We start from the raw sequence: 336,050 nt of genomic DNA on the forward strand, positions 1-336,050 counted from the left end.
ACAATATATGAAGCTGTTGGTACTGGCGTTCCAAATGCTACAACATTGGCTGCTGGTAAAATTAGATTGGCAGGTGACTTGAGTGGAACCTCTCAATTGCCAACTGTACCTGGGCTTGTGTTGAAAGAGAATGTAAACAACAAGTCGACAAGTGTTCAAGCTGATGGATCTTCAGATGTCAGATATCCATCTGTCAAAGCAGTTAAGGATTATGTTGATCAAGCCACATTGGGTGTTGCTTTGGCGACAACCGTTTCTGGTAAGGCAGATATTGCATCTCCTACATTTACAGGGATTCCAAGTGCTCCAACGGCAGCAGGAGGTACTAACACCACGCAAATTGCTACGACCGCTTTTGTTCAAGGAGCAATTGCCTCAGCGACTGTGAATGATGCAACCGCTAGTTCCAAGGGTATATTACAGTTAACAGGTGATTTGGGAGGTACCGCTGCAAGTCCCTCTGTTAATAAAATTCAAGGAATTTCTGTTAGTGGCATTTCCCCAACTACAGGTCAAGTTTTGACATACAACGGTTCAATTTGGGTGCCTACGAGTCCATCCAGCGTTCGTTCAGTCCGCCAACAAGTTCGTGCGAGTGCTGCACAAACAAGTTTTACGTTGTCTCAGACACCAAGCGCCAATTGCCAAGTATATATGTATATTAACGGAATTCGTACGAATAATGACGCATATAGTTGGTCTGGAACGACCTTAACATATGTTCCTGCAAGTAACAATAATTATACCTTGACATTGAATGATCGGGTTCAATTTGATTTTATGTATTAATCGTAAGTCCATGAATCAATCGATTTTCAAACTCATTTTAATTAGTTTCTTTCTGTTGATTGAAACTTTTCTATATGCCCAAAATACACTCGACAAAATTGGATTAACGAGTAGCACATTGCCCAAGTTAGCTTATTCGCTTCGTCAATTGAGTTCATCTTATAGTGGTCCGCTAGTTCGCGTACATACAGGGACTGCTTATTATGATGTTTATCCGGACGCAAGTTCAGGGCTTATCTCCTTAGATTCCAAAATTTCATTATCCGTTGCAAATAGTTCATCTGCAAGCGCTGCTACGTCAAATTCATTGTCAAGTATTGTGACCAGTGGGGTAACCAATTTGAACGTTGTTATATGGTATGATCAAAGTGGAAACGCCATTGATGTAAAAACATCATCAGTCAATGCCCCCAAATTAATGGAAGGGGGAAATTTCAAGATGTTAAATGGGAAACCAACTATTTATTTTGCTGGTGTAAGTGCGAACTCCGACTTTCTTCGATCCTCGACGACAATGAATTTTGCAACATTTAGTTCGGCTACTTATAGTATTGTAGTTCAAAATGTGGCAAGTACTTACAGTATTTCAGGAATTGTAAACACGGGTTCAGGAGGTGCTTGGGGATTCGCTTATTCTACCGTATCACCTTACGGTTATTATGTGGATGGGTCTGGTTGTATGAATGCCACGACGGGAGAACTTAGTACAAGTCCTAAATTTTTCACGGCAATAACTAATCAAAACGTTAGTTCATACATTTATGAGAATGGATATCTAAAAGCTTCTAAGACAACGAGCAATTGTAATTTTACTCCTACAACATCCTATGTTACTATCGGTCAACGTGATGGTGGAACGAGAAAGTTTGACGGGAATATGTCTGAAATCATACTTTTCCCAAAGAGTATTTCCACTTCCGAACAAAATACAATTGAAACAAGCCAAAGGGATACATATTTTGCCCCCTCTGTCAGTATTAGCTCGACAGCAAGTAACAATACCATTTGCGCGGGTACATCCGTGACTTTTACTGCTACTACGTTCAATGCAACGAATCCTACATTTCAATGGAAGAAAAATGGAGCGATTATACCGGGAGAGACGGCTACAACCTATACAACGACAAATTTAGCAAACAATGATGTAATTACGGTCGAGATGTATCATGATGCAGCAAATTTGACCTCGAATTTAGTTAGTGATGCAAGTTTATTGCTCAAATTGGATGCTACTGACCCTACAAGTTATTCTGGAACAGGTACAACATGGTCAGATTTAAGTGGACTGAACAATCATGCTACGTTAAATAGTCATCAATCATTTGATGCAAGCGGAAGCATTCAATTTGATGGGACGAATAATCCCGTGGTGATGCCATTGGTTACCAACGCCATTTCAAATGTAACGATGCAATGTTGGGTATATTTGGATGCGAATACCGTTGGGCCATTCATGAAAAATGGAATTTCAGGGGGGTATTCATTTGGTACTGGGCCTGGCGGAAACAGTTTTGGTCTAGGAAATAAGGCAACAATGTTACTAAATGCTGTAGCTTGGCAACCTTTAGCTATTACGATGGGATACGGTTGGAAGCTTGTCACCATGACAATTTCAGGGACTACAGAATCCTTGTATGTGAATGATGTACTTATAGGCTCACGCACCGGAACGCCTTCTGTCCCTGCAACTGGAACATATTTGGGTACAACGGTTAATGATAATTCTGGTTCAAATTATTTTAATAGTAAAATGGCTGGAGCCTTTATGTACGGGAAAGCCCTGACAGCCGCAGAAATTGCACAAAATTATACAACGGGTCGCTTTAAGTTAAGTCCTTTAACCGCTGTTTCAAATTCCCTTACGATGAGGGTTAATGGGAATGCTAGTGCAAGCTTAAGTTCTATTACAGGAAGTGATGCCCAAACAAGCTGTATCAATTCAGCCATTACTTCGATTACCTATACGACATCTGGGGCAACAGCCGCCACTTTTAGTGGATTGCCTACCGGAGTGACTGGTTCATTTGCTTCAAACACGATAACAATTTCAGGAACGCCCAGTGTTTCTGGTACTTTTGGATACACAGTTAGTCTGACATCTTCTTGTGGTAGCCCCGTTTCCTTGACGGGTACTTTGATTGTTAAAGCGGTTAATTCCGTAACGCTATTATCAAGTGCTGGAACAACGAGTCAGACGGTGTGTGTGTCATCGGCGATAAGTCCCATTCGGTATATAAGCACGGGTGCTACGGGGGCGAGTTTTTCTGGATTTCCGACGGGAGTAACCGGTGTTTGGTCAAACGATACTTTATTAATTTCTGGAACTCCGAGTCAATCCGGGACATTTAATTATACGGTTACCTTAACAGGGGGGTGCGGATTGCGAACGACTACGGGAACGATTATTGCAAATGCGAGCAATTCTGGAACCTTGACATCTGCAGTTGGATCAAATGCCCAAACTATTTGTGTGAATTCAGCTATCTCTTCCATTAGCTATTCGACAGTTGGTGCAACAGGTGCTACTTTTAGCGGCTTACCTGCGGGTGTAACGGGGAGTTGGAGTGCTAATGTTGTCAGTATTTCAGGGACACCAACCATCGCTGGGAATTACAGTTATACTGTTACTTTAACTGGAGGTTGTGGAACAAGTACGTTGACAGGGACGATACAAGTAACTCAAAATACGATCAGTTTAAGTTCTGCAGCAGGAACAGATGCACAAAGCCTTTGTAATAATTCAGCTTTGACAAACATCAGCTATGCAACGGTAGGCGCAACAGGTGCTACTTTTAGTGGCTTACCATCAGGAGTTTCAGGTTCATGGGCTGGGAATGTTGTGACAATTAGCGGAACGCCAACCTCGATTGGGACATTTAATTATACCGTTTCATTGACAGGTGGTTGTGGAGTGGTTAGTGTTTCGGGTACGATTACTGTACTGAGCTCGAGTGTTTCAATTGTTTCCACTGCGCCTGCCAACTTAATCTGCTATGGCACTCCGGTTACCTTTACGGCCTCGGTAACAAACCCAGGGACTGGTGGAGCATTTCAGTGGTATAAGAATGGTTTGGCGATTACAGGAGAAACGTCAAGCGTTTTTTCATCATCAACATTAGTAAATAGCGATGCGATTTATGTGAGTTATTCTTCGTCATGTACAAGTGGTGGAAGTTTAATAACCAATGGCTTAATCCAACAATTGGATGCATCAAACTCTGCAAGTTATTCCGGTACAGGCTCCACTTGGTATGATGTCAGCGGCAATGGTAATCATGGAACCTTAAATTCTGCTGTTTTTACGAATTCAGGAGGAGTTAAGTATTTTGCTCTCTCGGGGACTTATATTTCGGCACCTTTGACAAAGACAAATTCAATGACATTTTCTACTTGGGCTAAATCCAGCAATCCAGGGAGTACAATGTTGTTTAATGCGGGTTTAGCAGGTTCAGGCCCTGATGTGTTTCTCTATAATGGGCGAATCTTTTGGAACACCTGGGATTCGGAAAATAATCCTTTTGTTGGAGCCACCGTTGCCATGATCAATGCTGATTTTCATCAATATACTGTTGTGGTGGATGCGGTAGCGAACAATGCTAAATTGTATTTTGATGGCGTCTTGAAAGGGACATCCGTTTACAAGTCGCCTACGCTTTCCAGTCCTACAGCATTGTATATCGGAGGTGCAGGACCTGGTGATGGCTGGAATTGGCCTGGAGGATTCCGGAATTTTTTATCTTACAATCGAGCCTTAAGTTCCACGGAGGTTTTAGCCAATTATAATTCGACAATTGTAGGTGGGGGAGGTATTAATTCCAATACCATAACTACAACTGTTTCGAAACTCACATTAACGTCTGCCGCAGGAACGGATGTCCAAAGCAAATGTATATCTACCAGTATTACCAATATTGTTTACACCGCAACGGGGGCTACTGGAGCAACTGTTAGTGGTCTGCCTTCCGGGGTGAATTGGGCTTGGTCGAATGGTGTCATTACGATTTCGGGAAGTCCTACAGTGGTTGGAACATTTAACTATTCGATTGAATTAACAGGAGGATGTGATGGCCTTGTTCGTCAAACAGGGAGCATCACGGTTAATCCCAATAATACGATTGCATTAAGTTCTGCTTCTGGAACGAATAACCAAAGTCTTTGCTTAAATACGGCATTGACTAATATCACCTATGCAACGACTTCTGCAACGGGAGCAAGCTTTAGTGGTTTGCCTACTGGCGTGACGGGAAGTTGGACCAATAATGTCGTAACGATTAGTGGAACCCCAACGGTATCGGGAACCTTTACCTATACGATCACCTTAACGGGAGGTTGTGGAGTAATTACCGCCTCAGGTACTTTGGTTGTCAATCCGAATAATACCATTTCATTGAGTTCGGGAGCAGGAACAAATGCACAGTCAGTATGTATTAACGCTGCAATCACGAATATAAGTTATACGACAACAGGTGCTACCAGTGCGAGTGTAACAGGTTTGCCATTAGGCGTAACAGGTATTTGGTCAAACAATGTGGTTACGATTAGTGGCACGCCTACTATTGCCGGTAATTACACGTATACAGTTAGTTTGTCAGGAGGTTGCGGAACCACATCTTTATCAGGGACGATTTTGGTCAAAGCAGTTAACACAATTACGTTAAGCTCTGCAGTGAATACGGATGCCCAAAGTATTTGTAAAAATGCCAATTTGACGGCGATCAGTTATGTAACAGCAGGAGCAACAGGAGCTAGTTTTTCTGGTTTGCCGGCGGGTATAAGTGGTGCGTATGCGGCGAATGTGGTGACCATCAGTGGAATACCAACAGCAGTTGGGGTTTTCCCTTACACCGTAACCGTAACGGGAGGTTGCGGGGTAGTTACAGCAACAGGAACAATAAGTGTAATTGATTTACCAACCATCAATGTGGCTGTTTCTGGAAATAATTGTGCGGAAAAATCGGTCATGACTGCAACCAGTGGTTTCTTGTCTTATACCTGGTATAAGGATAATGTTGTTGTGAATGGAGCTACGGCTAATGTCTATTCACCAACTGCTCGGGGCAATTTTAAAGTACTTGTTTCAGATGGTTCTTGCAGTAATACTTCTTCCACGATTACGATCTATGAATGCGCATTAACGGCAGAGGGAAATATTGTACCTACGACTTCAGCTCTTTTAGTAAATACGTCTGGAGGGATGAATAATGGAACTGGGGTGACGGATGAAGGAAAGTCTTTGAATATCACAGCTACAACGACCATAGATGTCATTGAAACGGCAGCGAGCGGGGCAACCTTGGTCTTGAACTTAGATGCGCGTAATGTGAATTCCTTGGCTCGGACGGCAACGCCAGGAACTTGGTATGATTTGTCGGGGAATCAAAACAATGCAACAATTTACGGAACTGTAGCTTACGGAGCAGGGAATGGAGGGGCTTTAAATTTCCCTGGTGGCAATGCCAATTATGTACAAGCGAAAAGTGGGGTCTATTTTACTGGAGGGTCATTTACGATTCAAAGTTGGGTTTACCCGATGCAACTTTACAATTGGAACCGAATTATCGATTTTGGTAATGGGGCAGGCTCGAATAATATTTTGTTATCGAACACCTATGGCACGAGTGGTAATCCTGGATTTTATGTTGAGGGTGCACAGTTTCAGTCTTCGAGAACTTTAACTTTGAATGCATGGCACCATGTTTGTGCGACCTTTGATACGAATACACGCATTGCAACAATCTATGTAGATGGACAGCCAGCGGGTACTTCTGTTGTTCCTCGCCCTGTGAATATTGTCAGAAACAATTGCTATATCGGTCGGTCAAATTGGGGTTTTGGAGATCCAAATTTTGCTGGAGGGATGGGGGCTTTGCAGATTTATAATGGGTTCTTAACTTCGACTGAAATTCTAAGTAATTACAATAGCACGAAAGGACTTTACGGTTTATAAGTTCTTGGGATTGAATTACAAGGTAATGATGGGGCATCAAATTGTCAGTTTCTAGAGACAAATTGCCCATAGGCTTTATGTAGCTTTGGGCGGTAACGCTGCCGGGTTCTGCGTCCCAGTCAGCGTTTACTCTGCACAAAAAAAAGCCCGAACTGTGAAGTTCGGGCTTTTACTATTTTCAAAGAATCTTACAATCCTTTTGCTTTCTTAACTACTTCGTCAGCAATGTTTTGCGGAACGAATTCGTAATGAGAGAACGTTAAAGAAGCTGTTGCACGTCCTGAAGACATCGTACGTAAATCTGTTACGTAACCGAATAATTCAGAAAGAGGTACATCAGCCTTCAAGATAACAGCGCCTTGACGAGAATCCATACCCTTCATGATACCACGACGACGGTTTAAGTCACCTGTGATAGGTCCAGTGTATTCGTCTGGAGTAACTACGTCAACAGCCATGATAGGCTCCATTAACTTAGCACCTGCTTGTTTCGCTGATTCTTTGTAACCCATACGAGCTGCTAATTCAAATGATAATGAATCTGAATCGACATCATGGTATGAACCGTGGAATAAACGAACTTTCATTGAATCCATTGGGTATCCAGCCAAAGCACCTGTTTTCATTGCTTCTTCGAATCCTTTTTGAACCGCTGGGATGAATTCACGTGGAATAACACCACCTACGATGTTGTTAACGAATTCTAAACCTGGTTTGTCATCTTCTCTTGGTCCGATTTCAAATACGATATCAGCAAACTTACCACGACCACCTGATTGTTTCTTGTAAACCTCACGGTGTTCTGTCGTCTTAGTTAATGACTCTTTGTAAGCTACTTGTGGAGCACCTTGGTTAACCTCTACTTTGAACTCACGACGCATACGGTCGATGATGATCTCTAAGTGAAGCTCACCCATACCTTTGATGATCGTTTGACCAGTCTCTTCGTTTGACTCAACTTGTAAAGTTGGATCTTCTTCGATCAATTTCGTGATCGCTTTTGAGAAGTTATCTGCATCAGCCGTTTTCTTAGGCTCGATTGCATAACCGATAACTGGCTCTGGGAAGTCCATTGCTTCTAAGATGATTGGGTGTTTCTCATCAGAAAGGGTATCACCCGTTTTGATGTCTTTGAAACCTACTACCGCACCAATATCACCAGCACCTAAACGCTCGATTGAGTTCTGCTTGTTCGCGTGCATTTGGAAGATACGAGAGATACGCTCCTTATTTCCTGAACGGTTGTTCAATACATAAGAACCTGAATCCAATCCACCTGAATAAGCACGGATGAAACATAAACGACCTACGTAAGGGTCAGTTGCAATTTTAAATGCCAAAGCCGCGAATGGCTCAGACTCACTTGGCTTACGCAAAATTTCTTCGCCCGTATCTGGATGAGTTCCTTTTACACCTTCTTTGTCCATTGGAGAAGGCAAGATAGCCATTACATAATCCAACATTGTTTGAACACCTTTGTTTTTGAAAGATGAACCACAAAGCATTGGAACGATTTTCATAGAGATCGTAGCAGCACGTAATGCAGCTAAGATTTCATCTTCTGAGATAGATGCTGGATCTTCGAAATATTTCTCCATCAACGTCTCATCAAACTCAGCTACCGCTTCTAATAATTTCTCACGGTATTCAGTTGCTTCCTCCAACATATCATCTGGGATAGGTACCTCAGTGAATGTCATTCCCTTATCTGCCTCGTTCCATTTGATACCACGGAAGTTAACCAAGTCAACTACCCCTTCAAATCCTTCTTCAGCTCCGATAGGCAATTGCAATGGCACCGCGTAGCTACCCAACATTTCTTTCACTTGCTTACACACGTTTAAGAAATCAGCACCAGAACGGTCCATTTTGTTAACGAAACCAATACGTGCTACGTTGTAGTTGTTCGCCAAACGCCAGTTAGTTTCTGATTGTGGCTCTACACCGTCTACGGCAGAGAATAAAAATACTAGACCATCTAATACACGTAAAGAACGGTTTACCTCTACTGTAAAGTCAACGTGACCTGGAGTATCGATAATGTTGATGTGGTAATCTTGATCGCGGTATTTCCAACCTACTGTTGTTGCTGCAGAAGTAATCGTGATACCACGTTCCTGCTCTTGCTCCATCCAGTCCATTGTTGCCGCACCATCGTGTACCTCACCAATTTTGTGGGAAACCCCTGCGTAATACAGGATACGTTCCGTGGTTGTGGTTTTACCCGCATCAATGTGCGCAGCAATACCGATGTTTCTAGTGAATTTTAAATCGCGTGCCATTTTAAAAGGTTAATTATGAAATGATTTTTTAATCCGTTTGCTAATTATCAAATACTTGGACAATGTTTTGTCTAGGTACTCGTTTAGGGGTGCAAAATTACTGAAACTTAATTAAATACAAAAATATTTTACAGATGTTTAATGCCTTTTTACAATTGCTTTACCCAAAGCTCTGTTTCGCTTGCGAAGACCCCCTTTTTGAGTCGGAAGATTTTATATGCACCTATTGCCGAATCTCCTTAGCGCGAGTCGATTATGCGGATAATTCACCCTGGTGGCTACGTGCGAAGTTTGATGGTTTATTTACTTATTCAGAGGTTCAAACCTTTTTTATCTTTGCCGCCGGCGGACGCGTACAGCACCTCATGCACGCAATCAAGTACAAAGGAGCCCAAGACTTAGGGAAGTTCTTAGGATTTTGGGCAGGTCAATCATTGAAAAAGTCCCATTTTTTCCAAGAAGTTGATTGTGTCATCCCCATTCCTTTGCATGCCAAAAGGCTTCGCGAAAGAACCTATAACCAAGCGGAATGTATCGGAAATGGCCTCGCCTCGGGATTGCAAATTCCCATACTCCCACTTGGTCTACAGAAATCCCTGCAATCCCATTCACTCATCGGACAGGATCGTTCTCACCGATTTGAATTATTGAAAGATTCATTTGAGGTACTTGCTGATGTACGAGGCAAGCATATTTTGATCGTGGATGATACCTTGACCACCGGCGCAACGTTATTAGCCGCCGCAGAAAAAATAAAGGCTGCCGGTGCAAAGGAGGTTTCCTTTTTCACACTAGCAGCCTTGAAATAAGCTTCTTATTATTTGTTTGTGCCCGCAGAAATCATCGCACAACGGAATCCAATCGTTGCCGTTGCAGAATCCTCATCCAAGAAACGACGTGAGCCTGGAGCTAACCAATATGCCACATCCGCCCAAGAACCGCCTTTGTATACACGAACTTTGTTCGTAATCAACGATTGATTGTTTTTGCTATCGTAACGTGACTCTTTATCTTCTTTGTCATTCCGACGAACCGGGTTCAAATCATTAAAGTCTTGGAAAGATAATGGACGATACAAATCTTGCACCCACTCATTTACGTTTCCTGCCATTTGGTATAAACCGAAATCATTAGGCGCATATTTGTAAATCTCTGCCGTAATAATCGCTCCGTCATTCGACTTACCAGCGATACCTGCATAGTCACCACGTCCACGCTTGAAGTTGGCAAGCATCGTTCCACGACCTTTTCCAGATGACTCACGCAACGATGGCCCATCCCAAGGATAGATACGTTGGTTTACTTGATTCTCATCTTGTTGTTGCGTACCGATCATCGCCTTCGCAGCATATTCCCACTCCGCTTCCGTAGGTAGGCGGTAAGATGGTAAAACACGTCCTGATTCGATTGTCAAACGGGCATTGGTATTCGTACGAGGTGCTGCTGCTGTTGTAGCTGCTCCTGCCGCAGATTTCTTAGGTAATTTGATTTTGGATGCAGGCGCTGCAGCTAAATTATTATTAACTGCTGCCGTTCTCCAGATGCAATAATCTGTCGCTTGTTTCCAAGAAACACCTACAACAGGATACATACGGAAACCTGGGAAACGTAAATATTGTTCTACGTATGGGTCATTAAAGGCCAAATCATTGCGCCAAACAGTCGTATCAGGCAATGCTGATTCGTAAAAATCTTGTGTCGAATCCTTCTTGACAGCACTCAAATATTCCAAATAATGTACGTTGGCAATCTCCGTCTCATCCATGTAAAAGGATTGAACAGACACCGTACGCTCGATATTATCATGTAAGCCCAAAACATCTTCTTCCAAAGAACCCATTGTAAAGCGGCCTCCTTCAATGAAAACTAAGTTGGGGCCTGTTAATTGTCCTGTGAATTTTTTGTCTACCTGAAAACCATTTTTGGTATTGTAGGCTAATCCGGTTGTTGTTGAAACATTACCGATATTGACACTGTTGGGCTTAGAGCCACTTGCAAGTCCACCTTTCAAGCCACCTGGGCAAGAAGTCAACATGAATAAGCTAGCACAAAGGCCTAGTACGTTTAATAATTTAGCAATCATCTATATGCTCTTTCGTCAGAATTTGAAAAACAAAGGTATAAAAATCAACTTAATCCTGCTATGCTAACCCAAAATATCCACCAAAATTGTGTTTAATTCTGGTATGGTGCTTATTCTGTCCACTTGTAAAATCATTTTTCCAGATTTTTCTCGAAGCTGGCATTGGCCTTTTTTGCTATTAACAAATTGGATTACCTTCAGTACAAGCTCCTGCGGAATCTCTTGAGAAACGAAATACAATTTCAATATATTGCTCTTCAAGGTGATTTTTTCCACCCGCAATACTTGCGCCTTCCAGCGGCAACGTACTAAGTCAATCATGTCTTGTACTTCTACAGGCATTTTACCAAAACGATCTTCCATCTCCGTGATGAATCCAGTCAAACTCGTTTCATCATCGATCTCATCCAGGCGCGTATACAAGCCTAAACGTTCAGAAATACTTGAGACATATTCCTCGGGAATTAAAACACGCAAATCGGTTTCAATTTGGCAATCGACCTTCAAGGCCTCTGCTATTTCACTTAAATCCGTTTCAAATAATGCCTTAAATTCATTCTCCTTCAACTCCTGAACTGCCTCATCCAAAATTTTGTGGTACATGTCATATCCCAAATCGTTGATAAAGCCCGATTGCTCTGCACCTAATAAATTCCCCGCTCCCCGAATATCCAAATCGCGCATCGCAACCTTAATCCCATCGCCCAAATCCGAAAATTCTTCCAATGCACTTAATCGCTTACGCGCATCGCTGGTTAATGCGGAAAGGGATGGCGTTACCAAATAACAGTAGGCCTTCTTGTTGGATCGCCCAACCCGACCACGCATTTGGTGTAAATCAGATAAGCCAAAATGATTCGCATTGATGATGAAAATCGTATTGGCATTCGGAATATCTAAGCCGGACTCGATGATGTTGGTAGCCACAAGGACGTCGTAATTCCCCTCGATGAAATCCATCATGATTTTTTCGAGTTTGTCTCCTTCCATTTGGCCATGCGCTACACCAATCTTCGCATCAGGCACTAATCGTAAAATACGATTGGCTGTACTTTCTAATTCGTTGATGCGGTTATGAACGACAAAAACTTGTCCGCCACGTGCCAGCTCATCCCGAACACCATCGCGCAATAATTCATCGGTCATAACGACCAATTTCGTTTCGACCGGTTGACGATTCGGTGGAGGTGTTGCAATAATAGATAAATCACGCGCCCCCATCAATGAGAAATGTAAGGTACGCGGAATTGGAGTGGCGGTTAGCGTCAATACATCCACATCCACGCGCATTTCTTTTAAACGATCTTTGACCTTCACCCCAAATTTCTGCTCCTCGTCGATGATCATCAAGCCTAGATTCTTGAAATGTACATCTTTGTTGACTAATCGGTGGGTGCCGATTAATATATCCGTTTGCCCATTGGCAACGCGTTCAAGGGTTTCCTTGATTTGTTTCGTAGACTTAAATCGGTTTACGTATTCAACCTTACATGGGAATGCCGCCAATCGATCATGAAAAGTTCGGTAATGTTGCATCGCCAAAACCGTCGTAGGTACTAATACAGCCACCTGCTTTGAGTCCGCCACAGCCTTGAAAGCCGCCCGAATAGCAATTTCGGTTTTGCCGAATCCCACATCACCACAGACCAATCGATCCATTGGGTGCGGTTTTTCCATATCAGCCTTGACATCTGCCGTTGCTTTGGCCTGATCGGGGGTATCTTCGTATAAGAAGGAAGATTCCAATTCGGCTTGTAAATAGGTATCAGGCGAAAAGGCAAAACCGGGTGCATTTTTGCGTTTGGCATACAAGGAAATCAGTTCCTTGGCGATGTCTTTGACTTGTTTTTTAACGCGGGATTTTTTGTTTTCCCATTCGGGTGTCCCCAGTTTTGACATGGTCGGTGGGGCGCCTTCCTTGCCAGCGTATTTGGAAATTTTATGTAATGAATGAATGGAAACCGACAATACATCGTCGTCTCGGTAAATCAGTCGGATGACTTCTTGTTCGCCATTCGAGGTCTCAATCAAATTTAACCCAGCAAATCGGCCGATTCCATAATCCACGTGCGTGACGAAATCACCTACTTGAAGGCTTCGCAATTCCTTTAATGTAAGCGCTTTGCTTTTGGAGAACTTATTTTTCTCTTTGGAGCGATGAAAGCGGTCGAATAATTGATGGTCAGGATAAAAGGCGATGTTTGTTTGCTCGTCGATGAAACCTTCCCGCAAGGAAATCTGCAAGGGTTTAAACTGAATGCTCGTGTTGATTTCATTGAAAATCACATCGAGTCGTTCTAGTTGTCGTGGCGATTCCGAGCAAATGATGTTTTGAAAACCAGCTGTTTGATTGTCTAATAGGGTATTTGCCAAACGTTCGAAATCTTTTTGGAAAACACCAGGGTTTTTAGACGGATAAACGATGGCCTGGCTATTTTTCAGGTGTGTGCGTTTGCCAAACTCCACGCAACTGAATTGTTGCAAGGATTTTTTAATGCTTTTATTCGTTTCCCAGCGCTCTTCGGGCTTATTCAGTACATTGATATCAGAACTGCTATTGGCCAAATAAGCGGCCTCGCCCTTTTCAAAATTTGTCTCAATGGCATCGATGAGCATGCTAAAATCCTTCAGCCAAATGCGTGTCGTTGCAGGTAAAAACGTAAAAAAGGATTCGCGAGTTTCTTGAACTAATTTGGTTTGAACGTCCGGAATGAGGTGCATGGCCGAAACGGATTGTATCGACAATTGCGTTTCTGGATGAAAAGTTCGGATGCTATCTACTTCATCTCCGAAGAAATCCAGTCGATAAGGGTACTCTGCTGCGTACGAAAATACATCCAAAATACCTCCGCGAACGGAATATTGTCCCGCTTCGTAGACGAAGTCGGTGCGTTCAAAATCATATTCATTGAGCGTTTCAGCCACAAAATTGCGATCGATTTTATCACCAACCCGAATGGAAAGCGTGTTTTTAACCAATGATTTTCGGTTGATTACTTTTTCTGTCATCGCTTCGGGATAGCTGACGATGATTAAGGCTTGACCACTGTAATTGCTCAGTACATTGAGGACTTCCGCCCGCATGAGTACATTCGCATTGTCGACCTCTTCCCATTCATAAGGTCTTTTATGCGACATGGGAAATAGGATGACGGCCGCTTCACCCAATAAGGATTGTAGGTCGTTTAGGATATATTGTGCCTCTTCTTTGGCTTCACAAATGACCAGAAAGGGATTGTTTTCTTTCAGTAATGAGGCAATGAGTACGGTATCCAAGGCGCCGCAAAGTCCTTTGATGTAGGTGTTTTGCGGTTCCGGACGATGGATTTGTTCTGCAATGTGTTGAACAATTCCGTCATTTTTGTACAAGGAAAGAAACTCTTTGACAATCATAAAATTATGAACAGGCGAATGGCTTGCAAAGGTAGAAAAATTTGTAACTTTGTGCATCCACAAAAAGGGGTGCCTCTAAAAAAGGCTGAGATTATACCCATTGAACCTGATACGGGTAATGCCGTCGAAGGGATTTTGTCGAGTTTTTAGCGCTGAAAACTCGGAAAAAATCAAAGTAATAAGGGTTATTGTTAAATCATACAGGATTTGACTCCTTTACCTGTTGTTAAACTTTTCAAAAATGAAAAAGCTAACGACGCTGTTTTTTTTATTCATTACGCATGTGTTATTCGGCCAAAGAGTCGAAGGGATCGTTATCGATCAAGAGATGAATGCACCTTTATGGGGGGCTTCGGTACGTGTTCAAGGTAGCCAACGGGGTGTTTTGACTGATTCAAAAGGTCAATTTTCGCTTTCAGGTATTAACAATGCCACGAAACTTACCATTTCGTTTGTGGGCTATCAAGCTCAGGAAGTTTCTGTTTCGAATGCTGCTCGGATTCTACTTCAGCGTTCGAGTTATTTACAGGACGAGGTAATCGTGAAGGCTACTCGGGCGGATGAAAATTCTGCCATGGCCTATTCGAACGTATCAGCACAAGATCTGAAGAAAAATAATTTAGGCCAAGATATGCCTATGTTACTTAATTTTACCCCATCGGTCGTGACGACTTCGGACGCGGGTGCGGGTGTCGGTTACACGGGTATTCGAATTCGGGGTAGTGATGCGACGCGTGTCAATGTCACAATCAATGGAATTCCTGTGAATGATTCTGAATCGCAAGGTACTTATTGGGTCAATATGCCTGATTTTGCTTCGTCGGTTAATTCGGTGCAGATTCAGCGCGGGGTGGGTACATCCACCAATGGAGCAGGGGCTTTTGGCGGATCGGTTAATATGCAAACGAATACCTTTGAAGAGAAGGCTTATGCCGATATAAATGCTTCGGGCGGATCATTTGGAACCTTGAAAACAACCCTAAAAGTTGGGACTGGTTTGATGAATGGTAAATTCACCGTAGATGGGCGTTTGTCACGAATTGTGTCAGACGGTTATATCGATCGTGCATCTTCAAATCTGCAATCGGCTTATTTATCTGCGGCTTATTTTGCCAAAAACTCCTTCATTCGTATCAATTATTTTACGGGACGGGAGAAAACGTTTCAGTCTTGGTATGGCACGCCAGAATCTCGTGTGACGGGTTCGGTTGCTGATATGCAGGCCTATATTGATCGGAATTATTTGTCCACTGCCGAAGCAAATAATTTGCTTACAAGCGGACGAACTTATAATTATTACACCTACGCAAATCAGACGGATAATTATTCCCAAGATCATTTACAGTTGTTGACGAATCATCGTTTATCGCCCAACTGGGATTTGGATTGGAATTTTCATTATACCTATGGTCGCGGTTATTATGAGGAGTTTAAGCCTTCAGCAGATTTAAGTGCCTATGGTATTGCCGACAAACCTTCAGTCGATGTAGTTCGCCAAAAATGGCTCGACAATGATTTTTATGGCTCGACATTTGCCTTAAAATATGAAGGTTTACAGCGTTTAAAATTGACGTTTGGCGGTGCTTGGAATCGCTATGTGGGTCGGCATTATGGCTTATTGATTCAACCGCTTGCTTATGCGGGTCACGAATGGTACCGCAGTCGGTCGCAAAAAACGGATTTGAATTTATATGCCAAAGCGAATTGGGCGATTGCAACTTCATGGAATGCTTATTTGGATTTGCAATACCGAACGGTAGGGCATAAGATGGCTGGGATTGCGGATAAAATGCAAGACATAAGCCAGATTTGGTCCTATCAATTCGTAAATCCTAAAATTGGTATTACGCATCAGATTTCATCGAATGCGAAGGTTTATGCTTCGTATGCACTCGGAAGTAAGGAGCCAAGCCGACAAGATTTTGTCGATAATCCAGGAACGACGCCACGTGCGGAATTTTTGCGGGATTTGGAAGTAGGTTATCAAGCTGGCCGTGCGAAGGTTTCCTATCAGTTGAACGCTTATTTTATGAATTATACGGACCAATTGGTGCTAACTGGTGCGGTAAATTCAGTAGGAGAAGCAATTCGTACGAATGCCCCATCGAGTTACCGTTTAGGTTTAGAGGCTTCTGTGAATGTACAATTGGCGGCTAACCTGACTTGGCAGGCCAATGCGACAATTTCTCGGAATCGTATACAAGATTTTACAGAAAAACTCGTTGAATATGCGGATTACAGCATTGTGTCTATTAAACATGGAGAGACGGATATTGCCTATTCGCCATCGGTAATTGGTGGAAGTACATTGACTTATACGCAAGGTAAATTGGAAGCGTCGTTATTGAGCAAGTATGTGGGGCAGCAATATTTGGATAATACATCCAATGCTGCACGTGCTTTGCCAGCTTATTTCACACAAGATGTTCGCTTGGGATATGGACTGACGAAAAAGATTCGAGCGACGATGTTATTGAATAATGTATTGAATGCGATGTATTCCTCGAATGGCTATACGTTCAGTTATTTATATGACGGCGCATTAACAACAGAGAATTTTCATTACCCACAAGCGGGTTTTAATTTCTTGTTGGGATTATCAATTAGGTTGTAGTGTACAAAAAAAGGCATTGCGTTTGCAATGCCTTTTTTTTTAATTCATCAAGTCCCATTTCAACCCCCATTTCGCGAGGCGGTATCGGATTGAATACCAAATAACGCCTAAACCATAGATGGAGCTGCGTTTGAAATTGATGGATGAAGCTTCTTCGAAATATTTGGTTGGGCATGTTACTTCGCCAACTTCAAAACCTTTCCAGAAAATTTGTAAAATCATTTGATTGTCGAAAACGAAATCGTCATCGCATTTCGTGAACTGTACGGCTTCTAAAACTTCTTTTGAAAATGCGCGGTAACCCGTGTGGTATTCCGATAGCTTTTGGTCGATTAAGATATTTTGGAATAAGGTCAAAATACGATTAGCAATGTATTTGTAGATTGGCATGCCACCCTTGAGTGCGCCTTTTCCTAAGATACGAGATGCGAATACGACAGGATACAAGCCGTTGCCAATGATGGAAATCATGGCTTTTAAAAGCATCGGCGTGTATTGGTAGTCGGGGTGCAACATAATCACGATATCGCCACCTAATTCTAATGCTTTGGTATAACACGATTTTTGATTCCCGCCATAACCTTTGTTTTTGTCGTGGCGGATGATGTGTTTGATGCCAATTTGTTGGGCTACTTCCACGGTGTTATCTGGGCTGTAGTCATCTACGAGAATGACTTCGTCAACCCAATCGTGGGGGATTTCATTGTAAGTTTTTTCAAGTGTCAATGCTGCTTTGTAAGCGGGCATTACGACGATTACCTTTTTGCCTTCGTACATATAATATTGGCCAAATTTTACGACCTTTGTGCCTTCAAAATGTAAAAATACTTATTTATGAGTGAAACGCTATTTTTTCTTGTGTTTTCAGTTGCCGTCATGGCGGTGATGTTGGTGGATTTGGGGGTATTCAAGAAAGAAGGAGCTGCTGAAGTTACTTTCAGAGAAGCGGGTTTCTGGAGTGGAGCTTGGGTATTGTTGGCCATCATTTTTTACGTGTTTTTGGGCTATAATGGCGCGATGGTCCATGGGATTCAAGATGTTGCAGGGCTTCGAGCAGTACAGCAGGCCTATGCACCACATATAGATTTGGGTAAAGGATCCTATTTCGACCAGTTGGCAATTTTCCAAGATAATTTATCCTTGGAATTCATCACGGGTTATTTGGTCGAGTATTCGTTGTCGGCAGATAATGTGTTCGTCTTTATATTGATTTTTAACTCTTTTGGGGTTCAGAAACGCTATTACAAGAAGATTTTGGTGTGGGGGATTTTGGGAGCGATTGTGTTGCGCTTGATATTTATCTTTTTGGGAGCAGCCTTGTTGCAGAAATTTGATTGGATTATTTATTTGTTTGGCGCGTTCTTGGTGTACACGGGAGTGAAGATCTTACTTTCCAAAGAGCATGAGGAAGAAATCAATCCGGGTGATCACCCAGTTGTTAAACTATTGTCTAAATACTTTAATGTATACAAGCGAAATGTAATTGGCCGCTTCTTTGTTCGAATGAAGACGGGCAAATTATACATTACGCCCATTTTTGTGATTGTGGTTGTGATTGCGTTTACAGATATATTGTTCGCGGTAGATTCTATTCCTGCGATATTTTCGATTTCGAAAGATCCATACATTGTCTTCTTTAGCAATGTCTTTGCTGTGATGGGACTGCGGTCTTTGTTTTTCTTTTTATCTAGCTTGATGGGCTTGTTCCGTTTCTTGCCGATGGGCTTGGGTGTGTTGCTCAGCTTCGTCGGATTGAAGATGATTGGGCATCATTATTTGGAACAATGGGGTTTTGGAACCCTGGCTTCATTGGGTGTAATTCTGGGAATATTGTCCGTAAGCATCGGATTGAGCCTTTTATTTCCAGAGAAAAAATAATCAGTTTTTTATCAGTTTTTTCTTAGGTGGTTTCCATCTTAAAACTGATTTTTGCTAACGCTGCCGGGGTCTGAAGACCCCGGCAGCGTTTACCCCACCTCCCATTCTCGAACTAATTTCCGGTACTGCAAGGGTGTTTCGTTCATGTATTGCTTAAACTGCTTGTTGAAGTGAGACAAATTGCCAAAGCCACTCTCAAAACAAATCTCAACCATCGTCTTATTGCTCGTGCGTAATAATTCACAGGCATGTTTGATTCGGAATTCCGTCACCAAGGAAACAAAGGTTTTTTTAGTGACCTTTTTGAAATACCGACAAAATGCGGTTTCAGTCATATTAGCTAAGTGAGCCACCTCATCCAAATGTACCTCTTGGGTATAGTTAGCAATCACATAGGCATAAATTCGATTAATGCGATCAAGGTCCGTACTCGATAATTGATAGGAAATTTCATTTGTATCAATCGGTTGCGAATCTGCTCCTGAATTAGCGATCAGCTGCAAAATGTTCAACAGGGACATCAAGCGTGCAAATGGATTTAACTCCTTCAGCGCAAGCATTTCTCTAACCACACGATCTTGCGTAGGTCCTTGAATCGAGAAACCTCCACGCGATTTGTCTAATAATTGTTTGATCGTCCTACATTCTGGCTTATTAAAAAAATCCGGCCCTAGAAAATCCGCTGTAAAGTGAATAACCAAAGCCTGCGCTTGTTGGGAATCTTCCGATTCGACAAGCCAGTCTTGTCGGTGATTTTGCCAACAATGCGGTAGGTTTGATCCTAAAAGCACTAAATCCCCTCGATGGAAGTCGGCAATGTGATTGCCCACAAAACGTTTGCCCTCGCCTGCAATTATCAAGGTCAGTTCAAAGGCGGGATGGTAATGATAGGGTGCATCAAATCGATTTTGAATGACTTCTTTGATTTGAAACGAGGAATTTTCTTGGGAATCTAAATGCTCTAGGCTTGCTTTCATTTTAGCTGACAAATAAGTCGGGAAATCGTTATTAGGTAAAATTGCATTATTTTTTGCAAATATTGATGCGTTTTGTGCCAGCTATTTTTGAGAATTTTGGCACAAATCTATACCCATGTTGAACACAAATTATCCTATTCAAGCCCAACAAGTTGCTGATTTTCAGCGCGACGGTCATGTTTATTTGCCAGAACTTATTTCTCCCGAAGCTTTAAAACCCTATCGGGATTCCATCGTTCAATGGGCAGATGATTTTCGGAAAAAACAGAAACCTATGTCGGAGCGAGACACCTATGGCAAGGCATTTTTGCAAATGATGAATCTATGGGAAGAGGATCCTAACATCAAAGAATTTGTATTTGCAAAGCGTTTTGGCCAGGTTGCTGCGGATTTATTAGGGGTGGAAAAAGTCCGACTTTATCACGACCAAGCCTTATTTAAAGAAGCGGGGGGTGGGCATACGCCTTGGCATCAGGATCAATATTATTGGCCCTTGAGTAATGCGAAAACGGTTACGATGTGGATGCCTTTAGTCGATATCACAGAAGAAATGGGCATGCTAACTTTTGCCTCAGGAACACAACATGTGAAATTACCGCCGATGCCCATTTCGGATAAATCGGAAGAAACGATTGCTTCATTTGTTCGGGATCAAGGATTTCCCATCAAAGCGCAGAAAACCATGCAAGCGGGGGATGCGACATTTCACATGGGATGGACTTTGCATGCCGCACCAGGTAATCATTCAGAAACGATGCGCGAGGTGATGACGATTATCTTTATGGATGCTGATATTGAAGTGGCTGAGCCACAAAATGAAAACCAAGAGGCCGACCGTAAACGCTGGTTGGCTAGTAAGCCAGCAGGCACCCGAGCAGACTCTTGGTTAAATCCGATTATAAATTAGGGCAATCGCACTTTTTGGGTCTCTTTTTGAATAGTCCCCAAAGAAAGCCTTTTTTCTTCTTGTAGACCTTTGGTTTAGAATAGCTAAACACGGTCACATGCGCGGATGCCTGATAAATAGGCCCAGCGAAAAACAAGCCAAGAAATACTAAAATGACGATTTTACGCATGTTATTTTAAACGGGCTTTGAAGTAATTTATTGCCATGTTCCAGGCTTCTTCAGTAGCAGCTTTGTCAAAGGCAGGATTCGATGGATTGGCAAAAGCATGTTCCGCATCGAAAGATTTCACTTGAATTCCTTTGCCTGCTAACTTCATGTTGGCCTCAAATTCTGCTACGATGGCTGGAGAAATGAATTTTTCCCGACCAGCAAACAAGCCTAATACATCCGTATTCAAGGTTTTCAGTTGCTCCACATCTTTCACCGGCATTCCATAATACATGACACAAGCAGCCGCTTGCGGACCTGCTAAAATAGAGGCTTTTAATGAAAGGCCTCCGCCAAAACACCAACCTACTGTAGCAATTTTCGCTTGTGGACCTGCATAGGCAATCGCACCTTTGATGATATTTTCTAAACGCAAAGGATTTGCTCCTCCCATATATTTGCCTGCCTCTTCACGAGTCGTGGCAATTTTGCCATCGTACATATCGATTGCAAGCACATTGACATTGCCTAACGTTGTGTAAAAATGCTCTGCCTCACGCTTAATGTGGTCATTTAATCCCCACCATTCTTGAAAAACGAATAAGGTATAATTGGTCGGCTTTGCTGCTTTGATAAAAAAGGCGTTCGCTTGTTGGCCATCTGGCGTTGCAAACGTAATCATCTCACCACCTGCTTGGCTAATGTGATGATAGGGCTTCGGTAATTTATGAGAGCGCTGAAAGGCTTTGTTCGATGCCATTAACTGCATTTCGTCTTTCGTTACGAAACAGCAGGATTGGCCAAAAGCATAAACACTTACAAAAATGAGCGCAATTGTAGTGACTAGTTTGTTCATGGTAGAAATATTTGAGGAAATTTATGAATAAAATTGGCATTTAAGCTATCTTGCAATACCTATTGTTAAAATTATCAACTATGAAAAAGAATTTGTTCGGTTTAGGCCGACTGGTGTTTGCTGTTATTCTTAGCATCACTACCCTCTCAATCGCTTTTGCACAAGAAGCAAACCCTTTAAAAGGCCAAAAGGTTTTGGTCTTTTCACTAACGAAAGGTTTTCGACACAGTTCTATCAAGCCTGGTCAAATCGCCTTATTTAAAATGGCCAAAGAAAAAGGCTTTTCGGTTGATACAACTGAAAATCCAGCCATGTTCACTGAAAAGAACTTGAAAAATTACCGGGTTGTCGTTTTCATGAGCACAACAGGAAATGTGTTAAATGAACAACAACAAAACGCTTTCGAACGCTATATTCAAGCAGGTGGCGCCTATTTTGGTGTACATGCTGCGACGGATACGGAATATGATTGGCCTTGGTATACTAAATTAGCCGGCGGACAATTCGCTTCACATCCAGGTCGTCCGAACGTTCAAAAGGGTACTTTCACTGCAGTAGATAAGTCACATATCTCTACGGCTCACATGCCTACGACCTTTGATCGTACGGATGAATTCTACGATTTCAAAAACTTCAACAAGGACGTTAAGGTCTTAATTACCTTAGATGAAAAGTCTTATAAAGATGGTAAAATGGGGGATTATCACCCAATGGCTTGGTATCATGAGTTTGACGGTGGTCGGTCATTTTACACCAACTGGGGGCATACGCATGAGACATTTGATGAGCCTTTAGTTTTGCAACATATTTGGGGAGGTCTTCAATGGGCAGCTTCAGGACCAGCGATTAATTTCAATAAGCCATTGCGTACAGGTCCTCTACCTGAAGACAACCGTTTTACCAAAACGATCTTAGACAAAAATTTAGATGAGCCTACCGAATTGGCTTTGACAGACGGAGGAAAAATTTTCTACGGAGAAAGAAAAGGCAAACTTAAAATGTATGATCCTAAGAAAGGAAAAGTTAAGGTTATTGCTGATCTGAACGTGTTCTCTAAATTTGAATATGGTTTAATGGGGGTGAATGTAGACCCCAATTACAATAAAAACCACTGGGTTTACTTATACTATTCTCCTCAAACAGGGCAGGCAGATACAGCGCAACATCTTTCGCGTTTTGTATACGACGACTTGAAGGATACCTTAGTAATGGATAGTGAAAAAGTGCTTTTACGTGTTCCCGTAAAACGTGACGGATGTTGCCACACAGGCGGTTCAATCGCTTGGGATAAAACAGGTAACCTATATTTATCTACAGGAGATGACACGAATCCATTTGATTCAAACGGCTATGGTCCTATGGATAATCGCGACAAGCGTGCTGGTTGGGACGCACGTGCAACCTCATCAAATACGAATGATTTGAGAGGAAAAATTTTGCGTATTAAGCCAACAGATGATGGAAAATATACGATTCCAGAAGGCAACTTGTTTCCCAAAGGATTGTATCATACGAAGCCAGAAATTTATGTGATGGGTAACCGTAATCCATATCGGATTGCAGTAGATCAACGCAACGGATTTTTGTATTGGGGTGAGGTAGGTCCAGATGCTGGTGACGACTCACCTAAATATGGATCTAAAGGACATGATGAAGTAAACCAAGCACGTGAGGCAGGGTATTTCGGTTGGCCTTTATTCGTGGCGGATAACCGTCCGTACAACCAACGTGATTTTGCGAAAGACAGTACTTGGGCTAAATTCAATCCCAAAGCTCCGGTGAACGATTCTCCGCACAACACAGGTTTAGCGCATTTGCCAAATGCACAAAAGGCATTCATTTATTATCCTTACGGAGAATCACCTGAATTCCCAGTGATGGGTAAAGGCTCTCGTAATGCGATGGCAGGTGGTGTTTATTATAGCGCTGACTATCCAAAGGATTCGAAAGTTAAATTGCCAAACTACTACGATGGCAAGTTATTCGCATATGATTGGGCACGTGATATGGTTTACACTGTGAGCATGAAAGCGAATGGGGATTATTTGAGCATGGAGCGTTTCTTGCCAGGAACAACCTTCTCACATCCAATGGATTTCACATTCTCGAAAGATGGTGCAATTTATGGTTTGGAATATGGTCCAAACTGGTTCGCTCAAAACGAAGAGGCTGTGTTGTTCAAATTGGAATACAATGCAGGCAATCGTACGCCTAAAGTCGTAGCTTCTGCAAGCAAAAAAGAAGGTGCTGCTCCGATGCAAGTGAAATTCTCATCAGAAGGAACGGTTGATTTTGATAAAGATCCGATCACGTATCAATGGAATTTCGGTAATGGCCAAACAAGTTCTGCCGCGAATCCTTCTTATACATATTCCAAAGCGGGCATTTACAATGTAATCTTGAAAGTAAAAGACAGCAAAGGAAATTCAAATACGGCTTCACTCCGTATTAAAGTAGGGAATGATGTGCCGAAAGTAGATGTTCAAATCGAAGGAAATAAGACTTTCTATTGGAATGATAAATCGGTGAAATATCAAGTTTCTGTGGAAGACAAAGAAGATGGTTCATTAGCAGCAAGTAAAATTGCAGAAGAAGATGTTGTCTTAAATATCAATTATTTGGAAGGTTATGATAAGACGATTATCGAACAAGGGCATAAAAGCAATACGACATTCTCGAATGGAAAGCGTTTAATTGATTTGTCGGATTGCAAAACTTGCCATGCTTTGGATAAGAAATCCATTGGACCTGCTTACAATGAAATCGCGAAGAAATACCGTGCGAGTTCACAGAACATTGATGAGCTTTCTAAGAAAGTCATTAGTGGAGGAGGCGGAGTTTGGGGCGAGCAAGTGATGGCAGCCCACCCACAAGTTTCTAAAGCTGATGCGCGTGAAATGGTTATTTATATCTTAGGTCTTTCGGATAAGAAGAAAGCTTCCCAACCAGTTAAAGGGGCCTATGTAACTTCTGATAAAGGCAAGCCAGGAACGTTTATTTTCTCTGCATCTTATACAGATAAAGGAAATGGAAAAATGGCTCCTGCAACAGGGCAAAAAGTGGTAACCTTGCGCGATGCAAAAGTTGCTGCGGGTTCTTGTGATGCCAATGCGAAAACGATGAAAACGAAAGTGGATGGTTTGGGCGAAATTTTGGTTGCCACGGCTGATCAAGGTTACGCATCTTTCAATCAAATCGATTTAACGGGCATCAAAAATATCAAAGTAAGTGCGTTCGTGTTACCAGGTCAAACGGCTGGTGGTAAGCTTGAGTTGCACTTAGGTAGTCCAACCGGTAAACTTGCGGGTAGCATTGATATTCAAAAAGCAGGTCAAACAGCGATGCCCGTTGAGGTTACAGGCGTGAATGATTTGTACTTTGTATTTGTCAATCCTGGCGCTGGTGATAAACCATTATATGCGTTGAAAGAGTTCTTCTTTGAGAACTAATTTTAATCGCCCCAGGTTTAAACCTGGGGTTATAAATTCAGTTGTAAAAAACTTTATAACCCTAGGCTTTAGCCTAGGGGATAGGTCTCAAATCGAAGAAGCCCCATGCGGGGCTTCTTTTTTTATTTCGGAGGATGCTCATCCATGCGGATGGCTTTGATGTATAAATTTTCGACCTTCTTTCTGGCCCAGTCGGTTTTGCGTAAAAAGGTTAGGCTCGAATTTACACTGGGTTCATGCGCGAAGCAATTGATTCGTATGCGACTCGCAAGGCCTTCCCAGCCATATTTGTCAACCAAATATTCGATAATGAACTTAAGCGTTTTGCCTTCTAATGGATCCATCGTTTTATGCTCTTTCAGATAGTTCTAACCAGCGTAATTCTTTTTCTTCTAAGGTGTTCTTCAATGCTTCGATTTCCTTCGCCCAGTCGGCCAATAACTGAAAATCCTCTGAACCTCCATTGAGTTTTTCAATCAAGGCTTCTTTTGCAGCTTCCAATTTGACCATTTCTTTCTCCAAATCTTCAAATTCTTTCTGTTCCTTGAAACTCAATTTAGCCCCTTTTTGCGTGGGTACAACAGGTGTCTCTACGGGTGCAGCTTTTACAACGGGTGCCGGTTCCTTCTCCTTGTTCTCTAAGGATATGCGGTAATCCGTATAGTTTCCATTAAAGAAATTCACTTCACCTTCGCCCTCCACTAGGATTAATTGGTCTACCAAATTGTCCATGAAATAACGATCATGAGAAACCAAAAGTAAACAGCCTTGGAACTCACTTAAAAAGTCTTCCAGTAACTGAAGCGTATCTAAGTCCAAATCATTTGTAGGCTCATCCAGAATCAAGAAATTCGGGTTCTTTACCAAGACTTGCATCAACTGCAAGCGCTTTTTCTCTCCACCGGATAGCTTCGAAACGGGTGTGTATTGCTGGGCCGTTGGGAACAAAAACTTACTCAAAAACTGGCTAGGAGTCAGGGACTCATTCTTGCCATAAGGAATGACCTCCGCAATCTCCGTAATCGTATCGATGACGCGTTGTTCCGGCTTGAATTCAAAAGGTAACTGCGTATAGTAACCGATGACCAAAGTCTCGCCTGGATCAATCGTTCCTGAATCAGGTTGTTCCAATCCAGTCAATAACTGCAAGAAGGTTGTTTTTCCTGCACCATTTTTACCCACAATTCCAATGCGGTCTTTTTTCTTAAACGTATATGTGAAATCATTGACGATTTTCTTCTCGCCCCAGGCCTTTTTCAGGTGGTTGATTTCAATGATTTTATTTCCCAAACGGGACATTTGAATATTTAATTCCAATTTGCTGTCGTCCACTTTGCGGTGGGCAACTTCTTCCGTTTCAGCAAAGGCATCGATGCGAGATTGTGATTTGGTACCACGCGCTTTCGGTTGTCGACGCATCCATTCCAATTCCTTGCGGTAAAGGTTTTTCGCTTTCGCTACAGTACTCGCTTCGGATGCTTCACGCTCCGCTTTTTTCTCCAAGAAATAGCCATAATTTCCTTCGTAGGTATAGATCGAACCGTTCGCAAGTTCCATCATTTTGTTACAGACCTTATCCAAGAAATACCGGTCGTGGGATACGACTAAAACGGTCACATTGGGTCCAGATAAAATACCTTCTAACCATTCAATGGTCTCAATGTCCAAGTGGTTGGTCGGCTCATCCAGAATCATAATATCCGGACTTTCGATCAATAATTTCGCCAAAGAAAGGCGCTTCTTTTGACCTCCTGAAAGGGTAGATACTTGTTGGTCGCCATCCGGAATCCCCAATCGGGTAATGATTTGTTTGGCTCTCGCTTCGTAATCCCAGGCATTATTTGCCTCCATCAAGGCGAAGGAATCTTCTAATTCCTGCGGATCGCCGGAAAGCATGGCTTTTTCGTAGGCTTTAATCGCTACGGCGCTTGGCAAATCATCCGAAAACAGATAATTCAAGACGCGTTCATTCTCGGCAAAAATGGGGTTTTGCGGTAGATAACCTACACGGATTCCCTTGCGGATAGTAATCTTGCCTTCGTCGGGGGATTGCATGCCCATGATGGATTCCATCAGGGTTGTTTTACCTGTTCCGTTTTTTCCGATGAGCGCTACTTTTTCGCCTTTCTGTAAGCCGAAAAACAGGTTTTTAAACACCCAGCGTTCGCCAAGATTTCGCGAAATATTCTCCGCCGATAGATAATTCATAAGGGTTAGTCGTTTGCTTCTGCAGCCTCTTCACGCATTTTTCTGCGTAATACACGGCCCGAAACGATGATGCTGATTTCGTATAATCCGAAAAGTGGAAATGCGACCAGCAATTGGGAAATCACATCCGGTGATGGCGTAATTATCGCTGCCACTAACAAGATGACGATCAATGCATGCTTGCGGTATTCGCGCATGAATGAAGGCGTCAAAATACCCACTTGTGATAACACGAATGCAATCATGGGTAATTGGAATGTTAAGCCGCAAGCGAGCGTCAACATAGACAATAACGAGATGTAATCGTTGATGTCAAATTGATTTTGGATGGATGGGTCCAACTTGAAATTTGCCAAGAAGTTAATCGCCATGGGTGCAACGACGAAGTATCCAAAAGAAACGCCTACAAAAAATAAGAGCGATACCCAAAAGACCGCGCCGCGCGCTGCCTTTAATTCTTTGGATTTTAATCCTGGGCTAATGAAGCGCCAAACCTCGTAAAATGCATACGGAAACGCGAACATTAATCCCACAATAATCGATTGCGTCAAAGCCATCATAAATTGGCCTGAAACTTCTCTAGACTGCAAGATAAAGTCAGCTTGCTGCATGCAAAGACTTGTCATGCCGGTAAAGTCAGCCAGTTGGCACAAAACCTGATTCGTCCAAAAGTCCACTTTGGTAGGCCCCATGATGATGATTCCGAAGATTTCATTTCGGAATATCCAGGCAGCAATGGTAAAAATCAAGATAGAGGCGATGGACCGGATGATGTGCCAGCGCAATTCCTCCAGGTGATCGAGAAAGGACATTTCCGTCCCATCCTTCTCCTCGTCTAATTCATCGTCCCAATCTTGATCTAATGCCATTTTCGTTTATTATAGATATAATGGGAATTGTTTTACCCATTCGTTTACTTCACCTTTGATTGTTTTTAATACAGCCTCGTTATCGTGGTTCATCAAAGCCTTGTCCACCATCTCAACAATTTGAGACATGTCTGATTCTTTCAAGCCACGCGTCGTCATCGCCGCTGTACCCACACGCATACCCGATGTAACAAATGGAGATTTGTCATCAAATGGTACCATATTTTTGTTAATCGTGATATCCGCTTGGATCAACGTATTTTCTGCCAATTTTCCGCTTAAGCCTTTTGGACGTAAGTCGATCAACATTAAATGATTGTCTGTTCCACCTGAAATGATATCATATCCTTTTGCCAAAAATGCCTTCGCCATCGCTTGTGCATTCGATTGTACTTGCTTCGCATAGGTTTCGAATGTTGGCGTTAATGCTTCCCCAAAAGCGATTGCTTTAGCCGCGATTACGTGCTCTAATGGGCCACCCTGTGTTCCTGGGAATACAGCGCCGTCTAAACAAGCCGACATTAATTTCAAGTCACCTTTCAATGTTTTGAAACCAAATGGGTTTTCAAAATCATTGCCCATCATGATCAAACCACCACGTGGTCCACGCAATGTTTTGTGTGTTGTAGTCGTAACGATATGGCAATGTTGCATCGGGTTGTTCAACAAACCTTTCGCGATTAATGCCGAAGGGTGTGAAATATCTGCTAATAAGATGGCACCTACTTGATCAGCAATCGCACGCAAACGCGCATAATCCCAATCGCGTGAGTAAGCGGATGCACCACAAATGATCAATCTTGGTTTTTCTTTTAAAGCAGTTGCTTCTACTTTGTCCCAGTCGATTAAACCGGTTTCTTTTTCTACACCGTAGAAGAATGCTTGAAAGTATTTTCCAGAGAAATTGACTGGAGAACCGTGCGATAAGTGACCGCCATGTGACAAATCAAATCCTAAAATTTTATCGCCTGGATTTAAAAACGAAAGAAAAACAGCTGCATTCGCTTGTGCACCTGAGTGTGGTTGTACGTTTGCCCAAGTAGCTCCGAACAATTTTTTTGCACGCTCAATAGCCAAGGTTTCAACCTCATCTACTACTTCGCAACCGCCATAATAACGCTTCCCTGGAAGTCCTTCCGCATATTTATTTGTCAAAACACTTCCTTGCGCTTCCATCACCTGTGGGGATGTAAAGTTCTCAGAAGCAATTAACTCAATCCCGAATTCTTGTCGGTGAGCCTCTTGACTAATCAGTGAAAAAATTTCGTTGTCGCGTTGGGTAGGGAATGTGCTAGCAGCCATGAATATAAGATGTTCTTGATTACGTATTTTAAGGCTGTAAAATTACGTTTTTTTATCTGAATAGAAAAACGCTAATTGACGGAACTCTGTCGACAAATACCACGTTTGTATCCCAACAAAAAAGCGTAATTTTGAAGGCATTAATTTTTCAACAAATGAAATTAAAATTTTTAGCGCTGTTCCTTTTCTTTTCGGTTCAGCTTTTCGGGCAAAAAATCACACCAGCAAAATGGTCTTGGACATTATCTCCTGCACAACCTGTTGTTGGCCAAGAAGCTGAGTTGATATTTAAGGTTTCAATCGACAAAGGTTGGTACCTGTATTCATCGGATTTTGATAAGGAATTAGGACCTGTGGTGACAACGATTTCGTTAAAACCAGGTTTAGGTGTCGAGGCAGTTGGGCCCTTGAAAGCCATTAATCCGCACAGTAAAGAGGATAAAGAGATTTGGGGAGGAACTTACACGTATTTTACGGAGCAAGGAGAATTTCGCCAAAAAGTTAAAATTACCTCAGAGAATTGGGTGATTGATGGGTCTTATGATTCCCAAACCTGCTCAAACGAAAGCGGACTTTGTGTCCCGATCAAAGGTAATTTCAAGATTTCAGTTACGGAAGACTCAAAAAAAAAAGCCTCTGATGTAGCCGGTGGTGGTTTAATCGAATTCTTTTTTGTGGCATTAGGGGCGGGATTATTAGCTCTATTAACCCCATGTGTTTATCCCTTGATTCCGATGACCGTGAGTTTCTTCACGAAGAAACAAGGAGGAAAGCGTCTTGCATTTCTATACGGGCTATTCATCGTATTGATTTATGTCTTTTTTGGAACCATACTCGCATTTTTTGCAGGGGCTAGTTTCGCTAATTTCTTAAGTACTCACTGGATTCCGAATCTCCTGTTCTTCGTTATTTTCGTGTTTTTCGGTATCTCTTTCTTGGGTGCATTCGAAATTGTTTTGCCTTCTGGCTTGGTGAATTCGGTTGATGCCAAATCGGATAAAGGCGGCTTGATGGGTGTCTTTTTTATGGCATTCACGCTCGTTTTGGTCTCATTTTCATGCACGGGTCCTTTGGCGGGATCTATTCTCATTGCCGCATCGCAAGGGGTTTTCTTGAAACCGATTATCGGGATGCTGGGCTTTTCCCTAGCCTTTGCGATTCCATTTACCTTGTTTGCTGTCTTCCCTGGTTTCATGAAATCCTTGCCTAAATCGGGTAATTGGATGAATGAGGTAAAGGTTGTGTTGGGCTTCTTAGAAATTGCCCTTGCCTTTAAATTTTTAAGTGTGGCTGATCAGGTTTACCACTGGCATTTATTAGATCGTGAGATTTTCTTAGCGATCTGGATTGCTGTGTTTACAGCCTTGACTTTGTATCTGTTCGGGAAGATTTCTTTGCCGCATGATGGGCCTGCCAAAAACCTTTCTGTACCTCGCACGTTGTTCGCTACGGCTGTTTTAGCTTTTGTAATCTATTTAATTCCAGGGATGTTCGGAGCACCTTTGAAAGGTCTATCGGGTTGGTTACCACCATTGAGTTCGCAGGATTTTAAGGGTTCCGAGACAAGTAACGTAACACCCGTGAAAACAGATCAAGGCCAAAAGAAATATGCAGATTTTCTAACCTTGCCTTTGGGTTTGCAAGGATTCTTTGATTTTGAAGAAGCCAAAGCCTATGCGCTGAAAGTCAACAAACCTTTATTCATCGATTTTACTGGTCATGGCTGTGTGAACTGTCGGAAAATGGAGGAGAATGTGTGGTCGGACCCGCAGGTATTAAAACGCTTGCAGGAAAAATACGTTGTCGTTGCGCTTTACTGTGATGACAAGACTGAACTGCCTGCGGAGCAATGGTATGTATCCAAAGTGGATGGGCAAGAAAAGAAAACCTTAGGGGATCAAAACCTCGATTTTCAAATCGCTCGTTTTAATTCGAATGCCCAGCCGCATTATGTCTTGTTGGACCCACGCAAGGATGCCGCACCTATGGTGAAGCCGGTAGCATTTGATGCGGATATTAATCATTTCGTATCCTTTTTAGATCAAGGATTAGCCATTTATCAAACGGCCAACTAATGCAATGGGGAGCCTATTTTGCGGTTATGGCCGCATCGTCGATTAAATTTGTCGCGGGACCTTTGACCGGTTTTGGTTTAGGGCTTTCGATGGTCGAAACCATCCTTTGTACCTGGGTGGGGATGATGACAACGGTGACGATTATGTTAACGATGGGACGCTTTATCGTTCAGCAAATTTCCCAACTTCGCGTTCAAAAACCCAAATTATTTTCAGGCCGCGCGCGTTATGCCGTTCGTGTTTGGCAGCGTTTTGGTATCAAAGGAATTGCTGTGATGACACCTTTGCTTTTCACGCCAATCGGTGGAAGCTTACTAGCTTTATCATTCAAGGTTCCCACACCGCGCGTGTTGTTTTTCATGGCCATTTCCGGGATTTTCTGGGCGGTAGTGTTTACGGTCATGTTTTACCAATTGACCTTTATCCGTGATTTATTAATCAATTAGGGGCATAAAAAAAGCCAGTCATTGACTGGCTTTCTCTTCAACATTATATTGGTAATTAGTTTCCTTTCGAAATTTCTTTTCCTTGGAATAATTGCTCGCGAATTGCGTTAGCACGTACTTCTAATTCTGGTTTCGCTGTATACGTATTTTTAGTCTGAACGGCAGCTGAATCTGGGTGTACACCATAAACATATTCGTCACCTGCGTGCAAATCTTTTTGTTTGATGCGGTTGTTCTTTTGGTAATCACAAGCCGTAGCTACTAGCGCAATGGCAACAATTGGAAGTAGATTTTTTAATTTCATTGTTCTCTTTGGACAAAAATACGTTGCAAAAATAAGGCCAATTTTTGGTTTAAAAAAATTAGCTTTCTTCTAATTGATTAATTTTTTCAACTAGAAAATTCATCAACTCAGCGATGTAGGCTTGACTGAAGTTGAAGGAAATACCAGCTGTTGCATAAATTTCTTTCATCGGCTTGGTATAACCTAAGCTCAAGGCATCTAAATATTGATTCAACGCCTCGTTCGGGTTTTGGCAATAATTACGCCAAACGGCTAAGGCGCCCAATTGCGCAATCGCATATTCGATGTAGTAAAACGGCACCTCAAATAAATGTAATTGCTTCTGCCAAAGCTTCGCTTTTACTTGTTCAATGCCCGACCAATCCGTAATTGAATCAGAGAATGTCGAAAAGATGCGATCCCAGGCCTCACTCCGTTCTTCGGTGCTATGTGTTGGATTTTCATAAATCCAATGTTGGAAGGCATCTATCGTCGCCACCCACGGCAATGTATCTAATATGTCTTCCAAATGCTTAATTTTCGCTCGTTTGGCATCTTTCGGGTCTTGGAAATATTGGTCCCACTGATCCATCGTGATTAATTCCATGCTCATGGAAGCGAGTTCTGCGACTTCTGATGGGAAATTACGGAAGGCATTCAGGGCCAAATCTTTTGTCAAAATCGAATGTACGGCGTGCCCGCCTTCGTGTAGCAAGGTCACCATATCACGAACTTGACCTGCCGCATTCATGAAAATGAAAGGAAATCCACTTTCTTCCAATGGGTAATTGTATCCACCGGGATTTTTACCTTTCCTCGAGTCCAAATCAAAGCGATCTAATTTTACCATTTCCTTCAAACAGTCGCTTAAGAATGGATCGATGTTTTCGAATACCTGTATCGTTTTATCTAAAAGTTCCTGTCCCGTTTCAAAAGGTTTCAAGGGCTTGCGGCCGAGGACATCCACCGACTTATCCCAAGGTTTCAAGGCCTCGAGACCTAAGGTTTTTTTGCGTTTTTCGGCTTGATGGTTGATGATAGGAACAACGGTATTAGCTACTGCTGCATGAAATTCAAAGCAATCCGCCGGGCTGTAATCAAAGCGTCCAAGACTCGCAAAGGCATAATCTCGGTAATTTGCGAAGCCAGCATTTAATGCTACTTGATTTCGTTTTTCAACTAATTGCGTGAATAAGGCATCGAGTTTTTCTTGGATGGCTAAACGCGCGTCCGATACTTTTTTGTACACATCTTGTCGTTTGGCGCGATCGGTCGATTCTAAATAAGCATTGGCTTGTTGGAGTGTTTTTTCTTCTCCATCAATTTCCACCATTAAAGAACCTGTTGCCGTTCCATATTGTGTTTGCAGGTTTTGTAGTTCAGTAAATAAGGGAATGTTTTCTTCCCGAAAAATCTCGATGGATTTCTTCATGCCGCGCAACATAACCGCATAACCTGTTTCAGGAAGTTCGGAAACGAATGGACTCTCGGTTACTTTCTTATTCCAAGCATCATCAAAAACCGATGCGTTCGGCATGATCTCATTGACAAATTGCTGATAGCTTTGTTGGTGTGCCTCATTTTGATTGTCACAGGACATTTTTATGTAGCGCCAGGCGAAGTTTTCCGACAAATAACTTTCCAGTTCAGAACGGTTTTCACAAAACTGAATGAGGTCCGCTAAGGAGTTGATTTTCGTTTCGCTGAGTTGTTCGAAATAAGGCAAAACGCTTTCCCATGTGCTTAATTGAAAGTCTTGTGCGAGAAATTTTCGTTGGATGTTTTGGGCGGATACTTGTCGGGTCATGTGCTTAATTTTTTGTAAAAATACATCAAATTTGGCTAGCTTTAAATCTAATTTTAGCGATATGAATTTACAAATACCCTCCGTTCAATTAAACAATGAGATATCAATGCCAGCCTTGGGCTTGGGAGTCTATGCCCCAGAGCAACAACAGGAAGTTGGCCTAGCCGTTGAATCCGCCTTGTCTTTGGGCTATCGACTCATTGATGCTGCGGCAATTTATGGGAATGAAATTGAAGTAGGGCAGGCTTTAAAGCAAGCCGGAGTTCCTCGCAAGGAATTATTTATTACGAGCAAAGTATGGATGGATGATATGGGATATGATTCCACGATGCGTGCTTTTGAGAAGTCCTTGAAGGATTTGGCTTTGGATTATATGGATTTGTATTTGATTCATTGGCCGAAGGATCAGCATCGCAAAGAAACGTGGAAGGCTCTGGAATCGCTACATGAACAAGGTGTTGTGCATTCCATCGGGGTGTCGAATTATTACCAAAAGCATTTAGAGGAATTGTTTGTCTATGCACATGCTTGTCCAGCGGTGAATCAGATAGAGCTGAGTCCTTTTTGCTATTTGCCGGAGGAGCTTGCTTTTTGCAAGCAAAATAACATTCAAGTGGAGGGCTATGCGCCGGTGGTTCGTGGATTGAAAAAAGAACATCCGGTATTGGTTGATATCGCGCGAAAATGGTCTAAATCAACTTATCAAATTTTGATTCGTTGGGTCATTGAGCAAGGTGCCGTGACGATACCTAAGTCGATCAATCCGGAGCGGATGATTGAAAATGCGGAAGTCTTTGATTTTGCTTTGGATGCCGAAGATATGGCACGGTTGGCTGTCTTGTATGATAATACGCGGGTGGCATGGGATCCGCGGGATTTTTAATTCCACCTTACCTTTGGGTATCATCACTTACCTTTGGCAAACCTTGGAGGATTGCCAAAGGTAGTAAGAAAAAAGGGGCTTGCGCCCCTTAAAACTGATAATTTAATCGAGGTCAATCACCACACCGTCGCTCGTTGGATGTGCCACGCATGTTAAGACATAACCTTTGGCAATTTCACCGGCAGTCAAACCATCTTCTTCATCCATTACGACGTTACCTGATTTACATAGACCCATGCAAGCCGTGCACATACCCGCCTGGCAAGAATAGGGGATATCTAAATCTGCTTCAAGTGCAGCTTCTAAAATTGTTTCATGCGGCTGAACTGTCACCTGATGTTCTTTTCCTTCGTAGATCAACGTGATTTCATGTGCTACATCGTTGTCGGACGCCGCGGTCTCCACCGAAGGCGCGGAATTGAATAGCTCTTTATGAATTTGGCTACTAGGCACTTCGAAAATCCCCAAAGCTCTTTGCACTTCTTCCATCATTTCAAGTGGTCCGCACAAATAATAATGTGCCTTGGCGATGTCGATGCCTAATTCTTGTTTCAAATAATATACCGTAGACGCCTGATTAATTCGCCCTTTTAATCCGGGCCAATTTGCTGCCGGTTGGCTAATCACATGTAAAACCGTAAATCGGTCAGCATAATCCTTCTCCAAAACATCTAGTTGTTTTTTGAAGATGATTTGATCTTCATGGCGCGATCCATAAATCAAGTGAATTTTTGATTTAGGCTCTTTGTGCAAAAGCGTTTTGATCATGGACATCAGCGGCGTAACCCCTGATCCTGCCCCCACAAATACATAGTTTTTGGTGGCATCCGCATCCGGCTCAATCACAAAATTCCCCATGGGTTCGATCACCTCGAGACTATCCCCGACCTTCACGTTGTCACATAAAAAATTAGAGACCAATCCACCCGCAATGCGTTTTACCGTAATTGCTGGGGACATATCCGTCGCAGGAGAAGACGAAAGCGAATAACTTCTGCGCGGTTTTTCGCCAGCGATGTTGGGAATGACCGTTAAAAATTGACCTGCCAAGTAATGCAAGGTATCATGGATGGGATGCCAAAAATGAATGGTTTTCGTATCCGACGTTTCCTCCGTGATGTCTTTGACAGTTAAATGTAAAAATCGTAAGCTCATATTAATTGGAATTAGGAACGATCCATTGAATAGTACCGGCGGGTGATTCGTTGTGTAAGCGATCAAATGCCGTTACAACAAATCCGTGGCCGGATTGCATTTCAGATGGGTCAATCAAATATTCTGTTTTTTGTCCTTTGTAAATAATGTTTGCTGCATTTTGAATGCCGCGAATTCCCTCAGTCCGATGAATCCGATAAACGACATAATAGGCGGCTGGGTCTTTGTCAAGACTGGGTTCGCCTGCTTGCCAGCGCATCGTCCATTTTCCCGATTGCTTTAATAAGGAAACTTTATGCGGTGCGGTCGGTGGAATGCTATCAATCCAGGGCATCGGAGGAACTAATGCCATGTGTTTGAAATGGGTGCTCCTTAACGTGTCACGCCAACCTTTGGCATTATTCGTTAATTGACTCGAACTAAAAAAGATAGATCCTTTCACCTGGTCTAAACTGCGCGCCTGTGTTAATTGTTTCGATAATTCGGCGGCATTCCATTGGTCATTGAGGTGGTATGCGGCGTGTCCAATGTACACGGGTTTCCCATAACCATGCTCACTCCACCATTTCGCTAAGGGCCCAAATGTTGCCACCCGATGCGTTGTCCCCCAATATAATTGAGGTGCCAAATAATCCAGCCAACCCGATTTAGTCCATTTTTCTGTGTCGGCAAAAAGGTCGTCATAGGACTGCAATCCCCGACTCGTTGGCGATCCATATTCCGGATCTGAACTTTTATGTCGCCAAATACCAAATGGGCTAATGCCAAATTTTACCCGCGGATTCACGGATTTAATAGTCGACGAAATCTCTTCAATCAATAAATTAATATTCCGACGGCGCCAGTCGGCCAAACTTTCATTCGGCAATTTGTATTGTGCATAAGCCTCATCATCATTAAAATGAGCTCCTTTGATTGGATAAGGGTAGAAATAATCATCGAAATGAATGCCATCCACATCGTATTCTTGCACGATGTTTTTGACCACTTGGGTAATGTAGTGGCGTACTGCCGGAATTCCGAAATTGAATAAATGTTGGTTATTGTAAATCACCATCCACTCAGGATGCTTTCGAACGATGTGATTAGCGGCCAGTAAATTCTTGGTAGACATACTCGCCCGGTTCATATTCAACCACGCATGAAATTCGATCCCTCGCGCATGGGATTCCTGAATCATGAAGGCCAAAGGGTCGTAATTCGGCTTGGGTGCTTGCCCTTGCAGGCCGGATAAATAGGCCGACCAAGGTTCCTCGCTTTTCGAATAGAGTGCGTCAGCAGCGGTACGAACTTGGACAAAAAGGGCGTTGATGCCTGTTTGTTGGTGCGAATTCAGCATATCAAGAAATTCTTCTTGTTGCTTGATTGCATTATAATTCCGGGGACTAGGCCAATCGATGTTTTGAACGGTGGCAATCCATACGCCGCGTAGTTCGCGTTTGGGATATTGACCGTGCAAGGTAAAACTTGCCAATAAACATAAAAGGATAAGCCGACTTGTCATGAAGCCGCAATTTACCGAAAATAGACGAAATTTAGGCCTTCTCAATCGAGAATAAATACCCGACTCCCTTCAAGGTTTTGATATAATGTTCCGGAATTTTTTCGCGCAATTTACGGATGTGGACGTCTACGGTACGTTCAACAACATATACGTCAGCACCCCAGACTTTTTCTAATAATTCATCCCTGTTGAAAACTTTGTTCGGGTTTTTAGCAAGATAAGAGAGTAGTTCAAATTCTTTTTTGGGAAGTATCAATGCACGTCCTTCAAATGTCGCAGCATATTGGGTGCGGTTAATTACTAAGCCGCCTATTTCAATGATATCTTGTGTTTCCTCGGTGGTTTCACGCTTTAACAAGGCATTGATACGACTAACTAAGGCACGCGGTTTAATCGGCTTGATGATGTAATCATGCGCCCCTGCATCAAATGCTGCAACTTCTGTGAACTCTTCGCCACGGGCTGTTAAAAACAAAATCAAGGTGTTTTTCAGCTCGGGCATCAATTTCATTTTGCGCGCGGTCTCGATACCATCCATGACAGGCATCATGACATCCATGATGATTAAAGCAGGTTTGAAAACCTGGGCGATCTCCAATGCCTCCTTGCCATCATAGGCCTTTGCTAATTGGTAGTTTTCTTTTGCTAAATTGTATTCCAATAGCTCAAGAATATCCGGATCGTCGTCGACCAATAAAATTTTCGCTTGATTTAGCGTTTTACTCATGGTTTTAGCGCGTTGGATGTTTAATGATGCCGCAAAGATAGATAGGTCTAAGTTACTAAATTGTTAAATTTTACGTAATTTGAAATACATTTAATTTAAAACATGCCTAAAGATACTGCATATCCCGTTCGTTTAGCCGCTGTGTTAATCAGCATATCGCTTGTCGTTTTAGGCTTGTATTTACTGCAAGATCTCCTCATTCTTCTATCGTTTTCCATGATTTTGGCAATGCTTGTATTGCCCGTATGTACTTGGTTGGAATCAAAAGGCATTGCGCGCGCACTAGCCATTTCGCTTTGTCTTTTAATCATGTTCGCCTTTATTGGACTTCTTCTTTTACTTTTGGTAGGTCAAATTGCCGAATTTGCTAGCGATTGGCCCATGTTTATCCGCAAGGCTGAAAAGTGGGTGGCAGGCTTACAAAGTTTCCTCTCACACAACCTAAATATCTCTCGGAAAAAACAAATGGTAGAGATGAGTAATCAAACTATCAATGTGCTAAAAAATTCCGGAGATATTATCACAACGACATTTGGTACGGTGATTCATGGGGTGACGACACTCATCATTGTTCCTATTTTTGTATTCTTCTTTCTGTATTACCGACAGTTTTTTGCTGATTTTTTAGCGCGAGTGTTTCCTACCACAAATCGTGAAGTTCTCCATGGTATTATGCAAAAAACAGGTACGGTTGTTCAGAGTTACCTCGTAGGACTATTAGCCGTGATGTTGATTGTCTCCCTACTTTGCATTGCAGGATTTTGGTGGATAGGTGTGGATTATTTTATGTTCTTTGGTTGCTTGACTGGAATTTTGTTATTGATCCCCTATATTGGAATTTGGATTGGAGCATGCTTACCAATCATTTTGACATTGGGAAGTTTAGGGCCAAATTATGCCTTAGGGGTGATCGCTTGGGTAGCTGCGGTACAATTTGTGGAAGCTAATTTCATCACGCCATTAGTGATTGGATCTAAAGTTAGTATCAATCCGATGGTTGCTATGTTGGCATTATTAGCCGGCGAAATGATTTGGGGAATTCCGGGTTTGATTTTAGCACTTCCCCTAACAGCGATTCTGAAAGTTATATTTGATCATGTGCCTGCGTTAGAAGCTTATGGGTTTTTATTAGGCGAAGCGCCCAAACGATCAAAGCGAGAGTAATTCCTTAAAACGTATCGACTGACGTCTAGAGATTTCAATTTTTTCTCCTTTCCCAGACAAAGTCACTTGTAAGCCTCCTGAAAACCAGGGTTCGATTTTATCAATGTAATTCAAATTGATAATGTGCTTGCGATTTGCTCGGAAGAATACTTTAGGATCCAAACGCTCCTCGAGTGCATTTAAGGATTTTAGCACCAAAGGCTTTTGGTCATCAAAAAACAAACGAACATAATTTCCCATCGATTCGCATAAACGCACACGATCCAAACGAACAAACCAACAACGTTCCCCGTCTTTCACGAATATCTGATCTTGAGCACCTAACACATGATTAGGTGTTGCGACCGAACTAGCTTGGCGAATTTGACGCTTGTCTAATTTTTGGATACTCTCACTTAGTCGGGAAAGCTCAATGGGTTTCAGCACGTAATCTAACGCGTTCACCTCAAATGCTTTTAACGCATATTCATCAAAAGCGGTTGTGAAAATGACTTCGGGTAGGTAGCCGTCCCAACTTTCCAACCATTCAAAACCTGTTTTACCTGGCATTTGAATATCAAGAAATAAAACATCGGGCTGCATGGTTTCCAATAAAGCGGCCGCTTCATCGGTATTTGAGGCTTCGGCAATAACCTCGATATGCGGAAAGTTTTCCAATAAGCGTTTCAATTCATTGCGCGCTAAACGCTCGTCGTCTACGATGATTGCTTTCATAAATCTTAAATTTCCTCAAGATAGGGCAATGTCACAATTGCGCACACTTGATTTTTGTTTAGTGGTTGAAGTTCGATTTGAGCGGTTTTGCCGTATAATAAGTTCAAGCGATTTTGTGAATTTATTAGACCAACTCCCTCGTCTGATTCTTTACCTGGCTTGAGATGTCCCGGATTTATGACAGAAATTTGAATAAGATCTTCCATTCTTTGGGCGGATATTTCAATGGTTCCGCCTTTAACAGACCGAGATATGCCGTGCTTGATTCCATTTTCAACTAATGTCTGCAGCAACATCGGTGGAATTTGTGCTTTATGACAAGTGGGTTCGATGCTTAATTTCCAATCCAAGCGGTCTTCGTAACGGATTTTTTCTAAGGCGAGGTAGTCGGTAATCGTATCAAGCTCCTCGAGTAAGGATATTGTTTTTTTACGTTCGGTCAACAAAGAACTTCGTAATAACTTCGATAATTGGTTGATGCCTTTTTTTGCTTTTTGCGGATCCTCGGTAATCAATGCGCGAACACTGTTTAATGCATTAAATACAAAATGTGGATTCATCTGTGCACGCAAAACTTTTCCCTCTGTTTCCAAAATTGCCCGTTCTAATTGGTCGTTCTCCCGTTCCATTTCCAATCGCTTGTTGGAGTACTGAAAAAAGAAATAAATCAACGCCCAAATCGCCAGCGGCTTTACAAAATTGAAAAATATCTGAATAATGATAAATGGGCTTAAGCTTACCTCATAATTTTCTTGTAACAAGAGGTAGTCCAAAGGAATGTTGAGCGCCATCAATAGCAATGCCATGACGACAAGGGCCAACAAATTCAGTTGGAGCATACGCCACAAGTTCTTGTCCTGCCATCGAAAACGTTTGGTGATTCGTCGGTATTGGTGGGTTAAAAAAATGGCTAAGGCGATGTTTGCCAACGAAGAAAATATCCACGCCCATTTCCATCCATATTGATTCGTGTAAAGCAAAGCCTCATTCAGCGCCCAGGCAAACCAGCCAAAACATTGCAAGGTCCAATACAGGCGCTGTCTTTTCATAATTTACATGCAATCAGGCAATCCTTGTAAATGGGCTGTATGATTCGCTTTGATGACGTTGAATTTCTGAGTTTGGTAATCGTATTGTAAGTGGTACAGACACAGGTTTTGGTGGCCAAAGGTGTCCATGTCATGTAGTGGTTTTTCGAATAAATGCGTGAGCAACACCCGCATCGCCCGACCGTGCATCGCGATTAAAATATTACGTTCCTCGGGTCTAGAAAGAATTAATTCCACGACAGGTTTTTGCTTTTCGAGCACATCGATGGGACTTTCGCCTTCTTCAGATGGAACATCTACTTGACCTTCCCGCCATGTGCGAACAAGCGTTCTATAATATTGGTCATCATCATTATTCGGCGTACGGCCTTCGCGAATTCCCCACGAGATTTCATTAAGACCTGCATGTTGCTCCCAGGGTAAGCCTTTTTCGATAAAGCCTTTAACGGATTGATGGGTACGCTTGAGAGCCGAAGTGTATATTTTGTCGAGAGGTAAATCCTGATAATGTTCAAAAAACGCTTGGGCTTGTTGTTGGCCTAATGCATTCAAATCGGCATCGATTCCACTTCCTTGCACCACCCCCATGCGGTTGTAGTCGGTTTCCCCATGGCGAATCAGGTAAATGTCTTTGATGCTATGCATATTAATTGATTGAATTGAGATTTATTTCGCCAAATAATTGCGAATTTTACGCCACAAAAATACAAATTATATGTTTAATACTTCCATCAGTATCGACGAGATCAACGCATGGAGCCGCGGCAACATGATTGAGCATTTGGGAATTGAGTTTACGGAAATCACGCCGGAGTTTCTTAAGGCCAAAATGCCTGTAGATCATCGTACAAAACAGCCCTTTGGTTTACTACATGGTGGAGCTTCTGTTGTTCTTGCAGAGTCGATGGGGAGTATTGCAGCTTTATTGGCAGTTCCCGACATGCATCAATACAAAGGTGTGGGGGTTGAAATTAATGCCAATCATCTGAAGTCGGCACGTAGTGGTTATGTCTTCGGGACTTGTACTCCCTTGCGCATTGGAAAAACCTTACACGTGTATGAAATTAAAATTCACGATGAAACTGAACAATTAATCTGCGCGAGTCGTTTAACAGTAGCTATCTTGAAAGTAGATTAATGTTGAATAACTTGGCTGATTGGAAAGAGATTTGGGCGCAGGCTCCTGCTGAAGGGATTGCGCTTGCCATGTGGCGCCTTCCGAATCAAATCCAACAAGTTTTATTGCAAGATGTTCGTGGAGGCGTTCGGACCGATTCGGATCAATTGGAGCATTTAGGCCCTGGCTTTTTAGTTGGACCTTTTGTAGGCCAGCCTTATTTTTTGCAAGCGTCTTCTCTATTGTACAAATCAATGTCAACGCAAACATTGAATAAACCCTTACAGAACTCGAGTAAGGAGGATATCGCACAGAAGAATTTATTCAAGGCACAGGTTGCTCAGTCTGTGGTACAAATCAAACAGGGACAATTTCAAAAGGTTGTTTTGTCGCGAATCGATTTACAGGAATTAGCAGCTGATTTTGACTTATGCGATGCCTTTGAACGCCTTTGTCAGATGTATCCTACGGCTTTTGTGGCGGCAATTTATTTGCCTGAACTACAAAACGTTTGGCTTTGTGCAACACCTGAAACCTTGGTTTCACAGGATTCGGAAGGAATTTTTCGGACGATATCCTTGGCTGGAACCCAATCAGGACTTGATGCGGCAGGGAATTTATTGTCGCCTTCAGAAGCGCGCTGGTCTCAAAAAGAAATCGAGGAGCAGGCTTATGTGAGTCGCTATATCATCGAGTGTTTTAAGAAGATTCGTCTGCGCGAATACATTGAGAATGGCCCTAAAACGGTGCTGGCAGGAAATTTGATGCATTTGAAAACGGAATATTCTGTTGATACGTTGACACAAAATTATCCGGGTTTGATTACCCAAATGTTGGGTTTATTACATCCTACCTCCGCAGTATGTGGTACGCCAAAAGAGGCAGCTTTGTACTGGATTCTACAGACAGAAAAACATGATCGTTCCTTGTATAGCGGATATTTAGGGCCGATTAATTTGGCATCTGAAACGCATTTATTTGTGAACTTGCGTACGGTGCAAATTTCGGGTAATCAGGCTTGTTACTTTGCAGGCTGCGGAATTACCGAAGATTCAGATCCTGAAAAAGAATGGCAAGAAACACAAATGAAGTGTCAAACACTTCAGCGTGTCATTAATGCTTCCCTTTAATCTCCTCCTTCTGCGTGATTTTTCCGGTAATGATTACCTTAACGGTGTCGATACGTGCATCGGTTACCGTCAAAATTTGGAATTGAAAAGGACTTAAAATGATTGTTTCATTCGCTTCTGGAATGTCTTCGTAGAGGCTAATCAACATCCCGCCTAAGGTCTCGTAATCTCCTTCAGGTAGGTTCCATTCGTATTTTTCGTTCAGGTAATCGATCTCATGCCTACCGGACAAAACGTAAGTGTTCTCATCCAATTGTTTTTCAATCCAATCTTCAGAATCATCGTATTCGTCTTGAATTTCGCCAAAGATTTGTTCCATGACATCTTCCATACTAACCAATCCCGATGTGCTGCCAAACTCATCCACGACAATTGCCAGGGATTTACGCTCTTTAGAGAATTTAATCATCAAATCATTCGCAGGCATCGCCTCAGGAACAATCGGGATAGGGGTCAAGATAGATTGTAAATCCTTCGGTTTTTTAAAGAGCGCTAAGGAATGACAATAGCCAATAACTTCTTCCAAGGTTTCCTTGTAAACGAGCACTTTCGAATGACCACTTTCAATGAATGTTTTGGTCAATCCTTCGATGCCTTCCTCCAATTCGACCGCTGTAATTTCCGTACGAGGAATCATGCAATCGCGGACTTTGACCTGTTTAAACTCTAAAGCATTGTGGAAGATTTTCGTGTCTACCTCGTTTTCCTCTTCGGTTGAAACCTTGCGATTTAAATTTTGGAGGTAATGATTTAAATCTGTTAGCCCAAAAGCCGGCTTTTCTTCCGAATAAGTGAGGCGAAGCACTTTGGTAATAAACCATTTGGATAGACCCACCGTTAGCCAAACCAAGGGAAACATCAGGGTGTGAATGATCCAAATGGGGATGGCTAGGAATTCCAAAATGGCATCAGGATTAATCAAGAAGATGCTTTTCGGCGTAAACTCGGACGTCGTTAGAATTAATATGGTGGCAAGGACAGATGCCAGCAAACGTGCAAATAATTCATTTTGAATCAGGGGAATGTTCGCAAGAATCAGATGATGCAAATACTCTTCCATGAAGATACCATAAGCAACAAGCGATAATGTGTTGCCAATTAACATGGTACCAATGAAACGGGATGGCGTTTTGTTGAAATGCGAGATAATTTTCGCACTCAAAATATCTTGTTTCGCCTTTAACTCGAAATATAATTTGTTGGAAGAAACGAATGCCATTTCCACGCCAGAAAAGAAGGCGGAAAAAACCATGGAAGTAATGATTCCAATGATTTGGGCACTCTGAATGGTATATTCGGGGTCGGGCATATTAATTCTTTTTGTTCTTGTCTTCTTTGGATATTCGCTCGTTGCGCGCGAATTGATAGTAAAAAAGACATCCCACGGCAAACATGAGCCAACTGTAATGATAGCCAATTTCTTGCCAAAATAGTCCTTGGATTTCCTTTGGAGTAGGCGAATTTAAATCCAAGATCCAAATTAAAAGGAAACCAACGGCAATAAATAAACTTAGTTTTTCCTTGCGGCTCATGAGGCAATCGGTTTTTCTGTTCGACGGAAGGTTGCGATGAATAGACCAATAAAGATCATGATTGATCCAATCCAAACCAAATTTATGTAAGGTTTTTCGAGGGCCTTAATGATGATCAAATCTTGTTGGGTCGTATTCACCGCAAAACTAAATTGTTGTGTTTTTGGATTAATCGTCGTGAATTTAATCTTGATTCCTGTTTCCTCGCTTTCGTAGGCTGGCATCGCTACCATTCCATCTTTGATAATGAACGTGGGTTTCAATTCGAATTTTTGATCATTTTTCCCAAGCACAAGGAAGTTGGCTTGCACTGCAGCATCATTTGGCCCAAATTCAAAACCTTCTAGTTTTGTTACTCGGCTTACATCTTTAAGCACTGCGACGAAGTCATTCAAAAATAAGGTATCGCCAACCATAACCGTAGAGTTCACCGTTTGACTCCATTGTTTTTCTTCGCCGGCTTCCGCTGCTAAGCGGGGATCTAAGGAAACATAGGTGTAAATATCGTGGCTAAATGCATGCTTGATGTCAGGCGAAATAGCTGTTCCCATCTTGGGATTCACTTGCCAGCGCGGGAACAACGAAACGGCTTTTCCTTCTGCATTCTTGAATTCCAATTCGTAATAATTGTTTTCAGGTTCCACGGTGACCGTATCGCCTTTTTTCGCAATGGATTCGCCGTTTACTGCTACGTCTCTTAAGGCAACAGCATGAAAATCGCCTTCAATGATTTCGAAATCTTTCTTATTGTAATACCCAGGTTTGCCACGTAAGGCAATCTTACGGCCTTTATAAGTTACTAGGTAATCTTGCATTTGGGCGCCTTGACCGAGCCACAATGGAAGATTCTCTTTGTTTTCTTTGTTGTCGTCTTTCGTGAATTGTTCTACTTTATTGGAAATAGCAAAGCCTGATCGGTTCAGCGATACGACCTTGGAATAGCCAGATGAGAACAGAATACCGATCAACATGACAGCTAATCCCACGTGCGAAAGTGCGCCCCCAGCAATGGAAACTTTTTGACGTGCCAAAAACCATAAAATACTTGCGTTTGCGTAAACCGAAAACAGGCTCGACCACAACAAAACGATGTAGGAAAGGGTAAATATTTTACCCAGATTAACGAATAAAACAGTCAATAATGTTGAAACGAGAACAGAATTCCAAAGGGCTTTCCATTGGTTTTTGTCTTTAATCTTTCCCCACCAAACGAATTGGCCTATCGCACTCAAAATGGCCACGCCAATGAATATCCAAATTTGAATTTTGCTGTAGTGTTCAACCTGGTCTGCCGGAAGCGCTATGTTAGAAACTAGACCAAAGGCCTCCGCAATTTTATTGTAAACAGGTATCGAAGTCGTAAAGGTTAATTGGAAAGCCGAAAGTCCCAAGACGGAAGCTCCCACGAAAATCCAAAACTCACGCGAATAGATACCCATTTCTTTCTCATCCGTTGGTAAGTCTTTCCAGCGATACCACGCTAATGCGATTGCGCCCACGAGGAATGTTCCCATGTAAAGCAATAACTGGCCAGATAGACCTAAGTCGGTGAATGAGTGTACCGACGCGTTTCCTAGTATACCGGAACGGTTTAGGAAGGTCGAGTAAAGTACCAAGATAAATGTGGTAATCACTAAGATGATCGACGTTTTTAACGCTGAACTTGAATTGCGGTATGCAATCATCGTGTGGATAGCACCGATCCAAACCAACCAAGGTACAAAAGATGCATTTTCCACCGGATCCCAATTCCAGTACCCGCCGAAATTCAAGGTTTCATACGCCCAATACGCACCCATCATGATGCCTACGCCCAATACACCACCCCCAAAGAGTGACCAAGGCAAAGCAGGAGTTATCCATTCCGTTAATTGCTTTTTCCAAAGACCAGCGATCAAAAATGCAAAAGGAACCAATGTTAAGGCAAATCCTAAGAATAGGGTAGGTGGATGGATAACCATCCAGTAATTCTGTAATAATGGATTTAATCCCCGACCATCCGCTGGAATAAAGTTGGGCTGCATGCTCCAAACCGGCAAATCAGGTTGGGCTTCACGCAGTAATAAGAAAGGCGATGAGCCAATCTTTAATTCAATGCCTGGAATAATGACACCTAAAATCATGGATGTCAAGAATGTTTGTACAAGGGCAAAAACCGTCATGACTGGGCTTTCCCATTTGGGATTGCGGAACATGAGCAAAACACCTAATAAGGCTTGCCAGAATATCCAAAGCAAAAATGAGCCCTCTTGTCCTTCCCAAAAACAGGAAACAATATAAGCGATCGGTAAGGCCTTCGACGCATGTGAAAAGGCGTAATGGTATTCGAAATAGTGGTTGTAAATAATGATATACAAGGTCGTTGCAACCGCGATGACAGCAGCTAAATGTACGATGAATAAGGTACGAGCTGTTTGACGCCAATCGTTTGCCACCGAAGCTTCTTGGCTAGAACGGAAATAGGCGTAAGTTGCCAATAAGGCGGTTACGAAGGAAACAATGATGAGCGCATGCCCTACTTGTCCAATAGTTTCGTGTATCATATTTATTTTTTGGCTTCAAATGAAGCGCTAGAGTCGGCAGATATTTTTCCTTCTTGGTATTTAGAAGGGCATTTAAGCAATATTTTATCGCAATAGAAAATCTTATCAGGCTTCATGCTGCCCACTAAGACGATCTTTTCCGATTTTTCGAAATCTTGAGGTTTGGGTGCTGCGTAAACCACTTGGTTTTCGCGACCCAGACTATCCTCGACAATAAATTCTAGTCGGTTGGCATCCAAAGCTGGATTGAAAATCATCCCAACAATTTTTCCCGAAGCATCTTTTTTCAGTTTCCCTACAACGTGAACTTTTTGGCTGGGATCTTGTTGGCTGATGCGTTCTGCCTCATCAAATCCCACATAAGTACTTGCGTCTCCGGTCGTAATCAAGATGATTCCGATGGCGATGGCTATCAAAATAAGGCCTACGATATGTGTCTTTTTCATTTGATGCGTTTTTCTAAGTCGGTGATTTTACGATCTAAACGGAATAAGTAAATGAATATACCTGTTAAAATGATTGCTACGATGGCAATTACGACATAGATTTTACCGTCGGCACGAAATTGATCGGCCATTTCTACTGGCGCTTGAGCTTGTCCTGCAAAAGAAATAAGTGCCATGATAAAGCTGAAAATGTATTTTTTCATGTTAGTTGTTTTCTTCGATTTGTTGGTCCAATTGTTTGATTCGAATGCGCAAACCTGCGATCCAAAAGCCTAGTAGTGTCCATCCGATGATGGCAGGGTAGAATACCATACGCATGCGATTGTCGAGGTCCATGGAGTTAAATCCTGGATTTCCACCATTTCCGGGGTGTAAGGAATCGGTCATGCGAGGAAGAATCCAAATCAAGACCATAAACACGACAAAGGCAAAAATGTTGTACACCGAAGACACTCGGGCTTTTTGTTGTTCTTCAGGAAGTGAAGAGCGGACTAAAAGATAGGCTAGGTATATCAAAAGTCCCACGGCAACGGAATTCAATTTGGGGTCATTTGTCCACCAATCTCCCCAGGTGAATTTGGCCCAAAAGCTACCAGTGACTAAGCCCATTAAGGCAAATACCAAGCCTGTTTCGACATAAGAATAGGATTTTAAATCCGCTTGCACATCTCCTGATCGCAGGTATTTGATGGAATGGTATACAGATGTTCCCAATAGAAAAATCATGCTAAACCACATGGTCACATGGAAATACAAGTTTCGAACCGTCTCGTTCAAAATGGGCTGCCGGGGAACTTTCCCATCAAACCCTGCATATATCGTATAGTAAAGCAAAATCATGCAGAGGATTTTGCCATAGTGCTTTTTTAATGTTTCCATATAAACGGGAATAGTATTCCAGATAAGACAATGACGATGGTATCAAGCGAACTCAAAATGGCAATTTCATCCCAGTTTTCCTGAATGGATATGCCGTCCATGGCGCTCTTGGCCAATTTTAATATCAATAATAACAAAGGAATGATGATCGGAAAACTTAACACCGCCATGAGTGTGGCCGAGTTTTCTCCTTGCGCCGCGATGCCAGCCATTAAAGATAATGTAGAGGCAAATCCGATGCCTCCCAGCACAATAGCCAAAAGGTACAAGGGAATATTTCCTACGGGATTTCCCATTACCCAAGAGTAAAAAAAGAAGCCCACGAAGGAGATTCCAATCATGACCAAAGAATTGTAGATGATTTTCGAATATATAATCGCTTCCGGACTCACGAGCGTATAGTAAAACAAGTTACGCTGTGTGGATTCTTGGGTAAAGCTTTTACCGATCGCGTTGATGGCAATAAACAACATGATGATCCAGAACAAGGTGTTCCAAGTAATTGGATTAATTGCTTGTTGTTTGGCTTTAAATGAAAGGTAGCAAACGAAGATGGTTGAGGCTAAATACAAGAGTAATCCGTGCAGCGCATAACGTTGCCTCCACTCAAGATGTAGCTCCTTTTTAACCAACACGTGTATTTCATTCAGGATCATGCCTCGATTTCCTTAAAGGACCTGCAATTTACAATAGAAAATTTGCTTTAAAGTATATTCCCTTCAGTATTTTAGCTATTTCAAATCAATTGCACCAAAACTGTATCATATCATTTTTTAGGTCGGAAATACTTAGTACATTTGTCCTAATTTTGAACAATTCTAAATAAGTAAAACTAGATGTCGGGTACTTTAGCGGATTTAAAGGTGGGCGAGCAGGCGGAGATCATTGGTTTTACAGATGAGTTGCTTTCGTTGAAATTATTGGAAATGGGTTGCTTACCCGGAACCGTAATCGAGTTGACACATCAGGCGCCTTTTGGTGATCCGATTGCCATCAAAGTTTCGGGTTATACGCTGAGTATGCGAAAAGAGGAAGCAGCAACCATTCAAGTTAAAACCAAATAAATTTTGTCCAAACTACCTAAAATAGCTTTAATCGGGAATCCGAATGCGGGAAAGTCGTCGCTGTTCAATAGCCTTACGGGCTTGAATCAGAAGACCGGTAATTTTCCAGGTGTTACGATGGACAAATTGACGGGTATCTGGGAACTTGAGCCCAATCGCAAGGTAGAGGTGCTTGATTTACCAGGTATTTACAGTATTTATCCCAAATCCATCGATGAGGAATTGGTGATCAATATTTTAGGGAATCCCTCCCATGCGGATTATCCCGACATGGCGATTGTGGTCGCTGACGCTTCTAATTTAAAGCGGAATTTATTATTGTTTTCCCAGGTTCGTGATTTAGGTATCCCAACCGTTTTGGCATTGAATATGGTTGACGTGGCCGAAAACCAAGGCTATGTCATCAATTCCATTAAGTTGGCTCGTGAGCTCAACATCGAAGTTGCGGAAATCAACGCTAAAAAAGGAATCGGAGTAAATGGATTGCGTTTGGCGGTCGAGAAGACCTTGAAAAATCGCTATGCATCCAATGACGCATTGCCTTTGCCTGTGGGGGATGAATTATTAGCGGATATTACGGCTGAATACGGCGAGGCCGATCCTTACCGTTCCTTGTTGTGGTTGATGGAACATGATCGCATGAAGATGTTCTCAGAAGAGCAGCGAATTGGTTTCGATCGTTTGCAAGAGAAACATCGTTTCGATGCTAAATCATACAAAACTTCTGAGACGGTTAAGCGTTATGAGGCATTGTCTGAAATCGTTGAACGCTGCGTGATTAATTTGAATCGCCAATGGGACGCTCCTCCGGTCAAAACCATGACTGACCGATTGGACAAGTTCTTTTTACATCCCGTGGGGGGCTATTTGATTTTCTTGGGAATTTTGTTCTTGATGTTTCAAGCCGTATTCACTTGGGCGGCCTATCCGATGGATGCGATTGATGGGGGAGTTGCCCAACTGAATGATTATTTGAAAGAAATATTACCTGAGTCAGCCTTAACAGGTTTACTTACCGACGGCCTTATTGCCGGTATCGGTGGGGTTTTGATATTTGTACCCCAAATTGCCTTCTTGTTTTTCTTTATATCCATGTTGGAAGAGACAGGTTACATGTCTCGCGTGATGTTCATTATGGATAAATTGATGCGTCGATTTGGTTTGAATGGGAAATCCGTGGTTCCTTTAATGTCGGGGGTAGCTTGTGCAGTTCCTGCTATCATGAGTACCCGTTCCATTGGTTCTTGGAAAGATCGTTTGATTACGATTATGGTGACGCCTTTGATGTCGTGTTCTGCGCGATTGCCTATTTACACGGTGTTAATTGCCTTGGTTGTTCCGGAAAAAAGCACCCTGTTTGGCATGTTTAATCTGCAAGGTCTGGCCTTGTTTGGTTTGTATTTATTAGGCTTCTTCATGGCAATTTTGTCGGCTTGGGTCATGAAACAGCTTTTGCAGGTTAAGGAAAAAAGCTATTTCATTATGGAATTGCCAACTTACAAGGGGCCTCGATTTAAGCACATGGCCTTGTCAATTTACAACTCGGTGAAGGCATTCGTTTTTGAAGCAGGTAAAATCATCGTAGCAATTTCGATTGTTTTGTGGGTGTTAGCGAGTTATGGTCCGGGAGATAGTTTGTCGACTGTCGAGCAATCGGTCCGCCAAGCGAATCCTACATTAAGTGCTCCTGAATTAGCCAATAAAGTTGCTGCAGAGAAATTAGAGCAGTCTTACGCGGGCCATTTTGGCCATTTTATTGAGCCGGTTATTAAGCCGCTGGGCTACGATTGGAAGATTGGAATTGCCTTGATTACGTCTTTTGCTGCACGTGAGGTGTTTGTAGGAACGATGTCAACCATCTACAGTTTAGGCGGCGAAGTGGATGATGAAAATGCAACCATCAAAAATCGGATGCGTGCAGAAATTAATCCGGAAACCGGCAAGCCGCTTTATGATGCAGCTTTAGGTTTCTCTCTATTGATCTTTTATGCTTTTGCGATGCAATGTATGAGTACGTTAGCAACGACCTATCGCGAGACAAAATCCTGGAAATATCCAGCCATTCAATTTTTGTACATGACGACTTTAGCGTACTTATCTGCTTTTGTCGTTTACCAATTGTTGGTCTAAAACTGAACAGGGATGGACGTGGCGGCTAAATTGCTCGTGCTTTTTGCTAATAATTTACCTTCCGCATTATAAAGTTTGGCCTCTACATTGGCAATCTTTTTTCCTACGCGAAAGACTTCGGAAATAGCAGTAACTTTTTCGCCGGCTTTTGCTCCAAATAGAAAATCAACATGCAAATTGATGGTCACGTACAAGTGATCAATTTCCACAGTAATGAGGGTCATGCCCATGATTTCATCTAAAATGGTGGTAATAATCCCCCCATGCATGACTTGTGCATGATTACACTGATCCTCGCGAACCGTAAATTCAGCCGTTATTGAGCCTGCGGATGCCTTGATAAGCGTGCCGTCAAGCCATGTTGTAATTGGATTTGGATTGCCATCTGCAATTTTCTTATTGAGATTTGCGTTGAGGTAGGCAATTATTTTTTCGTTTGGTTTCATGTGTCTACTTAGGCGAATGGGGATTAATTTCGGGACCAGGTGGAAGTTCTGCCAAACATGGCCATGCCCACAAATCCGCGAATATCCAATTTTTGATTATTGTCTTTTACCTTTAAAATGCAATCATATGTTTTGCCGGAATGTGGGTCGTAAATCGTTCCATTTTCCCAGCTTCCTCCCTTGAAAACAAATTCTTTCAGGATGACCGATCCTACTAATTCTCTGTTGCGCAAGCGGGTATCAGGGTTATTAACATCTTTTTTGCCGGGTGTTTTTCCCCAAGTAATTTTGCCATAATAACGATCTCCTTGTTTGAAAATCACTATTTTGCCGTCTTTGGGTTCGGAAATCCATTCTCCTAGGATAACATCCGCATTCGAATTAGCGAGTAAGTTGCTTTGGGCTAGCAACATGTAAAATAGAAAAGCAATTGTTTTTTTCATCTTAGTTAAAATTAGAGTGAACAAATATAGGATGATTTTGGGATTTGTCTAATCAAAATCGATCAACATAGTGTTTGCCTCAGTCAGATGTTATGCTTATTTTTGCAGGATATTACCTGTTGAAATTTAATTTCATAACAAGCCCGATTGAACGTATGAATTACAATTTGAATCAAATACCTGATAGAACAACCAAACCGAGACAAAAAGGTTTGACGATGGTCATGGATAAAGGATTAAGTCTACGTCAAGTAGAAGATTTTTTAGAAATGGGTGCAGGTTATACAGATATCGTAAAATTAGGTTGGGCTACATCCTATGTTACGCCTAATTTAAAAGAGAAGTTAGCGCTTTACAAAGCAGCAGGTATTCCTGTTTATTTTGGGGGAACCTTGTTTGAAGCGTTTTACATCCGTGGTCAATTTGACGAATATCGTCGTGTTTTAGATCAATACGGCATGGAATATGCGGAGATTTCAGATGGTTCTGTTGAAATGGAATCTGAGGTTAAATGTGAATTTATTCGTACCCTTTCCCAACAAGTAACCGTTTTGTCTGAAGTGGGTTCGAAAGATGAAGCCAAAATTATTCCTCCTTACAAATGGATTAAACTAATGCGCATGGAGCTTGAAGCTGGTGCGTGGAAAGTGATTGGTGAGGCGAGAGAAGGTGGAAACGTGGGTTTATTTAGAGCATCTGGTGAGGTTCGCCAAGGCTTAGTCGAGGAGATTTTAACTGAAATTCCGGAAGAAAAAATTATCTGGGAGGCGCCACAAAAATCCCAACAAGTTTGGTTTGTGAAATTAGTGGGTGCCAATGTCAATGTAGGAAATATCGCCCCGAACGAGGTGATTTCATTAGAGACAATTCGCTTAGGTTTACGTGGCGATACATTTGATCACTTCTTAGATAAATAACGGATGCTTCATTTTATTCTTGATCTGCTCAAAGATCCATTGACTTTTTTAAGCGAGTTTATTGCGGCCAATGGGTCTCTCACTTACGCTTTATTATTCGCCATTATTTTTGTCGAAACGGGCTTCGTGATTATGCCTTTATTGCCAGGCGATTCGTTGTTATTCTCCGTAGGTTTATTGGCAGCTGCGAGTGGTCAACTTAGTTTATCTACCGTTATTCCTTTGATGATTGTTGCCGCTTTGTTGGGTGACCAATTGAATTATTACATCGGTCGGAACTTCAGTGAGTGGGTTAAGAGCCGAGAAAAAATCTTGTTTTTGAAGCGCGAACATATCGAGAAAACAGAAGCTTTCTATGCAGAATATGGTTCTAAAATGGTGATTCTTGCTCGATTTGTTCCAATTGTTCGTACGGTTGCCCCTTTTGTCGCTGGCGCCGGTCGAATGTCATATCCTGTGTATTTATTTTACGGTGTCGTAGGAGCTTGCCTTTGGGTGATCAGCATAACTTTGGCAGGTTATTTCTTAGGGGATAATGCATGGATAAAGGACAATTTTGAGAAAGTTGTATTGGGGATTGTCGGAGTTTCGGTATTGCCAATTATCATCGGAGTGCTAAAGCAACAATTTTCAAAGAAATAAGATGAATTCCTTATTTGGATTGATCGGTTACCCCCTAGGGCATTCCTTTTCAAAGCGCTATTTTACGGAAAAGTTTGAGCAATTAGGTTTGCAAGATTCGCATGCTTATACACAATTTGAAATTCCGTCGATTGATGAATTTCCTGCGCTGTTAGCAACACCTGACATCAAAGGGTTCAATGTAACCATTCCATACAAGCAACAAATCATTCCATTTTTGGATGAAATTGATTCGGCTGCTGCACGGATTGGTGCGGTCAATACGATCAAGATTTTGCCCGACGGACGAACTCGTGGCTACAATAGCGATTATTTTGGTTTTCAAGGAACATTAAAAGCGTGGTCGGCTTTTGCAGATTTCAAATCGCGTAAGGCTTTGGTTTTAGGTCAAGGTGGTGCTGCGAAAGCGGTTATTGCTGCGATTGAAGATTTGGGGATACCTGTAATCAAAGTATCCCGCCAGGCAGCTGAAGGCATCGTCTCTTATAATGAATTACCTGCCTTGATGGAATCGATTGGGCTTATTGTGAATACGACTCCGCTAGGGATGCATCCGAATGAAACAGCTTGTCCGCCTATTCCTTATGAATTATTGACGGGCCAACATTACTTATATGACATTGTCTATAATCCCTTGGAAACTACTTTTTTAAAAGAGGGTTTGGCGCATGGCGCTGGGGGGATTCACACGGGAATTGAGATGCTTTATGGACAAGCGGATAAGGCTTGGGAGATTTGGCAATCTTAGGTTATTTCAAATATACACCGCGTTTTACATCATCGGTAACAATCACCTCCACATGTTCAGCGATTGTCGTTGAAAGTTCATAGCCTTTGTAATCTGCGGCAATTGGGAACTTCCGGTAATTACGGTCAATTAAAACAGCAACTTGTAATTTTTTAACGGGAATCGTTAAAAAGGGTGCAAGGCTATATGAAAATGTACGTCCTGTGTTTAATACATCGTCCACTACTACAATGACCTTGTGTTCAAATGTTTTCATGTCGGCAGAAAACTGAACCGGACTTTCGTAGGGAACTTCCTTGTTGAGTTTAATTTCAACTGGAACTGCGTGAATCGTTGAAATTTCCGCCAAATGTTTGCTAAGCATGTCGGCTAAGGCAAAACCTTGCCCATGAATACCCGCAATGATGATCTCTTGTTCTTCAAAGTTGTTTTCAAAAATTTGAAAAGCAATCCGTCTGATTTTCTGTAGGAGAGCGGGTCCGTCTAAAACTTGTTTTGCCGACATATTCTTTCGCTTATTGTCTAAATTAGCCGATTAAAATTACCCAAAATTATCCAATTTTTGTACCTTTGGCCTTTATTTAGCGTTTAAAATAATTACCTATGGCGAAGAATTACGGAGCACAACAACGTGCCCAAATGCAAGCACCTTCCAATCCTTTAGCGATAAAAACGAAGAAATACGGCTTAGAAAAGAATAAATACATCGCCATGTGCATGCGTCAATTATTCGCTAATCAATGGAAATGGGCATTTTTGCCTTTGGCTTTAGTCGGACTAAATATCTTTTTAAACTTGTCTGGAACTTACAAGAATTACTGGATTTACATCTTTTTAGCAATCGGTGTGATCGGATATATCTTGTTCTGGTTAATTCAGTTTACTGGAATTACGCAATTAGCGCAATACAAGCAGTTGTTCGATAAATACCGCTACGAAATTGATAGTCGGCAGATATTCATGAAAATTTCCGACAAAGAAGGTGGGATGATCAAATGGGATATGATTTTGTCAGCCTATAAGGATAAAGAAGCCTACGTATTAGAAATGGGTAAATACCAATTCATTTACTTGCCATTAGCCATTTTCAATAATGACAATGATCGCAAGTTGATGGATAAAATCATGCGTGACAAAGGATTGATCAACTAATATGGGAAGACTGCTAGCCATTGACTTTGGATTAAAGCGTACGGGTTTAGCGGTGACGGATTCCTTGCAGATTATTGCAACGGGATTGGAAACAGTTCCGACACATACATTGTTGGACTATCTTCAAGTCTATTTTGCCAAAGAAGCTGTTGACAAAGTGATCATCGGCATGCCAAAAAACTTAGATAGTTCCGATACGGATTCCACACATGGGGTTCGGGTGCTGATTAAGCATTTCAAAAAGAAGTTTCCCGCCATGCCCATTATAGAGCATGACGAACGATTTACCTCACAAATGGCGATGCAAGCCATGATTTCTGGAGGGATGTCGAAAAAAGACCGAAGGGAAAAGGGTACTGTGGATCGCATATCTGCGACGATTATCTTACAATCCTATATGGAATCGCAAGCATAAAAAAAAGGCCATCTGTCAGTTGACAAATGGCCTTTTTTTTATTTCGTAACCACCTTCGCAAATCGGTGGTAGAATGGAGTTTTGCTACTTGCTGATTTCGGCTTGTATTTCCCTGTGATAATCGGAACATACATCACTCGGCGCCTAGATTTTTCACCAAAATTAGGGGATACCTCAACGCGATGCCATAAGCGGCCATCGTGAATTGTTAAGTCTCCACGGTCGATTTCAAAAGCTGCTTCGCGCGGGTCCGGTTTGTGGTCGATGAATTGTTTTTTGCCGAATAACAATTTCAAAATACTCTGATTTTGTGTGCCTGGCAATACGCGTAACCCGCCGTTTGAAGAAGGGCATTTATCTAAATGAATGCCTACGTTCAACATAGGAAGGATTTTTTGCCCTAAAAACAAATCGCGCGGGGAATCCGTATGCCATCCCATTTGGGTGAATTTGGAGTTCGGTTGGTTTACGTAATGGTTAAAAACGAGGCCATCTTTTTCGTCAGCACCGATGCGTCCGTCATAGGGCCCTAGTAATTCTAATAATAATTCGAAGCGGGGATCTTTCAGAAATTCGGCTAAAACTTCGCTGTATTTGTTGGTGAAACACATGCGTTGGATCATGTCTTTTCCATCTGGATCTTTCCCGAATTTCAAGGGGATGCCATTGATTTTCTCAACCCCTTCTGCTAACCAATTAGCCTCAATTTTAGCTAACTCAGCGATGAAAAGCTCAGCAGTTTCATTTGAGATGAAGTTTTTAAATTGAATAACACCATACTTCTGGAAGTATTCTTTTTGTTCCTCTGTCAAGGCTTCGCCAAGCGTAAAGGTTTTATATTCAAATTTGGGTGTTGCTTTTCTCATGTTGATCAAGGCCTTGATGGCTTATGTTTCAATGGTATTCAATACTTAATGGCAATAATTGGACATGCAATTTACGCCAATGTTATTGAAATATTTCCAAATGCTTTTAAAATTCTGACCAAAATCAGCATTTTATCAGTTTAATCCCTAAAAATATTTGCAATTTTACTTTTTCAAAATTCTCTAACGAATGTCTAAGTTTTATATTCTACTTTTTAGTTGTTTTTCATTCTTTGCGCAAGCGCAACACGAAGGTCGGAAGGGTTCATTTTACGCATTTTGGGGCTATAATCGGTCCGATTATCCCACCTCTGATATTCATTTTACGGGTTCTGGATATGATTTCACATTGGATAATGTCGTGGCGGCTGATGCACCCACGCCCTTCGATGGTTTTACAACTTATTTTAATCCGAATCTGTTTTCAATCCCGCAGTTTAATCTGCACGCGGGCTATTTCATTAAAGACAATTTATCGATCAGCTTAGGTTGGGATCACATGAAATATGTGATGGTTCCCGATCAAGCTTCTCATATCACGGGGAACATTAGTGCACAAGTGTCGAATCCGGCTTTTGCCATTAACCCAATATATGTAGGCACCTACAACAATACGCCTTTTACTGTCGCATCCAAGGATTTTCTTCAATACGAACATACGGATGGATTTAATTATGCCTCTGTGGAATTAGAACACTATACGCCTTTGTGGAACCCAGGCATCGGAAAATTGGAATTGGAGTGGATGAATGGCGTGGGGCTTGGACTTGTTGTACCTAGGTCGGATGTACGTTTGTTCACCTTAGGTCGTAATAATTATTGGAATTTAGCTGGGGCAGGAGCGTCAGTAAAAACGGGCTTGCGTTTGAATCTGACCAGGCTATTGTTCTTCGAAACTACGGTAAAAGGCGGATATACGAATTTGTGGGATGTGCATACAACTGGCCAAAGTGGCGACCATGCTGAACAAAGTATTTGGTTTGGGGAGATATATGGGGCTCTCGGTTTTTCTTTTGGTCGCAAAAAATAAATTTTAGATTAGACTAAAAATTGATATCTTCGTGGCATGCGCTACAGACTTATCTTCTTATTGTTGTTGTTGTTGTTTGGGTTGGAGCTTAGGGCCCAACAAAGCGGTCGGATCGAAACGGATCGACCGGATCAAACCGAATGTCCATTCATCGTAAAGAAAGGTTATTTTCAGGCAGAGATTGGCTTTAATCGGGCTGTGGAGGCCGGAGCCGTTCAATATCTCTTACCTACGAGTTTATTGAAAATTGGCATTCATCCGCTCGTCGAATTGCGTTACACATTTTTGCAAGAACCTGTCAATGGCTTTTCGACAGAATCTTTTGGATTTAAGTCGCATTTATTTCAAGAAAAAGGATTCATTCCCCGTTCTGCCATCATTGTTCAATATCATTTAAATCAAGATCGCCGAGATCAATCAGAACTTAATCCATTGCCACATTCTGTTGGGGAAACCATTTTGACTTTTCAGAACTCCTTAGGAGGGCCTTGGGGTATAGGTTATAATTTTGGAGCAGAATATCATTCAGATGGAGCTGTCGAAGGAATTTATCGAATTGCACCTAACGTGAATATCGGGAAACGAGGATATGCTTATGCAGAGGTTTTTGGCCGATTTCCAGAGACACAATTTACGGATACCTGGATTGATGGCGGTCTGGCCTATTATGTGACTGAACACGTGAAGGCCGACGTATCTGCAGGAAAGAGTCTTCGCACGGGTGATGCTTGGTATGTTGCCTTAGGGATTTCTTTTCGAATGCGACTTTGGTGATTGTGCTTGAAACCGATAATTGTGTAAATTGCGGGGATGCGGTATATTTTATACTTTTTAGCGTTTTTATTCGCCGGGCTTTTCATGCCTTCAACGAAACTATTGGGGCAGTCCAAAGAAAACATTGTCGTTCAAACAGGTGCGAAATCCATTTCCACGACAGATCAATTTAGTCTTCAATTTTCCATTGCAGCTTCTGAACAATTGCCGAATTACCGATTCCCTGAAATTAATGGATTTCGAAAATTGGGGGTCAGTAGGAGCAAAGCCTCTAATTTCGAAAATGAGCAAGTCGTGCAGACCTTGACGTTTACCCAATATTACCAGCCCAACGGTCCCGGAAATGTACTCGTCCCTTTACTTGAAGTAGAGGTAAATAAGCAGGTTTTTAAAATTGAGCCTTTTGTGGTTCAAGTAGTTCCCGGTGTAGAGAAGTCGGAGGAAGTACCTAATGAAATTCAAGTTCCGGCGACGGTGGATCTTACGAACAACAAGCCCTTTTTTCTTGTGCGTTCGGATGTGGCAAAGCCCTTTGTTGGTCAGGCATTCACCCTAACGATGTCATTGTACGTGCCTTCAAACAATACGATGGACCTGAGTTTTGACCGAAATGATATCCAGATTCCTGCGTTGATTCAGCAAATTAGGCCACATAATTGTTGGGAAGAAAATTTTAATTTACAGACAGAACGAGTATTGCATGTGACTTTTCGCGGAAAAAAATACACCGAATATCGTTTTTTTCAAGCGACTTATTTCCCATTAGATGTACATGCCATTCGCATTCCACCCGTTCAATTACGGGTATTACAAAAAGGGAAGGCCAAAGAAAAGTTGCCATTGTTGTTAAGTTCACCTGCTGTAAACATTCAACCAAAAGCGATGCCCAAGCATGCACTTTCCGGAAAAGTGCCTGTGGGCCGATTCACCTTGGTTGAAGAGATGGATCATGATGTCGCTCAAACAGGCGATCGAATTACCTATCGATACCATGTATTAGGGGATGGCAATAGTATTTTGTGGGATAATAAAGCGGTTGAGTCGGATTATTTTCTGAGCTTTAATTTATTGTCCACAGAGCGAAGCGTGTTCCCTTACCGGGACCAAATGTTTGGGAATAAATCTGATATCGTTCGTATTATTCCGGAGCAAGCGGGTAAATTTGCGCTGGAGAATTACTTCCATTGGATTTATTTCAATGTGGATAAAGCCCGGTTTGATACCTTGCGGTCAAAATTGGTCTTGATAGTTAAAGGTCAGCCGCGGGATCGAAAATTAGATACTTCTTTGGAAAAAGGGGGGATTTATGAGTCGATTGAACAGCAAGACAGTTTAGAAGTAAAATGGAATCGCTGGGTCAACTGGCGACAATTGGTTAATTTTGTATTGATTATCATGTTTGGATTCATTGCCTTCTTATTTTGGAAGGCTTCAAAATAGGTTTATGAGTAGTATATACGGTAAGATTTTTCAAATAAGTACGTTCGGTGAGTCGCATGGTGCCGCTGTAGGTGTCGTGATTCAGGGGTGTCCAGCTGGAGTAAATTTTGATTTGGAATTTATTCAGTCGGAACTTGATCGCAGAAAACCGGGTCAATCACGTATCACCACGCAGCGTAAAGAGGCGGATTCGGTGGAAGTGGTTTCCGGAGTTTTTGAGGGAAAGACCACGGGTACACCCATCGCGATGTTGGTATGGAACGGAGACCAGCGCTCGAAAGATTATTCGCATATCGCGGATCAGTTTCGCCCGTCGCATGCCGACTACACCTATTTTGCGAAATATGGACTTCGTGATTACCGTGGAGGTGGACGATCATCCGCACGTGAAACGGTTGCCCGTGTCGCAGCGGGGGCTTTAGCCAAATTGGTTTTGAATCAATTGGGTGTAAAAATCACAGCCTATGTATCACAAGTGGGTACTTTGAAATTGGAAACTCCTGTAGAGGCTTTGGACTTAAGCTTAACTGAATCAAATGCGGTTCGTTGTCCTGATCCAATTTTGGCAGAAAAGATGTTTACCTACATTGATGAAATTCGTAAGGAAGGTGATTCCGTGGGAGGGGTTGTTTCCGCATACATCACGGGTTGTCCAGTGGGATTAGGCGAACCTGTATTTGATAAATTGCATGCAGAACTAGGAAAGGCCATGTTGAGTATTAATGCTGTGAAAGGCTTTGAATATGGAAGTGGATTTGCTGGCGTTGCATTGCGTGGTTCTCAACATAATGATTTGTTTGAAAAGCGTCCGGATGGAAGTTTAAAAACCTTGACAAATCATTCGGGCGGAATTCAAGGGGGTATTTCCAACGGAGAACCTATTTATTTCCGTGTGGGATTTAAGCCCGTTGCTACCATCATGCAAGATCAAACGAGTTTGAATGAGAAGGGCGAGCAGATTACAGTTTCGGGAAAAGGACGTCATGACCCATGTGTTGTGCCGCGTGCTGTTCCGATTGTAGAAGCTATGGCAGCCATTGTGCTTTTGGATTTTTATTTGCGTAATCGCGTGATTCAAATGCCTGCCTAATGGTCTTGAATGAGGATGCATATTACATGGGATTAGCGCTCCGACAAGCCGAGCAGGCACTGGAGGAAGATGAAATTCCGGTAGGTGCGGTGGTTGTTTGCCAGGGCAAAATAGTTGCCAAAGCGTTCAATCAAACGGAGATACTGACCGATGTGACTGCACATGCAGAAATGTTGGCGATTACTTCCGCTGCACAGACGATTGGTGGTAAATACTTGAAAGATTGCACCTTGTATGTGACATTAGAGCCTTGTTTGATGTGTGCGGGGGCGTTATATTGGTCCCAATTGGGCCGATTGGTTTTTGGAGCCTCAGAAGAAAAGCGAGGTTTTCGTGCCTTGGGTACGAATGTATTGCACCCTAAAACAGATATTTTAGGGGGTATTTTAGCTGAGGAATCGGAGGCTTTGTTAAAAGAATTTTTTTCACGTAAACGGTAATAAAATAGTTTAATGATTCGCCGCGATTAATATCTAACTTTTTTAAAATTTAGATTGGGGGAAAAAAGTACGACGACCTTTGATTTCCAAACCGATAACAAATGTTCTTCATTCCAAAACTCAAATCCATTTGCAGGGTCAAAAATTTTATAGAATTTTTCATTTTTCGATTCACAACAAACAATATAATGATTTAGAGATTGTTTGTTAACCACGAGTAATATACATGGAAAATTAACTTCTTTTTTGAAGTCTCTTAGCTCTTCAATCAGGAAAGCTTCTGCTTCCAATCCCCCTTGATTCGCGGCTTGTTTTATGCCTTGTATACTTGTCCCGTGTTGGCTTGTACCACACCTCTTCAAAAGTGCTTCATAGCTGCAATCACCTTGATGAAAGCGGATAATTGACAAAAGACATGCGACACCGCAATCGTAGTTTCCTTTTTGCTTTACGAAGGCTTTATATTGGTCAATTTGGGGATTCATCTAATCTAAACTTAATTAGCTTGGTGGCAAATCGTATATAAATCGTATCTAATAGAATCAAATACTGTTTTTGAAAGTGGGGAGTTGTCAAAATGAGCAATTGACTGGAATTTTCCCAATTCTTTTGTTTGGCCTAAATCTATTTGTTGCCATTCTGTTTTAAAATCAATCGACTTCAATTGGTAGAATTGCTTGTTTTTACTAAATAGTAAATGGCAGTGCTCGCTATTGATTTGATATTTATCAAGCGCTTTAAAATTATTTATCAAACTAACAGTGGTGTTTTTTTTACTTTTTGTGAGATGAATATCTATGCTTTCAAAGGCTAAATCTCGTTTGTTGATTTTAAGCGTTCCAAAATAGTAAAACCTTTTGGCATCTTCAGTCTCCAGTTCTTCTATGTTTTTTAAATTAAGGATTTGTTCTTGTGATTGGAATACGGGATTATTTGGAAAGAAAATTAGTTCGACAAATTCATCATTCTCCACGATGGCTTTGAATTGATATCCTCTTGATTTGATAACTGATTTAACTTCTTTCAATTCAAGTTTATTTAGGAAATTCATAGGGTTTAGCGTAAGATTTTCTTTTTTCGATTCCCGCTTATTCTGGGTATACTTATTTTGCTTAGCTAGCATGATATAATTAAGATTTTGGTAATCGTTAAAGTTTACCAAAATTCGTCCTCGCAGTTCAAACTGGGATTTCTCATTTCTGGTTAAAACGGAGAAGCCTGTAAATTCTTGAGAGAAATCATGTGATGTTATCCGACGGAAATTGGTATAACAATCTTTCACTAATTTCGAATAACCTATTCTTTTTCCTTTTACAATAACCTCAGGTAAACTGTCAGATCGAATAGAATTGGCTTGAGTGGTTTTTACTTGACATAGGCACAAGATAATAATGCCGAATATAATATATGGGTTCTTTTTCATTGCGAGGTAAATAATGCCCCTTCTCATTTATAAATAGAAGAAGGGGCGGTGGAACGTAATTAGCATTTATTCAAACCACCAATGCCATTTATCGCCTTTGCGACTGGCAGTATGGTCTAAGATTTCCCATCCAAAAATCTTCACAGTAAAGTCCCATCCACCGAATAGGTGAACACATTCTTTTTCATTCAACTTTTTCATATTTATTAGTAGTTAGTATTGGCTTACAAAATTGTAAGTTATTCCAAATGTAAAAGGATACGATGAACTTATAGTTCAGTTCTTTATTTTGCAAATATGATCAACAACTTGATTTCCTAAACCCCATTTCAATCTTGCCTTCGTATAAGTATACATAACTTCTAATTTTAGAATCATAAGCTATAGGGAAATGCAAGTCTTTAACTAATTCTTCTCTTAATTTGTACCAAGCTCTTTCAGTTATATGAAGTTTCTTGGCTAGTTCTTTTGGTGGCCCAGTAGCTTTTAATGAAATTAAATGATCTAAGTAATTTAAACGTTGCTGTATTTTCCAGAGCATTTTGAGCGTAGTTTTAGTGGTTATTTTTTTAAAATAAGGTTCGAAATATTTGAAACATCACACGTATATTTCAGTAAGTATAGCTAACTTCGAGTTCGAATTTAAACCCTATTTTTATAAGTTAACTGATAAAATGAGGTTCGGAATTCCGAACTAAAATCAACCATTTGCTTTCCAAGATTCACTATTCACCATTTAAAATTTTAAAAAAATGTCATTTACATTAGCACCCTTGCCTTATGCAAACAATGCGCTAGAACCGCATTTCGATGCATTAACCATGGAGATTCACCATGATCGTCATCACAATGCCTATGTGACGAATTTGAACGCAGCTGTGGCTGGAACGGAATTAGAAGGAAAGTCTTTGGAGGAATTGTTTTCAACAATTTCAACCTTGTCTCCAGCTGTAAGAAATAACGGCGGTGGACATTACAACCACGATTTGTTTTGGAATATTTTATCTCCAAACGGTGGAGGTTCTCCGGTTGGTACTTTGGCAAAGGCGATTGATGCAAAATTTGGATCATTTGACGCGTTCAAAGAAGAGTTTAAAAAAGCAGGTCTTACCCGTTTCGGCTCAGGATGGGCGTGGTTAGTTGCTCAAAAAGATGGTTCAATCGCTGTTTCTTCTACACCCAACCAAGACAATCCTTTGATGGATGTGGCTGATGTAAAAGGTTTTCCAGTAATTGGATTAGACGTTTGGGAGCATGCATATTACTTGAAGTTCCAAAATAAGCGCCCAGATTACATCGATGCATTCTGGAGTGTGATTGACTGGAATAAGGCTGAGGCACGTTATGTAGCTGCTCAGAAATAATTTATTGCGGGGGATTTGAAAAAATCTCCCGCTTTTTTTGTGTTAAGGTTTGCAATATTGCAAGCTTTCCGTATTTTTGCAGTCCTAAATGGCGGTTGTAGCTCAGTTGGTTAGAGTAGGCGTTTGTGGTGCGCTTGGTCGTGGGTTCGAGTCCCATCATCCGCCCGTTTCATTTCGAAAGTCCTGGTAAAATGCCAGGACTTTTTTTTATTTTTGGTCATGAACAATTCCAAGCAGCGTGTGATCGCTTACATCGATGGCTCTAATCTATACTTTGGTATGGTTGACGCTGGGTTGAAATTTTGTAAATGGTTGGATGTTAAAAAGCTCATGGTAAGCTTTTTAGATCCGAATCAGGAATTGGTTGCCGTGAAGTTCTTCACATCTCGACTTACACATAATGAAGAGAAAGAAGCACGTCAGTCGACATATTTGTCGGCCCTTGACCTAACAGGTGTCGATTTAATCTTTGGTTCTTACCATAATAAAACGATTGAATGTTACCATTGTAATCATACTTGGATTACGCCTACCGAGAAAATGACCGATGTGAATCTTGCCACGCATCTCCTCATGGATGCTCATTTGGATGCATATGATGTGGCTTTTGTCGTGACAGGGGATACCGATTTTACCCCATGTGTCGAGGCGGTCAATGAAAGCTTTGCGGAAAAATCCGTTGTGATGTTATTCCCACCTTTTCGCGAGAATGATACCCTAGAAGAAGAGGCACGATCGAGCCAGTTGATTACGAAAGAAAAATTAATTGAATGCCAATTACCCATGCAGATGATCGGGAATGATGGTATTGAATTACATAAACCTGCGGGTTGGTAAATTAAACGAAATATGAATCCACAATTTTTGAAGCGTTTTTTAATTGTATTGTATGCGGCGGGTCTTTTTGGGATGCATATTCCAGAAACAGCAGCATTATTTACTTCGTTGGTTCCATTGACGCTTTGGTTTACAGCGTTTATCTGTGTGATTTATTATCCTAATCCGAGCAGAAATGCGTACATCATGTTGTTTGCGCTAGCTTTTGTAGGCTGGATGCTTGAAGTAGTGGGTGTGAAGACGGGTCAAATTTTTGGTTCCTATGCTTATGGGAAGACGCTTGGTTTTCAGCTGATGCATGTGCCTATCACGATTGGGTTAAATTGGGTTGTTTTATTGATTGCTACGAATGCTGTCGTTGCAGAATGGAATATTTCGGGGCGTATCGGACAGGCAGCCTTGGGCGCTGGTTTGATGACTGCCTTGGATTTGTTGATTGAGCCTGTAGCGATGCATTACGATTTCTGGCAATGGGCAGGTAATTCGGTGCCTGCGCAGAATTTTGGTGCTTGGTGGTTGGTAAGTTTCTTTTTTCACTGGGTTTATAATACCTCGGGATTGTCGACAAAATCAAGTTTATTCCGACTGATTGCGGTCTTGCAATTTTGTTTCTTTTTGGGTCATTGGATTTTAATCCAAATCTTTTCTTAAACATTTTCCTCCAAGATTCGTTAGCCTAGTATACAGATGCGAGGAATGGCCATTTATTCAATTAAGGATTTAGAAAATTTAAGCGGAATCAAAGCGCATACCTTGCGGATTTGGGAGCAGCGATATGGAATTTTAAATCCTATTCGGACAGAAACCAACATTCGAACGTATTCCGATGAGGAATTAAAGCGCGTCCTAAATATTGCATTGCTTCAAGATAAGGGTGGATTTAAGATTTCTGCGATTGCCAATATGTCGGAGGCTGAAATGGCATCCCATATTTTACATTTATCTGAAAGTCAATTTGATTTTCCTGATCAAATTCAAGCGCTTACCTTGGCGATGATGGATTTGGATGAAGCCAAATTTCAGTTGTTGACCAAAAATATGATTCAGGCCCACGGCTTTGAGAGTTATATGTTGGATGTTATTTATCCTTTTATGCGCCGACTAGGTACTTTGTGGTTATCAGGTTCAGTTGGACCAGCCCAGGAGCATTTTATCAGTCATTTGATACGTCAAAAATTGGTCGCTAGTATTGATGCGCAAGATTTGAGTTTGAAGCCTGATGCCAAGAAATTCTTATTGTATTTGCCGGAAGGGGAGTTGCATGAAATAGGCTTGTTGTTTGCGAATTATGTTTTTCGTGCGCGCAAACATTCCGTGGTGTATTTAGGCCAGTCCTTGCCCTACGAAGAATTGCTTTTGGCTTATGAAATTCATCAGCCCGATTACATATTCAGTGTTTTTACATCTGAGCCTAATGTGGAGCTTATTGATAACTATGTTGCGCAGATGGCGAAAGATTTACCCAATGCTCAAGTGTTATTAACAGGTTATCAAATCCTTCAGCCTGAGCGACAGATTCCGTCCAATATCCATGTAATCCCTGATTTTCAAGGATTAATTGATTTGGCAAACGCCTAAGAAAATTTAGGATTTAGGTAAGTCGCAGCTTCCACAAATTTTTTCACGTCTTGTTCTTGGTCTTGCGGACAAATCATGAGGGCATTTTCATGTTCAGCAACGATGAAATTTTGCAATCCTTGAATGACGACCAATTTATCGTTTGGCGTTTTAATGATGCAATTTTGGGTATCGTAAACCATGACATTTCCATCGATGACATTCCCATTGGAATCTTTCTCGTGAATTTCATAAAGTGATTTCCATGTTCCTAAGTCGGACCAACCGATATCAGCTAGAATAACTTTAACGATCTGTGCTTTTTCCATGATTCCATTATCGATGGAAACACTTTTGCAAACAGCATAAACTTTGCGGATAAAATCTTGTTCTTCGTTTGTGTAGTAGAAAGCTTCTCCTTCCTCAAATTGCTCAGCAAGGCGCGATAGGTGTTTCTCTAGTTCTTTTTTGAATACAGGAATTCTGAATACAAAAAGCCCGGCATTCCAAACGTAGTCACCACTATCTAAAAATGCTTCTGCAAGCTCAAGATGGGGTTTTTCGGTGAAAGTTTTAACGGTTTTAGAAATACTTTCGCTGGGATGAAACTGAATATATCCGTAACCGGTATCCGGTCGGGTAGGTAGAATGCCTAAAGTAACCAATACGTCTTCTTTGGCCGTTTCGATGGCAGCACGGACATTGTTTTGAAAGGCGATTTCTTTGATGATTACATGGTCAGCAGGCGCAACAATCAGCGTTGCATTCGGGTTCTTTTTCCCAATTTTATAGGCTGCATAAGCGATGCAGGGCGCCGTGTTTTTCCGTTGGGGTTCTTGAAGGATTTGCTCCTCACTTAAAAAAGGCAATTGTTCTTTAACAATACCGGCAAATTCATCGCTCGTGACAACGTAGATATTTTCCGGATGGATAATTCCCTCAAATCGTTCTGCGGTTTGTTGCAACATGGTTTTTCCCACGCCGAGTACGTCATGAAATTGCTTAGGATTCGCACTCCGACTAATAGGCCAAAAACGGGTGCCGATTCCACCGGCCATGATGATGAGGTATGTATTTTGCATATTATTTGCTTGCATTTAAATAGGTTTCAACCCGTCTTTTCGCATTATTTCGAATGGGCGCATAGAATAAATTCATATCTGCTTGGTGCCAATTTTTCAAATGCACAAAGGAGCGTCCAAAAACATAGGGTGTATTAATCCAAAGAACTCCGAAGTGATTTTGTGCGTCAGCGAAGTTTTTAACCCATTTGAAGCCGTAGGATACGCCACCTTCATTAAGTTCTTTGGGAGCAAAGTTTTCGTCAAGGCTCCAAGTTAATGGATTTGTTGATACAAGTTCAGTAGGTTTACCCGGGTGCCAGGCAGGTAAATAGCCTTGTTGGAATGTTGTCCAAGCTACAAAGCAACCAGTTTGCTCGGCAGTCTTACATGCTTCTATTTGTTGAAAAGCGTTTTTGGGTGTTGCAATACCAATTAAATATGCCGCTACAAATTGTTTTTGGAGGGCTTTTCCATCGATATACTCCTTGATGAGTTGAGTAGCATGAATTGTTCCTTGGCTATGCGATGCAATAATGATGGGTCTACCTTGATTGTAATGAAGCAGGTAATATTCGAAAGCTTTTTTGACGTCTGAATAGGCTAATTGTAGCGCGGCATCTTTATCGGCTTTGTTAGGAGTTACGAAAGCATAATAATGGGCTTGTCGGTACCGGGGAGCGAAAACTCGTCCAGCGGCGTTGAAAATCGTGGCTTGATTCAGGATCGTTGAGGAGTCGACTTTATTGTTTAGGTATTGGTCTTGAATACTTGCATTCCACTGATAGGGTGTGTTGGGTGCATAGGTGTAGATCGTCGGATGGACGAAAAATACGTCAGCTTTGGCTTGGTTCTGTTCGTCCTTTAAGGGAGATTTTAACGGTACTGCATCAGCTGCGTCTAATCGATTAGGTAAGGCTGCCCAAGCTGAAGGAGCGCTGTAGTCTATTTCTGCTGGTACAGGGCTTTCTTTCCATGCTATTTTTAATTGCGCGGGCTCTTGTGTTTTGCAAGCTGCTGCGAGACAGAGTATTAGGCCAACAAGAAAATAGATACGTCTTAACAACATGCGGATAATAATTGATCAAAGCTACTAAGAAATAAGTCTTTACGGAAGTATTTTGGTTTGATTGGATGTTGAGGCTTGCTGATAATTAAAATATTTTCGGAAAAATTGGTATATTTTTAATATCAAACATTGGGCAAATTCTTATTTCTTGATTAGCTTTGTTTCAGAAGTGTATAAAAACGTTAACAGAAACTTCAAACAATTACATTTATGAAAAAACTTTTTACTCAAATCTTGCCAGTTTTTACGGTTGTCTTTTTACTTGCGTTTGCAGCAGTTGCTCAAACGAAAGTTGGGGGAACAATTAAGGATGCGGCATCAAAAGAACCATTAATCGGGGTAAGTGTCTCGGTTAAAGGCAAGGTAATTGGTACAATTACCGATGCAAACGGACATTTTGCATTTACGACATCAACACCAGTTCCATTCACGATTTCCGTTTCAATGGTTGGGTATGAGCGTCAAGAAATTGCGGTTAAATCGGCAAAATCAGATATTCAAATTGATTTAAAAGAGCAATCGGTTTTAGGTCAAGACGTGGTTGTATCGGCTTCACGTATTGAAGAATCCGTAATGCAATCCCCCGTTTCTGTAGAGAAAATGGATTTGCGTTCGATTCGTGAGACTCCATCGATCAACTTTTATGATGCATTGCGTAACATGAAAGGCATTGAGGTGAGTACACAGTCGGTGAATTTCTCTTCCATCAGTATGCGCGGTTTTAATAGTAATGGAAACGTTCGAGTTGTTCAGTTGATTGACGGCATGGATAACCAAGCGCCAGGTTTGAACTTCTCGGTAGGTAATATCGTAGGTATCTCAGAACTAGACTTAGAAGGCGTTGAGGTATTGCCAGGAGCAGCGTCAGCTTTATATGGTCCAAATGCGATGAACGGTATCATTTTGATGAATTCAAAATCACCCTTCTTATACCAAGGTTTAAGTGCACAAGTAAAAGCTGGAGCGATGTACGCGGGAAATCGTACAGAGGCTTTGACTCCATACAGCGATATTTCATTACGTTATGCAAAAGCGATTAACAATAAGTGGGCTTATAAAATCAACTTCAATACATCAAGTGCAGAAGATTGGCAAGCAACGGATTCACGTGATCAGAGTTTATTGAATGGAACAAGTTTGGGAGCGGGTGACCGTACAACTAATTTAGCATACAATGGTGTTAGTACGTATGGTGACGAGACGAACGTGAATATGTTGTCTTCATTAAAACCTTTATTATCCGTACCATCTAACCCATTGACAGCTGGTATTAACCAGATTTCAGCAGCTACAGGAGGTTTATTAACGCCTTCGGCGATTTTGGGATACATTGTTCCGAACGTTGCAATTTCTCGTCAAGGTTATGCGGAGCGTGATATTGCTTCTTATGCAAACCGTAACATGAAGTTTAATGCAGCATTGCATTATCGTTTTAATGATAAAGTTGAGATGATTTTACAAGCTTCATATGGACAAGGTACTGCGATGTACACAGGAGCGGATCGTTATTCAATCAAAAACTTCTCGATGGGTCAATACAAAGCGGAGTTAAAAGGTTCTAACTTTTTTGTTCGTGCCTATACAACACAAGAAAATTCAGGTGACGCGTACGCTACGGGTACTTTAGGACAGTTAATTAATGAAGCTGCAAAACCTAGTACAGCTTGGTATCCAGAATACTTCAGTACGTTCGCAGGTTTGGCTTTGACGAACTTTGGAAAGGTGTTGCAAACAACCTTAGCACAAACAGGAAACCCAACAACAGCGGTTGGAACGGCTATCGCAAGTACGCAAGCTAGTTTTCCTTACTTCCATGGAACTGCACGTTCAGTTGCGGATGCAACACGTTTAGTTCCAGGAACTGCGGGATTCAATGCGGCTGTAGAAGCGATTAAAGGGAAAGCATTACCTCAAGGTGCTAAGTTTACAGATAAGTCAGCTTTGTACCACTTAGAAGGAATGTACAATTTGACAGAGAAATTGAATAATAAAGTGGAAATGATTGTGGGAGCTAATTACCGTCAATATGCGTTGAATTCTGAGGGTACATTATTTGCATTGAAGGATGATGGAAGCGAATTTACAATTTCTGAGTACGGCGCTTATCTTCAAATGGCGAAAAAAATGTTCGCAGATAAATTTAAGTTGACAGGTTCGATTCGTTACGATAAGAACGAAAACTTTGAGGGTCAATTTAGCCCACGTTTGTCAGGGGTATATACAGAAGGTCGCTCGAACTTCCGTGCCTCGTATCAAACAGGTTTCCGTATTCCAACAACACAAGATCAGTACATCAATTTGATGACTCCATCGGCTCGTTTATTGGGTGGTTTAGCGGTAATTCAAGATCGTTATAAATTATCCGGTAATTCATACACATTACAATCAGTATTAGCAGGTAAGCCAGCAGTTTATCAATCGAAAGATTGGAAGCCTGAGCAAGTTCATACAGTTGAATTGGGTTACAAAGGATTCTTAGGGGATCGTTTATTAGCCGACTTCTATATTTATCAGTCGAACTTTACAAACTTCTCGGCGGGCCAAGTTGTCGTTCAAACGCCAGCTCAACATCAAGATCCAGCAGTTCTTGGTAACAAGACTTTCTCTTTCCCTTCGAACGTAGACAATGAAGTTGTTACAAACGGTTGGGGCTTGAGCTTAGACTACCAATTGGGATCTAACTGGACATTGGGTTCAAACGTGTCTTATAACGCGGTGAAAGACGATGGCGGTTTGGGTAACTATCAGTTGGCATTCAACACACCAAACTACCGTACGAACCTTTCTATTGGAAATCGTAACATCGGTGGTTCAGGCTGGGGAGTTAATGCAGTTTGGAGATACCAAGATCAATTTGTTTGGCAATCATCGATTGTTAACCAAGTGGTTAATCAATCTCAACAAAGTTTAATCCCTGCATTTAATACATTGGATGCGCAGGTTAGCAAGAAATTGTCTGGCTTGAAGTCGATCTTAAAAGTAGGTGCTACGAACTTATTTGGTACACCATATACAACAGGTTGGGCTAACCCAACAGTTGGAAGTATGTACTATGTGAGTATTACATTTGATGAGTTATTGAACAAATAAGATAATCTCATTTTTCTTGAGGCTGCCCCGAAAAGGGCAGCCTCTTTTTTTGTACCTTTATGGATTGAATTTTAAGGAAAAGGCATGGACTTAACGGGTTTTTCACATATTGAGGTATTAGGTGCTCGGGAGCACAATTTGAAAAATATTGATGTTTCCATTCCTCGGAATCAATTGGTCGTCGTGACGGGAATTTCGGGTTCCGGGAAGTCTTCTTTGGCATTTGATACGATTTATGCTGAAGGGCAACGTCGCTACATGGAAAGTTTTTCTGCTTATGCCCGTTCGTTTTTGGGCAATATGGAACGTCCGGATGTTGATAAAATTGAAGGCTTGTCTCCGGTGATTTCCATTGAGCAAAAAACGACTTCCAAAAATCCACGATCTACGCTGGGGACCGTTACAGAAATTTATGATTTCTTACGCCTTTTATATGCGCGTGCCTCAGAGGCTTACTCGTATCTGAGTGGCGAAAAGATGGTGAAGCAGTCGGTCGACCAAATCATCGGAACTTTATTGTCTCAATTTGCCAACGGGAAAGTTGTTTTGCTAGCCCCCGTCGTGAAAGGCCGCAAAGGTCATTACCGCGAATTGTTTGTTCAAATTGCTAAATGGGGATATACCAAAGTGCGTGTGGATGGAGAAGTGATGGATATCGAGCCCAAAATGCAATTAGACCGATTTAAGGTGCATGATATAGAGGTGGTGGTCGATCGCTTAGTGATTACGGAAGATGAGCGGGTTCGTTTGTCACAGAGCTTACAAACGGCCATGAATGTGGGTAAGGGGCAAGTTTTCGTTTTGGATGCTGCGGATAAGCTGCATTACTTTTCTCAAACCTTAATGGACCCTAAGACGGGGTTGTCTTACGATGAGCCTGCGCCAAATACTTTTTCTTTTAATAGTCCTTATGGCGCTTGTCCTTGCTGTTCTGGCTTAGGCGTTGTCGAAGAAATTACGGAGGAGTCTGTTATTCCAGATACTTCGTTAAGTATTTTGCGTGGTGCCATTGCCCCGATTGGAGAATATCGGGAATTGTGGATTTTTAAGCAGTTGGAAGTATTGCTTAAGCCTTATCAGGTCAGTTTGTCTACACCAATTGCGAAGTTTCCACGTGAGGCGGTTGAGGTCATGTTATTTGGTACGGATGAACCTGTACCCGTGCCATCGAAGAAATATGTTGGTTCTGATTGGAATTCAAAATATGATGGAATTATTAATTTTTTAAAGCGTCAGCAGGAGAGTGGGTCGGAGAAAACTCAAGATTGGTTACGGGATTTTTTAGTCATTAAAACATGTCCGGAATGCAAGGGCTATCGTTTGAAAAAAGAGGCATTGCATTTTAAGATTGACGGGAAGCATATTGGAGAATTAGCCCAAATGGATATTGCCGAGCTTTCGCTTTGGCTAGAAGATGTGGATTCGCGCATCTCGGAACGTCAATTACAAATTGGTTCAGAGGTGTTAAAAGAAATCAGGAAACGTGTTTCTTTTTTGACGCAAATCGGTTTGACTTATTTGACTTTGGACCGACCGATGAAGACATTGTCTGGTGGGGAATCCCAACGAATTCGGTTAGCAACTCAAATTGGAACGCAATTGGTTGGCGTGCTTTACATCATGGATGAGCCTTCGATTGGTTTGCATCAGCGGGATAATGAGAAGTTGATTCAGGCCTTGAAGGATTTGCGCGATTTGGGTAATTCGGTATTGGTCGTAGAGCATGATAAAGATATGATGCTGGAGTCGGATTATATTTTAGATATTGGACCGGGTGCAGGCCGACATGGCGGGCAGGTGATTGGGTCTGGGACTCCAGCGGAGTTTGTGAAATTAGGTACGCCGACAGCGCAGTTTTTGAATGGTACTTTGGCGATTAAGGCGCCCGCAGTTCGTCGTTCTGGCAATGGCCACATGATCGAATTGAAAGGGGCGTCTGGAAATAATTTGAAGGGCGTTTCGGTGTCATTTCCTTTGGGGAAATTCATCACGGTGACGGGCGTTTCGGGATCTGGTAAATCGACTTTGATACATGATACCTTGGTGTTGAAACTGAAACAACACTTTGATCGCTCTAAAAGAGATCCTTTGCCGTTCAAATCGATTACGGGTTTAGAAAACATTGATAAGATTATCGAGGTCGATCAGTCCCCGATTGGGCGCACGCCGCGTTCGAATCCAGCTACGTATACGAATATGTACACAGATATTCGAGCATTGTATTGTGAGTTGCCGGAATCGAAGATTCGAGGTTACAAAGCTGGCCGATTTAGTTTTAATGTGAAGGGCGGTCGATGTGAGGATTGTGAAGGTGCGGGTCGGAAGAAGATTGAGATGGAATTTTTGCCAGATGTTTTGGTTGAATGTGAAACGTGTAAGGGAAAGCGATTTAATCGGGAGACACTAGAAGTTCGTTTCAAAGGCAAGTCAATTTCTGATGTGCTTGATATGACGGTGGAGCAGGCATTGGAGTTTTTTGAACACCAACCTCGTATTCATCGCCGAGTTCAAACCTTGTCGGAAGTTGGATTGGGTTATATTACTTTAGGTCAACACGCCACGACTTTGTCGGGAGGAGAAGCCCAACGGGTGAAGTTGGCAGAAGAATTGTCCAAAAAAGATACAGGCAAGACCTTGTATGTATTGGATGAACCAACGACCGGATTACATTTTCAGGATGTAAAGTTGTTGTTAGATGTTTTACAGAAGTTGGTAGATAAGGGCAATACCGTCTTGATTATTGAGCATAATTTGGATGTAGTTAAAGTATCCGATTATGTGATTGATATGGGACCAGAAGGAGGTAATGCGGGTGGTAAATTGGTTGCATCGGGTACTCCAGAGGAAATTTGTAAGGTGAAGGGGAGTGAGACGGGAAGGTTTTTAAAGAAGGAGATGTAGGGTAAACGCTGCCGGGGTCGCAGACCCCGGCAGCGTTACCGCTCAAACGACTTATATTCAAAATTATTCTATCAATATCTTGGATATCTTTTCTTCAGTGGAAGTATCCGTTTCGTGAAATTTTTCAAATATTGCCTGGTTGCCAAAAAAGTTTAGTCCTTCTTTTTTGTTGATAATTCTAGGTTTAAATTTTAAATACTCCTGATATGACGAGTATGGATAGAATTCATAGTTTCCATAAATTTCATGCTTTACGGGGTTTAAATGGATGTATTTGATTAAATGCGTCAGGTAGATTAAGGATTCCACAGGTTTTCTTCTGAAGGGTGATTCAAATAATCCGCCAGTTCGATCCGTTGCTCGATTGAACATTTGTGCATGTGAGTTCATGATATTTCCTAATGTTCGACTTATGAAAAGCCCAACGCGACCCTTGGGTTTAGGTAGAAGTTTTAGGTCAGTCAGTTTATCAATTTCTTCATAGGTTTTAATGCGGACTAGCAAATGAAAATGGTTTCCTAATAAACAGAATGCATAGGTGTCTACGTAGGGACTAACCTTCTTTTGGTACTTCCAGAGAAATGATCTGTAATGTTTGTCTGAAAGAAATATGGGTTTTTTATCAATACCGCGGGTATAAATGTGGAACACCTTATTTTCGATTAGTGGTTCAGTGAAATTTTTCATCTTTTTTTTCATTGAAATTCGGAATATGGTTTTTCACTTGATTGAAATAAATAGATAAAAATTATCATGATTTTGATTTTTTTCTCTCATGAATTTGAGGTAGTTTGGTGATGGATTTTGGTAACGCTGCCGGGGTCGCAGACCCCGGCAGCGTTTACCCCCGAACACAATCAACATGACTCAAATAAGCTTCATCGCCATCCTACTAGCCATGGGCTATCTGATCGCCCGGCGTTTTGGACAAATTGCAAAAACCATACACCTAGCAAAACCTATACACATTACAAATTCAAAGGAACGCTGGAAACGTGTTCTGTTGCTTGCATTGGGGCAAAAGAAGATGTTTGAGAAGCCTTTTGTAGGGGCAATGCACCTATTAATTTACCTCGGATTCATCCTAATCAACATTGAAATTCTAGAAATTATCCTCGATGGAATCCTCGGAACGCATCGAATTTTCGCTCCATTTTTAGGAAATCTTTACCCCGTAATTATCAATTTTTTTGAAATACTCGCTGGCGGGGTGGTCGTGGCATGTGTCGTATTTATAGCCCGTCGATTAAGCAAAAGTATCAAACGACTGGACGCTGCAAGCCACCGCGAATTACAAGGCTTTCCCGTAAAAGACGCCCTACAAATTCTAATCATCGAATTGGTCCTCATGAGTGCCTTATACTTGATGAACGCAGCTGACCCCGAGCAATCCTTCATCATTTCAAAACACCTTAAGTCCTGGTTGCCTAACGAAAACCTACATAGCATAGAACAAGTAGCTTGGTGGATTCACATTATTGGAATTTTGTCGTTCGCGCTATATGTGACTTATTCGAAGCATTTGCATATCTTTTTCGCCTTTCCTGCGGTGTATTATTCGAATATTGAATCAAGTGCTCAAATGTCTGACATGCCCCATGTAACGAATGAGGTAAACATCATGCTCGGTAAACCAGGTGAACCAAGTAATCCGGATTTAAAATTTGGGGCACAGGACATTAAGGATTTAACAATCAAGAATGCGTTAGATGCCTACAGCTGCACGGAATGCGGGCGCTGTACGGAACAATGCCCAGCGAATCAAACCGGCAAAGCCTTGTCTCCACGTAAGATCATGATGGACACGCGCGATCGTATGGAGGAGTTACAAAAGGACCCTAATTCCACGAATGTTTTGTTGGGTAATTACATTTCAGCTGAAGAATTACGTGCTTGTACCACTTGTCAAGCCTGTGTTGAAGCCTGTCCGATTCAGCTATCCCCACTAGAAATTATTTTGGCATTACGTCGCTACCAAATCATGGAACAGTCCGACGCCCCTGGTGCGTGGAATGCCATGTTTGCCAACATAGAAACCAATCAAGCTCCTTGGAAATTCAATCCAAGTGACCGTTTAAACTGGGCCAAATCATGAAAAAAACACTAATCGTTCTTGTTGTTTTAGTAGCCTTGTACGCCGTAGGGCCACATCCGGATGCGCCCACGTTGCCTGGACCGTCATGGACCAATATCCCGAACGAACCTGCAGCCATTACCTCATTCTTACAAGCAAAAGAAGCCCAAAATGGCAATTTGAAGCCAGATAATGAGGGGCAAATCATCTACGCGGATTCGGCAAATCCCCAAAAGACGAAAACCGTTGTGCTTTATGTTCACGGTTTCTCCGCTTCGCCTATGGAAGGAAATCCTTTGCACAAAGCCATTGCAAAATCCTTGCATGCGAATCTAGTTTTAGCTCGTATCGAAGACCATGGAGAATTCCCTACGGACTCCACCATGGCGAAGGCAAGTGCTGATAAATTCTATCAAAGCGTCGAAAACTACTATGCTCTCGCGAAAAAATTAGGGGATGAAGTTATCGTTTTAGGTACTTCTTTCGGAGGTGCAATGTCCTTGGTTCTTGCGACTAAACACCCAGAAATAAAGGCTTTGATGTTGTATGGGCCGTGTATTGCGATTAAAGATCCAACAGCGCCATTGGTTGATAATCCTTGGGGATTGCAATTGGCGCGCGCGGTGATGCGTTCTGATTTCCGCGACATTCCATCGGTTAGCTCTGGACACAAGAATTTTTGGAGCTTGCATTATCGCCTGGAAGGTGTCGTCGCAATTCAAAATTTCTTAACGCATGAAATGACGGATGCAACATTTGAAAAGGTGAAGGTTCCTGTATTTTTAGGCTATTACTACCAAGATGAAACGCATCAAGATAATGTCGTTTCCGTGCAAGCCATGCGTGATATGTTCCCTAAACTGGGTAGTAAAATTAAAAAAGAACAGGCATTTCCTTTGTCGGGTTACCACGTTATTACCTCTGATATCCTAGGGAAACGCGTTGATTTGCCCATTCAAGCGTCCCTTGATTTTATCCACAAGCTATGACCCCACAATTGATTTTATATGCGGTGCCTTTTTTCCTCCTAACGGTTTTATTCGAATCGTGGCTGGCATATAAAGAACACCGTGATTTTATTGAGGCTAAAGATTCCCTAACTTCCATTGGGCTTGGACTAGGGAATTTAGCTGTCGGTATGATTACCAAAAGCCTTGCATACGTTACCTATTTCTATGTATATGACCATTGGCGTTTGGCCGATTTTCAATTCAATTGGTGGCCGGTTTGGGTATTTGCATTTTTAGCGGAAGACATGACTTATTATTGGGTACACCGCATTTCGCATGAAGTTCGATTTTATTGGGCTTCACACATGGTGCACCATTCTTCCCCGAAATATAATTTGGCAGCTGCTTTACGTCAAACCTGGACGGGTAATTTAACGGGCGGATTTCTGTTTTGGGCCTGGTTGCCTTTGTTGGGCGTGCACCCGTTTATCGTATTCTTTTTCCAACAAACCAGCCTGCTGTATCAGTATTGGATTCACACCGAATTCATTCAAAAAATGCCCAATTGGTTCGAGCAATTTTTCAATACGCCGTCGCATCACCGTGTGCATCACGGAACAGATTTAGATTATTTAGATACGAATTATGCCGGTGTTTTGATTATTTGGGATCGGATTTTTGGTTCTTTCCAGTCGGAGAATGACCGCCCGCATTATGGCTTAACAAAACAAATTGAAAGTTATAATCCCGCCAAAATTGCCTTTTACGAATGGGTACAAATCTGGAAGGATTTAGTACATGCCAAAAGTATCAAACAAGTAGCAGGGTACCTGTTTGGCCCTCCGGGTTGGAGCGATGATGGAAGCAGATTAACCGTTGAACAAATGCGTGCACAAGCGAAAAAGAAATAATCATGGATTTACAAGTGACAACCATGGCCGAGTGGGCCGCAAAAGGGGAGAGTCCCGACTTATTATTTTGGGTAGGTTGTGCAGGATCGTTTGATGACCGACACAAAAAAGTGACTCGTGCATTGGCAGAAATTCTGAACCATGTAGGAATAAAATTTGCTGTACTTGGAACGGAGGAGGCTTGTACGGGTGATCCGGCTAGACGCGCGGGCAATGAGTTTTTGTTTCAAATGCAGGCGATGCAAAACATCGAAGTGTTGAATATATACGGTGTTCAAAAAATTGTAACTGCATGCCCGCATTGCTTTAATACCTTGAAAAACGAATATCCATCTCTAGGTGGCACCTATGAAGTTATCCACCATAGTCAGTTATTGGCCGATTTATTAGCCGCAGGAAAAATTCAGTTCAACGAGCAAAAAGAAACTATCGCATTTCATGATTCATGTTATTTAGGGCGTGGCAATGGGATTTTTGAAGCACCGCGTGAAATCATCACGGGATTGAAAAAAGAGTTGAAAGAATTAAAAAGTTGTCGGACCAAAGGCCTTTGTTGCGGTGCGGGTGGCGCACAAGTATTCAAGGAACCTGAGGCAGGAACGGAAGATGTTCAAGTAAAACGTACAGGTGAAATACTAGAATCTGGTGTAAATAAAGTAGCTTTGGCATGTCCTTTCTGCATGGTGATGCTTCAAGATGGCTTGAACAAATCTGGCAAAGAACACGAAATCCAAGTAGTCGATCTAGCTGAATTAATTCAGCAAAGTTTATAATAAAATGTATATACCATTTCAAGAAATGCCAGCTCAGGCACGTATTTGGGTTTATCAAGCCTCACGTAGCCTACAAGCACAGGAACTCGATCAAATAAAGCAAACATTAGCACAATCTTGCCAAGTTTGGGAAGCACATGGTGCACCTTTGCAAGCTTCGTTTGAAATCAAATACAATCAAGTCATCATCGTAGCTGTAAATGAAGCTATGAATGCCGCTTCGGGCTGTTCCATTGATGCATCGACTCGTTGGTTTAAGGACTTAGGCGATGCCTTGCTGGTTGATTTTTTCAGTAGAGACGTGGCAGTCGTGAGAAATGAACAAATGGAATTGTTTCCTTTAGGCCAATTGAAAGCTGCGGTTGAGGCAGGGAATTTGACTCGGGACGATCAAATTATCACTCCACTTTTGCAGACGGTCCAACAATACCGCGATTCATGGTTAAGTACGGCCGCTGATTCTTATTTAAAACGTTATTTCTAAAATGGCTGAAGATTTAATTATCCCCAAAGGTTCTCGTAAGGAGCAATATGAAGCCCTTTTTCCACAAATTCAAAGCCTTGTTGCGGGAGAAAATGACCTGACTGCAAACCTCGCAAACATTGCTGCAGCGATTAAAGAAGTTTTCGGATTTTTTTGGGTGGGTTTCTACCTAGTTAAAGACAATCAATTGGTTTTAGGGCCCTTTCAAGGTCCCGTTGCCTGCACGCGCATTCCTTTTCACAAAGGAGTATGTGGTCATGCGTATACGATTGCTGAAACGGTGATTGTACCAGATGTGGAAGAATTTCCAGGACACATCGCTTGCGCTTCTGCATCCCAATCAGAGATTGTATTACCCGTAAAAAATCAGGCTGGTGACGTAACGATGGTGCTAGACGTCGACTCAGATTTGCTCAACGACTTTTCAGTTGTAGACCAAAAAGGTCTCGAGAAAATTCTTGGATTGATTAGCGAAGCTTGGCAATAACCGTTTCGCTTCCTACCGGTTTATCCCCAATATTCACGCAAATTTCTGCATCTAAGGGTAAGTAGATATCAATACGACTTCCAAACTTAATGAAGCCGAATTCTTGACCCTGTATTACTTGGTCACCTTCTTTGACATACCAGCAAATACGTTTCGCAAGCGCGCCGGCAATTTGGCGGAACAAAACTTCCGTACCATTTTCGTGCTTCACGACACAGGTTGTGCGCTCATTTTCTGTACTTGATTTAGGATGCCAAGCAACTAAGTATTTGCCTGGATGATATTTGAAATAAGTTACGATCCCTGAAATTGGATTGAAATTCACGTGCACATTGATCGGTGACATGAAGATCGATACTTGCTTTCTTTTGCCTTTGAAATACTCGGGTTCTTCTACTTCTTCAATCACAACAACCTTGCCATCTGCTGGAGCAATGATATGTTTGGGATTGATTTCCGTGTGACGCTTCGGTACACGGAAGAATTGTAAGATAATTAAAAAGAAAAGCGAAGTAACTATGACTACAGCTTCGCGTAAATAGACTTGCCCTGGGAAAAAATAAGCGATTAGCCCATTAATCACTAAAACGATAAGTAAAGAACTGATTAATAATGATTTTCCTTCGCGGTGTAATGTCATAAATCGAATAGTTTTGCGCTATTTTATATAGCTTAAGGACAAAATTACTACATTTTTTGTGCCCTTACCTAAACAATATTCAATTTTTGTATAAAAAAAATGCATTTTTGGGGTATTGATAATTCATTGCATGCGATTTAGTTCAAAACTTTCCCTTCTATTTTTTCTGTTAAGCTGCGCCATTTCGCTTCATGCACAGGTTTTTTCATGGCGCGAACCTGGCGTTCGAACTTGTTATAAAATCGATTTCGTTGCGAATCATTTGTATGAATCCAATGCAAAAGGCCTATGGCAAGATTTGGGTGTTGTGAATCTTGTCGATGTAAAAGCGCTTGATTTGTACGCGAATGCAGATGCCATCAATCCGATGAAAATTAAAGGTCATCAAGGAACATATTTGGTCATGGAGTGCAGCGGGCAAGTATATTATTTTGATTTGGCCACAAAAACAATCAAACGTGAGGATCTAACTTTTTACCGAGGAGCAAATTGCCAAGCGGTACAATTTGCGCGTAAAGATACCATTTATAGTTTTGGTGGATATGGGTTTTGGCAGTCGACCAACATCATGACGCAATTTAATCTCGTTTCCAAAGAATGGACCCATATTTTAGCTGGTGGCCCCATCCCCAAAGCCATTCACAAGAAAAGAGCTGTTTATCTTCCTGACGAGGATCGATTCATTGTATTGGGTAGTCATCGAATCAATCAAACTGAATCTGCAGATGTTACAGAATTCGATTATTCGATCTATGATTATCAGTTTTCAGATAAAAAATTCAATAAACTAGGAGAGGTCTACGAACCCTTGTTGCGAACGCTCATGTCGGGAGAAAGCAGTAATTTCTTGCTGGCAATGGGTCGATACATTGTAATTTCGCCCAATCACAACATCCCCAATTACAACCATGATTTACTTTATATCATTGATGTAAGAGATTCATTTAAAGCCTATTTGTGGACAAATCCCGCTCGGTTCCAAATTCGCAAATTTATTGAGGAGCGAGGGGTATTATATAGCGTTTACACAAATAAGAACGCGATCTTTTTGCCTCAAGCACAAGAAACCTATCCTTATGGTTCCTATCAAATCGCTGAAGTTTCCATCAACACCTTACTCGCTGAAAGTAAATACCTAGGTCCCATCATGGAAAGGCCCATGGTTGACACCATGCAAGATTTTTCACTCATTGTCCTTGGGGTCCTAGTCGTATTTTTTGTATTACGTTTTCTTATTTCACTAAAACGTCGAAAAAAAAGGAGTCAATTACGCATGCTTCTTGGGCCTAATGAAAAACAATTCTTGGATTTCCTTCGCTTGAATTACCGACAAGGGCATGTATCCGGACATCAAATTGTCGCCTTTTTTGGCAAACATAAAAGTAGCCCCGAATCGCAAAGACAATTCAGGGCTAAATTAATTGACGGACTAAATAAATCACTCGGACTCGTATTTCCTGGCGAGCAGGTGCTCGATATTCAAGCGGACGAGAAAGACCAACGGATGTTGACTTACCGACTGACCGAAACGATTTACCAAGAACTTAAAAATCTATAAGTTCTTCTCTAAGAAATTTGTCAACATATTATACAAGTGTAAACGTGTATTTCCACCGGAAATGCCATGGTTGCGGTTTGGATAATAGAATGTTTGAAATTGCTTATTTGCTTTAATTAGGGCGTCTTCTAATGCCACTGCATTTTGAAAATGTACGTTGTCATCGCCCGTTCCATGAACTAATAGTAAGTTGCCTTTCAACTTGTTGACATGGTATACAGGTGAATTCTCATCATAGCCTGTTGGATTTTCCTGTGGCGTACGCTGATATCTCTCTGTGTAAATTGAATCGTAAAAACGCCAGTTGGTCACCGGTGCAACCGAAATCGCAGCTTTAAATACATCTGCTCCTTGCATCAAGCAATTGGACGACATAAATCCTCCATAGCTCCAGCCCCAAATACCGATGCGGCTTGCGTCTACATAAGGAAGGTTTCCGATGAATTTAGCAGCGAAAATTTGATCTTGTACCTCAATTCGGCCTAGGTTTTGGTAAGTGATTTTCTTGAAAGCGACCCCTCTGCCACCGGTTCCGCGGTTATCTACGCAATAAATCAAATAGCCTTTTTTCAACAACATTTGATACCAGTAAAAATCAGCACCCGGATAAGAATCCAATACTTGTTGGCTCCCAGGGCCGCCATATACATGCATCAAAACAGGGTATTTCTTGTTCGGGTCAAAGTTGGCCGGCTTAATCCAGTACGCGTTCAAATGATCACCATTCGCCAATGGAATTTCAAAGAATTCGCGTGGTGAAATTTGGTATTCCGTAATCTGCGCTTGTAATTTTTGATTGTCTTCTAACTCGCGAACTAAACCTTTTGTCGCATGATATAAAGCGATACTTAACGGTTTTTTCGCCGAACTGTGGTTTAGAATGTAATAAGAAAAGTCAGTGCTAAAGCTTGCTGAATTCGTTCCTGCTAAGATTGAAATTGCTTTTTTACCTGTGCCATCTAATTTGATCGAATAGACTTGTCGGCCTATCGGGCTGACCTCTGTGGAATTAAAATACAAGGTTTTCGTTTTCTCATTGTATCCGTATAAGTCATCTACCTCCCAGTTTCCTGATGTAATCGGGCTGAATTTTCCCGTTGCAATTTCACCTTGGTATAGATGTTTAAATCCGCTGCGTTCCGAGCTGAAAATGAACGTTTTTCCATCATTTAAATAGGTGAAATCATTTCCTACGGCCTCTATTTCAATGGATGTTTCTGCATGTTCCTCATAGATTAAGCTGTTGCTTGCTTTGCTGATGCTGTAATGCAATAATTCCATGTGGTTTTGAAGGCGATTCAAACGAATAAAACCTACTATATCTGGATTTTTTGTCCATTTCAAACGTGGTATGTATTGGTTTTTTTCTGGGCCTACAGGGATTGTCTGTATTTTGTTTTCATCCAACAAAGTCACAGAAAGGCTCACGATGGAATTGGCTTCGCCTGCTTTGGGATATTTGTAGCGGTAATCTTTCGGATATAAATCTCCCCACATTTGCATGTTGTATTCGGGTACTTGGCTTTCATCAAAGGTGTAGAAGGCGATTTTTTTGCTGTCGGGCGACCAAGCAAACGCTTTCGCAAACGAAAATTCTTCTTCATACACCCAGTCACATGATCCATGGATGATGTGATTAAATTTGCCGTTCGTCGTAATCGCGGTTTCTTTTCCGCTGGCAATGTCTGTCCAGAATAAGTTGTTATCTCGCACAAATGCTACACGTTTTCCATCTGGCGATAAAGTTGCATGCATTTGTTTCCCGCCTTGCGATAACAAACGAAGTGAATTATTTGCCCGAGAAAAGATGTAATTCGTTTCCTTCGAACTTCTGCGGTAGATGGCCTCTGATGCTGTTCCAATTAAAATGGTTTGTTCGTCGGCGGATAAAGAAAACTGTTGCACATGAATCGTTCCTCCCGTACCTGTTTTGTGAATCGCTTCGTCGAAAAGAGTTTCTGATTTGCTTGGGTCTAAAATATTGTATTTAAGGATTTTTCCTTCTTTTAATTCCAAATACGATTGCCCATCCTGTGACCAATTGAGGTTTTGAATGCTTTTTTGTCGGAAAGTGGGCTTTGCCCAAATATCTTCAAGCGAGATGTCTTTTTGTGCAAATGCTGCGGTTGAGCCTAATAATAGGAATCCTACAAGTAGTTGTTTGATCTTCATTGTTTGTTGGAAGTAGGTTAATCTTGAAAAATGACAATGGGGTCGGTTTCCACCACATTGCTTGTTTGTAATGCGTTATCTCGAATGTAAATTTGAAATTTCAGGGTGTCGTTTTTCGGGGTAAAAAGGGGTGAATAACCTTTGTAAAAGGCATAGACGAATTGGGTTGAATAGTCAACGGTTCCTTCAATCGGGCCAGGTTTTTGATCCGCGTTGAATTTGAAATTCATGAGTCCGCCTAAACTAGGACTGAAGGTAACAGGGACAAATTTGCCATTTTTTTGAAGCAAAACATTGACCTCAAAATTGCGAAAATCCTTGTATTTCGTGGGGTTTGCTTTTAGGTCTGCTTGCGTGATTCCTAAATCGCCATCTCCATCTTGAAAATGAATGGACATGACAACGGAATCAATTTTGGCTTTTCCGCCAAATCCATCATTACTTGTTTTGGTGATTTTTTGAATTTGACTAAAACTGATGGAAGGAGTTAAGCTCCATTGAGGTTCTTTCAGGCAAGAAAGAAGTCCAGCGGCAAAAACAATAATTCCCAAAATGCGAAAGCCCCATGTCATAATTCGTAAAGTTAATGATTTGGTTTAATTTTGTATGATTATTCAAAAAAAGCCATGGGGTCTGAATTGAACATGTGGGAGTCTTGGCGATTAGAACTGAGAAATAAGGTTCTATCGATGTGTGATGCGGATTTTGAGTCCATTGCCTTGGATATGTTTCGATTTACGTGGACCTATAATCCTTTGTACAAGCAATATCTTGATCTACTTCAAATCGATCCGCAGGCCGTTAAGTCTATTCGTGATATTCCTTTTTTGCCTATTGAGCTTTTTAAAAGCCACCGTGTTCAAACGGGTTTTGGCTCGGTGTTATTTGATTTTGAAAGTTCGGGGACAACGGGTCAAATTCCTTCTAAACATCCCGTTTGTGATCCTGAATTTTACCAACAACAATCCAAACGCATTTTTGAATCGCAATACGGTCCGCTGTCGGATTACCATATTTTTGCGCTTTTACCCTCTTATTTAGAACGAAGTACCTCGTCTTTGGTCTTCATGATGGATTATTTCATCAAGGAATCGGGTTCGCCCACTTCTGGTTTTTTCCTAAATCAATACGAGGAGCTGGTAGCTCAAATCAATAAAGCCTTGCTCTCCGATCGTAAAATTTGGGTCATGGGAGTGACTTTTGGTTTATTGGACTGGGTTGATTCAGGGCAAGATTTTTCCTTTTGGAAAGAGGCGGTTGATGCTGGCCGACTGATCGTCATGGAGACCGGGGGGATGAAAGGCCGACGAGAGGAATGGATTCGGGAGCGGGTACATGAATTTTTGAAAACATCCATGGGCGTTGATCAAATTGCCTCAGAATATGGCATGACTGAATTGTTCTCGCAAGCCTATGCGTCCACAGACGGAATTTTTACACCTGGGGTTTCCATGCGTGTTCAATTGCGTGAGGTGACTGACCCTTTTGCTAAAGTGACAAAGCCGGGCCGTGTAGGAGGAATTCAAATCATCGATTTGGCTAATATCGATTCATGCCCTTTTATCGAGACGCGCGATTTGGGGGCTTTAGAAGAAGATGGTATCCGATTTAAGGTATTAGGCCGATTTGATAATTCAGAAATCCGTGGCTGTAATTTGATGGTCGATCAAGGATGGGGAACGAGCCAAGCAGAGCCGTCCGCATAAAATTCATTTTTCCAGATGGGAACTTCTTGTTTCAAGGTATCGATAAGCCACTCACAAGCTTTGAAAGCCTCCGATCGGTGTACAGAACAAACGCCTATAATCACTGCAATATCTCCGATTTCTAATTTCCCGGTTCGATGCGCCACACTGATTTTACGAATGGGCCATTTTTCCGCCGCTTCTTTGGCGATACGTTCCATTTGTTTTTTGGCCATGGCCGAATAGGCTTCCATGGTTAAATGTTCGACTTCTTTATTTTGATTCTTGTTTCTTATCGTTCCCACAAATAGACAAATTCCACCTGCCTCTGGGTCTTGCAGGTAGGAATACGTTTCATCGATCGACAAAGCTGATTCGCTTAGGAGAATTTGATGGGTCATTTGCGCGTATAGGTGATGTAGCTGAATTGGTAGGCGTTTTTTTCGTCGGTGATACCCCGTTCTTTTTCCGTGATTTCCCAAGATGCCACGGGAATTTCGGGAAAGTAAGCGTCGCCTTCGAAGATATCATGCAATTGCGTCACTAAAATTTGATCTGCCAAAGCTAAACTAAGTGCATAAATCTCAGCTCCACCCACAATGAAAATGTCTTCACGCGTGATTGATTTGGCTTTTAAAATGGCCTCTTCGACGGAATGGGCGATGATTACGCCCTCGATTTGTAGGTCAGCCTGCCGACTGATCACAATCGTTGTGCGATTCGGTAATGGTTTTCCAATGGACTCAAACGTTTTGCGGCCCATGATGATGACATGGCCGGTTGTCAATGCTTTGAAACGCTTCAAGTCGGCAGGTAAGTGCCAAATCAACGTATTGTTTTTTCCAATTACCCGATTTTCATCGAAGGCCACCAAGATTTTTAGCACGATTTTAGGTTTTAATTGTCAAAAATAAGGGATTTTTTGGCTGGATTGTCTTCGAGAATTTTATTTTAAAAAACGCTTCACATTTCGGGTGTAAAGCCCTAATTTTGTACAATTTTTGAGCCTAGTGTTAAGAGCTCACAAATTGCTAATCATTACTCTTAAAATTAAACCATCTCGTGCCTAAAGATTCGTCGATTAAATCTGTCCTAATTATTGGTTCTGGTCCTATTGTCATTGGTCAAGCCTGTGAATTTGATTATTCTGGTTCTCAAGCCGCTCGTTCCTTACGGGAGGAGGGGATTGAAGTAATCTTGATCAACTCAAATCCAGCAACCATCATGACGGATCCGATGAATGCGGATCATGTGTACTTGAAACCTTTAGAGAAGGCTTCGATTATTCACATTTTAGAAAATCACAAGATTGATGCAGTTTTGCCTACCATGGGTGGCCAAACGGCCTTGAACTTGGCGATCGACTGTGATGCGGCAGGGATTTGGGAAAAATATGGGGTGAAGATTATCGGTGTTGATATTGCGGCGATTGAGACGACGGAAGATCGCGAGAAGTTCCGTTTGAAGATGTTGGAAATTGGGGTTGGTGTTTGTAAAGGTCGTACAGCACGTTCATTCCTGGAGGGAAAAGAGATTGCGCAAGAGACAGGTTTCCCATTGGTTATTCGCCCTTCGTTTACCTTAGGTGGAACGGGTGGAGGATTTGTTAATGATCCCAAAGATTTTGATGCGGCTTTGAATAAAGGTTTGCATGCTTCGCCTACGCATGAGGTATTGGTTGAGCAATCCATTATGGGTTGGAAAGAATATGAATTAGAATTATTGCGGGATAATTTAGGAAACGTCATTATCATTTGTTCGATTGAGAACTTTGATCCGATGGGTATTCACACGGGAGATTCCATTACAGTGGCTCCTGCCATGACGTTGCCGGATACGATTTACCAACGCATGCGTGACATGGCCATCAATATGATGAATGCTATTGGTCAATTTGCGGGAGGTTGTAATGTTCAGTTCTCATTGAATCCTGAAACGGATGAGATTATTGCCATTGAAATTAACCCTCGTGTTTCACGTTCGTCTGCGCTTGCATCGAAAGCAACAGGTTATCCGATTGCAAAAATTGCCGCGAAAATGGCGATTGGTTATAATTTAGATGAATTAACGAATGCGATTACGGGTACAACTTCGGCGTATTTTGAGCCGGCTTTGGATTACGTGATTGTGAAGGTTCCACGTTGGAACTTTGATAAATTTAAAGGTTCTGACCGTACATTAGGACTTCAAATGAAGTCGGTGGGTGAGACCATGGGTATCGGCCGCAACTTCCAAGAAGCCTTACAAAAAGCGTGTCAATCTCTAGAGATTAAGCGGAATGGTATGGGAGCGGATGGCAAGGAATTACGCGACCAAGATGCGATTATGCACTCGTTGGCAAATCCATCATGGAATCGTTTGTTCCATATCTACGATGCCTTTAAAATGGGTATTTCGTTCAAAACGATTCAGCAAGCGACGAAAATCGACAAATGGTTCTTGAATCAAATTGAAGATTTAGTACGTGTAGAACGTGAGATAGAGAAATACACGATCTCAAATATTCCGAAAGAATTATTGGAAGAAGCGAAGCATAAAGGTTTTGCGGATCGCCAAATTGCACACACGTTACGTTGCCTTGAATCAGAGGTTTACGACAAGCGTAATGCGATGGGCATCAAACGTATTTACAAATGTGTCGATACCTGTGCGGCGGAATTCGAAGCCAAGACACCTTATTACTACTCAACTTTCGGACAAGTGGGAACGGATGTGTTGGATAATGAATCGCAGGTAACGACTAAGAAAAAAGTGGTTGTGTTAGGTTCAGGGCCCAACCGGATCGGTCAGGGAATTGAATTTGACTACTCATGTGTTCATGGGGTATTGGCTGCGAAGGAGGCAGGATATGAGACGATTATGATCAACTCGAATCCGGAGACGGTGTCTACCGACTTTGATATTGCGGATAAATTATACTTTGAGCCTGTGTTCTGGGAGCATGTGTATGACATTATTCAACATGAGAAACCGGAAGGGGTTATCGTTCAATTAGGCGGCCAAACGGCTTTGAAATTGGCTGAAAAGTTATCGAAATACGGCATTAAAATTATAGGTACTTCTTATGAGGCTTTGGATTTGGCGGAGGATCGTGGTGCATTCTCAAGCTTATTGAAAGACTTGGAAATTCCTTATCCGAAATTTGGTGTTTGTGAAGATGCTGATAATGCCGTGGCTTTAGGTCGTGAATTAGGGTATCCATTATTGGTTCGTCCTTCTTATGTCTTGGGTGGTCAGTCGATGAAAATCGTGATTAACGAGCAAGAATTGGAGCAACATGTTGTTGATATTTTACGTGATATCCCTGGAAATAAAATCTTATTGGATCATTTCTTGGAGAACGCGATTGAAGCGGAGGCGGATGCGATTTGTGATGGAGAAGATGTGTATATCATCGGTATGATGGAGCATATTGAGCCAGCAGGAATTCACTCAGGGGATTCGCACTCTGTATTGCCTCCATTTGATTTGTCGGACAATGTCATGAAACAAATCGAAGATCATACGCGCAAAATCGCGGTGGCTTTGAAAACCAAAGGTTTGTTAAATATTCAGTTTGCTGTGAAGGATGAAGTTGTGTACATCATTGAAGCGAATCCACGTGCATCACGTACCGTGCCATTTATTTGCAAGGCATATCAAGAGCCTTATGTGAATTATGCGACGAAGGTGATGTTGGGAGATAAGAAGGTGAAAGACTTCAATTTCCAACCGGTGAAGAAAGGCTATGCAATAAAGATTCCGGTATTCTCGTTCTCTAAATTCCCGAATGTGAATATGGAATTAGGACCTGAGATGAAGTCGACGGGTGAAGCGATTTACTTCATTGATGATTTGAAAGATGATTTCTTCCGTAAGGTTTACGGGGAACGTAATTTGTATTTAAGTAGATAAGATGTTAAAACTTATTGCCCTTATTTTAGTTTTTATCTACGTGGTGATGCCATTAATTCGTTTTTTAATGAAGGCATTTGTCATCACGCAGGTGCATAGAAAGATGTCGGAACAGGATATTCGTAATCAACAAAAATCGAATGCTCGTAAAGAGGGTACGATTGATGTGGATTATGTTCCGCCAAAACAAAAGGCTAAGTCAGATAGTTTAGAGGGGGATTATGTCCCTTATGAAGAGGTTAAAGAATAAACATGCTTAAAGGAATTATTATTTATTTCTTGTTGGTAATTTGTTTGCTTTCAAAAGATGGAATCAATTTTTGTATTGATTCTTATCGCGACGCAAAAGCTTTAGTATGTCAAGTAGATATTAGTTTAGAAGATACCTTAGAGGAAGAAGATGTCACAGAAGATTTGTGGCATTTTGCTTCTTCTGGTTTAGAAAATTTGCCAGAATTTTCAGTTATTTCCGGTAATAATAAAATCGTTGCTTCGCCTGAGGCATCATTTTTAAATGTGCTCTTGGAGCAAGTGAGTCCCCCTCCCCGCATGGCGTAATACGCGTGCATTATTGAAACAAAATCATAAAATTTTCTTGTAACCATGCCTTGTAAGGCATAAAAAATGTGAATCATGCAAACGTTCGCTTATGCGTCTATGTTTGTCTGCTTAACTTTTGTAGCAATTGCTCAGGGGAAACATTATAAAAATCAGATAAACAGGACATTAACAGAAAAGGTGTTCCTAACGAAGCCTGTTGAAGAAAAAGTACAACAGCACTCGAATCAAACACCTAAGTACCAACAAAATAAGCCTAATGTAGATTGGGTTGATACATTAAAAACAAAAAACAAATGGCCTTCATATAAGCAACATGAAGGAAAACCTAACTAGTATAATATGAAAAGATACCTATTCGGATTGTTATTGCTGAGTGCATGTACCTCTAAAAAGCAGGACGCTGTGGAAATTCAGACACTTGAAGTTTCGTCTCCTATTTCGTTGGACACAACGATACGGCAGGAATACGTGGCCGACATTCATGCCATTCAAAATGTTGAAATTCGCGCGCGTGTCAAAGGATATTTGGATCGCATTTTAGTGGATGAAGGAAAGCAGGTTAAACGTGGGCAAATCATGTTTACCATCAATAGCCAAGAATACGTAGCTGATCTTGCTAGAGCTAAAGCTGTTTTAAGTCAAGCCTCCGCAGAGTTGAAAGCGGAGGAATTGACTTTAGTTAATACGCGATTGCTAGTGGAAAAAAATGTCATTTCAAAAAATCAATTAGCTATTTCATTGGCGAAAGTGGATGGATTAAAGGCTAAACGAGAAGAAGCTCAAGCACATGTACGTGCGGCTGAACTCAAAGTTGAGCATTCGAATATTCGCGCGCCTTTTGATGGTGTAGTGGATCGCTTGCCCTTTAAACGTGGAAGTCTTGTAGATGAAGGGACATTGTTGACAACCCTGTCCGACAACCAAAGTGTATTTGCCTATTTTAATGTGTCAGAACAGGAGTATTTGGCATTTAGCCTGAAGGGTGGGGTCAACAAAGCTTCAGCGGTTGAATTACTTTTGGCGAACGGGGAGACCTATTCCGAGAAGGGAATTGTCGAAACGATCGAGGGAGAATTTGATAAAAATACGGGTAATATTGCCTTCCGTGCGCGCTTTGCTAATCCTAATAAATTATTGCGACATGGTGCATCTGGGAAAGTCCAACTGCCTAAAAATGTATCAGGATATTGGGCAATCCCTCAGAAATCGGTCTTTGAAATTCAAGAAAAAAGTTACGTGTTTGTCAAAGACTCATCAGGCGCTGTAAAGATGAAAGGTATCAATCCTGATATTCGTATCCCTCATTTTTACTTATTGAAAAGTGGATTTAGCGCTCAAGATACCGTGCTAATTGAGGGGATTCAACTGGTAAAACAAGGTCAAAAAATCAAGTCGAAATTTAAGCCAATGCGACAATTATTAAACGAATATAAAGGACTTTAATATGGTACAACAATTTATAACACGACCGGTTTTGTCGATCGTTGTATCGATCTTTATTGTGATTTTGGGTGTTGTCGCAATGAATCAATTACCCATTACTCAGTTTCCTGATATTGTACCCCCCGCTGTAACAGTTACTACAAAATATACGGGAGCGAATGCTGAAGTTTGTGCCAAAGCTGTTGTAACACCACTCGAACGTGCCATTAATGGCGTAGCCGGGATGACCTACATGACATCGGTTTCTGGGAATGATGGAACGAGTATTATACAAGTGTATTTCGAAGTAGGGACGGATCCTGATGTGGCGGCGGTCAACGTGCAAACTCGTGTCCAAACGGTACTTGATGAATTACCTGAAGAAGTTATCAAGGCGGGTGTAATTACTGAAAAAGAGGTGAATAGTATGCTTTTGTACGTGAATCTCCTAAGTGATGATAAGGAAATTGACGAGAAGTTTATTTACAATTTTGCGGACATCAACGTACTTCCGGAATTGAAACGAATTGATGGGGTGGGCTTTGCCGATATTATGGGTCAACGGGAATATGCGATGCGTATTTGGTTGCAACCGGATCGTCTGTTTGCTTACAAGCTTTCTGCTGATGATGTCATTCAAGCGCTTCGAAATCAAAACGTTGAGGCTGCTCCTGGTAAAATTGGAGAGAGTTCAGGTAAACACCCGCAAGCTTTGCAATATGTCATGCGCTACACGGGAAAGTTTACACAAGTTTCAGATTATGAGAATTTAGTCATAAAAGCCTCTGAAACAGGTCAAATTTTACGTTTGAAGGATTTAGCAGATGTGGAGTTCGGTTCATTGGATTATGATGTGCTTTCAAAGGAGAACGGTCGTCCGTCTGCTGCGATTTTATTAAAACAAAGGCCTGGTTCAAATGCTGCTGAGGTGATTGACAATGTGAAAAAACGTTTGGCAGAATTGAAAACGACAACTTTTCCGCCGGGTATGGGTTTCACTATATCGTATGACGTTTCACGTTTCCTCGACGCTTCGATTCATGAAGTTATCAAAACTTTATTAGAAGCCTTTTTGCTAGTAGCCTTAGTCGTATTTATCTTCTTGCAAGATTGGCGCGCAACTTTGGTGCCTATCATAGCTGTACCCGTATCGTTAGTGGGAACTTTTACGTTCATGTTGGCTTTTGGGTTTTCTATCAACTTATTGACCTTATTTTCTCTTGTATTGGCTATAGGTATCGTAGTGGATAACGCGATTGTGGTCGTTGAGGCCGTTCATGCTAAAATGGAAGAGAAAGATATGCCTGTTTTGGCTGCCACCCAAGAGGCGATGCATGAAATTTCTGGAGCGATTTTAGCGATTACCTTGGTCATGGGAGCGGTGTTTGTTCCCGTGGCATTTCTTTCGGGACCTATTGGCGTGTTCTTCCGACAGTTTTCTGTGACGATGGCGATATCGATTGCCTTATCCGGACTAACTGCTTTGACACTAACACCAGCATTATGTGTGTTGTTGTTGAAAAAACCAGAACATAACCAAAAGAATTGGTTGGGTAAATTCTTCCATGCGTTCAATTATCGTTATGATCAGGTTGCACAAAAATACCTCAATTGGGTAGGTGCTTTAATTACCAAGCGCGTATTCATGTGGTTGATTTTGCTTGGCTCTGTAGTCGGCACAGTAGTTTTATCAGGTATCGTACCTAGCGGATTTATCCCATCGGAAGATCAAGGTACTTTGTACGTTAATGCTACAACTCCAGCTGGTGCAACTTTGGAGCGTACAGAAGGGGTCATGGATCAGGTATTTAAATCAATCAAAGGAGTAAATGCCATTGAGTCATTTTCTACATTAGCAGGATTTAGTTTGTTGACGGATGGTTCAGGTGCTTCGTATGGAACAGGTATTATCACCTTAAAGCCTTGGGAGGAACGCAAGGAGACTGTGGATGAATTGACGGAGATCATTCGTTCGAAAACAAGTGGAATTAAAGATGCAAGCATTCAGTTTTTCCCACCGCCAGCTGTTCCGGGATTCGGTAATGCTTCGGGTTTTGAATTTAGAATTCAAGATCGAAGTGGTTCCGGAGATTTACAAAAATTAGCGGCAGTCTCAACTAATTTTGCCAAAAAACTCAATGAGGCTCCTGAAATTCAAAATACCTATTCCAGTTTTGATCCAAGCTTTCCACAGTATATGTTGGAGATTGATCAAGAGGCTGCGGCGCAAAAAGGGGTGAATATTTTACCAGCAATGGACAATTTACAAACCTTATTGGGTAGTTTTTATGCGACGAATTTCATTCGTTTTGGTCAGATGTATAAAGTGATGGTGCAAGTAGATCCACGTTACCGGGCTCATCCTGATGATGTTTTGAAGTTTTACGCCAAAAACAAATCAGGAGAAATGGTCCCATATTCTTCATTTGTGAAGATGAAGCGAGTATATGGTCCGGAACAATTTACCCGATACAATATGTTCACCTCAGCGATGGTCAATGGTGAGCCAGCGCCAGGCTTTAGTTCAGGGGCGGTGTTGGATCTTATACGTGCGGAGGCTCAAAAAAGTTTACCTCGCGGTTATACACTGGAATGGTCAGGAATGACTAGAGAGGAAGACTTGGCGGGCAACCAGGCTATATTCATTTTTGCTATCTGTTTGCTGTTTGTCTATTTGTTATTGGCGGCTCAGTATGAGTCCTTCTTGTTACCTTTTCCCGTATTACTTTTCTTGCCCATGGGTGCGATGGGGACTTACGCATTCTTATATATGTTCGGCTTACAAAACAACATATATGCACAGGTTGCACTGGTGATGTTGATCGGTTTGTTAGGTAAAAATGCGATTCTGATTGTGGAATTTGCGATTGCGAAACAGAAAGAAGGTACCTCAATTATTGAAGCGGCTAAAGAAGGTGCTTTCTCGCGTTTACGTCCCATTTTAATGACTTCATTCGCTTTTGTGGCAGGTTTAATTCCATTGATGCTGGCTTCAGGTGCAGGAGCAATTGGGAACCGTACTATTGGTACTGCTTCCGCTGGAGGAATGATTTTGGGTACAGTAGGTGGTTTATTAGTTATTCCGGGCTTGTATGTGGTATTCGCAACACTTTCGGCTAAATGGTCAAAAAATGAAAAATAAATATTGGGCACTTTTGTTTGTATTTGCTTTGGTATCCTGCCAAAAGGCCATCTTAAGGGATCAAAAGCGGATTGATTTGGACTTGTCTTCCTATAAGCAGGCTAATGATCAAACATCCGTATCAGATGTACAAGCTTGTTGGAAGCGCGATAGTTTATTGGTCCAACTCATTGATTCGGTTTTAGTACGGAGCAATGATATTAAAATTGGTTTTTTAGATATGGCGATGTCGCGTGCTGATTTTGCGAATCAACGGGGATTACGGAAGCCCATGGCAGCTGGTGTCATTCAACCTAGTTTGAAACGTTTTGGTAAATACACGATGGATGGGGTAGGAAATTACGATACGCAGTTTTCGCCCAACATCAGTAAAGATCAAATTATCCCCGAAAATCTACCCGATTTACTCATTGGCATGCAAGCTAGTTGGGAATGGGACATTTGGGGGAAATTAGCCAAACGAAAAAAGGCAAGCGCCTTAAGGTATTTGGCGACTGAGTCAGGCCAACAATGGTTGATTACCTCCTTGGTTTCAGAAGTAGCCAGTGCATATGGCCAATTGGTTTCGTTGGATCAGGAATTGGAGATTTTGAAAACAAATATATCCATTCAGAGGAAGGCGTTTGAGTTGGTCCAAGTTCAAAAAGAGGCTGGTACGGTGAATGAATCGGCGGTCCAACAATTAGAGGCTCAGTTATTGAATTCCCGTGCGCAAGAAGGGGATGTCTTACAACAAATTACGGTGCTTGAAAATCAGATAAGATATTATTTGAATAAGCCGGGTACCAAAATTAAGCGCTCATCATACCCTTTTCAGTGCGCAATGGATAGCACGATGTTTGCCCATGTGAAGATTGATCAATTAGAAAATCGACCAGATATTCGTCAGGCAAAATTGAATTTATCCGCGGCTTTCGAGTCCAAAGAAAGTGCCAAGCTGGCACTTAAGCCGTCAGTGGTTTTATCCGGAGTCTTAGGTGTGCAGGGTTTTCAGCCTGCATATTTATTTCAATTACCAGCATCCATGGCCTATCAGTTATTGGGTGGAATTACGACACCTTGGTTGAATCGTTCTGCGATAACGGCTGACATACTTCGAGCTGATGCGCAATGGAAGTCGCAAGATTTGGCCTATCAAAATGCTTTAATTAAAGGTTACTTGGAGTGGGATACACAGGTTAAATCCTTGGGTTATTTGCAAAGACAAAATCAGTTGAAAGAGCGTGAGGTATTACTGACAAAAGGAGCCATTAATACGGTAGGGACTTTGTTTTTGACAGCAAATGCTAGTTATTTGGAAGTGTTAACTGCCCAACAAAATGCCTTGCGTTCAGAATTGGAATTGCTGGAAATCTCTAGAAAGCGTTGGATGCACGCGATTCAATTGTACCGGGTTTTAGGCGGTGGTTGGTAATACAAGTGATTCGATGACCTTCGGAAAATCCCGATGTTCTAGTACCTGCCCTTTTTTTGCAACATCTTCCGGAGTATCACTTGGCAACACCGGGAAAGAACTCTGGAAGATAATCGCACCTTCGTCATAATGTTCGTTCACATAATGTATAGTGATGCCGGATTCTTTTTCACCTGCGGCAACCACAGCTTCGTGCACGAAATGTCCATACATGCCTTTTCCTCCAAATTTAGGAAGTAAAGCTGGGTGTAAATTGATGATGCGTTGTGGAAATGCTTGTACATATTCCGAAGGAACGAGCCATAAGAAACCGGCTAGGACAATCCAGTCGGTTTGTAAGGACTGAATTTTACGAAGTAGGGTTCCGTTTTTATATTCTTCCCGTGAAAAAACGCTGCAGGGAATTTGTAATCTTTTCGCACGTTCGATGACGCCTGCTTCCGGATTATTGCAAAAAATGTGGGTAATTTTAATCTGATTGGACTGTTTGAAATGTTCGACGATTTTCTCGGCGTTTGAGCCAGAACCAGAGGCAAAAATGACAATATTCTTCACAGGTGCTAATTTTATTTTTGCAAATTTAAGGCTAATTCAGGAACCTTTCGGGATTTGTCGTAGTTTTGTTTGCGTTTGAATCTCCAAATATGAAAATAGGAATCATTTGTTATCCCACCTACGGAGGTAGTGGTGTCGTAGCGACCGAGTTAGGCAAGGCGCTAGCTTCGGTAGGGCATGAGGTGCATTTTATTACCTATACGCAACCCCCTCGCCTCGATTTTTTCAGTGAAAATATCTTTTACCACGAGGTTTCGGTTGCGTCCTATCCTTTGTTTGAATACTTGCCTTATGAGTCGGCATTAGCTAGTAAAATGGTGGATGTGACGGTGAATGAGCAATTGGATTTGATTCATGTGCATTATGCGATTCCGCATGCTTCGGCAGCTTATTTAGCCAAGCAAATTTTGAAATACAAAGGTATTCATGTGCCAGTCATTACGACCTTACATGGTACTGATATTACGCTGGTCGGTCGCGACCCTTCTTTTGAACCGGTAGTTACTTTTTCGATCAATGAATCGGATGGCGTAACCGCTGTTTCTGAAAGCTTGCGGGATGATACCTATTCTTCTTTTGAGATTTTGAGTAACATCGAGGTGATACCCAATTTCATTGATTTAGAAAGATTTAAAAAGCAGCCCAAAGAGCATTTTAAGTTGGCGATTTGTCCTAATGGTGAGAAGCTTTTGATGCATACCTCCAACTTCCGGAAGGTGAAACGCATCGAGGATATTATACATGTTTTTGCCAAAGTTCAGAAGCAAGTTCCTTCCAAATTATTATTGGTGGGGGATGGCCCTGAGCGGTCCGGCATCGAGGCATTATGCCGCGATTTGGGCGTTGCATCCGATGTTCGTTTCCTAGGCAAATTAGATACGATTGAGGAGGCGTTATCCCTAGCGGATTTATTCTTTTTGACATCCGAAAAGGAGAGTTTTGGCCTAGCGGCTTTGGAGGCAATGGCCTGCGAAGTTCCGGTTATTTCGTCGGATGCTGGCGGTATTCCTGAAGTGAATATTCATGGCGTTACGGGATTTGTGAGTAAAATCGGGGACATCGATGACATGGTGGCTAATACAGTCAAAATCTTGAAAGATGAGGCATTGCATACGCAAATGAAGGCGAATGCATTAGCCCGTGCGAAGGATTTCTCTTTGGAAAAAATCTTGCCGATGTACGAGCGTTATTACGAGAAAATTGTAGGCCAAAGTTGGCGTTTCCCTACCCAAAAATTTACAGATTCGGAATAAGCGTAACCGCGCTCGTATCTTTTGTTTCGAGCAATAATTCAGCGATAGATTTATTCAGCACAGGATGTTCGAAGTCCGCTGCAATTTCATACATGGGAATCAAAATGAATTTTCGATCTTGAATATGCGGATGAGGTACTTGTAAATTTGCGGTTTGGATAATTTGTTGGCCCACAAATAAGATATCCAAATCCAGCGTTCGTGGTCCCCAGGTTACCTGGCGCTCCCTTCCAAAATCTTTTTCAATCGCTTGAATGGCTACTAAAATAGCCTCTGGTAAGAGTGCCGATTCGAGTAAAATGACTTGGTTGACGAAATCTGCTTGGTCTTGCAAGCCCCAGGCGGCCGTGCGATAGCAGCTCGATTTTTGCAAGATTAGCCCAACTTTATTTTCAATCATCGGATAGCAAGCTTCAAATATTTCCTGAGTATTTCCTAGATTGCCTCCTAAAGAGAGGTAAACATGCATAGTGTTAGCGTTTAATTTCCTCACAAACATACAAATATCTTTTTTATGCCTAGCCCATCTGACTTGAAACCAGGGGTTTTATTGATTTCTGAGCCATTTTTAGAGGATCCGTCTTTTAAACGCTCGGTCATCTTGCTGTGTGAACATTCGAGTTCACATTCTTTTGGCTTGGTGCTAACGCAGCCACAGGAGGTGATTTTAGATTCCATCATGGATGCCAAAGTCATGGGGGAAATTCCGCTTTTTGCTGGCGGTCCCGTGGATCCAACGATTTTGCAATTCATTCACCGTCGGCCTGATTTAATTCAAGGCGGACAGGAAATTAGTCCGGGATTATTTTGGGCGGGAGATTTTGAGCAGGCAATTGAAGCTGTCGTGGATGGCACAATTTCATTCCAAGAGATTAAATTTTTTATTGGATATTCGGGCTGGTCGGCGGGCCAACTCGATCGCGAATTAAAATCAAATTCATGGATTGTTTCGGAGGCGCGGCTCAATGATGTATTCGAGGAATTACCTGAAAAATTGTGGAGAAAGGTGCTTTATCAGAAAGGTGGTAATTTTCGCGTTTTATCAACTTATCCGGATGATCCGAACTTAAATTAAATTTCTCCTCACTACCTTTGGCAAACCTTGGAGGATTGCCAAAGGTAAGGGAGGGAGCTAGCTAATCCGCGCCCAGTTTGTCGTCTCTTTTCGTTGATGCATCACCTGTTCCCGAATCATCAAATGTCGATCTAATGCTAAATGTGGGTCTTCCTCCAATATCTTAATAGCCGTTTCCCGCGCAACTTTTAATATCTCACCATCCTTCGCTAAATCGGCAATCATCAAATCAATCGCCCCACTTTGACGCGTACCCGAGATATCCCCTGGACCGCGTAATTGCAAATCCACCTCCGCAATTTCAAAGCCATTATTGGTCTTCACCATCGTCTCAATCCGCTTTTTCGTGTCGGCACTTATTTTGTAATCTGTCATCAGGATGCAATAACTCTGTTCCGCCCCACGGCCTACCCGGCCACGCAACTGATGCAATTGCGACAAACCAAATCGCTCCGCACTTTCGATAATCATAATGGAGGCATTGGGTACGTTCACCCCAACTTCAATCACAGTCGTCGCCACCATGATTTTCGTTTCATTTTTGACAAAACGGGCCATTTCAATGTCCTTATCGGCCGGTTTCATCTTACCATGCAATATCCCCAAAGGCACCTCTGGAAATGCCCGCGAAATACTTTCGTAGCCATCCATTAAATCCTTGAAATCCATTTTTTCAGATTCTTCAATCAAGGGATAGACGATGTACACTTGTCGGCCTTTGGCCAACTCATGCTCAATAAAAGCAAAGACCTGCAAACGATGACTATCATAGCGATGTGTCGTTTGAATTGGTTTTCTGCCCACGGGTAATTCGTCAATCACCGATACATCAAGGTCACCATAAAGCGTCATCGCAAGCGTTCGAGGAATCGGGGTGGCGGTCATCACCAACACGTGAGGATGAATCGCCTTATTTTTATCCCATAATTTTGCGCGTTGGGCAACACCAAATCGGTGTTGTTCATCAATGATGCAAAGTCCCAAGTTGTTAAATTGAACAACATCTTCAAAAATGGCATGGGTCCCAACTAATATTTTCAGTTCGCCACTGGCTAAATCTTCCAATAGACCTACGCGGTCCTTTTTCTTCACGGAGCCCGTTAGTTTGGCAATCGTTATCCCCAGTAAATCCGCAAATTTCTTCAGTCCTTGATAATGTTGATCAGCCAAAATTTCCGTAGGCGCCATGATGCATGCCTGCGTTCCATTGTCTATGGCGAGCAGCATGGAGATAAACGCCACAATGGTTTTCCCAGAACCTACATCTCCTTGCAGAAGTCGGTTCATTTGTTTGCCCGTCTTCATGTCTTGAAAAATCTCACGAATCACCTTCTTTTGGGCTCCCGTTAAATCAAAAGGCATGTGTTCCTGATAAAAAGTTGTCAGTAATGCCGCAGAAGCAAAAACTTGCCCAGGAAATTGTTCTTTACGGACCAAATTTTGTTTGATCAGGCGTAATTGATTATAAAATAATTCCTCAAATTTCAGTCGGCGCCTTGCCTGATGCAACCAATTATCACTCTGAGGGTGATGGATGTGGTAAAGCGCTTCTTGTTTGGAAACTAAGCGAAATTGCTGAATGATTTCCATGGGCAGTGTTTCTCGAATATGTGAGAAGGCGGCCCCTAGCAACGTGCGCTGTAAGCCTGCGATCACCTTACTGTCGATGTATTTTTTGCGCAGTTTTTCCGTGAGCGAATACACGGGTTGGTAAAACTTGTCGTTATGATTCGATCCTTTAAACACCTCCATCTCCGGATGTGTCATTTGCATCTGACCATTGAAGGATGTCGGCTTGCCATAAAATAAATAATCAACACCTGTGACAAGTGATTTTTCGAGCCATTTGACCCCTTGAAACCAAACGAGTTCAATGCAACCGCTTTCGTCACAGCATTCCGCGACGATTCGTTGTTTGGCACCATTCCCTAATTTTTCCTTGTAGCGAATGCGGCCAATAAACTGCGCATGCTCCATTTGTTCATTGATATCAGCAATCCGATGGATTTGTGTCCGATCCTCGTAACGAAACGGATAATACTGAATCAGGTCGCCATAGGTGAATAAACCCAGCTCCGTTTGGAGTAAACTGAGACGGGTGGGAGTCATGCCGCGTAATTGCGAAAGATCCGTATCGAAAAAATGGCCTACCGACATTGAACAAATTTTTTGTGAATTTAGGTATATTTACAAAACGGTTAAAGCGTATCTTAAAATCCTTTATGTCGATTTCTACATTTTATCTTAAATTCAGTTGTTTCATATTCTTTATTGGAATAAGCTATACGATTTCGGCGCAGTCGGTTTCAACAAATCCTTGTAAAGATGTTTGGGTAGCGACAGATTCAAAGATTTTGATGTTTTCTCCTGAACCCGGCGAAGTTATTAAGCCGATTCTTGTTCCTGTGAATGGTTCGTTGAACCCCGACATCGAATGGACATGGACTCCTTCTTTGGGAATGGTTGATGCTCAGGGAAACGATGGTACACATCTGTTGCATCCTTTTTTTGATGTGCAAAAATTAGGGGATCTAGGCGGAAATGCGTTTACGACCACCTTTTATATCACGGGAAGAAATGCGAAAACAGGTTGTAATACATTTTCGTCGATTGACGTCATTATTTTGGCGCGGGTGAAACCTTATGATGCCATTACGCCGAATGGAGATGATTTAAATGACTATTGGGCAATAGATAACATTTCTTCCTATCCCGAGGCGACTATTACGGTCATCGACCGCTGGGGTGTTCCTGTATTTGAGGGTTCAGGTGAAACGTATGAAGAAAAGCCATTTCGTGGCAAATTAGATGGGAAATTATTGCCTACGGGTGTATATATGTATCGCATTAAACCCAATGCCGATTATCCGGATGTTGTAGGTTCATTAACCATTATACGCTAAATGAAGAGTTTATTAGACCAGGAATTTCAGGAAGAAGGGTTCGTCATTACGAAAGTGGAGGACCTGTTGAACTGGGCGCGTGCGAGCTCTTTATGGCCCATGAGTTTCGGCTTAGCATGTTGTGCGATTGAGATGATGCAAACTTTTGCTTCTGGGTATGATTTAGATCGATTCGGTGTATTTCCACGGCCTTCCCCTCGGCAATCCGATGTAATGATTGTCGCAGGAACTGTTACTTTTAAGATGGCGGACCGTATCCGTCGCTTATATGAGCAAATGCCTGAACCTCGCTATGTGATTTCCATGGGTTCTTGTGCAAATTGCGGCGGACCCTATTGGGAACATGGCTACCATGTGGTGAAAGGCGTAGATCGAATTATACCAGTGGATGTATATGTGCCAGGTTGTCCGCCTCGCCCGGAAGCACTTATAGGTGGAATTTTGAAATTACAAGAGAAAATTAATCGGGAAACGTTGGTGGTCCCTCAGCGCATTTTAGACGCCATATCGTAACATCATGGATTTGCAAGAACTCGTAGCATTAATTGAACAAACAGGAGTAAAGGTTGATCTGAATGAAAAATCAGGTCAATTAACCCTTGCGAGCCAAGACCTAGTGGCTATCTGTGATTTTCTTTGGCGCAATCCGAATACTTATTTTGATTCTTTGTCTTGTGTGACAGCGATTGATTTGGGAGTTGACGTAGGTCAAATGGAAGTAATCTATACGCTCTACTCAATTCCTTTTCATGTGACTTTGCACCTGCGCGTTGTCCTAGATCGAGAAAAACCAGAGGTTCCTAGTTTATCGGGAATTTGGAAAACGGCCGACTGGCATGAACGGGAGGCTTATGATTTCTTTGGCATACAATTTACGGGTCATCCGAATTTAACGCGCATTCTGTTGCCTGCCGACTGGGAAGGACATCCTTTGCGGAAAGATTATGTAGAGCAAGAGCGTTACCATGGCATTAAAGTCAAGTACGAGGAATGAAAATAGCCGGATTCACTTTTATACGAAATGCGGTTCAAAATGATTACCCCATTGTGGAGGCAATTACTTCCATTTTGCCTATTTGTGATGAATTTGTTGTGGCTGTGGGAAATTCAACGGATGGGACCCTCGAACTAATTCAATCCATTCCTTCCGATAAAATTCGAATCATTGAAACTGTTTGGGATGAATCAGCCCGTGAAGGTGGTCGTGTTTTTGCATTGGAAACAGATAAAGCCTATCAAGCCATTTCGTCGGATACAGATTGGGCTTTTTACATTCAAGGCGACGAATGCGTTCATGAAGATGATTTGCCTAAGATTGTGGCTGCGATGCATACGCATGCGGACAATCCCGCTGTAGAAGGTTTGTTATTTCATTACAAACATTTTTATGGTTCTTACGATTATGTCGCTGTTTCCCGTCGATGGTATCGCAGAGAAATTCGGGTGGTGAAATTTGATCCAGCCGTACATTCCTACAAGGATGCGCAAGGATTCCGCAAGGCAGGGAAGAAGATTCATGCCAAACTAATCGACGCATCCATCTACCATTATGGCTGGGTTAAACCGCCCCAAGGTTTGAATAACAAAGTGCGGAATTTTACGCAATTCTATCACGATGATGCATGGTTGGCAGAAAATGTCCCTGCCGATTATCAGTTTGATTATGAAAATGCGGAACGTTTAACCCGTTTTGAAGGGACACATCCACTTGCGGCGCAAGCTCGGATTGCGCGGATGCAATGGCCTTTCCAATTTGATGCGAAGGTTTTGAGAGATAAGATGAGTCTACGACGTAAAGTCCTGCAGCAAATCGAAGATTGGACCGGTTGGCGGATTGGAGAATATCGAAATTATAAGCAAATATAAGTGGAGCCAATTCAATATTTCCCGGCTGCCAAGGCACCTTCAAATCCTTATTTTTCCATCCTCATTCCGAGTTGGAATAATTTGGCGTTTTTGCAATTATGCATTCGCAGTATTCGTGCGCATAGTGTTGTTCCCTTTGAACTAATTGTCCATTTGAATGAGGGGAAAGATGGTTCTTTGGAATGGGTTCGCGATCAGCAAGATATTGCCTATACGCATTCCATTTCGAATGTAGGTGTTTGTCATGCGATGAATGCCATGCGGGAATTGGCGCAGGCGGATTATTTGCTGTACATAAACGACGACATGTACACGTTGCCGGGCTGGGATCTTTTATTGCAAAAGGAAATACAAGCTTGTCCAAATGAATATTTTTTCATCTCTTCCACGATGATTGAACCACGCGCACAAAGTAATTGTTCGATTGAGGCGAATTTTGGTACGAGTATGGACACCTTTGAGGAAGCGCGTTTACTGGCTGATTTCGATGGGTTTGAGAAAGCCGATTGGCATGGGGCTACCTGGCCGCCGAATGTGGTGCACAAGAAAATGTGGGATGCCGTAGGTGGTTATAGTGTAGAATTTACACCTGGGATGTATTCTGATCCGGATTTTTCGATGAAATTGTGGCAAGCTGGGGTCCGACTTTTTAAAGGTTTAGGTCAAAGCCGTGTTTACCATTTTGGTTCGATTTCCGTCAAACGTGTTAAACAAAACCGGGGATATTATCAGTTTATTCGCAAATGGGGAATGACTTCAAGTACCCTTTCGAAATACTATTTGCGCAGGGGAGAGCAATTTGATGGGCCTTTGGTTCCTCAAAAAATTCCTTTATTCGTTCAATTGAAGAATTGGTATTACCGCATTAGTACAGCGCGAAAAACAATTTAAAGCAATAGGCGAATTTCCCGAAGGCCGACTTGCCTTTGTATGCCAGCATGCTATCCCGATGCGCTAAAACAATCCGAACTCTTTTGATTCGATCGATTAGATTTGTGCCCTTGCAAGCCAAATAAAATTCAAGCAATACTTTTTGATCTTTACCCGCTGGACATCTGCCTTGCAATAAATTCAAGCGAGCTATAATACGCGCATTTCGTTCTTGGCGTGTCTGCTTGGTCTTTTTTGCTTTTTTTAAATCTGCCCCAATCGTATTGCTTTCATGTTGGCGATAATGAACTAATGACTCCGTCAAATAGGCGATTCCATTTGCGCAGGTAGCTGCAAAACCAATCAAATAATCATGTGTGACGAATTCAACGGTGGGAAGCGCAAATGCGAGCAAATCACGTTTGAACAACATGCTATGCCCAGGTGCCCATGCCCCAAAGGTGTACATGAGCGGACTATCATAAGCGATTTGGCTCTTGATATTAGACATTTTTTGTCCCGTCGGTTTCCCTGCCGCATCCACTAAATCTGAATCAGCATAAATCAAAGACGCATCCCCGATGGCTTTTTGAAGCTTCGTTATTTTCGTGGGCAACCAATAATCATCCTGGTCGGAAAGGGCAATAAGATCTCCTGTGGCCAAGTGAATTCCTTTTTCAAACGTTTTTCGATACCCAATGTTCGAAGCGTTTTGCGTGATTTTTACCCGGGAATCTTGTTGGGCAAAGCCTTGTAAAATCTCCCATGTACTGTCTTGTGAGACGTCGTCGATAAAAATAAATTCCAAATTCGGGTAGTCTTGCGCTAGCAGACTATCAACTTGAATGGCCAAGTATTTTTCACCTTGGTAGCAAGCCATTACGATGGAAACGAGGGGATAATCGGATCTTGTAAGCAAATTGTTTCTGAAAATTGTCGTAATTTAAGCCAAATTTTGAAATAGATTCCTTGAAAACATATTTACGTTTATTGTCTTACGCCGTTTCGATTCGAAAATATGTATTCCCATATTTTAGTTTTTCGTTGCTGGCCAGTCTTTTTGGAATCTTAAATTTCACCTTGTTGATTCCTTTGTTGAATGTCTTATTTAATCAAGCATCCACGAATCAAGCAGCTTTATATCGCATATTGCCTGCATTTTCGCTGAGCCCAAGTTATTTTTCCTTTTTGTTCAACCATTATTTTTATGGGGCGCTAGAGGCGTATGGGCGTTTAGGGGCTTTGGAATATGCCTGTGCGGCGATTATGATTTCGGTGGTTTTGGCGAATATCTTTCGTTATTTATCCCAACGCGTTTTGAAAACTGTGGAGGCAGATATGATTGCGTCTTTGCGTCAAGCAGTATTTGCTCAGGCAATCCGATTGGATTTGAGTTATTTTTCAGAGCAACGCAAAGGTAATTTGATTTCGCGTTTAACTACGGATGTACAAGAAGTAGAAAACAGTATTGGTCGGGCATTTACAGCGACCTTCAAAGAAATCTTTACGTTGATCATGTTTTTCGTTTTCCTTGCGAGCATGTCGGGGAAATTAACCTTGTTTTCATTGATCATTTTGCCTTTATCTGGTGGGGTGATTGCGACCATCACGCGCCGTTTGCGTCGTGCGGCAGGCGAAGTGCAACAGCATTTAAGTGGATTGATCAGTTTGTTGGATGAGACCTTTGGTGCCATGCGCGTCGTAAAGGCCTTTCGGGCGGAGAAGGTAATGGATGCGCGTTTTCAGGAGGGAAATGATCGCTACCGGAATTCTTTGTTGAAGATGGTTTTTCGCCAAGAATTGACGTCTCCCGTTTCGGAAAGTTTGGGAGTATTGGTTGTCACAGGGATTTTATTGTACGGAGGTAGTTTGGTGATTGCGGGCGATGGAGAATTAAGTGCGTCCACTTTCATTGCATTCATTGCGACTTTTTCACAGGTAATGCGTCCTGCCAAAGCGATTGCAGATGCTTTTTCAGGAATACAGCGCGGAGTTGCATCAGCAGATCGAATTATTGAGATTTTGGATACGGAATCAGAGATTCAAGTGGAAGAACCTGTTCATCCTGTGAAAGAATTTAAGGATAAAATTTCGTTTGAGGAGGTGGGTTTTGCTTATGTCAAAGGGCGTTCCGTGTTGAAGTCGGTGAGTTTTGATATTCCCAAAGGAAAAACCATTGCCCTAGTGGGTGCTTCTGGAGGTGGAAAATCTACGTTGGCAGATTTATTGCCACGTTTTTACGATCCGAGTGCGGGTCGGATAACGGTCGATGGTATCCCTTTGAAACAGATTCCTTTGGAAGATTTACGTGCATTGATGGGAATTGTGACCCAGGAATCTGTCTTGTTCAATGATACAATTTATAATAACATTGCTTTTGGTACGGAGGCTCCCATGGAGGCGGTTATCGAGGCTGCCAAAATTGCCAATGCGCACGAATTCATTGAATCGAGTTCGGATGGCTTTCAAACCGTTATAGGAGATCGAGGGTCAAAATTATCAGGAGGTCAGCGCCAGCGGCTATCCATTGCGCGTGCGGTTTTGAAAAATCCACCTATATTGATTTTAGATGAAGCAACAAGTGCCTTGGATAATGAATCCGAAAAAATGGTACAAGCAGCTTTGGGTAATTTGATGAAAAATCGGACCGTACTCGTTATTGCACATCGTTTGAGTACGATTCAACATGCCGACCAAATCCTCGTTGTTGATAAAGGCGAGATTGTGGAGCGGGGAACGCATGCGGAATTATTAGCAAATCCCAAAGGCTTCTATTCGAAGTTAAGCCAACAACATTAAGCGCGCTTTTCGAGAAATTTATTAGCTATTCAGCATTGAAATCGCTAATTTGCGCCCGATTTCAACCATTGTATTTATATATTATGTCATCATCCTTATTAGCCCAACGCATTCAAGCATTAGAAGAGTCATCCACGTTGGGAATGACGAAAAAAGCGCGTGAATTAGCTGCGCAAGGTCACAAAGTAATTAGCCTTTCGGTAGGAGAGCCAGATTTTAAAACGCCTGCACATATTTGTGAAGCAGCCAAAAAAGCCATTGATGATGGTTTTCATGGCTATTCGCCCGTGGCAGGTTATCCAGATTTGCGTTTAGCTATTGCAAATAAGTTGAAGCGTGATAATGGTTTAGAGTGGGGTTCAGAGAATATTGTGGTTTCTACGGGAGCAAAACATTCATTGGCAAATGCCATTGCAGCCTTGATTAATCCAGGGGATGAGGTAATTATTTTCTCTCCATATTGGGTTTCTTATTCGGAGATGGTCAAATTAGCCGATGGAGTTTCGGTGATTGTCCAAGGAGCATTTGATAATAATTTTAAAGTTACTGCAGATCAATTTGAGGCTGCAATTACGCCGAAAACGAAAATGGTCATGTTTGCTTCGCCAAATAACCCAACGGGCTCGGTATATACAGAATCAGAATTGCGTGATATTGCGAATGTTGTTGCGCGTCACGAAAATATCTTTGTGTTGGCTGATGAGATTTACGAATACATCAACTTTACACAAGGTGGACACTTTTCGATCGGCTCTATTCCTGAAATTAAAGACCGCGTAATCACGGTTAATGGGGTTGCGAAGGGTCATGCGATGACAGGATGGCGAATTGGCTTTATTGCTGCTGCAAAATGGATTGCGGATGGCGTAGAGAAATTACAAGGTCAAGTGACATCAGGAACAAATTCAATTGCACAAAAAGCGGCTGTTGCTGCATTTAATGGTTCATTGGATCATGCTTATGAAATGAAAGCGGCTTATGATCGTCGTCGTAAATTAGTAGTAGGTAAATTGCGCGAAATTCCAGGATTTAAAGTGAATATGCCGGATGGTGCGTTTTATGCATTCCCAGATATTTCTTACTATTTCGGAAAATCAGATGGTACGACAACAATCAATGATTCTGATGATTTCTGCACGTGGTTGTTGAATGAATCTTACGTTGCTACTGTGGCAGGATCGGGTTTTGGAGCCCCAGATTGTATGCGTATTTCTACAGCAGCAGCTGATGAGCAATTAGAAGAGGCTTGTGAGCGTATTAAAGCTGCGGTTGCTAAATTAAAATAAGCATCGTGTTTTAACGATTTATATTTGAAAGTCAGGGACATAAAACCCTGACTTTCTTTTTTATATTTACATCATGGAAATAATTTCAGTGCTCATTTTTATTGTTGGATATCTTGCCATTGCGTTTGAACATCCAATTAAAATTAATAAAACGGCATCTGCCCTAGTGACAGGTGTTTTAGTTTGGGTGGTTTTTGCATTAGTTCGCGGGCCTCATGACTTAGAATCGCTATCCCATCATTTGGGCTCAACGTCGGAAATCTTATTTTTCTTATTAGGTGCGATGACACTCGTGGAGCTAGTTGATGCGCACGAAGGTTTTCATTTTGTTAGCAGGCTAATTAAAACTAAAAATCCTGCGGCATTGATGTGGATAATTGGTTTTGTTACTTTTTTCCTTTCTTCTGTATTAGACAACTTAACTTCTTCCATTGTTATGGTAGCATTGTTGCGAAAGTTGATTAGCGATAGCTCCACACGTAAATTTTATGTGGGTGTTGTTGTCATTGCCGCGAATGCGGGTGGAGCATGGTCGCCTATTGGTGATGTAACGACAACCATGTTGTGGATTGGTGGGCAGATTTCTGCTTGGGGAATCGTTAAGAGTTTATTCGTTCCATCGGTTGTTTCTTTGTTGGTCCCATTATCTGTCGCGGCCTTTTGGGTTCGAAGGAGTCCTTTGGGAGCGATTCAAGAAGAGAGATCAATGACAGCTGAGGAGGAACGTCATGGGCGTATCATGTTATTTGCGGGAGTTTTAAGTTTATTAGGTGTACCGGTTTTTAAAACCTTGACACATTTACCACCTTACATGGGAATCTTGTTAGCCTTAGGTTTGGTTTGGATCTTGTCTGAGTTTTTGCATTCAGACAAGGATGAGGAAACGAAAAAGCCCTACACAGTTGGTCATGCATTGACCAAAATAGATACGTCAAGTGTTCTGTTCTTTTTGGGAATTTTGCTGGCGATTGGTGCTTTAGAATCTTTTGGTTATTTAGGTCAATTGGCTTCCTATCTAGAGTCTAGTTTGGGCAATCAATTTGTGATTGTTACCGTGATTGGGATTGCTTCGTCGGTTGTTGATAATGTCCCCTTGGTCGCTGCAACGATGGGTATGTATCCTTTGTCGCAATTTCCGTTGGACCATGCGATGTGGGAGTATTTGGCTTTTTGTGCGGGTACGGGTGGAAGTATTTTGATTATCGGTTCCGCTGCAGGCGTAGCGGTCATGGGGATGGAGAAAATCGATTTTGTTTGGTATGCCAAACGTATCGGTTTTTTAGCCTTGTTAGGCTATTTCGCGGGTGCTGCTACGTATTTAATGGTTCATTAAAATGCATAACTGACACGGGCAGCGTAGTAGTTGGGGGCAACAATGGGCTCCCAGTTTAAACTCGTTTTATCCAACGATTTCTTCAGTTTTGGGTAGATCCAATGTGCGATTTCGGCGGAGGCGATTCCGATAGCGGCTCCCATGGCGACATCTGTAGCCCAATGTTTATTATTTGCAATGCGCATCGCTCCTGTGGCAGTCGCAAGTGCATATCCACCTACAGAAATCAACGGATATTGTTTTCCATAAGCTCGATCGAGCATGCGCGCGCCAAAAAATGCTGTTGTGGTGTGCCCTGAAGGGAAACTATGGTCGGTGCCGTCAGGGCGCGTTTCATTAATCGCATACTTTAGTCCTTGAGTCATGACGGTATAGGTTCCGGTACCAATTAAAAATATGGTGAATAGTTCTTTGGGCTTTTGATTATCTTTTATTCCTGCTAAATGCAATCCAATGTTTAAAAGGGTCGGACTGTATTGTAAAAAGTCGTCGGCAGAATTGTGGTAGCCTCCTAAATTGTTTTGGTAGAAAGTTTTTTGTTGGTCCTTAGCAAAATCAGTATACAAAATTACACTTGCTGTTGATAAGCCAGCTACGTAATACCAAGCTTTATTTTGTGCAAGACTTGGGATGCTGATGAACAAGAAAAGTATTCCAAAGATTTTATTTTTCATGTAGGAGCGATTGGATAGTTTGTTCGAATTCGTGAATCCAATCCGTGTAGTAAACCCCTGTTCCAGGGCCTGAAAAGCCGGTATGTATTTCACGTACTTTGCCCGATTTATCTAGGATGAATGTTGTCGGGTAGCCATTGATTTTGTGTAGCATCGGTAGCACCTGCGCAATGGTCTCGTCATTTGGTTGGCCTGCAAACAATATTTCGTAATCCACTCCGATACGCTTTTTGAAGTTTTCAATTTTCGGTCCTGAAATGCTTAATTCCGGGGAATATTCGAAGGCAAGTCCAATTACTTCTACGCCTCGGTCCTTCATTTTCTTGTAATAAGGTGCTAGGAAACGCGATTCATCAAGGCAGTTGGGGCACCATGATCCCATTAATTCGATGATCACAACTTTATTTTTGTAGCGCTCATCTTGAAGGCTTATCGTTTTGCCTGCTGGGTTGGGTAAACTAAAGTTGATTCGATCAAACCCGGGCTTCAAAAAAGTGAGTTTTTTAAGGTCGGGGAGACTTGCTTGGTCGTCTTTGATTGCTTTGAAATTGCGCTTGCCTGCTAGGCCGGAGAAAAATTGCCCTTCGATTTGACTGCCTATTAATTTGCTCCGGAACTGCATGATGCCACTTCCATCGAAATAACTTAATAATAAGCTGTCTCCATTAATATTTCCTTGTAAAAAACGGTAGTCACCGCTAGTCTTTAAAACGGTTCCTGTGACTTTCGAGCCTTGTTGGTTCAAAATCATGACACCTGGACTGTGGTTGCTATCATCGGACCAGAAGTCGGCGGAGTATTTCCCACTCACCTGAATGCTTGCAGGTTTTGTTGGTGTGAAGCGCGCAGTGCTACCTGCTTGGGCTTGAAAGGGAATTCGATAAAGCGTTTTTCCGTTGCGTTTTTTTTGCCAAAAACCTACGAGGGATTTGCTATTTTTTAATGCGCCTACGAGTTCAGAATCGTATAATTCAAAAGGGATTACAAGGGAATCGCCTCTGAAATAGGCATCCCCAAGATTGGCAATCTCGGATCCATTTTGCATTCGGATATCGAGCTTGTTATTTTTCACTAAGAAGTTGAATGGAAGTTTACCGCCAATGTGGTCAATTTCCCCGCGCCATGGACCTGTTACAGGGCCTTGCGCGAAGCAAATTGCGCTAGATAATAAGAAAAACAGAAGCGATAGGATTGATTTCATGGCGATTGGAAATTTCAACAAAGATAGGGGATAAAACTTGTCACAAAAAAATCAGCATCCTGATAAAAAAGCTTATGCTTGCCAACAGATAATTTGTAAATTTGACTCATGTCTGAAAGTACCTACCATACCTCGGTTTTATTGCAAGAATGTTTGACTGGTTTAGCGATTAAACCTGATGGCATTTATGTGGATGTTACTTTTGGGGGTGGAGGTCATTCTAAGGCGATTTTAGCAGAATTAGGACCAGAAGGTCGTTTGTATGCTTTTGATCAGGATCCGGATGCTTGGAAGCAAGCGGATTTAATTGATGATGAGCGATTGACGTTGATAACGGCCAATTTCCGCTATTTGGAAAAGTATTTGCGCCTGCAAGGTGTGAAACAAGTGGATGGCATCTTAGCAGATTTGGGGGTTTCTTCGTTTCAATTGGATGCAGCCGAACGGGGGTTTTCGACGCGTTTTGATGGGCCGCTGGATATGCGGATGGGTCCTTCGGCTTCAACAAGTGCTGCGGAGGTGTTGAATACCTATTCTGCAGGAGATTTACAGAAGTTGTTTGGGATGTATGGGGAGATAAAAAATGCCAAAACCTTAGCCTTGGCGGTGGTGCAGGCAAGGACTCAAAAGCCGCTGGAAACGACAGGGGAGTTCAAGGAGATTTTATTTAAATTGGCACCGCGCAATAAAGAGTTTCGGTATTTCGCGCAGGCATTTCAGGCGATTAGGATTGAAGTGAATCAAGAATTGAAGGTGATTGAGGAGTTTTTGGAGCAGTCACCTAAAGTTTTAGCACCTGGGGGGCGTTTGTGTGTGATTTCATTTCACTCCTTAGAGGATCGTTTGGTTAAGAATTACATTAGGACAGGGGATTGCTTCGGAAAAGAAGATAAAGATATGTTTGGTGTGGTGCATAAACCTTTGGAAAGCGAAATTCGTAAGCCCATTACGGCTTCTGAGGATGAATTAAAAGTGAACCCCCGTTCTAGAAGTGCAAAATTGAGAATCGCTAGCAAAATATAAGATGGCAAATGCAGTAAAAAATCAATCCAATGAACCTTCGGGAAAGCCACAAAATGGTGTGATGGATTTATTGTTCAATATTGATTCGATGACGGGAGGCGAATTGCCTATACCATTATTGAAAAAAATTCTCTTTATCGCGGGCTTGATTATGATTTACATCTATTATACGATGATGGCAGAGAGTAAAATTCATCGAATTGAGAAAGCTAAGATGGATTTGGAAGAAATTCGAGCCAATTATACGACGCAGAAGGCAGAGTATATGAAAGTGGGTAAGCAGAGTTATTTGGCCTTGTCTATGAAAAAATACAAGTTAGAGGTAAGCTTAACTCCTCCGATTAAAATAGTCGCAGAAACAGAAAAAGAACAATAGGCATGGCAAAGTCAACAACGCAAAATATTCGCCAAATTATCACTAAACGCTTTAATGGCTTTTTCGTCATTATGTTAGGCGCATTTGGTCTATTGATGTTTTTCTTATTCAAGGTAGTCTTTGTCGATGGGCCCACGTTAAAGGCTGATGCATCATCGAAGTATATTAAAGAGCGCTCGATTGAGGCGGTTCGAGGGAATATTTATGCTAGCGATGGAAGTTTACTAGCGACTTCATTGCCGAAGTACCGTTTGGGGATGGACTTTTCGGTTTTTAAAACGGCAAAAATGCGTGAAGTGTATAAAAACAATGCGCGCGCGCTGGCTGAACATTTGTCGGCCTTTTACCAAGATCGTACCGCTGATGAATACTATTACAAGCTCCAAAAAGCGTTTGATAAGAAACAGCCTTATTTGTTGGTCAACAACCGACTCCTCGACTACCAGGAACGCAAGAAGGTTTTGACATTCCCGATTTTCAATTTACATCCGAATAATCCGATTAAGACGGGCGTTGTTTTTGATAAGGTCAATGTTCGTTACGCGCCATTTGGTCAAACAGCTTACCGTACGGTCGGCTACATGAAGGATAAAGTGCGCGTAGGTATTGAAGGCGCGTTTGATAAAGAATTAGCTGGCGTTCCTGGTCATGGGATTTTCGAGAAGATGGATAAGAACATGTGGCGTCCATTGGATGGTAGTAAAGAAATTTTGCCCCAGCGTGGCTTGGATTTACATACAACTTTGGATGTGGATATACAGGATATTGTAGAGCTCGCATTGATGAAATCCTTAGATGCCTATAAAGGTAATTATGCGACGGCTGTTGTTATGGAAACGGCTACAGGTGAGATTAAGGCCATTTCGAATTTAATGAAGAATGAGAAGTCTCCTACGGGTTATTCGGAATTTGTGAATTATGCCATTGAGGTGTCTGAAAATGACCCAGGTTCTGTATTTAAATTGCCTGCGATGATGGCGATGTTAGAGGAGTCACATATGCCATTGACGGAAACTGTGACGACGGGTGGAAAATATACAATTTATAATAAGACCATGTCTGATTCTCATGATTATGGGACATTGACTGCTCAGGGTGTAATAGAACATTCTTCAAATATTGGAACGATTAAATTGATGCAGCGCGTTTTTGGTTCAAAGCCTGCTAAATGGTATGACTACTTAAAGGGATTTCATTTGCTTGACCCTTTGGATTTCCAAATCAAGCCGGTGACGGCAAAGCCTAATTTTAGGGTTCCGACAAAATGGGATGCGTTAACCTATATGTGGACATCTGTGGGGTACTCATCAAATACTTCACCATTACATTTACTCTCATTTTATAATGCCATTGCAAATAATGGTTATTGGGTCCAGCCGATAATTGTCAAAAAGGCTACACAAGGGAATGAAGTAGTAATTGATTATACACAAACCCAGAAACGAGATTCGAAGCCTATTTGTTCGAAAGAGACTTTGGATAAGATTCGTATCATGTTGAAAGGAGTTGTTGAAAGAGGGACGGGTAATAACCTAACTGGAACAGCCTATGGAATTGCGGGAAAGACGGGTACTGCACAGCGCCGGGTGAATGGCCAGTATATTAAAGGAACCTATTATGTTTCTTTCATTGGGTATTTCCCCGTAAACAATCCAAAATATACGATGCTTGTTGCAATGGATAAGCCATTAGGTAGTTCCGAAGGTACTTATGCGCGCCAAGTAACTGCTCCTGTATTCAAGGATATTTCGGATCATATTTACGCAAGAGATATGAAAATTCAGCGTAAACTTACGGGGTACTTGCCTGATTCTTTGAACAATGCATCCTTACATCATTTAGTTCATCCGTTGGATCATGGAATTTTGTATTCAAATTTAGGATTTCCTCGAATCGAAGAAGATGGTAGATGGTTGTCATTTCAATTGAAAAAGAAAGAAGTGAAAAATTATGGGGTCAGTTTTGCTCCCAAAAAAGTTGCCAATGTTGTGGGGATGAACTTAAGAGATGCCTTATTCATCCTAGAAAATCAAGGGTTAAAAGTACGCGCTCAAGGTTTAGGCTTTGTAAAGTCGCAATCCATTCCGGCAGGGTTCCCTATTCAAAAGAATGCAATGATTAACATTCAACTTCATTAATTTATGTCTCAAGATTCGAGCAGCCTTTTTAAGTCAATTGATATCGTCCAGCAAGTTGGGGAACATCAAGAAATTAGTCATTTGTGTTTTGATTCCCGACAAGCAAAAGCAGGCTCTTTGTTTTTTGCAATTCCAGGGACTCAAGTAGATGGTCATCAGTTTTTACCTCAAGTATTTGCTCAGGGTTGTACGGCTTGTGTCGTTGAAAGAATTCCCGATTCTGCTCCCGAGGGAGTATTATTTTTTCAGGTGAAGGATTCAAATGAGGCGATGGCGCAAGTTGCATCCAACTATTATGGAAATCCATCTACGCAATTGAATTTAGTTGGGATTACAGGTACAAATGGTAAGACAACCAGTGTTACCTTGTTGTTTGAATTGTTCAAAGCTTTGGGGCATCGTTGTGGATTGATTTCAACTGTTCAAAATAAGATTGAAGATCGAGTTATTCCGGCCACGCATACGACACCGGATGCCCTGAATCTGAATGCCTTGCTTGCTGACATGCTTGCCTCAGGATGTACCCATGTTTTCATGGAGGTGAGTTCACATGCAGTTGTTCAAAAACGGATTTTTGGGTTGAGTTTTCGGGGTGCTATTTTTTCTAATATCACGCGTGATCATTTGGATTTTCATGAAACTTTTGATTCCTATATCAAGGCAAAAAAAGGATTTTTTGATGCTCTGCCGAAGACTGCATTTGCTTTAACCAATTTGGATGATAAGCGAGGAGCGGTTATGTTGCAGAATACGAAGGCTCAGAAATATAGTTATGGAATCCTTGAATCAGCAGATTTTAAAGCGAAAATCAAGGCCAATGTTTTGTCGGGCCTCCAACTAGAATTGGATGGGAATGAGATTCATGCCCAATTAATAGGTCAGTTTAATGCGTATAATTTAATAGCAATTTACGCGACGGCTATTTTATTGGGTGAAGAAAAAGGGGAAGTCTTGATTGCACTTTCGGCATTGAAAACGGCACCTGGGCGTTTTGAGCAAATGCATGGGCCAGAAAATAAAATGGCTATTGTCGATTATGCTCATACGCCAGATGCGCTGGAAAATGTGTTGAAAACCATACAAGCCATTCGTCAAAAACACCAACGCATCATTACGGTCGTTGGTTGTGGAGGAAATCGCGATGCGGGGAAAAGACCCATTATGGCAACTCTTGCAGCACAATACAGTGACCAAGTTGTGTTAACGTCAGATAATCCTCGTTTTGAAGATCCTGAGTTAATCTTGGATCAGATGCAAGCTGGAATCTCGGCGGCAGATGAATCAAAGGTCATTCGGATTTCGGATCGAAAGCATGCGATTGTTGAAGCAATTCAACAATTAGCCAAATCAGGTGATATTGTCCTCGTAGCAGGGAAGGGGCATGAGACCTATCAAGATATTCAAGGGGTAAAGCACGATTTTGATGATAAGCAGGTGATTTCAGACACGTTTTCGAAAGTTTGATTTGGACATAAAATTTTGCAAATTTGTCAATTGATTTAAATTTTTACCCAACACTCCCACAAAGGCATGTTTTATTACCTATTCGAATACTTAGATAAAACCTTAAATATTCCGGGAGCTGGAGTTTTTCAATACATTACGTTTCGTGCAGTAGCCGCGGTTATTACCTCTTTGGGTATTGCGGCGATTTGGGGTAAAGCCGTTATTTATCGCTTGCAACGCCTTCAAATAGGTGAAGAAATTCGTGACCTAGGTTTAGAAGGTCAAATGGCAAAGAAAGGAACCCCGACGATGGGTGGGTTTATCATCCTTTTGTCTTTGTTGATTCCCACTTTATTGTTTGCCAAAATCACCAATGTCTACATTGTTCTTTTATTGACTTCCGCAGTTTGGTTAGGGGCAGTTGGTTTTGCGGATGATTACATCAAGGTATTTAAAAAGAATAAAGACGGACTTTCAGGTAAATTTAAAATCGTTGGTCAAATCGGTCTAGGGATCATCGTGGGTCTTACTATGTATTTTAATCAGCACATCAAGGTGCGTGAATTTGCAACAGATGGGACCTTTGTTGATCACAAATCACTCTTGACAACAGTGCCGTTTATGAAGGGTAATTCCTTCGATTATAATATGTTATTGCCGAGTTTCATTCCGGATGAATATGTTTGGATTGTCTACGTTTTGGTGGTTATTTTTATCATTACCGCTGTTTCAAATGGAGCAAACATTACGGATGGAATCGATGGTTTAGCTGCAGGTACTTCCGTGATTATTGGTATTGCATTGGCCATTTTAGCTTACGTTTCGGGTAATAAAGTGATTTCGCAATATTTAAATGTCATGTTTATTCCAAATTCTGGGGAGCTTGCCGTTTTTTGTGCGGCTTTCGTAGGGGCTTGTATCGGTTTTCTTTGGTACAATGCCTATCCTGCGCAAGTTTTTATGGGAGATACGGGTAGTTTGATGTTGGGTGGTGTTATAGCAACCCTGGCCATTGTTATCCGGAAAGAAATGTTGATTCCCGTGTTATGTGGGATATTTTTGATTGAAAATTTGTCGGTGATTATGCAAGTCGCCTACTTTAAATACACGAAAAGAAAGTATGGTGAAGGCCGACGAATCTTCCTAATGTCGCCTTTGCATCACCATTTTCAAAAGAAAAATTACCACGAGGCTAAGATTGTTACTCGATTTTTGATTGTTGGGATTATTCTTGCTGTTATTTCATTAGTAACCTTAAAATTACGTTAAGCGTATATTTATTTTGAGTCACATTCGCCTATTTCCTCGTTTAAATTCTTTTCAAGAAACCATCCCTTTGCCTTCTTCTAAGTCGGAAAGCAATCGTGCTTTGATCATTAATGCACTAGCAGGAGGAGATATGGCTAACTTATCAAATTTGGCTGAGGCGCGTGATACCCAAACGATGATTCGTTTATTGGCGGATGCTGGGAATCCTGTGGCAGACGTGCTAGATGCTGGTACAACCATGCGTTTCTTGACTGCGTTTTATTCCATTACCGGAGCCACTAAAAAGATGACAGGTACGGCACGTATGTGTGAGCGTCCCATTGGAATATTAGTTGACGCCTTGCGCACCCTAGGTGCTTCAATCACCTACGAAAATAAAGAAGGCTACCCTCCCTTGCAATTGAATGGTTTTCAATACGCTGGTAAGCGGGAATTAGCAATTCGTGGGGATGTCAGCTCGCAATTTATTTCGGCTATTTTAATGATTTCACCATTACTTCCTGAAGGAATTGCGCTTCAAATTACGGGATCATTAGGCTCAAAACCTTATGTTGAAATGACCTTAGCCCAAATGGCTCAGTTTGGCATAAAAGCTTCTGTTGATTGGTCAAAAGGATTGATTGATATTCCTGCCCAAAAATATATTGCGGCTCCGTTTGCAGTAGAATCGGATTGGTCTGGAGCAAGTTATTGGTATTCCATGGTGGCATTGTCCCCATTCGAAGATAGTTCTTTGGAGTTGTTAGGCTTAAAAGAAGATTCCTTGCAAGGGGATGCTGCGATACGTGATATCATGTTACCATTAGGTGTAAAAAGTACCTACACAGGCAAAGGTTATTTATTGACTAAATGCGAAGCTGTTTCGGAATTGTCTTGGGACTTTACAGATTGCCCAGATCTAGCCCAAACAATCAGTGTAGTTGCTGCGGCAAAAAATATTGTCTTGCACTTAACCGGTGTTGAATCACTTAAAGTGAAAGAAACAGACCGCGTATTGGCCTTACAAAACGAATTGAAGAAGTTGGGTTCAACCTTAGCAGAGATTAAACCGAATGAACTATATACGGTTTCAGGTTCTTTTGGTCATTCAGGTTCTACACCTGAAATTGAAACCTACGATGACCACCGTATGGCGATGGCTTTTGCTCCTGTGGGTCTACTGCGCGAAATTGTCATTCATGAGCCTGGCGTAGTTGCTAAATCGTATCCAAGCTTTTGGAATCATGTGGATTTGTTGTTGAGTTCATCAGCTAACTAATAAAATTCCGCTTTTTATCAGTTTTTGATGGTAAAAATTCTCTTTTTTTGCGTAGAATTGTAAACGCTGCCGGGGTCTTCAGACCCCGGCAGCGTTACCTCAAAACCATCTCAAACTATGAAGCAGATTTTACTCCTTTTAATCTTATCACCTTTGGCCTTATTTGGCCAGAAAACCCTATTATACTGCGGAAAACTGGTCGATGTGAAGGCCGGAAAAGTGCAAACTGCCTTGACCATCGTTGTGGAAGGCAAAAAGATTCAGAGTATCCAGCAGGGATACATCACCCCAGGTAAAGGCGACCGCGTTATTGATTTGAAAAGTAAAACGGTTATGCCAGGATTGATCGATATGCATGTGCACTTGGAAAGTGAAACAAATCCGAATGCCTATTTAGATCGTTTTACGAAAAATCCAGGTGACGTAGCTTACCAAGCTTTGGTACATGCGAAAAAGACACTGAATGTTGGCTTTACTACAGTGCGCGATTTAGGTGGTTCGCATGTGGTTATTAGTTTGCGAAATGCGATCAATAAAGGGATCGTCGACGGACCACGTATTTTCACGGCGGGCGTGTCTATTGGCTCAACGGGTGGTCACGCAGATGATGCTAACGGCCTCAATGAAACCTTTAAGAAAGACTTAGGTCCCGAAGACGGTGTTGTCAATGGCCTTTCTGATGCAGCAAAGGCAGTACGTCAGCGCTATAAGGAAGGATCCGACCTAATCAAAATTACGGCTACGGGTGGAGTGCTAAGTTATGCCAAAGATGGCATGGGCGCTCAGTTTACCGAAGAGGAAATCCGCACCATCGTTCAAACAGCTAAAGATTATGGCTTTAAAGTTGCCGCGCATGCACATGGAGCAGAGGGGATGAAACGTGCGATTTTGGCTGGTGTAAGCTCCATTGAACACGGAACGTACATGACAACTGAGGTGATGGACTTAATGAAAGCGCATGGTACTTACTATGTCCCTACGATCATTGCGGGACGTTCGGTTGCAGATTCTGCGAAAATCCCGAATTACTATCCTGAGATGGTGAAGAAAAAAGCTGAGTCGATTGGGCCAATTATTCAATCAACTTTTGGGAAAGCCTACAAAGCAGGCGTGAAGATTGCTTTTGGAACTGACGCTGGAGTCTTTGGCCATGGAAAGAATTTGAATGAGTTTATCTTGATGAACGAAGCAGGGATGCCTGCGATGGAAACGATTCAATCGGCAACGGTAGCTGCTGCGGATCTTTTAGGACAATCCGATTCGATCGGTTCCATTGAAGTAGGGAAGCTGGCTGATATTGTCGCTGTAGATGGGGATCCCACACAAAATATAGCTGATATCTTGAAAATGAAATTTGTCATGCGAGACGGCAAGGTCTACAAGCAAGACTAACAAAAAAAGCCCGAATGTGAGTTCGGGCTTTTTTTATGTAAACAAGTTCTAGCGCTGAATTGCTGGAACTTTATTTTTGACTAATTCAAATCCTCCAAATAAAACAGTAGAAAACAAGAATTGGCTAATAATTGCATTTTTTAAGAATGGTAAACCTGCTGCAAAACAAGTCATAAGGCCTGATAAATCTTTGGCATATACCACCGCATTACCCGCTTTAAAACCATAGCCAATCGCTTCGCTTGCCCAAACTGCAAAATTTGAAAGGATAAAAAAGCCTAATACACTGATGACATTGGCTCCAACAAATGATCCTAGATTCGAAATGCGAGACCCCATTAGAGCGATACCAGCAAAAAGACTTAAATGTACGAAGTCAAATCCCCACGAAAAACCATCAAAATATTGTGGATAGACTACATTGTTTAAAATCAAATTCGAAATCCAAATCGGAAGAATCGACCATAAAATAGCTTGTCTTTGGTTTAATGCGTAAGCTCCAGCAAATAATGCCATCGAACTTACCGGGGAAAAATTCGCCCAAGACGGATTCAGTAAAATTAAAAATCGGCTAGCTACTGCGAGAATTAAAAATCCCAACAGGACCATTGTGCGCTTTGTCATTTGATATTTCTTGATTTGGGAAGCTAAATAATTTCCAAAGGTAAAACAAAAGCCGTAATTTTATCCATTCTATTTCAATTTATGTATAAAGCATTGCCTTCGATTGGGCTTTTGGGTGGTGGTCAATTAGGACGCATGTTATTGCAAGCGGCCATCGATCTAGATATCAAGGTATCTTGTTTAGATCCAGATGCTGAAGCACCTTGCCATGAACTAGCTCACTTTTTTAAGGAGGGCTCATTTCAAGATTATGATGCGGTTTATCAGTTTGGTCGGCATTTCGATGTGATCAGTATTGAAATCGAGCATGTGAATATCGAAGCGCTTGAACAATTGGAAAAAGAGGGGAAACAAGTATTTCCTCAACCGCATATTTTGCGGATGATTCAAGATAAACGTCTTCAAAAACAATTTTTTCAAGATCACGGATTCCCCACAGCAGCATTTGTATTGACTGAAAATCAGGCAGATATTGCTAAGCATGCGGATTTCCTGCCAGCTTTTCATAAACTAGGCAAAGGTGGCTACGATGGGAAAGGAGTTCAGCGGATTGACTCTTTAGCAGATCAGACCAAAGGATTTAATGCACCAGGTTTATTGGAGAAAGCAGTTGGTTTTGAAAAAGAGCTTGCGGTTATTGTTGCTAGAAACGAACAGGGGCAAATTTCTGCCTTCCCTGCCGTTGAAATGGTCTTTCATCCAGAGCATAATTTAGTCGATTTCCTTTTTTCTCCAGCGGCCATTTCCAAAGAAATTGAAGCAAAAGCTGAAAAGATTGCGGTCGATTTAATTGATAAAATGGGACTTGTGGGCGTATTAGCTGTCGAAATGTTTTTAACACCTGCAGGTGAAATTTTGATTAATGAAGTCGCGCCTCGACCTCATAATTCGGGACATCAGACTATTCGAGGGAATGAAACATCCCAATACGAACAACATTTACGTGCGATTGCTGGCTTACCCTTAGGTAGTACAAAAGCCAAAGGTGTATCGGGTATGTTGAATTTGCTCGGAGAAGCAGGTTTTAGTGGTTTGGCAAAATATGAAGGTTTACATGAGGCACTAGCCATACCTGGGGTATATCCCTTTTTATATGGCAAAAAAATGACGAAGCCTTTTCGTAAAATGGGCCATGTAACGATATTGGGCAATACGAAAGAAGAAATTATAGAAAAGTCGGAACAAGTAAAAAGTCTAATCCGTGTGATTAGTTAAATAGAAAATTATGGTAGGAATCATCATGGGAAGCAGCTCTGATCTGCCTGTAATGCAAGATGCAATTCAAGTGTGTAAAGATTTTGGTATTCCGTACGAAGTGGATATTGTATCCGCACATCGTACTCCTGTCAAAATGTTAGAATATGCGCAAAGCGCCAAATCTCGCGGTATTCAAGTGATTATTGCGGGCGCTGGGGGAGCAGCACACTTACCTGGTATGGTTGCCTCTGCGACGATTTTGCCTGTCATCGGCGTTCCCGTGAAATCATCTAATTCAATCGATGGATGGGATTCTATTCTCTCTATTTTACAAATGCCGAATGGCGTTCCTGTTGCAACGGTAGCCTTAAATGCCTCAAAAAATGCAGGCCTTTTGGCTGTTCAAATGATTGCCATTAGCGACGCAAGCTTATCAGCAAAATTAGATCGATACAAAGTAGAATTGATTGAGAAAGTTGCTGAAATGAGTCAAAAAACGAATGATCTAATTAAGTAATTATGAAAAATCCTTTCTCATTTATGAAGGAAAGCGAATCATCTAATCTGCCTTTGGTAACCTTGTTCGTATTAATCGGAACAGTAGTAGCCTTGTTGTTTGTTGGATATGAACATTTTCTCGGACCCGAAACGAGCAGTCTTGCCAAGGCTGAAAAAGTTCAGGTCGACGATGATGAATTACCTATGGAAGATATTGTTTCTTCGACTGTTATTCGAGATACGACTTCGAGTGATACGGCTTCTGTTGATCAGGAGGCTGTTGATTTAGACCAACAAAAGAAAGAAGCTGAGGCGGAAAAGGTGCCTGAAGTTGCTGTGGAAGAGCCAGCTGGTAAATCGTTTACCTATCAAGCGGATGCGGGAGAATCAGCTGAAACCATCGCGAAACATTTTGGGCTAACTGTTGATCAACTAAAAGCCTTGAATCCTTCCGGTGTTAAAGGGGGGTCAAAAGTGAAAGTAAAAGTTCAAGCGATTCATATCGTTGGAAAAGGTGACGTGTTGCGCGTCGTGGCAGAGAAATACCATATTTCGAAGAAGGCCTTAATGGACGCCAATCATAAAAAAGAAGACGTCACAATGCGTGGAGAGGAACTCGTGATTCCACTGCAATAATGCGTTACCTTATCAGTATCGTTTTTTTTCTTGGTTGTTTCTCGATTAGTGCACAAGTAGATTCGTTGCGTTTGATTTGTAAGCCTACAACGGTAAACCATGTTGACCCACAAGACTTATTGTGGATGTATCGCCAACGAGACACTTTGAGACATCATGGGGCTGCAACAAATTTACAGGTATCTATCAACGGCCAACTGATTTCATTGTTAGATTCAACCAGCCTACGATATTTGGCAAGCTCGCAGGCAAATTTTCCTACTTTAGACTCAATATACGCCGATGTATTAAATACAGAAACAAGCGCTTTTGCTTTACAAAAAGACAGTTTGCTTGTACAGGTTTCTAAACTTGGTTGGTCCATGCACTATTTACAAGCCGTTCGGAATTTACAACGCCAACAACAGTTGAATCGTTCTGGCCGATCGCAAGTTCTACTTTCATTCCATAATTTTAATTTGGCTGCTGATGTCGGTTTGTATTTACGCAGACGATACTTGCGTAGATCTCCACGCTATCTTCGAATGGGGCAAATGGCTAAGTCGCTTGGCATGTTTTGGGGTGGAGATTTTGTGGGTTTTCCAGATCCTGGGCACATTCAACGGTTTAAAAATAGCGCGGCATTAATAAATCAGTACTCTGTGTTGGCTTTTGAATTTGAAAAGTACCGCGATCATTACGAAGCCATTTATCAAAAAAATGCATTGCAGGTAGAGAAAGTCCTCGATACAAAGGCTTTGCTGATTACGTTAAATCGCTTAAAAGTAGGGAAGGTTTGTGCTTGCCAAAAAGCGATCTTGCCTATCATGAATCTGCCTGCTGAGGATGCCGCTCGGGTCGAAGTGAATACAGATCAAAACTGGGTTTTCATCAAACCATATCAAAGCAATGGGTATTATTACTCCTTAGGTCGCTGGGCTTACGAGACTAAAAATTAAAGTTGTACCCCCGTAGAAATTCATCGATTTTCATCCGCTTCTTACCTTCCATTTGCCATTCCAAGATTTCGATGTAGCCGTCTTGGCAACCTACACGTAAAAAGGTTTTTTGGTCAGTATCCCAAATACCAATCCCCAGGTCTGGAATCGTTTCTGGATGGAATTTAATCTGAATAAGTTTGCAATTTTTCCCTTGAAAGGTCGTGTGTGAACCTGGGAATGGGTACATGCCCCGTACCAAATTATGAATTTCAGCTCCTGTTTTGGACCAATGTACTTCACCCGTTGCGCGTGTCAACTTAGGAGCGGGTTTCATGTCCGCCGTTTCATCTTGCGGTATTGGGTTTGTGGTCCCTGCTTGGATAGCTTGCGCTGTTTTGACAACCAATTTAGCTCCCCGTTTCATCAGTCGGTCGTAAACTTCACCCGTGGTGTCATTAGGCTCTATGGGTTCTGTTTCTTGGAATAGTAAATCACCGGTATCTATTTCATGTTGCAAGAAAAAGGTTGTAACTCCCGTTTCAGTTTCTCCATTGATAACCGCCCAATGAATTGGTGCTGCACCGCGGTAATTAGGGAGCAATGAACCATGCAAATTAAAGGTTCCCAAAGGAGGAAGGTTCCAAACAACTTCCGGAAGCATCCGAAACGCAACAATAACTTGAAGGTCAGGCTTGTATAATTTTAACTCCTCGACGAAAGAAGGATCTTTAAGTTTAAGTGGCTGAAGAACCGGAAGGCCCTGCGTCTCCGCATATTGTTTTACAGCCGATGACTGCAGTTGTTGGCCTCTGCCCGCAGGCTTATCGGGAGCCGTAACGACGGCAACGACATCGAAATTCGCTTGAATCAGGGCTTCAAGGCTTGCAACAGCAAAATCTGGGGTGCCAAAAAAAACAATACGCATAGATGTTGGGGGCTGGGTGAAAATGTTTTTTGGTTGTTGTAAAACATTTTTTGTTTACCTTTGTGGCTTACCAAAACTGATTTTGTGTTAGCAAAGCAACATTTATTTTAGTTCCGAATCCGAAACAAAACTACAAATAATTTAAGTAGAACGGTCGGAGGCCGTTCTATTTTGTTTTTTAACACAGGCATTAAATTTCATAGCTTATGGCAAAGTTTCAATATTATACCGCTGAGGCGCTCGACAAATTAAAGGCTGAATTACATCAATTGAAAATTCAGGGTCGTTCCGACATGGCTAAGCAAATTGCAGAAGCGCGTGACAAGGGTGACTTGAGTGAAAATGCTGAATATGATGCTGCCAAAGATGCGCAGGGACTTTTAGAACTTAAAATATCTAAGTTGGAAGAGGTCGTTTCAAACGCGCGTGTTTTGGATGAATCAACAATTGATTTGACGAAGGTTTCGATTTACTCGATTGTTGAAATTCGTAATACAAAAAACAATGCAACGGTAAAATATACAATTGTTTCTGAGGAAGAGGCGGATTTACGTGCTGGAAAAATCTCGGTTTCGTCTCCGTTTGGAAAGGGATTATTAGGAAAGAAAGTTGGCGAGTTGGCGCAAATTCAAGCACCTGCTGGGCATTTGGAATTTGAGATTATGTCTTTGTCTCGTTAGTTTTTAATAGATGATTCCTAAAGCCTCCAGATTGGGGGCTTTTTTTTATGCCCTAGGTCCAAAGATGGCTGAGCCCACGCGTACCATCGTGGAACCTTCTTGCACAGCGAGTAAATAGTCGCCCGACATCCCCATCGATAATTCTTGCCAATGTACTCGATTAGACGCAATGCCCATTTGTTGGGATTTAAATGTCTCGAAAATTGCCTTTAATTCCTTGAATTCTGATTGAATTTGGTTTGTATTCTCAGTGAATGTTGCCATGCCCATTAACCCCACGATTTCAATGTTGCTTAAGCTTGCTAGTTCGGGATGTTCAAGAATTTCAGTCGCCTCCTGCTTGTCAAGACCAAATTTGCTTTCTTCCTGCGCAATGTACATTTGCAATAAGCACGGAATGACCCGATTATTTTTTGCTGCCTGTTTGTTGATTTCTTTTAAAAGAGCAAAGGAGTCAACGGAATGGATCAGATGAATGAAAGGAGCGATGTATTTTACTTTATTGGTTTGTAGGTGGCCAATTTGGTGCCAACGAATATCTTGGGGCATTTGCGCTTGTTTATCCACCATTTCTTGTACCCGGTTTTCGCCAAAGTCTAGTATGCCGCAAGCGTGCACCGACAATAATTCATCAATAGAGCGCGTTTTAGTTACGACAATCAGTTTACTTGAATAAGGAGCTAATTCAGATTGAATTTTGGCTATTTCTTGCGCTATGGACATCAGTTCGGAAAAAAATTGTGATGTAAAATTAATTTATTATTTTTGATTCTGCGGTGCGCTACGAAAGTTGGCATCAAATATTAAAACGACAATGCAATCAGATTCAATGAGTTCCCGTGAAAAGCGATTGGTGCGCCTGGTCTATCTATTGACCTTTTTGGTGTTGCTATTGGCTGGGATGCTTTACATTGAAAAATTTCAGCCTGGTTTTTGGGCTTTGGAGCAGAAGCAAGAAAATTTTGTGGAGGATGCCAAGGAGCGTTTAGATTCCATATCCAAGCAGTTACAGGTTCGTATGGTACAAATCAAGCGCCTGGGTGGACGTGTGAATGAATTGGAAAAAGCGCGTTTGCAAATTGAAGGCGATCAAAAAGAATTAGCAGAGCATCCTGAAATCGGCCAGGCGGAATTACAAAAGAAATTGGCTTATTACCTTCGCTTGCTTGGAATTAAGGATCAAGAGATCAAAAAACTTCGTCGGGAAAATGTTTTCTTAATCGCCCGAAATGATTCGTTAAGTCGGGAGGCGAAGTTACTGCAAGATGGATTATCAAATGTTCAGAAGGCCTTGCGCGATTCGAGTGCAACTTTTGGGATAGAGAAAAAGGAATTGAGTGAGCGTTCGCGTGTATTGGAAGTGCGAAATCAAGAATTAGCCGAAAAAGTTTCTGTGGCTGCCGCTTTGCGTGCAGAAGGGGTGAACGTATATGCGATTTCTTCACGTGGTAAAGAAACGGGGATGCAAGGCCAAAAGGCGAAACGCATTGATAAAATTCGTGTAATTTTCCATTTGCAAAATAATCCGTTGGCTACACGCGAGATTAAGACGATTTATTTGCGCATCATAGAGCCTACGGGAAATACCTTGTCGGATTATTCCTTAGGGTCTGGCACTGTGATGTTTAAAGGAAAAGAGTTAGTATACACGGCTAAGCAGCGCATATTTTACGAGAACAATCACCAATCGGTGGAATTTATCTATGCTCGTTCAACTCCTTATCGGGAGGGTAAACATGAGATCGAGCTTTATTCGGAAGGGTTTTTAATCGGATTGGGTACTTTCGAGGTTCGATAATTTCAATTTATTTCTAGCTAAGTTTTTGATTATTAAGTATTATTCATACTTTTGCAATCCAAATTTTTTTTAAGTTTTTAAACAACAATTTTGTATGCAATTAAAAAACTACGAGACGGTGTTCATTTTAACTCCCGTTTTGTCTGAGCAACAGACAAAGGACGCCGTTGAAAAATTCAAAAAATTATTGGTAGATAATGGTGCTCAAATCGTTCATGACGATGCTTGGGGCTTACGCAAGTTGGCTTACCCAATCCAAAACAAGCACACAGGATTCTATCAAATCTTTGAATTTGCAGCGGATCCTCAGTTAATCGCGAAATTAGAGCTTGAGTACAAGCGTGATGAGCGTGTAATTCGTTTCTTGACTACTGCGCTTGATAAGCACGCGGTATTGTACAACGAGAAAAAGAGAAAAGGTTTAGTAGGTAGAAAACCAGAAAAAACAGAAGCATAAGATGACATTAGTTAACGAACCTGTAGATAAAAATAGTAATCGCAAGAAGTATTGCCGTTTTAAGAAAGCTGGCATTCAGTACATTGATTACAAAAACCCAGACTATTTATTGAAGTTGGTAAACGAGCAAGGTAAAATTTTACCTCGTCGTATTACAGGAACTTCTTTGAAATTCCAACGTCGTGTGGCGCAAGCAATTAAGCGTTCACGTCATTTAGCCTTGATGCCATATGTGGCGGATGGTTTGAAATAAACTGGGGTAACCTGATAAACATTTGATTGTAAAATAAGATGGAAATTATATTAAAAACGGATATTGCTGGGTTAGGATATAAGAACGATGTAGTAGCGGTAAAAGCTGGTTACGGTCGTAATTACTTAATTCCACAAGGATTTGCTGTTATGGCGACTCCATCCAATCGTAAAGTATTAGCTGAGAACATTAAGCAAGCAGCGCACAAAGTGGAGAAAATCCGTCAAGATGCGTTTGATTTGGCTGCATCGATCGGTGATTTGACATTGACTATTGCTGCGAAAGCAGGTGATAGCGGTAAAATCTTTGGACGTGTAACTAGTTTACAAATTTCTGAGATGTTGAAAGAAAAAGGATTCGATGTAGATCGTAAGAAAATTTCTTTTGACTCAGAAGTGAAAATGACTGGTGATTACACTGCAACGTTGGATTTACACAAGGATGTAAAGCATAAAATTCCTTTTTCTGTTGTAGGAGAGTAATTCAATTACATGCAATAAGTATTGAAGTCGTATTGGTAAACCAATACGACTTTTTTCGTAAATTTGTATTCATTTATTTGTGATATGCGGCTATTTTTCCTTGTTGTTGGTATCTTGATTTGTCATTGGGTTAGCGCTCAAACGCAAGTTGTATTTCCACATAATCGACAAGTGTTTCAGCGGAATGAGCTAAATCAGGCGACTGTTTCCATTTTGGGGAATACATCAAATAAGGCTGATAAGATTCAAGTGTCATTTGTTCCTGTTCAACAAGGGCAAGGGAAATTAATTGATTGGGTTCTGTTGGATGAAAAGCCTGTTGCAGGTGTATTTCAAGGGAAAGTAGTCGTTTCGGGTGGTTGGTATCGTTTGAAAGTTCGTTCATATCAAGGAGCTCGCTTAATTGATTCGACAGAATTAAGTAGGGTTGGAGTGGGTGAGAATTTCTTAATAGCTGGTCAATCAAATGCCGGAGGTACATATCGAAAACCTGTTGAAATAGGCGCACAAGATGATCGAGTTAATTGTGCGAATTTTTATTCGCATTTTACAGAATACAATCCTAGTATCACCCATCGGTTTATTGGTACATATTCTTTAGCATTTCCATTTGATACATTTAATCAAATGGGATCTTTTGCTACGATTGGGCCGAATGGACTTTCTCTGCATTATTGGCCGGCAGTTGGCGACTCTTTAGTGAAAAAATACAATGTGCCTGTGTGTTTTATTAATACAGGTTGGGGTGGCTCATCCATTCGTAATTGGGCTGAGTCAGCTAGAGGCGTAGCTTCGCGAAATCCATGGGTGCCTGAATTGTTTTATCAATTGGGTTTTCCATATAAAAATCTAAGTCGGTCCTTGGAAATTTATGGACAAAAAATGGGATTTCGGGCTATTTTGTGGCATCAAGGAGAAACGGATGCCGAATTTAAAATGTCCCAGAATACCTATAAAAGTTATTTGACAGAGATAATAAATGCTTCTCGTAAAGATGCGAATTTTGATATTCCCTGGATTGTTGCACAAGCTTCACGCGGTGGAGGATGTGCAGACTCTACGGTGATTTTAAGTCCTCAAATACGAGCAGCACAGAAATTTGTCGCTTCTGATTCATCAGGGTTAAAACAAGTTTTTGAAGGTCCTAATACCGATGTTATTGAAGTCCCTAGGAGTCCAGCTCCTTATTATACTTGTGTGCACTTTTCTCCAGCTGCATTTGCTGATTTAGCTGTTGCATGGACTTCAAGTATTGATGCCGCAGTCAAAAAGGGAATTAATTATATGAAACCAGACCCAATGCCTAATATTGCGGCATTTTGTGGGCCACAAAATTCAATCGTCCTAAAAAAACTCAATTCAAAGTACACGAAGGGCAATTGGTTTAATTCGCAAGGCCAATTGATTGGAAGTATATTTGATAATATAAATTTAAACACTGGAATTTATTCAGCTACATTGAGTGATAGTTTGGGGCGCGAATTTACGATTCCTGCTTTGCAAATTTCAAATTTAAATCCGCCTTCTGCTCCTAGTATAAAAGCATTAACGGATACCCTTTTCTGTGCTAACACTTCTGTGAATTTGCAGGCAATCGAAGGGAAAGTATCCTACATTTGGAATACGGGTAGTTTGGAGCCAACAATTACGGTGAATAATACAGGAGTTTTTCGAGTGAAAACGATTGATGATTTAGGATGTGTTTCTGAATTTTCAAAAGCTGTCTCCACGCAAAGTTATCCCCAGCCTCAGGCACCTACAATTAGTGCTATGTCACCTTATTATTTGTCAACGGGTCAGCGTATTACAGGATTAGATTATGTTTGGTATCTGAATGGAATTAAAATTCCAGCTATGAATAATAATTTTAACCTTCACGTAAAGGCTTCAGGTACTTATCAAGCACGTGCTTCAACGGCCTATCCTAAAGGTCCTACATGTTTGTCTAATTTATCAAATGAAATAATTTACCAACTTCCTGGAGGAAATGGACTAGTTACTTATCCAAATCCTGTATCAAAAGAGTTAATTATTCAATCGCAATTTGATTTGGTTGGTGCAAAGTACATTGTATACGGATTAGATGGGCGCGAAGTTTTACAAGGAATGATAGACGATTCTGTTGAGTTTAAAGTTAGCGTGGGATCACTTAACTCCGGGACGTATAAATTAGTAATTATATCGCTAGATTTGGGGGTGCTTCAAAAAACGATTGTTATTGATAATCATTAATAAAAAAAGCCATCCGTCAATTGACAGATGGCTTTTCTCTTATAGTTAAAAGCTTACACTAACGCAGCTTTTAAGTTTGTATCCAAAGCTTCTAAGAACTCTTCCGTATACAAGTAGTGCTCACCATGATTTACTTTGTTTCCGTGAATACATACAGCTAAGTCTTTTGTCATTTTACCTGACTCAACAGTCTCAACACATACTTTTTCCAATGTTTGGCAGAAGTTAATTAAAGCCGCATTGTTGTCTAATTTACCACGGAATTCCAATCCACGTGTCCAAGCAAAAATTGATGCAATTGGATTTGTAGATGTAGGCTTTCCTGCTTGGTGGTCACGGTAGTGACGTGTAACCGTTCCGTGCGCTGCCTCAGCTTCCATAACCTTTCCGTCTGGAGTAATCAACACAGAAGTCATTAAACCTAATGAGCCGAAACCTTGTGCAACCGTATCCGACTGAACGTCTCCGTCATAGTTTTTACAAGCCCAAACAAAGTTACCATTCCATTTCAAAGCAGATGCAACCATGTCATCGATTAAACGGTGCTCGTAAACGATTCCCGCAGCGTCAAATTTCGCCTTGTAATCTGATTGGTAGATTTCCTCAAAAATATCCTTGAAACGACCATCATATTTCTTCAAGATCGTATTTTTCGTCGATAAATATAATGGCCATCCTTTGCTCAATGCCATGTTAAAGCATGAGTGCGCAAAGCCTTTGATTGATTCGTCTGTGTTGTACATTGTTAACGCAACACCATCCCCTTTAAAGTTGTATACTTCAAATGTTTGTGCTTCGCCACCTTCTTCCGGTGTGAATGTTACCGTTAATTTACCTTTTCCTTTTGTTACGAAATCGGTTGCTCTGTACTGATCGCCAAATGCGTGACGACCAATCATAATCGGCGCAGTCCAGTTTGGTACTAAACGTGGCACATTTGAACAAACGATAGGCTCGCGGAAAACAGTACCATCCAAAATGTTACGAATCGTACCATTTGGAGACTTCCACATTTGCTTTAAATCGAATTCTTTCACACGTGCTTCATCCGGAGTGATTGTCGCACATTTGATTCCAACACCGTATTTTTTGATAGCCTCAGCTGCCTCAATCGTTACTTGGTCATTCGTTTCATCACGATACTCTACACCTAAATCGTAGTATTTAATATCTACATCGACGTAAGGCAAGATCAATTTGTCTTTGATAAATTTCCAAATGATGCGAGTCATTTCGTCTCCATCAAGCTCAACGACCGGGTTGGCCACTTTAATTTTTTCCATTTTGATACAGATTGTTTATAAGCTTTCAAATAATCGGGCTTAGGCACGATTAATCTTGCAAAGGTAAATAAGGAATTCTTTTTTATTCACGATTTTGAGGTAAATTTGAAGGATTGAGTCAATATTTTTTATGGAAACGGTTATTAAGATTGCCTGTCAGGATGAAAAAGGTCTCGTGCACAAAATCACAGGCATTTTATTCGAAAAATTATTGAATGTCACACGCACAAATGAATTTGTTGATGAGGCATTTAATCAGTTTTTTATGCGCATTTCCTATGTAGGGAATTGTGAAATTCATGCGCTTCAAGCTGAACTTTTAGCCGTATTACCGCAAAATGCTCAGGTTGAAATCATTCCGCCCGCATTAAAACGTGTTGTCTTATTAGTAACCAAAGAGCATCACTGCCTGGGAGACTTATTAATCCGTTCACAATTCCAAGATCTCCCATTTCGAATCGAAGCGGTCATAGGTAATCATGCGATATTAGCCGGTCTATGTGCACAATTTCAAATGCCTTTTCATCTCATCAGTGCCGATGGACTGGAGCGCGAAGTACATGAAAAGCTTGTTGAAGCCCAAATTGATGCTTACTCTCCAGACTATATTGTTTTGGCGAAGTATATGCGCATTTTGACTCCCAGCTTTTCTGCGAAATACTTGGGTCGGATGATTAATATTCATCACTCGTTTTTGCCCGCGTTTGTGGGGGCGAAGCCTTACCAACAAGCCTTTGACCGTGGCGTTAAGATTATCGGTGCCACCGCCCATTTCGTGACAGATGACCTGGATGAAGGTCCGATTATTTGCCAAGATGTCGTAGCGGTCAATCATAGCTATTCTGCCAAAGAGATGGCTAAAGCGGGTAAAGATGTGGAGAAGATTGTCTTAGCGAATGCCTTAAAGATGGTTTTCGAAGATCGCGTTTTCATGCATCAGAATAAGACCATCATTTTTGATTAAGAATTTGCTCCAAAATGCGTAAATTGCATTCCCTTTTTATCATACTATGTTTGAAAATTTAAGTTCCAAGTTAAGTACCGCGATGCGGACCCTCAAAGGAAACGGACGCATCACCGATGTGAACGTTGCCGCGACCGTCAAAGAAATTCGTCGGGCGTTAATGGATGCTGATGTAAACTATAAAGTTGCCAAAGAAATCACGGATCGTATCAAGGATCAGGCCATGGGCCAGAAAATCTTGATTGCTGTTGAACCAGGCCAATTATTAGTTAAGATCGTTCAAGAGGAGTTGACCCAATTAATGGGTGGAACCAAACAAGATATTAACCTAAAAGGTGATCCTGCGGTTGTTTTAATCGCTGGTTTACAAGGTTCAGGTAAGACGACTTTCTCGGGTAAATTAGCCCAACATATTAAAAAAGGAGGCAGAAATGTCTTGTTGGTAGCCTGTGATATTTATCGTCCCGCTGCGATTGACCAATTGAAAGTATTGGGAGAGCAAGTAGACGTAGAAGTTTACGCAGAACCTGAAAATAAAGACGCTGTTTCCATCGCACAAAATGCCTTGTCTTATGCCCGCAAAATGGGTAAGAAAGTTGTGATTGTTGATACTGCGGGTCGTTTGGCTGTCGATGAAGCCATGATGAATGAGATTGCAGCGGTTAAGGAAGCAATTCGACCAACCGAAATTTTGTTCGTAGTGGATTCCATGACCGGACAAGATGCGGTGAATACAGCCAAAACCTTCAATGATCGCTTGAATTTTGATGGGGTTGTCCTAACGAAATTAGATGGTGATTCACGTGGGGGTGCCGCACTTTCTATTCGTCAGGTTGTTGATAAGCCGATCAAGTTTATCTCAACAGGTGAGAAAATGGAAGCATTGGATTTGTTCTATCCGGACCGGATGGCAAATCGCATTTTGGGCATGGGTGACGTGCTTTCTTTGGTTGAACGTGCTCAACAAGCTTTTGATGAAGAAGAAGCAGCCCGCTTAAACAAGAAGATTCGTCAAAACAACTTCTCATTCGAAGATTTCTATGCGCAATTGCAACAAATCAAGAAGATGGGTAATATCAAAGATTTGATGGGCATGGTTCCGGGTATGGGCCAAGCTGTGAAGGATGTGGATATTTCAAATGACTCGTTCAAGCCAATTGAAGCTATTATCCAATCAATGACCTTGAAAGAGCGTCAAAACCCCGATATTTTGAACCCGACGCGTAAAAACCGCATTGCAGCTGGATCGGGGACATCGATCCAACAAGTCAATGGCTTGTTGAAGCAATTTGAAGACATGCGTAAAATGATGCGCATGATGAACAAAGTGCAAGATGGTAAAATGAAAATGCCGAACATGGGAAACATGTTCAAACGATAAAATTTGGCAAAGCCTTGATTCTATTTACGAATCAAGGCTCCCAATTCCTTCTCAAAGCGCGTGATCAATCGATCCATCGTCGCATCAATCACTTTATCAGTTAGTGTTTGAGTTTCATCTTGTAGGATGAATGAAACGGAATAGGATTTCTTTCCTTCTCCTAAATTCTTACCCACATACACATCAAAAACAGCTACGCTCTTCAGTAAATTCTTTTCCGTTTGTTCCGCCACACGTTGAATGGCTTGCAAGCTGACCGTTTGGTCTAATACGAGCGATAAGTCGCGACGCACCTCTGGGAACTTTGAAATTTCTTGATATACGAAGTTTCCTTTCTCTTGCTTCATCCAGAAATCCCAATCGAAATCTGCCATGAAAACTTCCTGTTTCACGTCGAATTTTTGAGCCAATTTCGGATGCACTAATCCTAGCGAAACGACTGGTTTTTTGTTGACCGTAATCGTTAAACCATAGGCAAACACCTGCGATTGTTCAATCACCGTCGTGTCAAATTGCGCTACGCCCAATTGCTTCATCGTCGCAATTACTTGCGCATATAATTGGTGCAATTGACTTTTTTGTGGCGCATGCGACCAGGTTTCCCCTTCCGCAAGTCCCGTTGTATAAAGCGCCAAATGGCGTTTTTCGATAAACTTCTCACCTTTTTTATGGTAAGTCTTTCCGAATTCGAAAAGTTTCAAGTCTTTTTGTCGGCGGTTAATATTGTGCGCCAAAACCTCCAAACCATGGAATACCAAATGCTGACGCATGACGCCTAAATCTTCCGATAATCGGTTTAAGATTTCAACTGTGTCAAACGTAAGATCCTTGGCGATTAAGCCATGGTATTCTCCTTTTGTCAAAGAATTGCTGATGATTTCTTGGAAACCTTTGGCAGCTAAACTTTGTCCAATCGTCAATTGAACTTTTTCCTTATCGAGGGCCGGGAATTCTGAGATGAATTTGGCACTTAAATTTTCCGATAAAGGAATGTTGTCCAATCCATGGATACGAAGAATTTCTTCAATGATATCTGCCTCTCGTGTAACATCCACACGGTATGCGGGAGCTATTGCGATAAACCCTTCTGCCGATTTATTTTTTAACTCGAAATCCAAAGCAACAAGAATTTCTTGGATGCGGTCCGCGCCGATTTCTATCCCGATGAGCTGCTTGATTCGCGCATAGGTCATTTGAATTTCTGCCAAAACTGGTTTTTCTGGATAATAATCCACCAAGTCGGAGCTGATTTGTCCGCCTGCGATTTCTTGGATTAATAAGGCTGCATATTGAATCGCAAAAGCTTTTGCTTCAATGTCTGTTCCACGTTCGAAACGGAATGATGCATCTGTTTTTAAGCTATGAATTTGTGCTGCTTTACGGATGCGTTCGGGTTTGAAATAAGCTACTTCTAGATAAATACGAGACGTTGAATCTTGAATCGATGAATCCGCGCCTCCCATGACACCGGCTAAGCCAATCGGCCCTTCAGCATCACAGATCATGATTTCTTCTCCTGATAAAGTTCGCTCAGTGCCATCAAGCGTGGTAAATTTTGTGCCTGCTTTTGCTTGGTCAACGATTAATTTGCCGCCACGTAATTGATTCCAGTCATACGCGTGCATCGGTTGGCCTAAACCATGGCAAATGTAATTCGTCACATCGACAATGTTATTGATGGGACGTAAGCCAATAGCCGATAAACGCTCTTGTAACCATGCAGGTGATGGACCTACTTGAACGCCATCAATCGTTAGTCCGCAAAAACGTGTACAACCTGTGTCTTGAATTTTTACCTCGATAGGGAATGAATTGTTTGCAACCTTAAATGCAGATACATCGGGTAGTTTTACCTCGATTCCACTAACAGCTTTAATGTCACGCGCTACACCCCAGTGCGATGCTGCATCTGCACGGTTTGGTGTCAGGCCGATTTCCAATACAAGGTCTGAGTCGATTTGGAAATATTGCGCTGCAGGAGTTCCGTTAGTTAATGTTGTGTCTAAAATCAAGATGCCATCATGCGATGTGCCGATGCCAATTTCGTCTTCGGCGCAAATCATTCCCTCGGATGGTTGCCCGTATACTTTACGTTTTTCAATCGTAAAAAGTGCTTTTCCCGTATTGTCGTATAAAGTCGTGCCCGGCGTTGCGACAATCACTTTTTGGCCTGCAGCAACATTCGCTGCGCCACAAACGATCGTCAATATTTCGTCAAGTCCAGCGTCAACAGTCGTCAGACTGAGTGTTTTTTCTTTTACTTCAAATTTTTCACAGGTCAATACTTCACCTACAACGAATCCACGTAACCCCCCAGGGATTTTTTCGTGTGCTTCGATGCCTTCTACTTCTAAACCTGTATTTGTTAATAATACATCGAGTTCCTCTGCTTGGCCTTGTTGGGGCAAACGAGCCAAATCAATAAAATCACGTAACCAATTAATCGAAATCTTCATGTTGCTGAATTAGCGGGATAACTTCATTTTATAATCCACAGAAACCTTCCCGCGGGTAATATCACTTAACTTGTTTTTGATCATCCGTTTTTTGACAACATTCAGGTGATCCGTGAATAAAATCCCTTCAATGTGATCGTATTCATGCTGAATGATACGTGCGGCAAAGCCTTCAAAAACGTCTGTTCTCTCTTCACCTTTCTCCGTCCAGTAATGGATTTTGACATATTCGGGTCTAAAAACTTCACCACGAATGCCTGGAATGGATAGGCATCCTTCTTCGAATCCCCATTCTTCGCCTGTTTCATCTAAGATGGTTGCGTTCACAAAAACCTTTTTGAAATCGATTAAGGATGGGTCAATGTCCTCTTCTTCTTCTCCTTCATTCATGGGTCTACCATCAACAACAAAAAGGCGGATGTCCATGCCGATTTGAGGTGCTGCAAGGCCTACGCCACTAGCAGCATACATGGTTTCAAACATGTCTTCAGAAAGCTTGACTAAATCAAGGGAACTGAAATCAACAGGTTTTGCCACTTTGCGTAGGACCGGGTCGCCGTAAGGGATGATGGGATATATCATTGTCTATAAAAAATCAAACCGCAAATTTAACGAAAAAACGGGAAAATGTGGAATTTTTAAAAGCGAATGGAGTCCTTTGGTTTCCTTATTTTTTTGTAATTTGCGAAGATTATGAAACCTAAGTTGTTTTTTGATATAAGATAAAAATATGAATCGTAACTTTTTTAAAGCACATCCTTGGCATGGTATCCAAATTGGAGACCAAATGCCTGAACAAGTAACTGCATTTATTGAAATCGTACCTACGGATACGGTTAAATATGAAATTGATAAACAAACGGGATATTTGAAGATTGATCGTCCTCAAAAATTCTCTAACATTGTTCCCGCTCTATATGGCTTTTTGCCACAAACCTATTGTGCGGATGGTATTGCGGAATTAGCGCGTAAATATTCAGGTAAGGATATTATGCAAGGTGATGGGGATCCATTGGATATTTTAGTGCTTTCTGAGCGTGCAATCACGCATGGTGATATTTTATGTCAAGCAATTCCTATTGGAGGAATTCGTATGATTGATAAGGGTGAGGCGGATGATAAAATCATTGCGGTATTGAAGGATGATCCTATTTATGGCAAGTGGCGTGATATTTCTGACGCACCGAAGGATATCGTTCAACGTTTACGTCACTATTTTTGGACGTACAAGATGTTGCCTGGCGAAACTACTTCGCTTGCTGTAGATATTGATGACGTATATGGTCGCGAGATTGCGCATGAGGTAATTCGTCAATCACGCGAAGATTACCGTAAAAACTTTGGATAGACATTTGACCGTTGGTCATATTTAGAGCCAAATTGAATGAAAGCTTTCGATATTCGTATCGACTAAACTAATAGCTATGTGGCAATTTGTTAAATATTCGTTGGCTACCCTGGTAGGCATTTGCTTGTTTTTTGTTTTTGCTTTACTCCTGATTGTTGGCGTAGGAGCTGCAATGGAAGGCGGAGAGAAAGAGTTTGAAGTAAAAGAACAGTCGATCTTACGGTTAGATTTGAATCGACCATTCGTAGAAAATGCCTCTACGGAAGATAATCCATTAGATGATATACCCAATCCTTTCTTTGCCAATACGGATAAATTAGGATTAATTCAGGTACTATCTGCCTTGGAGCGCGCTCGAGTTGATTCCAATATCAAGGGAATTTACTTGGATGTAAGCTTTCCGATTGCGGGTTATGCCAAATTGACCGAGGTCCGCAATGCGTTAGCGAAATTCAAAAAGTCGGGGAAATTTGTCTATGCTTACGCGAATTCATATTCGGAAAAAGGATACTTCGTGGCTTCCGTTGCTGATGTCGTATATCTTAATCCGGCTGGTTTATTGGACTTCAATGGGGTGAGTGTTCAATACATGTTTTTCAAAAAAGCTTTTGATAAATTAGAGATTGAGCCTTTGGTTTTCCGAGTAGGACAGTTTAAATCTGCTGTGGAGCCGTTTATTCGGGAGGATATGAGCCCTGAAAACAAGATGCAGACCTTGTCTTTTATTCAGTCCATTAATAAAGATGTTTTCCAAAAAATATCGGAGAGTCGGGGAATTTCAGCTGCGAAGCTAAATACGATTGCAGATAGTTTACAAGCATTTGATCCAAGAAATGCGGAACGTTTGGGCATGGTCAAATTGGGTTATTTGGATGAATTTGAGGCGAAATTGAAGTCTTTGACGGGTAAAAAAGCTTCTGAGGAGTTGAAATATGTCAAGCTTGGTGATTATCTACATGCTAAAAATCCCATTCCAACGGTTGAGGGAAACAACAAGATTGCAGTCCTAGTTGCTGAAGGTGAAATTGTTGGGACGCAAGGTGGCGATGGTAGTATTGGATCTGATGATTTTGTTAAAGAGTTGAAGAAACTGCGTGAAAATAAATCCGTGAAGGCAATTGTATTGCGAATCGATTCGCCGGGTGGATCTTCATTAGCTTCTGATATCATGTGGCGCGAGATTGAGCTAACTAAGAAAGTGAAGCCGGTCATTGCATCCATGTCGGATTATGCTGCTTCAGGTGGATATTACATGGCGATGGGGACGGATGTGATTGTGGCGCAGCCTACAACGATTACGGGTTCTATTGGTATTTTTGCGCAATGGTTGAACTTGGATAATTTCTTTAAAAACAAATTAGGTATTACGCAAGATCATGTAAATACACATGCCCATTCGAATTTTATGACGTCCGCAAGTTCGCTGACTGATTTCGAGAAATCGGTTGTGCAAAACATGGTCAATCAAGGTTATTTGTCATTTACTTCCAAAGCTGCGCAAGGTCGTAAGATGTCTTTAGTCAAATTGCAATCTTTAGCCGGAGGACGTGTGTGGACGGGTGTTCAAGCCAAGCAAATTGGATTAGTAGATGAGTTAGGAGGTTTGGATCGGGCGATTGAAATTGCGGCCGACCGAGCAAAATTGCCTCCAGCGAGTTATAAAGTTGCGGTTTATCCCAAAGAGAAATCGTTTTTTGATGAATTGCTTTCAAGTGCTTTTTCAGAGTCTTCGATGGAGTCTCGTTTTGTGCAGTCCAATATGCCTTGGACAAAGTCAATTTGGGAATTAGATCGCATGAAAAAGCGTGAAGGGTTTTTGGCATTGATGCCGTTTATGATGGAATTGGAATAGTTAATTAAGAATATGGAGATTAGAAATAATTGGACACGTGAAGAGGTTGAACAGATTTTCAACCAACCTTTTTTGGATTTAGTATATCAAGCGGCTACGGTTCACCGTGCTTATCATGATCCGAATGAAGTGCAAATCAGTACGCTTTTGTCTATCAAAACAGGTGGATGTCCTGAGGATTGCTCATACTGCTCTCAAGCAGCTCGTTACCATACAAATGTTAAGGTTCAGAAGCTTTTGCCTTATGAAGAGGTGATTCAGGCAGCTGTTCGTGCGAAAGATAATGGTAGTTCTCGTTTTTGCATGGGTGCTGCCTGGCGTGAAGTGCGTGATAATAAAGACTTTGATCGTGTTTTAGACATGGTAAAAGGGGTGAATTCTTTGGGTATGGAGGTTTGTTGTACCCTGGGAATGCTTTCAGAAGATCAAGCGCAAAAGTTGAAAGATGCAGGCCTTTATGCCTACAATCATAACATCGATACATCTGAAGAATATTACGATGATGTCATCTCAACGCGTACCTATGATGATCGTTTAGAAACGTTAGGGAATATACGTAAGGCGAAATTGTCGGTATGTTCAGGAGGAATTATTGGTATGGGTGAAAGCGCAGCGGACCGAATCGGGATGTTGTTGACTTTGGCGAATTTGCCGGAACATCCAGGTTCAGTACCTGTGAATAATTTAGTTCCTGTGGAAGGGACGCCATTTGAGAACCAACAAACTGCATCGGTGTGGGATTTGGTTCGCGTGATTGCAACGGCTCGTATTATGATGCCTAAGTCGGCGGTTCGTTTATCCGCAGGTCGTTTGGAATTAAATTATGAAGGCCAAGCGTTCTGCTTTATGGCTGGTGCAAATTCGATTTTCTCAGGTGATGTCTTATTGACTACACCGAATCCAGATGCGAAGTCGGATAAGGAGTTATTCCAAATCTTAAACATCAAGCCGAAAGAGGCTTTCAAGGATGAGCAGAAAGCGGGGATTGAGTTTAATCAAATCCCAAGTGCACAGGGACTTGAACATAAACATTAAAATGCAAGCGCTATTCCGAAAGGGGTAGCGCTTTTTTCATACGGTAATGTTGGATTTCCCCAAAGAGTAAGTACGATTCTTGTTCAATGTGATAGCCTAAGCTCTTGTAAAATGGCACTGCATTTTCGCGTGCTTCAAGAACCATTTCTTGCCATCCATTTTCCACTGCTACCTTTTCCAAGTAACTCATTATCAGTTTTCCAATTCCTTTGCCTTGTTGGTCCGTTGCTACCGCGACGCATCTCACTTGGCCCTGTAAATGGGCACATTCATGCATGCGTGCCACGCCGAGTGCTTTTCCGTCTTCATCAATAGCCATTACATGAATGGCTGTTGCTTCATCTTGTAAAACTTCAGAACCAAGTGGTTGATTCCAAGGTTCACGCAATACGTGGTAGCGCAGGGCGTAATAGGCCTTCCAATCGGCTTCTGTATGTGGTGCTTTGATTTCCATAAAAAGTAAACGCTGCCAGGGTCATGACCCTGGCAGCGTTAGCAAAAATAGGTAAAAATGTCGAACGTGATTTGCCGTTCAACAAATTATCATAAAACTTATTTTGCAAAATTCACAGCCCGCATTTCACGTATAACCGTTACTTTGATTTGGCCAGGATACTGCATTTCTTTCTCGATTTTTTGCGAGATATCAAACGATAGCTTTGATGCTTTGTCATCACTCACATGCTCAGAATCAACGAGGATACGTAATTCGCGGCCTGCTTGGATGGCATAACATTTTTGAACGCCTTGGAATGATGTCGCTAAATCTTCCAAATCACGTAAACGCTTCATGTAAGATTCCATCATCTCACGACGAGCGCCTGGGCGTGAGCCGGAGATCGCATCACATACTTGGATGATTGGTGAAATCATCGAAGTCATTTCGCACTCATCGTGGTGAGCACCGATTGCATTACAAACCTCTGGATGCTCTTTGTATTTTTGAGCTAATTCCATGCCCAACAATGCGTGAGGCAATTCGGGCTCTTCATGCCAAACTTTACCAATATCATGGAGTAAACCGGCACGTTTTGCAAGCTTCGCATTTAAGCCTAATTCAGCTGCCATGGTCGCACATAATTTGGCTACTTCACGGGAGTGTTGTAATAGGTTTTGGCCATACGATGAACGGAAACGCATACGCCCTACCATCTTAATTAATTCCGGGTGCAATCCGTGAATACCTAAGTCGATAACCGTTTTTTCTCCGATCTCAATGATCTCGTCATCGATGTTCTTTTTAGTCTTGTTCACTACCTCCTCAATACGTGCAGGGTGAATACGACCATCTTGTACCAAACGGTGTAAAGATAGACGGGCAATTTCCCGACGAACCGGATCGAAACCTGAAATGATGATGGCTTCAGGGGTATCATCAACGATGAACTCAACTCCTGTTGCTGCTTCTAATGCGCGGATGTTACGACCTTCCCGACCGATAATCTTTCCCTTGATGTCGTCTGACTCAATATTGAAAACAGATACACAGTTTTCAATCGCGTTCTCTGCTGCGGTACGTTGGATTGTTTCAATCACAACTTTTTTCGCTTCTTTGGTCGCTGTTAATTTTGCTTCCTCGATGGCTTGTTTCACAATGGAACTTGCCTTAGACTCTGCCTCCGCCTTCAAGGCATCGATTAATTGTTGGCGTGCCTCATCCGCAGAAAGATTCGCAATTTTCTCTAATTGGTTGATTTGCGTCGCAAGCATGGCTTCCGCCTCTTCTCGTTTCTTTTCTACCTCTTCGAATTTCTTGCGGTAGTTTTCTTCTTTCGACTGAATGCTTTGTTTTTGGGATTGCAACTCTTGATCTGCAATGCGTTGTTGCTCTTGTTGTTGGGTTAACGTACGTTCTTTTTCACGTAGTTTTTGTTCGTTTTCTAAAAGGATTCCTTTCTTAGCCTGTGTCTCTTCTTCAAACTCTCCACGCAAACGCAAGAAGTTTTCTTTCGCCTCAAGCATGCGGTCTTTCTTCAAGTTTTCCGCTGCAAATTCTGCATTTTTTAGGATTTCGGCTGCTTTTCGTTGGGCTTCCTCCTCATGGTTCTTGTTTGATTTGGAAGAAAAAGACTTCCCAATAAACAAGCCACCCGCTGCGGCAACGATGGAAATAATAATGGATATAATGGTCATATAAATTGTTAGTTTATGAACATCGGCTCCAAAACGACTGATGAAAAGGGGATTTATAGTTGAAATTCATCTACGAGCGCTAATAATTGCTCGTTCTCAGATTGAACATTGTTGCTTAATGATCTTGTTTCCGTCTCGAATTTCAATCCACACATAGCTAAATCCAATGCCACAAGGGCCATAATCTTACTTGGATCTGAACTATTTGTCTCTTTCTCGTAATATTTTACGAGGCGGTTAACCAAATTTGCCGCTTTCCGCACACATGACTCCTCCTCTTCACTAACCTTTAGCGCGACATTTTGTATGCCTAAAAGGAGATTACAAGGTAATTTAGTACTCATGGTTTGCGTAATTGCTCAATACAATGATCTATACTTACTATATATTCGTCTAACTTTTTCTTCAGTTCAGCTTTAGCTGCCTCTGTATCTTCTGTATTAACTACAAGTTTACCAATTTTATCTGATTTTTTAAAGCTTTTCTCCAATTCTTTTGATTGGCTCAATGCTTCTTGTAATTCTCGTGTTTTGGCGTCGAGTTTCTCTTGTAAATCTTTATTTGATCTTTCTAGCTCCGCAATTTTTCCCGCATTTTCTTGTAAACGCGCAACCATCAAACTAATTTTTAGTTTGAGATGTAGGTATTGCGTTTTCAATTCTTGCTTCATGCTAGTCAATTAATTTGGGCTTACCCGTTTTCCAAGAAAATTCACGAACCAGTAAATAACCGAGCAATACAATGATTGCAAAATTTTGGTTAATGAAAGTTGGTAGTGGACTTACTTGCGCTAAGGCATTGGCTCCGTAGATAAGTACAGCGCCCAACAAGATATAAAATAAATCACTTTTCCAGCGGTACGGGGTTGGGGAATATTTTTGGCCTCCCAAATAACAAAACACCGCCATGACGATACTCGATCCTAAAAATGCATAAGCACAAGCCATGTAACCATACATGGGTATAAAAAGGATATTGCCTGCTAAGGTTACAGCTAATCCGATCAAGGTGATTACCGTTCCATAATAGGTCTTGTTAGTCTGTTTAAACCAAACTGATTGGGTATAATAAATACCTAAAAATAGATTTGCCAATAATAACACAGGGACGATGTCCATGCCTTCCCAGTAAATCGCCCGACGTAAAAACAGGGTCTTGATCCAGAATAAATTACACGAAACGCCGACCCATAAAAAGGTGCAGACAATGACAAACCAATGTGTGATTAAGGCTAAATTTTCTTTACTGTTTTCGGTTGTTTTTTTGCCAAGAAAGAAAGGTTCTGCGGAATATTTGAATGCTTGTATGGCCAAACTCATGAATACAGAAAGTTTATAGCAGTTACCATATATACCTAGCGCGACTTGCGAACTTTTTCCCGGATAAAAACCTTCAGGCAGGTAAGACTCTAAAAGTAGACGATCAAACATCAAATTGAACATGGCAGCTAAACTCATGAACATAATCGGGTATGCATAAATCCAAAGTGCTTTGAATTCCGACCAATCCCATCTCCAACGGTATGCTTTGAATTCGGCTGATAGCCAATAAAACAAACTTGCATTAGCAATTAAATTAGCCAAAAAGATGTAGCCTGCGCCTATACCTGGATTATATAGGTCGCGCAAAAATTGAGGTGCATCTATTTGAATTTCTCCGGCTTGTAAAGGCTTTAATAGCATCAAGAAAAAAAGGTTCAAGCCGACATTAATCAAGATCGAAACGATTTTTGCCTTGACGAATGTCTTGATTTTATTCTCCAATCGTAATTTGGCAAATGGGATCGCTGTAATCGCATCAATGGCTAAGATTAACGCTAACCAATTCAAGAATAGGCCTTTGCCAGGATAGCCTAATTGAACCATGATAGGTTCTGCAAATAGAAAAAGGAAAAGTGTGAAAACGCCCGATGTGACGATGATAGCCGTCATGATTAGCTGGTAATATTTCTCAGGGGCTTCTTTGGCAAAACGGAAATAGGCTGTTTCCATTCCGTATGTGTATATGATGTTGGCAATGGCTACATAGCCATACAACTTCACATTGACACCTAATTCCGCCGGAAGAAATGCCCAGGTGTGCACAAAAACGAGTAAAAAATTGAGGGAACGGCCTAAGATGGTACTAAAACCATACGAAAGAGTTTCTCCTGCTAATTTTTTCAGAATGGACATAATTGTATCTTTGCCAAAATTCAAAGTTACATAATTTGTTAGGACCCTTGAGTTTCCTGTCGAAAATTGTAACAAAAACTCCTCAAATGAAAAATATCATTGCCTTTTTAGGCCTATTTTTAACGATTACGCAGCTTGCAAACGCACAGTCAATCTCCTATTATCCTTTTAATTCGCAGTTGGCCGTTTCTTCCAATCCTACCAATATGGCGTGGGCTGAGGTTCGTATGCAAATGAATTCAGCCACATCAGCCATCACATCGGAGTTTGGTCCCATGCTTACGGTTTATAAAACCAAAGATGCCGTTTTTTATACAGGTGGTGGCGTGAACATCGGCTGGATGTCCAATGTGTTCAATCAATCTTCTTTACTGAAAGGTTATTATGGGAGCTTTGGAGTACGTGCATATCCCTTTACATCTGTCCCGCATTTGGGCCTAAATTTTGAATTTACCCCCTACACGGATTCGAAGGTGCAGACAGGACTTTTACGAGCTTGGTTGGGCGTTAATTACCATTTTGGCAAAAACAAATTGAAGTAATTACTCCTTCTGATAGCCAATTGTCTGGTAAAATTGTTCCGAATAGCTGTCACTCAATGGGATGTGATTTTCCCCTATTTTAACTTTCTGGTTGCGTATCGATTCGATTTTTTTCAGGGATACGATAAAGGATTTGTGTATGCGTAGGAATTCGTCCGAAGGTAATTTTTCGCTGATGAGTTTCATGGTCATCCGACAAACGATCGGGTATTTTTGATTGCGCACATGTATTTTGATGTAATCTTTCAAGCCTTCGATATACAAAATATCCTCAAGCATGATTTTCATCAAAGAGTAATCGGCATGAATGAAAATATAATCCACCTTCGCATCAGCCTTCACGATATTGCCTTGTAGGGCTAATTTGCTTTTGAAATAATCAAGGGCCTTATGGCTTGCTTTCAAAAATCGTTCGAAAGAAATGGGTTTCAATACGTAGTCGATCACATCTAGATTGAAGCCTTCCAAGGCGTATTGTTGGTATGCTGTCACAAAAATAACCATCGGTTTTTGTGTCAATCCTTCCAAAAACTGAACCCCTGTTAATCCTGGCATTTGAATGTCTAGGAAAATAAGATCAACCGTATTGTTTTGCAAATATTCGATCGCCTCAAAGGCATTGCGACAGCGCGCTTCAAGCTTTAAGAAGGGTACTTTGGCAATATTATCTTCAACCAAATCCAATGCTAAACTTTCATCGTCGATGGCGATACATTTTAAAATCGTGTTCGGAATTTCCGAAAATGTTTCTTTCGTTTCCATCGTTTTAACTGTGTGTGATTTTCAAATCGACGTTATAGGTATTCGCACTTTCCGTAATCTTAAGTTCGTGATTTTCCGGGTAAAGTAATTCCAATCTTCTGCGCACATTGGTTAATCCGATGCCTGAACTTTCGTCTTTTTTCTCGGTAGGCTGATTGCTCGTTTTGTTTTTGACAACAAAATGTAAATAGGTCGGATTGTCAAATAGTTGAATGCTGATGCTGGGTTTTTCGATCATCCCCACACCATGTTTGAAGGCATTTTCAACAAATGGAATCAGCAACATGGGTTCGATATTTCCTGATGTCCCCGAAATTTCGGATTTAAATTCGATATCGATGTCATTTCCAAATCGCAAGCGCTGTAGTTCAATGTAAGATTCTAAGTAGTTCGCTTCCTTGCTAATCGCAACTTTGGAATCACTTGTTTCGTAAATCATGTAGCGCATCAATTCCGATAATTTGATCACAACAGGCTCTACACTTTCTGGTTTTCTTCTAGAAAGGGAAACAATACTATTCAACACATTGAACATAAAATGTGGGCTAATTTGCGAGCGCAAGAAGGAAAGTTCAGATTTTAAACGTTCATTCTCCTCTTCTTTTTTGGCCTCTTGTTCCTTCATGTTGTCGGAAAGAAAACGATAACTTATCCCGATTGCAATGATGAACAGGTATTGAAATATAATGCGCAAATAGGTGAATCGCTTCATTCCACCGCCTCCTTTGGGACGAATAGGAACATGTAAGTCTTTAAACAATAACTCAAAAATCAAGTCATTTAAACCGATCATGATAAAATATCCGATCACAAGTAAGGTCAAATAGGCAACTAGATTATACCGTTTTAAAACTTTGGGAATAAGAATCTCCGTATTGATGTAGAAGATGGGAATATTCGCTAGGCCAAAGACAAAGAAGAATAAATTCCATTGGAAATGGCGTTGGATTTCTTCCGGATTTTGCGACTGAGAATTTGGTCCCAATAAAATAGGTAACGCTAAAAGACAAGCCCAGAACAATAAATGGAGCAAAATGGGCTTTGAAAGTAATTTGGTTTTAGCCATGAATTCACGAATTTGGATTCGAAGTAAACAATTTGCAAAATATTCTTGGGAAATATGCTACGAGTATCCTGTTTGTGCCGATGAAATTGTTCATAATAATTTGTTAGATTTGCTTAAAGAACCTATTTAACAAAGCTTATGCGCAACATACTCTTGCTCACGCTGTTGTCATGGACATGTTTGGCCCAACAACAAGTGAACCTCACGAATTTGGCTGCTTTTCAGCATCCCAGTAATAATTGGACCATTGAAGGTGCCGTGCAGTCTGCCTATTCCGACACCACGTTACAAGTAGCCACTGGTCAAGGCATCCTCGTCAATACCCTTCGCAATGGCAAATATAAGCGCTCAGATGATTTGACCTTTGCTTTTTCACATGGTGATATTCACTTGATGTTTGATTTCATGTTGCCCAAAAAAGGGAACTCGGGTGTTTATCTTCAGGGGCGCTACGAAGTGCAATTGGCTGATTCGTGGACGAAAAAACAATTGAATTTTGGTGATTGTGGTGGAATTTATGAACGTTGGGATGATGCGCGTGGCAAGGGAAAAGAGGGCTATGAAGGATATGCGCCGATGCAAAATGCTTCAAAAGCACCCGGTCTTTGGCAGCACATGGAAATCGATTTTCAGGCACCGCGATTCGATGCAAACGGGAAGAAAATTCAAAATGCGGTATTCAAAAAGGTTATATTGAATGGCATTTTAATTCATGAAAATCTTGAAATGTTGGGCGTAACGCGCGGAGCAGTATCCTTGCAAGAGGTTGCTTCTGCACCGATTTTGGTTCAAGGCGATCATACGCAGGTGGCAATTAAAAACATACAATATGAGACCTATGATAAGCCAAGCGTCAAGATGGGCTCCATTAAGTATGATTATTATACAGGTAAATTCACGGAGCCGATCATCGGAGCAGCGAAACCTATTGAGTCAGGTAAATTAGACAAATTGACCTACAAGGTCATCAAGGCCAAAAACGATTATCTGATACATTATCAAGCAGATTTAGACGTACCTGAAACAGATACCTATGAATTTCAGTCGTATTGGACAGGTTCAGGAGTTGTGAAAGTGGATGGGAAGGAATTGAATCAAGGGGCTCATTGGTATTCAGAAATGGTTTCTTCGAAGACGGAATTGACAGCGGGCAAACACAAATTAGAAGTTATTCATGTAAAGGATTTTCCTTGGGGTCCACAAGCCTTGGGATTATATGTTAAACGAATTGGTTCACATCCAGTTGCTTTGCATGAGCGGACGTCTTTATTAGATCCTGAGGCCGTGGGAATGATTGAAGTCAAAGCTAACGCAGAACCGGTTTTCCAGCGCTCTTTTGCGATGCATCAAGGAAAGAAAAAGACCCATGTTATTCACGTGGGAGATCCTTCCGGCATGCATTATTCGTATGATTTAAAACAAGGAGCTATGCTTCAGGTTTGGCGGGGACCGTTTTTGAATGCGACCCAAATGTGGGAAAATCGAGGAGAACCACAGACTTCTGAACCTTTGGGTGTGACGGTTACTTTGGATGGCAAATTTCCCTTAGTGATGGATCATCAAGCGCAAGCAGATTCAACGGAATTGGTTTACAAAGGCTTTCGTTTAAAAGATGGCCGACCGATTTTTATGTACCATTGGCCTGCTGGAAATGTGATGGTGGAAGATTTTATTCGTCCCAATGCTGCGAAAACTGGCTTAGAGAGAACATTGTCGTTCAAGTCGGCAACTGCGATGCAATCCGCGTCCGAGCTCGTTTTAGGAAATAGTTATCACGGAATTTCGTCGGTAAATGCTACACTAATCGGCCTGCAAGGGCAATCCTATTTTGTCCAATGGGATGGGCGTCAGGGTGCAGTTTTAAATCCGAAACAAGGTTTAAAACAACAACGCATCCCGGTGCAAGGAAATGAAGTTTCGTATCAATTGATCTGGTAAGCTGATGAAAAATATAAAAATGACAATCGCATGCATATTGTTGGCCTTTGCCACATTTGCACAAAAAACAAGCTCTAAAACAGAGCAAGATTTTTATGAAATTAAAACACTTCCTATCCCCAAAGAGATTTACTTGGAAGTGGGTGGTTTGGCTACTATGCCGGACGGTCGTTTGGCAGTAAGTACCCGTCGGGGAGAGATTTGGATCATCGAAAATCCTTATCAAACTGCTAATCACCAGGTACACTATAAGCGTTTTGCTTCGGGCATGCACGAGGTGTTAGGTTTGGCCTATCGTGATGGTGCTTTTTATTGTTCCCAACGGGGCGAATTGACCAAAATTACCGACACAGATCGTGACGGGGTGGCAGATTTATATGAGCCTATTTACCAATTCGAACTTTCGGGGAATTACCATGAATATACCTATGGTCCTGTTTTTGATAAGAACGGAGATATGTTGGTGACCCTTAATCTAGCTTGGGTTGGATTTGGTGAAGGAAAATTTGCCAAATGGCGTGGCTGGTTGGTGAAAATCCACCCCGATGGGACCATGGAGCCCTTTGCTGCCGGATTACGTTCACCTGCTGGATACAGCATTAACCAAGATGGAGATATTTTTTATGGAGAAAACCAAGGGGATTGGGTAGGTTCTGGTCGGGTGACGCATTTAGCGAAGGGCGATTTTGCCGGAAATCCAGGAGGACTTAAGTGGGCCAAAGAACCCAATAGCCCTTTCCGTTTGACCTTAGAAGAAATTCAAGATAACGGAGCTCCGATGTATGAAGCGGCAGCGAAAGTAAAGAATTTGAAATTGCCAGCCGTTTGGTTTCCACATGCGATTATGGGTATTTCAACCTCCGACGTGTTACAGGATACGACGCGTGGTAAATTCAGCCCTTTTCCAGGGCAATATTTTGTGGCGGATCAAGGACAATCCAAGATTATGCGCATGGGCTTAGAGAAAGTTAATGGCGTTTATCAGGGCTTCTGTATCAATTATCGGGAGGGTTTTCAATCGGGAATTTTACGTGAGCGATTTGGCTTAGATGGATCGATGTTTGTAGGGATGACTTCACGTGGTTGGGGTTCAACTGGTAAAGATGAATTCGGCTTACAACGTTTGATGTGGAATGGTCAAATGCCTTTTGAGATTCAGGATATTCAAGCCAAACCGGATGGTTTTGAGCTTAGCTTTACGCAGGCAGTGGACGTGAATTCTGTCAAAAAAGCTGCTTCTTATGCGTTAAGGTCGTATATCTACAAATACCAACATCAATATGGAAGTCCGATCATCGAATTGAAGGATTTGAAAATTTCGGGTGTTGAGGTGTCTGGAGATAAACGCAAGGTTCGTTTAGTGATTGATGGTCTTCGTCAATATTTTATTCATGAATTTAAGTTGGAAGGCATTCGAAACGAAGCCGGAGAACCTTTGTTACACGAAACGGCTTATTTTACCTTGAATCAAATTCCTTCGGGGGGTAAATTGGCGGTTCAAGCGACACATCGCTTGGAGGAGGCTGTTGTGGTGAAGGCAGTACCAGCAGTTAAGCCAATGAAAAAATCTACGGTCATTTCTGATGCGGAAGCGATGGCTTTGTTGAAAAAACACACTTGTTTAGCTTGTCATGCCAAAGAGTCGAAGGTGGTTGGGCCATCCTATGCGGACATTGCTAAACGCAATTATACGGATAAGCAAATTTTAGCTTTAGTGTATAAGCCGAATCCTCAGAACTGGCCAGATTATGCCACAGAGATGGCTCCGATGAGTCATGTGCCTGCCGCGGATGTGCTCAAAATTGCCTCGTGGATTAATGGGCTTCGAAACAAAGCGCTGTTAAATCATGACTAAACAAAAAAGGGACGCTCGCAAGAACGTCCCTTTTTTGATGAGAAAATCGATTTATTTTTTCGGTTCAACGGTTCCTTGAATGAACAATTGGATTTGTTGAACTTCTCCGTTATTAACTACCGTAATGGATTTATTAAAGTTACCCGGACGACCTGTTGAATTATATGAAGCGGTTACCTTACCTGTTTTTCCTGGCATAATCGGTTCACGAGTCCAATCGGGTGTTGTGCAACCGCAAGATGGTTGAACATTTGAGATAACTACGGGCGTTTTTCCTGTATTTGTGAATTCGAAGCTGTAAGTAGCTTGTGTTCCTTCAACGATTTTGCCGAAATCATGTTTTTCCGACTTGAATTTGATTGCACCTTGAGCGTTAGATTGGAAAGCGAATCCAATGATGAGCGCTAACACGCCTAAAAATTTCTTCATGGTTATGATTTATTTGGTTTACTACTTGAGCAAATCTAAAACAATGTGGAGATTCGGCAAAAGAATTGCCTCTGTTTTTTTGTGAAATAAATAGCGCTGCTTTTATTTGGCTTATTTATTTTGTTGTATTTTTACACGTTAAATTTACCAGGAAACCGTTGGCTTTGCATTATACCTTTTCTAATCCTGACATTTCATTTGATCCTGCAAAGGTGTTAGATGATTATCGCTTGGCTGCTTTAAGTAGGGCTTGCAGCTTGCTAGTTCGTAAGGAAGTTTTCTCGGGTCGGGCCAAATTTGGTATTTATGGAGATGGAAAAGAATTGTGTCAGCTCGCATTAGCGAATTCGATGCAAGCGGGGGATTATGTTTCCGGTTATTATCGCGACCAAACCATTGGAGTTGCTATCGGCGACTTGACATGGCCACAATATTTTGCTCAATTATACGGACATCCCGACATTCAATTTGATCCGCATTCGGGTGGCCGACAAATGAATAATCACCACGCAACGCGCTGGTTGGACGATTCAGGCGAATGGTTGGATCAAACGTCTCGCTACAATTCTGTTGCAGGAATTTCATCTACCGCAGCTCAGGCACCTCGGGCACTTGGGATTGCGTATGCCTCTAAATTATATCGGGAACGTGCTGATTTACAGGAGCATGCAACACTTTTTTCAAAAGGAGGAAAAGAAGTTTGCTTCACGACCATTGGGGATGCATCTACTTCCGAAGGGATGTATTTGGAATGTATCAATGCTGCGGGGGTATTACAAATCCCGATTGTTTTTTCGGTTTGGGATGATGGGTATGGGATTTCGGTTCCGATTGAATATCAAACGACTAAGTCGTCGATTTCGAAGGCCTTAGCTGGATACCAGCGAACTGAAACGGAAAAAGGCTTGGAGATTATTCAGGTCAAAGCATGGGATTATCCAGGTTTAATTGCGGCTTATCAAAAGGCTGCCCAATTAGCCCGCGAGGAAATGGTTCCGTGTTTGGTTCACGTGATTGAATGTACGCAACCGCAAGGCCACTCGGCTTCCGGCTCGCATGAACGATATAAGTCGGCAGATCGCCTTCAATTCGAGCATGAAGCGGATTGTAATCTGCATTTTCAAGCTTGGATTATCGCACAAGGCATTGCTACGGCGGAGGAATTAAAAGCCATTGATGATGAATCAACGGCCTTAGCACGTAAGTACCAAAAAGAAGCCTTTGCAGCCTATATGGCCGCGATTGATATAGATAAAAAGTCATTTTTGCGGATTGCAAAAAACCTATATGATTCAACGAATGAGCCCGGATTATTGGAGCCCATTTTGGCTGAATTGAACGAATTGCAATATCCGATTTTCAGTGATTTGGTTCGCGCAGGACGTAAAGCTTTAAGGGAGTTTCGGTTTTTTCAGGGACCTGCTGTTAAGTTATTGCGTAAGTGGTTGGCCGAATTAGAAGCGCGTAATCACCGTCGATTTAGTTCCCATCAGATGAGCGAATCGAAGGATAGTCCTTTGTTGGCGAAAGAAGTGAAAGCCACCTACGAAAAAGAGCCTGTTTTAGTTGATGGACGTGAGATTTTGAATAAGAGTTTTGCCAAATTCTTGGAAGATCCGCGGGTGTTTATTTTGGGTGAAGATGTGGGTAAGATTGGGGATGTGAATCAAACCTTAGCCGGTTTACAAGATAAGTTCGGACCATTAAAGGTAACGGATACAGGTATACGCGAAATCAGTATTGTTGGTCAGGGATTGGGTGCATCCATGCGTGGATTGCGGCCAATTGTGGAGATTCAGTATTTGGATTATATATTTTATCCTTTTGCGATTTTGTCGGACGATTGGGCATGTTTGCATTATCGGACGGCAGGCGGGCAAAAAGCACCCATGATTGTTCGGACACGTGGGCATCGTTTGGAAGGTATTTGGCATTCGGGTAGCCCAATGGCCGTTTTGTTGAATGGATTACGGGGTGTACATTTTTGTGTGCCGCGCAACATGACCCAAGCTGCGGGGATGTACCGGACATTATTGTCCGGAGATGATCCCGGTTTGGTAGTTGAATGTTTGAATGGATATCGTTTGAAAGAACCGATGCCAACGAATTTAGAGGAATTAGTCGTGCCATTAGGTGTTCCGGAAATCTTGCGCGAGGGGAATGATTTGACGATTGTGACTTATGGTTCGATGTGTCGGATTGTGATGGAGGCAACGGAGGCCTTGTCAGAAATGGGAATTTCTGTGGAGGTGATTGATGTGCAGACCTTGTTGCCATTTGATCGCTATCACCACATTTTGACATCGATTCAAAAGACCCATCGCGTATTATTCGCGGATGAGGATATGCCGGGAGGAGCTTCTGCCTACATGATGCAGGAGGTATTGGATAAGCAAGGCGCATTTACGTGGTTGGACAGTCCAGCGCGTTGTTTGGCAGCACGTCCACACCGACCAGCTTACAGTTCGGATGGAGATTATTTCTCGAAGCCCAATGTGGAAAATGTTGTGGATACCGTGTATGAAATGATGCGTGAGTCGGACCCATCATCGTTCCCAGCCATTTATTTTTAAGATGTCAGCAGTAGGTAACTATTTCAAAGAGATTTTCGAGGTGGTTCAGAGCACCCGTAAGGGGATGGCTTTGACTTGGAAACATGCTTGGAATGCACGTAAGCAGCGGACTGTTCATCAGATTCAGGATGCAGGTTATTTTCAACAATCCGAAGGGATTGTGACTTTGGAATATCCGACCTTGCAAATTCCAACACCGGTTAATGGGCGTTATCAATTACACAATGAGATGGACGATTGCATCGTCTGTGATAAATGTGTGAAGGTTTGCCCAGTGGATTGTATCGATATTGAGCCGATAAAGGCAACGGGTTTGGTGGGTCATGCTTCAGATGGGTCGCCTATTCGTTTGTATGCCGCGAAATTCGACATTGATATGTCCAAATGTTGTTTTTGTGGACTTTGTACGACGGTTTGCCCGACGGAATGTTTGACGATGACATCGGAGTATGATTTTTCGGTATTTGATGTGAAGGATCATAAATTTTCTTTTGCTAATTTGACAACGGAGGAGGCTGATGAGAAGCGGAAATTGTATGAGCAATTTGTGGCGGAGAAGGCGGCGATGAAAGTAGTCGCCAGTCAAGAGTCGCTAATCGCTAGTCCAGAGGGAAATAGTCCGAAGTCCGAAGGCCAAACGTCTAACGACCAAAGTCCAGTGTCTAAACCTAAACCTGCTTTTAAGCCGAGTTTCAAGAAAGCTAGTCCGGAGTCAAGTAGTCCGAAGTCCGAAGGTGGAGGAAGTTCGGAGGGAAATAGTCCGAAGGCAGTTGTCAGTGGTCAGGAGTCAGTAGATCCAACGTCTAACGACCAAAGTCCAACGTCTGATAGTCTACCGTCTAAACCCAAGCCTGCTTTTAAGCCGAGTTTTAAGAAAGTCGCTAGTCCGGAGTCAGCTAGTCCGAAGTCCGAAGGTCAAACGTCCAACGACCAAAGTCAGGCGACTAAACCTAAGCCTGCTTTTAAGCCGAGTTATAAAAAAGTCGCTAATCAGGAGTCAGGTAGTCCGAAGTCCGAAAGTGCAGTAAGTCCGGAGGGAAATGGTCCGGAGTCCGAAGGTCAAACGTCTAACGACCAAAGTCCAACGTCTAATAGTCCAGCGTCTAAACCTAAGCCCGCTTTTAAACCGAGTTTTAAGAAAGCTATTCTGAAGTCCGAAGATCCAACGTCCAATGACCAAGGTCTAAAGTCTAATAGTCCAACGTCTAACCCCGATCTCCCATGACGCCATTGATGCTATCTTTCTTGGCTTTGGTATGTATTACCTGTGGAAGTGCCTTGGTGATGCTTTGGACGAAGAATATTTTGCATGCGGCCTTAGCGATGTTTATGACCATGCTTGGTCTAGCGGGACTTTATGTATTGGCTTATGCCGATGTGTTGGCTGTTTCACATCTCATGATTTACGTGGGTGGAGTATTAATCTTGATTCTTTTTGGAATCATGTTGACAAATCAGAATAGTCGGGGCGATAAGGATCAAAACAATTTAGTGACCGAAGAATCTTCACGCGTTGTTCCCATGTTGATTGGGCTAGCAATTTTTGCGGGCTTGGTATTTATTTTGGCACGTGGAAGTTTTGGTGGGATTGAAATTGCAGACCCTAATTCTAAGTTGAGTTTTGTCGGGGTTTCCTTATTGACGGAATATGCCATGCCATTCGAATTGGTTGGCATTTATTTATTGATTGCCTTGATAGGCTCAACCTACATCGCGAAGCATGATGAATAACGAAATCCCTTTACTTTTATTTCTTTGGGCCGGGGCATGTTTATTCGCCATCGGGTTTAGTATGTTGATCCTCAAGCGGAACGCTATTTTCGTCTTGATGGGGATTGAGTTGATGCTGAATGCAGCCAATTTGAATTTGATTGCTTTTTCGCGTCAGGATACTACGAACCAAGGATTGTTGTTGGGTATTTTCGTGTTGGTGGTAGGTGTCTGTGAAATGGCCGTAGCTTTGGCTTTGGTGATTCAGGCTTACCGACAATTCCAACACATCGATTTAGGTCGATTCAAATCGAGAAACTAAGCTTTTTCGTCCAGCCAAATTTTAATTTGTTTGCGGAGCATCGGAGTTTTGGCTTTGCCTGCCACTTTTTCCAATTCTTCCACGGGCGCATCATACATTTGGCGTATCGTACCAAAATGTTTTAGGAGTTTTTGCGCCGTCAGTTTCCCAATCCCCTCAAGTTCTTCCAATTGACTAACTAGAAAGTTTTTACTACGTCGGTTGCGATGGGCAGTGATACCAAATCGGTGTGCCTCATCGCGTAATTGTTGGATTAATTTCAGCGACTCCGATTTCTTATCTATATAAACAGGTAGACTGTCTTCAGGAAAATAGATTTCTTCGAGTCTTTTGGCAATGCCTATGATGGGGATTTGTCCGTAAAGTCCAATCGCTTTCAACGCATCACACGCAGCGCTAAGTTGGCCTTTACCTCCATCGACAATAATGAGGTCGGGTAATTCGGCTTCTTCTTCGAGGAGGCGTGTGTACCGACGCGTGATTACTTCGTGCATGGTTGCGAAGTCATCAGGGCCTTCCACGGTTCTGGGTGTGAATAGGCGATATTCTTTTTTCGCGGCTTGCGCTTGAATGAAACAAACCATGGCAGAAACGGGATTCGTCCCTTGTAGGTTGGAGTTATCGAAACATTCGATGCGTTTCGGTAATTGGGTTAGTCGCAAATCATTTTTGAGCTTAAGCATGATACGCATCTTCCGGTCGCCGCCGCTCTCCTCCGCGGCTTTGCGGTCTGCCTTTTCTTTCCGGAAATACAAGACATTTTTGAGGGACATGTCCAACAGCTTTTTCTTGTCGCCCATTTGGGGAATCGTATTTTTAGCTCCCTGAAATTCGATCGCCATGGGGATATTGGTCAGAATCTCTTTGGCCTCGCTGTGAAATTGTTCGCGCTTTTCCCAGATTAACATGGTTAATAGGTCCGACTCGTCTTCATTCAATTTTTTCTTGACTTCCCAGGTTTGCGATTGTAGGATGGTTCCGTTGATGACCTTCATGAAATTAATGTAGGCCAAAGCTTCGTCGGAAACCATCGTAAACACATCCACATCATGGATGGCGGGATTCACGACGGTTGATTTAGCTTGGAAGTTTTCAAGCAATTCCCATTTTTCTTTCCATTCTTGGGCTTCCTCAAAAGCCATGCGCGAGGCGGCTTGTTGCATGCGCTCGAAAAACATGCTTTTGGGCTTTTGGTAATTCCCTTTAAGGATATTGGTAATTTGTTCGATGTAAATCTGGTAATCAGATTCGTTTTGAAGTCCTTCACAAGGACCTTTGCAATTCCCAATGTGGTATTCGAGACATACCTTGAATTTTCCTTGTTCGATATTTCCAGGCTTCAATGCGAGCGAACATGTCCGAATCGGATAGAGCTGGTGTATCATCTCGAGCAGACCGTTCATGGCTTTGGGATTTGCGAAAGGGCCGAAGAATGTGCCGATAGTATGATCGATTCGCCGCATCGTGATGAGTCGGGGAAAATGTTCGTTCGTCAAGCAGATAAAAGGATAGGTTTTGTCATCACGCAGTAAGATATTGTATTTGGGCTGAAACTGCTTGATAAGCGTATTCTCTAATAGTAGAGCATCAAATTCCGAATGCACGATGGTGAATTCGATTTTTTGAATTTGTTGGACTAGGCGTCGCGTTTTGGTATTGTGATTTTGAATCCCAGTAAAATAGCTACTGACGCGGTTCTTGAGATTTTTGGCTTTACCTATGTAGATGATGGTGTCATTTTCGTCGAAATAGCGATATACCCCCGGTTGGTCTGGGAGTGTAGGTAAAATGCTTTTGGGATCGAAATGAGACATAAGCCAAAATTAGGGATAAATCGGGAAATCAATTTGGATTTTTTAGGCAATTGTAAAATTTAGACAAAGCGCAGATTATGGACTGTTTGTAGGACTATTAGCCGATTTGGTCGCAGGTTTAGTAATCGTTTACATCGTGGTTTTTCGGTTTTTTGAATTTTCTATTGTATTTATATGATAAAATAAATGACTCAAAAGGTGCTTTTGCGGAATAAATGACATTTTTGCTTCAAAAAGTGAAAAAATATCAAGAAAATACTTGCAAGAGTTCGGGGGTTTATACATATTTGAGAGATTGGAACAGCATAGAACAGTTGTGATATTGTATGATTCCGATAAAATGAAAGATTAACTTCTAAACCTATTTATTGTATTATTTAAAGAAGAACTTTTAAACCTATTTTAACTTATAAATGAAGCTATTGTTAACTTAAAAAAGAAAGGAGACCAATTATTGAAGCAAAAACCAGATTAAAAACTATTAAATCTTATTTAGAAAACTAATTAAAACGTATTATGAAAAACAATTTTTACCAAAGTCTTCGAAGCTTCTTATTGCTCGCGATTGTGATGCTAGGGAGTTTTTCGTCATTTGCGCAGGATCGTAAGGTAACTGGTAAAGTTACGGATGCGAACTCTGAAGGTATTCCAGGTGTAAGTGTTGCTGTAAAAGGAACAAACACGGGTGCTACTACTGATGCTAATGGTGCATTTACGGTTACAGTAAAATCGGGTAACGCTGTCTTGAACATTTCAGCAGTAGGTTACAAAACAAAATCTGTTTCAGTTGGGTCTCAATCTTCTATCTCAGTTTCTTTGGATGAAGATGTAAGCCAATTGAGTGAGGTAATCGTAACAGGTTACTCAGTAACAAACAAGAAGGAGTCTACAGCGGCAGCTTCGATCGTTAAAGCGGCAGATTTGCAAATTGCGCCAACGGGTAACGTTGAGCAAATGTTGCAAGGTCGTGTATCAGGGGTAACTTTGATTACAAACGGTCAGCCAGGAACTAACTCAATCATTCGTGTACGTGGTTTTGGTGCCTTTGGTGGTAACGAGCCATTATATGTAGTGGATGGGGTTCCGGTAGGTTCTACTGATTTCTTATCTCCAGATGATATCGAGTCTACAACTGTATTGAAAGATGCGGCTGCGGCTTCTATCTATGGTGCTCGTGCTGCCAATGGTGTAATCGTATATACGACTAAGCAAGGTTCACGTGGCAAGAAAGCTTTGAACATTACTTATAATGGAATGTACGGTGCTACAGATCCAAACGTGGCAGGTGCTCCTAAAATGTTGACTCCACAAGAGCAAGCAGATTGGACACATGTGGCATACCGTAACAATGCGGCAGCAAATGGAACTGCGGTTGCTTACACGCACCCACAATATGGTTCATCTGCACAAGCAGTTATTCCTACTTATTTGCATGCAAATGGTGCGAACGGGGTGAATAACATTGATTTGGCTGCTATTCAAGCGGCAAAAGCTGCAAACCCAGAAGGTGTTTTCTTGATTAAATCAAACTTAGCAGGTACTAACTGGTACGATGAGATTACTCGTTTAGGAGCAACTCAACGTCACTCATTAGGTATCTCAGGTGGTACTGAAGCTGGACGTTTCTACTTAGGATTGTCAGGCCAAAAACAAGATGGTATCTTGATTCAAAATGACTTTGCTCGTTATTCTGCACGTTTTAACTCTGAATTTAACTTGGGTAAAAAAGTGAAGATTGGAGAGAACTTGCAATTCACTTACCGTTCGGTACGTGGTCAAGCAGGTGGTAATAATGGTTTAGGTGTTGCTGGTGATGAGTCAGTAATCTTATCTGCTTACCGTATGCCTACTGTTATTCCTGTATTTGATGAATTTGGTGCTTATGCATCTACAAAGGCTGCAGGTTTTAACAACCCTCGTAACCCAGTTCGTCAGATTGTATTGAATAACTCGAATGATAATAACTACAATGCGAATGCAGTGGGTAATATCTATGTTGATTATGAGCCAATCAAAGACTTGACATTACGTACAAGTATTGGTGGTCAATACAATGCATCTGCTTATAAGAACTATAACTATCGTTATATTGGCGATTCAGAGCCTGAGGCATCTAACTCATTCTCAGAAGGTCAAGCTTATTCATTTGCTTGGGTAATGACAAATACTGCTAACTACAAATTTAACTGGAGAAAGCACGGATTTAAAGTGTTAGCTGGTTTAGAGGCATTGAATACAGGATATGGTCGTTCAATCAACGGTTCAGGTATCAACCCATTCTCAATGGACTTGGATTTCGTAACGATGAGCTCGGTACAATCGCCAGTAGTTAACTCTAACTTATTCTCAGGTGTAAATTTCTACTCTGTATTTGGGAAGTTAGATTACAACTTTAATGAGAAGTATTACTTTACTGGAGTTGTTCGTCGTGACGGATCATCTCGTTTCGGTTCTGAGAATCGTTATGGTATTTTCCCTGCATTCTCTGCAGCTTGGCGTGTGACATCGGAAGAATTTATGAAGGATCTTCCTGCAATCACAGATTTGAAAATCCGTGGTGGTTGGGGTACAATGGGTAACTCAAACAACGTAGACCCAGCTAACCAGTACTCTTTATATGCTGCTAACCGTGGTAACTCATTCTATGCAATTGATGGTCAATCATCAGGAGCAAACGAAGGATACTACCGTTCTCGTATCGGTAACCCTGCTGCGAAATGGGAAACTGCTGTAACATCTAACGTCGGTATCGATGCGACCTTGTTAAACGGTAAGTGGGAAGTAGTATTTGATATCTGGAGAAAAGATACAGAGGATTTGTTATTCAACGTGCCACTTCCGGCTGTTGTTGGATCTGCTGCTTCTGCGCCTTCAGTTAACGTAGCGAAAATGCGTAACCAAGGTATTGATATGCAAATTATCAACCGTGGTAACTTGACTTCTGACATTAAGTATGATTTGACATTTAACAACTCATTCTTGAAAAATGAAATCGTAGCATTTGCTCCAGGTATTACGAACTTAGTAGGTGGTGCATTCCGTGGAATTACGCCAATTCGTATGGAAGTAGGTCGTTCTTTATCTTCATTCTATGGTTACCAAGTAATGGGATACTTCAACTCAGCTGCTGAGGTTGCTTCTGCTCCAGAACAATCAGGTAAAGGAGTTGGTCGTTTCCGTTATGCGGATATCAACGGAGATGGCAAGATTACTCCTGCTGACCGTACTTACTTAGGTTCTCCAGTACCTACTTATACAGGTGGTGTGAACGTAGGTTTGACTTACAAAGATTTTGACTTGAACATGTACCTATATGCTTCTGCTGGTAACAAAATTTGGAACCAATCGAAGTGGTTTACTGACTTCTACGGAACATTCGAAGGATCAGGAAAAGGAGAGCGTGCGAAGAAATCTTGGACTCCAGCTTTAGGAAACGCTGCTGAGGCTCCAATTTGGGAATCTGCATCGAACATCTCTACTTCAGCTGCTGAGAACTCTTGGTACGTAGAAGATGGTGATTACATCCGTTTACAAAATATCTCATTAGGCTATAAATTACCTAAGAATGTTATTTCTAAAATCGGTGTAAAGAGTGCTAAGTTGACATTATCGGCTAACAACTTGTTTACTTTAACTAAGTACAAGGGCTTAGATCCAGGTGTTGGTGGAGCTGCTGATACAAGCTTTGGTATTGACGTAGGTAACTACCCAGTTACGCGTTCATTCAACGCTTCGATCAACTTGAATTTCTAATTTAGCGAAAGCCAATTTTTAAAATTAAGAACATGAAAAAATATCAGATTTTAAAGCGATTAAGTTTAGTTAGTGCGTCAGCATTTATGTTGACATTCGCTTGTAAGGATCAGTTTTTAGAAGTGCCGCCAACAGCTTCATTAGCTCAAGCGCAGTTATCTTCTAAGGCTGGTGTTGAGGGTGCCTTGATTGGTACTTATGCGCAGTTAGCCGCTAAAGGGTTCTCTCGTTTAGCTGCACCTACAAACTGGGTGTGGGGTTCTATTCGTGGAGGTGAGAGTAACAAGGGTACTGACCCAGGAGATTACTCAAACATCAACGTAATGCAACGTTATGAGGTTTCTCCTACTGACGGTGACTTGAACTCTACTTGGCAAGCAAAATACGAAGGTATTGCACGTGCGAATGCGACGATCAACTTAGCAAATGGTTCGAAAGAATTATCTGCTTCGGATAAGACGCGCGTTATTGCTGAGGCTCGTTTCTTACGTGGTCACTTCTATTTTGAGTTGAAGCGTTTATTCGGTTCTGCTCCTTATGTAGATGAGACAATGGATTACGGTAAGGGTATCGAGAAAGTTGTTTCGACTTCCGACTTATATCCAAAGATCGAAGCTGACATGAAGTTTGCTTATGACAACTTGCCAGAGACTTCGTCTTCAGCGGGTCGTGCAAACAAATGGGCTGCAGGTGCTTACCTTGGAAAAGTTTATTTGTATCAAGGCAATAAAATGGGTGAGGCTAAAGCAATCTTCACTACAGTTATCGCGAACGGTAAAACTACGAATGGTAAGAAATACGGCTTAGTTTCTAAGTTTGCTGAAATCTTCAATGCGGAGAATGACAACAACGAAGAGGCTGTATTTGCGATTCAATCGTCTATGAATACAGGTAACGTGAACAACGCGAATGGATTCGATGATTTGAACTACCCATATAACACAGGTGCTGATGGTCCTGGTAACTGCTGTGGATTCTTCCAACCATCTTTCTCGATGGCGAATGCTTACCGTGTTAGTGCAGATGGTCTACCTTTGTTAGGCGAGCAAGCTGATGGTACTCCAGATTATAACTTAGCTGCTAACGCAGTGAAGAATGACTATGGTGTAGCATCTTCTGCAGCATTTACTGAAGATGCAGATCCATTAGATCCACGTATTGACCACACAATCGGTCGTCGTGGTATCCAATACTTAGACTGGATCGAGCACCCAGGTGCTGGTTGGATTCGTTCCCAGCCTTACGCTGGTCCGTATTCACCTAAGAAGTACATCTACTACAAGCGTCAAGAGAATACATTAACTGATGGTTCTTCTTGGACTCGTGGTTATGCTACGATGAACTTCAACATCATCCGTTTCGCGGACGTATTGTTGATGGCTGCTGAGGCTGAAATCGAAGCAGGTAGCTTGGCTACTGCTTTAGGTTACATCAACCAAGTTCGTTCTCGTGCTGCAAATCCAGCAGGATTTGTTAAAAACGCGAAAACAGGTGCTAACGAAGCTAACTACGTAATCTCTACGTATTCTTCTTTAGGCGACCAAGCAAGCGCTCGTAAGATCGTTCGTATGGAGCGTTTATTAGAATTAGCAACTGAAGGTCACCGTTTCTTCGACTTAGTTCGTTGGGGTAATGCAAACAAAACTTTGAATGCATACTTGAAATACGAGTCTAAGTGGTTAGTAACGAAATTTGGTGGTGCATCTTACCAAGATACTGATGCATTATTGCCAATTCCTCAAGCACAAATTGATATTCAAGGTACTTCTGTATTGAAGCAAAACCCTGGTTATTAATCGTTTGATTTTAGTTTTAAAAAGGTGGGGAGAAGTCCCCACCTTTTTTTATTTTAGTAGTTCAAAGTTTAACATCAATATGTACAAGCGTTTATTATCTGCCTTCATTATTTTATGCCTTTTTGCTGCCTGCAAAAACAAAACTACTTTTGAACAACTTTCCGGTGACGATACCGGTATTCATTTTTCAAATACAATCGCTGAAAACGATACCCTGAATATTTTGAAGTATGAATACCTATACAATGGAAGTGGGGTTGGAATGGGTGATTTTAATCAAGACGGCTTACTCGATTTATTCTTTTCTGGTAGCCAAGCTAATGGAACTTTATACCTCAATAAGGGTCAAATGAAGTTCGAAGATATTTCAAAATCCGCTGGAATCGATACGAAGAATCGTTGGTGCTCTGGTGTATCGGTTGTCGATATCAACGGCGATGGCTTGTTGGACATCTATGTTTCTGCCACCATGAAAATGTCGATTCATGATCGTGAAAATATGCTCTTTGTTAATCAAGGCGTTAAAAATGGTATTCCATCCTTCAAAGAAATGGGTGCTGAGTATGGTGTGAATGACGCGGGTCATAGCGAACATACGGCTTTCTTCGATTACGATAGAGATGGTGATTTAGATATGTATGTGCTGACAGATGTGATCGATCAATTCCCTTCTTTATACCGTGCTAAGGTTAAGGATGGATCTTATCCGAATACCGACCGACTATACCGCAACGATTGGTCCGAAGAAAAAGGACATCCCGTTTATACGAATGTGTCAAAAGAAGCTGGTATTACCATTGAAGGATATGGTTTAGGCATCAACATTTGTGATATTAATCAAGACAATTGGCCTGATATCTACGTGACAAATGACTATGTATCCGATGATATTTTATACATCAATAACCATGATGGAACCTTCACCGACCAAGCCAAAACCTATTTCAAACATACCAGCTTAAGCGCCATGGGGAATGACGTAGCCGACATCAACAATGACGGCTTGCAAGATATTGTAGCTTTAGATATGCTGCCAAAGGATAATGAACGCAAGAAGCAATTAGCTCCCCCCAACAGCTATCAAGCATACCAAAATTCTGATTTGTTCGGATATACGTATCAATACATGCGCAATACCTTGCAAATTAATGCGGGGAAAAACGAAGCAGGTCAGGCTTTGCCATTTCAAGAAGTCAGTCTTTTAGCGGGTGTTTCCGAAACAGAATGGAGTTGGTGTCCTTCTTTGGCAGATTTCGATAATGATGGTTACCGCGATTTATTAATTACCAATGGTTTTCCGCGCGATGTCACGGATCGCGATTTTATGTCCTATCGGGCTGATGCGCAGCAGTTAGCCTCCGATGCCGTTTTGCTTGAGCAAATGCCTGTTATTAAGGTTAAAAATTATGCCTTCAAAAATAAAGGCGGATTGAAATTCGAGGATGTTAGTTCTGCCTGGGGAATTACTGTTCCTTCATTCTCCAATGGTGCCGCCTATGGCGACTTGGATAATGATGGAGACCTCGATTATGTCGTGAATAATATCAATGATGAAGCTTTTGTCTATAAAAATAACACGATGGAAGAAACGCCTGAAAAGGGTCGGTATTTGCGTGTGGGCTTTGAAGGTAAAGGCTTGAATAAAGGTGGACTAGGGGCTCGAATCGAAGGGGTATTTGTCGATGGGACTCATTTCTATTATGAGAATAATCCTTATCGGGGTTATTTGTCAAGTGTTGAACCTGTCGCGCACATCGGGCTTGGCGCTAAACAGAAAATTAAAGAGTTGCGGATTATTTGGCCAAATGATTCCATGCAAGTCATTACGAATCCTGGGAATAATCAAATAATTAAGGCCTCAATTGCAAAAGCTAATTTGCCATATAAGTCCTTGTTTACGCAAACTCCGAGTTTGTTTAGTGATATCAGTGACCATGTTCAATTGACCGACATTCACAAGGAAATGGATTTTATCGATTTTAATTTCCAAAGTACAACACCACACAAAATGTCCCAATTGGGACCAGGGGCGTCTGTGGGAGATGTGAATGGCGATGGTCGGGAAGATTTATTTGTGGGTGGAGCCAAATTTTATTCGGGAATATTCTACCTCCAACAAGCAAATGGAACTTTTACGCGTAAGTTTTTGGAGGGGGCGCATGACGCGCCTAAGAAATTGGGGGAGGACTTAGGAAGCTTGTTAGTTGACATGGACCAAGATGGAGATTTAGACCTCTATGTTGCACGAGGAGGAACCGAGGAGAAAATAGGTTCAAATAGCTCTCAAGATGTCATCTACATGAATGATGGTAAAGGTAATTTTAGCTTACAGCTTGCGGCTTTGCCTGTATTTACTGAAAGCAATTCTGCCGTTCGTGCGGCCGATGTAGACCATGATGGCGATTTAGATTTATTCGTCAGCGGTCGAAATGTACCATTTCAATACCCGAAAGGTACGGTATCGCGCTTGTTGCGGAATGACTCCAAGCCCGGGTCTATCCATTTCGTTGACGTGACGAAATCATTGGCTCCTGAGCTATTACAAGAAGCTATGCTATGCGATGCGGTTTGGACGGATTACAATCAAGACGGATGGCAAGATTTAGTTGTGGCTGGGGAGTTTATGCCTATTCAAATTTTTCAAAACACAAAAGGGCATTTGAAGAAGTTGGCCGATACAGGTTTGGAGCAGGCAACTGGTTTATGGGGTTCGATTATTTCGGCCGATTTTGACCAAGATGGAGACATGGATTTTGTAGCGGGGAATATGGGTAAAAACACCTTGCTTCGCGCAAACGCAAAACAACCGGTTGAGGTATTGCATGGAGATTTAGATGGCAATGGTGTTTATGATGTATTTCCTTTTGTTTACTTCCAAAATGCGTCAGGTACTTACGTTTCTGCTCCCTTGTTTGGGAAAGATGATACACACAAACAAATGAATTCGACTCGCCCTCGTTTCGTTTATTACAAGGATTTTGGTAAGGTAACGCAGGAAACGTTTTTGAATGATTCCGAAAAGAAGAAAGCGAATAAACTGACGCTGACTGAAAATGCTTCCATGTACATCGAGAATAAGGGACAAGGTAAATTCGAACTGCACGAATTGCCCGTGATGGCACAAGTCTCAGCGATGAACGGTATGCAAGTGATAGATGTGAATGCAGACGGTTACTTAGATATCTTGTACATCGGGAATAATTATGGCAACGAAGTGTCAATGGGTCGCTACGATGCTTCAAGTGGAGGTGTATTGCTCGGAGGCCCTAATGGATTTACTTACCGAAACCAATCGGGACTATTTGTTCCAGGAGATGCCAAAGCTTTGGTAGGTATTCAAATCGGGAATGAATTAGACTATGTAGCCTTGCAGAATAGAGGCGCCATGAAGGTTTTTAAACCAAAAGGGTCTTATGTGAAGGCTGCTGTTAAATCAGGCGCAGATTATACTTATAGCTTCAAAGGACATAAGCAAAAGATTGCCTGGACTTTTGGCTCATCGTATTTGAGCCAGAGCGGTCAATCGCAGGCCTTCATCCCTGCGGGAGCCAAATTAATGCAATAGATTTTTGATGTAATGCATTTGAAGGCCAGGAGGTATTTTATCTCCTGGTTTTCTTTTGCCAAATTGATAATTTCCTAAAAGAATATCCAAATCTCCATCCTTGTCTACATCGCCGGCATCCATCACAATGTAATGCGCTCCTTCCGGAACACCTAGGTTACTAACTTTGAAAGTCATGTTTCCCTTATTTTGGAAATAAAGAAATCCTTCATTTTTCCCTTGGTCATTTTCCGCAAAAAAGGCAATCATTGCCAAGTCTAGATCGCCATCTTGATCAAAGTCGCGCGCGACAGTTTTGGAAGCACCATAAGCTGGGAAGAAGTACGATTCTTTGAAATTATTTCTTCCATCATTCAAGTAAATGTGAACGCCATGAAACGCTTTCTTTGAGTAAGAATAGTCGGCATTATCCCCATTTGAAACGATGATATCTGCATGTCCATCCTTGTTCAAGTCGGCAACCTCCATGTAACTACTGCCAAATACGGCATCAAATTGTAAAAGGGGCTTTTCAATAAATAAGCCTTTGCCTTTGTTGATAAACAGCGAGACTCCTTCGCGGGCCTGAGCCGTTAATACCATGATATCAGGTTTTCCTTCACCCGTAAAGTCCCTAATGACGACATTGCGTGCTCCTGCCTGTATTTTCAGGGGATGGATGCTTTTGTTTTTTCCATCTACCCAAATTAATTGACCTTGTTCAAAGCCATATTCACAAAGCACATAATCCAGTACGCCATCTTCGTTTAAATCTGAGACTTGTAAATCTACCGGACGCTTAAGCGAATCCAAAATAACCTGAGTTTGATTGTCTTGTAATTCGTGCAGGGTACCTAGTTTTTGGTCATTGGGGTACATTTTGCCTATTCCTGTTAAGAATGTTCGGGTTCCAACAAACTGCGTGGACACATTGGCACTACGTGTGGCAATTTGTTTTCCCGCCTTTAGATTTTTATCTAAAATAACAGTCTGATGTGTTCGCATACCCACCCAAACTTCCGGTTTTGTTGGGTGTATTTTAATGGAGGTAACTCCGGCAATTACATCATTGGGGGTAATGTATTCTTTAACCTCAAAATGAAAAGGTTCGACTGAAATTGGTTCTTTTTTCTTCTGCGGAATGGCTTTCGCTGGCGCATTGCGTGTGTAATAATTAACAATGGCTTGCCAATCTTCTTGTGAGATGCTGGGTGTTTCCGGGTAAATATTCAATTGCATTGCGCTTTGAAATTGCTCATCTGATATACGAGTCATTAATTCAAAACGATTGCCTAAACCCAAACGATAGGACATTTCAGGTAATACCCCTGTTTCCCATGTCTTTTTATCTAAGAGGCTTGGATCTGGAAATTTATGGCAGGAAGCACATGTTTTTTTCGCAATCGCTTCTTCCTTCTCCTCTTGGGTTTGTTGGCAACTGATTAAAAGTACACTAAGTAGGCAAATGTATAAAAGGGATTTCATCTCAAATATTAAGGAGCTATAGTCGCTGTGGAATCAACGGCAACACGGCCATTGCAGCTAAAGTCAAAGGCAAAGTTTTCTGGTTTGATAAAAGGCATTTTTCGATACCCTTCGATGGCAAGTGTTTGATCCGCATAAACTTTTTCCATGAATTTAGCATAAGCTGGCATGGCCATTTTGGCACCTTGACCTAAAGCCAAACTACGGAAGTGAATGCTTCGGTCATCACCGCCTACCCAGACACCGGCAACCAATTTTTGTGTGACACCCATGAACCAGCCATCCGAATAATTCGATGTAGTACCGGTTTTGGCACCAATCTCATTTCCTGCTACGATGGAAGTTCTTTTCAAGCCTTCCGCGGTTCCGCCTGGTTCTTGTACGGCACCTTGAAGCATATAGGTCATCAAATAGGCCGTTTCAGGCTTAATTGCAGCTTTCACTGGGGGCGAGTATTCACGCAATACATTTCCCACTTTGTCGGTAATCCGTAACACTAAGATTGGATCAATTTTTTCCCCGCCATTAGCTAATGTACTATAGCCCGATACTTGTTCGAATAAAGAAACTTCAGACGCTCCCAAACATAAAGAGGGTACTTCATGTAATGGACTTTCAATTCCGCATTTATGCGCGAATTCTGCAATCTTATCGGGTCCCAATTGTTTCATCAATTTCGCCGAAATGGAGTTGATGGATAATCCCATCGCCCGACGCATCTTCATGTTTTGATAGCTGTATTTACCGTCCGAGTTTTGAGGTGTCCACGTTCCACCACTTAATCCATCTTCCTCGCCAAATGTCACAGGTTCATCCACCAATTCATCGCAAGGTGTCACGATTTCATTTTCAATGGCCGCGCCATAAACGAAGGGTTTAAAGGTAGAGCCGGGTTGGCGTTTACTTTGCGAAATGTGGTCAAATTTGAAGTATTTATAATTTATTCCCCCAATCCATGCTTTTACATGACCATTCATCGGATCCATCGCCATCATCCCGCAATTCAAAATGCGTTTATAATAGTTCAACGAATCCATCGGACTCAAAGTCGTATCCTTGTCGCCAACCCAAGTAAATACCGTCATTTTAATCGGGCGTCTTAATTCTTCCCAAACTTTAAACTCATCGTTGTTATAAGCAGTCATCAAGTCTCGATAACGTTGCGTACGCTTCATCGCATCTTTCAAGAAACCTTTTATTTCCTTCATCTCCTCGTTGACCCAAGGATTTCTGCCTCGCCAATGATCATAAAATAGCTTCTGCTCCGCGCGCATGTGCTCCTGCACAGATTCCTCTGCATATTTTTGCATACGAGAATCAATACTCGTGTAAATACGCAATCCGCTCGTGTAAAGATTTAATTGTTGGTCTTCCGGCCGATCTTGGTTTAACTCTTTAATGGCCGACAAAACCTGTTGGCGTATCGCTTCTCTGAAATAGGGTGCTGCCCCAGTGTTTTGATTCTCAACTCGGTAATGTAAATTCAAGTCCTCTGCCTGAAGTTTTGGTAAATCTTCTTCGGTGATGAATTCGTATTTGGCCAATTGACCTAAAACTACATTCCGTCGTTCCAACGTGCGTTCGGGCCGTACACGAGGATCATACAGGGAAGGGTTTTGAAGTAAACCAATCAGCGTTGCTGCTTCGGTTAGACTGACGTCCTTGAGTTCTTTTTGGAAATAGGTTCTACAGGCAACTTGAATTCCGTAAGCATTGTTACCAAAACTCACTTCGTTCAAGTACATCGCCATGATTTCTTGTTTCGTGTAGCGACGTTCTAAGCGGATGGCTAAAATCCATTCTTTTACTTTAGCAACAACTGTTCTCACCCCATCAATTTTCATCAATAATCCCATATACACGGGATCATCTTCACCAAATTCCATCGAACGCGTATGAAACAAATTTTTTGCCAATTGCTGTGAAATGGTACTCCCGCCGCCAGAAGTTCCTAAGGTAAACACCACGCGAAACATGGAACGAATATCAATCCCCGAGTGTGCGGTAAATCGCGCATCTTCCGTTGAAATAAGCGTGTGAACAATGTTATCAGGTAATTCCTCAAACTCTAATGGATTTCGATTTTCCCTAAAATACTTGCCTATTTCTTGGCCATCTTCTGAAATAATGAGCGATGCTACCTGGCTTTTGGGATTTTCTAATTCATACAAACTCGGCATGCCTCCAAACAACCACAAGAAATTGTAATTGACGGCAACGATGAGTAAGATGATTCCTAGGGTTGAGCCTAGAAAGAATCGGTATAAGAATCGAATGATTTTTTCGTATTTCCCAGTTTCAAACATGCTTAATTATTTTTAGGGATGGCATTAATTCGTGCTTCCGCTTCCGCTTTGAGTGGACTCAATGGGAAGAGTTGAACAAATTGTTTCAATATTTTCAAATACTCCGTTGGGTTTTTTAAGCCCGCCTGGCATAAGGCACTTAAAAATACGATTTTATCTTCCGATTTACTACCTGGAAAATTGACCCGCATTTGTTGGCACGCCTGTAATGCCTCAGAAAATGCATTAGACTTGAATAGGAGGTAGGCTGCTTCATAAGCCTTTTCCGCTTGTTGTTCTTTGCTGTCTGTCAGCGCTCCTGTCTCTAATTTGAGAATGGTTAATTTATAAATTGAATCAGGGAAGCGGTCAAATAGTTGTGTCCGAAAATAGGTTTTCGCTTGTTTGTTTTCGGCACTTAGGTAACTCAAATAAAGGGCTTCCGCCTCATAACTGGTATAGGGGAATTCCGTCAAAAGACGTTTCAATGGCACACGCGCAAGGGCATTATCTTCCATTTGGGTCTTGCAATATTTGCCTAAATCGAATAATGCTTGCTCCTTGATTTTATTGGATGCAAGTAATTTTACATCTGTCGTAGGAAGGCTCGCTAACCAGATCCCCAACGAGTCGGTACTCTTCTGCGCGTCTGGAATTTTAGTGGCATCGCTTAACTCAATCGCTTGATTTACGTTCGGCATCATGGATGCGCTTTGTTTATTTTTCCGATTCCAAAAGTCTTCCAAATTACGAATCCCCCATTTCATGCTGAACTCTTGCTCGCCTTTGATTCGTGCTTGTTCATTGTAGAAATAAAAGCTTTGTTGCTCCGGGGTTGCGGGCCTCCGTGTGAAGGTTGCCAGCATTTTCTGCGGTTGAGATTGACTTTTTTGGATCGAATCGCTTCGCTGATTCTTCTTTAATTGAGCCTGCTTGTAAAGATTTTCGAGTTGGCTTAAGGGCAATTTGGCTAGTTTTTGCAATGAATCTTCCTGCACGATTTTGCTGTCCAATAAGATATATTGATTCCAATCTTTTTTTAATTTCTGCGCCTTGGTGAAGGAAGGATGGGTGCTCGCTAAACTGATCGTCGCGGAGTCGAAATAGGCAGATGCTCTTGGATAATCTTGGATTTGATAAGCGAAAAGATTCGCTAATTGGAAATACAATTCGCCTTTGTTTGGATTGTTTTGCGTCGCTTTTTCCCAGGCGTTTTTAGCCTGATTTAAATCCTTTTGTTCCATGTAAATTCGACCCATGGCAACATAAATTTCCGATTTCTGATCTTCGTTTTTGGGGTCTGCCAACAGTTTTTCGAGCGCAGGGATAGACTGATCTAAGGATTTGTAAGCGATGTTAGCACGCAATGTCAAAGCATAATTTGACTTTTGGCGCATACTGTTTTGGTAGGCTTGCTTGGCTAGGCCCCCTTGGTTAATTCGCTCATTGAGTTGGCCTAAAATGAAATATAGTCGACTTTTATCACTTCGGTTTTTTGTCTTATCAGCGACTTGGTTTAAGAGCGAAATGCAGGCGTTGATTTCACTTTTTTGTTGGTGTTCATAGGCCTTCATCAATTGGAATTCTCCACCAATCAATTCGTTTTCGAGCAAAAAGCTTTCTGTTTTCTCGGCAGATTCAAAGTCGTTTTGCATCAGGTATATCTGAAACAAAAGCGTCAAGGCTTTGCTTTGTGTTTTTTTATCGGGCTCTAGTGTATTGATGTATTTTAGTGTCTCGATAGCATTTTTATAATCCCGCTGCAACATTCGACCTTCCGCGATGAGTAAATAAGCGTCGTCTACATAGGCCGAGTTTTGGTGTCGGTCGATGACCAAAGAGGCCTTTCGGATTAAATTGCCAATTTCCAATTTGTGCGTGATGCCAAAGGTGGAATCAACCGGAGCAATGATGGGTAATTCAGACGCGTAGTTTTCCGTGCGTTCTTCAGCAAGCTGTTTGTGTAAGGTGATTAGAAGTCGGTCGGCCTGCCAAATAGCATTGTATTTGGCATTGATATTATGGAAAGTTACGGCAGCAGGTTTGCTACTGTGCTGGGAACAGCTCCAGGTAACCAATAACACCAAAACAAAGGCAAGAATCCGAATCATGAAATGTGACGCATACAATTTTCAAATTTACAATATATATAAATGAAAAAGCCATAAATTTAGTGTGTGGTCGAAGGATTATTTTTAAAAATATGCAATCATATCAGCGATTTATTGGAGCCGCATTTCAAATGTTGGTGACAATTTTGGGAGGGGTCTATCTAGGTCGCTATTTAGATGCCTATTTCCACACACTTACACCTTGGTTTACGCTGGGATTTTCTTTGGGATCCATTGCATTTGCGATGCTTGCATTGATCAAAAGTCTCCCCAAATAATTCGCAAAATATTCCGTAAATTGCTGTTATTTTTTACGTTAAACTCGCATTAGCGTGTTCGAAGGTCGCCGATTAATTCTATTTCTTGTTTTTCTGAGCATCGGGCTGGTGTTCATCGGGAAGCTGTTTTATCTGCAGTTGCTCGATGATACCTATGAAAAGGCGGCGGATAATAATGCGATTCGGAAAATCATTCAAGTTCCTTTTCGGGGAGAAGTATATGACCGTCATGGAAAACTGATTGTTTACAATACCCCTGTGTATGATGTGTATATTACGCCTAGAAAAGCTGTGGTGCAGGATACGAACCGATTTTGCAAGCTGTTTGGCGTAACAAGAGGTTATTTTGATACGGTGACGAAACAAGCTCGTGCTTATTCTCGTGTGAAGCCTTCTCTGTTTTTAAAACATCTGACCAAAGAAGACTTTGCTCGAATTCAAGATGCCATGGTGGATTATCCGGGCTTTTCCATCACGACAACTGCATTTAGAACCTATCAGTCCATCGCGTTTTCGAATGCGCTAGGCTACGTTGCCGAGATCAATCCAAATTCCCTGAAAGATCAGCGAGATGATTATTACCGACAAGGCGATTATGTAGGGATTTCGGGTATTGAGTCCTATTATGAAGATGTTTTACGTGGCCAAAGGGGGGTAAAATACCGCATGGTGAATAGCAATGGGGTTGAAAAAGGAGATTACAAAAAAGGAAAACTAGATGTTAATCCGGTTGCCGGGAAAAACCTCTACACGAGTATCGACATACGATTGCAAGAATATGCGGATAGTCTGATGATGCACAAGGTGGGAAGTGTGGTTGCAATTGAACCTTCTACAGGTGAGATTTTGACGATGGTTTCTGCACCATCTTATGACCCTAGTTTATTAGCTGGACGGAATTTTTCTAAGTATTATCAGAAATTAGCGTTGGATCCTTTGAAGCCTTTGATCAATCGGCCGCCTTCTGCTTATTACCGCCCTGGTTCTACGTTTAAGTTGGTGCAGGCGCTTGTAGGCCAACAATTAGGAATTCTTTCAGCGGGTTCTGTTTTTGGTCATGCGGGAGCTCCTGTTAAATGTCACTCACACAACACGTCACACAACGATTTACACAATGCGATTCAGTGGTCCTGCAACCCCTATTTTTACCATGCATTTCGGAAGATTTTGTATGATGGCACAACCGGAAATACCTTTGAGCGATCAGCTCAAGGCTTACAACGTTGGTCGGAATTAGTGGCAAATTTCGGTTTTGGTCGGAAATTAGGCGTTGATGTTAGCAATGAGAAAAAGGGTAATTTACCTTCGGTGGATTATTACAATAAGGTTTATAAGGGTGAGAATACCTGGAAGTTTTCGAATATTTATTCCTTGAGTATTGGGGAAGGGGAGTTAGTGGTAAGTCCCTTGAAGATGGCGAATTTTGCGGCCATCATTGCGAATCGGGGTTGGTACATTCCACCGCATTTAGTCAAAGGGATAGGGGAGAAGCGGACGATAGATCCTTTTTATAAGAATCCGGTTTCTGTTGGAGTAGATGCCAAATATTTCCCAGTGGTTATTCAAGGGATGCAGGATGCCGTTTTGCATGGAACGGTTGGAGCGGACGGCCGTATTCCGGATATTACGATGTGCGGAAAGACGGGTACATCGCAGAATAAAAAAGGGAAAGATCATTCAATTTTTATTGCTTTTGCCCCGAAAGATAATCCCAAAATCGCCATTGCGGTGTTTGTAGAAAATGCGGGTTTTGGTGGTTTTGCAGCTGCTCCGATTGCTTCTTTGATCATTGAAAAATATTTAAAAGGGCGGGTAGATCGCAAGTCGGTTGAGACAAAGTTTATGAACATGAGTTATTTGGCAAATGTGACGTATAATCGTCCTGTCAAAAAAGTCACAAGCGATAGTTTACGAAAATGAGTCAATCATCCGGATATATGGCAAGTCGCTTAGACTGGTGGAGCGTAGGATTGTATGCGCTTTTTGTCCTGATGGGATGGATGAGTATCTATTCTGCGGTATATAATCCGGAGGCTCCCTTAGGGATATTTGATGCGGCTTTTTATACCTCAAATGCCGGGAAACAGCTTATTTGGATTGGGGCGAGTATGGTCTTGATCATGTTTATTTTTGCGCTTGATTTCCGTTTTTTCGAATCATTCGCTCCTGTCATTTATGGTTTTTTCTTGCTGTTGCTGATTCTTGTGCCCTTTCTAGGGGTGACAATTAATGGTTCACATTCGTGGTTTAAAATAGGGACCGCAACTATTCAGCCGGCTGAATTCGCGAAAACGGCGACTGCCTTATTGCTAGCCAAATACTTAAATGACCCCCAAGTGAGTTTGGCGCGTTTTCGCGATCAATGGAAAGCTGCCTTGATTATCGGGGTTCCTATTTTGTTAATCATTGGTTCCAATGAAACAGGGTCAGCACTAGTTTATGTTTCATTTATTATTTTACTCTATCGCGAAGGTTTGCCTGGTGAATATCCGGGTTTATTGCTTGGAGGAATCTTCTTATTTGTCAGTGCACTCATCTTAAAACCTCTAACCATTTTTATTTTGTTGGTCGTGATGGCCGGGATTTTGGTCTTGCTAATGCCTATTTATTTGCAACGCATGTACCAAACTTATGTAAAAATGGCCTTGGGTATTTCTGTGATTATGTCGCTAGCGATTTTGGTGGAATGGGTCGTGAATAATGTGTTGAAGGAACACCAACGGAACCGAATTAAGGTTTTGTTAGATCCTGACTTTGATCCGCGGGGCTTAGGATATCAGGTGACGCAGTCGAAAATTGCGATTGGATCTGGTGGATTCTGGGGGAAAGGTTATTTAGGAGGTACGCAGACCAAATTTGATTTTGTGCCTGAGCAGAGTACGGATTTTATCTTTTGCACGATTGGAGAGGAGTTTGGATTTATCGGGGTTGCTGGTATTATCATTTTGTTTATGATCTTCCTGTGGAGACTAATGTATTTGGCCGATTTGCAGCGTTCCCGCTTTGCAAGAGCCTATGGATTTGGCGTCGTGGGAATTTTATTCTTTCACTTTTTGGTGAATATTGGAATGACGATCGGTTTGATGCCTATCATGGGAATTCCCTTGCCCTTTTTTAGTTATGGAGGTTCATCTTTATGGTCCTTTACGATATTACTGTTTATCTTTTTAAAACTAGACTCTCACCGGTCGGATATGCTTTCTCGCTAGTATGGAAAACGAAAAAATTTCTTCCAAAGCCAAAATGTTAATTGCCGTGGCGGCACTCGGTTATTTTGTGGACGTGTATGACTTAATCTTATTTTCTGTTGTGCGCAACCCGAGTTTAAAGAGTTTGGGTTTACAAGGTCCAGAGCTGCTGAATCAAGGTTTAAACTTGATGAATGTCCAAATGGGTGGTATGCTTTTAGGGGGTATTTTATGGGGAATTTATGGTGACAAAAAAGGCCGTAAATCCGTGTTGTTTGGATCGATTTTGTTGTATTCTTTGGCAAATGCCTTAAATGGTTGGGTTACGGATTTGAATACCTATGCCATATTACGTTTCATTGCGGGCATTGGTTTAGCGGGTGAATTAGGTGCAGGAATTACGTTGGTAAACGAAACCTTGCCTCCGTCCAAGCGTGGTATTGGGACCTTGATTATTGCGGGGGTAGGTGCCGCGGGTGCTGTTTTTGCGCCCATTATTGCGAGTTTAAGTTCGGATCCGGAATGGTGGAGAACTTGTTATTTTATTGGAGGAGGAATGGGCTTAGCTTTGTTACTGCTTCGTTTAGGAACCTTCGAATCTTCCATGTATTCGCACATGGATGCCGGAGTTCAAAAAGGGAATTTCTTCCAATTATTTTCATCGGGCCCTACATTTAAAAAGTATTTGTACTGCATTCTTATGGGTTTGCCTATTTGGTATATCATTGGGATATTAGTCTTCTCGGCGCCAGAAATTTTCAAAGGAAAAATAACGGCGGGTGACGCGATTATGTACTGTTACCTCGGATTAGCCATTGGAGACTTTGCATCCGGGGCTTTGAGCCAATGGCTGAAGAGTCGGGGAAAAGCGGTTCTCACCTATTTGTTCATCGCTGTATTACTTTGTGCCTATTATTTATTTGGGATGGCTGAAATTTCTAAGCTTCAAGCGAATAGCATGATCACTTTATTGGGATTCTTTGGAGGCTATTGGGCGGTATTTTTAACCTATTCTTCGGAGCAATTTGGAACGAATGTGCGCATGACGGTGACGACGACGGTGCCCAACTTTGTGCGGGGAGCATTGATTCCCATCTCCTTGCTCTTTAAATTCCTAATTCCTTCGGTAGGTTTGATTCAATCGGCGGCCTATGTGGGAATTTTGTGTTTTGCTTTGGCCATTTTTGCGGTTTCCCAATTGAAAGAAACCTTTGGTAAATCCTTAGACTATACCGAATAATGGCGCTCATCTCAAAGAAAAAAGCCCCTTTCCGGATTAATAATCAGCTGCGTCGATATTTGCATAAATACAATCGGGAGCATGCGATGAATATTTCCTACCAGGATTTATTGCGCTATGAGAATGCGATCGTCTTGTATGACAAGAATGGTCTAGATACGCTTTGGGAGACGGTATTTTATTCACCTTCGGATCAGGAGGAGGTTTATGAGTCGCTGAAACAGATATATGCCGATTTAAAAACGGATGGAAATGAAGAGGTAATCAAGCACTTGGTGATTGATCGGGTGGATTATTGCACCTATGGAAATACACATCCATTCCGTATTCGAATTGTGAATCGGGTGAATGATAATTTTGATTATTTCTACATCAAAATTGCGGATGCCTCCCGGGTGTATGGGCTGGAATTGGAGCATATTTTATCCCCTAATCGGATCAATTATGTCACTTACGACAATACACTGGTCGAGGAACATATTGCTGGAATTCCAGGCGATGCGTTCTTGAAGCAGGATTTAGAGAAAGATTTGGAGTCGCCTATTCGTTTGGCCAAAGAGTTCGTGAAATTCAATGAACGTTGCTTAGTTCAATTATTAGGCGATATGCACAGTGCCAATTTTGTGATTATAACCAATCCGGATTTTGAGGAAATCTATTATCGGATTCGCCCGATAGACTTTGACCAACAATGTTACGAAGGAAAGAAGTCGGTTTACATGCCCCAATATTTCAAGCAAAACAATTCCCTGATTGAGTTGGGGATGAAATACATGACGCCGGAATCGGTTTGGCAATATCAAATCGAGGAGCGCTCGATGATAGCGAGCCGATTGAAGAGTGAGAGCCAGCGAGTTTCTGATTTGATGACGGTTATGTCCAAAGATGACATTGCACCGGAAGAAAACATCGTGCAGCTCAAAACGGAGTTAGCGAAGCATTATAACGACGATCGTTTTTTGGCTTGCAAAACCATGGGCGAAATCGTTTGGAACAGCTTAGAGCTCGTGATGCGACACTAATTATTGTTTCAGGGTGGCGTATGCCATCAAACCAAGGCCAGTCATATAGGCCAAACCGCCGATAGGTGCAACGGCTCCCCAAAGTACATTTTGTGTGATGCAAATCAGGTATAATGATCCTGGAAAAATGATGGCGCCAGCGAAAATGATATAACCTGCTGCCTTTAGGTATTTATTGGAAATTTGCATTTGCCAAACCCCAAGAATCAATAAGATAATCCCTCCATACATTTGGTAGCGCGCTGCCGTTTCAAATGTCTCCAAACGGTTAATATCGCGCAAATAATCTTTCCATGCATGTGCGCCAAATGCGCCTAAGGCAACAGAAATTCCTGCAATAAGTGAACCTGTAAATAAGGAGAATTTTTTCATGGAGGGGAGATAAAAAAAGGCCTTGTTTCCAAGGCCTTTTGATTAAGATGCTAAAGAAACTTTCAGATCGTTCAGCTTCCGCTTAATCGAGTCATCGATTTGTTGGTCGCCTACTTTCAAGATGAATCCGCCAATTAGGCTTTCATCAATCTTTTCGATCAATTCTACTTCTTTACCTGTGTAATCTTTCACGATTTTGGACACCGTTGCTTTTTGATCTGCTGTTAAGCTAGAAGCCGTTGTCACAGTCGCTTTTTGGATTCCTTTGTAATCTGTGTACATCGAGATGAATTCTTTTGCCACAGCAGGAAGAATTTTCTCGCGGTTCTTGTTCGTGATAATCACGAAGATGCCGTAAGTAACGGGATTGAATTTATCCTTAAATAGCTTCGCAAGGATAGCTAATTTCGTATAATGCTTGATGATTGGGCTCTTAAGCGCTAATACAAGGTCATGACTTCCTTCGCAAGTCTCTGCGAAATCGATCATGTCTTTCGCTACTGCCTCTACTGCATTTTTTTCAATGGCAAAGTCAAGTAAGGATTTAGCGTAACGGTGAGCTACAATTAATTCTGACATGGTCTATTCGATTAAGATAATTTAACGTCAGCCATCCACTCAGTTACTAATTTTTCCTGAGCTGCTTTGTCTTTTAATTGGCTTTTTAGCACTTTCTCTGCTAAGTCTAACGAAAGAGTTGCTGCTTCCTTACGGATAGCTGCTACAGCACTCGCTTTTTCTTGTTCGAAAGCTACGCGTGCTTTTTCGATTTCTTGATTAGAAGCCGTTTGTGCATCTAATTTCGCTTGAGCGATCATCGCATCCGATGCTTCTTTCGCTTGTTTGATCAATGCATCACGTTCTGCACGAGCAGATGCTATTAATTGCTCATTACCAGCTTTCAATTCGGCCATTTCAGCACGCGTTGTTTCTGATAATTTGATCGCTTCGTCGATGGATTGCTCACGCTCAGCTAACGATTGAATGATGGGTTTCCAAGCAAATTTGGCTAAAAGGAAAAATAAGATTCCAAAGACAAGTAATTGCCAGAAGATAAGTCCAAAGTCTGGGGTAATTAACTCCATAATATATAAATATTTACAGTATTTCGTTTTTTAGAAAACGCAATTTGGCGCCTAATGCATTCCAAATTGCGTTTCAAATGTTTTGAATAAGGATTCCAAGGCTAACCCTTGGGCTTATTCGATTGGTATCTTATTTCAAAGTTACCAATAGACAAATTACAGCAGCGAATAACGCAACCGCCTCAACGAAGGCAGCAACGATCAACATCGCACCCTGAATTTTTCCAGAAGCTTCTGGTTGACGAGCGATAGCTTCCATTGCAGAGCCACCGATACGACCGATACCCATTCCAGCTCCTAAAGCAGCTAAACCAGCACCAATACCTGCAAGACCAAGACCTACAGAAACTTCTAATAAAATCGATAAAATAGACATACGATTTGGGTTTATATAAATTAAAAAAAATACAAATTATTAATGATGATGCTCTTCAACCGCCGCTCCGATGTACGTAGAAACTAACATCGTAAAGATAAACGCTTGAATAAACGCAACAATCAGCTCAATTACGTTCATGAAAAGCGAGAATGGAACTACTGCTAGACCCAATGCCGCGTTTTCAAAAATGAAAATCAAGGAAACTAAACTCAATAAAATAATGTGACCCGCTGTGATGTTTGCGAACAAACGAACCATTAACGAGAAAGGCTTCATGAAAATACCTACAATCTCTACCGGAGTTAAAATAACTAACATCCATTTTGGTACACCTGGCATCGCGAAGATGTGTGTCCAATACGTCGAACGACCATTGAAATTCGTCACGAAGAATGCAATAATCGCTAATACTAAAGTTACAGCGATGTTACCAGTTAAGTTGGCACCTCCTGGAACTAAGCCCAACATGTTGTTGAACCAGATAAAGAAGAAAACAGTCAACAAATACGGCATAAAACGGCGGTAGTGTTTTTCGCCAATGTTGTTTTTTGCAATCTCATCGCGTACGAAAATGATAATCGGCTCGAACATCGATTGGATGCCTTTCGGTGCACGGTGTGGGTTTTCTTTGTAACGCTTCCCGATTCCGATGAAGATCGTCAACAATAAAACCGCAGATAACATTAAGGAAGCAACGTTCTTCGTGATAGAGAAATCATATACTTTTTCGCCGTTCTCTGCATGGATTTTGCCGTGCTCTAAAACGAATCCATTGTAAGGGATTTCCTCGTGGTGTTCGTTTTTGAAGTTGGAAGATGAAAATACTTGTACCCCTTGAGACGCTGTATAAACGATGCAAGGCAATGGTAATGTTGCGTGAAAGTGGCCAATCGTGAAGAAATGCCAATCATGCTCATCCGCGATATGGTGCAAGATTAATTTACCTGGATCAAATTTGGTTGATTCTGCTTCGTGTGCTGCAGGAGCTCCCGCGTGTGCAGCTGTATCAGCATGTGCTTGCGTTGAATCGTGAGCAACAGCCTCTTCATTAGCCAGCAGCGAAAAGCTTGAAAAACTGAACAATAATCCGAGGATTATATTTGAAAAATACATTTTCTTGAAAAAAGTCTTAATCGGCATCGTAATTCTTGCTTTTACTATTTTGTTTTCAAATGATTTGCTAATTCGTTGATTAGCGGTGTTTTGGGCAGAAAAAAAAGAAAAAATTCTTCAGGCTTTTCTAAAAACGTCGCAAGTTACGAAGCAAGCCAATTATTTCAAAATTTGCGCTACATAAATAGAGTACAAAAAAGTTGATTACGAATAAGAATATTTCCGGGGTACCTGAATAGGCGAAGAAACCGATGAATGAAAGGCTTAAAATGAAGCGTATGGTTAGATTAATCATCTGAAATTGGATGAATTTTTCTTTTCCATCTTTCAAGCCGATTTGTGCAATGCTAAAAGTCAAATAGGACTGAAATGCTAAAAATACAAAAATGAAAGACACATTCGGGTGTAGGAGCTGTGACCAGGGACTCAAGTGAATGGCATATAGTATTGCCGCGAAGCCTGCATAAAATAGAATGAGCTGTTTCATGTGGCAAATATCAAGAGAATTTTGGAAAATCCTGATTTCCTGATTTACTTTGTGCCCTCATTCAGTCGCTGTGAAGCATTGAATTATAAAGAAGAAGGGAGAGACTAGGCTCATTGATCTTCTGGCAACCCGTCAAAATTTGACCCCGGTGCTAATTCCTACCCCAGGCGATTGCCTGTTTAGGGAAATATAAAGCTTTGATGATGCAAGCAGAATTTAGACAATATCACTATCCCCATACTTTTGTATTAGAAAGCGGCGTGTCGCTTCCTGAAATTGATTTGGCTTACCAAACTTGGGGCCAAATGAATGCGGCAGGCGATAATGTGATTTGGATTTGCCATGCGTTTACGGGGAGTCAGGATGTCGCCGACTGGTGGCAAGGGCTTGTAGGGCCTGGTAAATTGTTTAATCCAGAGAATAATTTTATTATTTGTGCCAATATTTTGGGTTCGCATTATGGTTCTACGGGGCCTTTGTCTACGAATCCCCAAACTGGAGAACCTTATTTTCATACGTTTCCTGATGTAACAATCCGTGATGTAGTCAATGCTTTTGAATTGCTTCGTCAAGAGTTAGGAATTCATCGCATTAAGACCTGCATTGGGGGATCGATGGGGGGCCAACAAGCCGTTGAATGGGGGATTGTCAATCCAGAATTAATTCAGAATTTGATCTTGGTGGCAACCAATGCTGTGCATTCGCCGTGGGGAGTGGCTTTTAATGAGTCCCAACGAATGGCGATTGAACTCGATAAAACCTGGGGTGAGTCACATCCGAAAGCGGGAATCGATGGAATGAAAGCAGCCCGTGCCACGGCCTTAATTTCTTATCGGAATTACGAAACATACCAAATTACCCAGGCTCGCCAAGATCATTCCTTGGAAAAAACCTTGCGCGCTGTTTCTTACCAGCGCTATCAAGGCGAAAAATTAGCTCAGCGCTTCAATGCCTATTCTTATTATATCCTTTCCAAAATGATGGATTCCCAGGATGTAGGTCGGAATCGAGGTGGAATTATTCCTGCCTTAAAGCAAATTAAGTCCAATACGTTAGTGATTGGAATTAAATCGGATGCCTTATTTCCGATTGTTGAACAAGAATTTTTAGCCAAACATATTCCGGGTGCATCCTTTCAAGTAATTGATTCCTTATATGGACACGATGGATTCTTAATCGAAAGTGGTTTGATGACGAAGGCGATTCGCCTATGGCAGAAATTGCAATTGCTTGAAGTTAATCCGATGGCGGAGTTCTTTCGTGAGTTGGAGCTTTTATAGCCCTAGGCTTCAGCCTAGGGGTCCTCAGGTTAAAACCTGGGGTTATTATATGTTATTTTCTATGTTTGTTTTGGAGTTATTTTATCCCTGGGCTTCAGCCTAGGGGTCTCCAGGTTAAAACCTGGGGTTATTATATGTTATTTTCCAAGTTTGTTTTGGAGTTATTTTATCCCTGGGCTTCAGCCTAGGGGTCCCCAGGTTAAAACCTGGGGTTATTATATGTTATTTTCTATGTTTGTTTTGGAGTTATTTTATCCCTGGGCTTCAGCCTAGGGGTCTCCAGGTTAAAACCTGGGGTTATTATATGTTATTTTCTATGTTTGTTTTGGAGTTATTTTATCCCTAGGCTTCAGCCTAGGGGTTCTCAGGTTAAAACCTGGGGTTAGAATTTTGATTGTTCGAAAGTATTTTTCTTACCTTTAACCCATGGATTTCAAAAACAAAATTGTCTGGATCACTGGAGCGTCATCTGGAATCGGGGAGGCTTTAGCCAATGAATTTGCATCTAAAGGTTCGAATTTAGTCTTATCAGCACGTAGGGAAGCGGAATTGCAGCGGGTGGCACGCTCTTGTGAAGTGCACGGCGTAAGCGTATTGGTTTTGCCATTTGATATGGTTGAGACTGCGGTGCATGCTCAACAAGTGGAAGCGGTATTGAAAACTTATGGTCGCATCGATGTTCTAGTGTTGAATGCAGGTGTAAGCCAAAGGTCTTTTGTGCTGGATACGCAGTTTGATGTGTATCGCCGACTGTTTGAAATCAATTTCTTTTCGATTGTGCATTTGGTCCAACAAGTTATCCCTGTTTTTCAAAAGCAACATGCCGGTGTATTTGTGCCCATTGCTTCCGTTGCGGGGCGAATCTCGACACCTCGTCGGGCAGCTTATGGTGCCTCCAAGCATGCGCTAATTGGCTTTTTTGATTCCGTTCGTGCGGAATTACATGAATATGGGATTCAAGTTAGTACGATTTTGCCTGGCTACATACGTACCGAAATTTCGTTACATGCGATGAATGAGCATGGCGAAAAATATGGTAAAATGGATCCTAATCAAGCCAAAGGACTTGATCCCGCAGTGGCAGCTTCTAAAATTGTCGCTGCTGTTGCCGTTGGCAAAAATGAATTTTTTGTTGGCGGTGCCTTGGAACGCTTTGGCCTAATCGTAAAGCAAATTGCTCCACAAATCATGCCTTGGATGCTTCGTAAAATTAGAAATACCTAGGCTGCCTGTTTTTTGTCCTGAAAGAATAAGATAAATAAGGCTAAAACTAATAATGCAATCCCTGCTGGAACCATCCAAACGGATTTCCAATCGTGGATTCCATTGGTGGTGTACATGTCCAAGACGATTCCTGAAAGTTTCGACCCGATTCCCATTCCAATTCCATAGGTTGCTAAGGTAATTAACCCTTGGGCAGAATTTTTGATATGAGGTCCTGCTTTTTGGTCTGTATAAATTTGACCCGTCACGAAGAAGAAATCGTAGCAAACGCCGTGTAAAATTATCCCAATAAATAGGATCCATTCGCTCGAAATACCATCTCCATAGCCGAAGCAAAGGAAACGGATAATCCAGGCAATTAGGCCCATAATCAACATTTTTTTCACTCCTAGGCGTACGAAGGCGATAGGGATCAGTAACATGAAAATCACTTCCGATACTTGACCCAAGGACATTTTGTTCTCCACATTGCTCATGTGAGCATCTGTGAGCGATGGATTTGCCATCGCATAATAGAATGAAAGTGGGATGCAGATAAGAATTGAAGAGATAAAGAAGATGAGAAAAGATCGATCTTTGAATAGTTGGAGCGCGTCCAAACCTACAATCTGTGCGACGGAAGCATTTTTGTCGGCTTTAGGTGGCGTATCGGGTAAAAAGAATGCATAAATTCCTAATACAAATGAGTTGTACATGGCGATGTGAAAGATTGCCACATTGTCTCCTAAGGCATAAAATCCAATAATATTCGTTACTACAATCCATGCGATGGTTCCGGTAACTCGGATGTTGGCAAATTCCTTTTCGGGATTTTGCATTTGCTTCATGGCAATGGAATTGGATAAGGCTAGGTTGGGCGCAAAGCAAAGTGTATATGCTAAGATATACCAAAAGAAAACTTCGGGGTCAGTCGTTTGGCTTAACAGATACAAGATTCCTCCCCCAATGATATTTAAAACCCCCATCACTTTTTGTGCGGCAAAAAAGCGGTCGGCAATTAATCCTACGAAAAAAGGAGCGACTAAAGAAGCGAGGGCAAAGGTTAAGTAAGCATTTCCAACTTGATCTCCTGTGGCATGTAGCGTACTTAATAAATATTTACTCATTTGGCCGTACCAGGCTCCCCATCCGAAGAACATGAGGAACATCATTGTCATGAGTTGAATTTTAGTCGAATTTTTCATTTTATAGGTTTCTTGCGGGTCAAAAATACAAATTTGAAAGAAATATCAAATTTTAAGAAAATATATTTTTGAGCATATGGTCTTGATTTTAAAAAGCTGTTTTCCGAAAAATCTCCTATTTTTTCGAAGAATGGGTCAAAATGATGTCAGGTTTTTCGGGATTTTACAAAATTGTTATTTCTAGGCTTATAAATGCAACTTGATTGACTTTTTAGGGCTAAGTCTAAGTATTTGATTTTCAGTATTATTTGTGCGTTTTTTGATGAAAATTTGAAGGATAGGTAGCCTTCCGCATTTATATTTCGTATGAATTTAGTTGGAGTTTTGTTGATTTCGGGAAGACCTACGGGTACATTTCAAGGTTCGATGACCTTGTTCTTGGTGTTATTTTCATTTATCGCTTTGGCATTAATTGGGGTTGGTGTTATTCTTTACCAAAAGCGTAAGGAGTGGATTGCTCACTCGAAAATGACCTATGGCAAGATTGTCGAAATTTCGAAGCGTTATGCAAGAGATGATCATTCGGGTCGCTTTCCTATCTATTTCCCCATTGTATCTTATTATGTGAACGGCAGTGAGTTTCGTCGGGAAGCTGACAAAGGTTTAGCGAAAAATTGTGAGGTTGGGCAGGAGATACCTGTACGTTATTTGACGGAAAATCCTTATGAGGCTTCGTTGAATGAATCCTCGATTCCGGTATTGAATCCAACGGTGTTTTTTGTATTGGGGATATTGATGTTACTTAGTTCGATTGTGTTATCGGTGTTGCACAGATAGTCGTTGGACGTTAGACTTTAGAGACGCTTTTGCGTCTTTTTCCCCAGGTTAAAACCTGGGGTTATAAATTATTAACCCCAGACTTCAGTCTGGGGATTTAGTCGCCATCCCCACTCTATATTCTTCCGACGTCAAACGTCCAAAGTCCAATGTCTACCAACCATCATCCTTTTTAGGCTTGATATTTGCTGGACTTTTTTTCGCTGCGGCTGGGGTTGCCACCTTTGGACTTGCAGTTCCGCTTGCTTTGAGGTTTACGTCTAATTCGACCCGACTGAAAACGCGGGTTACGATTTTCCACTCTCCATTGACTTGTAATAAGCTTAATAAGTCGATGTATTTGAAGTCGGCGAATTGCAATTCTGCGGCAGCCAAACCTGAAATGCCTGCGTACGAATAGTTGATCAGTTTTGTCGTAGCTTTTACGCCACCTGCTGGAGTTTTGGAAATAAAGGTTTTGATCGGAAAATCTTGAATCTTACCTGTGCTCGCGTTAACGGTACGTAAAATTGCAGATGAATGAAAGGCCTTGCCTAGTTTGGCGGTGTCACCCGTCGTTAATCCTTCGAAATAATTATTGACCGTTGCTTTTATTGCCTCATCCGGACTTTGTCCAAATGCAAATAGGCTAATTAATACCAGGCAAAAGCTTAATGTGATTGATTTTTTCATGTGCTTTTTTGTTTAGTTGCCTCCTAAGACAAATTCAGTTGGTAAAGGTTCTCCCTTCATGAACAAGTTCGACTTTTCAGGATATAAAATTGATTGAACAATATTCACGCGCCCTAAAGCATGGTTTGCCATATTTCCTAAAATGATAATGGCCGAATTGTCTTTTGGGTTATGCAGGTAATAGTTTTTGAATCCGTGCCACCAGCCTGTATGGTAGGTAAGCCATTCGCCATTATCGAGTTGGGCGAGTCGCCAGCCGAAGCCATAGTTTTTAGCTAATACTTTCGGGGTGGTGTGTTGGGGCGTGAACGCTTCTTCAAGAGTAGCAAATTTCACTAACTTCTCTTCATTCAATGCGACGTCCCAATGGTAAAGGTCTTCTACGGTTGAATATATGCCTTTATCGCCAGTTACGCCATCCAAGTGGTTGAATTCAGAAACAACAGGTCCTCCGCGACGAGGGACATACCCTGTTGCAGCGGTTCTTAGCATTTCAGGATGCATGGGGTCATAAATGAAAGATTCCGACATGCCTGCGGGTTCGAAGAGATTCTTTTTGGCATATTCTCTGAAATTCATGCCGCTAAGCTTTTCGACAATGTAAGCCAATAACATATAGTTGGTATTGTTGTAGCTGAATTTAGCATTAGGACGGTAGTCGATATGCGGCTTCAGGCGAATCATCATTTCTACGACCTTTTGATTCGTCAAAGGGATTTTCTTGTCATAAACCTTGTCCATGTTGTAGGCGTAGTCCGACAAGCCTGAGCGGTGCGTCAATAAGCTGCGGATGGTTAAGCTAGAATCGTAAGGAAAACCAGGGATATGTTTGTAGATCGCATCATCGTAATTCAATAAACCCTTTTCATGTAATTGCATGATGGCAACGGCGGTGAACTGTTTGGAAACCGAGGCTAATTGAAAGTGGGTATGCGTATTAATATTGCTTTTGGTAAAGTAATTGGCATAGCCAAAACCTTTCTTGTAGATGATTTTTCCGAATTGGGCAACAAGCACGGCTCCATTGAATCCGGATTTTGCTTGCAGTTTGGAGAAGAAGGTGTCGAGCTTGATTGATTTTTGTTTGGCAATTTCAGGGTTGAACAAATTAGCCAGGCTATCATTGCGTTTTTCAATGTTTGTTTTAACATGAAAAAAACTTTTCGTGGGATGCGAAGAGATTAATAATCCAATAAGTGTGCAAATGGTTAGTGCACCAATAATCTTAGGGCCTTTGGGTAATTTCAACATGTATTCGATCAAGCGGTTCATTTCAAAGCAATTTAATGCAATTCGTGTTTTTAATCAAGCGGGCATTCATCTTTATTTAGCTTGTTTGATTACTTTCGGACATTGAATTGGAAATCCCTATGAAATACATCTTCATTTTCTTAATACGTTTATACCAAGGTCTCATCTCTCCTTTTTTGCCAAATGCTTGTCGGTACCAGCCCACCTGCTCCGAATATGCCAAACAGGCATTCGTCAAATACGGATTTTTGAAGGGATTTCGATTGGCCGTCAAACGAATTTCATCCTGCCATCCTTGGGGAGGAAGTGGCTATGATCCGTTGCCTTAATTTCGGGATACAGAATAGCACTGTCCAAAATATACAATTAATTGGATTATTCCGTTTTGGATTAATTTATCGAATGGTAATTCATTGCCGATAAATAATTTGATTTTTTTCAAAAAAAAATTCTATTGAAAAAATACAATCGCTTTTGGGCCATTTTGAACTACTTTGTATCGTAAATATATCGAACAGCATATATATAGGTATAAATTAGATTATTTCGAGAACCTGTACTACACTGTGCTACTTTTCAAGAATTTCTATATTATGTACAATTTACACAGGCATAATCCTTGATTCATTAATTAAAATCATTTTTTTATTCAATTTATTATTCTTTTTTTTGCCTTGGTTTTGAAATTAGCCATGGACTCTAAACGTTTACATAGCTGTTTTTGGCTGAAACAAAATCACAAAGAATCATTAATCATTTTTAACCCTTAATTTTTCACTTATGATTCATTCTTACAAAAGAGTGGGTCGCCTTGTGCGATCAAGTGTAAGTAACCTAGGCTTCAAACAAGCTTTTAGTGTTGCTGTTGCACTGTTAATTTCCTTGGGTGCTTTTGCTCAAGATGTGGTAACGGGAAAAGTAACTGACGCTGCTGATGGCTCAGGTATCCCAGGTGTTTCTGTAGCTGTTAAAGGTACTACTCGTGGTGCTCAGACAGATGCAAACGGTACTTATAAAGTTAATGCTGGGTCGAACGCGACTTTAGTATTCTCTTTTGTAGGTTATGCTTCTAAAGAAGTTGCAGTAGGTTCTAAATCTGTTGTTAACGTTTCTTTGGCTGCTGACAACAAATCTTTGGAAGAAGTTGTGGTTGTTGGTTACGGTACACAAAAGCGTAAAGAGATTTCAGGAACTGTAACTAGCTTAGGTTCTCGTGATTTCAACGCCGGTGTTGTAACAAACCCATTAGCTGCTGCTCAAGGTAAAGTTGCAGGTTTAGTTATCACACAGGCTTCTGGTGATCCAAATGCTCGTCCAACTGTTCGTTTACGTGGTACAGGTTCATTGAACGCAGGTTCTGAGCCATTATACGTAATTGACGGTGTAATTGGTGCTCCTATCGAAAACATTGCTCCAGAAGATATCTTATCAATGGACGTGTTACGTGATGCATCTTCAGCTGCAATCTACGGTTCTCGTGGAGCGAATGGTGTTATCTTGATCAACACGAAACGTGGTAAATCAGGTACTCCTTCAGTTGATTATTCAGCTTATGTTGGTTCTGAGTCTATCTCTCAACGTCCAGAATTGTTAAACGGTGCTGAATTCCGTGCTGCTGCTGCTAAATATGGTCAAAAATTTGATGACTTAGGAGCTAATACAGATTGGTTAGGTGTAATTACACAAACTGCGATGTCACAAAACCACAACGTGGGTGTGTCTGGTGGTTCTGAAAATGTATCTTACCGTGCATCTGTTGGTTACTTAGATCAAACAGGTACATTGAAAGGTTCTGGTAAAGATCGTTTAACAGGTCGTTTGAACTTAGATGCGAAAGCATTAGATGGTAAATTAGCGATGAAGGTTAACATGTCTGCTTCGCAAACAAACAACCAATTTACTGATAACCGTGCTGTAGGTTTCGCAATGAACATGCGTCCAACAGATCCAGTGTACAACGCGGATGGAACTTATTTCCAAATCCCAGGTACATTTGCCAACTTCAACCCATTGGCTACTATTGAAAGCAAATCAAACAAGCAACGTTTGCACGATTTCTTATTCAATGCTTCTGCTGGTTATACTATCTTAGATGGTTTGGTATTCAACGTATCAGGAACTTTGCGTACGCAAACGGCTGATGGTTCTTACTTCGCGAAATCTACTCCAGGTAACTTATTAGCTACAGTAGGTGGTAACGCTGCTAACCGTCAATTGAACTCAATTACGGATAAGCAATTAGAAACTACATTAAACTACTCTAAGAAGTTGAATGATGTTTCTACATTGAACGTTTTGGCTGGTTATACATACCAAGATGTTGTTGCTGATGGTTTCGGTGCAGGAAATAACAATTTCTTGACTGATGCTTTCGAAGCGAACAACTTAGGTTCAGGTTTAGGTATTCGTACAAATCCAAACTTATTGTTCTCTTACAAGAATGAATACAAATTGGTTTCATTCTTAGCACGTGCTCAATATTCATTATTGAACAAATATTTCGCAACAGTTAACGTTCGTCGTGACGGTTCTACGAAATTCGGTGATAACAACAAGTGGGGTGTGTTCCCTTCAGTTTCAGTGGGTTGGGCATTATCTGAAGAAGCTTTCTTGAAAGGTAATTCAACAATCGACAACTTGAAATTGCGTGTTAGCTGGGGACAAACTGGTAACTCGGAAGGTATCCGTCCGTTGTTATCTAAATCGTTCTACGGAGCTTCAGGTTCTTACTTTGATGGTGCTGCAAACGATTTCTTGCCAGCATACTCAATCCAATCTAACCCGAACCCTAACTTGAAATGGGAGATTAACGAAAACTACGGTGGTGGTATCGACTTCTCATTATTCAAAGGTAAATTGACTGGTAACTTGGATGTTTACACGCGTACAACAAAAGATTTGTTATACACAGTAAACGTACCACAGGAGAAAGGTTATGTATACTCAAGCATGTTGGCTAACATCGGATCGATGAAAAACCAAGGGGTTGAGTTATCATTAACTTACCAAATCTTGGAAAACAAAGATTGGAACATCGCTACTACGTTAGCTGCTTCATTCAACAAAAACGAAATCGTTTCATTGAAAAATGATTCATTCGCAGCTCCAGACCAAGTATTCTTGTCTACTTCTTTAGGTTCATTCATCCGTGGTACATCTGCTGTTAACTTCTCAGTATTACAAGCAGGTCACCCAGTAGGTGAATTCTATGGTGCTAAAATCGCTTCTATCTCAAATGGAAAATATGTATTCCAAGATTTGAATGGTGATGGTACTGTTGATCCTAACGCTGCTGACCGTACGTATATTGGTAATCCAAACCCAACTTTCGTTGGTGGTTTGACTACAAACATCCGTTACAAAGCATTTGACTTGCAATTCCAATTGACAAGCCAATTAGGCGCTAAGATTGTTAACACAAACAACTTGTTGTTAGGTCGTCAAGATGGTCGTTTAGCTGAATCTGGTGCATTGAAATCTGCTTTGACTTCAATCATTAATGATGAGCGTACAATCCCAATGGATTACTATGTTGAGTCAGGAGACTTCTTACGTATCAACAACGCATCGTTTGGTTATACATTGCCAGTTAAAGGCGTGTTCAAGCGTGCTCGTATCTACGTAGCAGGTAACAACTTAGCTGTATTTACAAAATACACTGGTGTTGATCCAGAGATTAGCCAAAACCTAGCAATTGGTTCAGCTGCTCCAGGTATTGACGTTCGTGAGACTTACTACAAAACTCGTGCGATTACTGCGGGTGTAAATCTTTCGTTCTAATCCAACAAAATCGTATTCAATTAGTTAGATAATCGAATAAATAAATTATTAATAAAATGAAAAAATATATCTATAAAGTACTTTCAGTAGGTGTTTTCGCTTCGTTAGCCCTATCGTCTTGTACAGATTTAACTGAGCCAGTTTATGATGCGATTCCAGCGGATCAATTCTTGAAAACGGACGCTCAGATTGCTGCGGCATTAGGACCTGCTTACGGTGGTCTTCGTGGTATCACATGGGATTGGTTTAATCCAAGTGAAGCATCTTCGGATGAATTGATCGTTCCTACACGTGGTGGTGACTGGTATGATGGTGGTGACTGGTTGGCTTATTCTCGCCACACTTGGACTCCACAACACGGTCCTATCAACGGAATGTGGGGATTCATCTTTGGTAACATCTCTCAGGTGAACCAATTGATCCCAGTGGTTAAAACAAACCAAAAAGCAGTAGATGAGTTACGTGCAGTACGTGCTTTCTATTACTTCATGGCAATTGACGCGTTTGGAAACGTCCCTATCGTAACAGATAATGCTTCTGTAGGTGGAACAAAAACTCGTGCTGAAGTTTATGCTTTCATTAAGTCTGAGTTAGAGTCAGCTATTCCTAACTTGGTAGCTGGTAAAGCTTATTCTCGTATGACGCAAGATGCTGCACGTATGTTGTTAGCTAAATTGAAGTTGAACGCTGCTGTTTATTCAGGTACTGCTGATTGGCAAGGTGCTTATGATGCTGCTAACGCAGTAATCAACTCGAAAAACGGTTGGTCTTTATCTTCTTCTACTGTATCTAACTTCATCGTTGCGAACGAAGGATCAGGAGAGAACATCTGGACTATTCCTTTCGATAGCTTCAAAGCAGGTGGTATGAACTTCCAAATGAGAACGTTACACTATGCTAACCAACAAACATATGGTTTGGGTAACTCTCCTTGGAACGGTTTCTGTACATTAGCGGATTTCTACAACTCATTCGAGGCGAAAGATTTACGTAATGCAATGTGGATCAAAGGTCAGCAATATGCTGCTTCTGGTGCTGAATTGAAAGATGCTAAAGGTGCTCCATTAGCGTTTATCGCTGACTTCAACAAGGATCAAATGACGGATGCAGATCCAGAATTCCAAGTTGCTGGTATCCGTTCTCAAAAATATGAGATCCAAAAGAACAACCCGAACGGGGATCAATCAAACGACTACGTAGTATTCCGTTTGGCTGATGCGATCATGATGCGTGCTGAAGCTGCTTTCCGTTTAGGAAAAACTGCTGAAGCTTTAGCTGACGTGAACACAATCCGTAAGCGTTCTGGAGTAGATCCATTGACTACTTTGACTGCAGCTGATATCTTAGCTGAGCGTGGTCGTGAGTTTGCTTGGGAAGGATGGAGACGTAATGATATGATTCGTTTCGGTACATTCTCTTTAGAGCGTAAGTTCATGAAGAAATTAGATAAGACTCGTGAGTTGTTCCCAATTCCACAACCACGTATCGATGCTAACCCATTGTTGAAACAAAACCCTGGGTATTAATTCGTACTGAATTTAGTAAAAAGGCAGAGCCATTGGTTCTGCCTTTTTATTTTATAAACAAGCCCTTTTTTGTATTTTTGCAGTCCAATATTTGAACCTTCCATGAAGCATTTTGTACTCCTTTGTAGCGCCGCATTTTTAACTTTTGCTTGTTCCACCAAAGAAGATACCCTCTTCGAAGAATTGCCTGCATCCGAAACAGGTATCGACTTTGTTAATCGGAGTTTAGAGAAAAAGGAATTCAATATTTTCAATTACCGTAATTTCTATAACGGTGGGGGTGTAGCGATTGGAGACGTAAATAATGATGGGCTATCTGATCTATTTGTAACCTCTAATTTTGAAGACAATAAACTCTACTTAAATAAAGGTGGAATGCATTTCGAAGACATTACGGTGAAGGCAGGGATTGTTGGTAAGAAATTCTGGTCTACCGGGGTAACTTTTGCGGATGTCAACGGGGATGGATTAATGGATATTTATGTGTGTAATTCAGGTTCTCGCGATGCACGTGGAAACCAATTATACATCAATCAAGGAATCAAGAGTGGCGTTCCTACTTACAAGGAAATAGCCAAAGAAGCCGGTTTAGAGGATGGCGGTCTTTCTACGCATGCCGCATTTTTTGATTATGATCGCGATGGGGATCTCGATATGTATTTGCTGAATAACAGCTTTACGCCCATCGATAAATTAGGATATACGAATCTGCGCGATGTGCGCGATAAATTAGGCGGCGACAAATTGTTCCGCAATGACAGTCAAGATAAGAACATCAGATTTACGGATGTTTCCGAAAAAGCAGGCATCTATGGCAGCTTAATCGGTTTTGGTTTAGGAATTACGATCGGGGATGTGAACAATGACAACTGGCCCGATATTTACATATCAAACGATTTCTACGAGCGTGATTATTTGTACATCAATCAACACGACGGAACGTTTAAAGAAGATTTAGAGAATCAAATGCCGCATATCTCCCTGAGCTCGATGGGAGCTGATATCGCGGATATCAACGACGACGGTAACCTCGATATTTTTGTAACCGACATGCTTCCGGGCGATGACCGTCGCTTAAAAACAACGTCTATTTTCGAAGGCTATAACTTAGTTGATTTGAAATTGAAACGCGGTTTTTGGCATCAATACATGCGCAATAACTTACAGTTAAACAATGGCGACGGAACGTTTAGTGAGGTAGGGCAATTGGCGGGGGTGCATGCCACCGACTGGTCTTGGGGTGCCTTGATTTTCGACATGGACAATGATGGCCAAAAGGACATTTTTGTCGCAAATGGTATCGCGAAAGATTTAACAGATCAAGACTTTGTAGATTTCTTAGGCGATCGTAATACGATGCAACAGATGTTGAACGGGAAGAAGTTCGACTACAAAGAATTTACGGATAAGATTTCTTCGGTTCCTATTCCCAACTACGCATATAAAAATGAAGGGAATTTGAAGTTCGCAAATCAAGCGAAGGCTTGGGGATTAGAGGGCCCTGGTTTCTCGAATGGTTCAGCGTATGGGGACTTGGACAATGACGGAGACTTGGATTTAGTCGTGAATAATGTCAATGCGCCACTTTCTGTCTTCAAAAACAAGACAAATGAGAAGTTGAAGAATCATTATCTAACTGTTCATTTGAAAGGAACCGGACGTAACTTGAATGGGATTGGGGCGAAGGTTACTTTATTCCAACAAGGTAAAATCAAGGTGTTACAGCAAATGCCAAACCGTGGTTTTCAATCCTCGAGTGACCATCAAATGGTTTTTGGTTTAGGTCAAAATGGTCAAATTGATTCTTTGCAAATCATTTGGCCAGATGATAAAATGCAAACCTTGAAGTCTGTGAAGTCAGATCAGGTATTGACATTGGATTATGCACAAGCGACGCAGCAATTCAAATTTACTCCTTTTGTCGCGAAGCAATTATTCGCAGATGTTACGGCGACTAAATTGAATTATACGCATCAAGAAAGTCTATTCAATGATTGGGATCGCGATGTATTATTGAAACAAAAACTATCTACCCAGGGGCCAGCTATGGCCGTTGGCGATGTGAATGGCGACGGCTTAGATGATTTATATTTAGGAGGTGCCGCTGGACAGAAAAAGCAATTATTCATTCAGCAGGCTTCAGGACAATTCAAGGAAAGTACACAAGCCGACTTTAGCTTAGATCAAACTACGGAAAATACGGATGCCCTTTTCTTTGATGCTGATGGCGACAAGGATTTGGATTTATTCGTTGTAACTGGAAGTAATGAATTTGATATCAATGCCCCTGAATTACATGATTTATTGTATTTGAATGACGGGAAAGGGAATTTCGAACGGGATTTACGCTTCCCAACTATCTTTGAAAATGGTTCTTGTGCTACGGCCGCCGACATGGATCATGATGGCGATTTAGACTTATTTGTGGGATCCCGTATGTTATCGACTAAATATGGCATGAGTCCAAGTAGTAACCTTTACATCAATGATGGAACAGGTGGTTTCAAAAACTATTCGAAACGTTTCATTCCGGAAATTGGCGAATTGGGCATGGTGACCGATGCGGAATGGGCCGATGTGAATAAAGATGGTTATGCCGATTTGGTTGTGGCGCAAGACTGGGGCGGAATCGTCGTATTTAAGAATGAACGTGGTCGGAAATTAGTGAAACAAGAAATGGTTCCTGGTTCAGAAGGCCTTTGGGGCTGTTTGAAACCCGCTGATATTGATGGCGACGGTGACATAGATTTTGTGGCTGGAAACTTTGGCCTAAATTCAAAAATCAAAGCTTCCGCTGAATTTCCAGCAACCTTATCGGTGAATGATTTTGATAAAAATGGAACGGTGGAACAAATCATTTCTTGCGTAACGGAAGATGGGAATACCTATCCAATGGTATTGAAAGGGGAATTACAACGTGCTACGCCTGCGATTAAACAGAAATTCATCAAGTATAAGGATTATGCAAATAAGACGGTGGAAGAATTGTATTCTGATGACCAACGAGATGGCATGTTATTACGCCAAATTACAACGACGGAATCCGCATTTTTAATCAACGATGGAAAAGGGAACTTCAGTCTACAAGCCTTGCCGTATGAAGCGCAATTCTCGCCAATCCGCGGTATAGAAGTTTCCGACTTTGACCATGATGGGAAAGTGGATATCCTATTAGCAGGTAATTTCTTTGATTCATTGCCTGAATGGGGACGTTTTGACGCCATGTATGGTTTGATGTTGAAGGGATTAGGTCACGGCAAATTTGTGGCGAAGCGTTCAAAAGACACCGGATTCCAAACCCGTGGCCAAGTACGCAAAATGGCTATCGTCAAATCCAAAGGAGGGAATTTTGTTGTCCTCGCTAAAAACAATGACAAAGCACAAGTGTTTCAAGTTAAATAATAAGTAGTTTATGAATAAGTATCTCGCATTTTTCATTTTATCCATTGGTTTTCTCGCATGTAAATCAGGTGATGACGTGCAATTATTTGAGAAATTACCTGCGTCGAAAACTCACATCGATTTTACCAATCAAATTAAAGAAACGCCCGATTTTAACATCCTCGATTACCTCTATTTCTATAATGGTGGAGGGGTAGCTTCCGGCGATATCAACAATGATGGGCTTGTAGATTTATTCTTCACATCCAATCAAGGTAAAAACAAATTGTACCTGAATAAGGGCAATATGGAGTTTGAAGACATCACAGAAAAGGCGGGTGTGGCAGGTTTCTCCGACTGGAAAACGGGTGTGACGATGGCGGATGTGAATGGTGATGGCTTGTTGGATATTTACGTTTGTGCCGTGAGTAATTTTAAAGGGATGGAGGGTTCCAACGAATTGTACATCAATAATGGAGATAATACCTTCACGGAGAAGGCCAATGAATATGGATTGGACTTTACGGGTTTCTCTACACAGGCAGCCTTTTTTGATTATGACAAGGATGGCGATTTGGATTGCTATTTGTTGAATCATGCGGTGCATAATACGCGTTCATACGATCGTGTGAATACTCGGATGCTGAAAGATAACGAAGCCGGCGATTATTTATACCGGAACGATGGAGGCAAATTCAAGGACATTTCTGCAGAATCAGGGATTTACCAAGCTGCCATGGGCTATGGATTAGGTATTTCAGTCGCGGATTTGAACAATGACGGTTGGCTCGACATCTATGTCAGCAATGACTTTCACGAGGACGATTATTACTACATCAACCAAAAAGACGGGACTTATAAAGAGGGTATCAAAGAGCACTTTAAGCATTTGAGCCGCTTCTCAATGGGGTCAGATATTGCGGATATCAATAACGATGGTTACCAAGACGTGATGACTTTGGATATGTATCCGGAGGATGAGAAGGTCGAGAAATCATCTGTTGGTGAAGATCCTTTGGATATCTACATGTATAAATTACAGTTTGGCTATTTCAACCAGTACAGTCGGAACTGCTTGCAATTAAATATGAGCGGCCAAAAGTTTGCTGACATAGCGGCTTCTTCTGGCGTTGCGGCCACGGATTGGAGCTGGAGTACCTTGATGGCGGATTACGATGGAGATGGCCTGAAAGATATATTTATTTCGAATGGGATCTTGCGCCGACCGAATGATTTGGACTATTTGAAATTCGTGATTGGGGATTCGTTGCATTATGGTTTGCCGACGTCTCATAAATTGGATCAGGAAGCAATTGATTTAATGCCAAGTGGTAAGGTGCATAATTACTTGTTTCAAGGTTCCAAAGATCTGCGTTTCAAGGATAAATCAAAGGTTTGGGGATTTGAAGAAGAAGGGATTTCAAATGGTAGCTCCTATGCGGATTTGGATAATGATGGCGACTTGGATTTGATTTCAAATAACCTAAACGAACCTGCAGGAATCTATGAAAATCATTCACGTGAATTGCTGAAGAACAATTTCGTGAAAGTGAAATTCAAGGGCGAAGGCATGAATACCTTCGGAATCGGGGCAAAGGTGATTTTGAAGACGAAGGAAGGCCAACAATTACAGCAAATGATGCCGACGCGTGGGTTTATGAGCTCGGTGGAGCCAACTTTGCTTTTCGGTATTGGCCAATTTAGCGATGTGGATTCTTTGATTGTCATTTGGGAGAATGAGAAAATGCAGATCATTAAGCATCCGAAGATCAATGAATTGTTGACGCTTGATCAGAAAAATGCGCAAATGCTAGTGAAGGATTTCAAATTCTTTACACAAGCCAACCCTCTTTTCGAGGAAGTGACCAACACCTATAATATTCCTTATTTGCATCAAGAAAACACCTATTTCGACTTCAATCGCGAACTTTTAGTTCCGTTTAAAGTATCCATCGAAGGGCCTAAAATGGCCGTGGGGGATGTAAATGGAGATGGTTTAGAAGACTTTTACGTAGGAGGTGCAAAATACCAAGCGGGGCAATTGTACCTGCAAAAGTCAAATGGCTTTGCTTTCTCTCCACAGCAATCTTTTAAAGCTGATAGTTTATATGAGGATGTAGATGCCTTGTTCTTTGATGCGGATGGCGATAAGGATTTGGATTTATATGTGGTGTCTGGTGGGAATGAGTTTTTTGATAAAATGCCGGAGCAATTTGACCGACTTTATAAAAACGACGGGAAAGGTAATTTTACGCGTGATGCCAAAGCATTGCCAGCGATGTATGACAATAAATCGGTTGTTCGCCCTTGCGATTTTGATCGTGATGGAGATATCGATTTGTTTGTAGGTGGTCGTGTGGTAGGCTATCATTATGGCTATTCGCCGAAATCTTATTTATTGGTCAATAATGGTCGTGGACAATTTGTAGATCGCACACAGGCGTTAGCGCCTGATCTTCGTGAAGCGGGGATGTTGACTGAAGCGATTTGGGCGGATTTTGACCGAGATGGTGATCAAGATTTAACAGTCGTAGGGGATTGGATGCCGATTAAATCTTTCGAAAACCGTGGGGGTAAATTAAGTCTTATTGAAAATGGCTTAGAAGAATTTACTGGTTTCTGGGGTGGTTTAACTGCTGGCGATTTTGATAAGGATGGCGACATGGATTTTGTCGTAGGTAACTTGGGTACAAACACCAAATTGCGGAAGCAGGTGGATGGGAAATTGCGCATGCTGATCAAGGATATTGATAAGAATGACACGGAAGAACACATAATTTCTTACAACCGAGGGGATGATTGGTATCCTATCAATAGCAAAGATGAAATGGGGAAACAAATTCCAAGTATCATCAGCAAGAAATACACGAAGTACAATGAGTTTGCGGGCAATACAATTGAAGAATTGTTTGGTGATAATGAATTGAAAGGTGCAACGGAACGCATGGTGAATACATTCGAGTCGGTGTATGTAGAAAACAAAGGTAAAGGGAAATTCGAATTACATTTCTTGCCGGCATTAGCACAAGTATCAAAAGTGATGGTCTTGCGTACCGAGGATGTAGACAAAGACGGAAATTTGGATGTGCTTTTAGGGGGTAATTTCAATGGAGCCTCTATGTATCAAGCTCGTTATGATGCCTTCTTTGGTCTAATTCTGAAAGGAAATGGCAAGGGTGGATTTAGTCCGATGATTCCAACGGAAACAGGTTTCTTGCAAGATGGGGATGTTCGCGATATTAAGATTGTGCATACGCCAAAAGGGCCTTTATATTTCGTGACACGCAACTCCGCAGCGATTCAAATCTTTAAAAAGCTGAATTAATGCGGAGGCTATTCGGATTGCTGCTATTTCTGAGTATTGCTTTTGCATCCTGTAAGCGGGATGTTAAGGAAGGGGAGCAATTGGCCAAACAATACTGTGAGTCTTGTCACATGTTACCTAGTCCGGCTTTGTTGCCACAAAATGTTTGGAAATATTCAACGCTCCCTTACATGGGAATTATGTTGGGCGTTTCGCATGAGATCGACCAATTGGAAAAACCGCTTTCCGATTATGCCATCATGCGGCCGGCTTCGCAAATGATTCCGGACGATGATTGGGAGAAAATCAAGGATTATTACTTGACCGAGGCCCCGAAGGAATTAGCGGCGGTAGATTATCCCGCATTGCCGGAGGAAAATGAATTATTCGCCATTGAAGATTTAGCTGTTTCCAAAGCGAATGCAACGATTCCAAATTTTACTGCAGTTCGGATCGACCCTGTTAAACATCAGATCATTGCGGGGGATCAATCCAATCGGGTTATCTGGGTATTGGATGCTGCGGGAAAACCGAAGCAGCAATTAGAAAATCAAGATGCGTTGACTTACATTGAAGCATGGAAGGGACAATACCTTTTTACCTTTATTGGGACAACGACACAGGCGAATCCAGATGTGAATGGTTCGATTAAAACTTATGCTTCAGGTGCACCAAGTACGCTGATTAAAAGCCTGAATCGCCCGATTGAATTGAAGGCGAGGGATTTAGATGGTGATGGTCAAGATGAATTAATCAGTAGTGAGTTTGGATTCATGCAAGGCGGCATGTCGGTTTGGAAGAAAAATGGAACGAGCTGGACTAAGAAAGTTTTAAATCCGCAGACCGGCGCAACCCATGTGGATGTGCGGGATTTTAATGGGGATGGCCAACTGGATATCGTGGCTTTATTTGCGCAAGGTGATGAGCGAATTATGCTTTATACGAATAAAGGAGGCTTGAATTTTGAAGAAACACGCCTCTTGCGTTTTCCTTCCATTTACGGAACGAGTTCCTTTGATATGGGTGATGTGGATGGCGATGGCGATTTGGATATCGTTTGTACGGCAGGCGATAATGCCGATTTCTCTACGATTTTAAAGCCTTATCACGGAGTTTATGTCTATACGAATCAAGGCAAGATGACGTTCAAGCAACATGCATTTTATCCCCAAAATGGTGCCACCAAGGTGATGTTGGCGGATTTAGATCAGGATGGTGATCAAGATATGTTATCGATTGCTTTATTCCCCGACGTGTCCAAACGTCCCGCGGAAGGATTGATTTATTTTAATAATTCAGGTAATGGCTTCAATCAAATGACCATTCCTGTGAACCATTTGGGACGCTGGTCGGTGATGGACATTGCTGATATTGAGGGAGATGGTGATTTAGATGTGGTGTTAGGTAGTCATGCCGTGGCGAAGTTCCCTGCTGGCGGATTTGATCCAGCCTGGAAGACCGCAAAAGGAATTTTAATTTTACGAAACAAAAAACGATGAGGCAGTTATTGCTTATGTGTTGCTTGCTCTTGTCCTTTGCTTCGCTAGGCCAAAAACGAGGCTATTTTATTTTTTCAGGAACGATTCAGGATCTAGAAACGAAGGCTCCCATCGAAGGCGCATCTGTCTTATTTTCGGGTTTGTCGATCGGGGCACGTACGGATTCTACTGGTCATTTTTCAGTGACTTTACCGGCTCGTTCTTATCAAATGGTTTTTCGGAGTCTAGGCTATAAGTTTAAAACGGGCCGCATCGACTTAAAGGAGAATGCGAGCATGACGGTACTTCTTGAGAAATCTGAACAGATTTTGGATGAGGTTGTTATCTCGGCAGAGAAGTCGGATGCCAATGTCAATCGGACCATTATGGGGGTTGAAAAGATGTCGAGCAAGACGCTGAAAAAGCTGCCCAATTTGATGGGGGAGGCCGATGTCATTCGTAGTATTATGTTGTTGCCGGGTGTGTCCACGGTAGGGGAAGGTGCCTCTGGTTTTAATGTGCGGGGCGGAAATGTGGATCAAAACCTAGTCTTATTGGATGGAGTCCCCTTATTTAATACCTCCCATTTATTTGGATTTTTTACGGGCTTTAATGCCGACATGGTCCAAGACTTGAGTTTGTATAAAGGTGGAATTCCCAGTATGTATGGTGGCAGAGCATCCTCCGTATTGGATGTTCGCGTGAAAGAAGGGAATTTTGAAAAATGGTCTATTCAGGGTGGCGTGGGGCCTTTGTCGAGCCGACTCTTATTCGATGGTCCTTTGGTTAAAGGAAAAACATCGTTGATTTTAGGGGCTCGTGGTTCGATGTCCGATTTCTATTTGGGTTATTTTCCGAATCCCGCGCTACAAAAAAGTAAAGCGGATTTCTATGATGTCAATTTCAAGTTGACGCATAAATTGAGCGAAAACCAACGGATTTCTGTGTCGGGCTATGTCAGTCACGATGGCTTCAAATTTGCATCAGATACCTTGTATTCTTGGCAGACGAAGACCTTGAATTTTCAACATCATGCCTTGTGGCGAAATTGGTCACATCATTTCACCGCTTTTGTGAGTGATTATTCCTATGGCATTGATGGCTTAAAATCAGGCTATGAATTCGCGTGGAAACCTTCTATTACGCAAAAATCAATCCGCGAAGACTTGAGTTTGGATTTGAAAACGCGTGGTCGTTTGGACTTGGGTGTTGAGTTTAATTCCTATCGGAATGATGCGGGAACGTTTAAGCCGAGTACAGAAAATTCAGTCGTGAATACATTCCCCATGCAAGCGGAAAATTCGCGCGAAATGTCGGTTTATGTGGGTCATAGTTTGCCGCTTGGGAAGCGTGTTAGTTTAGATTATGGCCTTCGCTACACCTATTATCAGTTGGTGGGCGCCAAAACTTTCTATCAATACAAACCCGGTATTCCGCGCGCATTCAATACGATCATGGATACCTTGCAATATCAAGCGGGTGATGTGATTCAAGCCTATGGCGGTTTTGAACCTCGCTTGTCTTTGGCGGTGAAATTGGATACCAATACCTCGATAAAATTAGGCTTCAACCGTATGCAACAGTTCATGCATTTGTTGTCGAATACGATGGCCGTTTCTCCGGTGGACATTTGGAAGAATTCAAATCCTTATTTGCCGCAGCAGGTGGCGGATCAGTTTTCAATCGGTTTATTTAAGAATTTTACCAATGCGCAAAATGCCGTTTTTGAGGCATCAGCGGAATTGTATTACAAGCGTTTATCCAACGTCATAGATTACGTTGATGGGGCGGCGCTTTATTTGAACCCAACGGTGGAGACGCAATTATTGGTGGGTAAGGGTCGAGCCTATGGAGCTGAGTTTTTCTTGAAAAAGGCGCGGGGAACACGTTTGACTGGTTGGGTTTCTTATACCTATGCGCGTTCATTCCGTTTGATTGAAGCTAATGAAAATCAAATTGCCGCGAATTTTGGCAAAGAGTTTCCTGCGAATTTTGACATGCCACATAACTTCAAGTTTGTGCTGAATAATCGCTTAACAAAGCGAATTTCGTTTAATGCGAATTTTACTTATACCTCCGGCCGACCGATTACCTATCCGAACGCCCGTTACAAGGTATATGCTTACAATGATTTATATGATTTTGAATATGCATCGGGGATTTATCCGAGAGCTGGTTATTTGCCTACAACCTATCAGTACAATGGTTCAACCTTTACGTATCTAAGTGGGACGACGATTGCACCCGTTTTGGATGGCTATTCCTCGCCGAGTTTTACCTTGCGTAATGAAGAGCGAATTCCATTTTACATGCGTTTGGATGTAGGCTTTACGATTGAACCCAAAGAGGGAAAACGCTGGCAGGGTAGTTGGAATTTCTCCATCTACAATTTGCTGTCTCGCCAAAACGCCTATTCGATTTTCTTCCGTTCTTCTACGGGTTTGATTAATCAGGCACGTACCTATCAGCTTTCTGTTTTGGGAGCTGCGATTCCATCCATCACCTATAACTTCAAATTCTAATGAAAAGACTCTTACTATTTTCATGGATGCTGTTGTTGATGGCCTGTGAAACAGAAATTACGGATTTTAAGACGCAAAATTTAAGCAATGCGATTGTCGTTTATGGGGAGATGTCCAACATGGCAGGGCCCTATACCGTTCGCTTGAATTATACCTCAGGCTATTCGCCTTTTGATGTTAAGGAATTTCAGGGCCAAGTGATTCAAGGTGCGGATGTTCGCATTGTAGATGAAACGGGGGCTGCCATGACAATGAAGGAAACTTCCAAAGGTGTTTACCAAACCCCAGCTTCCTTTATTGGAGTTGTAGGGAAAAAATACCAGTTGAAGATCATGACCAAAGCCGGGCAGGACATTGCCTCAGCTTGGCAAACCTTGACTGCCCCTGTAGCGCCAGAGGGTTTGAATTCCCAATTTGTCACAGCGGAAAAGGTTGAAAATATGCGCTTTGATTTATCGGGCTATTTACCTGATCAGAAGCAAGTCGAAAATTATTATTTCATCAAACGCCAAGATTTCATTCAGTTCTTGACTACCTGTCCGGAGCCACCACCACCACCACAGCCTGTTCCTGCATGTGATTGTAAATGTTGGCAAGCTCCTCAAAATACCCAACCGATTTTATTGACGGATTTCTTAGTTGATGGTTCGAAAATAAAACTCCCCTTGGGGTCGGTTAATTTCCGGGATTTTACGGATTGGGTAGTGCAACTGGAAGTTTATTCGGTGGATCGGGCGACGCATACCTATTGGCAGCGGCAAGAAGACCAACGGACTTTAGGTGGAGGAATTTTTGATAAGGTTCCTGCACAGATCCTAGGGAACTTGACTTGCTTGAATAATCCTGACCAACAGGTTTTAGGGTATTTCATGGTAGCTGGAAAATCGAAAACGCGTCTTAAGGTTGATCGCTACAATGGCATTCCCTATGAGACGTATAATAAGTTGGTGAATTACGTAGAATTCAACAACATCCGCTACAAGAACTATCCTCTCTGGGATTGTCGGAAAGCCGCTTGGATTCCCTACAATGTGGGCTTGAATTTACCAGTTTACTGATCAAAAATCTCGTGTTCCTCCCTTACCTTTGGCAATCCTCCAAGGTTTGCCAAAGGTAGTTGGTCGAGACCCAATATAGTATGCTTGCATAATAGTTTTTTTCTCTGCAAATTTGCTTCCATCTAAACTGAAAAATTATGCCGAGAGAATACGACCGCCGCAACCTCGACTTCATTCTGAAAGAGGTATTCAATTATGGTTCTTTGTGTCAATATCCCCGTTATGCGGATTATGCACCTGACATGTTTGACATGGTCTTGGATTCTGCCGAACAAATCGCGGAACGTCATTTACGCCCTCATTTTGTGGATGCGGATCGCAAACAAGCTGAATTAATTGATGGGACTGTGCAGGTACATCATTCCGTGGAAGCCTATGTGAAAGAAATGGGCGATGCTGGGATGATTGGAGCCACGTTTTCGTTTGAGAAAGGGGGCCAACAAATGCCATCCATCGTGGGTGGTGCGCATGAATTTATTCGCGGTGCGGCCAACAACTCCATCGTCATGTTTACGGGATTGAGTAATGGTGCGGCACATTTAATTGCCAGCTTTGGTTCAGAAGTGTTGAAGCAGGTATTTGTTCCCAACATGCTTGCCGGAAAATGGACAGGTACTATGTGTTTGACGGAACCTCAAGCGGGTAGTTCCTTGAACGATGTAAGTACCAGCGCGAAGGATTTAGGCAACGGGACCTATTCAATTAAAGGTCAAAAAGTATTCATCTCGGGTGGCGATAACCACTTTTCAGAAAACATTATTCACTTAGTTTTGGCGCGTTTGGAAGGCGCTCCCAAAGGGACGAAAGGGATTTCACTTTTCGTGGTTCCTAAGCGCCGACAAGAAAACGGGCAATGGGTTTCGAATGAGGTGACATCCATGGGTCTGTACCATAAAATGGGCCAAAAAGCGACTCCGGCTTTACATCTTTCTTTTGGGGATAAAGGCGATTCCATTGGTTATTTGGTGGGTGAGCCCAACAAAGGGTTGATGTACATGTTTCAAATGATGAATGAAGCCCGCTTGGGTGTGGGAATGGGTGGTGCCTACATCGCTTCCGCTGCTTATCATTTCTCCAAACAATATGCGTCTGAGCGTAGCCAAGGTAGAAAATTAACGAATAAAGATCCAGAGACTCCGCCGACCCTCATTCAAAATCACCCCGATGTACAACGCATGTTGTATTACCAAAAATCGATCGTAGAAGGCGCCATGGGCTTATTATTCCAATGTTTTCTTTGGGAAGATTTATCCAAATGCCTGACAGGTGATGAACAAAAAGAAGCTCAAATGCTCTTGGATTTAATGACGCCTGTAGCGAAAACGTACCCAGCAGAGCAAGGAATTTTGGCCGTGAATCAAGGGATGCAGGTATTAGGTGGCTATGGCTATACAGAAGATTTTCCATTGGAACAAATGGCACGCGATGTCCGGATTATGTCCATTTACGAAGGAACTACCGGAATTCATGGATTGACTTTATTAGGCCGTGGTATTCCAAGCGAACAAGGAAAAGCGGTTCAAGCTTTAGTTAAATTGATTCAAGCGGATATTGCCCAAGGAATGACGAATGAAATCACTAAACCCTATGCGGAGATTTTGGCGAATGAATTAGCTAGCCTCAATAAAGTAACTCTGCATAAATTGAGCAAAGCGGGACAGCCCGACGTGTTCTTAGCCGATTCAACGCTGTACATGGAATTGTTTGGCTTGATCGTGGTGGCATGGCAATGGCTGAAACAGGGAAATGTGGCCGCTAAAAATATAGATTCGGCGGAGAAATCGTTTTACCAAGACAAGATTCATACGATGAAGTTTTTCTACCATTATGAGGTGCCAAAGGCTTTGGGATTAACAAAACGTTTGCTTGATGACGAGATTTTAACCATTTTTGAATAATTATAGACTTAAACTTCATCACGATGCTTAAAAAGCTTTTCGCCATTGGATTTATGTTTTGCTCTTTGCAAGCCATGGCCCAATACAATGCCTACGAATTATTTCATCCTTTGTGGAATTATGGTCCAGTTTCACCTGCACGTTCTGCGGCAGGTGTGCCGGGTCCCAACTACTGGCAAAATGTTGCTGATTATAAAATATCAGCCTCTTTGGATGATACGAATCGCAAGATTTCTGGCGATGTAGAAATTACCTACAAGAATTACTCCCCAGATAAATTACCTTTCCTTTGGTTACAATTAGACCAAAACTCCTTCAATACGCAATCGCGTGGAGGTAAAACAACACCTGTATTAGGCGGACGTTTTGGGAATGTGGCTTTTGATGGAGGATATAAAATTGAAAGTGTTTCGGTGGATGGCAAGCCGGCCAATTTTATTGTCGAAGACACACGGATGCAGATTCGCTTGGCTTCTCCGCTAGCTGAGAAAGCGGGTATCGCAAAAATCAAAATCGTTTATTCGTTCACTTCTCCTAAAAACGGTTCTGACCGCATGGGTATCCAAGAAACGAAGAACGGGGATATCTACACAGTGGCTCAGTGGTTTCCACGCATGTGTGTTTATGACGACATCGAGGGATGGAACGTGTTACCTTATTTAGGTGCAGGTGAGTTCTATTTGGAATATGGAAATTTCGAATATTCCATCAACGTGCCTGCGTCACACATTGTCGTAGGTTCGGGTGAATTATTGAATCCTTCAGAAGTGTACACGGCAGAACAAATGAAACGTTGGGCTGCAGCTAAAACGTCCGAAAAAACAGTCATTATCCGTTCGGCGGCTGAGGTGACAGATGCGGCGTCTCGACCAGCCAAGGATCGTTTGACATGGAAATTTGCTTGTAAAAATGCACGCGATGTAGCCTTCGCCACGTCGAAAGCCTTCATTCAAGATGCGGCGATGATCAATTTGCCTAGCGGTAAAAAAGCAACAGCAGTTTCCGTTTATCCGATTGAATCGGACGGCGAAAAAGCATGGGCTCGTTCCACAGAATATGTGAAAGCATCCATTGAGCATTATTCAAATTGGTTATATGAGTACACCTATCCTGTGGCAACCAATGTGGCAGGTATCGTATCTGGAATGGAATACCCAGGAATCATTTTCTGTGGCTTCCGCGATCAAACCGCTTCTTTATGGGGCGTGACAGATCACGAATTTGGCCATAACTGGTTCCCAATGATCGTTGGAAATAACGAGCGTAAATTTGCTTGGATGGATGAAGGTTTTAATACGTTCATCAATTTCTATTCGACAGATGCCTTCAATAAAGGTGAATACAAGAATCAAAAGTTTGATATGCATCAACTCGCTCCACGCATGTTCCGTGCGGAGGCTGATCCGATCATGTCTATTCCAGATGTCATTCAAGCCCGTAACTTAGGTTGGGAAGCGTATAACAAACCAGGATTTGGTCTGCGTATTTTGCGTGAGCATATTTTAGGTGCTGATCGTTTCGATTATGCTTTCCGTCATTACATCAAAAACTGGGCATTCAAACACCCTACGCCACGTGATTTCTTCCGTGCAATGGAAGATGGAGCCGGTGAGGATTTAGGTTGGTTCTGGAAAGCTTGGTTCTACGAATTATGGAAGTTGGATCAATCTGTCAAAGATGTGGATTACATCGATCAAGATCCTGCCAAAGGTGCTTTGATCACGATCGAAAACTTGGATAAAATGGCCATGCCTGCCATTGTGGAAGTGGAATTAGCAGGTGGTGCCAAAGAGCGTTTCAACTTCCCCGTGGAGATTTGGCAACGTGGAGGTTCTTGGACATTCAAGACAGCTACTAACTTACCTATCAAATCAGTGACGATCGATCCAGACCATGTCTTCCCAGACATCAATGGGAAAAATAATACGTGGAAGCCGATTGCCTACAAGGCACCGAAAGGCAACTAACAAAAATGCCCCGATGAGAGTCGGGGCATTTTTTAATGTTTATTCAAGATCCGACCGATGTCGTTCGCCTTCGCTAATTCCTCTTTCAGTTTATCATAACTGCCCGACAACATCAGGCCTTTATATTTCAATAGCGTATTGATGTATTCGTCCAAAACGTCCATCAAGTTTTCTTGATTTTGGTGGAAAATTTGCGACCAGGTTTCTGGGGATGATTTGGCCAAACGTACAGTTGATTCAAAACCCGTGGAGGCTAATTCGAAAATACGTTCTTCGTTTTTCTCTTTTTCCAAAACCGTATTCGCCAAAGCAAATGAACAAATGTGGGAAATGTGCGAGATATACGCCGTGTGCACATCGTGGTCAATCGAATCCATGTAAATCAGATTCATGCCTAAGCCATCCCGGTACAAACTTTCAATGGTCGCAACGGCTTCCGGAGCACTCAATTCCTTATCGCAAATCACGCCACGCTTTCCTTGAAACAAGCCTTCAATAGCCGCCTCCGGTCCCGAAAATTCCGTTCCGGCCATCGGGTGGGTTGATACAAATTGCTTCCGTTTCGGGTGATTTTTAAGTGCCTCGTAGACCGGAGTTTTGGTAGAACCTACCTCAATGACGATTTGGCCGGGTTTTAATCGGTCTAATACATTCGGAATAATTTGAACCAAAATATCCACTGGCGTTGCGCATACAAACACGTCAACGCGTTCGATTGCTTCTTCTAAGGGTAATATTTCATCCACCAAACGTAAAGACAGGGCCTTCACTGCGTGAGCAGGATTCGCTTCAATTCCAATGAGTTCAAATGCCCAGCCTGAGCTGCGCAATGCTTTTGCGATGGAACCTCCAATTAAACCAATACCTATAATTCCTACCTTCTTAGATTCCATTGCTGTGATTTTTGATGCGATCTATCGCCGTTTGAAACACTCCTTCTTTCGCACATAAAGAAATGCGCACATAGCCATTTCCTTGTGTTCCAAAAATCCCCCCTGGCGTGATGAATACCGCATTCTCGTCTAAAATTTTGTCGGAAAGCGCATAGCCCGACTCATAATCTGCCGGTATGCGTGCCCAGACAAACATGCCGGTTTGTGCCGGATCATACACGCAATCCAATAGGTCCAATAATTCGAAAACCTTTTTCTGGCGGGATTGATAGATTTTATTTTGTTGGGCAAACCAGTGGGCGTCTGCCGACAAAGCCTTCACCGCCGCTTCTTGCAGTGGCAAAAACATCCCTGAATCCATGTTGGACTTGAATTTCAACACAGGATCTAATAATTCCTTCCGACCGAATGCCGCACCGATGCGCCAACCAGCCATGTTGTGGGATTTGGACAATGAATTCAATTCGATGGCTACCTCCTTCATGCCCGGAACGGCCAACATACTGATCGGGTTTTCGTTCAATATGAAACTGTAAGGATTGTCATTCACCAATAGAATCGAATGGCGAATGGCGAAATCCCGTAGTTTGGTGAAGAATGCCAAATCGGCCTTCGCACCCGTAGGCATGTGTGGGTAATTAACCCACATGATTTTCACTTTCGATAAATCTTGTTTCTCCAACGCATCTAAATCGGGTAGCCAGCCATTAGCCTCCGTTAATTCATACGCTTGCACCGTGGCTCCCGTCAGCGAACAAGCTGCTTGGTAGGTTGGATAGCCTGGGTTTGGAATCAAAGTGACATCGCCCGCTTCTAAATAAGCCATGGCAATGTGCATGATGCCTTCTTTGGAACCAATCAGGGGTAATATTTCATGCGCAGGATCTAATGTCACTCCGTAGTGCTTCGCATAAAATGCAGCAAAAGCCTCTCGTAACGCAGGAATTCCTTGATAACCTTGGTAGGCATGATTCGCAGGATTTGCTGCGGATAAAGTCAAGGCCTCAATGGTCTCCATGGAAGGAGCGAGGTCTGGACTACCAATGCCCAAGTTGATCACGGGAATGCCAGCGGCGCGTAAGGCAGCTATTTGCTTCAGTTTTGTGGAGAAATAATATTCCTCTACTGACTGTAAACGAGACGCGGGTGAAATGGAAAAGCTCATAAAATAAAAATGCCGACTCACAGGCCGGCGAAAATAAGTTAACATCAAAAACCTATCAAACCGGTTACGCGCAGACGTAATATCCTGCGTAATAATAACCTGCGTAATAAGTAGCTGATTTGAAATTCATGTCCCAAAGGTATGAAAAAAATGATTTTATGCAAATCCCTTCGGAAAAAGTCCCTTTAATACTTGGGAAACAAGTCCAGGTTCGAAACCTTTGGATAAACCAGTGCGGTAACACTTTTGGTATTTTTCAGTAGAAGTCCCAGTTTTCAAGGATTCCGCTTTTTTGCTCAATAAGGTTTTCAATGCTTCCGAATAGTCATCTTCCTCAATTTCATCCCAATGCGCTTGAATTTCGGAGTCCGAAATACCCTTCTTGCGTAGTTCGAACTGGATTTTGCTGCGCCCCCATTTCTTCTGGTTGAATTTTGATCGGATGAATAGTCCTACGAACCGACTTTCATTCAGGTAATTATTTTCTTGCAGCCATTGGATGTACATTTCCGAATCAGCCAATGGATCTAAGTCGTGAATTTTCTGTTTGATTTCTGAGATGCAGCGTTCCTGATAGGCGCAGTAGCGGGCCAATTTATTCAGTAATGCGCTGTCCATGGATTAGGATTCTTGCTCTTCGAATTGCTCGAGGTTGAATAAATCATTCAATACATCCACCATCGCATCTGAATCCCCACGTTTGCAAGCGGCTTTCAGATGAATGATCGGTTGTTTGATGATTTTTTGTACCAAAGAAGCCGTAATTTTTTCTAATTTCTCTACTTCTTCTGCACTCAGTCCTTTTAGGTGGCGATTGATTTCCTCCTTACGGATTTGCTCCAAAGCACCTTTTAACTTGTGGATGGTAGGAGAAACTTCCATTTCTTTCGACCAATCATTAAAGCTATCAATGGATTCTGTAATGATTTTCTTTACATCGGGAATCGAAGCCATGCGCAAAGCCAAAGCCTCATCCGCACGTTCTTTCAAGGAATCGATGTTATATAACAAGACACCAGATACTTTTTCTACCCCATCCTCAATACTCCGAGGAACTGAAAGGTCAATGAAATACTTAAAGGACAGCAATTGCATGGCCTTCAATTTTTCTTGGGTGATAATCGGTGAATCTGTACGAACCGAGGAGATGATAATATCAGCAGCCTCAACTTCCTTGCACATATCTTCAAACGGCGCTACCCGGAATTTTTTTCCTTGTGCAATACGTTCAGCCTTTTCCAGCGTACGATTCATGACCGTTACCTCTGCAAAATCTTTGTCTTCGAAGTTTTTGCAAACGTCGATTCCAATTTCACCTAAACCTAAGATAAGGACTTTCGGCGCAGCTAAAGCTTGAGATAATTCCTCTGCCAAAGCCACGGTTGCATAAGAAACGGAAGCCGCTCCATCACGGAACGAAGTCTCTTGGGCAACACGTTTATTGGAATAAAATATGGTATGCATTAAACGATGCAAATAGGGACCTGCCATGTTGTGGTCTGCCGCTATTTGATACGCTTTTTTAATCTGATTTGGGATTTGTAAATCACCTACCACTTTCGACTGTAAACCCGTAGCCACCTCAAACAAATGTTGGAGTGATTCATTGGTTTCATTCATTTGGATGAAATAATTTACATAATCAGCCGTGTTTGTTAATCCTTTTTCGATCAACAAGGCTTTTATTAATTGGTCTGAAATTTCTTCCTGTGTAGTGAAATAGAGTTCAGTCCGGTTACAAGTGGAGACGATTAACAATTCTTGTAAGCCAAAAAGGTCTTTGCATTTCAAGGTAAAAGCTTTGCTTTCGTCCTCATTAAGGGCAACCATCTCACGGATTGTGAGCGGCGCACTGCGATGAGAAATACTGACTGACTTAAACGGTGTGATCATTAATGTTTTTGGACTAAACTAGTTTACAAAAGTACAACGCAAAAATTAAAATTTGACAAGTCTTTGTAATAAAATCGTAATTTAGATAAAGTTTAATTTGCACAACATGGACTTCAAAAACAAAACGGTTTTCATCACGGGTGCTTCCCGTGGAATTGGTTTGGCGATTGCCAAAAAACTTGCTTCCGAGGGCGCAAACGTTGTTATTGCAGCAAAAACCGCTGAGCCACATCCCAAATTGCAAGGGACGATTTTCTCAGCTGCTGCAGAAATTGAAGCATTAGGCGGGCGCGTTCTGCCCTGTGTTGTCGACATTCGTGACGAAAATCAGGTTTTAGAAGCGGTGAATAAAGCGGTTGAGACCTTCGGAGGAATCGATGTTTTGATTAATAATGCCTCTGCCATTCAGTTGACGGGTACCCTCGAAACCGAAATGAAGCGCTTTGATTTAATGCATGGAGTGAATGCCCGGGGTACTTATTTGGTTTCTCGCGCATGTCTTCCGCATTTACTGAAGTCGAATAATCCACATGTCTTGACATTATCTCCGCCCTTGAATTTTGAGGCGCGTTGGTTCAAGCACCACGTAGCGTATTCGATGGCCAAATTCGGGATGTCATTGGTTACGTTAGGTATGTCCGCTGAGTTTGCGGGGAAAGTAGCTTTTAATTCCTTGTGGCCTCGTACGATTATCGCGACGGCGGCAATTGAATTTGCGGTAGGTAGCGCGGAGATGTTGAAATTAGCCCGAAAACCGGATATTATGGCCGATGCCTGTTTTGAGATATTGAAGCGGGATGCCATGGTTTGCACCGGAAATTATTTTATTGATGATGCGGTACTGGCAGAAGCAGGCATGACAGATTTTGCTCAATACCAAGTAGATGCTTCTGTGGATCCTAAATCTTTAATCCCTGATTTCTTTATTTAATGCAAGCTTATCGCGCACCACTTTGGTTGCCGGATGGACATACCCAAAGCATTTATCCGGCTTTATTTCGAAAAATACCGCTAACGCATTCGCACAGTGAACGCATGGAATTGCCTGATGGCGATTTTTTGGATGTCGACTGGCACATGCGTTCAGAAGCTTTGCATGAAAAACCTTTGTTAATTGTATCTCATGGCTTGGAGGGGAGTAGTCGGCGACATTATGTCACCGGGCTCATTCGTGCGATGCCGGAGGTCAATGCCTTGGCTTGGAATTACCGAAGCTGTTCGGGGGATCCGAATCGGAATTTGCGATTTTATCACAGCGGGGCAACGGACGATTTGGACTTTGTGATTCAGCAGGCTGTTGCGCGTGGCGTGAAAGATATCTACTTGGCCGGCTTTAGTTTAGGCGGCAACTTAAGCTTAATATGGTTGGGAGAAAATGCCAAAAAAGCATCGCAATTCGTTCGAAAAGCTGTAGCATTTTCTGTACCTTTGCATCTTTCTAGCAGTAGTCAGCAATTGACTCGCTGGGAAAACAGACTCTACACACATCGCTTCTTACAAACGCTATTAGAAAAAGTTACCGAAAAGTCGGCTCGATATCCTATGGATATTACGCCGTCTATGTTAACCTCTATTCGCAGTTTGTACGATTTTGACAATGTGATTACGGGTCCCTTGCATGGATTTAAGGATGCGGAGGAATATTATGAACGTAATAGTTCTTTGTATTTTTTAGCAGACATTCAGGTGCCAACTTTGATTGTGAATGCTAAGAATGATCCATTTTTATCGCAGGAGTGCTTGCCTGAGCAAATTGATTCGGATTTTGTCCGGATCGAATTACCCGATTCAGGAGGGCATTGCGGGTTTTATCCGAGGAATTATCGGGGACAAACTTGGGCTGAGCAAAGAGCCGCTGCATGGTTTAACGGAAATTGAAAATTGAATAACATGTCTAACAAAGAGCTTGAGCAATTAACCATTGTCATTGATTTTGACAGCACATTTACGAAAGTTGAAGGATTGGATGAGCTTGCGCGCATCGCCTTAGAAGGAAATCCCAAACAAGCAGAGATTGTTGGCAAAATTCGCGAAATCACCGATAAGGGAATGACGGGTGAATATTCATTTGCAGACTCGCTTCGGGAGCGTGTGGCTTTATTGCCTGCGAATCAATTGCATGTAGATCAATTAATCGCCTTCTTAAAAGGAAAAATATCAGAATCCTTCAAGCGAAACAAAGCTTTCATTCGTGAGCATGCGGATCGTATTTTGATTGTTTCGAGTGGATTTAAGGACTTTATCGTTCCGGTTGTTGCCGACATGGGAATCGCTGCTGAAAACGTGCATGCGAATACCTTTACGTATGACGGAGAAGGAAATATCACGGGATATGATCACACGAATTTATTGTCTCAAGATAAAGGGAAGGTGCGTTTGTTGCAGTCCTTGGCTTTAGAAGGGGAGGTTTTTGTGATTGGGGATGGCTATACGGATTATGAATTACGTGAGGCGGGTTTAGCGAATAAATTCTTTGCCTTTACGGAAAACGTGTCGCGCAAAGCCGTGACTGATAAGGCGGATTTCGTCGTACCGTCGTTGGATGAATTTTTGTACATCAATGGCTTAAGCCGTGCGCAGTCTTATCCTAAATCACGGATCAAAGTTTTGTTATTAGAAAACGTTCACCCTGCAGCTGTCGCTTTGTTTACCAAAGAAGGCTTCCAAGTGGAATTGTTAAAAGGGGCCTTGGACGAGGATGAATTGATTGAAAAAATCAAGGATGTGTCGATCATCGGTTTACGCTCGAAAACAAACTTGACGAAGAAAGTATTGGAACATCCGAATGCAGCGCGTTTGATGTGTGTGGGAGCATTTTGTATTGGGACGAACCAAATCGATTTGGCAGAATGTGAGAATCGCGGTATCGCTGTTTTCAATGCACCTTATTCCAATACACGAAGTGTAGTAGAATTGTCTATCGGTTTGATGGTGATGCTAACGCGTAACATTTTCGAGAAATCAACCAAAATGCACGCAGGTGTTTGGGATAAATCGGCTACGAATTCATTTGAAATTCGCGGTAAGAAAATCGGTTTGGTAGGTTATGGAAACATTGGTACACAGATTTCCGTGATCGCGGAGGCGTTGGGTATGGAAGTGTATTTCTATGACATCGTCGATAAATTAGCGCTGGGTAATGCGAAGAAATGTAATTCGATGAAAGAATTATTGTCGACCGTTGATTTTGTGAGCTTGCACGTAGATGGTCGTAAATCGAATACCAACATCATCGGGAAGGAAGAGTTTTCTTGGATGAAGGACAATGTGATTTTCTTGAATCTTTCGCGTGGTCACGTGGTTGAAATTCCAGCCTTGGTAGACGCGATTAAATCGGGTAAGGTTTGGGGAACAGCAGTCGATGTATTCCCTTATGAGCCTAAAACGAATGACGAGGAATTTATCAATGAATTACGAGGCTTGCCGAATGTTATTTTGACTCCACATATTGGTGGAAGTACGGAAGAAGCACAAGCGAATATTGGTGAATTTGTGCCAAATAAATTATTGCAATTCATGAACAATGGTAGCACCTATGGTTCAGTGAATTTCCCAGAATTGCAATTGCCTCCTTTGGAAAATGCGCACCGTTTATTGCACATCCACCACAATGTACCGGGAATTTTGGCACAGATTAACAATGTGTTTGCAAAATACCATGTTAACATCATTGGCCAATATTTGAAAACGACGGAGAAAACGGGTTATGTGATTACGGATGTGTCGAAGGAATACGCGGAGGATATCGTGAATGAATTGAAATTGATCGACAATACGATCAAATTTAGAATGTTATATTAATTATGAGCACATTTTTTACCCCAGGTCCGGCAGCTTTATTTCCTACGGTGGAGGCACATTATGCGGAGGCTTTTCGCCAAAACATCGGTTCCATTTCCCATCGTTCGGCGGCATTTCGTAAGATTTACCAGCATGCCGATGAGCAATTGCGTGTTTTGTTTTCTTTGCCAAAAGAAACTGCAGTTTTGTTCACAGGTTCTGCGACGGAAATCTGGGAGCGTGCAATTATGAATACGGTGGAGCATGAAAGTTTTCACTTAGTGAATGGTTCATTCTCCAAGAAGTTTTACGATTTCTCTAAAGAACTTCACAAGTTTGCGCATGCGATGCACAAGCCTTTTGGCGAGGGTTTCGATGCTGCTGAAGTGGATGTTCCAGAATACGCAGAATTGATTTGCTGCACAGCGAACGAAACGAGTTCGGGTGTTCAAATGAAGGCGGCCGAGATTCATAAAATCAAGAAGGCCAACAAAGATAAATTGATGATTGTGGATATGGTGTCATCGGCGCCGTATACGAATTTGGATTTCAACTTAGTTGACTCAGCGATGTTTTCTGTACAAAAAGCCTTTGGAATGCCTGCTGGTTTAGGCGTTTGGTTGGCCAATGAAAAGATGCTTGAGAAATCTGAGCGAATGAAATTGCACGAAGGCATCGTGGGGACATATCATTCCTTGCCCAGTCTTTGGGAAAATTACAAGAAATTTGAAACGCCAGAAACGCCGAACGTGATGGGGATTTATGTGTTAGGGAAAGTGGCGGAAGATTTCAACAAAATAGGTGTGGATGTGATGCGCAAGGAAACGGATCGCAAAGCGAAAGCGCTATACGATTTTGCCTCGAAATCAGCGAATTTCGAAATCTTTGTCGAGAATCCGAACCATCGTTCTGCGACGGTTGTGGTCTTGAATTGCAAAGGATTGGCGGGAGATGTCATTAAGCAAGTGCAGGCAAAATCGGATATGATTTTGGGCTCAGGTTATGGCAAGATGAAGGAGACGCAAATTCGAATTGCGAATTTTCCTGCCGTGAATGAGGAGCAAGTACAAGCATTAATTGCTACATTAGGGTCTTTATAAGTACAATTGTCTAAACCTATGATTCAAACTGGAAAACCCATTCGTTGGGGTATATTGGCGTGCGGCGGCATCGCAACAAAATTTGCGGATGATCTCGTTCATGCAAAACACGGTTATTTAGCGGCAGTTTCATCGCGCGATTTAGGTCGGGCGGAGGCATTTGCGGCGCAATACGGCGCTGATGTGAAAGCCTATGGCTCTTATGAGGCGATGTTGGCTAGTGGTGAAATTGATGTCGTTTACATTGCCTCGCCGCATGGATTGCATTATGAACATACGATGTTATGTTTGGAAGCAGGGGTCCCTGTTTTGTGTGAAAAGGCATTTGCGATTAATAGCAAGCAGGTTAATGCGATGATTGCCAAAGCGCGTGAGAAAAAGCTCTTCTTGATGGAGGCTTTATGGACGCGTTTTCATCCTTCGGTGGCCAAATTGCAAGAAATTATTGCGTCGGGTGTGATTGGTGATATCAAACATGTTGTAGCTGATTTTGGTTTCAAAGCCGAATACGATGAGGAGGCTCGTTGGTTTAATCCACATTTGACAGGTGGATCTTTGTTGGATATAGGTATCTATCCTTTATTTATCTCGAAATTATTGTTGGGCCAACCGCTGGAAATGAAAGCGACGGGCGTGATGGCGCCTTCGGGTGTGGATATGAATTGTTCGATTGCGACGAAATATGCTTCGGGTGCGACGGCGAGTTTGTTCTCGACATTTGCGGCGCAAACGGATACAACTTGTACGGTTTACGGAACAAAGGGGAAGATTTACATGCATCCGCGTTTCCATGAAACGAAGGGGATGACGCTGACCATTTATGATGGCGAGGAAACGGTATTTGAAACGGAACGCAAAGGTTGGGGTTATAGTTATGAGGCGGATGCGGTGCAGGAGGATTTGTGGGCCGGTAGGACAGAAAATGCTTGGATGTCACACCAGTTCAGTCAAGAATTGATGGGATTATTAGATGAAATACGTGCTCAAATCGGCTTAACATATCCAAATGAATAAGATCATCATTGCTTTATTGCTTTTCGTAAGCACGAATTTGTTGGCGCAAAATCCTTTTGAAAAAGAGATTTTGGGTTATGAAAAACAAGATTCTTTAGCAATGCCTGCCAAAGGCCAGGTGTTGTTTATTGGGAGTTCAAGTTTCCGTTTGTGGAAGTCATTTGATGCCGACATGAAGGCCATGCCCGCTGCATTTAATCGGGGATTTGGTGGGTCAACTTTAGCGGATGCCTTGTATTATTTTGATCGGATGGTGGTGAAATACCAACCGAAATGGGTGATTATGTACGAAGGTGATAATGATTTAGCTCGGGGTAAAAGTCCTCAAATTATTGCCGCAGAATACGATGAATTCAAGGCTCGATTAATGAAGCAGGTTCCTGGGGCGAAATTGGTTTTTGTGGCTGCAAGGCCAAGTTTAGCACGTGTTTCCATCGTGGATAAGCAAAAGGAATTAAATGCCTTGATTAAGGCCAAAGGTGATTATTTCATCGATATGCATAGTCCATTTTATTTAGCCGATGGGACCTTGATGCAAGATATTTTTGTCGCGGATAAACTGCATTTGAATGAAAAAGGCTACGTGATTTTTGCGAAGCAGATTCAGGATTTTATGCTTAAATACATCAAGTAAATGGGAGTAGAAGCGCAATGGTTGCCGGGTATTTCAGTGGATTGTGTGATTTTTGGATTTCATGAAAACCAACTGAAAGTATTACTTTTGAAATTTTTGAAGAGTCCTGTTTGGGCTTTGGCAGGTGGATTTGTGGGTGTGGAGGAAGATGTGGATCAGGCGGCTGCGCGTGTTTTGGAAGAGCGAACAGGGCTGACGGATATTTATTTGGAGCAATTTTATACGTTTGGAGATTTAGCTCGTAATTACCGCGCGACGGAGGAGCATCGGGATGTGAATGCCGCGATGGGGAGATCGGAAGAGGAATTTGCTTGGTTGTCCAAGCGATACATTACCATTGGGTATTATGCATTAGTTGATTATTCAAAGGTTCATGTTAATCCAAGTGGTTTATCAGATGCTTCTGAATGGATGGATGTTTCAGCCTTGCCCAAATTATTCCTCGATCATAATCGAATCGTAATCAAGGCTTTGGAAGCTTTGCGCCAACGATTGGATGATAAATTGGTTGCTTTTGAGTTGCTAGGTGACACGTTCACGATGTCGGAATTACAAGTCGTATATGAAACAATCTTGGGCAAACGTTTGGTTCGGACGAACTTTCAACGGAAGATTTTGAGCTTGGATATTTTGGAGCGAATAGAGAAGAAGTACACAGGAGGGGCGCACAAGGCACCTTATTTATATCGCCTAAAATCGTAGACTCGGATTCAGGCTTCTAAGCTTTGGCAATCCTTTGAGGTTTGCCAAAGCTAAAGGGGAAATGAGATTTTTCCTATTCGGGATAGAATGCAATAAAAAAGGCCATCTGTCAGCTGACGGATGGCCTTTAGCTTTATCCCATATTATGGTAGACGTTCTGCACATCGTCGTCTTCTTCCAGTCGCTCGATGAGTTTTTCTACATCCGCCACTTGTGCGTCCGTCAACTCCTTTGTTTCGTCTGGAATGCGCTCAAAGTCGGCACCCAACAACTCATATCCTTGACCCTCTAAATATTTTTGAATTCCACCAAAAGCGGTGAACTCCCCATAAATATTGATTTGGTTCGTTTCTTCGTCCAAGAATACTTCGTCCACACCTAAATCGATCAATTCCAATTCTAGTTCCTCTAAATCGATTTCCGGTTTAGCTGCGATTTTGAAAACGGATTTACGTGTAAAGATGAAATCCAACATTCCCGTCGTACCCAATGAACCGCCACATTTTGTGAATGATGAACGGATGTTGGCTACCGTACGATTGATGTTATCAGTTGTTGTTTCCACCAAAATGGCGATGCCATGTTGGGCATATCCTTCGTAAACAATCTCTTTGTAGTCCTCTTGATCTTTGGACGTAGCCCGTTTAATCGCACGTTCCACGTTTTCTTTTGGCATATTCACTGCCTTCGCATTCTGAATGATGGCTCTTAAACGTGAATTCGATGAAGGGTCTCCACCTCCAGCTTTTACAGCAATGACAATATCTTTACCAATTTTAGTAAAGGTCTTGGCCATCTGCCCCCATCTCTTGAATTTACGTGCTTTTCGGAATTCAAATGCTCTTCCCATGCGTTAACGGTTTTAAAATTTTGATGCAAAAATAATCAAGCCCTATAAGACCCACAAGTCCCAGGTAAAAATAACTTACCTTTGTTTGTTAACCTATTTAAACGAGCATGAAAAGAGTTTTTCTCATCCTGTGTTTCCTGAGTTGTTTGATTCAAACAATTCAAGCACAAAAAATCAATGACAAATTTCAAATGCACATTCAAAAAACGACCGGTAAGGTTGTGATTGATGGTGTTTTGAATGAGCAAGCCTGGTTTGACGCCGCGGCTGTCAGCGATTTCATGATGTGTAATCCTTTCGATTCATTGTGTGCCCAAGTGCGTACGGATGTGAAAATGTCGTACGACGATAAATACATCTACATTTCTGCCGAATGTTTTTTAAAGGAACCCGGTGCCTTTGTGGTGGAATCCATGAAACGCGATTTCTCTTTTGGGGTGAATGATAATTTTTTGGTCTTCATTGATACTTTTGAAGACAAAACAACGGGGTTTGCATTTGGCGCGAATGCTGCCGGCGCGCAATGGGACGGACAGATGTCGGAAGGTGCCAAAGTTAACCTCAACTGGGACAATAAGTGGGAATCTGCCACGACCTATAAACGTGATTCTTGGATTTTTGAAGCGGCTATTCCCTTTAAGTCCATTCGCTATAAGGACAATATCAAACGCTGGGGCATCAACTTCTCTCGTTATGATTTGAAGGCCAAAGAGAAGTCGGCCTGGGCACCCGTTCCTCGCCAATTTCCTACGGCTTCCTTAGCCTATGCGGGTGTTTTGGTTTGGGAAACGGCACCACCTGCTCCAAAAAAGAATATTTCCATTATTCCGTACGGTCTTTCGGGACTTACGGCAAATTATGAGTCGAAGGATCCTGCTGCCTTTCGCAATCAAATAGGTGGGGATATCAAAGTTGCCATCAATTCAGGTTTGAACTTGGATATGACGTTGAATCCAGATTTTTCGCAGGTGGATGTGGATCGCCAACAAACAAACTTGGATCGTTTTGAATTATTTTACCCCGAAAAACGCCAGTTTTTTATTGAGAACTCGGATTTGTTTGATGGCTTTGGAACGGATAATATTCGCCCCTTTTTCTCCCGTCGGATAGGTTTGGCATTGAATCCCAAAACCGGAATTTATGAGCAAACACCCATTACCTATGGAGCGCGAGTAAGTGGTAAATTAAATCCGGATTGGCGGATTGGAGCCTTGAATGTACAGTCGCAGCGCATTGATGCGAAGGGAGTTCCTACGCAAAATTATTCGATGATTGCTTTGCAAAGAAAGTTGTTTTCCCGTTCCAATATCGGCGTGTATATGGTCAATAAAGAGTCTTTTATTGATACGGATTTACAGAAAGCCAATGGTTATCAACCCTACAACCGGGATGTTGGATTTGAATATAACCTAGCCTCAAAAGATAATTTTTGGACAGGTTCGCTATTTTATTCGAAAACGATTAGTCCGTTAAACGAAGGAAACGATTTTTCACAAGCCGCCTCTTTGGCTTATGCAGATAATAACTGGGCCTTTGCCATTAAGGAGCAATGGGTAGGCGAGCATTACAACCCGGAAGTGGGTTATGTGCCTCGAATCAATTACCTCCAAATTCAACCGGAGGCAGCGAAAATATTTTATCCCAAAAACAAAAATACCAATCTGTTTTATACCAGTTTGAAGTTGATGTCCATGTCGTATTGGAATAATCAGGGTACCTACACCGACAACACGACTTACGTTGCCTATGACGGAACGATGAAGGATCGGTCAACATTTGGTTTGTATCTGTCCTATGATTTTGTCAAATTATTGTATGATTTTGATGCGACAAGAATGGGAAATACGGCTTTAAAAAGAGGAACCGAGCACGATTGGTATGCAGTGAATGCACGTTATGGGTCATCGCCCATCAAGCTTTTTACGTATGCATTAACCTCCCGTTTTGGTGGGTATTTTGGAAATGGTTGGCGCACGGGTTTAACAGCTGATATTGGTTATCGATTCCAACCCTACGGTAGTGTCTCCGTGGCCGTCGATTACAACGATATTCAAGATGTGGAAATTCCGGGTACAGATAAAATGCTTGCGAAAAAAGTGTCTTCGCAGTTTTGGATTATCCGACCAAAAATCGACATAACCTTTACGAATAAACTGTTTTTTGCTACGTTCTTTCAGTTGAACCAACAAACGAAAAATGTCAATTTAAATGCGCGTTTGCAATGGAGGTATAAGCCGGCTTCGGATTTGTTTTTGGTGTATACCGACAATTATTTCCCTGAGATTATGCAAATTCGTAACCGGGCCATCGTGATAAAATTGAATTATTGGCTTAATTTGTAATCTTAAACAACAAAATAATTATGAAAAAGTATTTAGCAATTTTATTCAGTGTGATGACTTTCGGAGCATTTGCTCAAAAAGCGCCAGCGTCGCCACCAGCCGTGGTTATTCAAAAGGTAGGTACTACAGAAGTGATGGTTAAGTATGCGCAACCTTCGGTGAAAGGTCGTTTGGTATTTGGTGCGAAAGATGCCAAAGCATTGGCTCCTTATGGGGAAGTTTGGCGTACAGGTGCGAATGAAGCAACAACGATTGAGTTTTCTGCGGACGTGACAGTTCAAGGAAAGCCTTTGGCTAAAGGGGTATATTCTTTGTTTACGATTCCTGGCCCAACGGAATGGACGGTTATTTTCAATAGCGATGCAAAACAATGGGGCGCTTATACGTACAAGGCAGAAAAAGATGTGTTACGCGTAACTGGAAAAGTGAGCGAGCATGCAATGACAGAGAAATTCACGATAGGAGTTTCGTCTACAGGCCAAATCACCTTCGATTGGGATAAAACATCTGTTTCGATTTACGTGAAATAAGGAATTTGAATTCATTTTAAAAGCGGCTCAATTGAGTCGCTTTTTTTATTGCGTAATTTCATTTGTTTCTCTATTTTTACTTGAATATGAGGTTTAGCCTCAAAATATCAAATCGAATTTTATGAAAAAAGTATTAATCGCCGAGGACAGTTCTGTCATTCAAAATTTAGCTCGTAAGATTTTAGAATTTCAAAATTTTGAAATTCATGCGGTAAAAAATGGCCAACAAGTATTGGATGAATTAGCAAAAGCTGATTTTGATATTCTTTTATTGGACATCAATATGCCAGTAATGGACGGAATGGATTGCGCTAAAGCGGTTCGTGCTTTGTCTGATGCTAAAAAAGCGGCGATTCCGATGATTGCCATTACAGGAAATGCAAGAAACTATACGATGGAAGATTTTAAGGCCGTTGGTTTTGATGATTTCTTAGCAAAGCCTTTGAATTTTGATGCTTTGGTTTCTCAAGTGAAAGCATTAACTGAATAATTTTATGTCCCCAATCCAGGTACGCTTTTTAGGGACTGGAACATCACAGGGGATTCCCATGATCGCTTGTTCCTGCGAGGTGTGTGCCTCGCAAGACACGCGAGATCAGCGCTTGCGCGTTTCCATGCACATTCAGGTGCAAGGGAAAAGTTTCATCATTGATACGGGGCCAGATTTTCGCCAACAAATTTTGCGTGCAGGGATTAAGCGTGTAGATGCAGTGCTTTTTACGCATGAACACAAAGATCATACGGCTGGCTTAGACGATATTCGGGGGTTTAATTTTGCCCAACAAGCATCTATTCCCTTGTATGCAAGAGCCCAGGTCATTGATCAATTGAAGCGCGAATTTGCCTACGCTTTTGACGAACATAAATATCCAGGTGTCCCTGAAATCGATGTGTATGAAATCGATGGGCAACCTTTTTCCGTTGAAGGCGTGCAGGTCATCCCTGTCTTCGTGAAGCATTATTTCTTGGATGTGTTAGGATTTCGTTTTGGGGATTTTACCTACATCACGGATGCGAATTTCATTGCCGACGAAGAATTGGAAAAGATAAAAGGTTCCAAAGTACTTGTCATCAATGCTTTGCGCAAGACGAAGCACGTCTCCCATTTTACTTTGGATGAGGCATTGGAAGTTATTGCTAAAATACAGCCCGAACAGGCCTACATCACGCATATCAGCCACATGATGGGATTGCATGACGCGGTCCAAAAAGAATTACCTCCCAACGTTTTTTTGGCCTATGATGGCCTAAGCCTAAGTATTTAATCATGAAAGCTGTACTTTTTGATATGGATGGTGTGGTCGTTGATAATTTACCTTATCACGTAGACGCCTGGCTATTGTTTTGTGAACGACATAATATTCCATTAACGCGTGAGGTGTTTTACAAGGAATTAAATGGCATGAATTCCAAAGATACCTTTGAATGGTTTTATAAAATGGAGATGACCCGCGCGGAAGTCGAAGTACTCGAAGAAGAAAAAGAGATTTTATATCGCGGATTTTACCAAGCGCACATGAAGCCAGCTCCTGGATTGTTGGTGTTTTTAAAGACTTTACGTGCACATGGAATAAAGACGGCATTGGCCACATCAGCCGGTCCTGGCAATATAGATTTTATTGTGGATGGTTTAGGTATTCGGGATCAGTTCGACGCGATTATCGGTGGGGCGGAAGTGCACAAAGGAAAACCGGATCCAGAAATATATTTGAAAGCTGCTGAAATGGTGGGGGTAGCACCTGCTGATTGTTGGGTGATTGAAGATTCACTACAAGGCATTTCGGCGGGCTTGAACGCTGGGATGCAGGTTGTGGGAATTACGACTTCACATACGGCGACTGAATTAGCACATACACAATGGGTCGCAGCTGATTTCGTCGATTTGTTTGAAAAGCTACAACAATTGAATTCCTAATCCATTTAAATTCGTGCTATGAAGAAGTTTTACTGCTATTTGTTGTTGATTTTAGTTGGAAGCACGAGTAATCTCTTGGCGCAAAAAATTAAAATGGAGTTCAAGCCGGGCTTAATCGTCGAGGAATATACACCAGAAAAATCAGGTATTCACCGGGAATTACCAGAAGGGTATTCCCAACGCATGTTGGAGGAAATCCAAAATCGAAATGCGCGCGCCTCGCAAGCGCAACAAAGTGTGAAAGCGGGAACGCAGGTTGTCGTTACCTATGAAACCGTTCCGCCTGCTGATATCAAGACGATTTTTGAACGCGCTGCGAACCTTTGGGCTACATCCCTAAATTCAGACGTTACCATCAATATTTATGTGCAATGGAAATCCTTGGCGACAGGGGTTTTGGGAAGCGCGGGGGCATCGACCAATGTTCGGAATTTTGTTGGGTCCAATCGCCTGAATACCTGGTATCCCGTAGCCTTAGCCGAGAAAATGGCGCATAAGAATTTGAATGGTACGAATCCGGATATCGTGGCAACCTTTAATTCCGACTTTACAGATTGGTATACGGGTACGGATGGTGTACCGAAACTCAATCAAATCGACCTTTATTCGGTGGTTTTGCATGAATTTGGGCATGGGCTAGGCTTTATCGGGCAGGTTGGGTTGACCTCTGATAAATCACAAGCGGCCTACGGATATCCAGGTATTTTTGATCAGTTTATGTTTAATTCGGCCGGTGCGGCCCTAATGGATACGACTAAGTTTGATAATCCGTCAGCCACTTTGAAAACGCAAGTTTCTTCGAATAGCCTTTTTATTAGTTCTCCCAATATCGTGCGATTGAATGGTGAGAAAGGGAAATTATATGCGCCTACGAGTTTTTCGGATGGTTCAAGCATTTACCACGTCGACCAAGCGAAATATAAAGTTGGCGACCCGAATGCCCTCATGACACCACAAATTGCACGCGGTGAGGTAACTCGCGATATTGGCCCGATTGTGTTAGGAGCTTTCAGTGACTTTGGTTGGTCTTCTTCCAATATCATCGCTGAAAATTACAATGATACCGAGGATGTTTCGAAAGACATTCTCTTTACCGCCAAAGTCTATTCGGATACCTTGATAAATGAATCTTCCGTTAAATTGATGATGGCGATTGATAAAAGTATTTTGTCTGCGACTTCCATGCCTTTGGTCAAGTCGGGAAATACCTACACATACACCCTGCCAAAATCTTCCACAACGCGCAAGATTAATTATTATTGGACGGCAAATGATGCTGGGGGGAAGAAATTTACAACACCTGCGGAGGCGCCGGTGATTGCGGGAACGAACTTTGGGAGTTATTTTGATTTTACCGTGGGTGCGGATACCGTGAAGCCGGTGGTTATTTATGCGAACCCGTTGAAGTATATATTTAATTCGCAGACGACTGTTACCTTGCCAACGTTGCTGACCTCGGACAATATAGGAATATCCGCGGTTTACATGGAATATTCAATCAATGGTGCGGCATTCGTTCGGAAAGATTTTACCAAAATCGCTGGTGAAACGTTTAAGTATAGCAACAGTTTTAATTTTACTTCTGGGCAGTTGAAGGCTGGGGATGTTATCCGTTACCGGGTGGTGGTTGCTGATGCGGCGAAGATTTCCAACATCGTTTATAGCCCTGCATCGGGATATTACGACTTTAAAGTTTTGGCTTTAGCCGATCCAGTGGCATCCTATGTGCAGAACTTTGATACGACACCTTCGGCAGATTTCTTCTTGAAAGGTTTTAATTTAACACAAGCAGCAGGCTTTTCGAGTGGAGCCTTACATTCCGTACACCCTTATGCGGATGGAATTGAGGAGTCGTATGATGGAGTTGGCGGTACAGATAAATTCACGAATTCAGATGCGATTTTGTTGAAGCCCATTAAAATTTCTGCCGATAACCCGAAAATTACCTTCGATGAAATTGTGTTGGTGGAACCGGGTGAAGCGGGAGAATCTTTCTTAAATGCGGATGGTACAGTGAATCGTAGTTTCTTTGATTATGTGATTGTACAAGGCTCGAATGATCAAGGCAAGACCTGGTATAACTTTGCCAATGGTTGGGATTCGAACCTCTATTCTACTTGGTTATCTAAATGGAATAGTGCGAGCGATACGGATGGAAATTCAACTGCTATTGCAACAAGCACCTTGGTAAAAAGCCACGAAATTGATATGTTGGCATCCGGAAAATTCAGCGTGAATGACCAAGTGGTCATTCGCTTCCGCTTGCATGCAGATGTGGGTGCGCATGGCTGGGGCTGGGCTGTGGATAATTTGAAGATTCAAGCCCCTAAAGTGGATCCTATTTTAGCGATTGAACCTTCATCTATCGCAAAGGGCCTTCAAGTTTCCCCTAATCCAAGTTCCGGTCTTTTGCAGGTGGTGTATGAGCAGGCGAGTGATTTGAATGGAATTGCTTTACGCGTGATTGATTTGCAGGGAAGACCTGTATTTAATCAAAATTATGCTACGCAGGGTAATCGCTTTGACCAACAAGTTGACTTGTCGTATTTGGGTTCTGGGACATACGCCTTGCAATTGCAGGTGCAAAATCAAGTGGTTTTGAAACGATTTGTCTTGGTCAAATAGAGAAGCTAATGCCTTTTTAATTATCTTTGCAAACATTTAATTTAGCATTATGTCTTGGTTTACAAGAAAAGATAAAGGGATTCAGACTCCCACCGAATTTAAACGTGAAGCACCCGATGGACTTTGGTATCAATGCCCGTCTTGCAAAAAAGCGTTACATACACGGGAACACCGCTTGTTCGCATTTACCTGCTCAAGCTGTAATTACCACGAAAAAATTGGTTCTCAGGAGTATTTCGAATTGCTTTTTGATCAATCGCGTTACACAGAATTAGATCCAATGTTGAGTTCAGGTGATCCATTGAACTTTACAGATACAAAAAAATACACTGACCGAGTAAAAGCAACGGAGCACAAAACAGGATTGAAAGATGCTGTCCGTGCAGCTTATGGTGACATGAACGGAATGCCTATTACGATTGCTGCCATGGATTTTAGTTTCATTGGAGGTTCGATGGGTTCCGTAGTAGGAGAGAAGATTTCTCGTGCCATCGATCATTCGTTGAAAACTGGAACTCCGTTTTTAATGATTTCTCGTTCAGGTGGTGCGCGTATGATGGAGGCAGGTTTCTCCTTGATGCAAATGGCGAAAACTTCAGCTCGTTTAGCGCTATTAGCTGAAGCAAAAATTCCGTATATCTCTTTGTTGACAGACCCCACAACTGGTGGTGTGACAGCATCCTTTGCGATGTTGGGCGATTTTAACATCGCGGAACCAGGTGCTTTAATTGGTTTTGCTGGACCACGTGTCATCAAAGAAACGATTGGTAAAGATTTGCCAAAAGGTTTCCAAAGCGCTGATTTCGTTTTGGATCATGGCTTCTTGGATTTCATCGTTGATCGCAAGGATATGAAGGATAAATTAAGCGCCTTATTAGGGATGTTGAAGAAATAAGAATCTCTTTATGTATGAAGAGCTCAGTCGGAAGGCTGAGCTTTTTTTATGCCTGCTGTATGGGCACAAAAAAAGCCTGAAGATTATTCAGGCTTTTTTTTTTATGTTACGGGAGGAAGCTTATTCTGCAGCTGTTGCCGCTGCTGCAGTTGCCGCTTTTCCACGTGGTTTTTTCTCTTTTTCTGGCGCTGGGATTGGATCCTCGACACCTGCCAAAATACGTCCGCAATGCTCACAAACGATCAATTTCTTCTTGTCTTTGATGTCTGTTTGACGTTGTGGAGGTACTGAGCTGAAACATCCGCCACAAGCACCACGCTTAACCATTACAACCGCAAGGCCATTGATCGCGTTATCGCGTAATTTTGTGTAAGACTTTAATAAACGTTCTTCAACGCTCTTCAACGCTTTCTCGCGATCTTTTGAGAATTTAAGCTCATCTTCTTCGCTTTCGCTGATGATTACTTCTAATTCTTTTTGTTTGATTTCAAGATCCTTTTTACGCTCATGTAAATTAGATTCTGCGCTCGCGATTTCGTCGTTTTTATTCAATACTTTGAAATCGATTTCTTTGATACGCTTATCTGCAATCTCCATTTCTAAGCCTTGTAATTCAATTTCTTTTGAAATGGCATCGTGTTCACGGTTGTTGCGAACATTCATTTGTTGCTCTTTGTACTTGATGATAAGCTTCTCAGAGTCCTTTTTAGAAATTTTGTAATTCGAAATTTGCTCTTCGAATGAACTGATTTCTGCTTGAAATTTTGATAAACGAGTTTCTAAACCAGCGATTTCATCCTCTAAATCACGAACCTCTTCAGGTAAATCACCTCGTACTTTCTTGATATTGTCTAAGGCTGAATCAATGGTTTGAAGCTTTAATAAGCCTTCTAACTTTTGAGCAATTGTAGTTTCGGTAACTGTAGCCATTCTTCTTGTTGCGTTTGAATTATTAATTCGCTCTAAAATTAAGCATAACTCACAGGATTGCTGTTGGTCATACTTTTCAGAACGGCAAAAGTACTAAAATTATTTGATAAATAAGCATGGATTGCATCCTTTATCATGACTTCAGATTCATAATGGCCTATATCGCAAATGGTGCAATGATTTTCCGCATCAAAGAATTCATGATATTTGAAATCCCCACTGATAAATACATCTGCGCCTGCTTTAATTGCGTCCTTGAGTAAAAAACTTCCCGCGCCTCCGCATAGTGCGATGCGTTTAATGGATTTGCCCAGCCAGGCTGTATGTCGGAAATGCTTTAACCCCAATTGCCCTTTCAAATAAGCACTGAACGCAACTGAGTCCATCTCGGTAGGTAATTCAGCGATATAGCCAGATCCCACTTCATCCCAAGTGTTATCTAGGGCTTGAATAAAATAGGCCACTTCTTCATAGGGATGCGCGGATTTCAACGCTTGAAAAATACTGTTTTCCAAATGTGACGGAAAAATCATTTGTACCTGATCTTCTTTGACTGCCTCCGCTTGATTATTTTCCCCAATCGTTGGATTCGCAGCTTCATTCGGTGTAAATCGGCCAATCCCTGTTTGACTAAAACTGCAGTCGGAATAATTACCAATGTTGCCCGCTCCGGCTGCATGTAAAGCTGTCCGAGTCATTTCAGCGGCATCGCTAGGGACGAAGTAGGTTAATTGCTTTAAGGCTTGCTTAAATGGGCGTAATACTTGTCCATTGACCAAGCCTAGAGTTTGGGCTAATTGGTAACTAACTCCCTTCGGCGCATGATCTAAATTGGTATGACTTGCATAGATCGCCACATCGTTTTTGATGGCCAAAATCATCGTGCGCTCCACATAATCTTTGCCAGTCAAGGATTTTAATCCTTTAAACACGATGGGATGGTGGGCCACAATCATGTTGCAGCCTTTCGCAATCGCTTCTTGAACGATGGCTTCCGTACAATCCAAGCTTATGAGTACACCGGATACAGCTTGTGATCGACTTCCGCAGAGCAGTCCGGCGTTGTCATAGGATTCTTGCCAACTTAATGGCGCCCATGTTTCCATGGAATTGCAAACGTCTTGAACGGTCATTTGGCAGGTTTTAGCATTGCAAAGGTAGGACAATTCGAAAAATAATGTTAATTTAAAGATGTATTACCCTAATTTATGCGTTGCAGACCGGCCCTAGTCTTAATTGAGAACAATCATTTACTCCTGATGAAATATCAGTACGGGGAACAATTTATCTATAACCTTCCAGGTGGAAATCCAGATCCCAGCGAATTACTGAGTGAAACGATCGCCCGCGAGTGCATGGAAGAATTAGGCATCGATGTAGAGGTTGGCGATATGCTGCTTATGGGCCAAGTTAGCGGAAGCGAGCAACGTGATGATGTGTTGCATATTCTTTTTGAAGGCGAATTACTTGCGGGTATTCCGGAATTGCAAGCGGCTGAAACGAGTGCCATGGAGGTTTTATGGATGCCCATTGAGCAAATCGCACAAGTAATCATGTATCCCAATGTGGGCGAGAATTTGTTGGATCTAATTTTGACCCAACAAAAAGGAAAATACATCGGAACTATTCAGCAACCTTGGTTGGCATAGGAAATCCATAAGTACCTACCAACAATCCGAACATACTTGCTAAGAGTCCAAACCAAATGGCGGGTATTTCCGTAGGATGCATGAAGTGAAAATAAGCCCACACCAATAGTCCCAAAATCATACTCAGGTGACTGCCCATCGCGCTGGCCTTTTTCCACCACAATCCCGAATTCAGCGGAATAAATAAGGAAACCAAACTAAATGCAGACGCCTCTCCCACGAGTTCAAAAATATTCTGCCGACTGACGGCCATCCAAATACAGGCTGTTGTCACTAACACCACCGAAAGGCGGATGATACCCAATACTTTTTTGTCGGAAGGATGCTTCATCATCGGTTTCAATAAATTCTCCCCTAATACAGATGCCGGGGCTAAAATCGCCCCACTCGTCGTACTCAATAAGGCTGAAAGCAAGGCGCCTAAAAACAAGATTTGAATCCCATAGGGCATAAAACGCATAACCAAATGGGGGATTAATAGCGTGTCGTCGGCCAATAGACTCGGGTATAATCGGACACCAATTAATCCAATCAATAAGGGCAGCATCGCAATGCTTAGATACATGGTTCCTGCGGCGATGCTCGCTTTGGCGGCAATGGGGCTACTTTTGGCCGACATGACCCGTTGGAAAATATCCTGCTGTGGAATACTTCCGAGTCCGATCACCATCCAAGCACCCAGGTATTTCAACCATTCAACGGGATCGGAGCTAAGCGGCGTAAACCGGAAAAATCCTTTGGGCTGTTGGTCAATAAATACCCCCAAATCAGGAATTTTATCCATTAATAAATAGGCCAAAATTAACAAGCCCACAATCAAGATGATGTTATGCAGGAAGTCGGTGATGGAAATCGACCACATCCCGCCCATGAGCGTATAGGTCATGACTAATAATGCCCCGATTACAATGCCTATTTCCGTACTGATGGGAAGCAAAAGATGTAAAGTAAGGCCCAAGGCAACGAGCTGAGCAGATATCCACCCAAAATAGGAGGGGATCATGACTAATGCAGATATTTTTTCCGACAGAGCCCCAAATCGAATTCGAAAGAAATCACTAAATGTTAAAACGGGGAGTGGATATAGTTTTCGGGCATAAATTGCACCCACAATGAATAAGCCTAATGCGGCGCCGAAAGGTTCTTCAATCACAGCATACAGTCCACCTCGAACAAATTCACGTGGCGCGCCCAATAAACTTTCTGATCCAAACCAGGTAGCAAACGTTACCATTGTGGCCAAACCAAATGACAAAGTCCGACCTGCTAATACGAAGTCGGTCGTGGTGCGCACTTTGGTGCTCGCAAACCAGCCGACTAGCAAGTTTAAGGCTAAATAAAAGATGACAAAACCTACAAGCATTCTTACTATTTGAGCACGAAAATACAGATTTTTTTTACCTTTAAGCTATGAAACTACTGGCATACCTTTCGTTGGTTGGCATCATCGCCACATCATGTACAAGTTCTCGAATCAAGAAAGCTTTTAAATTAGGACATCTAGATGAACAAGCCTCTGGGATTTTAATTCAGGAGTTGGAGAGCGGAAAGGTCGTTTTTCAGCACCATGCTGATCAGTATTTCATGCCCGCATCAAATGCCAAATTGCTTACGTTTCTACAGGCTAATCGGGTTTTAAAGGATTCAATTCCATCGTATCGATATTTGGAAACTGCGGATACATTGTATTTCTGGGGGACTGGAGATCCGAGTTTATTGCACCCTAATATTCATGGCGATGCCCTGTTGAAAAAACTCGAAGCTTCCAATAAAGTATTGGTTTTAGCGGATTCGGATGAGCATGTCCGTCCACTCGGAAGCGGATGGGCCTGGGATGATTATTCGGATGATTATTCCGCCGAAATTTCTTCCATCCCCATGTACAATAATCAAGTGCGGATTACCCAAAAATCAGGGGTGAAGACGGTTTCGCCTGCTTATTTTGCCTCAAATGTTAGTCTTGGAAAGAGTTTATTTGCAAAACGTGCCTATCATGCCAATCAGTTTGAAGTACCTAGCATTAAAAATGATTTTATTGAAGTGATGCCTTTTATTACTTCTGCTCGTCAAACAGCAGATTTACTCAGCTATGAAATAAATAAGCCTATTTATCTTCAGCCAAAGAAATTCGATGAGAGATCACGTTTAGCCTATGCAGGTAAGGTGGACAGCCTTTTCGTTCCGATGTTGCATGACAGTGATAATCAAATTGCGGAGCAAATGTTGTACCTGATCGCCGCACAAAAAAATTGGGTGGGGCCCACCAATAAGATTATTGAAAAATTAACAAAAGAGGATTCCTTGTTGAAGCCCATAAAATGGGTAGATGGTTCAGGACTTTCTCGCTATAATTTGATGCGCCCTAAAGATTTAGTCCATATATTATCGAAATTGAAGGAGGAAGTGGCCGAGGAGCGCCTTTTTAAACTTTTGCCGGAATCAGGTTCCACAGGTACCATTCGTAGGATGGTGCTGGATGATACGCGCTCACGCTTTTATGCGAAGTCGGGCTCCTTTGGAAATACCTATAATTTATCCGGATTTTATCGGGATGCGAAAGGCAAATTATATGTATTTTCAATTATGACAAATCTGGCGAACCACGGAAATGTAAATACGCGAATGAACATTTTGTGGATTCTAAACGCGCTTCGATAAGCCAAAGCGGTACACGAGGTAGCTGATACCCATAAATCCAATCACAAATGGAATGCTCGACGTATTTTGAATCAGCGTTCCGGCCAAAAATAAGCTCGAAATAAACACAAGCAGCAGAGGTAAATAGGGATAAGCCCAAACCTGATAGGGACGATGCAATTCAGGTTCTGTTTTTCTCAAGCGCAACAAGGAAGCAAAGCCCGCTAAATAACTTGCCACAAAAAAGAAGGTGGCGATGTCGGATAAGCGGTCGCTGATCGACTGGCTGCTTACCAAAAATAAACATGCCAAACCCACCGTCATGTGTGTCGCAACCGTCGGACTACCTTGGGCATTCACCTTGCCAGCGCCTGCAAAAAATAATCCATCCCGACTCATCGAAAAGATAACCCGAGGAGCAAACATGACTTGTGTATTCAGGATTCCTAAGATACTTAGCATCAAAAATGTTGTGACCCAGCGACCTGTTTGGGCCCCAAGAATCTTTTGCATCGCATCAGCGGCAGCTAGTTTGCTTTGACTTAATTCCGCCCAAGATAGCGTATTCAAGATGCCGATGTTGATGAGTATGTAAATGACCGCAACCACGATTACCCCGATAAACATGGATTTGGGCATGCTTTTCACGGGATCTTTATTTTCTTCTGTGAAATATGCGGCGGTATGCCAACCGTCAAATGCATAGAAAATGGAAAGTAAAGCAGTCAGAATACCTGACCATAAGGGTAAACCGCTCGGAGCTGCAGGGCTAGCGTGCCAGGTACCACCATCCCCATGCAAGAAACAAATAATGATAAATCCAATTAAGGCCATAGCCTTTATCCCACTCAGCCATTCTTGTGATTTTCCCGCAAGGACGACGCCCATTTGGTGAAAAAACCATAAGATAAGTAAGATGGAAATGGCACAATATAATACGTATTCTTGTAAGCTAGGAAAAAGAATGGCGAGGTATTCACTACAGGTATAGGACCCAAAACCTAAGGCGGTAACAGTCCCGAGCCAGGAACTTAGGCCCACTAAAAAACCTATATAGCGTCCAAATGCCCGTTCGGCATAGCCATACCAGGCGCCGGCTTTTGGGATGGAAAGACTTAATTCAAGTACGCAGCTTACACCTAAAAGGGCATAAACAGCAACAAGAAGCCATAATCCAATAATCAACGAAGGGTTGTGTAATAGCTCAGCAATAGGGCCGGGCTTACGAAGAATCCCTGTTCCCACCGTTCCGCCGAGTGTCACTGCCACCCCGAAACTCGTGCCCAGCACCTTCCACAATTGATTACTTGATTTTTTCTTCATAGCAAAGACAAAAATAGACGATTTTTTCGTTTTACCTGAGTAGATTGTGTCATCATGCGAACAAGCCTTATTTCTTGCTTTTTTGCCTTGCTGTTGTTTTCCTCGAAAGGAAACCAGTTCAAGCTCGATTCCTTACAGGAATATGGGCTCGGTTTCCATTGGTCCACAAAGCAAAAACGGGTTGAAATTCCTTTTGAACTTCATGCGAACCTTGTTGTCATCCCGATTAAATTAAATGCCTCGGATACCCTGCGTTTTTTGGTTGACACAGGCCTTGGGACCACCTTGTTGACCGATAGTCTTGCCTTCCGCAACCTCGGACTAAAATCCATTCGAAAGATTGACCTGTTGGGTTTGGGCGAAGAAAAGCCCATCGAGGCTCAGGTGCTCATCGATGTAAAGCTTCAGGTAGGTCATGCATCCGCATCTCATCAAAATCTGATTTATGTCTCCAGCGATCAACTGAATTTGTCGGATTATGTGGGAACAAAAATTCAAGGCGTTTTGGGCTATGAATTATTTGCCAATGCGGTCGTGACCATTGATTATGCGCGCCAGCGACTTATTCTCAGAAGAGCTAAACAATATCGTTATTCCAAACGAAAAGGAGCTCGTTTTCCTTTGGAAATGGTCGACAATAAGCCTTATATACGCGCGGCCCAAATTACCAGTGATCAACATAGTCCGTTGGCCAATCGATTATTATTGGATTCTGGGGCTGGGCATGTCCTGTTCTTAGATGGGAATGCCGTGGATTCGAGTATGTTTCATTTTTCAGCGAAGCGGGTTTATTTGGGGAAGGGGCTTAACGGAGCCATCTTAGGTAATTGGGGACGTGTGCCACAATTGATCTTGGGATCCTGGACTTGGAAGCAAGTCCCCGCGGCATTTACCTTTGCGCAATCAACGCAGCAAAAAATAAAGTCCGCTGATTTGCATGGGAGTTTGGGCGGAGAATTCTTGCGTCGCTTCATTATCACCTTTCATTATCTGGATCAATATGTGGTTTTGAAGCCGATCGCCCGACAATGGAAGAGGCAGTTTGATTTGGGGATGTCGGGATTGAGTTTTCGTGCGCAGGGTTCAACATATCAGCAATTTATTGTCGAAACCATTCAAGCGAACTCTCCGGCCGAGGAGGCTGGGATTCAGGTGGGCGATGAATTGTGGTTTATCAATGGAATGCGTGCGAGTGAATATCGATTGGGTGATATCTATCGGATGCTGCGTAAAAAGGAGGGTAAAAAGATGGAAATGGTTATAAAAAGAGGTCAAAATTTTCACATGATCTCTTTCACACTCCGTGCATTATTTTAGCTCATAATCGGCCGCAATAGGAAAGTGATCGGAATAGTTGATGTTGCGTAGCGTAACAAATTGTTTTACCGTAAAGTCTTTCGAATAAAATTGATTATCGATGCGTACCAAATAGGGGCTTCGATTCAAAGTAAATCCAAATCCACGGCCTGCCTCTTCGAATGAATTTTTCAATCGCTCGCGTAGGGTTCCATAGGCCCATCCATAGGGAGTTTCATTCAAGTCTCCCACGACAATCACGGGATACATGCTTTCCTGAATAAGCCGATTAATCTGCGACATTTCATCTTTGTGATGAATAAATCCTTTTCGTAACGAATTCATGATGCCACGGCCTTCTTTCTTCGCATCTTCATAATCTTGATCGCGTATTTTTCCTGTTACGCGTCCTACGCGGATTCCCATCGACCACAATTGCACATTGATGATGCGAAACGTATCTTCTTTGGCTACAATATCTGCATACAAATAGCCATTGGCCGAATTCCCAAATTGCTTGCCTGATTGATGAATGATGGGATATTTCGAGAAAATCGCCAAACCCATTTTTTCTTTGGCCTCAAAAAAATCTTCCTTCAAAGGGGTAAAAGCATAATTCGGATACGATTCCTTCATCATATTGATGCTGCGATAAGCCTTGCGATCCGCATGCGAATAAAACTCCTGAAAACATTTCACGTCCGCTTGGTAGTCCAGCATGAAACTTTTTAAAGCCTTTACCTTCTCCTCGTTTCCGCTGTAATTATTGGAATACATCCCATACACATTATAACTCAAGACGCGAAGATCTTTTTTGGCAGTGGGATTTGGTGTATTCCAAACGATACTACGGGGAATAAATCCATATCCGAGAGCAAGGACAACGAGGGGTAATAGTGCTCTTTTGGCCCGACGAAACATCCAATAAATCAAGGAAATAAAACAGAGCACTTGGGCATAAGGCAAGGTCATCATGATGAAGCCTGCAAGCCAGTGGTCAATGACTAGGGAATAGCTTAATAAATAGGTCAGTAGCGTATAAAGGCACAAAGGCAAGGTTCCTAACCAAATCAAGGAAGAGATGATTTTCTTGCTAACGGATTCGTCGGTTTTTCGCTTTGCCATGACTCAAAGATACACAATCCAAGGCATTTTATAAATTTTGTAAAGACCTTTGGGATATTTCAAAATATTTCCTACTTTTGCAATCCCTTTGAGGGAAACCATTTTAGAATCGCATTCAATTTTAAAAACAACATATTATGGCAAAGGTTTGTCAATTAACTGGAAAGAGAACTCGTGTAGGTAACAACGTGTCACACGCGAACAATAAGACAAAACGTAAGTTTTATCCGAACTTGCAGACAAAGAAATTTTTCTTAGAGTCTGAAGGTGTTTGGGTTCGCATGAAAGTATCTGCGAAAGCAATCCGTACGATCAACAAAAACGGTTTCGAGAAAACATTAATCGCATCTGCTCGTAAGGGTACATTGTCGATCTAATTATATCAAGATTTTTACCGAAATTAGCCTCCTTGAAACCAAGGAGGCTTTTTTTATTTGCCCATGTTAAGCTCAACTGAATTTACCCGATATCAAAAGCAATTGGCCATTCCTGAATGGACGCTCGAAATGCAAGAATGCCTTTCGCGGGCTCATGTACTTATTGTTGGCGCCGGTGGCTTGGGCGTTAGCGTCATTCCTTACCTAGCGGCTGCGGGGGTAGGGCATTTGACACTCATCGATCATGATGTGGTGGATTTGAGCAATTTAGGCCGACAAACCATTTACCGCAATGATCAAGTAGGTCAGTCGAAAGTTCTGATGGCCAAAGATTATGTGGAGGCATTGAATCCGCACGTGCAGGTTGATGCGATGTCGGAGAAATTTTCGATGGCGAATTACCACCTTGTTCAATCGGCTGATTTAGTGGTTGATTGTACTGATAACTTTGACACGAGATACTTGATCAATGATGCCTGTGTCAAATTTGGTAAGGCCTTTGTTTATGCGGCAATTCATACTTGGGAAGGCCAATTGGCCGTTTGCAATGCCCATGGAACAGGACCTACTTACCGTTGTTTATTTCCAGATGAACCGTCGGCGGGGGAAATACCCACTTGTGATGAAGCGGGTGTGTTAGGTTTCTTGCCAGGCATGATGGGATTGATGCAGGCCAAAGAAGCAATATTTTATTTATCAGGAATGTCTTCTCCTGCCCAAAATCATTTGTTGCGCTGGGATGTGCGATCTATGCGCATGCATCAGTTTCGGATGGATCGTTCGGCGGATGCGGAGGAACGAATATTTCCTGTGAAAGAATGGGTTCCTGTAGAGATGGAGCCTGTTGATGCCGCAGATTCCATCAATAAGGGCAATATTCAGTTTGTGCTCGATGTGCGAGAGCCTTTCGAATGGGAGGAGGCGCAAATTGCAGGATCCATCTGCATGTCGATGAACCAGTTACAATTGGATTTAATCCCGAAGGATGTGCCGGGATTGGTCGTTTGTCACCACGGCATGCGCTCGATGTTTGTCATTAAGCACCTACATAGTCTGGGTTTTGAAAACCTAATCAATTTAGCGGGGGGCATCGATGCCTGGTCGCGCGAAGTGGATGATTCGATTCCTCGTTATTAAGAAACGATATCGCCGTATAAATCGAATTCCTCAGCCTTATTAATTTTCACTTGAACAAAATCTCCCTGACGGGCAAATTGCTCAGCAGGAATTAAGACTTCATTATCCACCTCTGGGGAATCATGTTCCGTACGTCCCACAAAGAATCCGCTTTCCTTGCGATCCACCATAACCTTGAATGTTTGGCCAATTTTCGCTTGATTTAATTCTTCCGAAATACCTTGTTGGAGTGCCATAATCTCATCCGAACGCTCTTGCTTCACCTCTTCAGGAACATCGTCTTGCACTAAATAGGCATGCGTATTTTCCTCGTGTGAATAATTAAAGATCCCCAATCGGTCAAAACGCATACGTTCTACGAACGAATAGGTTTCTTCAAAATCGGCATCTGTTTCGCCCGGGTAACCCGAAATTAACGTCGTTCTCAAGGCTATGCCTGGTACTTTTTCGCGAATGTCGGTAATTAATTGTTCCGTTTTTTCACGGGTGATTCCGCGGCGCATGTGCTTCAACATCGCATCAGATCCACTTTGAAGCGGCATGTCCAAATACTTGCAAATATTATCGCGCTCAGCCATAGTTTGCAAAATTTCCATTGGGAAACCTGCAGGATAAGCGTATTGCAAACGGATCCATTCGATGCCTTGAACATCAGATAGGCGCTCTAAAAGTTCTTTAAGTTGTCGGCCTGATTTCCCTTCCCCCTTCAAATCCAAACCGTAAAAGGTTAAATCTTGGGCGATTAAAATCAATTCTTTGGTTCCTTTCTTCGCTAATGAGCTAGCCTCTTTGACTAATTCCTCCATCGGACGTGAAACGTGTCCGCCACGCATCAAAGGAATCGCACAGAAACTGCATGGTCGGTCGCAACCTTCCGCAATCTTTAAATAGGCATAATGTGCTGGCGTTGTCAATAATCGCTCACCTACAAGTTCATGCTTGTAGTCGGCCTTCAGTGCTTTTAGCAAGCGAGGTAATTCATTGGTTCCAAAGAACGAATCGACCATTGGAATTTCTTTCTCTAAATCGTCTTTGTAGCGGTGCGAAAGGCAACCTGTTACATATAATTTATCAATCTTACCTGCCTCTTTGGCATCTGCATAACGCAAAATGGTATCGATGGATTCTTGTTTGGCATTGTCAATAAACCCGCATGTGTTTACCACAACAATGTTTGCCGTGTCTTTTTTTGCCTCATGCTTTACTTCCAAACCGTTACCTTTTAATTGGGTAAAAAGGACTTCGGAGTCCACTAGGTTTTTGGAACAACCGAGTGTAACGATGTTAATGGATGGCTTGGGGCTTACTTTGGTTTTCATGCGTATGTTGAATAAGCGTGCAATTTACAAATTAATTTGCAGCTTCAGGCGGAATTTCATGCGGGCGGGATACAAGTATTGAATTCTTTTTTTAGTATTGTAATTCTTAAACTTATTTATCCACATGAAAAAATTGATATTGATTTGCGCTTGCATGGCATTAGGTTTGATGGCATTTGGACAAGGACTAAACTCACTTTCCAAGCAAGAAAAGAAAGACGGGTTTAAATTGTTGTTTGATGGAAAATCGTTTGCCGGTTGGCATACCTACGGAAAACCCGGAAAAGTAGGGGCATCCTGGACAATCGAAAATGGCATCATTGGTTTTGATTTAGCCAAAAAAGACGGAGGCGATTTAATCACCGACGCGGAATATGTGAATTATGATTTTTCAGTTGATTGGAAAATCTCTCCAAACGGTAACAGTGGTATCATTTTCAATGTCACGGAAGATCCCGTAAAATATCACAGTACCTATAACACAGGACCTGAAATGCAAGTGCTTGACGATGCGGGCCATCCAGATGGCAAAATCAATAAGCATAATTCAGGGGACTTGTATGATTTAATCAAATCGTCTGTGAATGTAACGAAGCCTGTAGGCGAATGGAACACGGCACGGATTGTTAATAACCGTGGATTGTTGCAATTGTATTTAAACGGATCGAAAGTCGTGGAGACGCGTACAGATGATGCGAATTGGAAAGCAATGGTCGCTGGTTCCAAATTCAAAACGATGCCAGGTTTTGGTGTGAATATGCAAGGGCGCATTGCTTTGCAAGATCATGGAAATCCCGTTTGGTATCGAAATATTAAGATCAAGGAATTATAAAAGAAATAGGGGGCACGAGCCCCCTATTTTAGTTTAATGCGTAATAGATTCATGTCGGAGGTGATGAATAAGTATTTTCCATCGTTTCCTCCAAAGGCCACATTCGAATTTCGATTTCCTGTGGCGATTCTACCTAATAGTTTTCCTTCGGCGTTGATGATGAGAACTCCTCCAGGTCCCGTTGTCCATACATTCCCTTTCGCATCCACTTTCATGCCGTCATACCCTCCACGGATGCCTTGCTTAGCTAATTCGGCCGCATCGAAAAAGACACGTCCTTCTCCCAAGTTACCTTGCTTGTCTACCGGATAGGCATTGATGTAGGTAGGAGGTTCCGAGGTGCCCACATACAAGATACTTTCATCTGGATTGAAGGCGAGGCCATTCGGCCGACCCAAATCCTTGATTTGTAGGCTTAACTCTCCCTTCGTGTTGATGCGGTATACCCCTTGAAAATCGAGTTCTTTTGCGGGTTCTGGTTTACCCCGACCGGGTAATCCGTAGGGTGGATCTGTGAAATAATAATCGCCTGATTTTTTCTGAACCAAATCGTTTGGACTATTAAATTGCTTTCCTTCGTACGTATGTGCCAAGGTTTTTTTCTGATCCGGATGATGCAAGGGCATTTCCGCAATCCGACGATCCCCATGTTCACAGGAAACGAGGTTCCCTTTTGTATTAATGATCAAGCCATTCGCGCCAGGTTCTTCGGAATAAACGCCTGTGCCGGTGTAGCCAGATGGTTTGAGGAATACTTCGAGTCCTTTGGACTCCGACCACTTATGTATGGTGTTTTCAGGCACATCGGTGAAAAGCAAATAGCCTTCTTTTTTCACCCAAACCGGGCCTTCCGACCAAGTAAATCCCTGGGCTACAATTTCGATTTTGGTTGTTGTATCCAGCAAAGCATCCAAGCCTGCATCATAGCGATGGATTTTGCCGATGGTCTGGTACTGTGCCATGGCGCTGACCGACAAACTCATGAGGCCAATTATTTCAAGTATTTTTTTCATAGCTCAAAAAAAATGGGCCGAAGCCCATTTTCATTACAGGTGTTTCTTTTTACTTTCTTTCACGGCAAAGTCGGCCGCTCGAGCCGTCAAGGCCATATAGGTCAACGATGGGTTCACGCAAGAGGTTGAGGTCATACAAGCTCCATCTGTCACGAATACGTTCTTCACGCCATGCAACTGGTTGTTGCCATTTAACACGGATGTTTTTGGATCGCGTCCCATGCGAGCGGTTCCCATTTCGTGGATCGCCATACCTGGGTAAGAGCCATTGTCGAATGCGCGAACATTTTTCAGGCCAGCACTTTCCAACATCTCTTTGGCATCTTCCATCATGTCTTTCCGCATTTTCATTTCATTTTCTTTGAATTCTGCGTCAAACACAACGACTGGAATACCCCACTTATCTTTTGTAGTAGGATCCAAATACATTTTATTTTCGTGGTAAGGTAATGTTTCACCAAAACCACCCAAGTTCATTGTCCATGGGCCTGGTTTTGTCATCGCATCTTTGTAATCCGCGCCGAAGCTCATGTCATTCACGCCGCGATTCCAGCTTTGACGCGAGCCACTTCCTTGGTAGCCAAATCCACGTAAATAATCACGTTTGTCATTACCAATGTTCCGGTAACGTGGGATGTAAATTCCATTCGCCCGACGGCCAATGTAGTATTTATCTTCACCGCCTTCCCAAGTACCAGCAGCACCCACGCGGAAGTGGTGATCCATCAAGTTATGTCCTAATTCACCTGAATCATTTCCTAATCCATTTTGGAAACGGGATGATTTCGAGTTCAATAATAAGGCTGTCGTAGCTACGGTAGAACCGCAAACAAAGATGATTTTTGCAAAGTATTCGCGCACATCTTTGGTCACTGTATCGATAACACGGACACCCGTTGCTTTTTGTTTGGCATTATCAAACAAGATTTCCGAAACAACAGAATCTGGACGCAAGGTCAATAATCCTGTTTTTGCAGCTGGGGGTAAGGTACAAGATTGCGTACTGAAATATGCGCCATAAGGACATCCTAAGCGGCATTTATTACGGTATTGGCATGCAGAGCGACCAATTTTCAATTGCGCTTCTTTAGCTTCGGATAAGTTGGCCACCCGACCAATCGTCATGTTTCGGCCTGGGAAATTCTTTTCGATGCGTTGACGCACTTCTTTTTCCACGCAGTACATGTCCATCGGCTTCAAAAACTCAGAATCCGGTAATTGAGGTAATCCCAACGCCTCGCCAGAGATACCTACGTGTTTTTCTACGTAAGAATACCAAGGCGCGATGTCCTTGTAACGAATCGGCCAATCCACCGCGATACCATCTTTTAGATTTGCTTCAAAGTCGATGTCCGATAAACGATAGGTTTGTCGGCCCCACATAATGGATTTACCACCCACGATATCAGGACGGAACCAGTCGAAGCGTTTTACCTCTTTGTAAAGTGCGTCGGAGTCATTCATCCAATATTTTTCGGTCATCTCATTGTAGGGATAATCTCGGGAAAGTTTTGGGTGTGAAGCCTTTTGTTCGTTGGTCAATAAACCATTGTATTTAAAATCCCAAGGATCTTTGTAGCTTGGTTCGTAGGCTGTTACGTGGTCAAATTTCTTTCCTTTTTCAAGGACAAGGACACGAAGGCCTTTTTCAGTTAGTTCTTTGGCAGCATATCCACCCGAAACGCCAGATCCTACAACGATTGCGTCATAAGTCATGGATTTAATTGCGTCAATGTTCAGATTCATAGTGCCCAAGTTTTTTGTGATGGTGATAATGGCATACAGCCGTCAAATTTGCCCGGAATAGGCAAGTATTCTAATGCTTTTGTTGCTCCGATTTCCGAAGTGAAATAGCCTGTCGTCGTTAATTCTTTGATCATAAAGAAGAAGGTAGGCTGCCCTTTTTTGCTTTTTCGAGTCGCATCGGATTCCAACATACAAGTTGTTAAAGCTTCTTTTCGTTGCGTGCTAGAAGCCTCGATGAAACCTTTGCCAAAACGTGCTTGGCAATCGGAGTCCAATTTAGCTAGGCCTTCAGCAAATGCTTTTTGGCTGGCTTCTGGATAACAATCTTGAACGACACGCAGGATGAATTTTTCAACGCCTGCAGCTTTCGCGCCAGGAGTATCGGTTGTTGGGATAATGGTATCGGCAATTTCAGCAACTAAAGATTCTTGTGCGGCTGAGAATTGCACAAAAGTAGCATGGGATTTTTGGCCGTTGAGCCCAGCCATCGCAGGTGCGGAAATCATGCCGCCCATTAAAATGCTGAGTCGCTGTATGGCGTCCCGTCTGTTTATGTTCATAGGTAATAGGATTTTACGAGTCAAATATAGGATATTTTTTTACGTTGCCAAACAGCCTTGCTTTCCGTAGCTTTGCCAATCCTTTAAGGTTTGGCAAAGCTAAAGGCCCTAAGCATAACGAAAAAACACGTATGTCCCTTGTATCAGTAAACGCATTATCTCAACAAATTCAGCAAGCTATTGCCTCCAAATACCCTGCAAACGAAGCTAGGGCCATTTCCCATGCCTATCTGAACATGCGTTGTTCTATCAATACCTTGGATATTTTGCTGGATAAAGCCGTTGAAGAGCCTATTGGTTTTGCGGAAGATTTATCCCGACTCGCTGCCGGGGAACCCCTACAATACGTGACAGGGAAGGCTTATTTTTTCGACCGACTCTTTTCCTTGAATGCGGCGACACTCATTCCCCGACCGGAAACGGAGGAGCTGGTTAGACAGGTCTTGAATCTCATAGGAAATGAAAAAAAACGCGTGTTAGATATTGGAACGGGTTCCGGATGCATTGCCATTTCGTTGGCTTTAGAAGCCCCGCTTGCAGAAGTTAGCGCTTGGGATGTAGCTATAGAAGCGATTAACAAAGCGCAAGAAAATGCGGACCAATTAGGTGCAAAAGTAGACGTCAAGCATCAAGATGTTTTTGATTGGGTTAAGGATTCAAAAGTATGGGATATTATCGTCTCCAATCCGCCCTATGTGTTGGAGGCTGAAAAGGCCGACATGGAATCTCATGTCTTAGATCACGAACCGCATTTGGCCTTATTTGTGTCGGATGAAGATCCGCTTGTTTTCTATCGGGTGATTGGCGAGATGGCTCAGCAGCGGTTAATACCCGGAGGATTTCTTTGTTTTGAAATCAACCGGGCATTTGGTGCAGAAAATGTTGCCCTTGCTGAATCACAAGGTTTTAAAAATATTCAATTGCTCAAAGACTTTCATGGCAATGACCGCATGCTTATTGCGCAGAAATCAGCTCATTGATCCCTATTAAAAAAGCATAATCCTTCGCAATATCTTTGAAGCGTTTGTAACGACCGGAGGCGCCACCGTGTCCTGCCGACATGTCGCAATCCAGTAACAAGATATGATTGTCGGTCTTTGTTTTTCGCAATTTGGCCACCCATTTGGCAGGTTCCCAATATTGTACTTGAGAATCATGTAAGCCCGTCGTTACGAACAGATGTGGATAATCCTGCGCCACCACATTGTCATAAGGTGAGTAAGATTTCATGTAGAGGTAATGTTCCTCCTTTTTTGGATTCCCCCATTCTTCCCATTCGCCCGTTGTCAACGGAATCGTTTCGTCTAACATCGTCGTGACCACATCTACAAAAGGAACAGCCGCGATGACGCCAGCAAATAGGCTAGGAGCCATGTTGATAATTCCACCCATAAGCATGCCACCTGCGGAACCACCTTGGGCAAATAAGCGATGCGCTTCTACTTTTCCTGTATTGACCAAATAATTGCCACAATCGATGAAATCCGTGAACGTATTCATTTTTCGCATCATTTTTCCATCCTCATACCAGTGTCTCCCCATTTCTTGCCCGCCGCGAATGTGCGCAATGGCAAAGGCAAAACCCCGATTCAATAGCGATAAACGACTCGATGAAAAATAAGGATCCATGCTATATCCATAAGAACCGTAGGCATAGAGTAATAAGGGGCCTTTTTGGTAGCCTTTTTTGTAAACCAATGAAATAGGTACTTTCATTCCATCGCGGGCGGTAGCCCATAATCGCTCGGAATGATATTCGTTTTTTTCAAAACCGCCTAGGACACGGTCCTCCTTTAATAAAGTCGATTTTTTTGTCGTTCCATCGTATTCCAAAACGGAATTTGGGCAGGTCAATGACGTATAATTGTAACGAAGGGTTTTAGCGCGGTAATCCACATTGATGCCGATATTGACCTGGAACACCTCCTCATCCATGCGGATGAATTCGTTCGATTCCCCTTGTATCCATTGTATTCGTGAAAGCCCATTAGTTTTAACTTCCAAAGCAATCCATTCTGTCGTCGCATCGAAATCCTCCAGAAAAACATCAGGGCGATGCGCTACTACAGTTTTCCATGCCGATTTGTCTGTAGGGCCATCAACATGACAAGCCATCAACTGAAAGTTGGTCGAATCCTGATGATTTGTTCGAATCAAAAAGCGATCTACTTGATGTTCAATGAAATATTCCAAACCACGTTCTCCCGGTTGAAAAACTTCGAAATTGCCCGTCGGGTTATTTGTTTTCAAAATCCGGTATTCCGAATAAATGCCTTGTTGGCTAGAAACCGAGAAAATATATTCCTTCGACTTGCTTCTACTCAAACCCATGTAGCATTCTTCGTTCTTTTCTTCATAGACCAAAACATCTTCGCTGCTCGGTGTGCCTAGTTTATGTCGGAATACTTTAGAGGCCAATAAAGTTTGTGGATCGCGAAGTAGATAGAAGAAGTACGTTGAATCTGCCGACCAGGCATAAGAACCACCTTCCGTATTTTCAATTTTGTCGGGAAGCAATTCGCCCGTCGCAAGGTTTTTAAAGTAAACGGTGTAATTCCGCCGACTCACCGTATCGGTTGCATAAGCAAGAATTTGTTCGTTATCGGATAATGCCAAACCACCTACGGCGAAATAGGCCTCTTCTTTTCCTAATTGGTTACCATGAAGGATAATTTCTTCAGGAGTATCCAAATAGCCTTTCCTCCGACAATAAATGGGGTACTCGCCGCCCGTTTCGTAGCGGTGGTAGAACCAATCCTTGCCATTGAAGTAGGGGACAGATTGTTCATCTGCCACCATGCGCCATTTCATCTCTTCAAACAATTCGTTTTGAAGCGCTTCTGTGGGTTTGAGTACGTTTTCGGTATAGCTATTTTCTTGATTTAGGTAATCGATGACTTCGGGGTCTTCGGGGTTATTTAGCCAAAAATAGGGATCTTGTCGGACGTCGCCATGTATTGTTAATGCTTTGGGAACTTGCTTTGCTTTTGGCGGATTGGGTAGATTTTGTAACATGGATACAAGTTAAAAATAAATTTATGGAGGAAAAAGGAACGTTTATCCTCGAAAATGCATTTTGATGTAAAAATTGGCAAGGCATATTGAATTATTTATACCTTTGCCGGACAACAAACCTTTAATTTTTTAAACGATGAACAAGAAAATTTGGATTGTATTAGGCGTAATTGCTTTAGTTATTTTTTGGGGTGTAGGTGCGCGTAACAGTATGGCGACAAGTGACCAAGAAGTGAAGGCTTCATGGGCGAATGTGCAAAGTGCTTATCAGCGTCGTGCGGATTTGATCCCTAATTTGGTAAAAACCGTTCAAGGGGTTGCGAACTTTGAGAAATCTACCTTGACAGCGGTTATTGAAGCCCGTGCTTCTGCGACACAAATGAAATTAGATGCAAAGGATTTAAGTCCTGAGAATATGCAAAAATACCAAGCGGCTCAATCTTCCTTAGGAGGCGCATTATCCCGTTTGATGGTGGTAGCTGAAAACTATCCGCAATTGAAAGCAACGGAGAATTTCTCTGAGCTTCAAGCGCAATTGGAAGGAACAGAAAATCGTATCAAAGAGGAGCGTGATCGTTTTAATGATTCGGTCAAAGGATATAATTCCTTAATCGTAACATTTCCGAACAGTTTAATCGCTTCGTTCTCTGGTTTTACAGAGAAAGGTTTCTTCCAAGCGGAGGCAGGTTCTGAGAAAGCACCTGAGGTAAATTTTGACGAGAAGAAATAAGATGCATTTAAGCGCGGCACACGAGGCGGAAATTATTCAAGCGATCCAGGAGGCAGAAAAAAAGACTTCTGGGGAAATTCGTTTACACGTGGAAAGTCATTGTGAAGGGCACCCAATCGAGCGATCGAAGGTGCTCTTTTTTCAATTAGGCATGCAAAAAACCGATTTGCAAAATGGGGTATTGGTTTATTTAGCCGTGAAGGATCGTAAATTTTCGATCATCGGGGACAAAGGAATTGATGCCAACGTTCCCCTTGAATTTTGGGAAACCATTCGCGATGAGATGCGCCCTTTATTAGCGAAGGAAGAATTCGGTGCCGGACTAGCCTTAGGCGTTCGTCGGATCGGAGAGGCCTTAGCAATTTATTTTCCGTACCAGCGGGAGGATGTGAATGAATTATCGGATGAGTTGTCGTATGGGGAATAGCTTGAAGTTAATTATTGGATTTTTATTGCTTTCCTCAACCCTTTGGGGGCAAGATATCCCTGCGAAGCCAAACGGATATTTGCTTGATCAAGCCGGCTTGTTGCAGGCGAATGAAGCCCAACAATTGGAGCAGAAATTACGCGGCTATGCAGATTCTACATCGACACAATTTGCGATTGTTTTAGTTCCTACCACGGGCGATACTGATCCATACGATTATGCCATGGCGATCGGTAAAAGCTGGGGGGTAGGCCAAAAAGACAAGAACAACGGTGTTGTGATTCTGGTATCCATGGACAATCGGAAAATTCGGATTGTCACGGGGCGTGGGATCGAAGATGTATTGCCAGATGCAATTTGCAAACGAATCATCAATCGAATTCTAAAACCGTATTTCAAACGTGGTGATTATTACAATGGTTTGGATGCGGCGACAACAGAAATGATGCAGCGGGCCAGTGGGCAATTCCAGTCGGATGGTTCCGACGAGCCTTCTGGGATACCTGTTTTTGTAATTGTGTTCCTTGTTATCGTTCTCATCAATATTATTCGTGCCATCAAAAATAAGGGTGGAGGATCTGGCCCGGGTTCCCGTGGAGGCGGTATGTTTTTCCCTCCGATATTCTTAGGAGGCGGTGGATATGACCGGGGTGGATCTTCGGGCGGTGGAGGCTTTGATTTCGGCGGTTTTGGAGGTGGTGATTTTGGTGGAGGCGGAGCCGGTGGGGATTTTTAAATTATGCGTATCTTTACGCAAAATTAAACGCAGTTGAAAGATATCATTCAAGCCAATCTTCAGGAAGCCCAACAGGTTTTAGATCAGTTTTTTAGCAATCCGGCTAAAATAGAATCCATCGAAAAAGCAGCAAATTGTTTAGTGGGTGCGCTCCAACAAGGCAAAAAGATTATTGCCTGTGGAAATGGTGGTAGCCATTGCGACGCGATGCATTTCGCGGAAGAATTATCGGGACGTTACCGGGAAAACCGTCCAGCATTGGCTGCGATGGCGATATCAGACCCTTCGCACATTTCCTGTGTGAGTAATGATTTTGGCTATAATTATGTCTTTTCTCGGTTTATTGAAGGCTTAGGAAATGCGGGAGATGTCCTTTTTGGTATATCAACGAGTGGTAATTCAGCCAATATTATTGAAGCGGTGAAAGCTGCTCAGGCGAAAGGAATGGCGGTAGTTTTATTTACGGGCAAAGACGGAGGCCAATTAGCAGCATTCGACAATGTTTTCGAAGTGCGCGTTGATCATTTCGGATATGCCGACCGGATTCAAGAGATTCATATCAAGGTGATTCATATTTTGATTCAGTTGATAGAGAGGGAGATGGGGTATTAGGGAGTTAAGAAGTAAGAGTTAAGAGGTAAGAGTAAAGAGTAAGAAATCATGGACTAGCGACTAGTGACTAGCGACTATCTACAAACAAAAACATTTTGACATTCAGAGAACTAGGCTTAGCCGAAAAATTATTAGAGGGGATCGAATCCATGGGCTATAAGACGGCCACACCTGTCCAAGAACAGGTGATGAAGCCAATTTTAGCCGGACGCGATGTTCTAGCATCGGCTCAGACTGGTACGGGAAAAACGGCGGCATTTTTGTTGCCGATTATCCATAAACTATTGACGGAAGAACATTCCGAAAATCACATTAATGCATTGATCATTGTCCCTACACGTGAACTAGCTGTTCAAATTGCTGGGAACATGGAGGGTTTAGGCTATTTTACCAATGTGAGTTGCATGCCCGTATATGGCGGTGGTGATGGAAATTCCTTTACGACAGAAAAGACGGCTTTAACCTCTGGGGTTGAATTGGTCGTTTGTACACCAGGTCGCATGATTGCCCATTTGAATATGGGTTATGTCGACTTGAAGCATGTGAAGTATTTGGTCTTGGACGAGGCGGATCGCATGTTGGACATGGGTTTTCACGATGATTTGATGAAGATTACGGGATATTTACCCAAGGAGCGTCAAAACCTATTATTCTCTGCGACGATGCCACCTAAAATGCGTGACCTCGCTCGTAAATTAATGCAGGACCCTGTCGAAGTAACGATTGCGGTTTCTAAACCCCCTGAGGCCATCGTACAAGAGGCTTTTGTGGTGTATGAAAAGCAAAAAAGTGCGTTGGTTAAACATTTATTGAAGCGCCAAGATTATACCCGCGTCATTGTATTCTGTTCTCGGAAGCAGAATGTAAAATCCTTAACGTCTGATTTAAAGCGTGCTCGTTTCTCGGTAGAAGAAATTCATTCCGATTTGGAACAAGACGTACGCGAGCAAGTATTGCAAGATTTTCGAAATAAGAAAACGAAAATCTTGGTGGCTACCGATATTTTGAGTCGGGGAATTGACATCGATGAAATCGAATTAGTTATCAATTACGATGTGCCGAACGACGGGGAGGATTATATTCATCGTATAGGCCGTACGGCACGTGCTCAAACGAAAGGAACGGCATATACCTTGATTACGGAAGCGGAGCAGCGTAAATTTGCAGCTATCGAACGACTTTTGGAAAAGGAAGTAACGAAATCACCCGTTCCGGAGGAATTTGGCGAAACGCCTGCTTACAATCCAGGCGAGGCGAAGACATTCAAGCCAAGTGGTGGAGGTGGATTTAAAGGTAAGAAGAAGGTCTGGAAGAAAAGACCACCAAAAGTATAACAAAAAAGGCGCTATTCGTAGCGCCTTTTTTTATGTTGATTAGTAGCTTCCGCCATCATCTCCTTCGGTACCTACAAGGGAGTCAACTAAACGGCCAAAGATATCCTTGATGCTCGGAGGTTTAGGCTTCGTTTTGTCGGGCTGACTTGGCTGAGACGAAGGAATGTTAGGAACTTCCTCATTGCTTTCCTCTGCAGCATTGATTTGATCAAAATATACTTGCACCAATCCAATCGATGTGGCAAATGCTGGGTCTTTAATGTCGGTTGTAAGTCCAAAAGCAGCCGTTGCGTCGGGTAAACCAATACGCGTTTCTAAGCCTGTTACTTTTTGGAACAAATCATCAAGGTCTGGAAGCTGAGCTCCTCCACCACAAATCACAATTCCGCCACGTAGTAATTGCGCTTGTGTCGTTTTTTGAATTTCAGCCATCACGATCGCTGCCAATTCCTTCATGCGCTCCTCAATGATGATCGCAACGTTTTTTACTGAAATAGGCGTTGGTTTTCTCCCCGCAATACCCGGAATTAAAACCACTTCATTTAAGTCGATTAGACGATGTACTGCTGTTCCGAAGCGCGTTTTCAATGCTTCTGCATGTTCTGAGGTAACATCTAATCCGATGCGTAAATCTTCTGTAATGCGATCTCCACCCCAGTTTAACACCGTTGCATGTTTCAAACGTTTGTTTTGGTAGATGCTAATTTCTGTTGTACCACTGCCGATGTCTACTAAAACAACACCTTGTTGTTTCTCATCGGCATTTAATACGGAACTAGAACTAGCTAATGGGCTGAAATATAAATTTCCACCTTTGATATGATCTGATTCCGCTGATTTCAAGGTACGGCTAAACAGTTCAAATTTATCCAGTTGGGCAGTGATGACCATGAAATTGCCTTGAATCGTAGCGCCAATTTGGCCAATCGGTTCTAGGGTTTCTGGTAAATTCCCAACTTTAAATCCGATTGGAAGGGTATGTAAAACGCAGGGATTTTTCTCCGCGACGTTCTTTTTAGCTTCTTCGGTAATATCGACAATATCCTTAACCGTTACCGGATCGGATGCGTTTTTGCGCGTTTTCGAGATCGTGAAAGGAGTAACCTTGATGTGACTTCCTGAGAGATTCGAAGAAAAATAATATTCTTTGGACTTGCCAGGTAATGCTTGTGCAATTTGATTAATGGCATCAGCAATGGCCGTTGAGGTCTTATTGATGTTAACGATTTCTCCGTTTAAAATGTATCCGGAGGTATTTGAAGATCCAGTAGCGACAATTTCCAAAGTTCCATTTGCTGTTTGCTTTCCGGCTACAGCACGTACCGATGAACTACCAATATCTAGACCTATGATTAAATCGTTTCGCATATAAAATAAGAACTATAATTATGTTGAATTCTACTAAAATATAAAATTAGGCAATTAATCACAAATTACCTGATTCTTATATTTCAGGTGTACCCAATGGTAAGTATTCCAACCTTTATTAGGAATGATTTTCTTGTAAAACAAGGCTAATTTTTTGAATTTGGTCTCAATTTTAATGGGTAAACCAAAGTCTATATACGTTTGTCCCATGGCTGGAATCAATACGACACCACCATCTGCTGCAACGATCACTTGTGTAATTTGCGCGCGCCAGAAATCATCGTTATTGATGAATTCAAATAAGGGAATTAAGGTCTTGCCTCTTTCGTCCAACAATTCTTTGCGTTTGCCAGTAAAAAAAGGACCCGAAGCAATCAGCACGCGCGGCGTAAACAAGGAACTTGTTCCAATGAATTTACCCTCATGCGTGACATATTGATCCTTGTAATTCGACTCACCCGACGTAAAATGTAGAATACGTGCAATGGGGCGATATTCTTTGACAGAAACAATAATTTTCCCACTGAAATCGTGATGCGCCTCACAAGATTTAACGAGCGGAATTTTCTTCACGCGCTGTTCGATTTTATGTAAGGAAATTTCATCTAAGGGCTTGTCGACGAAATAATCAGTTCCCTGATTCGTGACCATGACGTTGATGTCCTGCTTGCTTAAAAGTGGGCGTTCATTCTCTGAGTCTAATTTAATAACGATTCCGGTACATTTGATTTCCCGGTAATGCATCTCGGCGAATATAATTGCGCCTATAGCCAAGCCAGCTAATATCACCAGGGTGATTAGCTTTTTGACACGCGCGAAATCAATTCGAATTTTCTGACTCATGGTAAAATATCCTACGAAGTTACGGCCATTTTTAAATCATTCAAAAGCAAGTCGATATCTCCGGCTCCCATTGTCACCAAAAGTTTAGGCTTGTCGAGTTTCATGCGCTCAATAAACGCTGATTTGCTAATTACTTGCTTGTTTTGGCTTGGAATTTTTTCCAATAATAAATTCGAATCAATGCCTGGAATCGGTAATTCTCTGGCCGGATATATGTCCAACAAATAGATTTCGTCTGCCAATCCTAGGCTTTCGCCAAAGTCGGCTAAAAAGTCACGGGTTCTCGAAAATAAGTGAGGTTGAAAAACGGCGACCAATTTTTCGTTGGGATACAAAGCCTTCACCGATTTCAAACAAGCCGTAATTTCCGTAGGATGGTGTGCATAGTCGTCGATCAGCACATGTTCAGGCGTTTCCACGTGGTACTCAAAGCGGCGTTTGACACCTTTAAAGCTCGCGATACCCGCTTTTACCTCATCAGGGGTAAGTCCGTGGTACATAGCCAAAGCTGCCGCAGCCAAGGCATTTTCAATGTTATGAAATCCAGGAATTCGCATCGGAATATCGCTGATGCTTCCGCCGGGATAAAGCATATCAAATACCATGCGGTGATTTTCAATGCGAATGTTTTGTGCTTGATAGTCACCTTGCTCGATTCCAAAAGTCTTAGAATCCGCAGGGCCTTTCAAATTTAGTCCCGCTTTTTGAATGAAAAAGCCTTCGGGTTTAATTTGGTCAACAAATAATTGGAATGATTCCAACACTTGTTCTGCCGCTCCATAAATATCCAAATGATCCGCATCGGTTGAAGTAACAACAGCTGCTTGTGGATACAAGGTTAAAAAGGAACGATCATATTCGTCAGCTTCTACGACAGAAACAATATTTTCTGGCCCGTGATTCGGGATGAAATTTGTCCCATAGTTTTGGGTAATCCCCCCTAAAAAGGCCGTGACATTTTTATTCGCATGAACCAATAAATGCGTCAAAAGAGAAGATGTAGTCGTTTTTCCATGCGTTCCTGCGACCGCGAGTGTTGGGATTTGTTCGGTCATCCATCCGAGAATCTGCGAACGTTTCCATAAGGTAATTCCTTGGCCCAACAAATAGTTTTTCTCGATGTGATCAGCAGGAATTGCAGGCGTGTATATGAATAAGCAAGCCGCTGGGTTTTCTAAACAAATGGAGGGAATCAAAGAAACATCATCACTGTAATGGATGTCCATTCCTTCCTCGACAAGCGTTTTTGTGAGTGGGCTTTCTGTTTTATCATAGCCAGCCACCGGAAATCCATTTTGCAGGAACCAACGCGCGAGCGCCGACATACCAATCCCGCCAATTCCTAAAAAGTACACTTGTTTCAGCTCAGCTAATTTGATATCTATGCGCATGTGGAATTCTTTAGAATGGTTTCTGCAATTTCTTGGGCTGCCTTGGGTTTTCCCATACCAAAACTATTTTCAGCTAGGGTAGCTAAAAGGTTTTTGTCTGCTAATGTTTTAAGCGCGGTAGGAACTAGGTTTTCCTTCGCTTGGGAATCCAGCACTAAAATGGCTGCATTTTCTTGCACGAGACTTTTCGCATTTTCCGTTTGGTGGTCTTCTGCCGCATTCGGGAATGGGACCAAAACACTCGGTTTTCCTGCCAAACAAATTTCAGAAACGGATAAAGCTCCCGCACGAGATACAACTAAGTCGGCCATGGCATACGCCAAATCCATTTCGTAAATAAATGCCGAGACATATGACGGTAAGGCTGGGAATTTCTCGCAGGCTGCTTTGGCCTCCGACTCAAAACTTACGCCTGTTTGCCAAACGATTTGCACATTTGCATTAGCCAATGCCTCTAATCCATGTAAAATCGCTTGATTGATGCTTCGCGCGCCTTGACTACCGCCTATAATCAAGATGGTAGGTTTGTCGGGGGATAAGCCAAATAACTTAGCCGCCGCCGCTTTCTTTCCAGATATATCGATTAAATCTTTCCGAACTGGATTACCCGAAAGGATTAATTTAGATGGGCTGAAAAATTTCTCCATGCCCGGATAGGCAACAAATATTTGCTTGGCTTTTGAGCTCAAGGCCTTATTGGTAATTCCCGCATAGGAATTTTGCTCTTGGATATAAAATGGAACTCCTTTGGTCCAAGCGGCTAATAACATTGGTCCAGAGGCATAACCGCCTACGCCAATAGCAACATCGGGTTTGAAATCGGCTAATATTTGGAATGCTTTAAAAAGGCTTTTGACCAATTTTACAGGAAATAATAGATTTTTCAGGAGATGTGCGCGGTTTATGCCGACGATCGGTAGGCCGATAATCTTGAAACCGGCTTTGGGAACTTTTTCCATTTCCATTTTGCCTTCGGCACCTACGAATAGGAATTCGATCTCTGGATCAATTTCTTTTAAAGCAGATGCAATGGCGATAGCCGGGTAGATGTGACCTCCTGTTCCTCCTCCTGAAATAATAACACGTTTGATACTCAAAGTAATTAAATTTTAGTTTCCATTTCCTTGTCGCGGCTGATGGATAAAATAAGTCCAATGCTGATCGCTGTAAATACCAATGAAGTTCCACCCGCGGAAATCATGGGCAAAGGTTGGCCCGTTACCGGTCCTGCACCTACGGCAACCAACATATTAATGAAGGCCTGAATAACAATCGAAAAGGTTAATCCTGCTGAAAGCAATCCGCCGAGGGGTTTGCCACTGTATCGAATCACGGATGAACCTCGCCACATAAACCAGAGGAAAAACAGTGGGATGAGGATTCCCATAAAAAGTCCGTATTCTTCCAGGATAATCGCGTAAATGAAATCGGATTCAGCTTGTGATAAAAGATAACGATATTGGCTATTTCCGGGTCCTTTGGGAATTAGAGCACCCGTGGAAATCGCATATTTACTTAAGTTGATTTGGTAGTTTTCATCGCTCTTATTCATCTCCTTCAACTTCGATTTATCGTGTTCGCTGACACGCATGATGAAGGTAGCAATACGAGAACGAACCGTTGCGGCCCGTTGGCCTATTCCCAAGGAAACCACCATGACTGCGACAAAAGCTACAATGCCTACGATGCCGCTGATGTATTTGATGGGTACCCGACCAAAAAACATCAAGACGATACTCGTCATGAAAATCAAGATACTTGTCGAGAAATTTGACAACATGATTAAGAAACAAGTAACTCCAATCAAGATCAGAATCACGATAGCCGTCGCAATGTTGTATTGACTTTGGTCGGCTTGTCGGGTCGAAAAGATCTTCGCCAAACTAGCTGTCAGGCACAATTTCGCCATATCCGAAGGCATAAACGACACAAAACCCAGGTTAATCCACCGACTGGCGCCCCCTTTACTTTCTCCGAAGAAATAGGCAAATAAGATAAGGCCCCAAGAGAGGAAGAGGAAAATATTGCTAAATCGGGTGATTTTGATGTAATTCTGACGCGATATCCATGACATCAGGTAGAACGATGCTATCAGGATTGCAATGGTTTTGATGATGGAAGTTAAGGGCTCAAAGGGTCCACTCATGGTCATCCGACTTTTCGTTGAAAACTGAATCAACAATCCGAAGATGTTCAACAGTAGGACGATGAACCAGATTTGGTAATCGCCCACCAAGTGTTCTTTGAGGTATTTCGTTATTTTAGCTTCCATGGGTCAATTTTTTGACAGTAGCCTTGAATTGGTCACCGCGGTCTTCGTAATTTTTGAATAAGTCGAAACTTGCACAAGCGGGAGAAAGGAGAACAATGTCCCCTTCTTTAGCCCAATCCATGGCTTGTTGAACGGCTGTTTCAAGTTTGTCGGTTTGGGTAAAATGCGCAAGCATTTGCCCAAAATGATTTTCTAATTTGCTATTATCTGTCCCCAGGCAAATCATGCCTTTTACTTTCTCTTTCACGAGCGTATCTAAGACCTTGTATTCATTGCCTTTGTCCACACCTCCAATGATCAAGATGATAGGCTGATTAAAGCTGTTTAAGGCATAGTAAACAGCGTCTACATTCGTTGCCTTCGAATCATTGATGAAACGTACACCTTTCCATTCTCCGCAAGGTTCTAGGCGATGCGGTGCATTCTGGAATGTGGGTAGGTGTTGGATAATGGATTCCCAGCTGACTCCGGCTGCTGTAGCCGCGAGAATAGCCGCCGACATGTTCATGGCATTGTGAGGGCCTTGAATCGGCGCTGATGCGCGTTGGATACGACCTGCTTCGAAAATAATTTCTTGTTCGGTGATGGTCGCGCTTCCTGTAGCTGGTGCAAAATGAATCTCTTGTTTCTGCGTGCTGGCAGGAATTAAGTTCTTGTATTGTTGGATTACTTCATCATCACCCCAATAGATGCAAGTTGTTGCAGCTTTCGCATTTTGGAAAATACGGAACTTGGAGTGGATGTAGTTTTCAAATTTATATTCGTAGCGATCGAGGTGATCGGGGGTAATGTTAACCAATACGGCAATATCGGGCGCAAATTGAAAGCAACGATCAAGTTGGAAGCTGGAAATTTCCAAGACATACCAGTCGAAGGCCTTTTCCAATACTTGTTTGGCAAAACTTTGACCAATGTTCCCAGCCAGACCTACATGGTATCCGGCTTCTTTAAGCAGGTGATAGGTGAGGAGGGTAGTCGTTGTTTTTCCATTACTACCGGTAATGGCTATAATTTTTGCGTCGGTATAACGTGCAGCATATTCGATTTCAGAAACGAGGGATATTCCTTGTTTTTTGATCGCTTGAACGATGTCTGATTTTTCAGGAATACCGGGGCTGATGATAATTTCATCGGCTTGCAAAATACGCTCGAGGGTATGTTGGCCTGACTCGAAGGGTATTTGATGTTGGCTTAATTCCGATTGATAAGCGGCCTTGAGTTCTCCTTGGTCGGAGAGAAAGACTTGATGTCCTTGGGCTTGCGCTAATAAGGCAGCGCCTACACCACTTTCACCTCCACCTAATATCACAATCTGGGCCATTGCAGCTTATTTTGTTCGAAAATGTTAAAACTAAATTTTACCACAATTTAGAAAATTGTCCCGATTAATTCAAGTGGGGAAGGGGCATGTGGGGATAATTTAGCCAACAAAAAAAGGTCAGCTGTTGGGCTGACCTTTTTAAAACTTAATTAGGGATTAGACTAAAGCAATACGCTTGAATGAAGCGATTGTTAATCCTTTTTGAGCCGACTCAACATATTGACGAATCGTGATCGAAGAATCCTTAACGAACTGTTGGTTCAAAAGAGTAGACTCTTTGTAGAACTTCTCTAATTTACCTACAGCGATTTTTTCTAACATAGCTTCTGGCTTGCCTTCTTGACGAGCTTGATCTTTTCCGATCTCGATTTCACGCTCGATCGTTTCAGCATCAACGCCGTCTTTGTCTAAAGCAACTGGTTTCATCGCAGTGATTTGCATCGCGATGTCTTTACCTACTTCAGCTACATCAAATCCTTGAACATTTTCGAATGCGACTAAAACACCGATTTTGTTGTTAGAGTGGATGTATGAAACAACTTTTTCCGCTGAGATATTCTCGTAAGCAGCTAACGTGATTTTCTCACCAATTTTACCTGTAAGCTCGATGATGTGTCCTTCTACAGAACGGCCATCAGCTAGAGGTTCAGCTAATAAATCATGTGCAGATGGAGCGTGAGATTTCACGGCAGCATCTAAGATGTTTTTAGCTAAATCATTGAATGCATCAACTTTAGAAACGGGCTCAGTTTCACAAGCAAGGGCAATTAATTTACCGTTTGAGTGATCTGCGTTCATTGCGATTAACACGACACCTTCGTTGGTTTCGTTGTCAGCGCGTTTTGCTGCTACTTTTTGACCTGCTTTGCGAAGGATATCGACTGCAGCTTCGAAGTCACCATTGGCTTCAGTCAAAGCTTTCTTGCAATCCATCATCCCAGCGCCAGTCATTTGGCGTAATTTATTAACGTCTGCGGCTGTAATTGACATAATATGAATATTGTTTATTCTTGTTCTGCTTCTTTTTCGTACTTAGCGGCTACCTTAGCAGCTTCTTGAGCATCTGTTGCGTCTACCGCACGTTTTGCTTCTTCCTCTTCAGCGATACGCGCATCGTCTTTATCTTGCTTACGCTCAGATAAACCTTCTTCGATTGCTTTGCTGATTGCTTTAACGATAATAGCGATTGATTTGTACGCATCATCATTAGCAGGGATAGGGAAGTCTACTAATTCAGGATTAGAGTTTGTATCACACATAGCGAAAACTGGGATACCCAATTTCTTAGCTTCAGATACAGCGATGTGCTCACGCTTCACGTCAATCACGAACAATGCCGCTGGTAGACGAGTCAAGTCGGTGATACCACCTAACACACGCTTTAATTTCTCTTCCTCACGTGTCATCATTAAACGCTCACGTTTCGCAAGGGTTTTAACGATAACTTCGTCTTTTAACATCTTGTCGATGCTTGACATTTTCTTGATGGACTTACGTACAGTCGCGAAGTTTGTCAACATACCACCTAACCAACGGTCAGTTACGTATGGCATCTTTAATTTATCTGCTTCAGCAGTTACTACTTCTTGCGCTTGTTTTTTAGTCGCAACGAACATGATCTTGCGACCAGAACGAACGATAGCACGCATTGCTTGCGAAGCTTCTTCAAGGCTAGAAATTGTTTTGTTAAGATCAATGATGTGGATACCATTTTTCTCCATAAAGATGTATGGAGCCATTTTTGGATCCCACTTACGTGTCAAGTGACCGAAGTGAACGCCTGCGTCAAGCAAGTCGTTGTAGCTTAATTGTGCCATTTTGGTTGTTTAAGAATGTGAAAAATAAAAAAGTGGAAAAGGCATCGGCAACAGACAAGCCTTTTCCACGGACCCTTTTTAACGCTTAGAGAACTGGAATCTCTTACGAGCTTTCGCACGTCCTGGTTTCTTACGCTCAACCATACGAGGGTCACGCGTTAAGAATCCTTCTTTTTTCAAAGGAGAACGTAATTCTGCATCTTGCGTTTGAAGTGCACGTGAAATTGCTAAACGAAGCGCTTCAGCTTGTCCTTTGATACCACCGCCATCTACGTTAGCTGTTACATCAAATGAACCTACTGTGTTCGTTAAAGCGAATGGCTGATTTACAACAATCTGAAGAATTTCAGATGGGAAGTAATCAGTCAATGTACGGCCATTAATTTTGATTTGGCCTTTACCAGGAGTCATTGAAATACGAGCAATAGCTGTCTTTCTTCTTCCGATTTTACTTGTTATTTCTGCCATTGTAATGTCCGTTAAAACTTGATTTCTTTAGGTTGTTGTGCTGCATGTGGATGCTCAGATCCTGCATATACAAATAAGTTGTTGAATAAAGCACGTCCTAAACGATTTTTAGGCAACATACCTTTTACGGCTGCTTCGACAACACCTCTTGGGTTTTTAGCTAAAACCTCACGTGGCGTAGCAAAACGTTGACCACCTGGATACCCCGTGTGACGGATGTAAACCTTGTCAGTCATTTTCTTACCTGTCAAACGAACTTTGTCCGCATTGATGACGATCACTTGATCTCCACAATCTACGTGCGGTGTGTATGAAGCCTTGTGCTTACCACGAATGATTTTCGCGATTTCAGAGCAAAGACGACCTAAAATTTGGTTTTCTGCGTCTACTACCACCCAGTCCTTTTGAACTGTAGCTTTATTGGCAGAGATCGTTTTGTAACTTAAAGTATCCACTATTAATAATGTTTAACTGTTGAATCATTTCCACCAAGACCACGGAATTTGTCTTAAGGATTTGATTATGACCTATTTTATCTTTCAAACGGGCATTCAATCGAAAAATGGGAGTGCAAATTTAGAAAATCAAGAACTAATATGCAATACCTAATGGAAAATATTTGGCAATAAAAAAGGAGGCCTTGGCCTCCTTCCTTTAAACACACTTTTTATCCTAAATTCCACTCATGTCAAATGTCTCCATGAAGGCCGTTGTGAACTTACCTGATTGAAAACCAGGGTCATCCATCAACTTAATGTGGAAAGGTATAGTCGTTTTTACCCCTTCAATAACGAATTCTTGAAGGGCACGCTTCATACGAAGTAAAACCTCTTCGCGGCTTTGGCCACTCACGATTACCTTCGCAATCATCGAATCGTAATTCGGTGGGATTGTATATCCCGAATATACGTGCGAGTCAATTCTGACACCGTGTCCACCCGGAAGGTGTAAGTTGGTAATTTTACCCGGTGATGGACGGAATCCATGTGCTGGATCTTCCGCGTTAATCCGACACTCTAAGGCATATAATTTCGGGAAGTAGTTTTGACCTGAAATCGCGATTCCAGCTGCTACTTTTATTTGCTCCTTGATCAAATCGAAATCCGTTACTTCTTCGGTAATCGGATGCTCTACTTGAATACGTGTATTCATTTCCATGAAGTAGAAGTCTCCGTTTTTGTCTACCAAAAACTCAATCGTTCCAGCTCCTTCATATCCGATCGCTGTTGCGCCAGCAATTGCTGCTTCGCCCATTTTTCTACGAAGCTCGTCGGTCAATGCCGGTGATGGCGTTTCCTCACACAACTTTTGGTGACGACGTTGGATTGAACAATCACGCTCAGAAAGGTGACATACTTTACCAAACTTATCTCCTACGACTTGAATCTCAATATGACGAGGCTCTTCTACATATTTCTCCATGTACATGCCATCGTTGCCAAATGCCGCTGCTGCTTCCATTTTGGCATCATCCCATAATTTACGGAATTCAGATTCCTCGCGGATGATACGCATACCACGTCCCCCACCGCCGGCAGTTGCCTTGATGATAACAGGATATACAATTGTTTTGGCTAATTCAATGGCTTCTTCAACCGTGTCTAGCAAACCGTCTGAACCCGGGATAACAGGAACGCCTGCTTTCTTCATGGTATCTTTGGCAGTAGCTTTGTCACCCATTTGGTTGATCATTTCAGCCGATGCGCCAATAAACTTGATGCTGTGTTCTGAACAGATGCGTGAAAATTCTGCATTTTCTGAAAGGAAACCGTAACCTGGGTGGATAGCATCCGCGCCAGTTACTTCTGCAGCTGAAATTAATGCTGGAATGCTCAAATAAGAATCACGGCTTGGCGGCGGTCCGATACATACGGCCTCGTCCGCAAAGCGCACGTGTAAACTTTCCCGGTCAGCCGTAGAGTAAACAGCGACGGTTTTTATTCCCATTTCCTTGCAAGTACGGATGATGCGCAAGGCAATTTCTCCACGGTTTGCAATTAGTATTTTTTTAAACATAGTAATTGATTTGTCTAATCGCATACTCAAACCCAAGGTGGTATGCGCTAGGCTCATAATTAAGCTTTTTCTACTAAGAATAATGGTTGGTCAAACTCCACTGGGCTTGCATTATCCACTAAAATTTTAACGATTTTACCCGATACTTCTGAGTCGATTTCATTAAACAATTTCATCGCCTCAATCATGCAAAGTGTTTTGCCTGGTGCGATTTCTGATCCTACTTCTACGTAGTTATCTTTATCTGGACCCGCTGCACGGTAGAATGTTCCGATCATTGGTGACTTCACCGTGTAAAGGTTATCTGCAACCGGTGCTGCTGCTGGTGCCGCCGCTGGAGCTGCTGGTGCTGCTGCAACTGGTGCTGCTGCTACTGGAGCAGGAGCTGCCGCAACCGTAACCGTAGGTGCTGCTGCGCTATTTTTTTTCACGGAAACTTTTAAGCCTTCCGTTTCGATGCTTACTTCTGCAAGAGGTGATTTCGCGATATAATCGAGTAATCGTTGTATTTCTTTCGTATCCATTTCGGTTATATAATAAAGGTTGACCGTTTACTAAGTTTTGACAAATGTAGTAGAAATTACTTAACGCGCTCTGCGTATGAGTAAGTTCTTGTATCTACTTTGATTAATTCATCTTGTTCAATGAAAATAGGTACCGTAATGGTTGCGCCTGTTTCCACTGTTGCTGGTTTTTTAGGGGAGTTGGCCGTATCGCCACGAACGCCTGGTTCTGTGTAAGTTACTTTCAATTCCACAAATGGAGGCAACTCGCATGATAATGCCGAATCATCTTCGGTGTTGATCAAAATCTCTACTTCTTGTCCCTCTTTCATCAAATCTGCCATCACACATAGGTTCTCGCCTAATAGGATTTGCTCAAATGATTCGTTGTCCATGAAGTTGAAGCCAAATTCATCCTTGTAAATGAATTGGAATTTTCTGCGCTCAACACGTACCGGGTAAATCGTCACACCTGAATTGAAGGTATTATCAATTACTTTGCCCGATGTTAATGAACGTAATTTTGTCCGAACAAACGCTGGACCTTTTCCTGGTTTTACGTGAAGGAATTCAATGATCGAATATAAATCGTCATTGTATTTAATCACCATGCCATTTTTAATATCTGCTGTAGTTGCCATTGTGTTTTGTTAATTATTTGGGATCGTACGCCCAAGTTAAATAAGCGGATCCCCAAGTAAAGCCACCCCCGAAGGCAGCTAGTATCAATTTATCTCCTTTTTTCAATTGGTTTTCATAATCCCATAAACATAAAGGAATCGTTGCGGCTGTTGTATTACCATATTTTTGGATGTTCAACATCACCTTATCTTCACTCACACCCATGCGGCTCGCCGTGGCATCAATGATGCGCTTGTTGGCCTGGTGGGGAACTAGGAAACGAATATCATCTCCAACTAAGTGATTACGCTCCATGATTTCTGCCGAAACATTCGCCATGCGCGTTACTGCAAATTTATAAACAGCTTGTCCTTCTTGACGGATGTAATGCAATTTTTGTTCCACGGTTTCATGCGTAGGAGGGTAGGCGCTACCGCCACCTTTTTGCATCAAACTTTCGCAACCTTCGCCGTCCGATTTCAAGATGAAGTCTTGAACGCCTAGGCCTTCAGTATTCGGTTCCAACATCACTGCTGCAGCACCGTCTCCAAAAAGGATGCAAGTTGTGCGGTCTGTATAATCAACGATCGCCGACATTTTATCTGCGCCCACGATGATGACCTTTTTGTAACGACCGGCTTCGATGAAAGCTGAGCCAACTGCCAAGGCATTTAAGAATCCAGAACACGCAGCAGCTAAATCAAAAGATGCCGTTTCGCGAATTCCTACCGCCTTGCAAATCATGTTAGATGCTGAAGGAAATAGATAATCTGGTGTAACCGTTGCACAAATTAATAGGTCAACTTGGTCTGGTGTTGTGTTCGTCTTACGTAATAAATCTTCTACGGCTTTGGCTCCCATCACAGAAGTTCCTTGGCCTTCGCCTTTTAAAATACGACGTTCTTTGATTCCTGTACGGCTGGTAATCCACTCATCGTTTGTATCAACGAGTTTTTCTAACTCTTCATTCGTAAGCACATAATCCGGGACATATCCTGCCACGCCGGTTATGGCTGCGCTTGTTTTATTTGACATGTTGTGTTCTTAGTTGTTTTCAAAGGCAGCCTTAATTTTATTGGCTACTTCTGATTTTACTATGTTTTGGCATAATTTAATCATGTTCATAATGGCAGTTGGGCTTGAAGCGCCGTGTGCAATGATGACATTTCCATTTATACCAATGATTGGGCTTCCGCCGTAATTTTCGTAATTAGTCCGGTCCACAAATTCGTTGACCATTCCTTGCTCCTTCATGATGTTGTAAATGGATTCCCCCATTTTCAAAACGATATTTCCCGTAAAACCATCCGTAACAATCACGTCTGCTTTTCCACGGAAAACATCTTTTCCTTCTAGGTTCCCAACAAAATTCAGTTTATCGTTTGCTTTGAGTAAAGCATAAGTTGCTTGGGTCAAAATAGATCCCTTTTGTTCCTCTTCACCGATGTTCAACAAACCTACACGTGGACGCTCAATGCCACGCGTTGCCGCCGCATAAACTGATCCAAGGACTGCCCATTGCTCAAGCATTTCAGGTTTGCAATCCGCATTCGCACCGATATCCAACATCACCGAATGGGTACCATCCGTTTGTGGAATAAAGCCTGCAATGGCAGGGCGTTGAATGCCTTCGATTGTTTTGACTGAGAATAAAGAGCCGACCATCATGGCGCCTGTATTTCCGGCTGATGCGAAAATGTCGGCTTTGCCTTCTTTTAAAAGCGCAAACCCAACTCCGATGCTGGAATTGGGTTTTTGCGATAATGCTCGGGTGGGATGTTCTCCCATTTCAATTACTTGTTCCGCGTTGATAACACGAATCTGACTGCCCGTGTATCCACGATCAGCTAGTAATGTATTGATTGTATCGGCTGGGCCAACGGCAAGAATAGTTTCTTCCGGTGCTAAGTTTGAAATCGCTAAAAGAATCCCATCAACTACTGCTTCTGGGGCATAATCCCCGCCCATCACGTCGATTGCTATGTTCATTCAATAGGTGTTTAAATACTAAAACTAAGGACAAAAATAGTATTAATTTTAGTCAAAAAATAGTATTTTAACGGGATATTTTCAGCGAAGCTCAAAAAAATCGTAAATATTGGCCTGCCTAGTAAAATTAACGTGTAGAATATCCTTCTACAATCATTTTACCTTTGTAATATAAGTTTCCTTCATGCACGTGAGCACGGTGGAATAAATGCGTTTCGCCTGTTTGACTATCTACTGCCAATTGCTTTGGTGTTCCGAAATCATGTGCTCTACGAGTATCACGACGTGTTGTAGAATGTCTTCGTTTAGGATGTGCCATGGTATTTGTTAATTAATTTTATTTTAAATCTTTTAATTTTTGAAGTGCCGCCCAGCGTGGGTCAATCACCTCATCTTGGGTTGATGCAGGTTTTTCATCGGCTCTTTCTGTCGTATAAATAAATACATCTTCCGATGCTTCATCTTCTTCCGCCAAAAAGCGTGGATGTAACTTTTTCATCGGCACGACTAATGCAATGAAATCGAATATATCCTGCGACAAATCAAGTTTTGGTTCCTTTCTGTCTAATAAAAACAGGTTGTCACCTAAATCCTCTGAATGATCCGAATACTTATAAATAAGTTTCTCATTTACCTCAAATGGGTAATCGAAAACCTCTAAAGAACGATCACAAATCAATTCAATAGAGCCCGAAATCTTCAACTGTACCTGTATCATTAATGCCGACTTCGTTAAGTCAACACTTACTTCAAATCGTCCTTTTTCCACCCAATCCTGCTCAAATGCAGCAAAAAACGCATCGTCACCGCTAAATGTGTAGTGATACGATTTGTCCTCTAAGGCTATAATAGGTATCTGAAATGCTTCTAATACTTTCATGTTGACCTTGCTTGAAAAAAGGAATGCAAAATTAGGTAATTTTTTGGAAACAACAAGTGATGCGTTTACCTTTTTCATAAAATCTTCCGACCTTTGAAATTATGAAACGTTTGAATGGGGCATGGATTGCCTACGGAATTGTATTTATACTATTTGAAATCGTTGTTGGGCGATATATGGCTGTCTTTGATCGCTTTGATCAAATGCGGATTATTAATAATTGGCATGCTTTCAAATTGGATTATTTGTTTCGGGCACTCACGTTTGCTGGGGAATTGCTAATCCCCATCCTTGTATTAATTCTGTTCGTCTATAAAAAACGTGCCTGGGTGAAACCCTTTTTGTTCTCGTATGCTATTTCTACGTTAATCGTTCAAGGCTTGAAACACTTGGTTTTTCCTACTGCCCTGAGGCCATACGCTTATTTTAAAGCGGTTGATATTCCCTGGTATTTGGTTCCGGGGGTAGAAATGAATGAATATAACAGCTTTCCTTCGGGACATACAGCGGCTGCTTGGTTTTGTTTTATGTGGATTGCTTTGTTTATCAATAAACGATGGGCGGGCTTTGCGATGGCTATCTTAGCTTGCGGTGTCGGGATTTCACGCGTCTATTTATTTCAACATTTTCCTGTCGATGTAGCTTTTGGGGCATTCATTGGCATCAGTAGTTCATCGATTTTCTACTATATCTATCATGAAAATATTGCAGCGTAATCCTTATTTGTTCTGGGCGCTAGTAGGTTGTCTGGTCTACATTCCATTTTTAGGATCCTCTCAATTGTTTGATTGGGATGAAATTAATTTCGCAGAATCGGCTCGGGAAATGTTGGTGACCGGCGATTTTTTATCCGTTCAAATCAATTTTCAGCCCTTTTGGGAGAAGCCTCCTATTTTCATGTGGTTGCAGGTATTAAGCTTTCAGCTCTTTGGAACTTTTACGGAAAACGCATGGACATCCATGGAGTTTGCGGCTCGTTTCCCGAACGCCCTTGTAGGAATTGCTACCCTGTTGATTTTGTTCCGAATCGGCAAGAAACATGTTTCAGATAATTTTGGGCATTTATGGGCCTTTTCTTATTTAGCAGCCATAACGCCGCATGTGTATGCAAGTTCAGGGATTATTGATCCGCTGTTCAACTTGTTTATTTTTTTGGGGATTTACGCCTATTCGCAATTTTATGTGCAACACAATTCGCTTCGTTGGGCCCTAGTTGCCGGGATAAGTATTGGTTTGGGTATGTTGACCAAAGGGCCAGTAGCCTTGTTATTATGGGGTGCAACATTATTGGTTTATGGAATCTGGCAACAAGTTTGGAAGTCAAAGCTTGTCGGCCGACTGCTTTTAGGGGCTAGCTTATCGGGAATTATCGCTGTTTTGCTTTTTGCGTCTTGGTATGCCATGATCATCATGAAGTTCGGTTGGGGAATTTGGGATGATTTTGTGGCCTATCAGATTCGCTTGATGACGACGGGGGATGCCGGTCATGGCCAACCCGTTTATTATCATGTATTGGTTTTATTGTTGGGTTGTTTGCCTATTTCGATATGGGCAGGAGCACGCTTGCTACGAAGAAAATCAACGGATGAGTCGATCGATTTGACACGCTGGATGCAAGTATTGTTTTGGGTGGTCTTGGTGATTTTTAGTTTGGTAAAGACCAAAATCATTCATTATTCCTCGATGTGTTGGTTGCCTTTGACCTATTTTTCAGCGCAAGTGTTGACGGAATTTCAATCGGGCAAATGGAGTTGGAAACGTTCTTATTCGATCGCATTAGGAGTGGTTGGTGTCCTTTTTGGAATTGTTTTAAGTTTGGTCCCGCTGATCGGGATGTATGCCGCAGAGGCATCTATTTATATTCAAGATACTTTTGTTAGAGAAAATTTACAGGCACCCGTTTATTGGTCAGGTTGGGAATGGATGATTGGTTTAGCATTCATCGTGCTAGTGTTATGGACTATACTAGGGAGCAGTTTAGGTTTCCAACGCATCATTCGATTGATGCTTGGAAGTGTCATGGTGATGATGTGTTTTATGGCGGTAGTTTTGCCTAAAATTGCCGGCTATACACAGGCAACGCCCATTGATTTTTATGTGTCGCATGTGGGCCAAAAGGTTTACATTGAAACGGTCGGCTTTAAATCCTTTGCCCACTTATTGTACTTTCAAAAGCAGGGGCCTAGTCCGGATGGAGAGGCATTAATGAAACAATCCTCGACAGACCGCCCCACCTATTTTGTGATGAAGTCGGATGCCGAGGATCGATTTAAGTACCATCCTCATTTGAGATTAATCAAAGAGGAGAATGGTTTTCTATTTTACAAGCACGTGAATTAGTTTCCGTTCGGGAAGAAGAATGCGCCTTCGATGGCAGCGTTTTCATCGGAATCAGAACCGTGGATAGCGTTTGAACTTAATGAGCGCGCGAAACGCTTACGAATAGTTCCCTCTGCCGCTTTCGCTGGGTCAGTTGCCCCGATTAATTCTCGGAAATCTGAAACCGCATTTTCTTTTTCCAAAATCATCGGAATGATGGGATTAGAAGACATGTATTCGCACAATTCGCCATAAAATGGACGATCCTTGTGGACTTCGTAGAATTTACCAGCCTCTTCAGGTGTTAGGTGTACTTTTTTAATTGCGACAATGCGGAAACCCGCTTCTTCAATTTGTTGGATGATAGGCCCTGTAAACCCGTCTAAGACTGCGTCGGGCTTAATCATGGTAAATGTTCTATTTGTTGGCATTACGTTTTTTTTACAAATTTATCTCTAACTTTGCGAACGCCCAAATTTGTCGGGTGATACGATTTTTTATGTCTTCTATTTCCGCGCTACGCGCCCTTTTAATTCCTGGTCAATCCGTTGTCATAACGACGCACTTCAATCCTGATTCTGATGCGATAGGTTCAAGTTTAGCTTGGCAGAAGTATCTGATTAAGAAGGGTTTGCATGTGGATGTGGTTATTCCTTCTGCCTTATCTCGTAATCTAACATGGATGCCGGGTGCTGATGCGGTGCTCGACTTTGAAAATATCTTGCATAAGTCTACGATTGAAGCTAAAATTCATGTGGCGGATTGGATTTTTTGTTTGGATTTTTCGGGTATGCAGCGTTTGCATGGCTTGGCCAATTGGGTGAAGTCGGCGCGTTGTAAGAAGGTAGTTATTGATCATCATTTGGATCCGGAGGATTTTGCGGATTATTATTACCACCGGACAATTGCAGCATCTACTTGTGAGTTGATTTTTGATTTAATCAGCGAATGGGGCGATGAGGCTTTGATTGACGAGGAAATGGGTGAATGCATGTACTCGGGAATCATGACGGATACAGGTTCGTTTCGTCATCCAAACACGACGGCGCATGTGCATGAGGTCGTAGCGGAATTGATCAAAAAAGGAGTCAATACGAATGCGGTACATCGCAAGGTATTTGATTCGGCGAGTTTACATCGTTTACGTTTTTTAGGTCATGTGTTGGCAAACCGTTTGGAATATTTGCCCGATTACCATTTGGCCTTGATGTGGATTACGGAAGAAGATCAAAAGCAATTTAATTCACAGGCTGGAGATACGGAGGGGATGGTGAATTATGGATTGCAGTTAGAGGGTGCAGTTTGGTCGATTTGTATGATACAGCGACCGGATGGCGTGAAATTGTCTTTCCGTTCGATTGAGCCTTTTGCGGTGAATACGTTTGCGTCCACTTATTTTGAGGGTGGAGGGCATAAAAATGCGTCGGGAGGAAGATTTTCTGCGGGAGGAATTGAACAAGCGAAGGAAAAATTAAAGGAAGTGTTACCTTTGTATCTTTCTGAAATTAAACGAGTTAAAAATTTATAAAAATAAACAAATAATCATGCGTAAATCGATTGGATTACTAGCTGTAGCTGCTGCGATGGTAGTGGGATGTGGCAAAGACAAAGTAGAAGTCATTGAAGGAGTTAAAATTCAAATTCACGAACACGATGACAAGGCACAAAAATTGAAGGATGGTGATATCATTACGTTTGATTTGGTGATTCGTAACGGAGCTGATTCTGTTTTGCAGGATACGCACAAAGAAGGCCAACCAGGTAAAGGGATGGTTCAGGCGCCACAAGCCGCTCCAGGAGCATTCAAAGGAACATTTGAAAATGGTCTTCGTTTATTGTCGGTGGGTGACTCTGCAACAATTTTGGTGCCTATTGATAGTTTAATCAAGACGGTTCAAGCGCCATTGCCTCCATTCTTGAAGCCAGGAACGGATTTGAAATATTCAGTACGTATTTTGAAAGTTCAATCGAAAGGTGAATTTGAGAAAGAAATGGAAGCGCAAGCAGCGGTAGCGAAGAAAAATGCGGCGAAGCAAATCGCTCAAGAGCCTGCATTAATCGCGGCTTACATTGCTAAGACGGGTAAAAATTTCCAAAAAACGGCTTCAGGCTTGAATTATTCAATTGAAAAGCCAGGTTCAGGTCCTTCACCTAAAATGGGGGAGACTTGGGTTGTGAACTACAAAGGTACGTTCATGAATGGAAAAGAATTTGATAAAGGAAGTGCTGCAGAGATGCCATTGGGACAAATGATTCCTGGTTTTAATGAGGCATTAATGTTGATGAAAGCGGGTGGTAAAGCCACTTTTGTGATTCCATCGCCGATCGCTTATGGTGATCAAGCGCGTGGACCGATTCCAGCGAATTCAGTTTTAGTATTTGAATTGGAAGTTCTTTCGAAGAAATAATTTCCTGAAGTTTTATGATCATTGATACGAAATGCTAACCTTAATCGTTAGCATTTCGTTGGTTAATTGGGATACATGTTAAATCAAAGTAGTTTGAAAAAAGTAGTATTTGCATTCGGAATAATGCTAGGCATGACATCTTGTTTGTCGAATGTTGAGTTAGCGGATGAAGCCAAAGCGAAGGAGAGTCAGGCTCAAATTTTGTCTTACTTTTCGAAGTTAGGTCAGAATCCCATTGCCATGGAAGATGGGGCATATTATTATGTGACTAAGCCCAATGTTTCGGGAGAAACAGCTGCCAAAGGAGATACGCTTAAAGTACATTATGTTTTGTCAAACCTATTGACAGGAGAGGTGTTGGATAGTTCGAAGACGCCTTTGGTATATCAATACGGCTATTTGAACCCGGTTTATGCTAAGTTGATGGCACACATCAAAGACGGCGAACAAGCTGTGATGGCTATTCCGGGTACTTCTCAGAGTTTTGTAGGTCTTCCGGCATATACTCCCTTGAAAGTTCAAGTGAAAAATTATATTGTTCGTAGTCAAAACGATCAAATTGAAGATTTTATAGCGAAGAAAAAACTAGCCGTAACGGAGCAATTAGCAAATGGATTGCGCTACATCCGTGTGAGCCCAGGAACGGGGGATATTCCTGCCGCAGGAAAAGTTGTTAAGTTGAAATACACAGGTCGCTTCTTGAATGGTTTCGCTTTTGATGGAAATATGGCGCGTACTGATAGTTTTTCTGTGACAATCGGTGGAACATCTACTGTCGTTGGGTTTCAAACGGGTATTGAAAAAATGCGTCTAGGTGAGCGTGCTATTTTGGTTTTCCCTTCGCCAATCGGTTACGGAGAAAAAGGTTCGGGTTCTACGATTCCAGGTTTTACGCCATTAGCTTTTGAAATTTATGTTGCCAAAATTCAATAAAATGAAATCCATTTATTTGTTTTTATTCATCAGTTTGGGCTTGTTGTCCGGCTGCGCTTTTAATGAGATTAATCAGCAAACGGAACAGGCTGATGCTGAAATTCAGAAATACATTAAGGTTCGTAATTTGACGATGCAAAAGACTGCGGATGGGATGTATTTTTTGAAGGATACAAAAGGGTCAACAGGTAAAACGGCATCTACGTCGGATTTAATCAAGTTTCATTATAAAATGACTTTGTTGGACGGTTCGCTCATTGATTCGACAAATCGTGTTTTAAATCAATTTAAAGCTGAGGTTTGGGGGACGAAAGCGACGATTTTCACATTGCCGTTGAGTAATTTGAAAGAGGGGGAATCCGGGGTGTTTATCCTGCCTGCTTCCTTGGCTTTTGGAGGTAGTTCGTTTGGAAATGTTCCTTCTTATTCCACGATTCGTGTAGACATTACAGTTATTGCGATACGCACGGAAGCGGAGCAAATAGCCGACATGAAAGTTACTTATGGCATGGAAAATGCCGAATTGACTACATCGGGAATGTTTTTCAAAAAATTGGTTGAAAAGCCAAGTGCCGCACAGGTTTTGGTTGGCCAAAATGTTGTCGTGAGCTATGTTGGGAAATTCGGTTACGGCGTTTTGCAACAGGATTCAGCTGGTAAATGGTTTTACAGTCCTACCTTTGGGTCGGGAACGATTGGGTCGGCTTCAAGTGCTTATTATGCTGGTTCAGGAAATTTGATTGCAGGTTTTGAGGAAGCGGTGATGAAATTACGCATTGGCGAAAAGGCATCGATCATTTTGCCATATAAATTAGCCTATGGAACTGCTGGTAATACAGCCATTCCAGGTTATTCTCCTTTGTATTTTGAGATTGAAATTATATCGGCACAATAATGATTGAAAAGCAGCGCTTGTATTTAGCGACTCAAAATCAGCACAAAATTGAAGAAATAAAAGATCTCCTCGGGGATCTTTTTGCCATTCATACGGTGTTTGAATTGGGTTTATCGGTTGAAATTCCTGAAACGGGAAATACGCTTCAAGCAAATTCCATGCAAAAGGCCGCTTACATCGCGGAGCATTTTCAAGTGACATGTTTATCGGATGATTCAGGGCTTGAAGTGAAAGCGTTAGATGGAAGGCCCGGCGTATATTCAGCGCGTTATGCGGGTGAACCGAAAGACGATGCCGCGAATGTTCAGAAATTATTGTCGGAGTTGGAAGGAGTTTCGGATCGCTCAGCACGTTTTGTGACAGTCTTAACTTTCCATCATCAAGGGCAATATTTTAGTTTTGAGGGGGAAATTCAAGGTCAAATTGCATCGAGCCCACGAGGGGAGCATGGCTTTGGTTATGATCCCGTTTTTGTGCCTGCGGGATTCGATCGGACCTTTGCAGAAATGACAATGGAGGAGAAAAATCAAATGGCTCATCGGGCTCGTGCGATGCAGAAATTTAAAAGCTTCATCGACGAAACAGGATTTTTTAGCGACAACTAGGGAATATATCCACGCATTTTGTATTTTTGGTTGATTTAATACCCTTGAGTTCATGTTCAAACGATGTGGCCGAGTTAGGCTTCTCTTTTTCTTTTTATTCATTGCTCAGGCGGCTTTTTCACAAGTGCTTATCAAAGGCCGCGTGACAGATGCTGCCAACGGTGATCCTATTCCCTTTGCTTCTGTAGGGGTTTTGGGATTGAATTATGGGGCCACGACGAATTTTCAAGGGGAATTTACTTTGCATGCGAAGTCCATCACTGATTCACTTTTTGCTTCCGTTGTTGGGTATAAAAAACGTCTTAAATGGGTTGATAAGAAATTAAAGACCATTGAAATCGATTTTCAGTTGGAATCCGCAACCAAGGAGATGGCTGAGGTGATTGTCTATTCAGGTGAAAACCCAGCTTTTAAGATCCTGCGCAATGTGTTGAAGAATCGGGAGAAGAACGATCGAAGCAAACTCGAATCTTACGAATACTCATCTTACTCGAAGATGGAACTGGATGTCGATAATATCTCGGATAAATTTAAGGATCGCAAGATCATGAAGGACATTTCAGAGGCGGTTAAGAAATTTGAGAAGTTGGCCGGCGACGATGGGAAATTAGTCATCCCAACTTACATCTCGGAATCTATCAGTAAGTTTTATTACCGCGAATCACCCCAACGGAAGCGCGAACACATTTTAAAGACCAATATCAAAGGGGTAGGGGTTAAAGATGGTAGTGTGATTTCGCAGTTGGTGGGGGGTAATTTAGTGGCGAATTACAATTTTTATCAATCCTATGTATCCTTCTTCGGTAAGGATTTTGCTAGTCCGATCGGGGATAATTGGAAGGGGAATTATAAATATTACTTGGGTGACACGGTGAACGTGGATGGTCATGTTTGTTATCAATTGGATTTTGATCCTAAGAATCCAATGGACCTTGTTTTTACGGGCCAAATGTGGGTTGATACTACCTCATTTGCCTTGGTGCAAATTGAAGCAACTGTAGATAAAGCGGCCAACCTGAATTTTATTGACAAGATTAAGATTTCGCAGGAATTGGAGCAAACGGAAACGGGTGCTTGGTTGCCTGCAAAGACACGTTTTTTGATTGATATAGAGGAGATTACCAAGAATTCAGCGGGGATGTTGCTGAAGATGTATATTTCAAATAAAGATTTTGTGGTGAACAAGCCACATCCACTTGCTTTCTATGACATGGCCTCTGAGGTGGCGGAAGACGCTAAAGAGCCTGACCCTAATTATTGGAAGTTTGCTCGGCATGAGCCATTGAGCAGGCAGGATTTGATTGCCTCGTCATTGATTGATTCGGTAAAGAATTTGCCAGTTGTAAGAACCTATGTGGAGGTGGCCGAAATTGTCGTGAGTGGTTTCAAAAAATTCAATGACATAGAAGTTGGGCCCTACATTTCGAGTTTTGCAATCAACAAGATTGAGGGAGCACGTTTCCGTTTGGGTTTTCGAACGAATGCTAATTTCGACAAGAATTGGATCTTGCGCGGCAATGTTGGATTTGGTACGAAAGATTTAGTGCCTAAATATTCTGCTGAGATTGATTATTTATTTTCTAAGAAGAAATGGACAATGGCGGGTATCCGACATAGCTATGACATTGAGCGGGTAGGTTTGACACCCGAATTGATTGGGGATAATAAATTATTTTATGCTTTTACCCGTTGGGGAGCGTTTTCAGGCGCATTTTTCCGTAGGGAAAGTGAGGCTTTTTTTACCACCGAATTGATCAAAGGATTAAGCATTACAAGTTCGGTAAATACACGTTCCTTTGATCCTTTGTTCCGCTTTCAGTTCCGCTTGAAGCCTGAGATGGGAATAGCCTCTCCGGTTCAGGATTATTACCAGGAGTCGTCGGTAACACTAGAGGCTCGATTTGCCCGCAATGAAACGTATATCATGAATGGTAATGAGCGAATTACATTAGCAACCAAACGGATTCCGGTTATTACGTTTAAATACCAGCGTGGGATCAAAGGCTTTTTAGGAGGCGATTTTGATTATGAGCGATTTACCTTGAAAGCGTATCAAACATTCCGCTTGGGCCAATTGGGTCGTTCGGATTATACTTTGACTGCAGGTTATACGCCATCGAATTTACCAGCACCTTTGTTGTTTCCACATTTGGGAAATGAGACATTTTTCTTCGTGCGCAGTGCCTATTCCACGATGAATTATTTTGAATTTGTAAGTGATCAATATGCATCACTACAGTTTAATCATAATTTTGAAGGTTTATTGTTTAATCGAATTCCATTGATAAAGAAATTAAAATGGCGTTTCATTGCGAGTTCTAATGTCTTGATGGGAAGCCAGCGTAATTCGAATCGTGAGATAATGAAGGATGTGAATAATCCGTTGAAATCTAAATTTTTAGATCAATATGCATTTGATTCCTTAGATCCCAACAAGCCTTTTGTTGAGGTAGGCTACGGCATTGATAATATTTTCAAATTGTTTCGAATTCAGGCATTTCATCGCTTGACTTATTTGGATCATGGAAATCCCCAACGATTCCGCTTGATGGCATCCATCAACTTCTCTTTCTAATCTATGTTTTTGGTATATTATTAAGACGAAAATTTAAACATTTCAAGAACTTTTTTAATCTTCTTGATTTTAGGTGGGAACGGGCCTATATTTGAAAACTGGCAACAAAAATGCCTTATAACGAATTATGATTTTTATTATTGCAGGCCTTTCTATTTTAAGTTATTTACTGGGTTCAATCCCAACTGCACTTTGGTATGGTACACATTATCATGGGATTGATATTCGTACGATGGGCAGTGGTAATGCGGGGGCAACGAATACGTTTCGCGTGTTGGGGAAAAAGGCAGGCAGTATCGTATTATTTGTGGATGCCTTGAAAGGATTTTTGGCAACGGGTTTGGCTGCAGTCCTGTTTTACTTACATTTGATTGATTGGCAAACATGTGTTACGCTTAAGATTTTCTTTGGTTTTTTAGCGATTATTGGTCATTTGCTTCCTGTGTTTTGTGATTTTAAAGGAGGGAAAGGCGTTGCTACAACTTTGGGCATGGTATTAGCTTTGCATCCCATGGCAGCACTTGTGAGTATTGTTGTTTTCTTAATTGTATTTGGCATATCGCATTATGTTTCCTTGGGTTCTATGGTTGCATCGATTGTGTTTCCGTTATTATTGACTTTTGGTGTATTTGGTGAAGAAATTCCAACCCTCATCTATTTTGGTTATTTCATAGCCTTTCTTGTTGTATTTACGCATCGCATGAATATTGTTCGGATCTTTAAAGGAACTGAAAATCGCATGTATCTCATTCCGTCAAAGAAGTAAAGCCTCGGTTTATTTTTTTATATTTGTTCGTGGAATTCTAAACCATTCCGCCTACATGATATGACACAGACGCAACAATATATCGACGCAAATCGCGATCGTTTTTTAGCTGAACTCCTTGATTTTTTACGTATCCCTTCTATCTCTGCGGATCCTGCCTATGCAGGTTCTGTTCGCCAAACAGCTGAATGGGTGGCTGATAATCTCCGCAAAGCAGGTGCTGACCATGTGCGCCTAGAAGAAACAGCCGGTTTCCCGATTGTTTATGGGGAAAAAATGGTGGACCCTTCTGCGCCGACGGTTTTAGTCTACGGGCATTATGATGTGCAGCCAGCTGATCCCTTAGAATTATGGGATAATCCGCCGTTTGAACCTGTAATTAAAGATGGCTTGATTTTTGCCCGTGGCGCTTGCGACGATAAGGGACAAGTTTTCATGCATGTCAAAGCATTTGAGGCGATGTTGGCCTCTGGCGAATTGGCCTGCAATTTGAAGTTTATGATCGAGGGAGAAGAAGAAGTAGGTTCTGATAATTTGGGTCTATTCGTCGCTTCTAACAAGGACTTGTTGAAGGCAGATGTTATTTTGATTTCTGATACGGCGATTATTGCGAATGATATTCCATCGATTGATGTGGGATTACGCGGCTTAAGTTACTTGGAAGTGGCTGTTCAAGGCCCTAATCGGGATTTGCATTCAGGTGTTTATGGAGGATCAGTAGCAAATCCGATCAATATTTTATGCCAAATGATAGCTTCCATGCATGATGAATATAATCACATTACGATACCCGGATTTTATGATGGCGTGTTAGAGTTAAGTGCGTCAGATCGTGCTGCGATGGCTCAAACGCCCTTTGATTTAGATGCATACCAAAAGGATTTAGGGATCCAGTCGGTGCATGGAGAAAAAGGTTATTCGACAATTGAGCGGGCATCTATTCGCCCAACCTTGGATGTGAATGGTATTTGGGGTGGCTATACTGGGGAAGGTGCGAAAACCGTTTTACCATCGATGGCTTATGCGAAAATATCGATGCGTTTGGTTCCTAACCAACGCTCTGAAGAAATCACGCGATTATTTACGGAACACTTTTTATCCATTGCGCCCAAAGGCGTGAAGGTGACGGTTAAGGCACATCATGGTGGAGAAGCATATTTAATGCCAACGGATAGTATTGCTTATCAGGCGGCTTCGGATGCTTTGGCAAAAACGTTTGGAAAAGAACCCGTTCCTACACGTGGTGGTGGTAGTATTCCCATTGTCGCTTTGTTTGAAAAAGAATTAGGTGTGAAGTCTATTTTGATGGGCTTTGGTTTAGATTCGGATGCGATTCACTCACCTAACGAGCATTATGGCTTGTTTAACTTTTATAAGGGGATAGAGACGATCCCACATTTTTTCGCGAATTACAAGAAATTATCCCAATAAGATGGCAGAGAATTTAACTTTATTGGCTACAGAATCCGCGTCTCGTTATGAGGATTTAGACAAGCAATCGGTTGATACCTTATTGCGTCAAATCAATGCCGAAGATAAAACGGTTCCCTTGGCTGTGGAGCAAGTTATCCCAAATATTGAGGCCTTGGTGAATCAAATTGTTCCACGTATGGAGCAAGGAGGTCGATTGTTTTATATTGGAGCAGGAACATCGGGTCGTTTGGGTGTAGTTGATGCTTCGGAATGTCCACCAACCTATGGTGTACCTTTTGATATGGTGATCGGTATTATTGCGGGTGGCGATGGTGCGATTCGCAAGGCAGTTGAGAATGCAGAAGATGATCCCATTCAAGCATGGAAAGATATGGAGCGTTATGATATTGGTCCTTTGGATACGGTGATTGGTATTGCAGCATCAGGTCGGACACCCTACGTAATAGGAGGTTTGAAGGAAGCGAATGCACGCGGAATTCTAACGGGCTGTATCGTTTGCAATGGAGGAAGTCCGATTGCGGCGGAAGCTCAATATCCTGTCGAAGTGCTTGTGGGGCCAGAATATGTTACTGGAAGTACGCGCATGAAGTCGGGGACTGCACAAAAATTAGTCTTGAATATGATCTCAACGGCCGTAATGATTCGATTGGGTCGTGTACGCGGGAACAAGATGGTAGATATGCAATTGAGCAATCATAAGTTGGTCTTACGCGCAATACGCATGGTTTGTGAGGCTACAGGTGTTAGCGAAGAAGTAGCTGCCGATTTGTTGGAAAAGCACGGAAGTGTCAGAAATGCGGTAGATTCTGTTGTGAAGGGATAGAATTTTCCCGAAAAAGCATTAATTTGCTCTCAAATAGGGCTTATCCTCAAAAGTATATACGTAAATAACATATGAAAACTATCTCTAAATTTATTATGACCGTGGCACTAGGTGTGGCTGCGTTTGGATTCGAGGCGAAAGCTGAAGATTTTCCGGCTGATATCAAGCCTTTGATGCAAAAGTATACATGCTTTGCATGCCATAAAGTGGATGCACGTTTAGTAGGCCCTGCTTACAAAGATGTGGCTAAGAAGAAATATTCGGTTGATAAGATCGTTGCTTTAATTGCGAAGCCACAGCCATCAAACTGGCCTGGTTATCCTCCAATGGCTCCAATGACAAATGTACCAAAGGAAGATGCGGTTAAATTAGCGAAGTATATTATCTCGTTGAAATAATCAAAACTGAACTAAAATGAAAAAGACCTCGATTTGCATCGAGGTCTTTTTTTATAGTGCTTTGGTCATCCAAATGTCACATCCATCGTGACCGCTATTTCCTAAAGGGCTACAAAGCTTGGTGAAACCTTGCTTTTCATAGATGGAAACGGCTTTGGACAGTTCAGGCATGGATTCCAAGTAGACTTGGGTGTAGCCGTTTTCTTTAGCCCATTCCATGGATTTTTCCATGAGTTTTTTCCCTGTTCCTGTTCCTCGGGCATCTTTATTGACATAAAGTTTGACAAGTTCGCAGGTGCCTTCTGGGAGGTTAGCGGTTGGAAAAATTCCACAGCCTCCGAGAACTTTATTCTGAGAGGTTGCTACAAAATAATATGAGCCCTTCGTCCTGAATAGTTCAAATAGAGCATCTGTTGTGGGGTCGAAGTATACCGTACCCGGCTTATTTGCTCCAAATTCAGTCAACGCAGCTCTGATAATTTCAGCTAGCGCAGCATTGTCTTGGGGCTCAATTGGCCGAATCGTTATGACCTGCTCCATGCCAAATGATTATTTAGCTGCTTTTTTTGCTGCTGGTTTTTTAGCTGCTTTGGGCTCCTTCTCTTCCTTTTCTACTTTCTCTGCTTTAGGTGCTTTTGCAGCCTTCGCTGGGAAAAGTTCAGGAACGTGTGTGAAAAGAATTAGGTACCAACTTAAGATTTTCTTGATATCAGAGGCAAAAACACGATCTGAATCGTAGTTAGGAACTACATCCGCAATGATTGCGAATAATTCAGCATCAGCTGCTTTTTTAGGCTCCAAAGGTAAAGAACCTTGGAATTTTGCATGGATCTGTAAAAACAAATCGGCAAGAGGCAAAGTGCTATCTTGGTGGTCGGCAAGGTAAAGCGAGATGTCTTTCAAGACAGAAATTCTTGTTTGGCCGCCTACGACTGATTTTTGTTTTGCTGCGTCGAGTGTTTCTACGATTACTCCTGTGCGCGTAGGTTTTAACACTTTAAATAATCCGGGTTTACCTGAAATGTGCGCAACTTCGTTTAATAATTCCATGTGTTTATAGCTAATGATGGCTGCAAAAGTATTAAGATTTCCCTATTTTATAAGGGGATGATTGAATTAATTGCTCGATGCTCTTTAAAATATCCTCTCTTCCGACGTGTTTTTCTGCCGATGTGATGAAAATCGGAGGAAGTTCGTCCCACATTTCAAGAAGGAAGTTTTTGTATAAATCGACGCTTTCGTTGACTTGTTTTTGAGATAATTTATCTGCTTTCGTAAAAACGATGTAAAAAGGTATTTCGTCTTCTACCATGCGGTTCATGAATTCGATATCCACTGCTTGAGGCTTCAAGCGAATATCTACAAGCACGAATAGGCAAGTCAGATTTTCGCGGTGAATCAGGTAATCAAAGATCATTTTTTCGAATTCCTTGCGTTTTTCCTTGCTCACTTTCGCAAAACCATATCCAGGTAAATCGACCAAATACCATTTTTCATCAATAATGAAGTGGTTGATTAATTGGGTTTTTCCTGGGGTTTGGGATGTTTTGGCTAAACCTTTGTGAAAAGTCAAGGAATTGATGAGGGATGACTTTCCTACGTTGGAGCGACCAATAAAGGCAAACTCGGGGAATCTTGCTGGCGGACAATTTTTGAAGTCCGTGTTGCTTGTGACAAATTTTGCGTTAATCTGGGCCATCGGGCGAATGTTAATGAAAGGCAAAGGTAGGGAAAATAGTTGTCAGTTGTCAGTGGTCAGTTGTCAGTGGTCAGTTGTCAGTTGTCAGTGGTCGGTTGTCAGTTGACAGTTGTCAGTGGTCGGTTGTCAGTTGACAGTTGTCAGTGGTCGGTTGTCAGTTGACAGTTGACAGTTGTCAGTGGTCGGTGGTCAGTTGCCAGTTGTCAGTGGTCAGTTGTCAGTTGCCAGTTGTCGGTGGTCGGTTGTCAGTTGCCAGTTGTCGGTGGTCAGTTGTAAGTTGTCAGTTGTCAGTGGTCGGTTGTCAGTTGACAGTTGTCAGTGGTCAGTTGTCAGTGGTCAGTTGTCAGTTGTCAGTGGTCGGTTGTCAGTTGTCAGTTGTCAGTGGTCGGTGGTCAGTTGCCAGTTGTCAGTGGTCAGTTGTCAGTGGTCGGTTGTCAGTTGCCAGTTGTCAGTGGTCAGTTGTCAGTGGTCGGTTGTCAGTTGCCAGTTGTCGGTGGTCGGTTGTCAGTTGCCAGTTGTCGGTGGTCAGAATTTATTGCAACGGTCATATTAGTATACTGATATTCTAATTGGATTATAAGTGAAGATTTTGTGTTTTAAAATGTTGATTTGTTTTTTGTGTGACACAAAATCCTACCTATGAAAGTACTCAAATTTGAAGATTTAATTGTTTGGCAAAAATCAATTGTTATCACAGTAAAGCTTTACCGGCATTTTGAAAAACACCCTGATTTTGGCTATTCAAATCAAATTAGAAGAGCGTCAGTTTCAATCTCAAATAATATTGCCGAAGGATTCGATCGGTCTACTCCTAAAGATTTTAATCGGTTTTTATATATTGCCAAAGGCTCTTGTAGTGAGGTCAAATCTATGCTTTTTCTAGGATTTCAACTAGGTTATTTCTCTGATTTGGAGATGCATCAATATTTTACGGAGGTAGATGAAATTGGTAAAATGCTTTTCGGTTTATCTAAGTCGCTAGATCGAAAAAACTAACTGACCACAGTCTACTGACAACTGACCACTGACTTTTTTTTCTTACCTTTGCCCCCGTATGGAAAAACTACAAAACGACCTCATCCTTCGCGCTGCGCAGGGATTACCTGTGGAACGAGTACCTGTTTGGGTGATGCGACAAGCAGGCAGGATTTTACCTGAATACCGTGAAGTGCGTGCGAAAGCAGGTTCATTTATAGGTTTAGCGACCAATCCTGAGATGGCGGCGGAGGTAACGATCCAACCGGTTGATCGTTTTGGCGTAGATGCTGCGATTATATTCTCAGACATTCTTGTTGTTCCTGAAGCGATGGGTTTACCTTACTTAATGGAAGAGCAAAAAGGTCCTGTTTTTCCTGATGTCATTCGTTCAAAAGCTGATTTAGCGAAAATACGGGATGCGAATCCTGAAGAGGATTTGAAATATGTATTGGATGCCATCAAAATTGTTAAAAAAGAACTTGCAGGACGCGTTCCTTTGATCGGTTTTGCCGGTGCTCCATTCACTATCTTTTGTTACATGGTAGAAGGGAAAGGTTCCAAAACGTTCTCTCAAGCCAAAAAAATGCTCTACGCAGAGCCAGAATTAGCTCATGCCTTATTGCAGAAGATTACCGATTCCACCATTGCTTATTTGAAAGCACAGGTTGCAGCGGGTGCGAATTTATTGCAGATTTTTGATTCTTGGGCAGGTATTTTATCTCCTGTGCAGTATAGCGCTTTTTCAACGCCCTATTTAAAACAGATTTGTGATGCCATTCAAGATGTGCCTGTGACACTTTTCGCCAAAGGTGCTTTCTTCGCTCGGGAAGAAATGGCTCAATTAAATTGTGCAACCATCGGCCTGGACTGGAACATGGATATCGCTGAATCACGAAAATTAGTTGGCCCCAATAAATCCTTGCAAGGGAATTTAGATCCCTGTGCGCTTTATGGAGATTTCAAAACCGTTGAAGCGGAAACCAAAGCGATGTTGAAAGCCTTTGGGACACAACGTTATATTGCGAACCTTGGGCATGGCGTTTATCCGGATATTCATCCCGACAAAGTTCAATGTTTCGTGGATACGATTCAGAATTATCAAGCATAAAAAAAGGCCTCGCGATAAACGAGGCCTTTTTAATTTCATTCAATAAACTTATTTCGCTGAATAGTTCGGCGCTTCTTTCGAGATACTCACATCATGTGGGTGACTTTCTTTCACACCTGCTGAAGTGATTTTAACGAATTTAGCTTGTTGCATCGCTTCGATTGAAGAAGCTCCGCAATATCCCATACCGGCTTTTAATCCGCCAACCATTTGGTATAGAATTTCAGTTACAGAACCTTTGAACGGTACGCGGCCTACAATTCCTTCTGGGACTAATTTTTTGATATCATCTTCCGCATCTTGGAAATAACGGTCTTTCGATCCATCTTCCATTGCCTCCAATGAACCCATTCCGCGGTAGGATTTGAATTTACGTCCTTCCAAAATAATCATTTCACCTGGAGCTTCGTCGGTTCCTGCTAGTAACGAACCCATCATGACTGTGCTTGCGCCCCCAGCGATAGCTTTCGCCACATCACCTGAATAACGAATACCTCCATCTGCGATGACAGGAACGTCAAATGCTTGTAATGCTTTTGCTGCTTCGTAAACTGCGGTCAATTGGGGCATACCCACACCGGCGATGATACGCGTAGTGCAAATACTTCCTGGACCCACACCAACTTTTACGGCATCAGCTCCAGCTTTTGCCAAGGCTACGGCTGCTTCGCCGGTTGCAATATTTCCTACAATGACGTCTAAGTTAGGGAAGGATTTCTTCACCGACTTCAATGCGTCAATAACTCCTTTGGAATGTCCGTGAGCCGTATCAATACTAATGACATCTACTCCTACATTCACTAATGCTTGCACGCGATCCAATAAATCAGGCGTAACACCCACGGCAGCGCCTACACGTAGTCGGCCTAAGGAATCTTTCGATGCCAATGGGTGCGACTTACGTTTTAAAATATCTTTATAAGTAATCAAACCGATTAATTTGCCGTTTTTGTCAATTATAGGCAATTTCTCGATTTTGTATTCTTGCAAAATGCTCTCGGCTTCTTCCATGCTGATGCCTTCTTTGGCCGTGATCAAATTGTCTTTGGTCATGATTTCAGCTACAGGACGTGATGTTTGCTTTTGAAAGCGTAAATCGCGGTTGGTCAAAATCCCGACCAAATGACCTTTGTCGTCAATCACCGGAATGCCACCAATTTTGAATTCCTTCATGATGCGTTGTGCATCGCCTAAAGTTTGGTTGTCTTTTAACGTAACGGGATCGATGATCATTCCTGACTCCGAACGCTTTACCTTGCGAACCTGAGCGGCTTGCTGGTCGATTGTCATGTTCTTATGAATGATTCCAATTCCACCTTCTTGGGCTAGAGCAATAGCTAAGTCGGCTTCTGTCACTGTATCCATCGCTGCTGAAACGATCGGAATATTTAACGTGATGTTGCGTGTTAGGCGAGATTGTGTGCTAACCTCACGAGGTAAAACCTCTGAATAAGCAGGTAATAACAATACGTCGTCGTATGTTAAGGCCTCAAAAAGAAATTTGTTGGAATCGAGCATGGCAAATAATTTGATGGAGTGTAAGAACTACTCTTATTTGCCGGACAAAATTACAGGATTTTTTTGAATTTTTTGTACCTCGCCGAAAAAATACTTGTTTCGTCGAATAGGCTGATTTTTGCCTGTGATTTTTTCGTCAAAAATCTGAAATTTTAGATTTTATACAGTAAATTGCGGCTTCATTTTATAAGCCTTTGTCATGAACTATCAACCTCAAGATTTTCTGCCGATATTCGTTCAGCTATTGGCAGCATTAGCCTTTATTTTCGCAACGATGTTTGCGACACATGCCTTGGGTCCTAAGCGCCATTCGGCAAAGAAGGATGATACCTTTGAGTGTGGGATTGAATCCATTGGAGATGCGCGTACGCCTATTTCAGTTAAGTATTTCTTAGTGGCGATTTTATTCGTGCTTTTTGATATTGAAATCGTGTTTATGTACCCATGGGCGGTTAATTTCCGCGAATTGTCATGGAATGGTTTTTATGATATGCTCGTATTTATGGGTTTATTGTTGGCCGGTTTCGTCTACGTAATCAAAAAAGGAATTTTAAAGTGGGAAAAATAAACATATTGGCCCAGCCAAAGTTTATGTATTCAACAGATAGATAAGATATGAGTAATTCAACGGTTCAAGTTGCTGAAGCGCCTCCAGGAGTAGAGGGAGCAGGTTTTTTTGCAACAAGTTTAGATAATTTAGTCGGACTGGCTCGCGCAAATTCGCTTTGGCCATTGCCATTTGCGACGTCTTGTTGCGGGATTGAGTTTATGTCGACGATGGCATCTCATTACGATATTGGCCGTTTTGGTGCTGAGCGTTTGAGTTTTTCTGCTCGTCAGGCAGATGTATTGATGGTGATGGGTACAATTTCCAAGAAAATGGCACCTGTAGTGAAGCAAGTGTATCTTCAAATGGCTGAGCCACGTTGGGTATTGTCTGTAGGGGCTTGTGCTTGTTCAGGCGGTATTTTTGATACATATTCCGTTTTACAAGGCATTGATCGAATCATTCCTGTGGATGTTTATGTGCCTGGTTGCCCACCACGTCCTGAGCAAATTTTGGATGGCTTTATGCAAATCCAGGAATTGGCTAAAAACGAATCGACACGCCGTAGAAACGAGCCGGAATACAAGGCTTTGTTGGCATCTTACGGTATAGAATAACAATAATGGAGAATCAACAAATAACAGATGCATTGCAAGCGCAGTTTGGTGCGGATGCCGTGTATGGTGTGACCGAGTCGCATGGTATTTTGCAGTTTACAACAGGGGTAGACAACATCGTTCCGATGTTACACTTTTTGTATGCACATCCTGAATTTAAATTTCAGTTTTTAACTGATTTGGCAGGTATTCATTTTCCAGATGCCAAAGGGCAAGAATTAGGTGTTATTTATCATGTGCACAGTTTGGAAAACAATGTGCGTTTGATGATTAAGGCCTATGCGCCGATTGATGCACCGCATTTCCCAACGATCACAGGTTTGTATGCTGCGGCCAACTGGATGGAGCGTGAGGCATTTGATTTTTACGGAATCTTGTTTGATGGTCATCCTAATTTGACTCGTATCTTGAATATGGACGAGATGGATTACCACCCGATGCGTAAGGAATATCCTTTAGAGGATGCGACGCGTCATGATAAAATTGATGAATTATTTGGACGATAAAAGCGACAAAGCATGTCAGAAGTAGCCTTAGTAAATAATCCAAATGTAGGTTTAGATAAGACGCAAAAGGGCGGTCCTTATGTAAATGAGCTATCCACGCTTAATTTAGGTCCTACGCACCCTGCCACACACGGTATCTTCCAAAACATCTTAACGATGGATGGGGAAACGATTGTGGATGCCGAACAAACCGTGGGGTATATCCACCGTGCGTTTGAAAAAATTGCGGAGCGTCGTCCTTTTTACCAAATCACAACCTTAACTGACCGGATGAACTATTGTTCAGCGCCTATTAATAATATGGGCTGGCACATGACGGTTGAGAAATTATTAGGTATTGAAGTTCCTAAGCGCGCGCAATATATGCGTGTGATTATGATGGAACTTGCTCGTTTAACGGATCACATTGTATGTAATTCAATTTTGGCTGTGGACACGGGAGCCTTGACAGGTTTCTTGTATGTGTACCAATGGCGCGAGTTTATCTACGAGATTTATGAAGAGATGTGCGGTGCGCGTTTGACAACCAATATGGGTCGTTTTGGTGGTATGGAGCGTGATTTTACGCCAGTTGCCATCGAGAAGATTCATAAATTGTTGAAAGAGTTACCAGCGGCTTTGAAGGAATTTGAAGGTATGGTTATGCGTAATCGTATTTTCATGGATCGTACACAAAATGTGGGCGGTATTTCCGCAGAGCGTGCTTTGAATTATGGATTTACGGGTCCGAATTTACGTGCTGCGGGTGTTGATTATGATGTGCGTGCCATGAATCCATATTCTTCGTATGAAGATTTTGAATTTGATGTGCCTGTGGGAACGAAGGGTGATACCTATGATCGTTTCTTAGTGCGTGAAGAGGAGATGTGGCAAAGTTTACGCATTATCCAACAAGCGATCGATAATCTTCCGGAAGGGCCATATCATGCAGATGCGCCACATTATTATTTGCCAAACAAACAAGATGTTTACCACAACATGGAGGCATTAATCTATCACTTTAAAATTGTGATGGGTGAAATTGATGCTCCTGTAGGTGAAGTTTACCATTCGGTTGAGGGTGGAAACGGTGAATTAGGATTCTATTTGGTTTCTGACGGTGGCCGGACGCCATATCGTTTGAAATTCCGCCGACCAGGTTATATTTATTACCAAGCTTTCCCTGAAATGATTAAGGGAACAACCTTATCAGATGCGATCGTAACGATGTCATCAATGAACGTAATTGCAGGAGAGTTAGATACATAAGACATGAGCAACATTGTTTTCCCAGCAGAAACGCTGGACTTAGTTAAAAAAATCATTGCCCGTTATCCGGAAGGAAAACAGAAGTCGGCCTTATTGCCTATTCTTCATTTAGCGCAAGCTGAGTGGAAATGGTGTTCACCAGAGGTGATGGACTACGTAGCTTCTTTGCTTTCCATTAGTTCGATTGAGGTATATGAAGTGGCTACCTTTTACACAATGTTCCATTTGGAGCCCGTGGGAGAGCATGTGATTGAGTATTGTCGGACAGGTCCTTGTTGTTTGATGGGTGGCGTAGAAGTTTATGATCACTTGAAGAAGCGTTTGGGAATCCAAACAGGAGAGACGACGAAGGATGGTAAGTTTACGATCAAAGAAGTTGAATGTTTAGCTGCTTGCGGTTGGGGTCCTGTATTCCAAATTCGTGAGAAGTATTACATGCATTTGACGAATGAGAAAGTAGATCAGATTATTGACGAATTAAGCAAATAAGCCGAGGATGAAGATATTAACGCAACATATTGACGTACCAGGAATTGAGACAATCGACGTTTTTATGAAAAACGGAGGTTACAAGGCGGTGGAGAAAGCGATCAAAACGATGACGCCGGATGAGGTGACGGAAGAAGTGAAGAAATCGGGATTACGAGGTCGTGGAGGTGCAGGTTTTCCTGTGGGTATGAAATGGTCGTTTTTGGCTAAGCCCGAAGGTGTGCCTCGTTATTTGGTTTGTAATGCGGATGAGTCAGAGCCTGGAACGTTCAAGGATCACTATTTGATGTGGAAAACCCCACATACCTTGATCGAAGGAATGATTGTTTCCAGCTTTGCTTTGGGTGCGAATACATCTTATATCTATGTACGTGGTGAGTTGATGTATGTCATCAATATCCTTGAAAAAGCGATTCAAGAGGCTTACGACAAAGGTTTATTAGGAAAAAATATTTTAGGGTCTGGCTATGATTTAGACCTTTTTGTACAACCGGGTGGTGGAGCATACATCTGTGGAGAAGAAACAGCTTTGTTGGAATCTTTAGAAGGAAAACGTGGAAATCCACGTAATAAACCTCCTTTTCCAGCTGTGAAAGGTTTGTGGCAAAGTCCTACGGTGGTCAACAATGTGGAGTCGATTTCGGCGACATCTTGGATAGTCAACAATGGAGGAGATGCTTATGCGGCCATTGGAGTAGGTCGTAGTACAGGAACGAAATTAATTTCGGCCTCTGGACACATTAAGAAACCGGGTGTATATGAGATTCCTTTGGGAATTACGGTAGAAGAGTTTATTTATTCAGATGCGTATTGCGGAGGAATTCGTGATGGACATAAATTAAAAGCTGTGGTGGCTGGAGGTTCTTCTGTGCCGATTTTATCAGCGGAAAATATTTTAACAACGGAAGCGGGTGAAAAACGTTTGATGACGTATGAATCACTTTCTGAAGGAGGATTTGCGACGGGAACGATGTTGGGTTCAGGTGGTTTTATCGTCATGGATGAGACAACTTGTATTGTACATAATACCTTGACATTTGCGCGTTTTTATCACCATGAATCTTGTGGACAATGTTCGCCTTGTCGGGAAGGTACGGGTTGGATGGATAAGGTCATCAAACGTATTGAAACGGGAAAAGGTCGCATGGAAGACATCGATTTATTGGTGGATGTGGCGAAGAAGATTGAAGGAAATACGATTTGTCCATTGGGTGATGCTGCTTCATGGCCAGTTGCAGCGGCAATTCGTCATTTCAGTGATGAATTTGAATGGCATGTAACACATCCAGAAGAAGCTACAAAACCAGGTGCTGTTTACATGCGTCCGGGGGCGAGTTGGACAAAATAAATGTTAGAGCGTAAGAAGCTATTTGTTGGACATGACGCAAATCGTGCAGGTGCTCAATTGGTTCTTTTACATTGGTTAAGAGAACGCAAAGCGAGAGGATTGTCTAATTTTTTGCTTTTGGTTGAAGGGGGGAGTTTATTACAAGAATATAAAAAAGTGGCCAAAGTTTGGGTCTGGAAAACAGATATTCCATTTTGGTTTAAGATTAAACAAAGGATTCCAAAAATAAAAAGTCGGCAGGCTTGGAATCATGAACCCAGTGAACAAAAGGTTCTGGGTATTTTGAAATCATTGAGAAATGAGGCATTTACGAGTATCCTTGGAAACACGGTATCATCGGTTGGCCTGTTACGCGAATTGGCTTCATTACAGATTCCTATGGAGGTTTATGTGCATGAATTAAGCCATTCGATTGCAACTTATACAACTGCTTTGGATCGTACATTTTTAGCAACGGGTATCCAGAGGTTATATGCTGTATCCAACATGGTAAAAAATGTTTTGGAGACAGATTTAGCTGTAGATGCAAATAAAATTGCGCTGCTTCCGCCCATCATTGAACTTCATGAGCAAGAACAATCGCACAAGTCGTTTATTCGGGAGAATTTAGGCATTCCTGTTGATGCGAAAATTGTATTTAGTTGCGGATTAGCGGAATGGCGAAAAGCGCCTGACGTGTTTTTGGAAGTAGCGAAGAAATTAATTGTTAAGATGCCAAAGGTGCATTTTATCTGGTTGGGGATGTTGGAAAATGAATATTCTGACGACTTAATTGCAAATACGGCCATTTGGGATTCGAAGAAACAAGTGCATTTGTTGCCTGTTTGTTCGGATAGTAGGCCGTATTTTGAGGCGATGGATGTGTTTTTTCTTTCGTCACGTGAGGATCCATTTCCTTTGGTGATGTTAGAAGCGGCACATGTAGGAAAGCCGATTGTAGGTGTGCGTGCGAGTGGAGGAGTGAATGATTTCCTACAAGGATTGGATGAATTATTAGTAGAGAGTTGGGATGTGGATGTTTTGGTGGACAAAATTAGTTCACTATTGCAATTAAGTCCTGAACAATTAGCTGGATATCAACAAAACTTAAAAGAGCGTGCTGTTCAGTATTCAGCAGCCTTATTTATGGACCGATGGGCCCAATTACAAAGCAAATAACCGGGATTAACCCGCTAGATGATAGATTATGAAAGTAACGATTGACAACATCACCCTGGAAGTAGAACCGGGAACCACCATTATGCAGGCCGCACGTATGATCGGTCCTGAGGTGGCACCTCCTGCGATGTGTTATTATGAACCATTGAAGGGTTCTGGTGGTAAATGCCGGGCTTGTTTGGTTAAAGTGACTGCGGGTTCTGAAAAAGATCCACGTCCGATGCCCAAATTGGTTCCTGCCTGTATCACAGCCGTTCAAGATGGGATGATTGTAGAGAATACGGTGAATGAGCAAGTTTTAGAAACGCGCAAGGGCATTGTAGAATTTTTGTTGTTGAATCACCCGTTGGATTGTCCAGTATGTGATCAAGCTGGTGAATGTCATTTACAAGATTTTTCATTTGAGCATGGTGTTTCATCTACGCGCACCGTGGAAGATCGGAATACATTTGAGCCGGTTGATTTAGGTGATAATATCAAGTTGAACATGAACCGTTGCATCTTGTGCTACCGTTGTGTTTACACGGCTGACCAGATTACAGATGGTCGGGTACATGGCGTGATGCATCGCGGGGATCATGCAGAAATCAGTACCTACATCGAGAAAGCGATTGATAATGATTTTTCTGGAAACGTGATTGACGTGTGTCCAGTAGGAGCTTTGACTGATAAGACTTATCGTTTCAAGAGCCGTGTTTGGTTCTCGAAGCCGATGGATGCGCATTGCTCATGCGACAAATGTTCGGGTAATGTGACTTTGTGGTACCGTGGTGATGAGGTGATTCGTGTGACGGGTCGTAAGAATGAATGGGGTGAATTGAAAGAGTTTATCTGCAATACATGTCGTTTTGATCGCAAGAAAACGAGCGATTGGACGATTGAAGGGCCAACAAACGTTTCGCGTCATTCTGTGATTTCAGCGAATAAATATGGAGCGGGCTTGATCCGTCCTGCCTTCCCAATTGCGCAAGCGGCACGTGATTACAAATTAATTGATGATGATCGTGACCGTAGTTTTTTAACGAATCAAGCAAGTTTACCTGCAAAGAAATAGGATATGGAATTAATGAATGATGTTTTTACGGCCAAAGCCATTTTCATCGGAATCGTATTTGCGATTACCTTGGGTGTAGCGGCTTATTCAACGTATTTTGAGCGGAAGATTGCCGCTTTCATGCAAGACCGTATTGGTCCAGATCGTGCAGGGCCTTTCGGTATTTTGCAACCTTTAGCGGATGCAGTTAAGATGTTCATGAAGGAAGATTTTATCCCCGCAAATTCAAATAAATGGTTGTTTATCGCAGGTCCATGTTTGTCGATGCTAACAGCCTTAATGACTTCTGCTGTGGTTCCTTTCGGGGATACCGTGACAGTAGCTGGTGTAACCTTTGACTTACAGGGTATCGATGTAAACATCGGTATTTTATGGGTTTTTGGAATTGTATCCTTAGGTGTTTATGGAATTTTAGTAGGTGGCTGGGCTTCGAATAACAAGTATTCGTTGTTGGGAGCCATTCGTGCGGCATCACAGAATATCTCGTATGAGTTAGCGATGGGTATGTCGATTATCGCAATTTTGATGCTTTCAGGTTCATTGTCGACGAAGGCGATTGTAGAAACCCAACAAGCCGGTCACTGGAATATCTTACAACAACCGATTGGCTTTGTGATCTTCTTGATTTGCGCGTTTGCGGAATGTAATCGTACGCCTTTCGACTTACCTGAGTGTGAGACGGAATTGATTGGGGGATATCACACGGAATATTCATCGATGAAGTTGGGCTTTTATCTGTTCGCGGAATATATCAACATGTTTATTTCAGGAGCGGTGATGGCAACTTTGTTTTTTGGTGGTTATGATTATCCAGGATATTCATTTGTAGCGGCTCAATTGGGTTCTAACGCGGCTGCCTTCATTGGAATGGGTGCATTGATCGGGAAGGCCTTATTATTTGTCTTTGTATTCATGTGGGTACGTTGGACATTGCCTCGTTTCCGTTATGACCAATTGATGGGATTAGGTTGGACAGGGTTGATTCCTTTGTCGATGTTCAATGTCGTGGTAACGGGATTTGGTATATTAATTGACCAACCGATTCTTGCGGGAATAGGTGGTATTGTTATTTTGTTTGTGGGTTTAATCGTGAATGATGCCCTATCAAGAAAGAAAAAAATAGCTTAGGCATATGAAGTTAAGTAATAAAACAAAGGTGTTAGAGCAAGGTGAAATGACCTTGGCTGAGCGCATGTATCTTCCTGCGATTGTGGGCGGTATGGCAACGACCCTAAAGCACTTTTTCTCAAAGCCGGTAACGATTCGTTACCCGGAACAACAACGTTACTTAGGTCCGATTTACCGCGGTCATCACATTTTGAAGAAAGATGAGCAAGGCGCAGAGCGTTGTACAGCATGTGGTTTATGTGCGGTGGCTTGTCCAGCGGAGGCGATTTCGATGGTAGCCGAAGAGCGTAAGAAAGGGGAGGAGCATTTGTACCGCGAAGAGAAATATGCGAAAGTGTATGAAATCAATATGTTGCGTTGCATCTTCTGCGGCTTGTGTGAGGAGGCTTGTCCGAAAGAAGCCATCTTCTTGCGTCATGACAAAATGGTACCTGTATTTAGTACTCGCGACGAAGTGATTTACGGGAAAGATAAATTAGTAGAAAACATGGACCAGCGCTACTTGCGTGACGGTTGGAAATAATCATATTATGGAGATTACAAATATTTGGTATTTTCTGTCAGCCTTGACACTTTTGAGTGCACTGATGGTCGTTTTTGCAAAAAATCCCATTCACAGCGTTTTGTATCTGGTGTTTACATTCTTCTGTATTTCAGGTCATTATGTGTTGTTGAACGCACAGTTTTTGATGGCCGTGAATATCATCGTTTACGCGGGGGCTATCATGGTTTTATTCCTTTTCGTAATCATGATGTTGGATTTGCGTAAGAATATGCCAGAATCAAAAAGTTCAATGGTGAAATTAGCGGGTTCTGTTGTTGCTGGAACTTTATTAGTGATTTTAGTGGCTGCTTTCCACAAGAATTCAATGCCAGCGCCTACGGCTGAAAATACAGCGAATTTTACCTCACAAACAGGTATGGTAGAGAATCTAGGAAAGGTTCTTTATTCTGAGTATCTATTGCCTTTCGAATTAGTTTCTATTTTGTTCTTTGTAGCTATGGTGGGTGCCGTGTTATTAGGTAAACGCGAAGCTGGCGAACGAAATTTTTAATCAGACTAGACGTCAAAATAAAAGGCTGCTCCAACCGGGGCAGCCTTTTTTATGTAGATCAATCTAATTTTACTTTTTCTTTGTTTTTAAGCTTCGGTCAAATAAGCCTACTTTAAGTCCTACTGTGCCTACAAATCCGCGCATGGCATCGGTGCTATTTTCACCTACCGCGAAGCGGTAATTGGCTCCAGTAAAGACGCGCAAGTGCTTCAATACATTTAACTCAACTTGTACACCGGGTTGGATTCCTAATGATTTAGGGCCATCCCAAAACATGCCGCCATCACGCATTCCACCATGTCCACCCATAATTGGATTCGGTTGGGTATTGGGATCCATGATTCCGATGGGTGCTACTTCATTTCGCGACGTAATAGCGCCAATTAATAAAGGAAAGCTTAAATGAATTAATTTGTTTGCCTTCGCTGTATATGCGATCGAAAGCGCGTGAAATTGCTGACCTAGTTGAGGTGCCATCGCAAAATCATCGCGATTTCCACGAAGACTACGGGTAAATGATCCGCCAATTTCCCATTTGTTATTCAGGTGTAAGGCCAGAGCCATCCCCGCTTGTGGGCCCATGGGACCAAACTGAAAGGTTGGTGAAACGGACAGTCCGAATGAATTGATTTTTCCTTGGAACAGGGTTTGAATTTTTTTTGTACTGTCTTGTTTAATCAGTACGGTTTGTTGGGCGTTTAGTTGTGTTGATGCGAACAAGGCTAAACTGCATGCGATTAGGCGGATTGAATAGTTCATGTATGGGTTTATTTAATTGCTCTGCAAGCTATATTATTTTTTTGAGCCTTTACAAGAGATTCGATATGTTAACTGATTTTGTTGACGAACGCCTTCATATAATTAAATCTGCATGATCTGTTCGCTAGTCGACAAGATTGTTGGGCTGGTCATTTGTATTTTCTATTTCGCCTTGAATGCCTAGCTTTGTAGGGCAAAATGAAAGCTTATGTGGCGCGCTTGGAATCTTCCCAAAACGAAATTAACCTTCAAGGTCTTATTTAACCTGATTCTTTGGGGATTGTGGATTGGGCTTCCTTTATTAAGTCCTGTTCATCAAACGCATGAAAATGAGCATCCGCATGAACATGTTAATCCGGAGTTTTCAGAGCATATTTGGTTAGAACTTTTAACGGTTGTTCCCTTATTTTATGTCATCACACTCGTGCTTGTTCCGCATGTGTTTAAGCGTTTCGGTGTGTTTGTTTTCTTCGCGAGTTTATTCGGAGTTGTGGCCATTTTCTTTGGTATACAAACGCTGTATCACTTATACTTCCTACCCTTCGATCAACACAAAGGTTTCTTTGATCCGCAGGGGATTTTCCCTTTGGTTATGATTACCGGGATTGCCTCTACCTATGGGCTCTTATTGGAATTTATCAATTTCGAAGCCGAAAAAGAGGAGCGTAGCAATGAACAATTGAAGTCGGAGCTTTCTTTTTTGCGTTCCCAAATAAGCCCGCATTTTATCTTTAATATTCTTAATAGCATCGTGTATTTGATTCGGACAAAGGCCGATAAACAAGCGGAAGATGTGACGATTCGCTTGTCCTCTTTGATGCGCTATATGTTGTATGATTCAGACCAAAGTATGGTTTCCTTGGATCGGGAATTGGAGTATTTACGCAATTATGTGGACCTCCAGCGCATGCGTTTTGAAGGGGATGTTACAATCGATTTCGAAGTTAAAGGGACTGTAAGGGGCTGTCGGATCGAACCGATGCTACTCATTCCTTTTGTGGAGAATGCCGTGAAACATGGTGTTTCATTTGTCCAGGAACCCTATATTCATGTCATTTTTTCGATTGACCATGGCCAATTGAATTTTCAAGTCAAGAATAAAAAAGGGAAAATGAAAGATGATGTCAAAGATGAGAGTTCGGGCATTGGATTGAAGAATGTATTGCGCCGATTGGATTTATTATACCCCAACGAACATCGCTTGACGATTCGGGATACAGAGGAAGTATTTGAAGTGGATTTACAAATGACTTTACAACAACATTAATCAGATGGAAAAGATGAATTGCATCGTCGTAGACGACGAAAATATGGGTCGTAAATTACTCGAAGAAAATGTTCGCCAAATTCCATTTTTGAACTTGGTAGCCTCTTGTAAAAATGCCTTTGAGGCCATGGAGCAATTGCAATCGAATTCCATTGATTTGATTTTTTTGGATATTCAAATGCCCGGTATGTTGGGGACGCAGTTCATACAAACCTTAGCTAAAAAACCCTTGGTCATCTTCGTGACTGCCTATGATAATTATGCAGTGGAGAGTTACCAATTGGATGCTGTGGATTATTTAATGAAGCCTGTGAGTTTGGAGCGTTTTTCATTGGCGGCTAATAAAGCATATCAATTATTCAATTTGCAGAAACCTTCTGCCCCTATAGCAGCTGCGCCACTAGAAGCTTTGGAGGATTTCTTTTTTGTCAATGTTGAATATTCTTTGGTTCGAATTTCCATTCCACAAATCTCGCACATCGAAGGCTTGAAGGATTATGTGAAAATCTATTTGGAAGGGGAGCGAAGACCCGTATTAACAAAGACAACCATGAAATCGTTGGAGGCTAAAGTCATGCCGCATGGCTTTATGCGTGTGCATAAATCGTTTATTGTCAATTTGAGAAAAATTGAGTCAATCAAACAGCAACGGATTAAAATTGGGACCTTTGATATCCCGGTTAGTGATTCCCATGCTGCGGAATTAATGGAAAAATTGAATTTTACCCGACCTAGTTAAGCGTGATTTTTAGGCCTGCTTGAAAATAGCGACCGGGCGATGCATTGTAAAAGCGGTTTCCCGCGGCATTCAAATCAGGTCCCGAAACATATAGTTCATCAAAGATATTTTCCGCAGTCAACCAAACTCCCCAGTGTTTTTGTTGGTAGGTAATTTTACTGTTCCAAACACGCGAGGCCGGTAGCATTTCCGTATTCGCATCGTTCAAGTACATGAAATCCGTAAATAAAAACTGGGCATTCCATGTCAGACGGGGATGAATTTCCCATTGCACCAGACTAGCATGTTGGAATGGACTTGTACCTGTCAAGCGATTCCCTGAATAATTTTTCGTGCCTGATACATAATCCGAAAAGCGGAAATTTTGAATGGATTCCGAATTTCGGATGTTGATGCGTTTACCCAAGCGAAATGTATAATTTAATTCAATTCCTTGTTGGGTCGTTTTTCCCGCATTCACAAAATAATCGGAGCCATCAGGTGCCCGACGGATCACAATCGTTTCATCTAAATCGAATTGGTAAGCACTGATATCCCAGTCGAAAAATGCATATTTCCCGCGCCATGTGATCTCTTTATTCCAACCTTTCTCTGATTTTAGATTCGTATTGATGATGCCTGTGGAAGGGCGAATTTCCGAAATACTGGGAGGGGAATATCCTGACGCGATTTTAGCGATGATTCGTTGGTGAGTTCCTAATTTTCGAACGATGGCGAAACGTGGTGTTAGATTTTGCTCATTCCCGATGTATTGTGTCCAATAGCCATTGGCACTCAACGAAACGGTCGAATTCCAGTGTGAGTTGATTTGATAATCCCATTGCGCAAAGATGTTGCCACTTTGAATGTTGGTGTTTTGCGTGACTTGCAAGGTGTCTTTGATTCCTTTGCGGTTACCAAAGGTTTGGCTATCGAATTGGCCGATTTGGAATTCATAGCCGAAGTCTACAGCATTTTTGTTTTGCTTATAGTGAATCACTCCCCGACTGCTGACATTCGGTTCATGCCGAATTTCATAATTCCGGATGGTGGGGTTTTCAACTTTATTTACCTGAACGGAATTGGCTAGATTATATCCCCAGTTCCCATTCCAGGAGTTGGCTATATATATCCCTGTCCCAAATGATTTTAACCGGAAGGTCGCTTGCTGATCAGCGGCACTAAGAAATGCCCCAGCTGCCGGTCTAGCTTGAAAGGGATTTGCCTTGAATTGCGCCATTGTGAGACCGCCTGGCGTTTGGTAGGCGATATCTGCATAATAAGAAGTTACATGGAGGGTTCCATTAATGTCAAAATTCTGATGGTATTCGTGGCTAAGGATTTGTTTTTTCATGGCCGACCAATCCCTTGCTCCAGATTGTTGCCAGAAAGATGCGTAGACCCGATGGCCGGAATGCTGGATATTCCATATTTGCTTGTAGCCGCCTAATGAGTTTACTATTTCCTGGTGCTCGATTTTGTTGGGCCCTTGAGAACCATTGAATAAAATGCTGCCTCCCGTTCCTGCTCCGTACAATCCTCCGCTGGGTCCTTTGGTTAGGATGATTTGGTCCATCATGTCGGGTTCTAACACCGCCAAATAGGTGTTATTCCCTGCATCTGTGAAGGGGATTTGATTCCAATAAACTTTGACATTACGAACACCAAATGGAGCGCGTAACGAACTACCTCGGATGGCAATGCGGTAACTACCGGGACTTCTTTCCTCTAGTCTTACGCCACTTTGTGCATTTAATGAACTGCTAAAGCTGTTACTTTGGATGGCATGAATATCTTTGGCTTGCAGTAAACCAAAAGCATCTGGACTAGCTAATCGGGTCCTATTTTGTTCTAGCACACGTACTTCTACCTCCGTCAAAGTTTTCGAACTATCAGGCACACAAAAAAGCCAGGCCGATACGATTAGGTTGAAGAGCATAGCTTAGAAGTAATAGGTAAATAAGGTAGAGAATAGCTGTGCTTGTGAGGATTCGATTGATTTTGAATTTGGGTTTTTCGCAGATCCAAAATTTAAAATTTCATAATTCAACGCGATACCAAATTTCTTGAATTGAATATCAAGTTTACTCTTGTAGTTGATCGAATTGTCGGTCGTTAAGGATGAATATGGAATTCCGATGTATCTTCCATATAATGTGACATCGCGATAAAAGGGCTCAAATAGCTGTCCTTGCCAATTAATGGTTGACTCTTTAAATTTCCATTCATAATTAAGCCCTACACTAATTCCATGTAATGCATATTTTTCCTCTTCTATGTATTGTGTTTGATTTGAGGTGATTTTGCGAGCTAGTGATTTACTATAAATCGCAAGAATGGGGGAAAACCCGGATTTCAATAGCCACTGAAAACCTACCTCAGCTTCCCCACCTCGATAGAGTGCAGATAATGGTTCCGTGGCAGATAAGGGCATGTTGTTTGGCATGAGCGGTGTCTCTACAAAGGTATAGGTTTGGCGATCCACAGGTGAAGCTTCCACGTTTCCCAACGTTTTTAGTTTAACGTAAAAAAAATGTTTTTTGCCCGGATTATGATACCTGATTTGAGCCCCCAAATCAACGGTTGTTTGTTTTTCATGCCAATGGATCAGACTTGTTCCAATGCTAGATGCAAAACGAATTTTTTGACTAAAACTCGTGAGACTAAACAATAAAAGCGTGAAAAGGCTAAGCGTAATTCTCATAAGGGTTAAATATACAGCATATTACCAATATTTTCCTCCTTTTTGGAGTGCGAAAAATAAACCTCTAGTCACTATTATTAGATGTGCGATGACTGTATGCCAAAAGCCAAAGTGTCTTTCCATGACTTGGAATCGCTCTTGCCAAGAACGTTTGAGGTTTTGAACAGAGGCTCCGCCGGTTAAATACCGACAAATCGGGATAGCGAGCTGTATGGTTTTTTTGCTGCGTTTTAAGCAGTGAATTTCCCAATCAATATCTGAACTAAGTCGGTAAGTTAAATCATACAATGGAGCAATTGAACGCTTGACGATGAAGGATTGGTGGCAAATGACCATGCCGTATTGAAATGATTTCCAAGACAAATTTGCCGGAATTTTATGTGGTGTCACTTCACTGCGAAGTCCCAGTTCTTTACCTGCTAGGTCTACGAATAATGCATCACCTACGATGACGTCCGGTTGATTGTTTATCGCTTCTAAAAGGGAGTCTAGTGTATGGTTTGAAGCAAAGCAATCGCCTGCATTCATGAAAATCAGGTAATCACCCTTTGCCTGTTGGATCCCTTTATTCATCGCATCGTATATACCGCGGTCGGGTTCTGAAACGATGATATCAATGTTTGCACGGTATTTTTCTATAAGGGCAAGCGTACCATCTTTGGAAGCTCCATCGATGATGATGTATTCGATTTCAGGGCGATTTCCTTGTGAAATAACACTTTGAATCGTGCGCTCCACGAATTTTTCCGCCTGGTAGGTGATCGTGATGATGCTTAATTTAGCCGACATGCGTGTAGTATTTTACATGTTTTGCTGCAATAATTGCTTCTGCGTAGGATGATTCCGCTTTTTGTCGGGCAGCTTGTTCGGGTACATTTGCTAAGGTCCAAATTAATCCTGCTGTTAAGTCTTCCGTCGATTGATAGTCTGCCACATAGCCATTTACCTGATGATCAATCATCTCGGGAATTCCACCAACCTTAAATCCGACGCAAGGTGTTCCGCAAGCCATGGCTTCCATGATCGTATTGGGTAGGTTTTCTTCCAAAGAGGGTGTGACAAACACATCTGCCGCTTGGTAAATTTGAATCATTTTTTCCGGGGAACTGATGTGGCCTAATTTGTGCGTTTTCAAAGGCAGTTCTGGTAAATCCTGCGCATTTCCTACCACGATCAATTCCGTTGTTGATTTATCTAAACTTGCTAATGCATTTTCCAAATAGTGAAATCCTTTTTTGGGAGCATTCACGCGCATGGCAACAAATAAGATGTGTTTTTTGCTGGGATCTAGTCCTAATGTTTTTTTTGCGTCAGCTTTATTCCCGGGTTTGAAAAGTTCCGTATCGATGGCATTGGGGATGCTTTCGATGGGCTGATTTTTCAAAATGCTACTCTTTTTGGCGCGTTCCATTAACCAGTCACTGCATGTGATTATGTGCAGATTGGGTTGTTGGAATGCTTGCATTTTTTCTTCCCAAATTTGATGACTCAAGTCGTTGGTATGCGGATTCTTGATGAATGTGTCGCAGTTCCCGCAGGCATTTTGGAAATTCAAACAGGTGCCGCTGTGGTGACAACCGCCTGTGAATGCCCACATGTCGTGCAAAGTCCAATACACGGGTTTCCCTGTGTTCAATAATTGTTTGATATTCTGAATGGATAACATACCAAAATTCACCCAATGCAGATGAATGATATCAGCCTGTTGGATTAGGGGATGTTGGCTTAAATCCTGCCCAAATCTCCCTGGATTAAAAAGAAAGCGGTCGGATTTGTTTTTTTCAAAGGGTAGGTATACGAGACGTTCGAGAATAAATCGCAGCCAGCTCATTGTTTTTGACCATAGGTTGGTATTCAACGCGATGGAATTATCATTCCCTGTTTTTTCTTGTACCAAGATGCTAACTTGATGTCCCGCTTTTTTTAGCGCTTCTGCCAATCGACCACAAGCAATCCCGGCACCACCATTTTGGTTGTGATAGGAGAGGAGGACGATGTTGAGCGGCTTTGGCATGTTTATGCGAAGAGTTCTTGAATTTTAGCAGCGATGCGTTCGGCAGCTTTCCCGTCCCAAAGCGGTGGAATTTCGCCTTTTTTTACTTCGCCTTTTAAAATGTGCGTTAAAGCTTCGTAGGTTTTATCGGGGTCTAAGTCGGCCAACAACTGATTCGTTCCCATCGTCACCGTGATCGGTCTTTCGGTGGAATCTCTAAATGTCAAACAAGGTACGCCTAGGTAGGTTGTTTCCTCCTGAATTCCGCCAGAATCTGTCAAGATCGCTTGAGCGTGGCTCATCAATTGGATGAATTCCAAATAGCCCAAAGGCTCCGTTAAGATTAAATTTGGGTTGTTTTCAATGGCATCCAGTAAACCAAATTTCTCCATGTGCGCACGTGTGCGAGGGTGGATAGGGAAAACGACTTTGGTCTGGGTGGTGCTTAATTCAATTAATCGTAAAATAGAAGTTAGGCCCAGTTCTGTGTCGACGTTTGCAGGGCGATGCATGGTCATGACGATATAATCTGAAGTCCGAAGTCCGGAGTCCGGAGTCGCTAGTCCTAAGTCGGCGAGGATCGTGCTGCTTTTTGCTTTTTCTTGGTAGCGAACTAACGAGTCAATCATCACATTTCCTGTGAAGAAAACTTTCTCATCGGAAACACCTTCGCGTTTCAAGTGATCGATGCCGCTTTGCTCCGTCACGAATAGGTAATTCGCCACAGAATCCGTTAAAATTCGGTTGATTTCCTCCGGCATGTTGCGATCACCAGAGCGTAAACCCGCTTCCACGTGCGCTAATGGGATGCCTAATTTAATGGCAACCAAAGTGCAAGCGAGGGTCGAGGTAACATCGCCTACGACGATGACTAGATCCGGTTTTTCTTCGAGTAGAATGGGTTCGAAGGCCAACATGATTTTGGCAGTTACTTCGGATTGCGTTCCTCCGCCGATCCCTAAAAAGAAATCGGGTTTCGGTAATTCCAATTGCGTAAAGAACACGTCGCTCATTTTGGCATCAAAATGCTGTCCGGTATGAACAATTTTAGAAGTCCAATTCGGAAGATTTTGAATGGCACGATGTAGCGGGGCTACTTTCATGAAATTGGGACGGGCGCCTACGACTTGAATTACTTTCATTCGGGAATCTTTGTAAGGATAATAAGGGACAAAGATAGGGAAATGAGTTAAGAACTAAGAGTGAAGAGTTTAGAAGTTTGTATTGATAGCCCTAGGCTTTAGCCTGAGAAAAAGTTTACAACCCTAGGCTTTAGCCTAGGGGTCAGCCGAAGGCTGAAAAGCAGGACGGTGGTCAGGCGAAATTTTCTATGTACCCAGGTTAAACCCTGTAGAGCCCCAGGTTAAAACCTGGGGTTAGTAATTGAGAACCCCAGGCTTTAGCCTAGGGGTCAGCCGAAGGCTGAAAAGCAGGATGGTTGTCAGGCGAAATTTTCTACGTCTCCAGGTTAAAACCTGTAGAGCCCCTGGTTAAAACCTGGGGTTAGAAACGCATGGAATCGACGCTCCGCGTCTCAAGCTTTGGCAATCCTGAAAGGTTTGCCAAAGAGCTAGCGACTAGTGACTAGCGACTGTTTGCGATCGCGAAGCGATTGCAAACTTAAACGCCTCCATGTAATTACCTAAGACCGTATGGATATTGATTTCGGTTTGAATGATCTCTTGGGAACGCTTGCCCATGATTGTAATTTGATCCGGATTTGCAAAGAGTTTTTCGATGACCGAAAAGAGGCTTTCTACGGAACCTGATTCGAAAAAGTACCCATTGTAGCCTTCGCGGACTAAACGTTTTTCCGTGCCATCAGCCACCGAACAGATTACTGGTTTGGCAAAACACATCGCCTCATTAATGGATAATCCGCCCATGCCGGCCAGGACATAAATGCCTGCCTCGCAGGTGATTTGGCCTAATTCACGCATATCATAGATTCCTCCATGAAATTTAATAAAATCGTAGTCTGCCGCTTGCGCTTTTAAGGCCTCCAATTCGGGGCCATCACCTACGATGCTGAGTTCTGTCTGTGGGTACTTCTTTTGCAAAGCAATTGCTGCTTCGATTAACACGTCTACTTGCTTCCATTTGACAAGCCGACCGATATGCAACAGGCGAAAGGGATTCGATTTGATATCTTTCAAGGCATCGACGTGTTCAAAAATCACATCCGTATCCGGCGAATTTGCCGTCACAAATACCTTCTCCGCAGGTACGCCGTAAGAAGCATGCATCGCCACCGCCTCATCCAAATAGTTGATATGCGCATCCACCAAATTGCTAAACAGTCTACGTGTCTCCCGAACAATCATGAATTTGAATCGAGCCAGAATCGATTTATTTTGTTGGTGCGCCTGATTATTTTCTGTCACGCCCCCACCATTTAAATAATAGGAAATTGCTTGATCGTAATGCGGGACCTGGAAAGGAATTTCTTTGGAAACCAAAGCGACATTGTTTCGGCGCAAGAAATTATACCAACCGGGATAAAAGACAAAGGCGGCTTGATAAGGCCAGTTGACCATCAATACATCCGGTTTTTCCTGCAGGATTAATTCCTTCAAACCTTTGAAAAATTTCTTCCCATAATAGGTCGTGTATTCTTCCTGGTAAAAAACCTTGAACTCGATGCCATCTTTGCTCTCAAATACGCCCGCCCCTAAGGTTGCTCCTTTGGCCGATGGAACGACCACACAAACCTCAACGCCCATTTCCTTTTGGAGCTTATTCAAAACCAAATTGTAATAATGCGGCAAACCTCCCGCCAAGGACATCAACTTCATTTCTTTAATTTATTTTCAATCATTTGGCGGATGTCGGGGGATAAATTAAAGCCCCAACAAGCCAAAAAGAACAATACCGTAACCGCCGAGGAACGTATCCCCACATTCAAAAACCAATGATCGCTAAACACCGGAATCGCCAATACGACATATGCGATGATCAAACTGCTCAGAATAATTCCGAGCGTTTTCATGTCAAAAGGCTGCATGCCCATCTTATTCCAAAGGAAAAAATACTTGATCGCATTGTAGCCGCCTAGCGCAATGAGCGAGGCTAAAGCAGCTCCATTATACGAATACAACGGAATGAAAATCAAATTTCCTATCACAATTCCGATGGCCAATATCAAGTAAAAAATCAGGTCGTAGCGGTAGTATTTGGAATTAATTAAAATCTCGGAGTTCAAGCCAGTGCCCATGTCGATGACTTTTGAAATACCCACCAACAAAACGACCCATTTGCCAGCCTCATAAGCCTCATGGTTGGGGATGATTTGGTAGATAAAATCCAGATTACACCAAATGCCTAAGAATAGAAAACATCCCACTAATAACAGGTTAGCTGATGATTTTTTATAGATATCCGCGATTTGCGCATGATCATTTCGTTTCCAAGCTTGCGCCAAAATGGGCGTACTTATCGCCGCAATCACATTCCGTGGAATGGCTATCATCAAAGCCATGCGGGAATTGATGTCAAAAACGGCTGTCGTTCCCAAACCTCCCGCATAAGCAGGTAGCATGATTTTCTCCACATGTTGGATCAATGTGAAACTAGCACCCGCTAATATCACCCAACCTCCGTATTGCAACATTTCGTTAAATACCGGTTTGCGAAGAAATGAAAAATCGAGGCGTGTGTAAAAACGCTTCAATTGTTTGATGTAAATCAACAAGCCAATGACCGCAAAAACATAGGAAAGTGTAATGCCTAAAACCAATTGGTCTAAATTCAAATAGCCTAAACCAAAGCCCAAAATCAACGCTGAATTTGACAATCTCAACAATATTTCTCGAATAATGGCAGGGACAACAATCCGTAAATGTACCCGGGCATAAGCTTCCAATATCGCCATGTAAAGAAAACTGCATGTCAGCGGAATGATGTAATAAAAATAGCGCGGCAATAATGGCGAAGTATCCGCGTAGATGCTGTGGAAAGTTTCACGTAATCCAATATACCCTAAGGTAAAAAGGCTTAAGCCAACCAGCGGCGATATCAATAAAAAGGTAAAAAAACCATTGTGCCCATTTTCCGGATCATCGAAATGCGGAAAGAATCGAACGGCTAATTGGGGAATTCCGAGTTGGGTAAAGGATGCAAAAATCAGCGGAATACTGACTAAAGCTCCTGCGATTAGTCCTACCTCATCTTGATTTAAAAATTGATTGTAGAGAAAAATGACATTGAACGTCCCGATCGCCGTCCCCAAGTAGGTGACGATGGAGGCTTTAAGACTTTGCCGTATGACGATTCCCATGCATTATTCGAATAAGAGACAAAAATACACTTATTTTAAAATACTTTTGATTTTTTGACTGAGCTTCACCACATCGTATTTTTCTGATACGTGCTGGCGTGCAGCAATCCCCATTTTTTCTGCTTCCAAAGGATTTTGTGCCAAGAAAATACAGGCTTCCGCCATGGCATCAATGTCATGCTCATCGGTCAAAATGCCTGTTTCTCCCTCGATCACTGCATCCGGAATTCCCGCATGTCGGGTAGAAACCGTAGGCAAACCACAGGCTGCCGCTTCTAAAATCGCGACGGGCGTTCCTTCGGAATCTCCTGCTTTCGTGATGATGGAATGTTGGATGAATACATGCGCCGACTGCAATAATGGCAAGTATTCGTCTTGCGATTTAGCACCTAGAAAGAATACATGTTTTTCTAACTGGCTTTCAGCTACATAAGCTTTTGCTTCCTCCCACATCGGGCCGTCGCCAACCATCAGCAAGCGAGCGTTAGGGATTTGTTGGAACACCTTTGTAAATGCTTTAAGGCTATGAATCGGTCCTTTTTTCTCCGCAAAACGTGCCACGGAAATGAAGGTGAATGTATCCGATTTTGAACCTGCGGGTTTGAATTTCGCTGTATCTACACCGCAAGGAATGAAGTGTAAATTATTTAAAGGACCTGCAATCGCTTCCAGATTTTCCCGCATGGATTGAGCCACCACGATAACCGCTTGAGCTTGCGGCAACATGGCCTTGTATGCAGCATGGTATTGTGTCAGTGTCTTTTTCTCGTTGGCATCAAATCCCAAAAACACAATCGAATAAGGGATATTCGCAGCGATACAGGCCTCGTAAATATTCGAGCCCAAAGGACCGTAATTCGCGAGAAATGCATCGATTTGATTCGTGCGCAGGAACTTGATTAAAAAATGCTGATAGATCTTTTTGAAAAAAACTGGAAATAAATTCCGTAAGGTTCCACGAACGATTAATAGCGATAATGGGAATGGGTATATGGACTTTCCGCTGTAGGTTCTACTCGGTAACCAACCCTCATAAAGCACCTCCGAAGGGGCCAGTTGCTTGATTTGCTCGTCGATAAAGGTCTCGGAATAAGAATGGAAATTCGATCGGGCAATCAGCAAATTCATAATAGGGCTATATTTTATACGAATTTACCCTATTTTTGCTTCACATTAAAAACGCATGGATAAAATTCTCGTTGTTGGCGGTGCCGGTTTCTTAGGCTTTAATCTCTTGGATTATGTGCAGCAACATGTCCTGGATGGTGCACCTGAAATGGTCGTGTTATCACAGGAGATTCCGGAATCTTCAATTCATTTCCCAGATGTTTTATTTGTGGAAGGGGATTATTCGGATGTGAATACATTAACTCATTTGTTTGAAACGCATCGTTTTACGCATGTTTTTCATTTCGCGAGTTCCATCATTCCGGCGCTTTCTACCCAAAACATCCAACGGGATGTGGAGACCAATTTGTTGCCTACGATCGGATTGATGGAGGTGATGAAAAAGTTTGCTTGTACGAATTTATTGTATTTGTCTTCGGGAGGGGCTGTGTATGGGAATGAATTACCTACACATAAAAAGGAGTCGCAGGCCTGCCAACCGATTAGCTCGTATGGTATTATTAAATTGGCTGTTGAGCATTACATACGATTGTATGCCAATCTATATCAAATCGATTACTTGATTTTGCGCTTATCGAATCCTTTTGGTTTACATCATCGGTCTACTACGCAAGGGGTAATCAATATCGCGATTCGCAAGGCATTGCGCGGGGAAAGTTTAGTTGTGTGGGGCGATGGTTCACAGGCCAAAGATTACCTGTTCGCTGAGGACATCTCGCGTGCCATCATGGATTTGTTTAAGGCTCGGGTTAGCAATCAAACCTTGAACATTGGCTCGGGTCAGACGATGTCATTGTTGGAAATTATTGCCTTGGTTAAAAACCGATTACCCCATTTTCAAGTGGAGTTTATGGCGGCGATGCCGACGGACGTCCAACAAGTTTCCTTGGATATAACAGCTTTGCGCAAACATATTCCGTTTGAATTGACACCTATTGCGGAGGCCTTTGAAAAAACCTTTGCTTATGAGCAAGCGGTTTTGGCTAGCGAAGATTAAGCAGTCTCTTTTGTTCTTCGATCGAGTTTTTGTACTCGACAAATTCCCCCGCCTTTTTCGCGAAATGCATCGCTCTGGATTTATTTCCTTTACGGATTTCAAGTCGGGCAATGCCCAACAAGGCTAGGCCATGGATGTCTTTGGTAAATCGTTCTTCCCAGGGATGCGTCACGCCTTTGGCATAATAGGCTTCCGCTGCCGCATAGCGCTTGTTCCCGAATTCCTCCCGCATGCCCCGAAACACATGTGCCGCACCTTTGAAATAGGGGGAATTGATTTTTTCCAATTGGTCGATGTACGGATCTGCCGCTTCGTATTGTCCGGATAGCGTCAATAATTCAGCCCGTTGGAGAATGTACCAATGGTTATTGGGAAATTGTTGAATCAATTGCGTGTTGTAAGGCAATCCCTTGTGCGGCGTTCCTTCGTATTTATTGAAAATGTAGCTGTAATAAAACAAAGACTCATTGCGCACAAAAATCGTTTTGCGCGTTCCTGCCTCGAGCATAGACAAACCTGTGCGTTTATTTCCCTCTTCAAAAAAGAACATCAAAGGTTTGATGATGGGATGGAGTTCCGGGTAAGCAACGCGGTAATAATTGTAAATGCCTGAAGAATACAAAAATTCCGGTTGGCGTTCCGTATTCTTAATCCCAATTTTCATGAAACTATAGGCCTTTCTTGCATAGGAAACGGCCTTCATAAAATTTTGATTATCGGCCTCATACGCCGCCAAAAATCCTAAGGATGCTGTGCAAAAAAAGGATGCTTCCAGATCATTATTATTCCGGTCAAACGCTTCCTGAGCTAGATTATAAGCTAATTCCAAAAATGCCAAATAGGCTCTGCTTTGTGCCGGATGATCTTTCAAGGGGAAAAATTGCTGCTCATATTGCATGGCAGATAGTAAATAACCTGCTGGATGTTTGGGGTGAGCGGCTTTAATTGCGTTAAAGTTCTCCGTCGATTCTTTGAAATCGTATTGATATAAATGATTCAGTCCTTGGGCAATGAGATTGCGTGCTTGCGGATCCTGCAGGAGTTGAGCAGGGCTGATAAAGCTAATGCACGAGAAAAGGCAAATAATAAAAAAACGCATGCGTAAAAATAGGCAAGCTCTGTGGTTTTTAGGCCTAATTTTTTACTTTTGTTTCTATTTTAATTTCGCCCACGCCTCATGATTTCATACCAACAATTCACCTTATCCAATGGTCTTCAAGTAATTGTGCATGAGGATGCCAGCACGACGCTTGCCGTGATGGATGTTATTTATGATGTGGGTTCACGGGATGAGGATCCTGAACGAACAGGTTTTGCGCATTTATTTGAGCATTTGATGTTTGGTGGCTCGGTGAATATTCCTAATTACGACTCGCCTTTGCAGTCGGTGGGTGGCGAAAACAACGCCTTCACAACCCCAGATTTAACGAATTATTACATCTCCTTGCCTTACCAAAATCTGGAGACGGCGTTTTGGTTGGAGTCCGACCGCATGTTATCGCTCGCATTTAATCCACAATCTTTGGAAGTGCAACGCAAAGTGGTGATTGAGGAATTTAAGCAACGTTATTTAAATCAGCCGTATGGTGATGTTTGGTTGAAATTTCGTCCCTTGATTTACCAACAACATCCTTATCGCTGGGCGACGATCGGTAAAGAGATTAAGCATATCGAGGAGGCCACTTTAGAAGATGTGAAGGCCTTTTTCCAAAAGCACTACGTGCCCAGCAATGCTATTTTGGTCGTTGCGGGAAAGGTCGATTTTGAGGAGGTGAAAGAACTCGCTGAAAAGTGGTTTGGGCCGATTCCGGCAGGCGTGAAGCCGGTGCGGAATTTGCCGGTGGAGCCGGTTCAGGATGAAGACCGACGAATGGAAATCAAGGCCGATGTGCCTTCAAATCGGTTATATATTGCCTATCCCGTTGTGGGACGTTACGAGCCAGGATATCATGCGATTGACTTGCTCTCCGATTTATTAGGTCGGAATGAGTCATCGTATTTGTACAATGCTTTGGTTCAAGACCAACGAATTTTCGATTCGCTGCATGCCTCATTGACGGGTTCGATGGACCCGGGTTTACTGGTCGTTTCGGGTCAAGTTTGTGAGGGGGTAGATGTAGCAGATGCAGAAAAATTGTTGCTCGACGCTATTCAAGATTTTGTAAAAACAGGCATAGATGCGGAAGGTTTGCAACGTGTGAAGAATCAAGCGGAGGCATCTTTGGTATTTGGTGAGGTGGAAGTGTTGAATCGTGCGATGAATTTAGCGATGGCGGCGAATGCGGGCAATGTTGATTTTGTGAATACGGAGGCGTCTCACATTGCGGCAGTTGAATTGAAAGAAATACAAGATTGGGCAAATAAGCTGTTTGTCCAAGGGAAAAAGAATACATTGCTTTATCTAAAACAAGGATAATCATGAAAATACGCGTAGGACAAGGGTATGATGTACATCGTTGGGTAGAAGGCCGACCATTTATTTTGGGTGGCGTAGAAATTCCCGGTGATTTTGGGCCATTGGGTCATTCAGATGCTGATTTAGTTTGTCATGCTTTGTGTGATGCGCTATTGGGTGCCGCGAATATGCGGAACATAGGTTATCATTTTTCGGATAAAGATCCGATGTGGAAAGGCGTTGCTTCCACCTTGTTGCTGAAAAAGGTCATGGAAATGATTCGCGAAAAGGGCTGGGAAGTGGGCAATGTGGATGTAACGGTGGTGTTAGACCAACCGAAATTAAATCCACATATACCGTCCATCAAGGAAAATTTGGCTTTGGTGATGGCACTCGATGTAGACCAAATTTCGGTCAAAGCAACGACCTCGGAAGGCTTAGGTTTTGTGGGAAGACAAGAAGGAATTTCGGCGATGGCCGTCGCGTTAATTCAAGCTCAATAGCGTCATGAAGATCGATTTAGAAGCAGAAAGACTAGAAATATTGAAGCGTTATCGCAGGCTTTTGCGTACGGCAAAGCCGTATTTAAAAGACGATGACGCCAAGGAAATTAAGAAGGCATTTTTATTGTCGGCGGAAGCCCACAAAGAAATGCGCCGTAAATCGGGGGAGCCGTATATCTACCATCCATTGGCAGTCGCTCAAATTTGTGTGGAGGAAATTGGTCTCGGACCTACATCGATCATCGCGGCATTGCTGCACGATGTGGTAGAGGATACAGATACAACTTTGCAGGAAATTGAGAAATTGTTCAATCCTAAGATTGCACAGATTATTGATGGCTTGACAAAGATTGCGGGGACATTTGAATATGGAACGTCCCAACAAGCCGAAAATTTCCGGAAGATGTTGTTGACGCTTTCGGATGATATTCGAGTGATTTTGATCAAGCTAGCCGATCGTTTGCACAACATGCGGACCTTGGAAAGCATGGCCAAAGAAAAGCAGTTGAAGATCGCATCCGAGACGATTTACTTGTATGCGCCTTTGGCTCACCGTTTGGGATTGAATGCGATTAAAACGGAGCTAGAGGATTTGGGCTTGAAGTTTACGGAGACGGAGGCTTACAAGGACATTGCGCATAAATTGATGGAGAATAAGCAAAATCGTGAGAATTTTGTGGATCAGTTTATTCGTCCGATCAAGAAATCTTTGGATGAGCGAGGGATGAAATATACCATCAAGGGCCGACCGAAATCCATCTATTCCATTTACAATAAGATTAAAAAGTCGAATACCCCTTTTGAGAAAATCTACGATTTGTTCGCGATTCGGGTAGTATTGGATGTGCCTTTAGAGCGAGAAAAAGGGGAATGTTGGGAAGTTTATAGTATCGTGACGGATCATTACCGTCCTAATCCAAGCCGTTTGAAGGATTGGGTTTCTACGCCTAAATCGAATGGTTACGAGTCGCTACATACGACGGTGATGAGTATGCCTTTTGGCAATGACAAAGAAGGTCGTTGGGTTGAGGTACAAATTCGTACGAAGCGTATGGATGAGATTGCAGAGAAGGGGGTTGCGGCGCATTTTAAATACAAGGGGACAGATACGCGAACTTCGCAGGCGTTTGAGTCTTGGTTAAGCCAGGTTCGTGAGGCGTTGGAAATGAATGACAAAAGCCAATCAGCCGTTGAGCTGGTTGACGATATTAAAAACTCACTTTATCACGAGGAAGTATTCGTCTTCACGCCTAAGGGAAAATTAGTTGTATTGCAGGCGGGTGCGACAGCCTTGGATTTTGCGTTTGAGATCCATACAGAGGTGGGTTCACATTGCATCGGTGCGAAAGTGGGTGGTAAATTGGTGCCATTGTCGCATAAATTAAGCAATGGAGACCAGTTGGAGATTTTAACATCCTCCAAGCAAAAGCCGTCCGAGGATTGGTTGCGCATAGTTACCACAACAAAAGCCAAAGCGCGGATCAAGGATTGCATCAAAGAGGACAATAAAGGCTATTTGATTCAGGGAAGAGATGTGGTGGAGGCGCGTTTGAAGCATTTGGGCTATCCCAATTTGACATTGGAAATAACCAATCAATTGCGGGCCTATTTCAATGCGAAGGATGCCAATGATTTGTTCTATCGTTTTGGGAAAGCCTATATTTCGGTTGACCAGTTGAAGCACTGGAAGTCCGACAAAGAAATGCATGAGCGGAAGCAGGCGGAGAAGGCCATTAAGGCACCGATTGTGGATAGCAAATCCTTTAAGAAGGGCATGCAACAGGTAGAGGAGGGGCGCAAGGAATCGGATATTTTGTTGATTGGCGAGGACATGGACAAGGTGGATTATACCTTGGCGAAGTGTTGCAATCCGATTTCCGGTGATGAGGTGTTTGGATTTGTGACGATTAATGAGGGGATAAAAATACACCGGACAACTTGTCCTAATTCGCCTGAATTATTGTCTCGGCATGGCGATCGCGTGATTAAAGCGCAGTGGACTAGTCAGATTCAGATGTCCTTTGTGGTCGATTTGATTATACGAGGCATTGACCGCGTTGGGTTGGTGAATGATGTGACACGTGTGATTTCGGATGAGTTGAAGGTGAACATTACTGCCCTTTCAATTGGGGTGAAAGATGGATTATTTGAAGGTAAGATTTCCTTGATGATTCAGGATACGTCGCATTTGGAAAATTTGGTTTCTGAGTTGGAAATGGTCGCCGGAGTTATTGAGGTTGCACGGGAAGATTAAGTAGCATTTTTCCGTTTTTTTTGCTTATTTTACGTTGTTTTTTTTCAATAATGTCTGCAGCAATAGAGAAGTTCGATTCGGTTAAAAAGATTTTCACAGCTTATTTAGAAAATAAGGGTCTGCGGAAGACGCCGGAGCGTTTTGCTATTCTGGAAGAGATTTATTTGCGCGATGATCATTTTGATGTGGAGGAGTTATATATCTCCATGAAAAACAAGAAATATCAGGTGTCGCGTGCGACGGTATACAATACCTTAGATGTGTTGGTTGAGTGCGATTTGGTGGTCAAACATCAATTTGGGCGTAATCAGGCGCAGTTTGAGAAGTCCTATGGCCGTCGGCAGCATGATCATTTAATCTGTACGGATTGTCACAAGGTGACAGAGTTTTGTGATCCGCGTGTTCAGACGATTCAGAGTTTGGTGGGGGAGATGCTTGAGTTTAATGTGATGCATCATTCCTTGATTTTTTATGGATCGTGTACGAAGAAAAATTGTGAGTTTCGGGATCAATACCAGGCTCAATCACCCGAGTAATTATTTATCATTTATATTCATATTATGGCAGTTGATGTATTATTAGGCTTACAGTGGGGCGATGAGGGAAAAGGAAAGATTGTGGATGTTTTGGCACCTCGTTACCAGGTAGTTGCGCGTTTTCAAGGTGGACCGAATGCGGGTCATACGCTTGAATTTGATGGTTTTAAGCACGTTTTGCATCAAATCCCATCGGGAATTTTCCGTCAAGAAGTTCAGAATATTATTGGAAATGGGGTGGTATTAGATCCGATTATCTTCAAAAAGGAGATTGATGGGTTGGCGCATTTCAACTTGGATTTACGTAAGAATTTAGAGATTTCGAAGAAGGCTTCCATCATTTTGCCTACACACCGTTTATTGGACGCAGCATACGAAAAGGCCAAAGGAGATGCGAAGATTGGTTCAACATTGAAAGGAATTGGACCTACGTACACAGATAAAATTTCACGTCAAGGATTGCGTGTGGGGGATATGATCTCACCGGATTTTACGGCGAAATACAATGCATTGGTGGATCGTCACAAGGCGATTTTGGATGTCTATAAATTTGAATATGATTTAGCTGCGGCAGAGAAGGAGTTCTTTGAGGCGGTTGCGTTTATGAAGGAGTTTCATTTGGTCGATTCGGAATATTCGGTGAATCATGCGATTCAGGCGGGTAGAACGATTTTGGCAGAAGGAGCGCAAGGTTCTTTATTGGACGTTGATTTTGGTTCATATCCATTCGTTACGTCATCGAACACCATTACTGCGGGAGCATGTACAGGTTTAGGTGTGGCGCCAAAGAACATTGGTGAGGTATTTGGTATTTTTAAGGCCTATGCAACTCGGGTGGGTTCAGGTCCATTCCCTACGGAATTAGAAGATGAAGTAGGTGAGCGTATGCGCCAAGAGGGTCGTGAGTTTGGCTCAACAACCGGTCGTCCACGTCGTTGTGGTTGGATCGATTTACCAGCGTTAAAATATGCGATGATGATTAATGGGGTGACTCAATTGATTATGATGAAGGCGGATGTCTTGAATATTTTTGAAGAGATTCAGGTTTGTACAGGTTATGAAATGCCGGATGGTACGATTACAGACCAAATCCCATTTGAAATTACAGACATCAAAGTGAAGCCGGTATACGAAACTTTGAAAGGGTGGAATTGCTCATTAGAAGGCATGCGTCGTTTTGAGGAATTGCCTGCTGAGCTTTCGGCTTACATTAAATTTTTAGAGAAGCATTTAGATTTACCGATCAACTTTATTTCAACAGGCCCAGATCGTGAGGCTTGTGTGTTGCGCGGTTCTTTAGCATAAGATGACAGAGGGAATTGATTTAGCTGCTTTGTATGAGAACGAGGTGATCTATTGGGTCACGTCGGAACGTCCATTGGAGCAGCTAGATCAAGCTCCTGTTTTACCTGCAGAGGAAGTTGTTGAGGTTGGTGTTCCTTCCATCGCTAGTCCGTGGTTGGTCATAGGTGCCATCACCGAAGCGGAAAAATCCCGTTTGCAATTAATCTTTTCTGCGCCACCTTTGACATTGCCGCAAGGAGACTGGTCCATTATCGATGTGGATCAAATTCAGGTTTCTTTGGAGGAATTTGTGTCAAAAACAGCCCCAACTCGTTATATTTTCTTGGGCGAACATAGTCTTGCAGGTTTGCAGGCTAATCAGATTCAGCAGCTAGGTACGAGTAAGGTTTATTATTTCCCGCGTTTGATTTCTACGTTGACGGATGAGGAAAAAGCCTTGAAGATGGCGTTTTGGAATTCGTTGAAGTCTTTGGTGTAGCGATGCTTCGCATCGGCCCCCAGGTTAAAACCTGGGGTTATTAACCTCAGACTTTAGTCTGAGGATTTTCTCCGAAGGGGAAATCATAAAGAATACCTCGCCAAAGGCGCCACATCCTGATCCGTAAATTCTCCCGCTTCGTATTTGAAATGACCTGCCATGGCGATCATACCAGCATTGTCTGTGCAGTATTGAAAGGCGGGGATAAACACATCCCATTTTTCTTTTTCGCCCATTTCTTGCAGTCGGCTGCGGAGGCCTGAGTTTGCAGATACGCCGCCTGCAATCGCGATTTGTTGGCAGTTTTTCTCTTTCATCGCCTTCTTCACTTTACGCAAAAGCATATCGATGAGACTTTTTTGAACGGAGGCACAGATGTCGGCCTTATTTTCTTCCACAAATTGGGGGTTCTTCTGCGTTTCCTTATGAAGGAAATAAAGAATTTGCGTCTTGATTCCTGAGAAGGAGAAGTTCAATCCGGGCATTTCGCCCAATGAAAACGAAAAGCGATCCGGATTTCCTACTTGCGCTAATTTGTCGATTAAAGGTCCGCCTGGATAAGGCAGGCCGATGAGCTTAGCGGTTTTATCAAAAGCTTCTCCTACTGCATCGTCTTGTGTTTCGCCGATGACCTCCATGTGAAGGGCATCTTTGACCCAGACTAATTGCGTATGTCCGCCACTTACTGTGAGGCAGAGAAAGGGAAATTGCGGTTTGGGCTCTTCGATAAAATGGGCCAAAACGTGCGCTTGCATGTGATTAACCTCGATTAATGGAATGTCCAAGGATAAGGCTAAAGACTTTGCAAAAGATGTTCCTACGAGCAGCGCACCCAATAAACCTGGGCCACGCGTGAAGGCAATGGCATTCAGGTCATTTTTGTTTATATTTGCTTTTTGCAGCGCCTCTTGAACGACAGGAATGATCGCTTTTTGATGTTCTCTGCTAGCTAACTCGGGTACAACACCACCCCATTCCGTATGGATGAGTTGGGTTGATATAATATTTGACTTTAATTCTCCGTTAACCATAACGGCTGCGGAGGTTTCGTCACAAGAAGATTCGATTGCTAGTAGGACCATTTGTCTGCAAAAATAGGGCAAAAAAAGTAAACATGGTAAAATACTTAAAGATCCTCGCTAAAGCGATCCTGTACGGGTTGATAGGAATCTTTTTGCTCATTTTTACCTTTATTTTACTGCTTCGTGCACCCGCCAATCAGATGCTTTTAGCCAATTATTTTACGCCTACCATTGAGCGTGAATTAGGCTATCCCGTTGAAATCAAGGGGATTCAAGTCAAGTTTTTCGATGAATTAAGTCTTTCGGGATTACGCATTCAGGATCCCTGGGGCAAGGAAATGATTTACATTGAGCACCTCGATGTGAATTTTAGCATTAGTGATTTATTCTTGGGAGGGAATCGGCCTACGCTCGATTACGCACGCTTGTTGCGTCCAAGGGTGCATTTGGTCTTGGAGAAAAAGAAGGGCCAGGTGAATTTAAATCACTTTATTGATCAAATTATTGCCTGGGTAAATCGAAGTTCTACAAGCCCATCCAAGGGTTCAAGTGTGTTTATTATCCGGGAGGCAGAGGTTGTGGATGGGCAATTTATCTTAGACGATGAGCAGATTCCTAATACGGGTACTGCCACTCATTTTGATCTGTCGCATTTCGCTATATCCCACATTAATTCCAAGGTAAAACAGTTCTATTCCAAAGGCGATACGATTGGTTTACAGACCATTGGTTTCCGTGCAAGGCATGAGGCTACGCGCCTACAAGTCAAGCGCATGAATACCCATTTCATGATTTGCGACGAGCAAATGCGTTTCGATCAGCTGGATTTAGCGGTTAATGAGTCCTATGTGGCGAACCAATTTTTGGTTGATTATAAACACATCGAGGACTTGACTCAATGGTTTGATAAAGCCAATATGCAGGCGAATTTGGTCAAAACGCGCTTGTCGTCACTGGATGTTGGCCGATTCATCGATGCCATGTACCCTTACAAAGGGGTTTACACCGTAACTGGGAAATTAAATGGTACAGTTAGAAAATTAGCCCTGAAGAATTTTTCTTTGGGATTTGGCTCAAAAAGCGTGTTGCGTGGCGATTTTTCATTCAAAGGTTTGCCTGAAATTCCAAAGACGCAAATGGATTTCAACATGCGAAATTCGTTGTTTATTCCACAAGATTTAGCGGTTTTTATCTCGAAGCCTGCAGCCGACAAGATGCGTATTTTAGGGCCGGTTTCCTTTGCTGGGAAGTTCAATGGAACGCATATGAATTTCCGAACTTCTGGTCAGGCGAATACGGGCTTAGGTTACATGGAAGGGGATGTGTCGATGCGCTTAAAGGACTCGATGGCCTTTTCGGGCTATGACGGTCGGGTGGCATTAAGGAAGTTTAAGTTGGGCAAACTCCTCGCATTAGAATCTTATTTGGGCACAATCGATTTGGCAGCCAAAATCAAAGGAACAGGCTTCTCGAATCAATCGGCAAATGTCGATTTCGATGGCATGATTTCCGAGATAAATTTTAATCGCTACGCGTACAAACGCGTGAGTTTAAAAGGGAATTTGCAAAAGCAATTGTTTAAGGGAACGGTTGCTGTTAAGGATTCACATTTGGTGGCTAATATGGCGGGCGAAATCAATTTGCGTCAAGCGAAGCCAACTTACCAACTGGAGGGAAAAGTGGATCGCGCAGATTTGGCAGCTTTACATTTTACGAAAGAAGCCATACGACTCAAATCGGCATTTGATATTGATTTGGCATTGAATAATTTGGATGATTTAACTGGTCGCGGATTTTTCCAAGACGTGTATATTCAGAAACCGAATATGGAAGATTTGGCGATGGATATGGTGACGTTTAATGCGGAAAATCGTGCAGGTTCCAAACGCCATTATGTGTTGAATTCGCCTTTTGTTTCTGTGGAAGTGAATGGGGATTTTGTACCGAGTCAAATGCAAACGGAATTGCTGCAATTGTGGGATGAGTATCAATTGTATTTTCAAAAAAATGAACTGGAACGTAAAGCCTATTATGCTGGTAAATTGCATGATACGGATAATAAATATGGGGCCGATTTTACGATTGTTTGCCATGATGCGGCACCTTTATTGAAGCGCTTTTATCCTACATTAGGCGTTGCTCATAATACGGTTTTTTCTGGAAATGTGACCAAAGGGAGGAGTTTTCAGGTAAGTTTGGAGGCCTATCCTGATACACTCATTCTGGGTGGTTACAAGTTTTATCAATCGGTTTTCTCTTTCCAAAGCTCGAAATATTTAGGCGGTCCTGAGGTTTCCTCCAGCTTGATTTTTCAATCACGAAAGCAACAATTGAACTTTTTAACGCCTACGGAAAATTTCAAATTGGATGCGCTTTGGGATCAGGATCGCATCAATTTTGGCTTGGATTTTAAGCAACAAGGCGAAGAAAATATGGCCCATTTGGGAGGCTTGTGGAAATTTGAAAAGGATGGCTTGTCTTTGAAATTCAAGGATTCTTATGTGCGTATTTTAGGGCAGGACTGGTCGATTGACCCGGAGAATCGTGTGCGGATTCAAGGGCAGGATTTACGTGCGGAGCATGTGTTGATTTCGAATAAAAAACAGTCGATCGCCCTGCAAGGGAGTATCTCGATGGACTCGACGGAAACCTTGAAATTGAAGGTGAATAAGTTCCAATTGGGAACACTCGCACCGCTCTTTGCGACCAAGGTTCAAGGTGAAATGAATGCCGAATTTAGTTTGCAAAATTGGTATCAAAATACCCATTTAGACTCTTGGTTGTTATTGGATTCGTTGCGTTTGGATAAGTTTTATATCGGAGATTTTCAAGGCGTAGGGACCTATGAGGCGGCATCGCAAATGATGGATTTGAATTATCATTTGAACCGTTTGGGTGAATCGGTGTTGTCTGTGAGTGGAACGTATCGCCCTTTTGAGGAGTCGGAGAAATTGAATGTTCGTGCCGAATTGAATAAGACGAATTTGCAGATTTTGGAACCCTTTACGAAAGGGATCTTTTCGGATTTGAGTGGTGATGCTTCCGGTGAATTACGGATAGGAGGGCGACTTCAGGAACCCATTTTGGATGGGAAAATCATTGTGCGGAATGGAAAAACGACCTTTGATTATTTGAATACGCGTATCCTTTTTGCGGATACGGTACTGTTTAAGTCGCGACAGATTGTAGGCCAAAACTGGTTGTTGAAAGATCCCGAGGGAAACACAGCGCGGATGAATGCCCGTTTGGCATTCCCGAAAAACAGTCCGTTTGAATTAGATATAAAAGCCGATCTGAATCATTATAAATTGTTGAATACGGCACGAACAGCCAAGTCGATTTATTATGGAACGGGATTTGCCACGGGGCCTTTTGCGATTCGTGGTAATGTGGACCAACTGGTTATTTCGGCAGATTTGAAGAGTGATCGCGGGACGCGATTATTTATTCCATTGGACCGCGAATATGAACAAACGGATCAAGGGGATTATGCTTTTTATAGCCATACCCTGGCGACTGCCGCGGAGCTGAATGAAAAGCCTTTGGTGAATCAATTGAAGCAAGATGGTATTACCATGGACCTCAATTTGGCTTTGACGCCTGAGGCTTATGGGGAGGTGCAATTTGATGCGAAGAAAGGGGACATCATGCGGGTGTATGGCATGGGGAATATTAAGATGACTTTGGATAAGCAGGGTGATTTTAAGATGAATGGGGATTACGCCATCGATCAGGGAGATTATACATTTACGTTGCAGAACTTGATTAATAAGAAATTTGCGATTCAGCGAGGGTCGAAGATTTCTTGGAAAGGGGATCCCTTAGAGGCCAATGTGGATATCAAGGCTGTCTATACCCAATATGCGTCCTTGTTTCCAATTTTATTGGATACGACAAACAAGAGTAATATGCCGGAATTTAAACGTCGGTACCCGGTCGATGTGACCATTAATTTGCAGAATCGGTTGTTGTCGCCCAACATCACCTTTGATATTGGCATTCGGGATTATCCCAAAGACGTACATTTAAATGGTGCTGTGACGGCTTTCGCCAATCGTATCAAAACAGATGAGCAGGAGTTGACGCGTCAAGTTAGTAATGTCTTGTTGTTTGGCCAATTGGTTTCCCCTTTTGGTGGATCAGGTATTGCGATCAGTAATTTGATGGGGAATTTCACAGAAATGTTGTCGAATCAGTTGAGTAATTTGGCCTCTAAAATAGATAAAGATTTAAATGTGGATGTGTATTTGGGTGGCGGAATTTTGAATCAGGATATTTTATCGAATTTACAATTGCGGGCATCGTATAATGTCAATGACCGACTGCGCATTACGCGGAGTGGTGGATTTACGGACGCTCGAAATCAGACAAGTCCACAGTTGTTGCTGGGGGATTGGGCATTGGAATGGTTCATGAATCGGGATGGTTCCTTGCGTTTAAAGACCTATAATCGCAACGTGCAAACTTCCCTTGCGGGTTCCTTGAACTCCTATCAAATTAACCAGACCATTGGGTCTAGCATTCTGTTTACGAAGAGTTTCTCGAAGTGGTGGTGGGAGAAGAGGTGAGAGTTAAGAGTTAAGAGTGAAGAGGTTTTGTTTTTTAGTTCTAGGCTATAGCCTTTGGACTTTAGCCTTTGGACGTTCGTTAGTTCCTGCTGTATCGCTTTACGCCGATTCCCCAGACTGAAGTCTGGGGTTATAACCCCAGGTTTTAACCTGGGGAGTAGACGCGAAGTATCGCGTCTCTACAGTCTATCGTCCAAAAAAAAGGTAAGAATTATGAATTGATTGCATCAACCCTTAACTCTTACCTCTTACCTCTTACTTCTTAACTCTCAGTTCTTACTTCACTTCAAACGTCCCCGCACCTACTGTAAATCCTTCTGCGATTAATTCAACCGTGTATTTACCTGGTTTGTAAGCAACGCCACCACGTGGGTAAACAACGCTAACTTCTTGGTTGTCGTTAGTGTATGTAATGACTTGTTTCGTTGTATAAGTTACATCTTTGCCATTCACGTTAACTTTTCCTGAACCGATTGCCTCATCAGAAAGTGTAGCACCTTCACCGTCGATCACGCGCACGTAAATCGTTTTGTTCTCTAATTTCGTGATTGGGTTGTTAGCCAAACTGAAAACAACTTTCAATTTTTCAATTTTCTTTCCGTTCAAACGCGCACGTTCAGTTTCTTTTCCTTTCGCATTCACAGCCAATACACGTAAATTTTGTGCTTTTAAAGCTGCAGCAATGCTAACCTTACGAGCCAATTCTTTGTTCTTCGCTGCCGTTTCCGTTAATGTATCCGACAAAGATTTGTTTTGTGTTTTTAAGCCTGTGTTTTCGTTGTTCAAGTTGGTATTTTGCGTCGTCAACACTTGGTTGCTTTCTGTCAAAATTCCATTTTGTTTCTTCAATTCAACGATTTCGCCATCTTTTTGCGTTAATACCAAATTGTATTCTTTGATTTTTGCTTCGTAAGATGCGATGGTAGCATGATTCGCTTGCTTCAATGAAGATTTATCTTGCTCCAATTGTACTTTCAATGCTTCTAAATCAGCTACTTGTCCACCAAGAGACTTGATTTCAGCGATTTTGGCATCTAATTGAGTAGAGATCGAGTCCAAAGAAGTGCGTGTATTCGCTAATTCAGTTGCTTTTTCTTCGATTGTTGTTGCTTGTTCGTTGTTTAATTGATTCGAACGGAAGTAGAGTACTCCTAGCACTGCTGTCAAGACTGCTAGTGCAATCAGCGCAATTTTAGAGGTATTGTTGGAAGATTCCATGTAGATTAGATTGATTTTTAAGGGTTTAAATTTTTTCAAGCGCAAAACTACAATAAATTATCTACATTTCATTTCCAATGCGCTTTTTGGTTAATTTGCAGGAAAATTGAAGACAGGATGCCTACGTATGATTTTATAGTGATTGGTTCGGGGATAGCAGGTTTGTCCTATACGGTGAAAGTTGCACAGCACTTTGAAGATCGAAAGATTCCCGTGAAGATTGCCTTGATTACTAAAACGGTCGCAGAAGAAACGAATACCAAATATGCCCAAGGTGGTATCGCTGCCGTTTGGGATACGGATGATTCATTTGAAAAGCACATCGAAGATACGATGGTTGCTGGTGATTTTATCAGTGATAAAGAGGTTGTAGAAATGGTTGTGCGGGAAGCTCCGGAAAGACTTCGCGAACTGATTGCCTATGGAACGGATTTTGATCGTAAATCAGATGGGTCTTTTGATTTGGTCAAAGAAGGCGGACATTCCGATAAACGTATTTTGCATTACAAGGATTCGACGGGGAATGAGATTGAACGCGCTTTATTAGCCAAAGTGAAATCATTTGAATCCGTTGATTTTTTTACCCATTATTTCGCAGTCGATCTGATTACCCAACACCATTTGGGGGAGAAAGTAACGAAAGACACGCCGGGCAAGCAATGTTACGGTGTCTATGTATTGAATAAAAAGACCAAAAAAGTGGAAACCTTTTTGGGCAAAACTACACTCTTAGCGACAGGGGGTATTGGTCAAGTTTATCAGTCGACGACCAATCCGACCATTGCCACGGGGGATGGTATCGCGATGGCTTATCGGGCCAAAGGTTTTGTTCATGGTATGGAATTTATTCAGTTTCACCCCACGGCTTTATATAATCCTGGGAAGAAACCTTCCTTTTTGATTTCGGAGGCGGTTCGCGGCCATGGAGGGATTTTGAAGAATCAGGATGGAACTACTTTCATGGAAAAATATGATGCGCGTTTGTCTTTGGCACCACGTGATATTGTAGCACGCGCCATCGATTCAGAGATGAAAATTCATGGGGTGGATCATGTTTATTTAGATACGCGACATATTCCAAAGGAAGAAATTCTCCAGCATTTCCCGATGATTTATGCGCATTGCTTGAAGGAGTTGGGATTGGATATGTCGGCCGACATGATTCCGGTTGTACCTGCCCAACATTATTTATGTGGTGGAATTATCGTGGATCATTTTGGTCAAACCAATATTGAAAACCTATATGCCGCAGGTGAATGTTCGCATACAGGATTGCATGGCGCGAACCGTTTGGCTTCGAACTCTTTGTTAGAGGCAATCGTTTATGCACACAATGCTTTCGAAAAATCAGTGAGCCAATATGGCACGCAAGTTTTACCGGCCGGTATTCCCGACTGGGATGATTCAGGCACGCGAAATCCGGAGGAATTGGTATTAGTGACGGAGATGACACGTGAATTGGAATCTATCATGTCGAACTATGTGGGGATTGTTCGCACGGATCGCCGTTTGAAACGTGCCTATGATCGTTTGGAATTGATTTATTTAGAACATGAGGAATTGTATAAGCAATCGCGCATTACGGTTCCTTTATGTGAATTGCGTAATATGATCAATGTTGCGTACCTAATTATTAAACATGCTCGGGCGCAACGCCAAAATAAAGGCTTGCATTATAACATCGATTTGCGGTAATAGGTGGCTGTATACGCTGACAGGGTTGTGCCCTCGTGGCAAACGCTTTTTACCGCGTATTAGTATGCTAATTTTATTAATTTCCTGATAAACTTTTTTAAAACTCTTTGAATATCTCTATCTTAGCTTCAAATGCGTTAAAATCATATTGATTTTAATTCAATCCTAGTTCTGATAGATGAAATATTATACAGCTTCGACGAAGCACCTATGTGGTGTTTGGTTGATAATTCTTTACGCGAGTATTGCGCCATTTGCTGTGCGCGCTCAATCTTGGAAATGGTCCATCGGGTCCGCCATCACGCAGTATCAATTCGAAAATTCTAAGGGAAAGCAGATCGATTGGATGAAACCATCCGCGGGATTGCATGTGGAATTAGCGCAAGAACATGTGCTTTTGGATACAGTCCGACTCATTTCGAAGTTTTCAAAATCGGCGATCTATTTCAGCAATCGCCCTAAACTCGCCAAATCGCTGAGTTATTTACAATATTCTATCGGGCTGAATTATCACCAACTGAATGCCATCGGGGATGTGCAGCAAATCGCTTTTTCCTATCAAACGGATTTTGTTGGGTTCTCTTTGGCCCTAGGCCCCAAATACACCTTTTATAAAGGATGGAATTTGGGATTAGTAGGGGTAGTGATGGGCCAACAGCTTATAGCGGGGAATCAATTATTGTCTAATCGATATTATCCTTTGACGCAAGATTCTCAATTTAATTCATTCAAAGTTTTTTCGGGATACCAGATTGAATTGTCGAAGGCCATTAATGCCAATGTACGTGCATTTGCGCAAGTTAGGCGCACCTCAAGTTTGTTAGCTCCGCAAAGTCCTACGGGGAAATTGGATATGTCGCCCATGACGATTTCAATGGGAATTAGCTTGAATCGTTAATCACAGATCGCATGAAACATTTATACCTCCTATTTCTATTGATTTCGGTGAGTGTTTGGGGCCAACAAAAAGGCTTGAATTATCAGGCTGTCATTTTGGATCCCAATACGATTGAAATTCCGGGCCAAGTCATTGCTGGACAGCCTTTGGCCAAAGGAAAAGTATGGGTTCGATTTACGTTGATTTCGCAAGCGGGGATTGATTATGAGGAAGTCCAACAAACGACTACGGATGATTTTGGCTTAATTAATTTAACGATTGGATCAGGTAATTCCACAGCTTCTTTGGGTGCGGATGCATCAAGTGGAATTGCACGTTATTCGCAATTTGACTCGATTCTTTGGGATGAAAAATTGAAACGACTTAAGGTCTCTGTGAATTTCACAGGATCAGGGAATTATACGGAAGTAAGTAATCAGCAGTTGACATTTACCCCTTACGCGCTTTATGCGGAGTCTGTTGATTATAAGAATGTCCGTGATGCTCCCAAAAATTTAAGTCAGTTCAATAATGATGTGGGCTATTTGGTGCCCAAAGATATTGAGCCCCTTAAGAAGGAAATTGGCCTAGCAGTAATAGGTGGGCAGGAAAATGCTGCCAAAATTGAGGCGAATCAAGTCGCGAATAATTTGCGTTTTGTTGTTATCGATCAATCGATTTCGAAGCTTTCTGAACAAGTGGATCAAAACAGTTCGACGCTCTTGACGATGAGTAATACCTTGAATGATCATGAAACTCGATTGCAACAGAATGTTAGTCAAATTCAGAATACTTCTTCGAGTATTATGGGCCAAATAGGCTATTTGCAAAATCAAATTTCGTCGACACAAAATGCATTATCTAGCATAACGAGTGTGTATGAATTAGCAGCGAATAAATCTACAGCCTTGGATTTAGGGAATTCCCAACCGAGCAATACGCTGTATCCGACGCAATTGGCTGTGAAGTCTTATGTCGACAATGCGATGTCCAATGTCATTACGGTGGGAACGCCAGATGCGACGACATTGGCGACGGGTAAGGTCCAATTAGCGGGTGATTTGGCAGGAACGGCGACGGCACCGACGGTTCCGGGTTTGGTATTCAAAGAATCTTTGTCAAACAAATCGACGGATGTAGCGGCGGATGCGTCATCGAATACGAAATATCCTTCTGTGAAAGCAGTTAAGGATTATGTCGATGTGGCTACTACGGGGATTGCTTTTCAAGCGGCCTTGAATGCCAAAGCGGATATTAATTCGCCCACGTTTACGGGAACACCTTATTTACCTTCAGGGACAACGGGGGTAACTCAATCGCCGGGGAATAATTCGACTTCTTTGGCGACGACATCTTTTGTTCAGACAGCTATGGCGAATGCGACGGTTGCAGATGCAGATGCCACAACCAAGGGAAAAGTACAATTGGCCGGCGATTTAGGAGGTACAGCCGCTGCCCCGATTGTGGCCAAATTGCAAGGGGCAACCTTAAGTTCATCGTCTCCTACGACGGGTCAAGTTTTGAAATACAATGGAACGGCTTGGGTGCCGGATGCTGTGGTTTTAGCCGAGGCGCAGACTTTGTCTTTGTCGGGGACCACAGTCACCCTTTCAGGTACGAATAGTTCCGTAACGCTTCCGGCTGTGGGGGATGCAACTTCTTCCGCCACGGGAAAGGTGCAATTGGCCGGTGATTTAGGTGGAGTCGCAACTGCTCCCAATGTGGTAAAGATTCAGGGGATTCCTGTATCGAATACAGCACCAGCAATCGGCCAGGTGTTAAAATACGATGGGACATCATATGTACCCAATAGTTCGATTTTGGCAGAAACGCAGGTATTGAGTTTGTCGGGTTCTACCTTGAGTATTTCGGGAACGAGTAGTTCAGTTGTGTTACCTTCGTCGACGAGTTCATCCGTCGGTTTGATGCAATTAGCGGGGGATTTAGGTGGAACGGCTACAGTTCCTAAAGTTGTGGGAATTCAGGGAATTCCTGTTGCTACGACGACTCCCGTAACCGGTCAGGTCTTGAAATATGATGGGACGAATTATGTGCCGAGCAATTCGATCATGACGGAAACGCAAACCTTAGGATTAAGTGGGTCTACGCTAACGATTTCAGGAACAAATAGTTCGGTGGTGATACCGATTGCGGCTGATGCGACTTCGTCAACGAATGGTATTTTGCGTTTGGCGGGTGATTTGGGAGGAACGGCAGCGTCACCTTTGGTCGCTAAAATTCAAGGAAAAACAGTGAGTTCGACGGCTCCTACGACGGGTCAGGTATTAAAATATGATGGAACCCAATGGGCGCCTGGTTCTACGGTGACGACAGAAACGCAGACTTTGTCTTTGTCGGGGTCAACCATCACCATTTCAGGAACGAATAGTTCGGTCGTATTACCCGTAGCTGCGGATGCGACGACGACGGCGAATGGGATTTTGCGATTGGCAGGTGATTTGGGAGGAACGGGAACGACGGCTGCGGCACCTGTGATTTCCGACAATGCGATTACGACGGTGAAGTTGGCAAGTGGCGCCGTAACCGATGCCAAATTTTCGGGTACTTTATCAATTGCCAAAGGGGGTACGGGTTCCGCGACTCAAAATTTTGTGGATTTAACGACGGCGCAAACCGTGGGTGGAGCGAAGACTTTTTCGGGTAATGTGGTAGTAGGCGGAACATTAACAGCCGGTGGGATTTTGTATCCGAACACGAATGGTACTTCGGGTTATGTATTGACTTCGAATGGTGTTGGTGGGGCGACTTGGGCATCGGTTCCGGTGACATCGCTTTCGGGGACATTAGCGGTAGCGAATGGAGGTACCGGTTCAACGACCAAAAACTTTGTGGATTTAACGACGAATCAAATTGTTGCGGGAGATAAGTCGTTTACGGGGACGACGTCGACGGCGGATTTGAATGGTACGAATGGATTTTTCTCGAGCACTTTGGGAACGAATGGAGCGACTTCTTTGGGGTCAACTTTAATTGTGGCTGGTAATGTGACTTTCAATGGTACAGCGAATGCCTTGGGGAATATTAGTTCAGGAACTTGGAATGGGTCGACGATTGCGGTGGGTCGAGGCGGAACGGGTGCGACGAGTTTAACGGGGATGTTGAAGGGGAACGGAACGTTTGCGGTGACGCAAGCGGTGATTAATACGGATTACAGTTTGGTCAGGTTAGTTTCAGATGAATATGTGATTGCAACGCCTGGACAAACGGCATTTACGTTGACTCAAACGCCCAACGTGAATTCAACGATTCGTTTGTTTATCAATGGGGTTCGGATTTCCAAAAATGCTTTGTCGGTGAGTGGAACCACCCTCACCTATAATCCTGCCAATAATGGTGCGGCGAGTTTGATTGTTAATGATCGGGTTCAAATTGATTATTATTATTAAGTAGTATGCGTTTGCTTCAATTGCTTTTTGCTGAGTTGCGGAAGCCTGTTTTCAGGTTGATGTGCTTGCTATGGCTTTTGGTTTTTGTGGCGCAGGCGCAACATAGTAATGTGGTGATTTCTACGGCGGCCAATGCGAACGGCTCGTGGTCATTGAGTGGTAGCACGTATACGTTTACGCCTACTGCTGATAATGCAGTAATCAATTATGTGACACTTCAGAATTACTTAGTGAATTATTCGGTTGAGATTAAGTCTGCACGCGTGGGTGGTACGCAGGTGGGCAGTGTGGTGTTTGATGCGGCTGTGAATATGGTGAATGGTCAGAACACGAATGCGTTAAAGGCTTTGACTATTACGAGTGGTGGCGAGGTTCAGTTCAATTCGGGTTTGACGATGCGTTTGGGTAGTGGCTATTATAATTATACGGGCTATGACTTAACGGTGAATGCAGGGGGTAGTGTTCGTATAGGGGGCGTTTTGGATGTGAGTGGTCCAGATAATGCATCTACGCAGAATTCGCCACGCGCGGGTAATGTGAGTATGGTTGTGGGGGGTGATTTGTTGGTGAGTGGCAGTGGTCAGGTTTTGAGTAGGGGTTGGCGTAATGTGGTGAGTGGTTCGAGTTATAATGGAGGAGTGGGAGGCAGCCAGAGTTATGTGGTGAGTGGTGGAATTGACATGGGTTTGGGGAGTGTATTGAGTAGTGTTGGTGGAGGTTCGGATCGTAGTGGTAGTTATTCGACGCAAGCAGGAGCTGGTGGTAATATTAGTTTGAGTGCGGTGAATGGGGTGATGTTGCGTGGGAGTATTCAGAGTGGAGGGGGAAGTGGTTACCGGGGCGGCTTGGGCGGAAGTTTAACGGTTAGTAGTAGTGGGAGTTATGTGGATTACAGTGGTGTGTTGAGCAGTGCGGGAGGAGATGGATATGCTGCGGGTTATACGGCGGGCAATGGGGGTAATCTTAGTATCTCGGGTTTTGGGGGCTTGAGTTTGCGGGGTGATGTGAATGCGAGTATGGGCTTGGGGGTTGGCGTAGCTGGGGATATTAGTTTAAGTGATGGCAATGGGGTGTTGACCTCAGGCGGTGGCGTGAATGATGGTTTGGTGGGCGGAGTATTGAAGGGTGTGAATGTGACCAAGTCGGGCGTGGGCGTGTTGGGAATCGGGGGAGCGAATGCGTATACGGGATTGACGAATGTGAGTGGGGGGAAGCTTTATTTATTACAGGCTGAGAGTATACCTAATGGGAGTGCTTTGAGTTTGGGATCTGGTACGGTGTTGGATTTGGGAGGATTGAGTGAGAGCGTGGGTAGTTTGGCTGGCAGCGGCAAGGTGACCAGTAGTGTGAGTGGATCTGTGGTATTAACAGCTGGGGGAGATAATACGACAACGAGTTACAGTGGTATTGTGGAAGATGGTTTGGGGGTATTGCGGGTGATCAAGTTGGGTACGGGTACATGGAGTGTTAGTGGAGCGAGCACGTATAGTGGCTTGACGCAGGTATTGGGGGGTGTGTTGAGTGTGGGTCATTCGACGGGCTTGGGGGCAGTATCCTCAGGCACGGAGGTGAGCAGTGGCGCGAGTTTGGAATTATATGGGGGAATCAGTGTGGGAGCGGAGTCTTTGAGTTTGTTGGGCGTGGGGTATAATAGTTTGGGCGCTTTACGGAATTTAAGTGGGGTGAATGCTTATGCGGGTGCAGTTAGTATAGGAGCGGGCGTTCGCGTGAACTCGAATGGGGGTAGCTTGAGCTTAACTGCGGCGAATGTTTTTACGGGCAGCAATGTGAGTATGTTGTTTGGAGGTGGCGGTATTTTGAGTGTGGGAGGCGTGGTGAGTTTGGGTAGTGGAGCGATCACGCACGATGGGAGTGGTAGTGTTTATTTATTAGCGGATAATGTATACAGTGGCTTAACGCGCGTGAGTGGTAATGGGACCTTGCGTGTAGGATCGAATGGTGCCTTGGGATCTACGAGCAGTGGAGTTGAGGTGACTGGCAGTGGGGTGTTAGAGCTTATTGGAGGTATTAGTGTCTTGGGTGAGTCTTTGAGTTTATCGGGTTATGGGAATGGAGTGGTAGGTGGCTTTCGGAATGTGAGTGGTACTAATGTGTGGAGTGGGACGGTGAGTTTAACGGGTAATTCGGGGCTAGGCAGTGGCTCGGGTAAGTTGAGTTTAACGGGAGTACCTGCGATAGCTGCGAGCAGTTATGGATTGAGGATTTATGGAGTTGCGGGCAGCAGTGTGGAGTTGGTGGGAGAGGCTTTGTACACGGGCCAAACGGAATTGGTGAGTGGGAGTTTATTATTGGGAGCTGATGAGCGTATTGCCGATGGGAGTAGTGTGAAGTTTAATGGGGGAGATTTATCGACAGCGGGCTATAGCGAGACGGTAGGTGAGCTGAGTTTATATGCAGCCTCGAGCATTAGTTTGGGATCGGGTGTCCATGCGCTTCGGTTTAGTGGAGCTGGTGTATATGATTTTAAGCTGCTAACGATTAAGGGTTGGCAGGGGGTGTATGGAACACCAGGCAGCAGTGGAACATCGGGTAAGGTGTATGTGGGCACGAGTGCTGGTTTGAACCGTGAGCGTTTGGATCAGATGCGTTTTTATAATGCAACGGGACCGGCGACGCACTATTGTTTGCAATTAACGACAGGTGAGTTGGTGGCTGGAGCGAACATCAGTTTGCTGACGGGTCATAGCAATGTACGTATTACGAGTGTGGCCACGAGCAATGGCGCCTGGTCTTTATCGGGCACTACGTATACATTTACTTCGAGTGGGGATAATGCGAATATTTTATACACGGAGCTTCTGAATTATTTAGTGAGTTATTCGGTTGAGATCAAGACGGCAAGGGCATCTGGTACGCAGGTGGGCAGTGTGGTGTTTGATGCGGCTGTGAATATGGTGAATGGTCAGAACACGAATGCGTTAAAGGCTTTGACTATTACGAGTGGTGGCGAGGTTCAGTTCAATTCGGGTTTGACGAG

At 42.2% G+C, this 336,050-nt stretch carries 293 protein-coding genes, 1 tRNA gene and 2 riboswitches (1 of these 296 only partly in view); of the genes, 172 read left to right on the forward strand and 122 right to left on the reverse strand.

Annotation, left to right across the window (positions count from 1 at the left end; all coding sequences use genetic code 11):
• Both SKC38_RS08240 and SKC38_RS08245 read left to right on the forward strand, forming a co-directional pair.
• Window positions 1-789 carry the 3' end of a hypothetical protein gene (locus SKC38_RS08240; RefSeq protein ID WP_377976658.1) on the forward strand. 930 nt of this gene lie to the left of the window's left edge, so only the last 789 of its 1,719 coding nucleotides appear in the window; its start codon lies beyond the left edge, outside the window; its stop codon occupies window positions 787-789.
• Between the two features lie 10 nt (window positions 790-799).
• Window positions 800-6,736: a LamG-like jellyroll fold domain-containing protein gene (locus SKC38_RS08245; RefSeq protein WP_377976659.1), complete on the forward strand. Its 5,937-nt coding sequence runs from the start codon at window positions 800-802 to the stop codon at window positions 6,734-6,736.
• Between the two features lie 188 nt (window positions 6,737-6,924).
• Here the strand turns inward: SKC38_RS08245 and fusA are convergent, their stop codons facing one another.
• Window positions 6,925-9,018: an elongation factor G gene (fusA, locus tag SKC38_RS08250; protein WP_377976660.1), complete on the reverse strand. Its 2,094-nt coding sequence runs from the start codon at window positions 9,016-9,018 to the stop codon at window positions 6,925-6,927.
• 134 nt (window positions 9,019-9,152) lie between these two features.
• Between fusA and SKC38_RS08255 the strand changes: the two genes are divergently transcribed.
• On the forward strand, window positions 9,153-9,827 hold the full coding sequence (locus tag SKC38_RS08255; RefSeq protein ID WP_377976661.1) for a ComF family protein: 675 nt from the start codon (window positions 9,153-9,155) through the stop codon (window positions 9,825-9,827).
• Window positions 9,828-9,835: 8 nt separating this feature from the next.
• Here SKC38_RS08255 and gldJ read toward each other — a convergent pair whose 3' ends face one another.
• Window positions 9,836-11,053, reverse strand: coding sequence for a gliding motility lipoprotein GldJ (gldJ, locus tag SKC38_RS08260; RefSeq protein ID WP_377977024.1), 1,218 nt, complete (start codon window positions 11,051-11,053; stop codon window positions 9,836-9,838).
• A 111-nt stretch (window positions 11,054-11,164) separates the two neighbouring features.
• Window positions 11,165-14,494, reverse strand: coding sequence for a transcription-repair coupling factor (mfd, locus tag SKC38_RS08265; protein ID WP_377976662.1), 3,330 nt, complete (start codon window positions 14,492-14,494; stop codon window positions 11,165-11,167).
• A gap of 55 nt (window positions 14,495-14,549) precedes the next feature.
• Window positions 14,550-14,644, forward strand: a riboswitch (TPP riboswitch).
• Between the two features lie 91 nt (window positions 14,645-14,735).
• Between mfd and SKC38_RS08270 the strand changes: the two genes are divergently transcribed.
• Entirely contained in the window at window positions 14,736-17,108 is a 2,373-nt protein-coding gene (locus SKC38_RS08270; protein WP_377976663.1) for a TonB-dependent receptor, read from the forward strand.
• A gap of 39 nt (window positions 17,109-17,147) precedes the next feature.
• Here SKC38_RS08270 and SKC38_RS08275 read toward each other — a convergent pair whose 3' ends face one another.
• Entirely contained in the window at window positions 17,148-17,885 is a 738-nt protein-coding gene (locus SKC38_RS08275) for a glycosyltransferase family 2 protein (protein ID WP_377976664.1), read from the reverse strand.
• Window positions 17,886-17,942: 57 nt separating this feature from the next.
• On the opposite strand from SKC38_RS08275, the gene SKC38_RS08280 reads away from it, so the two are divergent.
• Window positions 17,943-18,986, forward strand: a complete 1,044-nt coding sequence (locus tag SKC38_RS08280; RefSeq protein WP_377976665.1) for a TerC/Alx family metal homeostasis membrane protein — start codon at window positions 17,943-17,945, stop codon at window positions 18,984-18,986.
• Between the two features lie 89 nt (window positions 18,987-19,075).
• Here SKC38_RS08280 and SKC38_RS08285 read toward each other — a convergent pair whose 3' ends face one another.
• On the reverse strand, window positions 19,076-19,963 hold the full coding sequence (locus tag SKC38_RS08285; protein ID WP_377976666.1) for an AraC family transcriptional regulator: 888 nt from the start codon (window positions 19,961-19,963) through the stop codon (window positions 19,076-19,078).
• A gap of 115 nt (window positions 19,964-20,078) precedes the next feature.
• Between SKC38_RS08285 and SKC38_RS08290 the strand changes: the two genes are divergently transcribed.
• The gene (locus SKC38_RS08290) at window positions 20,079-20,870 is read left to right on the forward strand and encodes a phytanoyl-CoA dioxygenase family protein (protein ID WP_377976667.1); all 792 of its coding nucleotides are present in this window, start codon (window positions 20,079-20,081) and stop codon (window positions 20,868-20,870) included.
• 170 nt (window positions 20,871-21,040) lie between these two features.
• Here SKC38_RS08290 and SKC38_RS08295 read toward each other — a convergent pair whose 3' ends face one another.
• A complete protein-coding gene (locus SKC38_RS08295; RefSeq protein WP_377976668.1) occupies window positions 21,041-21,874 on the reverse strand; it encodes a dienelactone hydrolase family protein in 834 nt (277 codons plus the stop codon).
• Between the two features lie 80 nt (window positions 21,875-21,954).
• Between SKC38_RS08295 and SKC38_RS08300 the strand changes: the two genes are divergently transcribed.
• On the forward strand, window positions 21,955-25,323 hold the full coding sequence (locus tag SKC38_RS08300) for a ThuA domain-containing protein (RefSeq protein WP_377976669.1): 3,369 nt from the start codon (window positions 21,955-21,957) through the stop codon (window positions 25,321-25,323).
• 122 nt (window positions 25,324-25,445) lie between these two features.
• Here SKC38_RS08300 and SKC38_RS08305 read toward each other — a convergent pair whose 3' ends face one another.
• Genes SKC38_RS08305 through SKC38_RS08320 form a run of 4 tightly spaced genes read right to left on the reverse strand, consistent with a single transcriptional unit; the run spans window position 25,446 to window position 29,702 of the window.
• On the reverse strand, window positions 25,446-25,667 hold the full coding sequence (locus SKC38_RS08305; RefSeq protein WP_377976670.1) for a VF530 family protein: 222 nt from the start codon (window positions 25,665-25,667) through the stop codon (window positions 25,446-25,448).
• A gap of 4 nt (window positions 25,668-25,671) precedes the next feature.
• Window positions 25,672-27,531, reverse strand: coding sequence for an ABC-F family ATP-binding cassette domain-containing protein (locus SKC38_RS08310; RefSeq protein WP_377976671.1), 1,860 nt, complete (start codon window positions 27,529-27,531; stop codon window positions 25,672-25,674).
• A 5-nt stretch (window positions 27,532-27,536) separates the two neighbouring features.
• On the reverse strand, window positions 27,537-28,400 hold the full coding sequence (gene tatC, locus SKC38_RS08315) for a twin-arginine translocase subunit TatC (RefSeq protein WP_377976672.1): 864 nt from the start codon (window positions 28,398-28,400) through the stop codon (window positions 27,537-27,539).
• A gap of 9 nt (window positions 28,401-28,409) precedes the next feature.
• Window positions 28,410-29,702 (reverse strand): serine hydroxymethyltransferase, encoded by a 1,293-nt coding sequence (locus tag SKC38_RS08320; RefSeq protein WP_377976673.1) that lies wholly within the window; start codon window positions 29,700-29,702, stop codon window positions 28,410-28,412.
• A gap of 155 nt (window positions 29,703-29,857) precedes the next feature.
• On the opposite strand from SKC38_RS08320, the gene SKC38_RS08325 reads away from it, so the two are divergent.
• Complete coding sequence (locus tag SKC38_RS08325) at window positions 29,858-31,777, forward strand: protein-disulfide reductase DsbD family protein (RefSeq protein ID WP_377976674.1); 1,920 nt, start codon at window positions 29,858-29,860, stop codon at window positions 31,775-31,777.
• Complete coding sequence (locus SKC38_RS08330; protein WP_377976675.1) at window positions 31,777-32,223, forward strand: hypothetical protein; 447 nt, start codon at window positions 31,777-31,779, stop codon at window positions 32,221-32,223. Before SKC38_RS08325 ends, SKC38_RS08330 begins: the two co-directional genes overlap by 1 nt.
• Before the next feature lie 55 nt (window positions 32,224-32,278).
• Here SKC38_RS08330 and SKC38_RS08335 read toward each other — a convergent pair whose 3' ends face one another.
• Both SKC38_RS08335 and SKC38_RS08340 read right to left on the reverse strand, forming a co-directional pair.
• A complete protein-coding gene (locus tag SKC38_RS08335; protein WP_377976676.1) occupies window positions 32,279-32,527 on the reverse strand; it encodes a hypothetical protein in 249 nt (82 codons plus the stop codon).
• A gap of 58 nt (window positions 32,528-32,585) precedes the next feature.
• Window positions 32,586-34,313, reverse strand: coding sequence for a M3 family oligoendopeptidase (locus SKC38_RS08340; RefSeq protein ID WP_377976677.1), 1,728 nt, complete (start codon window positions 34,311-34,313; stop codon window positions 32,586-32,588).
• A 61-nt stretch (window positions 34,314-34,374) separates the two neighbouring features.
• Between SKC38_RS08340 and SKC38_RS08345 the strand changes: the two genes are divergently transcribed.
• Window positions 34,375-35,196, forward strand: a complete 822-nt coding sequence (locus tag SKC38_RS08345; RefSeq protein WP_377976678.1) for an aldo/keto reductase — start codon at window positions 34,375-34,377, stop codon at window positions 35,194-35,196.
• 102 nt (window positions 35,197-35,298) lie between these two features.
• Here the strand turns inward: SKC38_RS08345 and SKC38_RS08350 are convergent, their stop codons facing one another.
• Genes SKC38_RS08350 through SKC38_RS08360 form a run of 3 tightly spaced genes read right to left on the reverse strand, consistent with a single transcriptional unit; the run spans window position 35,299 to window position 38,582 of the window.
• Window positions 35,299-36,351, reverse strand: coding sequence for a 2Fe-2S iron-sulfur cluster-binding protein (locus tag SKC38_RS08350; protein ID WP_377976679.1), 1,053 nt, complete (start codon window positions 36,349-36,351; stop codon window positions 35,299-35,301).
• 1 nt (window position 36,352) lies between these two features.
• On the reverse strand, window positions 36,353-37,855 hold the full coding sequence (locus SKC38_RS08355; protein WP_377976680.1) for a glycoside hydrolase family 10-like protein: 1,503 nt from the start codon (window positions 37,853-37,855) through the stop codon (window positions 36,353-36,355).
• Window positions 37,856-37,886: 31 nt separating this feature from the next.
• A complete protein-coding gene (locus SKC38_RS08360) occupies window positions 37,887-38,582 on the reverse strand; it encodes a response regulator transcription factor (RefSeq protein WP_377976681.1) in 696 nt (231 codons plus the stop codon).
• Between the two features lie 102 nt (window positions 38,583-38,684).
• On the opposite strand from SKC38_RS08360, the gene SKC38_RS08365 reads away from it, so the two are divergent.
• Window positions 38,685-39,746: an AI-2E family transporter gene (locus SKC38_RS08365; protein WP_377976682.1), complete on the forward strand. Its 1,062-nt coding sequence runs from the start codon at window positions 38,685-38,687 to the stop codon at window positions 39,744-39,746.
• Here SKC38_RS08365 and SKC38_RS08370 read toward each other — a convergent pair.
• From SKC38_RS08370 to SKC38_RS08380, 3 genes are read right to left on the reverse strand one after another with little or no spacing between them, the layout of a single operon-like run.
• The gene (locus SKC38_RS08370; protein ID WP_377976683.1) at window positions 39,732-40,460 is read right to left on the reverse strand and encodes a LytR/AlgR family response regulator transcription factor; all 729 of its coding nucleotides are present in this window, start codon (window positions 40,458-40,460) and stop codon (window positions 39,732-39,734) included. The two genes, SKC38_RS08365 and SKC38_RS08370, sit on opposite strands and share 15 nt — an antisense overlap.
• 5 nt (window positions 40,461-40,465) lie before the next feature.
• Window positions 40,466-41,509 (reverse strand): sensor histidine kinase, encoded by a 1,044-nt coding sequence (locus SKC38_RS08375; protein WP_377976684.1) that lies wholly within the window; start codon window positions 41,507-41,509, stop codon window positions 40,466-40,468.
• Window positions 41,510-41,512: 3 nt separating this feature from the next.
• Entirely contained in the window at window positions 41,513-42,154 is a 642-nt protein-coding gene (locus SKC38_RS08380) for a histidine phosphatase family protein (protein WP_377976685.1), read from the reverse strand.
• A 70-nt stretch (window positions 42,155-42,224) separates the two neighbouring features.
• On the opposite strand from SKC38_RS08380, the gene SKC38_RS08385 reads away from it, so the two are divergent.
• Both SKC38_RS08385 and SKC38_RS08390 read left to right on the forward strand, forming a co-directional pair.
• Window positions 42,225-42,647 carry a hotdog fold thioesterase gene (locus SKC38_RS08385; RefSeq protein ID WP_377976686.1) on the forward strand — a complete coding sequence of 141 codons (423 nt, stop codon included), beginning with the start codon at window positions 42,225-42,227 and terminating at the stop codon, window positions 42,645-42,647.
• Window positions 42,647-43,756 (forward strand): chorismate-binding protein, encoded by a 1,110-nt coding sequence (locus SKC38_RS08390; protein ID WP_377976687.1) that lies wholly within the window; start codon window positions 42,647-42,649, stop codon window positions 43,754-43,756. Before SKC38_RS08385 ends, SKC38_RS08390 begins: the two co-directional genes overlap by 1 nt.
• Here SKC38_RS08390 and SKC38_RS08395 read toward each other — a convergent pair.
• Genes SKC38_RS08395 through SKC38_RS08425 form a run of 7 tightly spaced genes read right to left on the reverse strand, consistent with a single transcriptional unit; the run spans window position 43,740 to window position 49,812 of the window.
• On the reverse strand, window positions 43,740-45,065 hold the full coding sequence (locus tag SKC38_RS08395) for a hemolysin family protein (RefSeq protein ID WP_377976688.1): 1,326 nt from the start codon (window positions 45,063-45,065) through the stop codon (window positions 43,740-43,742). The two genes, SKC38_RS08390 and SKC38_RS08395, sit on opposite strands and share 17 nt — an antisense overlap.
• Before the next feature lies 1 nt (window position 45,066).
• Window positions 45,067-45,288: a hypothetical protein gene (locus SKC38_RS08400; protein WP_377976689.1), complete on the reverse strand. Its 222-nt coding sequence runs from the start codon at window positions 45,286-45,288 to the stop codon at window positions 45,067-45,069.
• Window positions 45,285-47,831 carry a cytochrome c biogenesis protein CcsA gene (gene ccsA / locus SKC38_RS08405; RefSeq protein WP_377976690.1) on the reverse strand — a complete coding sequence of 849 codons (2,547 nt, stop codon included), beginning with the start codon at window positions 47,829-47,831 and terminating at the stop codon, window positions 45,285-45,287. The genes SKC38_RS08400 and ccsA (SKC38_RS08405) overlap by 4 nt, the downstream gene beginning before the upstream one ends.
• 2 nt (window positions 47,832-47,833) lie before the next feature.
• The gene (locus SKC38_RS08410) at window positions 47,834-48,277 is read right to left on the reverse strand and encodes a cytochrome c maturation protein CcmE domain-containing protein (protein WP_377976691.1); all 444 of its coding nucleotides are present in this window, start codon (window positions 48,275-48,277) and stop codon (window positions 47,834-47,836) included.
• On the reverse strand, window positions 48,274-48,480 hold the full coding sequence (locus tag SKC38_RS08415; RefSeq protein WP_377976692.1) for a CcmD family protein: 207 nt from the start codon (window positions 48,478-48,480) through the stop codon (window positions 48,274-48,276). Before SKC38_RS08415 ends, SKC38_RS08410 begins: the two co-directional genes overlap by 4 nt.
• Before the next feature lies 1 nt (window position 48,481).
• A complete protein-coding gene (ccsA, locus tag SKC38_RS08420; protein WP_377976693.1) occupies window positions 48,482-49,156 on the reverse strand; it encodes a cytochrome c biogenesis protein CcsA in 675 nt (224 codons plus the stop codon).
• Window positions 49,144-49,812, reverse strand: a complete 669-nt coding sequence (locus tag SKC38_RS08425; protein WP_377976694.1) for a heme exporter protein CcmB — start codon at window positions 49,810-49,812, stop codon at window positions 49,144-49,146. Before SKC38_RS08425 ends, ccsA (SKC38_RS08420) begins: the two co-directional genes overlap by 13 nt.
• Before the next feature lie 180 nt (window positions 49,813-49,992).
• Between SKC38_RS08425 and SKC38_RS08430 the strand changes: the two genes are divergently transcribed.
• Together SKC38_RS08430 and feoB are read left to right on the forward strand one after the other, a co-directional pair.
• Window positions 49,993-50,220 (forward strand): FeoA family protein, encoded by a 228-nt coding sequence (locus tag SKC38_RS08430; RefSeq protein ID WP_377976695.1) that lies wholly within the window; start codon window positions 49,993-49,995, stop codon window positions 50,218-50,220.
• 3 nt (window positions 50,221-50,223) lie between these two features.
• Complete coding sequence (feoB, locus tag SKC38_RS08435) at window positions 50,224-52,350, forward strand: ferrous iron transport protein B (RefSeq protein ID WP_377976696.1); 2,127 nt, start codon at window positions 50,224-50,226, stop codon at window positions 52,348-52,350.
• On the opposite strand, the gene SKC38_RS08440 is transcribed toward feoB, so the two are convergent.
• Both SKC38_RS08440 and SKC38_RS08445 read right to left on the reverse strand, forming a co-directional pair.
• Window positions 52,347-52,796: a PaaI family thioesterase gene (locus SKC38_RS08440; protein WP_377976697.1), complete on the reverse strand. Its 450-nt coding sequence runs from the start codon at window positions 52,794-52,796 to the stop codon at window positions 52,347-52,349. The genes feoB and SKC38_RS08440 overlap by 4 nt on opposite strands.
• Window positions 52,797-52,819: 23 nt before the next feature.
• Window positions 52,820-53,239: a DUF2147 domain-containing protein gene (locus tag SKC38_RS08445; RefSeq protein ID WP_377976698.1), complete on the reverse strand. Its 420-nt coding sequence runs from the start codon at window positions 53,237-53,239 to the stop codon at window positions 52,820-52,822.
• Window positions 53,240-53,394: 155 nt separating this feature from the next.
• On the opposite strand from SKC38_RS08445, the gene SKC38_RS08450 reads away from it, so the two are divergent.
• From SKC38_RS08450 to SKC38_RS08460, 3 genes are read left to right on the forward strand one after another with little or no spacing between them, the layout of a single operon-like run.
• On the forward strand, window positions 53,395-54,156 hold the full coding sequence (locus tag SKC38_RS08450) for a phosphosulfolactate synthase (RefSeq protein ID WP_377976699.1): 762 nt from the start codon (window positions 53,395-53,397) through the stop codon (window positions 54,154-54,156).
• A 3-nt stretch (window positions 54,157-54,159) separates the two neighbouring features.
• On the forward strand, window positions 54,160-54,798 hold the full coding sequence (locus tag SKC38_RS08455; protein WP_377976700.1) for a VTT domain-containing protein: 639 nt from the start codon (window positions 54,160-54,162) through the stop codon (window positions 54,796-54,798).
• Between the two features lies 1 nt (window position 54,799).
• The gene (locus tag SKC38_RS08460) at window positions 54,800-55,546 is read left to right on the forward strand and encodes a shikimate dehydrogenase family protein (protein ID WP_377976701.1); all 747 of its coding nucleotides are present in this window, start codon (window positions 54,800-54,802) and stop codon (window positions 55,544-55,546) included.
• Between the two features lies 1 nt (window position 55,547).
• Here SKC38_RS08460 and SKC38_RS08465 read toward each other — a convergent pair whose 3' ends face one another.
• Window positions 55,548-56,051, reverse strand: coding sequence for a phosphoribosyltransferase family protein (locus SKC38_RS08465; RefSeq protein WP_377976702.1), 504 nt, complete (start codon window positions 56,049-56,051; stop codon window positions 55,548-55,550).
• Between the two features lie 98 nt (window positions 56,052-56,149).
• On the opposite strand from SKC38_RS08465, the gene SKC38_RS08470 reads away from it, so the two are divergent.
• Together SKC38_RS08470 and ruvX are read left to right on the forward strand one after the other, a co-directional pair.
• A complete protein-coding gene (locus tag SKC38_RS08470; protein ID WP_377976703.1) occupies window positions 56,150-56,698 on the forward strand; it encodes a YcxB family protein in 549 nt (182 codons plus the stop codon).
• Window position 56,699: 1 nt separating this feature from the next.
• The gene (gene ruvX / locus SKC38_RS08475; RefSeq protein ID WP_377976704.1) at window positions 56,700-57,113 is read left to right on the forward strand and encodes a Holliday junction resolvase RuvX; all 414 of its coding nucleotides are present in this window, start codon (window positions 56,700-56,702) and stop codon (window positions 57,111-57,113) included.
• A 38-nt stretch (window positions 57,114-57,151) separates the two neighbouring features.
• On the opposite strand, the gene SKC38_RS08480 is transcribed toward ruvX, so the two are convergent.
• A complete protein-coding gene (locus SKC38_RS08480; RefSeq protein ID WP_377976705.1) occupies window positions 57,152-57,979 on the reverse strand; it encodes a phytanoyl-CoA dioxygenase family protein in 828 nt (275 codons plus the stop codon).
• Window positions 57,980-58,169: 190 nt separating this feature from the next.
• Between SKC38_RS08480 and SKC38_RS08485 the strand changes: the two genes are divergently transcribed.
• From SKC38_RS08485 to SKC38_RS08505, 5 genes are read left to right on the forward strand one after another with little or no spacing between them, the layout of a single operon-like run.
• Complete coding sequence (locus SKC38_RS08485) at window positions 58,170-59,009, forward strand: hypothetical protein (RefSeq protein ID WP_377976706.1); 840 nt, start codon at window positions 58,170-58,172, stop codon at window positions 59,007-59,009.
• A gap of 36 nt (window positions 59,010-59,045) precedes the next feature.
• Window positions 59,046-59,783 carry a transporter gene (locus tag SKC38_RS08490; protein ID WP_377976707.1) on the forward strand — a complete coding sequence of 246 codons (738 nt, stop codon included), beginning with the start codon at window positions 59,046-59,048 and terminating at the stop codon, window positions 59,781-59,783.
• Window positions 59,784-59,819: 36 nt separating this feature from the next.
• The gene (locus SKC38_RS08495; protein WP_377976708.1) at window positions 59,820-61,223 is read left to right on the forward strand and encodes a BatD family protein; all 1,404 of its coding nucleotides are present in this window, start codon (window positions 59,820-59,822) and stop codon (window positions 61,221-61,223) included.
• A 4-nt stretch (window positions 61,224-61,227) separates the two neighbouring features.
• Window positions 61,228-62,313 (forward strand): chorismate synthase, encoded by a 1,086-nt coding sequence (gene aroC / locus SKC38_RS08500; RefSeq protein WP_377976709.1) that lies wholly within the window; start codon window positions 61,228-61,230, stop codon window positions 62,311-62,313.
• Window positions 62,313-62,753 carry a nucleoside deaminase gene (locus tag SKC38_RS08505; protein ID WP_377976710.1) on the forward strand — a complete coding sequence of 147 codons (441 nt, stop codon included), beginning with the start codon at window positions 62,313-62,315 and terminating at the stop codon, window positions 62,751-62,753. Before aroC ends, SKC38_RS08505 begins: the two co-directional genes overlap by 1 nt.
• Before the next feature lie 26 nt (window positions 62,754-62,779).
• Here the strand turns inward: SKC38_RS08505 and SKC38_RS08510 are convergent, their stop codons facing one another.
• The 3 genes from SKC38_RS08510 to SKC38_RS08520 all read right to left on the reverse strand — a co-directional run bounded on the left by SKC38_RS08510 (window position 62,780) and on the right by SKC38_RS08520 (window position 64,377).
• Window positions 62,780-63,238, reverse strand: a complete 459-nt coding sequence (locus SKC38_RS08510; protein WP_377976711.1) for a cysteine peptidase family C39 domain-containing protein — start codon at window positions 63,236-63,238, stop codon at window positions 62,780-62,782.
• Window positions 63,239-63,249: 11 nt separating this feature from the next.
• Window positions 63,250-64,176 carry a hypothetical protein gene (locus SKC38_RS08515; protein WP_377976712.1) on the reverse strand — a complete coding sequence of 309 codons (927 nt, stop codon included), beginning with the start codon at window positions 64,174-64,176 and terminating at the stop codon, window positions 63,250-63,252.
• Window positions 64,177-64,242: 66 nt separating this feature from the next.
• Entirely contained in the window at window positions 64,243-64,377 is a 135-nt protein-coding gene (locus SKC38_RS08520; protein ID WP_377976713.1) for a hypothetical protein, read from the reverse strand.
• Window positions 64,378-64,928: 551 nt separating this feature from the next.
• On the opposite strand from SKC38_RS08520, the gene SKC38_RS08525 reads away from it, so the two are divergent.
• From SKC38_RS08525 to SKC38_RS08545, 5 genes are all read left to right on the forward strand, one after another.
• Window positions 64,929-65,540, forward strand: a complete 612-nt coding sequence (locus SKC38_RS08525; RefSeq protein WP_377976714.1) for a superoxide dismutase — start codon at window positions 64,929-64,931, stop codon at window positions 65,538-65,540.
• Window positions 65,541-65,631: 91 nt separating this feature from the next.
• Window positions 65,632-65,705, forward strand: a tRNA-His gene (locus tag SKC38_RS08530).
• A 54-nt stretch (window positions 65,706-65,759) separates the two neighbouring features.
• Entirely contained in the window at window positions 65,760-66,377 is a 618-nt protein-coding gene (locus tag SKC38_RS08535; protein WP_377976715.1) for an NYN domain-containing protein, read from the forward strand.
• A 12-nt stretch (window positions 66,378-66,389) separates the two neighbouring features.
• On the forward strand, window positions 66,390-67,028 hold the full coding sequence (locus SKC38_RS08540; RefSeq protein WP_377976716.1) for a carotenoid biosynthesis protein: 639 nt from the start codon (window positions 66,390-66,392) through the stop codon (window positions 67,026-67,028).
• Between the two features lie 45 nt (window positions 67,029-67,073).
• A complete protein-coding gene (locus SKC38_RS08545) occupies window positions 67,074-67,955 on the forward strand; it encodes a MerR family transcriptional regulator (RefSeq protein WP_377976717.1) in 882 nt (293 codons plus the stop codon).
• Here the strand turns inward: SKC38_RS08545 and SKC38_RS08550 are convergent.
• Complete coding sequence (locus SKC38_RS08550; RefSeq protein WP_377976718.1) at window positions 67,952-69,016, reverse strand: mannose-1-phosphate guanylyltransferase; 1,065 nt, start codon at window positions 69,014-69,016, stop codon at window positions 67,952-67,954. The two genes, SKC38_RS08545 and SKC38_RS08550, sit on opposite strands and share 4 nt — an antisense overlap.
• A 1-nt stretch (window position 69,017) precedes the next feature.
• The gene (locus SKC38_RS08555) at window positions 69,018-70,064 is read right to left on the reverse strand and encodes a DUF3089 domain-containing protein (RefSeq protein WP_377976719.1); all 1,047 of its coding nucleotides are present in this window, start codon (window positions 70,062-70,064) and stop codon (window positions 69,018-69,020) included.
• Window positions 70,065-70,274: 210 nt separating this feature from the next.
• Here SKC38_RS08555 and SKC38_RS08560 point away from each other — a divergent pair, with 210 nt between their 5' ends.
• Together SKC38_RS08560 and uvrA are read left to right on the forward strand one after the other, a co-directional pair.
• Window positions 70,275-73,154 carry a TonB-dependent receptor gene (locus SKC38_RS08560; RefSeq protein ID WP_377976720.1) on the forward strand — a complete coding sequence of 960 codons (2,880 nt, stop codon included), beginning with the start codon at window positions 70,275-70,277 and terminating at the stop codon, window positions 73,152-73,154.
• Window positions 73,155-73,238: 84 nt separating this feature from the next.
• A complete protein-coding gene (uvrA, locus tag SKC38_RS08565; RefSeq protein WP_377976721.1) occupies window positions 73,239-76,055 on the forward strand; it encodes an excinuclease ABC subunit UvrA in 2,817 nt (938 codons plus the stop codon).
• Between the two features lie 63 nt (window positions 76,056-76,118).
• Here uvrA and SKC38_RS08570 read toward each other — a convergent pair whose 3' ends face one another.
• A complete protein-coding gene (locus SKC38_RS08570) occupies window positions 76,119-76,742 on the reverse strand; it encodes a transposase (protein ID WP_377976722.1) in 624 nt (207 codons plus the stop codon).
• A 175-nt stretch (window positions 76,743-76,917) separates the two neighbouring features.
• Between SKC38_RS08570 and SKC38_RS08575 the strand changes: the two genes are divergently transcribed.
• The 6 genes from SKC38_RS08575 to SKC38_RS08600 are packed head-to-tail and all read left to right on the forward strand — an operon-like array spanning window position 76,918 to window position 81,734.
• Window positions 76,918-78,150 (forward strand): 4Fe-4S dicluster domain-containing protein, encoded by a 1,233-nt coding sequence (locus tag SKC38_RS08575; RefSeq protein WP_377976723.1) that lies wholly within the window; start codon window positions 76,918-76,920, stop codon window positions 78,148-78,150.
• Window positions 78,147-79,118, forward strand: a complete 972-nt coding sequence (locus SKC38_RS08580; protein ID WP_377976724.1) for an alpha/beta hydrolase — start codon at window positions 78,147-78,149, stop codon at window positions 79,116-79,118. The genes SKC38_RS08575 and SKC38_RS08580 overlap by 4 nt, the downstream gene beginning before the upstream one ends.
• Window positions 79,115-79,990: a sterol desaturase family protein gene (locus SKC38_RS08585; protein ID WP_377976725.1), complete on the forward strand. Its 876-nt coding sequence runs from the start codon at window positions 79,115-79,117 to the stop codon at window positions 79,988-79,990. The genes SKC38_RS08580 and SKC38_RS08585 overlap by 4 nt, the downstream gene beginning before the upstream one ends.
• A 2-nt stretch (window positions 79,991-79,992) precedes the next feature.
• Window positions 79,993-80,763: a (Fe-S)-binding protein gene (locus tag SKC38_RS08590; RefSeq protein ID WP_377976726.1), complete on the forward strand. Its 771-nt coding sequence runs from the start codon at window positions 79,993-79,995 to the stop codon at window positions 80,761-80,763.
• Window positions 80,764-80,767: 4 nt separating this feature from the next.
• Window positions 80,768-81,247 carry a hypothetical protein gene (locus SKC38_RS08595; RefSeq protein ID WP_377976727.1) on the forward strand — a complete coding sequence of 160 codons (480 nt, stop codon included), beginning with the start codon at window positions 80,768-80,770 and terminating at the stop codon, window positions 81,245-81,247.
• Window position 81,248: 1 nt separating this feature from the next.
• The gene (locus SKC38_RS08600) at window positions 81,249-81,734 is read left to right on the forward strand and encodes a GAF domain-containing protein (RefSeq protein WP_377976728.1); all 486 of its coding nucleotides are present in this window, start codon (window positions 81,249-81,251) and stop codon (window positions 81,732-81,734) included.
• Here SKC38_RS08600 and SKC38_RS08605 read toward each other — a convergent pair.
• A complete protein-coding gene (locus tag SKC38_RS08605; protein WP_377976729.1) occupies window positions 81,715-82,374 on the reverse strand; it encodes a phosphatidylserine decarboxylase family protein in 660 nt (219 codons plus the stop codon). The genes SKC38_RS08600 and SKC38_RS08605 overlap by 20 nt on opposite strands.
• A gap of 130 nt (window positions 82,375-82,504) precedes the next feature.
• On the opposite strand from SKC38_RS08605, the gene SKC38_RS08610 reads away from it, so the two are divergent.
• Window positions 82,505-83,932 (forward strand): tRNA wybutosine-synthesizing protein 4 beta-propeller domain-containing protein, encoded by a 1,428-nt coding sequence (locus SKC38_RS08610; RefSeq protein ID WP_377976730.1) that lies wholly within the window; start codon window positions 82,505-82,507, stop codon window positions 83,930-83,932.
• On the opposite strand, the gene SKC38_RS08615 is transcribed toward SKC38_RS08610, so the two are convergent.
• Together SKC38_RS08615 and SKC38_RS08620 are read right to left on the reverse strand one after the other, a co-directional pair.
• Entirely contained in the window at window positions 83,927-86,104 is a 2,178-nt protein-coding gene (locus SKC38_RS08615) for a S9 family peptidase (RefSeq protein ID WP_377976731.1), read from the reverse strand. The genes SKC38_RS08610 and SKC38_RS08615 overlap by 6 nt on opposite strands.
• Before the next feature lie 17 nt (window positions 86,105-86,121).
• Window positions 86,122-86,676, reverse strand: a complete 555-nt coding sequence (locus tag SKC38_RS08620; RefSeq protein WP_377976732.1) for a hypothetical protein — start codon at window positions 86,674-86,676, stop codon at window positions 86,122-86,124.
• A 30-nt stretch (window positions 86,677-86,706) separates the two neighbouring features.
• On the opposite strand from SKC38_RS08620, the gene SKC38_RS08625 reads away from it, so the two are divergent.
• Entirely contained in the window at window positions 86,707-87,810 is a 1,104-nt protein-coding gene (locus SKC38_RS08625; protein ID WP_377976733.1) for a LuxE/PaaK family acyltransferase, read from the forward strand.
• Here SKC38_RS08625 and SKC38_RS08630 read toward each other — a convergent pair.
• Entirely contained in the window at window positions 87,771-88,190 is a 420-nt protein-coding gene (locus SKC38_RS08630) for a molybdenum cofactor biosynthesis protein MoaE (protein WP_377976734.1), read from the reverse strand. The genes SKC38_RS08625 and SKC38_RS08630 overlap by 40 nt on opposite strands.
• Window positions 88,187-88,675 carry a dihydrofolate reductase gene (locus tag SKC38_RS08635; RefSeq protein WP_377976735.1) on the reverse strand — a complete coding sequence of 163 codons (489 nt, stop codon included), beginning with the start codon at window positions 88,673-88,675 and terminating at the stop codon, window positions 88,187-88,189. The genes SKC38_RS08630 and SKC38_RS08635 overlap by 4 nt, the downstream gene beginning before the upstream one ends.
• A 176-nt stretch (window positions 88,676-88,851) precedes the next feature.
• Here SKC38_RS08635 and carB point away from each other — a divergent pair, with 176 nt between their 5' ends.
• The 7 genes from carB to SKC38_RS08670 all read left to right on the forward strand — a co-directional run bounded on the left by carB (window position 88,852) and on the right by SKC38_RS08670 (window position 98,222).
• On the forward strand, window positions 88,852-91,683 hold the full coding sequence (gene carB / locus SKC38_RS08640) for a carbamoyl-phosphate synthase large subunit (RefSeq protein WP_377976736.1): 2,832 nt from the start codon (window positions 88,852-88,854) through the stop codon (window positions 91,681-91,683).
• Between the two features lies 1 nt (window position 91,684).
• Window positions 91,685-91,933: a hypothetical protein gene (locus tag SKC38_RS08645; protein WP_377976737.1), complete on the forward strand. Its 249-nt coding sequence runs from the start codon at window positions 91,685-91,687 to the stop codon at window positions 91,931-91,933.
• A 2-nt stretch (window positions 91,934-91,935) separates the two neighbouring features.
• Window positions 91,936-92,241, forward strand: coding sequence for a hypothetical protein (locus SKC38_RS08650; protein WP_377976738.1), 306 nt, complete (start codon window positions 91,936-91,938; stop codon window positions 92,239-92,241).
• Between the two features lie 75 nt (window positions 92,242-92,316).
• On the forward strand, window positions 92,317-92,577 hold the full coding sequence (locus SKC38_RS08655) for a hypothetical protein (protein ID WP_377976739.1): 261 nt from the start codon (window positions 92,317-92,319) through the stop codon (window positions 92,575-92,577).
• A 6-nt stretch (window positions 92,578-92,583) separates the two neighbouring features.
• On the forward strand, window positions 92,584-93,687 hold the full coding sequence (locus SKC38_RS08660; RefSeq protein WP_377976740.1) for an efflux RND transporter periplasmic adaptor subunit: 1,104 nt from the start codon (window positions 92,584-92,586) through the stop codon (window positions 93,685-93,687).
• Between the two features lies 1 nt (window position 93,688).
• On the forward strand, window positions 93,689-96,808 hold the full coding sequence (locus SKC38_RS08665) for an efflux RND transporter permease subunit (RefSeq protein ID WP_377976741.1): 3,120 nt from the start codon (window positions 93,689-93,691) through the stop codon (window positions 96,806-96,808).
• Window positions 96,798-98,222, forward strand: a complete 1,425-nt coding sequence (locus SKC38_RS08670) for a TolC family protein (RefSeq protein WP_377976742.1) — start codon at window positions 96,798-96,800, stop codon at window positions 98,220-98,222. Before SKC38_RS08665 ends, SKC38_RS08670 begins: the two co-directional genes overlap by 11 nt.
• Here SKC38_RS08670 and purN read toward each other — a convergent pair.
• Entirely contained in the window at window positions 98,205-98,777 is a 573-nt protein-coding gene (gene purN / locus SKC38_RS08675) for a phosphoribosylglycinamide formyltransferase (RefSeq protein ID WP_377976743.1), read from the reverse strand. The genes SKC38_RS08670 and purN overlap by 18 nt on opposite strands.
• Before the next feature lie 89 nt (window positions 98,778-98,866).
• Here purN and bshA point away from each other — a divergent pair, with 89 nt between their 5' ends.
• A complete protein-coding gene (bshA, locus tag SKC38_RS08680) occupies window positions 98,867-100,030 on the forward strand; it encodes an N-acetyl-alpha-D-glucosaminyl L-malate synthase BshA (protein WP_377976744.1) in 1,164 nt (387 codons plus the stop codon).
• Here the strand turns inward: bshA and folK are convergent.
• Window positions 100,014-100,499, reverse strand: a complete 486-nt coding sequence (gene folK / locus SKC38_RS08685; protein WP_377976745.1) for a 2-amino-4-hydroxy-6-hydroxymethyldihydropteridine diphosphokinase — start codon at window positions 100,497-100,499, stop codon at window positions 100,014-100,016. The two genes, bshA and folK, sit on opposite strands and share 17 nt — an antisense overlap.
• A 45-nt stretch (window positions 100,500-100,544) precedes the next feature.
• On the opposite strand from folK, the gene SKC38_RS08690 reads away from it, so the two are divergent.
• Window positions 100,545-101,105: a YqgE/AlgH family protein gene (locus SKC38_RS08690; RefSeq protein ID WP_377976746.1), complete on the forward strand. Its 561-nt coding sequence runs from the start codon at window positions 100,545-100,547 to the stop codon at window positions 101,103-101,105.
• A gap of 57 nt (window positions 101,106-101,162) precedes the next feature.
• Here the strand turns inward: SKC38_RS08690 and recG are convergent, their stop codons facing one another.
• Window positions 101,163-103,262, reverse strand: a complete 2,100-nt coding sequence (recG, locus tag SKC38_RS08695) for an ATP-dependent DNA helicase RecG (protein WP_377976747.1) — start codon at window positions 103,260-103,262, stop codon at window positions 101,163-101,165.
• A 65-nt stretch (window positions 103,263-103,327) separates the two neighbouring features.
• On the opposite strand from recG, the gene SKC38_RS08700 reads away from it, so the two are divergent.
• From SKC38_RS08700 to SKC38_RS08720, 5 genes are read left to right on the forward strand one after another with little or no spacing between them, the layout of a single operon-like run.
• Window positions 103,328-104,008, forward strand: coding sequence for a T9SS type B sorting domain-containing protein (locus SKC38_RS08700; protein WP_377976748.1), 681 nt, complete (start codon window positions 103,328-103,330; stop codon window positions 104,006-104,008).
• Window positions 104,009-104,521: an NADH-quinone oxidoreductase subunit B gene (locus SKC38_RS08705; RefSeq protein WP_377976749.1), complete on the forward strand. Its 513-nt coding sequence runs from the start codon at window positions 104,009-104,011 to the stop codon at window positions 104,519-104,521.
• Between the two features lie 4 nt (window positions 104,522-104,525).
• Window positions 104,526-105,002, forward strand: a complete 477-nt coding sequence (locus SKC38_RS08710; protein WP_377976750.1) for an NADH-quinone oxidoreductase subunit C — start codon at window positions 104,526-104,528, stop codon at window positions 105,000-105,002.
• Window positions 104,999-105,874 (forward strand): glycosyltransferase family protein, encoded by an 876-nt coding sequence (locus SKC38_RS08715; protein ID WP_377976751.1) that lies wholly within the window; start codon window positions 104,999-105,001, stop codon window positions 105,872-105,874. The genes SKC38_RS08710 and SKC38_RS08715 overlap by 4 nt, the downstream gene beginning before the upstream one ends.
• Window positions 105,875-106,765, forward strand: coding sequence for a glycosyltransferase family 2 protein (locus SKC38_RS08720; protein WP_377976752.1), 891 nt, complete (start codon window positions 105,875-105,877; stop codon window positions 106,763-106,765).
• Here the strand turns inward: SKC38_RS08720 and SKC38_RS08725 are convergent.
• Window positions 106,740-107,663, reverse strand: coding sequence for a glycosyltransferase (locus tag SKC38_RS08725; protein WP_377976753.1), 924 nt, complete (start codon window positions 107,661-107,663; stop codon window positions 106,740-106,742). The genes SKC38_RS08720 and SKC38_RS08725 overlap by 26 nt on opposite strands.
• 50 nt (window positions 107,664-107,713) lie before the next feature.
• Here SKC38_RS08725 and SKC38_RS08730 point away from each other — a divergent pair, with 50 nt between their 5' ends.
• From SKC38_RS08730 to nhaD, 3 genes are all read left to right on the forward strand, one after another.
• On the forward strand, window positions 107,714-109,543 hold the full coding sequence (locus tag SKC38_RS08730) for an ABC transporter ATP-binding protein (RefSeq protein WP_377976754.1): 1,830 nt from the start codon (window positions 107,714-107,716) through the stop codon (window positions 109,541-109,543).
• Between the two features lie 83 nt (window positions 109,544-109,626).
• Window positions 109,627-110,829, forward strand: a complete 1,203-nt coding sequence (locus SKC38_RS08735; protein WP_377976755.1) for a pyridoxal phosphate-dependent aminotransferase — start codon at window positions 109,627-109,629, stop codon at window positions 110,827-110,829.
• 73 nt (window positions 110,830-110,902) lie between these two features.
• The gene (gene nhaD, locus SKC38_RS08740) at window positions 110,903-112,162 is read left to right on the forward strand and encodes a sodium:proton antiporter NhaD (protein WP_377976756.1); all 1,260 of its coding nucleotides are present in this window, start codon (window positions 110,903-110,905) and stop codon (window positions 112,160-112,162) included.
• On the opposite strand, the gene SKC38_RS08745 is transcribed toward nhaD, so the two are convergent.
• Together SKC38_RS08745 and SKC38_RS08750 are read right to left on the reverse strand one after the other, a co-directional pair.
• Window positions 112,159-112,836 (reverse strand): phosphatase PAP2 family protein, encoded by a 678-nt coding sequence (locus SKC38_RS08745; RefSeq protein WP_377976757.1) that lies wholly within the window; start codon window positions 112,834-112,836, stop codon window positions 112,159-112,161. The genes nhaD and SKC38_RS08745 overlap by 4 nt on opposite strands.
• The gene (locus SKC38_RS08750; RefSeq protein WP_377976758.1) at window positions 112,826-114,037 is read right to left on the reverse strand and encodes a peroxiredoxin family protein; all 1,212 of its coding nucleotides are present in this window, start codon (window positions 114,035-114,037) and stop codon (window positions 112,826-112,828) included. Before SKC38_RS08750 ends, SKC38_RS08745 begins: the two co-directional genes overlap by 11 nt.
• Window positions 114,038-114,145: 108 nt before the next feature.
• On the opposite strand from SKC38_RS08750, the gene rsmH reads away from it, so the two are divergent.
• The 7 genes from rsmH (at window position 114,146) to SKC38_RS08785 (ending at window position 122,939) form a co-directional block, all read left to right on the forward strand.
• A complete protein-coding gene (rsmH, locus tag SKC38_RS08755; RefSeq protein WP_377976759.1) occupies window positions 114,146-115,060 on the forward strand; it encodes a 16S rRNA (cytosine(1402)-N(4))-methyltransferase RsmH in 915 nt (304 codons plus the stop codon).
• A 1-nt stretch (window position 115,061) separates the two neighbouring features.
• Window positions 115,062-115,436, forward strand: coding sequence for an FtsL-like putative cell division protein (locus SKC38_RS08760; protein WP_377976760.1), 375 nt, complete (start codon window positions 115,062-115,064; stop codon window positions 115,434-115,436).
• 2 nt (window positions 115,437-115,438) lie between these two features.
• Entirely contained in the window at window positions 115,439-117,574 is a 2,136-nt protein-coding gene (locus SKC38_RS08765; protein WP_377976761.1) for a penicillin-binding protein, read from the forward strand.
• Window positions 117,575-117,577: 3 nt separating this feature from the next.
• Window positions 117,578-119,038, forward strand: a complete 1,461-nt coding sequence (locus SKC38_RS08770) for a UDP-N-acetylmuramoyl-L-alanyl-D-glutamate--2,6-diaminopimelate ligase (RefSeq protein ID WP_377976762.1) — start codon at window positions 117,578-117,580, stop codon at window positions 119,036-119,038.
• Window positions 119,039-119,104: 66 nt separating this feature from the next.
• On the forward strand, window positions 119,105-120,289 hold the full coding sequence (gene mraY, locus SKC38_RS08775; RefSeq protein ID WP_377976763.1) for a phospho-N-acetylmuramoyl-pentapeptide-transferase: 1,185 nt from the start codon (window positions 119,105-119,107) through the stop codon (window positions 120,287-120,289).
• Window positions 120,290-120,302: 13 nt separating this feature from the next.
• Window positions 120,303-121,547: a 3-phosphoshikimate 1-carboxyvinyltransferase gene (locus tag SKC38_RS08780; protein WP_377976764.1), complete on the forward strand. Its 1,245-nt coding sequence runs from the start codon at window positions 120,303-120,305 to the stop codon at window positions 121,545-121,547.
• A gap of 117 nt (window positions 121,548-121,664) precedes the next feature.
• A complete protein-coding gene (locus SKC38_RS08785; RefSeq protein WP_377976765.1) occupies window positions 121,665-122,939 on the forward strand; it encodes a metal-dependent hydrolase family protein in 1,275 nt (424 codons plus the stop codon).
• A gap of 48 nt (window positions 122,940-122,987) precedes the next feature.
• On the opposite strand, the gene SKC38_RS08790 is transcribed toward SKC38_RS08785, so the two are convergent.
• On the reverse strand, window positions 122,988-123,563 hold the full coding sequence (locus tag SKC38_RS08790) for a DUF6580 family putative transport protein (RefSeq protein WP_377976766.1): 576 nt from the start codon (window positions 123,561-123,563) through the stop codon (window positions 122,988-122,990).
• A gap of 81 nt (window positions 123,564-123,644) precedes the next feature.
• Here SKC38_RS08790 and SKC38_RS08795 point away from each other — a divergent pair, with 81 nt between their 5' ends.
• The 4 genes from SKC38_RS08795 to SKC38_RS08810 are packed head-to-tail and all read left to right on the forward strand — an operon-like array spanning window position 123,645 to window position 126,832.
• Window positions 123,645-124,778: a 5-(carboxyamino)imidazole ribonucleotide synthase gene (locus SKC38_RS08795; protein WP_377976767.1), complete on the forward strand. Its 1,134-nt coding sequence runs from the start codon at window positions 123,645-123,647 to the stop codon at window positions 124,776-124,778.
• Between the two features lie 10 nt (window positions 124,779-124,788).
• Entirely contained in the window at window positions 124,789-125,277 is a 489-nt protein-coding gene (gene purE / locus SKC38_RS08800) for a 5-(carboxyamino)imidazole ribonucleotide mutase (protein WP_377976768.1), read from the forward strand.
• A gap of 2 nt (window positions 125,278-125,279) precedes the next feature.
• Window positions 125,280-125,894: a LysM peptidoglycan-binding domain-containing protein gene (locus SKC38_RS08805; RefSeq protein ID WP_377976769.1), complete on the forward strand. Its 615-nt coding sequence runs from the start codon at window positions 125,280-125,282 to the stop codon at window positions 125,892-125,894.
• Window positions 125,894-126,832: a M15 family metallopeptidase gene (locus SKC38_RS08810; protein WP_377976770.1), complete on the forward strand. Its 939-nt coding sequence runs from the start codon at window positions 125,894-125,896 to the stop codon at window positions 126,830-126,832. Before SKC38_RS08805 ends, SKC38_RS08810 begins: the two co-directional genes overlap by 1 nt.
• Here SKC38_RS08810 and fmt read toward each other — a convergent pair.
• Window positions 126,822-127,739 (reverse strand): methionyl-tRNA formyltransferase, encoded by a 918-nt coding sequence (gene fmt / locus SKC38_RS08815; RefSeq protein WP_377976771.1) that lies wholly within the window; start codon window positions 127,737-127,739, stop codon window positions 126,822-126,824. The genes SKC38_RS08810 and fmt overlap by 11 nt on opposite strands.
• Window positions 127,740-127,945: 206 nt before the next feature.
• On the opposite strand from fmt, the gene greA reads away from it, so the two are divergent.
• Entirely contained in the window at window positions 127,946-128,419 is a 474-nt protein-coding gene (gene greA, locus SKC38_RS08820; protein ID WP_377976772.1) for a transcription elongation factor GreA, read from the forward strand.
• Window positions 128,420-128,464: 45 nt separating this feature from the next.
• On the opposite strand, the gene SKC38_RS08825 is transcribed toward greA, so the two are convergent.
• A complete protein-coding gene (locus tag SKC38_RS08825) occupies window positions 128,465-129,142 on the reverse strand; it encodes a YggS family pyridoxal phosphate-dependent enzyme (protein ID WP_377976773.1) in 678 nt (225 codons plus the stop codon).
• 91 nt (window positions 129,143-129,233) lie between these two features.
• Here SKC38_RS08825 and SKC38_RS08830 point away from each other — a divergent pair, with 91 nt between their 5' ends.
• The 5 genes from SKC38_RS08830 to SKC38_RS08850 all read left to right on the forward strand — a co-directional run bounded on the left by SKC38_RS08830 (window position 129,234) and on the right by SKC38_RS08850 (window position 133,641).
• Window positions 129,234-130,217, forward strand: coding sequence for a hypothetical protein (locus SKC38_RS08830; protein WP_377976774.1), 984 nt, complete (start codon window positions 129,234-129,236; stop codon window positions 130,215-130,217).
• A 94-nt stretch (window positions 130,218-130,311) separates the two neighbouring features.
• Entirely contained in the window at window positions 130,312-130,674 is a 363-nt protein-coding gene (gene rpsF, locus SKC38_RS08835) for a 30S ribosomal protein S6 (RefSeq protein WP_377976775.1), read from the forward strand.
• Between the two features lies 1 nt (window position 130,675).
• Window positions 130,676-130,927: a 30S ribosomal protein S18 gene (gene rpsR, locus SKC38_RS08840; RefSeq protein WP_377976776.1), complete on the forward strand. Its 252-nt coding sequence runs from the start codon at window positions 130,676-130,678 to the stop codon at window positions 130,925-130,927.
• A 38-nt stretch (window positions 130,928-130,965) separates the two neighbouring features.
• Window positions 130,966-131,409, forward strand: a complete 444-nt coding sequence (gene rplI / locus SKC38_RS08845) for a 50S ribosomal protein L9 (RefSeq protein ID WP_377976777.1) — start codon at window positions 130,966-130,968, stop codon at window positions 131,407-131,409.
• An 84-nt stretch (window positions 131,410-131,493) separates the two neighbouring features.
• The gene (locus SKC38_RS08850) at window positions 131,494-133,641 is read left to right on the forward strand and encodes a sialate O-acetylesterase (RefSeq protein WP_377976778.1); all 2,148 of its coding nucleotides are present in this window, start codon (window positions 131,494-131,496) and stop codon (window positions 133,639-133,641) included.
• 53 nt (window positions 133,642-133,694) lie between these two features.
• Here the strand turns inward: SKC38_RS08850 and SKC38_RS08855 are convergent, their stop codons facing one another.
• Window positions 133,695-134,924, reverse strand: coding sequence for an isocitrate dehydrogenase (NADP(+)) (locus SKC38_RS08855; protein WP_377976779.1), 1,230 nt, complete (start codon window positions 134,922-134,924; stop codon window positions 133,695-133,697).
• 130 nt (window positions 134,925-135,054) lie between these two features.
• On the opposite strand from SKC38_RS08855, the gene purU reads away from it, so the two are divergent.
• Together purU and ffh are read left to right on the forward strand one after the other, a co-directional pair.
• Window positions 135,055-135,888 carry a formyltetrahydrofolate deformylase gene (gene purU / locus SKC38_RS08860; RefSeq protein WP_377976780.1) on the forward strand — a complete coding sequence of 278 codons (834 nt, stop codon included), beginning with the start codon at window positions 135,055-135,057 and terminating at the stop codon, window positions 135,886-135,888.
• A gap of 46 nt (window positions 135,889-135,934) precedes the next feature.
• Window positions 135,935-137,269 carry a signal recognition particle protein gene (gene ffh, locus SKC38_RS08865; RefSeq protein WP_377976781.1) on the forward strand — a complete coding sequence of 445 codons (1,335 nt, stop codon included), beginning with the start codon at window positions 135,935-135,937 and terminating at the stop codon, window positions 137,267-137,269.
• Window positions 137,270-137,289: 20 nt separating this feature from the next.
• On the opposite strand, the gene pheT is transcribed toward ffh, so the two are convergent.
• Together pheT and def are read right to left on the reverse strand one after the other, a co-directional pair.
• Window positions 137,290-139,725, reverse strand: coding sequence for a phenylalanine--tRNA ligase subunit beta (pheT, locus tag SKC38_RS08870; protein ID WP_377976782.1), 2,436 nt, complete (start codon window positions 139,723-139,725; stop codon window positions 137,290-137,292).
• A 9-nt stretch (window positions 139,726-139,734) separates the two neighbouring features.
• Window positions 139,735-140,307, reverse strand: coding sequence for a peptide deformylase (gene def / locus SKC38_RS08875; RefSeq protein WP_377976783.1), 573 nt, complete (start codon window positions 140,305-140,307; stop codon window positions 139,735-139,737).
• 148 nt (window positions 140,308-140,455) lie between these two features.
• On the opposite strand from def, the gene SKC38_RS08880 reads away from it, so the two are divergent.
• From SKC38_RS08880 to bioB, 3 genes are all read left to right on the forward strand, one after another.
• Complete coding sequence (locus SKC38_RS08880) at window positions 140,456-141,073, forward strand: inorganic pyrophosphatase (protein WP_377976784.1); 618 nt, start codon at window positions 140,456-140,458, stop codon at window positions 141,071-141,073.
• Between the two features lie 76 nt (window positions 141,074-141,149).
• Window positions 141,150-142,925, forward strand: coding sequence for a signal peptide peptidase SppA (gene sppA, locus SKC38_RS08885; protein WP_377976785.1), 1,776 nt, complete (start codon window positions 141,150-141,152; stop codon window positions 142,923-142,925).
• Between the two features lie 12 nt (window positions 142,926-142,937).
• The gene (gene bioB / locus SKC38_RS08890) at window positions 142,938-143,960 is read left to right on the forward strand and encodes a biotin synthase BioB (RefSeq protein WP_377976786.1); all 1,023 of its coding nucleotides are present in this window, start codon (window positions 142,938-142,940) and stop codon (window positions 143,958-143,960) included.
• A 10-nt stretch (window positions 143,961-143,970) separates the two neighbouring features.
• Here the strand turns inward: bioB and SKC38_RS08895 are convergent, their stop codons facing one another.
• From SKC38_RS08895 to SKC38_RS08915, 5 genes are all read right to left on the reverse strand, one after another.
• Window positions 143,971-144,414 carry a GNAT family N-acetyltransferase gene (locus tag SKC38_RS08895; RefSeq protein ID WP_377976787.1) on the reverse strand — a complete coding sequence of 148 codons (444 nt, stop codon included), beginning with the start codon at window positions 144,412-144,414 and terminating at the stop codon, window positions 143,971-143,973.
• 98 nt (window positions 144,415-144,512) lie between these two features.
• On the reverse strand, window positions 144,513-146,093 hold the full coding sequence (gene rny / locus SKC38_RS08900) for a ribonuclease Y (RefSeq protein ID WP_377976788.1): 1,581 nt from the start codon (window positions 146,091-146,093) through the stop codon (window positions 144,513-144,515).
• Window positions 146,094-146,146: 53 nt separating this feature from the next.
• Window positions 146,147-146,437, reverse strand: coding sequence for a cell division protein ZapA (locus SKC38_RS08905; RefSeq protein ID WP_377976789.1), 291 nt, complete (start codon window positions 146,435-146,437; stop codon window positions 146,147-146,149).
• Complete coding sequence (locus SKC38_RS08910; RefSeq protein ID WP_377976790.1) at window positions 146,434-146,763, reverse strand: hypothetical protein; 330 nt, start codon at window positions 146,761-146,763, stop codon at window positions 146,434-146,436. The genes SKC38_RS08905 and SKC38_RS08910 overlap by 4 nt, the downstream gene beginning before the upstream one ends.
• Before the next feature lies 1 nt (window position 146,764).
• Window positions 146,765-148,267 (reverse strand): lipopolysaccharide biosynthesis protein, encoded by a 1,503-nt coding sequence (locus SKC38_RS08915; RefSeq protein WP_377976791.1) that lies wholly within the window; start codon window positions 148,265-148,267, stop codon window positions 146,765-146,767.
• A gap of 86 nt (window positions 148,268-148,353) precedes the next feature.
• On the opposite strand from SKC38_RS08915, the gene SKC38_RS08920 reads away from it, so the two are divergent.
• On the forward strand, window positions 148,354-148,809 hold the full coding sequence (locus SKC38_RS08920) for a hypothetical protein (protein WP_377976792.1): 456 nt from the start codon (window positions 148,354-148,356) through the stop codon (window positions 148,807-148,809).
• On the opposite strand, the gene SKC38_RS08925 is transcribed toward SKC38_RS08920, so the two are convergent.
• Both SKC38_RS08925 and SKC38_RS08930 read right to left on the reverse strand, forming a co-directional pair.
• A complete protein-coding gene (locus SKC38_RS08925; protein ID WP_377976793.1) occupies window positions 148,810-149,571 on the reverse strand; it encodes a LytR/AlgR family response regulator transcription factor in 762 nt (253 codons plus the stop codon). It lies immediately after the preceding gene.
• A gap of 4 nt (window positions 149,572-149,575) precedes the next feature.
• The gene (locus SKC38_RS08930) at window positions 149,576-150,637 is read right to left on the reverse strand and encodes a sensor histidine kinase (RefSeq protein ID WP_377976794.1); all 1,062 of its coding nucleotides are present in this window, start codon (window positions 150,635-150,637) and stop codon (window positions 149,576-149,578) included.
• Window positions 150,638-150,775: 138 nt separating this feature from the next.
• Here SKC38_RS08930 and SKC38_RS08935 point away from each other — a divergent pair, with 138 nt between their 5' ends.
• The gene (locus tag SKC38_RS08935; protein WP_377976795.1) at window positions 150,776-152,575 is read left to right on the forward strand and encodes a 3-keto-alpha-glucoside-1,2-lyase-like domain-containing protein; all 1,800 of its coding nucleotides are present in this window, start codon (window positions 150,776-150,778) and stop codon (window positions 152,573-152,575) included.
• Between the two features lie 4 nt (window positions 152,576-152,579).
• Entirely contained in the window at window positions 152,580-154,430 is a 1,851-nt protein-coding gene (locus tag SKC38_RS08940; protein ID WP_377976796.1) for a hypothetical protein, read from the forward strand.
• Between the two features lie 51 nt (window positions 154,431-154,481).
• Here SKC38_RS08940 and SKC38_RS08945 read toward each other — a convergent pair whose 3' ends face one another.
• Window positions 154,482-154,859, reverse strand: a complete 378-nt coding sequence (locus tag SKC38_RS08945; RefSeq protein ID WP_377976797.1) for a DUF1573 domain-containing protein — start codon at window positions 154,857-154,859, stop codon at window positions 154,482-154,484.
• Window positions 154,860-155,023: 164 nt separating this feature from the next.
• On the opposite strand from SKC38_RS08945, the gene SKC38_RS08950 reads away from it, so the two are divergent.
• From SKC38_RS08950 to nuoK, 4 genes are read left to right on the forward strand one after another with little or no spacing between them, the layout of a single operon-like run.
• On the forward strand, window positions 155,024-157,432 hold the full coding sequence (locus tag SKC38_RS08950) for an alpha-ketoacid dehydrogenase subunit alpha/beta (RefSeq protein WP_377976798.1): 2,409 nt from the start codon (window positions 155,024-155,026) through the stop codon (window positions 157,430-157,432).
• A gap of 1 nt (window position 157,433) precedes the next feature.
• Complete coding sequence (locus tag SKC38_RS08955) at window positions 157,434-158,657, forward strand: 4Fe-4S binding protein (protein WP_377976799.1); 1,224 nt, start codon at window positions 157,434-157,436, stop codon at window positions 158,655-158,657.
• Window positions 158,654-159,163, forward strand: a complete 510-nt coding sequence (locus SKC38_RS08960) for an NADH-quinone oxidoreductase subunit J family protein (protein WP_377976800.1) — start codon at window positions 158,654-158,656, stop codon at window positions 159,161-159,163. Before SKC38_RS08955 ends, SKC38_RS08960 begins: the two co-directional genes overlap by 4 nt.
• Window positions 159,153-159,464, forward strand: a complete 312-nt coding sequence (nuoK, locus tag SKC38_RS08965) for an NADH-quinone oxidoreductase subunit NuoK (protein ID WP_377976801.1) — start codon at window positions 159,153-159,155, stop codon at window positions 159,462-159,464. The genes SKC38_RS08960 and nuoK overlap by 11 nt, the downstream gene beginning before the upstream one ends.
• On the opposite strand, the gene uvrC is transcribed toward nuoK, so the two are convergent.
• Window positions 159,461-161,278: an excinuclease ABC subunit UvrC gene (gene uvrC / locus SKC38_RS08970; protein ID WP_377976802.1), complete on the reverse strand. Its 1,818-nt coding sequence runs from the start codon at window positions 161,276-161,278 to the stop codon at window positions 159,461-159,463. The genes nuoK and uvrC overlap by 4 nt on opposite strands.
• Window positions 161,279-161,794: 516 nt before the next feature.
• Here uvrC and SKC38_RS08975 point away from each other — a divergent pair.
• The 3 genes from SKC38_RS08975 to SKC38_RS08985 all read left to right on the forward strand — a co-directional run bounded on the left by SKC38_RS08975 (window position 161,795) and on the right by SKC38_RS08985 (window position 170,392).
• Window positions 161,795-165,031: a SusC/RagA family TonB-linked outer membrane protein gene (locus SKC38_RS08975; RefSeq protein ID WP_377976803.1), complete on the forward strand. Its 3,237-nt coding sequence runs from the start codon at window positions 161,795-161,797 to the stop codon at window positions 165,029-165,031.
• 32 nt (window positions 165,032-165,063) lie between these two features.
• Window positions 165,064-166,827: a RagB/SusD family nutrient uptake outer membrane protein gene (locus SKC38_RS08980; RefSeq protein WP_377976804.1), complete on the forward strand. Its 1,764-nt coding sequence runs from the start codon at window positions 165,064-165,066 to the stop codon at window positions 166,825-166,827.
• 79 nt (window positions 166,828-166,906) lie between these two features.
• Entirely contained in the window at window positions 166,907-170,392 is a 3,486-nt protein-coding gene (locus SKC38_RS08985; RefSeq protein WP_377976805.1) for a VCBS repeat-containing protein, read from the forward strand.
• On the opposite strand, the gene SKC38_RS08990 is transcribed toward SKC38_RS08985, so the two are convergent.
• From SKC38_RS08990 to porW, 3 genes are read right to left on the reverse strand one after another with little or no spacing between them, the layout of a single operon-like run.
• Window positions 170,381-171,856 carry an FG-GAP repeat domain-containing protein gene (locus tag SKC38_RS08990; RefSeq protein WP_377976806.1) on the reverse strand — a complete coding sequence of 492 codons (1,476 nt, stop codon included), beginning with the start codon at window positions 171,854-171,856 and terminating at the stop codon, window positions 170,381-170,383. The two genes, SKC38_RS08985 and SKC38_RS08990, sit on opposite strands and share 12 nt — an antisense overlap.
• Before the next feature lie 8 nt (window positions 171,857-171,864).
• Entirely contained in the window at window positions 171,865-174,162 is a 2,298-nt protein-coding gene (locus tag SKC38_RS08995) for a penicillin-binding protein 1A (protein ID WP_377976807.1), read from the reverse strand.
• Between the two features lie 2 nt (window positions 174,163-174,164).
• Entirely contained in the window at window positions 174,165-176,252 is a 2,088-nt protein-coding gene (gene porW / locus SKC38_RS09000; RefSeq protein ID WP_377976808.1) for a type IX secretion system periplasmic lipoprotein PorW/SprE, read from the reverse strand.
• Between the two features lie 92 nt (window positions 176,253-176,344).
• Here porW and SKC38_RS09005 point away from each other — a divergent pair, with 92 nt between their 5' ends.
• Genes SKC38_RS09005 through SKC38_RS09025 form a run of 5 tightly spaced genes read left to right on the forward strand, consistent with a single transcriptional unit; the run spans window position 176,345 to window position 181,980 of the window.
• Complete coding sequence (locus SKC38_RS09005) at window positions 176,345-176,530, forward strand: AtpZ/AtpI family protein (protein ID WP_377976809.1); 186 nt, start codon at window positions 176,345-176,347, stop codon at window positions 176,528-176,530.
• Between the two features lie 54 nt (window positions 176,531-176,584).
• Complete coding sequence (locus SKC38_RS09010) at window positions 176,585-178,450, forward strand: penicillin-binding transpeptidase domain-containing protein (protein ID WP_377976810.1); 1,866 nt, start codon at window positions 176,585-176,587, stop codon at window positions 178,448-178,450.
• Complete coding sequence (rodA, locus tag SKC38_RS09015) at window positions 178,447-179,739, forward strand: rod shape-determining protein RodA (RefSeq protein WP_377976811.1); 1,293 nt, start codon at window positions 178,447-178,449, stop codon at window positions 179,737-179,739. The genes SKC38_RS09010 and rodA overlap by 4 nt, the downstream gene beginning before the upstream one ends.
• Window position 179,740: 1 nt before the next feature.
• On the forward strand, window positions 179,741-180,958 hold the full coding sequence (locus SKC38_RS09020) for an MFS transporter (RefSeq protein ID WP_377976812.1): 1,218 nt from the start codon (window positions 179,741-179,743) through the stop codon (window positions 180,956-180,958).
• The gene (locus SKC38_RS09025) at window positions 180,958-181,980 is read left to right on the forward strand and encodes a hypothetical protein (RefSeq protein WP_377976813.1); all 1,023 of its coding nucleotides are present in this window, start codon (window positions 180,958-180,960) and stop codon (window positions 181,978-181,980) included. The genes SKC38_RS09020 and SKC38_RS09025 overlap by 1 nt, the downstream gene beginning before the upstream one ends.
• On the opposite strand, the gene SKC38_RS09030 is transcribed toward SKC38_RS09025, so the two are convergent.
• From SKC38_RS09030 to SKC38_RS09055, 6 genes are all read right to left on the reverse strand, one after another.
• Window positions 181,981-182,352, reverse strand: a complete 372-nt coding sequence (locus tag SKC38_RS09030; RefSeq protein WP_377976814.1) for a DUF423 domain-containing protein — start codon at window positions 182,350-182,352, stop codon at window positions 181,981-181,983. It lies immediately after the preceding gene.
• 42 nt (window positions 182,353-182,394) lie between these two features.
• On the reverse strand, window positions 182,395-182,931 hold the full coding sequence (atpH, locus tag SKC38_RS09035) for an ATP synthase F1 subunit delta (protein WP_377976815.1): 537 nt from the start codon (window positions 182,929-182,931) through the stop codon (window positions 182,395-182,397).
• 11 nt (window positions 182,932-182,942) lie between these two features.
• A complete protein-coding gene (gene atpF, locus SKC38_RS09040; protein ID WP_377976816.1) occupies window positions 182,943-183,437 on the reverse strand; it encodes a F0F1 ATP synthase subunit B in 495 nt (164 codons plus the stop codon).
• Window positions 183,438-183,567: 130 nt separating this feature from the next.
• The gene (gene atpE / locus SKC38_RS09045) at window positions 183,568-183,813 is read right to left on the reverse strand and encodes an ATP synthase F0 subunit C (protein WP_130894949.1); all 246 of its coding nucleotides are present in this window, start codon (window positions 183,811-183,813) and stop codon (window positions 183,568-183,570) included.
• A 39-nt stretch (window positions 183,814-183,852) separates the two neighbouring features.
• Window positions 183,853-184,956: a F0F1 ATP synthase subunit A gene (gene atpB, locus SKC38_RS09050; RefSeq protein ID WP_377976817.1), complete on the reverse strand. Its 1,104-nt coding sequence runs from the start codon at window positions 184,954-184,956 to the stop codon at window positions 183,853-183,855.
• A 100-nt stretch (window positions 184,957-185,056) separates the two neighbouring features.
• On the reverse strand, window positions 185,057-185,416 hold the full coding sequence (locus SKC38_RS09055) for a hypothetical protein (protein ID WP_377976818.1): 360 nt from the start codon (window positions 185,414-185,416) through the stop codon (window positions 185,057-185,059).
• A gap of 80 nt (window positions 185,417-185,496) precedes the next feature.
• Window positions 185,497-185,612, forward strand: a riboswitch (SAM riboswitch).
• A 7-nt stretch (window positions 185,613-185,619) separates the two neighbouring features.
• On the opposite strand from SKC38_RS09055, the gene SKC38_RS09060 reads away from it, so the two are divergent.
• Entirely contained in the window at window positions 185,620-186,696 is a 1,077-nt protein-coding gene (locus tag SKC38_RS09060; protein ID WP_377977025.1) for a homoserine O-acetyltransferase family protein, read from the forward strand.
• 426 nt (window positions 186,697-187,122) lie between these two features.
• A complete protein-coding gene (locus SKC38_RS09065) occupies window positions 187,123-187,920 on the forward strand; it encodes an SDR family oxidoreductase (protein ID WP_377976819.1) in 798 nt (265 codons plus the stop codon).
• Here SKC38_RS09065 and SKC38_RS09070 read toward each other — a convergent pair.
• On the reverse strand, window positions 187,917-189,104 hold the full coding sequence (locus tag SKC38_RS09070) for a nucleoside permease (protein ID WP_377976820.1): 1,188 nt from the start codon (window positions 189,102-189,104) through the stop codon (window positions 187,917-187,919). The two genes, SKC38_RS09065 and SKC38_RS09070, sit on opposite strands and share 4 nt — an antisense overlap.
• A 306-nt stretch (window positions 189,105-189,410) precedes the next feature.
• Between SKC38_RS09070 and SKC38_RS09075 the strand changes: the two genes are divergently transcribed.
• Entirely contained in the window at window positions 189,411-189,881 is a 471-nt protein-coding gene (locus SKC38_RS09075; protein ID WP_377976821.1) for a DUF3592 domain-containing protein, read from the forward strand.
• 153 nt (window positions 189,882-190,034) lie between these two features.
• Here SKC38_RS09075 and SKC38_RS09080 read toward each other — a convergent pair whose 3' ends face one another.
• Together SKC38_RS09080 and SKC38_RS09085 are read right to left on the reverse strand one after the other, a co-directional pair.
• The gene (locus tag SKC38_RS09080) at window positions 190,035-190,553 is read right to left on the reverse strand and encodes a nuclear transport factor 2 family protein (RefSeq protein WP_377976822.1); all 519 of its coding nucleotides are present in this window, start codon (window positions 190,551-190,553) and stop codon (window positions 190,035-190,037) included.
• A 12-nt stretch (window positions 190,554-190,565) separates the two neighbouring features.
• Window positions 190,566-191,825, reverse strand: a complete 1,260-nt coding sequence (locus tag SKC38_RS09085) for a serine hydrolase domain-containing protein (protein ID WP_377976823.1) — start codon at window positions 191,823-191,825, stop codon at window positions 190,566-190,568.
• A 98-nt stretch (window positions 191,826-191,923) separates the two neighbouring features.
• Here SKC38_RS09085 and yidD point away from each other — a divergent pair, with 98 nt between their 5' ends.
• The 10 genes from yidD to SKC38_RS09135 all read left to right on the forward strand — a co-directional run bounded on the left by yidD (window position 191,924) and on the right by SKC38_RS09135 (window position 212,718).
• Window positions 191,924-192,133, forward strand: a complete 210-nt coding sequence (gene yidD, locus SKC38_RS09090) for a membrane protein insertion efficiency factor YidD (RefSeq protein ID WP_377976824.1) — start codon at window positions 191,924-191,926, stop codon at window positions 192,131-192,133.
• Window positions 192,134-192,584: 451 nt separating this feature from the next.
• Window positions 192,585-195,584, forward strand: a complete 3,000-nt coding sequence (locus SKC38_RS09095) for a SusC/RagA family TonB-linked outer membrane protein (RefSeq protein WP_377976825.1) — start codon at window positions 192,585-192,587, stop codon at window positions 195,582-195,584.
• A gap of 56 nt (window positions 195,585-195,640) precedes the next feature.
• Window positions 195,641-197,110 carry a RagB/SusD family nutrient uptake outer membrane protein gene (locus SKC38_RS09100; RefSeq protein ID WP_377976826.1) on the forward strand — a complete coding sequence of 490 codons (1,470 nt, stop codon included), beginning with the start codon at window positions 195,641-195,643 and terminating at the stop codon, window positions 197,108-197,110.
• Between the two features lie 102 nt (window positions 197,111-197,212).
• Window positions 197,213-200,512 carry a VCBS repeat-containing protein gene (locus SKC38_RS09105; RefSeq protein ID WP_377976827.1) on the forward strand — a complete coding sequence of 1,100 codons (3,300 nt, stop codon included), beginning with the start codon at window positions 197,213-197,215 and terminating at the stop codon, window positions 200,510-200,512.
• A 10-nt stretch (window positions 200,513-200,522) separates the two neighbouring features.
• Window positions 200,523-203,816: a VCBS repeat-containing protein gene (locus SKC38_RS09110; RefSeq protein WP_377976828.1), complete on the forward strand. Its 3,294-nt coding sequence runs from the start codon at window positions 200,523-200,525 to the stop codon at window positions 203,814-203,816.
• Window positions 203,816-205,294 carry an FG-GAP-like repeat-containing protein gene (locus SKC38_RS09115; RefSeq protein WP_377976829.1) on the forward strand — a complete coding sequence of 493 codons (1,479 nt, stop codon included), beginning with the start codon at window positions 203,816-203,818 and terminating at the stop codon, window positions 205,292-205,294. Before SKC38_RS09110 ends, SKC38_RS09115 begins: the two co-directional genes overlap by 1 nt.
• Entirely contained in the window at window positions 205,291-207,795 is a 2,505-nt protein-coding gene (locus SKC38_RS09120; RefSeq protein WP_377976830.1) for a TonB-dependent receptor, read from the forward strand. The genes SKC38_RS09115 and SKC38_RS09120 overlap by 4 nt, the downstream gene beginning before the upstream one ends.
• On the forward strand, window positions 207,795-208,853 hold the full coding sequence (locus tag SKC38_RS09125; protein WP_377976831.1) for a DUF4249 domain-containing protein: 1,059 nt from the start codon (window positions 207,795-207,797) through the stop codon (window positions 208,851-208,853). Before SKC38_RS09120 ends, SKC38_RS09125 begins: the two co-directional genes overlap by 1 nt.
• Before the next feature lie 137 nt (window positions 208,854-208,990).
• Window positions 208,991-210,751, forward strand: a complete 1,761-nt coding sequence (locus SKC38_RS09130; RefSeq protein WP_377976832.1) for an acyl-CoA dehydrogenase — start codon at window positions 208,991-208,993, stop codon at window positions 210,749-210,751.
• A gap of 23 nt (window positions 210,752-210,774) precedes the next feature.
• Window positions 210,775-212,718, forward strand: a complete 1,944-nt coding sequence (locus tag SKC38_RS09135) for a M1 family metallopeptidase (RefSeq protein WP_377976833.1) — start codon at window positions 210,775-210,777, stop codon at window positions 212,716-212,718.
• A 32-nt stretch (window positions 212,719-212,750) separates the two neighbouring features.
• Here the strand turns inward: SKC38_RS09135 and SKC38_RS09140 are convergent, their stop codons facing one another.
• The 4 genes from SKC38_RS09140 to hemA all read right to left on the reverse strand — a co-directional run bounded on the left by SKC38_RS09140 (window position 212,751) and on the right by hemA (window position 216,669).
• On the reverse strand, window positions 212,751-213,611 hold the full coding sequence (locus SKC38_RS09140) for a prephenate dehydrogenase (RefSeq protein ID WP_377976834.1): 861 nt from the start codon (window positions 213,609-213,611) through the stop codon (window positions 212,751-212,753).
• Window positions 213,601-214,776 carry a pyridoxal phosphate-dependent aminotransferase gene (locus tag SKC38_RS09145; protein ID WP_377976835.1) on the reverse strand — a complete coding sequence of 392 codons (1,176 nt, stop codon included), beginning with the start codon at window positions 214,774-214,776 and terminating at the stop codon, window positions 213,601-213,603. Before SKC38_RS09145 ends, SKC38_RS09140 begins: the two co-directional genes overlap by 11 nt.
• A 156-nt stretch (window positions 214,777-214,932) precedes the next feature.
• On the reverse strand, window positions 214,933-215,394 hold the full coding sequence (locus SKC38_RS09150; RefSeq protein WP_377976836.1) for a regulatory protein RecX: 462 nt from the start codon (window positions 215,392-215,394) through the stop codon (window positions 214,933-214,935).
• Window positions 215,395-215,397: 3 nt separating this feature from the next.
• The gene (gene hemA, locus SKC38_RS09155) at window positions 215,398-216,669 is read right to left on the reverse strand and encodes a glutamyl-tRNA reductase (RefSeq protein ID WP_377976837.1); all 1,272 of its coding nucleotides are present in this window, start codon (window positions 216,667-216,669) and stop codon (window positions 215,398-215,400) included.
• A 106-nt stretch (window positions 216,670-216,775) separates the two neighbouring features.
• On the opposite strand from hemA, the gene SKC38_RS09160 reads away from it, so the two are divergent.
• Genes SKC38_RS09160 through SKC38_RS09190 form a run of 7 tightly spaced genes read left to right on the forward strand, consistent with a single transcriptional unit; the run spans window position 216,776 to window position 223,899 of the window.
• Window positions 216,776-217,600 carry an SDR family oxidoreductase gene (locus SKC38_RS09160; RefSeq protein ID WP_377976838.1) on the forward strand — a complete coding sequence of 275 codons (825 nt, stop codon included), beginning with the start codon at window positions 216,776-216,778 and terminating at the stop codon, window positions 217,598-217,600.
• The gene (locus tag SKC38_RS09165; protein ID WP_377976839.1) at window positions 217,600-218,547 is read left to right on the forward strand and encodes a YheT family hydrolase; all 948 of its coding nucleotides are present in this window, start codon (window positions 217,600-217,602) and stop codon (window positions 218,545-218,547) included. The genes SKC38_RS09160 and SKC38_RS09165 overlap by 1 nt, the downstream gene beginning before the upstream one ends.
• A gap of 12 nt (window positions 218,548-218,559) precedes the next feature.
• A complete protein-coding gene (serA, locus tag SKC38_RS09170) occupies window positions 218,560-220,470 on the forward strand; it encodes a phosphoglycerate dehydrogenase (RefSeq protein WP_377976840.1) in 1,911 nt (636 codons plus the stop codon).
• Between the two features lie 2 nt (window positions 220,471-220,472).
• The gene (locus tag SKC38_RS09175) at window positions 220,473-221,549 is read left to right on the forward strand and encodes an aminotransferase class V-fold PLP-dependent enzyme (RefSeq protein WP_377976841.1); all 1,077 of its coding nucleotides are present in this window, start codon (window positions 220,473-220,475) and stop codon (window positions 221,547-221,549) included.
• An 18-nt stretch (window positions 221,550-221,567) separates the two neighbouring features.
• On the forward strand, window positions 221,568-222,563 hold the full coding sequence (locus SKC38_RS09180; protein WP_377976842.1) for a Gfo/Idh/MocA family protein: 996 nt from the start codon (window positions 221,568-221,570) through the stop codon (window positions 222,561-222,563).
• Window positions 222,556-223,197: a GDSL-type esterase/lipase family protein gene (locus tag SKC38_RS09185; RefSeq protein ID WP_377976843.1), complete on the forward strand. Its 642-nt coding sequence runs from the start codon at window positions 222,556-222,558 to the stop codon at window positions 223,195-223,197. Before SKC38_RS09180 ends, SKC38_RS09185 begins: the two co-directional genes overlap by 8 nt.
• The gene (locus SKC38_RS09190; protein ID WP_377976844.1) at window positions 223,198-223,899 is read left to right on the forward strand and encodes an NUDIX hydrolase; all 702 of its coding nucleotides are present in this window, start codon (window positions 223,198-223,200) and stop codon (window positions 223,897-223,899) included.
• A 133-nt stretch (window positions 223,900-224,032) separates the two neighbouring features.
• Here SKC38_RS09190 and SKC38_RS09195 read toward each other — a convergent pair whose 3' ends face one another.
• Window positions 224,033-224,749: a YebC/PmpR family DNA-binding transcriptional regulator gene (locus SKC38_RS09195; RefSeq protein ID WP_377976845.1), complete on the reverse strand. Its 717-nt coding sequence runs from the start codon at window positions 224,747-224,749 to the stop codon at window positions 224,033-224,035.
• Window positions 224,750-224,856: 107 nt separating this feature from the next.
• Between SKC38_RS09195 and SKC38_RS09200 the strand changes: the two genes are divergently transcribed.
• From SKC38_RS09200 to accD, 7 genes are all read left to right on the forward strand, one after another.
• Entirely contained in the window at window positions 224,857-227,091 is a 2,235-nt protein-coding gene (locus SKC38_RS09200; RefSeq protein WP_377976846.1) for a DUF5916 domain-containing protein, read from the forward strand.
• Window positions 227,092-227,111: 20 nt separating this feature from the next.
• Window positions 227,112-227,621, forward strand: a complete 510-nt coding sequence (locus SKC38_RS09205) for a DUF2911 domain-containing protein (protein ID WP_377976847.1) — start codon at window positions 227,112-227,114, stop codon at window positions 227,619-227,621.
• Between the two features lie 121 nt (window positions 227,622-227,742).
• Window positions 227,743-228,111 (forward strand): response regulator, encoded by a 369-nt coding sequence (locus SKC38_RS09210; protein WP_315577041.1) that lies wholly within the window; start codon window positions 227,743-227,745, stop codon window positions 228,109-228,111.
• A gap of 13 nt (window positions 228,112-228,124) precedes the next feature.
• Window positions 228,125-228,886, forward strand: coding sequence for an MBL fold metallo-hydrolase (locus SKC38_RS09215; protein ID WP_377977026.1), 762 nt, complete (start codon window positions 228,125-228,127; stop codon window positions 228,884-228,886).
• Window positions 228,887-228,888: 2 nt separating this feature from the next.
• A complete protein-coding gene (locus SKC38_RS09220; protein WP_377976848.1) occupies window positions 228,889-229,536 on the forward strand; it encodes an HAD family hydrolase in 648 nt (215 codons plus the stop codon).
• An 18-nt stretch (window positions 229,537-229,554) separates the two neighbouring features.
• On the forward strand, window positions 229,555-232,161 hold the full coding sequence (locus SKC38_RS09225) for a T9SS type A sorting domain-containing protein (RefSeq protein ID WP_377976849.1): 2,607 nt from the start codon (window positions 229,555-229,557) through the stop codon (window positions 232,159-232,161).
• Window positions 232,162-232,210: 49 nt separating this feature from the next.
• The gene (gene accD / locus SKC38_RS09230; RefSeq protein WP_377976850.1) at window positions 232,211-233,056 is read left to right on the forward strand and encodes an acetyl-CoA carboxylase, carboxyltransferase subunit beta; all 846 of its coding nucleotides are present in this window, start codon (window positions 232,211-232,213) and stop codon (window positions 233,054-233,056) included.
• A 120-nt stretch (window positions 233,057-233,176) separates the two neighbouring features.
• On the opposite strand, the gene SKC38_RS09235 is transcribed toward accD, so the two are convergent.
• Window positions 233,177-233,986 carry a zinc ribbon domain-containing protein gene (locus SKC38_RS09235; RefSeq protein WP_377976851.1) on the reverse strand — a complete coding sequence of 270 codons (810 nt, stop codon included), beginning with the start codon at window positions 233,984-233,986 and terminating at the stop codon, window positions 233,177-233,179.
• 38 nt (window positions 233,987-234,024) lie between these two features.
• Window positions 234,025-235,119 (reverse strand): Nif3-like dinuclear metal center hexameric protein, encoded by a 1,095-nt coding sequence (locus SKC38_RS09240; protein ID WP_377976852.1) that lies wholly within the window; start codon window positions 235,117-235,119, stop codon window positions 234,025-234,027.
• Between the two features lie 75 nt (window positions 235,120-235,194).
• On the opposite strand from SKC38_RS09240, the gene SKC38_RS09245 reads away from it, so the two are divergent.
• Window positions 235,195-235,635, forward strand: a complete 441-nt coding sequence (locus tag SKC38_RS09245) for an NUDIX domain-containing protein (RefSeq protein WP_377976853.1) — start codon at window positions 235,195-235,197, stop codon at window positions 235,633-235,635.
• On the opposite strand, the gene SKC38_RS09250 is transcribed toward SKC38_RS09245, so the two are convergent.
• Window positions 235,610-236,998: a high affinity choline transporter 1 gene (locus SKC38_RS09250; RefSeq protein ID WP_377976854.1), complete on the reverse strand. Its 1,389-nt coding sequence runs from the start codon at window positions 236,996-236,998 to the stop codon at window positions 235,610-235,612. The genes SKC38_RS09245 and SKC38_RS09250 overlap by 26 nt on opposite strands.
• Window positions 236,999-237,045: 47 nt before the next feature.
• On the opposite strand from SKC38_RS09250, the gene SKC38_RS09255 reads away from it, so the two are divergent.
• Window positions 237,046-238,293 (forward strand): D-alanyl-D-alanine carboxypeptidase, encoded by a 1,248-nt coding sequence (locus tag SKC38_RS09255; protein ID WP_377976855.1) that lies wholly within the window; start codon window positions 237,046-237,048, stop codon window positions 238,291-238,293.
• On the opposite strand, the gene SKC38_RS09260 is transcribed toward SKC38_RS09255, so the two are convergent.
• On the reverse strand, window positions 238,276-239,595 hold the full coding sequence (locus SKC38_RS09260) for an APC family permease (protein ID WP_377976856.1): 1,320 nt from the start codon (window positions 239,593-239,595) through the stop codon (window positions 238,276-238,278). The two genes, SKC38_RS09255 and SKC38_RS09260, sit on opposite strands and share 18 nt — an antisense overlap.
• 54 nt (window positions 239,596-239,649) lie before the next feature.
• Between SKC38_RS09260 and SKC38_RS09265 the strand changes: the two genes are divergently transcribed.
• Entirely contained in the window at window positions 239,650-240,912 is a 1,263-nt protein-coding gene (locus SKC38_RS09265) for a pepsin/retropepsin-like aspartic protease family protein (RefSeq protein WP_377976857.1), read from the forward strand.
• On the opposite strand, the gene SKC38_RS09270 is transcribed toward SKC38_RS09265, so the two are convergent.
• Complete coding sequence (locus tag SKC38_RS09270; RefSeq protein WP_377976858.1) at window positions 240,904-242,016, reverse strand: endonuclease/exonuclease/phosphatase family protein; 1,113 nt, start codon at window positions 242,014-242,016, stop codon at window positions 240,904-240,906. The two genes, SKC38_RS09265 and SKC38_RS09270, sit on opposite strands and share 9 nt — an antisense overlap.
• Before the next feature lie 137 nt (window positions 242,017-242,153).
• On the opposite strand from SKC38_RS09270, the gene rpmB reads away from it, so the two are divergent.
• On the forward strand, window positions 242,154-242,393 hold the full coding sequence (gene rpmB, locus SKC38_RS09275; protein WP_316070688.1) for a 50S ribosomal protein L28: 240 nt from the start codon (window positions 242,154-242,156) through the stop codon (window positions 242,391-242,393).
• Between the two features lie 63 nt (window positions 242,394-242,456).
• The gene (locus tag SKC38_RS09280) at window positions 242,457-243,530 is read left to right on the forward strand and encodes a ThiF family adenylyltransferase (RefSeq protein ID WP_377976859.1); all 1,074 of its coding nucleotides are present in this window, start codon (window positions 242,457-242,459) and stop codon (window positions 243,528-243,530) included.
• Here the strand turns inward: SKC38_RS09280 and rimO are convergent.
• Window positions 243,527-244,849, reverse strand: a complete 1,323-nt coding sequence (rimO, locus tag SKC38_RS09285) for a 30S ribosomal protein S12 methylthiotransferase RimO (protein WP_377976860.1) — start codon at window positions 244,847-244,849, stop codon at window positions 243,527-243,529. The genes SKC38_RS09280 and rimO overlap by 4 nt on opposite strands.
• Before the next feature lie 124 nt (window positions 244,850-244,973).
• On the opposite strand from rimO, the gene SKC38_RS09290 reads away from it, so the two are divergent.
• On the forward strand, window positions 244,974-245,681 hold the full coding sequence (locus SKC38_RS09290; RefSeq protein WP_377976861.1) for a 3-keto-disaccharide hydrolase: 708 nt from the start codon (window positions 244,974-244,976) through the stop codon (window positions 245,679-245,681).
• Between the two features lie 23 nt (window positions 245,682-245,704).
• On the opposite strand, the gene SKC38_RS09295 is transcribed toward SKC38_RS09290, so the two are convergent.
• The 3 genes from SKC38_RS09295 to SKC38_RS09305 are packed head-to-tail and all read right to left on the reverse strand — an operon-like array spanning window position 245,705 to window position 249,000.
• Window positions 245,705-246,694, reverse strand: coding sequence for an SMP-30/gluconolactonase/LRE family protein (locus SKC38_RS09295; RefSeq protein WP_377976862.1), 990 nt, complete (start codon window positions 246,692-246,694; stop codon window positions 245,705-245,707).
• A 33-nt stretch (window positions 246,695-246,727) separates the two neighbouring features.
• Window positions 246,728-248,440, reverse strand: coding sequence for a GMC oxidoreductase (locus tag SKC38_RS09300; protein WP_377976863.1), 1,713 nt, complete (start codon window positions 248,438-248,440; stop codon window positions 246,728-246,730).
• Entirely contained in the window at window positions 248,437-249,000 is a 564-nt protein-coding gene (locus SKC38_RS09305) for a gluconate 2-dehydrogenase subunit 3 family protein (RefSeq protein WP_377976864.1), read from the reverse strand. The genes SKC38_RS09300 and SKC38_RS09305 overlap by 4 nt, the downstream gene beginning before the upstream one ends.
• A 131-nt stretch (window positions 249,001-249,131) precedes the next feature.
• On the opposite strand from SKC38_RS09305, the gene prmC reads away from it, so the two are divergent.
• The gene (gene prmC, locus SKC38_RS09310) at window positions 249,132-249,980 is read left to right on the forward strand and encodes a peptide chain release factor N(5)-glutamine methyltransferase (protein ID WP_377976865.1); all 849 of its coding nucleotides are present in this window, start codon (window positions 249,132-249,134) and stop codon (window positions 249,978-249,980) included.
• Here prmC and SKC38_RS09315 read toward each other — a convergent pair.
• A complete protein-coding gene (locus SKC38_RS09315) occupies window positions 249,955-252,015 on the reverse strand; it encodes a S9 family peptidase (RefSeq protein ID WP_377976866.1) in 2,061 nt (686 codons plus the stop codon). The genes prmC and SKC38_RS09315 overlap by 26 nt on opposite strands.
• A 136-nt stretch (window positions 252,016-252,151) precedes the next feature.
• Here SKC38_RS09315 and SKC38_RS09320 point away from each other — a divergent pair, with 136 nt between their 5' ends.
• From SKC38_RS09320 to SKC38_RS09340, 5 genes are all read left to right on the forward strand, one after another.
• Entirely contained in the window at window positions 252,152-252,745 is a 594-nt protein-coding gene (locus SKC38_RS09320; protein ID WP_377976867.1) for a LemA family protein, read from the forward strand.
• Window position 252,746: 1 nt separating this feature from the next.
• Complete coding sequence (locus tag SKC38_RS09325; RefSeq protein ID WP_377976868.1) at window positions 252,747-253,172, forward strand: TPM domain-containing protein; 426 nt, start codon at window positions 252,747-252,749, stop codon at window positions 253,170-253,172.
• A gap of 1 nt (window position 253,173) precedes the next feature.
• Window positions 253,174-253,908, forward strand: a complete 735-nt coding sequence (locus SKC38_RS09330) for a TPM domain-containing protein (protein WP_377976869.1) — start codon at window positions 253,174-253,176, stop codon at window positions 253,906-253,908.
• A gap of 33 nt (window positions 253,909-253,941) precedes the next feature.
• Complete coding sequence (gene lpcA / locus SKC38_RS09335) at window positions 253,942-254,520, forward strand: D-sedoheptulose 7-phosphate isomerase (RefSeq protein WP_377976870.1); 579 nt, start codon at window positions 253,942-253,944, stop codon at window positions 254,518-254,520.
• Between the two features lie 95 nt (window positions 254,521-254,615).
• Window positions 254,616-255,854 (forward strand): DEAD/DEAH box helicase, encoded by a 1,239-nt coding sequence (locus tag SKC38_RS09340; RefSeq protein ID WP_377976871.1) that lies wholly within the window; start codon window positions 254,616-254,618, stop codon window positions 255,852-255,854.
• 39 nt (window positions 255,855-255,893) lie between these two features.
• Here the strand turns inward: SKC38_RS09340 and ftsA are convergent, their stop codons facing one another.
• The 17 genes from ftsA to SKC38_RS09425 all read right to left on the reverse strand — a co-directional run bounded on the left by ftsA (window position 255,894) and on the right by SKC38_RS09425 (window position 271,421).
• Window positions 255,894-257,222: a cell division protein FtsA gene (gene ftsA, locus SKC38_RS09345; RefSeq protein WP_377976872.1), complete on the reverse strand. Its 1,329-nt coding sequence runs from the start codon at window positions 257,220-257,222 to the stop codon at window positions 255,894-255,896.
• A 54-nt stretch (window positions 257,223-257,276) separates the two neighbouring features.
• A complete protein-coding gene (locus SKC38_RS09350; protein ID WP_377976873.1) occupies window positions 257,277-258,065 on the reverse strand; it encodes a cell division protein FtsQ/DivIB in 789 nt (262 codons plus the stop codon).
• Window positions 258,066-258,076: 11 nt separating this feature from the next.
• Window positions 258,077-259,456, reverse strand: a complete 1,380-nt coding sequence (gene murC, locus SKC38_RS09355) for a UDP-N-acetylmuramate--L-alanine ligase (protein ID WP_377976874.1) — start codon at window positions 259,454-259,456, stop codon at window positions 258,077-258,079.
• Window positions 259,447-260,547 carry an undecaprenyldiphospho-muramoylpentapeptide beta-N-acetylglucosaminyltransferase gene (murG, locus tag SKC38_RS09360; protein WP_377977027.1) on the reverse strand — a complete coding sequence of 367 codons (1,101 nt, stop codon included), beginning with the start codon at window positions 260,545-260,547 and terminating at the stop codon, window positions 259,447-259,449. Before murG ends, murC begins: the two co-directional genes overlap by 10 nt.
• An 11-nt stretch (window positions 260,548-260,558) precedes the next feature.
• Window positions 260,559-261,728 (reverse strand): FtsW/RodA/SpoVE family cell cycle protein, encoded by a 1,170-nt coding sequence (locus SKC38_RS09365; protein WP_377976875.1) that lies wholly within the window; start codon window positions 261,726-261,728, stop codon window positions 260,559-260,561.
• Window positions 261,718-263,049 carry a UDP-N-acetylmuramoyl-L-alanine--D-glutamate ligase gene (gene murD / locus SKC38_RS09370; RefSeq protein ID WP_377976876.1) on the reverse strand — a complete coding sequence of 444 codons (1,332 nt, stop codon included), beginning with the start codon at window positions 263,047-263,049 and terminating at the stop codon, window positions 261,718-261,720. The genes SKC38_RS09365 and murD overlap by 11 nt, the downstream gene beginning before the upstream one ends.
• Window positions 263,050-263,205: 156 nt before the next feature.
• Window positions 263,206-264,039 (reverse strand): translation elongation factor Ts, encoded by an 834-nt coding sequence (gene tsf / locus SKC38_RS09375; RefSeq protein WP_377976877.1) that lies wholly within the window; start codon window positions 264,037-264,039, stop codon window positions 263,206-263,208.
• A 14-nt stretch (window positions 264,040-264,053) separates the two neighbouring features.
• Window positions 264,054-264,866 (reverse strand): 30S ribosomal protein S2, encoded by an 813-nt coding sequence (gene rpsB, locus SKC38_RS09380; protein WP_315577073.1) that lies wholly within the window; start codon window positions 264,864-264,866, stop codon window positions 264,054-264,056.
• 78 nt (window positions 264,867-264,944) lie between these two features.
• Window positions 264,945-265,334, reverse strand: a complete 390-nt coding sequence (gene rpsI / locus SKC38_RS09385; RefSeq protein ID WP_315577074.1) for a 30S ribosomal protein S9 — start codon at window positions 265,332-265,334, stop codon at window positions 264,945-264,947.
• 11 nt (window positions 265,335-265,345) lie between these two features.
• Window positions 265,346-265,789: a 50S ribosomal protein L13 gene (gene rplM / locus SKC38_RS09390; RefSeq protein ID WP_315577075.1), complete on the reverse strand. Its 444-nt coding sequence runs from the start codon at window positions 265,787-265,789 to the stop codon at window positions 265,346-265,348.
• A gap of 217 nt (window positions 265,790-266,006) precedes the next feature.
• Window positions 266,007-267,350 carry an acetyl-CoA carboxylase biotin carboxylase subunit gene (accC, locus tag SKC38_RS09395; protein ID WP_377976878.1) on the reverse strand — a complete coding sequence of 448 codons (1,344 nt, stop codon included), beginning with the start codon at window positions 267,348-267,350 and terminating at the stop codon, window positions 266,007-266,009.
• Between the two features lie 59 nt (window positions 267,351-267,409).
• Window positions 267,410-267,874: an acetyl-CoA carboxylase biotin carboxyl carrier protein gene (gene accB / locus SKC38_RS09400; protein WP_377976879.1), complete on the reverse strand. Its 465-nt coding sequence runs from the start codon at window positions 267,872-267,874 to the stop codon at window positions 267,410-267,412.
• A 56-nt stretch (window positions 267,875-267,930) separates the two neighbouring features.
• Complete coding sequence (gene efp, locus SKC38_RS09405; protein WP_377976880.1) at window positions 267,931-268,494, reverse strand: elongation factor P; 564 nt, start codon at window positions 268,492-268,494, stop codon at window positions 267,931-267,933.
• A 13-nt stretch (window positions 268,495-268,507) separates the two neighbouring features.
• On the reverse strand, window positions 268,508-269,509 hold the full coding sequence (locus SKC38_RS09410; protein WP_377976881.1) for a beta-ketoacyl-ACP synthase III: 1,002 nt from the start codon (window positions 269,507-269,509) through the stop codon (window positions 268,508-268,510).
• 9 nt (window positions 269,510-269,518) lie between these two features.
• A complete protein-coding gene (gene plsX, locus SKC38_RS09415; RefSeq protein WP_377976882.1) occupies window positions 269,519-270,463 on the reverse strand; it encodes a phosphate acyltransferase PlsX in 945 nt (314 codons plus the stop codon).
• Window positions 270,464-270,590: 127 nt separating this feature from the next.
• The gene (gene rpmF / locus SKC38_RS09420; RefSeq protein ID WP_377976883.1) at window positions 270,591-270,782 is read right to left on the reverse strand and encodes a 50S ribosomal protein L32; all 192 of its coding nucleotides are present in this window, start codon (window positions 270,780-270,782) and stop codon (window positions 270,591-270,593) included.
• A gap of 18 nt (window positions 270,783-270,800) precedes the next feature.
• A complete protein-coding gene (locus tag SKC38_RS09425) occupies window positions 270,801-271,421 on the reverse strand; it encodes a YceD family protein (protein ID WP_377976884.1) in 621 nt (206 codons plus the stop codon).
• Window positions 271,422-271,444: 23 nt separating this feature from the next.
• Between SKC38_RS09425 and SKC38_RS09430 the strand changes: the two genes are divergently transcribed.
• Together SKC38_RS09430 and SKC38_RS09435 are read left to right on the forward strand one after the other, a co-directional pair.
• Entirely contained in the window at window positions 271,445-272,059 is a 615-nt protein-coding gene (locus SKC38_RS09430) for a phosphatase PAP2 family protein (RefSeq protein ID WP_377976885.1), read from the forward strand.
• Window positions 272,040-273,683, forward strand: coding sequence for an ArnT family glycosyltransferase (locus SKC38_RS09435; RefSeq protein ID WP_377976886.1), 1,644 nt, complete (start codon window positions 272,040-272,042; stop codon window positions 273,681-273,683). The genes SKC38_RS09430 and SKC38_RS09435 overlap by 20 nt, the downstream gene beginning before the upstream one ends.
• On the opposite strand, the gene SKC38_RS09440 is transcribed toward SKC38_RS09435, so the two are convergent.
• Window positions 273,680-274,093 carry a nucleoside-diphosphate kinase gene (locus SKC38_RS09440; protein ID WP_377976887.1) on the reverse strand — a complete coding sequence of 138 codons (414 nt, stop codon included), beginning with the start codon at window positions 274,091-274,093 and terminating at the stop codon, window positions 273,680-273,682. The genes SKC38_RS09435 and SKC38_RS09440 overlap by 4 nt on opposite strands.
• A 68-nt stretch (window positions 274,094-274,161) precedes the next feature.
• Here SKC38_RS09440 and SKC38_RS09445 point away from each other — a divergent pair, with 68 nt between their 5' ends.
• The 10 genes from SKC38_RS09445 (at window position 274,162) to SKC38_RS09490 (ending at window position 284,499) form a co-directional block, all read left to right on the forward strand.
• Window positions 274,162-275,190 (forward strand): DHH family phosphoesterase, encoded by a 1,029-nt coding sequence (locus SKC38_RS09445; RefSeq protein ID WP_377976888.1) that lies wholly within the window; start codon window positions 274,162-274,164, stop codon window positions 275,188-275,190.
• A gap of 16 nt (window positions 275,191-275,206) precedes the next feature.
• Window positions 275,207-276,070 carry an FKBP-type peptidyl-prolyl cis-trans isomerase gene (locus SKC38_RS09450; protein ID WP_377976889.1) on the forward strand — a complete coding sequence of 288 codons (864 nt, stop codon included), beginning with the start codon at window positions 275,207-275,209 and terminating at the stop codon, window positions 276,068-276,070.
• A gap of 75 nt (window positions 276,071-276,145) precedes the next feature.
• A complete protein-coding gene (locus SKC38_RS09455; RefSeq protein WP_377976890.1) occupies window positions 276,146-277,003 on the forward strand; it encodes an FKBP-type peptidyl-prolyl cis-trans isomerase in 858 nt (285 codons plus the stop codon).
• A 1-nt stretch (window position 277,004) separates the two neighbouring features.
• On the forward strand, window positions 277,005-277,898 hold the full coding sequence (locus SKC38_RS09460; RefSeq protein WP_377976891.1) for an FKBP-type peptidyl-prolyl cis-trans isomerase: 894 nt from the start codon (window positions 277,005-277,007) through the stop codon (window positions 277,896-277,898).
• Complete coding sequence (gene rdgB, locus SKC38_RS09465; protein WP_377976892.1) at window positions 277,898-278,503, forward strand: RdgB/HAM1 family non-canonical purine NTP pyrophosphatase; 606 nt, start codon at window positions 277,898-277,900, stop codon at window positions 278,501-278,503. The genes SKC38_RS09460 and rdgB overlap by 1 nt, the downstream gene beginning before the upstream one ends.
• Window positions 278,504-278,555: 52 nt before the next feature.
• Window positions 278,556-281,078: a DUF5686 and carboxypeptidase-like regulatory domain-containing protein gene (locus SKC38_RS09470; protein WP_377976893.1), complete on the forward strand. Its 2,523-nt coding sequence runs from the start codon at window positions 278,556-278,558 to the stop codon at window positions 281,076-281,078.
• A 127-nt stretch (window positions 281,079-281,205) separates the two neighbouring features.
• Entirely contained in the window at window positions 281,206-281,844 is a 639-nt protein-coding gene (gene plsY, locus SKC38_RS09475) for a glycerol-3-phosphate 1-O-acyltransferase PlsY (RefSeq protein WP_377976894.1), read from the forward strand.
• A 60-nt stretch (window positions 281,845-281,904) separates the two neighbouring features.
• Window positions 281,905-283,275, forward strand: coding sequence for a dipeptidase (locus SKC38_RS09480; protein ID WP_377976895.1), 1,371 nt, complete (start codon window positions 281,905-281,907; stop codon window positions 283,273-283,275).
• 1 nt (window position 283,276) lies between these two features.
• Window positions 283,277-284,101: an N-acetylmuramic acid 6-phosphate etherase gene (murQ, locus tag SKC38_RS09485; protein ID WP_377976896.1), complete on the forward strand. Its 825-nt coding sequence runs from the start codon at window positions 283,277-283,279 to the stop codon at window positions 284,099-284,101.
• A 71-nt stretch (window positions 284,102-284,172) separates the two neighbouring features.
• The gene (locus SKC38_RS09490; RefSeq protein WP_316070680.1) at window positions 284,173-284,499 is read left to right on the forward strand and encodes a c-type cytochrome; all 327 of its coding nucleotides are present in this window, start codon (window positions 284,173-284,175) and stop codon (window positions 284,497-284,499) included.
• 51 nt (window positions 284,500-284,550) lie between these two features.
• On the opposite strand, the gene SKC38_RS09495 is transcribed toward SKC38_RS09490, so the two are convergent.
• From SKC38_RS09495 to yihA, 3 genes are read right to left on the reverse strand one after another with little or no spacing between them, the layout of a single operon-like run.
• On the reverse strand, window positions 284,551-285,039 hold the full coding sequence (locus SKC38_RS09495; protein ID WP_377976897.1) for a GNAT family N-acetyltransferase: 489 nt from the start codon (window positions 285,037-285,039) through the stop codon (window positions 284,551-284,553).
• A gap of 9 nt (window positions 285,040-285,048) precedes the next feature.
• A complete protein-coding gene (locus SKC38_RS09500) occupies window positions 285,049-285,549 on the reverse strand; it encodes a DUF5606 family protein (RefSeq protein WP_377976898.1) in 501 nt (166 codons plus the stop codon).
• Window positions 285,550-285,580: 31 nt separating this feature from the next.
• Window positions 285,581-286,198, reverse strand: coding sequence for a ribosome biogenesis GTP-binding protein YihA/YsxC (gene yihA / locus SKC38_RS09505; RefSeq protein WP_377976899.1), 618 nt, complete (start codon window positions 286,196-286,198; stop codon window positions 285,581-285,583).
• Between the two features lie 639 nt (window positions 286,199-286,837).
• Here yihA and SKC38_RS09510 point away from each other — a divergent pair.
• On the forward strand, window positions 286,838-287,194 hold the full coding sequence (locus tag SKC38_RS09510; protein ID WP_377976900.1) for a four helix bundle protein: 357 nt from the start codon (window positions 286,838-286,840) through the stop codon (window positions 287,192-287,194).
• A 58-nt stretch (window positions 287,195-287,252) separates the two neighbouring features.
• The gene (gene hemE / locus SKC38_RS09515) at window positions 287,253-288,284 is read left to right on the forward strand and encodes a uroporphyrinogen decarboxylase (protein ID WP_377976901.1); all 1,032 of its coding nucleotides are present in this window, start codon (window positions 287,253-287,255) and stop codon (window positions 288,282-288,284) included.
• Between the two features lie 48 nt (window positions 288,285-288,332).
• Here hemE and guaB read toward each other — a convergent pair whose 3' ends face one another.
• Window positions 288,333-289,802, reverse strand: coding sequence for an IMP dehydrogenase (guaB, locus tag SKC38_RS09520; protein ID WP_377976902.1), 1,470 nt, complete (start codon window positions 289,800-289,802; stop codon window positions 288,333-288,335).
• Window positions 289,803-290,001: 199 nt separating this feature from the next.
• On the opposite strand from guaB, the gene SKC38_RS09525 reads away from it, so the two are divergent.
• Genes SKC38_RS09525 through SKC38_RS09575 form a run of 11 tightly spaced genes read left to right on the forward strand, consistent with a single transcriptional unit; the run spans window position 290,002 to window position 298,952 of the window.
• A complete protein-coding gene (locus SKC38_RS09525) occupies window positions 290,002-290,370 on the forward strand; it encodes an NADH-quinone oxidoreductase subunit A (protein WP_377976903.1) in 369 nt (122 codons plus the stop codon).
• 47 nt (window positions 290,371-290,417) lie between these two features.
• Window positions 290,418-290,966, forward strand: coding sequence for an NADH-quinone oxidoreductase subunit B (locus tag SKC38_RS09530; RefSeq protein WP_377976904.1), 549 nt, complete (start codon window positions 290,418-290,420; stop codon window positions 290,964-290,966).
• Window positions 290,967-290,968: 2 nt separating this feature from the next.
• Window positions 290,969-291,472 (forward strand): NADH-quinone oxidoreductase subunit C, encoded by a 504-nt coding sequence (locus tag SKC38_RS09535; RefSeq protein ID WP_377977028.1) that lies wholly within the window; start codon window positions 290,969-290,971, stop codon window positions 291,470-291,472.
• Window positions 291,473-291,484: 12 nt separating this feature from the next.
• A complete protein-coding gene (locus SKC38_RS09540) occupies window positions 291,485-292,720 on the forward strand; it encodes an NADH-quinone oxidoreductase subunit D (RefSeq protein WP_377976905.1) in 1,236 nt (411 codons plus the stop codon).
• 3 nt (window positions 292,721-292,723) lie between these two features.
• Entirely contained in the window at window positions 292,724-293,209 is a 486-nt protein-coding gene (locus tag SKC38_RS09545) for an NADH-quinone oxidoreductase subunit NuoE family protein (RefSeq protein WP_377976906.1), read from the forward strand.
• A gap of 7 nt (window positions 293,210-293,216) precedes the next feature.
• Window positions 293,217-294,557: an NADH-quinone oxidoreductase subunit NuoF gene (gene nuoF / locus SKC38_RS09550; protein WP_377976907.1), complete on the forward strand. Its 1,341-nt coding sequence runs from the start codon at window positions 293,217-293,219 to the stop codon at window positions 294,555-294,557.
• Window positions 294,558-295,715, forward strand: coding sequence for a glycosyltransferase (locus tag SKC38_RS09555; protein ID WP_377976908.1), 1,158 nt, complete (start codon window positions 294,558-294,560; stop codon window positions 295,713-295,715). It abuts the gene before it with no gap.
• Between the two features lie 28 nt (window positions 295,716-295,743).
• On the forward strand, window positions 295,744-296,769 hold the full coding sequence (locus SKC38_RS09560) for an NADH-quinone oxidoreductase subunit G (RefSeq protein ID WP_377976909.1): 1,026 nt from the start codon (window positions 295,744-295,746) through the stop codon (window positions 296,767-296,769).
• 3 nt (window positions 296,770-296,772) lie between these two features.
• Window positions 296,773-297,897, forward strand: a complete 1,125-nt coding sequence (gene nuoH, locus SKC38_RS09565) for an NADH-quinone oxidoreductase subunit NuoH (protein WP_377976910.1) — start codon at window positions 296,773-296,775, stop codon at window positions 297,895-297,897.
• 4 nt (window positions 297,898-297,901) lie between these two features.
• Complete coding sequence (locus tag SKC38_RS09570) at window positions 297,902-298,420, forward strand: NuoI/complex I 23 kDa subunit family protein (RefSeq protein WP_315577109.1); 519 nt, start codon at window positions 297,902-297,904, stop codon at window positions 298,418-298,420.
• Between the two features lie 7 nt (window positions 298,421-298,427).
• The gene (locus tag SKC38_RS09575) at window positions 298,428-298,952 is read left to right on the forward strand and encodes an NADH-quinone oxidoreductase subunit J family protein (protein ID WP_377976911.1); all 525 of its coding nucleotides are present in this window, start codon (window positions 298,428-298,430) and stop codon (window positions 298,950-298,952) included.
• A gap of 69 nt (window positions 298,953-299,021) precedes the next feature.
• On the opposite strand, the gene SKC38_RS09580 is transcribed toward SKC38_RS09575, so the two are convergent.
• Entirely contained in the window at window positions 299,022-299,711 is a 690-nt protein-coding gene (locus SKC38_RS09580) for a hypothetical protein (RefSeq protein WP_377976912.1), read from the reverse strand.
• A gap of 208 nt (window positions 299,712-299,919) precedes the next feature.
• Between SKC38_RS09580 and SKC38_RS09585 the strand changes: the two genes are divergently transcribed.
• The gene (locus tag SKC38_RS09585) at window positions 299,920-300,978 is read left to right on the forward strand and encodes a sensor histidine kinase (protein ID WP_377976913.1); all 1,059 of its coding nucleotides are present in this window, start codon (window positions 299,920-299,922) and stop codon (window positions 300,976-300,978) included.
• 4 nt (window positions 300,979-300,982) lie between these two features.
• Window positions 300,983-301,717 carry a LytR/AlgR family response regulator transcription factor gene (locus SKC38_RS09590; protein ID WP_377976914.1) on the forward strand — a complete coding sequence of 245 codons (735 nt, stop codon included), beginning with the start codon at window positions 300,983-300,985 and terminating at the stop codon, window positions 301,715-301,717.
• Here SKC38_RS09590 and SKC38_RS09595 read toward each other — a convergent pair.
• From SKC38_RS09595 to SKC38_RS09630, 8 genes are all read right to left on the reverse strand, one after another.
• Window positions 301,710-303,635: a TonB-dependent receptor domain-containing protein gene (locus tag SKC38_RS09595; protein ID WP_377976915.1), complete on the reverse strand. Its 1,926-nt coding sequence runs from the start codon at window positions 303,633-303,635 to the stop codon at window positions 301,710-301,712. The genes SKC38_RS09590 and SKC38_RS09595 overlap by 8 nt on opposite strands.
• 3 nt (window positions 303,636-303,638) lie before the next feature.
• Window positions 303,639-304,400 carry a hypothetical protein gene (locus tag SKC38_RS09600; RefSeq protein ID WP_377976916.1) on the reverse strand — a complete coding sequence of 254 codons (762 nt, stop codon included), beginning with the start codon at window positions 304,398-304,400 and terminating at the stop codon, window positions 303,639-303,641.
• A gap of 21 nt (window positions 304,401-304,421) precedes the next feature.
• Complete coding sequence (locus tag SKC38_RS09605; RefSeq protein WP_377976917.1) at window positions 304,422-305,189, reverse strand: glycosyltransferase family 2 protein; 768 nt, start codon at window positions 305,187-305,189, stop codon at window positions 304,422-304,424.
• A complete protein-coding gene (locus SKC38_RS09610) occupies window positions 305,179-306,414 on the reverse strand; it encodes a glycosyltransferase (protein WP_377976918.1) in 1,236 nt (411 codons plus the stop codon). Before SKC38_RS09610 ends, SKC38_RS09605 begins: the two co-directional genes overlap by 11 nt.
• 2 nt (window positions 306,415-306,416) lie before the next feature.
• Window positions 306,417-307,535 carry a non-hydrolyzing UDP-N-acetylglucosamine 2-epimerase gene (gene wecB, locus SKC38_RS09615; RefSeq protein WP_377976919.1) on the reverse strand — a complete coding sequence of 373 codons (1,119 nt, stop codon included), beginning with the start codon at window positions 307,533-307,535 and terminating at the stop codon, window positions 306,417-306,419.
• A 435-nt stretch (window positions 307,536-307,970) separates the two neighbouring features.
• Window positions 307,971-309,188, reverse strand: a complete 1,218-nt coding sequence (locus SKC38_RS09620) for a glycosyltransferase family 4 protein (protein WP_377976920.1) — start codon at window positions 309,186-309,188, stop codon at window positions 307,971-307,973.
• Window positions 309,185-310,669 (reverse strand): lipopolysaccharide biosynthesis protein, encoded by a 1,485-nt coding sequence (locus SKC38_RS09625; RefSeq protein WP_377976921.1) that lies wholly within the window; start codon window positions 310,667-310,669, stop codon window positions 309,185-309,187. Before SKC38_RS09625 ends, SKC38_RS09620 begins: the two co-directional genes overlap by 4 nt.
• A 30-nt stretch (window positions 310,670-310,699) precedes the next feature.
• On the reverse strand, window positions 310,700-311,797 hold the full coding sequence (locus tag SKC38_RS09630; RefSeq protein WP_377976922.1) for a glycosyltransferase: 1,098 nt from the start codon (window positions 311,795-311,797) through the stop codon (window positions 310,700-310,702).
• Window positions 311,798-311,852: 55 nt separating this feature from the next.
• Here SKC38_RS09630 and SKC38_RS09635 point away from each other — a divergent pair, with 55 nt between their 5' ends.
• Complete coding sequence (locus tag SKC38_RS09635; protein WP_377976923.1) at window positions 311,853-312,794, forward strand: NAD-dependent epimerase/dehydratase family protein; 942 nt, start codon at window positions 311,853-311,855, stop codon at window positions 312,792-312,794.
• On the opposite strand, the gene SKC38_RS09640 is transcribed toward SKC38_RS09635, so the two are convergent.
• Complete coding sequence (locus SKC38_RS09640; RefSeq protein ID WP_377976924.1) at window positions 312,781-313,893, reverse strand: hypothetical protein; 1,113 nt, start codon at window positions 313,891-313,893, stop codon at window positions 312,781-312,783. The two genes, SKC38_RS09635 and SKC38_RS09640, sit on opposite strands and share 14 nt — an antisense overlap.
• Window positions 313,894-313,971: 78 nt before the next feature.
• On the opposite strand from SKC38_RS09640, the gene SKC38_RS09645 reads away from it, so the two are divergent.
• From SKC38_RS09645 to SKC38_RS09670, 6 genes are read left to right on the forward strand one after another with little or no spacing between them, the layout of a single operon-like run.
• Window positions 313,972-315,210, forward strand: a complete 1,239-nt coding sequence (locus SKC38_RS09645; RefSeq protein WP_377976925.1) for a M16 family metallopeptidase — start codon at window positions 313,972-313,974, stop codon at window positions 315,208-315,210.
• A 2-nt stretch (window positions 315,211-315,212) separates the two neighbouring features.
• Window positions 315,213-315,692, forward strand: coding sequence for a 2-C-methyl-D-erythritol 2,4-cyclodiphosphate synthase (gene ispF / locus SKC38_RS09650; RefSeq protein ID WP_377976926.1), 480 nt, complete (start codon window positions 315,213-315,215; stop codon window positions 315,690-315,692).
• 4 nt (window positions 315,693-315,696) lie between these two features.
• Complete coding sequence (locus SKC38_RS09655; protein WP_377976927.1) at window positions 315,697-317,946, forward strand: RelA/SpoT family protein; 2,250 nt, start codon at window positions 315,697-315,699, stop codon at window positions 317,944-317,946.
• A 50-nt stretch (window positions 317,947-317,996) separates the two neighbouring features.
• A complete protein-coding gene (locus tag SKC38_RS09660; RefSeq protein WP_377976928.1) occupies window positions 317,997-318,482 on the forward strand; it encodes a Fur family transcriptional regulator in 486 nt (161 codons plus the stop codon).
• A gap of 24 nt (window positions 318,483-318,506) precedes the next feature.
• On the forward strand, window positions 318,507-319,787 hold the full coding sequence (locus tag SKC38_RS09665; protein WP_377976929.1) for an adenylosuccinate synthase: 1,281 nt from the start codon (window positions 318,507-318,509) through the stop codon (window positions 319,785-319,787).
• A gap of 1 nt (window position 319,788) precedes the next feature.
• Window positions 319,789-320,265 (forward strand): hypothetical protein, encoded by a 477-nt coding sequence (locus SKC38_RS09670; RefSeq protein WP_377976930.1) that lies wholly within the window; start codon window positions 319,789-319,791, stop codon window positions 320,263-320,265.
• An 83-nt stretch (window positions 320,266-320,348) separates the two neighbouring features.
• On the opposite strand, the gene tsaD is transcribed toward SKC38_RS09670, so the two are convergent.
• Entirely contained in the window at window positions 320,349-321,347 is a 999-nt protein-coding gene (tsaD, locus tag SKC38_RS09675; RefSeq protein ID WP_377976931.1) for a tRNA (adenosine(37)-N6)-threonylcarbamoyltransferase complex transferase subunit TsaD, read from the reverse strand.
• 32 nt (window positions 321,348-321,379) lie between these two features.
• On the opposite strand from tsaD, the gene SKC38_RS09680 reads away from it, so the two are divergent.
• Complete coding sequence (locus SKC38_RS09680) at window positions 321,380-325,855, forward strand: translocation/assembly module TamB domain-containing protein (RefSeq protein ID WP_465252843.1); 4,476 nt, start codon at window positions 321,380-321,382, stop codon at window positions 325,853-325,855.
• A 276-nt stretch (window positions 325,856-326,131) separates the two neighbouring features.
• Here the strand turns inward: SKC38_RS09680 and SKC38_RS09685 are convergent, their stop codons facing one another.
• Complete coding sequence (locus SKC38_RS09685; RefSeq protein WP_377976933.1) at window positions 326,132-327,073, reverse strand: hypothetical protein; 942 nt, start codon at window positions 327,071-327,073, stop codon at window positions 326,132-326,134.
• A 117-nt stretch (window positions 327,074-327,190) separates the two neighbouring features.
• Here SKC38_RS09685 and nadB point away from each other — a divergent pair, with 117 nt between their 5' ends.
• The 4 genes from nadB to SKC38_RS09705 form a co-directional block, all read left to right on the forward strand.
• Window positions 327,191-328,768 (forward strand): L-aspartate oxidase, encoded by a 1,578-nt coding sequence (gene nadB / locus SKC38_RS09690; RefSeq protein WP_377976934.1) that lies wholly within the window; start codon window positions 327,191-327,193, stop codon window positions 328,766-328,768.
• Window positions 328,769-328,946: 178 nt separating this feature from the next.
• Complete coding sequence (locus SKC38_RS09695) at window positions 328,947-329,666, forward strand: hypothetical protein (protein WP_377976935.1); 720 nt, start codon at window positions 328,947-328,949, stop codon at window positions 329,664-329,666.
• 11 nt (window positions 329,667-329,677) lie between these two features.
• Window positions 329,678-333,052: a hypothetical protein gene (locus tag SKC38_RS09700; protein WP_377976936.1), complete on the forward strand. Its 3,375-nt coding sequence runs from the start codon at window positions 329,678-329,680 to the stop codon at window positions 333,050-333,052.
• Between the two features lie 5 nt (window positions 333,053-333,057).
• A partial coding sequence (locus tag SKC38_RS09705) for a beta strand repeat-containing protein (RefSeq protein ID WP_377976937.1) occupies window positions 333,058-336,050 on the forward strand: 2,993 nt, incomplete at its 3' end.

Source organism: Aquirufa echingensis, from assembly GCF_042714525.1.
Taxonomy (GTDB): Bacteria; Bacteroidota; Bacteroidia; order Cytophagales; family Spirosomataceae; genus Aquirufa; species Aquirufa echingensis.

Bases quoted from the DNA above. Each gene is read 5' to 3' on its own strand.
- SKC38_RS08245 (WP_377976659.1), top strand. From the start codon at position 800: ATGAATCAATCGATTTTCAAACTCATTTTAATTAGTTTCTTTCTGTTG.
- fusA (WP_377976660.1), bottom strand. From the start codon at position 9,018: ATGGCACGCGATTTAAAATTCACTAGAAACATCGGTATTGCTGCGCAC.
- SKC38_RS08255 (WP_377976661.1), top strand. From the start codon at position 9,153: ATGTTTAATGCCTTTTTACAATTGCTTTACCCAAAGCTCTGTTTCGCT.
- gldJ (WP_377977024.1), bottom strand. From the start codon at position 11,053: ATGTTGACTTCTTGCCCAGGTGGCTTGAAAGGTGGACTTGCAAGTGGC.
- mfd (WP_377976662.1), bottom strand. From the start codon at position 14,494: ATGATTGTCAAAGAGTTTCTTTCCTTGTACAAAAATGACGGAATTGTT.
- SKC38_RS08270 (WP_377976663.1), top strand. From the start codon at position 14,736: ATGAAAAAGCTAACGACGCTGTTTTTTTTATTCATTACGCATGTGTTA.
- SKC38_RS08275 (WP_377976664.1), bottom strand. From the start codon at position 17,885: ATGTACGAAGGCAAAAAGGTAATCGTCGTAATGCCCGCTTACAAAGCA.
- SKC38_RS08280 (WP_377976665.1), top strand. From the start codon at position 17,943: ATGAGTGAAACGCTATTTTTTCTTGTGTTTTCAGTTGCCGTCATGGCG.
- SKC38_RS08285 (WP_377976666.1), bottom strand. From the start codon at position 19,963: ATGAAAGCAAGCCTAGAGCATTTAGATTCCCAAGAAAATTCCTCGTTT.
- SKC38_RS08290 (WP_377976667.1), top strand. From the start codon at position 20,079: ATGTTGAACACAAATTATCCTATTCAAGCCCAACAAGTTGCTGATTTT.
- SKC38_RS08295 (WP_377976668.1), bottom strand. From the start codon at position 21,874: ATGAACAAACTAGTCACTACAATTGCGCTCATTTTTGTAAGTGTTTAT.
- SKC38_RS08300 (WP_377976669.1), top strand. From the start codon at position 21,955: ATGAAAAAGAATTTGTTCGGTTTAGGCCGACTGGTGTTTGCTGTTATT.
- SKC38_RS08305 (WP_377976670.1), bottom strand. From the start codon at position 25,667: ATGGATCCATTAGAAGGCAAAACGCTTAAGTTCATTATCGAATATTTG.
- SKC38_RS08310 (WP_377976671.1), bottom strand. From the start codon at position 27,531: ATGAATTATCTATCGGCGGAGAATATTTCGCGAAATCTTGGCGAACGC.
- tatC (WP_377976672.1), bottom strand. From the start codon at position 28,400: ATGGCATTAGATCAAGATTGGGACGATGAATTAGACGAGGAGAAGGAT.
- SKC38_RS08320 (WP_377976673.1), bottom strand. From the start codon at position 29,702: ATGGCTGCTAGCACATTCCCTACCCAACGCGACAACGAAATTTTTTCA.
- SKC38_RS08325 (WP_377976674.1), top strand. From the start codon at position 29,858: ATGAAATTAAAATTTTTAGCGCTGTTCCTTTTCTTTTCGGTTCAGCTT.
- SKC38_RS08330 (WP_377976675.1), top strand. From the start codon at position 31,777: ATGCAATGGGGAGCCTATTTTGCGGTTATGGCCGCATCGTCGATTAAA.
- SKC38_RS08335 (WP_377976676.1), bottom strand. From the start codon at position 32,527: ATGAAATTAAAAAATCTACTTCCAATTGTTGCCATTGCGCTAGTAGCT.
- SKC38_RS08340 (WP_377976677.1), bottom strand. From the start codon at position 34,313: ATGACCCGACAAGTATCCGCCCAAAACATCCAACGAAAATTTCTCGCA.
- SKC38_RS08345 (WP_377976678.1), top strand. From the start codon at position 34,375: ATGAATTTACAAATACCCTCCGTTCAATTAAACAATGAGATATCAATG.
- SKC38_RS08350 (WP_377976679.1), bottom strand. From the start codon at position 36,351: ATGAGCTTACGATTTTTACATTTAACTGTCAAAGACATCACGGAGGAA.
- SKC38_RS08355 (WP_377976680.1), bottom strand. From the start codon at position 37,855: ATGACAAGTCGGCTTATCCTTTTATGTTTATTGGCAAGTTTTACCTTG.
- SKC38_RS08360 (WP_377976681.1), bottom strand. From the start codon at position 38,582: ATGAGTAAAACGCTAAATCAAGCGAAAATTTTATTGGTCGACGACGAT.
- SKC38_RS08365 (WP_377976682.1), top strand. From the start codon at position 38,685: ATGCCTAAAGATACTGCATATCCCGTTCGTTTAGCCGCTGTGTTAATC.
- SKC38_RS08370 (WP_377976683.1), bottom strand. From the start codon at position 40,460: ATGAAAGCAATCATCGTAGACGACGAGCGTTTAGCGCGCAATGAATTG.
- SKC38_RS08375 (WP_377976684.1), bottom strand. From the start codon at position 41,509: ATGAAAAGACAGCGCCTGTATTGGACCTTGCAATGTTTTGGCTGGTTT.
- SKC38_RS08380 (WP_377976685.1), bottom strand. From the start codon at position 42,154: ATGCATAGCATCAAAGACATTTACCTGATTCGCCATGGGGAAACCGAC.
- SKC38_RS08385 (WP_377976686.1), top strand. From the start codon at position 42,225: ATGTTTAATACTTCCATCAGTATCGACGAGATCAACGCATGGAGCCGC.
- SKC38_RS08390 (WP_377976687.1), top strand. From the start codon at position 42,647: ATGTTGAATAACTTGGCTGATTGGAAAGAGATTTGGGCGCAGGCTCCT.
- SKC38_RS08395 (WP_377976688.1), bottom strand. From the start codon at position 45,065: ATGCCCGACCCCGAATATACCATTCAGAGTGCCCAAATCATTGGAATC.
- SKC38_RS08400 (WP_377976689.1), bottom strand. From the start codon at position 45,288: ATGAGCCGCAAGGAAAAACTAAGTTTATTTATTGCCGTTGGTTTCCTT.
- ccsA (WP_377976690.1), bottom strand. From the start codon at position 47,831: ATGATACACGAAACTATTGGACAAGTAGGGCATGCGCTCATCATTGTT.
- SKC38_RS08410 (WP_377976691.1), bottom strand. From the start codon at position 48,277: ATGAAAAAGACACATATCGTAGGCCTTATTTTGATAGCCATCGCCATC.
- SKC38_RS08415 (WP_377976692.1), bottom strand. From the start codon at position 48,480: ATGAAAAAATACATTTTCAGCTTTATCATGGCACTTATTTCTTTTGCA.
- ccsA (WP_377976693.1), bottom strand. From the start codon at position 49,156: ATGGAAACATTAAAAAAGCACTATGGCAAAATCCTCTGCATGATTTTG.
- SKC38_RS08425 (WP_377976694.1), bottom strand. From the start codon at position 49,812: ATGATCCTGAATGAAATACACGTGTTGGTTAAAAAGGAGCTACATCTT.
- SKC38_RS08430 (WP_377976695.1), top strand. From the start codon at position 49,993: ATGTCGGGTACTTTAGCGGATTTAAAGGTGGGCGAGCAGGCGGAGATC.
- SKC38_RS08440 (WP_377976697.1), bottom strand. From the start codon at position 52,796: ATGAAACCAAACGAAAAAATAATTGCCTACCTCAACGCAAATCTCAAT.
- SKC38_RS08445 (WP_377976698.1), bottom strand. From the start codon at position 53,239: ATGAAAAAAACAATTGCTTTTCTATTTTACATGTTGCTAGCCCAAAGC.
- SKC38_RS08450 (WP_377976699.1), top strand. From the start codon at position 53,395: ATGAATTACAATTTGAATCAAATACCTGATAGAACAACCAAACCGAGA.
- SKC38_RS08455 (WP_377976700.1), top strand. From the start codon at position 54,160: ATGCTTCATTTTATTCTTGATCTGCTCAAAGATCCATTGACTTTTTTA.
- SKC38_RS08460 (WP_377976701.1), top strand. From the start codon at position 54,800: ATGAATTCCTTATTTGGATTGATCGGTTACCCCCTAGGGCATTCCTTT.
- SKC38_RS08465 (WP_377976702.1), bottom strand. From the start codon at position 56,051: ATGTCGGCAAAACAAGTTTTAGACGGACCCGCTCTCCTACAGAAAATC.
- SKC38_RS08470 (WP_377976703.1), top strand. From the start codon at position 56,150: ATGGCGAAGAATTACGGAGCACAACAACGTGCCCAAATGCAAGCACCT.
- ruvX (WP_377976704.1), top strand. From the start codon at position 56,700: ATGGGAAGACTGCTAGCCATTGACTTTGGATTAAAGCGTACGGGTTTA.
- SKC38_RS08480 (WP_377976705.1), bottom strand. From the start codon at position 57,979: ATGAGAAAAGCAACACCCAAATTTGAATATAAAACCTTTACGCTTGGC.
- SKC38_RS08485 (WP_377976706.1), top strand. From the start codon at position 58,170: ATGTCTAAGTTTTATATTCTACTTTTTAGTTGTTTTTCATTCTTTGCG.
- SKC38_RS08490 (WP_377976707.1), top strand. From the start codon at position 59,046: ATGCGCTACAGACTTATCTTCTTATTGTTGTTGTTGTTGTTTGGGTTG.
- SKC38_RS08495 (WP_377976708.1), top strand. From the start codon at position 59,820: ATGCGGTATATTTTATACTTTTTAGCGTTTTTATTCGCCGGGCTTTTC.
- aroC (WP_377976709.1), top strand. From the start codon at position 61,228: ATGAGTAGTATATACGGTAAGATTTTTCAAATAAGTACGTTCGGTGAG.
- SKC38_RS08505 (WP_377976710.1), top strand. From the start codon at position 62,313: ATGGTCTTGAATGAGGATGCATATTACATGGGATTAGCGCTCCGACAA.
- SKC38_RS08510 (WP_377976711.1), bottom strand. From the start codon at position 63,238: ATGAATCCCCAAATTGACCAATATAAAGCCTTCGTAAAGCAAAAAGGA.
- SKC38_RS08515 (WP_377976712.1), bottom strand. From the start codon at position 64,176: ATGAAAAAGAACCCATATATTATATTCGGCATTATTATCTTGTGCCTA.
- SKC38_RS08520 (WP_377976713.1), bottom strand. From the start codon at position 64,377: ATGAAAAAGTTGAATGAAAAAGAATGTGTTCACCTATTCGGTGGATGG.
- SKC38_RS08525 (WP_377976714.1), top strand. From the start codon at position 64,929: ATGTCATTTACATTAGCACCCTTGCCTTATGCAAACAATGCGCTAGAA.
- SKC38_RS08535 (WP_377976715.1), top strand. From the start codon at position 65,760: ATGAACAATTCCAAGCAGCGTGTGATCGCTTACATCGATGGCTCTAAT.
- SKC38_RS08540 (WP_377976716.1), top strand. From the start codon at position 66,390: ATGAATCCACAATTTTTGAAGCGTTTTTTAATTGTATTGTATGCGGCG.
- SKC38_RS08545 (WP_377976717.1), top strand. From the start codon at position 67,074: ATGGCCATTTATTCAATTAAGGATTTAGAAAATTTAAGCGGAATCAAA.
- SKC38_RS08550 (WP_377976718.1), bottom strand. From the start codon at position 69,016: ATGCAAAATACATACCTCATCATCATGGCCGGTGGAATCGGCACCCGT.
- SKC38_RS08555 (WP_377976719.1), bottom strand. From the start codon at position 70,064: ATGTTGTTAAGACGTATCTATTTTCTTGTTGGCCTAATACTCTGTCTC.
- SKC38_RS08560 (WP_377976720.1), top strand. From the start codon at position 70,275: ATGAAAAAACTTTTTACTCAAATCTTGCCAGTTTTTACGGTTGTCTTT.
- uvrA (WP_377976721.1), top strand. From the start codon at position 73,239: ATGGACTTAACGGGTTTTTCACATATTGAGGTATTAGGTGCTCGGGAG.
- SKC38_RS08570 (WP_377976722.1), bottom strand. From the start codon at position 76,742: ATGAAAAATTTCACTGAACCACTAATCGAAAATAAGGTGTTCCACATT.
- SKC38_RS08575 (WP_377976723.1), top strand. From the start codon at position 76,918: ATGACTCAAATAAGCTTCATCGCCATCCTACTAGCCATGGGCTATCTG.
- SKC38_RS08580 (WP_377976724.1), top strand. From the start codon at position 78,147: ATGAAAAAAACACTAATCGTTCTTGTTGTTTTAGTAGCCTTGTACGCC.
- SKC38_RS08585 (WP_377976725.1), top strand. From the start codon at position 79,115: ATGACCCCACAATTGATTTTATATGCGGTGCCTTTTTTCCTCCTAACG.
- SKC38_RS08590 (WP_377976726.1), top strand. From the start codon at position 79,993: ATGGATTTACAAGTGACAACCATGGCCGAGTGGGCCGCAAAAGGGGAG.
- SKC38_RS08595 (WP_377976727.1), top strand. From the start codon at position 80,768: ATGTATATACCATTTCAAGAAATGCCAGCTCAGGCACGTATTTGGGTT.
- SKC38_RS08600 (WP_377976728.1), top strand. From the start codon at position 81,249: ATGGCTGAAGATTTAATTATCCCCAAAGGTTCTCGTAAGGAGCAATAT.
- SKC38_RS08605 (WP_377976729.1), bottom strand. From the start codon at position 82,374: ATGACATTACACCGCGAAGGAAAATCATTATTAATCAGTTCTTTACTT.
- SKC38_RS08610 (WP_377976730.1), top strand. From the start codon at position 82,505: ATGCGATTTAGTTCAAAACTTTCCCTTCTATTTTTTCTGTTAAGCTGC.
- SKC38_RS08615 (WP_377976731.1), bottom strand. From the start codon at position 86,104: ATGAAGATCAAACAACTACTTGTAGGATTCCTATTATTAGGCTCAACC.
- SKC38_RS08620 (WP_377976732.1), bottom strand. From the start codon at position 86,676: ATGACATGGGGCTTTCGCATTTTGGGAATTATTGTTTTTGCCGCTGGA.
- SKC38_RS08630 (WP_377976734.1), bottom strand. From the start codon at position 88,190: ATGACCCATCAAATTCTCCTAAGCGAATCAGCTTTGTCGATCGATGAA.
- SKC38_RS08645 (WP_377976737.1), top strand. From the start codon at position 91,685: ATGTTAAAACTTATTGCCCTTATTTTAGTTTTTATCTACGTGGTGATG.
- SKC38_RS08650 (WP_377976738.1), top strand. From the start codon at position 91,936: ATGCTTAAAGGAATTATTATTTATTTCTTGTTGGTAATTTGTTTGCTT.
- SKC38_RS08655 (WP_377976739.1), top strand. From the start codon at position 92,317: ATGCAAACGTTCGCTTATGCGTCTATGTTTGTCTGCTTAACTTTTGTA.
- SKC38_RS08660 (WP_377976740.1), top strand. From the start codon at position 92,584: ATGAAAAGATACCTATTCGGATTGTTATTGCTGAGTGCATGTACCTCT.
- SKC38_RS08665 (WP_377976741.1), top strand. From the start codon at position 93,689: ATGGTACAACAATTTATAACACGACCGGTTTTGTCGATCGTTGTATCG.
- SKC38_RS08670 (WP_377976742.1), top strand. From the start codon at position 96,798: ATGAAAAATAAATATTGGGCACTTTTGTTTGTATTTGCTTTGGTATCC.
- bshA (WP_377976744.1), top strand. From the start codon at position 98,867: ATGAAAATAGGAATCATTTGTTATCCCACCTACGGAGGTAGTGGTGTC.
- folK (WP_377976745.1), bottom strand. From the start codon at position 100,499: ATGCATGTTTACCTCTCTTTAGGAGGCAATCTAGGAAATACTCAGGAA.
- SKC38_RS08690 (WP_377976746.1), top strand. From the start codon at position 100,545: ATGCCTAGCCCATCTGACTTGAAACCAGGGGTTTTATTGATTTCTGAG.
- recG (WP_377976747.1), bottom strand. From the start codon at position 103,262: ATGTCGGTAGGCCATTTTTTCGATACGGATCTTTCGCAATTACGCGGC.
- SKC38_RS08700 (WP_377976748.1), top strand. From the start codon at position 103,328: ATGTCGATTTCTACATTTTATCTTAAATTCAGTTGTTTCATATTCTTT.
- SKC38_RS08705 (WP_377976749.1), top strand. From the start codon at position 104,009: ATGAAGAGTTTATTAGACCAGGAATTTCAGGAAGAAGGGTTCGTCATT.
- SKC38_RS08710 (WP_377976750.1), top strand. From the start codon at position 104,526: ATGGATTTGCAAGAACTCGTAGCATTAATTGAACAAACAGGAGTAAAG.
- SKC38_RS08715 (WP_377976751.1), top strand. From the start codon at position 104,999: ATGAAAATAGCCGGATTCACTTTTATACGAAATGCGGTTCAAAATGAT.
- SKC38_RS08735 (WP_377976755.1), top strand. From the start codon at position 109,627: ATGTCATCATCCTTATTAGCCCAACGCATTCAAGCATTAGAAGAGTCA.
- nhaD (WP_377976756.1), top strand. From the start codon at position 110,903: ATGGAAATAATTTCAGTGCTCATTTTTATTGTTGGATATCTTGCCATT.
- SKC38_RS08745 (WP_377976757.1), bottom strand. From the start codon at position 112,836: ATGAAAAATAAAATCTTTGGAATACTTTTCTTGTTCATCAGCATCCCA.
- SKC38_RS08750 (WP_377976758.1), bottom strand. From the start codon at position 114,037: ATGAAATCAATCCTATCGCTTCTGTTTTTCTTATTATCTAGCGCAATT.
- rsmH (WP_377976759.1), top strand. From the start codon at position 114,146: ATGTCTGAAAGTACCTACCATACCTCGGTTTTATTGCAAGAATGTTTG.
- SKC38_RS08760 (WP_377976760.1), top strand. From the start codon at position 115,062: ATGGCAAATGCAGTAAAAAATCAATCCAATGAACCTTCGGGAAAGCCA.
- SKC38_RS08765 (WP_377976761.1), top strand. From the start codon at position 115,439: ATGGCAAAGTCAACAACGCAAAATATTCGCCAAATTATCACTAAACGC.
- SKC38_RS08770 (WP_377976762.1), top strand. From the start codon at position 117,578: ATGTCTCAAGATTCGAGCAGCCTTTTTAAGTCAATTGATATCGTCCAG.
- mraY (WP_377976763.1), top strand. From the start codon at position 119,105: ATGTTTTATTACCTATTCGAATACTTAGATAAAACCTTAAATATTCCG.
- SKC38_RS08785 (WP_377976765.1), top strand. From the start codon at position 121,665: ATGAAGCAGATTTTACTCCTTTTAATCTTATCACCTTTGGCCTTATTT.
- SKC38_RS08790 (WP_377976766.1), bottom strand. From the start codon at position 123,563: ATGACAAAGCGCACAATGGTCCTGTTGGGATTTTTAATTCTCGCAGTA.
- SKC38_RS08795 (WP_377976767.1), top strand. From the start codon at position 123,645: ATGTATAAAGCATTGCCTTCGATTGGGCTTTTGGGTGGTGGTCAATTA.
- purE (WP_377976768.1), top strand. From the start codon at position 124,789: ATGGTAGGAATCATCATGGGAAGCAGCTCTGATCTGCCTGTAATGCAA.
- SKC38_RS08805 (WP_377976769.1), top strand. From the start codon at position 125,280: ATGAAAAATCCTTTCTCATTTATGAAGGAAAGCGAATCATCTAATCTG.
- SKC38_RS08810 (WP_377976770.1), top strand. From the start codon at position 125,894: ATGCGTTACCTTATCAGTATCGTTTTTTTTCTTGGTTGTTTCTCGATT.
- fmt (WP_377976771.1), bottom strand. From the start codon at position 127,739: ATGCGTATTGTTTTTTTTGGCACCCCAGATTTTGCTGTTGCAAGCCTT.
- greA (WP_377976772.1), top strand. From the start codon at position 127,946: ATGGCAAAGTTTCAATATTATACCGCTGAGGCGCTCGACAAATTAAAG.
- SKC38_RS08825 (WP_377976773.1), bottom strand. From the start codon at position 129,142: ATGTCCATAGCGCAAGAAATAGCCAAAATTCAATCTGAATTAGCTCCT.
- SKC38_RS08830 (WP_377976774.1), top strand. From the start codon at position 129,234: ATGCAATCAGATTCAATGAGTTCCCGTGAAAAGCGATTGGTGCGCCTG.
- rpsF (WP_377976775.1), top strand. From the start codon at position 130,312: ATGCAATTAAAAAACTACGAGACGGTGTTCATTTTAACTCCCGTTTTG.
- rpsR (WP_377976776.1), top strand. From the start codon at position 130,676: ATGACATTAGTTAACGAACCTGTAGATAAAAATAGTAATCGCAAGAAG.
- rplI (WP_377976777.1), top strand. From the start codon at position 130,966: ATGGAAATTATATTAAAAACGGATATTGCTGGGTTAGGATATAAGAAC.
- SKC38_RS08850 (WP_377976778.1), top strand. From the start codon at position 131,494: ATGCGGCTATTTTTCCTTGTTGTTGGTATCTTGATTTGTCATTGGGTT.
- SKC38_RS08855 (WP_377976779.1), bottom strand. From the start codon at position 134,924: ATGGAAAAAATTAAAGTGGCCAACCCGGTCGTTGAGCTTGATGGAGAC.
- purU (WP_377976780.1), top strand. From the start codon at position 135,055: ATGGAAACGGTTATTAAGATTGCCTGTCAGGATGAAAAAGGTCTCGTG.
- ffh (WP_377976781.1), top strand. From the start codon at position 135,935: ATGTTTGAAAATTTAAGTTCCAAGTTAAGTACCGCGATGCGGACCCTC.
- pheT (WP_377976782.1), bottom strand. From the start codon at position 139,725: ATGAAGATTTCGATTAATTGGTTACGTGATTTTATTGATTTGGCTCGT.
- def (WP_377976783.1), bottom strand. From the start codon at position 140,307: ATGATATATCCCATCATCCCTTACGGCGACCCGGTCCTACGCAAAGTG.
- SKC38_RS08880 (WP_377976784.1), top strand. From the start codon at position 140,456: ATGAATCGTAACTTTTTTAAAGCACATCCTTGGCATGGTATCCAAATT.
- sppA (WP_377976785.1), top strand. From the start codon at position 141,150: ATGTGGCAATTTGTTAAATATTCGTTGGCTACCCTGGTAGGCATTTGC.
- bioB (WP_377976786.1), top strand. From the start codon at position 142,938: ATGGAGATTAGAAATAATTGGACACGTGAAGAGGTTGAACAGATTTTC.
- SKC38_RS08895 (WP_377976787.1), bottom strand. From the start codon at position 144,414: ATGGAAATCAAAGCACCACATACAGAAGCCGATTGGAAGGCCTATTAC.
- rny (WP_377976788.1), bottom strand. From the start codon at position 146,093: ATGACCATTATATCCATTATTATTTCCATCGTTGCCGCAGCGGGTGGC.
- SKC38_RS08905 (WP_377976789.1), bottom strand. From the start codon at position 146,437: ATGAGTACTAAATTACCTTGTAATCTCCTTTTAGGCATACAAAATGTC.
- SKC38_RS08910 (WP_377976790.1), bottom strand. From the start codon at position 146,763: ATGAAGCAAGAATTGAAAACGCAATACCTACATCTCAAACTAAAAATT.
- SKC38_RS08915 (WP_377976791.1), bottom strand. From the start codon at position 148,267: ATGTCCATTCTGAAAAAATTAGCAGGAGAAACTCTTTCGTATGGTTTT.
- SKC38_RS08920 (WP_377976792.1), top strand. From the start codon at position 148,354: ATGAAAAATATCATTGCCTTTTTAGGCCTATTTTTAACGATTACGCAG.
- SKC38_RS08925 (WP_377976793.1), bottom strand. From the start codon at position 149,571: ATGGAAACGAAAGAAACATTTTCGGAAATTCCGAACACGATTTTAAAA.
- SKC38_RS08930 (WP_377976794.1), bottom strand. From the start codon at position 150,637: ATGGCTAAAACCAAATTACTTTCAAAGCCCATTTTGCTCCATTTATTG.
- SKC38_RS08935 (WP_377976795.1), top strand. From the start codon at position 150,776: ATGCGCAACATACTCTTGCTCACGCTGTTGTCATGGACATGTTTGGCC.
- SKC38_RS08940 (WP_377976796.1), top strand. From the start codon at position 152,580: ATGAAAAATATAAAAATGACAATCGCATGCATATTGTTGGCCTTTGCC.
- SKC38_RS08945 (WP_377976797.1), bottom strand. From the start codon at position 154,859: ATGAAGAAATTTTTAGGCGTGTTAGCGCTCATCATTGGATTCGCTTTC.
- SKC38_RS08955 (WP_377976799.1), top strand. From the start codon at position 157,434: ATGTCAGCAGTAGGTAACTATTTCAAAGAGATTTTCGAGGTGGTTCAG.
- SKC38_RS08960 (WP_377976800.1), top strand. From the start codon at position 158,654: ATGACGCCATTGATGCTATCTTTCTTGGCTTTGGTATGTATTACCTGT.
- nuoK (WP_377976801.1), top strand. From the start codon at position 159,153: ATGATGAATAACGAAATCCCTTTACTTTTATTTCTTTGGGCCGGGGCA.
- uvrC (WP_377976802.1), bottom strand. From the start codon at position 161,278: ATGTCTCATTTCGATCCCAAAAGCATTTTACCTACACTCCCAGACCAA.
- SKC38_RS08975 (WP_377976803.1), top strand. From the start codon at position 161,795: ATGAAAAACAATTTTTACCAAAGTCTTCGAAGCTTCTTATTGCTCGCG.
- SKC38_RS08980 (WP_377976804.1), top strand. From the start codon at position 165,064: ATGAAAAAATATCAGATTTTAAAGCGATTAAGTTTAGTTAGTGCGTCA.
- SKC38_RS08985 (WP_377976805.1), top strand. From the start codon at position 166,907: ATGTACAAGCGTTTATTATCTGCCTTCATTATTTTATGCCTTTTTGCT.
- SKC38_RS08990 (WP_377976806.1), bottom strand. From the start codon at position 171,856: ATGAAATCCCTTTTATACATTTGCCTACTTAGTGTACTTTTAATCAGT.
- SKC38_RS08995 (WP_377976807.1), bottom strand. From the start codon at position 174,162: ATGTTTGAAACTGGGAAATACGAAAAAATCATTCGATTCTTATACCGA.
- porW (WP_377976808.1), bottom strand. From the start codon at position 176,252: ATGATTCGGATTCTTGCCTTTGTTTTGGTGTTATTGGTTACCTGGAGC.
- SKC38_RS09005 (WP_377976809.1), top strand. From the start codon at position 176,345: ATGCAATCATATCAGCGATTTATTGGAGCCGCATTTCAAATGTTGGTG.
- rodA (WP_377976811.1), top strand. From the start codon at position 178,447: ATGAGTCAATCATCCGGATATATGGCAAGTCGCTTAGACTGGTGGAGC.
- SKC38_RS09020 (WP_377976812.1), top strand. From the start codon at position 179,741: ATGGAAAACGAAAAAATTTCTTCCAAAGCCAAAATGTTAATTGCCGTG.
- SKC38_RS09025 (WP_377976813.1), top strand. From the start codon at position 180,958: ATGGCGCTCATCTCAAAGAAAAAAGCCCCTTTCCGGATTAATAATCAG.
- SKC38_RS09030 (WP_377976814.1), bottom strand. From the start codon at position 182,352: ATGAAAAAATTCTCCTTATTTACAGGTTCACTTATTGCAGGAATTTCT.
- atpH (WP_377976815.1), bottom strand. From the start codon at position 182,931: ATGTCAGAATTAATTGTAGCTCACCGTTACGCTAAATCCTTACTTGAC.
- atpF (WP_377976816.1), bottom strand. From the start codon at position 183,437: ATGGAGTTAATTACCCCAGACTTTGGACTTATCTTCTGGCAATTACTT.
- atpE (WP_130894949.1), bottom strand. From the start codon at position 183,813: ATGTCTATTTTATCGATTTTATTAGAAGTTTCTGTAGGTCTTGGTCTT.
- atpB (WP_377976817.1), bottom strand. From the start codon at position 184,956: ATGCCGATTAAGACTTTTTTCAAGAAAATGTATTTTTCAAATATAATC.
- SKC38_RS09055 (WP_377976818.1), bottom strand. From the start codon at position 185,416: ATGAAACAGCTCATTCTATTTTATGCAGGCTTCGCGGCAATACTATAT.
- SKC38_RS09060 (WP_377977025.1), top strand. From the start codon at position 185,620: ATGCAAGCAGAATTTAGACAATATCACTATCCCCATACTTTTGTATTA.
- SKC38_RS09065 (WP_377976819.1), top strand. From the start codon at position 187,123: ATGGATTTCAAAAACAAAATTGTCTGGATCACTGGAGCGTCATCTGGA.
- SKC38_RS09070 (WP_377976820.1), bottom strand. From the start codon at position 189,104: ATGAAAAATTCGACTAAAATTCAACTCATGACAATGATGTTCCTCATG.
- SKC38_RS09075 (WP_377976821.1), top strand. From the start codon at position 189,411: ATGAATTTAGTTGGAGTTTTGTTGATTTCGGGAAGACCTACGGGTACA.
- SKC38_RS09080 (WP_377976822.1), bottom strand. From the start codon at position 190,553: ATGAAAAAATCAATCACATTAAGCTTTTGCCTGGTATTAATTAGCCTA.
- SKC38_RS09085 (WP_377976823.1), bottom strand. From the start codon at position 191,825: ATGAACCGCTTGATCGAATACATGTTGAAATTACCCAAAGGCCCTAAG.
- yidD (WP_377976824.1), top strand. From the start codon at position 191,924: ATGAAATACATCTTCATTTTCTTAATACGTTTATACCAAGGTCTCATC.
- SKC38_RS09095 (WP_377976825.1), top strand. From the start codon at position 192,585: ATGATTCATTCTTACAAAAGAGTGGGTCGCCTTGTGCGATCAAGTGTA.
- SKC38_RS09100 (WP_377976826.1), top strand. From the start codon at position 195,641: ATGAAAAAATATATCTATAAAGTACTTTCAGTAGGTGTTTTCGCTTCG.
- SKC38_RS09105 (WP_377976827.1), top strand. From the start codon at position 197,213: ATGAAGCATTTTGTACTCCTTTGTAGCGCCGCATTTTTAACTTTTGCT.
- SKC38_RS09110 (WP_377976828.1), top strand. From the start codon at position 200,523: ATGAATAAGTATCTCGCATTTTTCATTTTATCCATTGGTTTTCTCGCA.
- SKC38_RS09115 (WP_377976829.1), top strand. From the start codon at position 203,816: ATGCGGAGGCTATTCGGATTGCTGCTATTTCTGAGTATTGCTTTTGCA.
- SKC38_RS09120 (WP_377976830.1), top strand. From the start codon at position 205,291: ATGAGGCAGTTATTGCTTATGTGTTGCTTGCTCTTGTCCTTTGCTTCG.
- SKC38_RS09125 (WP_377976831.1), top strand. From the start codon at position 207,795: ATGAAAAGACTCTTACTATTTTCATGGATGCTGTTGTTGATGGCCTGT.
- SKC38_RS09130 (WP_377976832.1), top strand. From the start codon at position 208,991: ATGCCGAGAGAATACGACCGCCGCAACCTCGACTTCATTCTGAAAGAG.
- SKC38_RS09135 (WP_377976833.1), top strand. From the start codon at position 210,775: ATGCTTAAAAAGCTTTTCGCCATTGGATTTATGTTTTGCTCTTTGCAA.
- SKC38_RS09140 (WP_377976834.1), bottom strand. From the start codon at position 213,611: ATGGAATCTAAGAAGGTAGGAATTATAGGTATTGGTTTAATTGGAGGT.
- SKC38_RS09145 (WP_377976835.1), bottom strand. From the start codon at position 214,776: ATGAGCTTTTCCATTTCACCCGCGTCTCGTTTACAGTCAGTAGAGGAA.
- SKC38_RS09150 (WP_377976836.1), bottom strand. From the start codon at position 215,394: ATGGACAGCGCATTACTGAATAAATTGGCCCGCTACTGCGCCTATCAG.
- hemA (WP_377976837.1), bottom strand. From the start codon at position 216,669: ATGATCACACCGTTTAAGTCAGTCAGTATTTCTCATCGCAGTGCGCCG.
- SKC38_RS09160 (WP_377976838.1), top strand. From the start codon at position 216,776: ATGGACTTCAAAAACAAAACGGTTTTCATCACGGGTGCTTCCCGTGGA.
- SKC38_RS09165 (WP_377976839.1), top strand. From the start codon at position 217,600: ATGCAAGCTTATCGCGCACCACTTTGGTTGCCGGATGGACATACCCAA.
- serA (WP_377976840.1), top strand. From the start codon at position 218,560: ATGTCTAACAAAGAGCTTGAGCAATTAACCATTGTCATTGATTTTGAC.
- SKC38_RS09175 (WP_377976841.1), top strand. From the start codon at position 220,473: ATGAGCACATTTTTTACCCCAGGTCCGGCAGCTTTATTTCCTACGGTG.
- SKC38_RS09180 (WP_377976842.1), top strand. From the start codon at position 221,568: ATGATTCAAACTGGAAAACCCATTCGTTGGGGTATATTGGCGTGCGGC.
- SKC38_RS09185 (WP_377976843.1), top strand. From the start codon at position 222,556: ATGAATAAGATCATCATTGCTTTATTGCTTTTCGTAAGCACGAATTTG.
- SKC38_RS09190 (WP_377976844.1), top strand. From the start codon at position 223,198: ATGGGAGTAGAAGCGCAATGGTTGCCGGGTATTTCAGTGGATTGTGTG.
- SKC38_RS09195 (WP_377976845.1), bottom strand. From the start codon at position 224,749: ATGGGAAGAGCATTTGAATTCCGAAAAGCACGTAAATTCAAGAGATGG.
- SKC38_RS09200 (WP_377976846.1), top strand. From the start codon at position 224,857: ATGAAAAGAGTTTTTCTCATCCTGTGTTTCCTGAGTTGTTTGATTCAA.
- SKC38_RS09205 (WP_377976847.1), top strand. From the start codon at position 227,112: ATGAAAAAGTATTTAGCAATTTTATTCAGTGTGATGACTTTCGGAGCA.
- SKC38_RS09210 (WP_315577041.1), top strand. From the start codon at position 227,743: ATGAAAAAAGTATTAATCGCCGAGGACAGTTCTGTCATTCAAAATTTA.
- SKC38_RS09220 (WP_377976848.1), top strand. From the start codon at position 228,889: ATGAAAGCTGTACTTTTTGATATGGATGGTGTGGTCGTTGATAATTTA.
- SKC38_RS09225 (WP_377976849.1), top strand. From the start codon at position 229,555: ATGAAGAAGTTTTACTGCTATTTGTTGTTGATTTTAGTTGGAAGCACG.
- accD (WP_377976850.1), top strand. From the start codon at position 232,211: ATGTCTTGGTTTACAAGAAAAGATAAAGGGATTCAGACTCCCACCGAA.
- SKC38_RS09235 (WP_377976851.1), bottom strand. From the start codon at position 233,986: ATGGCTACAGTTACCGAAACTACAATTGCTCAAAAGTTAGAAGGCTTA.
- SKC38_RS09240 (WP_377976852.1), bottom strand. From the start codon at position 235,119: ATGACCGTTCAAGACGTTTGCAATTCCATGGAAACATGGGCGCCATTA.
- SKC38_RS09245 (WP_377976853.1), top strand. From the start codon at position 235,195: ATGCGTTGCAGACCGGCCCTAGTCTTAATTGAGAACAATCATTTACTC.
- SKC38_RS09250 (WP_377976854.1), bottom strand. From the start codon at position 236,998: ATGCTTGTAGGTTTTGTCATCTTTTATTTAGCCTTAAACTTGCTAGTC.
- SKC38_RS09255 (WP_377976855.1), top strand. From the start codon at position 237,046: ATGAAACTACTGGCATACCTTTCGTTGGTTGGCATCATCGCCACATCA.
- SKC38_RS09260 (WP_377976856.1), bottom strand. From the start codon at position 239,595: ATGAAGAAAAAATCAAGTAATCAATTGTGGAAGGTGCTGGGCACGAGT.
- SKC38_RS09265 (WP_377976857.1), top strand. From the start codon at position 239,650: ATGCGAACAAGCCTTATTTCTTGCTTTTTTGCCTTGCTGTTGTTTTCC.
- SKC38_RS09270 (WP_377976858.1), bottom strand. From the start codon at position 242,016: ATGGCAAAGCGAAAAACCGACGAATCCGTTAGCAAGAAAATCATCTCT.
- rpmB (WP_316070688.1), top strand. From the start codon at position 242,154: ATGGCAAAGGTTTGTCAATTAACTGGAAAGAGAACTCGTGTAGGTAAC.
- SKC38_RS09280 (WP_377976859.1), top strand. From the start codon at position 242,457: ATGTTAAGCTCAACTGAATTTACCCGATATCAAAAGCAATTGGCCATT.
- rimO (WP_377976860.1), bottom strand. From the start codon at position 244,849: ATGAAAACCAAAGTAAGCCCCAAGCCATCCATTAACATCGTTACACTC.
- SKC38_RS09290 (WP_377976861.1), top strand. From the start codon at position 244,974: ATGAAAAAATTGATATTGATTTGCGCTTGCATGGCATTAGGTTTGATG.
- SKC38_RS09295 (WP_377976862.1), bottom strand. From the start codon at position 246,694: ATGAAAAAAATACTTGAAATAATTGGCCTCATGAGTTTGTCGGTCAGC.
- SKC38_RS09300 (WP_377976863.1), bottom strand. From the start codon at position 248,440: ATGAATCTGAACATTGACGCAATTAAATCCATGACTTATGACGCAATC.
- SKC38_RS09305 (WP_377976864.1), bottom strand. From the start codon at position 249,000: ATGAACATAAACAGACGGGACGCCATACAGCGACTCAGCATTTTAATG.
- prmC (WP_377976865.1), top strand. From the start codon at position 249,132: ATGTCCCTTGTATCAGTAAACGCATTATCTCAACAAATTCAGCAAGCT.
- SKC38_RS09315 (WP_377976866.1), bottom strand. From the start codon at position 252,015: ATGTTACAAAATCTACCCAATCCGCCAAAAGCAAAGCAAGTTCCCAAA.
- SKC38_RS09320 (WP_377976867.1), top strand. From the start codon at position 252,152: ATGAACAAGAAAATTTGGATTGTATTAGGCGTAATTGCTTTAGTTATT.
- SKC38_RS09325 (WP_377976868.1), top strand. From the start codon at position 252,747: ATGCATTTAAGCGCGGCACACGAGGCGGAAATTATTCAAGCGATCCAG.
- ftsA (WP_377976872.1), bottom strand. From the start codon at position 257,222: ATGCGAAACGATTTAATCATAGGTCTAGATATTGGTAGTTCATCGGTA.
- SKC38_RS09350 (WP_377976873.1), bottom strand. From the start codon at position 258,065: ATGAGTCAGAAAATTCGAATTGATTTCGCGCGTGTCAAAAAGCTAATC.
- murC (WP_377976874.1), bottom strand. From the start codon at position 259,456: ATGCGCATAGATATCAAATTAGCTGAGCTGAAACAAGTGTACTTTTTA.
- SKC38_RS09365 (WP_377976875.1), bottom strand. From the start codon at position 261,728: ATGGAAGCTAAAATAACGAAATACCTCAAAGAACACTTGGTGGGCGAT.
- murD (WP_377976876.1), bottom strand. From the start codon at position 263,049: ATGGCCCAGATTGTGATATTAGGTGGAGGTGAAAGTGGTGTAGGCGCT.
- tsf (WP_377976877.1), bottom strand. From the start codon at position 264,039: ATGTCAATTACAGCCGCAGACGTTAATAAATTACGCCAAATGACTGGC.
- rpsB (WP_315577073.1), bottom strand. From the start codon at position 264,866: ATGGCACAATTAAGCTACAACGACTTGCTTGACGCAGGCGTTCACTTC.
- rpsI (WP_315577074.1), bottom strand. From the start codon at position 265,334: ATGGCAGAAATAACAAGTAAAATCGGAAGAAGAAAGACAGCTATTGCT.
- accC (WP_377976878.1), bottom strand. From the start codon at position 267,350: ATGTTTAAAAAAATACTAATTGCAAACCGTGGAGAAATTGCCTTGCGC.
- accB (WP_377976879.1), bottom strand. From the start codon at position 267,874: ATGGATACGAAAGAAATACAACGATTACTCGATTATATCGCGAAATCA.
- efp (WP_377976880.1), bottom strand. From the start codon at position 268,494: ATGGCAACTACAGCAGATATTAAAAATGGCATGGTGATTAAATACAAT.
- SKC38_RS09410 (WP_377976881.1), bottom strand. From the start codon at position 269,509: ATGTCAAATAAAACAAGCGCAGCCATAACCGGCGTGGCAGGATATGTC.
- plsX (WP_377976882.1), bottom strand. From the start codon at position 270,463: ATGAACATAGCAATCGACGTGATGGGCGGGGATTATGCCCCAGAAGCA.
- rpmF (WP_377976883.1), bottom strand. From the start codon at position 270,782: ATGGCACATCCTAAACGAAGACATTCTACAACACGTCGTGATACTCGT.
- SKC38_RS09425 (WP_377976884.1), bottom strand. From the start codon at position 271,421: ATGAAAAAGGTAAACGCATCACTTGTTGTTTCCAAAAAATTACCTAAT.
- SKC38_RS09430 (WP_377976885.1), top strand. From the start codon at position 271,445: ATGAAACGTTTGAATGGGGCATGGATTGCCTACGGAATTGTATTTATA.
- SKC38_RS09435 (WP_377976886.1), top strand. From the start codon at position 272,040: ATGAAAATATTGCAGCGTAATCCTTATTTGTTCTGGGCGCTAGTAGGT.
- SKC38_RS09440 (WP_377976887.1), bottom strand. From the start codon at position 274,093: ATGCCAACAAATAGAACATTTACCATGATTAAGCCCGACGCAGTCTTA.
- SKC38_RS09445 (WP_377976888.1), top strand. From the start codon at position 274,162: ATGTCTTCTATTTCCGCGCTACGCGCCCTTTTAATTCCTGGTCAATCC.
- SKC38_RS09450 (WP_377976889.1), top strand. From the start codon at position 275,207: ATGCGTAAATCGATTGGATTACTAGCTGTAGCTGCTGCGATGGTAGTG.
- SKC38_RS09455 (WP_377976890.1), top strand. From the start codon at position 276,146: ATGTTAAATCAAAGTAGTTTGAAAAAAGTAGTATTTGCATTCGGAATA.
- SKC38_RS09460 (WP_377976891.1), top strand. From the start codon at position 277,005: ATGAAATCCATTTATTTGTTTTTATTCATCAGTTTGGGCTTGTTGTCC.
- rdgB (WP_377976892.1), top strand. From the start codon at position 277,898: ATGATTGAAAAGCAGCGCTTGTATTTAGCGACTCAAAATCAGCACAAA.
- SKC38_RS09470 (WP_377976893.1), top strand. From the start codon at position 278,556: ATGTTCAAACGATGTGGCCGAGTTAGGCTTCTCTTTTTCTTTTTATTC.
- plsY (WP_377976894.1), top strand. From the start codon at position 281,206: ATGATTTTTATTATTGCAGGCCTTTCTATTTTAAGTTATTTACTGGGT.
- SKC38_RS09480 (WP_377976895.1), top strand. From the start codon at position 281,905: ATGACACAGACGCAACAATATATCGACGCAAATCGCGATCGTTTTTTA.
- murQ (WP_377976896.1), top strand. From the start codon at position 283,277: ATGGCAGAGAATTTAACTTTATTGGCTACAGAATCCGCGTCTCGTTAT.
- SKC38_RS09490 (WP_316070680.1), top strand. From the start codon at position 284,173: ATGAAAACTATCTCTAAATTTATTATGACCGTGGCACTAGGTGTGGCT.
- SKC38_RS09495 (WP_377976897.1), bottom strand. From the start codon at position 285,039: ATGGAGCAGGTCATAACGATTCGGCCAATTGAGCCCCAAGACAATGCT.
- SKC38_RS09500 (WP_377976898.1), bottom strand. From the start codon at position 285,549: ATGGAATTATTAAACGAAGTTGCGCACATTTCAGGTAAACCCGGATTA.
- yihA (WP_377976899.1), bottom strand. From the start codon at position 286,198: ATGGCCCAGATTAACGCAAAATTTGTCACAAGCAACACGGACTTCAAA.
- SKC38_RS09510 (WP_377976900.1), top strand. From the start codon at position 286,838: ATGAAAGTACTCAAATTTGAAGATTTAATTGTTTGGCAAAAATCAATT.
- hemE (WP_377976901.1), top strand. From the start codon at position 287,253: ATGGAAAAACTACAAAACGACCTCATCCTTCGCGCTGCGCAGGGATTA.
- guaB (WP_377976902.1), bottom strand. From the start codon at position 289,802: ATGCTCGATTCCAACAAATTTCTTTTTGAGGCCTTAACATACGACGAC.
- SKC38_RS09525 (WP_377976903.1), top strand. From the start codon at position 290,002: ATGAACTATCAACCTCAAGATTTTCTGCCGATATTCGTTCAGCTATTG.
- SKC38_RS09530 (WP_377976904.1), top strand. From the start codon at position 290,418: ATGAGTAATTCAACGGTTCAAGTTGCTGAAGCGCCTCCAGGAGTAGAG.
- SKC38_RS09540 (WP_377976905.1), top strand. From the start codon at position 291,485: ATGTCAGAAGTAGCCTTAGTAAATAATCCAAATGTAGGTTTAGATAAG.
- SKC38_RS09545 (WP_377976906.1), top strand. From the start codon at position 292,724: ATGAGCAACATTGTTTTCCCAGCAGAAACGCTGGACTTAGTTAAAAAA.
- nuoF (WP_377976907.1), top strand. From the start codon at position 293,217: ATGAAGATATTAACGCAACATATTGACGTACCAGGAATTGAGACAATC.
- SKC38_RS09555 (WP_377976908.1), top strand. From the start codon at position 294,558: ATGTTAGAGCGTAAGAAGCTATTTGTTGGACATGACGCAAATCGTGCA.
- SKC38_RS09560 (WP_377976909.1), top strand. From the start codon at position 295,744: ATGAAAGTAACGATTGACAACATCACCCTGGAAGTAGAACCGGGAACC.
- nuoH (WP_377976910.1), top strand. From the start codon at position 296,773: ATGGAATTAATGAATGATGTTTTTACGGCCAAAGCCATTTTCATCGGA.
- SKC38_RS09570 (WP_315577109.1), top strand. From the start codon at position 297,902: ATGAAGTTAAGTAATAAAACAAAGGTGTTAGAGCAAGGTGAAATGACC.
- SKC38_RS09575 (WP_377976911.1), top strand. From the start codon at position 298,428: ATGGAGATTACAAATATTTGGTATTTTCTGTCAGCCTTGACACTTTTG.
- SKC38_RS09580 (WP_377976912.1), bottom strand. From the start codon at position 299,711: ATGAACTATTCAATCCGCCTAATCGCATGCAGTTTAGCCTTGTTCGCA.
- SKC38_RS09585 (WP_377976913.1), top strand. From the start codon at position 299,920: ATGTGGCGCGCTTGGAATCTTCCCAAAACGAAATTAACCTTCAAGGTC.
- SKC38_RS09590 (WP_377976914.1), top strand. From the start codon at position 300,983: ATGGAAAAGATGAATTGCATCGTCGTAGACGACGAAAATATGGGTCGT.
- SKC38_RS09595 (WP_377976915.1), bottom strand. From the start codon at position 303,635: ATGCTCTTCAACCTAATCGTATCGGCCTGGCTTTTTTGTGTGCCTGAT.
- SKC38_RS09600 (WP_377976916.1), bottom strand. From the start codon at position 304,400: ATGAGAATTACGCTTAGCCTTTTCACGCTTTTATTGTTTAGTCTCACG.
- SKC38_RS09605 (WP_377976917.1), bottom strand. From the start codon at position 305,189: ATGTCGGCTAAATTAAGCATCATCACGATCACCTACCAGGCGGAAAAA.
- SKC38_RS09610 (WP_377976918.1), bottom strand. From the start codon at position 306,414: ATGCCAAAGCCGCTCAACATCGTCCTCCTCTCCTATCACAACCAAAAT.
- wecB (WP_377976919.1), bottom strand. From the start codon at position 307,535: ATGAAAGTAATTCAAGTCGTAGGCGCCCGTCCCAATTTCATGAAAGTA.
- SKC38_RS09620 (WP_377976920.1), bottom strand. From the start codon at position 309,188: ATGAAGTTGATGTCCTTGGCGGGAGGTTTGCCGCATTATTACAATTTG.
- SKC38_RS09625 (WP_377976921.1), bottom strand. From the start codon at position 310,669: ATGGGAATCGTCATACGGCAAAGTCTTAAAGCCTCCATCGTCACCTAC.
- SKC38_RS09630 (WP_377976922.1), bottom strand. From the start codon at position 311,797: ATGAATTTGCTGATTGCCCGATCGAATTTCCATTCTTATTCCGAGACC.
- SKC38_RS09635 (WP_377976923.1), top strand. From the start codon at position 311,853: ATGGATAAAATTCTCGTTGTTGGCGGTGCCGGTTTCTTAGGCTTTAAT.
- SKC38_RS09640 (WP_377976924.1), bottom strand. From the start codon at position 313,893: ATGCGTTTTTTTATTATTTGCCTTTTCTCGTGCATTAGCTTTATCAGC.
- SKC38_RS09645 (WP_377976925.1), top strand. From the start codon at position 313,972: ATGATTTCATACCAACAATTCACCTTATCCAATGGTCTTCAAGTAATT.
- ispF (WP_377976926.1), top strand. From the start codon at position 315,213: ATGAAAATACGCGTAGGACAAGGGTATGATGTACATCGTTGGGTAGAA.
- SKC38_RS09655 (WP_377976927.1), top strand. From the start codon at position 315,697: ATGAAGATCGATTTAGAAGCAGAAAGACTAGAAATATTGAAGCGTTAT.
- SKC38_RS09660 (WP_377976928.1), top strand. From the start codon at position 317,997: ATGTCTGCAGCAATAGAGAAGTTCGATTCGGTTAAAAAGATTTTCACA.
- SKC38_RS09665 (WP_377976929.1), top strand. From the start codon at position 318,507: ATGGCAGTTGATGTATTATTAGGCTTACAGTGGGGCGATGAGGGAAAA.
- SKC38_RS09670 (WP_377976930.1), top strand. From the start codon at position 319,789: ATGACAGAGGGAATTGATTTAGCTGCTTTGTATGAGAACGAGGTGATC.
- tsaD (WP_377976931.1), bottom strand. From the start codon at position 321,347: ATGGTCCTACTAGCAATCGAATCTTCTTGTGACGAAACCTCCGCAGCC.
- SKC38_RS09680 (WP_465252843.1), top strand. From the start codon at position 321,380: ATGGTAAAATACTTAAAGATCCTCGCTAAAGCGATCCTGTACGGGTTG.
- SKC38_RS09685 (WP_377976933.1), bottom strand. From the start codon at position 327,073: ATGGAATCTTCCAACAATACCTCTAAAATTGCGCTGATTGCACTAGCA.
- nadB (WP_377976934.1), top strand. From the start codon at position 327,191: ATGCCTACGTATGATTTTATAGTGATTGGTTCGGGGATAGCAGGTTTG.
- SKC38_RS09695 (WP_377976935.1), top strand. From the start codon at position 328,947: ATGAAATATTATACAGCTTCGACGAAGCACCTATGTGGTGTTTGGTTG.
- SKC38_RS09700 (WP_377976936.1), top strand. From the start codon at position 329,678: ATGAAACATTTATACCTCCTATTTCTATTGATTTCGGTGAGTGTTTGG.